Source organism: Peribacillus frigoritolerans, assembly GCF_001636405.1.
In the GTDB taxonomy this organism is placed as follows: Bacteria; Bacillota; Bacilli; order Bacillales; family DSM-1321; genus Peribacillus; species Peribacillus frigoritolerans.
In genome coordinates this window covers 1409650-1871022 of the sequence record NZ_KV440950.1, presented here as the reverse complement: position 1 = coordinate 1871022, position 461373 = coordinate 1409650, and the positions used below count along the sequence as shown (strand labels likewise).

The following is a 461373-nucleotide window of genomic DNA, read 5'->3' as shown; positions in this document are numbered from 1 at the left end:
TGTAAGTCGATTTTACCTACAGTTTTTTTAGCCTGTACAAATTGAACGTTGCCTCCAGGCACTCGCTTTCCGCGGGCGGTCCGCCCTCGGCGCACTTACGCCTGTGGGGTCTCCCTTGGACTCGCTATTCCCGCAGGAGTCTCGCACACCCTTAAAAATTCAGATAGAAATCTTTTTGCCTACAGTTTTTTATTTGAGAAAGTTGGAGTTGATTTCAGAAATCCGCTCCCTTTCCGCCGACTGTCTGCCAAATCGCATCAAAGCAAGCACTTTTGGTGTCTCGGCTGCCAGTTATTCGGCAGTAGCGCTGTACAAATTTCTTAAATCCAGCGAGGATTACAGTTAAGACCATAAAGACCTGAGCAGTTTATCGACCTAAACCACACAATATTCGACCGTTCATGAATTTTTTTAACCCTTTACCTCACTGTTCGGTCTCCGATTCCCATTTTGTAGCGAAGGATGTTTTATGAAATCCTTTATAAAAATCCTTCGCAGAGCTCATTAAGTATTAGCTAGGTACAAACTTAAGTATTCCTTCCAGATAAACACCTTTTTCTTTTCGTTTACATTCCCTCAACTTGATTCTTCCTTCTTTTTCTAACTCTTTGGCTAATTGGACCACTTCTGTTCCATCTTCGGTTATTTCGACTGAGAAGAAATTGCCCCGAGTGGAAGTTTGAATGAACTTGAATAATCTATCTTTATTCATTTAAACATCTCCTTATTTATTACAAGTTCGACACAAATGGTCATCCACCTGCGATAAATATGAAATAAAAAATTTCATGGTTAAAAATGACCCTCGTTAGCTTAAACACCCAAAAAAAGTAAAAAAGCCAAAACCTTTAGAAGGTTTTGGCTTTTTAAGTTAGTGTCCCAGGAGAGATTCGAACTCCCGACCGACGCCTTAGAAGGGCGTTGCTCTATCCAGCTGAGCTACTGAGACGTTTATGATATAAGTTGCGGTAAAACTTATGTATTACCTTAACTGTTCCCTTAGGACACTTCTTATTATAGTAGGATATCAAAAGAAAGTCAACGGTTTTTCAAAAAAAGTTTTTTTCTTTTTTTAAGAACCAGGAAGCGGGGAAAAACGCTTCCTGTTCATTATACATGAAGTCATTCCATTTGATAAGCATTTCTTAGATCCTCAACGATTTTTCCTTCAAGGTCATAATAGATGATTTCAAGTTGGTCATTTCCAATCTCCAAAATGGCATAGGTTTTCTCTTTTCGTCCCCGCGGCTGCCGTATGCTTCCCGGGTTGATGAAGAGCTTGCCGTCAATCCACTCTGAACCTGGAGCATGGGAGTGACCAAAGCAAATAATATCCGCCCCTGTCTCCTCACTTTTATAAGATAGGTTCATCAAGGTCATATTTATATTATAGAGGTGTCCATGCGTAACGAAGAAACGCTTGCCTGAGATATTCTCCACAATATCATCCGGATATGCCGAATCATAGTCGCAATTCCCGCCAACGGCCAAAAACTCCGCCATGTGAGGGTCATTTCTTTCCAACTCTGAATCACCGCAATGGATCATGGCGGCGACCTCTTGTTTATGACGTTCGGCAATCATGCTGATTTCATGAGTTAAGCCATGACTGTCACTCATTATTAGCACTTTCATCGTCACATTCCTTCTTCCCTTTTTAGAAATGGATCAAGTTTTTCATCTAGAGCCCTCAACGCGTTGGCACGGTGGCTGATTTGATTTTTTTCCTCTTTTGTCAATTCAGCGTTTGTTTTGCCCTGTTCCTCTACAAAAAAGATGGGATCATAACCAAATCCATTCGTTCCTGAAGGCTGTTCCGTGATCAAGCCTTCCATCGTTCCCGATACCGTAATCGTTTCCTGGTTGGGTGACGCTAGTGCCAAGGCGCAATAAAATCTCGCCGTCCTAGCCTCTTTTGGCACGCCTTCCAGTTCGCGGAGGACTTTTTCCGTGTTTGCTTCATCACTTTTGGCCTCTCCAGCATAACGGGCAGAATAAACGCCTGGACGGCCCTCCAATGCATCTACAATCAATCCGGAGTCATCAGCAATGACAAAGTGGCCTAGCTGATGGGCAATGGCCTCTGCCTTCAGGATCGCATTTTCTTCAAAGGTCGTGCCTGTTTCCTCCACATCCGGGGCATCCGGTACATCGAGAAGTGTTTTGACTTCATAACCTTTAGCAGAAAATAAGCTTTCGAACTCCTTGGCTTTCCCTTTATTTTTCGTTGCAATGATTACTGTCTTCATTTTTCATTTCACCCTTTTTCATTTTATCGGCACGGGAGCTCTTTTGGGCTGAGAAAGAATTTGCTGTCATTCGTCATATGTAAAAGCCGCTTCTTCTCCAGTGCCAACGGACGGATTCAACTCTGCCTATCATGATCAACAACAGCCGCTGAATTTTCCAGATAAGTTAAGTCTAACACAACTCCCTCACCTGCAATAACCTGAAACTTATAAACTAACGTTTGTAATTTTCACTATGTTCAATATGGATATTAACTTTTATATCATTTATTGAAGTCTTATCGAAGGAATTAATAATTTTATTATCCCACTTATTGACATGGTATCTGTATGCCTTTTCACTTATGTTAAAAAGGTCTGTGTTGATTTTTTCCCCCGTCTCCAATGTCTTCAAAATATCTTCCTTAATTTTTATTTCTACCTTTTTTTCGATTTTTCCCATATCCAGGTTGTCTAAATTTTGTTTCAATATCCCATTTGCTTTAACTTCTAAATCATATAAGGGTTTCTTTTGTTGCTCCAATACTTTGATGTTTGTTTTGGGGTCCATGATTTCAACACTTACCTTTTGTTTATTCAGGGAAAAAAACATGACTGTCGCCTTATTTTCAACCCATTTCATACCAGTCAAATCTTGTTTACTTACGAACCCTTTATACTGTTGTTTTGATAAAACATAGCCGCCATTCAACGTTGGTATCTTTTTTTCTTTCCCCCTGTCTGTGTAATGATGCTCATTTATTACCATAGAGGGAATTAAAATGGAACCAACCGGTTGATAAAATTTCGAAACCAGTTCACTGAATTTTAACGGGGAAATGAAATAGTTTTCATGAATAACGGTCTCTGGCCTTTGAATGATCGTGAATAAGTTAGGAAGATTAAAGAAACTATCACCGTTAAACACCTTTTTAATATCCTCGTTTGTAACAAACAGCCATGAATTGTATCGCAATAAGGGCTCTTTCCCTACATATTCAATGAAATCCTTCATTTTCTTATTGATTACATCCTCACTTAAAATGAAGGAGTTAACATGCCCTATATAAAGTGGCAATGCTGCATTTTGTTCCAATTCAGTAAATGCTTCTTCGATACTTTCCCCTTTACCTTTCCCAATGACAACACCAGTTTTTTCTTGTAATGCTGTGGCTCCCTCTTGTTTTGCTATATCCGCAAAATTCAATGCTTGAAAGTATAAGATGAATTCACCCTCTTTATAATCGATCCCTAGAGCGGATCCATATGTTTGAGCTTGAATTTCCTTCATTCCCCAGCAGCCTGTCGTCAATAAAAGTTGACAGCCAATTACCATGACTGCAATTAGCTTTCTCATTTGTCCGACTCCTTTTGCGATTCATTATCACTGGATTGTAGAGCTTGATTCCGCTGCCTTAACATCCCATACGGAAGCTTGAATAAGACTTTTAACATGTCCGATTTATTTGGTTTGGAAAATGGATTCACAAAAGGCTGTCCGAAACTTTCCAAGGACACCACAACAATCAAGATAAGAAATACTCCCATGAAGAATCCGAACAAGCCTAGAAATGCTGAACATGCAAATATGAATAACCTTATAAGAACGATATTCCCAGCGATATTCTGATTGATTAGGGTATAGCTTGAGAGAACTGTAACAGCTATTACTACGAGCATGGAGGGTGAAGTCAGCCCTGCCCGAATCGCTGCATCACCTATAATCAATCCACCCAATACAGAAACCGTCGGACCAACTGCTTTTGGCAGGCGAAGACCGGCTTCCTTAAATAGTTCAAACAATATGATCATTACGAATGCCTCCAAAGAAGCAGGTATGGGTAATCCCTGTCTCGTGATTGAAATCGTCGCAAGAAGCGAAAAGGGAATTTGATCGAATTGATAGGTAACCAAAGCTATAAAAAATCCCGGTAACGTAACCGTTACAAATAATGAGACTACACGAATGATGCGCATAAAACTAATGTAAAAAAAGCTTGCATGTGCGTCATCGGCAGCATAAAGTAACTGATTAATGCTCGTTGGTCCGATCAAGCTTGTGGGATTCCCGTCTACCAGGATGGCAAAGCGCCCTTGATTCAAGGATTCAACAACATAGTCCGGTCGACCGATATACTCCATTAAGGGGAAAATGGAAAGTTGAGTATCATATAAGAGTTCTTCAACTTGGTAACTGCTGACTATGATATCAGCCTTTAATGAATCCAATCGTTTTTTAACATCCAAAAGAATCGAGGGATTGATAATGTCATCAATATATAGCAGCAATATTTTAGTTTTACTTCTTTTCCCGATTGTATATTCTATACATTTAAGTGATGCCGTTTTTAACCTTTGGCGAATTAAAGACATGTTATCCGCTATATTCTCAACGAATCCATCCCTAGGTCCCCGAATGGAAGATTCTATATTGGATTCTTCCGGACTGCGCTTAGGGGAATTGGCTAATGGGGTATGGTAAATTTCGTTGGAAGATTCATTAATAATGATCAGGTCTCCTGAAAAAAGAATGCTTTCTACTCCGTCTTTTAAATCGGAGCCCTTTTTAAGCGTACTGATCTCCATGATATTGCTTAATTGATCAATTGTTAATTCGCCATTTTCTTGAACCGCTTTAGATATTGTAGGCAGAATCACTTCATTGATGAATGGCATATCCACTAAGTTTGGCGCATATAAAAATCCCAACAAATAACGACCTTCATTATCAAAAGTTTTTGTTCTTAAAACAACATCGGAAGAATGTTCGAACCATTTTCGGATTTGGTCAATGTAAGAAGGAGTATCATTCAAATTTCCCTTCTTCATAATGTTTCACCTTTTCCTTTTCCCTTTTTAAAAATAATAAATAACAGTATAATTGCAGCACTAAAAAGAAACAGACTGCTTATCGGAAAGAAATATTTGTATAAAAGATTAAAAAATGAAGTAGCATCCCAATGGATTAGCGTTCCAATAACAATTAACAAATATAGTGTAAGCAGTATCCACTTCTGATGTTTTGAATTCGAGATTAACTTATAGCCTATAAATAAACTTAAACTTATTCGGATCATGGCACCTGAAAGCCATTGGAAAATGGAAAGGAAATCGAGTCGAGTAATATAATAGCCAAATCTTAGCAACTTCCACTGTTCGTAAGCCGGATTCCTCATTTTCACCGCTTCCACAGAACCAAATTCCGCCATCGCTCCCATGAGGGGGCCTAACGTCAGCATGATGAGGATAATACCAACCAGTAAAAGCCACTTGGCTTTTATCTTGTTTTTCAAGTAAGGAGTTAAAAATAAAAAAACGATGATTTCTAAATATCCTGCACTCGTATACAGCATTCCATTTAGTGTATGGCGATACCCGCTTTCAAATATCGGGAACAATAATTCGTAATTCTTATTACTCGTGTTCCCCAGCCCCACAAATATCCCCAAAATAGTGACGACCGGTAGAAATAGGAGAGCCAAAGTACTTATGGTGCGTATTCCTTTATAGCTTGCAAAAATACAAATAAAAGTGAATAGGCTGACGACTACGATGTTTGGTATGTCATGAGTATAATTAGCTTTTGCCCAAATCAATGTAAATTTGACGGTAATGAAGGCGTTAATTATAAAGTACAAGCCAAATGCTATCGTGAAAATATATGTAACAAAAGGTGTAGACCATTTTTTTAGAAAAGAGATTATATCTTCTTTATCTAGTTTTTTATAAATATAAAAAATAAATAGTGTCCAAACGATACATGGAACAACACTTATTATGACACTTATCCATCCGTCGCGTTGAGATGCGGATAAGATATTGGGAAGGAGCAGGACATGTACCATGAACCCTGTATTCATGATGATTAAAACATAGATGTGTAAAGCCTGAATGACCTTTTGATCCATAATACCCCCCCATTAATTACATGTTTAAAAGTAATTTCCCCTTTTAAAAATTTATTTATGTAAAAACTTTTTCGGGGCGGTAAGCTTTCAACTCTCTAACAGCGTGGTCATTCAAAGCCGGAGGCAAAAAAAATAAGAGGCAGCTGCAAGCTGCCTCATTGTTTTATTTCTACATATATTTAAAAACTGCCTGTGTTGACTTTCTCTGGACGGACGACTGGTTCGGATAATTTCTTACCTTCTTCATTAAGAACATCTGCGCTGCCCTGCACTTGCACTTCAACGCTTTCAATTCCTTTCTGTTCCGTCAAGGAAAGGACCAAGGCATCAAGGACCTCTTGTGATACCTTTTTCTCTTTAAAGCTTCCAAGGATATTTTCGTTAAAATTCAGGCTGACCTTACCTTCTGCCACTTTTGGCTCGTCAAGTAAAGCTACATCACTCATGAACCCTGTTTGCAGGCTAGAACCCGAAGGACTCTTCGTTAATTCCTGAATGACTGCTGTTACATTATCAGTCACCGTTTCGCTGATCCTGCGCGTCACGGGAACATAATAAGTGTACTCCTCATCACCGCCTACATAATAAACGGTCAGTGCTTTGGTATTGGAAATGTCGACTACATCACTCGTATCGATATTGATTCCTGAAGACCTTGAGATATTTTCATCTATCGGTGTGCCATTGACCGGCATTTCGGAAATATCTTCCCCATTGATTCTCATTTGGATTTTATCGACCGAGTCGAATTGCGTCAGGGTCCATGTGATGGCTTGAAGGATTTTAAGTTCATCCTCTTTCTGATAGTTTTTGAATTCCGGCGAAAAGTCCGCCACAGCCACCCCGTCTTTAATGTTCACGCTTATTTGGGTATCGGCAGGAATGACGGCCCTGAACCCATTTGGAAGTTTATCCGTGACTGGTCCGTTATTGACAAGGTAATCAAGGGCTTGTTTAGCGACAGCTTCCGATTTAGGAAGTTCCAATGTCTGTGGAACCACATACCCGCTTTTATCAATTAAATATAACTCCGTCTTCACCGTTTTCGATTCTACAGCGCCTTCTTCTCCCTCAGTCGCTGGCTTTTCCTCACCATTCGTTTCTGTTTCTTTTAATGAAGATTCATCCTCGACTAATGAAACATCCTTCGGGGGATCAATTTCCTTTTTCTCTTCACCGCCAAATAATCCGCAGCCTGAAAGCCAAAAAGAAGATGCCAGAATGGTCACAGCCATTGTTACTTTTGATTTATTGGACATAAAATCACTCCTAGGACAGTTTGTACTCCTATTTATACGAGCCCTAGGGGAAAATAGACCAATTATTTTTCCCTACGATAATGGAGCTGGGCAAGTTGCCCGTACTGATGCATCTTTTTCAGCTTCATTAGGATTTGGGAGACTTCCTGAATGGAACAATCGACTCCCATCCCCAAGTATAATCTGAATGCTGGATAGGATCCTTTCATCCACCTGCAGGGAAAGCGAGTCCCTCACGTTCCAATCAACAGGCAAATGTACAAACCATAAAAAAACTGCAGACAAACTCCATTTTCATTAAGTTTGTCTGCAGTCTGAAACTTCCAAATGGAAGTCTTATAAGTGATCGATTTTAATTGTTTCGATGGTATTGGCATGAATACCGAGCCAGCTCGACGCGATGGAACCAAACATATCTCTTGAACCGGTTGTATAAAAGCGATGAACTGGACGGAGCTTGCTTTTATTGATTAATTTATAGTAATCCAAAATGACACTTGCCTCCCGGGCCGTCTCTTCTCCAGAGGAAATGACTTGTACTTCATCCCCCATATAGGAAGAGATTACAGGCCCCAGCAGTGGATAATGGGTACAGCCAAGGATCAGTGTATCGATTTTCGTTTTCTTCAACGGGTTCAAGGTTTGTGCCACGACCCGATTGACGATCCCCCCTTGAAACTCCCCGCTTTCTACGATTGGGACAAATTTCGGGCATGCTAAACTATCTACTTTCACATCGGAATTGATGGAAGCAAGTGCATCGTCATAAGCTTTGCTTTTTACCGTGCCTTCCGTACCGATAACTCCGATATGCAAGGAATCAGAAACTTTCAATGCCGCCCTTGCCCCTGGGTGTATGACACCCAACACAGGAATCGGAAGTATAGCCCTGATTTCATCCAATACAGCTGCAGTTGCTGTATTGCAAGCGATGATCAGCATTTTTATATCCTTCTTCATCAAAAATCTCGTCATTTGCCATGTGAAGGTTTGGACATCTTTTTTTGTCCTCGGCCCATATGGGCATCTTGCTGTATCACCTAAGTAAATTATATTTTCATTTGGAAGCTGACGCATGACTTCTTTAGCTACTGTCAAGCCGCCTACTCCTGAATCAATGATGCCTATCGGTTGTTTCAAAAAACTCGCCTCATTTTTCTTTCATTTCTTGATGTAGTTTTACTAGAATCCCTTTGAGGGACATGATGTCAGATTCGTTAAAATTGACTAACACGCCACTCAAGTACTGCCTCCGTTTATTAATCACTTCTTCGATTATCCGTTCGCCTTCTTCAAGAAGGTGAATTCGAACCACACGCCGATCCTTTTCATCCCTGACACGCTGGACAAGCTGATGTTTCTCCATGCGGTCAATCAGGTCCGTCGTTGTACTGAAAGCGAGAAACATCTTCGTGGACAATTCGCCAATCGTCATGTCCCCTGATTCAAAAAGCCATTGCAAAGCCACAAATTGAGGAATGGTTATTTTATAATCATGGAGAATTTCTCTTCCCCTTTGCTTAAGCCATGACGATACATAGCGCAATTCCTTCTCGATATCGGCTACATATGCCGCCTGCTTCTCTTCATCCATAAACACAGCTCCCCACTTCATGAAACTTATCATACTACCATTTTGGATGAAAGTGAAATGATTTTCAAGATTGATTGACTGGAATCATAATGAAACCCCACCATAAAAATAAGCAGCATCCAAAGAAGTCAAAACAACCAAATTGTTTTGCCCTTCCTCATATGCTGCCAATGAACGGGAGAGAAATTATTTATAAGGCTTACGTATTAAGAGTTAACACATTAAAGCTTAAGTTCTCCCATACGAAGGAGTTCTATGACTGCCTGCGAACGTCCTTTAACTCCAAGCTTCTGCATCGCATTCGAAATATGGTTTCGAACTGTTTTTTCGCTAATAAACAATTCACCTGCGATTTCTTTTGTTGTTTTGTCTTGTACTAGTAACTCAAATACTTCTTTTTCTCTTTTGGTGAGTAATGGCTTATGAGTGAATTCGTTCTCCTTCAAGTAATGTTACCCTCCTTGCCTTCACCAGCATAAAACCCGGAGTGGGTGTCTATTTAGTCAAGATATAGTATGTCGGCTGGGGCAATGGAGTGACTCTTTTACTTGTCTAAATGGAAATATTTTCAGGAATGTTCCAGCACAGTATACAACATCGAACGCTTCATGTCTTCCGTCCATGGTACCGGCTTCCCGGTGGCCTTGGACACTTGCACAATCGTCCCCCTGCCCGTTAAACAAATTGAACCATCTTGTTTAGTCCCCATATAGTGTAGCTCCACTGAAGAATTTCCGATATGGTCAGCTTTCACATGGATTGTCAATTGATCATTGAAAAACATCTGCTTAAGGTAATCACACTGTAAATTGGCAACAACCGGCATCTCACCGCATTCAGCCGAGGTCCAATCCTTCATGAACCCCATACTGTTGAAATACTCAATCCGAGCTTCCTCAAAATAAGTAAAAGGAATCGTGTTATTCAAGTGCCCAAACATATCAGTTTCCGAAAAGCGGATCTTAATCTCATGTTTAAAAGAAAAATCATTGATCCACTCCGTTATATTATCGATATATGATATTTTGCCCAACTTGTGCACACCCTTTCTGAATTGAATGACTATTCACTCATTTTATAAGAAAACAACGATAATGAAAAGGATTTTCTATTGAAAGCAGGGTAAATTATCAAGCTCACTTCACAAATCCTTCACAGTTGGCCTGGTGCCAGATTTACACTACAACCCCAGTTATCAATCGTTTATGATTCTCTCGATTCCCAACCAAGTCTGTGTATGTAAAACAATGAAAAAAAGAACCCATATCATAAGATACAGGTTCTTTCATGTTCATGATTAAACTTCATCACTGCCGAAGAAGTTACGGAATTGTTGGATCGTAGTATCACGGTTCAACGCAGCAATCGAAGTCGTTAATGGAATGCCTTTAGGGCAAGACTGCACGCAGTTTTGTGAGTTACCGCAGTTTGCAAGTCCTCCATCACCCATGATCGTATTTAAACGTTCAGCTTTGTTCATTGCACCCGTTGGATGTGCATTGAATAAACGAACTTGCGATAATGGTTGTGGCCCAATGAAGTCTGAATTGCTGTTTACGTTCGGACAAGCTTCCAAACATACACCGCAAGTCATACATTTAGATAACTCGTAAGCCCATTGACGTTTCTTTTCTGGCATACGCGGTCCTGGTCCAAGGTTGTACGTTCCATCGATTGGAATCCATGCTTTTACCTTTTTCAATGAGTCGAACATACGGCTGCGATCGACTTGCAGGTCACGAACAACAGGGAATGTACGCATTGGTGCTAGACGAACCGGCTGCTCCAATTGATCGATAAGAGCTGTACATGATTGTCTTGGTTTACCATTGATAACCATTGAACAAGCACCACATACCTCTTCAAGACAGTTCATGTCCCATGCGATTGCTGTAGTGTGCTTACCTTGTACCGTTACTGGATTACGACGAATTTCCATTAGGGCGGAAATTACGTTCATATTCGGACGGTACGCTAATTCGAATTCCTCATCATAAGGAGCTGAATCCGGTGTATCTTGACGAGTGATTATAAAACGGACTGTTTTAGTCTCAGATTTAGTTTCAACCATTTTTTTGCTCCCCCTCTTTAGTGTTTCGTAGTGTAGTCACGTTTACGCGGTGCGATCAGTGATACATCAATATCTTCATAATGGAATTCAGGTGCTTGATCCAAGCCTTTGAATGTTGCCATAGTAGTTTTCATGAATTCCTCATCATTACGTTCTGGGAAATCAGGTTTGTAATGCGCTCCGCGGCTTTCATCACGGTTTAACGCACCAATTGTGATTACACGGGCCAATTGCATCATGTTTTGCAGCTGTCTAGTGAATGCAGCTCCTTGGTTACTCCATTTTGCCGTGTCATTGATGTTAATTTTCTTGTAACGTTCCATCAGCTCAAGGATCTTGTTATCCGTTTCTTTAAGCTTGTCATTGTAACGAACTACAGTAACATGCTGAGTCATCCACTCACCAAGTTCTTTGTGAAGGATGTACGCATTTTCGTTACCATCAAGAGACATGACTTCATTCCATTTCTCTTGTTCTTGTTTTTCGTACCCTTCATACAATGAAGAAGGAATGGATTCTGAAGTTTTAGCAAGGCCTTCAATATATTTAACGGCATTCGGTCCAGCGACTGAACCACCATAGATTGCAGAAAGAAGTGAGTTGGCACCAAGACGGTTACCGCCATGTTGTGAATAATCGCACTCACCTGCAGCGAATAAACCTTTGATGTTAGTCATTTGGTCATAATCCACCCAAAGTCCGCCCATAGAATAGTGAACGGCAGGGAAAATTTTCATTGGAACTTTACGAGGATCTTCACCCATGAATTTCTCGTAGATTTCAATGATTCCGCCAAGTTTAATATCAAGTAATTTAGGATCTTTATGTGATAGATCCAGGTAAACCATGTTTTCACCATTAATGCCAAGCTTCATGTTCATACATACGTCGAAGATTTCACGAGTCGCGATATCACGAGGTACTAGATTACCATAAGCAGGGTATTTTTCTTCAAGGAAATACCAAGGTTTCCCGTCTTTATATGTCCAGATACGTCCACCTTCACCACGAGCGGATTCACTCATTAGACGAAGTTTGTCATCGCCAGGGATTGCTGTCGGGTGAATTTGAATGAACTCACCATTAGCATAATTAACACCTTGCTGATAAACGATTGAAGCTGCTGAACCTGTATTGATCATTGAGTTCGTTGATTTACCGAAAATGATTCCAGGGCCGCCGCTCGCCATGATGACTGCGTCTCCAGGGAATGATTTGATTTCCATTGAAGTCAGGTTTTGTGCTACGATACCGCGTGCTGTTTGCTCATCATCTATAACAGCTCCAAGGAATTCCCAGCCTTCATATTTCGTTACAAGGCCTTCAACTTCATAACGGCGAACCTGCTCGTCCAATGCGTAAAGTAATTGCTGACCAGTTGTTGCACCAGCGAATGCTGTACGGCTATGTTGAGTACCACCGAAACGACGGAAATCAAGAAGACCTTCCGGAGTACGGTTGAACATAACACCCATACGGTCAAACATATGAATGATTGATGGTGCTGCTTCGCACATCGCTTTAACCGGCGGTTGGTTAGCCAAGAAATCCCCGCCATAAACTGTATCGTCGAAGTGGATATATGGAGAATCCCCTTCACCTTTTGTATTTACTGCCCCGTTGATTCCGCCTTGGGCACAAACTGAGTGAGAGCGTTTAACAGGCACTAAAGAAAATAAATCAACCTGTTGTCCCAGCTCTGCTGCTTTGATCGTAGCCATTAATCCAGCTAGACCTCCACCAACGATAACTATTTTACCTTTACCCAATTCTGTCACTCCCTTATTTCCATTAGCCAAGCTATGTTTTTCCTAATTCTTATAAATGAACTCTATCTTCTTATACGAATGCGAAAATTGCGCTGATTCCGATATAAGAAAGAAGAACGAAAACGATCAATGTAAAGTAAGTCATGATTCTTTGCGATCTTGGTGAAACTGTAAGACCCCAGCTCACAGCAAATGACCATAATCCATTAGCAAAGTGGAAGATTGCCGAGATAATACCAACAATATAGAACACAATCATGAATGGACTAGAGAAAATCTCTGCCATCATGTCAAAGTTAACTTCAGCACCCATAGCTGCTTGGATTCTAGTTGCCCATATATGCCAAACAAGGAAAATCAACGTTATGATTCCAGTTAGGCGTTGTAGCATGAACATCCAGTTACGGAAGAAACTAAATCTGCCTAAATTGTTTTTTGCTGTAAAGGCAATATAGATTCCGTACACAGCATGGAAAATGAGCGGTAGATAGATGACGACCCATTCTACCAAAATCTTCACGGGCGTATACTCAATTAAATGAACTGCCCCATTAAAAGTTTCTTCTCCTTTTGTTGCCATAAAGTTTACAGATAAATGAAAAATTAGGAATAGACCAATTGGAATTACTCCTAGAAGTGAATGAAGCCTGCGATTCCCAAACTCACGATTTTTTGCCACTAAGTGCCCCCCCTTAATTTGTGAAAAATCATGCAAAGATAAACTGGTGGCTACCTTTTATCTCCGCGTGAAAATACAGTATAGAGTCAAAAAACTCCTCTATACTTCCTTTACAATTATGTGACATGTCCATTTTACTCCTGACTTCTATGTGCGTCAAGAAAACGGATACAAGAAATCTCTTTTTCAGAATAGATTTTATTGGATTATATTGGGTATTTTTTGTTTGTCAAGATAATATTTTGAATAAATTTCTAATTTAACTATTAATATCTCGGTATAATTTCTCATTTTTTTCCAAATGTGATTTAAATAAATAAAAAACAGTATAATTTGCAAAAGAAATACGTTTATAATAGATTTACAGAAAGAGGCGATAAATTATGAAAAAAAATATTGCTGCTGCGATAGAAGAAGAGATTCAAACTGAAGAAATTCAAACTGAGGAATTCCTAGTTCCAGCTTTCGGATACGAATTAATCAGAGAAGTTCTATTGAACGATATTCTTGGAAAAGACTCTAATCAAATCCTCTATTGGGCAGGTAAACAATTAGCAAGAAAATTCCCATTGAATGGCGATCAGGAAGTGATTGAATTTTTCCAAAGCGCTGGATGGGGCAATCTGGAAATCTTGAAGTATACGAAACACCAGATGGAATTATCCCTGACAGGTAAAATAATCAGCCGCCGCTTGGATTTACACCCTGATTGTCACTTCCAGCTTGAAGCCGGTTTCCTTGCCGAGCAGTTTACACTGCAAAAAAAATTCCTCAGCGAATCAACGGAAGAAATCAAACGCCGCGCAAAAAAAGTGATATTCACCATCCAATGGGATCCCAGAGATCCAATCTAATGAGCCCTGAAAACAGACTTACCCTTTTTACCGGAAGTCTGTTTTTTATTGGACTCCTGACACTTAAGCTAGCACATTTGCATGCTGACCAAGTTTAAATGCTTCATGAAGGGATTCAACCGCCTTCACCATTTCCTTTTCATTGACGACGGTCGAAACTTTAATTTCCGATGTGCTTACCATTTTCACCTGGATGCCTGTATTGGCCATCACTTCAAACATTTCGGCAGCCACTCCCGGATTGGATACCATACCAGAACCGACGATGGACACTTTGGCCAATCCGCTCTCCGTTTCGACCCGGTCGAATCCCAATTGATCTTTATTATTTTCCAGCACGATCAAGGCCGCTTCCGTATCTTCACTTTTTGTGGAAAAAGATAGATTCGTCGTATCCTCGGCAGTCATGCTTTGAATGATGATGTCCACATTGATCCGGTTTTTCGCAAGCGTCGTGAAGATCGTGGATAATGCACCAAGTGATTGGGGCAAACCATATATTGTGACCCTCGTAATACTGTCTTCAAAAGCAATGCCGCGTACAATTAAGTTTTCTTCCATAGTTGCTTCCTCCTCTATGATCGTACCTGATTCTCTCTCCATGCTTGAACGGACTTCAAGCGGAATTTGATAATTTTTTGCATATTCGACAGCCCTTGGGTGAAGGACGCCCGCCCCCAGGTTGGCAAGTTCCAGCATTTCATCGTAAGAAATGGATTGGAGTTTTCGCGCGCCTTTTATGTAGCGTGGGTCCGTTGTGAATACACCCGTTACATCTGTATAAATATCGCATCTATCCGCATTAAGCGCTGCTGCGATGGCAACTGCCGTCGTATCGGAACCGCCTCGCCCTAAGGTAGTGATTTCCCCATTTGCATCGTTACCCTGGAAACCGGCTACGACCACTATTTTCTTCTCCTCAAGCTGGGCTTGGATCCTCGTGGCATCGATGTTTAAAATCCGGGCATTCCCATGAACGGATTCCGTTTGCATGCCAGCCTGCCAGCCGGTATACGAAATGGCTTCATGTCCTTCTTCAATCAATGCCATCGTTAACAGGGAAATCGTTACCTGTTCCCCAGTCGTCAATAGCATATCCATTTCCCTCTTGCTCGGGGATCCGGAAATATCACGCGCCATGGAAACCAATTGGTCCGTTGTTTTCCCCATAGCTGAAACAACGACGACAACCTCATTTCCTTTCTCCGCTTCCTCGATTACCCGATTGGCAACATTTTTGATTTTTTCTACGCTACCGACGGATGTTCCGCCGAATTTTTGAACGATTAATGCCATCCTCATGCACCCTCTCTACTTTTTAGGCAATAAAAAAAGCAATGAGAAATATCTCATTGCTGTGGTCACATATCTTAATACTGTAATCACAGTGAGATAGCTCTCCAGGGTATAAACCCTGACAATCCGCCATTTCTTAAATGTCGGACCAGGAGGACAAGGTATGAGTCTTGACTTCCTTCGGCGGCGTCCCCTTTCAAAACCTTTCATGGAAGCTCATACTTCTCCAGGTTTTTACTCTTGAATTCCGCACCTCTATCAGCACTTTTAAGTTGTCTAGTTAAAAATTCCTTTTAATCATAGCATAGAGATTTATCGGTAGCAAGATTATTCTTGTAATTTTCTAACGATTCCCTCGGCTACCCCTTTTGGCATGCCAGCTTCCATGATTTCCTCGGCCGTCGCCTCTTTGATTTTCTTCAATGATCCAAAATGCCTTAATAATTGCTTCCTTCGCTTTTCCCCGACTCCTGGAATATCATCAAGCTGGGAGTGAACCGCATTTTTCCCGCGTAGCTGGCGATGAAACGTAATCGCGAACCGATGCACTTCATCCTGAATTCTTTGCAATAGGTAAAATTCCTGGCTCCTTGAATCAAGAGGTACAAGTTCAAGCGGATTTCCGATCATCAATTGCGAGGTCCTATGCTTTTCATCCTTAATGAGGCCTGAAAGTGGAATATCCAAGCCTAATTCATTTTCCAGAATATCCCGCACCGCTTCGACATGTCCCTTTCCGCCATCAATGATGATCAAGTCCGGAAGCGGCAGCCCTTCTTTCAATACTCGTGAATACCTTCTTCTGACCACTTCACGCATCGATTCATAATCATCAGGTCCCTGGACCGTCTTGATCTTATATTTTCGGTACTCTCTTTTTTCCGGCTTCCCATCAATGAACACGACTAAAGCGGAAACGGGGTCACTTCCCTGAATATTGGAGTTATCGAAAGCTTCAATTCGATGCGGGGTGTAAATACCCAATTGTTTCCCAAGGTTTTCCACCGCATTGATCGTTCTTTCTTCATCCCTCTCAATCAAAGAGAATTTTTCCTGAAGGGCGATGGAGGCATTTTTATTCGCCAATTTAAGCATGTCTTTTTTCGCTCCCCGTTTCGGGTGAATCGTTTTGACACCAAGCAGCCCTTCCGCCATTTCGGCATCCACAGATTCAGGCAGCAAGATTTCCTTTGGTTTAAAGTGGTTCGTAATCTCGTAAAACTGACCGAGGAATGTAAGAAGTTCCTGTTCGGGTTCATCGTAGACCGGAAAAAGCGAAACATCCCTTTCTATCAATTTACCCTGCCGGACAAAAAATACCTGAACGCACATCCAGCCTTTATCATAGGCAAAGCCAAATACATCCCTGTCGATGAAATCGGTCGTCATCATTTTCTGCTTCTCCATCGTAATATCGATATGGGCAATCTTGTCACGAAACTCCTTGGCCCTCTCGAAATCGAGTTCTTCCGATGCCTCCAGCATTTTTTCAGTCAGTTCTTTTTTTATTTCAGTATGCCCGCCGTTCAAGAACCGGTTGATATCATCGACCATTTTTTTATATTCCTGTTCCTCTACATCATATACACATGGGGCCAGGCACTGACCAAGGTGATAGTAGAGACAAACGCGATCCGGTAACGTATTGCATTTTCTTAGGGGATAGATGCGGTCGAGCAATTTTTTCGTTTCGTTAGCTGCAAATGCATTCGGATAAGGACCGAAATATTTCCCTTTGTCTTTTTTGACTTTTCGCGTAATGATTAGACGCGGGTGGCGTTCCGCAGTCAGCTTGATGAAAGGATACGTCTTATCATCCTTTAGCATGACATTATATTTTGGGTCATGTTTTTTGATTAAGTTCAACTCTAAAATAAGAGCCTCGATATTGGAAGAGGTGACAATGTATTCGAAATCCTCAATCTCGTTCACGAGTCGAAATGTTTTACCATCGTGAGATCCCGTAAAATAAGAACGGACACGATTTTTCAACACCTTCGCTTTGCCTACATATATGATCGTTCCCTGACGATCTTTCATTAAATAACAACCAGGTTGATCGGGAAGAAGGGCAAGTTTATTCTTTATTTGTTGATTCATGCATTCAGCCTCCTGTTCTCCCTTTTTTACAATCATTATATATCAAGATAGCTAAAAAAGCTTCAAGTCCGCAGACTTGAAGCTTTTTTTAGCTATCTTACTATTACGCGTGTTTTGCAATAAGTTCAGCAAGTGCTTCTTTAGGTTGGAAACCAACAACCTTATCGACCACTTCACCGTCTTTAAGGACGATTAATGTCGGGATGCTCATCACACCGAATTTTCCAGCTGTTTCTTGGTTTTCATCTACATCCACTTTTACGATTTTTGCTGTATCGCCAATTTCAGTATCAAGCTCTTGAAGAACAGGAGCGATCATTTTACAAGGTCCACACCATGGAGCCCAAAAGTCTACAAGAACGACACCTTCGCTAGTATCTGTTGTGAAAGTTTGGTCAGTTGCATTTACAATAGCCATATATATTTCCTCCTCAAATTTACTCAAATAACTAAAAACAGTATACCACTGTTGCTCAAAACGATGCTAATATTTTGCTTCAGTGGTAGGATGTCCAAAAAAAAAGTAACTATGCAGGCAAAAAAACCTCCCCATTAGCGCAAACAAAGGGACAAGACATGTATCGGCTTATGCCGAATGTCTTGCCCCTCATCTGTATTATTTCTATTACGCGTTAACTTTAAGTTTTTTGAATTCTTCCGTAAGTAATGGAACGACTTCGAAAAGATCTCCGACAATTCCATAATCAGCTACATTGAATATGTTAGCTTCCGGGTCTTTATTGATGGCAACGATAACCTTGGAGTTGGACATTCCCGCTAAATGCTGGATCGCACCGGAAATTCCGCAGGCGATATAAAGGTCAGGTGTTACGACTTTACCCGTTTGCCCGATTTGTAATGAGTAATCGCAATAGTCTGCATCACATGCTCCCCGGGAAGCTCCTACCGCTCCTCCAAGAACCTGTGCCAGTTCCTTTAATGGTTCAAAACCATCTTCACTTTTCACGCCACGGCCGCCCGCGATGATTACTTTCGCTTCTGAAAGGTCGACCCCTTCACTGGCTTTTCTAACAACATCCTTAATGATTGTCCGTAAGTCCTTAATATCCACACTTAATGTAGAAACATCACCGGAGCGGGACTCATCTTTCGCTAATGGTTCGATATTGTTCGGACGGATTGTCGCGAAAATCACGCCAGCTGTAACAATTTTCTTTTCAAATGCTTTACCAGAATATATCGGGCGGGTGAAAACGATATTTCCGCCTTCTTCTTCAATGGATGTAACGTCGGAAATCAATCCTGATTCAAGTTTTCCAGCCAATTTAGGTGCAAGGTCTTTTCCTAAGGCTGTATGTCCAAAGAAAATTCCTTCCGGCTTTTCCTGCTCGATGACGGCAAGCAAGCTTTGCGCATATCCATCTGAAGTATATTGTTTCAATTGATCATTTTCGACTGCAATAACCCGGTCTGCACCATACTGGATCAATTCATCACCGAAATTCTGAACACTGTCACCAACTAAAACACCAACGATTTCCCCGCCATCCGCTGCAAGCTTAGCCGCACCGATAGCTTCAAATGATACATTTCTTAGTGAACCATCACGAACTTCGCCCAATACAAGAAACTTTCTAGCCATTTATAAAAACCTCCTGTGCTCTATTTTTCTTTTTGTCGTGTGTTGTTGTTTTGAGATGTACCGTTTCGATTAAATCACTTTTGCTTCACTGCGTAATAACTGAACAAGCTCGGTAACTTGAGCACTGATTTCCCCGTCCAAAACTTTTCCAGCTTCTTTTTTAGCAGGAAGGTAAATTTCAATCGTTTTTGTTTTGGCCTCAACATCGTCCTCTTCCAAATCCAGGTCATCCAATTCCAATTCTTCAAGCGGTTTTTTCTTTGCCTTCATGATTCCTGGCAATGAAGGATAACGTGGCTCATTTAGCCCTTGTTGCGCTGTCACCAATAATGGAAGAGAGGCTTCGATCGTTTCAGAGTCCCCTTCGACATCACGGATAACGCTTACATTTCCATTTTCTATGTCCAATTTAGTAATGGTTGTAATATAAGGAATTCCCAAAATTTCGGCAACGCGTGGTCCCACTTGACCAGAGCCGCCATCGATTGCAACGTTCCCTGCAATGATTAGATCCGCATTTTTATCTTTTAAGTATTCGCCAATAATTTTGGCAGTCGTGAATTGGTCGCCATTTTCTATGTCGTCTTCTATATTTATCAATACAGCTTTGTCAGCACCCATTGCCAGCGCTGTGCGTAATTGCTTTTCTGCCTCTTCTGTTCCGACAGAAATAACCGTTACTTCGCCGCCTTGTGCATCACGCACCTGGATTGCTTCTTCAACTGCATACTCATCGTATGGATTAATGATGAATTCTGCCCCATCCTCATTGATTTTCCCGTTGGATAGTGTAATTTTTTCTTCTGTATCAAATGTTCTTTTCAGCAGTACATAAATGTTCACGATAATACCTCCCGAATAATTTGAGTTTTGAAGATTATGAATTTTATTGATATATAGTAATGTTCTACAGATTTCACCAAAATCCTGCATGATATATAAAAATAGTTATTTAAACCGAAACATCATTTCCCTTTGAATACAGCTTCCCTTTTTTCAATGAAAGCGGCGATTCCTTCTTGTGCATCGGCAGTATCGAAAGCCTGGCCAAAGAGGGCAGCTTCCCTTTCCACACCTTTATGGTAGGAATCATGCTTGGAATAATTTAATAACTCAATGGCCGACTTTAATGCCAGTGGGCTCTTCTTGGCAATTTTATTGGCTAGATCCTTAGCTTTTGGAATCAGTTCTTCATCCGTGAAGGCATGATTCGCCAATCCGCATTGCACAGCTTCTGTGCCTGAAATCGGTTCACTTGTAAACAGCATTTCAGCTGCCTTTGCCATGCCTACGTAACGAGGAAGACGTTGGGTCCCAGCAAATCCGGGGATTAAGCCCAACTGCAGCTCAGGCAAACCAAGTTTAGCCCTTTCGGTGACTAAGCGGATGTGGCAGGCCATAGCCAGCTCCAATCCTCCGCCAAGCGCCGCTCCATGGATGGCTGCAATGACCGGTTTTGGAAAAGATTCGATTTTCTCAAATACAGATTGACCATTCTTGGTCAGCTTCTCGAAAGCTTTCCCGTTTTTCACTTCCGTAAACTCTTTAATGTCCGCTCCTGCAGAGAAGAATCTTCCTTCACCATGAAGTAGGACAACCCGTACGGCTTCGTCTTTCCCAATTTGATCGAATGCCTGTGAAAGCTCTCCGATGATAGCCGAAGAAAGTGCATTTGCTGGTGCATGATCAATCGTTATAAAAGCCACATGATTTTCGACAGAAAGCTTAAGATATTCCATATCAATCCCTCCAGGCATGATAGTCAAACTTTTTTGATAATTCTCTATGTATCACTTCCAGTTAAAGCTGGAAGTTGAATTAACCGATTCTTTCGAGGATGGCTAGCCACCCTCTATTTAAATCGTTAACTTTTCAGGCCACAGCCGCCAATCAGCAGGCGGTGAACGTCTGGTGCAAGGTCAGGAAGCGAATACTTTTGCTCATTCATGACCCAAGTCGTCACAGTTTCATCAATCGTTCCAAAAATCATCTGCCTGGCAAGTAAATTATTTAAATCAGGCAGGAATTCGCCGTTCTCTTTTCCTTCTATAATGATCTGATCGATTAAATTTAAATACCCTCTTAACACATCATTGATCCTAAGGCGCAATTCTTTATTCGACTGTCTTAATTCCAACTGAGTGACAATTGCTAAATTCACGTCTTCTGAAAGGTTTTGAAAATGTTTTTGGATGAGCACATGCAGTTTTTCCGAAGCAGTGGTCTTTCCTTTTATCTCTTCTTCGATCTGTTCCACAAAATAGCCCATCTTTTCATGGAATAATGATATTAAGATATCTTCTTTATTTTTAAAATAAAGATAAATGGTGCCATCCGCTACGCCTGCCTGTTTGGCGATTTTGGATACTTGGGCTTGATAGTAACCGTTTTGGGCAATGACAATAACGGCCGCATCAATAATTTGATTATACTTTGGTCTGTTGCTTTTCACTGGATGTCCCCTTTCAGAAAAATGAATGAACCATCATTCATATTTCTATCATAAAATGACGACCCTTTACTGTCAAGCAAAACCTTATATAAGGCTCCTGACATTTCACTTCTGTTCATTGTACAGCCACCATCCATAGCTTGTCCAGCTGTTCTGCAAAACGGAGCCCTCTTCCGCTGCTCCGTTTAAAGGGGGTGCTTGTTTAAGCTTCTTTTCTTTCCTCGGATAATTTTTTCTTTTCTTCCTCGATAAGGACTCTTCTCAGGATCTTCCCTATCGTCGTTTTAGGAAGTTCATCCCTGAATTCATAGCTTCGCGGCACCTTATACGAAGCCAGGTTCTTTCTGGCAAATTCATTCAATTCCTCTTCAGTGACCCTGGCATTTTTTTTCAGGACGACATAGGCCTTGACGGTCTCTCCTCGATAAGGGTCAGGGATGCCTGCCACAACTACTTCCTGTATGGCCTCATGCTCGTATAGCACCTCTTCCACCTCACGTGGATATATATTGAAACCGCCTGCAATGATTGTATCCTTTTTCCTCTCGACGACATAAAAGAACCCCTGCTCATCCATATAACCCAGATCGCCAGTAAGCAGCCAGCCATTTTTAAAGGTTTTTTCCGTTTCATCCGGACGGTTCCAATAACCTTTCATTACCTGTGGTCCTTTTATGGCAATCTCGCCTATTTCATTCGGAGGAAGCTCTTCATTGGATTCCAGGGACAGAATCGCCGAGTCAGTGTCCGGCCACGGCAGTCCAACGCTTCCTTTTACACGCGGCTGATCCCAAATGAAGTTAGCATGTGTCACAGGTGAGGTTTCTGAAAGTCCATAGCCTTCAACAAGCTTCCCGCCGGTAATTTTCTCAAACTGCTCTTGAACCTCTAAGGGCAATGATGCAGAACCGCTAATACAGGCATTGATGGAAGAAAGATCATATTTAGCGATATCCGGATGGTTCAAGAGGCCGATATACATCGTTGGCGCTCCTGGAAACATGGTCGGTTTCTGTTTTTGGATGGTTTTAAGCGTCGCTTCGACATCAAACTTCGGCATGATGATCATGGTGTTCCCTTCCATGACGGAAAGAACCAAGACCGTAGTCATACCGTACACATGGAAGAAAGGCAGAATCGCAAGGATCCTTTCCTCACCGCGCTTATTTTTATAAAGCCATGCATTGCACATTTTCGTATTTGCCAGCAAGTTCTTATGAGTAAGCATGACCCCTTTGGGAAAGCCAGTTGTCCCACCTGTATATTGCAAAAGGGCAAGGTCATTATTGACATCGATCGGCACAGTGTCGACTTCTTCAGTGATCTTTCGTTTCATGATTTCGGAAAATAAATGATGATTCCCTTCATGCTCCACATTGATGACAATGCCGTATTGCTTTTTTTGAATAAAAGGATAGATAAGATTTTTCGGGAAAGGTAAATATTCCTTGATAGCGGTTACAATTATATGTTCTATATCCGTTCTTGATGCCACTGCAGAAACACGGGGAAATAAAATATCCATCACTAAAATCATTTTCGCTCCGGAATCTTTCATTTGATATTCTAATTCACGTTCAGTATAGGTTGGGTTCGTTTGAACCACGACTCCTCCGGCCATCAATATCCCAAAAAAGCTTATGACACCCTGAGGGCAGTTAGGAAGCATGACGGCAACGCGTTCGCCTTTTTGAAGTCCGATACTTTTTAAATAGGCTGCAAACTTTAAAGCAGATTCATGTACTTCCCGGAAAGTTAATTCTTTTCCCTGGAAATGAATCGATACTTTATCAGGGAATTCTTCGGCTGATTCCTTCAAAAAAGAATAAAGAGGTTTATCTTCGTACGACAAAACAGCGGGTATCTGTTCCGGATAAATAGCTTGCCATGGCTTATTGCTCATTTGCCCCCTCCTTCTGAATATTCTCAATACTCTTAATCATTATAATACAATCGGGATTTTCTTACAATTGCCGAATTTCAGAGTATAAAGGCCTTACGATGAAAAGCTGGATAGTATATATGTCCCATTCCAACTACAGGGAATGTCGGAATGGGACATATATAAAGGGAAACAAAAAAAGGAGTTGGCTATACTCCTTTCAGAATATAGACAACCCTTTTACCCTCATTTTTTTCTTTTAAAAAAGTTCCAGCTGATTTCAGAAATCCGCTCCCTTTTGCCGACTGCTTGCCGAGCCTCCTCGGCACAAGTGCCTGTTGGGCCCTCGGCTAGCCAGTTATTCGGCAGGAGTGTCGCAAATCTCTTCCATCCTTTAAGGAATACTGTAAAAACTATGAAGAATAATCTAGTTTACTTTTAAAATTTTGGTTCAGGGCGAGAGCAATTCGGAAATCCTTTTGCCGGAAAATTGATCGAACCGCCAGACTATTGGAAGAAGAGTCAGTTGCCCTACAATATTTCTTTAAAAAAAGTTCCAGTTGATTTCAGAAATCCGCTCCCTTTCCGCCGACAGTCTGCCAAGCCTCCTCGACGCAAGCGTCTGCGGTGTCTCGTCTAGCCAGTTTTTCGGCAGGAGTGTCGCACATTTCTTCAATCGATTGAGGATTATAGTTAAAAAAACATGAAGGATAAACTAGTCTTAAACATGGTTTAGATGAGCCTGGCCTGCAGTTTTTTCTTTTAAAACACAAAGTTGATTGGAACGGAAGATACGAGACTCCTGCAGAAAAGCGTGGCATGGGAGACCCCGCAGGCGTGCCGAGGAGGCTCCCGACCGCCCGCGGAAAGCGAGTGCCTGGAGTGGAAATCAACGTTCCCATTTCACAAACGCAATTTGTAGACAAAAGGGGTCTATCTAAATAAAAACTAAGTTGATTGGAACGGAAGGCATGAGACTCCTGCGGGAAAAGCGTGTCTAGGGGAGACCCCGCAGGCACAAGCCGAGGGCCGACCGCCCGCGGAAAGCGAGTGCCTGGAGTGGAAATCAACGTTCCCATTTTACAAACCCAGAAAAAAACTGTCGGCAAACAATTATTATCTAGTTTTGAACAAAAGGGTTCTATCTAAATAAAACAAAGTTGATTGGAACGGAAGGTACGAGACTCCTGCGGGAAAAGCGTGGCCAAGGGAGACCCTGCAGGCGCAAGCCGAGGGCCGACCGCCCGCGGAAAGCGAGTGCCTGGAGTGGAAATCAACGCTCAAATTTTACAACCCCTCAAGAAAAAAACATAAAGGATATGCAAATTTCCTTTATGATCACAGATCGGGGAGAGCATTCCGATCCCTTTTGTCGTCCACTGAAAAGAGGCGTTCTACTTCTTGGTTTTAATTCTATACCAATACTTATACTTTTCTTCAAACCCTAATTTTCCGTATAAGCTTAAAGCAGGTGCGTTCGTTTCTATCACCTGAAGATAAGCATTTTTTGCTCCATTTTCTTTACCCCAATTCAATAGATTACGAACGAGAATTGCACCATTGCCTTGGTTTCGAAAGTTTTCATGGGTAATGATATTGTACAGGCCTATGTATCCGTCTTCCAAAACACCCAGTCCACTTGCTGTAACGGTTCCACCTTCATCAGTCAACAGCATAAAGCATGTTTTTGGAATGATATTCCCTAACATCTTTTTCAGGATGGTTTGATCATGATCATCAATATTACTTAGCAGGCAGAAATCGTGAAACCATTCATCATGTAAATGATCATACTTTATGACATTGGTTTCATTCGGTGACTCTGTATCTGCCAAATTCAATACCTGGACACTTGTTGTTCCTTCAAGGGCATACCCAGACTCTTCCAGCACACGATCCAAGTTGATAGGGTTTGCCTGTGGAGTCACTTTGTACACGGCCTTATCATTCCTTGCAAAATATAATTGTTCACAATTCGAAATTTTCTTTTTCACATTTTCATTCGATGGATAGATGGGGGTGATGGAATTCGCCCTTTTCGTATATCCATCCGCAAATCGGATAACCCATCCATCATAGATTTGCGTTTGCATGGCGGGTAAAGCATTCAGCGATAATTCTTCAATCTTCTGTATCCATTTGGACTGATCCATATTCCACCTTCTCTTCAAAAGTCTATTTGACCATTATTATTATACATGGCCCCCCATTTTTTTTAATAGAACCAAATAAAAGAAGCGGCACACTGGCCGCTTCAGTTGAACAATGTCATATAAATGATTCCAAACAGAAAAAAGATTCCGCAACAAACAATTAAGACTTTTGCAAGTTTCTCCACAGCTTACTCCCTCTCATGAAGGGCATTAAGAAATTCCGGCGCCGATGACAAAAGATAATGCGATTGATATGATCATCGATAGGAATCCAACTGCCCGATTATCTTTTTGTATTTCTTCATCTATTTTAAATCCAGGAGTCATAAATTCAAAAATGAAATAACCGATCAACAGCAGGACAAAACCGTAGACGCCCCAGCCAATCATGGTAAGAAGCGAATTCTGATGGAGAATGGACTGTTGGAATACATAGGCGATCCCAAAAATTTTACCACCTGTTGCCAACGCGACAGAAAGGTTTCCCTGTTTGATCTCCTCCCAGTTCTTGTACTTTGTGACAAGTTCAAAAATGGCTAAAAAAACAATCATGCACAGAATAACGACACTGTAACGAGCAGCTATATATACATATTCATTTTCCCACATATTCTCCATGGTCCAACTCCCGAATGGTAACTAGCCACCCGGCTTGGCTGAATTGCCGGAATGACCGCTTTCCTTTATTTAAATTCCACCACCGTAACACCTGTTCCGCCTTCACCGGCTTCGCCGAAGCGAATCCTTTTGACAGAGCGGTGATTTTTCAGGTATTCCTGGACCCCGGACCGAAGAGCACCCGTCCCTTTACCATGAATGATGGAGACACTCGAATAACCGGCCAAAAGAGCATCATCAACGTATTTTTCCACTCTTGATATGGCATTTTCAAAGCGTTCTCCACGAAGGTCAAGTTCGACGCTAACGTGATAATCGCGGCCTTTGATCGTGGTAAGCGGCTTTGTTTCTTTTACTTTTGTGCTCTTGATGAATTCCAGGTCAGACTCCTTCACTTTCATTTTCATGATGCCGATCTGAACCTGCCATTCATTATTTGAGACCTTCTCAATCAAGTGACCTTTTTGACCAAAGCTTACGACCTTTACTTCATCTCCAGGTTTTAAGCTTTTATCCAGCGGCCTCGCAGCTTTATTTGTTGTTTTTTTCACTTTAGGCGCTGCTTCTTCAAGCCGTTTTTTTGCATCGATCAGTTCATGCTCTTTAACATCGGCATGCTTTTCAAGTCTCAGTTTACGTAAGTCGGCAATGATCGCTTCCGCTTCCCTTTGTGCATTTTCAACGATTGCCGCTGCCTCTTTTGCTGCCTTTTCAACCATCGCATCCCGTTCTTGATGGTACTCATCAATTTGCTTTTGAAGGTCTTTATGAAGAATTTCCGCCTGTTTCAGGTGATTCTTGGCTTCCAATTCCTCTTCTTCAGCCTTCTTGCGGCTGTCTTCAAGGGACGCTATCATATTTTCAACTTTATTCGTATCCTCACCGATATGGCCGCGGGCGTTGCTGATCACGTTTTCTTCCAAACCAAGGCGCTTGGAAATTTCAAACGCATTACTCCGCCCTGGTACACCAATTAAAAGTTTATAGGTGGGACTCAAGGTTTCCACATTAAATTCGACGCTTGCATTTATGACGCCTTCCCGATCATATCCATACGCTTTTAATTCCGGATAATGTGTCGTTGCAATCACACGTGCTCCGCGCTTATACACTTCATCCAAAATGGAAATGGCCAAAGCTGCACCTTCCTGTGGGTCAGTTCCCGCTCCAAGCTCATCGAATAAAACAAGACTGTCATAATCGACATGCTTAAGGATATCGACAATATTGACCATATGCGAAGAAAATGTACTTAAGCTTTGTTCAATTGACTGTTCATCGCCTATATCGGCATAAACAGAGGAAAACACAGCCGTTTCGGAACCATCCAGCGCAGGGATCTGCAGACCGGACTGGGCCATTAACGTACAGAGGCCAATCGTTTTCAGGGTAACCGTCTTACCACCTGTATTCGGACCGGTGATGACGATTGTCGTAAATTCATCACCAAGAAAAATATCATTGGCCACGACGACATCATTCGGAATGAGCGGGTGTTTCGCTTTAAATAATTTCACGCGCCCCTCATTATTCAGAATCGGTTTGGATCCTTTTATCGCTTTTGCATATTTTGCCTTGGCGACAAGGAAATCGATTTGTGCCAGCACTTTGACATTATGAAGCAATTCAGGGGTGAACGCACCGACTTTTTCCGATAGTTCAACCAATATCCGTTCTATTTCCTGCGTTTCCTTCACTCGGGTTTCCTGCAGGACATTATTCAGCTGAACGATTGCTTGCGGTTCAATGAACAACGTCTGCCCTGATGATGATTGATCATGAATGATCCCGCCATACACACTGCGGTATTCCTGTTTTACCGGGATGACGAATCGATCATTCCGGATGGTGATGATGGCATCGGATAACATGGTTGATGCATTGGAAGAACGGATCATACTTTCCAGTTTTTCCCTTACGCGACTTTCGTTCGTCCGAATTTGGTTTCTTAGGGTACGAAGCTTGTCGCTGGCAGAATCCATCACTTCGCCATGTTCGCTTACTGCATACGTAATTTCCTGCTGCAAATCAATCAATGGATGAAGGGAATCGATATATTCGGCTAAAAGCGGAACATCAATCTCCTGCTCTGCCAGTTCTTCGAAGAAGCGGCTTAAGATCCTGCCGGCACGAATCGTACTCGCAAGTTCCATCAATTCCATCGGTGAGAGCATACCGCCAATCTGTGCCCTTTTTGCATGCGGACGGATATCGAAAATTCCGCCCAATGGCAAGTTACCTTTCAACCTTACGATTTTGGCAGCCTCATCTGTTTCTTCCTGCCATCTCGACACTTCTTCAAAATCCGTGGAAGGCATCAATTGCTCCGCCTTTTCTTTTCCTATGGATGAGGATGCGTGTGAGATCAATTGTTCTTTTATTTTATGAAATTCCAATGTCTTTAAAGCTTTATTATGCATGGAGTTAAAGCTCCTCCTTATTTATGGGCAAATAGTTAATCATTTCTCTTTAAAAACGCCAATAAGCCATCCGTATCCCTCGCATTAAGAACCGTGGATTCTTTTATCCAGCCCTTTTTGGCTGACGAGACCCCCACAGGCATATGTTCAAGCATGTCGATGCTGTGGGCATCCGTATTGATCACGATTGGAACGCCTGCTTCCTGAGCCTTGCGCAGATGCGGAGGTGCCAAATCCAATCGGTTCGGATTCGCATTCAATTCCAAGGCCGTATTCGTTTCACGGGCCAGTTCGATCAGCATTTCTATATCCACATCATATCCGGTGCGCCTGCCGATGATCCTTCCCGTTGGATGGGCGATGATATCTACATGCGGATTATTCAGAGCCGTTTTTAAGCGCTCCATGATCGTTTCCCGAGGCTGTGAAAAACTTGAGTGAATCGATGCAATGACCAAATCCATCTCTGCAAGCAACTCATCGTCATAATCAAGTGTCCCATCAGGAAGTATATCCATCTCTATCCCGGAAAGAACGGTAAAGTCAGTGTATTTTTCATTAAGTTCATGGATGATCCGTTTTTGTTCACGTAAACGTTCAGCGGTCAAGCCGTTCGCCACTTTCAGATATTGCGAATGATCGGTGATGGCCATATATCGATACCCTTTTGCACGGCATGCTTCAATCATTTCTTCAATCGTATGAGCACCATCACTCCATGTGGTATGCATATGCAGATCACCTTTAATGGCCTCTAAAGATATGAGAGGTTCATTAGCATCATAATGCTCCACTTCCGTTCCGTCTTCACGTATTTCTGGGGGAATGAAAGGAAGGCCAAAATGATTATAAAATTGTTCTTCCGTTTCAAACGTCAATACATCACCGGTTTCAGTCACTTCCACCCCATATTCGCTGATTTTCTCTCCGCGATCTTTAGCAAGCTGGCGCATCCGCACATTGTGATCCTTCGAACCTGTAAAATGATGAAGTGTCGTGATGAATTCCTTATCCTTAACGATTCGGAAATCGACAGAAATGTCATATTCATAATCAAGCACGACCGATACTTTTGTATCACCGGCCGCAATCACCTGTTTTATCCCTTTTATTGCAAGCAGTTGATTCTTAACCTCTTCGGGATGATCTGTCGAAATGATGAAATCGAGGTCCTTGATTGTTTCCCTCATACGCCGGATGCTGCCCGCCCTGGAAGAACGGATGATGTAATCCATGTTAGCAAGGGCCGTTTCAATATCAGCAGCTATCGGCCTCATGAAGGCTAGGGGCAGCCGATCGGGCCTTGAACCCGCCTCGGCAATTGCAGACAGGATCTTCTCTTCCGTTTTTTTGCCGAAACCGGCAAGCGCCGCGACCCTGCCTTCCTCACAGGCGATTTTAAGATCATTCACATCTTTGACATGCAGCTCTTTATGAAGCTTGGCAATTTTCTTACCGCCCAAACCTTGAAGCTGCAGAAGCGGAATCAATCCTTTTGGCACCTGCTCCTGAAGCTCTTCAAGTACAGTCGATTTCCCTTCATTTATATACTCTTCGATGACGGATGCCGTTCCTTTCCCGATTCCATTCAAAGCGGTAAAATCTTCGATCTCCGTCAGGCTCCGGTCATCCGTTTCCAAGGCGCCCGCTGCCTTTCGGAAAGCTGAAACCTTAAACGGGTTCTCTCCTTTTAGTTCCATATATATTGCAATTTTTTCTAATAGTTTAATGATATCTTTTTTATTAATTGTCATTTAATTCACCGCCGAAAAAATTAGTAGGGTGCCCCATGTTCACTTTCTTAAAGATACCTTTCTTGGAGGTAAAGTACAAGCAGTCAGGTTCTTAACCCTCGAATCAAATAGAAAGAAGCTACATGCCTCTACATAAAAAGGGGCCTCCCCCGTGTTCAAAGTATAGGAATCCAGGACTTTGAACACGGGAGGCAGGCCCTCTTATACTGACATTAAGATTGTTTTACATCATGAAACCAAAGTTCCTTCACTTGCTCGGAAAGGAACGGCGTATGTTTCACGATCGATTCTGCCAGAAATGAGCCAGTTAATGGTTTCTGGATGGAATCCATTGGCAGCATGGCAGCTATATATAATATAATAAACATGATAAGATAGACTTCGAGAAAACCCAATATCCCTCCGCCCCAGCGATTCAGCTGCTTTAATATCGGTAGATGGGTAATGAAATTGAGCATGGATCCTATCATTTGCCAAAGAATCTTGGCAGCAAAGAAAATGATTGCAAAGGCAATTGCATTGTAATACGCCGTATCAAGCCCGACTGTATTGAAAAACATATTAAGGGTCGAGGAATCACCCATCGTTGGGAACGGAATCCATAATTTTAAATTGGGAGCAAGATCTCCGTAAAATACATAGGCGACGATGAAGGCTACAATGAACCCAGTCATATGAACCGTTTGTAAAATGAAGCCACGCTTTAAACCGATTAATAAACCGATTAAAAGAATGGCCAGAATTGCTAAATCAAGCATGTACTCAGTCCTTCTCTCTCTTTAATTCCAGTTGAAGCTGGTCTAGTTCATCTTTTAATTTAATATATTCATGGATGGTATTCACGGCCGTTAGCACCGCTAGCTTGCTTGTATCCAAGTGTGGATTTTTCATCCTGATCTCTCTCATTTTTTCGTCAACCATCGAAGCGACCAGGCGCATATGACTTGCGCTTTCTGTGCCGACGATTGTATATGGCTGTCCGTATATATCAACTGTTGTTTTATTTCGTTTATCGTCTGACAAAATGATGCCCCCAATCTAAACAATCCTAATTCTATCATATCATGAAGTTTTTCGTCATGAAAGAGAGTACATCGTCATTTCTTGCATTAAAATTTCAATAATTTGTCAAACGATATCGAATTTAGGAAGAAGATTACCTATTAAACAAAATGAAGTTAGGAGCTAACCCATTATGTCCCATGTTGTTTTACTTATCAGTCCTGAACAAATAAAGGCGATGAAGTCCCATTATTCTTCATCCTTGGCCGCCAAGCAGCCGCCGGGGAGCATCTTTTCCGCCAAACCGCCGCTATGCACGGTGACGGCATATAAATCCGGGAAGGTCCTTTTTCAAGGTAAGAATGCCGAAATAGAAGCGGTAAAATGGCAAAAAGGTACCACTGCTGCGGCTCCAAAGAAAAAAACGGCATCCTCTGCATCGGTCAACGTCCATCGATATTCGCCGCCTGCAAATATCGGAACCATGTCAGTGATTGGTTCAGACGAGGTCGGAACAGGAGACTATTTCGGCCCGATGACCGTCGTAGCCGTATATGCCAAGAAGGAGCAACTCGCTCTATTAAAGGAGCTTGGTGTCCAGGATTCCAAAAACCTGAAAGACCCACAGATCATCGACATTGCCAAACAGATTAAGGATGTAGTGCCCTTCAGCCTGCTCACATGCGACAACCCGAAATATAATGTGCTTCAGGCAAAGGGAATGTCACAAGGAAAAATGAAGGCACTCCTCCATAACCAAGCAATCAAGAACCTCATGCAAAAAATCCAGCCAGAACAAGCGGAAGCCGTCCTTATTGATCAATTTGCTCAACCAGAGGTATTTTTCAATTACCTAAAAGGTCAAGAACTATTCCAAGCTAATGCCACCTATCTATGCACAAAAGCGGAAGGCATTCACCTTGGAGTGGCAGCCGCATCCATCCTGGCCCGATATGCATTCGTCAAACGCTTTGACTTGCTGAGTGAAAAAGCCGGATTCAAAATCCCTAAAGGTGCCGGATTTGCAGTAGATGAAGCGGCCGCAAGATTGATTCACGAAAAGGGAATCGATTCATTACACGAATTCACGAAAACCCATTTTGCCAACACAGAAAAAGCGAAGCGACTCTATCAACAGAAATATCATAAATAGAAGAAAGCGGCTGATCTTCCTGAACAGCCGCCTTTTACTCGTGAATTTGCGCGGTTTACTCGTGAGTTTGCTTCATTTACTCGTGAGTTTGCTCCATTTACTCGTGAGTTTACGCCATTTACTCGTGAGTTTGCACCTTTTACTCGTAAAATGAAAAAAGACAGCTCCCCATGATTCAGGGAGCTGTCTTTTTGGTTTTATCCTCTTAGCTCTGCGCCCGCTTTTTCTTTAACGGCTTCAAGCACTTTATCATGTGCCTTTGTAATGTCCTCGTCCGTCAGTGTACGTTCCGGGTCGTAGTATTTCAGTGAGTAGGCAATGGATTTCTTGCCTTCCTCCATTCTTTCACCTTCGTATAAGTCGAAGATGCTTACTTCTTTCAGCAGTTTGCCGCCGGCTTCTTCAATAATATCCTGAATGTCCCCGGCTTTCGTGGCTTGTTCCACAACGAGCGCGATATCGCGTGTGGTTGATGGATAGCGCGGAATCGTTTGGTACGCTATCGGCGCGACTTCTGCTTCGGCCAATGCTTTTAAGGAAAGTTCGAAAATGTATGTTTCTTTAATATCCAAGTCTTTTTGGACAGTTGGGTGCACTTGACCGATAAAGCCAATTACTTCACCATTCAATAGGACTTCGGCTGTCCGTCCTGGATGCATGTCGTTGATTTCCGCTTGGCGGTAACTGATTTGATCAGCTAATCCAAGTGTGTCGAATAATGCTTCGATCACGCCTTTGGCTACAAAGAAATCCACTGGTTTCTTTTCACCCTGCCATAGATGTGACTCCCATAGGCCGGTGATTGCTCCAGCAACATGTTCTTTTTCTTCAGGCAGTTCTTGTTCGTCACGCTTAAAGAATACCGAACCGATTTCATACAGTGCCAGTGAATCAATTTGACGGGCATTGTTATATTTCACGACCTCCAGCAATTGAGGCACGATGCTTAAACGTAGCTGGCTTCTTTCTTCACTTATTGGCATTGCCAATCGAATGGATTCTCTTGCTTCCAATGCGAATTGGGACGCTTTTTCCTGGCTTGTCAGTGAATAGGTCACTGCTTGATAAAGGCCTGCGCCTTCAAGTGTACGGCGTGCCTTCCGCCGTTTAATTTGATAGTCTGTCAATTGTCCTGGGTTAGCAGAACCGATCGGCAGTGTAACGGGTATGTTATCATATCCATATAAACGTGCAGCCTCTTCGACTAAATCGGCTTCAATCGTAATATCACCACGGCGCGTCGGGACAGTGATCGTGAATGTTTCATTGTCAAGTTCCACGCCGAATTGCAGACGTTTGAAGATTGACTCCACAACTGATACGGTCATGCTCGTTCCAAGGAGTGTGTTGATTTTTTCAAGCGTGATGCTAATGACCGCAGGTTCCATTGACAATTCGTCAACTTCTGCTGCTCCTTGTAAGACTGTTCCCCCTGCATATTGTGCAATCAATTGTGCAGCACGTTCCCCTGCTTCACGAACACGTGCCGGGTCGACGCCTTTTTCAAAGCGGGCACTGGCTTCACTGCGTAATCCATGGTCCTTTGAAGCTTTGCGAACTACTGTACCTGCAAAATATGCACTTTCAATAATGATGTTCGTCGTATCATTTTTGACTTCGGAATCCGCTCCGCCCATCACACCAGCAATCGCAACTGGCTCACTGCCATTCGTGATCACTAAATGGTCAGGTGTCAAAGTGCGTTCCGCTTCATCCAATGTTACGATTTTTTCAGCATCCTTCGCTCTGCGGATGACGATTTCCTTTGAACCAAAGCGGTCATAATCAAAGGCATGGAGCGGTTGGCCGTATTCAAGTAAAATGTAGTTCGTGATATCCACCACATTATTATGAGGTCGGATACCTGCAGACATCAACCTAGTCTGCATCCAAAGCGGTGAGGGTCCGATCTTAACATCCTTGATGATTTTAGCCATGTATATCGGGTTATCTTCTTTCGCTTCCACTTTGACACTGATATAATCAGTTGCTTTTTCAGCTGCCTCTTCTTTCTCGACTACCGGCCATTTCACTTCCCGGCCTAGAATGGCTCCCACTTCGTATGCAACACCAAGCATGCTTAGCGCGTCGGAGCGGTTTGGAGTCAGCCCAAGTTCCAGCACTTCATCACTTAAACCAAGTTCCTCTAATGCATCTTTCCCTACTTCCACATCATTAGGGAAGACGAAGATTCCTGTAGCATAATCCTTGGAAACAAGCTTGGATTCGAAGCCCAATTCTTGAAGCGAGCAAATCATTCCGTGCGATTCTTCTCCGCGAAGTTTCGCTTTCTTGATTTTGAAATTACCTGGAAGGACTGCGCCAACAGTAGCGACTGCGACTTTTTGGCCTTTATCGACATTCGGTGCTCCACAGATGATCTGAACGGGATTTTCGGCCCCGATATCAACTTGGCATTTATTCAATTTATCCGCATTTGGATGTTGTTCACGTTCTAAGACATGCCCGATGACGACCCCTTTTAGCCCTTCACTTTTCTTTTCCACCCCTTCAACCTCAATGCCGCTTTTCGTGATTTTGTCAGCAAGCTCCGTCGCATTGATGCCTGAAAGGTCAACATAATCTTGTAACCATTTATATGACACAAACATGGTAGGTCCTCCTTTTTAAAATAAAAATTTATGCTTCGTGATGGTTGAATTGTTTTAAGAATCGAACATCATTCGTATAGAAATGACGGATATCGTCCACACCGTACTTCAACATGGCAATCCGTTCCACGCCCATTCCAAATGCGAATCCAGAGTATTTCTTGGAATCGAAGCCAGCCATCTCAAGGACGTTCGGATGAACGATCCCAGCGCCAAGCACTTCGATCCAGCCTGTTTTTTTACATACGCTGCAGCCTTTACCGCTGCAGATTTTACAAGAAATATCCACTTCGACGGAAGGCTCAGTAAATGGGAAGAAACTTGGACGAAGACGGATTTCACGGTCTTGCCCGAATACTTTTTTCGCAAATACGTCTAGCGTTCCTTTCAGGTCGCTCATGCTGATGTTCTCATCGATGACCAAGCCTTCAATTTGCTGGAATTGATGGGAGTGTGTCGCATCATCGTTATCCCGGCGATATACTTTTCCTGGGCAAATGATTTTAACAGGGCCTTGACCTTTATGTTTTTCCATCGTTCTGGCTTGAACCGGTGAAGTGTGCGTCCGCATCAGGATTTCATCCGTGATGTAGAAGGAGTCCTGCATATCACGTGCCGGATGGCTTTTTGGCAAGTTAAGTGCCTCGAAGTTGTAGTAGTCGCTCTCGACTTCAGGACCTTCCGCAACCGTATAACCCATCCCGATGAATAAGTCTTCGATTTCTTCCACGATTCGTGTTAATGGGTGAAGATTCCCCTTGTTTACCGGACGTCCTGGAAGAGTGACGTCAATCGTTTCAGTTGCTAGCTTTGCATTGACTGCCGCGGTTTCAAGCGCTTTTTGTTTCTCCTCGATCTTTGTTGCGATCGCTTCGCGTACTTCATTGGCTAGTGCCCCGATTTTCGGGCGCTCTTCGGCAGATAATTTACCCATGCCGCGCAATACCTCAGTGATTGGCCCTTTTTTCCCTAAATAAGCAACACGGACTTCATTCAGTTCTTTTAATTCGGAAGCGGCGGCAACTTTTTGCAACGCTTCTTCCTGCAGTTCTAGTAAACGTTCCTGCATCATGTCTTCCTCCTTTATTTTCCTTTTGTAAAAATGAACACAAAAAAACCCCGATCCCTAAAGGGACGAGGTTTATGTATCGCGGTACCACCCTTATTAGTGCATAAACAAAAAAACTTCTGCACTCACTTCATTAAAAATAACGGCTCTTCACCGGAACATTTTTCGGACATCCTGTCTTCCCAATGCCAACTCGAAAGGTGAATTCACTTAAGCAGTGCCATAAAAATGCTTTCAGTCAAGGCATTTTCTCCCTGGATATGGTTAACTTTAAGCTACTACTCTTTGTCATCGTTGTTTTCATTATAAAATTCTGTTTTATTATATTATAATTCTTCGGCCGTTTCAAATCGATTTTCGTAAATGGTACATTAAAATCCCGGCAGCGATCCCCACATTCAAAGATTCACTTTTTCCGTAGATGGGAATATAGAGGTTTTTAGTCGTTTTCTCCAGTAATTCCTTCGATACCCCTTGGCCTTCATTACCGACCAGCAGGGCAAATCGGGAAGACTTTTCGACTTCTTCAAATGGCGATGCCCCTTCTAATGCCGTACCATAAACCGGTGTGCCACTTTGCTTAAGCTCATCGATGATTTCGGATAGGTTCCCTTTAATGACAGGCATATGGAAGAGGCTCCCTTGCGTCGAACGGACCACTTTGGGATTATACAAGTCAGCACACCCTTCCCCAAGGATGACCGCATCGATTCCCGCTGCATCCGCTGTCCTGATCATCGTTCCAATATTCCCAGGATCTTGGACGGCATCGATCAACAATAATTTCTCCGGATTGATGGACGCCATGCTCGTTGATTTCTGTTCACAAACCGCAGCAATTCCCTGCGGTGCTTCGGTATCGCAAATCGCCTTCATAATATCATTTTTCACATAAATGAGTTCTGTGCCTTCCACCTTAAAATGGGCAGGCATTTCAGTTTCTTCATTGATGATCACTTCCAAGACGATTTCCTCTTTTAAGGCTTCTTCAACTAGGTGAAAACCCTCGACTAAATATTTACCTGTTTTATCTCGTTCTTTTTTCGTCAAAAGTTTTTTCCATTGCTTAACTTGCGGGTTTTTTACGGATTCGATATATTTCAAGGGTAAACGCTCCTTTAACTTCACACTGATTTTCCTAATTATAACGCAATTCACATACATATTGCATGCGAGTTTGTGAAATGCTATTAATGTCAGTCATTATGTGTTAGAGGAGGAATAATTATGAATTTAAACTTACGTAATGCGATCATCCAAAATGTATCTGGAAATACGCAAGAGCAGCTGGAAGACACGATTGTCGATGCCATACAAAATGGCGAGGAAAAAATGCTTCCTGGATTGGGAGTATTATTCGAGGTCATCTGGCAAAATTCATCCGAGCAGGAAAAACAGGAAATGATCACTGCCCTCGAAGCAGGATTAAAAAAATAACAGCCTTCAAAGGCTGTTATTTTTTTAATCTCGCCTCGCCAGCCTTCAAAGGCTGTTATTTTTTTAATCTCGCCTCGCCTCGCCAGCCTTCAGTTCTTCGATGGAGACTTCTTCATCAAGCAGCAAGATGAATTTCTTTGCTTTCACTTCTTCAAGCATCGCTTTTGTCTCAGCAAAAGAGTAGCCGTATTTCGTGAAAAAGCTGCGTAAATCTCCAGATCCTTCATCTGTGAAGTAATGGAAGATTTTCAAAAAAAGAGTGTCCTCCTTATCCTGATTGGCGATGATCAGTATATCCGTATGTTCATTTCCAAGCTGCACATAATTTTTTATATCAGCTGCCACTGTCATTTGGGTGCCAGTTACGCCTTTTGCTTTTAAGTCTGAAATTGCAGCAAGTAGTTCCGGATTAGAGTCAAAAACACCATATACGTTTTTTTCCATGTTTCTCCCCCTCCTTGTTACTCTACTTAAAATAAAATTCCTTTGTCATTATACCTTGCAGCTTTATCAATAAACAAGCAAATAGTCTATGGAGACGAACAAGGGAACCCTCTGCCTAAAGGTTTTTTTAAAATAACAGCCTATAGCAAACTCTAAGAAAATCGAGGTTGCTTGCGGTCCTATTAAAAAGGCTGTTTTCACATACTTTTTGCTATTTACCAGGTAGTGAGTTGTGGTTGATTTCCCCTCCAGATGCTCGCTTTCCGCGGGGCGGGCGGTGAGCCTCCTCGGCGTAAACGCCTGTGGGGTCTCACCTGTCCCGCTGCTTCCGCAGGAGTCTCGCACTTCCGCTCCAATCAACCTTAAATAGTTTCGTTTTAAAAACAACAATCTTTACGAAAAGAGCCATTAAAAACGTTCCACACCCATTCCATCGACTGTCTTACAAGCCAAAGCAAACGGCTGCGTGTCTCAGCTAGTGATTTCGGCAGGAGTGTCGCAAATTTCTTCAATCTAAGTAAACAAACAAAAACAGCCTTATGCAGGCTGCTCTTGTTGCGGTATTACAAATTGTCGGTATTGATTCGATTTTTGATGTATTCATCTTGTAAGCCTTCCTCTTGCTGTCCGCTCGCTGTCGGTCCCGCGGTCCGATCCAGTGATCCTTGAGCGTCCAGGTTTTTGTCAGCATCGTCTGCAAACGGGTCGCTTGCCAGTGTTCCTTCATGAATCCCTGGTTTTTGCTTCTTGAATTTTTCTGTGGAATTCCCCCAGATTTCCCTTTCTTGAGCTCGCTTCATATCCAGCTCTTCATTTTCATAGATATTGGCGGAATTTCCGTGAAGCTCTTCGCTTCTTCCTGGCTGTGCTTCCATTTCCCTTGTTTGATAGGCATTCGCGGTTGTTTCCGGAAAAAGGTTCGGGTCCGGATTGTTCACCACCCCTGTTTTAAGCGGATTCTCTGCAGGTGCGTCCGTATCCTCGATGCGATTGGAAGTCATGTTCTCACGTGCTGTTACGGTTTCCGATTCATCTAAAAGAATGAGGAATTTTCCGGCCTCCACTTCATTTATATAAGCGGTTGCTTCACTATCGGCAAGCCCTAGCTCACCTAGGCGGTTCCTTATATCTTCGGAACCCTCGTTCAGGAAGAAGTGTTTCATTTTATCAATGAAGGATTCCTCGTTAGAGTTAGTAACGACTTCGACATCCGGATCATGCTTTTCATTAACGAAATCCAAATCTTCTTTCTTATCAGCCATTACCGTTATTTCCCCTTCATGAACCCCCTTTTCCTTGAGGGATTGTATAGCCTGGATCATTTCTCTTTCCGTATTAAAAACACCATATAACGTTTTTCCCATGCATATTCCTCCTCCTTTTTCCGATATTTCTTCTTATGTGTATTTATACCCTGATGGGTGCCAATTAAACAAAAAGGTTTGCCTTCCCTAAGCTCGGACCTTTAATCAGTCTAAAAAACAAAAGGAAACCTGCAGTTTTAAAACTGCAGGCCATTTCCTTCACTCTTAGAAGCGGTCGGTTCTACGTTCAGTTGCCTTTTTCTCATTCACGATCGATTCATCTGTACTATCAAGCTGGATATCTTCCTTTTTAAGAGTATCCTGAACTTGCTCCGTTTCTTGTACAGCATGTTTCTTGATGACAATTTCATCGGTGACAACCGGTTTTTTCGAAACTTCCAGTTTTTCTTCAACAACCGGGATTCGTAATGTTTCCCCATCTTCAATGGTTCCGGTTTCCTGATTCGCTTCACGTCCTGAAACCGATCTATGCTCAACTGTCACTTCTTCGTGTTCAACAGGGACATTGATCGTTTTATGCTGTTCATTTACTTCTTTATTAATGACGACTTCTCCTGTCTGAACTCTTTCTTTGTCAATGTTCAGCTGTTCTTCCCGAAGTCTAAGCGTCCTTTCATCTTCTGGCAATTCACGGCCTTGTCCGTTGACTCCATAAACATCTTCTTTATTTAATGCATCGTTTTTTTCCGTACCATTATATAGTGGGTTGGTGGAGTTAGTATCAAGCCTTGTACCGGCAGTGTCCATTGTTCCGGTCGTGAATTTATCTCTTGCCGTTCCAAGATGGCCTTCACCTTCTTCAACCAGAACCAGGACTTTTCCATTTTCTACATCAAAGACATGTTCAGCCGCATCACTATTCGAAAGGCCCGCATTCGCCAATCTTGTTGAAAGGTCTGCCGTGTCTTCCGGCATGAAGAAACGTGCCACCTTGTCCATAAACGATTCGTCGTTAGGAACATTCGTCATTGTGTGAACATCCGTTTCACGTTGATGGTTCGTGAAATCCAGTGTTTCTTCCTTATCTGCGACGACCGTAATATCGTCCCCTTCAAAACCCTTTGCCTTAAGTGCATTAATTGCTTGGATCACTTCTGCATTTGATTCATATACTCCATATACTGTTTTATTCATTTTACATTCCTCCTTAGGTTTTGTTGTTTCTGTTAGTGGATGCTATATATAAACAATACCCGACATGTTCCTAAGTAAACGAGGAATCCATATTTCATTTTTGTTATATCATTTACAATTTGTTCTCAGCACAGAACGCATTTTTAATTGAGATCCAGCCTTTACAAGGGTTTCCCCCTTTATAAAAATGTAATGTTTAACCAAATCCTGCTATTTCGTTTTTTCAAATAATGCTTGTGTTCTTTTTTTCTTCTATCATAAAGCCACAGCCTTTATTAGCAGGTCCGCAATATGCACCGCTTTTGTGCATTCCCCCAAGTTTTCCCGCTCGATCCCCAATTGCATTTGCAACAGGCAGCCAGGGTTTGCCGTGACAACAATATCGGCCTGTGTCGATTTCGTGTGCTCCATTTTAGAGTCAAGAATGTTCATGGACATCTCTGATTCAACAATATTATATATCCCAGCTGAGCCGCAGCAGCGATCGGCATCCTTCATTTCCCTGAAATCGATTCCTTCTATTGATTGAAGGAGAATTCGCGGAGCCGAGGAGGTATTCATCACATTCCGTAAGTGACAGGAATCCTGGAAAGTTACGGTTTGAGCTGGCAGTTTCAGGCGAACTTTTTCCTGAAAACGCAAATCAACAAGGATCTGGCTGATATCTTTCAACTTATTTTTAAATGAGATTGCACGGTCGTGCCATTCCGGTTCATCTTGGAGCAGATGATCATAATCTATGAGAAAAGCGCCGCAGCCACCGGCATTCGTAATGATATAATCAACTTCCTCCGTTTCAAAGGCTTCAATATTACGCTTGGCCAGTTGCTTTGCACCTGCTTTTTCACCACTGTGACCATGCAGCGCACCGCAACAGGCCTGGGATTTCGGTATCAAGATTTCACATCCGGCCAGCTGAAGAAGCTTTAGTGTGGCCTTGTTCGTTTCCAAAAACATCGTATCCATCAAGCAGCCGGAAAAGAAAGCCACCTTTTTGAGCGGCGTTCCGATTGCAGGCAGCTCGGTTGGCCTATTTTTCATTTCTGCTTTTTTCGGGACTTTCGGCAGCACTTTTTCCATGGCTGCCAAATTATCCGGAAGCATGTTGAGGACTCCCGTTTTACGGGCCATGTATTGCAGGCCTGATTTCTGATAGAAGCCAAGCAAACTTGTCATGGTCTGCATTCGCTCCTGGTGCGGGAATAGTCCACTAAAAACCGCCTTGCGGATCGTTTTTACAGGGAAGCTGTGTTTTTTATTCTGATGGATGATATCCCTTGCTTCTTCAAGAAGGTGTCCGTATTTCACACCTGAAGGGCACACAGGTTCACAAGCCCTGCAGCCGAGGCAAAGACTCAAAGAACGTTCTACATCCCTATCTGGCTCAATCACGCCATCCGCCACCGCTTTCATAAGCGCAATCCGGCCCCTTGGTGAGTGGGATTCCTTCAGCCCCGATTCTATGTATGTCGGGCAATGGGGTAAGCAAAAACCGCAGCGCATACAATTCAACAATTCATCTTCATTCATTTTTTCCGCGAATTGAATGGCAATGGTTTCCCTTTCCTGAACTGTCGTCATGAAGAAACCACCACCCTTTTCCTGGTTTCCTTGGCAAATACTTTGCCGGGATTCATGATGTTATTGGGATCGAAAGCCTGTTTAATCGCCCTCATGGCATCAATCCCTTCTTTCTTCAGCTTCCATTCAAGATACGGGGCCTTCATCGCTCCTACACCATGTTCACCGGTAATCGTCCCGCCAAGGTCGATAGCCGCGGCAAAAATGTCGGCAAAAGCGAGCTCCACCCTCTCCATTTCCTCATGATCACGAGCGTCGGTAATGCATGTCGGATGCAGGTTCCCGTCCCCAGCATGACCGAACGTGCAAATGTCCACGTTATGCTTGTCAGCGATCTCATTAATCGCTCTAACCATTTTGGCAATTTCCGAGCGAGGAACGGTGGCATCTTCCAAAATGGTCGTCGGCTTGAGGCGTGCCAATGCGGAAAGTGCTGTCCGTCTTGCCGTTTTCAAGGCGACAGCGTCAGATTCCGTTTCGGCAATTTCCACGGAAACCGCCTTTTCCTCTAGACAGATATCGGCCATCCTTTTCATATCACGTTCCACCACTTCAGGCGGACCATCCTGTTCAATCAGCAGGACGGCTTCCACATTGGTAGGCAAACCGATTTTCGCAAAGTCTTCAACAACGATCAAAGTCGGCCGATCCAGAAATTCCAATGTCACAGGAATGATCTTATTTGAAATGATCTTGGCCACTGACTGGGCTGCAGCATCCAAATCTTGATATAAGGCAAGCATCGTCTTAGTCGTTTCCGGCATTGGAATCAGCTTTAAGGTCGCTTCCGTAACGATGCCCAAGGTCCCTTCCGATCCGACAAAAAGTTTCGTTAAATCATATCCGGCTACATCTTTGGCAAGCTTGCCCCCTGTTCGAATGATGTCCCCATTCGGAAGGACGACTTCAAGCCCGATGACATAATCACGGGTGACTCCATACTTTAAACCTCGCAGTCCACCAGAATTCTCATTAATGTTGCCGCCAATCGTGGAGATTTTCATCGAACTTGGATCCGGCGGATAAAACAATCCCTTCTCTTCAACTGCTGAAATCAAGTCCAAAGTGATGAGCCCAGGCTGTACGGTCGTTGTTAAGTTCTCCTCATCTATTTCAAGTAATGAATTCATTCGATTGAATAAAAGGACAATCCCCCCCTCTGTCGGGCATGTGCCTCCGCTTAAATTCGTCCCAGAACCACGCGGAACGATCGGAACATTGTATTCGTTGCAAACTTTGACGATGGCTGCGACTTCAGCTGTGCTGCCCGGTTTGATGACAGCATCCGGCAACGCTTGAAACCCAGGCGTTGCATCATATGAATGGACTAGACATTCCACTTTCGAGTCATCGTAATTCTCCTGACCGACAATGGCAAGAAGTAGCTGCTTAACCTGCTTTGTTAACATGTACATCCTCCTCATATAAACATAGGAAATTCTAGATTTTTTATATGATGTAAGTATAAGAAAAAAAACACTCGGCCTTCTATGTATGAACATATAAAGTTTTGAGCTTTACATAGAATTAATTTGTATGTTTATCCAATACACTTAATGCTAGATACATCGTGACTAAATCGGCTGGCTTCCTAGGATTCAGCCGGGTCAAATCCTCTATGCGCTTGAGCCTGTAATGGAGGGTATTGATATGGATATGGAGGGCTCTAGCGGTCTCTTTTAAAGATAGATCACATGCAAAATACATGGAAAGGGTTTTAAGCAGTTCCTCATTAGGAAGCAACTCCTGAATCGTCCGGGATAAATATTCCTGTCTAGTTTCAGCGGTAACTTCATCAAGCAGGACCTCAAGTTTCAAGTCCTCGTCAAATATGATACCTGATGAAGAAGAAGCGATTTTCAAGGAACGTTCCGCTTTAAAAAACGCTGGCCTGAAAGCGGATCCTGATGCACGCGAACTAACTCCTGCATACACTTTATAGCCCGAACTCTCTTCCAGCTTTTTTTGCAGTTTACTTAGTTTCATATATTGCTGGTCTTTTGAACCGATGAAATCGGCCATTGAAAGAAGGACGAATTGGTTCCTCCCCCAACGTACTGCGATGTCATTGGGATGCTGCTGTCTTATGAATATCTGAAGCGTTCTCCATACATGAGGTTCAATGATTTCCTCAGTCTTGAATTCACCAAGGGTGATGATCCGGTCCGCATGAACATCGACCCCAAGCAACTTGGCCTTCTGAAGGAAGTGCTCATTGAACGTCTGCAGCTGATGCCATTCAAATACAAAGAATTCCATCAGGCGTGATTGGGATTCTGCTTGTTCAATATGATAGCTTTCCTGAATGAACATCTCCGTCATCTTTTTTAATAGTTCCGCATAAGGGGAAACATGTTTGGGGTCACCTGTAATTCCAATGACACAAACGGCTTCCTGATTAAAGAAAATAGGCAGGTTTATCCCTGCCTTCACTCCTTTCCAACTTCGTTCATCCTGTTTATTGATGATCAATTTCTCACGATTGTTGAAAGCGTGGATGGCTCCTTCATGAAAAGATCCAATGCGGCTGCCATCGGTGCTGGCGATAATCATGCCGGCATGATCAATAATGATGATCTCTTCATCAATCAGTTTTCGAACCTCATGCACCAATTTTCCTGCAACAGCTGCCAATTGCATGATATGTCCTCCTTTTTTTGAATGGACTTGAAAATATTTCGAGGCTCCCCGATGAAAAGGGAGCCTCATTTTACTTATGGAATCATCCAGGAAAGGACGCCATTTTGCAAGAAGGTAATCACACAAACAAGCAGCAATAAAAATAAGCTATGTTTAAGCGTGAATCTCAATAATTCCGATTCCCTGCCCGCCAATCCTACGGCAGCACAAGCTATCGCTATCGATTGGGGGGAAATCATCTTTCCGGTGACCCCTCCAGAAGAGTTCGCCGCCAGTGCCAGGACCGGTTCCATTCCCACTTTAAGCGCAGTCACTTTCTGCAGACTGCCAAATAAGAGGTTGGCTGATGTATCCGATCCGGTAATGAACACACCCAGCCAGCCGAGAACAGGTGCGAAGAACGGAAATAAATCACCCGATTTTGCCAGGGTCATCCCTAGTGTTGTCGACATGCCTGAAGCATTCGTCACATAAGCAAAAGCGACCACGGTAGAAATCATCAAGATTGGTTTGGCCAACTCTTTCATCGCTTCAACAAAGGTGCCATAAAAGTCTTTTGCAGACATGTGTGCAATGAACTTCGTTACGATGGCAGCCAGTAAAATGGCCGTCCCGGCTGCTCCGAGCAGTTCTATTTTATAGAAAGCCGCAATCGGCAATCCATTACTTCCGATTATCTCATTATGCAGACCTGGCACTTCGATTTGGAAGGTTAATAGTTTCCCGATTTCATTGATTCCGCCAAGCAGCACATTGTTGCCTTCATAATGTCCGGATAGTGCCGGCTTTATTGGGTTCATCCCCCATATTGTGATGAAAAGCGTCAACAGGAGGAATGGTGACCAAGCATGGAATATCTGCCATTTCGTGTATTTTGTTTCCGCTTCGGCTGTATATAATGGTTCGACAGCAGCTGCCGTTTCCTCTGATGCAAAGCGAAAGATCGTCTTAGGTTTCCAGAATTTAAGGAAAATCGCCAAAGCAAACAGTGACACTAACGCGGAAAGGATGTCCGGTAATTCGGGCCCAAGAAAATTCGAACTTAAGTATTGTGTGATGGCAAAGGAAATTCCGGAAACCAAAATTGCCGGCAAGACCTCAAGCGACCTTTTCCACCCGGTCATTATTAAAATGAGATAAAGCGGAATGAAAGCCGAAAGGAATGGCAATTGGCGGCCGACCATTTTGGAAATCTCCATGGCGGCTATGCCAGTAGGGCCTTCCATGGCGATGATCGGTATTCCAACCGCCCCGAACGCTACCGGAGCGGTATTCGCGATCAAACAAATCCCTGCTGCATATAGCGGGTTAAAGCCGAGACCGACTAAAAGCGCAGCTGAAATGGCGACCGGTGCTCCAAATCCCGCAGCACCTTCTAAAAAGGCCCCGAAAGAAAATGCCACCAATAATGCCTGGAGCCGCCGATCTTCCGTAAGCGAAAGCACAGAAGAACGAATGATATTGAATTGTCCGCTTTTAACAGTCATCTTGTACAAAAATACGGAAGTGATGATTATCCATCCGATTGGGAGCAGCCCATATACGCCTCCTTGTGAAGCGGACATCACTGCTTTTCCTGCAGGCATCCCATATATCAATACAGCCACTGCAAGAGCTACAAGCAACGTGGTTATACCTGCCATGTAACCTTTCATGCGTTTGATGGTAAGCGCCCAGAAAAAGTAAAGAATTGGAATGAGTGCGGCAAGAGATGATAAAACTAAATTATCGGTGATCGGCGTAAAGTTTTGTGTCCATGTCATTCATTTCGACTCCTTTTACTATTGATTTTTTAAAAATTCAGAAATCAAACGCTAATTGAAACCCCTTACATATTCAAATATTCAAAGTCATCAGATGACTTGATGAGTACTCATTTAAATTAAATGATTGAAAATATAAAAGCAAGATTTTTTTTATTTTTTGTTGATTTTTTAACTCTTCTGGAAGTGTCAAAGATCATTTGTGTTATATAATATTAACTAGAGAAACTCATAGAAAATAGAGGTGCTACACTTGGTATATAAAAAAATAAAGCCGAAAAAAATTTATGAAGAAGTCAGCGATGAACTTTATGAAATGATTCGGTCAGGCAGCCTGAAACCAGGTGAACAATTGGATTCCATTCAGCAGCTTGCGGAAAATTTCCAAGTCGGGCGCCCGGCCATCCGCGAAGCATTAAGTGCATTGAGTTCAATGGGTCTTATTGAAATAAAACAAGGTGAAGGAACATTCGTCAAAACCTTCGACCCCGCCATCATGAACCACCCCTTGTCTGCCGCCCTTTTGATGGATCAAGACAATATCAAGCATTTACTGGAAGTCCGGAAAATCCTTGAGTCCGGTACGGCGGAAGTGGCAGCGAAGAAGAGAACGGAAGAAAACCTTATCGAACTTAAGGACATGCTTTTTAATATGGAAAAGGTCTCGGATGATGAAGAACTTAGTGATAAAGCGGATATCTCCTTCCATGTTGCCGTGGCAAATGCATCACAAAATGAGCTGCTGATTACATTGATGAATCATGTTTCAGAATTAATGACGGAAAAGATGCGTGATATCCGTCGGGCTGCGCTTTATTCCGAAGAGATGACACTCAAGCAGCTTTACCAGCAGCATGTCAGGATATATGATGCAATCGTGGCACAGGATGAAGACGGAGCCCGCAGTGCCATGCTGTTTCATCTTCAAAGCGTCGAGGAATCGCTGGACCGGGTCATCCAAAAAAATCAGCAAAAGAGTCATTGATATTCCTTTAAATTTCAAAAATACCCTATACAAAAAAGGATTAAATTGATATATTATTTTGAAAACGATTACTTCATTTAAAAAATCTTGGAAATTGGTATCTTCTCTTAGCCATTTCCTTTTTCCACTTTCTAGTCATCAGATGACCTGTTAACCTATTTTGAAAAAGGAGGAATTCAGATTGAAAGTTACTCTCTTTGCAACATGTTTAGTGGATTTGTTTCAATCCAATGTCGGCAAAGCGACAGTGGAGCTACTCGAGAGATTAGGCTGTGAGATCGATTTCCCGGTGTCCCAGATATGCTGCGGACAGCCGGCATATAATAGCGGGTATACGAAGGAATCGAAGGAAGCCATGAAAAAGATGATTAAAACGTTCGCGGATGCTGAATACGTCGTAACCCCTTCCGGTTCCTGTGCAGCGATGTTCAAGGAATATCCGGTACTTTTCAAAGGTGATGCCGTATGGGAAAAGAAAGCGGCATCATTAGCGGCTAAAACATATGAATTGTCCCAATTCATCGTGGATGTTTTAAAAGTGACCGACGTCGGGGCTACCCTCAAGGGAAAGGCCACATATCATACTTCATGCCATATGACACGGCTGCTTAAAGTGAAGGAAGCACCTGCCATTTTATTAAGCCATGTCAGGGGGCTGGAAGTGACACCACTTCCGGATGCCCAAAACTGCTGCGGGTTCGGGGGGACCTTTTCGGTTAAGATGGGTGACATTTCCGGGCAAATGGTCGAGGAGAAGGTATGCAATATTGAAGCTACCGGTGCCGACTTTTTAATCGGCGGGGATGCAGGATGTTTGATGAATATCGGCGGACGGATCCAAAGGAAGGGGCAACCGGTGAAAGTCCTTCACATTGCGGAAGTCCTGAATAGCATTTAAAGAAAGCGAGGAGGGAAAAACTTATGGCTATGAAAACCAGCTCTGCCAAATTTAAAGACCGGGTGGATGAAGGAATACATAATGACTTTATGCGATTGGCCGTATCCAGTGCCCAAGAACGATTACACGGACGGCGGCTGACTGCCGTTGATGAATTGGGAAGCTGGGAGGATTGGCGTTCCCTTGGGGAAGAAATTCGGCAGCATGTGCTCAGTAACCTTGATTTCTATTTGCACCAGCTTGCCCTAAACGTTTCGAAAAGGGGCGGTCATGTCTTCTTCGCTGAAACCGCTGAACAAGCAAGCGGCTACATTAAGGATGTCATTGTAAAAAAGAATGCCAAAAAGGTCGTTAAATCCAAATCGATGGTCACGGAAGAGATCAATTTGAATGCAACTCTTGAGGCAGTTGGCCTCGATGTCGTTGAAACGGACCTTGGAGAATACATTTTACAAGTGGATGATCATGATCCCCCTTCCCATATCGTCGCACCTGCGCTCCATAAAAATAAAGAACAGATCAGGGATGTTTTTAAAGAAAAGCTTGCCTATACGCAAACCGAAAAACCGGAAGAGCTTACCGCCCATGTGCGGGGCATTTTGCGGAAAGATTTCTTAAGCGCCGATGTGGGCATTACCGGCTGTAATTTTGCGATTGCGGAAACAGGCTCGATCGGATTGGTGACGAATGAAGGAAATGCCGATTTGGTCACTGCCCTCCCAAAAACGCAAATCACCGTGATGGGAATGGAACGGCTTGTACCTACATTCGATGAATTCGAAGTCCTTGTCAGCTTATTGACAAGAAGCGCTGTCGGTCAAAGATTGACCAGTTACATCACCGCACTTACCGGTCCGCGTGATGAAGGTGATGTAGACGGACCCGAGGAGTTTCACCTAGTGATCGTGGATAATGGACGCTCCTCCATCTTAGGAACTGAGTTTCAATCCGTTCTTCAATGCATTCGCTGTGCTGCCTGTATAAATGTCTGCCCGGTCTATCGCCAGGTTGGCGGTCATTCATATGGTTCAATTTACCCCGGACCAATCGGCGCTGTGCTTTCACCCTTACTCGGGGGATATGATGATTTCAAGGAACTGCCGTATGCCTCCACTCTTTGTGCAGCCTGTACAGATGCCTGTCCGGTAAAGATTCCTCTCCATGATTTACTGAGGAAGCATCGTGAAGTCATCGTTGAAAAGGAAAAAATGGCGCCGTTTTCAGAAAAGATGGCCATGAAGGCCTTTGGGATTGGTGCGGCATCGCCTATGCTTTATAAATTCGGCTCCAAAATGGCCCCATCAGCGATGTCACCTTTTAAAACGGGGGATATCATCTCGAAAGGCCCGGGACCGCTCAAAACTTGGACAGAAAGCCGCGAGTTCCCTGCTCCAGGGAAAGAGAGCTTTCGGGACTGGTTCAAAAATCGGGAAAAAGGAGGGAAATCATCATGAATGGAACCATCCATAATGAAGGGGCATTTTTAAACAATATAGCCAAAAACCTGGGAAGGGCTCCTATTACGGAAGGCATCTCCGTTCCGGAATGGAAGCACGCCCCCCAAAAAGAAGTTTTGAAACATGCGACACAAAATGATCTTGTCGCGGAATTGAAGGAGCAATGTAAACGGGTGCATACTCAATTTCACGTTACCGACTCCAAGCAAGTGGTGCATTGCTTAACAAAGGTGATCGAGGAACTTGGAAACGGACCCGTGATCATCCCTAAGGACGGTCGATTTACCGAGTATGGGTTAGAGGGCATCTTAAAGGAAAATGATGTCCATATATGGGATCACCAAGCCGGGAATGAAAATATCGAAAAAGCAGAAAGTGCTAACATCGGAATCACATTCAGTGAGATGACACTAGCAGAATCAGCGACCGTCGTCTTGTTCAGCGACAAGGACCACGGCCGTTCCATCAGCTTCCTTCCTTCCTGCCATGTTTCCATCATTCCAAAAAGCACCATCGTTCCGCGAATGACCCAGGCTGCTGCGGCCATCCGTTCAAAGGTTACCCGGGGCGAAGTCGTTCCTTCCTGCATCAATTTCATAACAGGGCCGAGCAATTCGGCTGATATCGAAATGGACCTAGTCGTCGGCGTCCATGGACCGATCAAAGCCGTCTATATAATCGTCGAAGACAAGTAGAAAAAAGAAAATGGAGAGGACCTATATTAGGCCTCTCCATTTTTAACTTACTATATTACTCGTAAATGATCCGATCAACCGCTTCGCGATCGAGTCGTTTAATCACTTCGACAATGAGCTTAACTGCATTTTCATAATCATCCCTGTGAAGCATTGCTGCGTGTGAATGAATGTAGCGTGTGGCAATCGTGATTGCCAGGGCGGGAACACCATTTGCCGTTAAATGGATGGAGCCGGCATCCGTCCCGCCGCCCGGTATCGATTCGTATTGATAAGGAATATTCATTTCATCAGCCGTGTCGGTGACGAAATCGCGTAATCCCTTATGTGCCACCATCGATGAATCATAGATGACGATTTGCGGGCCTTCCCCCATCTTGCTCATCGCTTCTTTTTCGGAAACCCCCGGTGTATCACCAGCAATGCCGACATCGACGGCAAAACCGATATCCGGCTGAATTTTGAATGTGGATGTTTTGGAGCCACGCAGGCCGACCTCTTCTTGCACTGCGCCAATTCCATAAACTATGTTAGGATGGTCGCTGTCTTTCAGCTGTTTAAGCACATCAATGGCGATTGCACAGCCGATTCGATTGTCCCAGGCTTTGGCGAGCAGCATCTTTTCATTATTCATAACCGTGAATTCAAAATATGGCACAACCATATCCCCCGGCTTGACGCCCCATTCCTTAACCTCTTCTTTGCTGGATGCACCAATATCAATGAACATATCCTTAATATCAATCGCCTTCTTCCGCGCTTCCGCTGACAGGATATGTGGCGGCTTGGAACCGATAATGCCCGTTATATCACCTTTACCCGTAACGATCGTCACGCGCTGGGCCAGCATTACCTGGGACCACCAGCCCCCTACCGGCTGAAAACGCAAAAATCCCTTATCATCAATTTGGGTGATCATGAAACCGACTTCGTCCATATGCCCGGTAACGACGATTTTCGGTCCGTTTTCATCTCCCGTTTTCTTGGCGATCAAACTTCCCAGGCCATCTGTCGATATTTCATCCGCAAATGGTGTTATGTATTCGGTCATCACTTTTCTTACTTCACTTTCATTTCCTGCAATGCCTTTAGCATCCGTTAAGTCAGCAAGCATCTTTAAGGTTTCATCCAATTGAGCCATTCTCTTACCTCCTTATAACTTACATTACAAGAATAATTATACAGACAATCGATTTCATAAACAATCAGTAGCCTTGCTTTTGCCTTTCGTAATTGACTTCATTTTTGCTTACATATGCTTTTTCCACATCCGCTGCCGAAAATCCGAGCAACTCCCCTAAATGTAAATACGCAGTAAAAACCTTTTGATAAGATGACTTTGTCAGCTGTGTGCGAAATTCACTGATGTAACCGTAAATGGAAGTAAATTGAACCGTCAAATCCTCCTGATGGAACTTTAGGGCAGATGGAACTTCCGGTACAAAACCCCGTTCGATCCCGAGTGACAAAATGAAATGAATGCCATCCACATATTCAGCCAAAATCGTTTCTTTATCAGAGGGTCCTTTAAGACTCCAGAATTTAAAACATCTTGTTTCATTGGCAAGCTCTCCAAGCTCCACTAAAAGAGCAAGTATCTTTCGTTCCACCAAGTCTTCCGCACCCAAATCATGCTTGGACTGTATATGCTCATCCAAAGCCGCCTGCATTTCCATTAATTTACTTATGTTCATTTTCATCACTTCTTTCCTTCGTCTTCCCCTAAATTATATCAAATAAATGAAACTTATTAAAAACCCATACGTAAATGAAAGGGAATCACTCTGTTTAAGGAGGTATCTCCATGGTATTGATCATGCGGTTCATTCTTTTGGCTCTCATCATTTTCTTAATCTATACAGTCATTAAATACCTATTTAATCCGAAAAGAAAATTAGAGCTGGCACATGAACAGAAAAAATTCTTTCTGCTCGACGATACAGCCAATATACGAAAGAATTTTTTATTGACGTACAACGGGGTGATGTTTGAAGGGGAAAAGTATTTAGGGACGACGGAACGCTCCTTCGAGGTCATCTCCATCTTCATTTGGCCTAAAAAAGTGGCAGGCCTGAAAGGCTTGAAGCGAAATGATTTCTTGAAAATCGAGGCAGCCTTAAAAAAACAATACCCGGATGCCGTTATTGATTGGAAGAGCCCGGTCAAGGAGTTCTTACAAAATTGAAAAAATCACGCATAATGAAGAGCCTTGAGGAAAATGGACTCAAGGCTCTATATTAATCATCTGAACGAAAAAATTCCTTCCAGGGGACGACCGTCTGCTTCTCTCTCAATAAATAGATCAATAAGGTTAAAGATAATAAAATGATGACGATCAGCGTGGGACTGAAATCTGCAATATAGTGGCCAAAAACCGTGTATACGAATGCTACAGGAAGATTGGTCATAAAGGATAGGTAAAAATAATTTTTCAGCCCTTTATTGGATTCCAATAAACAAAGCGACAGTAAATAAAAGTGTATGAATGGTATTAGCCTGAGTACTGCAATTTGCCGGCTGTTCAGCTTTCGGTTACCAAACAGCTTATTCTTAAGCCCCAGCAGCCTATCCTTTGTTTTCGGAAATTTGCCTATCACGAAATAAAAGGCCATGCTGGACAGCGTCAAACCGATTACCGAATAGATGGTTCCAAAAGCTGCCCCGAATAATACTCCTCCAGACATGCAAACCACAATGACGGGAATGAATAAAAATTGCCTTAATAAATGAAAAGTGATAAAAATCAACGGTGCAAACACGCTTCCAGATTGAACGTAGCTCATCACAAGTGTCAATTTATCATTCATGCTCTCCCTCCAGCTACTCTTTGCTGCTTCTACAAGCATATACACTATACGTGCTACTTATTACAATTGAATGAATACCTTAATCAATAAGCCTATCTGAAGAATCATCAATATAGGCAGACCCCACTTAAAAGCGGCATGCTTCGTCTTATGGCGGAATTGCTTCATCCCCAAAAAGGACCCAGTCCCTCCTCCTATGACTGCCCAAAACCAAAGTGTCTTTTCGCTGATCCGGTACTCCCCATTACGCGCTTTCCTTTTGTCGATTCCCATTAAGGCAAAGCCGATGATGTTCGTGATGATCATATAAGCAGCAATGAACCATACTCCTTGCATTCCCATTCCCTCCTTTAAATATGTAAAAAGCCACCCTCTTGAAAAGAGAGTGGCTGTATCAGTCAGACTTATTTGTCTAATTGTTGTTTAGCAGCAGTTGCTAATTGAGCAAAAGCTTGTTCGTCAGCAACAGCAAGATCAGCAAGCATTTTGCGGTTCACTTCGATACCAGCAAGCTTTAGGCCATGCATTAAACGGCTGTAAGAAAGACCGTTGATGCGTGCTGCAGCGTTGATACGAGTGATCCAAAGTTTGCGGAAATCACGTTTCTTTTGACGACGGTCACGGAAAGCATAGTTTCCTGACTTCATTACTTGTTGGTTAGCTACTTTGAAAAGAATATGTTTCGCGCCATAGTAACCTTTAGCTAATTTTATTACCTTTTTACGACGTTTGCGAGTAACAGTACCGCCTTTTACACGTGGCATGTTATTTCCCTCCTATTTAACTCGATAAATCGAACTTATTTAATGTTGTCTAGCATATGACGAATACGTTTGAAGTCACCTTTGCTTACAAGGCTAGCTTTGCGAAGCTTACGCTTTTGCTTAGTAGATTTGTTAGCAAATAAATGGCTTGTGTAAGCGTTAGAACGCTTAAGTTTGCCGGATCCAGTCTTTTTGAAACGTTTAGCAGATCCGCGGTGAGTTTTCATTTTAGGCATAAGGTATTCCTCCTCATTACAAATTACTTTACAATTACTTTTCGTTTTTCGGTGCTAAGATAATGAACATGCTGCGCCCGTCCATTTTTGGGTGTTGCTCGATTGTAGCCACTTCTTTACATGCTTCAGAAAAACGAACGAGTACACGTTGACCAATTTCCTTATGCGTAATGGCACGTCCTTTGAATCGGATAGAAGCTTTTACTTTATCGCCTTTTTCAAGGAATTTAATACCGTTGCGAAGCTTCGTATTGAAATCATGTTCTTCAATCGTCGGGCTCAAACGAACCTCTTTCAGACTGATGACTTTTTGATTTTTACGTGCTTCCTTGTCTTTCTTTTGCTGCTCGAAGCGGTGTTTTCCGTAGTCCATGATCCGGGCTACCGGAGGCTTTGCATTTGCAGCAACTAAAACTAGATCAAGATTTACACGAGCGGCAATTTCCAATGCTTCGAATTTCGTTTTAATTCCAAGTTGTTCTCCGTTTTGGTCAATAAGACGAACTTCACGGGCTCGGATGCCCTCGTTTACCATCGCGTCTTTACTAATAGTTAGCCACCTCCAAAGATATTGGCGAATACGAATATTTGAATAAATTCGGTCACGCTCACAACTCGCTTACAGGATATAATCATAATAAAAAAGTGTGGATGCATGTTGCACCCACACTGATAGACTCATTCAGAAAGATCCAAATAATCAAATCATGACCTGTTAACTGCATTGTTTGCGTCAACCAGGTGAGAAGCGGGTGCTTCTTCTTTTCCTCAAACACGTATTCAATTCACTTTAGAAATATATCATAAACACTGATGACTTGTCAAATGCTAATTTATTCGTTTTTTACAACAAAATTAATATTATCAGACATTCAGTTATTTGACAATACGTTTTTTAAAGTAATTTGGACAAAAAATATTCATCATGATACTTTCCATCAAAAAACAGTGATTCCCGCTTTATTCCTTCCTTTTCGAACCCCATCTTTCGATATAAGGAAAGCGCAGGGGCGTTATTTGCAATCACGGACAATTCCAGGCGCCGTATTTCGTTAGTCCGTGCATGCTCCTCCATTTTCTGAAATAGCTTCGTACCGATGCCTTTTCCTCTACCCTTTTCATGGATGCCGATGACGATTTTGGCGGAATGCCTCGTTCGGCCCATTTGATTGCCCAATAAGATTAGGTAACCATTCAACTCATTGCCGCTAGCGGAAACGAGAACAATGGAAGGGGGATTTTTTTCGATTTGCTCCAATTGCTTTTCCATTTGTTTCGCCGTAGCTTTTCTTTCCCCAGGATTAAACAGCATATACCCGGAATCTTCTACATTATTGAACAGAGCAGCCAAGTTACCCGCGTCTTTCCTTGAAGCCTTTCTAATCTCCATTTATCCCCATTCCCCCTTTAGTTGCAGTCCATACTGGCCGAAGCCATCACATGTTAAGAGTCTTCTTTCGCCTTTTTCTTTTTCTCAATGGCGTCCCAAGAAAATAGCGCTATCCAAAAAAACAGGACCGGGACGATGGCATATTGTCGATAATCATCCAATAACAAAAAGATGATGATGACAAGGAATGTCGGTCCGAATAGATAAGTAAATTTCTTTTTCATGCTGCCCCTCCTTTTCATTGCTGTACATATTTTCACATGATGGTTTCATTTTATCATGCCATGATTAAAAAGAGGGACACAACTATATGTGCCCCTCTTTTTGCTATTAACGGATCACTTCCGCCTTAATCGCTGAAACGAAATCTTCAAATGCGATCGTTTCGGATTTTTGTTCACCGTATTTACGTACATTCACGCTGCCTTCTTTGGCTTCATTGTCTCCAACAACCAGCATATACGGGATTTTTTGCATTTGCGCTTCACGGATTTTGTAACCGATTTTCTCGTCACGTGTATCCAGGTCGACACGAATGCCTTGCGCTTTAAGCTTTTCCTGTACTTCTTTCGCATAATCCAAGTGCACTTCAGGTGAGACCGGGATCACTTGTGCTTGGATAGGTGCAAGCCAAGTCGGGAATGCCCCCTTGTATTCTTCAATCAAGTAAGCGACAAAACGTTCCATTGTGGAAACGACACCGCGGTGGATAACAACCGGACGGTGCTGCTTGCCGTCCTCACCGACATAATTAAGGTCAAAACGTTCAGGAAGCAAGAAATCAAGCTGAACAGTGGAAAGCGTTTCATCCTTCCCTAAGGCAGTGCGCACCTGAACATCAAGCTTAGGACCGTAGAATGCCGCTTCACCTTCCGCTTCAAAGTAATCAAGACCAAGCTCATCCATGGCGCCTTTTAACATGCTTTGCGCTTTTTCCCACATGTCATCATCATCGAAGTATTTTTCTGTATCCTGAGGATCGCGATAAGACAGACGGAATGAATAATCCTTGATATCGAAATCTTTATATACTTCCAGAACTAGGTTCACAACACGCTTGAACTCTTCTTTGATTTGGTCGGGGCGAACGAAAATGTGTGCATCATTCAATGTCATCCCACGTACACGCTGAAGGCCTGAAAGGGCACCTGACATTTCATAGCGATGCATCAAGCCTAGCTCGGCAATCCGGATTGGCAGTTCGCGGTAGCTGTGGATGCTGTTTTTATAGACCATCATGTGATGCGGACAGTTCATCGGACGCAGGACAAGCTGTTCGTTTTCCATCTCCATGACCGGGAACATGCCGTCCTGGTAATGATCCCAGTGTCCGGATGTTTTATAAAGGTCCACGCTTCCCATTACAGGTGTGTAGACATGGTCATAACCTAAACGTTCTTCCTTGTCCACGATATATCTTTCGATTGTACGGCGAATTGTCGCGCCTTTTGGCAACCACATCGGCAGCCCTTGCCCCACTTTTTGTGAGCTCATGAACAAGTTCAATTCTTTGCCGATTTTACGATGGTCACGTTCCTTGGCTTCTTCGAGGAAACGCAGGTGTTCGGCTAAATCTTCTTTTTTATAGAAAGCCGTACCGTAAATGCGTTGAAGCATTTTGTTTTTGCTATCGCCTCTCCAGTATGCTCCAGCGATGCTCAATAGCTTGAATTCTTTGATTTTCCCAGTTGATGGAACATGAATTCCACGACATAGGTCAAAGAATTCCCCTTGCTCATAAAGTGTTACCTGCTGATCGGCAGGAATCGCATCGATCAACTCCAATTTATACTCGTCGCCGATTTCTTTAAAACGGGAAATCGCTTCATCACGACTCACTTCGATGCGGGAGATTGCCAAGTTTTCGTTGACGATTTTCTTCATTTCTTTTTCAATCAATGGAAGGTCTTCAGGAGTCAATGATTCCTCCAGATCCATATCATAGTAAAAGCCGCCCTCAATGACTGGCCCTACTCCGAATTTAGCATTTTTGTACAAACGTTTGATCGCTTGTGCCATCAAGTGCGCTGTACTGTGACGCAATACTTCAAGAGCATCCGTTGCGTCCTGTGTGACGATTTCGATTGTACCATCTTGTTCAATCGGACGTTTTAAATCATATAATTCACCATTGAATTTTCCGGCAATGGATTTTTTCCTTAAACCAGGACTGATGGATGCAGCGATGTCTTCAGTTGTTGTGCCTTTAGCAAACTCCTTGACCGCTCCGTCAGGAAAAGATATTTTCAGTAGTTCTGCCATTCAGTTTCACTCCTTCTTATTTGTTCGAACAAATTACAGGTTTTTGATTCCATTACAACACAAAAAAGCCCGCCCCTGTATAAAACAGGGACGAGCTTAGTAATAAATATCATTAACCCGCGGTTCCACCCTCGTTCCAGCTTGCTTTTCACGGCAAAATGGCACTTGTAACTTGGTAACGGCAGCTTCCCGTCAGCTCATATTCGCAGTATGACTGCTTTCCGAGCCGAAGTTTAAAGGTGGTAAGTGTTCCATGCGAATAGGAAGCTTACAGCCTGTTGGCTTCCCTCTCTGATAATCGGCGACTAGAATACCCTTGTCCTCATCATAACTTTTAGTTTTTTAATAGTATGTAGGAAATTATAATTTGTTATACGGTGAAAATCAAGGTTAATTTTCTTTTTTCCACGAAAGTTCATTCAACTGCATAGAAAATGACGAAAGTGGCAAGATAGTCGCCCGTTCTTCGAAAATCCTTGAAATGGTCTGGATGAGCCCCTCTTCCTTGTCATCGGTATATATGCACAAGTTTTCAGGAGCAATCGATAAAAGCGGGGCAAGTATCACCGTATCGAGAAAAAGTGAGCTTTTGGCAAGAAGCCTCCTGTCGATCATACTATTGATTTTTGGACGGTCGAGTTTGCTGAATTTCTGATCATAGAAGTGAAAACCGTCCCGGTTGACCAGGTGAAGCTTTCTTAATTTCGACTCCTGCCCTTGAAGGCAGTCACGGAGCGTAGCAATGAAATTTTGATAGTCCTGTTCCAGCTTATATTCATCAATCGCCTTGACGACATACTTTTCCAAAGTATGCTGAAACGATTTTAAACGGAAGGTCGTAAAAGAATCGAATGAAAAAGATACCTTTCCAGCCAAGATGCTTTGAAGTCCTTCCTCAATCAATCGTTTCTCCGTACTGAATGCTTCATCTTGATTCCTGGCTCTTTCCGCCTCGATGATGGATGATGCAATTTCAATGATGGCTTCAATTTCTTCCCGTTCCCTATAAAAAAATTTACCGACTATAATTTGCTCCAGAACAGGAAGCGTCTTTTCTTCCAATAAAAAAGAATGGAATGCATCACGAAGCAGAATTAGCCATTCATCACCTGAAGATTCCGTCATATCCACATGCATGCCTTGTTGCGGAATAAATCGAATATATGCTTGAAATTCTGCCCCCAGTGGATGGACAGAAACGAAATTCAGTAATTTCAATGCCTCTGAATCGTTTTGAAACAAAATTTGCACTACGACATCCCCCCTTCCCCCTTGCTTCTTTTTTCATGTATATGGGGATGGGGACGTGTTTAGAAGTAGGATGGGCCTTGTAAGAAGAAAAAAGTGACCTCCATTAAGAGACCACTTTTCTTCATCTTCTCCGATTCACGCCATCAAGCTTGACCGGCTCAGCTAAATATTGAATTCTTTCCAGTACCCGGGCCGCCTTCACTTCTTCTTTCTCACCGCGCTGTGAAAAGGTCAGGTGGTTCTCCAGGCCATTCAAGTCAAAATTCGAAGTGAAAAACGTCGGCAGGTTTTCCAGCATCCTAAATTGCAAAATCGGACCAAAAACCTCATCGCGTCCCCAGCTCGTCATGGATTCCGCTCCAATATCATCAAGCATGAGGATAGGTGCCGTTTTCACCATTTCAATTTTTTCATTGACTGTATTATCACCTATCGATCCCTTAAGTTCCCTCAAATAGTCAGGTACATAGACTATAAGGGAGGAAATTTGCCTTTTTGCAAGTTCATTGGCGATCGCACCTAATAAGTACGTTTTCCCAACACCGAATTTCCCATATATATACAAGCCTTTTTGCCTTTTACCCGGCTCATATTCCATAATGAACGACATCGCTTTACTTAGGACAGACAAGCGTTTGTTTTCATTATCCGTTTGGGTAAAGTCTTCAATGCTGGCCTTTAAAATATCCTTCGGTACATACAGGCTGCGGATCAGCTTTTCCCGTTTCCGCTTTTCATCCTCTGCCAATTTCCTCGGGCAGACTTCATAATGCAGGTTCAGGGCTTTTCCTTGCACCACCAATTTAGGATAATACCCTTGCATCATATTGATGCAACCATCCAAGCTCGGACATTTATCACACTTATTGCTCTGTGAAGTGAACTCATAAAGCTTCCCCAAGTTTTTATCAATCATTTCCTTCGTGACCGCCGAGCTGTTGGCATTCATGAATAACCGCACTTGTTCGTTTTCAAAAATCTCCTGTTTCAGCTTTTCATAACGCTGTTGAAATTGATTTGTATTGGCCAATTTATTAAGGGACCTATTAATCTTTTCCATCGTTCATTTCACCTCCCGCTTTCCACAGCTTCCATTTCTCCAGAAGTTCGCGTTTTTGGGCATCCAATTCAGGCTGATCCGCATTCTGCTCCTGCTGTGCTTCTTCTTTTTTCTCAAGCCACTCCGGAACCACTTCTTCCCGTATCGCCTTTTTCCGGCTGCCCTTCGCAGCATTCCTGCTTCCTTGAGCCCAGTCCTGATATTTCCTATGTTCATTTTTGGCCAGTTCCATCGCCTCGACGACTGTTGAGACCTTCAGCCGTGCCCAATGGCCTGCCAGCTTTTCCACATAACCCTTCGTGAACTTCATATCCGTTTTGAGCATGACATATTCAATCAAGACATTGACGACACCCGGATTCAGCTTTTGATTGATCATCACGCCCTCAACCACTTTCAAATCACCGCTTGACGGCTCTGCACCGCCAGACAATTGCATCAGCCGCTCCCTCGGGGAAATCGTCTCCAAATGACGGATTAACTCTTGTTCCTTTGTTTTCGGTTCTTCTTTTTGTGTCCGTTCACGAATTGGCTGCACCCGATTGACAAGGGAAGGCATATCGGCCTGCCGTTCGATCTGGTACCAGTCCCTTGCCGCCTTTCTAAGCAATTCCTCGTCAATCTCATCATCCAATGACACGGCATCCATTACTAGTTTTTGCATTTCCAGCGGATCAATGCCATATAAAAAAGCGAGTTTGGCAATCGTACTTTTTATTTTAGGAGTAAAAGCCTTTTTCGGCACGATCGAGGATTTCATCCCGGCAAATAAAAGGTCAAAATCGAATAAGTCATCAAACCCCGATGGCTCAACGCCTTCCGCACGATCGATGTATTGCTGTTCAGGCACCGGTTTCCATTCGTTTTTCGCTTCATCCGTTACATATAAAGAGTCCAAATGATCTGATGAGAATACTTCCGCAAAAGATTTAGTCACACCTTCATATTGATCGGTTAAGATATGGTCATCACAAAAGAACCTCTTTAACCGGTTGAATTGAGCTTTACCGATTTTTTTGTATAAGTAAATATTCAGCATTCCATCCGTGAAAAACTGCTGGGGTGAAAGCGGCGGGTTTAACTCATAAATGAATTCCTTCGTTTCATTTTTCGATTTCTTATATACATTCAACAGGCCGATTCCTTCAAGTAAAAGGCGCGCTTCGTAAATATCACCCAACTTAAGGCCGATGGTATTCATTAATTGATAATGCGAGGAGGTTTCCGACCATAGCCTGTTTTCCTCCAACTCACTCCATAACGTCATATATAGGCTAATGCAGATAGGTCCAATAAGAGGTTGATATAGTCGGGTAAGTATTTTCCGATCATAATCATGAAGCAGCCCCGCAGATGAGACCAAATATGAATCAGCTGGGAGCAATTCTTGCCAATGCATTGACATCTCCATTCAAACCTTTCAAAAGATGTAGTGAAAAAAGAGCCAAAGTGAATCTTCAGCTCTACTTTCTTTCTTTATTTATTAAATCTTTCAGTTCATCAATAAAGACATTGATATCTTTAAATTGTCGATAGACGGATGCGAACCTTACATAGGCAACCTCATCGACTTCTGCCAGCTTGTCCATTACCATTTCGCCGACACTGTCGCTTTTCACTTCCGATATGCCCTGGTTGCGTAGTTCTTTTTCTACATAACTGGTAATTTGCTCTAGTTCTTTCAAGGGAACCGGACGTTTTTCGCAAGCCCTGATTAAGCCACGCAGGATTTTATCACGACTGAACTCTTCACGTGTCCCGCCCTTTTTCACTACAATAAGCGGTGTTTCCTCCACCTTTTCAAATGTCGTGAATCGAAAACCACATGCCTCACATTCACGGCGTCGTCGAATCGATTTACTTTCATCGACTGGCCTGGAATCGAGCACTCTTGTTCCGTTATATTGACATGATGGGCATTTCATCATTATCAGCTCCGTATTTTATGTAGGACTCCCCTATCTAAATGTTCCCCAAGGAATTACTTCTCTTTCTTAATCTTATATTAAAAGGAACGGACAGTACAAGTAAAAAGTGTAACTTCCGGCAGCAGGCACTTTTTGTTCTGCCGTTGAAGCACCGTTGCCAAGGGCATTGTGCTACAAGGCAATCCTCTCCAATAAAGTGAATCAGACTGCCGATTCATTGCATTAAAAAAGAGATGCACCCATGGCATCTCTGTGTATACATTTTTTTATAGGGCACTTATATTGGCTTTTTTCATTTGTACAGGACCTAATCCACGTGGTAATTCTATGTTTTCACGTGTTTGCGCATTCAAAGCTTCTGCAATATAATCTGCCGCAATATTCGGATCCAAGTTACCGCATGTATAGACATCAATGCTCGCATAGCCGTGTTCTGGAAAACTGTGAATCGTTAAGTGTGATTCAGAAATGATGACAACCCCGCTGACTCCTTGTGGAGCAAATTTGTGAAAGGCAACTTCTCGTACCTCTGCACCTGATTTCAAAGCAGCGTCAACAAAAATCTTTTCAATTAAATCGATATTGTTCAGTTTTTCAAAGTCACAACCCCAAAGTTCAGAAATGACATGTCTACCCATTGTTTCCATAGTGTAAGCTGTTTCCATATTAAGCTTCCCCCTTACCATGATTTAAAAATAAGTTCTGATAACTACCACGGGGGAAAGTTAGTCCAAAGAGGTCCTAACCCTTTAAGTAGCCATCATGCAAACCGTTTTGAAGAAGTTCACGATTCATAGTATATATGGTTTGAATTTTTTTTGCAACTCCAAATTTAATTTTTGGAAAGATAAACTTTATATGTAATGGGGATATAGCGAAGGTTCCAATGTGGACCAAATTCCGTCTTCGGTTTATTCAGCGCCATAAAGCAGCCGGGAATTCATGGATCACTGCATGAAAAATAGCCCGCTAAAAATTTTAGCAGGCTCGGGTTTTTCATTTTATTTTACTGATAATTCGACTTCGGACATTTTTTTCAACTCGGAGCCAACCAATTTTACAAGGTCCACTACACGGTTGGAGTAACCCCACTCATTATCATACCAAGCAAGGACCTTCACTTTCCTGTCCCCGATCATCATCGTTGTCAATCCATCGATGATTGCAGAGTGTGGATTCGTTTTGAAATCACTGGAAACTAAAGGTTCCATCGTGAATTCCATGATTCCTTTGAGTTCATTTTCTGAAGCATCGATGAAGGCTTGGTTCACTTCTTCAATCGTGACATCACGGTTCAAATCCACAACAAGATCGACTAAAGATACGTTTGGTGTCGGTACGCGTATCGCCATTCCATGAAGTTTGCCTTTTAATTGCGGCAACACTAGTGAGATGGCTTTTGCAGCTCCTGTAGTCGTAGGGATCATGCTTTCCGCAGCGGCACGGGCACGTCTCAAGTCTTTGTGCGGGTTATCGATATTATTTTGATCATTTGTATAAGAATGTATCGTTGTCATTAAACCGTTGTTTATGCCGAATTTTTCATCAAGCACTTTTGCAACAGGTCCAAGGCAGTTCGTTGTACAAGATGCATTGGATATGACGAAATGCTTGTCAATTTCCAGCACCTCCTGATTCACTCCCATTACAATGGTAACGTCTTCATTTTTACCTGGGGCTGATAATATTACTCTTTTTGCTCCTGCGTCTAAATGAAGAGCCGCTTTAGAACGATCATTGAATTTGCCAGTGGCTTCAATTACAATATCTATGTTCATCTCTTTCCAAGGCAATAGCTTTGGATCGCGGTTATTTATTAGTTTTACTCGGCGGCCATTCACTACTAGTGAATCATCTTCAGCTATAATGATACCGTCGAATTTACCATGTATCGTATCATATTTTAGTAAGTGTGCTAAAGTTTCAGCTGGATAGCTTGCATTTATGGCAACAATGTCCAAACTCTCGTCTAATATGGCTTTTCGGAAAACCATTCTTCCAATTCTCCCAAATCCGTTAATCGCTATTCTTGAATTCATTGTTCGGACCCTCCAGAAATATTAGTGTTATACTTATTACCTTTCACATGTAATTAGTATAACATAATTCAGAGGAATTGTGCTAATAAAAATGCGGATTGTTCTTATTTTTTCAACATAAAAAGAAGAAACCGGGCGGTTTCTTCTTTTTATCATGATTATATGACATACCATTCGCTAAGTATGGCCTTCACTTGCCGCTTCGTTTCATTAATGTCACCATTATTATCGATGACGGCATCCGCTAAGGCCTTTTTATCGGCCAAGGGCATTTGCGAATTGATCCTGGCAAGTGCCTCCGTCTCCGAAAGACCATTCCTATTCATTAATCGCTTCAATTGTACTTGCTCATCCACATAGATCAAAAGGGTCTTATCCACCATGAATGTCAGCTTGCTTTCGAATAGGAGCGGAATATCCATGAACACCGTTTCTTCTCCTGATGATAGTGCCGCTTCCGTTTTCACCCGCATCCAATTCCTGACGGCAGGATGCACGATGCCATTCAACAGCAATCTCTTTTCTTGATCATTAAATATGATCGACCCAAGCTTTACGCGATCTATATTCCCATCCGTCAATAAGATTTCTTCTCCAAATGCCTCCACAACTTGGTGATAGGCTTCTTCACCTGGCTCAACGACAGCACGGGAAGCCAGATCTGCATCGACAATCGTGAATCCGAGTTCCTGTAAATAGAGGCTGACGGTGCTTTTCCCACTGGCAATGCCTCCGGTGATTCCGATGATTTGTCCCATAAGCTCCCCCCTTTTAACCTTATCATAACTTGAATAAACCGATTATGATCAATAATACACCTGGGAGAAAGGTCAAATGCTGGACAACTTTATTATTTGAAAGCAATTTTCCGCTTTGAATTCCGCTCCAAATGAAAATCGAACTCATAACAGCGATGCACCCCGCGAGGATGATCGGTGAAATCCCGATCATAGCCGCTCCAACTCCGGCCCCGAACGCATCCAGCGAAAGTGCAAACCCCAGAACAAGCGCTTCAACACCTGTTATCGTACCTGATTTATCAAAATCGGCATTCAATGGTTTTTGTAAAATATTAATGACTACCCCAAGTGATTTAATTTCAAAATTAAAGATGATCTTTTCATGATATCTATCATCTTTCAAATCCTTTTCAGGCTTAAAATACTGGTATACCATCCAGGCACCAAGAAAAATGAGGATGATGCCGCCTGTTTTTTCAGCAGCCCCGATAGATATGAGCTGACTGATGAATTGTCCGATGACCATCGCTATACCTAAACTCAATGCAGAACAAAATGAGATGACCGCTATTGACCTTAAGGGGATTTTCATCTTCCGCATACCGAATGTCAAACCGACGCCAAATCCGTCAATACTAACTGCAAAAGCGAGAAAAATAATTTGTAGCCACATCGGAATATTACTCCTTCCCTACTCGTTGCTACCCTAGTATATGGAAGGAGCCCATCCGATGTGTTTGAAAAAACATGACCTATTTTAGCGGCTGGCATGACGGGCAAATATGTGTGCCGCGTCCTGCAACAACCAGTTTTTCAAGTGGTGTGCCGCATGTTTTGCAGTTCTCGCCTTTTCGTCCATAAACATTCAGTTCCAACTGAAACATGCCGATTTGCCCTTGGGAATTAATGTATGAACGAATCGTGCTTCCGCCTTTTTCCACAGCTTCACCTAACGTCGCAATGATTTCAGCATGCAACGTTTCGATTTCCTGCAACGAGAGTGAAGATGCCATTCTCTCCGGATGGATACCGGAACGGAATAACGACTCGTCCACATATATATTCCCAATCCCGACGACAACGGTTTGGTCAAGGAGAACGGGCTTGATTTTCCTGTTGGTTCTTGCCAACTTCGCACGAAGCCCCTCGACAGTAAAATCTTCGGATAACGGTTCAGGCCCTAAGTGCAACAGGGGCAACTGTTCAAATTCTTCCCCTTTGGCAAATAGATGCATCGTTCCGAATTTCCGGACATCCCTGTACCGAAGTTCACTGCCATCCGTGAAAGTGAAGATCACATGGGTATGCTTATCATACGGCTCTTCTTTTGGATGAACGCCGTATTTCCCTTCCATTCTTAAATGCGAAACCATCGAATAATCATCCAAGGTGAAAATGAGGAACTTGCCCCGACGGCCTATTGCAGAAATCGTCTGCCCCCTTAAGGCATCCTGAAACTGTTCGACAGGCTCAGGCGCTTTAATGATCTTTGGCCAGAAAACGGACACTTCCTTGATCTCTTTTCCGAGTACGAGCTGCTCTAACGTTCTTCTGACTGTTTCCACTTCTGGAAGTTCTGGCATTGCAATCACCTATCTTTTATTATTTGGCATCAAACCATGTTGGCCCGAAAGCATAATCCACTTTAAGGGGCACGTTCAATTCAATGGCATTTTCCATTTCCTCCGGAACGATCACTTTAAGGATTTCGAGTTCCTCAGGAGGGGTTTCAAAAATCAATTCATCATGAACCTGTAGAAGCATTCTCGTTTTGAGCCCTTCCCTTTTCAGGCGTTTATTCATGTTGATCATGGCAAGCTTGATGATATCAGCGGCACTGCCTTGAATCGGCGTGTTCATCGCTGTCCGTTCGGCAAAACTCCTGATGTTGAAATTCCTGCTTGTTATCTCAGGTATATATCGCCTTCTTTGCATCAGAGTCGTGCTATATCCTTTTTGACGGGCCTCATGTATGCTTTCTTCCATATATTCCTGAACACCTGGAAAGCTTCGTAAATACTTCTCGATGAACTCTCCAGCTTCTTTTCTCGTGATTCCAAGACTTTGCGATAGTCCGTAATCACTTATACCATAAACGATTCCGAAGTTGACCGCTTTTGCATGGCGCCTCATGTTCGAGGTGACTTGATCTGCCGATACATGGAATACGTCCATGGCTGTCCTTGTATGGATGTCCATCCCGGCCTGGAATGCTTCCACCAATCCGCTGTCATTGGCGATATGCGCCAGGACACGTAATTCGATTTGGGAGTAGTCGGCAGCAAAAATGATCCAATCCTTTTCGGAAGGAATGAAGGCCTGCCTGATTTTCCTTCCTTCTTCCAGTCTGATCGGGATATTCTGGAGATTGGGATCTGTAGAGCTCAACCGGCCGGTCTGGGTCAATGCTTGGTTGAACCGGGTGTGCACCTTGTCCGTTTTGCCATTGACCACTTTAAGCAATCCTTCAATGTAAGTGGATTGCAGCTTACCAAGCTGGCGATACAGCAGTATTTCCTTAACGATATCATGCTTGCTCTCCAGTTTTTCCAATACATCGGCTGAAGTCGAATAACCTGTTTTGGTTTTCTTCATGACCGGAAGCTCCAACTTTTCAAACAGGATGGCCCCAAGCTGTTTAGGTGAATTGATATTGAACGCCTCTCCAGCCAATTCGAAAATTCGCGCTTCGATATTTCTTAAGCGAATGGCTAATTCCTGTCCCATGTTTTTCAGTCGGCCTATGTCCACCTTGATTCCCTGCCATTCCATATTTGCCAGGATGATCGACAATGGCAGCTCCAGTTCCGTAAATAGGTGATACTGCTCGAACTCTTGCAGCTTATCTATCATCGGTTCTTTCAGAGAAAAGATCGCCTTCGATTTTCTGGCGATATGCTCCCTCAATTCCGCTTCCTCAGGTATTTTGCGTTTTGCACCTTTTCCATAAAAAACATCATCTGTTTCAAGCCGGATAGTACCTTGGGTTTTAGTGATTTCTGCGACTTCGTCCACTGACTCTGCCGGATCAAGGATATAGGATGCCAAAAACACATCAAAATCGATGCCTTTTATTTCGACTCCCCGATGACGCAGTGCCACGACCGTACGCTTCGCATCGAAAACCGTTTTCTTTTTTGTTTCATCCTCCGCCCAGGATTTAAATGCATCGGAACTCAGAGCATCCTCTCCATGGAAGTAAAAATGACCTTGTTCATTACTGATGGCGATCCCTATTATGTCGGATCGATGATAATTATCTTCTAAAATTTCAACATACAAGGCACTTTCATCTGCAAACATTCCTTCTGTCATTTCAGCAGTGTGCACCTCTATCTTCTCCTGTTCAAGCGGTGCGCTTTCCGTTACATCCAATTTATCGAGTAAAGTCGAAAAACCAAGCTCCTTATAGAATGAGATGACTCGATCCTGATCCATGCCAGTGTACTCGGTCTCGTTAACGGAAACTTCAAGCGGCGCTTCCCTCGTTATCGTAGCCAGCTCTTTGCTTAATAAGGCCAGGTCTTTATGTTCTTCAATTTTCTCTTTCAATTTTTGTCCGCTTACCTCATCAATCGACTGCAGAAGGTTTTCAACCGTTTCAAATTGATGCAATAATTTAAGTGCAGTCTTTTCACCAACACCCGGAATACCGGGGATATTGTCGGAAGCATCTCCCATCAGCCCTTTTAAATCAATGATTTGCAAAGGGGATAGACCGTATTTTTCATGTATATGCTTTGGAGTGTATTCCTCAATTTCAGTAATCCCCTTTTTCGTGATGGACACTGTCGTACTAGGGGAGGATAATTGCGTTAAATCCTTATCACCGGAAATGACCTTCACTTCAAAACCATCTTTTTCCGCTTGTAAAGACAGCGTACCGATAATATCATCGGCTTCGTAGTTCTCCAGTTCATACCTTTTTATTTGAAAACAATCAAGCAGCTCCCGAATGAAAGGGAATTGCTCGGATAATTCGGGCGGCGTTTTTTGGCGCCCCCCCTTATATTCTTTAAATGATGCATGCCTGAATGTCGTTTTACCCGCATCGAATGCCACAAGTATGTGCGTTGGCTTTTCTTCTTCAAGAATGCGGTTGAGCATCATGGTGAATCCGTACACGGAATTCGTATGGACCCCCTTATCATTATTCAAGAGTGGAAGCGCAAAAAACGCACGGTATGCAATGCTGTTTCCATCTATGAGCACTAGCTTTTTATCCAAATCCGTCTTCCTCCAGTCATACAGGTTTATGTAGTTATAGCTTCTATATAAAAACGCAAAAAGCCGTTCATTTTCCTTCTCTATTCTACCATGAGTAGAAGCGGAAAGAAAAATGACGGCATCAAGGTTATTTAGTATTTCCCATTAACAAGCTGGCATAAGGGGAATCAGAAGGCAGAACGATGACCGTTTGATCTCCAATCGTTTTCTTGTAGGATTCAAGAGTCCGGTATAGTTTATAGAATTCGGGGTCTTTGGAAAACGATTTATTATAGATTTTCGCTGCTTCCCCTTCCCCTTCTGCCCTGATCACTTCTGCATCAGCCTCCGCAGTAGAAAGCAGTTCCTTCACTTTCCGATCGGTATCCGCAATGATACGGTTTTTCTTCGCATCACCTTTGGACAGGTATTCTTGCGCTTTCGATTCCCGCTCGGAAATCATCCTCTTGAAGACGGATGCTTCGTTTTCGGAAGGCAGGTCAGTCCGCTTGATCCGGACATCCGTCAAGCTGATTCCATAACTGTCCTTTTGCAGCAAATCGTTGACTTTTTCGGTTATGCGGTCGTTTAAACTTCCCCTGGATGACTTCTCATCATTGATGATCTCATCATAATTCAGCTGGCCCAGCTCTGAACGAACTGCCGAATAGATGAACTCTTCCATTTTCGTTTCGGCATTCTCAAGTGTCCTTGCATTTGTAATCAATTTCTTCGGATCTTCTATTCTCCAAACTGCATAGTTATCGATCAGCATCCGCTTTTTATCTTTCGTATTGATTTCCGCTTCGGAAACATCGGAAGTCATCTGATACTTCGGTAAGGTCATGATACTCTGAATGAATGGCACCTTCGCCTTCAATCCCGGAGTCTTATCGATCCTTACCACCTCACCGAATTGGCGGACGACCTTGTATTCGCCCTCTTTGACGATATAGACATTGGTGAAGATGATTAGCAGCAGCGCGATGAAAATAATCAGGAAAATGCCGATTCTCACATAGCCCCTCCAATGAAAATCCCCTTTTTTCAACTCAGAGAAATCTATTATTTTTCCACTCATTGTTTAGTGCCCCCTTCCCCTGTCGCTTTTTCTTCCGATGCATTCCCTTTTTTCGTTTCTTCTTCAGGTATGGCGGCTTCATCAGAGGCAGGAGTTTTTTTCGTTTCCTCCTTTTCAAGCGAGCGAAGCGGCAAGTACTTCATTGTGTTTCCATCATCATTCATAATATAAATCTCAGCATTCGGCAATACTTCCTCAAGGGTCTCAATAATTAGACGGTCCTTCGTAATCCCCTTATTGCCTTTATACTCACTGAGTAATTTTTCAAAGACCGCTACATCCCCGCGGGCAGCTTCCGTACGCGCAGCTTTATCCCCATTGGCCTGTGAAATGATGGCATCTTTTTCCCCTTCCGCTTCATTCATACGCTTATTTTCATATTTATCCGCTTCGTTGATTTTCGTATTTGCCGTTTCACGGGCATCCGTTACATTGGTAAATGCTTTCCGCACTTCTTCATTCGGTAACTCCACGTCCTGGAGTTTAACCGCAGATATGGAAATCCCGACATCATACTTCTCCATTAGCTGTGACAATAAATCGCGTACATCCGCTTCGATTTGCGCTTTACCAGATGTAAGGGCATCATCGATTTTCGTGCTGCCGATTATGCTCCGTAATGCAGCTGAAGTCGTATCGTATAATATTTTTTCTGGATCTTCTGCATTGTATAGATATTTTGGAGGGTCGGTGATTTTCCACTGAACGACTAGGTCGGCCAGCACAATATTTTCATCACCCGTAATCATTTTGGTCTCACTCGGGTAATCCGTCACCTCTCCATCCTCTTCCTTATATCCAAATTTAAGACTGAATGTTTCTTTGGATAATTTCTCGACCGATTGAACTGGCCAAGGCAGTTTAAAGTGAAGTCCTGGTTCCGTTATCGTCTCCTCCACTTTACCAAACGTCATTATGACAGCTTGATCGGATTCATCAACCGTGTACCAGGTCGATATCGCAACTACACCCAAAATTAAAATAAGAAAGACAAGTCCTGTAATTGTATATATCCTTTTTAAGCTAACGATATGTATCACCCCTTCTTTGCAGTTATATCTTATTTACGCAAGAAAGGGCCTAAAGTTTCATAAAAATCAAATATTTTCCCAGAAAAATAGGATAGATGAATGGTATACGGGGAATATAGCCAAAATTAAAAGACAGAGACCATGTCTCTGCCTAAGGTTTAAGGTTTGTACGATTTGAATGTTGTTGCAACTTAGACGCAATTCCTACAGGAGTTTTGTCTGCCTGTTCCAATCATCTTTGCTTTAAAATTTTGGTTGAACTTCTAAATAATCAAACAGAGACTATGTCTCTGTCAATGTTTAACTCCTTGGATGAGGGGTTGTACAACCATTGTACCCCTGCATTATGAAGTCCGTTTTAAGGAATTGTAAAGTACATGTAAATAAAATGCCCGCTACATTTTCCCTTTTAAGCTTTTATTTAAAGTGACTGTAAAAGTCGTCCCGGTTCCAGGTGTGCTTTCCACGTTGATTTTACCTTTATGGACTTCTATTATATGCTTGACGATTGCCAGTCCAATGCCCGTTCCTCCTGAATCGCGGCTCCTCGCCTTATCGATCCGGTAGAACCGTTCAAAGATCCTTGGCAGTTCTTTTTCTTCGATGCCGATCCCGTTGTCTTGAACTGTAATATCGACGGTCTGTTCATTTTCAATGATGTCAACGGTGACCCTGCCGCCATTTGGTGTATAGGTCAATGCGTTCGTAATCAAATTGATGAAAACCTGTTTGATCCTGTCAGATTCCCCTTCAATGAAAACTGGTTCCGGTGATGTTTTAATTTCAAGGGATACTTCTTTTTCTTTCAGCTTGCCTATAAGCATCTCTTGTATTTCGCCAAGCACTTTCGTAATATCCACGACCCCTGCGTTTAAAACGAATTCCTGTTGCTCCATTTTGGATAAATTCAGCAGCTCCTGAATGAGTTCTTGCAGCCGGTCACTTTCTTTCAAGATAATCGATAAAAAGTGCTTTAAGGTCTTTTCGTCTTTTAAGGCGCCATCTAACAATGTTTCAGAGAAGCCTTTTATGGAAGTGATCGGAGTTCTCAATTCATGGGACACATTGGCCACGAAATCCTTCCGCATCTGCTCGAGCCTTTTCAATTCGGTGATATCATGGAAAATGAGGAGGATCCCCTTCCATTCGTCGTGATTCCCGATTATTGGAGCGCCGTAAATCTCAAAATGCTTTCGTTCTATGGCAAGCGGTATCTTCACCTGCCGTTTTATCGTTTTTTCCGTTCGAAAGATCTCTTCGATGATGGCTATCACTTCCTGGTCTTTAATGACCGAATAATATTCCTGAAACAAAAATGTAGCGGCGTTCACACGGAAGCTTTTCTTGAATTCCCGGTTGATCAAGGTCGTATACCCTTTACTGTCTATCAGCAAGACCCCGCTACCGATATTCTCAACAAGAGTTTCCAAACGATCCTGATTCATTTCCCTCGCTATCTCTGTTTCCTGAAGATTCCTCGCCAATATGTTCAAGGAAGTTGTCAGCATTCCCGTTTCATCGGAATGCCTCCCGAATGTCCGGGTTCCGTAATTCCCTTTTGCCAGTTCAATGGCTGCCATCGTCGCCTCTTCGATCGGACGGGTATAATATGAAGTGATTTTACTCGCAAGCATCAGGATGATGATCAAGGCAACCCCTAAACAAATGATCAATATTTGCCACATTTGTTTATTCACTTGATGGATGGCCTCTATTTCATTGCTATGGACGACAAAGCCTTCGATCTCGCCGTCCTTTTCAACCGTCTTCCAATAATAATGGAGGTCCGATTCGCCTTCGACCACTTCATACCCTTCCCCATTCTTAAGCCCTTTTTCCAAAGTTATTTTGCGAAGGACATTGGCATGGCTTTTAAGTATTTCATTGGATGATGTCGAATCGTATAATATTTCCCCACTCGTGGAAAGAATGGTTAAATTAGAATCTAAAAGGGGTGTCAGTTTTGCCGTCTTCCCTTTTTCCAAAAAGGACTCAATCCCGCCATGCTCCTTAATATATGTAGAAATGAAAAATGTTTCGTTCTGTATACGCTCATTGAACGTTTTAATATAATAACTTTTGAACAAGTGCCCTAATAAAAAGCCCACGGCCATCAGGACGACCATCACCAATGTGATGAGGGTATATAAGAGCTTTTTACGATAGGTCGTCATTCCTTTTTAGGCTCCTCAAGCTTATACCCCAAGCCCCTTATCGTTTTAATATAGAGTGGTTTTTTTGTATCTTTCTCTATTTTTTCACGAAGATGGCTAATATGGACATCGACGATCCGTGAGTCTCCCGCGAAATCATAATTCCATACCGCACTGAGAAGTTGATCCCTGGTCAGCACTCTTCCTTTATTCTTCGCCAAATATAAAAGTAATTCAAATTCCTTTGGAGTCAATTCTAATTGCTGTTCATCAAAGAATGCTTCGTATCGTTCCGGGAACACTTTCAATTCCCCTAATTTCAGGAGACCCTCTTCCTGATCCTGATTTGACTCACTTCCGTTCGATTGCAACTGGGATCTTCTTAAAATGGCTTTAATCCGGGCCACTACCTCCCTCGGACTAAATGGCTTGGTCAAGTAATCATCCGCCCCCAGTTCCAGTCCCAGCACCTTGTCAAATTCATCGTCCTTAGCTGTCAGCATCAAGATCGGTATATTGATTTTTTGCTGGCGAAGCTGCTTACATACTTCAAGCCCGTCCATTTTAGGCAGCATCAAATCCAATACCACTAAATCGGGTCGTATATCCACGGCAGCCTCCAGCCCTTGTTCTCCATCCAAAGCTGTGATCACCGTATAGCCTGATTGTTCTAAATTGTACTGAAGTAAGGTAACTATTGATTGCTCATCATCCACTACGAGAATTTTCTTTGACATTAGATCCTCCTGAATTATGTATTACCCAAAAGACCAATTTCTTGGTCTACTCATCCAATTCCATTATAAAGAATATTATATGAAATTTACACATAAAAAAAACGGAAATAAAGTTATTCCTATCTTCAGCAGGTAGATTATACGCTCCAGGGTTCTTTTGAACGGATTAAAAAACTGCCCGGAGTCGGAATAAGGCGCCTTGGCCTTTTCTTCCAATATCCGGGCAGTCCGATTATGATCTTTTATTGAAGGACTTGCATGACTGCTTTAACCGATTCAACAGATTTTGAAAGTGCCGTTTTTTCTCCTTCAGTCAAATCAAGTTCGATGATTTGTTCAATGCCTTTTGCACCAAGTACAGTCGGCACTCCAAGGTAAATGCCTTCAAATCCGTATTCACCTTCGAGATAAGCGATTGACGGAAGAACGCGACGTTGATCTTTAAGGATCGCTTCAGCCATTTCCACCAGGGATGCAGCCGGTGCATAATAGGCGCTTCCGTTTCCTAGAAGGTTTACGATTTCCCCGCCGCCAGTGCGGGTACGAGCCACTATTGCTTCTAAACGATCTTGAGGGATCAATTTTTCCAAAGGAATTCCGCCTGCATAAGAGTAACGCACTAGAGGAACCATATCGTCTCCGTGTCCGCCAAGTACGAATCCAGTTACATCTTTAACCGATAAGTTTAATTCTTGAGCCACGAACGTGCGGAAACGAGCTGTATCAAGTACACCTGATTGTCCGATAACGCGTTCTTTAGGGAAACCGGATTCTTTGTATACAGTATAAGTCATTGCATCTACAGGGTTTGTCAAAACGATGATTGTTGTATTAGGGGAATATTTAACGACTTCTTTAGTTACTGATTTCATAACTTTTTGGTTAGTTTGAACTAAGTCGTCACGGCTCATGCCGGGCTTACGGGCAATTCCGGCAGTGATGATCACCACGTCGGAATCAGCTGTTTCTGCATAGTCGGATGTACCGATGATGTTAGCATCGAAACCTAGAACAGGTCCTGCTTCCGCCATATCAAGGGCTTTACCTTTTGTAGGGTTTTCAGCTTGCGGAATATCAACTAAAACGATATCACCAAGCTCTTTTTGAGCTGCCAGGAATGCTGCTGTAGCACCAGTGAATCCAGCACCTACAACTGTGATTTTTTTACGTTTAGACATGTTATTTCCTCCTTAAAATATATAAATACTTTTGGAATACTTTTAACATCCTCTGAAAATATATATAAGCCTCCTGGAAAAGCAGCCCGTTCAGGCACTTTTCCAGAAAGCATATAATGAATTATTTAAGGTTTTTGATAAGCTCGTCAGCGAACTCAGAACATTTAACTTCCGTTGCACCATCCATTAGGCGGGCAAAGTCGTATGTAACAACTTTAGAAGCGATTGTTTGTTCCACTGATTTAGTGATGCTGTTTGCAGCTTCGTTCCAACCAAGGTGCTCAAGTAAAAGAACGCCTGAAAGAAGAACTGAAGATGGGTTAACTTTATCAAGACCAGCATATTTAGGAGCCGTTCCGTGAGTTGCTTCGAAGATGGCATGTCCAGTTTCGTAGTTGATGTTTGCTCCTGGAGCAATACCGATTCCACCAACTTGTGCAGCTAATGCATCAGAAATGTAATCTCCGTTCAAGTTCATTGTTGCAACAACATCAAACTCTTTAGGACGAGTCAGGATTTGTTGTAAGAAGATATCGGCAATGGAATCTTTAACGATGATTTTGCCTTCAGCTTCAGCAGCAGATTGTGCTTTGTTAGCAGCTTCAGTGCCTTCAGCATCTTTAATTTTGTCATATTGGTTCCATGTGAACACTTTATCGGCGAATTCTTGTTCTGCAACTTCATAACCCCAAGTTTTGAATGCACCTTCAGTGAATTTCATGATGTTACCTTTATGAACAAGCGTTAATGATTTACGGCCTTCTTTGATTGCATAGTTAAGTGCAGCGCGAACAAGACGTTTTGTTCCTTCTTCGGAAATCGGTTTAATTCCGATACCTGAAGTTTCAGGGAAACGAATTTTTTGAACACCGAATTCATTTTGAAGGAATTCGATTAATTTCTTAGCTTCGTCAGAACCTTTTGCATATTCGATACCAGCATAGATGTCTTCAGTGTTTTCACGGAAGATGACCATGTCAGTGTCTTCTGGACGTTTAACTGGTGAAGGTACACCATCAAAGTAACGTACTGGACGAAGACATACGAATAAGTCCAATACTTGACGCAATGCAACGTTCAATGAGCGGATACCGCCACCGATTGGAGTTGTAAGAGGTCCTTTAATAGCGATTAGATATTCGTTAATGACATCAAGAGTTTCTTGTGGAAGCCATTCGCCCGTTTGGTCAAATGCTTTTTGTCCAGCTAAAACTTCTTTCCATTCGATTTTCTTTTCGCCATTGTAAGCTTTTTCAACTGCTGCGTCTAAAACGCGGGATGCTGCAGCCCAGATATCAGGACCGATTCCGTCTCCCTCAATATAAGGAACGATTGGGTTGTTTGGTACGTTAAGAACACCGTTAGTAACTGTGATTTTTTGGCTTTGTGTCATGTTTCTTACCTCCGATTCAAATTCAAAGGTTAGATGGCCTGCTTAATAAATAAGGCAGAACCACTAACCTTTTTTACTCACATCTATTAATTTACTACAAATTCGATGAAATAAAAAATGATTTTCGAAAAAACTTTTAATTAGCGGTTTTCAATCGGTACATATTTTTGCATACCTGGTCCAACATACTCTGCACGCGGACGGATAAGGCGGTTGTTTGAATATTGCTCAAGGATATGAGCGATCCAGCCTGAAGCACGGCTTACAGCAAAGATTGGTGTAAATAGGTCATGCTCGATGCCTAAACTGTGGTATACGGAAGCAGAATAGAAATCCACATTCGGCGGAAGATTCTTTTGACCGGTTACGATTTCATGAATTTTGATGGACATATCATAATATTGAGGTTGCCCAGTAAGTTCAGTCAGTTTTTGTGACATTTCTTTAAGGTGTTTAGCACGAGGATCACCTTTACGGTATACACGGTGGCCAAAGCCCATGATTTTTTCTTTATTGGCTAATTTTTCGTTGATATATGGCTCAACGTTATCAACTGAACCAATTTCTGTAAGCATTTTCATGACTTGTTCGTTAGCTCCGCCGTGAAGTGGGCCTTTTAAAGCGCCGATGGCAGCAGTTACACCAGAATAGATATCAGCTAATGTAGCCACACAAACGCGTGCAGTGAATGTAGAAGCGTTTAATTCATGGTCAGCATGAAGAACCAATGCCTTGTTGAATGCTTCTTCTTCGATTGCCGTTGGTTCATTACCGCTTAACATATATAAGAAGTTAGCAGCAAAGCTTAAATCTGTACGTGGAGCAACAGCTTCTTTCCCTTGACGGACGCGAGCGAAAGTTGTTACCAATGTAGGGATTTTTGCTTGGATGCGGATTGCTTTACGATAGTTAGCTTCTTCATTCATTACATCTGCTTCTTCATCATAAAGACCAAGAAGAGATACTGCGGTGCGAAGAGCTCCCATTGGATGTACTTTATCAATTGGGTATGTTTTGAAGTGATTAACCACTTCAGCTGGAATTTCAGCATTTTCAGCAAGTTGTTTAGTTAATTCTTCTAGTTGGCTTTTGTTCGGAAGAGCTCCGTGCCATAAAAGATAGATTACTTCCTCGAATGTTGCGTTCGAAGCCAAATCATCGATGTCATAACCTACATACGTTAATGTGTCATCGATAATGGAGCTTACTGATGAAGTTGTTGCTACCACACCTTCAAGACCTTTTGTTGCTGTCATACTAAATCTCTCCTTTTCCTAGATATTCCCCTATGCCCTTGCTATTAGCGTATAAATGTAGCGCTTCCAAGAAATTAGCTATTGTAAACAACCATCTATTTTTTAGCAGAAGACATACATCTTGTATTGGAAGCGTTCACAGAATATGACCCCAACAATAGTAAAATGTACGATAATCTTTAATTAAGAAATTCTAAAAATAATGCTTGTAGCTATTCCTAGTGAGCGCTTGCTCAATAACTACATCTTTTTTTAAGATTCCTCAAAAATATCAATGATATTCTGAATCCCAATTTTAATAAATCAGAGCAGTTACATGATTATTATAAACAATAAACACTTTTTTGGGAATGAAAAGCACTTAAAATGTGAAAAAATTATTATTTTATTAGAAAAATTAGCTACATATTCTCTTGCTTTATTCATGCGTTTAAAATCGTTTTTTCAAAAAAAATGTCTCAAAGCAGAATAAACGAAACATTAAATAGAAAATTTACATTTCCAGTACTGACGGGGTTTTCTCCCTTTAGCCTCTCACTTCATTTAAAAAAATTAAAGATCTGCATGCATAAATAAGCAATTCCTGCCCCGATTAACGGGCCGACAGCCACACCTTTGAATAAGGCAACCGCAAGAATCGTCCCAAATACAAGAGCGGTGGTAATGTGCGGATCATGCGACAGCAGTGTAATCCCATTTTTTGCTATGAGTGCAACGGCTATTCCGGATGCAAGTGCAATCCAGGCATAAGGGGATTTTATCGCGTCTCCTAGTTCCTTGAAACCAATCGCTCCGTTTGCTATGGGAATGAGTACGGAGATCGTGATGATCGTGACACCCAGGTTGATTCCTTTCGCTTCAAGGTATGGAAACACTTTAGCGTCAAGGCCAATCAGTTTCATGCTTAAAAGAAAACCCGCAGCCATGATCAGTGAGGTATTTTTCCCAAACCAACCGATTGCAGCAAGCAGAATTAAAAATACGACAGGACCGTTGATCATTATCCCTTCACCTTCTTCCTTCTTTTTTTTGTTATTTTAACATAACAAACTCCCTTGTTCTTGGGAGAAAAATGATTTAAGGAACGATGCATCTGCAGAAAAAATTCAAAACGAAAGACGAAAGAATCTTTCCTTTCTTTTCCATCATCGTTACAATTATAATACAAACTTAATGGTTGAAGGAGGATATGACTTGAATCCGGTATATATGTATCGTTTCATTCGTTCTTTACTGGTCGTCGGAGGGATAATATTAGGTGGAATTGCCTTGTTTTATTTATCTAAATATACATATCCATTCATCATTGCCATGATCATCGCTTTCTTGATGAATCCCCTGGTCATCTTTTTCGAAAGGAAAGGGCGGCTGCCACGGGGGTTAGCTGTATTCGTTTCCCTTTTACTCATTTTCCTTTTATTTGCGGGTCTTATCACCTTACTGGTCACCGAGATCATTTCAGGGACCAATTACCTTGCCGGAGTCATCCCGAAACACATTGAAACCATCGTGGATTATATAGAAACATACATCGCTACCACCGTCATCCCTTTATATAATCAAATAGCTGCCATGTTCAATAATTTGGATACCGAACAGCAAGACACAATCCTCAAGAATATCCAAAATATCGGTGAATCCATCACGACGGGAGTAAGCGGCTTCATTCAAGCCTTCTTGAAGAACATCCCCACAATCATCGGATGGTTTCCAACTACAGCAACGGCACTCCTTTTTACTTTGCTTGGCACATTCTTCATCAGCAAAGATTGGGATACCTTCGGCCGCATGACCGGAAAAGTGTTGCCTGATAAGATTTTTGCGGGTGCAAAGCGTTTATTCAGGGATTTAAAACGGGCTTTATTCGGATTCATCCGGGCACAATTCACTCTTGTTTCATTGACGACTGTCACGATTTTAATCGGATTTCTCATTTTAGGGGTGAATTATTCAATTACCATTGCCCTGATATGCGGACTGGTCGATATCATTCCCTATTTAGGGACAGGTACGATTTTCATTCCTTGGATCATCTTTGAATTCATTGCCGGGAATACAAGTCTCGCAATCGGTTTGTCCGTCCTTTACATAATCGTCGTTGTCCAGCGTCAGCTAATAGAGCCAAAAGTTCTTTCATCCAGTATTGGTTTGGATCCGCTTGCCACTCTCATCGCCTTGTTCATCGGATTCAAGTTGATCGGTTTCCTAGGTTTGATTGCCGGACCTGTCGTACTTGTCATATTCAATACACTTCAGCGTGCCCATGTCTTCAAGGCCATATGGACTTTCATCATCGGGGATACAAAGAAAACCACTTAAGGTCCTGACTTCCATTAGCATTCACTTTTTCCACTTAAAAATCCGCCTCGGGTACAAGGCGGATTTTTGGTTTTAAACTAGAATTATTTTGACGTCTCGAATTGTTCTGTTTCAGTGGAACCTGCAAGTGCTGTTGTGGATGATGTTCCACCAGAAACGACTTGTGCCACTTCATCAAAGTAACCCGTTCCCACTTCACGCTGATGACGTGTTGCTGTATAGCCATCCGGCTCACTAGCGAATTCCGCTTGTTGAAGTTCAGAGTATGCAGCCATGCCGCGTTCTTTATAACCAAGAGCAAGGTTGAACATGCTATGATTCAATGAATGGAAGCCTGCAAGTGTAACGAATTGGAATTTATAACCCAATTTACCCAATTCCACTTGATAATTGGCAATCTCTTCATCACTTAATTTCGCTTTCCAGTTAAATGATGGGGAACAATTGTAAGCAAGCAATTTTCCCGGGAACTCTGCATGGATGGCCTCGGCAAAGCGGCGAGCATCCGCTAGATTAGGTTCAGAAGTCTCACACCAGATAAGGTCGGCATATGGCGCATAAGCAAGGCCTCTTGCAATGGCTTGGTCAAGACCTGCATTCGTGCGGTAGAATCCTTCTGGAGTCCTTTCACCAGTGATGAATGGTGCATCGACCGGATCAATATCATCCGTGATCAAATCTGCAGCATCAGCATCCGTACGGGCAATCAAAATGGTCGGTGTACCCATTACATCTGCTGCCAATCGGGCGGAAACTAAATTACGCACTGCCGTTTGGGTAGGAAGAAGGACTTTACCGCCTAGGTGACCGCATTTTTTCTCGGAAGAAAGCTGGTCTTCGAAGTGAACGCCAGCCGCTCCAGCTTCGATCATGCCTTTCATTAATTCAAAGACGTTAAGGGAACCGCCAAAACCTGCTTCAGCATCCGCCACGATTGGAGCGAACCAATCGATATCATTCTTCCCTTCAGCAAAGCTGATTTGGTCTGCACGCTGAAGTGTCTGATTAATGCGTTTAACGACTTGCGGCACGGAGTTGGCTGGATATAAACTTTGGTCAGGGTACATTTGCCCTGCGATGTTAGCATCTGCCGCCACTTGCCAGCCGCTTAAGTAGATTGCTTTTAAACCAGCTTTCACCTGCTGCATGGCTTGGTTACCGGTCAATGCTCCTAATGCATTGATGAAATCCTCTGTTTTTAATAGATTCCATAGTTTTTCGGAACCGCGGCGTGCCAATGTTTGTTCAATATCGATGGAACCTCTCAGTTTAATGACTTCCTCGGCCGTATAAGGACGTTTAATACCAGTCCACCGTGAGTCATTTTCCCAGCTTTGTTGTAATTTTTGCGCTCTCTCATTCATCATCATTATTTCCTCCTAATTCATATCATATATTTTGAATATTAAGATAATTTTTCATATGCCGCGTTAGTTAAGAAATCTGCAAAGTCATCCGCTTCAATCAATTGTTCAAATAGTTTAGTAGACTCTTCAAACTTTCCTGATTTGAAAGTTTGTTCCCCTACTTCCGATTTAATGACCGCCAATTCTTCTTCTTTGATTTGATGGAATAATTCCTCGGTTATTTTCCTGCCATCTTCGAGAATGCCTTTTGGATGACGGATCCATTGCCAGACTTGAGCCCTTGAAATTTCAGCGGTTGCAGCATCTTCCATTAAGTTATTGATAGGTGCCGCACCTCTGCCGCATAACCATGAGGCGATATATTGGATGCCTACATTAATATTCGTCCTTAAGCCTGCCTCTGTGATCGTTCCTTCCGGTACAGCCAGCAACTCTTGTGCTGTTACATGGACATCTTCCCGTTTCCGGAAAATTTGATTCGGTTTTGGAACGAGCAGGTCAAAAACCTCTTTTGCCGTGCTTACCATACCTGGGTGGGCAACCCATGTTCCATCATGACCGTCTCTTGCTTCGCGTTCTTTATCTGCCTTAACTTTCGCAAAAGCCTCATCGTTCTTAACCGGGTCATTTTTAACGGGAATTTGTGCGGCCATCCCGCCAATTGCAGGAGCATTACGGCTGTGGCATGTTTTGATCGCCAGTAAGGAATACGCCCTCATGTTCGGGACGGTCATCGTGACCTGCTGCCGATCTGGGAAAATGACATCATCCGAGTTACGGAATTTTTTCAGGAAACTAAAGATATAATCCCAGCGGCCACAGTTCAGGCCTGCCGAATGTTCTTTCAGCTCGTACAGAATTTCGTCCATTTCGAATGCAGCAAGAATTGTTTCTATCAAGACCGTTGCCTTGATGGTTCCTTGCGGGATTCTCAAATCGTTCTGTGCATATACGAAAATTTCATTCCATAATCTTGCTTCGAGATGGCTTTCCATTTTCGGTAAGTAAAAGTATGGACCGCTTTGTTTTTCAACCAATGCTTTTGCGTTGTGGTAAAAGTACAGTCCAAAGTCAAAAATGCTGGCTGATATAGGCTGTCCATCCAAAAGGACATGTTTTTCCTCCAAATGCCAGCCGCGTGGCCTTACCTTTAGCACAGCTGTTCTTTCATTTAATTCATACACTTTGCCATTTGGATTTTTAAATGAAATGGTTCCGCGGATTGCATCGCGCAGATTCAATTGGCCATCGATGCAATTCTCCCAAGTGGGTGAATTGGCATCTTCAAAGTCAGCCATGAATACATTGGCACCTGAGTTCATGGCATTTATGATCATTTTACGATCAACAGGTCCAGTGATTTCAACCCTGCGATCCTGCAAATCATTCGGGAGGGGCGCAATCGTCCAATCACTTGCACGAATATGCTTCGTTTCTTCAAGGAAATCAGGAAGCATGCCTTGATTCAGTTCTTCCTGAACGCTTTTCCGCCGTTCTAGAAGTTCTGCCCTTCTTCCACCGAAATGCCGTTCCATTCTTTCGATGAATTGAAGAGCTTCCGCTGTAAGTATTTGTTCATATCCTGGCTTAATATTGCCTGTAATCTGTAAGCCTTTTGCTTCCGTAATCATATTGCCTCTCCACACCCTTTCCAACTCTTTTATGTTATAATACAGATGTTTTATTTCCTGTTTGTATTATATAACACGTTGTATAAATTTGTCACCAGTTTTTTCTAAAAAATCTAAAAAAAGATTTTTTAGCTTGGAAAAGCCTTATTTACCAATGTTTCCAAGTGATAATCATTTAAAAGTCCTGTTATTATACACATTTCATTCTCGTGGAAATCATCATTCAATGGTGAAACAGGAGCCATTTGTAAAGCAAAAAAGCACCCCATAAAAAACCGGGATGCTTTTGCGGACCTTTTTAAAAAGACCAAAAAGGCTGCCTAAAAGCTTACGCCTATAGACAGCCTTATATTATTTATGCCGAATGATGGTAACTTTCCCTTTATTCATCCTGTTCATGATAAACCGGATAACAATCGGTTTGAGGAGATTCCGGGTTGGCGGAAACACAAGGATCAATCCCATGATATCCGAGATGAGCCCAGGGGAAAGCAACAGTGCAGCTCCGATAAAGATACAGATTCCATCAATGATTTCATTTCCTGGCATCATTCCGTAACGAATCTGTTCCTGTGCCTTTTTCCACGTCTCCATCCCTTGCCGTTTAGCCAAATAAGCTCCAATCAAACCTGTGGCTACAATCAGGAACAGCGTTGGCCAAAAGCCAATCAGATTGCCTGACAGCAAAAGGACAATAATTTCAACGACCGGCATCGCAATGATAAACATTAAAAAATATTTCATCTTCATTCCTCCTGCACAGCCCATTTCTGGTGCGGTACATCCATCTTACCTCATTGGCAAGGAATCAGCCAAAATTTCGTTTTACAGAACGTTTGCATGTCCATCATAAATGACTCCACGACCTGCATCGACCGTTATTCTTTGACCATCCGTGAAAACCTTGGTCGCGTCCTCCGCCCCAACGATGACCGGTATGCCCAATGTGACTCCCACAACAGCTGCATGGCTTGTCAAACCGCCTTCTTCCGTAATCAAAGCCGCACACTTTTCAATTGCCGGCATCATTTCGCGGTCAGAACCGATCGTAACCAATACAGAGCCTTCCTTCACTTTTTCCAAGGCTTCCTTAGCATTCTTAGCGATAACCACTTCACCTTTCGCTGATTTCCTGCCGATTCCTTGAGCCTTCAAAAGAACCTCTCCTAACACATGAATTTTCATCAAGTTAGTCGTACCCGTTTCACCTACAGGCACACCGGCTGTAATGACGACTAAATCCCCATGGGAAACTAAGCCAGAATGAAGGCTTTCATCTATTGCTGTTTGAAGCATTTCATCGGTAGTCGTCGCTTTTGGACCAATCTGCGGATAGACTCCCCAAACCAATGCAAGCCCTCTTGTAACATGATCATTGGATGTAACCGCAATGATCGGTGCTTTAGGGCGGTATTTGGAAATCATCCTTGCCGTATGACCGCTTTCTGTAGGGGTGATGATTGCCCCTGCATTAAGATTAAGCGCAGTGTGGGCAACGGATTGACCAATGGCATCCGTGACATTATGACGGTTCACTTTGCTTCTGACTGATAATATATCCCGATAATCAAGGGCAGTTTCAGCACGTGAAGCAATGTTATGCATCGTTTGCACCGCTTCGACAGGATAGGTTCCAGCAGCTGTTTCGCCAGAAAGCATGATGGCATCCGTTCCATCAAATATGGCATTGGCCACGTCACTTGCTTCTGCACGGGTCGGCCTTGGATTACGCTGCATCGAATCGAGCATTTGTGTAGCCGTTATGACTGGTTTCCCGGCATTATTACATTTTTTGATCATTTGTTTTTGGACTAATGGCACTTCTTCTGCAGGAATTTCCACTCCCAAGTCTCCACGTGCCACCATCAAGCCATCTGAAACTTCCAAGATCTCATCAAGACGGTCCACGCCCTCTTGATTTTCGATTTTAGGGATGATTTGAATATGTTCCGCACCATTTTGCTGCAATAATTCACTTACTTCAAGCACATCGGAAGCCCTGCGTACAAATGAGGCAGCAATGAAATCGATACCCTGTTCGATCCCAAAAAGGATATCCTGTTCGTCTTTCTCCGTTATGCCCGGCAGATTAACCGAAACTCCTGGAACATTGACGCCTTTTTTGTTCTTAAGTGTGCCGCTATTCAAGATTTTCGTATGGATTTCTTTTCTGACCTCATCAATCTTCAACACTTCAAGCCCGATCAATCCATCATCCAAAAGGATTTTAGATCCTGGGTGAACATCATGCAGAAGCCCTTCATAGGTAATGGAGAATTTTTCAGGTGTTCCCAGGACTTCATTCATGGAAATAATGACTTCGTTGCCGGCTACAAGCTCCATGGAATCATTTTCCATATTATTTGTCCGTATTTCAGGTCCTTTTGTGTCCAACAGGATGGCAACCTGTTTACCTGTTTTTTCGCTCGCTTCTCTGATATTGCGGATTCTAGCTGCGTGTTCTTCATGGTTTCCATGAGAAAAGTTAAGCCGTGCCACATTCATTCCCGCCTCTATTAATTGAACCAGCTTTTCTATACTTTCACTTGCGGGGCCAATCGTACAAACAATCTTGGTTTTACGCATAGTGTCATCCTCCTTTAAGGAAAACTCGCCTCCTGTCCACTTCTTGAAGACAGGGGGCGCAGTGTTTTATGTCTTCTTTTAAATACCCATTACTAAAAGGCGATTCCTATCGGTCAATAAAAATGATTAAATGGATAGCTCAGCGGATAATTCATACATTTTCTTGTCAATTGTATGCGGTTTTGCAAGAGCTTCGATGATATCATAATCAACAAGTTGATTTTGTTCGATCCCGACTGCCCTGCCCCCTTTTCCTTCTAGAAGCAATTCAACGGCTCTTGCCCCAAGACGGCTTGCCAATACCCGGTCATTTGCAGAGGGAGATCCTCCGCGCTGAACATGGCCCAGGACCGTTACACGGGTTTCAATTCCTGCTTTCGCCTCAATACTCCTGGAGATATCAACGGCACTTCCCACACCTTCGGCTACAATGATGATACTGTGCTTTTTCCCACGGTCATGACCGCGGTTCAGCTTCCCAATCAGGTCTTCTATATCATATTCATATTCAGGACAAAGAATCGTTTCAGCTCCGCCAGCCAATCCAGCCCAAAGTGCAATATCGCCGGCATCTCTTCCCATCACTTCAACCACATAAGTCCTCTCATGAGAAGTGGCCGTATCCCGAATTTTATCGATAGCATCGATGACTGTATTCAGGGCAGTATCGAAACCAATAGTAAAGTCCGTACCCGGAATGTCATTATCAATCGTTCCAGGAACCCCGATACAAGGGAAACCCCTTTCCGTTAAAGCTCTCGCCCCGCGGTAAGAACCATCGCCACCAATTATGACAATGCCCTCGATACCATGTTTATTCAATTGTTCAATTGCTTTCAGCTGGCCTTCCTCCGTCTTAAATTCCGGACAGCGAGCCGTATGTAACATCGTGCCGCCTCTATGAATGATATCCCCGACCGACCCAAGTTCAAGCTTTTTTATATTGCCATTTATCAGACCCTGATAGCCATGATAAATACCGAAGACCTCCATTTCATGAAAAATTGCTTTCCGGACAACTGCTCGGACTGCCGCATTCATTCCTGGAGAATCTCCTCCACTTGTCAATACACCTATTCTTTTCATAAATGTCACCTCTCTACAGCACTAATCAATTTTAAGCTTCGCTATATCATTGTACCCTTTTTCAAGCTTCAATAAGCAGTAACTGTTTCACTTATGCATACTTGATGTTATAAGCCTAACCGATTCTCTTCAGAAATTGAAGTAAAATGGTGTGAAACTTTACATTCTACACACAAACCATATTCTTTACTCGTTTCGGTAATGAATTCATATACACGAATGAAAGGATGAAAAAACGTGTTGCCCCAGGCAGCACGTTTTTCCTTTTCCAAAATGTGTTTATGAATGCTGTTCCACTTCCTTAGGTTCGCCCTCAGGTTGTTGTTTTGCAAATTCATATTCACCGATTTTCTTGAATTTCATATAACGCTGGTTGATAAGATCATCACTATTCAATGGCAATAGTTCATTGAATGAACGTTTCAGGATTTCCTTGATGGCTTCTGCCTGTAAATTCGAATCCCGATGGGCGCCGCCCCTCACTTCAGGAATGATTTCATCGATGACTCCTAGGCGGTTTAAGTCGGGAGCCGTGATTTTCATCGTTTCCGCAGCCCTCTTAGCCTGAGAAGCATCCTTCCACAGCAAGGCTGCAGCCCCTTCAGGGGAAATCACGGAATATGTTGAGTTCTCAAGCATGAAAATTCGGTCTCCGACGCCAAGCGCCAATGCACCGCCGCTTCCGCCTTCACCAATGACAATACTGATGACCGGCACCTTCAGCCCTGCCATTTCGAAAAGGTTTTTCGCAATGGCTTCACTTTGCCCGCGCTCTTCAGCAGCTTTACCAGGGAAAGCTCCCTTCGTATCAATGAAACAAATAATCGGCCTGTTGAATTTTTCAGCCTGTTTCATCAAACGCAAAGCTTTTCGATAGCCTTCAGGATGGGGCATGCCGAAGTTACGACGGATGTTTTCCTTCGTATCCTTCCCGCGTTGATGACCGATGACAGTCACGGCAAGTCCATTGAATTCTGCGATTCCAGAAACAATCGCTTCATCATCCCCATAATAACGATCTCCATGAAACTCGATGAAGTCATTGAATAACAGCGGAATGTAATCAAGCGTCGTCGGACGGGCTGGATGCCGGGCAATCTGAACACGATCCCACGGTTTAAGATGGTTGTAGATATCCACTTCCAGCTTCTCTAAACGCTTTTCCAATGTTTCGATTTCTGCTGTAAGGTCTACATCAGCATCCTTCGAGATTGCCTTTAGCTCTTTAATTTTATTTCTCAGGTCCGTAATGGGACGCTCGAACTCTAATTCGTAAATCATAACCACTCACCGCCCGGGGCATGGATTTTAAGGATCGTCGTCAAGGTTTCCTTCATTTCCGTACGTTTGACGACCGCATCCAATTGACCGTGCTTCAACAAGAATTCAGCCGTTTGGAAATCTTCAGGAAGCTCTTCACGAATCGTCTGCTCAATTATTCTTCGTCCCGCAAAACCAATAAGTGCTCCAGGTTCGGCTAGATTAATATCGCCAAGTGACGCGAAACTTGCCGAAACCCCGCCTGTGGTAGGATGGGTCATCATTGATATGATCAGTCCGCCTTCATTGCTGAATATCTTGAGTGCTGCACTTGTCTTTGCCATCTGCATCAAGCTCAAAACACCCTCCTGCATCCGGGCCCCGCCTGATGCCGTAAATATGATGAACGGAATCTTCAATTCACCAGCACGTTCAATGGCACGGGTAATTTTTTCGCCAACAACGGATCCCATGCTTCCCATCCGGAAATTCGAATCCATGATGGCAGTTGAAACTTGGTAGCCATTTATGCTTCCGACTCCTGTGACAACCGCCTCATTAATCTTGGCTTTCTTTCTATCTTTTTCCAGTTTTTCTAAGTAATCCGGAAAATCAAGCGGGTTAACGGATATCATTTCTTTATCAAATTCATTAAAAGTGCCTGCGTCGAATAAAAATTCGATGCGCTCATGGGAAGACATCGGATGATGGTACCCGCAATGCAGACAGACTTTCTTGTTTTTCACCAATTCTTTTGTATACATGATTTTTTTACAGCCGGTGCACTTTGTCATGATTCCTTCTGGTACATCTTGTTTCTCCCGATCTAAAGGAACCGTTGCATATTTCTTCTTAGACTTCGCAAATAGCTCTTTAAGCAAGCTTAATCCTCCCTTTACCACCAATTATCTATTTTATGATACTTGGTACAAACTATATCAGAAATAAAATTAGTATCGTGTAAAAAGGTGTCATTCGCCCTTCGACATATTTCTAATTCTAATAAGATACGTTTCGATGGCTTTTTCTTCATCACGTTCGAGCAAATATGTAAGAAGTGCCAGATAGTCTTCTTTTTTCACATTACCCTGTACCATCTCTGATGTTCTAGCATAGCTGTTGACAATGCGCCAAATTCTTTCCAGCAATCGATTGCGATTCAAAATGGCAATTCTTAAAAAGAAATCATCATCATGAAACATATCCGCTTTGACCCAGGCCATTAATCTTTTGATGTCCTCAGCCGTAGCGAAAAAGGCGACGATCCGCAAACAGTCAATTTCAATCAGCCTTTTCGTCTCAGCCAAATCTTCTTGTACTTTTTTATCTTGCAAAAAAAAGGTTCCCAGAAGCTCGACTAGCTTATGCTCCTGGAAATCCCTGATAAACGTCCCTTCACCACGCCTTGTTTCTATTAAACCTAATAGCTCTAAGGCACGCAATGCTTCACGGACAGAGGAACGCCCAACATTAAAACGATCCGATAACTCCCGTTCTGATGGGATTTTATCTCCCGGCAGGAGGCTGTCCGCTTCAATCATGCTACGTAGGCTCTCAACGACATCGAGATAAATTTTGGATGAAGAAGTACGACCTGCCAAATTAATTATTCCTCACTTTTTCCAATGATCGCTAATTTCTTTGTTTTTTCTTTAATTTCCTCTGGATCTACATTGATTCTAGCTACTCCGGTTTCCATCGCTGCCTTGGCAACAGCAGCCGCAACGGCAGGTGCCACCCTCTCATCAAATGGAGCAGGGATCACGTAGTCTTCGTTCAACTCATGCTCCTGTATTAATCCAGCAATGGCTTTTACTGCAGCAACCTTCATTTTTTCATTGATATGAGTCGCACGTACATCCAAAGCCCCACGGAAAATCCCTGGGAAAGCAAGGACGTTATTGACCTGATTCGGGAAATCCGAACGGCCAGTTCCAACAACCTTGGCACCTGCTGCTTTTGCATCTTCCGGCATGATTTCCGGATCTGGATTAGCCATAGCGAAAATGATCGCATCCCGATTCATCGAAGAAACCATTTCTTTTGTCAATGCACCTGCGGCAGACACTCCTATAAATACATCAGCGTTTTCAATGACAGACTCCAAAGGCCCTGAAACCTTATTTCGATTGGTCACTTTCGCCACTTGTTCTTTTGTATCATTCATACCTGTCGAACGGCCCTCATAAATGGCACCCTTCGTATCACACATGATGATGTCGCGAACTCCATAGCTATAAAGCAATTTAATGATGGCAATGCCCGCAGCGCCTGCGCCATTCGCTACCACTTTAATTTCTGACATTGATTTATTCACCAGTCGTAACGCGTTCACAAGACCGGCAACAGTAACAATGGCTGTACCGTGCTGATCATCATGGAAAACAGGAATATTCATTTCTTTTTTGAGTCGTTCTTCAATTTCAAAACAATTTGGTGCGGCTATGTCTTCTAAGTTCACTCCACCGAAAGTCGGTTCGAGTAATTTAACGGTCTCTACAATTTTGTCCACATCCGTCGTTTTTAAACAAATCGGGAAAGCGTCCACTCCCGCGAAACTTTTAAATAAAACGGCTTTTCCTTCCATGACCGGCATAGCAGCTTCCGGACCGATGTTTCCAAGTCCCAAAACAGCCGTTCCATCAGAAATGACGGCAACCGTATTCCCCTTCATTGTATAGTCATAAACGGTTTCCGGCTTATCGTAAATATCTTTACACGGTTCTGCGACACCAGGAGAATAAGCCAGGCTTAAATCTACTGCGTTCCTAACCGGCACTTTCGAAACTGTTTCTAATTTTCCTTGATTCAAGCGGTGCATATGTAATGCTTCTTCTCTTAATGTCATAGTTTCACTCCTAAAACAAATTGGGTAACCCATTATCTTATATGCTGAAATTATGCTGAAATCTAGTGGTCAGACCACAGCGGCCTGTTTTCAATATAACATAACTATTAAAGTTGTAAAACAGTTATTCTTTCTTGTAAACCACATTCCCTTTTCCCACCAAGTCAAATAATGCCTGCATCAGTCTATCTGTAGGATTGACCCAATCCCAATAAGATAGCTGTACATAGCGGTTTTCCCTCTCGTAAAAAAGCATGACCTTGGTTTCACCGCTATGCTGCATTAAAATTTTTTTTATTTTTTGCAGTGTATCCTTCGTTTGCTTGCCAGCCTCAATTTTCAGGAATATCGTTCCGTTTTTTTCCTCTTTCATCTGCTTCACTTTTTCAAGCGGGTATACATTCCGGATCAGCAGCTGTGTTTTTCCATCCCGCTCTTCCAATGTCCCTTGCAGCATAACGAGTTGTCCATGATTCAAGTCGGCAGAGTGGTTTTTATAAACATTTGGAAAAACGACCGCTTCAATATCCCCCTCTTCATCACTGACGCTCAAGAAAGCCATCACATCGCCCTTTTTTGTCCTTATGGTTTTAACCGACGTAATGTAAGCGCCAAGTAAGACTTTCGATTCCTTTTTATTAATAGCTTCATCTATAGTCAAACAGCCGAAGTGCTGAAAAAGTTCTCTGTAGCTTGTCACAGGATGATTCGATAGATAAAGCCCCAATGCGCTTTTTTCCAACGAGAGTTTGTCCTCGATTGGGATAGGATCGACCCGGTGGTATTTCGGTTTGAGTGAAAACTCGCCATCCGAAAACATATCGAATAGGTCATCATCCGGATTAACCAATTCCGTATGATTGATCGCTACGTCCAGGCTCGCCAACAATGTTGCCCGGTCTTCACCGAATTCATCAAATGCACCTGAATGGACAAGCGCCTCCAACACTTTTCTATTTACGATTTTCCCCGAAACGCGCAAACAGAAATCGAATAAATCAGCGAACTTCTTCTGACGCCTTGCAGCGAAGATATCTTTTAGGACCGTCCCGCCTATCCCTTTTATGGCTCCAAGGCTATAACGGATCCCTTCCTTTTCCGGTAAAAACGGGTAACCGCTCCGGTTAATCGAGGGAGGCAGAACCGCTATCCCTTTCTTTTTTGCTTCTCGGATATATTGCGAAATCTTTTCATCATTCCCGACAACCGATGTCAAAAGTGCTGCCATGAAATATTCCGGATGGTGGGTTTTCAAGTAACCCAGCTGATAAGCGATGAAGCTATACGCCACCGCATGACTTCGGTTGAATCCATAGTTAGCGAAGCGGACAATCAAGGAATAAATCTCATCTGCCGTTTTTTCGGAGTATCCTTGTTTCAATGCGCCGCTCACGAAATGCTGCCGCTCTTGATCCAGAACATCCTTCTTCTTCTTCGAAACGGCACGTCGGAGCAGGTCAGCCTCCCCTAATGAAAACCCGGCTAGGCGGGAGGCGATTTGCATGATTTGTTCTTGATAAACGATGACCCCATATGTAGGCTCGAGGATATCCTTCAAATCCTCGTGAAGGTAATCAATCGAAGCAAGTCCATGTTTCCGCTCGATGAACAGCGGTATATTTTCCATCGGACCTGGACGATATAGGGCATTGACCGCAACGATATCCTCGAATCGGTTCGGTTTCAGCTTGATCAAAACCTTACGGATGCCATCCGATTCAAATTGGAACACCCCGGTTGTTTCGCCTCTGCCTAAAGTGGCCAGCGTCTCGGGATCATCCATCGGAATAAGGGACAAGTCGAGCTTTTTCCCCGTTCCTTTTTTAATGTTATTTAAAATATTATCGATGAGCGTTAAATTGCGGAGTCCAAGAAAATCCATTTTAAGAAGTCCCAGTTCTTCGAGAAGGTCCATTGGATATTGAGTCAGGTGGATGCCGTCATGCCCTCCCTGAATCGGGATATGCCCGGTCAGTGCCTGGTCACTGATGACGACGCCGGCGGCATGTGTCGAAGCATGGCGAGGCAGCCCTTCAAGCAATAACGCGGTTTGAAATAGTTTTTGATTCAGGTCACTCTCATTAACGAATTCCCTAAGCCTTTTCGATTCCTTGAAAGCCTCGGGAAGCGTGATGCCCAGACGGCCTGGAATCATTTTCGATACCGCTTCCTGTTCCTTTGAATTCAGGCCGAAAACACGTCCTGTGTCCCTTAACGCAGCCTTGGCAGCCAATGTTCCGAATGTAATGATCTGTGCTACATGAAGTTCCCCGTACTTCTTCGCGACATAGGCAATCACTTCTTCACGGCGGTTATCCGGAAAGTCAATGTCGATATCCGGCATCGAGACACGTTCCGGATTCAGGAAACGCTCGAACAGCAAGGAATGTTCGATTGGATCGACATCCGTGATCGACAGCACATAAGCGACCATCGACCCTGCGGCCGACCCCCTTCCTGGACCAGTCAGGATTTGATGGTCCTTAGCGAATTTCATGAAGTCCCAAACGATTAAAAAGTAATCGCTGAATTTCATCTTGGTGATGATATCCAATTCATATCGCAGGCGCTCTTCATATTGAATGGATGGCTCCGGCACTCTTTTCTTCAGCCCTTGGAAGCAGATGGCTTCGAGCATTTCCTCGGCTGTGGCTCCATCCTCAGTAGGGTACTTAGGCAGAAGTGAACGATGAAATGGAATGTCCAGATTGCATTGCGCGGCAATATGCAGGGTATTTTCGAGTGCATCCGGTCTGTCATGGAATAGTTCTGCCATCTGAGACCGGCTTTTCAAATAAAATTGATCGGATTCAAGAACCGTATGCGTCTCATCCGCCAGCTTGTCGCCATTTCCGATTGCCAATAAGACTTCATGAGCGAGTGCATCGCTTTCGTTCAAATAATAAACTGGATTCGTCGCGACAATCTTTATCTCTAAATCTCTCGCCAACTGACTTATGGCTTCGTTACCTTTTTCCTCATCCGCAATCGACAGTCTCTGTATGGATACATAAAAGTTATCCTGACCAAAAATTTGCAGAAATCGCCCTGCTGCCTGTTTGGCTTCTTCAGGGTTTTCTTCTCTCAATAGCGTTTCTATTTGCCCCTCTGCACCTGGTGTGATTGCAATCAAGCCCCCGGAATAGGCTTTAAGCCAATTCATTGGAATGCCTGACGGGGATTTCGTTTTTATGGCACTGCTTATTTTAAGCAGGTTTTGATATCCTTGCAGATTCTTTGCCAATAAAAGAAGTCCATGTGGCGATTCCCGTTCATCAAGGACATCCGCAAGTATGCCGATGATCGGCTTTATGCCCTGCTTCTTGCATTCTTTATAAAAATAGACCGAACCGTACATAACATTTCGATCGGTTAAGGCAAGACTTGTACAGCCATCCGCTTTCGCTTTGGCCACAAGTTCAGTGATCTTCACCGTACTTGTCAGCAGGCTGTATCCGCTCTGAATATGGAGATGAGTATACACGTTTTTTTCTCCCACCTTTGTAAGGCATGTTTCTTTTCATTATAGTGTTTATTTCAAAAAAAGAAAATATGTTCTCATTACCAATGCAATTTAACCTCCTGATTTCCCGCGACTATCATAATACCTCTGAACATCCCATATAAATGAAATAGAAGAATATCAAGCAAAAAAGGATGATGATATATGAATGAAGCCTTTGTTCCAGCCTTCCTCAACAGCTTTTTCATATCGCTTGGCGTATTGCTTGGCGGCTCGATAATCGGGGGCCTCGCCGCGTTTTTTACTGGACAAGCCCCGATGACGACTGTATTCCGGCTGTCGGACAGCCTTCGTATTTGGGCGATTGTCGCTGCGATCGGGGGAACTTTTGATATGGTCTATAATTTCGAACGCGGTATTTTCCACGGGGAAACGAAGGATATAGTCAAGCAGGTCCTTTTGATACTATCTGCACTTGGAGGGGCACAGACAGGAGCACTGATCATCAACTGGTTCACGCAGGAGCATATTTCACCATGAGGATTCCTCCCTATCACCGGACTCCCACCTGGCAGCGGTTTTTTGCCGGGGCCGCACTTGGCGGATTGATCAGCTGGGTGATTTTCTTTTATATGCATGGCGTCCAGCAAGAGAAGCAGATCCGGACCCTTCACGAACAAAGAGAAGAAATCAAGGATTTAAACGGGAAAATCGCAATTTGGGAGCAGGATTATAAAAAATTGAACGAGAAAAACGAGGAAATCCTGACGATTCAGGAAGTGGAAGTAACGATCACGAATGAAAAATACAGTCTGGATCAGTTGAGTATTGCAGAAGCGGAGGATGTGATTGAGGACGACCTATCCTCTCTTCTCGCCAAAGATGTCGCCAGTGTCTATGACGGTAAGGTGCTGTTGAAAAAATCGATTGAAAATAAGATCATGACCATCAATAAAAAGCGCTATCGACTTGAAGTCGTTGAAATCATGTTTTATACGAAAATGAATATAGAAATCAAACTAAAAAGGACTACTTCTTAAGGATGGGTGAATATCCACCGAATTTAAAAGACCAAATCATTTTTGATTTGGTCTTTAAGTTTTATCATTCCGCTTTATTCAACTCTTCCATGTCGGCAAGGATATTATCCACTTCATCCCAAGAATAGATCGAAGCCCCTGCTGCAAACGGGTGGCCTCCGCCGTTATATTTACGGGCAATCGTATTGATGACCGGTCCTTTAGAACGGAAACGAACCCTGATTTCTTGATCCTCTTCAATGAAAAAGACCCATGACTTAACATTTTTAATCGAACCTAGCGAGGAAACGAGCTGCGATGCCTCAGATGTGGAAGCATTGAATTTTTCAAGTATATCTTTCGTGATGATCATTTTCCCCGTTCCATATGGAAGGATTTCAAAATGCTGCAGCACATATCCATTCAACCGGACTATGCTTTCTTCGACGTCATACATCTCCTGATATAACTGCGGGCGGGAGAACGAATAGTGAATCAATTCACTGGCATAGGCAAATGTCTTTTCAGTCGTGCTTTGGAATAGGAAACGACCTGTATCGCCAACAATGCCTGCATATAGAAGGCGTGCCGCTTCATCACTCATCTTCAAGCCTTGCTCTTTACCGAACTGGTAAAACTCGTAAATCATTTCACTTGTGGAACTTGCCGATGTGTCGACCCAACGCATATCCCCATATGGATCTTCATTAGGATGATGATCGATCTTAATCAGTTTATCCCCCGTAGTGTAACGTGCATCACAAATCCGGTCCGTATTTGCGGTATCACAAACGATGACCAAGGCACCTTGATATGTTTCATCCGAAATCACATCGAGCCTCCTTAAATAATTCAATGACGGTTCTTCTTTCCCGACCGTATAAATTCGCTTTTCGGGGAAAGATGCTTTCAGGATTTCCGCCAATCCCCCCTGTGAACCATAAGCGTCCGGATCTGGACGGACATGACGATGGAGAATGATAGTATCATAACGCTTTATATCTGCTAATATTTCAGCTTTCATATTGATCTCCCCTTAACATATGTATTATCGAGCCTTATAAAGATGATATATTTCATTTAATCAAAAAATTGCGGAAATAGGAAGACTCATCTTGTTTACTGTGGCATTCTCTTTCATTTCCCGCTACAATAAAAAGGTACATATGTTAAATTGGGGGAATTTCAAACGATGCCTATTCTTGTCACCTTGATCGTTCTTTCACTAGGGGTCTATCTGTTTTATAAAATCAAATCGGTCCGAACCAGAATGCCGATGGAGAAAAAGTGGATTTCAGGGAAGTCTTCCATTGCCCTCGGTGCGTTTGTCGCACTATTCGGAATCAATCAGCTTTTTCTATTCCACACGACTATCACTTATATCATTGCCGCCGTTTTCATCTTCGTTGGCTTATTCAGTATTTGGGGAGGCTATAAAATGTATAAATTTTATTTGCCGCATGCAATCGAAGAAGCTGCAAATCAAAAAGGATAATCGAATTTCGATTATCCTTTTTATTTTTCATGATCGGTCCAGCAATTGACAAGTCAACATCGCCTTGCCGACAAGTTTGCCTTGGTTAAACACCTCGACATCGACTTTTCCGAATTTACGTCCTACATCAAGGACACGGGGATGGATTTCAAGCGTACTGTCGATCTGGACTGGCTTGATGAAGTAGATCGTCATGTTTTCCACGACCAAGTCACCGCGCTTATAGCTTCTAAGTGCTCGATTTGCCGAGTCGGTGACCAATGTCGTGAACACACCGCTTGAAATGGTACCAAGGTAATTGGTCATCTGCGGGGTGACGCCATAGTTATACACTTCCTCGCCCTTGCCGCGATTCGAAGTCATCACAAGCTGGCTGGTGATCGTATCGTCGATCGTTTCGCCGACCTGAGGCTGCCTTTGACTCATTTGCAATGCCTTCAGCACATCCTGCCTGCTCACGATACCCTTTAGGATATGACTGTCATTCACGACCGGGATTAACTCGATCCCTTCCCAAACCATCATATGTGCAGAAGATGCCACACTCATTTTATCGCCTACGGTCATCGGGTTTTTCGTCATCACCTTATCGATGAGCGTCATCTCTTCCTGTCCGATGATATCTTTTGATGTGACCATTCCTTGAACCTTCATATTGTCATCGACAACAGGGAAACGGCTATGCCCCGATTCCTGATTCAGTTCATGCCAGGTCTGAACCCGGTCACCCACTGTCAAAAAGGTCGTTTCCTGTACGGGTGTCAAAATATCCTCCACCAGCAAGATTTCCTTTTTGATCAATTGGTCATAAATCGCCCGATTGATCATCGTTGCGACGGTAAACGTATCGTAACTCGTTGAGATGACAGGCATCTCCAATTCATCGGCTAACCTTTTAACGGGCTCTTCAGTATCGAATCCCCCAGTGATCAGCACCGCTGCACCCGCTTTTAACGCGTGCTCATGGGCCTGTGTACGGTTCCCGACGATCAGCAGGTTTCCTGCCCCCGTATATCTCATCATGGCATCCAGCTTCATCGCCCCGATGACGAATTTATTTAATGTCTTATGAAGTCCCGTTTTCCCTCCAAGAACTTGTCCGTCAACAATATTGACTACCTCTGCAAAAGTGAGCTTTTCAATATTCTCTTTTTTCTTTTTCTCAATGCGGATCGTGCCTACCCGCTCAATCGAGCTCACGTAGCCCTGGTTCTCCGCCTCTTTAATTGCCCGGTATGCCGTACCTTCACTAACATTCAATGCTTTCGCTATTTGACGGACGGAAATCTTTTCGCCGACAGGGAGCCCATCGATATGTTTCAATATTTGTTCATGCTTTGTAGCCAAGCGCTTCACCCTTTTCACGGTATTCCTATTCTCCATTATAAGGTCAAAGAGCCTAGTTTATCAAACAACTACTAGTATTGGCGCAACCTTTTGTATTCCGGCTGTCGTTTTACCTTTTGTTTCTTAGGAGAATATAGTATGCCCGTCAAGTTTCCAGCTACCGCCAACAATGCAAACAACAGCCAGGATCCAGCAAACAGACCCTCCAGACCGCCACTTTCCAACGACAAGCGCGGCACGGCATAATACAGCATCACACCGCATAAAAGCAAACATAGTAATAACCTCTGTTTCATCCAATCCCCCCTTTTTTTTCATCTATTCATTTTATGCCTGTGAAAGGAAAAAAGACTTGGCTGCTGAGCGAGAGTTTACTTTCAGATAGATTCACTTTGAATGGATTCTTTTTTTCATAAAAGAGGGGTTCATTTACTCGATATACATAAGGAGGGATTAGTTTTGTTAAACATATCCATTCAATAATAGTTGCTTTGAGCGACCTAACTATAGATGGATGTTCCGAAGCTGGTACTAAAGCGGCAGTCAATGGAGAGGAAAATGATTCTAAACAGACAGATAATAAAGAAGTGTCAGAAATAAAAATGAAGTTTAGAAAAGAAACTCACTGTACGAGGTAGTTTGCAAGGAAAACAGGAAGCAGTAGTATTGGTAAATCACCAATCATCACTTGGTCCACAGCGGTGCAGACAAACGCACCAACAACCATGACTTTCCCATGCATTAGATTTTGGAAACTGGACGCCATCTCGATTGAGATGTACGGAAGTGTATATGTAAAATAATGAATTTGACTTATTTTCCTAAAGTTCTCCTTTTCTAATAAAAAACAAAAAGTCTTTAGTAAAGGCGGATATAAATTGTTAAGTCTTAATCGAGAAAGAAACAGTCAACTTACAAACCTTCCAAAACTGAGGGCAATTGGGTTTCTCTCTTAGATTTAATGCAGAGTTGATTGGAGCGGGTGTGCGAGACTCCTGCGGGAATGCGAGTCCAAGGGAGACCCCGCAGGAGTCTCCCGGACCGCCCGCGGAAAGCGAGTGCCTGCAATGGAAAGAAACGGTCAAATTTTACAACCCTAAAAAAACTGTCGACACACTCCATTATCATCGAGCTTATCTATAGTCTGACGGAAGCCCCTGCAGGCTCCCGCTCCTTTTAAAAGTCTATTTCATCCCCGGCTTCCATGATCAGTCCATTTTCCTCTTCAAGCAGGTCGAGGAATTTTTCAGGATCCTGTTTGATGACAGGGAAAGTATTGTAATGAATCGGCACGACTTGTTTGGCTTGAAGGAATTTCGCTGCAAGTGCTGCATCTTCCGGGCCCATGGTGTAATTGTCGCCGATAGGCAAGAATGCCAAGTCAATCGGATGTCGTTCCCCGATCAGTTTCATATCGGAAAATACCGCTGTATCCCCTGCATGATAGATCGTTTTCCCTTCTATCGTAAGCAATATTCCAGCAGGCATTCCTAAATAAATGATTTGCCCCTCTCCATTATTGAATCCCGTTCCATGGAAAGCTGGCGTCAGTTTCACTTTTCCAAAGTCGAACTCGAAAGCTCCGCCGATGCTCATCCCGTGGGTCCTGACCCCTTGATCACCCAGGTAATCGGCAATCTCTGCAATGCCGATGACAAGCGCATCATGCCTTTTGGCCAATTCAACCGTATCACCGACGTGGTCATTATGGCCATGTGTTAAGATGATCACATCCGGTTTCACATCTTCCACCTTCAAATCGGTCAATTCGTTTCCAGTAATGAATGGATCGATTAAAATTGTTTTACCATTCGTTTCGACTTTTACAACTGCATGTCCATGAAAAGATACTTTCATTTTTGATGCTCCCTTCCCATACCAACAATTTTTTTATGTAGCTTTCTTAGGCCTTTCCCATTTACTATACTTTTAAATATTGCTAAGGTAATTATATCTTATTAATGGAGGTACCGTCATGAATGAACGTTTGAAAGAACTACAAACTTGGCTACAGGCGAATGAGGCTGAAGCCGCTTTACTTACATCTACAGAGAGCATCTTCTATTTGAGCGGGTTTTTTAGTGATCCTCATGAAAGACTGCTGGCACTTGCCATTTTTGCAAATGCCGAACCTTTCCTTGTCTGCCCGCAGATGGAAGTTCCGGATGCTAAACAAGCTGGATGGGATGGAGATATCATCGGTTACACCGACATTGAAAACCCTTGGGAAAAAGTTGAGCAGGCAGTCAAGGATCGCGGTTTAACCATTCATACAATGGCCATTGAAAAAGAGCATATGAATGTGGAGCGTTATGAAAAGGTCCAACAACACTTCGGAGCACCGAAGCTTGTTTCCGCAGAAGAAAAACTTCAAAAGATGCGAATGATCAAATCGGAAGATGAAATGGTCAAAATCCGTGAAGCATGCCGCCTTGCCGACTTTGCGATAGAAGTGGGTGTCAGCGAAATTCACGAAGGTAAAACGGAAATGGAAATCCTTGCAGCGGTTGAATACGAATTGAAAAAGGCCGGAGTGAGCCAAATGTCTTTCTCCACCATGGTCCTGACTGGTAAAAATGGCGCTTCCCCGCATGGCACACCTGGGAATACGAAAGTTCAGCGCGGCGACCTTGTCCTCTTTGACCTTGGCGTCGTTCATGAAGGGTACTGCTCTGACATTACTAGAACGGTTGCTTACGGAGATATCAATGATAAACAGGCAGAAATATATGAAACTGTACGTAGAGCACAAGAAGCTGCCGTTGCAGCCAGTAAACCTGGTGTATCCTGTTCCGAGATAGACTTGACGGCCAGAAACATCATCAGGGATAAAGGATACGGTGAATTCTTCCCGCACAGGCTCGGCCACGGACTTGGGATCAGTGTCCATGAGTATCCATCCTTGACTGAAACGAATTCACTCGAACTTCAATCCGGAATGGTTTATACCATCGAACCTGGCATATATGTTCCAAATGTTGCAGGTGTCAGGATTGAAGATGATCTATTGATCACCGATGCCGGCTGTGAGGTTTTGACCAAATTCCCGAAGAGCCTGCAAATCATAAAGTGATAATGCATGAACCATTTAATATAACGAAATCCGAATACCCCCGCCTTTCATTTAAGACGGGGGTATTTATCCAACATATCAACTAATCGGTCCGCAGTTCATACTTCATTGCTTTATCACTGCCGTCAAACCAAATGACCAGCCATTCACTATCTATTCTTATTATTCCCCTCTCGGCACCGAGATAATAAACAACATTATCTTCCTCTTTAAAATATTCCGTTTCTGTTGGAGACCCTAAAAGGGTGAACACTTCATCTTTTGTCATGCCTATCAATTCATGTTCATTGATTAAGTCATCTACCAGGTAGACTCTTCCTTCAACATCATTTAACCATCTTTCAGTGGTGAACCTTGATTCAGAATCATTTACCCCTAACATAACCACACAAAGAACCAGAAGGGCAAAGCCAAGGCTTGATATGACTATAAATCTAATTTTGATTTTCCTTTTATTATGCTTATTGGTATATTTCCATGAAATCCTTTGAAAAAATAGTAATAGTATAAATGGAAGCAGCAGTGCTGATATACTCATTAAACTGATCGTAGCATGTACAAAATTGATGTAAGAAATAAAAATGAAATAGATCAAAGCATACAAAAGCACGTATAAATATAATGCATAGTTTACTATTTTTGAAACACTCAAAGAAAAAAACTCCCCTCTCACATTAGCGGTTACCATAAATAAACAAATAAGGTAAAAAGAATAGATATTCGTCATGCAATGATTCATCACATCATAATAAGGTTGGAATCATATAATTTCCAGATTATTGGCATAAACATTCGCTAATTTGTTACAATTGAAATCAGACCCATAAGGTAAATCATTGTATAATAGGAATGAAATAGAAGGAGGAGATTCACTTGAATAGTATAGATTATAAAAATATTCTTGTAGCAGTGGACGGCTCGGAAGAAGCAGAGTGGGCCTTAAAAAAGGCCATCTACTTAGCAAAACTCAGTGACGCTACCCTTGTGCTCACACACATCGTGGATACAAGGAATTTCCCTACTGTCGAAGCTTATGATATGACTATCCGTGATCACTCTGAAACCTTTGCCAATGAGCTATTGGACAAGTATAAAACGGAAGCCATTGCCTCCGGGATTACAAAGGTCCAAACAGAAGTTGCCTATGGTTCTCCTAAAGTTCAAATTCCAAGGGATTTAGCGAAAAAGCATTCGATCGATTTAATTGTCTGCGGTGCAACAGGCCTTAATGCAGTCGAACGTTTCCTTATCGGCAGCGTGTCGGAAGGCATCGTTCGCCATTCAAACTGTGATGTAATGGTCGTACGTACGAATCAATAAGAGAAAATGATAAAAAGCTCGTTCGCCAAATTGGTGAACGAGCTTTTTCCTGTTATTCACTTACCAGTTTTTCCGCTTTTTCAATCGCCAGCAGGACTTGGGCAAAACCTGTACCGCCCGCACTGTTACGGCGTTTAACTGCCTCATAAGGATTTAATGCATCATAAATATCCTGATCAAACAACTCGGAAGCTTCCTGGAATTGTTCAATGCTCAGGTCGACTAAATAGCAGCCATTTTGGACACAGAACAATACAAGCTTCCCGACCACTTCGTGCGCCTCACGGAAAGGCATTCCCTTTGAAGCCAGGTAATCAGCTAATTCCGTCGCATTCGAGAAGTCATTTTTTGTTGCTTTTTCCATTACGTCCGTTTTCACTTTCATCGTTGAAATCATGCCGGCAAATATTTTAAGTGAACCAACAATGGTCTTAACCGTATCAAAAACGCCTTCTTTATCTTCTTGCATATCTTTGTTATAAGCAAGCGGCAGTCCTTTCAAAACAGTCAATAACCCCGTTAGGTTCCCATAAACCCGTCCTGTTTTACCACGGATCAATTCCGCCATATCAGGGTTTTTCTTTTGCGGCATGATGCTGCTTCCAGTGGAAAACGCATCATCCAATTCAATGAATTGGAATTCCTGGCTTGACCAGAGAATGATTTCTTCGCTGAAACGGGATAAATGCATCATCATTGTCGCGCTGTTGCTCATGAATTCAATGGCAAAATCACGATCACTTACCGCATCAAGGCTGTTTTCGTAAATTCCCTCAAACCCCAATAGCTCCGCACTGAGGGCACGGTCAATCGGGAAAGTCGTCCCAGCTAATGCCCCAGCACCCAATGGAGAAATGTTGATTCTTTTGAAACTCTCGGTGAAGCGCTGCTTGTCACGCTCAAGCATCCAAAAATAAGCCATTAAATGGTGGGCAAACGAAATGGGCTGTGCACGCTGCAAATGTGTATAACCTGGAATTAGTGTTTCCACATTTTTCTTGGATTGTCCCAAAATCGCTATTTGCAAATCATTGATGAGTTCCAGAATCACTTTCGTTTGGTTCCGCATATACAGATGAAGGTCGGTTGCAACTTGGTCATTACGGCTTCTTCCTGTATGAAGCTTTCCGCCAACTGGACCGATTTCGCTTATTAGCATACTTTCCAGGTTGAGGTGGATATCTTCCATCTCAACCTTAAAAGTCAATTCACCCTTCTCAGCTTTTTCCTGTAAACTATTCAGACCCGCAATGATCTGATCCGCATCTTCTTCAGGTAAAATGCTGCATTGCTTTAACATGGTTACATGAGCTAAACTGCCTTGAATATCTTCAAGGACAAGTTCCTGGTCAAAGGAAATGGAAGCTCCGAACTCATCTACCCATTCTTCGGCAGATTTCGTAAATCTTCCTCCCCAAAGCTTGCTGCTCACACTGTCACCTTCTTGCTATTGACCATGCTGTTCACTTTCGTTGGAAGTCCCCATAGCTTAATGAATCCAACTGCTGCATCATGATCGAATTCGTCCGCTTTTGTATAGGTAGCCAATTTTTCGTCATATAGGGAGTACTCGGATTTTCTTCCTTCAACAATCGCATGACCTTTGAATAGTTTCACACGTACCGTACCCGTTACATTCACTTGTGTTTCTTTCAGGAATGCAGCCAAAGCTTTTTGAAGCGGAGAGAACCAAAGTCCCTCATAAATCAATTCAGTCATTTTCTTCTCGATCACCGGTTTGAAGTGAGCCAATTCTTTAACAAGCGTGATATCTTCAAGTTCTTTGTGTGCAGCTATCAATGTCATCGCACCAGGAGCTTCATAGACTTCACGTGATTTGATCCCTACTAATCTATTTTCAACGTGATCGATACGTCCAACTCCGTGTTTGCCGGCAATTTGATTCAACTCGACGATCAGGTCAGCCAATTTATAGTTTTTATCATTCAATGTAACCGGCACACCTTGTTCAAAACCAATTTCAATGATATCTGCAGTATCTGGCGTACATTCAAGGCTTGTAGTCAAATCATAGGCCTCTTCCGGCGGAGCTGCCCAAGGATCTTCCAGGATTCCGCATTCGTTACTTCTTCCCCAAAGGTTTTGGTCAATCGAGAACGGGCTCGCCATACCAATCGGAACGGGAATGCCATTTTTCGCTGCATATTCAATCTCCTCTTCACGAGACCATTTCCAGTCACGAACAGGTGCAAGAACTTGCAAATTAGGGTTCAATGCGGAGATTGATACTTCGAAACGCACTTGGTCATTTCCTTTTCCCGTACAACCGTGCGCAACGGCAACCGCGTTTTCCGCTTCAGCCACTTCCACTAATTTCTTCGCGATCAGCGGACGTGATAAAGCTGATACCAATGGATATTTCCCTTCATACAAAGTATGTGCCTGAAGAGCCGTCAATGCGAATTCATCAGCGAATTCGTCCTTCGCATCAATGACATAGGAACTTACCGCACCAACAGTGATCGCTTTTTCCTTAATGAAATCCAAATCTTTTCCTTCTCCGACATCCAAGCAGCATGCCACAACTTCGTACCCTTGATCTTGTAACCATTTAATTGCAACGGAAGTATCCAAACCTCCGGAATATGCTAAAACAACTTTTTGATTTTCCATTTCCATCGTCCTTTCGTGTGAATAAAAATTCATCGTTTGTTATTTTTATTCATTCTATGATTAGTACTTTATCATCTTTATTAATGAAATACAAGGGGTATTTTAAAGATTTCGCTAAATAATCCCCTATTATTTTCAGGGAATTTACACATTGGATGCTTCCGCGAGAATATAGTAAACTAGGAGTATGATAAATCGAAAAGCGGAGGGCATATGAGAGAACTATTTATCTATGATGAAAGGCTCGGCATCTCCATTCCTGATTTGAATTTGGAGTGGGATGAATATACAAAAGGCGAGCAGCAGCAAATACTCGTACATTGGGAGAATATCAGGGGAAGCATCCCGGACCGCATCAAGGAACTGGAATCCACGATCAACCGAAAGCAGTTTCAGCTCTCCGATGAGAGTAATTTCGCCAAATCATGCCAGCTCAATTCCGAAATTGCGGAACTTGCTTCCATCATCAATGATTTATGGCTTTGGTATCGTGCCAATCAAGCCGTGACGGAAAAGATGCATAATTAAGGCCTATTCCATGCAAAAAAAGCCACAGTTTAAAACTGTGGCTTTTTTTGCATCCCTCTTATAAATCCTTGCGAAGTTCACCGACGACATGTCCCAATTCCGGAAGTATCAATTTATTCATTGCAAGCCGAACCGCACCTGATGAACCCGGGGTGGAAAAAACCGCTTTGTTGTTCACGACTCCGGCAATAGCCCTGGATAGAATGGCAGCCGCCCCGATATCCTCTTGATAGCTGAGCATACGGAAAACCTCGCCAAAACCGGGTATTTCCTTAGTCATCAATTCTTTGACCGCCTCGATCGTTACATCCCTTTTGGCGATGCCAGTGCCCCCATTTGTTAATATGACATCAACCATGCCGCTTTGACTGCCAGAAGTGACCGCATCCTGAATCGCCTTCCGCTCATCCTTAACGATTACATATTCCGTCACTTCATGACCACTCGATTTCAATAATTCCTTCATCAGTGCCCCGCTTTTATCCGTTTCTTCATCGCGCGTATCGCTGACGGTTATCACCATGCAGCGAACTGCCTCCGTGACGGCTTTTTTATGATTCTTTACACTCATTCTCCATCAGCCTTCTTTTCCAGTAAATAACGATATTGATAGAACTTCTGGGCAAATTCACTGACATTCCGGGTCATTTGATAATTGGATCCAGCCCCGATGGCCATGCTGATGAACGGTATGCCCCGAACCAGTTTTTTGCGGAAAACAGCAATGGATAATGCTTTCAACAGCTGCTTGAGCGGCTGTTCCATCCAGGTAGGGTTTGTCAATTCTTCGATTCCTAAATAAAAATAGTCATCTTCTGCTGTCTGTACCTCACGGATCAATTCTTCCCAGGCTATTCCTTGGAGCCTCTTTGGCATCGCTCCTGCATTGAATACCTTAAGGGCCAGCATCATTTCAAACGGTGTATTCACCTCAACACCATAAGACATCGCAATCAGCTGTACGATCCTGACATTGATGACGGTCATGGCCGGAATATCGCTCCCCAGCAAAAGCAGGCCTCCTGATCCGCTCATCCCGCCTTGTGCAAAAGAATATAAGCGATGCTTAGCGATATGCTGATTGGCTATGTAATTCACCTGATCGATCGATAAGTGATTCAAATCACTCAACGTTTCGATTTCTTCATTAAACACGCGCGCAGATGCTAAAATCCGCTCTCTTGCATCTATTTGAACTTGTGAGCTCTGAACCATGGCATGCAAATGAAAAAGCCAAGTATCAAGCTTTTCAAAAAACTGTTGTTGGACGTTTTCCGGTAGCATGGCAAACCCCTGCTCCAACCATTTATCATACAATGCAGCAAGATCCGTTGGCTCATATTGATAGAGTTTTTCCTGCCATTCACTAATTTCATTCCAAACTTTCATTTCCCGGTTCGTGAATTCCATGCATCAAGCCTCCTATGTACAGAATTGGTGGATTCTCCCTTAAGTATACCATAGAAGGGAGCATTTCTGAGAATGGATGATGGCGATCCGGCGTTCAAGGATATGGATTGCCAATACATAATATCAACGAGAAGTCGAAGTCCGCTGATGAAAATTGATAGACTTCATTCACTGGAAAGACCCCCTTACCAAAGAGATAAGGAGATCATTATAAAAAACAGGAAGTCATGCTTTCCAGGTTTCTTTCAAAGCTATTTTCACGGTATCCCTGACAATCATGATTTCTTCATTGGTTGGGATGACCATGACTTTGACAGGGGAATAAGGTGTATTGATGAACGCTTCCTTGCCCTTGGTATGATTGAGATCCTTATCCCAATATACCCCCATGAATTCAAGTCCCTCCAAGATACGCCCTCTAATTGTTTGACTGTTTTCACCGATGCCCGCTGTAAAAATGATGCCGTCCACACCTCCCATTTTAGCTGAATAGGAGCCAATGTACTTGTGAATCCGATCTGCAAATACTTTAAGTGCGAGTTCAGCCCGCTCATTTCCTTTATCCGCTTCAACTTGAATATCGCGCAGGTCGCTGGAAAATCCGGAAAGGGCTAGCATTCCGCTTTTCTTATTCAGGATATCCAACACTTCATCTGCCGTTTTTCCCGTCTTCTCCATGATATAAGGAATCAGTGCAGGGTCGATGTTCCCTGACCGCGTTCCCATGGTAACACCGGCCAAGGGAGTAAACCCCATTGATGTATCAATCGATTTGCCTCCCTTTATGGCCGTAATGCTTGCACCATTCCCTAAATGGCAGGATATCAATCGAAGCTGTTCAATTGGGCGGCCAATCATTTCGGCAGCACGCTGCGATACATATTTATGTGAAGTACCATGAAACCCATACTTCCTAATTCCGTACTTTTCATAATATTCAAGAGGTAAGCTGTACAAATAGGAACCTGCTGCCATCGTTTGATGGAAGGCGGTATCGAATACCGCAACCGCTGGCACATCATCAAGTATTCGCCTGAAGGCTCGGATCCCGGTGATATTGGCAGGATTATGAAGGGGCGCCAACTCGGAAAGCTTTTCGATTTCCTCTATTACATCCTCCGTGATCAAGACCGAGTCACTGAATACCTCGCCGCCATGCACCACCCGATGCCCTACGCCATCTATCTCTTCAAAGGAGTCAATGATTCGATGGTCAATGAGCTTTTTCAATAAAAGCCCTACAGCCACTTCATGATTGGGTATATCCACCGTTTCAGAAACCTTTTCGCCTTCGACGCTTAAAGTGAATGCGGAATTTTTCAAGCCGATTCTTTCTACAAGACCTTTTGTAATTACTTTTTCACTAGGCATCTCAAAAAGCTGAAACTTCAATGAAGAGCTGCCCGCATTAATAGCCATGACTTTTGACATCGATCCTGCTCCTTTACTCTAAGTTAGTTCTTCCATATTCATCTCAATGAAACGTGCTGTGTATAGTACAATCTTATCATGGCATGCGATTACAACCAAATAATAATGAAAAATTGCCAATCATCACTTTTCCAAAAAAAATGAAAGCCAATGCCTGCGGCATCAGCTTTCATTGATTATTTTTCCTCTTTAAACCAATCATCCATCTGTTGCATGACAGACCTTGTCGCTTCGAAATCCGACAACTTCGGAAGTTGTACAAGCAATGCCTTCTTCGGAGCTTCGATACCCTCTTTTTTCTTTTGAAGGATCAGGATGCTTTTGGCAGCCGATTCATTCTTGAACATGGAAAGCGGCAGTTGCACCATCCCTTGGATATGTGTATGCTTCTTCAGGAAATCATTGAGTTTCGGAGCTTCCTCCGAGACGAACAGGTTATTCGGGACAATGAAGAATAGGTGTCCGCCATCCTTCGCGTGTTTAACACCTTGTTCAATAAACAAATGATGTGCATACGAATGCCCCTTGTCGGCCTTCAATTCATATTCAGCTGCACGCACATCATTCGGGTAATAACCAATCGGCAAATCACTGACCACAACATCTGAAGGATCGATGAAAAGTGGCTCCAAGCTGTCCTGATTGAAAAATTCCAGCGGATGTTCTTGCAGGTTGGCACCGGCATAAGCAAGCCTGATCAAGGTTTCATCAATCTCGACACCATATGAAGCGATGTTTTTATCAGTAAGTTGATTCATGATCGCAAATAGTAAGTTCCCCGTCCCAATGGCTGGATCGAGCATGACTATCTCTTTTTGGTCCTTGGTGAATTTACCGACTAAATAACTGACGAACATGCCGACTGCATCAGGAGTCATATGATGATTCGGCTGAACGCTCTGCTGCATGCCTTTTAAAATGGCAAGCTGATACGCTTTACGGATTGCTTCCTTCTCATATTTCTCTGGTGAAAAATCTGCATAATGCTTCGCTAACCTTTTCTTCGATACTTCACTGATTTCATCCTGCAGGACTTTCCCTTGGAAGAAATTCTCGCCCGTTTCGCCCAAGGCGTCCAGATACGTACATGATAGTTCACTTTGCAATATTTGAGCTGTTTCATCAAATTCATAAAATAATTGTTCAACTGGGGTAGACTTCACTTATTAATTCCTCCTGTTTGCTTCTGTCCCTATTTTAAAGGTAAGAAGAAAGAGATACAAGCCGTACGTCCTGCTCATCATTCTTCGATTATTTAACGTACCGTTTTCCGTTTGATAAGAAACTCTCGCGCCCACTCCCATTTCAAAATTTTAACCATTGGGACGTTGATTTCCACTTCAGGCACTCGCTTTCCGCGGGCGGTCGGGAAGCCTCCTCGGCTTACGCCTGCGGGGTCTCCCCTAGACACGCTTTTCCCGCAGGAGGCTCGTACCTTACGTTCCAATCAACGTTGTTTTTTGAAATTTAGATAGAAACCCTTTTGTCTAAGAAAGTGGCTAGGCCCGGCCACACCCCGATCCATGTATTATTCTTGGGGGAGTTGATTTCCGCTTCAGGCACTCGCTTTCCGCGGACGGCCTGCCCTCGGCTTGCGCCTGCGGGGTCTCCCCTGGACACGCTTTTCCCAGCAGGAGTCTCGTACCTTACGTTCCAATCAACTTTGTTTTTTGAAATTTAGATAGAAAACCTTTTGTCTAAAACGGGTTGTTTTGTTGCCCTGCATTTTTTTATTACTTGGATAGGCTCAATGAAGGCCCAAACAGAATACGATGCATGAGGTGGTGATCATATATGGATAATCAATATCAAAACTATCATGGGCAGGTTAATCCGATAAATCAGCAACATGATATTCAGTCAGCAGATGAATTTAACAGGCAACAGCAGGGGTTTCAACAAGGTTTTCGTCAAGGATTTCGTCAAGGGTATCGACAAGGATATCGAGAAGGATTTCGAGCAGGGCAACAAGCGGGGTTTTTCCCAGGACCAAGACAAGTGCCATCGTGGCCTAATGAAATTGACATAAGAGTTGGAACACCTAATGGTCAGGAATGGTCTGGCAAGGTTGTTTTACCACAAAATGGTCCGACTTTCGAGCCTTAACTGAATCCAGATATAATAAATGATACCCTTCAATTGAAATGAAATGTATCGATCGACAACTTTCCAATGAACATTAAATCCTAAAAAGGACCTGTCCACTTCAACGTCATGTGTTTACCAACAAGAAAATCAACATTTAAACAAAAAACCGGGCATATTGCGCCCGGTTTCTTAAATTCGCATCTTATTTTGCCGCTTTCGCCGCTTCGATTGCACCTTCGTAATTTGGATGGTTGGTACCTTCACTCACATATTCCACATATGTGATTTCATCAGAGCTGTTCACAACGAATACAGAGCGAGCCAATAGACGAAGTTCTTGCATGACGACACCATATGCTTCACCGAATGAAAGGTCACGGTGATCGGAAAGAACTTGAACATTGTCCAAGCCGCTGGCAGCACACCAGCGTTTTTGCGCGAAAGGAAGGTCGTTACTGATCGTCAGTACTTTCACATTATCCAATTTTGCCGCTTCTTCATTGAATTTACGTGTCTGTGCATCACATACGCCTGTATCCACGGATGGAACAACGCTGATAATGCGGACAGAACCTTTGGAGTCGCTTAAAGTAACCGGTGATAAGTCATTAGCCAATACTGTAAAATCAGGTGCTTTGTCCCCAACTTTTAGTTCTTGTCCCACTAAAGTGATCGGGTTGTTTTTAAATGTAACTGAAGCCATTAATAATTCCTCCCTTTTCTGCTATATGTACAAGCATAATAATATTTGTTTTGCCGGAATTTTGCAATTAATTGAATCAGGAAATGTGAATGGTGCTTGTACAAGTTCTGCATCCGAGCTTTTTTTGTGTAGTGGAAGAATGCAGCAAAAAGAAAAACTCGGCGGATGCCGAGTCGCAATTAGAAGTCTATATCCTGTTTAGGTTCTTGGTACCTGTTTCCAGATGGTTGACTGCTGCCTTGGTATTGATTATTTCCTTGGTTTTGATTATTGCCTTGCTTTTGATTATTGTCTTTCTTGGATAGCATGGACTGAATCTTATCGACGACTTGAGGAGCTAAATCCATCATTTTTTCTAGAAGGTGCGTCCCTTCATCGAGATGAATCATTTTCACTCCATGGGAACCGACAATCAAAAATGCAATTGGCGTTATGGAGACTCCACCGCCGCTACCGCCGCCAAAAGGCTGCTTGGAACCGCCTTGCTGTCCTTGATGGTTTCCATCCATCACAAATTCGCTGCCACCGGCTGCAAAACCAAACCCCACTTTGGATACAGTTAAAATGACACTTCCATCCGGTGTTTCTACCGGATCCCCAATGATCGTGTTCACATCGACCATTTCTTTAAGATTTTCCATCGCTTCTTTCATTAAACCTTGAATCGGATGATCTGACATTTAAATTCCCTCCACTCTAGAACGATTGTTTATTGGAATCACCTGATAGCTTCGCTAATTTCCTCGACTTGAAATGCGGCTTTCCGCCTTTCCAATAACGAAGCAGTTTTATTCCAGTCACCATAGCCTGCCCGATTCTGAATTGTAATATGCAGGAAATCGACGTGTTTGCCTGCCATCTCTGAAAGTCGGGTGAAATGGAATAGGAGGGCATGATCCGAAAGTTGAAATAGGTTGTCAGCAAACCGATGATTGAACCTTTAAGTGCCCAGCATGCACCAGTTAAAACACCGGTGTGTGCAGCGTTTTTAGTACCGACCTCACTATGCCAGGTGAATTTTTTGACTTGGACTTTCCCAGCGAATTGACGGACGATCTTATGGAATCCGATTATATGCTGAAGCATTTCCAGTATGTCTGCGAATCCGTCACGCAAATCTTCGGCCGTGATTTTTTTCTTTTCTTCCTTATTTATTTTTCCGTTCATTTCTTGCTCTTCCTTTACTGCTACGGTTACCAAGTCATCTTCCAATTTCATGACCGGAACCTTGAATGTATAGTGAAAAAGCCCGTACCAAGCTGATAATTTAATATGTATTAAGTCATTCGTCTGGACACGTTTGTAGTCGATGGACAGTTTTACTTTAGTGAAAACAACAATAAGCAGCACCAAAATGAGGATACCTATAATCAACAAAAGCCACTTCATGCACCCACACCCCTTCAGCCTATCATTATCGGCATATGCAAAAAAAATAAACCTGCAAAAGCGAAATTCACGCTCTTACAGATTTATGAATGGAAAAAATCATCTTCTGATCAACACAACGCCCGTGTCTGCAAAGACATCATGCAAAGCCTGTTTCTTCGGTAATAGGCCTGCCAAGAGATAGCCAATCCAGGTTACTTTTGAAATATAGCGGCCAATCAGCTCCCTGAACAATATCGTACCCCATGAAATGGTTTTTTTCCCTTCCTTCAAGGCAACGACTTTCAGTCCAAAAATCATCTTTCCTAGGGTTTGATTCCAGAATTTGGTCATCAAAACAAAGTATAGGAAGAATACGACCCCCGTTAAGAAGCCCTCTGCGGAGAACCAAAGGTCATCTGTCCCTTCATAAAATTTAAAGATGGGATGAATCAAAATCCGGTTCAAGCTTCCAATAACCAATAGATCCGCTAAATAGGCCCAAAACCTCATCCAAAAACCAGCAAAATGCACTTTCTTGACTTCGTCATCATCCACGACCTTTTTGGCTGGTGTAAATTCCTGCTGAACGGGAACCTCTTGATCTGCCATTAGATTGGATGAAGCGATTTGTTCATTGTTTTCATTTCGTTCCGTCATCCTTCAGCCCCCCTATTCCGCATACAAATACATTAAGCGTGGAGAATTTGAAGAGGAAAGGATTTTTGTCAAGACTGCCGTTTCCACATCATTTCCCAACATTTTTTGCGCACCCATACTGAATAATGAACCGAAACCTGCTTCATCTGTATAACGGATAACTTGAGCATCCTTTTTACCGATATCCGTTTTCATAGCGGCAATTACATCATCCAAATGGCCGAAATCATCGATAAGATGGTTTTCTTTAGCCTGGCGTCCATCATAAATGCGTCCATCGGCAATTTCCCTTACTTCCTTCTCAGTCATACCGCGGCCGTCTGCAATGATTTTCACAAATTGATCATAAGAATTATCGATCATGTCTTGGAGTATTTCACGTTCTTCACCAGTCATTTCCCGGGTTGGACTCATAATATCTTTGTGTGGTCCGCTTTTAATGGTTTGGAACTCAACACCATACTTCTTGGCCAATTTCTCGTAATTATAACCCTGCATGATGACTCCAAGTGAACCGGTCATCGTTTCTGGGCTGGCATAAATCTTATCGGCTGGTGCAGAAATATAATATCCGCCTGAAGCAGCCATAGACCCCATTGATACATAAACAGGTTTTTTCACTTTCTTGATATCAAGGATCTTTTCATGAATCTCTGCACTTTCGACGACACCGCCGCCTGGAGAATTCACCCGAAGGATGATTCCTTTGATATCATCATTTTCCTCTGCCATCTTCAGCTTATCCATGAAGGCACGGTGATTATATGTTGTTGAACTAAGTAATGAGGCTTCCCCTGTATCTTGAATCGTGCCCTCTACATCAAATACGGCAATAACATTAGAGTAATCCTCGCCTTCTATGACTTCCTCGTAAAATGCACTTTCGGAAGCAAATAATTCATCAATGATATTTTCCGTATCCGCTGTAAATAGAGTAGTGGCCGCCCCTACAGCAATAGAAACAAAAAATAAAACGGCTGCGATTCCAAGTGCAGCCCAACGCTTTCCATTCATCTGTTTTCCCCCTTAAATATATGTATCCTTCTTACCATACGAACTAATAACAAAAATGTTTCATTCCATGATAAACTAAGACATATAAAATTGTAGCAAAGAATCCTCAAATTGGAAATGAATTGGTCCACTTTGCACAAATTGCATTTATCGTCACCAGGATATAGAAAGCCCTTTCATTACCATACATACTAGGGGGGAACATGATGAACAATCGAAGGAATATTTATTTTTTCCATGCACCGAATGCAGAGATGCTCAGCAAGGTTGAATACTTATCAGACTTGGCGAAGCAACATTCGTATGAAGTCATCCAGGATTTCACAAAAGCGAACATCATCGTAAGCATCGGTGATGACGGCACATTCCTGCAGGCAGCCCGTAAAACCGGGTTCAGGGATGACTGTTTATATGCGGGCATTTCCACGACAGGTAACTTGAATATGTATTGCGATTTCCACTTGGAAGACAGTGATAAAATGATTGATGCCATGACAAGGGAGCAAATCGAGGTGCGCAAATATCCAACCATCTCTATCCAATTGGACGATCAGCCCTCCTTCTATGCCCTTAATGAACTCAGTATCCGCTCTTCGATCACCAAAACGTTCATCATGGATATTTTCATTGATCAACTCCATTTTGAAACTTTTCGCGGGGACGGGATCATCATTGCGACTCCGACCGGAAGCACCGCCTATAATAAATCGGTCAATGGGGCCGTTGTCGATCCCCTTCTCCCTTGCTTCCAAGTGAGCGAGCTTGCTTCCGTCAATAATAATACCTATCGGACCCTAGGCTCCTCATTCATCTTAAGCGGTGCTAAGACGTTGACCGTCCACCTTGAACAAAACGGACCAAGCTATCCGATCGTCGGAATGGACAATGAAGCGTTAAGCATCAATCATGTCGAAAAGGTAAAGGTCCGGTTAAGCGGTAAGGTCATCAAGACCGTTAAGCTAAAAGACAATTCCTTTTGGGAAAAGGTTAAAAGGACCTTTCTTTAAACGAAAGGCTGTTTTCACATAATTTGTTGCTATTTACCAGGTAGTGAGTTGTGGTTGATTTCCACTCCAGATGCTCGCTTTCCGCGGGGCGGGCGGTGAGCCTCCTCGGCGTAAACGCCTGTGGGGTCTCACCTCTCCCGCTGCTCCCGCAGGAGTCTCGCACTTCCGCTCCAATCAACCTTAAATAGTTTCGTTTTAAAAACAACAATCTTTACGAAAAGAGCCAAACGAAAAAAGGTACCGGATATGATAACCGGTACCTTTATATATGATAAAAATCTTTCGTATTTTGATAAAGGGCTTCATAGACATCCTCAATCGGCAATCCTTTAATCGAAGCAATTTGACGCACACTTTCATGCATCATGCCGGGATGGGTCCATTCCCCATTGAAAACCCCTTCAAACGGCCATGGTCCATCCGTTTCTATCATCATCAGCTTAAGTGGATAGGCCGAAACTAATTCCTGTATTTCCCTCTCATAACATACATCAGGTGTAATCGAAATGCGGTAGCCCTTTTTGGCCATTCTTTCAACTATCCGGATATCGCCTTTAAACCAATGAAAGTGTGCCCTTGTGATTTGATGCTTGTCCAAAAGGTCGCAAACGATAGGTGCATCGTCATGGACGGCATGAAGGATAACCGGCTTTTCAATCTCTTTAGCTAAGGCCAGGAACCTCTCCAGTATCACTATATATGCTGAGTTATCAATATTGGGGTTTTCCTGCCTTAAGTAATAGGGCAGCCCAACCTCGCCTATGGCAACCATATCGTGACGATGTTCCCGCATCCAACTCAATAATTCATTCACTTCTTCATTACTCGGGAGGGGCTGCTCTGGATGAAAACCAAAGGCAGGCTTAATTCGTGAATCTTTAAGTGAAAGTTGATAATTGTTAATCGAAGAAGCCAAATTCATGGAAACAGTCAGCAAGGATTCCAACTGAACCTTTTCCATGTCTTTCAGGATCTGCTTCCGCTTATCAATATCATACTTATCCAAATGGATATGGCTGTCGATGATTCTCAAATGGTATCGCCTCCTTACTTAAGTAGTGAAAGTTGGCTTGAGTGCTGCATATAATTCTCTCTTCAAATGAATAAATTCATCACTAAGAAGCTGTTCTTCTCTTCTTGGCCTTGAAAATGGAACTTTCACTTCTTTGATGACAGCAGCCGGTTTTGCTGATAACACATAAATTCTATCTGATAGGAAAACCGCTTCATCTATGCTGTGAGTGACAAAAAGCACCGACCTCCGATTTTCTTCCCAAACCGACAACAGCCATTGTTGCATTTGCAATCTTGTCAGTTCATCCAGGGCAGAAAAGGGTTCGTCCAGGCACATCAAGTCCTGTGGACTTAAGATACTCCGAATGAATGCGGCCCTTTGCTTCATGCCTCCAGATAATTCATGCGGATATGCTTTATCGTATTCTTCTAAACCAGCTTTCATCAAAAGGTTATTTGCCTTTTCTTTATCTCTGGTCCCAGCAAGTTCACTTCCAAGCAAAACATTTTCCAATACCGTTCTCCAAGGTAAAAGGGAAGGCTGCTGAGGCATATAGCTGATATGTCCCTTTAATCCATTTATCTTTTTACCATCCAATGAAATGATGCCATGATCAGGCTTCAAAATCCCGCCGATCAAGTGGAACAATGTACTTTTACCGCTTCCCGATGGCCCAAGGATCGTAACAAATTCCCCATCATTCACATGGAAATTCATATTCTCCAATATATTCTCCTTACCATCGAAAGAATAGGAGACGTCTTTAATTTCCAGCGTCATCCTTTTCGCCCTCCTTTCTCTTCCAAGAAACCAAGTATTTCTCCAGGAAAGTGATGATTCCAAAAAAGATCAGGCTCATTCCCATAATGATGAAAATGGCTACAAACACCCGATCTGTCCTGAACGCTGAAGAAGCGAGAGTCATATAAACACCAATCCCCGATTTTGCCCCAAGCCATTCCGAAATAACCGCACCCATTACACTATAGGTAGCCGAAATTTTCAGGCCGGAGAAAATGAACGGGATCGAGTGAGGAAGTTCCAGCTTCCAAAATAACTGGTTTTTCCCCGCTCCCATCATCTTGAAATAATGCTTAAGCTCGTATGGTGTCTGGCGAAAACCGTCCAATGATGCGACCGCAACCGGAAAAAAACATACAAGTGAAATCACGATTAACTTAGGCAGCATGCCAAAGCCAAACCAGATCACCAAAAGCGGCGCCAAAACAATGATAGGTATATTTTGTGATAGTATGAGCAGAGGATAAACCGCTTCCTTCACACCTGGAAATAGGTGTAGGATGGCCGCTATCAATAAGCCGATGCAGCTTCCAATAAAAAATCCCGACAACGCAAGCTCGGTTGTGGATATAAGGTGTCCGTAAAGATTGCGGGACGACTCAATTCCTTCAATGAAAATGGCCGATGGAGCGGGAAGCAGCCATTCTTCAACTTTCAATAAGACTGTCACTGACTCCCATACTATCAGCAACAATAATAAAAGAAAGAAGGGAGCCCCCTTCTTCCAAATTCCCCTTCCGATCATGCCCGATATTTCTCCGTTAACGTATCCATCGTAATCCCGCTTGGCTGATATAATATTTTCACTTGGGAAATGACATTCGGCGATCCTATTTCAATCATTCTTACATTCATTTTTTCTATCACGGCAAAAAGCTCGGAAAGCTCCCCCTCCATTGTCGTTTCAAGCGGGTGAACCTCATACTTGACACCTGATTCTTCAATGATCTTGATCGCTTCATCGACCATAGGGATGACATTTTCCCCTTTAGGAATAATTTGTATACTTATTAATGAATTGGCCATTGTATTTCCTCCTATTTTGGTAAAAATTCATTGGTAAATGCCTTTTCAGGATCGAAATCACCTTCAAGAAGCTTATTTTCAGTCATCCACTCACTGTAATTCTTCCAAATTTCAAGCTTTTGTTCACCCCATCGCGGAGCATCATCCTGATACTTGGCTGCAAGCCACTCCTGGCTTTTCTTCACTAGTTCTGGATCAAGATCCGGTGCAGACTCAATTAACATATCTGCTGCATCATCAGGATTCTTAATCGCAAACTGGTACCCTTTCGAAGCTGCATGAACGAATGCTTTAACAGTCTCGGGATCTTCTTTTATCATCTTTTCATTTGTAGTCAAAACAGGCGTATAGTAATCAAGCTTATCAGAGTATTCGGTTAAGTACACCATATTAAGCTTTTCATTTCGCAACTCAGCCTCAATGCCTGTCCAACCATAATAAATCCAGGCAAAATCTATATCCCTTTTAACCGAAGTGAAAAAATCCATGTCTCCTGTATTGACTATGTCCACTTCATTTACATCCGCATTTTCCTTTTTCATGAGTGAATCAATAATGGCCTTTTCAACCGGAGATCCCCAGCCACCATACGTTTTCCCTTCAAAATCCTTGGGAGTCGTAATGTCCTTAGCCTCAGGGGAAGCGAATCCCGAAGTATTATGCTGGATGACGGCAGCTACCGAAACAATCGGCACACCCTGTACGCGGGCCTGCGTTATCCCCTCTTGATAGCTCACGCCAAATTCAGATTTCCCTGAAGCGACAAGCTTATCAGCTCCAGCTTCACCTGGCATGATAATTTCCACATCAAGACCTTGTTCTTTAAAATAACCTTTTTCCTTGGCTACATACAATCCTGTATGGTTTGTATTCGGTGTCCAATCGAGCACGACCGATACCTTCTTTAATTCTTCATTTTTAGATACTTCTTCTTTTTCATTAGTTCCGCCTGCTCCGCATCCAGCTAAAAGGAAGAACGAAGCTAACAGTGGTAAGAATTTATTCAAGTCATTATCCTCCTACACATCTTATAAGATTCATATGCCGGAAACATGATAGGGCTCCAGGGCTATTCAAATACTGGATAAAAAAGCAAAAAACGCCCGAAGATGAATTCGGACGTTAACATACAAAACAGAAAATCAGTCATAATATGTTCCCTCCGCTGGCATCACCCAGATCAGGTTCAAAGAGTCAGCATCTAATGGATGCAATCTCAGCCAGCAGTACTGGCCCCCCTACATTTCTCGCACATATGAACTTTTCTCTCTCATTATATCAATTCATAGGGAAAAAGGAATACTAATTTGCTTCTTCTCTCTAATTGGAAAGGTATTCCTGGCACTTCAGGATATCTTGCAAAACATCCTTTGGAACGAAAATCATTGAAAGTATAATGATTCCGTCTCTTTCCATTCCGCTCATTCTTGGCTGCAACGGTGGCGGACACGTTCCAAATAGTCATTTCTTTGCAACCATTCATATAATGAGCATTACGTGTAGACATTTTTGTTTACTGGCTTTATTAAACCCTTAATTTCATAAGCAAAAGGTGGATATGTCATGATAAAGATTAATCACAAATGGTTAGATGTCAGTCAAATCCAACCAGGTACAGCCTCTGCCAAATCGCTTGAAACTCTTCAATGCTTGGCGGAAGATTCTAATGTTTTTGAATACCGGAACTTTGGGGATTTTAATTTCGAGATACAGCTGAGGAACCGAGTCATAGAGGCAGCTATTGCGTTGGATAAAAGCGGTCCGGAATTTTCCACACTTGAGGAGTCTCAATCCAATCAACGTTATTGGCACCTTTCAAAGGATGGCACCTTTACCCTTCAGCCAGGGATTCTCCCTCATGCTGCGCTCGTTGACATTTTCATGAATGGAGGGCTTTATGCCTTCGAATGCGGGACAGCAATAGTCGTTACTTTTTTAAAGGCGATTTTGGATTTAATCGGACCCAGGAATTTCGACTATCTTTTTTCAGACCTATTTTTATATGACTGGCGCCCTCCAAGGAATATGGCTCTCATCGTTCACCAGGGAAGAGATTATTCACCAGGTGATTGCGTTTACTTCAAAAACCCTGATCACGACTTGGCAACCCCTGAATGGCAAGGTGAAAATGCCATATTATTAGGGAGAAACCTCTTTTATGGCCACGGGATCGGGATTACCACTGCACAGGGAATCATCGATGAATTAAATAGCAATAGAAAGCCATTCGCCACCATATCAGCATTCCTGACAACGCATATCATTTTCCTGGATAGTTCCTTCTATAGACAATTCCAACTAAATAACCCCCGTGCCATGCCCGATAACTGTCCTGCCAGCCTTTCCAATTGTATTGTTTCTGAAATAGGTTCGAAGATATACCTTTCATGACCCTGGCATTTCGCCTATGCCATAAATCCGTTTTATTGAATATCGATATAAAAAATGCTTGGGCAGAATCTCCCCAAGCATTTTTTTCTTTTCACGCACCAATATTCCCTTTGCCTTTGAACCTGCGGGCACTTGCCTGCCCCCATTTCGTTATGGATAGTGTATAAACAGCCAAAGCTGACCATATGAACAAAAAGGCTAAAAGATGTGCTTTGGTGAAACTTTCATGATAGACGAATACCCCGATCAATAAAGATAAGGTCGGAGCGATATACTGAAAAATGCCAAGCATCGATAACGGGATCTTCTCGGCCCCTTTTGCAAAATATAAAAGAGGTAATGCCGTGGCAATCCCGCCGCCCACCAACAGCAAGCTTGTGCTCCCGTCTGTAAAGAATTGCATTTCCGACCTGTTTATCAAGTAAATCAGGTAACCTAAGGCCAGAGGCGTTACCATCATCGTTTCGAGCGTCAGCCCGATTGCCGATTCGGCCTTGATCATTTTTTTTGCCAGACCGTATAATCCAAAGGTCATGGCCAAAACAAGAGAGATCCACGGGATCGTGCCGAAATGAATGCCAAGGATCAAGACTCCGATTCCTGCAAGCAGGAATGAAATGATTTGGGCCCCGCTCAATTTTTCTTTTAAGACTATCACTCCCAATAGTACACTGACGAGCGGATTGATATAATATCCAAGGCTCGTGTCGAGGATCCGTCCTGAGTTAACGGCCCATATGAACACTCCCCAATTAGCTGTAACAAGCAGGGACGCCGTTAGCAATGCCATAAAGAGTTTCGGATTTCCCAGTATGTTTTTGACATAATCAAGAAACGCCTGCCATTTTTTCATGAACATCAATAAAACCAGCATGAACACGAAAGACCATAATACCCTCTGAGCTAAAATCTCCATTGCACCGACTCCCTGAAGGAACTTCCAGTAAATCGGCACAACTCCCCACATCATGTAAGAAAGGGCTGCATAAATCGCCCCTTCTTTTTGTTGATCCACTTTCATAACAAGCCTTCTTTCCATTTACATTCCCTTATCTAATTCCATCTAACAATTTTGTATTTCCGTTTCTTTTTTTGCAACTGTTAATTTTTATCATACATGATTTTGTCATCGATGACCGTCATGACCGCCTCAGCTTTCAGGAGATCATCCGGTGCAACAGCAAAGACATCCAGATTAAACACGGTAAAATCGGCATCGTACCCTTTATTGATCACACCGCGGCGTTTTTCCTGGCCGATTGCTGCAGCACTCCCTTTGGTATACAATGCGAAAGCCTCGAAAACGGAAAGCCTTTCAGACAAACCATATACGGTACGGTCCTCACTGTTGATTTTCATCCTTGTGACAGCGGCATGAATGCCCAAAATCGGATTTAATGGTTCAATGGGTGCATCCGACCCTCCAGCACAAAGGATGCCCAAGTTCAAATAGGTTCTCCAGGCATAGGAGGATTCCAATAGATCGGCTGGCACCTTTTCTTCCACCCACGGAAAATCTGACGGAACGAACCCCGGTTGAATATCAAAGATTACCGGCAGCTTTGCCGCCCGCTCCAAAAGCTCCGGCCGTACAATCTGCGCATGGATGAGCCGGTCCCTCTGTCCCTTTTTCGGGGGGAGGGCTTCAATTGCATTCAATACGTATTCAAAAGCGAGATCGCCAATCGCATGGACAGCAATCGGCATTCCGGCAGCCCTTGCCTTCTTCCCCCATTCCTGAAGCTCGTTTTCAGTGAATATCGCGACTCCATTCGTATTCTTTTGATCTACATAAGGTTCGCTCAACAGGGCTGTGCGTCCGCCTAGGGAGCCGTCAGTAAAGATTTTCATGCTGTCGAATTTGATATATCGCGTACCTTTCTGATAGCCGCCGCCTGCTGCCAGCATTTCTTCCAACGCTTCGTGATGGACGAGCAAGTTGGCGCGAAAGGCCATTTCCCGGCCCTCGATTACCGATTTAAACGCCTGATATGTCGGCATGAAGCCATTGTAGTAATGGAGGTCCTCGGTATGACCGCCAGTCAAACCTAGCTTATATGCATCTTCTATGGCCTCTGTGAGCGCGTTTTCGATATACTCTTGATCAATGCCGGGAAGGCTGTCTAAAATAAGGTTCTGCGCCTGGCTTTCTTTAAATAATCCATTTAAACGTCCGTCAGGATAACGGCAGATCACCCCGCCTGAAGGTTCTTTTATATCTTCTTTAATATCCGCTTCCAAAAGGGCCCGGGAATTGACCACCAAGGCATGACGGCAGACCCTTTTCAATACGATGGGATGATCTGCCGATATCGCGTCAAGCTCATCCCGTAATATCAATTCAGGTCTCGGCCATTCATTTTCATTCCACCCTTCGGCAACGATCCACTTTCCGGCCGGGGTCTTTAAGCACTTTTCCTTCAAGGATTTCATGATCGACTCCCTGCTATCCATCAAAGAGAGGTCTAGACGAAGCAGTCTTTCACCATGTCCGACCAAATGAAGGTGACTATCCACTAATCCCGGCAGCATCGTTTGTCCTTTTAAGTCGATTTCCCTGGAAATATTGCCGGCATATTCATTTTTCAAATGGTCCGGGCTGCCGGTATCAACAATTACCCCCTTATCAGTGAATACTGCCTCCACTTGATCATTTTCTTTAATCATCGTATAAATCGACCCATTGAACCATAACGTTCCCATTCCGGCTTTACACTCCTTATTAAATGATTGTTACTGTGCAGATATGCAGTAAGTGTACCATCTCATAACACGAATTCCCATATTTATGCTTTTACCCAAGTCCCTGTCAATAAAAAACGCCAGCCTTGAAGGCTGACGTTCATGCATTTCAATCAATTGTTAAGGAGTGCTTCTTCCCTTTTCCGTAAATCCACCCGTTTGATTTTACCAGATGTCGTTTTGGGCAGCTCTTCTAAAAATTCGATTTTCCTTGGATATTTATATGGAGCAGTCAATTCTTTCACGTGCGATTGAAGCGTCTTGATCAAGTCCTGGCTGTTCGGATCGATATCATCCATCAAGACGACATACGCCTTGACCACATTTCCCCTTATTTCATCAGGACTTGCTATAACGGCACACTCTTTAACATATGGATGCTTAACGAGTGCATCTTCCACTTCAAACGGTCCGATCGTATATCCCGAACTGATGATGATATCATCAGAACGACCCTCAAACCAGAAATAACCATCCTCATCCTTTTTCGCTTGATCGCCGGTGATATAATAGTCCCCGCGGAATTGCTGCGATGTCCGCTCGGGATCTTTAAAATATTCTTTAAAGAGAGCAGGTGTATCGACATGTACGGCAATATCCCCCACTACGCCAGGCGAACAAGGTTTACCGGAGTCATCGATGATTTCCACATGGTTGCCCGGAGTCGGTTTGCCCATGGAGCCCAATTTAATTTCCATGCCTTTCGTTACACCAACCAACAAGGTATTTTCGGTCTGTCCATACCCATCACGCACTTCAATCTGGAAATGGTTCTTAAAGACCTCGAACACTTTTTGATTTAAAGGCTCTCCCGCCGATACAGCACTGTGAAGATGGGATAAATCATAATCATCAAGGTTATCCACCTTTGCAATCAATCGATATTCGGTGGGCGTGCAGCATAATGCATTCACTTTGTAGTCCTGTAGCAGCTGAAGATATTTTTTCGCCTCGAACTTTCCATGATAGGCAAGGCCTGTCGCTCCTGTTCCCAGAACCGCCAGGAAAGGACTCCAGATCCACTTTTGCCACCCTGGGCCTGCCGTTGCCCAAACGACATCCGTTTCGCTGATCCCGAGCCAGTTTGCAGCGGACGTTTTCAAATGGGCATAAGCCCATCCATGTGTATGGACGACCCCTTTTGGATTTCCTGTCGTTCCGGAAGTATACGATAAGAATGCCATATCCTCACTCTTCGTGTCAGCGATGGTCAGCTGATCGGATTCCTCATCGGCGAGCTCATTCAAATCCAGCCAATTTTCGATTCGTTTTCCGATTGAAAACTTCAGGAGGCTTTCCGCTCCTTCTATTTCATTCAATTCGTCAGTATATTCATGATAACTGATGATTCCTTTGACATCACCATGGTTGACTCGGTACTGCAAGTCCTTCGCACGAAGCATTTCAGAACAAGGGATGACAATCATGCCAATTTTCAATGCTGCTAAATACACTTGATAAGCTTCCACCAAACGGGGGATTATGATGAGGACCGTATCACCTTTACCCAGTCCTTTTTTCTTGAAGGCATTTCCAATTTTATTTGCACTTTTTAATAAATTCTCATATGTAAGTTGTTTTTTATCTCCGGTTTCGTTCTCCCAAAGTACGGCAACTTTACCTGGATCTTTTGCATAACGTTCCATTTCACTCACTAAGTTGTAATGTTCCGGAGCCAATAAGTCTTCACGCTTCATATTCTTCCCCTCCAATTATGAACTCTTAGTACCTACTCATTATACAAGATACTTCTCTAAAATTTCTATTTATTTTTACAAATTAAAAAAGAGAGCGGGTGTAGGAATCCGCTCCCTTATAGCCTGTAGACAATTCCTAAAGTGAGTTTGCCTTCAGTTTTTCTTTTTAAAAATTCCGCTGATTTTCGAAACCCGTTCCCTCTCCGCCGACTGTCTGCCAAGCCTCATCAAAGCATGCGCCTGTGGGGTCTCGGCTACCCAGTTATTCGGCAGGTGTGTCGCACTTTTTTTCAACCCTTTAAGGATTACTGAAAAAAACTTAAAGGATTAACTAGTCTAAACATAGCTGAGACTAGCCTACGGTTTTTTCAAGAAAACATTCCAGTTGATTTCAGAGATCCGCTCCCTTTCCGCCGACTGTCTGCCAAGCCTCCTCGGCGCAAGCGCCTGTGGGGTCTTGGCTAGCCAGTTATTCGGCAGGAGTGTCGCACATCTCTTCCATCCTTTAAGGATTACAGAAAAAAACTTAAAGGATTAAATAGTCTTAAACATAATTCGGGATGAGACTAGCCTGCAGTTTTATTTGAGAAACCCGTTCCCTTTCCACTGACTGTCTGCCAAGCTCATCAAAGCAGCACCTGTGGGGTCCTGGCGTAACCAGTTATTTGGCAGAAGTGTCGCACATCTCTTCAACCCTTTAAGGAATACTGATAAAAACTATGAAGAGTAATCTAGTTTACCTTTAAAATTTTGGTTCGGGGCGAGAGCAATTCGGAACTCCTTTTGCCGGAAAATTGATGGAACCGCCAGACTGTAGACGAATTGGAGAAGAAGAGGCAGTTTCCATACAATGTTTCTTAAAAAAGAAGTTCCAGTTGATTGGAACGTAAGGTACGAGACTCCTGCGGGAAAAGCGTGGCCAAGGGAGACCCCGCAGGCGAGCGCCGAGGAGGCTCACGGACCGCCCGCGGAAAGCGAGTGCCTGGAGTGGAAATCATTACACATACCCACTTTCAGAAACCCGTTCCCTTTCCACTGACTGTCTGCCAAGCTCATCAAAGCAGCGCCTGCGGGGTCTTGGCTAACCAGTTATTCGTCAGGAGTGTCGCACTTTTCTTCAATCCTTTAAGGACTGAAGGATAATCTAGTTTACTTTTAAAATTTTGGTTCGAGGCGAGAGCAATTCGGAAATCCTTTTGCCGGAAAATTGATGGAACCGCCAGACTGTAGACGAATTGGAGAAAAAGAGGCAGTTTCCCTACAATGTTTCTTAAGGCTCTTTTCGTAAAGATTGTTGTTTTTAAAACGAGTCTATTTAAGGTTGATTGGAGCGGAAGTGCGAGACTCCTGCGGGAGCAGCGGGACAGGTGAGACCCCACAGGCGTTTACGCCGAGGAGGCTCACCGCCCGCCCAGCGGAAAGCGAGCATCTGGAGTGGAAATCAACCACAACTCACTACCTGGTAAATAGCAACAAAGTATGTGAAAACAGCCTTTCTTAAAAAAGAAGTTCCAGTTGATTGGAACGTAAGGTACGAGACTCCTGCGGGAAAAGCGTGGCCAAGGGCGGACCGCCCGCGGAAAGCGAGTGCCTGGAGTGGAAGTCATTACACATACTCCCTTTCGGTGGGGTCTCGGCAAGCAGGAATGTTGCACTTTTCTTCATTCCAATAATGTTTCATATTATATAAGACAGTAAAAAATTATGTAGTAAAGCTAAGAGTTTATTAAATCGGCGTCCACGAATTAATTCCGCAAACGTAAAGAGAGCGGGTATTAAAACCCGCTCTCTGTAGCCATATTTATGAAATTATCTGTTGAAACCTCCGCCTAATTGTTGTTCAGCCATTTGAACAAGGCGTTTTGTGATTTCTCCACCAACTGAACCGTTAGCGCGAGATGTTGTGTCGGCACCAAGTTGCACGCCGAATTCTGTAGCGATTTCATATTTCATTTGTTGTAGAGCTTGTTCAACTCCAGGTACCAATAATTCGTTTGAGCTGTTGTTGTTTGCCATGTGTTTTTCACCTCCTTGTGATTATAGAGTGTGTTAAAACACATGGCTTCATTCGCACATTTTTATTGGTAATTAAAGGATTCTAGAATAAGTCTTCCATCGCTTCTTCCTTATCGAAAGTCTGACCCGGTTTAACCGTTAATATTTCTGTTTCGGAGACCGCTTTTTCAATCAAGGATTCAAAGTCGACGAAGCTTTCATAGTAATTGACTTTTTCACGTTTCGGTTTCGTTTTTGGGCTTGCCGGCGTAAAGACCGTACAGCAATCCTCGTACGGCAGATTGGATATTTCAAAAGTATCGAGTTCTCTTGCTATTTTGATGATTTCTGTCTTATCCATGGTAATCAGCGGACGCAGGATCGGTGTATTCGTCACCTCATTGATGGCAAACATGCTGCTCATCGTCTGGCTTGCAACCTGCCCAAGGCTTTCACCGGTGATCAGTGCCATGGCTTCTTCCTTTTCACGGATGCGATCGGCGACCCGCATCATTAAACGACGGGTTGTAGTCATTGAGTAGTTTTCCGGGATTTGTTTTTGAATCAATAATTGGATTTCCGTAAATGGAACGATATGCACTTTCATGCTTCCATTTATTTCTGCCAGCTTGCCTGCCAAATCAATGACCTTTTGACGTGAACGCTCGCTTGTGAACGGCGGGCTGTAAAAATGGATCGCCTCCACGTCCAAACCCCGTTTCATCGAAAGGAATCCTGCAACAGGGCTATCAATCCCGCCTGAAAGCATCAGCATCGCCTTCCCGCTTGAACCGAATGGAAGACCGCCTGCACCCTGGATGATTTCACCTGTCAAATACACGGCTTCGCGTCTCACTTCCACTAGCAGGTTCAAATCTGGGTTCTTTACATCCACTTTTAAATCTTCTGTATTTCGGAGCAAATGCCCCCCGATTGCCCTGTTAATTTCATCGGTATTATATGGAAAATCCTTATCGGCGCGTTTTGTCGTGATTTTGAACGTGTTTACCTCTTCAAGGGTATGATTAAGGTAATACAATGCGGCCGTTTTCATCACTTCCAGATCACGCTCTATTTTTATTGCAGGGCTTAATGACTGTATTCCAAAAATGCCTTTCAATCGGTCAATGACCGGCACATGGTCAGCACCGTTCAGGAGAACGTACATCCGCTCCCGGTTGGCTGTCAGCACTACGCCTTCTATATCTTTTAAACTCCAGCGGATATGTGCCTTCATTTTGTCTACAAAGCCTTTACGGTTTCTTTTTTTAGTGGAGATTTCTCCATAACGGATAATTATATGATCAAATTTCATTTAGCAACCCTCATTATTTTTTCTAAATTAGCGACTATTTTCTGTATCGCCGCCAGAACTTGCTTTGCTTCTTCCATTTCATTGCCATAGGTAGTGCTGATACGGATGACGCTTTCGGAACGAGCTGAATGACGGAACATCGCGTCCACCGTTTTGCTTATCGTCCTTTTTTTCGAAGAACAGGCACTAGTCGTCGAAACATATATTCCTTCCGATTCCAGTGCATGCAGCAATACCTCGGATTTAAGGCCCGGAACGGAAAAATTCACAATATGAGGTGCACCCTCTTCGGGACTGTTAACCAACACCCCGTCCATTTCCTTCAAACCTTTATATAAATAAGTTTTGATTTGCTGAAGCTTATCATGATACAGCAATTGATTGTTCATACTAATACGCAAAGCCTTCGAAAGGGCGACGATTCCCGCAACATTTTCGGTGCCGCTCCTGATTTTCGTTTCCTGATTGCCACCATGGAAAAGCGGATCGACCCGAACGCCTTCACGAACATACAGGATGCCCGTCCCTTTCAAACCGTGAACCTTGTGGCCGGAAATTGTACATAAATCCACATTGGCTTCACGCAATGATAAGGAAACCTTGCCTGTTCCCTGTACATTATCGACATGAAAGAGCACGTTTGGGTATTGTTTTAACAATTTGCCCACTTCAACAATCGGCTGTATCGAGCCAACTTCATTATTAACATGCATGACGGAAACCAAAATGGTATCTTCCCTCAATGCATCCTTAAGATCGGTTACATCAATTTGTCCAAATTCGTTAACGGGAAGATATGTGATCTCATATCCCATTCTCGTCAATGATTGGCATGCGTCTTCTACAGAAGGATGTTCAATCGCTGTCGTGATTATGTGTTTGCCGCGATTTCCCTGAGCGTGGGCTGCCCCTTTAATGGCAAGATTATTTCCTTCCGTTCCGCCGGAAGTGAAATATATTTCCGAACTCTTCACCTTTAATAAATCAGCAATCTGCTTTCTGGCAGCGGAAAGCAGTTTTTCGGATTGAACCCCAAGTCCATGAAGCGAAGAGGGGTTCCCGAAATAGTCCGAAGTAACCTTCATGAATGATTCGATTACTTCGGGATATGGTTTTGTTGTTGCACTATTGTCAAAATAAATCATGGGTTCACCTTCCATGTTTTTATATCTATGATGGTCACTCTTCTAAATATAAGTTTCAATGTTGCTGTTGCAACTTCTAATATTAACATAATTGAATTTGAAAGAGAATGTAAAACACCGATCCAAGAATGATAGGATACCTGCTTCTTTTTATTCCCGAGAATGATTTAACTTCCCACCTAATCTAGAAAAAGAAAAAAACCCGCAATGGCGGGTTTTCAGGAAAGGACTTCTTCTATGTTGGCACCGATTTTTCGTAAACTGCCTGGGTCGACCTTTTCTATGGCAGTGGCTGCCGTTTCCAATGCGGCTTGATATTCATAGCTTCGGAATTTCGCTTCGGCTTCCCTTAGGCTCTCGGCTACCATATCGTGGCTGCTTCGATAACGATTTCCGAATTGGATCACCTTTTCGGCCAAATACATATGCTCGATCAATTCTTGGGCTTTTTCGTGGACCTTATCAACCTGTTGAACCGCTTTTTCCAAATAAATATAAACAGCGGCCATCTCAAGCGGCTTTTCTTCAAGTTTACCCTGAACGTCATCCATGCTTTCTTTGGCATCCTGAAGCACCACTTTATACTCTTCTGGAAGACCTGGAATATTGCTTTTTGAAATTAAACGTCCAGTATCGACCATTTTGCGCTTCAATTCTGCCAGTGAATCCCTGGCATCCATTTCATCTTTTCGTAAAGCCTGTAATTTAACGGTAAAGTCTTTCTGATTTTCCTGTAATTCCTTCAACTGTACTGCAAGCCCCTGCATCTCTTCGCTGATAAGCGAGCTTGCCATCACATTATCCTCCATTTTCAAGACGAGCAATTGATGGCGTTTTGAAATCTGGGCAATCTGCTTTTCCATTTTCCGTTGGGCATCGAGCTCATTTTCCGTCAGATGATACGTGTGTTGAACATGTATGGTTTCAACTTTAAGTTTATCGTTTTCATATTCTAGGTCACTAATGGTTTTCCTGAGAATTTCATCATTTTTCAAGATATACTGTTTTGAAAGTACTTCTTTTTCCAAAAGGTCATAAAGAACCTCGATGCTTTCGCGCATTTCTTTAATTCCTTTTTCCACTGCTTCCGTTTCGGCATTTTCCAATTGTGTTTTATATAGATCCAGTTCTTCCTCAAGCCGTGATATCTCCTGCTCGAATTGGATATGGCTCAACAGGTACCCCTGTCCTGACATCTCCTCATAACCATCCTTCAATTCATTAAGCTGGGAATGCAGCTCGGATTGGCTATCAACCAATAATTTTGGGAGCATTTCCATTTTAACTGACAGAACCGCCAATTTGTCCTTAATGGTGAGAACAAGCTCCCTCGCATTCAAATAATTGCCGTTCACGGTCTCTTCTTCATATTTCTGAAGGATCTGCAACACTTCATCCAAGGAGCTTTCCAGCTTATCAGCCGCTTTCCCATAATTATGCCTGTGTGCAAGCAGGGATTTCTTCAATTGACGGTAGGATTCTTTGATATCCTCGATTTCCAATCGATTCTTTTCCTCACTGCCTACGAGTTCATTCAGTTCGTATAGGATCTTTTTGATCATTTCCTCTATTTCATTCAGCTTGACTGTAATTTTGCGCTGTATCTCTTTTGATCGGCTGAAACGGTATTTATCGACGGATTCCTCGGCATCGAATAAAAGCTCTTCGACTTCAGGCATATGATCCGTAATGATGGCGTCCCATTCAATGCGCCAGTTTTCGAACATTTCCTCTGTTTCACCTGTCATGTTCAATTGTTTGACTTTAGAAAGCTCTTCCAGCACGGGGCGGTGCATGATGCTTATTTTCCAGGATTCCAGTCGATCGATTTCTTTAAAATATCTCTTTTTGAAAAAATAACCCCAAATGATGAAAATCAAAATTAATACAATTACCCCAATTATGTAATCCATGGTAAGCCCCCTGTTCTAATCCTTACAGTCTTGCTATTTATATATGAATTGTAAAAATGTTAAATTTAATGCTTTTATGATACCATGTTAGCAATAATTTTTGACGAGAAAAATGATTTTTTTGTAGAAAATTGCTACAAATACCTGTTTTTTGGGAGGGAAGGACCATGAAAGCTGACGGTCATGTGCACACTCCGTTTTGCCCTCACGGCTCTACGGATAAATTCGATGAATATATTACGCGGGGAATCGAGCTAGGATTAAAGGAAATCACATTTACGGAACATGCTCCATTGCCACGAAATTTTCAAGATCCTACGCCTGAAAAAGACAGCGGGATGGACGCTGCCCTGCTCCTCGATTACTTTCAAGAGCTCCGCGTACTGAAAGAACGCCATAAAGACAAAATCCTGATCAAAACAGGTCTGGAGGTTGACTTTATAGAGGGGTATGAAAAAGAAACAAAAGAATTCCTCGACGAAATCGGAGAATCCCTTGATGATAGTATACTTTCCGTTCACTTCATCAAGCATCAAAACAGCTGGCATTGCATCGATTTCAGCGAAAATGGGTTTGCTGAGATTGCCAATGAACTAGGTTCAGTGGAATCGGTTTATGCCAAATATTACGATACACTGGAAAAATCAATAGAAACTGATTTAGGCATTTATAAACCAAAACGGATCGGGCACATTACGCTTGTCCATAAATTCCAGCATCGATATCCGCCGGCATCAAGTTTTGACGAGCGGGTTTACAAGGTTCTCGAAATGATCAAGGATCAAAGGTATGAACTGGATTATAATGGAGCTGGGCTTGTAAAGCCGCTATGCGGTGAACCCTACCCTCCTGAACGATTTGCAAAGCGTGCTTTAGAACTCGGCATTCCGCTCATTTATGGTTCCGATGCCCATCAGGCTAAAGATTTGGGTCAGGGCCATCAGGCACTGATTGCAGGGTATAATGGGTAACTCATGTTTACACCTCAGCCCCGGCCGGCTAACAGCGGCTGCAGGTCTTCGGCAATGAATAGGGTATCTTGCAGAAAACGCCCGACTTCATTGGCATAAATATTCGTGTAATACGCTTCCTGCGGGAATACATGAAGCACATCCATCGCATAATGGGTATGCAGGACAGGGGCCGTCAATAATCCCTTCAACTGCAGCATATACATGGGAACGGAGACCTGCTGGAAACTCCTGCTCTTGATTCCTTGTTCCAATATATATTGAAAATAAGACTTTTCCTTTGTAAAATAAGTCGAATGAATTTCACGGTTTAAATTGGAATCGAGTGAAGATTCCCCATAAATGAACCTTGCAGCAAGGAAGTTTTCCCTCTGGAAAGCGAGGATATCCTTTACAAGGTTCATCAAGCAATGCTGCGGGCCTTTAAGTTCAAGCAGCGTCATGTTCGTCTCAAGGACCAGGATATATTCTTCTAAATAGGAAGTGAAACAGAATTCCAGCAACCCCTGCTTATTCTTGAAATAGTAGGCAATATTGGCAGCGTTCACTTTCGCTTTATTCGCAATATCCCGTATGGATGTAGCATGATAGCCTTTTAAATGAAATAAATGCAATGCAGCATCCACAATGGCTTGTTTCGTTGGCGTCTGGCGATTCATTCAGGCAATCCCTCGCTTTCTTTGAGACAAGTCTTATGGACTACTTCTTCACGAAAGAGCCTGAATCCTTTAGTAAGTTCTCGACAATTTCCCAACAATGGAGCATCATGATTAGAAAGTGCTGTAAAAATATGAGGAAGACAGGTGAACGCTTTTGTTTAATGTCGAAATGTATCAAGGAAAAAAAGAAAAAAACTATGAACTGGTCCAAAAACAACTACTTGCCTTAATCGAAGATGAAACGAACAGGATAGCCAATTTAAGCAATGCGGCAGCTTTACTTAATCAGTTTCTCGATGAGATTAACTGGGTTGGCTTTTATTTATATGAAGAAGACCAATTAATACTGGGACCCTTCCAGGGGCTTCCGGCCTGTGTCCGCATTCCAATGGGCAAGGGCGTATGCGGGACTTCAGCGGCAACTGAAAAAACCCTGCGCATTGAGGATGTCCACCAATTCCCTGGACATATCGCCTGCGATGCGGCATCAAGATCTGAAATTGTCATCCCGCTCATGAAGGATGGCAAATTGCTTGGTGTCCTCGATATCGACAGCCCGATAACGGACCGTTTTGACGAAATGGATCAGCAAGGACTGGAGAAGTTCGCTGAAATCCTTTCCAATCATCTATAAAAGTTAAAGGGAGCGGCAACCCATGCCTGCTCCCTTTTTCATTTCAGTACCCAGGTACAAACCCTTTCCCTCACCGGCCCTTTTGACATTTCACTTTTAAATGATGCAAAGGAAACCCGTGGCAAGGGTCCCAAGTAATCCCGGAAACCATCCATAATTGTTGTATTCATTATCTCATGATAAAATTGTATTTTTCCTGCCGCCATTCTCTATTCTATAATTATCACAACTGTCCTTGACTCATTGAGCAGAATATTATACAATACTCTTTGTGTAAAATATTGCAGCCTATGTGATAGCCTTTATGTTCTCATTTTGTTCCTCAATCCAGAGGTGTATCTCGTAACCCTCTGCTGCTAGGGCGAAGGTACATGAAAACAAAATGGTCATGATCGTACATTCACACGGTTTTTATTTTACCAAAATAAAAACATTTAAAGGAGGAGTCATCCTATGGCTCGTTATACTGGCCCAAGCTGGAAACTATCCCGTCGTTTAGGAATTTCCCTAACAGGTACTGGTAAAGAATTAGAAAAACGCCCTTATGCTCCAGGACAACATGGTCCTAACCAACGTAGAAAAATTTCTGAATACGGAATGCAACTACAAGAGAAACAAAAACTTCGTCACATGTACGGAATCACTGAGCGTCAATTCCGCACAATGTTCGACCGCGCTGGCAAACTTAAAGGTGTACATGGTGAAAACTTCATGATTCTTCTTGAATCACGTCTTGACAACCTAGTTTACCGTCTTGGTTTAGCTCGTACACGTCGTCAAGCACGTCAACTTGTTAACCACGGTCACATCACTGTAGACGGAAGCCGCGTAGACATTCCATCTTACAAAGTGTCTCTTGGACAAACAATCTCAGTTCGTGAAAAATCACGCAACTTCTCAATCATCAAAGAATCAGTTGAAGCAACTAACTTCGTTCCTGATTTCCTTACTTTCGATGCTGAGAAATTAGAAGGTACTTTCACTCGTTTACCAGAACGTTCTGAATTGCCTGCTGAAATTAACGAAGCTCTTATCGTTGAGTTCTACTCTCGTTAATAAAAACGCTTTGTTAACAGCAATTAGGAAAACCCTAAAAACATTGATACATCAGTGTTTCTAGGGTTTTTTCTTTTTCTCCTGATTTTTAGAATGGTGTATGATAACCTGTTTAATTAGGGAGGTTTAGAAAACTCCAATAAAAAATAGGTTGTGGACTGTTGCTTATTTTTACGTTCTCTTGAAATAGGAGGACGTTTTTAATATCAGAGAAGAATACTTTATAAAGTAGTATAATAAGTAAAAATATAGCGAAAGCCAAGTCACCACCACATTACTTAAATTATAAATGTAGGAGAAATACAGTAACGAAATAGGCTAAGACAATTATTGTAAATAATATATTCATTTAAAATAGATACTGTATTTGATTTCTTATTTATATTTAACTTTTATATAGGGAGCACCAACACCGCATGCAGTATTTGAATAATACGTATTTATAACCTTTCCAGTCGGGCTTTTTACTATGTGTTTAAATCTCTTGAAAGTAATGTCTGACCAAACACCTAATCTACTGTATTTTTTTGAATTAGCTGGGATTGTTGTAGAAACTGAGGTATTATGAGCTACGCTAACACCCACATTAAATCCATCATAACTATAAGAACCAGAAATAGTATATGATTTCCCACGAGAAATAGTATAACTGCTAGCTTTAGCCCAAGCGTTTGTAAGAGGGTGATAGTTTACCCATTTTTCTTTTGCTGTATTAGTAGTAATGGTTGTTGTTGTAGTTTTATTACACGTTGCGCATATAGGAACAATTTTTATAATTTGGCTATCTAAATAAGCATTATAGTCTTCTACTGTATCAAAAAATACTAAGGTTCCATTGTCTTTTGTTAAACTGTAAGGAGCATCAACTGTTAATTCCACATTAGCTCCTTCAATTTCTACAATGGAATCGTCTCCCCCTTCTGCTGAGACCCTTGATAAATTCAGAGATCCTATTAATAGAATAAACAGGCTGAAAAGACTAAGAAGCTGAATGTAAAACTTTTGGTTATTAATTCTCATTTTTTACCCCTCATATTTTTCTGAATTTTCTGATAATTACAGTATACACTTTTTAGTATATAATACAAATTAACTAAAGAGAGGTGATATTATGAAATTAATAGCCGGAACTATAGCGTTATCTGTTTCTTTTATCCTATTTATTTATTTGTATGGCTTAAAAGTAGATCACTCTATTAAATACAACGGAAGCTTTTATACGTTTCCAGCAATACTATTATTGATAGCCATGTTTTGTTTTGTATCAATTATGAGGAAAAACAACAAAGACTAAACATAATAAAATGTTGATTAGCTAAAAAATCCTGACTCAAGTTCGAGTAGACGTGATGGAGATTCCAGAAAATCATGATAATCCGATAGAGCATACCATTCAAAGAAAGTAATAATTACCTCCTTCTTATCTGCAGAAATCTCTTGCCTATTGGAGCTTAGACAAAGCTGTTTCGGTACCTTTTCAAAGATAGCATCAAGTTCCAGGGTCAAACCCTTCCATGTAAGATTGGCTTTTGCACCCTTTTAAATGTGACTACTGCAGATTTAGACTTAGGTTTCCATTCTCCTCCCCCAATTAAAATCATGGCTTATCCTCCCGACGGTTGTGGGTAAAGCGACTCTAGGGGGTGCAGTGCCCACGTTCCAATCAACGTTTTTTAAAAAAAAATTATTGCAGAACAAAGCCCGGCTGGGATTCAGCCGGGCTTTGGACAATCATTTCACTAATGTGTATTTCTTCTTGCCGCGACGAACGAGGATGAACTCCCCTTCAATCTTGGCAGCTTCCGTCACTACATATTGCAGATCGGTCACTTTCTCCCCATTTATGGAGATTGCCCCGTTCTGAATATCTTCACGGGCTTGACGCTTTGATGGCGAAATTTTCGCTTCAACGATTAAATCGACCAAACCGATATCTTCCTTGCTTTCACGTTCGAAGCTAGGGACATCTTTAAAGCCCAATTTGATTTCCGCTGCACTTAAATTCTTCACCTCACCGCTGAATAGGGCGGCAGAGATTTTGATCGCTTGGTCAAGAGCTTCCTGACCATGAATCAAACGGGTCATTTCTTCCCCTAAAGCTTTTTGCGCTTTACGCAAATGCGGTTCGTTTTGTACGGATTGCTCTAACTCTTCAATCACCTCACGAGATAGGAATGTGAAGAATTTAAGGTATTTCACGACATCTGCATCTGCTGTATTGATCCAGAATTGGTAAAATTCATAAGGAGTCGTTTTTTCCGGATCAAGCCATATCGCTCCGCCTTCCGTTTTACCGAATTTCGTTCCATCCGCTTTCGTTACGAGCGGGATCGTCATACCGAATGCTTTGGCATTCTCATCATTGGATTTCCTGATCATTTCAAGGCCGGTCGTAATGTTGCCCCATTGATCACTGCCGCCTATTTGCAATTTACAGTCGTAATTGCTGTATAAATGTCCGAAATCAATTCCTTGTAAAATCGTGTACGCAAATTCAGTGAAGGAAATTCCTGTATCCAAGCGGGAAGCAACCGTATCTTTTGCCAGCATGTAGTTAATGCCGATGTATTTCCCGTAATCACGCAGGAACGTAACCATATCGATTTTGCCTATCCAGTCATAGTTATTGACCATGACCGCACCATTTTCACCGTCGAATTCAAAGATGTGGGATAGCTGCCCTTTTATGCAGTCTGCATTATAAAGGACTTTTTCCAGCGTTTGCAGCTGACGTTCCTCTTTTTTACCGCTAGGATCACCGATGAGTCCTGTCGCACCGCCTACCAGCACAAGGGGACGATGACCGTGCTGCTGGAAACGGCGCAATGTCAAGAATGGCAATAGATGACCGATGTGCATGCTATCCGCAGTTGGATCGACACCACAGTATAAAGAAATTTTCTCTTTTTCCAAAAGGTTCTTAAAACCTTCTTCATCCGTTTGTTGATAAATAATTCCTCTCCACTCGAGGTCTTTAAGCAATTCCATTAAATATTCCTCCTCCATCTTAGAAAAAACCCGCAAAAAGCACATAAAAACGCCCCTTCATAAATATGAAGGGACGAATGAATTCGCGGTACCACCCAACTTGAGGACATAATACGCCCTCCGCTCAAGACGAATAACGGTCGTCAGCCGTTTCCTGCTACTAATCATTTCACAGCAAATGCTCCAGGAAGTAATTCATCATACCATTTGTACCGATTTCCACTAACCACCGGCTCTCTGAAACAGGGATAGTCTGACTACTGGGTCCTATCATCGCGATCATTTAATCATTTTATTGTTGTTAATAAACTTTTATCATACATAAGAATCCTTGTCAACATCACCCTACAGATTATAGAAAAATAAGAAAGATGCCCTTTCCCCTACCGGTTGTATGCTATAATATATGTGATTTCAGGGGGTATGATACGATGAATAATAATCAAAAAGATAGATTTCAAACAGTCTGGAAGCAGCTGACCCGTTTTTTCCAAAGTGAAAAAACACATAAGAACGCGCGGGTTACATACCAAGTCATTTGGAATTTAACACTGATCCTCATTATTGTCGGGATCCTAGGATTCTCATTCGCCGGCGGCGTAGGAGCCGGCTATTTCGCTGCCCTCGTCAATGATGAGCCAGTACGCTCAAAAGAAGATTTGAAAAAAGACATTTACAATTATGAAGAGACCTCTGAAGTATACTTTGCAGATGAAGTATACTTGGGCAAGCTTAAGAGTGACCTTGAGCGTGAGGAAGTGTCCATCGATAAAGTTTCCAAGCATCTTAAAAATGCAGTCATCGCTACAGAAGATGAGTATTTTTATGAACATGACGGGGTTGTTCCGAAAGCCATCCTGCGTGCGATTTACCAGGAATTTTCGAATGCAGCCGTCCAATCGGGAGGAAGTACATTAACACAGCAGCTCATTAAAAACCAGGTCCTGACCAACGAAGTATCATTTGAACGGAAAGCCAAAGAAATTCTTCTTGCGCTCCGGGTCGAAAAGTTCTTTGAAAAAGAAGAGATTTTGGAAACGTACTTAAACGTCTCCACTTTGGGACGAAACTCTTCAGGCCGGAACATCGCCGGGGTCGAGTCCGCCGCTGAAGGTATTTTTGGCGTGGAGGCCAAAGATCTGACACTGCCCCAATCAGCCTTTATCGCTGGATTGCCGCAAAGCCCTTTCGGATATACACCATATACCCAAAAAGGAAAACTGAAGGAAAATCAAAAGCCCGGCATCAACCGGATGAAAACCGTTTTAAAGCGGATGTATAGTAACGGGTACATAACAAAAGAAGAATATGCTAAAGCAAACGCATACGACATTACTAAAGACTTTATCGGTAAAACGGAGATGCCATCCGAGAAATATCCATGGCTCATCGATGAAATCGAAAAACGCTCCATCGAAATACTCTCTGTCAGTCTGGCAAAAGAAGATGGATATGAAGAGAAAGATTTAAAGAATGCTGATTTAAAAGCTCAATATCTAGCACTTGCCGACCGTAAGCTGCGGCAAAATGGCTATAAGGTATATACGACCGTCAACAAAAAGATTTATGACAAGATGCAGGAAGTAACGAAAAACTATCCGAATTACGGATACGATAAAGCAGGTGAGCCCGTTGAAGCCGGGGCCATCCTTATCGAGAATAAAACAGGGAAAATCATCAGTTTCGTAGGCGGCCGTGATTTTAAGCGGAAACAGTACAACCACGCCACCGCATCATTGCGCTCGAACGGATCAACGATGAAGCCGCTGGTGATATATGGTCCAGGCATCGAGCTGGGCAAGATCTCGCCTGGCAGCGTATCGGCCAACGTGCCGATCTCCATTCCAACAGGCGGCAAACCGTGGAGTCCAGGAAACTATGGCGGCGGCAGCTATACGGGAGTATCGACTGCCCGCGAGGCCCTGAAGAATTCCTATAACATCCCGGCAGCGCTCTTTTACAAGAAAATCATCAACCTGAGCCCCGCTTCGTATTTGGAAAAAATGGGCTTCTCCACCGTGACGAAAGGGGATTACTCCAATCTTGCCGTGTCATTGGGTGCGATGGAAAAAGGTGTAACCGTTGAAGAAAACGTCAATGCATATGGCACTTTTGCCAATTCAGGAGAATTCATCGATGCTTATATGATCGATAAAATCGTTTCGAAAGATGGCAAAGTCATCTATCAGCATAAAGTGAAACCAGTGGATGTTTTCTCTCCGCAAGCCGCTTACCTGACGCTCGATATGATGCGTGATGTCGTAAACAGCGGGACGGCGGCCTCGGTCAGGAACCGCCTTGCTTTCTCAAGCGATTGGGCAGGTAAAACCGGTACTTCACAAAACTATTGGGATGCCTGGTTTGTAGCCATGTCCCGAATGTATCGTTCGGGACATGGCTCGGTTATGACAAGCCTAAATCCTTGCAAGGGACTTATAATGGTCTTGAATATAATAAACGTAATATGTATTATTGGGCAGATCTGATCAATGCAGCATATAAAGTCGACCCTAAACTCATCGACCCCGATAAGCGATTCGAAATGCCTGGCGGAATTGTCAGCCGTTCCTTCTGTGGCGTTTCAGGACTACTGCCTTCAAGCTCATGCCAAAAGGCCGGGCTTGTCAAATCGGATTTATTCATCGCCAAGTATGCTCCATCCAGGGCGGATGATAGTTTCATAGATGGACAATATGTATCAGTGGGCAGCAAACGCTACGCAGCCCTTCCGCAAACACCTGGCGAATTCAAAAGCGGTGGGTTCATGTTGAATCCAGATTCCTTTGCAGATATCGGATTGAGATATGTCATTGACCCGGGATCCGTGATTCCCGGAGCCGAAAAATCAGGAAATGTCGTCGGGGCGACAGCGAAATTGAATGATAATGGCAAAGCACCAGATCCCCTATCCATAACGATCAGCAACGATAAGATTACATGGGGCTTGCATCATGAAGGAGATGTCGTCGGTTATCGTGTCTATAAAGACGGCAAAAAAGTGTCGAGCATCAATGCTGGGGAGAATCTTGTTTACAAAGTCGGATCTGGCGGATCTTATTACGTAACGGCCGTCGACATTGTCGGTAAAGAATCAGCCCCTTCCCAACATGTTGAAAGCGGCGCTAAAAAGACAAGTTCCAAAGAAGATTCCACGAAAAATAAAGATGATCGCGGAAAAGATAAAATAGTTAACGAAGTTAAAAAAACAGACTCAAAAGAAGAGAACGCTCCAGACAAAAATACAGATAAACAACCGGAAAAAGATATACAACAAGAAAAAGAAACGGAAACGGATAAAGAAAAAGATCCAGTTCAAGACAAAGATCAAAACAAAGAGAATACAGATAAAGAAATTCAAGGGAACGACAAAGATCAAGGCACAGTCAATGATCAAGAGCAAGAAACGGATAAAGCGGAAGAAGGGGAAGAATGACACTCTTGAACTAAAACAGGCTGTCGGGTAACCCCCGACAGCCTGTTTCCTTATAATCTCCCAAAAAGGCATCCATGTGACAATGGATGCCTTTTTCATTTTCAATAATCAGTATGACTCAGTTTCTCAATCCTCCATCGATGATAAATCACCGGTTGGCAAATCAAGTTCCCAAGCTTTCAAGACACGGCGCATGATTTTACCGCTTCTTGTTTTAGGAAGTTTATCCCTGAATTCAATTTCACGAGGTGCTGCATGTGCTGCTAGACCATGCTTCACAAATGTACGAATATCCTCAATCAACTCATCGTTCGCATCGTATCCGTCCCGAAGGGCGATAAACGCTTTGATAATCTCCCCCCGAACCGGATCCGGCTTACCGATGACCCCCGCTTCAGCTACAGCTGGATGCTCGACCAACTTGCTTTCCACTTCGAAAGGTCCGACCCTCTCCCCTGCAGTCATGATGACATCATCGACACGGCCTTGGAACCAGAAATAACCATCTTCATCCATGTATGCGGAATCCCCCGAAACATACCAATCGCCTGGCATAAAGTAAGATTCATATTTCGCTTCATTCTTCCAGACGGCCTTCATCATCGAAGGCCAGCCTTTCTTGATGGCAAGGTTCCCCATTCTATGCGGCGGAAGCTCGTTGCCTTGATCATCCACTATTGCCGCTTTCACGCCAGGAATCGGTTTACCCATCGAACCCGGTTTGATTTCCAGGCAAGGATAATTGCAGATGACCTGAGCCCCGGTCTCCGTCATCCACCATGTATCATGGATCCGGTGATTGAATACCTTCATTCCCCAGCGCACCACTTCCGGGTTCAACGGTTCACCGACACTTAAAATATGGCGGAGAGTGCTTAAATCGAACCGCTTAACGATCTCGTCACCCGCGCCCATCAGCATCCTGAAGGCAGTCGGTGCACTATACCATACCGTGACACCAAAGTCCTCCAAGGTCTTGTACCAGGATTCAGGCTTGAAACGCCCGCCTACAATGACATTCGAGGTCCCTGTCAGCCAAGGTCCAAAAATCCCGTAAGACGTCCCTGTCACCCAACCAGGATCCGCTGTGCACCAATACACATCCTCATCCTGTAAATCAAGGACCCATCTTGCCGTTTGATAATGCTGGATCATCGCATTATGAACATGAAGCACCCCTTTTGGTTTTCCTGTGGAACCGGAGGTATAGTGAAGAATCAGACCGTCATTCCGATCGACCCATTCAATGTCGAATTTTTTGTCGGCTTCTTTTAATTTCTTATTGAAGTGATGGTACTTTCCTTCTTCTTTTATATTTTCCCCCACCAGGAAAATATGCTTTAAATGGGGTAATTCATCCACTGGAACGCGCGGCAAAAGTTCAGGTGTCGTCACAATCACACTTGCCTCACTATCTTCAAGACGATCCCTTATGGCGCCTTCCATGAAGGCTTCGAACAACGGCCCTACGACCGCTCCCGTTTTAATCGCACCCAACAATGCAAAATACAGCTCCGGGGAGCGAGGCATGAAAATGAAAACACGATCACCTTTTTCCACATTGGCAATGTTCTTGAATACATTGGCCGCTTGGTTCGTATAATCTTTCATTTCCTTGAATGTATACTTTTCATTTCTTTTATCGTCTTTGTAATAAAGGGCCACTTTATTCTTTTTGTATGTTTCGACATGGCGGTCAATGGCTTCATACGCAAGATTCACTTTACCGGTTTCAGACCAGGAGAATTCCTTTTCCGTCTCAGACCAGTCAAACTTATTGTATTTTTCATCATAATTCTTTAAATTAAAATTACCTTCCACTACTGGTAACGCTTTCACATTCATACGACAAACTCCCCCTTCATTCGGCTCTATATTTTTATTATAGTATAAGAATCGAATTATCTCAATTTTTAAAATATTGGGCACTTCCATATTAGGGAAATCCCTTCTTGGTGAAGGTTGAAAGTTACTGGTATATGGTCATGGTCAAGGTGCATCCATATGGTAGCCGGGAAAGAAGGAGCACTGTAACAAAAGCGCCTTGAACTTTCTGAATTATGCCCCTTGTTTTCATGTATAATTTATGTAAGCTTTCCATTCGGTTTAAAAGCGATGCTTCGGAATGCGAGAGTGTAAGATTACTATATAACAAGGGTGGTGAAAGAATGGAATATAGTAAGACCTTTTACACTAAGGAACTGCAGACATTAAGCGGAACGCTCATCATCGAGGGACCGTTAAGCGGAGAAAAAATGTCCGCTTATGAGTTTCATGAAGACTTGGTCGCCTTTCGCCCCCCTGCTTTGCAGCATAAAGCGTTAATAGAGATAGCAGACTTGCCTGAAGGCAGGATCTTCATCGCCCGTGAAAATGAAACAATCGTGGGGTATGTAACTTACTTATATCCCGATCCCTTGGAGCGCTGGTCGGAAATCAAGATGGAGGACCTGATTGAGCTTGGTGCAATCGAGGTCATCCCTAAATACCGGGGTGCCTCGGTCGGGAAGAACCTGATCCGCCTTTCAATGGAAGACGATTCGGTTGAAGACTTCATCATCATCACCACTGAATACTATTGGCATTGGGATTTGAAAGGGACAGGGCTGAATATTTGGGACTATCGCAAGGTCATGGAAAAAATGATGAGTGCGGGTGGCTTGGTCTACTTTGCAACAGATGATCCTGAAATCAGTTCCCACCCGGCCAACTGCCTGATGGCCCGAATTGGCAAAAGAGTCCCGCCGGAATCCATCCAGAAGTTCGACCAATTGCGTTTTATGAATCGGTTTATGTATTAAAGAGGAGAGGAAGAGGAGGAAGGAAAATGATTGTTGAAACAATAATGAATGAGGATGTCATCACCCTCACTCCAACGGATACCATCCATAGCGCTGTCTTGATCATTAGGGAGAAACGAATTCGCCATATACCCATTGTCGATGAAAGCTTTCAACTTGTGGGATTAGTCAGCGACCGTGATATTCGGGATGCTGCCCCTTCTATTTTCCGTACCGAAGAATACAAAAATGATTTACAAAAACCATTATCAAGCATCATGAAAACGGAAATAATCACGGGGCACCCGCTTGATTTCGTGGAAGAAATCGGGGCTGTTTTTTGTGATAACAATATCAGCTGCCTTCCAATCGTAAAGGGCAGGAAGTTAGTGGGCATCATAACCGGTTCTGATTTACTTCATTCATATGTTGAGTTGACAGGAGTCAATCAGCCCGGTTCCCAAATCGAAATCAGAATCCCGGATAAGGCAGGTTCCCTTCATGATATTGCCCATATTTTCAAAAGGCGCAATACGAATATCCTGAGCACCCTTGTTTATCCTGAAAAAAATGGAACCGATTATAAAATTCTTGTAATTCGTGTACAGACGATGAATCCATTTATGGTGGTGGAGGATTTGAAGAAAGAAGGCTATACCGTTTTATGGCCTAGTCTACCGGGGATTTCACATGAATGATACATCCCTTTTCGTCTATTCGGATGAACTCCTTACCTACAAATTCAACGATGATCATCCATTCAATCAAAAACGGCTTAAACTCACGCTTGATTTATTAAAAAAACACCATGCCATCAATGATGATCAAATTATCAAGCCAAGAATGGCTACCGATGCAGAATTGGAACTGATCCATGATCACCATTATGTAAACGCTGTCAGATTAGCGGGCCAGGGAAAGCTCCCCCCTGAAAAGGCAGTAAATTATGGACTGGGAACAGAGGATACCCCTATCTTCCCCAATATGCACGAAGCAAGCGCCTTGCTTGTAGGCGGTACCTTGACGGCTGTGGATGCCGTCATGACCGGTCAGTCCCTGCACGCACTTAATCTTGGCGGTGGCCTGCATCACGGTTTCCGCGGGAAAGCTTCGGGCTTTTGCATTTACAATGATAGTTCGGTCGCGATTAAATACCTGCAAAAGAAATATGGGGCGCGTGTCTTGTATGTCGATACCGATGCACATCATGGTGATGGAGTCCAATGGTCATTTTATGATGATCCCGATGTATGCACCTTATCCATTCATGAAACGGGGCGCTACTTATTTCCCGGCACCGGCACGATTAACGAGCGAGGCCAGGGTAAAGGCTACGGCTATTCATTCAACATCCCGGTCGATGCGTTCACAGAAGATGAATCCTGGCTCGAATGCTATAGGGCTTCCTTTAAAGAGGTCATTGAATACTTCAAACCGGATGTCATATTAACGCAAAACGGAGCCGATTCCCATTATTACGATCCGCTCACCCATTTATCTGCGACCATGAAGATTTTTAGGGAAATACCAAAGTTGGCCCATGAAATGGCCCATAAGTATTGCGAAGGACGGTGGATTGCAGTAGGCGGCGGCGGATATGATATATGGCGCGTCGTCCCGAGGGCTTGGGCGAGGGTCTGGCTTGAAATGACGGATAATGATATTTCAGGTCCCCTATCAAAGGAATGGCTCGATAGCTGGCAGCCTGAGTCCCCTGTTCCCCTACCGGCTGAATGGGATGACATGGAAGATATATACGAACCCATTCCGAGAAAGCCTGAAATTACCGAGAAGAATGCCCTGACGCTTGAAAAGGTCCTTTATCCCATCAGGTCTTCCAAGCAAACATCGAAAAGCAATGAACAAAGTTAACCAAAAGATCGTTGAAAAACGATCTTTTTTTGTTCGGTCAAACATTTGGGAAACAAAAAGAGAGTGCCATCGGGACACTCTCCAAACCAGTTATTTCGTTGATTGACGGTTTTCAATCCGATGCGGCAGGATCACCTTTTCAAGACCTTCCTCCACTTGTTCTTTATTCATCAACTTTGTAAGAAGCCTCATCGCAACCGCACCAATATCATATAAAGGTTGAACGATCGTCGTGATTTGCGGACGCACCATCAATGTCAATCTCGTATTATCGAAGCTGATCACTTCAAAGTCTTCCGGTACATTATACCCTTTGTCCTGTGCGGCATGGACAATACCAAGCGCCATTTCATCAGCACCGGCGATGAAAGCCGTCGGCCTGTCTTCAACTTCCAGGTACTTTTCAAAAGATTCAATTCCTGAATCATATGTATAATCACCTTCAACAATATACCTTTCATCAAATGAAAGACCAGCTTCTTTCAATCCTCGTTTATATCCAGTCAGTTTCATTTCATTAATCAGCGCGGAAGGGTTTCCGCTTACAAAAGCGATATGCTTGTGGCCTTTATTAGCAAAGAAGGTCACTGCGTCAAATGCCGCCGCCTCATAATCAATATTAACAGATGGAACTTGCCCGCTTTCATCTACCGAACCTGCCAGAACGATCGGAACCGGTGAATTCGTAAACTCTTTGACATGCTCATCAGAAATGTTGCCGCCCATGAATACGATGCCATCCACTTGTTTTCCAAGCATCGTATTCAGCAAATGGAATTCCTTATCTATATTCTCGTCAGAACTGCTTAGAATGATATTGTATTTATACATGGTGGCTATATCTTCTATGCCCCGTGCCAATTCGGCAAAAAAGATGCTCGAGATATCCGGGATGATGACCCCGACAGTAGTCGTTTTCTTCGAGGCAAGTCCCCTTGCCACTGCATTCGGTCGGTACCCTAACTTTTCAATCACATCGGAAACTTTCTTCCTTGTTGCAGGCTTTACATTTGGATTCCCGTTAACTACGCGGGAAACGGTGGCCATGGAAACATTCGCCTCACGTGCCACATCATAAATGGTTATATTATTCATTCATCCATTCCTCCATTTCTTTCATTTTCCCCATAAAAGACCCGAATTATTTCGGAAAAAAATCTTTTATGCGTTTTTCTCTATAAGGAAGATTATTTTAGGAACGATCTGCCTAACAAAAAACAGTCCTACTCTCTTCTCAGTCAAATATTCAATACCCTATTCAAGTATAAAATTCACATAGATATCACTTTATGTATGACTCAATCTTCCGAACAGTTCTCATTCTTGTTATTTATCATACGATAGTCGAATCTTTCCTGCAATCCAATAGTGCTTATTTCGAAGGTTTTTCTGTAAAAACTAGTATTTTACCATTAAAAAAAGCCCTTGCCAAGTTGGTAAGGGCCGTAAATAGATCAATTCAAGACATTCTTAGCTTAAACAGTTACCCAGTTCAAACGTTTAATTTCATCGTAGAATTCATCAAATTGTTTGAAGTCCATTTGCTGTGCAGAATCCGATAGAGCAACGGAAGGATCCGGATGCACTTCAGCCATAACACCGTCAGCACCGATTGCAAGAGCCGCTTTAGCCGTAGGAAGCAATAGATCGCGACGTCCAGTTGAATGCGTTACATCAACCATGACCGGTAAATGTGTTTCTTGTTTTAAGATCGGTACAGCAGAGATATCAAGTGTATTTCTTGTTGCTTTTTCGTAAGTGCGGATACCGCGTTCACAAAGGATGATGTTGCCATTGCCCTGCGACATGATGTATTCAGCTGCATGAATGAACTCTTCAATCGTTGCAGCCAGTCCGCGTTTTAACAGAACTGGTTTATTTACTGCACCTGCCGCTTTTAGCAAGTCGAAGTTCTGCATGTTCCGCGCCCCGATTTGGATGACATCGATATGATCGATTGCCGCTTCAATATCATTGGCACTCACGATTTCACTGATGACAGCCAAGCCGTATTCATCAGCAACGCGTTTAAGTATTTGTAAACCTTCCAAACCAAGCCCTTGGAAGTCATATGGAGATGTACGTGGCTTAAAGGCACCGCCGCGCATCAATTTCAAACCTTTAGCTTTAATGACTTCCGCCACCGCAGCTGTCTGTTCATAAGATTCAACGGCACATGGTCCGAAAACGAAGCTAGGGATCCCGTTACCTACCAATTCACCCTTGATGTCGATGATCGTGTCTTCAGCTTTTTGTTTTCTTGATACAAGAAGCGTCTTCTTCTGATCATCCTTTTGCAGCTCCAAGCCCAATTTAAAGATTTCTTTGAAAATATGTTTAATCGAACCAAGATCAAGCGGTCCTTGATTATTGGCTTCGATAAGATCCAGCATTGTTCTTTCACGGACCGGATCGTAACGGTTTACACCTTGTTTTTCTTTAACGCGACCAATTTCCTGTACAAGTTCAGCACGTTGATTAATAAGATGTAATAACTGAAGGTTCACATCATCCAGTTGATTACGAAGTCCATCAAGCTCTTTGTTGCTCATTACAAATCCATCCCTTCGTTTTTTAAAATAGAAATCGGTTCAGCGGATTCAAACTAAAAAAATCCCATCCGGATCCTCGAACATCCACCCCGATTGTTTTATCAATGAAAAATTTAGAATATTTCATGTATGATTAAATCAATTATAAATGAAGTGTCCATAAATGTCACTATATTTTTCTTTAATAATTAAACGCTTTTAAGCATTAAAGTTATAAATGCATAAAACTAGGTTCGGCTCATGCCAGAAAAACGATTACACAGAATATTGAAACAGATCCGTTGTAGGAATTATATTGGAAATAGAACAGGAAAGCTATCATTTAATTGATCATTTTTCACAAGAGCATAGAAAAGTTTAAATCTTCTGCCACTTTTCCGAAGCTGAGAAATGTTTAAAGAGTCTTTACGGAAGGGCCTCTCTAGAAAAGGTTTCCCCAGGATAAACATCCTTAGGCCCGCCAATCAATGGAATAATAAAAGGCCGGACCCCTTACCAAAGGGATCCGGCCTTCACATTCATTCTGTAATGGCCTTGCTCAATGAATCATATGTAATCCGCCAATGAGATTCATTCCACACAGGCTTTCCACCTTTAAAAAGGATGGCCTGAGGTGATTGATGTTTGACCTCAAAGGTTTCTGCCACATAATTGGATAGTGGACGAGCTTCCTGGACGGCCAAATAGGCCGTTTTTAGTTGTTCGTTCCCTAAGGTGTACCTCTCATATTGTTCAAATGCTTCAGCACTTACAGGGCATGTTACGCTATGCTTGAAAAGCAGGAATGTATCCTCTTTTAGAAGCTCATTGAATTGTTCTTCTGTTTCGATTTTGCTCATGACCATATAGCAGTCTCCTTTCCTTGTCATATAAATTTTACCATCAAAAAGGCGATGAAGCCATCGAAGCACTTCACCGCCTTATTCTTCGTCCCTTAATGCCTCTTCATTCCCATTAAAGGAATCCAGGGAGTTTAATTCTTTAGTTTACTCTCCGTTTCATCAAATGCCTTTTTCGCTTCATCAAGTTTTAATTTTGCCGCATTCTTGTTTCCGCTTGTAGGATCTGCAGGATTATTTTCCGAATCATTGCTGTTAGCAAAGTTCGTTTCGACGGATACGATAGGTGCATCGGTAGTTCCGGTTACATCAATATCCTTATTGCTTGAATTGGTTGTATCATCAGCAGCGTCGCCGTTTTCTTTTCCTGTTTTCAGGCTCTTCACTTTGTTGACGATATTCGAAGATTTATTGGAAACGATTTCCGTGACGGAGTTTGTTTTTTCTTTTGCAGTATCAGCAAGGACTGTACCTTTTTCCATCGCCGTTTGTCTTAATCTTTCTGTTTTCTCGGAAATGTTTCTAGCTTGTTCATTGAAGTCATTCCTTAATTCCTTGCCTGTTTTCGGAGCCATGAACAAAGCTGTAGCCGCTCCGATCATCCCGCCGATCAAGGCGCCAATCATAAAGTCCTTAGAATTGATCGAGTCGCGTTCGTCCTCATATGATTTCTGATAGTCCTTTGTCGGAAATTCTTTTTGAGTCATAATACATTCCCCTTTCAATTTTCAGTTCATTTTTATTTAACTAGATTTTATGATCTAGAACGTAAAAACCTTTTTTTAGGTAAGTTATCTGTTTCCAGCGCTTCCCTTTCTAACTCTGCCCTTTCAGTCGGGGTCGGGGCTGCCTGTTTGCTTCTGGACTTCCATTTGTCCCTGATCTCCATGGCTACATTACTCCATTGTACAATTTGTGAGATTCTTTCTTGATTATTATCAATCTCAGCCTGCACTTTATGGGAAACCTTTTGGATGGAAGAATTAAAGCTGGAGATGGATGTACCTACATCCTTCACCGCATCCACCACCGTGTTCAGGTTTTCTGACTTTTGCTGCAAATCTTCAGCCAACGTATTCGTTTTATGTAATAACTGAGTAGTTTCGAGCGTTATGCCCTGCATTTGGCTCTCTAGTCCTGTCAGCGTCCGGGCCACACTGTCCAGGGTAGTTTGAAGTGATGTCAGTACCTTCGTTAGAAAAATAACGAGTACCAAAAAAGCTATCGCTGCAACAGCAGCACTTACGTATAAAATAATCTCCATTGGAACACCTCCGAAAAAAATCGACTTATTTAATAGCTGTTAGATATTAATTACCCCTTCCCTATTATTATAAACGTATTTATTTTTTCAATATACCCTATCAAACCCTAATCTGGAAATATTGTTGTCTGAATCCAGTTCCTCCGTGAAATTCATGGGTGACACTTATGGCAGGAAATCGGGTATGATAGAAAAGATAAGTCGAATTTAAACAATGGAGGTATTTTTTATGAAAGATCCCAGAATTGGTACATTGGCCAAAAACTTAATCAATTATTCCGTGAAGCTTCAAAAAGGTGAAAAAATCTTGATCGAAAACTTTGGATTGCAGCGTGAACTTGTTAACGCACTTGTGAATGAAGCCTATGCAGCAGGTGGTTACCCATTCGTCCTGTTAAAGGATCACCAAGTGGATCGGGCCTTGCTGATGGGTGCTAAAGAAGAACAGTACAAGATGATGGGTGAGTTTGAAGCAAACGTAATGAAACATATGGATGCTTATATCGGGCTTCGTGCCGGGGATAATATCAATGAACAATCCGATGTCCCTTCAGAGAAGATGGCGATTCATGGACAGACAGTCGGTAAAGTACATAGAAATATCCGCGTGCCAAAAACAAAATGGGTCGTACTTCGCTACCCGACAAATTCCATGGCCCAATTAGCCAAAATGAGCACAGAAGCATTCGAAGACTTTTATTTCGAAGTCTGCAACCTCGACTATGGCAAAATGAGTGCAGCAATGGACAACCTTGTTGAATTGATGGATAAAACGGATAAGGTCCGCTTAACTGGGCCCGGTACGGATCTAACCTTCTCCATCAAAGACATTAAAGCCATCAAATGTGCGGGTGAGCTGAACATTCCTGACGGTGAAGTATATACGGCTCCAGTTAAAGATTCCATCAATGGAGTGATTTCGTATAATACTCCTTCCCCATATCAGGGTTTTACTTTTGAAAACGTGAAGTTGACATTCAAGGATGGAAAAATCGTTGAAGCGGTCGCGAATGATACGGAACGCATCAACAAAATTTTTGATACTGATGAAGGCGCACGATATGTCGGTGAATTTGCAATTGGTGTAAATCCTTATATTCTACACCCGATGCAAGATATCCTCTTTGATGAAAAAATTGATGGAAGTTTTCATTTCACTCCAGGACAATGCTATGATGATGCCTTTAACGGAAACCATTCAGACATTCACTGGGACCTGGTCAATATCCAGCGGCCTGAATATGGCGGCGGGGAAATCCATTTTGATGACGTCTTGATACGTAAGGACGGACGCTTCGTTTTACCTGAATTGGAAAATTTAAATCCGGAAAATTTAAAATAACCCAATAAAAAAACGACCGATCCGCTACAACGGATGGTCGTTTTTTTTATTTTACCTGCAGTGAATGCTCATAGGCTGCTTGGAATTTTTGAATGTCCCCCGCACCCATAAATAACACGACACTGTTATCATGGTTTTGCAATATAGATGTTGTGTTCTCCGTAATCAGTTCGGCACCTGGAATCTTATCTTGAAGGTCTTCAATCGATAACTTTCCTTGATGTTCACGAGCAGATCCAAAAATTTCACATAAGTATACTTTGTCGGCCAAATTCAAGCTGTCGGCGAATTCATCCAGGAATGCCTGCGTTCTCGAGAAAGTATGCGGCTGGAATACAGCAACAACTTCACGCTCTGGATATTTCTGACGAGCCGAGTCAACAGTTGCAGAGATCTCGGTCGGATGGTGTGCATAATCATCAATGATGATCTGACTTCCGATTTCCTTTTCGGAGAACCGGCGTTTAACTCCGCCAAAAGTCCGCAATTGGGCTTTCACAGCTTCCGTATCCAAGTTTTCATATTTACAAAGTGCAATGACACCAAGTGCATTCAACACATTATGCTTTCCAAAAGTAGGAATAGTGAATGTATCATAGTAATTGTTCCTTACATGCACATCAAAAGTCGTGCCATCCGGAGTGACGGAAACATTTTTCGCTTGAAAATCATTTCCTTCTGCAAATCCGTAAAAAATAACCGGTACTTTCGCCTGAATATGTGGTAAATGCTCATCATCCCCGCACGCAATGATGCCTTTGTTGACTTGAAGGGCCATCGTTTGGAAAGCCTCGAACACGTCTTCGACATTAGCGTAATAATCAGGATGATCAAAATCGATATTCGTCATGATTGCATAATCCGGATAATAGGAAAGGAAATGACGGCGATATTCACATGCTTCGAAAACGAAGTAATCAGAATTCACGATTCCTTTACCCGTTCCATCCCCAATCAAGAAGGATGTCGGTTTAGCGCCCCCCATTACATGGGCAAGTAAGCCGGTCGTCGATGTTTTACCATGCGCTCCCGTAACCGCCACGCTGATGAAGTTTTTCATGAAATCACCTAGGAAACGGTGATAACGGATAATCGGCAAATCAAGTTCTTTTGCCTTCAAGATTTCCGGATGACTATCCGGAAACGCATTTCCTGCAATGATGGTCATTCCAGGTTGAATATTTTCCTCGTTGAAAGGAAGGATTTTAATCCCGGCTTTTTCTAATGCCAATTGTGTAAAAAATTCTTTTTCGTAATCGGAACCCTGCACTTCAATATTCATATCATGCAGTATTTGTGCAAGAGCACTCATACCCGACCCTTTAATTCCCACAAAATGGTAAGCAGTCATAAAGCGAACCTCCACCAATCGTCTACCTGTATGACAGTATATGACGTCATCTTTTATTTGTTTTTCCATTACGAGACTTGTTAGTAACGCAATTTCTTCATAGGTTTTCGAACTTTTATTTTCAATCATTCATCAACAAAAAACTATTATATCACTTTTTTATTCATTCATCCATGTCAGGCAGATGCCAATTTATCAAATCATTGGCTTTTCCCTCAATTAAGGTGATAAAAAAGGGTTTTCACCCTTTCACATTATATACAATTTCCTTTTATTAGGTTCTCTTAATTAACATGTAAAAATTCCAGCTCTTCTTGCGTAATCAATACATCCCTGGGCCTTGAGCCCCTGGATTCGGAAACGACCCCCTGTTGCTCCATCATTTCTATTAGACGCGATGCACGGTTATATCCGACACGGAAACGCCGTTGGACGCTCGACGCGGATGCGGCCTGCTGGCTCACGACAAATTCACATGCCTCGAAAAACAGTTCATCCGCTTCTTCCGTGACCTGGGCCCTGTTCAGCAAGTCTTCCTGTTCAAACAGGTATTTCGGCTGTTGCTCCCGTTTAACATGGTTGACCACTTGATCGATTTCTTCATCACTCACGAAAGTCCCTTGCAGGCGCACCGTTTTTGAAGAGCCGTTTTCAGCGAATAACATATCTCCTCTTCCCAAAAGTTTTTCTGCACCGCCGCTATCGATGATTGTACGGGAGTCCACTTGAGAAGAAACCGAAAAAGCGATCCTTGTCGGGATATTTGCCTTGATCAATCCAGTTATGACATCGACTGAAGGTCTTTGAGTGGCTACAATCAAATGGATGCCGCAGGCACGGGCCTTTTGAGCAATCCGGCAAATCGCTTCCTCTACATCAGCCGGGGACATCATCATTAGATCTGCAAGCTCATCGATGATCACCAGGATATAAGGCAGCTTGCTTGAATATTGACCGGCTTTTTCCGCTTGTTCATTAAAGCGGGTGATATCACGTACACCGGCATGTACAAACAATTCATAACGCCGTTCCATCTCCTCTACAGCCCATTTTAACGCAGCCGTAGCGGCTTTTACATCGGTTATGACTGGACTGACCAAATGCGGGATCCGGTTATATGGGGCTAGCTCGACCATTTTCGGATCGATCAACAGTAATTTCAGCTCCTGCGGCGTCGCTTTATACAGCAAGCTGACCAGCATGGTGTTGATACAGACACTTTTCCCCGACCCCGTTTGCCCGGCTATCAAACCATGCGGCATCTTTCTCAAATCCGTGATGATCGGCTGACCGGATATATCGAGGCCTAAAGCCACGGCAAGCGGTGATTCATGCTCTTGAAACTCAGTACTTTCCAAAACCTCACGCAAAAATACCGGTTTGCTTTTCCTGTTCGGAATCTCGATGCCGATTGTATGTTTACCCGGAATGGGCGCTTCCATCCTCATATCCTGGGCAGCAAGGCTTAATTTGATGTCATCCATCAGGTTCGTCACTTTATTAACCTTCACTCCCGGCTCCGGATGCACCTCGAAACGAGTGACTGCCGGTCCTTGGGTGACATTGACGACCTTTGCACGGACATTGAAATTTTTCAATGTCTGATCAAGTAATACAGTCTGTTCCCCGAGCCACTCATCATCATGCACAGCATAAGTGGGAGGTGTCAGCAATTCGATATTCGGAAACACATAGTATGGATTATCATCCGCTTCCACGGAACCAAAAACTTCAAGGGCATTGCCCTGGCCACTTTCCGCTGTTTCTGTTAATACCGCTTCTTGATACCCATCTCCAGAAATGGGGGATTCCTGTTCTAGAAGCGGCTTAGGGTCGGAACCAATAACGGATTCACCTGCATTTTCAGGCCCGCCGGCGGTTTTGGTGTCCAAAAAGGCAGATGTAATGTCCCGAGTCTCCTCTTTCGGCATAACTCTGCCTTCCTCCGGTTTCCGTTCGGGAATAGCGGATGGTTCCGCTTGTCCTGCCTCCGTTTGGGCAGCATCATCCATTGCTCGTTTATCAGGTGAAACTACTGCCCTTTCCGGATTAAGGCTTTTTTTTTCCGGCATCATTTTATTCATGAAGCCATTTTTTTCCCGATCTTGCTTAAGCATCATCACATTAAATGGAATATGTTTTTTCGGACTTTTAGGCTGCACTTCAGGTATTGCCTCAGATGAGTCACTTTCAGGCATTGTCTCTTGACTAACGAATGGTTGATTTGATTGTACAGCAGCCTCCGCATGAACCGATATCGCTTCAGGCCGTGTGTCGTCCGCCTGTTCCATGATGGATACGGCGACTTCGCGTCCAAAATCGACTTGGTCCTGTTCAATAGCCTCTTTTTCTACCTCAGGCTCAATTATGTTAGGCTCGCTTACCGTTTCTTCTGGCAATGACTCAATGGAATTTCTACGAAAGAAAGCGGGTATCTCCGTATCTTCCCTTTTTTTTTCCGCTTGTTCCGGTATAAGAATGGCGGGTTTTGCCGTCATTTCCTCATGTGACGCATCTTTTGAGATTTCAGGGATCGATACCGGAATCTCGATAGCGGGTTCTTCTTTTTTAAAGATGGGCATTTTGCTTTCCAATTCATATTCGACAATTTCTTCAGAAGGGACTATTTTTTTTTCCGGACGACGGAACCCGTAAATCGGTGATGGGATTTCCGTTGGGCGGAATGGAGTATTTGACGGGACTATTTTTGAATTTTCCTCCCGGTCAAGGCTTCTCCGTTTTGGTTCAGGATCCCTTACAGGCCTTCTCGTTGTTTCTTTAGTCACATTCTTCCCCTGTTTGGGTTCGTTGTCTTCCCTATTTCTTTCCCTAGGTTTTCTTTTATTCTGCTCCCGGTCTGGAATGAGCGGAAACTTGAACTGGCCTTTTGGATATTGAAACAGGATTTTCGTATCCGGGTCTGGCGTCTGGGACATTTTTTCCACTTTTTGATTGTAAACCTTTATTTCTTCTTTCTTTGACTTCGTAAGCTTCGAAAAATCCATTTTCCTCAATGTCTCTTCATCAAGCGGTTCATCTATAATAATCTCTTCGATTTCAATAATTTCCTCTGCTTGGAACCATTTTTTCATCTTATTTAGCCATTTCAAAACTATCACTCTTTCTACATCTGTAGTTATGTAACTAATTCTACCAGTTATTTTAAAAATATCGAGAAAATTTAAGCTAAATTGGGATTAGTATCTACTTTTTTATCACATTCTTGCTACCTTAACGTATTTCGCAGAACTCCTACCCTATTAAACCCCTTCTGCAATGGGTTTAAACCTATCATCACGAAATAACATTAGCCCCTAGTCTACTATTTAAATAAAACACAGCTGTTAAATCGCGTTTACAAAGAGATTAAGTTTTTTATGCTGACTTGAAAACAGACTGGCCAATTCATTGCATCATCCTTCATGAAACCTCCGGCAGAATCCTATTGCCTGTCGCAACCCATAAAACACCGTTCGTTAATACCGAACGGTGTTTTGTGGGTTTCTCCGTTTTTTTTGCAAACGAAGACCAAAGGACTAGTTCCATTCATAAAAACGGCAAACAACCTGCGCCACTGATTTGGAAGCGATCAAAAGGGCATCTTCATCAATGTCGAATTTAGGATGGTGATTGAAATATGCCTTCTCCACCCCTTTCGGTTTACAGCCAATGTAAAAGAAGCAGCCTGGTATCTTTTCTGCATAATACGAAAAATCTTCTGAACCTGATAAAACCGGAAATTCGACTACCTTCTTAATCTCTTTGTCATTCATGCTTTCCAGGCTATTTTTCACGAATTCAGTCAGTTCAGGGTCATTATATAGTGGAGGATAATCGGGCACATATGTAAGTTCGCACTGAACATCGAATGTTTTATCCATATTTTCAAAATATTACAATTATATTATCACCGATTAAAAAATAAATATCAACTACAAGAGAGTTATAAACTCTATCAAACTTTAAAAGGACCGCTGCCAGATGCTGGCACGGTCCTTTTGTGATTCCCTATATTATTGTTCACGCTTTTTGTTTTTACCCATAATGAAGATGGGCTCCAACTCATTTTCTTCGTAAAGGAATGATAGAGCCGTAATCGGAACATGACCGCTGGCAAAGAAGCTCATCGCCATTTGCGCCAGAATATCATAGCCCGTATCATTCTTCACATCGGCAATGATGATGACATCCTGATGGGGAATGGCCACAGCCATGGTTCCCTCGACCTTGTCCTTCATCTCCCGAAGCCATGATTCATTCAGGATCCTGCTGGCATCATATCCATCATTCGTGTTCAAAAAATAAAATGCATTACCTGCAACGATATCCGACTTCATTTCAGTGGAGAGCGAACGGGCATTAAAAAGGGCAATTTCACGGATCCTGTCACCCTGCCAGTTTTCCCGTTGAATCATCTTTTCATCTATAAGACGGTAGGTTTTACCTAAATCAAGGGCATAAAAAATCCGGGTTTCAGCTGTATGCTCATCGAATAAAAACGGATTTCCGTCTTCCGATTCCATTGGAAAGGAGGTCGAGCGGATGACTGGGAAAATGAATTTCTCCTTGCCTTCCATGCTGTGTTCTCCCCCCATCACATTCAGGGCCTCTTCCACGTAATAAATAATTTCATCGATGGCCTTTTCCCGTACGTTTTCATAGTTAGCAAGTACAGGAGGCAACTCGATGGTGATCCCTTTCCCGGTCTTCACATTTTCCACCCGTAACGTATCTTGCTTGCTATCGAATTTGAATGTCCGACTCTCATCTTTTAAACGTTCCTTCAAAATATTTTTCAGCTTAGTGCTGTCCATTTTCATGACTGACCCTCCTCTTCATTGAAAAATCCCCAGCGAGAAGGGGATTATGATTATAGTGATTGAATGAATTCCTCAATTTGTTCTTGCGTTTTGCGATCCTTGCTCACGAATCTGCCTAGCTCTTTACCATTATCATAGGCGATGAAACTTGGTATACCGAATACATCATTAGCCGCACACACATCGATGAATTCATCACGGTCCACATAAATGAATGTAAAATCAGGAAATTTCGTTTCTATCTCCGGCATTATCGGTTCGATTACACGGCAATCTCCACACCATGTAGCGGAAAAAAGAAAGATATGTTTGCCTTCATTTTTCAATGCATCATATTGCTCGACGGTTTGTAACTTTTCCATTTGAATATTCCTCCTGCTCTAAATGACACCTTAATTTTTTATAATCCCATCATACCAGACTCTCCCCGAATCAACCATTAATACGGATCGGTTGAAAGGCAGGGTTCAGCTTATCTCTGGGGCACGGATGAAACGATTTCCATCATTTGTTTTGCATCGGTTTTTAATTGGTCTTTATCCGTTTCCGTTGTCAGTTTCACCCCGCCGATCCCCACTGCAAGCTCATACTTTTCTTTCGGTATTTCTTTAATTGAAATAAAGCCGAATTTATCATCAGTTTGAAAAGAATGCAGCACTTCAAATTGATCCTCTTGTTCCTTAATCGCCAAATATAACACGGAACTGTCTTCTTTTTCATTTGGATTGACAAATAATATATAAATCTGATCACCTTTTTGTAAAATCAAGTTATTATCATGTTCTTCCACTACTTTAAAATCCTTGGGCAGATGGACCTGAATTAGCCCTGCCTCTTGATTGGGCTGTTTTTCATCGTCACGAAAAGCCACTTCAGCAGCCTTCATTGCCTTTTCGGTTTGTCTCTCGATCCCTGAGCAGCCTACGATCAAACTGCTTATCAACAGGATAACAAGGAAATTCTTATTCGATAAAGCCATCGTCATTCCTCCAGCCGTCTCTTTTACTATCTTATGGATAATATTATCCTTATTTATGGAATTCATCCATTTTCTAAAAAACATGGTACAATGAAAGCAATTTTAATATCGAGGAGGAAAACAATGAAGTTAACCGTTTATCTTGCTGGGGAAATCCATTCAAATTGGAGAAGTGAGTTGAGAGATAAGGCCGCTGCTCTGAAGCTTCCATTAGAATTCCTCGGCCCGATGGAAAATCATGAACGCTCCGATAATATCGGTGAAGATGTCCTCGGGGAACAGCCGAATCCTATCCTGAAGGATGCAGCCGCTTCCCAAATCAATAATATACGGACAGGTCTTTTGATGAAAAAAGCCGATCTTGTCGTCGCTCTGTTTGGCGAGAAATATAAGCAGTGGAATACTGCCATGGACGCAAGCACCGCCATTGCCCTGGGAAAACCGCTTATTTTGATTCGCCCGGAAACCCATCACCATGCCTTAAAGGAATTATCGGAAAAGGCGAGTGTCACGGTCGAATCCGTGAACCAAGCCATGAAGGTGCTTTCCTATATTTTTGAAGACGGGCTGTAAATCTCCCTGCCCTTAACCATGAAGGGCTGATCATTTCATATTTACAAATAAAAAAGCTTGCAGGGGCAAATTAGATGCCTAACCCCTGCAAGCGAATAACGAATGATTTTGATGGTTGAATATTATCCCTTTTTAATCGGAATCCAAATTTCGGAGTAATAGTCAGGATTTGAAGCATCCGCATTGTCGTATACTTCCAATTCAGGAGTTCCGGCATGTTCATGACCGCTCGTAGGGAACCATTCGGAAAAAATCCGCTTCCAAGCTTGTTGCATGCTATCAGGCATAGGTCCGTGAACTTCAAATACAACCCACTTGGAAGCCGGTATCGTAAGGGTCGAAAACTCTTCAGGCACTTTCCCGGCATACTCTGCACCTATCCAATAATCCATCGTTTCACTTTTTCCCACATTACGCTTATCGACACATACACCAAGCAAGCCATTTATTTGGCCATTGTTCAACTTCGCTAACCTATCTCCTGTTCCATTCGAATTGACTTTCTCCCACAACTTTGGAATCCCAATCAAATTCTCTTCATTAACCAAGGAAAACTCTTGCTTGATTCCAATCAATTGAAAGGAATCCCTTTCAAGGATATTGTATTTCACCGGTTTTGCCCCTTTCAGAATGACCTGTATCATCAGGCGTTCATAGAATTTCAGCTTTCCCATATACTTTCGCGCTTCGCTTGGAGATACCCCATGCTGCCTTCGAAAAGCTTTTGAGAATGCCTCGGGGGTGTCATAGCCGTACTTGTAGGCTAAATCAATGACCTTGCCATTTGTGGATGATATCTCCTGGGCAGCTAAAGTCAGTCTTCGACGCCGGATATATTCACCAATGGATATATCCGTTAAAATGGTGAAGGTCCGTTGAAAATGAAAAGCCGAGGCATTCGCCTGCCTGGAAATGCTCTCGATCGTAAGGTCCTCCAATAAGTGCTCCTCGATATAGTCGATGGCCTTTTGGATTGATTCAACCCACCCCATATCCGCTCACCCCTTGTCACTATAGTAGCAAGACCGCTCAATAAAACCCTGTCTTATTCTGCTCAGTTTTGGCAGTGTTCGTTTCCATTCGAAGACGCCTTTCCATGACAGTGATTCATAAATCGTGCTTTCTCATTTTCAGTTTATATTCGTGTTGACCGGCTAGCATCCTCATGATGTGAAGGAACATATCGCCCCTCGTGATTCGCTCATTTGTAAATACGCCGATCGCCCCTTCCTTTTTGCTAATATTCTCTTGCTTTGTGAAGGCGTCCATCACCGGGCCCAACTCTTCACCGTCCAGCACCTTCCCGGCAACGATTCCCGGAACCGGGATTCTCGCTCCGGCAGCTACAAAAACCTCACCGTCCCTCGTGGCCATTGCACCCCAATTACACAGAAACAGGGCTTGTCCCATTTTCACGACACCGCCTTCAAGTCCGATACCCATATCGGCATCACTGTGTATCAAGCAATTCCGGGCACGTGTCATGGCCCCCTCCATCGTTTCCTCGTCTGAAAAAGGCTGTTCCGGGACCCCGCTCTCCACTTGAAGCGAAATGATTTCAGCATCTTCATATACACCAAGCACGGCACTTACTTTCGCCGGATTCTTACTGCCTACTGCTATTTTCAATATAATTACCTTCCTTCTATGTAAAAAAAGCTGATGGAAAAGGATTCATGACAGCATCCCTTTCCATTCCAGCTTCTTCCATCAACCGTTTTTTATCAAGGTCTCGAATGTCGTTTTATCACAGGAACGAACCAATTTCCCAATCAGTTCACGGGCAGCGGCATAATCATCAATATGAATCATGGATGCATGTGTATGAATATAGCGGGAACAAATGCCGATCACCCCGCTTGGAATGCCTTCGTTTGCAATATGGACTTGCCCTGCATCCGTGCCGCCCTGGGAAACGAAATATTGATACGGAATCTCATTCGACTCGGCCGTATCAAGGATGAATTCCCTCATGCCGCGATGCGTAACCATCGAACGATCAAAAATGCGGAGCAGTGCCCCTTTTCCCAACTGGCCAAATTCATTTTTACTGCCGGACATATCGTTCGCCGGACTTGCATCCAAAGCAAAGAAAAGATCCGGTTTGATCATATGAGCTGCAGTTTGCGCACCTCGTAATCCCACTTCCTCCTGGACGGTTGCCCCGGAATATAAGACATTCGGCAGCGTTTCACCTTTTAAATCTTTTAACAATTCAATCGCAAGTCCGCAGCCATAACGATTATCCCACGCTTTTGCTAGGATTTTCTTCTCATTGGCCATTGGCGTGAATGGACAAATCGGGACAATCTGCTGACCGGGCTTAATACCGATTCTCTTCACATCTTCCTTATCATCCGCCCCAATATCAATCAGCATATTTTTGATATCCATTGGTTTTGAGCGTTGCGACTCATCAAGCAAATGGGGCGGAATCGAACCGATGACACCAATGACCGGACCGTTATCGGTTATGATCTCGACTCTTTGGGCCAAAAGCACTTGGCTCCACCAGCCTCCTAGGGTCTGAAAGCGAATCATTCCATTTTCTGTTACGGATGTGACCATGAATCCCACTTCATCCATGTGCCCGGCAACCAGGACGGTCGGCCCATCCTCATTGCCTCTTTTTACGCCAAATATTCCGCCGAGGCGATCTTGGACGATTTCGTCCGAATACTTTTGCAACTCACTCTTCATGAAACTCCGAACTGCATGTTCATTTCCCGAGGCTCCCGGTAATTCCGTCAATGTTTTAAAAAGCTCCAAAGTCTCATGATTCATTTTTCTACCCCTAACTATGTATTGTTTCTTTCTATTTTACAAAACTTAGCATCATGTTACACTAGAAAGTTCTAATTTATCAGTTTATGGGTAAAATTTCAAATTATTAGTCAAATAAAGCGTTCTTCTGTATACTAGAAGAAGTGATTTTATAAAATGCAATGGAGGAGAAATCAATGAATTGGAAAACGTTTTTACTAGGTACTGCAGCCGGGTTTGCTGCTGGCTATGCAGCAAAACAATTATTGGATCAATCAAGTAAACCTTCTCCCGATAAAGTCTTGGCCCAAGTGAAGGAAACAGTCAAAAAGGACGGAAATATATATGGCTCATGGATCTTGATGAAGCCGGAGAACTATACAAAAAACGATTTGGACTATGAAGTGTACAAAGGCGGGATCACCAGAAATACAGAAGGTAAACGCGAGCAATTCGAATTTGTTGCAGATGCTTCGACAGGAACGATATTGGAGCTTAATGCTCAAAATGATTGAAACAAAAAAGGAGGGCCGTCAGATGACGTCCTCCTTTTGCTTTCCTTTTAACGCTTCCGTTTCAATTCGGCTAGTATCTCCTTACCCGTTGCATCCCATTTGATGGCACAGTATTGGGCATCATGGTAAAAGCTATACCAGGACCCATTTTCCAGTCCGGATTTCATCCACTTTTCCTTCGCCTCGATGGAAGTCATGGGATAATCATCATAAGCGAGGACCCAGAGGACATTCGCATGCGCGTGCGTCGGCATGATATCTGCCATGTGGATCAATCTATCCCCGCCATCTTCTATGATGATGATCGCATGTCCATCACTATGCCCCCCGGTATGGATCATTTTAATGCCGGCCGTAATTTCCCGTTCCCCTTCAAAAGGACGTACAAGAGAAGCGACAGCCTCCCAGTTTTCTGCCCAATATGTACTTTTTGAACGAATATTCGGGTTTTTCATTTCCGCCCATTCCGTTTTGGTCGTTATGATTTCTGCACGCTCGAAAACAGGCACCCAAGTTTCACCTTCACGTTTCGTCAACCCGCAGGCATGATCGAAATGTAGATGGGTCATTAAAATGTAATCGATATCATTTGGCTTAATCCCAAGTCTGCCAAGATCTTCGACAAGATTGGATTCCTCCGTCACCCCAAAATTCCGTTTCTGCTTGTCATTCATCTTTCCATTGCCAATACCGGAATCTATAAGCATATTCAATCCATTAGCCTGGACCAAAATCGGATCCGTACGTAACTCGATTTGGTTATTTTCGTTAACGGGATACTTCTTGGACCAAAGCGGTTTCGGTACAACACCGAACATCGCACCGCCATCCAAGTGTGTCACACCGCCATTCAACCATGTTAATTTTATTTCCCCTATTTGCATCGTTTCCATTTTACCCCTCCTCTGCCTTTAGTTTAACACCCGCTTCCATATATTGAAATCGATAATAATCAAGGCATCCCCGTGAATCATAAACAAAAAAAAAACCAGATGCTATGCACCTGGTTTCTGATCGTTGTTTATTGGAACATTGCTTCCAATCGGTATATCCGATTGCCTTTACTCGAGAACTTTTCTTCATATTCAGTCATGATGTTGCCTTCAAAACTGCTGTTATGCAAATCAAGGCTTACAAACTTCAAGAGCATGCCGTATTCTGAAATACTTTTCAAGGAAGATTCGAATAACCCTTGATTATCCGTCTTGAAGTGAATCTCGCCTTTGTCTGGCAGGATGCCTTCATATACTTCGAGGAAGGTCTTATATGTTAATCGGCGTTTTGCATGACGTGATTTCGGCCATGGATCAGAGAAATTCAAGTAGACGCGATCCACGTCACCTTTTGCAAAATAGTCCCCTAAGTTCGCTGCGTCAACATTCAACAGCTTTAAATTTGGAACATCCGCTTCAATCAGCAAGTCCAATGCAGCGACAATGACGCTTCCATATACTTCAATTCCAATGAAATTCACATCGGGATGGGCCTTTGCCATTTCTGTGATGAAACGGCCTTTTCCCGTACCCACTTCAATATATAACGGATTATCGTTTCCGAAAACTTCATGCCATTTACCTTTATGGCTCACTGGCTGCTGAATTACATATTGTGGAAAATCATTCAAACGGTCTTCAGCCCAAGGTTTATTTCTTAAACGCATGATGACACCCCTATTTATAATATAATCGTTCAAACCATAACACGAGTGTATGGATTCCTGCAAGTTGATTTTTTCAGGAAACCCCCACTGGTCAAATAAAAAAACTGCCGGCCATCCAGGCGACAGTCACTGTAGTTTTCATGTATAAAACTTTCAGCAAAACACACCATAAATAAGTGAAGGGCAGGCGGGCACCACCTGGGAATCCCTTGAATCCATGTTTAAGAAAGGAGAGGCATTATATGCCGCTTTCCCATGAACACCAAATTTCACTATTGAAAGATATATTGACCAACCATCAAACAGACTGCTGCGGATCCGTTTCTGAATGTGAACAGGTTGAAAGGCTCGTCAAATCCTTAATGATCAATATGGAAATTGACAGCAATGTGAAAACGATACTGACGGAGATTTACGAATACAGTCAGACGGGCATCGGTACCGCCGATTTAGATGCACATATTTCAACCCACCAGAACGACCTGTCCCAGTGGGTGGATGATATAGATCAATTCTGATCAGCTGACCATCAATAAAGCTTCCAGTTTTTGCAGTAATTCATTTCTTTCCTCGTACCGCTTCCTGCGATGATGCCATTGGATGGAAAGCACAAGTTGTGAAACCGTGTGCCATTTCATCCTCATCTCCAGGCCTGCGTCAAGCTTCTTGCCGTAACGGGCAAGCCATTGATTCCATTCTTCCCTCGGGACATATGAATAAAGGAGTATGCCGAGGTCAATGGCCGGATCGCCAATGACCGCTCCGTCCCAATCAATCAGGAACAATCCGTCCGTTTCTGTCATGAGCCAATTATTGTGGTTCACATCACAATGACAGACGACTTTTTCGTCGCATTCAATCAACAGGAGATTGTTCTGTAAAAAATGGATGGCCTGTTTGATAATCGGAATGTCCGTAACATCCGAAGATAACCCGGTTTCTATGTCCGTAAGTATACTTTCAGGTCGTAAAGGGGATTTCCCAAGCCTTTTGAGCATGCTTAACAAAGGATCGGATTGATGAATTTTTTGAAGCAGCTTTGCGACTCTTATATTGTTCATTTCCTGCTGAGATAGCTCCCTGCCTTCCATCCAATGCTGGGCCGTAATTACATCCCCATTTTCCAGGCGTTTTGTCCACATTAACTTTGGAACAATGCCCTCAGCTGAAAGAACAGCTAAAAATGGCGATGAATTTCGTTTAAGGAAGAGCTTCTGCCCCTCTTTCTCGGCAATAAAGGCTTCTCCCGTAGCTCCTCCAGCAGGGGATATATCCCACTCCTGACCTAATAAATGTTCCAACTGGTTCACCTTCGATTTCCTCGCTTAATCATACAAATGTGGGTACGTTCACCTAGTGTATGTATTACCACTACTTTGAGTCCATGTTTTATAAAAAATCCGCCTGCTGGCGAAGCTGCATATATACTTGCATCGGGATGATACCCGCAATTAAAAACATCCTCATTTTAGAGAAATAAAAAAATAGCTATTGAGCAATTAAACAATAGCCATAAATTAAATTTTAGTTGAAAAACGGTTTCTTCGTCAAGTACTATAAAACGATTATACGCATAAAACAAAAACAAATAAATCATTTCATATTTTTGTATCGGTTATCAGCCTGTAACATGACGCGCAATTTCTCTTTCAGAACCACTGCAGCTACTTCGTTCCTACCAACAATTTCCCCATCAGACTGGATTTTCACTGCCCCTTCATTCTTCATTTTTATCTTTTTACCGGAAAAAGAATCAACATTTTTAATGTTCAGGTGACCGCCCCATAAAACGGTGATGAAGACGGTCAATAATTTCAACAAAGGAATATCATGGACCGCAATCACGTTCAACCTGCCATCATCCAGCTTCGACATCGGTGAAATTTTCATCCCACCGCCAAAATAGGACTGGTTCGCAATAACGATGAACCAAACCTTTTTCAAAAAATGCCGGTCACCATCAATGATCAATTCCATGCAGCCGGGCTTGTAAGTCACTATCTTTTTTATAAAAATGAACAGATAAATTAATTTACCCGCTCTGATAAAATTAAACCATTTTTTCAGAGGGGAACGGTCCGCTTCATCGGAAATTTCAGCATCAATGCCCATTCCCAGGCAGTTCACGAAATACCCCATCTGACCATTCGTCTCGAACTGTCCGATATCAATGGCACTAAAGGCATTATCCTGAAATAAAGAAAGTGCTTCTTCCACACTCTCGGTTTTTTGAGTGCCCCTTACATAATCATTGCCGGATCCAGCCGCAAGGGAGCCGATGATAGCGTGTGGGAAACCAATGTCGCCATTTATCATTTCATTGATCCTGCCATCTCCCCCGACAGCGATCATCCGGGTATCCTGCTTCGTCCCTGATAGGATCTCCTTCGTCAATCTTAGCGCATGCCCTTTTTCCCGTGTAAAAAACACCTCATGGGGAACAGCTTTTGATTGCAGTATTTTCTCGGCTTTTTTCCAAACCTTCAAACTCTCTCCATTTCCTGCCATTGGATTGACAATGAAATACACCGTTTCTTTAAGGTGCGGCATGCTGATTTCCATCCGTTTGGTTATACTCCGCTTCCCATTCAGGTCGCAGCCTGGATATAGTTTGGCAATATTCAAGCAAAGCCTGTGCCCCTTTTAACTGCTGTGCCTTGAGCGGAGACGATATGGCCCGCATCCTTTCGAACCATTCCGGGAAGGTCCGTTTATCCAATATCGTAATATCATAAGGGGCTTCGGGATAATCGACATATCCATTCCGGGATAAAATCACCTTTTTAATCGGCATGTTCACTCTATATAGCTCAAATAACTGGGAAACGATGTTCGTCATCCGATTTGCACCAAGCAAAGGATTGAGCACCTTTTTATCAGGATGCTTATGATGCCTGCGGACCCAGAATCGTTCACTTGACCCGATGAAAGCAGCGTCCTCTTCCGCTTCCAGAAACGTGATGCACCAAGCATCAACAGGGGTCAATAAAATGACTTCGACCTCAACAGGCGCATTTTTCAAAAGAAAGATAGGTTTGTATAATACGAGAAACGTATCCGGAAAACGCTGCAGAAAAAAGCGGAGCCTCTCATCCAAAAAGAATGATTGGTCCACAAATGACTTTTCACGAAGCGTCGAACTCCCCCATTTCATTTGAAAACGAAGCAATTGATTTAAAAAATTTTGCTTTAATTCATCGAGACTGGCCGGCCTGAACGGAAATCTTAATGAAAAAACATTAGGATCTTCAATCAGGTTCGGCATCGGCAGTTCTTCCTCCCCTGACTCCTGTTTACCTGGCCGAAGGAATATGCCTTTCACCTTTTTAAACAGGCGCTTCGAATCTTCCTGAGGAGGATCAAATTTGACCTGTGTTTCACTTTCAGTATGTTCACTATACAACCGATCTAGCTCGCCCGCATTATAAGCAGCCTCCAATTTATCCCATTGCTGTTTTTTCAACCGCGCAAATTGTGTAGGATAACGATAAATATCCTGCTCATACCGGGAAATATAATCTTGCATCTTATGAGCTGTGCCATGCGACCACCACCCATCTTTCTATTTTTGGAGGTTTATCGTGAAAATCTTCTCGTATGAAGGGGAAGCTCCAAGATGTGTTTGATATAACGCAACCTGGTCTGCTTCAAAATGCTTATCCTGCACATTCGCCATCTGGCGAACGCCCTCCAGCGAAAAGGGATTATCCCCCTCGAATTTTCTTGCCAGTGTAATATGAGGCTTAAACGGCTTTTTATCAAGTTCAAAACCCGCTTCGATACAGGAATTATAGACTTTCCTTTGAATGGCAAAAAGCCTTTCTTGCTGCTTGACGCCTGCCCATAGAATCCTTGGACTATCACTCTTGCCGAAACCGCCGATATCGCCCAGTTCCAAGCCGAATGAGGCCTCATTGGCAAGCTCGCTTCCCACACGCCCCAAAGCATCTTCTTTCAATGTATCGGGAGCATTGCCCAAAAATGCCATCGTAATATGATAATCGGCTGGATGCAGCCATTTCTTAAATGGAAAGTCTGGCTTTAGTTGTTCCGTAACAGCATTTAAATAGGCCTTAATATCATCAGGCAATACTAAAGCAAAGAAAAAATGAGTATTCATGTTCATTTCCATTCCTTCCTGTTTTCCCTTTAATTTTACCATAACTCCCATTGCCTATACCTTTTCCTGGGCTTCCTAATAAATACTCCCTCCACAGGAATATCCCTAATCTACCATCCTATGATCAAAGCCCCTGACGGATCATACGCAGGTCCGGAATGTATTTTTCAGGCTGGGTAGATTAACGAAAAAAACAGCAAAAAAGGACCAAAAATCGGTCCTAAATACTGGAGCAAAAGGAGTACTATCCAAAGTTGATTGGAGCGGGTGTTCGAGACTCCTGCGGGGAAAGCGCGTCCAAGGGAGACCCCGCAGGTGCATAGGCACCGAGGAGACTCCCGGACCGCCCGCGGAAAGCGAGTGCCTGGAGGGGAAATCATCGGTCAAATTTTAAAAACCTGACTCAATTATTATCGAGTTTCAATCTAAAGGACCAACAATCGGTCCTCCCCTGCCATTCCCATGTTAGCTGAACATTGTTTCGTAAAGCAGGAACAAGTTCAGCCCAATGATAAGTACAGCTATAAGCCAAGCGGCGACCGAGGTGATTTTATGGTTGACCAGGCTGCCCATGATTTTTTTATTGCTTGTAAACATGATCAATGGCACTAAGGCAAACGCGATGCCAAACGAGAGGACAACTTGGCTCATCACAAGCGCTTTGGATGGATTCACTCCCCATAATATTATGAGCAGGGGCGGGAAGGTAGTAATGACCCTTCTTAAATAAATCGGAATATGTCTTTTAATGAATCCTTGCATGACAACATCACCTGTCATTACACCAACGGATGAGCTCGATAAACCGGCAAATAATAATCCTATTCCGAAGAACATCGCGACTGATGGTCCAAGCATGGCCCCGAATTGTTGATAGGCAACATCCAAATCCTCCACCAGTGCTCCATTCTTATGAAATAGGGCAGCTGAAACTATGACCATGGCGGCATTGATTGCACCTGCAATCAACATGGCGATGACAATGTCAATTAGTTCAAAACGATAAATCCTTTTTCTTTCCAAATCGTTCACTCCGACTATCCTTCTTTGAGTCAAAGAGGAATGAAGGTATATCGCATGTGGCATAACGGTGGCTCCAAGCATACCGGCCGATAGTAAAATGCTGTCCACTCCCTCGAATTTTGGAGTGAAGAGTCCTAAAACAACGGCTGAAGTGTCAGGTTTTGCATAAAAAACTTGAGCGCCAAAAGCGATCACAACGACAAATATCATGACCGTGATCAAAGCTTCGAATGTTCGGTAACCCCTGCGCTGGATTTCCAGAATGGCAAAGGAACCAATCGCTGCTATGATTGCCGATGTGATCAACGGTAAGTCAAATAGTAAATAAATCCCTAGTGCGGCTCCTATGAATTCAGCTAGGTCGGTTGCCATTATAACGGCTTCAGCCTGAATCCATAATAAGAAAGATGTTTTTTTCGAAAATTTTTCCCTGCATAGCTCCGGAAGGTTCTTTCCAGTGGCTATCCCCAATTTAGCTGATAGTGATTGGATTAGCACAGCCATTAAATTGGAAGCGAAGATAACCCATAATAACGTATAGCCATATTTAGATCCGGCTGTAATATTGGTCGCATAATTCCCTGGATCAATATAGGCAACAGCTGCTATGAATGCAGGCCCCAGATAGGGAAGCAGTTTTTTTATTCCTCTCGAAGAAGATTGATGCAACACGTCGGACATATCTATTTCTACTCCTTTTACACGCAACTCAAATTGTTGCAATAGGTAAACTTTTTAGGTTATTAGCAAGTATATTCCTGGTTCTTGAAAATGTCAAAAAGGGAGGATTGCCTATCGATGTAATTAACGTGATCGGGGATTCGGGGAAGGCCATCTCGCTTCCGGCTAATCAGATAAAAAAACCCCCTTGCCATTAGTGGCAAAGGGGCATTCCTCTATTTAATGGAACCGCATTGCTTCTCGATTTCCTCGGAAAACAGTTTCTGCAGTCTTTGAGTTACCGGACCGGGTTCCCCGGCTGCAATCGATTGGCCATCGATATTTATAATTGGTGTCACTTCGACGCTAGTGCTTGTATAAAGAACTTCATCGGCTGCCATCATGTCCACGACCGTAAAGGCTTCTTCGACATAGGGAATCCCATGATCAGCGCAAAGCTTCAGCATCACCTGACGGGTAATTCCATTCAGGATCAAGTTTGTGGCCGGATGCGTTTTAAGTTGACCATCCACCACGATTGAGACATTTGACGAACTTCCCTCCGTCACCGTACCATCACGATGCTGGATCGCTTCATCACAGCCGGCTTCCACCGCTTGCTGTTTAGCCATTATATTTCCCAGTAGATTTAAACTCTTGATATTACAGCGCAGCCAGCGTATATCTTCGGTGGTAACAGCATTGACCCCTGGCTTCATTTTGCCTGTATAAGGCATTTCTTTTGTATAGGCGACAAAGACCGGTTCCACCTCTGCAGTTGGAAAAGAGTGTGTACGCGCAGATACTCCTCTTGTCAGCTGCATATAGACGATACCGTCCTTCAGTTGATTTTCAGCGATCAGCTCTTTCATGCGGGTTTTGATTTCCGCTATGGTAAAGGGAACTTTCATCTGAATCAACTTCGCACTGTCCATCAGCCGGTTCAGATGCATATCCTCCGTAAATAATTCGCCATTATAAACCCGAATGACTTCATAGACGCCATCACCGAATTGATATCCCCGGTCTTCAATATCTACCTTTACTTCGGACCTGCTTTTAAGGTCGCCGTTAAAAATGATTTTTCCCATGTCTTTCTCCCTCTTTGCCTCTTATTTAGCCAATTCATGAATGGCACGTGCATAAATGGACGTAGCCTTAAGCATATCCTCAATATCAATATATTCATCTTTCTGATGCGCAATATCTTCGCTGCCTGGGAAAAGCGGGCCAAATGCAACGCCTTCTTTCAATGAACGGGCATATGTGCCGCCGCCAATCGAAAGAAGCTCGGCTTTATCACCTGTCTCCGCTTCATACACTTCCTGCAACGTCTTGATCAAGAAGCTTTCACTGTCCACATAATGGGGAGTTGAATGCGAATTGGTCTTCACTTTCAAATTATATGCCGCAAGCCTTTCTTCCAGCGCCGCCTTTTGCTGTTCCCACTCAAACGTGACCGGATAACGCATGCTGAAACCGATTGAGCTGTCGCCTTGTTTAGAATAATTGAAAACGCCGGCATTTATCGTCAATTCTCCTGTTTGCTCATCCGAATACGCCACACCTAAATTATTTCCGCGGGAATCTTCGAACAAACGGTCCTTGATGAAAGTGAAGTAGGCTTTCGCATGCGGATCAAGAGTGAGATCAGCTAAAAATACGGCTAAATGCAGACCTGCATTCCTTCCGTTGTTCGGTTCCATCGCGTGTGCCGAGATACCATTCATTTCAAGCAGCACTTGATTTTTTTGCGGAACGGCTTGCCCCTCCAATGAGTACTTTTGCAAATAATCCTGATAGTTTGCCGCCACTTCAGCAGTGTTGTCCGCTTCCACAACAGCCGTCGCAAAATCCGGTACCATATTCGTCCTTCGACCTGAAGAAAACTCGATGACATTCACGTCTGAGTTCGTGCCATTTCCTGCATCGGCAGGATGGATAACCGAGAAATCCCAGATTCCTTTTTCCGCACTGATGATCGGGAAGTCAGCATCTGGTGCGAAGCCGATCGAAGGCATTTCCTCCACTTCAAAGTACCGGTCAACGCAGCGCCAGTTCGATTCTTCATCGGTTCCAATGATCATCCTCACACGTTTGTTCAAAGGTTCTCCTAGCTCCCGGACCAGCTTCATCGCATGATAGGCAGCCATCGTTGGCCCTTTATCATCGATTGCCCCGCGGGCGTATATGCGGCCATTGCGGATTTCAGCGCCAAACGGATCCGAACTCCAGCCATCTCCCTCAGGTACCACGTCGACATGGCATAAAATCCCGATTAACTCCTCGCCTTCCCCCATTTCGATATGACCAGCGACATTATCGACATTTTTCACAGTAAAACCGTCTTTTTCGCCTAATTGAAGCATGAAATCAAGCGCTTCCTTCACCCCTTTACCGAGTGGGGCCTCCTCTGTCGGATGTTCTTCATCAAGTACACTTTTTATTTTCAATAAGTTTTGTGTGTCCAGCAATAAGTCCATTTTCCGTTTTTCAACTTCTTCTCGCCAATTCAATTCACTCAAAATATGACAACTCCTCTTTTATATATATTTTTCATTTTATCACTTTTACTACCACATTCGCCAAGCCTTGCTACCTATTCTTCGTATTCCCGCATTATTGCTAACATCAAACTACCGATAAATTTCCTTACAAAAATAAAAAAACACCCTCTTTTATTAAAAAGAGGATGATTTCATTAGACTATCGTCATTCATTAACTCTGTTACTTTTCTGTTCAATCTTGGGATATATAATGCTAAAAACAAAGAACGTCCTAAACTGAAAGCCAGGAATGCAAGCCATAAACCATGATTGCCATGATTGCTGACTGCTGCGAACTGGACTATTAAAAAAGCCATCAGTGCCAGAAGCATCGAGTTCCTTACGGGAACGGCTTCAGTCGCACCGGTAAACACTCCATAAAAAATGAGTCCGATAAAGGCACTGAATGGGAATAGGACTATCCAAAGTCCATATTCATGGGCCAATTCGATGACGCCGGGAATATCCGTGAATAAGAGAATGACCTCATCGCTGAAAAGATAGTAAGATGCGGCAAGTATGAACGCGGCATACAAGCCCCACCGCGCCGATAGTGAGAGTGTTTTTTTATAAAGGTTTATATCTCTCGAACCAATCGCCTTCCCGACCAGGAGACTGGACGCGTTCGCGAAGCCATCAAAGCAATAGGCCATCAGGTAATGGATTTGAATGAGTACGGCATTGGCCGCCAGGGTCTCTGTCCCGAAAGTCGCTCCCTTGGCCGTAAAAAGATTGAAAACCGTGATCAGGCAAATGGTCCTGATGAATAAATCCCTGTTGACCACCATCATTTTTTTCAGGGAAGCCCGATCGAACCCCTCCCGGAATGAAAAAGAATCGGGTACGTTAACCGCTTTCCTGATGACCCACAAGCCCAGTAAAAAAGCGGAAATCTCTGATATCAGTGTAGCGGCAGCAACCCCTGATACAGACCATGAAAAACCATTAACGAAAACGAGGCATAAGATTATATTCATCACGTTCATGAAAACTTGAATGAACAAGGACGTTTTTATCCTCGATTTCCCCATTAACCAGCCTAAGATGACATAATTCAATAGAGCAAAAGGTGCGCCCCATATCCTGATGCCGAAATAATCTGCGGCAAAGGCGGAAACGTCCGATTCCGGACCGATTGCGCCTAACGATACATTCAAAATGGGCTTTTGGATCACGATAAAAAGCAGACCGATGATCGCTGCAATGAAAAAAGGCCGAATCAAGGCCATCAGGGTTTGCTTTTCATCCCTTGCCCCTTCCGCTTGTGCAGCGAAGGCAGATGTACTGACCCGAAGAAAACCAAAAAGCCAATACATCGTATTGAAAATTATCGTTCCGACAGCCACCCCGCCAATATAAGCGGGATCACTCAACTTTCCAACCACAGCCGTATCGACCGCACCGAGCAAGGGCGTACTCATCGTCGAAATCGTAAGCGGGATGGCCAAGGAAAGATATACTCTGTTATTCATAAAATGTGACCTCCTATGTACATAAAAGTTCTGAACAGTTAGAATTGGAATATCGTTATAAAATTTTGTATTCAAAGTACAAAAAGATTGCAGTATTTAATTTTAATCACTAGAATTGTACATATGGTGCTCCCCAACATGCAAGAGATGCCTCTACAAGATTACTTGTGGAACGTTTCAAATAGAACGGGTAAAAGCCATTTTAAATCTGGATCATTTACGTATCAAATTTTGAAGATTGAAAGATTGATATCGCTTTCAACCCGCAGGGGTTATGGGAAGTACATTTTTATCCAGCAAGAAAAAGGCATTTCGCAAGACGGAAAATAAAATGCTTGACGGATTCTTGAATGAGTTATAGTATTGCTCGTTGATAATATACCTTTTGAACTATGCTTGAATATATATTCATTGTTATAACAACTAATCAGGAGTGATCATGATGGGAAGATTGACTGATAAAGTAGCCATTATCACTGGCGGAGCATCTGGTATGGGCAGGGAAATGGTAGACCTATTCACAAAAGAAGGAGCACAAGTCATTGCTGCCGATATCAATGAAAAAGCTGTAGCTGCCGTGAATGAACTTGATAACGTCCATGGTACTGTACTTGATGTATCTTCAGACGAAAGTTGGAAAAGGTGACGGATGAAGTTATCGCTAAATTTGGCCAAATCGACATTTTGGTAAACAATGCCGGTATCTCAACGGAAAAAGGCATTAACGATACGACATTGGCCGATTGGCAGCTAATGTTAGGCATCAATGGATTTGGACCATTCCTTGGAATGAAACACGTGGTTCCTCACATGGCTAAAGAAGGTAAAGGCGCAGTTGTAAACATTTCTTCCTTTACAGCTCAAATCGGAATGGGCTTAAACTCTTATTCAGCTTCAAAAGGTGCCGTACGTGCCATTTCCAAGGCTGCCGCAACGCAATATGGCCGCATGGGCGTCCGTGTCAATGCCGTATTCCCTGGTACCATCGAAACACCGATGACTCAAAAATTAGAAGAATCAAAAGAGTTAGTGAACCAAATGATCAAGGCCACTCCATTACAACGTTTGGGTCAGCCGGCGGATATTGCAAATGCCGTGCTTTATCTAGCATCCGATGAAGCTTCATACGTAACTGGTTCCGAGCTTGTCATCGACGGCGGATACTCCGCTCAATAATTAAAGCAGAAATGGAAAATCCCGTTTCTAAAACTCAGAAACGGGATTTTCTGATTCAATAAAGAAATTTTTGTAAGTTGTAATGAGTTAAGTTAACACACCGATGAAATAGCCAAAAGTCGTAAATACCAAACACCAGCTGAATGCCCCTGCTCCTGCAAAGATAAAATACTTTCGTTTCCCCATTCCATTCATACCGGAAATGTAACTGGCGAAGTGACGGACTCCTGGAATGAAATAGGCGATGATAATCGTCCATGGACCGTATTTATTGAACCATTTCTCCAATTTTTCCAACCTCGCGGGGGTCATTTTGATCCACTTGCCATGCTTCCTCAAAAAAGGCTTCCCCACCTTTTTCCCGATGAAATAACTGACAAGCATCCCGGATATCGAGCCAAGGAAACTGACAAGGAATGCCCCCTGGACATTCAAAACGGAAATGGATGACAAATAGCCGACAAAAGTCATCATGAACTCATCAGGTACCGGCAAGCCAATAATCCCAATCGCCAACAATCCATATATCGCAAAATAACCATAGTTTGATATTAAATCTTTTACTATATCCATCTAAAGTACTCCATCTCAGCACCCTTTATTAAAGTAATCCATTTTCTTATGCGGGCCTGGGTAACGTGATTACTTCTTTTTAATAGGATAACCTAATTTAACCCAAATGAGTTGATTTTCACAAAAAAAATAGAAAAAAAGAAGAATGGACACGTTTTTTGTTGAAATACCTGTATGGCAGTTTCCTCATTAAGGATGAAAATCGGCAACAATAAAAGCGGACTCGATACCTGAGTCCGCTTCTTCTTATTTCACAATCTTTATTTCATTGATCGGCCAATACACTAGATTTGCCTTGCCCACGATTTCTTCGTCGGAAATCGTGCCAATTTCACGGCTATCCAAACTGTTTTGGCGATTGTCCCCCATAAGGAACAACTGGCCTTCCGGCACTGTCATGCTGCCTGTAATATCTTCGAGCTTGAAGGATTCAGTCAGCGGCACTCCTGATGCCATCTGATTCTTATATTTGTCCAAGTATGGTTCTTCATAAACTTTCCCATTAATATAAAGCGTATCGTCTTTATATTCAATATGGTCACCTGGCAGACCGATAACCCTTTTTATATAATCTTTATCTACCGTTGCATGAAATACGACAATATCAAACCGGTCTATATTATCGATATTCGTTCCAAACTTGGTAAGAACAATTCTTTCGTGGTCTTGCAGAGTCGGCATCATTGACTCACCATCCACGACAATCGGTGCAAAAATATACGTTCGAATTAAAAAAGCTAGAATGACTGCAATCAATATCGCTTTTATCCATGAAAAAACTTCTTTTCTTTTTTCCAATCGAAGTCCCTCTCTCTGTTTTTTATTCATGCCATTATAACATAATCCTTTCATGATCACGTCATACAAATACCCACATTTTACACATTATCATTTACTTCCATTTTTCATACTGGATTTCCATGCTTTCCAACTCTATTTCCCTGCGCTGCATTTTGGTTGGACAAATCGCATTATATGTACGGACTTTCTCACTTTATTTCACCCATTCGTTTCATTAATTCAGATTCAGTTCCATTCATTTTTTTCAATCGAACCAATTCGGCTAGCTCTTCGCGAATTTCTTTTTGCCATTTTATCCACAGCGGAAGGAAGCCGGCATCCTTGGCTTTCGTCAAGAAGTTGTCGTATATATTTCCCGAAAGCGCCGACTCCGGAAGCGGTTTACCAAAGCCAGGATTATTCTTCAGCCCGCCTTCTCTTTCATATTCCTTGAAAATCTGATCCATCCAGTTCACATGTCCGTGTTCTTTGCCCATAAACAATCCCCCTTCAGACCACTTGCGATTACATGTTTTTACAATTATAACATTTTTATCAATACCGACTCCACCCTTGGGGGACACTTTCTACTATTATATATGCCTATCTTTCAGCCAAACAAATTCAGGCATCAAAAAAGGATTCCCCTATTCAGGGAATCCTTGTTGGCCTTCTATTTAACGGTGATTTCCCTTTTTACTTCCGCCTTGTTCTTCGATTTATCCGTAACTGTGTAAGTCAATGTATAGGTGCCTTTTTTCTTCGTATTCACAGTCCCTGTTATTTTGATCTTACTTGTTAAGCTTCCATCAAGATTATCTTTTGCGGATACACCTGATTTAGGATTGAATGTCGAGTTATAGGCAATGGTTTTGCTCTTGGCACCGGAAATGACCGGCTTTGTGCTGTCTACCGTGATCTTTCTTGTGACTGTTGCAGTATTTTTCGATGAATCAGTGATTGTATACTTTAATGTATACGTACCTTTTTTCTTTGTATTCACCGTACCTGTCACCTTTATTTTACTTGTCATGTTGCCATCCAGGTTATCTTTCGCTGATACGCCCGATTTAGGGCTGAATGTCGAATAATAGCCAACGGTTTTACTATTGGCTCCCGAGATGACTGGCTTGGTGCCATCTATCGTGATCTTTCTTGTGACTGTCGCCGCATTTTTCGATGAATCTGTGACCGCATACTTTAATGTATAGGTCCCCTTTTTCTTCGTATTGACTGTACCCGTCACTTTGATTTTACTAGTCAAATTTCCATCGGCATTATCCTTCGCACTCACGTTTGTTTTTGGATTGAATGAAGAATTAAGTTTGATGGTTTTGTTCCCGGCACCTGAAATCACAGGCTTGACTTGATCATAAACGGTTATTTTCCTTGTGACCTTGGAAACATTCCCAGCTTTGTCAGCTACCGTATAAGTCAAATTATAGGTGCCCACTTTCTTGGTATCGACCTTACCTTCAACTCGGATGACATTCGTTAAGTCACCATCTTTATCATCCTTCGCCTTTACGCCGGTTTTAGGATTGAAAGTTGAGTTGAATGGAATTGATTTACCGGCAGTCCCTGAAATCACAGGCTTATTCGTATCCTTGACAATCGGTGGCCGATTGGAGATGTAAGCTGATGAAACATACCCCTTAATACTCTTGTCTGCCGTTTGTACGGGGTAAAAGACAAATTTATTTCCCTTAGACTCGTGATAGTCAAAATCCCCTGTAATGATCAAGCTTTTATTTGGCGGAACAGTTACTGCACCTTCCGTAGTGGTTATATCTTTCCTGATATTCGCGCTCGATGTCGTCACCACTTTGTCTCCTGCCCTGAACCAATAAACAGAGTCATGCGTTTGATCTGTCAGGGTGTATTCAAGATTTTTAAAGACGATATTTTCCGTGCTGTTCCGATCATATTGAAAGTCAGAAGTTTTGAATGGATATTTTGCCAGTTTCGTATCATTCAAATAACTTTGGTTTTCTATCTCAGCAAAAACTTCCTCTTGGTACGCATTCACATTTATTTTCCCGTTTTCCTGGTAAAGAGGACTGTTCACCGGTTTTGTCCCATTGTAAGCCATGACAGGGAAATACCAATTTTCGATGCCCCTGCGCCCTGCACCTTTGATCTTGGGTAAATCCCTTCTTGAATACATGCCACTCAGGACCTCGACGCCTGCCCCGATATTGTAGACTATATCATTTTCCAGCTTTTTCTGGTCATACCCACTTTTATTGGTAAGCTGCATTAGACCGATGCCGCCATCGTCGGATATAATCGGTTTACCATCCTCATTAAATTGCCTCCAATCCCCGTTTTCCTGCGTAGCCACCGCTTTTACCACTTCAGGGGGGATTTCAGCCTCTATTGCCGCATTCGTCAGTAAGCAATTGATCTGCTTATGTGAAGGATTTTCATTGGGTTGAACCTCACCGAATGATGAACACGCATTGGTTATTCCAGACTCCGCAAAAGCCTGTCCATTGAACAAACCGAGTGTTAAACAGGTCAAAGCCCCAATCTTCATTAAAGGTATCTTCATCGATCGAACTCCAGTCTATTTATATTTAAATCTATAATAATAGTAACATGATAGACTGGTGATTTCAGGTATAATAGGGTATTTCCTCCTCAAATATCCTTGCAGCATAAAAGGAGCTTACCCGCATTATCGGGAAAGCTCCTTTGTTTTCAAATCTCAAAACTATGTATGATGCCGGATCATTCGATCACTTCCACCGTTTCTCTCGGCTTCCTTACAAGGCACATGATACCCGGTATGATGAAGAAGATAAGCGGCCAAACATGAAAAATCGTCAGAATGCCCGTAATGATCAATAAGATTCCGGCTCCCTTCGCCTTGCCGCCCTTTAATAGAAAGATAGCGATCAAACCGCCTGCCAAGGCAATGAACAGAGATATGATCCCAGCCCATAATAAGCCCATGAAAAATTTGACTGACATATCTATCTCAGATGAGGAAAACTCCTGAGAATCTGTCATTAATGAGTTGTCCACCATTTCTTTCAAATCGATACTGTTGAGATAGACGGCCGATATGATCGTCACGATTAAAAAAATCGCAGCGATACTCACGCCTATGATACTTAATGCGTATTCCCATGTCCGTTTCATTTACTTCGCCTCCCTGGAAAAGTCACGTATATATAATACCCAATCTGTGAAGGAATAAAAGACTTTTATTCCTTACTCCTCAAAATTGAGTGTAAATTTGGTGAATTCGTCCAAATCCTTTAACTCCCCCTGCCTTGCCTTCATTCATCCTTCTTTTTCAATCGTTCATGTAATTCATCTCTTTATTATCCAGGTTATTCATTTTTGTCATATGCTTTATAAAGAAACGGACCGCCTTCACAACCATAACGAATAACAGAACAAGTAGGGCAAGGTAGAATAATTGCCATAAAATATCGCCAATATTAAACATGAAGTCACCTTCTGTCCTTGAATGAATTCCGGCCAATAAAAGCAGTAAGTGAGGGCTTTTCGTACTCCGTGATGTCCCGTAATTAAATGATAACACGATTGGCCCTAACACTGAACGCCCACAATATTAATAGAGGGTGAATAACGAAGCCCCCCAAAGGAAATAGACTCTGTTTTTATCAGAGCCTAAAAAACATTCCTATTCACGATCAAATCCACCAATTGTTCGGCAGACGGTTCTTTCGGCATCATATCAGATGTAAATCCATAGTCTTGAAGTCTATTGCCGGTACTTTCCCCGATCACCCCGATGGAGGCTTGTTTTAGCAGCGCTTCAACATCCACGTTTGCCTTGTTCCCATATTGCATCAGCATATCGACTGAATGCCGGTTTGAAAATAGTACCGTTCCTACAGGTTTCCCATCAAGCATTCTCGGAAAGATTTCAAGGAATCTTTCATCGACAAATTTAGCGATTGATTGAATATAGTCTCCGTCCCCATGTGCCGGATCTCTAAGATCCCTGTTTCGATCTCCAACAACTAACAGTGTTCCGGCTTCCGGCATCCCGGATTTGAGCTCGGCCGTCAGACCCCGTTGCTGCAAAGCCTTTTTCGATTTCCTTGATAACACATATAGTTTAGAAGAAATCCGGCGGAAATCAATAGCTTGTTCAGTGAGTGAATCCAAGAATCCATGGACACTTTCAGGCGAAGTGAAGAGAATTCGATCATATGAAAGAAAAGCGAGCAGCTGACTTTCTTCTATTTTCACTTTTTCCGCATTCCATTTAGGAAACTCGATGACTTCCCCGCCAAGTTCATACAGGGCTTCCGCCAAGGGACTCTTTGCCGTCCCCGTCCGGGCCACTAAAAACCGTTGTCCATAAAGCGGCTTCCTTTCGAACCATTGCAGTTTTCCCCTTAATGAAATGATATCCCCGACCAAGGTGATTGCAGGATTGCCAAGCGACCTTCCACGTACCCGTTCGACGATATCATCCAAGGTCCCCTCGACACTTTCCTGTCTTCCATAAGTGCCCCATTGAATGACGAGTGCCGGTGTATTCCCCGGCTTTCCATGATTTATCAAATTTTTGCGGATAGACGGAAGGTTGGCCACACCCATATAAAAGGCAACCGTATCTATACTCACAAGCCCATTCCAATCTATATCCTTCTTCGTTTGGTCATGGCCCGTCACCATCGCAAAGGAACGTCCGTAATCCCGATGTGTGACGGGAACTCCTGCGTACATGGATGCAGCAATGCTGGACGTAACCCCCGGAATGACTTCGAATGGGATTCCCTCATCTTTCAACGATTCCGCTTCCTCCCCGACTCTTCCAAAAACGGCAGGATCACCGCCTTTCAAACGGACGACCCGATGCCCTTCCAGTGCTTTGGAAACAAGCAGCTCATTGATTTCCCCTTGGCTGATGCCAGTAGCATAAGGTGTCTTGCCACAATATATCAATTCACAATCGAAGGCGGCAGCCTCCAACAGCTTGGGATTCAGCAATCTATCATATAAAATGACATCCGCTTTTTCAATCTCTTTTTGGCCTTTTACGGTAATCAGGCCTTCATCACCCGGACCTGCACCAACAAAATAAACCTTGCCCTTGGTCATGCCGCACTCACCCCTATCTGCTTGCCATTCCCTGATAATATTTCACCAGCTCCACCATTGCACTGCCCATCCGTTGGTCTTCAGGATATATGACCCGCTCAATCCCTTCATCGATAACCACCTGCGCCGTTACCTTTCCGACCGCAAGAGCAATTACATCTGTTGCAAACAGGCCGACTATCTTATCCTCCACGCCTTGTTCACGGACAAATCTCATTAAATTTCGCGGCTGGGGTGCACTCGTGAACACAACCGAATCGATTTTGCCTTCAAGGATTTCTTGGATCAGCTGCTGCATCGTTTCTTTTTCAGGCGCTATATGTTCATATGGCAGGATTTCTTTATGTTCCACTTTTTGTTCATCCAGCCAATTCATCAAAAGAGGCGCCGGATCGCCGTGAAGCTGCAAAGCGACCTTTACACCTCCAGGCAGATGGCCTTCCAGATTGCGAACAAGCCCTGCCGTACTGCCATCATCATCACGGATTAATGGCTGCAGGCCAAGCTTTTTCAGCATATTAACCGTTTTATAGCCCCTAGCTGCAATTTTCATAGACTGCAAAGCCTCTATGAAACGCTCTCCCGCTTCCATCTTCACTGCCGTTTTATATAATAATTCCGTCCCCACTCCCGTCGTGAGAATGATCCAATCGAACTCCCCTGCCATCAACCGGGTGACATCCTCTTCCAAATGGGAATCATCAAGGAAAACCGTCCCCTGTGCCGGGCGAACAAGCGGGACTCCCCCAAGATTTTGAACGATTTTACTAAGTTCTTCCGTCTTCCGCGCCCCCAATAAAGCAACGGTCCTGCCATTAAGCTTACTCATCCATGCCCCTCCTATATGTACATTCAATTAAATCCATCTCACCCATTATACAAATTTTCAGTCTATGAAACTATAAAAAACGGATTCCATATCAAAAACAACGCTTTTTCTTTCCTTCATCTTATATAAATTCAGTGGAAAGATGGTTTACTGCATTTTGCTTTTCATAAGTCCCGCCCTCATGAGTTTGGAACAAATACTCGTGAGTTTTGGGCTTTTACTCGTGAGTTTCCAAAAAAGCAAAACATGGCCTGCTTCAAATTCCTCATGCTATCTTTTCTAGCCAAAAATAAAGCTGCCACATCAGGACAGCGATTTTCACGATTTAACTTTTTGTTAATTCTTATTTATCGCCCTTTGGGCAATATGCTCCTGTTCTTTTTTTACAAAAACATCATATTGAGTGGTTTCATGGCGATTCTGAAAGTTTTCAGTGCCTAAATTCATAGGCGTTTTCGTTTTGAAGGGTATCCCTTCCCTTTCCAATTTCGCAACCGCCTTATAATAATTTTCATTCCCGAATGCTGTATAAATACATGTCCAATATTTATAGGAATTCAGTTTGGCAATTACTATACACGCAATCACGAGGACTAGTATTCCAATCATTATATACATCATTTAACTTCCTTTCATTTCAGACATTTTTTTGGAAAATCTATCCTGTACAATATATTCTTTGCCATACATGACATTTCCTTTTCAAGTAAAAAAAGGAGACCCCGGCTTCGGGTCTCCTTCTTCGTATCTTCTTTATTTTTCCGTCACGTTACAAGAACCGTCCGTACAAGCGTCGCCTGTTGCTGGATCATTCACGATCGTAAGCGGATTTTCCTCAGCCCATACTTTTTTTAGCGTATCGAGGAATGCTTCCGTTGGCTGGGCGCCGGAGATTCCATATTTGCGATTAATGACGAAGAATGGGACGCCTGTTATGCCAAGCAGGCTTCCTTCTTGCTCATTTCCCCTAACCTCTGCCGTGAATGCCGTTCCTTCCAGCATGGACTCCGTCTCGGACTTTTCAAGGCCAACCTCTTCAGCCAAACTTGCCAATGTAGCGTGATCGCCAATATGTTTGCCTTCCGTAAAGTAAGCTTTAAATAATCGTTCATTCATTTCTTTCTCTTTACCTTTTGATTCAGCAAAGTGCATCAAGCGGTGGGCATCGAACGAATTCGTTAAGACCACTTTGTCCAAGTGATAATCGAGTCCCAATTCTTTAGCCTGTTGAGTCAGGTTTTGGCTGTTCGCTTCCACCTGCGCTTGAGACATGCCGTATTTCTTAGCCAGCATTTCATTTTGAGTCATATTGATATCCCGCTCAGCCTCTGGGTTCAACTCAAAACTGCGAAATGAGACCTCTACCTGATCTTTATTTTCAAACTGCTTTAACGCCTCTTCGAACCGACGCTTACCTATATAACAAAACGGACATTGATAATCCGACCAAATTTCCACCTTCATGTAAATACCTCCTCATTTTAAATGCAATCGCATTAAGCACATTATATAATTCTGGGTATCCTCTTGCAAGGATATTAGCCCAGACACTCATTTTCAAAATTGGTGAAGTCGACTTTTTTCATGAATTCTTCCAATGTATAGCCCTTTAGCAGGCGCAATGTTTCCTTTTCGGCTTCGTTCATGATTTCCTCCAAAGCCGTATCCAGCTGCTTCCCGACTTCACCGCATTCGCTCGTTTCCATACAAACAAGACATTCCGGCCGTACCGCTTGATACACATCCGCCAAAGTAAGCTGAGAGGCAGGCACCTTCAGACTATAACCGCCTTCCCTTCCTTCCTTTGTTTCGACGATCCCCTCAGCTGCAAGCTGTGCCATCACCCTTCTTAAAAAAGTGGCGTGTGACTTCACCTTTAAGGCGATTGCCGAACTTGTCAGGAGCTTTTCGCTTTGTGCGAGCCAAACCAAAGAGTGAATGGCAATGGCAAAGCGCGGCGGACCAATTTGATTGTTTCGATTACTTGAAGACAAGATTATCCCCCCTTACACTCTTATCCATGGTAAGGCCATTATACTATGTTACGTGCTCCCGAACAAATGGCGCCATTTCTCGATTTTCCGCCCGCAGCGCACGATTTTACGTCCGTTTCCGGGTTCGGCAAAATAATATACCCTTTCGGCACCAAAACCCGGCAAAACATCCTTTTGCCGGGTTTTTCAATACTACTGAATGATTTGTACATTTTCATATAAATAAGCTTCTTCCGGTGCCTTTATTTTCTTCGATTCTTTTAAATCGATCACCGGTACGGGTTCCCCTTTATAGCTTCCTTTTTTTAGTGTCCCTGTAATCGTATACCAATCATTCGTCTTCATTCCTTCCACGTTCCCGTTGACCATATAACCGTATAACGTCGCATCGACCACACAGCAGGACATGGAGAGGCGGGAGATGGCCATTTGTTTTTTCGTGAATGTATCCTCACGGTATATGAACCCCGAAATCTCTATCTCCTTCCCCTCGATCGTATCGAGGTTGTTCAGTAAATCATCCAGCACTTCAAAATAATTATCATCGGTTACGGAGATTCTCTCCCCATTCGCATGTTTCCCAGAATCATATGAACTTACCATCTGTGCCTGCTGCTTTGCCATCCCCCTTTTCGCCAGCACTTCCCCGCTTAAAGTAAAATCGGTCAGGATGAAGCCCAGAAGAATCGGAAGGAAGAACAAACCATATTTCAGGACCGAGGACTCCCCATTCGATCCGCAATCACAATATTGTTCACCCTGTTTTTGTTTTTTCATTCGGAGAAGGCTGATCACTAAAAAAGCAAAAAGTGCCGCCAATGCATATGGAACCATTTTGGGTGCGATCAATTTCGTTAAATATCCTGAAACATACAATTTAAAGATCATGAGGCCCAATCCCAGCAGCAGCAATCCTTCAAGTCTTTGGATAAAAAAACGTTTCATCAGAAGCCCCCCTTACTGATCAATCCGCCTGCAATCAGGCAGAGGCTGAAGACGACTGCAAAAATTAGCAGGACATACGTGACGACGAAGCTCCGTTTAAAACAGGACATCATGATCAAAACATTTTTCAGATCCAGCATGGGACCAAATACAAGGAAACCCAGTATGGAGCCTGGCAGAAAACTATGGGAAAAGGAGGCCGCTACGAATGCATCAGCTGATGAGCAGAGTGAAAGCACAAACGCAATTCCCATCATCAACGCCGTGCCTTTTATTGGCGCCTGACCAATATCCGCCATTACGGACCGATCCATGAACACCTGAAATACACTGGCAAACAAGGCCCCGATGATAAAGTATCTGCCGACCATAAAAAACTCCTGCGAAGTATGATCAATGAAGCTTGTCCATTTACTGGACTGAATATCATGTTCATGCCCTTGTACCAGTTCCACCTTGTCCTCTTTCACCACATCTTTAGTGCTGAATATATGAATGAATAAACCTGCGATTATGGCCGTCAGGACACAAAGGATGATTCTTCCATATAGAATGGACGGATTATTTTGGAACGCATAATAAGTTGAGCCGAACACGATAACATTCAATATTGGAGCTGTTACGAGCAGGACCACACCTGCATGGACCGGGACACCCTTTTGAATCAATCTCCGAACGACCGGGATGATTGCACATTCGCAAACCGGAATGATCAGCGCCGCCGCAACCGCGGCAAAAATGGCCGTCAGGGGTCTTTTGGGTATCATCCGCTGAATGATTTCTTCACTGATGAACAACTGGATGAATGATGAAGCAATGGCCCCCAGGAACAGGAAAGGAATCGATTCTAAAAACAATCCCAAAAACACGACGAACACAGAGTGAAGCATCGGGTAGTCCGAGAAATCAATCGCTTTGGGAATGAACACATCGCCTAGAAAAAAGAATGCCAGCAGCAAAAACAGCAGAATCAATAACAGCAAATTTCCCGTGTAGCGTTTCAAAAGCATATTTAACCACCTCGCAAATCATAATTATTACGATTTAAGTTTGGATTCGGTCTAGTATATGCTTTTGATAGGGTGAACAGAACAGAAAAAAAAGAGAATGGAAGACATTCCCCACTCTCATTTATTCCTTCGATATAGATCCCTGCTCTTGTAACCTTCTCCTATAATCGTTTTCATTTCCTGGCGTCGTTTCACTTGTGTCGCCTCTTGTTTTGCACTATACACGTAACGGGCCCAATCCTTGCGATACCCTGGAGTAAGTGATTGATAGAACGCAAGCAAATCAGGGGAATCCTGCAAATCGTTCTCAATTTCAGAAATCATGCCGATATAATCATCTACTGATTGGCTTGCTTTGGTAGATGGACGGTTTCTATTTTTCGAATCTACTTTCAGTCCGACTACCGTAAAGACATCATCCAACCCAACCATACGCGCAAACTTCAGGTCACTCGAGCCGACATACCCTTCTTCATCCGCACCAAGGCCCTGCATCAGATCATCACGATGAATATATGTAGCATATTCTTTATTCCCCTTCTTGGGGTACGCCAAAAAAATATAGCCGTTTTTACTTAAATGATTTTTATCGATCACCTTATCCACGATTCTCTTTAAAGAATCCATATCCAATACAAAGGCAAATATAAGATCATAGGCACTTTCATTAAGCTTTGTATCGTAATCCGGCAGCTCTGCTAAATAATCCGCCCCGTCTGGCTGATTCAAGACTGCCACCCGTTCATATTTATGTAAATTCAGTTTTTCAACTATTGTTTTAGCCATTCCATTCACCATCCAATCCTGGTTGATTTTTTCTACGTTCAGTTTATAAGCTTCCCATTGCGTTAATAACTTTTCCCTAAATAGTATAAAAAGTCAAAATTCGATGTGGAAACCTTCCGTATCTTTTCATATAAACATTTCTAGGAAAATATTAACTGTGCTATAATTCAGATATAATAATTTCCAATGTCCAGCTACTATAGATTCTTTTCCCTTTGAATGCCAGCTTCATTTTGCAGTTCATTAGCGGATGCCCTAGGCGCAACATTCTAAGTAGGCATAAACTCAACTTTTTTGCATAGGCATGATAGGGTATCAAAGCTCCAGAAAAAATGTAGTCCCTGGGAATACAGACCTGACTCCAGATTTGCATTTCTTCCCAAAATTATGAATACCAGTGAACATGTCTTTTCGTTGTACTATAAGAGATATCTTTTAACACTCTTCATTAAATAGAAACCATGTTTCAAAACATAGTGTCGCACTCCTTCAATCATCATGAATCCACTTTAAATCAGGTGTTTTTTCCGTAGTTTTTATGCATTCTTTATGCAATCAGATATCCCTTTTTTTCCTATTTCAAAAAATTCAGTGATGCTTTCATATGTGGGTGTCACAAAAGGGGAGTTCTCATGAATTATATCGAGTATGATTTGCTATTTGAATCAAGAAAACAGTTAATTGAGGAAATTACGGAGTTGGATGAAAAAACGCTCCACCATAAGCCTGTGCCTGAAGTATGGAACATCGCCCAAATTTGCCATCATTTATATCTTACGGAACAGGTTTTTACAGAAGTTATAGCAAATGGCATTCGGGAAAGGGATTTTAATAATATCATTCAAAAAAACATATACTTCGTTACTGATAGAACAAGGAAATTCTCATCCCCTGAGGCCATTTCACCCTCTTCAGCCCCATTTCAATTATCGAGCCTCATGGATTTGCTGGCAGAATCAAGGGATCGATTATTACAGGTTCTTTATGATATGGATTCAGATATCCTGTTAAATAGAAAGAAAGCCAAACATCCCCTGTTCGGGGACCTCTCATTGGATCAATGGATTGAGTTATTATCCTTACATGAACAAAGGCATATCAAACAGATTCAAGAAATAAAGACCGCCCTTATATAAGCCTTTCATGACAAATTAGATAATAAGCCGGAGACTTTTCAAACAAAACAAAGAGACCACGTCATTTTGTGGTCTTTTTTCATGCATGCTATGAAACGATCGTGACTGTCAGGGGCTGTACCAAGATGATAGATTGGCAGAGCCCATATTTCCCTAGCCAGCACTATTCAAATTTCGTGCTTTACTCGTGAATTCGGAGCATTTACTCGTGAGTTCCGTACCTTTACTCGTGAATTCGGGGCATTTACTCGTGAGTTTCGTACTTTTACTCGTGAATTCAGAGCATTTACTAGTGAATTCGATCGATATCTGGAATGGAAGTTTTTATATAACATATGTGAAACAATCGCTCCGATAGATTATGACCGTGTGCTCAAGGACTTGATTACTCCACTTATCCCGGCATAATGATTCCACTTGCAAAAGTGGAATCAAACTTGAACACTGCAAAATATCCCGTTCGAAAAGAGTGGGAAAAATCACATTCAGCTTGCTCGTGCTGGATCCGAACTCTACAAAGCCGCGCTGCCGATAATATTGAAACATGGAGGTCATATCCGGACCGTCCTTTTCTATTTCAGGAAAAGTTGATTTTGTTACAAAAGATGTATGAAGAGCAATCGGGAAATCGTCCATTAACCTAAGCCTGCCAATTTTAAAGACCTTATCATCCGCCAACAAAAATCCCCCTTTACATATAATTTCCTTGTTATTGTCAGTGTAATGAGAAAATATGAAGCTATCATGATTTTCTTGTAAAAAAAAAGTCCTGGTCAATTACCAGAACGAAAGGAAGCACTTATTTTATCGATCTTTTTCCATACAAGACCCTGTATGTTCAGTCTTTCAAATTCCCAATCCAGCATGTAAGCATGCCTCTTTCACAGCAAATTCCTGGTTTCATAGATCGATATTTTTCAATACCACATCATTAATGGCCATGCTTTTTTTCCTTAATTTCAAAGCATTCACACATTCCGTTCCAGGGCTCATACTGCCAAGCCGAATCGGCTTTTCCCCATAATCCCCATGAAAATCGGAACCTCCTGTTTTAATGAGATTATATTGATCTGCATATGAAATCGCTCTTTCCTCATCTGCATGACCATGATGCGGGTGAAGAACTTCAATCCCTTCAAGCCCTGCTTTTACAAGATCAGGGATAATTTCGAAACTCCCGTATTGTCCAGGGTGAGCAAGGACAGGGACGCCTCCGGCAGCACGAATCGCCTTCACAGCCAGTATGGCATCCACATACTCCATAGGAATAAAGGCAATGCCCGGCTCTTCCCCATTTTGGCCGCGGCTGAAGATTTTCCTATACAAATCTCCATAGATAGAATCCGTATACCCCGATTCCCGAAGCGCCAGCATAATATGCTGTTTATAAACACCGGTTCCTCCCCTGAATTTAGATACCTGATCCCAAGTTATTCGATATCCTGCATGAATCAGCCGTTCCACCATTTTTTCAGAAGCTGCATTCCTCTTTTCAATCAGTGGATTACATAAATCCTCAAGGGCCTTATGACCAGGCTCGACAAAATAGCCCAAAATATGTACACGCCTTCCTCTTGCAAAGTCATAACCGGAAACTTCGATACCAGGGATGATTTCAATACCTATTTCCTTACCCCGTTCCACCATCTCTTGCAATCTCATTGTTGTATCGTGATTCGTAATCGCTAAATGGCCAATGCTCTCCCTTTTTGCAACCTCCAATAATTCTTCAAAAGAACTGGAACCATCTGAAATGTTCGTATGACAATGTAATTCAACCTTCATGCCAATCCCCCCATTCTTATTCGTTTCCCATTTTCATTTTAACTTAGTGCCATGTCGGTCAACGTTAAGATGATGTAAAAAAACGTAAAGGTGTAAAAGTCGTCCTGATTGGTGAAAATACTTAAGTATTTTAAGCTGCATACAAAAAAATCCAGTTTGTTTCAGAAACCCGCTCCCTTTCCGCCGACTGGCTGCCAAGCGTCTGTGGGGTCTCGGCTAACCAGTTATTCGGCAGGAGTGTCGCAAATTTCTTCCATCCATTAAGGAGTACAGGGAAAAACATGAAAGATAAACTAGTCTTAAATAGGGTTCGGAGTAAGACGAGCCAGCATTTTTTTAAGTTGATTGGAAAGGAAGGTACGAGAATCCTGCGGGAAAAGCGTGGCAGGGGAGACCCCGCAGGCGTGCCGAGGAGGCTCCCGCCCGCCCGCGGAAAGCGAGTGCCTGGAGTGGAAATCAACGTTCCCATTTTACAAACGTAATTTGTTGACAAAAGGGTTCTATCTAAATAAAAACAAAGTTGATTGGAAAGGAAGGTACGAGAATCCTGCGGGAAAAACGTTTCCAGGGGAGACCCCGCAGGCGTGCCGAGGAGGCTCCCGCCCGCCCGCGGAAAGCGAGTGCCTGGAGTGGAAATCAACGTTCCATATTACAAACCACAAAAAAGCTGTCGGCAAACAATTATTAGCTAGTTTGTAGACAAAGAAGACCTATCTTTTTACACAAAGTTGATTGGAAAGGAAGGTACGAGAATCCTGCGGGAAAAACGTTTCCAGGGGAGACCCCGCAGGCGCGCCGAGGAGGCTCCCGCCCGCCCGAGTGCCTGGAGTGGAAATCATTTTCATTGTCTATTTCGCTTCCTATCCCGTTACGGATTTCCCATTAAGTTGAAATAAAATCAGAACAAAACCAATAAAATTTTTGACTTACTGTCAAAAATGATGTACATTACCTAATGGGCGAACAATTTTTATTAAAAAAGACAAAAATATTCGTATATAGAGGTGCATAACATGGAAAACGTGTTTGATTATGAAGATATTCAATTAATTCCTGCAAAATGTGTAGTAAATAGCCGTTCTGAGTGTGATACATCCGTTACTTTAGGTAAACATACATTCAAGTTACCTGTAGTACCTGCCAATATGCAAACGATCATTGATGAAAAGATTGCCATTTACTTGGCTGAAAACGGTTACTTTTATGTAATGCATCGTTTTGAGCCAGAAAAACGACTGACTTTCATTAAAGACATGCATTCAAGAGAATTGATCGCTTCCATCAGTGTCGGCGTTAAAGAAGAAGAATACGGATTCATCGAACAATTATCGAATGACAACATTGTGCCTGAATACATTACGATAGATATTGCGCACGGACATTCCAATGCCGTGATAAAAATGATACAGCATATTAAAAAACATTTACCTGAAAGTTTTGTCATTGCAGGAAATGTAGGAACTCCTGAAGCGGTACGTGAATTGGAACATGCCGGTGCGGATGCTACAAAGGTGGGCATTGGGCCAGGGAAAGTATGCATCACTAAAATCAAGACTGGATTTGGAACGGGCGGCTGGCAATTGGCTGCACTTCGCTGGTGTGCAAAAGCGGCAAGCAAGCCAATCATCGCTGACGGCGGCATTCGCACGAACGGTGATATTGCCAAATCAGTTAGATTTGGAGCTTCAATGGTCATGATCGGTTCACTATTTGCCGGACATGAAGAATCTCCAGGTCAAACGATCGAGAAAGATGGAAAGGCCTTTAAAGAATACTTTGGTTCAGCTTCTGAATTCCAAAAAGGTGAAAAGAAAAACGTTGAAGGCAAAAAGATGTTTGTCGAGCACAAAGGATCTTTGGAAGATACGTTGAAGGAAATGGAACAAGATCTTCAGTCATCCATTTCATATGCAGGCGGTACCAAGTTGGAAGCCATCCGGAATGTGGATTATGTGGTCGTTAAGAATTCAATCTTTAACGGTGACAAAGTTTATTAAGAAGTAATCTAAAAAAACGGCCTAATCAATGGATTAGGCCGTTTTTTAATTACACCTTTTTAACAAATTGGGATTTTAATTTCATTGCACCAAAACCATCTATCTTACAATCAATATCATGATCTCCATCAACTAGACGGATGCTTTTGACTTTAGTGCCCATTTTTAAGACGGATGAGCTCCCTTTCACTTTAAGGTCCTTGATTACCGTAACGGTATCACCATCGTTCAAGGCATTTCCATTAGCATCTTTGGTAACCTTCTTTTGATCACCATTTTCCGTTTCCGCTTCCACCGTCCATTCATGAGCGCATTCCGGGCAAACTAAAAGACTGCCGTCTTCGTATGTATATTCTGAATCACATGCAGGGCAATTAGGAAAATCAGTCATAAATTCACTTCCTCCATTCATTATGCCAATTTTAATATAATAATGGTTTACACACAACCAGTAGTTTATTACCTCCCTTGCCCCTCCCTTCCTCTAGAACCTATAAAGGTTTTACTATATACTTTTAAGAAAAAGCTGGAAAGTGCGGTGAACCCATTGTTTAAACTATTATTGATAGAAGATGATACGACGTTATTCAATGAAATTAAAGATAGATTGGCGCAATGGTCTTATGATATTTACGGAATCGGCGATTTTAGTAAAGTGGTTCAGGAATTCACGGACATAAAACCTGATTTGGTCATCATTGATATACAGTTGCCGAAGTTTGACGGATTTCATTGGTGCAGAATGATCCGGGCCCATTCCAATGTTCCCATCATCTTTTTATCATCACGTGATCATCCTACGGACATGGTGATGTCCATGCAGCTTGGAGCTGATGATTTTATCCAGAAGCCTTTTCATTTCGATGTACTCATCGCGAAGATACAGGCCACCCTTCGCCGTGTCTATAATTACAATACGGAAAAGATCGAGTTGAAAACGTGGTGCGGCGCCACCGTGGATTACGAGAAGAACACGGTTTCGGCCGAGACGGGCACAATCGAATTGACGAAAAATGAAATTTTCATCTTGAAAAAGCTCATTGAACAGAAAAACAAGATCGTAAGCCGCGAAGAATTGATCAACAGCTTATGGGATGACAAACGTTTCATAAGCGATAACACCCTTACAGTGAATGTGAACCGTTTACGAAAGAGGTTGGATGAACTGGGTCTAGGGCATTTTATCGAAACAAAGGTCGGACAGGGCTATATCGCCGTGGAAGTGGCAAATGCATGATCGGAAAATATCTCGTGGAAAGGTTCAGCTGGATCACATTCTACATACTTCTTCATCTATTCATTATCTTTGTCGCCTATCTTGATTCGGCCATTCCGTTAAGGCCCATACTGTATATTGTTTTTTTATCATTGCTCATGTTCAGTATGTTTTTGATTTTCCGCTATAAAAAGGAAACCTACTTTTATAAAAGTTTAGAAGCACGGGAAGACAACCTGGATATAACGAATATAGCCGAACCAGAGAGCCCTTTCGAAAAAATCATAGAAAACTGCATCATTAACCAAACCGAATTATTGAAGCGATCCGCAGCAACCGGTCAAATGACTTTAGAGCAGGAGAAGGATGAATTATTATCTTGGATTCATGAAGTGAAGACACCATTGACGGCGATGCATTTAATGATTGACCGCTTGGATGATGAATTGCTGAAATCACACTTGACTTATGAGTGGCTGCGCATTCATCTTCTTCTTGATCAGCAGCTCCATCAAAGGCGCATGCCTTTCATCGAAAATGATTTGTATATAGAGAAAACCGATTTGGAAACAATAATCTTTGATGAGATTAAAACGCTGCGGTCATGGTGCATTCAAAAAGGAATCGGCTTCGACATCCAATTGGATGTAACCGAAGTGCTTAGTGATGCCAAGTGGCTGGCCTTCATCATGAGGCAGCTCTTGACCAACTCCATTAAATACAGTGAAAACTCAGATATCATAATATATAGCCATGAGCGAGCCGGACAAACGGTTCTGGAAGTGCAGGATTCCGGACGGGGCATTGACCCAAAGGATTTATCCCGCATATTTGATAAAGGATTTACATCCACGACAAATCATCGTGACAGTGCGGCAACCGGCATGGGTCTATATTTAACCAAGAATGCGGCCGAGCCCTTATTCATCTCCATTGATGTGAAATCAGAGCTTGGAACCGGGACGACCGTTGCCTTGACCTTCCCAAAAAGAAATGATTTCGTGAATATCACAAGCATGTGACAAAAGTGTCACATGCTTTTATTCTTTGTTCGTCCAAACGAAGGAAAAGAAATACATGGCCTTTTATAATGAGGATATAGAAAAAAAGGAGTGTATCCAAATGAATATATTAGAAGCGAAGAAAATCCATAAAAGCTATGGTAATAAATTCAATAAACAAGAAGTATTAAAGGGTCTTGATATAAGCATACAAGAAGGTGAATTCGTAAGTATCATGGGTGCTTCCGGTTCAGGAAAAACGACTTTGCTGAATGTCCTTTCCTCGATCGATAAAATCAGCAACGGCACCATTACGATCGATGGTAAAGAGATTTCGGGGATGAAAGAAAAGAATTTGGCCGAATTCCGTAAGAACCACTTGGGCTTCATCTTCCAGGAATATAACCTATTGGACACATTGACTGTCAAAGAAAATATCCTTTTGCCCTTATCCATTACAAAAACGCCCAATAGTGAAGCGGCACAAAAGTTTGATAGCGTGGCGAAGGAATTGGGCATATATGAAGTGAAGGATAAATACCCAAATGAAATTTCCGGTGGTCAAAAACAGCGTACGTCTGCAGCGCGGGCTTTCATCCATGATCCAAGCATCATTTTTGCGGATGAACCGACTGGGGCGCTTGACTCCAAATCAGCTTCCGATTTACTGAACAAACTGAGCGAAATGAATAAAAAGCACAAAGCGACCATCATCATGGTAACCCATGATCCCGTGGCCGCCAGTTATTGCAGCCGAGTCATTTTCATTAAAGATGGACAAATCTATACCCAATTGAATAAAGGTGAAGAATCAAGACAAACCTTCTTCAAGGACATCATGAAAACACAAGGTGTATTGGGAGGGGTTCAAAATGAGCATTAATCAACTCATCTTGCGAAATCTGAAGAAGAATCTGAAGAACTATTATCTGTATGTGTTTGCCCTGATCTTCAGCGCTTCCCTGTACTTTGCCTTTGTCACCTTGCAATATGACCCAGCGCTGGATAAAGCGGAGGGTACGGTGAAAGGTGCCGCCTCCATCAAGGCTGCATCAATCCTGCTTGTTGCGATTGTTTCCATATTCCTTTTATATGCCAATAGCATTTTCATTAAAAGACGCAGTAAAGAAATTGGCTTATTCCAATTGATAGGCATGACGAAGAACAGGATATTCCGGATCCTGAGTGTGGAAAACCTGATCCTGTATTTCTGTTCCGTATTCCTGGGAATCTTTGTAGGGTTTGCCGCTTCAAAATTGATCATCATGATCCTATTTAAAATAATGGGTGTCCAGGCAATCGCGACTCTTACATTTTCTTTTCAGCCGCTAGTGCAAACCTTGCTCGTTTTTAGCGCCATCTATCTTTTAATCATGTTGATGAATTATGCCTTCATTAAAAGGCAAACCATTCTATCATTATTTAGAGTGACTTCCATGACGGAAGGAAAAGTGAAAAAGGTTTCGATGTTCGAAATGATCATCGGGATATTCGGGATCGCCCTGATCATTGCTGGTTATGTCATTTCATCCAAATTATTCGATGGAGCTTTTACAGAGATGACCGAGCTTTTCATGGCCATGATCGTCATTCTGGCAACCGTCATCATCGGTACCTACCTATTCTATAAAGGATCCGTAAGCTTCATCTTTAATATCATCCGTAAAAAGAAAAATGGCTATTTGAACATCAATGAAGTATTATCCCTTTCATCCATCATGTTCCGGATGAAATCGAATGCGATATTATTGACGATCATCACGACCGTTTCCGCTTTGGCAATCGGTTTATTATCATTAAGCTATATCTCCTACTACTCAGCGGAGAAAATGGCACAAAGCAGTATCCCAACCGATTTTTCGATGACGGATAAGGGTGATGCAGATGCATTCAAAGAAGCATTATCAGACAGTAAAATTGATTATGACGTAAAGGTGATTGACGTCATTCAAGTGGATGTCAATGTAAAGGAAATAATGGAAACGAGCCTCGAAGGAGTGAACTTCGATTCGGATATCATGACAGTTCCCGTCATCAGTGATGAATCCGTTAAAGGAATCAACCTTGCTGAAGATGAGACCCTTTTCAGCGGATACAGTAGTATGATGGAGAAGGTCATATCCTTGAAGGATTCCGGAAAGATTGAACTGAAGGGCAAAAATGAAGTGATTCGGCAAACATATCTGGGTTTGAATGATGATACCTTCCTGTCCTATTACTTTACGAGTGGCGGATTGCCCGTTGCCATTGTAGACCAAACGATATTCGACCGTTTGAAAAAAGATGTCGACCCGAAAATCCAAAAAGTATCATCCGTTAATATCGGCATTGATGTGAAGGATGAAGCTGAACTTGAAAAAGCGAATGATCTATTCAGTAAAATGAATTTTAAAGAAGAACATGTGAATGATTCCCAATTAGAAAATTTCACCAACCAGAAGAAGAATATGGGTCTTATGATGTTCATCGTCGGCTTCTTGGGATTAACCTTCCTCATCACATCCGGCTGCATCCTTTATTTCAAGCAAATGGATGAAAGTGAAGGTGAAAAATCCAATTACACGATTTTAAGAAAACTAGGATTCACGCGTGGTGACTTACTAAGAGGAATCCAAGCAAAACAAGTTTTCAATTTCGGCATTCCTTTAGTCGTCGGGCTGCTTCACAGTTATTTCGCAGTCCAGTCCGGATGGTTCTTTTTCGGGACCGAAGTTTGGGCACCGATGATCATCGTCATGGCATTATACACGGCATTGTATTCGATCTTCGGAATCCTATCCGTATTTCATTACAAGAAGGTCATTAAAGAATCACTATAATTTCGAAGATACTAAAAGCTCCAGGGCCAATGGGACCCTGGAGCTTTTAAACTGTAGAAAAATCCGGAGAAAAGTCAGTTCGCCTAAAATTTTTCTAAAAAAACATTCCAGTTGATTGGAATGGGTGTTCGAGACTCCTGCGGGAAAAGCGTGTCCAAGGGAGACCCCGCTGATAAGCGAGTGCCTGGAGCGGAAATCAACGATCAGATTATACAAACCCTCAATGAAGTTCCAGCTGCTTTCAGAAATCCGCTCCCTTTAAAGTACCCCAGCCGGTTTCATCATTTCCTTGATCAATTCCCTGTTGCGCTTTTTAAAGATTTCATTATGGGAAGAAACCATCCCCACTCCGTGAGCGTCAGGCTGGATATATTGCTTTGCCTTGTTTACGGCATTTGCAGCATCTTGAAAAGTGCCTGCTATCAGGTTCAATTTACCCTCATGCTTAAGGATATCACCGGCTGCGTATATTCCATCCATCGAGGATTCACTTGCAGGAGTACCTTTAATATAATAATTGTCGGCAATGGCAATGTCCACTTTACTATTTTGAAGCAGTGATGTATCACGCTCATAACCATGATTGATGATGACTTCATCGATCGGTAAGTAAGATACCTCTCCCGTTGCGTGATTCGTCAGTTCAACATGTTCAATTGATTCATGATCGTCGCAGGCGATCAATTTTGTAATCGTCGTATTCAAGAAACAAACAGCAGAGCTTTCCATCAATTGCCTTGCTTGTGATTCATGTCCTGCTAAACTATCTTTCCTGTATGTCAGGTACACCTTTTTGGCGATGGGCTCTAATTCATTTGCCCAGTCTATAGCAGAATTCCCGCCGCCTGAAATGATCACCGTCTTATCCTTGAAACGATTGAAAGACTTGACAGTATAGTTTAAATTAGAGACTTCAAACCTTTCTGCCCCGTCTATTTCCAACTTTTGCGGATTCAGGATTCCGCCGCCAACCGCGACAATGACCGTCTTGGAAAAGTGCACTTGACCTGAAGCCGTATGTAAAACGAAGATGCCTTCTTCATTACGTGTGATTGATTCCACTTTCTCATTCAAGACGACTGTTGGGTTGAATGTTAAACCTTGCTCCACTAGCTGCTCAATTAATTTTTCCCCAGTAGTCGGTGTCAGCCCTCCAACATCCCAAATCATCTTCTCTGGATAGACATGAATTTTCCCGCCCAGCCGTGGCTGGTATTCAATCAGTTTAACTTTCATTTCTCTAAGTCCGCTATAAAAAGTGGAGTAAAGGCCTGCTGGCCCTCCCCCAATAACCGTTACATCAAATAAATCCTGCTGTTCCATCTACGTCCACTCCCCGGTAACCAAGTGTGATTGATTATCATTCTCATTTAATCGTACACTCTTTTCTCACTTTTTACAATAAGCAGTCGAGTTAAATTTCAAAAAAACCGATCCATTCTGCACGTATGTATGAAATTGAAAAAAAGTGCAGCCATCCTTCATCCCTACTCAAGGATGAAAGATGCTGCACTTTCTTTGTGAAGAATGTTAGTTTGAACGAGGTCTTTTCCCGTCCGATATAAGAAGATTGATATGATCTATGAGTTCAGGTAGTTCCTCCATCGTTTTGATGGTGAAGTCTGCCCCGTTTTTCAAAAAGATATCTGCCGTTTTAGAGATGAGATCTTGTTTATCTCTTTCTGGCAAACTTGTATACTCATCCAAACTCAATCCCATCTCAGAGCTTCCGACAATGACTCCGACCGTCCATACCCCAGCATTCACTCCCTCTTGCATATCGGAAGTGGTATCGCCTACCTTCACCACCTTCCATGATGCCGCTAATTTCAATTTTTCCATATTCCGATAGATCATGTAAGGATATGGCCTTCCGATCGAATGGGTTGCATCCGGGGTTACATGGAAATCGGGCCCATACCCTTTTTTCAAAGCATTTGCTGTGACGACCTCCATCATTGTATCCGTATAGCCCGTTGTCGACCCAATCTTCAGGCCGCGATTCCTTAATGCTTCCACCGTCTCGGTAACCCCTGGAATGGGGTCAGTATAATCCGCCAATGACATCATCAACGCCGGTTCGAATTCAGCATATAGTTTTTCAACGTCATCCTCATTGAATGGCCTTCCGTATTGTTCCTCCCATAACGAAGATATCCTTGGCATGGTCAGCATCGCACGAATATGGTCGATTTTCAGCATGCCCATCGGAGCTCTGGCTTCCTCCATCGTCACGTCCAGTCCAGCATTCTTAAAAATATCCACAAAAACATTCACTGGTGCAAAACATCCAAAATCCACGGCTGTTCCAGCCCAATCCAAAATGATTCCTTCTACCTTATTCATACTGTCACCACTTTCATATATTTTTCTACGATCCTGCCTAGTTCCGCGATATCTTCTTCATGGATTTCGCCAATATTGCCGATCCGGAATGTATCTATGTCAGTCAGCTTTCCGGGGTAAATTACATAGCCCCTCTCCTTGATGAAATTGTAGAAGTCCCCAAAATCAAAGGTTTCAGTTGGAAAATGGAAAGTTGTAATGATAGGTGATTGTTTATCAGGTGAGATGTATGCATGGATGCCCAATTTCCCCATCAGCTCCCTCAGCCTATCATTATTATTTTTATAACGGGTGAATCTGGCTGGGATGCCGCCTTCTTCCGTTAATTCTTCCAGCGCTTTAGCAAACGCGGCCACTACATGTGTTGGAGATGTGAAACGCCATTTCCCATCCTTGTCCATCTCTTTCCATTGGTCATATAAATCCAGGGACAAACTGCGGGCATTGCCTTCACAAGCCAACAATTTCTCAAGCTTTGCAATGACGAAACCAAAACCAGGGATTCCTTGAATGCATTTATTCGCACTGCTGATCAAATAATCAATTCCGAGTTCAGGCACATTCATCTCCACTCCGCCAAAGCTGCTCATCGCATCAATGATCAAGGATTTCCCTTGTTCGTTTGATATCTTCGAAACCATCTCTATCGGATTTAAAATCCCCGTCGTCGTTTCACAATGAACCATCGCTATATGTGTGATGTCACGATCAGCCAGTAAAATGTTCCGGATTTCAGCTTCCTTTGGATATTCATTGTACTCAACGCCATATTCAACATGATTCAGACCGATGCACTCCGCCATTTTCACAATCCGTTTTCCATATGCGCCATTCGTAATGATCAGCACTTTATCGGATTTTGAAAGTGCAGTCGTCAGCACAGATTCTACAACAAACGAGCCGCTTCCCTGCATAAGTACAGCCGTATATTCTCCGTTTGCAGCACATGCCAATTCAAGAAGCTGGGTTCTGATTTTTTGTGTGATTTCTTTATAATCATTTTCCCACGTGCAGCGGTCAACAAGCATTTTCTGTTTCACCGTCCTTGTAGTGGTCAGCGGTCCAGGCGTCAATAGTTTATAGGTATTCATTTTCCTTCACTCCTCACTGTATTCATCATTGTGCTGATTTAAAGAATTCTTGATGCTGTTTCAATAATTCGACCGTTAGGGGCTGCTTATATTTCTTAGGGTGGGCCGGTTTGTTCTTTTCCGTTACCTTTTCACCTTCATAAAGTGCGACCGGGTAATGTTTCAACAGTGCTTCTCTAGCATCTTTACTGATCGTTTCTGCCATTTTCATCGCTAAACTTGTTTTAGCTTCATTATCTTTATTCACGACAGCAACGGATTCCGTGTAAGAGAAATTCCCCTCAGCCGGATCGACGAATTTGATCGGTAAACCCGACTCTTTAGCCATCACGGCTTGATAGCGTAAACCAAAACCGGCAGCCACTTCCCCTGCTTGAACTTTATTGATTGGACCTGAACCTGAGCTCTCAAGATGCGGACCGCTATTTACCATTAAGTCATGGAGAACCTTTTTGCCCTCTGCGTCACCGTATTGACTGATTATTGCTTGAACTAACAGCCACCCTGTTGAAGAGTCCAGGATATTAGGAATTGAAACGAGCCCTTTATATTCCGGCTTTGTTAAATCCTTAATCGAGGTAGGCATCGGCAGGCCTTTTTGTTTAAGCACTTCCGTATTCACAAAAATGGAACCGGTATTGGCCAAAATCGGTGTATAATAGGCTGGTTTTTTTTCCAATGCTTTTGTACTGAATGACAGGTCCTTGAACATGGAGTGCTGTTCCTGTGCGCTTTCAATGAAATAGGAACTCATCGTCACGACATCAGCCTCGATTTCATCTCCTTCTGCGAGCAGTTTCCCTCCTAATTCAGATGAGCCTAATGATTGAAGGACATATTTTCCTTCGTATCCGGCATCTTTCAGCGAAGTCTCCATTGCGGCAGTTGCTTCTTCATCGCCATTCGTATAAATGACCACCTTTTCCTCATCCGCTTTGCCGCTGTTACGGCCCACCAATACAAATACCAAACTTAGAGCAACTAAAGAAAGTAAGGCTATCTTGATCGTTTTAGACATAATATCCCCCTCATTAATGTTTGAATTGTCTTTTTTGATAATGATCACAAAGCAGCTTCACGACTAGATTTGTAAAAAAGATAAGTAGAGACAGGATGAATATTTCATTGAATTTGGCAAAATGCTGAAGCTCTTTAATTTTACTGGCCACTAATGTGGTTTGGGCCGTGACCAAAAAGATGATTCCGCTGATCGTCACCATACTATTGATGAAATAGTAGCTGAACATCTCGATTACCGTAGATGCCGAGTTAGGCAGGATGACACGATAGATTGTCCTGATCCAGCTATCCCCCAATAAATTCCCGGTGGTTTCCCAACCAGGGTTCATTTTAGATAAAGAGTTCTTCGCCATTAAATAGGGGGTCGTAAAGAAGTGGACCATGTTACATAGAATGATGATGGCAAAGGTCCCCTTCCAGCTGCTTCCGTTGAACAGCAGCAAATACGATAAGCCCAACACCATTCCCGGTACTGTATTCGTCAGCATCGAAATGACATCCATTGATGATTTCCCTTTAAGGGGCGTCCTGACATTCAAGACCGCCGAGCTAAAGGCGATGAACGTTCCCAGTACGGCCGTCATCAAGGCAACGAATAAGGAGTTTTTATAGACTGCCGTTAAATCGCTCGATTGGAATGTGTCGATAAAATGCTTTAAGGTGAATGTGAGATCGTAAGGGAAACTAGTTAAAAATGGTGCAATGAACATGACTGCAAATACAGAAAACATTCCTATTAAGACCAGCAGCGAAATACCGCCAAAACAGATATCCCTCCCTTTGTGCTGCGTCAATTCAATATCGCTGAACTTGTCATAATGAAAATTGAGTTTTTCCAGATAGTTTAATAGGAAAACACTGAACACTACCGGAATGAGCATGAGAATGGCAATCACAGCGCCATTATTGAAATCAGGGATGGAACCCAGCATGACTTGATACAGTTGCGTCGCAACGACGGTGTAGGTCCCGCCGACCGAAGCCGGTATCCCAAAGTCGGTGAAGCTCAAGATGAAGGAAAGTACAAAAGCTCCACCTAAAGTTCCTGACAATGGCCGTATGATCGTATTCAAGAAACTTCTTATCGTTCCGTCACCCATTAATTTTGAGACGATGATGAACTTTTTATCCATGTACTTGAAGGAATTATTAATGAGAAGAAAAGCTGATGGCAATGTATAGATTACATAACCTATCAATAATCCATTAAATCCATATATATCGAAGAGATTCCTTCCAAAAATCTTCGTTATGATTCCTTGATTGCCGAAAGAGTAGATGATCGCAAACCCAAATGTGATTGTCGGAAGCAGCATCGGAATAAGGATCCCGGTTTTAATTACACTTTTTAATGGACTATATAATCGGGTGCAATGGATGGAATAGGCCAGGAAAAAGGCTAAAACGGTCGTAATGACGGCTGTGAGCCCCGAGATTTTCACGCTGTTTCCAAATGACTTCATCAGCTCTGCATTTGAAAGGACCGTTAGATAATTCGAGAGATTGATTCCATCTGCCGTTTCAAAAGAACGGACGAACAACATGCCAAGCGGCAAGAAAAGAAAAGCGGCAAATAGCAGTAAGATAGGTATATAAATGACTCTCATTGCCGGTTTTACATCAGGCATACTTTTCACCGAATAAGTTATAAATATTTTCTCTCTTGATCTCCAGCTGTTTAAGAATGAATTCCTTAACAAAATCATTGGCTGGCTGATTGATGATTTCTTGCGGCGATCCAAATTGAGAAATATTCCCTTGATTAATGATCAAAATCTTATCCGACATCGTCAAAGCCTCTTCCGGGTCATGAGTCACTATGATGGTCGTCAGCTTAAATTCGCGGGCAATGGATTTGATGCGTTCCTTTATCGATTCCTTGATCACACCATCCAAAGCACTCAGCGGCTCATCAAGTAATAGGATTTTCGGTTTCATTACAAGAGTCCTTGCGATCGAAACCCTTTGTTTCTGACCCCCTGACAGTTCGCTGATCCTTTTTTTCAAATGCGGTGTTAATTCCAGGAAATTGATGTATTCCTGAAGCTCTTCCTTGGAAACGGATCCCTTCCTGTTCCTCAATCCATAAACGATATTTTCATAGGCATTCAAATGCGGGAAAAGAGCGTAATCCTGGAAAACGATATTAAATCCCCGGTCTTTCATGGGCACGTTACTCAAATCGGTATCATTGAAAATGATTTTTCCATGATTGATACCCGTCAAGCCCAAAATTATATGTAATAAAGTAGTTTTGCCGCTTCCACTTGGTCCTAATAGTGAAACGATCTCCCCCGTTTTAATTTCAAGATTTATATGATCCAAAACTGATTTTCCATCGAATTGCTTGCTAATATTTTGTAGTTTTAGCAAACCGTTCACCTCCTTTAATACACCCTTAGTATAAAAGCCCTTTGTAAACCGAAGTTGGGATTTTTGTAAATACTCTGTAAATATTGAACACCTTTTTACTAAATTGATACTAACTTTTGACCAACTAATGATATTTTTATCAGCTATATGTTGAATATGTTCGCAGTAAACAGTACACTTAAACTGAATATCAGGAAGATAGATATGAAGAATAGGCGGGTGTAACTTATGCTTCCTCTTGAAAGGCAAAAGAAGATCATCGAGTTATTAACGATTAGAAAAGTGATGAAGATTGCCGAACTTACTGAAGAAATGCAAGTTTCCATCGAAACCATAAGAAGGGATATAAACCTTCTTACAAGGCAAGGAAAAATTGAAAAGATCTATGGCGGCGTTAAGCTGGTTCAATCGAAGTTTGGAGAATCGACGATAGATGAACGGATGTTCAGTCAATTAGAAGAAAAAGAATCCATCGCCCAAAAATGCAGTGAGTATATCGACGATGGGGATTGCATTTATATCGATAGTGGTTCGACAACCTATCAAATCGCTAAATATATAAAACAGAAAAAGAAACTGACCGTAATAACCAGTTCGATCCCTGTTGTAAATGAGCTCATTCATAGCGATATCGAGATATTGATCATAGGCGGGAAAGTCAGGAGAAATGAACAATCCATCGTTGCATTTGACTACTTATTCAACTTCAGTGAATTGAATATTTCAAAAGCATTCATTTGTGCGAGCGGCATAACCGTTGAAAAAGGGATATCCGACTATAATTTAGAAGAAGCGAACACACGAAAAAAAATCATTGATTTATCCCAAGAAGTCTATATTGCCGCTGACAGCTCCAAGTTCGGGAAAGATGTGACCATCGGGATATCGTCACTGGATAAAATCGATTACATCATTACTGACGATCATCTGCCTAAAGATTTCATCTCTTCGTTTAAAGAGACCGGCACACATTTGATTCTTTCTTAAAAGCAAGAAAAAAACGGGAACTATACAGTAGTATAGTTCCCGTTTTTTTGTTCAAGTTGCAGCTGATTTCAGAAATCCGCTCCCTTTCCGCCGACTGTCTGCCAAGCCTCCTCGTCGCAAGCGTCTGTGGGGTCTCGGCTAGCCAGTTTTTCGGCAGGAGTGTCGCAAATTTCTTCAATCCAGAGAGTTTTCATCCTATAAAACAGTAAAAATACGTGAAAGATAACCAAGTTTCGTTTGAAAAATGTGGAAAAAAATCCTCACTAAAATCATGAGATGGATCGGGATGAGACCATTCCTAAATAAAAAACTGTGTCCTCCATCAATGGAGAGTGGCCCGGGCGATTACCATAAAGTTGAGCCTAGTACCTCAATTAAAATTCCTTTCATGCTGAAGGAGCCATTCCTTTCTCCACAAGCCACCCGCATAACCAGTTAATTTCCCATTTGAACCTATTATTCGATGACAAGGAATCACGATGCTTAACTTATTTCTGCCGTTAGCGCTCCCTACTGCCCTAATGGCTTTTTCATTACCGATTGAAACGGCGATGTCTTTATAGGAACCCGTGTTAGCGTACAGGATTCCCGTTAATGCGTTCCAAACGTTTTTTTGGAAGTTGGTCCCTTCAAGTGTATAAGGAAATGTAAATTCCCTGCGTTCACCTTTGAAATACTCATCAAGCTGACTAAAGCACTCCGCCAAAACCTGAGGCGTGTGCTCTTGCATAATATTTATCTTTATATCCCTTTCAGCGAACATTATGGAACTGATGGCATCATTCGTTCCTGATATCTCGATAACTCCAATCGGTGATTCATAATCTAGTTTATATAATTCACTCATATAAGGACCTCCATTTCTGTATATGTGGCTTACACTCGATTCTTAAGATTCATGTTGCGATATTCACTTGGAGTACAATTTTTCAAACGGCGAAATACTTTATAAAAGTTTGAAGGGCTTTGGAAACCGACTTCAAGGCAAATCTCAAGATTCGTTCGACTTGTGCTTGTTAGAAGGTATGAAGCTTTATCCACTCTGATTTTTTCCAAATAGGAACGGGGAGTTTCTAATGTTTCCTTTTTGAATAGCCGCTCCAGATAATAGGAACTTACACCGACATGATTGGCAATATCCTTTAATTCCACTTTTTGATTATACTGATTGACCAAGAAAGCGATGATATCTCTTACAAGTCCAATCTTCGGGGAATCATCAACTTCCGGTTGGCATCTTTTGCAAGCACGGAAACCGGCCTTTTCGACTTCATCGATGTCATGATAGAATTTCACATTTATTTTTTTCGGCTTCCTTGACCTGCATGAAGGGCGGCAGTATATTTTAGTTGTCTTTACTGCGGTAAAGAATAATCCGTCATATTTAGAGTCGCAAGCAATGATTTTCTCCCACATTTCTTCAAAAGAAAGATTTATAGCAACAGCCATTATACTCCGCATCCTTTCAGGTTTTACTTCCCATATAAATGTGAGGTGTCACTTAGATCTACTATTCGTGCTGTATCTCGTTCTAACAATTCAATGGCTTTATCGAACAGGGCATTCCCGAAACTGAGGCGTTTTACGCCTAATTCTTCAAGCTCCTTACCATTCGTCAATCCAGGCAAAGATAATACATTAAGGGGAGCACCTATATTCAAAGTGATTTCTTTTATTTCATCATGGTTCGTTAATCCAGGGATGAATATTCCGCTGGCACCACTTTCCACATACGCCTTTGCCCGCTCTGCCGTTTCCGGGAAAGGATTTTCTTTTTGAAAATAAGTATCTGTTCTGGCATTGATGTAAAAACCTTCATACCCATTATAATCCAACGCTTCCCTTATTTTTAATAGCAGGCTGCAGTGTTGATATATATCTCTAAGACCTTTTTGTTTTTTTAGTGAATCCTCAATATTGATCCCGGCTACACCGGCGTCTGCCGTCCTTAACACATTATCGACAATCTTGTCTGCGGTTTCACCATAGCCTGCTTCAATGTCCGCGGTGACGGGAATTTTCACATTATCCGCAATTAGTTTAATGATACCTAAATGTCTTTCAAAATCAATCAATTCGCCATCAGAATACCCCAGGGAGTTGGCAATTCCCCAGCTTGTCGTTCCAATCGCCTTGAATCCTGATTTCTCGAGAATCAAGGCCGATAATAGATCCCAGACATTCCCCAATATCAACAGGTCCTTCGAAAAGTGTAATTCATTGAATTCCTTAATATTAGTCATTATAGATGCTCCTAAAATTCATTTGTCCCTATTCTAACAATCACCCCAGCTCCAAATCGTCCTCATTCTTGCTCTTATGGTCCATTTCAAATAATGATTGTCCTGGATTCCCGTGACAAATAAAAAAAATGCCCTTTCATTCCGGGCATTTTCATGATCCAATTGATTAATTTACGAAAAGATATAACTTCCTATGATATTCCTCAAATGCCTGCTGGTCCTTTTCCGTGTAGTCCATCCACTTCACTTTCTTGCATCTTTCCTCTAATCTCTCATTCAGTTCATCTTCTATTTCATTCATGAAACGGATGATTTCCCCATAGGGCATATTGAAATGACGGGCTGCAAGCCTGGGCGGGGAATGCTTTACCAGCAATCTCATGAATTGATCGACCGTGTCCGCCTTCGATGCAAGATAATCTTCTTCGTTCACGATGAATTCATACACTTGTTTTTTGACGCCAGAAAGTCTGGTTACTTCGTCGCGCAATAAAAACTCCATTAATCTATCGTTCATATGGCTCTACCTCGAATTGGTTTATATTTAAATCCTCTTGGATATGTATGAAAAGTCTATACTGCCCGATACCTCATTATGACATCGTAACGGCAAGCCATCAAGCAATTCCTCCACCAACACATAAAGCGTAATAATTACGATTTAAGGGCCGTTTTAAGTAAAATAACATGCATATACTTTAAAAGTCAACGTTTGTATCGTGTGCATAGTAAGCATTCTTTATTGGCAAAATATGAGCATGAACAAATGGAACAACTCTTTATTAATTTTGTATAGGCAATGAGAATAATTTTGTTAAAATTTGATATAATAAATGTAATATTTAGTCAATTAGTATCTTTTCCTAGAATTTGCTTTTGCAAAGGGGTAGAATGAAGCTAATGACATCTTATTTTTTCTAATGTTTCCGAGGAGTTATAGGGTGGGTATAGCAAGTACATAGTGACAGCTGGAATGCTGTCCGACATATCGGTTGTTTTCATTTGTTCAAAATAACAATGAAAAGAATAAGGAGTGATTTTTTGAAACCTTCAACAAATCGCATGTTAACCCGTATTAAATCCGTTTATATGTTCATTAGCAATAACGGTACGGTTTCTACTCAAGAGCTTGTAGAAGAATTTGGCATCACTCCTCGAACTGTGCAGCGCGATTTAAATGTCTTAGCATACAATGACCTTGTTCAAAGCCCAAGCCGAGGCCTTTGGACGACAACAAGTAAAAAGGTGAAGATGTCATCGTAAAAAGAACGACCACCCGAACAAGATCGATATGTAAAATACTTTGAGGCGGACAATATTATCCGCCTCATTTTTTGTGTCCAGCTATCATTCAGCCGGTTGGCCCGCCTTTAACTGTTCAAGCTCCTCCGCCGTCAACTCACGGTATTCACCAAGCTCGAGTTCCTCATCAAGCTGTAAACTCCCCATGGAAAGACGCTTTAGGTAGACGACACGTTTGCCAACGGCCTCAAACATCCGCTTCACCTGATGGAACTTCCCTTCCATGATCGTTAGCTCGATATCCGATGTCAGGCCTGATTTTAAAATGTTCAATTCTCCTGGTTTTGTTTCGTATCCATCATCCAAGGTCACTCCGTTGCGGAATGCCTCGATATCCCGTTCCGTTACTTCGCCATCAATGACCGCAAAATATGTTTTAGGGACATGTTTCTTTGGGGAAAGCAGTTGGTGGGCAAGCTTTCCGTCATTCGTGATCAGCAATAAACCTTCTGTGTCCTTATCAAGACGGCCTACAGGAAATGGCTCGAATACCGAATCTTCCGGCTCCAAGATGTCGATGACCGTTTCTTGGTAGTTATCTTCCGTTGCCGACAATACGCCCGGCGGTTTATTCATCATTAAATAAATGAATTCCCTGTATTCAACCCGTTCACCATGAACCGTCACGTTTTCCGTATCAGGGTCCACTTGTTCCTTCGGATCCTTAATCAGCCTTTCATTAACCTTGACGGCGCCGGATTTCAGGAGCTTTTTCACTTCTTTCCTGCTGCCATAACCAATATTGGATAAAATCTTATCTATTCTCATCGTTTCCTCCTAAAGCCTTTTTCAGTAAAAAGCCTTGCCCACTTTAATGACAGGCAAGGCCAATATATTTTAATCGGGGATTCACCATTCAATACCCTTTTTTTTACACATCAAACTTCCAGCTTACAATCCTAATTTAGCTTTTAACCGATCGATCCGGGCACCGAACAAACGATGGGCAAGTTTGCTTTTCAAGGAAAGAGCCGCATAAATGAGCGCTCCAAAAATTGCACAAACGGCCACGATCAAAATCGCCTGGAAGCGCCCTTCCGATGTAAGCCATAGCGATAGTAAACTGTTCATGCCCCAGGCAGCCAGTCCCATTATTATTGAAAAAACTGTGATTAAAACAGATCTCCTGATGGTAAGGCTGTAACGATATCCAGTAAAGTAAGTAATGACATACAAATTCAGCAGCACGGCAGCCAAGTAGCCGAATGCCGTAGCGTAAACGGATCCTTCCGTTTCAAACAACTTGATCAATGGGATATTCAAGCTCAATTTGATTAAAAAGCCCACAAGCAGGCTGAGCACTGTATATTTTTGCTGATTGATCCCTTGTAATACAGCTGCCGAAACGGAGAAAAGTGCAAACAAGATGGAAACGGGCGCATATGCCTTCAGGACACTGATTCCAAGTGGATCATGGCTGTAAAAGGCACTATAGATTGGATCGGCCAGCACAGACATGCCAACGACTGCTGGAATCGTAATGAACAACAAAATTTGAAAGGCTTGGTTCAGCTGGCGGTTGAACTCATTTGAATCCTCGCTTACATATGCCTTCGTCACCGAAGGAAGAAGCGCCATCGAAAACCCGGTTGCAAGCGTCATCGGAATCAAGACAAGCTTCTGGGCATACACATTCAACACCCCTAGTGCATCCTCAGCAACATGCTGCAGCCCGATCGACGACATCGCCTTATTGAAAGACAATAAGTCAGCCAACTGAAACATTGGCATCGCGATTCCGACGAATATGAAAGGAATCGACGAAAGGAATATTTCTTTATAAATCTCCTTCAGGGAAATTTCCATCGTTCCCCTGTCTTTCTTCATCAAGCTGTCCAAATATGGTTTTTGTTTTTTCCAATACCAAAATAACACCACTAAACCGCCGACAGCCCCGACCGTCGCCGCGAAGGTAGCTATTTGGATGGCTCTCACTAACTCTCCGTCAAGGACATTCAAAACAACATACACACCGGCCAGAAGGAACACGATGCGGACAATTTGTTCGACAACCTGGGAAATGGCCGTTGGTTCCATCGCTTCATGCCCTTGAAAGAAGCCGCGGATGATGCTCATGAACGGTACAAAAATCAAGGCGAAACTGACTGCCCTAATGATCTCCGTGACATCCGCGGCATCTTCCGGCTTGACCCCAAAGACTCCAGTAAACAGCGGGGCCATCGTATAGAGAATCAAAAAAGCGAGAAAACCGGTGATTACCATTAATTTCAGGCTCGATTTAAATAACTTCTCACCGACTGCGTATTCCTCGAGCGCATTATACTTCGAGATGAATTTAGATACTGCAAGCGGCATGCCTGCCGTTGCAAAGCTAATGAAAATGGTATATGGAACGTACCCATATTGATAGAGGGTAGCCCCTTTATTCCCAACCATATGTTCAAATGGGATGACATAAAATAAACCCAGAATCTTGGAAATGATCGCTCCCAGCGTTAATATAAAAGCCCCTTTTAAAAACTTAGATGACATCTAATCCCTTCCTGCCTCTGTCAGTTACGTTTCACACGCTCTTTATCTTATCATATTAAAGTATTTTTTCTATAGAAAACTACATTCAAGTTTATCGTTTTCGAAGATAATACACAAACAAATAATTCCTTTTTTTCTACATTCGCAATCTGACGGGCTCTTGCTATATAATGAAGGGACTGAAAATGATAAAGTGGTGATCAATTTGAAATATGATGTAGTGGTAATTGGCGGCGGTCCTTCCGGATTGATGGCAGCAATAGCAGCCGGGGAAAAAGGTGCCCATGTATTGTTAGTGGATAAAGGCGAGAAGCTTGGAAGGAAACTTGCAATCTCGGGCGGCGGACGCTGCAACGTGACGAACAGGCTCTCAATCGATGAAATCATTCAGCATATCCCTGGAAACGGGCGATTTCTATACAGTGCTTTCTCAGAGTTCAATAATGAGGACATTATTCAATTCTTTGAAAAATTGGGCGTCGCTCTAAAAGAAGAGGACCATGGCCGGATGTTTCCTGTCAATGATAAAGCGCAAAGCGTCGTGGATGCCCTTCTGACGCGCCTGTCGAATTTAAAAGTAACGATCTACAAGAACTCTCCAGTTGCGGAAGTTCTCTATGAACATGGAAAAACCAGCGGTGTCCGGTTAAAAGATGGCCAGACCATTGACACGGATGCAGTCGTGATTGCAGTCGGCGGGAAATCAGTTCCCCACACCGGTTCAACCGGAGACGGCTACGCATGGGCTAAAAAGGCAGGGCATACGATTACCGAATTGTTCCCGACTGAAGTTCCCGTACTTAGCCATGAAACATTCATTAAAGATCGAACACTTCAAGGGCTCGCACTTCGCGATGTTTCATTGAGTGTCCTTAACCCAAAGGGCAAGGCCCTGATCACACATAAAATGGATATGCTCTTCACCCATTTTGGCGTCTCCGGTCCAGCTGTTCTAAGATGCAGCCAATTCGTCGTGAAAGCGATGAAGAAATGGAACCTGTCCGAAGTGACCATGAAACTCGATGCCCTGCCGGACCGAAACAAGGAAGAGGTTTTTCAAGACATCATGAAGGAAATAAAAGCCGAACCGAAAAAAGCCATTAAAAACACCTTAAAAGGTTTAGTTCCTGAACGATACCTTCACTTCCTGCTTGAGCGAAGCGGCATCGACCTTCAAGAGCAAGGGGCGACGATATCAAATGAAAAAATCCGCCGCTTTGCAGAATTATGCAAGGACTTCCAATTCGGGGTGCACGGCACCCAGCCGCTAGAAAAAGCCTTCGTAACGGGCGGCGGCGTATCCGTCAAAGAAATACATCCAAAAGAAATGGCATCCAAACTAATGGACGGACTGTATTTCTGCGGTGAAATTCTGGATATACACGGATACACAGGCGGTTACAATATCACATCGGCATTAGTAACCGGCAGGCTCGCCGGCATGAATGCTGCCATGTCTGCCCGTTCATAATCCGTAAAAGAGGCTGATCCGCTTGGATCAGCCTCTTTTACTGCGATTTCGCAAGCCTATACATCGTGTACGTTAGGCTTTGATTCTGGTGTAGGTGCTCTTGTTTTGGACTTCACTGTACTTTTTCGACCAAACCCGCACCCGCCACTACTAGTCGGGCTATACGTTTAAAATATTTCTGGATGATATCGATATGCTTCGAGGTCAATGGTATTCCGTCCCGTGAACGTGATGCCTTCACTCTCGAGCATCGCCTTCTGGTGTTCTGCAGCGCCCTCCGCTTTTATGCCGATTTCACCTTTGGCATTGATCACCCGGTGCCATGGAAGGTCATGTTTTTTACTGCTAGAATGAAGGATCCTTACGACCTGCCTTGCACCGCGCGGACTTCCGGCGAGCTGTCCTATTTGACCATATGTCATCACTTTACCGGAGGGGATTCGTTGTATGATATGAATGACCCGTTCAGTAAAACTTTCCAAATACCTCGCCCCTTTATTCTATCCGTTTGCTAAAATCGTGATTTTTTCATCGGTAATCAGGATTCCATGATGTTTGATCAAGTTTGTTTTAAGCTCGGCAGGCACTCTGCAGTCATCGTATGCACATACAGAAATCAATCCTCTTTCCTTGATCAATTTGTCGATCCCTTTTTCATATTCGCCTATCGCAAAGCTGACTTGATCGTCATGGCCCCATTCAACATGGCCCCAAGTCCGGACGTGCTGATTGCGTTTAGTGTATGCATCGATATTTTCCAAGAAATAATCAACCATCGTCGAAGGATGGAAATCTCCATGAAAACAATAAAAATCAAAATTATTCATAAGATGCACTTGCTCCAATTGCTCCTCATTTAAATGAAGCTGCAATTTCTTGTACACGAAAGGAAAGATGCGGTCGTTTTCGACGACCAGGATATGGTCTCCCTGTTGAACACCGGTAATGATGAAAGTTGCCTCATTTTCAATGTATGACTCCAATTCATTAAAACAGTATAAAATATGGCCACCATCCGACTGCTGTATATTTTCTATTAATTGTTTCATTTTATTGTCCAAAATGAATCTCTCCTTTAATACACCAGTCCGTACTATGTATTATGTATAACTTTACCCATTATCTCCGTGTTTGTAAAATTCATAGAAGAATATAATCAGTTTTTCCTAATGACATGTTAAGATCTGGAATTTAGTTAAGTCGAATTATGGCTGCCTTCAGTCCACTCTTAAAAAGACCCAGGCAGCCCAATCCGGCAGACTCCGCACTTCATGCATTTTCCCTTCACTCTTAAATCACGGGATAGTACGGCACATAGCGCGGGTTATAATAATATGGCGGTCTTGGTCCAATAAGCGGCAATTCAAAGGTATTTGGGTTGGAGTCATATAACAACTCCACCTTTTCATCCGATTGTTCGACCAATAACCACTTCACTTCTTCGCTATAATAATATGGCATATAGAGGCCTCCAAAAACTTTTTTCTACCCTTCAGCATATTCGAGCCGCACGGCAACGAGCCCGTCCCGATATATGTTCTTCATGCACGGCATATGCCTGATCATCATAAAGTAATCCGACTAAATTCTTTATTAGGAGGACCCCTCATGGCAGAAGATAATAAAAAGAAATCATCCGGTAAAAGCTATCCCATGCATCCGAATTATGGGAAGATCACCCGTTATCAAGACGTACCCCTCACGGTTCCGGAGCAACGCCAATTTCGCCAACCCGGTGTAGAAAAATTAATGGTGCCCAGGCCCATCATCGAAAATCCCAATTATAGGGGCTGCGGGAAATTAACAGGTAAAGTCGCATTGATAACTGGCGGAGACAGTGGGATTGGCGCTGCGGCTGCCATCGCTTTTGCTAAAGAAGGGGCAGATGTTTCCATCGCTTATTTGGATGAACATGACGATGCCAATCGGACTAAAACGAGAATTGAAGAGCTTGGGCAACGTTGCTTACTGCTGCCAGGGGACTTAAGGGATAAGCAGCAATGCATCGATATCGTGGAAGACACCATCGAAACATTTGGAAAGCTCGATATACTTTGTAACCATGTGGGCATTCAATTTCAGCAATTAAGCTTGCTTGATATTACGGATGAGCAATTCGATGATACCTTTAAAGTGAATATCTATTCCCACTTCTACACGACGCGTGCTGCCCTTCCCCATTTAAAAGCTGGGTCCTCCATCATTAATACATCTTCTGTCGTGACGTTCAATGGGAATAAGCAATTAATAGATTATACGGCGACTAAAGGGGCCAACATTGGTTTTACCCGTGCCTTGGCAAACAGTCTTGTCGATCAAGGCATCCGGGTGAACGCCATTGCGCCCGGAAGGTTTTGGACCCCCCTCATCCCGGCAAGTTTCTCGGCAGACGAAGTGACACAGGTCGATAATCCGATGGAGCGTCAAGGCCAGCCATTTGAACTTGCTCCCACCTTTGTCTATCTCGCCTCTGATGATTCCCGTTTTGTGACAGGACAAACACTTCATGTCAATGGCGGGGAAGCGACATCGTCCTAATTTCCACAACGAACATGCTCCCTTCCAGGAAGTCAAAACGGAAAAAAGACTACCTTTGATTGCCCGTCAGCAAGCAATAGGTAGTCCATTATTGATTATAGGGCCAGCCGGCCTTTATTTTTTTTTATAGATGATCATCGCACTGAAACAGTAGATCTGTTCCTCTTCCTCTTCACCTGTAGTGGCGACATTGTATTTGATATCGACGATTTGATTATCACGAATGTCTTCCAGGAAAAAGTTCATTTCATCCTCTAGATCCTTTTCATGCTCATAATCAAATAATTTCACTTGTATCATCGGCTCTCCCCGCCCTTTTACTATAATGATAGTTATTGTGCAGGATGCCCTTTTCACTTGATTTTTATACTTGATTTGTTTGAAAAGCGGATAATATTTTAACCACTTCATCCCCGACTTCCTCTGTAGAAGCTGCCCCGCCCATATCAGGAGTCAGCACCTTTTTATCGACCAGAGCCTGTTCAATCACGTCCAACACTTTCGCACCCCAAACCTCATGTCCAAAGAAATCGAGAATCTGACTGGCGGACCAAATGGCCGCAAGTGGATTGGCGATGCCTTGATGTGCTATATCCGGGGCTGAACCATGAATCGGTTCGAACATCGAAGGATAAATCTGTTCCGGGTTTAAATTGGCACCGGCCGCCAGTCCCATCCCGCCTGCAATGGCAGCACCTAAATCCGTTATGATGTCACCGAACAAATTGGAGGTGACAACGATTTGAAACCGTTCGGGCTGTTTGACAAAATACATGCTTGCCGCATCGACCAGATAGGAATTCGTTTCCACTTCCGGATACTCCTGTCCAATTTCTTCAAAAACCTGATCCCAAAAAACCATTGAATAATTCAATGCGTTCGCCTTGCTTATGCTCGTTAGCGTCCTTCCCGTCTTGCGCGCCAGTTCATAAGCATAACGGATGATCCTCTCGGTTCCCTTTCGTGAAAAGACCCCCGTCTGCAGGACGACTTCTTCCGGCTTGCCTTTAAAAAGCCAATCACCTGCACCGGAATATTCCCCTTCACTGTTTTCACGAATGACAACCATATCGATTTGGTCACGAGTCACGTCTTTTAATGGACAGGGTGCACCTTGAAGCAATTTAACGGGTCGAATATTCACATATTGGTCAAATCCCTTTCTGATCTTCAGCAGAAGTTCACGTAAGGAAATATGGTCCGGGACACCAGGATAACCGACAGCCCCCAGATACACGGCGTCAAACTTCATCAGTTGTTCCAATCCATCGTCGGGCAGCATTTTGCCGTGCTCAAGGTAATATTCACATCCCCATGGAAAATAGGTGAATTGGAAAGAAAAATCACCGGCAATGGCCGCCACTTCTTTAAGGACCTTTACACCCTCATTAATCACCTCAGGGCCAATTCCATCACCCGCAATGACCGCAATTTTATGAACATTCATTTTTCAATCCTCCTTTTTCTGTATCTTCTGACTTTGGCACCCTAATTTTAACATATAACGTTTGCATCCCCGTAAGTGAGGTTCATATAGAAAAAAGAGTCCTTTCATGATGAAAGGACTCTTTTTTTCACGCCTTCAAATATGCACGTCTTTCCGCATATTTACGGTATTGTGAACAAACCATGATCTTTTTTCTTTCTTCATTCAAATAAGCCGTCACATTCTTGGATTACGCTTACAAAAGTAACAGGTCTTTTTGAAGAACTTCACTTAACGATGACTTCGCCGTCCCATTCAAGCATTCCGCCAACCATGTTTGCCACTTTATATCCTTGTTCCTGAAGATAATGGCATACATTTTCACTGCGGCGTCCTGAACGGCAGATAAAGATATATTCTTTTTCTTTATCAAAATAGTCAAGGTTCGCCGGGATATCATTCATGCGAATATGTTTCGCGCCTTCGATCATTCCCTCTTGCACTTCTTCGTCTTCACGAACATCGACAAGTTCCATCGCTTCTCCTGCCTCAAGCTTAGCTTCCACTTCTTCCGTTGTAATGATTTTGATTTCTTCCATAATTAGCACCTCGAATTATCGTTTGATTTATCTTTTTCATTATAGCAAAATTTCCAGTCAAACATCACGTAATGGATTCGCGAATGCAAATCCCCTCATGCACTGAATGAAAAAACGCCGGCGAATATAATATTCGCCGGCGTTTTAAAAATCGGTATCAATGCTTGAATCCCAGTTGATATTGTTTAGGGATCTCCGTTTTTATATTCAAAGCTTTGGATGCTTCAAGTGCCCAATAAGGGTTTCGCAGCATTCCTCTGCCGACAGCGACCAAATCCGCTTCTTCATTGCCAATGATTGAATTTGCAAGAATCGGATCATCTAATCTACCTACAGCAATCACCGGAATATCCAAAGCTTTTTTGATTTCCCTGGCCAACGGAGTTTGATAGCTGGCATGGGTACCAGGTCTTCCGCCTGCTCCAATCGGGCCTTCTCCTCCAGAGCTTACATGGAACATATCGACGCCTGCTTCTTTAAAGACTTGTGAAAATGCAATGCTTTCTTCAATACCATATCCGCCTTCAACGTATTCTTTTGCAGAAATGCGCATGATTAAAGGCATGTCGGCAGGCATTTCGCTTTTCACTGCTTTAATGACTTCCACTCCGAATTTAGTCAGGTCTCTTCCATATTCGTCATCACGTTTATTCGTAAGCGGTGATGTGAATTGGTGGATTAAATACCCGTGTGCACCATGTAATTCGATTACGTCAAATCCTGCTTGAACTGCCCTTCTGGCCGATGCCCGGAATTTATCGACCATTTCCTTCACTTCTTCCGTTTCTAAAGCTCTTGGGGTTTTGTACGTTTCATCAAACGCAATGGCTGAGGGTGCCACCGGCGGTTCCGCATCCTCCGCTTTACGGCCTGCATGGGCAATTTGTATCCCGATTTTTGCACCGTATTGATGAACTTCCTTAACGATGTTGGAGAAAGCACCAATTTGATCGTCGGACCATAATCCAAGATCGCGATTCGAAATGCGCCCATCAGGCTCCACATCGGTCATTTCCACTATTATTAACCCCGTGCCTCCAACTGCCCTGCTTACATAATGTTGCTGGTGCCAGTTCGTTGGTATACCATCTTCGGCTTCGACGGAGTATTGGCACATCGGCGGCATGACGATCCTATTTTTAAGTTCAAGTTCTTTTATGCGATAAGGTGAAAATAAATCATTCATCATTCTTCATCTCCTTTTTATATAATGCATGCACATGCATTTATATCATCCCAGTAATACTGTGTCAACTAATCGGATTCCCGAAGCTTTCAGTGTAAATTCCGTGCGAAATCCATAAAAAAAGAGAAAGACGGATATCCCGTCCCCTGACTGTGGACAAACTGGAATAAATTAAGATTGCCTACATTTTTATAAAGGGAGTGTAATATGAATGTTGATTTTCACTCCAGACACTCGCTTTCCGCGGGCGGTCCGGGAGCCTCCTCGGCGCAAGCGCCTGCGGGGTCTCCCTTTGACTCGCTTTTCCCGCAGGAGTCTCGCATCTTACATTCCAATCAACTTTGTGTTAAAAGATAGGTCCTTTTTAGTCTATATACTCAGAAGGATATCCCGTCCCTCTCCTTCCTATAATTAAAAGTCGAAATTATCAGGATCTGGCCCAACACGGTGATTCTGATTCAATCCATCAATTTGGTTCATTTCCTTTTCAGTCAATTCGAAATCGAATACAGTTGAGTTTTCGACAATACGATGTTCTTTAGTTGATTTCGGAATCGTTACAATCCCATTTTGTAAATCCCAGCGTAAAATGACTTGTGCAACAGATTTGCCATGCTTGGTTGCAATAGCTTGTAAAACTTCATTATCAAGAAGTTCACCTTGCATCAAAGGAGACCATGCTTCAAGTTGTATTCCTTGTTCCTTACAGAATGCCTGAACTTCTTTTTGAGTTAAACGCGGATGGCATTCCACTTGATTGACCATCGGCTTCACTTCTGCATCTTCCATTAAATCTTTTAGGTGGTGAATCTGGAAATTGCTCACACCGATCGCTTTCACTTTTCCTTCTTTATATAGAGTTTCCAACGCTCTCCAAGCTTCTTTATATTTTCCTTCCACTGGCCAATGGATAAGATATAAATCCAGGTACTCCAAGCCAAGTTTCTGTAAGCTTTTTTCGTAAGCTGCAATTGTCGATTCATAGCCTAAATCGGCATTCCAGACTTTTGATGTTACGAATAAGTCTTCCCTTGAGATTCCAGCTTCTTTTAAGCCCTCACGAATCCCTTGTCCGACCCCTTCTTCATTTTCATAAATGGCAGCCGTATCGATGCTGCGATAACCATGTTTAATGGCCACTTTAACTGCATTTACCAGCTCCGGTCCTTCTTCCACCTTAAATACGCCCAATCCGAACCAAGGCATTTTGACGCCGTTATGCAATGTAGTTGTATCTTGTAAGTTTTTCACCATAATACTCTACCTCCAAATGATTGTTTTTATAGATTGTAATGCGCTATTAGTATCAGTATCATTACATCCCTTCAGGGAACCTTCCATCATTCACTGAAGGGATGCAATGATACTTTTCATTGATACCCTATACGCATAGTATAATTTTTCTAAGATGCATCACTTTTTTAACCCTATGCTATTTTGTCCGTTCCCTTGGTACGGTCTTTACTTTCCAGGGCCCGGCTCCATCCTGTTAAAATCACTGCTGCAAACACCATGACTCCACCTATCCACGCTGTATGGATCAATCCAATCGAATCCGTTATCACCCCTCCTAAGTAGGCACCAATGGCGATACCCGCATTGAAGGCGGCAATATTGATGGCTGACGCCACGTCCACTGCACTCGGCACGAAACGCTCCGCTAACATGACGACATACACTTGAAGCCCCGGAACATTCATGAATGCAAACAATCCCATTAAAATGATCGTAATTAAACCAGCTACCTTGAACGGTGCCGTGAAAGTCAATACCACAAGTACAATGGCCTGAATAAGAAACATATAGAATAGGGCATTAATAGGATTGCGATTGGCGAATTTCCCGCCAAGGGTATTTCCTATCGCTATGGCTACTCCATATATTAACAAAATCAAGGCCACGGTTCCTTCTTTAAACCCTGTCACTTCCTGAAGTAATGGCGACAGGTACGTGAAGACAACGAATGTACCGCCATACCCTAACGCTGTAATGATGAATACTAGCAGCAAACGCCCATTCGTCACCAATTTGATTTGGTCACGGAAAGTGGTCCGTGCCGCTTTTCTTAAATCTGATGGGACTAGGATGCCGTTTCCGATGAAAGCGATCAAGCCGATTGCCACAATGATGATGAAAGCGAATCTCCAGCCGAATTGCTGACCGATGAATGTTCCAAAAGGAACTCCGGTCACCGTTGCCACCGTCAGACCTGTAAACATGATGGCGATGGCACTCGCCCTGCGGTTTTCAGGGACCAAATCAGCGGCAATCGTAGCGCCGATTGACATGAAGATACCATGTGCAAGCGCTGAAATGACACGTGCGATCAATAATACACCGACCGTGGTCGCAGAAGCCGCTAATGCATTTCCGATAATGAACACGACCATTATCCAAAGCAATAAAGTCTTTCGCGACATATTCGATGTCAGTGATGTCAGGATAGGTGCCCCGAACATGACCCCCAAAGCGTATAAGGACACTGTCAGTCCCGCCGTCGTCACTGTAATGTGTAAATCCTTAGAAATGAGTGGTAATAATCCCACGCTGATGAACTCAGTTGTTCCAATCGCAAAGGCACTGATCGCTAAAGCCAGCAATGCCCATGTACTTCTATTTTTATTTGAAATCATATCCTCTTCTCCTTCTTGTCATTTTGTACTATCATTGAAATTGCCTGAGCAACTTTTTTTATAATTGGTACAGTGGAATTCGGTGTGCAAATGTTATTATGAGATATAATGCAAATAAAAAACAGTACGTACTTTAAAGTGATATAGGCACCTTTTAGTACCTATAAAATAAGGAGAGTATGCAAATCATGCAAAAAAAGAAATACAATATATCCGTAGAAGCGACACTTGAAGTAATGGGCGGAAAATGGAAATGCGTGATCCTCTGCCATCTGACCCACGGGAAAAAGCGGACTAGTGAATTGAAGCGCCTTATGCCTAACATCACTCAAAAAATGTTGACCCAACAGTTGAGGGAGTTGGAAAAGGACGAAGTCATCAACCGGATCGTTTACAACCAAGTCCCTCCAAAAGTGGAATATGAATTAAGTGAGTATGGACAAAGCCTGGAAAGTATCCTATCCGCACTATGTACATGGGGGGAAAACCACATAACAAGGGTGTATGGTGATAAGTTTTCCGTTCTCGAGGAAAGTGTCTTGAATGATCAATTAAAGTAATCCCAAATGAAAGAGATTAGCGCAATGGCTAATCTTTTTTTGTTTATAAAGACTTAACTAATGGCTCTTTTCGTAAAGATTGTTGTTTTTAAAACGAAACTATTTAAGGTTGATTGGAGCGGAAGTGCGAGACTCCTGCGGGAGCAGCGGGACAGGTGAGACCCCACAGGCGTTTACGCCGAGGAGGCTCACCACCCGCCCCGCGGAAAGCGAGCATCTGGAGGGGAAATCAACCACAATTCACTACCTGGTAAATAGCAACAAAGTATGTGAAAACAGCCTAACTAATAACGAAAACTTCACCTTCGAAAGAGCTACCTGTTTTATTCCCACCTTTATTTTTGGTATAATATGTAAAACCAAACATTTAAATTTTTTATTTTGTAATCGACGAAGTATAATGGGGAAACCAAGGAGTGACATATGAAAGTCTTATTAGAATTGTTACGCATCATATTAATATTCGGGATAGCCGGAACAATCATTTCGGCCATTGTAAACGGCATATATATAAACATGGGAGTGACTCAGTATGGCTGGCTAGGCTCGATTGCGATACTGCTTTTATTATTCGTCTGGTATAGAAATAAACTTCAGTTCAGTGGCTGGTATTCGGGAAAAGGGAAGGAAAAGCTTCCAAAAATGGTCTCGCAAATACTCATTTTGTGTTCACTATTTTTGTTAGGTGCCCCACCTGTTTTAAGTATGCTGCAGATGGTCTTTCATTAATCGGGATTCTATATCCTGGATAGAGCAGGAGTGAACGATTTGCGTAAATTGTTTAATATTGTGGTCCTCATACTCCTACTCTCTGGATTATGGTATGGATATGGTAAAGATATTCAGGAATCTGGATTCAAAGCGGGGGTTAGTGCCTTTGCATCAGATGTTCGTTCATTTATAAACGGGCCCGAGGTTACGACAGCCTTGGAAAAACTGAGTACTGGAGTCAGCAGCCTGATTGGCTCGCTGACGGAAACATTGGATACCGCTTCTGAAAAAGAATCTCAGGAAACGGAAAAAGTGAAAAAACCGGCACTGGAAGCACCTGCTGATGCATCCTTTTCAGTCCGTAATATCGAAATTGGCGACACGAAGGATGATGTAGAAAAAATGGCTGGTAAAGCTAAGCGGAATACGCGGAATGAATATGGCGTGGACTGGTTTGCCTATCACGAAAATTATCAAAACTTCTTCATGGTTGCCTACGATAACAACAATAAAGTTGTTGGTTTATATACGAACCAAGATTTGATTTCCTCAAAGGAAGGCATTAAACGCGGTACACCCAAAAAAACCGTGACGGGAAAAATGGCGGAGCCAGTAACAAAACTGCTTAAAGGAAACGTCTATTACCAGATTCGAAGTGACGGCGGCGAATACGATATGTTCGAAATGGATAATAGCTATGTGACCATTTTTTATGACAAACATGAGAAAAATACAGTCACGGCAATCCAAATCATCGACGCAAAACTCGAAAAGCAAAAGAGCGGCTATTTTGCAGAAGCCGGCCCCGGATTAAAGAAGGGCTTTGAATATCAATTATTCGATTTGACCAATGCATCACGGGTCAATCATGATCTCTCCGTGCTAACATGGGATAAACGAGTGAAGGTCACTGCCCAGGATCATAGTGCAGATATGGCCGTGAATCAATACTTCAACCATACAAACCTTGAAGGGGAATCCCCTTTTGACCGGATGGAAGATGACAAAATCAAGTTCCGAATGGCGGGGGAAAACCTGGCTGCCGGTCAGAATAGCAGTATCTTTGCCCATGAAGGCCTAATGAATTCCATTGGACACAGGGAAAACAAATTACAGAAAGATTTTGAATCCCTTGGTGTCGGAGTCGCCTTCGATAAGGAAAATAAACCATATTATACAGAGAACTATTTGACGAAATAAGAAAAAGCTGTGCACGGAAAATCCTGCACAGCTTTTTTCAGATGCCCATTTTAAATCACCAAACGAATAATCCAACGACCATGGCACTTAACAGGGAAACAGCCATCCCGCTAACCAACAGCTTCCAAACATTCCTTCCGATAATGTTAGATTTCTCATCATTGAGGATGGAATTGAATGTTCCGTAGATCATGCCCACTGTACTGAAGTTGGCAAATGACGTCAAATAAGTGACAGCCACGGCTACTGTATGCGGAGGCAGTGTACTGACTTTATCCTTTAAATCGAGCAAGGCAACGAACTCATTCGTGGCAAGCTTGATTCCCATCAATTGAGCGACATACATGGCATCATGTCCAGTTAATCCTAGCAGGAATGCAAATGGACTAAAAATGACAGAGAAAATCTTTTGAATGGTCAATCCATCCACGAAGAAGCCGAAAATGCCGTTTACGCTAGCCGTCAACGCCACATAGCCGATAACCATTGCCATGATGACGAAGACCATTTTGGCCCCAACCAACATACTGTTGGAAATGGTGGAAAAGAAATCTTTACGTTCTTCTTTAGAAGGTACATAAACGACGTCTTCTTCTTTACTGACATCGACGGGATTCAGCATATTAGCTATCAGCAAGGCATTTAAGCAGTTCAAAGGTATCGCTACAAAAACATAGGTTGCCGGTACCATGGACAGGTAGGCTCCAATGATTGAACCACTGATGCTGCTCATGCTCATTATTCCAAATGTCAAAAGACGCTGATCCTTAATCGCACTAAGTTGAAGGCGGAGTACGGCAAGTGCCTCGGTATTTCCGAGGAACATCATTTGAATCGAAAAGAAACTCTCAAGTTTCGGCAAACCGGATACTTTTGAAATGAGCCATCCCACTTTATCAATGATCCACGTAAGTATACCGAAATACGATAAAACATCAAAAAACGTGATAATGAAGATAATCGGCATCAATGCGCTGAAAAAGAAGTCCACTTGTTCATTTGCCATAAGCGAAGGAAAGACAAAAGAAATCCCTTCATTCGCACATTCAATCAACCAGGTGAAGAATGAAGCGATCAGATTGATGACCCACGCCCCTATTTTTGTCGATAACATGAACCAAGTGATAAGCAATTCAAGAACCAGCAAGGTAAGAATGGCTTTCCACTTAACGTTCTTTTTATTAGGTGAACAAAGGTAAACGATGCCCATTACCACTAAAACACCTAGTATATTCAATAAGAAATACATGCTTTCATCCCCTTTAGCTATATCATTTCCCATTCGTTTTTTTTATATAAAAAGCCCTTACCTTTTTTACACCTTCAGCCGCAGCAAGAAAGTGTGAAAAAGTAAGAGCTTTCATCGAAGCATGTTTTTTAGGATCAAGCTTTTTTCAAGCGAACCAACATTAACCTGTTCATCTCTTCTATTTTCATACTTCCTTGTAGTCCGGCATTACGGCTGCCAGGTAGAAACTATCAGACCATTGTCACTGATATTATACAAGGATATTTTTTAAATAAATTTCTCAGGAAAGATATCATTTTAAATCAGTTTATTTTTAATTACAATACGTTTTAAAGTTGTTATATTAATATAAATTTTTCGAAAACAGTCTATAAAGTCTCCGAAGGGCCAATGTGGGTAATACTTATGAAGGAGCCGGCTAAAACTATACACGGCCCCCTCTAAAGAGGCCCATTACTTCTCCTTTATTGGAAATTAGGACGTGAATTTTTGTGGATTTTTTTAATAGCCAGGAAACTCTTACTGCAATCCAGTGGATCTTAAGAGCCATTATTTCCTTCTTCTTCTTGCTTCTATCGGTTAAATTGATGGGGCAACGGTCCATTTCGCAATTAAGATTACTTGATTTCATAATGGCTTTAATTATTGGAAACATTCTTGCCCACCCTTTATCTGATGAACGGTTAGGTTTGAAGGGCTCCATGATAACAACCAGTGTATTGGTCATTTTATATATAATTAGTGTGTTTGCAAGCCTTAAGTGGGGGAAACTCCGAAGGTTTTTTGACTCAGATCCCTTTCCGCTTATCGAAAATGGACAAATCATTTACAAAAGCTTAGCAAGGGCCAGAATCTCCATCGATGTTTTATTATCGGAATTAAGAAAGGAAAAAGTCGAAGATATTCAAAAAGTATCCCTCGCGCTATGGGAACCGGGCGGTACCATTTCATTGTTTTTAGATCCCCAATATGAAGCAGTAACCCCAGCAGATATGCACCTGGCAACAAATGCCTTCACTTTTCCTAAAACGATTATTAAAGAGGGAAAGATTGATTCTAAAGAATTGAACCGGGGCGGTAAAGACGAAGCATGGCTGAAAAACAGAATCAAATTAACATATAATGCCGACGTGAATGATATCTTATTGGCAACTCTTGATAATAACGATACCTTAAAGGTCTTTTTCTACAAATAGATTTGCAGCCAAAATAAAATCCCCTTTAAGTTACGTGTAAAGCCTACTTACGACTGTAGGCTTTACACGTTCAACTTAAAGGGGATCAAATATATCCTTATTACTCCGACCAATTCAGTGTATTCAAGAACTTATACACATCTTCATACACCTGTTCACGTTCCTTGCCCAATGTGATAATATGGCCAGACTTTTCATACCAAATCAAGTGTTTATGCTGTGTATCGACTTCATTGAAAATCGCTGTAGCACTCTCCGTATAGTCTGGATCATCCAAACGCCCTTGCAGAACAAGAGTTGGAGATGTGATTAAATCTAAATTTTCACCTGTCTCATTTATAATGTTCAACACATCTTTTAGTTGAGGCATTGGCTCTTCTTCAAGCAACTTCACTTCTGCAGCAATTTGGTCTGCATCTTTGCCCTCAAACTTTTTATACGCCTGTGCATAATTGAGCAAGCGGTTCTTTTGTCGATCGATACTTTTTCCTTGCGTCGGAGCGCACATTGAAACTACCCCTTTTACAGGCAATTCAATTCCCACTTTTAATGAGAACACTCCCCCTAAAGAAATTCCTACAACTGCAATTTCCTCATAGCCTTCTTCTTTTAGGAAATTATAGCCATTGACTACATCTCCCCACCATTCCTTTGGACCAGTTTTAGCAAGTTCCTCGGCTGATACTCCGTGCCCACTATAAAGAGGTCCGTGGCAAGTATAGTCGAGATCATTTAAGTACTTCCCTAATTTCTTCATATCTCCTGTACTTCCGGTAAACCCGTGAAGCAGAAGAACTGCTCTCTTTCCACCTATATATGTGAATGACTCAGGTGCTTTCACTTTCATCTATCTAGGACCTTCTTTCTTTGCTCTTGTTGATAAATAGAATCTAAATGATTTTCGAAAAAAAATCAATTAATACCCCTTGAGTAGTGATTCTTCTATCCTATTCCGTATTTTCATTAAAACAATTAAATCATATATATAGTATCCTTACCACACTCTTCACAACTCATCCGTTCCGAAGCACATTTTACTATGATTAAATTTATTTAGCAATCGTCATTTAACCATTTTTTTTAAGAAAAGTAAAATGCACCTTGTGATACGATGTACAACGTATTACACTTTAAAAATGAAAAGGAGGAGATTTTATATGGATAAAGAATTAATGAAGGGAAGCATTGACCTCCTTTTGCTTTCACTTCTTTCGCAAAAAAAGCTTTACGGCTATGAAATAACGAAAATCCTGAAGCAAATGAGCAAGGGCAACTATGAAATAAGTGAAGGCACCCTCTACCCTGCCCTTAAACGATTAGAAAAAAAAGAATTCATAAAAGGACATTGGAAAGAGTCCGAATCAGGCCGCAGGAAATATTATCATGTCACCGAAAATGGACAAACCGAACTTGAGCGGAAACGCGAATGCTTTTTCTTCCTGGAAAAATTAGTTCGAAAAAGTTCAGAGCAATTCTAAACCAAATAAAAAGCTTTCTGTACTTAATGAAACGGCCCAGAAGCTTTTTTTGCTGTTTTACTCGCTAATTCATGCAGCACTCGTGATTTCGCACTGTTTACTAGTGAATTCGCACTGTACACTTAGTTCGCACTATTTAATCGTGAGTTTCGCACTGTTTACTCGTGAGTTTTGCTATTTTACTCGTGAATTCGCACTGTACACTTAGTTTGCACTATTTAATCGTGAGTTTGGACTGTTTACTCGTGAATTTTGTACTTTTACTCGTGATTTCGCACTGTTTACTCGTGAGTTTTGCTGTTTTACTCGTGAATTCGCACTGTACACTTAGTTCGCACTATTTACTCGTGAGTTTCGCACGTTTACTCGTGAGTTTTGCACTTTTACTCGTGAATTCGCACTGTTTACTCGTGAGTCACTTCAATCACGCAAAAAAAGGACCAAATCAGGTCCTTTTTTTGTCAATTCCTTTATGCTTGCGATAATTGGCGCAGGAGAGCTTCATGCATTCCCCTTGTACATGCGGGCCATATTTTTCACGAAAGGCTTCGAGGCAATAGCATTTTTCTTCTTCTTTTTTGGTTCCATCCATCGAGTGCATCCCTCCTAGCATTTAACTGGAGACTACACGTTTCTCCAGTTCTACGTTGATTCGTCCCAACAATACGGCACCAATGGACTGAATGATCGTTTTAACGATGATTTGCCCGATGACCGCAGCGGGTACCGCTTCCCATGGCAATATATCGGCACCCAGAGGACTTAGGCCAATCACGACAAATATCACCGAATCGAAAAATCCTCCAACGATCCCGCTGTAAAACACCCTCCAACTCATCGGGAGCTTTAAACGGGTATAAATTTCCGTATCCGCTGTTTCTGCGACCACGAAGGATAATGCGGAAGCAAACACAATCAGTAACGTATCTCCTAATAAAAATGATACACATGCAGATAAAATAAGTGCAGTGACGATGCATATATAGGTCTTCGTGCGGCCGAATTTATTCTGGACCAGATCTCGGAAGATGAAGGTTCCCCCGATGAGCAATGTCCCCATCGGGATGATGAACATGCCAAAATGTAATGGCGCAAAAGCTGCTGTAACCACATTCGCCGTGATGATGGATACTAAATACAATAAAATTCTTAACATTTCTTAATTCTCCTTATACAGAAAAAACAGCACCCTAAGAAAGAGCCCTGTTCTCCTTAGTTTTTTTGAGAGGGTAGCTAGAACCTCTTCCGCCCGGGCGGATTATCATTTTCCTTATTCATCGTAGCTTGAAAGCGGTTGGAAATCAAGAAGTTTCCATACCGTCGATTTTAGTATGTATTCGCTGAAACCGATTGATTTGGCCATTTATTTCAATGGCCCTGTTTCCCCCTTTTGCCGATTTCTGTCGCATAAAACTGCTTGACCGGCTGTATACAAAAGCTGAAAATCAAAGATAGAGTCATGTACTTTATTTGGCGAGGAGAAAAAGAATGATGAAAAAAACTACGTTTGTCTATCCTATTTATATCGCAACTACACCAGAGAAGCTTTGGGAAGCCTTGACGAGTGGTGAAGTCACGAAGAAATACCACTTCGGATTACAAGTAAAGTCTGACTGGCAAGAAGGGTCAGCCGTTAAATATTTGCTGGATGATGGGCGGATTACCGATCATGGGCATGTACTTAAATGCGAGCCGTTGCACCTGCTTTCGTTTACATGGATCATGGCAGGAGACCAAACACCCCGCGAGCAGCCTACACGGGTCACTTTTGAATTACTGAAAATGGATGATTCGACTGTGAAGTTAACTCTTAGGCATGAGGAGCTATTGGAGACAGATTTCGTCTATGATGACAATACCTTTGAAGGCTTGAATAATGGATGGCCAGCCCTTTTAAGTAACCTGAAGAGCTTGCTTGAAACTGGACGGACCCTGCCGCTCATATCAGTAGACTGGGATAATTAAACGGAAAACAATAAAAACAAATCGAAAGAGAGTTGAGTTAGTTATGGATACTCAAATAATCACGAAATTCAAGATCGTCAAGCCAACGAATGAAGTGTTTGAAGCCATAGTGAATCCTGAAAAAATCGGGAATTTCTGGTTCTCATCGAGTTCGGAAAGATGGGAAAAAGGCCGGACGCCTACATTGAGATACAATGAATACGATGCAGAAGTGGTCATTCATGTATTGGAAGTAGAGGAAGATAGGAAAATCGTGTTTGCATGGGGCGGAAATGATCAAGAAACGATTGTTGCCATTACACTAAAAGAGTTGGATAAAACGAGTACGATCATTGAAGTGAACGAATCAGGATTGAGTGAAGACGACCCTGAAATAATAAACAAAATGATCGGACAAAAAGAAGGTTGGGTATATACATTAACCTGTTTAAAGGGTTATTTAGAAAATGGCGTTACTACTTTGAGAGCATCATTAGTTTTTTAATAAATTGCATAAACCCTCAATAAACTGGGGGTTTATCCTTTGCAACACTGGTGAAACAAATGGCATAATCCCACTTAAAAACAGTACTTTATAGTTCGACCTAATAATTGACATTTGAAAATCTGTGAGCTATCATCCTAATTAACCAGTGGTCAATTAATAAGGAGGTGACAAGATGTCGCCAAGGAAATCGGCAGGTCAAGAATTATCCAGGGACATGGTGTTGAATGAAGCTAGAAACCTTTTTGCAGCGTTAGGGTATTCGAATGTCTCGATGAGGCAATTGGCTAAATCATTGGATTGCAGCCATGGAGCCATTTATTATCATTTTAAAAACAAGGCGGAAATATTTTATAGTTTGGTGAAAACGGATTTTTCCGTTTTGAATTCTTCAATCGATGATATCATCCTGTCGGAAAATGACCCTTCCGTAAAAATGGAAAAGATTTTATTGTGCTTCTTGGAGTTCGGTTTAACCCAACAGAATCATTATTCCATCATGTTTTTATCGAAGGAAAAAGAAATTCAGCAGTTACTCCAATTCGATTCTAATAAAACATACGAAAAACTAATCCAGTCCTTGACGGATCTAACGGACAACAAACTGAATCCTGCATCCATTTGGTCGATTTTTCTTTCTCTTCACGGATTCATAACTTTTTACATTAATTCTGAACTATCTTATCAAGATGTAAAAGGTTTAGCCTATTTTCATGTAAAAAATATCACCAAGAACATCATATAATTTTTTCGGAAATTATTGACCAATGGTCAATAAAACTTTGGAGGTTATGAAATGGTGAAGAAATTCCTTCATATTGAAGGACTTATGGTCCTTATAGCGGTTATTTACATCTATTCGTTATATGAATTCAGCTGGTGGATTTTCCTTTTGTTGATTTTGTCCCCTGATGTTTCCATGCTGGCCTATCTGATCAATGACCGGATTGGAGCAAAGGTTTATAACGCATTCCATACTTATATCGTGTCCATCCTCATGATTTTGTTAGCCATATTCCTAAAGTCGGATGCATGGGTGATGATTGGTTTAATTTGGACCGCACATATTGGAATGGATCGCTTATTTGGATATGGCCTTAAATACACATCATCCTTCAAAGCTACACACATGCAAAGGTTGTAATAAGCTTAAAAGGCAGTGTGATTAAACATCACACTGCCTTTACTTTACACGCCCCGCTTGTTACCCCATATATAGGTATGCAGCTGTGGCAGGACTTTCACATCATTCAATTCATCATCTGCTATCACTTTATCAATTAACTCTTCGTACTTCTTCAATAGGCCGCTGATCAATTGACGATCATCCGCCGTCCTGCTGTCGTCATTGCCGACCTGCAGATAAAAGGGAATATCCGGGTAACGCCCATGTACATGTTTGGCATATTGATAATCTTCCTCGTTAAAGACGACGATCTTCAATGAAACATGGTTTTCTGGATTTCGATTGGCAAGATTCGAGATGATTTGGTCAAGCACGGTAAAGTCCGTGTTCATTCCAGAGCTCGGCGGCTTAGGTGAGATAGTCAGTTCATCAATATCGAGAAACCAATCCTGCCATCGGCTCCCTTGTGTTTCGACCCCTATTTTCATTTTATTTTCATGTAAGACCGCTATCAAGCCGTTTAGGTTTTTCAACAGAGCCGGGTTTCCCCCTGATATCGTGACGAAGGAAAAACCGGAACCCCCAATTCGCTTCAGCTCATCCCATATTTCATCGGCAGTCATCTGAACGGTATCTTCCTTACCTGTGCCATCCCAAGTAAAAGCGGAATCACACCAGGAACATGAATAATCGCAGCCGGCCGTCCGAACGAACATGGTTTTTTGACCAATGACCATTCCCTCTCCTTGGATGGTCGGCCCGAAGATTTCCATTACCGGGAGTTTACTCACTTTCCATCCACTCCCGTCTGGCTTCGGCATAGCTTGTCGGCGTTTCGTACAGTCGAACAAATTCGACTCTAGCACCCTCATATTCTTTTAATGAAAGGGCTTCGGCCATTTTTTCATAAATCCAGACAACCATATTTTCAGCTGTTGTATTCATGAGCGGCAGGGTTTCATTCAAATAACGATGATCCAGGTGGATTTCGATGTCATTTTTCCATATATCCTTGATGTCACCAAAATCTATCATCAACCCGCGTGAATCCGTATACCCGCTCAATCCGAAAATGACTTTATACGTGTGGCCATGAAGGTTCTTGCATTTCCCTTCATAGTCATGCAGATGGTGCGCCGCGTCAAAGGTGAATTCCTTACTTACGAGAACCCTCTTGTTTGTATACTTCAATTGGCTGCGCTGAATATCTTCATCTATTTTTTGGAGTTTATCCACTATCTTAAAACCGTACATCATGAAAGCACCTTCCGTCTGCTTACATAGTCATCCAGCCCTTTTTTCCGCAGATTACATGCCGGACAATCTCCACAGCCATCGGAGATGATTCCGTTATAGCAAGTCAGGGTCTTTTCGCGGACAAAGTCGAACGCGCCAAGCTGGTCAGCAAGCTCCCATGTTTCCTCTTTATTAAGCCACATTAGCGGCGTATCAATCACGAATGACTGGTCCATCGATAAGTTCAAGGTCACATTCAAAGATTTAATGAATACATCGCGGCAGTCAGGATATCCGCTGAAATCCGTTTCACAGACTCCTGTGACAATATGTTTAGCGCCAATCTGACTCGCCAGCACTCCGGCAAACGAAAGGAACAGCAAATTCCTCCCTGGCACGAACGTCGACGGCAGCTCCCCTTCTTCTCCGTCCGCCACTGCAATATCACTTCTCGTCAATGCATTCGGGGCCAGTTGGTTCAGCAGCGACATGTCAAGGATATGGTGGTTCACTCCCAATTCCTTGGCAATGTTTTGAGCGCATTCGATTTCCAAGCTATGCCGCTGATTATAATCGAACGTCACCGCTTCCACTTCCTCAAATCTCTCCAATGCCCAAAACAGGCACGTCGTACTGTCCTGTCCTCCGCTAAACACAACCACTGCCTTTTCTTTCTTCTTCATTTCTATAAAACTCCTTTTTACGGAAAAAAACAGCACCCTAAGAATAGAGCACTGTTTCTCCTTAGTTTTTTTGAGAGGGTAGCTAGAACCTCTTCCGCCTTAACGCGGAATATTATATTTTTCCAAGTCAATAGTAACTTGAAAATGATAAGAAATCAAGATGTTTATATAAAGTGAACATTAGACCTGATGGCAAATTTGGTTAACTTTTCATTACTTAAAAATTACATTAAAAATCCGATAAAAAAAAGTGAATAAAATATCGATAAGGGGTCCAATAATTTGAAAAAAAAGCGTTAAATCCCGTATGCGGGAAATTGCTTTTTTCCCTCCCACATAAGGGAAGTTTCATTTTCATAAATTCGGGGAATATATAACTATACACAATAATGAACCATTAAAAAAGCAAATCTATCAAAAGCGGCTGGAAGTGAATATTTTCCTTTGTTTTCAGAATATTTAGTGTATAATGAATATAAGGAATATTTCAACTCAAATAATCATTGCTTCCAATACCCGCTTTCTGCACATCCCGACATTCCCTTTCAATACCATGCACGGTCACTTACTCAGCAAGTATTTATTACATGCTTTTTCTCGAATCAAACCATTCACAACTTTATTCACACAAAAACATAATTTCCACTCCAAAATTGCAAAAAAAGGTTAAACTTCACCAACGATATGTTACTATTAAACTAAGACCTTTTAACCCCATAAGGAGGAATTCATATGAAACGTTTTTTCAAATTCATCGCAGATTTTAACGAAAGAAAAGCATTGCAACGGGAAACCAAAGAATTCTTTCGCAAAGAATACGAAAATTATATGAAGATGAATCCTGACAATCAACGTAAAAAAAGGAGATTAGCTCCTAGATTTTATGTGATTGATGGCGGTAAAAAGGACTCCACCCTTGAGATTTCTGAGAGAAAGAAATCAAGTTAACCTGATTCCTTCATAATTCAGCTACCCATGCTGTAACTCAAGACCCACAAAAGGTAAATCTATCCATGATTAACGGAGATTCGTGACCATTCCATTCATTTACAATATAAAAGCCGAAAGCCCAGATATGCTTCTGGGCTTTTTTTATTTTTCATTCTTATATAAAAACACTATATCTATAGAAGAAACTAGGTATTTTTTAAAAGAAATGGGTTAACTTTAGTTCATTTCATTTTTTAGGTAAAAGGTCAATTATAGACCCATGGGTATTACCAAGGAAAAACCGGAAAAGATCACAAAAAAGAGATGTGTTCTTTTACTCATCTTTATCCATATTCAAAAGAGTTCAACTAATTGAGTCGTAAGATGCAATATTTCACATTGAATGACAAATCCATAAAAATTGTAACGTTTATGTCAAACAATGGGTATAAACAATTAATAAATTGTAATAAACCTCGCTTTTTTAAAAAATTATTATTCAAACATGAACATTATGAATCAGGTTCAAATGCTCATAAAACCATTTTGATTCTGACTGAAATGGGGCTTTATTAAACTTTCCATAATTTAGTGTAAATGAAACCTCGATTCCCTCGATTACCAGCCATATCTTTGTACTCACAAAATAATTCATCCCATTAGATACTATTACACCCTAATATACATATATTTGAAAAAGCTGATGATAACTATATTACGATAGAATAATTGGCTCTTGCCTATTAAGTTTAAAATCATGTAGTGTGTATTCAGTAATTCAAATATTTGAAAAAAAGAGAGGTTAAAAAAAAATGGCACCAATATTTATTTGTGCGATCTTTTTGCTTGGCTATGGCATTTTTGAACAAAAACGCCATCAGAAGCGTCTCGACTCCATCCCGGTACGTGTGAATGTGAATGGGATTCGAGGGAAATCGACTGTAACGCGTCTAATTACAGGTGTGATCCAGGAAGCAAAATACAAAACAGTAGGTAAAACAACCGGAACATCAGCAAGAATGATCTATTGGTTTACCGACAAGGAAAAACCGATTGTACGCCGCCCTGAAGGACCCAACATAGGAGAACAACGGCGTGTAGTTAAAGAAGTTGCCGACTTAGGCACGGAAGCACTGGTTTGTGAGTGCATGGCCGTACAGCCTGACTATCAACTAATCTTCCAAAACAAAATGATCCAGGCAAACATCGGGGTCATCGTGAATGTATTGGAAGACCATATGGATGTCATGGGACCGACTATGGATGAGGTTGCTGAAGCCTTCACTGCTACCATTCCCCATAATGGTCACTTAATAACCATTGAAAGTGAATATTTGGACTTTTTCAAACAAATCGCCAAAGAACGGAACACAAAAGTGATTGTTGCAGATAATTCAAGAATTTCCGAGGATTTCTTACGCGAATTCGACTATATGGTATTTCCGGATAACGCATCACTGGCCTTGGCCGTTGCGGAAGCTTTGGGAATTGATGAAAAAACGGCTTTCCGCGGCATGCTGAATGCACATCCAGATCCAGGGGCCATGCGGATCACCAAATTCGGAGATCGCATCCAGCCAACTTTCTTTGTCAATGGCTTTGCTGCAAACGACGCGGCATCGACGCTGAACATATGGGAACGTGTCAATACGTTCGGATACAGCACAGAACCTCCTATCGTCATCATGAACTGCCGTGCAGACCGTGTGGACCGTACCGAGCAGTTTGCTAGAGATGTATTGCCGTACATAAAATCCGAAATCGTCATTGCCATTGGTGAAACTACATCACCAATCACGAAGGTATTCGAGCAAGGTAAATTGGATACTAAAGAATATTGGGATTTAGAAAACTGGTCAACTGAAGAAATCGTGGCCCGTCTGCGCCCATTGATGAAAAATCGCATCGTCTACGGTGTCGGGAATATTCACGGTGCAGCGGAACCATTAATTGAAGCATTCATGAAATCTAAAACAAAGCAAAAAGCAAGTTAAGTAGGAGGAACCTTAATGTTTGGATCGGATTTATATGTAGCCCTAGTACTGGGAGTAACGCTTAGCCTTATATTTTCAGAAAAGACGGGTGTCGTACCCGCAGGACTTATCGTGCCAGGTTATTTGGCATTAGTATTTGATCAATGGGAAATCATGCTGACCATTTTGATCATTAGTGTCGTAACTTATTTAATCGTCACCCACGGCCTTTCAAGATGGGTGATTTTATATGGAAGAAGAAAATTCGCCGCCATGATGGTGACCGGGATTTGCTTGAAACTCCTATTGGACTTAGTCTACCCCGTCATGCCCTTTGAAATATTCGAGTTTCGGGGAATCGGTATAATCGTACCTGGATTGATAGCGAATACCATACAAAGACAAGGAATGCCATTGACACTTGGCAGCACGCTTTTATTATCCGGCATAACATTCGGTTTAATGAACGTGTACTACCTATTCTGAGGTGCAAAAAATGAAACGGACTTTAAATGCAAAAGAAAAAACACTTATCTTTATTAAACGCACGAAGAAAAAGAATCTTAAATACACTGGAATCATACTACCTATATTACTAATCGCTTTAGTCATTACCACTTGGATGGGACGGGCTGAGGAAGTGAAAACAGTCGCAACAAAATCCGATCAACCATTGACGATGACAATGGTCGGTGATGTGATGATGGGACGTTATGTTGAAGAAGTGACGGAAAAGCACGGGTATGAATACCTCTTCCGGTATATGAAACCCTATTTTGCCAATTCGGATTATGTCAGTGGGAATTATGAACATACCGCTTTAAAAGAAGAAGTATCTAACTACAAGGGAGCCGATACGCCCATCCGGTTAAACTCCAATACTAGCGGTGTGGAAGCCGTTAAAGATGCTGGCTTCTCTGTGGTGTCATTGGCAAATAACCATATGATGGACTATGAAGAACAAGGACTCCTTGACACGATTGATGAATTCAAAAGTGCGGATATGCACTATGTCGGTGTTGGATCTAACACCGCGGAAGCAAAAAACAGCATCGACTATGCGGATGTTAATGGCGTTCGTGTCGCAACACTTGGCTTCACAGATGTTTACGGTAAGGATGCCGTATCAAAAAGTGATAAAGCCGGACTATTGAACTCCAACCCTGATTTATTATTTGAAATGATCGGCAAAGCAAGTGATGCCAAGCAAGGCAACGCAGACTTGGTTGTGGTGAATATGCACTGGGGACAAGAGTATTCAACATCAACAACCGATCGACAAAAAGACTTGGCTAAAGCTATCATCGATGCGGGCGCTGACATCATCATCGGTCATCACCCCCACGTGCTACAATCGTTCGATGTTTATAAAGATGGAATCATTTTCTATAGCCTAGGAAATTTCATATTCGATCAAGGCTGGACACGCACAAAGGATTCAGCCATGGTTCAATACCATTTAGCGAATGACGGAAAAGCTACAATCGATGTCGTACCGTTGCAAATTGAAGAAGCAACACCAAGGCCAGCTACCTCTTCCATTGACAAATCACGTGTTTACCGACAGTTGACGAAGGAAACGAGTGAAAAAGTCCAATGGTCTAAAAAAGAGGATCGCATCGAGATTTCCTTGGATCACAAGAAGGTAATCGATCATAAGGCACAGCGTGAACAAGAGGAAAAGGCAGCAATGGAAAAGAAAGCTGCACTGGAGAAAAAAGCAGCACAAGAGAAAAAGGCCGTACAAGCTAAACAACCTGGAATACAACCCATTCAGTAAGGAACGCTTTATCACTACTATTTGAAGAATGAAGACACACAACTTAGAATCTCAACGAAAAGGGGGAACAACCGATGATTAACCGTATGACGGGAAAAGTGCTCATATCCCTAAGCTTGCTCATATATATTGCTGGATGTTCGAAGACACCCCCTATTTCTGACACGAATGATCCGATAAAGAGTAAAACGGAACAATCATATGGGGTCAGTTCTTCAAATCCAATCGCAATAGATGTCGGGATGGATATATTGGAAAACGGCGGAACGGCGGCTGATGCCGCCATTGCGGTATCGTATGTATTAGGTGTAGTCGAACCTTATGGATCTGGCGTGGGCGGCGGCGGCGGTATGCTGATTGCCCCGGAATCCGGCGAACCCGAATTTATCGATTATCGTGAATCCTCTCCAGAAGACCCAAGTTCAAGACACGATACAGGGATTCCTGGCTTAGTGGCCGGCATGCAGGTCATCAGTGATAAGTATGGGAGCGTACCAATGGCAGACCTTCTTCAGCCGGCTATAGATTTGGCTGAAGAAGGATTTGAAGTCAACGAATCGTTATCATCACGCTTAGAAGCGGCTCAGCCAAGGATATCTTCCGATGCGACTTCACTTTTTTATCCTGATGGTGATGCCATTGAACCAGGCAAAACCCTCGTCCAAGAAAGACTTGCTGAAACACTGAAGGAGATCCAGCATGAAGGTCCTGATGGTTTTTATAAAGGCGAAATTGCGCGGGATATTAAAAGGGAATCAGATATCGACTTGATGGATTTAAAGCGCTATGAGGTGAAAGAACGGAAACCGGTCCAAGGAACATTTGCCGGTTATGATGTTTTTACCGCACCTCCGCCCTTTTCAGGAATTACCGTTCTTGAAATGTTAAAGCTAGCCGAGGAAATGAACCTAGGTGATTCTTCAAGCAAATCAGCTTATATGAAAGTCTTGGCGGGCATTACGGATACTGCTTATCAAGATCGGACCGTCAATGTTGGAGATGGAATAAGTCACTCCAAGGCGGAAAAATTGCTCTCCCCCATTCACTTGGATAGTCTTAAAAATAAGATCAAAAGTGAAAAATGGGAAGATAAAGAATCGAATGGTTCCGAAGAACATGAAAGTACGACACACTTTGTGGTAATGGACAAAAACGGCACTGTCGTTTCCGCAACGAATACGCTCAGTAACTTTTTCGGATCTGGGGATTATACAAATGGATTTTTCCTTAACGATCAACTGAAAAATTTCAGGTCCGGCTTGAACTCACAAAAGGCATATAAACGGTCAAGAACTTTCACCGCTCCGACCATTCTCAAGAAACCTGGGCGGGAATCGATCGGGATCGGCTCACCAGGCGGTGATAGGATTCCGCAAGTATTGATGCAGGTTCTTTATTCTTATACAGAAAATGAAGGCTCGTTGCAGGATATCGTCGATCGTAATCGGTTCGTCTTTGATGGAAAGAAGATTTATACAGAATCCAGGCTTTCGGATGAAACTGTATCCGACTTGGAAGATTCCGGATACGAAGTCATTCAGAAGATTTCGCCCATGTATTATGGCGGGGTTCAAGGACTCGTTAAAAACGAGAAAAATGGACAAATATCCGGAGCTGGAGATAAAAGAAGAAACGGAAGCTGGAAAGCTCAGCAATAAACAAGCAATCCAGCCCCTCCTTTTCTAAATATCATATAAATTTTAGCGTTGTATAAGGGGATTTTGAATATGAATATCGTAAAAAAAATAACAAGCTGGGTAATACCTGTCCTTCTTGTAGCAGCCCTGCTTGTGACAATGAATACGTTTAAACGGACAGAAACGTTAACACCCGACGAGCAAAAGAAAATAGAACTATATACGACAGTCGAAAAATGAAAAAGCTGGGGCATCCCCGCTTTTTTTATTTTTGCAGTCAATGGGTATGGAAGATTAGATACACTACAGATACGGAGGATTACCATGATTGAAAATAGCTATACCGATTTTTTTGAACTGCAGGAAAATGAACAAGAATACCTTGATTACCGCATCATCCTTCATCACAGGAATCCTGATATTGCAGTTCTAGCCATCCATGGCGGGAATATCGAACCAGGTACGAGTGAAATTGCAGCCGCACTTGGAGAGAGACTTTGTGCAAGCACCTACCTATTCGAAGGCCTAAAGCCAAGGGGCAACCAGGTCCTCCATATACCATCCCGCTTATTCAATGAACCGAGCGGCGTTTCAATGGCAGCGAACGCTCAGACCACCCTTTCGATCCATGGCCACTACGACGTACATAATGGGCTGGTTTACATTGGCGGAAGGAACGAACCATATAAGAACCTTATTCAGCAATGCCTCAACGAAGCTGGATTTCAAACTGATCATGCACCGCAGCACCTTTCAGGCATGAATGGAAACAACATCACCAACACATCCAAAACTGGCGCAGGCGTACAATTGGAACTTTCCACAAAGCTCAGAAAAAGCTTTTTCAAAGGTGATGACTTTACCAGTAAGAACAGGGTCAATCACTGTAATCTTCTTAAACGGTTCGTTACTGCCATTGAAAAAGCCACTCTTGAATATAAACAGGTTGAATGACCTTCTTAGTCGATGAGGCTTTCGGCTTGACCGAAGCTTTCGAATTTCTCGGCAAAATAACCTGACGAAAGGTTGGAGATATGAACGCCGGTGTTTTCCGTTGAATTGAGAAAACGGCCATCACCAAGATAAATTCCTACATGGGTCACACCCACCCTTGTTCCCGTGTCCCTAAAAAATACTAAATCCCCGGCCTTCGGATTATCGATTTTGGGCACCAATGAGAAGTAATCCTCTGCGGAATCTCGTTTTACAGAAAGGCCCTGCTCCTTCATGACCCAATAAATGAAGCCGCTGCAATCCATTCCGGTCATTGGATCTTCTCCCCCGAAAACATAGGTGAATCCGCGTAAAGTGTATGCATACTTGATGACATCATATGCTTTATCATATGCAGCCTCCTGGTTTACATAAAACGGAAATAGCGGGTTGCTGTATAGTTGAAGGTACTGCCCCTGCATCAACTCATCGGTATTTAAAGCGTTGCGGCTTTTGATCGCACTCATGGAAATGCTGTAATGCTCCGATATACTATTAAGCGTTTCTCCCATTTGGACGATATGCTCTCCTTTAGGAGTATATGTTTTGTACGCCACTTGGTATTTTGCAAAGTAATCTTCTGTGGCGGATCTAACCTGAACCGTTTCTGCACCATATCCAGAATTGACAAATTGGTTTTCGCCGATATAAATACCCGCAGTCACGACTTTTAAGCTGTCTTTTTCCAGAAAGAATATTATATCCCCAGTTTTCGGAGTGGCTGTATCCATCCCTTGCTTATAGAAACCATCTACTGTCAAACGGTCGACCGGCACATTTTGCCGGGAAAGCACCCAATGGATCAATCCGCTTGAATCGAACCCCTTTTCAGGCGTCTCCTCTCCAGCTGTCTTTTTAAACCCTATGAAAGATCTCGCATATTTCGCAATTTTTTTTCCTCTCTCCGACCATTGATAGATGGAAGGGGTATACGCCGTTTGAATGATCGTCAACTTTTGGCCCGCAAATAACTTATCATCCGGTAAACCATTCGTCTTCATCAATTGCTCAGCCGATATATCATATGTCTTGGCAATCGATTCCACCGTTTCGCCAGAGATTACAGTATGCACAGGATCTGCAGCCTCGGCCTTTAAACCAGGTAAGAAAGTGAAACTAACCATGAATACCAATGTCAGTATCATACAGCTTATTTTTCCATTAAACATTTTAACCTTCCTTTATACGCTGAAATATTTTTATATTTATGATGTTCAAGTAAATCCCACCATATGAACCTTCTATCCTATCACCCACCCAATCAGATGAGTCTTAATGTCTACAGTAATTATATTATCGGTAAAATAAACGAAACTTTCAGCCTGCTTTTCCTAAAAACAAACAGTCGGATTCAATTAAACACCATAAAAGCAAACCTTTATTCCTATACCTCATCGATAAAAGTTGGAAATCGAAGAATTCCTAGAGGATTTTGTTTATCTTGGCAGTATGGGTAAGGGTAGATTAGAGAAATCCCGGTCATGATAAAGTCGTTTATATACGGCTTGCCCTATTTATGATGAGGATGACGATATAGGAGTGAACACTTTGATAAAAATGGAAGATATAGTTTTGGAGGGGAAATGTATTTGAGGTTTTGCATGATAACAAACGGAAATTGATAACGAAGGCGATGGGTTTTTGATCAGGAACCCAAATCCATTGGTATCACCCATCATCTAGCAGAAGTAACGAGAGGGAAAGCTAAATGACTTTTCCCTCTCGTTACTATGAATCTATAGCATATAAATTTGTGCAAGCTTTTAATATCCGTGCCGACTTGTCCGATTCCTATATATTATTCCCCTTTGTAAAAAAAGCATGGATACTTGACCCGATCCTCTAAATTGTACTTTTATACTTCCAATGATTATGTCCACCATAAAGAGATGTCCCAGCGATTCACCTTTTTAGAATGATGTAATGGCAATCTAACAAAAAAGGAAACCACTGTAATGGCCTCCCTTTTTGCAACATTTGTTATTCCCTACTTCTCTATCTGGAATTCCCCTAGCGTCTGCTCCAAATCATTTATTAACTGTGTAAGCTGCTGTGTATATTGAGCAAGTTCATTGGAAGAAGCAGCTTGTTCCTCCATCGATGATGCAATTTCTTCTGATGAAGCTGTCGTTTGCTGTAATACGGCGGTGATTTCTTCTATCACTTTAATAACCGTTCCTTTTTGTTGAGCTCATGCCGGTGACTGCAGAAAACGCCACTTCTAATTTATGGCTAGACGAGACACCGCAGACGCTTGCGTCATGGAGGCTTGGCAGACTGTCGGCGGAAAGGGAGCGGATTTCTGAAATCAACTGAAACATTTTTTAATAAAACTCTAGGCTAGTCTCATCCCGAATATTCTTAAGACTAGTTTATTCTTCATGTTTCTTTACTATAATCCTTAATGATTGAAGAAATTTGCGACACTCCTGCCGAATAACTGGCTAGACGAGACACCGCAGACGCTTGCGTCGAGGAGGCTTGGCAGACTGTCGGCGGAAAGGGAGCGGATTTCTGAAATCAACTGAAACATTTTTTAATAAAACTCTAGGCTAGTCTCATCCCGAATATTCTTAAGACTAGTTTATTCTTCATGTTTCTTTACTATAATCCTTAATGATTGAAGAAATTTGCGACACTCCTGCCGAATAACTGGCTAGACGAGACACCGCAGACGCTTGCGTCGAGGAGGCTTGGCAGGCAGTCGGCGGAAAGGGAGCGGATTTCTGAAATCAACTGAAACATTTTTTAAATAAAAAACTAGACCGACATTAGAATATCTCGGTCTAGTGAATTCGAAGCTGATTCTTTTCATGAAGGAAAGGTGATAACTCATTTTACTTTTTACCCGCCTTGGTGAATTGCTGACCAATTGCACCTATTATTAAAATGATGATCGAAATGAGACTGTAGTCCTTAAAAAAGGTCGTAAATGGAATTTCCAGAAATAAGAACGCCATCGTAATCAATCGTCCTATAAGCAGAATTATTCCGATAACTATCATCCAATTAAATAATTTTCCTAAAAAACCCATCTTTTCCTCCTTTATGACTTTCATGCATCATCTTTCTACAAGAATAAATATCCGGATTCGGAAAAACCCTTCAGCCTGACATGTCGTTCCTTGCCCCATTACTCGGGGGCATCTTTGGAGATAGGTTTACCGGCTTCGATCAACACTTTGCTGCCCAGTAGGAAAAAACCTTGAATGAACAGCAATATACCCGTTCCTATAAGGAGCCATTCTATTTTAATGATGTCGGATATCGGTCCGAATACAAGCATTCCCAGGGGCATCATGGAAGTCGAGATCATACCTAAAACACCAAATACCCTCCCAAGAAGATCACCCTCGATCTTCTCCTGTAACAAGACCATGGACGGCGTATTAAAAATGGGCATCGCCAATCCCACTACCCCCATGATGATCAAGTAAATCCAAAAAACGGGGATGATTCCAAGAGCGAAAGTACAGGCACCAATTATAAGGCTTGCAAGAGTCATCGTATGAATCTTGTTTTTAAAGCCTCCCCAGGAAGCCATGAAAATACCGCCTAGCATCATACCGATGGCAAAGGTGATTTCTATCGCAGTCAACCGCCATACATCATTCCCGAAAGAGCGTGTGACCTGAAGCGGTGTTAGGAATGCAACTGGTGCGGCAAGCACGAAGAAAAATGCGAAAAACATAAAGAACTTCTTAAGAAAGTCGTGATTCCTGATATAACTGAAGCCTTCTTGCAAATCGGTGAAATAGCTGGTTGTTTGCTTTTGTAATGCCTTCGCATGTGCTGGAATTTTCAAAAAGGCCAGCAATGTGAAGATGGCAATTGCAGCTGTAATCACATCAATGAAGAAAATGGTTTCGATTGAAGCCATCGTAAGCAGCGCGCCGCTTACCATGGGGGAAACGAGCATCACTAGCGCTTGAATGCTTCCATTTGTCCCGTTCACCTTCGTAAGCTTATCCTCTGGAACAAGTTGCGGGAGAATGGCCCCTACTGCCGGAGTCTGGATCCCAGTTCCGATCGCGCGGACAGCGGACATGACGAAAAGCAGCCAAAGCTCATCGTAGCCGATTAAAAACAAGATGGCCAATACGAGCGTCGAAATGGCAATCAAAGAATCCGAAAGAATGATCAGTATCTTCCGATTATAGCGGTCTGCCCATACCCCCGCGATCGGGGAGAGTATGAAGGTGGGCACGAAACCACAAACGATGGATATCGTCATCATGACACCCGACTGTGTATTCAACGTGATATACCACATGATGGCATACTGGACCAAGGACGAACCAAAGAGGGATATCGTCTGACTGCTTAGAAAAAGAGTGATATTCTTTTTCCAATTGTCCTTTTCTTGATCATTTAATGATTTCATCTCTTAAACACCTCATTCTATTTTCAATATTTTTTCTTGATGCCCTAAAAAAAACACAGGCTATTTGCCTGTGTTTAGAGTAAATGGATCAGAACCTATCTAAAGAAACCTGAGAGGATGAGTATTTTAACGATAAAAAATCAATCTCCCACTGGCCTTCGGTTTGGTCAATACAATGGAGAATCTTACACTTATCCAAAATGACGCTTGGATAGGTAAAGTAATTCTCCCCATATAATTCTTCCATTTTAAAGTCAACTGAAATCGTGAAAAACCTTTGATCACAAAGGTTGCCCCGGCTTCAGCTGGACACAAAAAAAAGAGTTGAAATCGTCTCTTTTTTCTTAAATGCGTAAAATGAAGGTTTCCTTAAAAATAGACAGACCATTCCCATTTACCCTGCGGACGGCAGAGCTCTTGAACGTATTCAATTAACGGTTCAAAGATTGGAAACGCAGTCTGATAAATGTCACAAGGAAAACCTCCATTTCTCAAAAGTTAAAGTCATCTTAACATGGAGCCAACTGGAATATCAATAAAAAACTTCCTTCTGGCACAAGCATCACCTCCGCTTTGGCCGAAATTCACCGTTCGTTTCCTTATGTACCCTGCTGCATGTCACACATCCATTATCCATCCATTCGTTTGACGGCGGCCGTATATTCCTTATGCCATTTTTCCCATTCATCCATTGGGAAGTCCTGATGGTGTCCATCAAGTAAATCACTAAACATATCAAGGCAAATATGCCAGCCTGCCAGATCTTTTGATGTATGATCATTAACTGGCGTGATGGATTCTTTCAATACCAATGAGCATCCATCCTTTTCAGGGGATACCTCGAAACGAACCCAGCCGTCCCCCCATTCAAAATCTAAAACGGCAGATTCCCGGAAGTCCCTGATCTTCATATCAAAAGATTTCCCTGACCCATCATTGAAATTGAATTTTATCGTCCCATCTTTTCGGAGGTCCTTCATTTCCAGGTTGGACATCCACTTTTCCACCTTATCATTCTCCGTTAAAGCACCCCATACCTTTTCAACCGGATGATTGAGCAGGCGATCGAATCTTGCGATAATCCCATTACCTTCTTTTTCGATTACAGCTTGCACTTGGATTCCCCCCACTCAATTCGTTACCCGAGATTATTTTTATAATAAAAAATGGTCGGTTGGAATTCACCATTTGCAGATTTCGCATAATCAGGAATCCTGCCTGCCTGAATATATCCCAATGAGGTATACAGGAGATTTGAAGGATCTCCTTCCCTCGTATCAAGGACCAATAATGTCCGCCCTTCCTGCTTGGCCTTCTGCTCAGCCTCTAGCATGAGTGAACGTCCTATGCCATTTCTTCTATAACCAGTATGTGTCATTAATTTTGCGATTTCCGCTCGATGGCCGCCATTTTGCTTTGAACATAAATGTAACTGTACACTCCCGACAATCTTACCCTGTAACTTAGCGACCAACAGAATCACATCACGATTCATGGCACTGCCCCAGTAATCAACGGCCTCAGACTGTTTCATGGGTGGTAAAAAACCGATGGACGCACCATCATCCACCACCTGCACCAAAAGGTCGGAAAGTTCATTAAGATGGTATCCAATTGATGTTAATTGTTCGATTTTCACATCGGCATTCAAAGTAATCACAACCTTTTAGAAGATATAATATATTCACCATCCCTGGCGCTTTGATAAAGAAGTAATATGAGCCAGGTGATGTCGTCCGTGCCAAGCATAAATGCCTATATTTTCACCGACAGTCACCTTTCCTGAATCAGGATGGATGAATGTCCGGCTCAGGTCATCAGCATGAAGGTCCGATAAAAGTTTACACATTCGGATATGTATACTTTCGAGCAGTGATAGAGAAACTTCAATCGGCAAATCATAATCAGGCAGCTCAGCCCATTGCCCCTCCTCGTACGGTTTAATGACAGGACTTTCTTCCGTAAGGGCCAATTTGAAGCGAATATACGCATTCATATGACTATCAGCAACATGATGCACCACCTGGCGGACCGTCCATCCTCCAGGCCGATAAGCCGTATCAAGCTGTTTATCATCCATGTTACCTACCGCTTCACGCAGCATCCGAGGCAAAGCTTCAATCTCGTTGAGCCACCCCCCGGCTATACCACAAGTAATTTCCCCATCAAACTGAAACTTCCCGACCGGGTATCTTAAATCCATCTTCATTCCCCCTTGATGTTCAATAAAAATAGCATCTATATATATTCTTTATCGATTAAGACAAATCCTTTTTCCGGTATACTTTGCTCTGCTCTACTACTCATCACTAAATATCAGGAAATTTATTCCACAACATTAGCACGAATACTATTTCCACATTTAGCAATCATAAACAAATGAATGGCATGTGCATCAATCCATCTTTAAACAATGGAAATGGGGATAGGATCATCTTGAAGAAAATCAGTTCGATACAAACCCTGAGCATTTTCTTTTTATCAATCGGTCTTCTTAATCACGTTATCTTGATCCCCTTCCTCCTATCCACTGGCGGAAGGGATGCTTGGTTTTTTTCTATCCTAACTATTGGGTTGATCCCGATTTGGGTCTATATATTATCGAGAATAATCAAGAATATGGATAATCAATCCTTGACGGATTGGCTTGAAAATAGATTTGGAAAACACATTAAAAATATCGCTTTATTCTTTATCGTGATTTATCTGATCAGTCTTGTTTTGGCCACTACAAAGGAAACGATTGATTGGATCACGACAAGCTTTCTTTTTGAAACCCCAAGTTTAGCGATTATCATTCCGTTTACGCTGCTATGCATTTTTCTTGCCCATTCTGGTATGCGCTCCATCGCCATTTGCTCTTCTGTATTATTGCCAATAGTCGTCATTCTTGGCATTTTCGTTGCGACCGGAAATATACCGACAAAAGACTATAGCCACCTCCTTCCCCTTTTCGAGAATGGCTATTTTCATGGCATAAAAACCCTTCAATATTCTGGTTATGGCCTTACCGAACTGATTTTAATCGCTTTTTTTCAAGAGAAACTTTCGGATAAGCTCAAGATAAAGGTATTAGTATTCTTATGCCTTGGACTAGTGTTTTTACTTCTTGGCCCATTAACAGCAGCACTCGCTGAATTCGGGCCGAGCTTAGCCGAAGTCATGAGGTACCCCGCTTATGAACAATGGCGTTTGCTGACAATTGGTAAATATATTGAACATACAGACTTCTTTTCCATTTACCAATGGCTTGCTGGTGCCTATATCCGTGTTTCAATGGCGTTATTCTTAATAATGGAAGTCTTTAAAGGAAAAACTAATAATGTGAAGCTTGGAATTCTTTTCGCTGTAGGTTTTCTGATGGTCGTCATCTCCATCGTACCATTCAGTAATTTCAAGTTCTTGCATATAAGCCAGAAATTCTACTATCCTGGCGCTTTTTATTTCCTGTTACTGTTGTCCGCCTTTTTGTTTATCGGCACTTTCATCAGATCTAAGGAGGGGAAACGACATGCGAATGAAACGATCCAAAAATGAGCCACCCCTCTTAGAATTAAGGGAGGAGACATTTCGGGAGTTATTCAGTTCAAGCTCAGATATCAAGTTTGAAATGATTTATATCGGAGAAACCGAAAGACCCATTCCTGTCCTTATTTTTTACTGCTCGGGTATGGCCGACATCAGTTTACTGAACGAAGGAATTTTGGAAAAGTTAAACAAAATGATGGAATTGGATGAGAGCATCGATGCCGAAGAATCAATCAACAAGCTAAAACCCTTGATAGACCTCAGGAAAGTAACCATCGACAGTGAATTCAATAACGTCCAGCAGCTGATTTTCTCCGGGCATGCCTTATTATTCATACCCTCAGTCCAAGAGTTATTTTCAATCGAATTGTCCAACGTGCCGAACCGGCAGCCCGAGGAGTCTTCCTTCGAGGTCTCGGTAAGAGGTCCAAGAGATGGGTTTGTCGAGGACATTTCCATCAATACGGCTTTAATCAGAAAGCGGCTAAAAACAAAATCGCTCGCCTATGAAGAGTTTATCGTTGGCAGGCGCAGTCAAACGAAAGTCGGACTGATGTACATGGATGACATCATCAATAAAGAACTCATTAAAAATGTAAGAACGGAAATTAACTCCCTTGATTTAGATATTTTGGTGAGCAGCCAACAATTGGAGGAATTGATCACTAACAGTAAATATAGTATATTCCCACTCACCCATTATACGAGTCGCCCTGATTTTGTAGTCGAAGCACTCAATCAAGGAAGATTCATTCTAATCGTGGACGGCATGCCAACGGTAATCGTGGCCCCTTCTACCTTACTATTGCAAATAAAAACCGCAGAAGATTCGAATCTTCCTTATCTATTTGTAAGCCTTGAGCGACTTCTTCGCTTTATGGGGCTTGGCATTACCGTTTTATTGCCGGGGTTTTGGATCTCCATTTCCGCTTTCAATATTGAACAGGTGCCGTTCCCGTTACTAGCCACCATAACCCTTTCAAGGCTGGGGCTTCCCTTATCTGCCACGATGGAATTCATTCTCATGCTCATTTTATTTGAATTATTCCGTGAATCCGGGGTCAGGTTACCTAAAGCGGTTGGGCAGACAGTTGCGGTTGTAGGAGGCCTAATTGTCGGTGATGCGGCGATAAGGGCAGGACTGACTTCACAAACCATGCTTGTCGTCACTGCCGTAACCTCTGTTGCATCTTATACACTTGTAAACCAGTCTTTAACAGGTGCCGTTACCGTTCTGCGAATGTTTGTTCTGTTACTAAGCTGCATTTATGGAATCTACGGCTTGATAATCGGTTTCCTTTCCATTGTCACTTTACTATCCAGGCTTGATTCATTCGGGGTTTCATATATTGGCGGAATGAACCCGCCAAGAATCAAAAAAATCCTGGATTCATTCCTGAAGTCGCCATGGAATTCCATGAGTAAACGATCCTTGGCCGCTAATGATAAAACCAGAAAGGGGCAGTAAGGCAATGTTCCGCATCTGTAAAATTTGGTTGACCCTGCATTTACTGCTATTTCTTTCAGGCTGTTGGGATGAAAAAACGATCCAGGACTTTCATTATATAACGGCCATCGGGATAGATTTCAAAGATGGGGAATACATAGTCTATACGCAACTTGTAGACTTCGCTGCGGTAGCTAAAACGGAGGCAAAGCCGACGCAAGCTCCTCCCGTATATGTAGGGAAACAAAAAGGACGGTCGATTTCGATCGCCATTAATAAACTAATGCGCAATACTCAACAGTCTCTCTATTTAGGGCATGTATCCACATTTGTAATCAGTGAAAATGTTTTGAACCGGCAAAGCACAGAAATAGTGGATTATATATACAGAAACCAATTACTCAGGTACTCATCCAATATCTTTGCCACAAAAAATTCCATGGATGAGCTTTTCTCCATTAACGGCTTTTTTAATTTGTCACCTTTATACACGACATTATATTTTCCGGATGATGTATACCGGATTATATCATTCATCCAACCCATTACAGTCCAAAGGTATTACTCTGACCAGCGCGAAAAAGCATCTACCACCATATTACCCTCCATTTCCTGGAACGATAAAGTTTGGAAGGAAAAAGATAAAAAGCGAAAAAGCCTCTATATGGATGGTGCATTTATCATTTACTATAAAGTGTCCCAGCCCTGGTTCTCTGAAAAAGAACTGAGCGGTTTACGCTGGCTCACTAAAAGGACCAACAAAACTCCAGTGAACATCACAATGAATAAGCAAGACATCTATGCCTCTTTTTCCCATCCGGCTCATAAAGTGAAACCTGTTCTCAAGGATGGCAAGTACAAATTCGATATTGAAATTGACGTTTCCGGCAAAATACTGGGGCTTGATACCCAAATCGATATCGACAAAATAAAACGGAAATTCGAAAGCCAAATAAAAAAGGAAATCCTATCAACGTTTAAAACAGGGCTCCAAAAGAACGCGGACCCTTTAAACCTAGGCAAAACCCTTTATATCAAAGAGTTAAAATACTGGCAAAAGAATCATTTAAAAGAGCCTAAGGATTATTTAGATAAGGATTCAATTCATGATATAAACGTAAAGGTACATATCCTTAACACAGGTGGCTTAGAAGCTAAACCACTGGAGTAATGAAGATTTGAGGATTCGGTTTGGAATTTATAATACCCAATATTATTGGATAATGTTGAATTCACGAGTAAATCGGCTTAATTCACGAGTATTTGTTCCAATTTCACGAGTATTTGCTCCAAACTCACGAGTAAACGCTGATATCTCATGAGATTACTGCTGTATTCTATGGATAATGCTCCTTTCACGAGTAAATCACCCAATTTCACGAGTATTTGCTCCAAACTCACGAGTAAATCAACTAAACTCACGAGTAAACGCTGATATCCCATAAGTTTGCTGCTCACCTTGGGTTTATAGCCGAAAAAATCAGGATGGTGCCTTTTTGAGCTCCATCCTGATTTAGGGGTTTGGAAAATGCGGTCCGGAATTTGGCGGATAGCATGGTTAAATGGTAAATTTAGAGTATTCTAACATTTTAGGAGGCCATTTATGAGCATACAGAAGGCAACATTACATGAGCTGGAATCACTGACGGAACTTTTTGATTTATACAGGGTGTTTTATGAGCAAACCTCTGATCCTGGTCGTGCAAGGGAGTTTTTAAGGGAAAGGCTGACAAAAGGGGAGTCTGTGATTTTTATGGCGTTTGATGAAGGAAGTCCAATTGGTTTTGTACAATTGTATCCTTCTTTTTCGTCTGTGAGTATGATGCGGTCATGGATATTGAATGATTTATTCGTGAAGGAGTCCGCCCGTAAAAAGGGATTTGGCGAGGAGTTATTGAACGCGGCCATCGGTTTTGCACGTGAAACAGGTGCTAAAGGGGTTTCACTGGAGACTGGCCAGGATAATGTGAAAGCACAGAGACTTTATGAAAAGATTGGTTTCGCCCGTGAATCGAACCATTTTTATTATTTCAGCATTTAATTAAAAAAAGTGTAGGGAAACCTTCCCTACACTTGGATGCTATTTATCTAGTATATTAATTATCTAGCAGTTTCCATGCTGGCTTGAATTTCTTTAATTAGAAGTTCGGCACCTTCTGGGCTAAGTATTAATTTACCGTCAGCAAGTTTCATATTGTCATCGGAAACTTCACCTGTTACCTGACAAGTCATGTTTGGTTTATATTTTTGAAGGATGATGCGCTCTTGTTCTACATAAATCTCCAGAGCGTCTTTCTCATTAATTCCTAAAGTTCGGCGCAGTTCAATTGGAATGACTACCCGCCCTAATTCGTCAACTTTACGTACAATACCTGTAGATTTCATTTAATTTACCCCACTAACTTTCTTGCGAATGTTGCATTTATATATTTCGTCACCATTCGACATTATTTGCACTTCTATTAAGATACCACTACCTACCATATTCGTCAATTCTCGTATCTTCATATACTATCTGCCTCTATATGATTTTTATATAAAATATTAGCAATTCCTTCATAACACGCGTCACGACAACGTTTACCGCTTCTTCCTTTGGTATATATTTCTAATTTAAATTCACAAATGGAAACGCCTTCATTTAATTCCAAAAAGCTTTCTTTTCATTTCATGTCGAATCACGAAGAATGAATTTCAATAGCTTAAAAGAATCCTGTTGATTTTCTTTTGCTTTTGAAGGAAAATTTAAATTGATCGCTTATAATATTCCGAAAATTCATTCCGCTTTTGAAACAGTGGATATATCTGAATTTTTTTCAGAAAGCCGAAACGATTGCCATCCTTCCAGAGTCTTACTGACTCATAAAACAGATTGAGGTGAGTCAATTGCGTCCGATTATATTAGGTATTTGTTCTGCTTTCTTTTTTGCATTTACGTTTGTTTTGAATCAGGCCATGGAGCTGTCTGGCGGAAGTTGGATTTGGAGTGCTTCGCTGCGTTATTTCTTTATGGTGCCCTTTCTGTTGTGTATCGTATGGAGCAGAAAAAACCTGCGTCCCCTTTTACAAGTGATGAGAGAAAAGCCAGGTCCTTGGCTGCTTTGGAGTTTTGTCGGATTTGGGTTATTTTATGCTCCTTTATGCTTTGCGTCCGCCTACTCACCTGGCTGGCTGATCGCCGGAACTTGGCAAATCACGATCATTTCGGGTGCGCTGCTTGCGCCGCTGTTTTTTGAAAATGTCCAAACGAAAGATGGGATCGAAAGGCAAAGAGGAAAGGTTTCTGTGAAAGGCCTCCTCATGTCCATGATCATTCTGCTTGGGATCATCCTGATGCAGCTGGAACATACCAAACACATTTCAATGGCCGATCTTTGGCTGGGAGTGATTCCAATCGTCATCGCTTCGTTTGCATACCCTTTGGGAAATCGCAAAATGATGGAAGTATCCGAAGGGCGTCTGGATGCTTATCAGCGGGTTTTGGGAATGACTTTGGCGAGTCTTCCATTCTGGTTTTTGCTTTCCTTGTACGGTTTCTTTACAGTAGGTGCGCCGACGAAGATGCAGAGTTTCCAATCCCTTTTGGTGGCACTATTTTCTGGAGTCATCGCCACGGTCCTTTTTTTCATGGCGACCGATTTTGTACGCGGAAATATGCAGAAATTAGCTTCAGTTGAAGCAACACAATCGATGGAGGTCCTTTTTGCCCTGGCTGGCGAATTACTATTCCTATCTTTACCGATTCCTTCTCCGTTATCGTGGTTCGGCATCTTTATCGTCATCATGGGAATGATCCTGCATAGCTATGTATCACATAAAAAAGAAGGTCCATCCCCGAAACGGACAGTGAATGCCTAAATAGCAAGCCAAAAAAGCACCGGATAATTTTCGGGGCTTTTTTGTGCGAAAACAGAAGCGGACTATGTTCTTTTTTTCCATTGACAGGTCATGATGAATTGATGATTTTTCAGAGTGGCAAAAAGCTCACCATTCATTTTTTTCATTAAACTTTGCGCAATGGATAACCCTAGTCCCGTTCCTTTTTTATTTCTTGCAGTATCACCTGTATAAAACCTATCAAAGATATGAGCATCTATTCTTGCCATTACTTCTTCAATATCAAATGGCTTCGTAATGAAATCATCTGCCCCAGCGCGCAATCCATTTATTTTCGTTTGCTGTTCTCCTTTTGCAGATATAATCAAAATAGGGAAATGATGATGCTCCCTAATTTTACGAAGAACTTCCTCCCCGTCCATTCCTGGCAGCATTAAATCCAACAACACCATATCCCATTTCTTTTTCTCCACGTACAATATTGCTTCCGTTCCTGAAAATGCCGGCTAAGGGACATATCCACTTTTTTTCATCATATTGCAAAGCAATCCGCTAATGCTCGCCCCCAGGTGTCTCGTACCTTATGTTGCGTTATTTAAATAAAAGGCTGTTTTCACATACTTTGTTGCTATCTTTTCGTAAAGATTGTTGTTTTTAAAATGAAACTATTTATGGTTGATTGGAGCGGAAGTGCGAGACTCCTGCGGGAGCAGCGGGACAGGTGAGACCCCACAGGCGTTTACGCCGAGGAGGCTCACCGCCCGCCCCGCGGAAAGCGAGCATCTGGAGGGGAAATCAACCACAACTCACCCAAATAAAAAAAACTATAGGCAAACTGGCTTTTTTCAAATTTGAATATAGTCCGGAAAGTTCGAAATGGCCTCGCTGTATTCAGATGAAAGCTGCAAACGTTACGGGACATATGCGGATATTAGGGGAAAATCGGCATGACATTTGACAAAACTTTTACCTTGAGTAAGTTCAAAAAGTATGTATAATGAAAGGTAATTGTATATGTCAAAGGTTTTCTAGGGTTCCGCAGTGCGTCTCATTGCTGGTCTGGTCCGAGAGAAAACTCACAGCATGCTGTGTCACGGAAGGATAAAAGCCTGGGAGAAACTGTTTTAACAGTTATCTCTTGGGCTTTTTTTGTTTTTTTGGTAAAGAATAAAATCGGAGGTGCGTTATTGCATGAGCACAAACTGGATTAAAGTATTCATTGCAGCTTTTTTTGAAGTATTTTGGGTGATTGGCTTAAAACATGCCGATGACTTTTGGACTTGGACTGGAACGGTCATTTCGATCACCATCAGTTTTTACTTGATGATAATGGCTGGCAGGAAGCTTCCTGTCGGAACGGTATATGCCGTTTTTGTCGGTATGGGGACTGCCGGGACCGTTTTTTCCGAAATCCTTTTCTTTGGAGAATCCTTCAAGCTGAGCAAAACACTATTGATCCTCCTCTTATTATCAGGGGTGATCGGCTTGAAGCTAGTGACGGATGATAAGGCAGAGAAAGGGGATGAATCATAATGGCTTGGGTCTCTTTAATCTTAGCGGGGCTTTTTGAGATGTTTGGAGTTGCGATGATCAATAAATTGCACAAAGACAGAAATTGGCAATCCTTGCTGCTGTTATTCATCGGATTTGGAGCAAGCTTCCTATTTCTTGCTTATGCCATGAAAACCTTGCCGATGGGAACGGCTTACGCTATCTGGACAGGAATCGGCGCATCAGGCGGAGCGATAATCGGGATGCTCTTATACGGGGAATCCAAAGATTGGCGCAGGGTCGTTTTTATAGCCATGGTCCTTGGCGCAGCAGTGGGATTAAAACTTGTTTCATAGGAATGACATAAAAGCATAGAAAAATCAAAGACGACACAATGTGTCGTCTATACTTATTTTTATCTAACTTGAATAATTCACCTTATAAAAATTGACCCTCATCCATCACAGCTGAATCTTTCCCCTTAACCTGTTTTAGCGTCGCTACTATAAGAAAGCTGACAATCACCAGTAAGAGCCATGAGCTTACCTTTCCTAGATGTACGAGACTCCATGCATCGGTTTGGTTAGGATATTCCCAAGCTCCAAAGAACGTTGCGATATTTTCGGCTATCCATATGAAAAATCCGATGAGCACAAAAGAAAATGCGATTGGCATACGATAACGGGTTCCACCAACTTCGTATGTGACCCATGCTCGCCAAAAGACGATGATGACAAGTCCAGATAGCCACCAACGAACATCCATCCAATAATGGTGGGTGAAAAAATTCAAATAAATCGCAAGCGCAAGGGATACAACGACAAAAAACGGCGGCCACTTGATCAGTTCAACCTTTAACCTCCTCCACGCCTGGCAAAGATAACTCGCTACACTAGCGTACATGAATCCGCTATACAGAGGCACTCCAAAAATCTTGAAATATCCTTCCTCTGGATAATTCCAGGAGCCCATATGCACCTTGAAAAGTTCAAGGGCAAGACCAATAAGGTGGAATAAGGTGATGACCTTTAGTTCATCCCGTGTTTCAAGCCCGGAACGCAGCATCCACCACTGCATCAGAAGGCAGATGATGAGCAGCCAGTCATACCGCGGCAGAAAGGGAAGCGGGATGAATTTTGTCATAGCCAAAGAGGCAAAAATAACGGCAGGAAACAAGCATGATAGGGCCTGCTCCCAACCAAAACGAACGAGTTGTTTTAGTGCCCTCATGATTGGTGCCTCCATTTTTTATCTTCATTCATGAGTAACTCCCCTTTATAAATCTTAATCTTGAGTGCCTTCATCATTTCGGTATTCTAAAATATCCCCGGGTTGACATTCTAAAGCCTTACAAATCGCATCTAAGGTTGTTAATCGAATCGCTTTTGCCTTGCCATTTTTCAATATGGAAAGATTAGCCATCGTTATTCCAACCCTCTCGGAAAGTTCTGTAACACTCATTTTCCTTTTAGCCAACATCACATCAATATTGATTATAATTGCCAAGTTATTCACCTCAGACTATTAAGTCATTTTCTGATTTTATATCGATGGCTTCTTGTAAAAGCCTTTGAAGAACAGCAGCAAAGACTGCAATCACCATTGAAGCAAAAATAACGACCATTCCGATTAATATGATACCTGGAGCGTCGTCCTTTTCCGCGATGAGATAAAAGAGCGGCATGCCTGCCACATACAAGCAACTTATTGTGATTGCACAATTTTTTATAGTCTTTAAAGCTCTTACAGATAATTCCGAGAAAGCTTTGTTCTTGTCAATATAGCTTAAAAGTTTAAAGGCTTGGTATAGGGCAAAGTAAAAAGGTATCGCCGATGCATACAAATCGATTAAAACGAGATATTTCAAATAAGCCATATCCGGATATAATTCTGCTGCAAAATTCGCTATCCCAGGCACCAAGAAGATGCACAAAGCAAGAACCGGAATTCCAATAAGAATGACAGCCATCTTTAAAAAGAGTGTTGTTCCTAGTTTCATAAAAAGCACCTCACTTATTTATTGTCCATTTAATTTAACATACGTTTTATCGTTTTACAATAAAACATTGTTGTTTTTTATTATATTATTATTGTTAATGAAATATCCTATTCTTTTTAAAAATGGCTGTTTCCACATACTTTATTGCTATTTACCAGGTAGTGAGTTGTGGTTGATTTCCACTCCAGATGCTCGCTTTCCGCGGGGCGGGCGGTGAGCCTCCTCGGCGTAAACGCCTGTGGGGTCTCACCTGTCCTGCTGCTCCCGCAGGAGTCTCGCACTTCCGCTCCAATCAACCTTAAATAGTTTTGTTTAAAAAACAACAATCTTTACGAAAAGAGTCTTAAAAATAAAAAAGCATTCCTCTTTACAAAGGAATGCTCCATAACTGAACTTTTCATTTATTACCTTCGGCTAAACCCTTATATCATCAGGATTTCCCTGATATCCTCTTCTGTAAGTGCAGATGACGACTTGTCTCCAGGGTCGATGATTTCTTCGATAAGATGTCTCTTTTTCTCTTGGAGTTCATTCATTTTTTCTTCGATTGTCCCACGGGCAATAAGCTTGATGACTTGAACCTCTTTTTTCTGCCCCATTCGATGGGCACGGTCCGCGGCTTGTTCCTCAACTGCCGGATTCCACCAAAGGTCATATAGTATGACTGTATCGGCACCCGTCAGATTGAGACCCGTACCGCCAGCTTTCAACGAAATGAGGAATATATCCCGTTCTCCTGCATTAAACCGATTGCAGATTTCCACACGTTCCTTTGATGGGGTTTGTCCATCCAGGTAGAAAAAGGGTTGTCCTTTCATGGCCAAATCCCTGCCGATGATCGTAAGCATTTTTGTAAATTGCGAGAAAATCAGCACCCGTCTTCCAGAATGCTTCGAATCTTCGACAATTTGCATCAGCTGCTCATATTTTGCTGAACTGCCTGTATATCCGTCCACAAACAAGGCAGGGTGACAGCATATTTGCCGAAGCCGGGTCAAGCCAGCAAGGATCCTGATCCGATTTTTGCGGAGGGTATCCTTGTCCAGGTGTTTCAGCGTATCATGCCGCAGCTTGGCCAGATAAGCGCCGTACAGTTTCTTCTGATCGGGAAGCAGTTCCATCGATTCCAGCGACTCGATTTTTTCCGGTAATTCCCCTAGTACGTCCTCTTTCATTCTCCGCAGCAAAAATGGACGGATCCTGCGGGAAATCTGCTTCCTTGAGAGGTTGCTATACTCCTTTAACCCCATGAATAGTTCAGGGAATACGACGTGGAAAAGGGACCAGAGCTCTTCTAGTGAATTCTCGATGGGCGTACCAGTCAACGCGAAGCGATGGGCCGCTTTTATCTTCTTGGCCGCTCGTGCCGTTTGTGTCACCGGGTTCTTAAAGGCCTGTGCCTCATCGAAAAACACCGTATGGAAGTCCTCTTTTTCATACGACTTGATGTCTTTCCGAAGCAATGGATAAGAAGTGATCACTACATCCACGTCCTTCATTTCTTTAAGCAGCCTCGTCCTTTCCGTCTTGTCTCCATCCACGACGACGGCTTGTATATCAGGAGCGAATTTAGTGAATTCATTCAGCCAATTGTAGGTCAATGATGATGGGCAGACAATAAGCACCGGAACCCTTTTCTTACGGATGTCAGGTAGCTCGGATAAAATGAACGTGATGCTTTGCAGTGTTTTTCCCAGACCCATATCATCAGCAAGAATCCCGCCAAAACCGTATTGTGCAAGGATTTTCATCCATTTGTAGCCGTTTTTTTGATACTCGCGCAAAATCGGGTCCAGACTATTTGGCACCGTGAACTCCAAGGCGCCCGGATTCCTGATGTTATCCAAAAACTGCCGGAATGATTCTTCCATCGTGAATGTCTGGCTGTCATTAACGGAGTCAAGGAGCTGGAGCCCTTTTATGAGGGGCATGTTCAGTGTGCTTTCCAGGTCTTCATCCTGTACGGGCAGTGCATTCAGAAAACGATTGATTTCCTCGTATTCCCTTGTTTCAAGGGAAAGCAGCGATCCATTCCTTAAACGATAGTATTTCCTTTTTTCTTCAAGCGCGGCTAAGACCTCACGTATTTGTTTATCTGGAATATCATCCATTTCAAATTTGAATTCGAGCCAATTAGTACGCTCTTTTTTAATTTTCACCCTAATGCGCGGTGCAGCATTTCCACGGGAAATTCGGTTCCTTACAGCGGTCGTGGCATAGATTTGCACCAGCTTCTGGAGTTTAGGAACGATATGGTACAAGAACTCATACTCCAACTCTTCGTTATGCAAGAAATAGCCGCCGTCCGTCTTGGCAAACTGGCTATCCTCCATCAGCTTTATTATCTCCGCCTCTTTCTCAACATCCCTCATAACCTTGGTTTCCTGTTTTTCCAAAGGGTTGATCACGATATTTTCATAATGGAATTCCAGCCCGGCAAGCAGCCTGTTTTTCACTCGGTCCAAGTATAGCTTTGCAACCAGCGGTGTCTTCAAAAACAATTCGGTGATGGATCTCGCTATATGGACTTCACCGAGTCTTTTCAAGCCTGGTACCACCTTGTCCAGGAATAATTCCAGCTGGTCATGATGGATTGGAATTTGATTCATCCCCGAATCCTCCATCATTTGCTTTAACTCTGAAAGGCGTTTGAAATCCTCATTTTCGAGCTGAACCAATTTCCCCTCAAATAGGACCAATGTGTATGCATTCATGACGATCATCTCGTGCAGCCTTTCAATATTCAGCTGATAACCTTTGTCCTCGCTTTCAGTAAAGTCAAACTGTAAAGGAAGCGGTCCGTTTGTTACACGAAAGCCATTGAATGTAAGGCCGCCATAGGCAAGCTTCACCATTGGCGCCGCTTCAAGGATGGGGACAAGCCTTCGAAAAGAAGATGGAGGCAGAAGTAATAAGTGATGGTCCAATGTATATTCGGATTTATCCGTCAGGGCGTCCACATAGACTTTTTCATCCGATATCACTGTAATGAGCTCCTGAAGCACTAAATCATTTTCATTCTGAAAACAATGCAGCACCGGGTCATATATAAATGAAGGGGACACTTGGGCAGGCTTTCCCGCTTTAACTCGCTTCAGGAAATCCCGGACATTCGACACATTGAGAGAACCGATTTTCATTTCCAGTCCTAACATATATTGTTCCATTCCCATCCATACTGGTTTACACGTAAACTCCGCTTCAAGCATCGTTCTATTTTCAAAATGGCGCTGATGACCGCTTTTCCGAACAGACTGATTATTGAAAAGGGTCAGCAAGCCCTCTGACAACTTCTCTTGGGCTGTAGCATCAGAACCGGCTGCATGCACGCCTTCAGGAACCGTTCCATCTCGCTTATGATCGTAAACCGACAACAGGACGGCTGCAATATGCTGGCAATCCCTATGGAAGGAAGCTAGCGCAGGACAGCTGCATTTCGTCTGAAATCCGCCGACTGCATCCACTTCAATCGTGACATGGAAGTCTTCCTTGCCTCTAACCGATGCTTCACAACCATCATGACGATAGCTTTCAAATGTCACTTTATTGGCACGATGAAAAGCTTCCCCTCTTTTGAAGGAGACGGCCCCGCACATGTCCTTTATGATTTTTCGATTCAATTTGATATCCAAATTGCCGTCCTCCTCCCGGGGTTTTTGTTGAATGGTTTTACATTCCGCTGTTAAATAAGCTCATTTTATCATCATACTATGAAATCGGTTTACAGGGTTGTAAAAAAGCAAAAAGACAAACTCCACATTCGGAGTTCATCTCTATTTCAGCAACGGGAATTGCAGCATCATTGTTGTCCTTTGCCCTTGTTCTTTTTCTTTTTTTTTCGATAAAAGAAGCTGAATACAAGGAATGAAAGAAGAATGAAAAAAAGGATAAATTCAGCGGGGTCCTTCACCAAAAAAGGGTTAAAGACATGTTTGATCGAATTATCCAGATCGAATCCCAATAGAATATCCATACCTAATGATAGGACCACTAAAGGGATCAAAAGCAAAAGCGTAATACCGAAGAATTTCATTTTTGATCAACTCCGCCTTGGAACTTATTTTGGTGCTGGCCTTTCTTTTTTTTTCGATTCTTAAAAAAGGCAATGATCAAGAGAAGCAACGGAATGATCACCTGAAATGGGAGGTGGAAGTATATCGGTACGGCTCCTAGCCCTTCATGCATATGTTCCGTAAAGTTGCTTGCTATTATGATGGAACTCAGTAATATGACAAAGCCAACAGGGTAAGCAAGTCTGGAGGGCTGTTTAACATTGAAAACATTCGCCGTACCCGTTACCGCCACATAAGTAAATACACTTATCTTGATGAACCCGCCAATCATCAATAAAAACAAGAAGTACACATCGAGACGTTCGAGAAAGCCAGCGACCTCTATGGACTGAATAAGGGAAAGAAGAGGGTATTGCGAACGTGTCGTCAGGTCCACCCCAAGTACAGCAATATTCATAGCCATTATTATCGCGAGAAAAATGCCAGCTGCCGCAATGCTGCTTATCCCAATTTTTTTCAATCGCTTAGGTTCGTTCAAATAAGGAAAAATCATTAAAAAGGAAATGATTTCGCCAAATGGAAAGAATATCGTTTTAGTGAAAGCCATTTTCACCATCTCCGTCCCGCTCATTTCAATAACCGGCTTTAAGTTGTTTAAATGGATCATGCCTGAAGCCACTATCAGAAGAAAGAAGGTCATTAAAAGTAAATTCTCCAAGACAAAGAATAGTTCCCCGGTCCTCGTCAATACTTCTACCCCTTTTCGGACCGTGTACACCACGACTAAAATGAATGCAGCGTTCGCGACAAATAACGGAATATGAGGATAGGCAAAAGTAAGCAGCGTATCTCCGAAGTCCCTCAGCACCCTTGCAGCAAGGTAGATGAAATAAAGGATGTATAGAAAAGCTACGATCCTGCCTAGAAAATTCCCCAATATACTCCGGACAAATTCCGTTAACAGCTGATCAGGGTAATATTGAAAAAGGCCATAATAAATGAAAAATAATAAAAATCCGCCTACCATCGCAATAAGGATGACCAGCCAGGCAGCCTGCTTGGCTTCACCTGCAAGCGGAACCAAAAGTGCACTGCCCATTTCAAACAGGAAAATAAGGACGAACAACTGGTACCCGCTGATATTTGCCTTTTCCATGAGGATGCCACTTCCTTTCCTTTATTGTTCATCCTTTTTTAAATTCGATAGATACGGCTTATTACGTAATCCGGTACGGCGAATGAAAGTTTCTACCTGCACATCAACTTCCAGTTTAGGAAAAGTATCGTCGTCCCAGTTTTTCTCTAGTTTCTTCCATTCTCTCGGATGGGATTCATGCATGAGCTCCCCAAAGCCAAAAATATCGGATTTATTTTTTTGTGCCCGAACGATTGCGTCTTCCATCTCCTTCTTCAAGTCTTTCGCTAACTTCCTTTCAATATCTATCAGAACATGCATATCGGTTAGATTCAAAGGAACATTCGCTTCCCGGATATCTCCCTCTGCACGGACCTTTATCGATATTTTCGGTTTGCCGTTTACCATTTTTGCCCCGATATTGGTTTTTTGGCGAATGACTGAATAGGTGACTGCGTTTTTTTCACCCTCCCAATCAAGGTATAAATGGACATTTTCGATTCTATCCAATACCCACATTGATCCTATTGCCTTATCACCATCCAGCCAGTCAATCAATTTGCCATCTTTAAAAACACCTATCCCTGCTGCATTAGGGTTTGCCTCAATATCCGAGGACATGGTATTCTCCATTTTATCTTCCTTCCCCTTGTTTCCTCTCACGGTAAAACCGCTTATTATCGGTTCTTTTCCGGTACTAAGCAGATTCTTGATCACCTCTTGGAGATTGATGCTAATACTTTTCCCCTGGGTTTTTTCAGTGGTTTCAATCGTCCTAATGACTTTCTCGGCTGATACCTTATCGATTGCAGTTAACGTTTCGACAATATCCTTGGCTTTCACACCCCGGGCAATCACGACCCTCGTAGTTGCCCTGAATTCCGGTGAGCGCTCAAATGCATCGAAAATATTGGTGAGACCCTCTTCTTTTGCTAGTTCCTCACCTATGACAACCAGGTTGGCATGGGCAAAATACATATCTCGGGAGATTTTAGTTGAAGCGATGCTATCCAATTCAAGCACATTATCTCCCGTGGCCCTATAAATGGATATCGGTGGATTCGATCCGCCGCCGCCCTGAAGAGCTCCGGCAACATTGCCTGGATTAATGATCTGGAAAGTTCCCACTAACCTCCCTTCTTTATTTCTATCGAGTCCGACCGCCGAAACGATGGCCATTTCATTTAACTCTGTTTTATCCCAACAGCCTGTGGTGAATGTGGCGGCGATCAACATCATCAAGAGCAGAACTAATCTTTTACGATTCATTGCCTTCACCTTTTTTCCCGTCAGAAGTTTTCATTCCACGCGATTCAGGAGGCAGCGGTCTTTGGTTATCGCCTTCCCTGATCAGATTATTTTCATTGGTCAAAAATTGTGGCCTTTCCTTGAATGCCCATATAGGTCTTCTGAAGAATGTGTCGCCAAGCCCTTTCGGATTCAGAGGGGCGAGCGGTGTCATATAAGGAACTCCAAGTGAACGCAGGCTGCATAAATGGACAATAAGGATGATAAAGGCTAAAATCATCCCATAAAAACCTAACATGCCGGCACAAATGATGAATCCGAACCGCACAATGCGGGCAGAAATCGCTATGGCATAAGAAGGGGTTGCAAAACTGGCAATCGCCGTGATCGAGACGATGATGACCATTGCCGGCGATACGATACCAGCCTGGACGGCCGCCTGCCCGATGACCAATGCCCCGACAATGGACATCGTCGAACCAACGGCCTTTGGCATCCGAAGACTTGCTTCCCGTAATATTTCAAAGGTCATTTCCATAAGAAGCGCTTCAACGACGGCAGGCAAAGGAACCGTTTCCCTTTGGGCCGCTACAATGACCAGCAGCTTCGTTGGGATCATTTCCTGATGAAAAGTCGTGGCTGCAACATAGACAGCCGGCCCGACTATCGAGATGACGAAAACGATGATCCGTAAAAAACGTGTCGCTGAAGCAATGTCGAAGCGATTATAGTAGTCTTCGACAGATTGGAAAAATTGTACGAACAATGCCGGGGCGATCAAGACAAAAGGCGTTCCATTTACGAATATCGCCACTCTTCCTTCCAGCAGGTTTCCTGCGACCATATCCGGTCTTTCTGTATGGTTAAGGGTTGGGAATGGGGTCATGACCTGGTCTTCTATCAATTGTTCAATATATCCTGATTCAAGAATGCTATCGATGTTAATTCGATTTAAGCGCTTCTTGACCTCCTCGACAATTCCTTCCTTGACAATTCCATTAATATACATGATGGAAACGTCCGTTTTTGTCACCGTGCCTATTTTCATCGACTCTATCCATAAATCCGGGGTATTGATGATGCGGCGTAACATGGCGATGTTCGTTCCATTCGATTCCGTAAACCCTTCCCTAGATCCCCGGACAGTCAAATGCGTGCTTGGCTCCTGAATCGAGCGCTTCTCTCCTCCTCTTGTACTGGCAACCAGGGCGACGTTCACTCCATCAATAAAAATGATGGTGTCCCCTGATAATAATGTCAAAAATAGCTTTTCCCAGTCCGTGACCCTTTCTACGCCACCGAGGGAAACCACGTCCTCAGAGATAATTTCCATTGCTTCCAGTGGAAGTATGTTTTTTGACAGGTGGGGATTTTTCATGATTGATTCAATTATAAAGTCCGTAACGCTAGGATTATCAATCAGACCCTGCACATACAAAATAGTTGTTTTTATCTCCGGGTTTATTCCGATTTTCAACGTTCGGATAATGATGTCGGGACTTTTCCCCGTCTTTTTCTTCACGATTTCCAGATTGGCAGAAAGGGAACTTTCAATATAATCAGGCGTTTTGCTTTGGGATTGACTTTCATCTTCCTTTTTCTTTTCACGTTGCTTCACTTGTCTCTTTTGTTTGAAAAAAGAAGCCATAGCACCGAACCTCATTCCTTTTTCGTTTCACTCATTTTGTCCAAAGCACTCCCCCTTTATTCTAGGCTCATCCATCTTCCTCCAATAAGAAAAAGGCTGTCGCAATGACAGCCTTTAATGGTCATATTCGGTTAGGGAATGAATGCCGATGATAACGGCCCAATCAACTAAACTGAGATTATACTTTGCCTTTATTCCTTCTAAAAATCAAAACAACGAAAGCGATCAATAGCAAGGCCAGTATCGCATATACGATGTTTGAATAAATGTCCATGTACCCTACAATATCTTCCCACGAAGAGCCAACAGCTGCCCCGATATTCACCAAGATGATGTTCCAAATTAATGTTCCGGATGTTGTGTAAATAAGGAAGAGCCAAAAGCTCATATGGGACATCCCTGCTGGAATCGAGATCAAACTTCTGATCAGCGGAACCAGCCTGCAGAAAAACACGGTCCATGACCCGTATTTGTCAAACCATGAATTCGCCTTATGGACGTCCGATACCGTTAACCGAAGAATATGGCCCCATCTTTCCACGAACCTTTCAATGACCTTCACATCAAGAAGTAAACCAATTCCATAAAGGACGACTGCCCCTGCCACAGACCCTAGAGTCGAAGCGATCACGACACCGATAATCGTCATATCCGCTTTTGTCGTCATGTAACCGCCAAAAGTAAGAATGACCTCAGACGGGATCGGCGGGAAAATATTCTCCAATGCTATTAATAGAAAGATTCCCATATACCCAAAATCATTCATGAATTCCGTAATCCAGTTTTCCATTTAATACGCTCCTAACTTTCTTGAATCAACAGCTGGCTTGTTACCTGCCGGCTGCTTATCTTGCAATAACCTTGCTCCCTTTATTAACGATCTTTGTTCTTCCGCCGGTCTTGGTACCTTTGGAAAAACCAGATGGAAATCGCAATCCAACAACCGCCCGCCAAATACCCGGCAATGATATCACTAGGATAATGGACCCCCAAGTATATGCGGCTAATACCTATCGAGAGGATCATCATCATGCTGAAAAGAATCAAGAGAATCCTTGCCCACCTAGCCGTAATGTGACGCCATAGCAGAAATGTAAGAATACCGTATAAAGAAAATGCATTCATGGCATGTCCACTAGGGAAACTGTATCCCCCTATATCGATGAGTCGATGTAAATCGGGTCGGGCGCGTTGAAAGAATAGCTTAACCATCAAATTGAGAAGAGGTGAACCCACGATGACTGCAGTGAATAAGACTAGTTCCAAACGATGCTTCAAAACCCTATATAAGAAAAACAAAATGACCAAGGAAAGGATGATCAGTGAAGCGGTTGAACCTATGTAAGTAAAGAACTTCATGATGTCCGTCAGCAGAGGGGACTCAATTCCCTGCACCAAGGAAATCACATCTTCATCAAATTTCAGGTATTCATTTGCACTTATTGTAAATGCCATGAAACTGAACCCGATTAAAGAAAGTACACTTATTATAAAGGCAATGGTTAATTGCTGCTTTAATTTCATAATAACATCCTTTCACTTATTAAAACTGTTTCATCTGGAAATTTCTATTTTATCATATCTTCTTCATTGCATGGTGGGTGTAATTGCTTCATCGCCCGCCTACGTAATTCGGGGAACATGCCTGGGCACAAAATTTTCTACTTTATCATACTACTCTATTCGTCATTGTCACCTCAACTTCAGGTTACTATAAGATTTCCTGCCGAACGTTTCAGGAGTGGCAGGAACATATTTAACGCATCCATTCAACATGCAAAAAGAAAAAAAACCTTATGCAGGTTAGGGCACAAGGTTTTTCGTTTTTTACATGCGGCTTGCCTTAAGCGGTAGTGATGTCAATGTTTGCCCTGTCGCTGAATCGGTAAGATTCTCTTCTAACTGGAACGATGGCACCGCTTCAATATGCTTGAATTTCTTCAGGAATGCAGTAAGCGCAATCTTCGCTTCCAGCCTGGCAAGCGGCGCTCCAAGGCAGAAATGAGGGCCATTACCGAATGTGAGATGTTTCTTATTATTAGGGCGGTGGATATTAAGTGTGAAGGGGTCTTCAAACATTTCTTCGTCCATATTAGCTGCACTCATCCAAACAACCACGTTATCCCCTTCTTTCAATTCCACTCCCAATAGATCGTTATCTTCCTTTACAGTCCGATCCAATTTAATAAGATTGAATCGGAAACGGAGCATTTCTTCGACCGCCTGCGGAACTAAATCCAGGTGTTCATGTAACTCTTGATAAACTTCTTTGTCATCATATAGTAGGGAATAAAAGCTATTGGCCAATAAATGACTGGTTGTCTCGACTCCTGCACCTAAAATCAGCATGGTCGTCCGGACGACCTCATCATCCGTAAACATTTCCCCATCCACTTCTGACTTCAATAGATCTGAGATGATATCATCCGCCGGGTTCAATCGTTTTTGCACAACAATCGGATACAAATACTGATAGTATTCTTTTGCTGCCACTTGCTTCAATTTATCTACTTCTTCTTGTTTTTCTCTATCAAAAGGAAGAAATAAGGTATCCACCCATTTCTTAAACAATAAACGATCTTTCGAGGGAACGCCCATCAAATCGGCCATGACAATGATCGGAAGCGGACTTGCCAATGATGCCACAATATCGATTTCCGTTCCCTCATCCATTTGTCCAATCAATTCATCTGCAATTTCCTGAATGCGAGGTTCCCAGTTTTGAAGACTTCTAGGTGTGAATGCTGCTGCCAGCAGTGAACGGCGTTTTCTATGATCAGGTGGATCCGATTCAGTGATTTGGATTTTTTCAGGCACAGAACCTTCCTCACTATCCGTTCCAACCGATATGGTGGTCCGTTTCCGTACACTTGAAAAATGTTTATAATCACTGAGAACCCGCTTCACATCTTCATATTTAAAGACATTCCACGTATCCGTTCCTTCGTGATAACTCACAGGGTCATTTTCTAACATCCTTTTACACCAAGCGTACGGGCTAAATTCCTCCGTCCTTGTTTTAAACCTAGTAATTTCTTTTACTGCAATAACTTCTTTCATGATACCGACTCCTCCCACTTCTCAAAAGTTACCTAACAAAAGGACCGAATGTGAAGCATTCTCCAACTCCGCCGATTTGTTATAGGGTCGAGCATTCCTGATAGATTTTTTCACCAAATCCTTAAATACACATCTATTCCATTATAGGGTAAAAGACCGCAACAAACCATGCATCTTCCATACCAGCGGCCTTACGTGAAATTTGCCCCACAACCCCGACGCCCCTATGTAAAACTGCTTATTTTTGACAATTCCCTTTCTTTTTCTATTTTTTTATGTCTCTCAATTGATGCTGAAATCCAATCCTCTTTTTCCAAATTTGGAGACAGTGCTTTCCACTAAGTTATTTCAGTATAGATTATTTTATAATTGCTTGAGTTTGTGGATCACGTTTCTTGGAACGTTTTTCAATTAATAAAAACTACAGGCAACATAGGATTCGGAATGGTCTCCTGGCGAATGCCCATCTAGCTATCACAAGGTGATAACCATGATTTACAATAAGGCTAGACTTTTTCACACTTTTATATAGGATTAAATATTATTTCTGAAATCAAGCTGTTTAAATAAAAAAACTGCAGGCATACTCGCTTTTCTTCGAGTTTGCCTGCAGCTTGAACGCCTGCACGATGCCGCCGTCAATTTTTTCCCCTTTTAATCAGTTCATGCAAATCATCCATTTTCTTTTCCATGATATCCAGTCTGGTTTTACGGTGCTTGATGGAACGGAAAAGGGATACGGTCCCAACGATGATCAGGATTAGAAATAAAAGGCAAAACAATTGGTATACCAGATCCGCAATATTATACCCACTCACTATGTAATCCCCCTAAATGGCATTCTCAATATTCTATTATACACCAGGCAAAATGAACAATTTAACCTTTTTAAGGAGAATCGGGAATAAAAAACCGATAGCCTTTTACTACCGATTGCTGTTTGTAGACAAATTGATCAAATGATGTTCCCAAATCAACACCTTCAACTCATCAGGTATGGTTTCTAACTAATTTTTATAACAAAGCTGATTGGAGAAGAAATCAACGCCATAAAAAGACTGTAGACAAACTCGATTAAAATCGAAATCGAGTTTGTCTACAGTCTGAACGATAGCCATATGCTATCGGTTAGTCTTTTATCCCTCTATTTGTTGATCATCGTCAGTATCCTCTTGAGGCACAATCAATTCTTCATAGAATGCAGCCGTTGTTGTTCCTGCATAAGGAATCAACCATAGTAAACCAATTCCCAGTGTGAACATGCAAAGGATGCCCCACCCGATGAAGCTTAGGTGCATAAGGAAATACTTCCATTTCAAGCCCTTCATTCTTTTTTTGCTCTCTGTAATGGCTTCAAGCACCGTGTATTCAGGATGATCCTTCAATAAGAAAAACTGCTGCGAATAAGCGATGGCCTTGATGATACCCGGGATGATTAATAATAATGACCATAAAAAAATGAAAATTGCTTGTAAGATGGATGCCCCAATAAGCTTGAAAGAGGTTTTTCCATCTTTATAGATAGCGAACACTTCTGGAATGCCAGGATTCCCTTCCCTAACTAAATTCAGGTAGAACCAAGTGGTTGAAATGGTAAGCGGGATTAAGGCAATGGAAAAGACCATGCTGAAGATATCGGACCATAACGGTGTATCTTCCTGCATGAGCCATTCTGAAAACCCACCGCTTCCGATCACTTCGACAATTAAAGGAAAAATGAGGTTGATCAAGAACAACAGCAACATAAGCGAAACAGTTACTCCCCATTTACCTCCCAACGACTGAAGGGCTTTCCTCTTTAATTCTGAGATTCTCATACTCTGATTTAACTCCCCTCTTTAAACGGCGGAATTCTGAATGTAAATATGGTTAGATTCAGAAAAACCACTATTTATTTGATGTATAAATCTCAATTTACATTTTAGCATACTAGCTTCTGGTCGTGGGCTTAAATTCCTAGAAAGCGCACACGGATAGAGTCAACTGGTTTCGAGCAACCATGATCCACTCCTTTCTTGCCTTGGTACTGGCTTGTAAAAGTTTATGAAAGGGAATAAGACAATATGCCCTTCCAAATCAAAAATACCTTCGCGGAACCATACCCTGTTATGACGTATGGCCAGCGAAGGAGCATGTATTTATCTTGGTTAAAAGTCCTTATGTTAATCTAGTTCTTTTTTCCTTTTCCCAGGTAGACCGGGCCACTCATTTAATCTATTCCAAAATCTTTCGAACAGCATGGTTGAACTACCCACCACTTATCGACCTTACGATCTGATTGAAGTGTGGGATGAATCTTCGTAAGTGGGATTGTCCTTCATGTTCTTCTCACCACGATCGAGCCCTCATCGTGTTTTCTTTTCAAACTTTTTCCTGGCTTTGTCACTGCCTTATAAATGATCACAACAAAAAAAAGAGCATCCCAAAGCAGAAATCGCTTCCGCCTTTGGAACACCCTTTTTCCTATAATCAATCAGAGCCAGTTATAACAAAATCGTCTTGGAGCAAAGCTAAAGGAAGCTTTCTATTAATAGGATCCCCTGCCGAAACATTAATTTCAGTAATGTGACCACTGGCACCTATTGAAACATCAATCAATTTCCCATCTTCCGTCTTCACTAAAAAGAGCCTTTCCCATTCATAAACATAGGAATCCTTTTGAACGTAAACTTGTTCGACGGTCCCATCTTGAGCACACTCGATGGTATGAATCGGTTTTAACACGGAATCACTCCTCCACTCCCCATTATTAGGCTATAGCTTATACCCAGCCGCGGAATATCGAGGCTTCTGCCATTTTTCTGACACCCACCATATACGCTGCCAGCCTCATATCCACTTTTCTCGTCTCGGACATTTCATATATTTGATTAAATGAGTTGACCAATAACGCTTTTAATTTGGTTTGGACCTCTTCATCTTCCCAATAATAACCTTGATTATTTTGAACCCATTCGAAGTAAGAAACTGTCACACCGCCTGAACTTGCCAATACATCAGGTACTAGAAGCACATTGCGTTCCGTCAAGATCTTGGTTGCCTCCAATGTGGTAGGTCCATTCGCGGCCTCGACGACAATTTGGGCTTTGATAAGATGTGCATTTTCTTTGGTGATTTGATTGGAAATGGCAGCAGGCACTAAAATATCACAATCTTGTTCAAGAAGCTCCTGGTTGGTGATTGTATGATCGAATAGTGTCGTTACCGTTCCAAAGCTATCCCTTTTATCAAGTAAGTAATCGATATCCAGACCCTCAGGTTTATAGATGGCACCATATGCGTCCGATATGCCAATCACTTTCGCACCTGCATCATGCATGAATTTGGCCAAAAAGCTTCCTGCATTCCCAAACCCTTGGACGATGATGCGTGCACCTTTCAATTCTATGCCCTTACGCTTTGCCGCTTCCTCGATACAGATGGTGACACCTTGTGCAGTCGCCTTTTCCCTGCCGTGTGAACCGCCCAGTACCAGTGGCTTACCTGTAATGAAACCAGGAGAATCGTGTTCTCTTATTCTACTGTACTCGTCCATCATCCATGCCATGATTTGTGAATTCGTATAAACATCCGGGGCCGGGATATCTTTAGTCGGCCCCACTATTTGGCTGATTGCCCGAACGTATCCACGGCTAAGCCTTTCCAATTCACCGATTGACATTTGGCGCGGATCACAGATGATGCCGCCTTTTCCTCCGCCATATGGCAGATTCACGATTCCGCATTTCAAACTCATCCACATTGAAAGTGCCTTGACTTCTTCCTCATCGACTTCAGGATGAAAACGGATTCCGCCTTTCGTCGGACCGACAGCATCGTTGTGCTGGGCACGGTATCCAGTGAAAATCTTCGTCGAATTGTCATCCATCTTAATTGGAATCCGGACGGTAAGCATCCGTAGAGGTTCCTTCAAAAGCTCGAACACTTCTTCAGAATAGCCAAGCTTATCCAGCGCCTCCTTGATTACGACCTGTGTTGAATCAAGCAAGCTGGCAGTTTCTTTTTCTTCTTTGATTGTTGTACTCAATGGAATTCACCTCATAGGTATATTAGGATAAAACTTTTTTAATGCGTTCGATTGCCCAATCCAAGTCTTCTTTAGTAATCACTAATGGCGGAGCAAAACGGATAACTGTATCATGTGTTTCTTTACATAGCAGTTTTTCTTCTTTAAGCTGCTCACAATATGGTCTTGCTGCTTCTGTTAGTTCGACTCCGATGAATAAGCCTCGGCCGCGGATGTCTTTAATCATTGGATTCTTGATTTCTTTTAAACTATCCATAAAGTATTGTCCAAGCTCCAATGAACGTTCCGCAAGCTTCTCTTCTTCAAGGACTTCCAATGAAGCGATAGAAACCGCACATGCCAATGGATTGCCGCCGAATGTAGAACCATGGGAACCAGGATTGAATACGCCAAGGATTTCACGGTTCGCAGCTACGCAAGAGATTGGGAAAACCCCGCCGCCCAGCGCTTTACCTAAAATGTACATATCGGGAACTACTCCATCCCAGTCAGAGGCGAACATTTTTCCTGAACGTCCAAGTCCTGACTGAATTTCATCAGAAACGAATAGGACATTATTTTCTTTACATAAGTCGTAAGCTTCTTTTAAGAATCCTTGTGGCGGAATGATGATTCCCGCTTCACCTTGAATCGGTTCGATTAAAAATCCAGCCGTTTGCGGTGTAATCGCTTCTTTCAATGCATCAAGATCGCCGTAAGGGATAAGCTTGATCCCTGGCAGCATCGGTCCAAAGCCCCTTCTGTATTCATCATCGGATGACAAGGACACGGCTGCCATCGTACGGCCATGGAAGTTCCCGATACAAGCAATGATTTCAGCTTGGTTTTCTGCAATTCCCTTAACATCATAACCCCAGCGTCTAACAGCTTTGATGGCTGTTTCAACGGCTTCAGCACCTGTATTCATAGGCAGTGCCATGTCTTTTTGCGTAATGCGTGAAACCATTTCATACCATGGTCCCAATTTATCACTATGGAATGCACGGGATGTCAATGTTACGCGATCGGCTTGTTTTTTTAATTCGTCGATGATTTTCGGATGCCTGTGGCCTTGGTTCACTGCTGAATAGGCACTAAGCATATCCATATATTTGTTGCCTTCAGGATCTTCCACCCAAACTCCTTCTGCCTTCGAAATGACGATTGGAAGTGGATTATAATTGTTTGCACCATATTGTTCTGTTTGCTCGATTAATTTTTCCGTTAAAGTTGTCATGTTGATTCCCCCTAAAATTTATAGCGTTTCAGATGTTGTTTTACCTTGAAGATGAAGAACTAAATAATCAGGACCGCCCGCTTTTGAATCTGTACCTGACATATTGAATCCGCCAAATGGCTGGTATCCTACAATGGCACCAGTACAGCCGCGATTGAAGTACAAGTTACCTACGTGGAAATCCTCACGCGCTTGTTCGATATGTTCAATGTTGTTAGAGATGACTGCACCCGTTAATCCATAATCCGTGTTATTGGCAATCTCGATTGCATGATTGAAATCTTTTGCCTTACAGAATGCAACAACCGGTCCGAAGATCTCTTCTTTCATGACACGTGCGTTCTCATCCACATCGGCAATGATGGTTGGCTGGATGAAGAAACCTTTTGAATTGTCTCCTTCTCCCCCTGTAACGATTTTCCCTTCTTCTTTACCGATTTCAACGTAGCTCATGACTTTATCGAAAGCTGCTTGATCGATGACCGGACCCATGAAGTTGTTTAAATCTGTTGGTTCCCCGATCGTTTTTTCTTTCGTTAATTCAATGGCACGATTCAAGACTTGGTCATATACATCTTCCACTATGACAGCACGTGAACAAGCAGAACATTTTTGACCGGAGAATCCGAATGCAGAAGCTACGATTGATTGTGCCGCCAATTCCAGATCAGCCTCTTTATCAACAACGATTGTATCTTTACCGCCCATTTCAGCGATGACACGTTTTAACCAGATTTGGCCTTCATGTACTTTTGCCGCACGTTCATAAATACGGATACCGACATCACGAGATCCGGTAAAGCTGATGAAACGTGTACGAGGATGATCTACTAAATAATCGCCTACTTCGGCACCGCTTCCTGGAATGAAGTTCACAACTCCTGCAGGCATGCCCGCTTCTTCCAGCACTTCGATGAATTTAGCTGCAATGACCGGTGTTGTACTGGCCGGTTTCAATAAGACCGTATTACCTGAAACAAGAGCAGCCGTCGTCATGCCTGCCATGATCGCAAACGGGAAGTTCCAAGGTGAGATGATGACACCCACACCAAGCGGAATATAATTGAAAGCATTGTGTTCAATCGGACGGCTTTCCACTGGCATGCCGTCTTTAAGCTTCAGCATTTGACGTGCATAGTATTCCATGAAGTCGATCGCTTCCGCTGTATCTGCATCCGCCTCATTCCAAGGCTTCCCTGCTTCTTTAACCAATAGAGCCGAGAAATAGTGTTTTCTTCTGCGAACGATCGCTGCAGCCCTGAATAAAATGTTTGCACGCACTTCCGCTTTCGTTTTTCTCCAAGTTTGGAATGTCTTATCTGCCGCTTGCATCGCTTGCTCTGCAAGATCTTTATTCGCTTTGGATACGGTTCCGATAACTTCTTCTTTATTTGCTGGGTTTACAGAGGTAATGACTTCATCAGTAAACACTTTTTCACCATTAATGATCAGTGGATATTTCTTCCCTAGATCTTTAGCTACATCATTCAATGCCGCTTGAAAAGCTTTATTGTTTTCTTCGATTTTAAAATTAGTAAATGGTTCGTGTTTATATGTTTGGACCATTATGTCTCATCTCCCTAAGTTTATGTTTTTACTTCTCCCTTATTAAACAAGCAAGTTCCGTGCCAACTTTTCATTTTTTCGAAAAAATAATGTTTTTTCTTGAAAAATGCAATGAAATTCAGCACTTTAAGGGCAAAATTGACATAGTATGCCATTTTTTTTTGCTCTAATCCCTATTTTTGTCGCTTAAACCTTACACTTTTTATTAATGCAAATTTCATGCCAACTAGAAAAACCATAAAAAACAGCATTTTCGCACTTTTTCCGCAAAATATTTTTGCACTTCAATGCAAAATAATCTTGCTGTGCAAATTTTATTTGCGCCTTTGCTTCAATTCCTCTACAATAGCTCTAAGAAAAGAAGAAAAACGGGAGGCATTCATGAATTTAGATCAAATCATTAAAATAGATGGTTTCCAATCCATCCTCTATTCGCTTGTGGATGTAATCGATACAGGGATACATATAATCGATATAAAGGGGCGGACGATTGTATATAACAAGAAAATGGCAGAAATCGAAGGAATGGATTCAGAAGAAGTGTTAGGGAAGAAGATTCACGAAATCTTTAAATTCAAGGAAGAAACGGAGAGTACATTAATAAGGGCACTTCATTCGGGGAAGACAACCGAGAACTCGAAGCAGACTTACTTCAATAATCTTGGTCAGGAAATTACAACAATCAATAATACGTTTCCGATTTTAGATCAAAAGCAAAATATCATCGGGGCCATTGAAGTGGCAAAGGATATAACGAATCTGGAAAGAATCATTAAAGATAATATATTGAATAAGGGCGATACCAAATACACCTTTGACAGCATCATCGGAACGAGTGAAAATTTCCTGGAAGTCATAGAAAAGTGCAAGCGCTCGACCAGGACGGCATCCTCCATCCTCATCGTTGGGGAAACGGGCACCGGAAAAGAGCTCTTCGCCCAAAGCATCCATAATGGCAGCAGCCGTTCGACACAACCTTTCATCAGCCAAAACTGTGCTGCCCTGCCAGACAGTCTAATTGAAGGAATACTCTTCGGCACAAAGAAAGGCGCCTTCACCGGATCGATCGAACGGCCTGGATTATTCGAACAGGCACAGGGCGGTACCATCCTGCTAGATGAAATCAACTCATTAAATCCGAACATGCAAGCGAAATTATTACGGGCCCTTCAAGAAAGGACGATTCGCCGTGTTGGGGATACTAAGGATAAACAAATTGACGTTAGGGTCATTGCAACGATAAATGAAGATCCGATAGATGCCATTTCAAATGACCATTTACGAAAGGACTTATACTACCGTTTAAGTGTCGTTTCGTTATTCATTCCGCCTCTTCGTGAACGGAAAGAGGATATTCCTTTGCTGGCGCAATCCTTCATTGAGAAATTCAATGCGCTGTTCGAATTGAATATTGAAGGGATCAGCGAAGAAGTCTACTCGCTTTTTTATGATTACGACTGGCCCGGGAACGTAAGGGAACTTGAACATATCATTGAGGGGGCCATGAATTTAATGGAACCTGGCGATACAAAGATTGCCATCACCCACCTTCCGGCCCTATTTAGGAAGAAAGCCCATTTGGAAGACATTCATCCCGGAAGAAAAGAGACTCATGCAAATGGAGATTTACAGGAGTCGACCTTATCTCTTGATGATTATATCGCCAATACTGAAAAGCAATACTTGGAGAAGATATTGAAGGAACATGGCATGAATATCTCCCAAGCAGCCAAGGCCCTGAATATTAGCCGCCAAAGCCTTCAATACCGTTTGAAAAAGTATCAGGTCAAATAAAAATCATCCCTGCACAAAGAAGGCCCCCATTTATATGGAGGGCCTTTTGTTTACCGGCGGAAAGGGAACGGGTTCAGGAAGTTGATTTCCACTCCAGGCACTCGCTTTCCGCGGGCGGTCCGGGAGCCTCCTCGGCGCTCCTTGCGCCTGTGGGGTCTCCCTTGGACTCGCTTTTCCCGCAGGAGTCTCGAACACCCGCTCCAATCAAATGGAATGTTTTTTATAAAAACTGTAGGTTGGTCACATTCCGAATCCCTAACAAGAATTTACCGAGGAAATGATTACAATGAATTAAAAACAAGAGTTGGTATTACTCCATGATTTTGTATTCATTTATATGGGATTAACCCTCATTGAAGAAATATGCGACACTCCTGCCGAATAACTGGCTAGCCGAGACCCCGGAGACGCTTGCTTTGATGCGGCTTGGCAGACAGTCGGCGGAAAGGGAGCGGATTTCTGAAATCAGCTGAATTGTTTTCTAGAAAAAACTGAAGGCTGGTCTCATCCCAACTTATATTTAAGACTAGTTTATCTTTTAAGTTTTTCACCTGTAATCCTCATTGGATGGAAGAAAATTGCGACACTCCTGCCGAAAAACTGGCTAGCCGAGACCCCACAGCCGCTTGCGGTGAGGAGGCTTGGCAGACAGTCGGCGGAAAGGGAGCGGATTTCTGAAATCAGCTGAATTGTTTTTCAAATAAAAAACTGCAGGCAAAGAAAGGCCCCCATTGATATGGAGGCCTTTCTTTGCCTGCTATTCTTTTCGCTTTGCAATCAGAATGCTTCAGCCGCTTTTGCAACGTTTTCCAAACCATCCGCGATGATTTTTTGTGACCGATCCGGATACTGATTATGGCCTTCAATGACCACGGTCTCCGGAATGTTGATACCCCATAGGCTAATGATATTTTTCACTAAACTCACGGCCATTTCAGCGGATGCCATTCCTTCTAATGCATAATCAGAACCGCGGGCATTCAATAGCATGACTTTTTTATCTCCAGCATACCCGACAGGACCTTCCGCCGTATAATTGAACATTTTACCGGCTTGTGCCAAATAAGAAAGATAGGTGATTAACGGTGCAGGAACCGTTGAGTTCCATAGAGGGAAAGCGAATACCACTTTATCCATGGCCATGAATTGATTTAAATATTGGTCAACCAGTTTTGCGGCATTTTCCTCTTCAGCTGTCAGTTCAAGACCTTGGTTGCGTTTATATAGTCCGGTAATCGCCGTATTTCCATAGTAAGGAAGGTCTTCTTTAAATAAATCCAGCTCGGTCACTTCATCCGCACGGTGTGTCTCTTTATATGTTTGTATGAATGTGTCATACATTTTCGAGCTGATTGCCTGATCAGCTGGACGATCGTTCACTTTCACGAATAATACTTTTGTCATTTTCCCGTTCTCTTCTGCCGCGGCTTCTTTATTTCCAAATAATCTGCTTAAGAATCCCATTATCCTCTCACCATTGCTTTCTATATTATTCTTATCGTTTAGACGACTAAATGAATCTCATTGCCTGATGGATCTGTTACAGTGAAAAACCCTTCTTTTTCCGTGACGACAGCCCCGATTCCTTCCAGTTGCTCTGTTACTTTGTTTCTCGCTTCTTCATCTGCATAAACGAGTGTATACCAGTTTAGCCCCACACTATTTTCCTTCGGGGCAGGGGCACCAACGCCATTCCATGTGTTCAATCCGATGTGATGATGATATCCGCCGGTTGAAGTAAAGAGCGCTCCTCCATATCGATTCACGACGGTAAACCCAAGACCTTGCATGTAAAACTCCTCCGTTTTACGTAAATCCGCTACATGCAGATGTATATGCCCCATCAAGGTACCTGCAGGCAGTTTGCTCCACTCACCATCGCTTTCTTTCAGCAGGTCATTCCCATCCAACGGATCCGTGCCCATTTCGACCTCCCCGCCTGCCCATCTCCAATCAGCTGATGGCCGGTCAGAGTATACTTCGATGCCATTTCCATCCGGATCGGTAATGTACAGCGCTTCACTCACTTCATGATCCGCCGCTCCAAATGGATATTTCGTTTGAAGTAAATGGCGTAAAAAAATCGATAAGTCGGCACGGCTCGGCAGCAACAGGGCAAAGTGATATAAGCCCGTCGTCCGCCCTTCTTTCGGAATCACATCCGCAGGCTGCTCAAGTGTCAGCAACGGGGTTTTTCCGTCTGTCGTCAAAACAGCTTTCCGGACGGTTTTCTGCAATACTTGAAGACCGATGATTTCTTGATAAAACAGAATGGCCTTATTCAAATCCAAAACATTTATACTCACTTCGCCAACAAATGTAATTGGTTTTTGATGAAATTTTTCCATATTGTCACTTCCCTTTTTTATTGAAAATCACGTTATCCATAGAAAGAACCGTGCGGTTGGCACACGCTAGATAGACAGACATCGCAAGCAGTGCCAAGTCCAATTCGTAACCCGCCGCTTGCCCGTTTCCTAGAAAACCGGCAGGTAATTTAGCCGTGAAAATCGCCCCCGCCATAATGACCGCAAGTAGGACGGAAACGATTCGTGTTCCCAAACCCAGTATAACCGCAAGTCCTCCGATCAATTCGATTCCTGCAACGATGTAAGCCATGAAGCCAGGAATGCCAAGGCTATCAAAAAATCCCGCCGTATTCCCTATGCCCCCTTGGAACTTTGAAACGCCGTGAATGAAAAAAGTAAGACCTAATATCACCCTTAAAAAAACTTGGGCTGCATCATTTTTATTCATGTATGAATTCTCCTTTTTGTTGGTTACTTTATGTAAGTAATTATATTTTCATAAGCTTATAATGTCAAGTAAGTTTATTGGAATTTCTTTTTTCCCCTAAATAAAAACGAATTGCCGAAGCAACTCGTTCCATGGTGCCACTATTTAAATGTGTAATAAATGGTTGAATTGATGATTAAGGAATCCGCAATGGTTCTCCCGACTTCCTCACATGCCACCTTACTGAATTTTGTTGCATCAACGGGCTCATATAATAATTGATGAATGCCGTCCACCGACCGTATTGCGACGGTTGCATCAGGGTTTGTCTGATATATCCGTTCCATTATTTCTTCTTTATTAGGAACCAGGCTGGCAATCCATACAAGATCGAACCCCGTGTAGTCATGAAGGGCGCCATCATTCAAGATATAGTCTGAATCCCCTTCTTTATCCAGTTCTTGGACGATGCGCCGGCCAAGTGAATGGGCTTGTTCATCTATATCGAGACATGTCATTTTCGCACCCAACTCCCGTTGAAGCAGCAAAGGACTTAAAGGCAGAGGCCCCGTCCCTACAAATGCAAATGATCGAATATCATTTTTCACCTTATTCAATTCATTGATTTCCGTTTGAATCAGTTCTTTGTAGTTATCCCAATAAATGAAAGAACGGAAGTCATCCAGGGAGTTCACACTGCCAACAAATAATTTGGCATAATGATCCTCCATCAATGTTTCAGCAATCGTCAGCTTTTCAAGCATGGTATCCCGAATCGATCGGATTTCATCATGGTTAAGAATTTCTTCTGCCACATGCTGGTCCAAAGGTTTCGATATCATAGAAACCAGTTCGGTTAAAACGCGATTGATGATTTCGTTATTTGGTGATAAATCATCTTCTTCTAGTAAAATTTTATAAGTATCCATATATGTATGAATGATTTTTTCCTGGTATCTAGACCATTTGATCGTTTTCAAGGCGCACACTCCTATTTGAAAATATTTTTTCGCTTAACCGTGGTATATACAATGCCAAAAATACCGAACGTCCTAGGCTGAATACAGTAAAGGCCAGCCATAATGCATGATTTTGATAGGCCGGGACAAAAATATAAAGTGTTATCACAAAGGCAATCAAGGAATAAATCATCGAGTTACGAATCGGGGCAGCTTCTGTTGCCCCAGTAAAAACACCGTAGAAAACGATGCCTACGCTGGCCGTTAAAGGAAACAAAATAAGCCAGATTCCATAAATCTTTGCCAGCTCAATGACACTTGGTATCCTTGTGAAAAGCGCTAGGATGGCATCAGCGCATAAATAGTAACTGATAGCGAGCACCAGGGAGGACAGAACACCCCATTGCAACGACAGGATCAGGGTCTTCTTATATAAGTGCTTATCTCTCGCACCAATCGCTTTCCCAACAAGGATGCTTGAAGCATTTGCGAGACCGTCAAAGAAGTAAGCCATCATATAGTGAATTTGGATGAGTACGGCATTCGCCGCCAATATCTCCGTCCCATATGAGGCCCCCTTTGCCGTGAAGATATTAAAAACTGCCAACAGGCAAAGCGTCCTGATGAATAAATCCCGATTCACCGACATCATTTTCTTAATGGATGAAGGATCGAACATCTCTTTCAACGGGGGCATTTCCATTCGATGCGGCGAAGCTTTCACAATAATGATCAGTCCAATGAAAAAGGCCGTCACTTCCGAAATGAGGGTCGCTATCGCTACCCCTGGCACACCCCACTGGAATCCATGAACAAATAGGAAATCCAAGGCAATGTTCATCAGGTTCATGAACACCTGTAAAACTAGCGAAACCTTGATCTTGGACATCCCCATCAGCCATCCCAATATGACGTAATTCATTAAGGTGAATGGGATTCCCCATATTCGAATGCTGAAGTATTCAGCCGCATATCTTCGAACATCAGCATCGGGATTCATCAGTGTTAAGGAAACCTGTTCAATTGGCCCCTGAAGCAGGATGAAACCTATCCCTGCAACAATCGCCAGTATAAACGGCCTTAAAAAGGCTAAAAAGACTTGCTTTCCGTCGTTTGCCCCAAGTGCTTGTGCAGCAAATCCCGAAGTGCTCACACGTAAAAAACCAAACAGCCAATGTAAGGTATTGAAAATAACCGTACCTATAGCTACGCCGCCTAAATAAGCTGGGTTTGGCAACTGACCCACAACAGCGGTGTCCACCGCGCCTATCAATGGCGTCGTTATCGTCGATATGGTCAGAGGAATGGCCAAGGCCAAATATGATCGATGGTTCACCTTACTTCCTCCTTAAGTATCAAACTGCAACTTAATCGAAATCATTACGATTTAAAACCCGAACTTCATTATTCAAACATCGAAATCAGTTCTTTTGTGTATGAATGGCGATCGCTGCAAAAAAGCTGTTCTTTTTCGAATGAATCCACAATAACACCCCCTTTCATCACCATGATCCGTTGGCTCATCTCCTGTACAGCCGATAGATCATGAGAAATAAAAAGGTAGGAGGTGTCCAAAGTCTCCCGCAGCCCGCCTAACAATTTCAGCACCGCCGCTTGGGACAGCACGTCCAGGCTTGAAGCCGGTTCATCCAATATAATGAGGGCCGGTTCGATGCTGATTGCACGTGCAATGGTCACCCGCTGCTTTTGTCCGCCGCTTAGCTCATGCGGGTAACGTTCCGCAAAACTCCTTGGAAGCTCCACCGTTTCCAGGAGCTGTCCGATAAAGTTCGCTTCACTTGTATACGTAAAATATTTCAAATTGACCAGGCTGCCAAATTGAAGATATGGATCCATTAGTGAATCCTTTATCCTTAGTTTTGGATTCAAAGCCGATGCAGGATTTTGCAAAACGGCCTGGATGTTCTTCCGATACGGTTTCAAACTGCGTTCACTTTTGTTTTGCAGCTCGGTCCCTTCAAATAGGATGCTGCCCTTGTCAAAAGATTCAATCTGAAGGATGAGTCTTGCCAGTGTGCTTTTTCCGCAGCCGCTCTCCCCCACTAACCCGAGGCATTCCTTCCTTTCCATGCTAAAATTCACGTTCCTTAGTATTTCCACTCCGTTATCATAGCTTTTATGGACATTTCGCACGTCTAATAAACTCATCCTGACACTCCTTCAAGCTTAAATGGAATTCTCCTCAATGATGGCGATGATTGAATCAGTTCATTCGTATAAGCATGCTGTGGATGATTCAATACCTGATTTTTATCACCGGTCTCTATGATGGCCCCGTCTTTCATGACCGCAATGCGGTCCGCATACTTCCTGACATGACGTAAATCATGGGTAATGAACAAGATTGCACATCCGGTTTCTTTTTGGAGCTTTGATAATAGCTGTAAAACCTTAAAGGAAGATACACTGTCCAAGGCTGTGGTCGGTTCATCCGCTATCAAGATATCAGGTTCAAGCAGCAGGGCCATTGAAATCGATACGCGTTGAAGCTGCCCGCCGCTTAATTGAAAAGGGTATCTGCCGTAGATATCTTCATTCAGGCCCACCGATATGAGCGCATTGACCGCTTGCTGCCTCCTTGCCTTTTTGGAAAGGTTCAAATGTGTTCGCTGATATTCGTCGAAATGCTGACCGATGGTAAGGAACGGTGTGAATGAACCCTGGTAATCTTGAAAAATATAGGCCAGGCGCTTTCCGCGAACCTTCCTGATTTCTGAGGAAGATAGGGTTAATAAATTCTTTTCCCCGTACCATATTTCCCCCTTCGCTTGAAGATTGGGTGCAAGCAGCTGACATATTGCCATGGCCGTCATGCTTTTGCCGCTCCCGCTTTGTCCGACAAGTGCGAACCACTCACCCTCCTGCACATCTAATGAAAGATCCTTGACGATATGATTTTGCTTTCCCATGATATGCAGCTGCCTCACGGATAAAATGCTCATGATCCCACCTCCTTTTTCACATCGAATGCATCACGCAAATAATCACCGAGCACGTTGGTTAGAAGGACGACAAATACGATGGCGAGCCCTGGGTAAATCATCAGCAACATATTGGATTGAAAGTATGGACGGGCATCATTCAGCATGGCTCCCCACTCCGGTGCCGGCGGCTGCGCACCGAGCCCGATATATGATAAGGAAGATATGAGCAAAATGATTTTTCCTAAATCGAGGCTAGAAAGGACAAGCACATTCCCGATAAGGTGCGGAAATAGATGCTTCCGCATGATCCCAAATGAACTTAATCCATTGATTTTAGCAACTGTGACATATTCCTTCTGACGTTCGGTGATCACCGTACTTCGCACAAGCCGGGCATAATTCACCCATTTCACCAGAACGATCGCCAACAGAAGATTTTCGATTCCCGGTCCTAATAAACCGCTAAGAACAATGGCAACGATCGTATCTGGGAAGGCGAGAAACGCGTCGGCAATGCGCATGAAGATCCGATCGATCAGACCTCCTTTAAAACCGGCAATCATCCCGAACGGGACGCCGATGATAACTGCGGCAAACAAAGATAAGAGGCCGTAGCCAACCGTCAGCTGTGCACCAAGCAGAAGGCGCGTCAATACATCACGCCCTAGATGATCCGTCCCTAACGGATGTTCCATGCTCGCCGGCCATAGCCTTTCTTCCAGATTGACCAGTGCCGGATCATGTTTCAGAATAAGAAAGGTGTAAGCCAAAACGGCAAGGACTGTCGCCATCACCGTAAATAGGACGGTCATTCTCCCGAGCCTTTTGGATTTTTCTTTGATAACTAATTCCATTTTCCATGCTTCCTTTCCTTCAGTCTTAGCTCCGGATTTAAATAGCGATAAGATAAATCCACGGCACTATTAACCATGAATACAATGATGGCCATCACCAGCAGGTAACCTTGGATGACTGGATAATCCCGCGACCGAATCGAGTCCACTACCATCTTACCTATGCCCGGATAGGCAAAAATAACTTCGATCACGACTACACCGCCGATCAGGCTGCCAAGGCTGACCCCGAAAACGGTAATGACCGGGGGCAAGCTATAACGAAATGCATGGGCAAAGAATATCCGCATCTCTGAAATCCCCCTAGATCGGGCAGCCCTGATGAAATCATGACTGAGGGAATCTATCAAACTCGAACGCAGCAAACGGACGTACACACTTGTGATGGCCAGCCCCAGCGTGACCGACGGCAGAATCAAAGAATGAAACCCGTCCCTGCCCATCGTTGGAAGGGCTCCCCATCGTACCGCAAATAAATCTATCAAAAGCAGCCCCAGCCAAAAGCTGGGAATGGCTGCCCCCAATAAAGAAACGGCCCGGCTGAATTGATCGATCCAGCTCCCCCTGTACAAGGCAGCAAGCGAACCTAACGGAATGGCTATACCAAGCATGACAAGCAATGCACCAACCGCCAGCTCAAGTGTTGCAGGCAGCCCGCTCATGATCATTTCCATCACAGGCTGATTCGTCAGGTAGGAATGCCCGAAATCCAATCGGATAAAGTCCGCAAACCAATTGCCATACTGCACGAACAGCGGATCATTGAACCCTAATTCTTCACGAAGCTCATTGACTTGCTCGTTTGTGACCGATACATCATCCACTTGAAGTATCGAGAGAACCGGGTCGCCAGGAGCAAGCCTAACAAAAAGGAAAGAAATGAATGTAATCACAAGAACAAAAATCGCGACCTCAATGAATCGGCGGACTAAGATGCGAAACATTCACTTCACATCCAATTCATTCGTCAGCATGTAGTATTCGCTTCTCGAAGTGATCCAGTTTTTAACTTTATCGGCGTCATAAGCAACAAGTGTATTCGGATGTAAAATGAATGAATTATACACCTGTTCATCCACATACATCGCAATCTCCTCAGCTAAATCCGAGCGCTCCTCCTGCCCGACCGTCACGTTCAGCTCATCAATCAGGGACGTCAGGCGATCATCATCAGCCCCACTGAAGTTCAAGGCACCCTTTGGATGATAAGTAGCATTTAAATAATAACCGGCATCCCCTCTCGGAGCCGTTAAATTGCTGTAGGTCGTTAAATCCCAATCGCGATTGGAAGCCATATACTCTTCAGGGATTTCTATTTGCTTGATATTCACATCAATCCCCAACTGACCGGCATCCGATTGAAAAACTTGGGCAATTAACGGCAAGTCGGCACGTGAACTGTATGTAAGCAGTGTAAACGTTAACGGTTTACCGTCTTTTTGCATGACACCATCCACTTTCTTATATCCCGCCTGATCAAGAAACGCCTTAGCGGCTTCCATTCCATTCGCTTTTTTCGGATAATCCGGGGCAAAAGAGAAAGTGGATGGGAATGGCCCCGTCGCCACTTCTGCATGACCATGTAAAATCGTTTCCGCAATGGATGGACGATCGATCAAGGCATCAACCGCCTTCCGGACGTGTATGTCCTGCAATGCTTTACGTTCCAAATTCATCGTCATTTGATGTACGCGGAAAGTCGATGTCGATTCAACCTTCACACCATCTTTCGCCTCTAAATTTTCCAGGCTTTCCACTTCCGGACGGAAAACAATATCAGCGTCTCCCGATTCAAGGGCAAGAGACCGTGCATTGGCATCTTCATTAAACGAAAACCTGGCTCTCTCAAGCTTTGCGGCTCCATCCCAGTAAGACTCATATCGGATTAAATCAACAGCCGTACCTGGTATGAATTTCGAAACGGCAAATGGCCCGGTTCCTATCGGCTTGTTTATATAGTCACTTTCCTTCACATCAATAATAGATGTATTTGGATGAACCAATTCAGAAGGAAACTCCGGAAAAGGAACCTCCGTCTTAATGGTCAGCGCATTCCCGTCCGCTTCAATCGACTCAATGCGCAAAGCATTCTTGATCGCCGGACTATCTTTCATCGCCCTCTCCAAGGAAGCCTTCACCGCTTTGCCATCCATCGGTTTTCCATTCTGAAACGTCACACCCTTCCTTAATTCAAAATTCCATAATTGACCATCCTCGCTATCCCAGCTCTTCGCCAGCCAAGGTTCGATGGTCAAATCCTTATCATTGAGATGCACCAATGTCTCCGTGATGCCAGCCCTAAGCGACACATAACTAGTATCAACATTCGGATCAAGCGAGCTAGTCGCAAAATTAAAAAGCAAGTTCACTTCCTTCTTCTCTCCCGCTTGATCCTTCGCAGACTCGGTGGAACAAGCAGCCAAAAGAAAGACTGATAAACATACAATAAAACTCAATTTACATTTTCTGAACACGATATATTTCCTCCATTACCTCAACTATTTTTATTAACTGCTTTAAAATCGTATTGATTACGATTTATATTGCAGCTTTACCATCATGACAAACGACATAACACATCTCCGATTGCTTATCCTAAATCAAACTATGTAATCCTCCTCGAGAGTAAACATCCATTCACGAGTAAATGTGCTAAACTCACGAGTATTTGCTCCAATCTCACGAGTAAATCCTCCAAATTCACGAGTATTTGCTCCAATCTCACGAGTATTTGCTCCAAATTCACGAGTTTGCTCTAAATTCGTGAATAACAGCTCTAAATCTCTTGAAATAGGACTAAATTATAAAAAAAATGCACCAAATTCTCTATTTATTGCACGAACCCTCCTTTTTCAATCCATTCTTTCAGTGCTTTTCACCTAATAAATCAAAATGATTACGATTTATACTTTAAAACACTCTCTCTTGTCTTGACTGTCTTCCATTATAAAACGTAATGATTACTGTTTACAAGGTTTTTTTGAGTTTTATTATCGGATGCCTGTTCCTTCGATGATTGGCTTTTTGATTAAGTAAAAAACTCCTGAAAAAGGATTTCAGGAGTTCTTCGGCTTTTATTTCAAGTTGTTGTAGTGATTGATGACTTCTTCGGTGATTTCGCTATTTTCGTCCAATCTGCTAACTTCCTTAAGTGCTGAAGCTACACCGTGTTCTTTGATCATCGTTTGCAGTTTAAGGGCTTCTTCATCTTCGTTAAAATCAAAGAGTAAAGCGGCCGCTATCGCTTTCGCCAGATTAGTATAGGAAAGCCCGGCTTTCTTTGCTTCTACGGCAGGGCGCACGAGACGGTCGTTTGGCCCGAGTTTACGCAGCGGTGAACGTCCGACTCTATTCACCGAGTCATTCAGGTAGGAGTTTTTAAAACGATTAATGATTTTTTCGATATACTGCTGATGCTCACCTGCATCCAAGCCGTATTGCTTTATTAAATAGGCACCCGTTTCCCCTAGGGTTTTCTTAACTTGCTCCACAATGCCTGCGTCTTCCAATGACTGGTCAATCGTTGATTTTTTATTTTTAAGATAACCGAGGTAAGCAATGACGGCATGTCCTGTATTAACGGTAAACAGTTTTCTCTCAATGAATGGGGCGAGTTCTTTTACAATGGTCATCCCTTCAACGGCAGGTATGCTTTCCTTCGTTTCAACGACCCATTCATAATAAGGTTCCACCAAAACATCGAGTGATCCTTCGTTATTTTGGATAGGAACGATGCGATCGACTGCTGAGTTAAAGAAGTAGACTTTATCGGCTAGTTTTTCCTTTGTGGCTTGATCCAGGTTTTCCAGAATGTAGCCTTCTAATAGGTCTGTTGCCGATATTTGGTTTTCGCAAGCGATCACATATAGTTTTTCATCGGTTTCCTTCACTCTTGATGCCAATCCTTTTGCAATTAAAGGAGCGATATGAGGCAAAATATTGGGACCGATAGCAGTGGTGAGGTAGGTTGCTTCGGAAATTGCTTTAATGACTTCCTCTTCCTGCTTTAAACTGTTTAAACCCGAAACATTTTTCACAGTGACTGATTCTTGTTGATCAGTGGCCAGTTTGACTTGATATTGCTTTTTATCATTTAACTGATCGATGATTTGATCAGCTATATCTACAAATGTCACATGATATCCAGATTGTGAAAAAAGTGCTCCGATAAATCCTCTTCCAATGTTTCCTGCACCGAAATGTACTGCTTGTTTCATTACAATCATCCCTTTATCAAGTTAGTATATAAATAATCCAAAAATATGGCTTCCAGCCTTCTTCTAATCATTTCTTCGTCCGAAGATGAAAAAATCATGATGGATTCATTGCTTTCAATTAAGCTTGAACTTATTAAGCTGACGATTTCCTGCTGCTTCACACTCAATTCTTCAGGTGCCAGCATCAGCAGTAAATTTTTCATATGGACGTCATTGCCGTCCATACCTTTGACCAGACGATATTCCTCCAGGTGAGCCACCTGGAATATCAGTTCTTTTACATTCTTTTGTCTCGTATGGAAAAGGCCCATCCCCGTGCCCGGAATGCCTAAACCGCCCTTTTTTTCCCGTTCCTTCAAGGATCTGACCACATCATCCGCACCCTTCAGCAGTTCTTCCGTTTCAGCCATCCTCACCATTTCTTCGATGATTTCTGGATGTCCTTTCCGATTAGGCAGCCGATAAAACCGGAAATTATCCATGATCGACTCGATGCTCTGCTGGGCATCTTTCAATTCCTGCAGCACTTCTTTCAGTTCGCCATCCTCTTTTTTTGTCACGGTATCCTTATCGGCTGACTTAATGCCATAACGCTTATTCTTCGTGAAGTTTTCGATATTCTTCCTTAAATAATTCCTGATGTTCAAAATATTATCTTCACTCAAAAGAGGGGATACAAGGATATAATCACTATCGATATACGGAAGCCGGACGGTAGAAATGATCACATCATAGTTTTTCAGACTGCCCTGCTGCTGGATGTCTTTGATCGTCTTGATTTCTACCGTCTCGATTTCGATGATTTCCTTTTTGATCCGGCTTGCAAGCATCTTCGACGTACCGATACCTGTCGGGCAGACGATGAGTGCCCTAATTGATATTTCTTCCTCCCGCAGCACTAATGCAGATCCGAAATGAAGGACGATGAAGGCAATTTCATCTTCAGGAAATTCTTTTATTTCTTTGAATCCCTTTTCCAGACTGGTCTTCACTGCCAAAAAGAGAACCGGATACTTTCGCTTAATATCTTCGGTTAAGGGGTTGTACAATCCCATTTCCTGTTTGATCCGGAAAAGTGATGGTTCCATATGGGCAAGAAGCCCCTGATACAATGGGAAATCCTTGGTCAAATCGATTTGCAGTTGTGCTGAAACATCTTTTATCAGGTTTCTTATCAGCTGTCCAAGCAGCACACTATCATAGGGAACGGCATCCGCCGCATGAAGCTTGGAGCCTTTTAGGACTGCTGCAAGGTAGCTTATATCATCGATGGTAAAAGAAACTTCCAGCATGGCGCTGAGTTCCTTGCCTATTTTATTCATGAGATTATTCTCATCGGAAAGTTCGTTTATTTTATTGAAGTCCTTCTCCAAAAAATATTGGCTTTCATTCCTTTGCAGGGTTACATAAATATGTACAATTAACCCTATATACCCGCTATCCGCCAATCGGGAATGGGCACTGTTAAAAGTTGAGTTCAGCACCCCGTCGATAGCCAGAAGATATTCGGGATCAAAATAGTCGAGGATTTTCGCTTCTGGAAATTTCCCTTCTTGCAGCAAAAATAAACTTTCAATCAGCTCTTCATTAAAGAAGTGCAAGAAATAGGCTGCCTGGGCTTTCCGTTTATTTTCTTCGGTGCCGGCAAGCTCTATTCCGACTCCCCTTTTTCTGGTAATCACGATATTAAAATTCCTTAACCATTCAGTCAGTTCGTCCAAATAGGTTGTAAGAGTCGTAATGCTTATACCGAGATCCCCCGCAAGAACTTGAGTTTTATAGGATTCTTCCTGCAGTAAAGCTAAAAGAAGATGCAGCTTTCTTTCTTGTGGCGTTTGATCGATCGGATGGTTGCCCATCAGGTGCTGTACAAGCCGAAAGACTTGTTCATTCTTCCCGTCGATGGACAGTCCCTCATGTGTATTGCGTGTTAAATGCAACTCGAATGATTGCAGGATTTTTTCTATGGACTTCAGATCGCGTTGAACCGTCCGGACACTAACATTCAATTGTGTCGCAATGGATAAGGCTGTATGTTTCCCTGAAGTTTTTATGATCAATTCTATGATTGATTTTTCCCTTGAAGTAATATACATGCTACCAACTCATTTCAGGTGGAGTAACACGAGAAAATACTGAATAGAAAAGCGTATAACGCTTTTCTATTCTTGGTTAAGAGTATTTAATTATTTTCTACACTTATAATATCCATCAATTCCCTGGCTGATGTGGCTTTAACCATCTTTTCAATATTCTCCATGTCAGAGCATGTAACTGCAATGCCCGATAGAATTTCAAGATGTGTCCCGTCCTTGCCGGCAATGCCGAATATCAATCGTGCCTTTTGGCCGTCAAAGTCGACACCATCAGGAATTTGTAAAACGGTAAATCCGGATTTAAGGACATCTTTCTTAGCTTCCTCGGTTCCGTGTGGAATGGCTACATCATTCCCCATATAGGTTGAAGTCAATTCATCACGGGCAATCATCGCTTCAATATAGCTTTCCTTAACGTAACCTGCATTGACCAAAGCTCTTCCCGCAAAGCGGATCGCTTCTTCCTTATTGGCGAATTGTTGATTAAGGAAGACATTTTCTTCACGAAGCAATTCATTATCTTCCTGCTCATTGCCGTCGATGCCAGGCTCGATTGAATGTTCACGAACACCGGGAACCTTCTCTTCAGCATCTTCGACGATTTCATGCAGCTCATCGGTACCGTCATCCTGAAGCCGTGCAAGCAATGAATCGTATTCAGGGCTCGATAGGAAATTATCGACGGATACATGATAAGCATTCGGCACTTTATTCTGTGCCCTTGGAGTTAACTCTTCCTGTGTAATGACGATTTGTGCATCAGCAGGAATGTTTGAGATTGCCGTATTTGTAACAGCGATATTCAATCCGGCTTCCTTCACCTTCTTGCGAAGCAGCGATGCCCCCATCGCACTTGATCCCATGCCGGCATCGCAGGCAAATATTATTTTGCTGACGTTTGTTGGCATCGTTCCCGAATCTGAAGCGAATACATCGGCAACAGAGCTTTTCTTGCCCTTCATTTCTTGCATTTTTTTCGCGGCATCTTCAATATTCTCTTCAGATTGCTTTCCTGTTTTCAGGATGAATGCACCGACGATGAATGAAACAAGGGCGGCTACGATGACGCCTGCAAAGTTAGCAATATATGCACCTGCATTATGCGGAGTTACCGCTGTAATGGCAAGTATGCTGCCTGGAGAAGCTGGAGCGAACAATCCTCCGCCTAGTAGGACCAAAGTGAAAACTCCACTCATTCCTCCAAGAATGACGGCTAAGAATAACATCGGCTTCATTAGGATATAAGGGAAATAAATTTCATGGATCCCGCCGAAGAAATGAATGATGGCAGCTCCTGGCGCGGATTTCTTCGCCGTTCCCTTTCCAAAAAAGCAATAAGCAAGGAGTACGCCGATACCTGGTCCTGGATTCGATTCCAGAAGGAACAGGATGGAAGCCCCTGTTTGTTTGACTTGCTCTACACCAATTGGTGATAGTACACCATGATTGATGGCATTGTTCAAGAACAAGACCTTGGCAGGCTCGATCAGGATACTTGTCAACGGCAGTAAACCTGTACCGACAAGCCAATCGACTCCTGCTACAAGCCAGCCTGTAAATACGTCAACAGCAGGCCCGATGGCCAAGAAGGATAGGATGGACAATAGGCCCCCAATAATCCCCGCCGAGAAATTATTAACAAGCATTTCAAAACCGGCTTTTATTTTCCCTTCAATCAATTGATCGAATTTCTTGATGACATAACCGCCGAACGGTCCCATTATCATGGCTCCAAGGAACATCGGGATGTCAGATCCGACGATGACGCCCATTGTCGCAATGGCACCGACTACCCCGCCGCGGTGGTCATGGATTAGCTTACCGCCCGTATACCCAATTAAAAGCGGCAATAAAAACGTAACCATCGGTGTAACCATTTTGGCAAGGCTTTCATTTGGCAGGAAACCAGATGGGATGAATAGGGCAGTGATTAGCCCCCATGCTATGAAAGCTGATATATTCGGCATGACCATTGAACTTAGAAAGTTACCGAACTTTTGAACTGCAACTTTTATATTAAAGTGAGCCATTTTTGCTCTCTTCCCTTCTTATTAATATAGTTTCCTTTAATCTTAAGGTACGTACATCCCTCATTCAATAAAAGAAAAAGCTAACTTTGTCGCGAAAGAGAAGACAAACATAATGTATCTCACTTTTCCAGATTTATTCAGCGCTTGATGCAGACAGAAAAAAGTCCCATTCGCATCGTGACGAACGGGACTCTTTAAAGCATTATAGCGGGATGATTCCCAATAAGACACAAACCACTATCATGACAAGCGTCGATCCGCATGCCCATTTCAGGAAAGTGCGCTGCAAGGCACCGAAATCTTCCCCTACCATTCCAACCAATAGATAGGTAGATGGAACAAGCGGGCTTAATAGATGGACCGGAAGCCCCAATAGTGAAGCTCTGCCGATCAGGGCAGGGTCAATTCCATAAGCAGCTCCCGCTTTAGCAAGTAATGGGAGCACACCATAATAAAATGCGTCATTAGACATGAAGAACGTAAAAGGTGCTGAGATGATGGCTGTGATGACAGCAAAATGTGCGCCCATTTGATCTGGAATATGCTGAATCAAAGAGTTTGCCATGGCATCAACCATCTCCGTGCCGGCAAGGATCCCAGTGAAAACACCTGCCGCAAAAATCATCGAAATAACAGATAAAGCATTGTCCGCATAGTTTGCTACACGTTCTTTCTGATCACTGAGTTTCGGATAGTTAACCGTAATGGCAATCGCGAAACCTACCATGAACAGAACCGCTGAAGGCATAAGTTCCATGATCAGCGCAACCAGCAGTGTAAGAGTCAATGCGTAATTGAATATGATCAATTTTGGACGTTTAATATAAGCATCTTCCGTTGCAGCCGCGTGCTGTGCCACTGCATGATAATCGACTTCAATGATCCCGATTCTCTTTCTTTCTTTTTTACCCAGGCAATATGCCATGAAAAGGACGAATAGGACTCCGCCAATCATCGCAGGAATGACAGGCGTGAAAACATCGGACATTTCAAGTTTTAAAGCGGTCATCACCCGTGCTGTAGGGCCTCCCCAAGGAAGAAGGTTCATGACTCCAGATGACGAAACGGCAATACCGGCCAAGACAAGCGGTCTCATTCCAATCCGTTTATATAACGGAAGCATGGCTGAAATCGTTATCATATATGTAGTCGTACCATCTCCATCCAAGGAAATCAGTAAAGCCAGGACTGCCGTGCCGATGGCAATTTTCACCGGATCTCCTTTTACAACCTTAAGGATCGTATTGATGATCGGATCAAAAACCCCAGCATCAATCAAAATGCCAAAGAAAAGGATCGCAAATAAAATCATGATTCCCGTTGGCGCAACGTCTTTGATACCTTCCAGCGCCATCTCACCCATTTTACCGCCAAACCCGCCAATAAGTGCAAAGGCACTTGGTACTGCAATCAAAGCTATCATGGCTGAAAGTCGCCCTGTCATAATTAAAATCATAAACACTAATATCATCAAGTATCCTAATAAAGCGAGCATATCTATCACTCCTATCTTCTAATAAGATAAAGTGTATATGAAACCGCTTCATTTGTAAGCGTTCTCAATTTATTGTTTTTTAAAACTATTTTGTTAATTGTGTTCATTGTGTTCACGGAAGCGTTTTTTCGAGGATGAACCGAACGCCACTCCCCGGGTTGAATGGCGTGTTCTTTTAGGAATTCAGCGATTATTTAGGCGCATTCATTCTTCAAATGATAAATTTGCCGGTCCGTCCAATAGGTCACAGCCGTAGTCTATATTGGTCGTTGGTGTATCGCTACTGACTTCCTCGAATTCCAGTTCATCGATCCATACTTGGCCGCGCCCTGAAAGAAGGACCCCGAATGAAATGATGGCACTGTTTTCGGATACATCCAGGATAATATAATAATGGTTCCATTCCGTATCGTTGACGATGGGCCGATCCCCCATATTGTCGAATTGCAAAACATCCTGAAGCGCATTATCCACCCTCATCCATAAACCACAAAATCCATCAACACCTTTTGATTTTAAAAAACCCGACAGTTTCATTCTTTTACCAAGGTAATTTTCCGCCTTGAATTGCTGCATCATCGTTGCAAATTCTTCCTTGGAATCGGCAGTGACTGATTTCAGGAATCCTGATGCCTGGCCTTTATGGAATGTCTCCCGGTCAATTCCCATTTGATAATTGAATGGATGACTCCCGCTTAAATTCCAGCCTTTTAATAATTGTTCGTTTTTCATCGTCATTTCCTCCCTTTGCAAGGTTAGTTTACTTACGAGTTTCCGATATTGCCCTGGAGGCAGGTCATAATATTTCTTGAATGAACGAGTAAAGGATTCCTGTGTTTCAAAGCGGTAATATAAAGCAATATCGATTATTTTTTCATCGGTATAAAGCAGCATATTAGCTGCATTGGCGATCCTTCGATATCGAATATATTCCGATACAGTCACGCCAACCTCCTTGTGAAAAATACGATGATAATGAAACTTCGAAAAACCTGCGAACCGTGCGATGTTCTCCAAGGATAATTCGTCTTGTAAGCTATTCTCTATATATTCAATCGTTTTTTGAATGATGGGACTATATCTCATTTCCGAACCTCCTTAAGAAAAGGATAACAGATTAACATATCGTTTTTTTGACATATATTGCTTTTTTCATAATCTTTCAAACCATGCATCATAAAAAAGACACCTTCAATCTTGAAGGTGTCTCTCACTTAATTCTATTGAATTTTATAATATCTTCGCTCAGGTCTCCCCACTACCCCATATACGACTTCCGCTTTACATTTCTTAACGGAAATCAAGTATTCCAGATAGCGTCTCGCAGTTGTCCTGGAAGCACCGATCTGTCCGCTAACTTGCTCAGCCGACAAACCGATATCGCTTGCTTCGAGTACCTCGAACACCTTTGTCAAAGTGATTTCGTCGACCCCTTTCGGCAGGGCCTGCCCATCGTTCGATTCCAAAACGGAAGAACCCTTTTTCAAAATGAGATCCACAAAATCCTGATCTATCTCTTGTTTGGATTTCATCAGATGGACTTTCTTCAGATACTCTTCGATGACTTGGTTGAAGCGCTTCATTTCCACTGGTTTAATTAAATAATTCTCTACACCATAGTGAAGCGCCTTTTCAAGTTGTTCTTTATCCGTTGCCGCGGTAATCATGATGATATCCACATTCGGGAACTTTTTCCGTATGTCCGGAAGGAGGTCTGTACCAAGCTGATCCGGCATATATACATCAAGCAAAAGCAGATCCGGGCTTTTTTGTTCCAAGATCCGAAGCGTTTTTTTGGCATTGACAGCTTTTCCGACCACTTCTATTTCATCAAAGTTTTTCAAGAATTTTTCATGGATATCCGCTACACGAAAATCATCCTCTGCGATGACTGCTCTTATCTTCTGCATTCTTTCCCTCCTTACTGTTCTTTAGGAAGATAAACGGTGAATATGGTGTTTCCACCCTCGCTTTGAACTTCGATGATGCCGCCCAGCTCTTTGACGACATGATCTGCATTCGAAAGTCCATAACCACTCGGACTTCCGCTGTTTTTCGAAGTGAAACCCCGATCGAAAATATGGGCGATGGCATCCTCAGGTATTCCTTTTCCGTTATCACTCACTTCAAATACCATATCATTTCCGATATCTGTGGCGAAAAATTTCACGAGCGGCTCCTCCATGCTTGAAACCGCTTCAAGTGCATTATCGATAATGTTGCCTAGAATCAATGTTAGTTGTGACAATTTTATATGATCCGGCAGTTTCTCCAGGTAGCTTTGTGCGTCTATTTCAAAGATGATCTTCTTCTCAGATGCTTTCCCGATCTTGCCAAGTAACAGGGCTTGTACCTTTGTATCCTTTATCTGTTCGAACACGACACGGTTCAATGAATGCAACTCTGAAGTTTCGCTTTGAATCATATCGATAGCTTCATCGTATTCCCCTAATTGTATCAAACCTGAAAGGACGTATAGTTTATTGGTGAATTCATGGGTTTGTGCCCTTAAATCCTCTGAATGCATCTTCACTTCCGATAATGTGTTGACCATTTCCTCAATTTCCGTTCGATCACGGAACGAAGCAACAACACCGCTTACCCCTTCACTATCGAAAATTGGCGTACAATTGACGATAACGGATTTGTCTTCCCATGAAATCTCCTTATCCACTTGCGGTTCACCGGACTTCAGCACCTCGAATAAATATTTCGAAGGAAAAAGGCCATCGACGTTCAAATGGCGAACGGACTCTTTAATATCCAGCAATTTTTTTGCCGGCTGATTCATCGAGGTAATCAGCCCATTTTGGTCAATGGCCAGAATCCCTTCTTTCACCGATTGAAGCACTGCATTTTTTTCTTTATATAAATTGGCGATTTCAAATGGTTCCAGCCCCAGTGTATCTTTACGTATGCTCCTTGCCAGCATATAACTGCCAATGATCGAGATCATGATGGCCACTAAAGATACAATCATCTCCTTGGACAAATCCTTGAAAATTTGGGCGCGGACATCGTCCACCAAAAAACCGACGGAGACGATTCCAATTATTTTTCCATCCTCATTGAATACCGGTGACTTTCCCCGAATGGAAAGGCCGAGTGATCCTGCCGCTTCGGAGACATAATATTCGCCTTCCCGAATGGCCCTGCTATTATCCCCGCCTTCCATCCGCTTCCCAATTTCGGAAGCCAGCGGATGGGAATAGCGAATTCCCTCTGCATTCCCCACAACGATGAACTCAGCACCTGTTTCCCTGCGGATCTTTTCGGCAATCGGCTGGATGATGCCAGCGGGATCATCCGTCTTAAAGGCCTCTGTAACGGTAGGCATGAAGCTAATCGTCTTTGAAAGCTCCAACGCCAATTGACCTTTATCCTTCGCTATTTGCCTTCCTTCCATATAGGAAAAAGTAGTCGTCAATAACAGGATCAAAAACAGGCTCAACGATAGGACTAACCCGAGAATCTTGGTTTCCAGCGATACTTTCCTCATATTCAACAGCATCCTCTATTTTCATTTTCGTTCACTAATTTTTATAGGAGCATAATGATTTTACCATTTCTATTAAATATTGAACATTGTTGACCGACTATTTCTCAGTGTCCTATTTAAGAAAAATGGACACGCCGATGATGGTGCGAAGTTCAAGGAGCAGTTGTTTTCCACCTTGTAATCTTAATGATGTTATCTTTGGACAATGCTGGTTCTGTCTTGAAAGCAAAACAATCTGAAACATAAAATGCTCAAAGGAAACATTTCCTTTGAGCATTTTTTCAAAAACAGGTAAATGAATTGATTTGTCTTGTATCGATGCCAAAAATCGTCCAGAACCTGCCATTCCACCTGAAGCCCGCAACAGAACGCGGACCGACGAAGATTGGGTAATACCAGAAACGCGCACCATTGTTTAGCCATATAAAAGTATTCCTGAACAGACAAAAGGAAATCGCACCTGGATCTATCGCAAATGCTGAAGCCGATTGCTGTTGGGGAATAAACGCTGGCGGAGGAGCTGTAGGTGCTTGCGAACCCGGCGGTGGTCCTGGCTGACCCGGAAATTGAGGCACACCGGGAAAACCGGGTTGGCCTGGAAAGCCCGGTGATCCTGGTATGCCCGGAAAGCCAGATAGACCGGGAAACTGCCGTTCAAGATAAGCTTGATCTTCATACTGATACGTTGGGTACATATACATGATCATTCACTTCTATAAGATTGAATGTAATAAGTTATGAAATATGGGCCCAACGTGTCTGGGCTGGAAAGGCATTTATAAAAGAAAATAGATATATCTCCGGATATGGGGATATATCGACGTAATTTACAGGTTTATCTCCGAATATAGAGATATATCGACGAAATCTATTGTTTTAGCTCCGAATATAGAGATATATCAACGAAATTTATTGTTTTATCTCCGAATATGGAGTTTTATCGACGTTACTTGCAGTTTTCTATCCGGGATTCAATATAGCAATCTCCATAAATAGAAGGTTGCATAGGATTCCCAATCGGCCCACGCTTCCGATAGTTTCCGGATTTCCGCTTTCGTTGGTTTTGCTTCTGTTTGCATGAGCAGTTTCATGGAATTATGCAGCCCGACGTCATCGATGGGAAAGGCTGCTGGAAAACGCAAACAGCGCATCAAGACATAGTTCGCTGTCCACGGACCGATTCCCCGTATGTTGGTCAGCATTTTTTCAGCCTCTTTTACATCCTTTGCATTCAACAACTTTTCTTTAGTTAGTTCCCCTTCTGCAATCAGTTGAGCAACACCTATTAAATATTCACACTTCTTTACCGTCATCCTCAAATCGGCAAAATCTTCGACGGTCAATTTCGCGATTGCATCAGGTGTCGGAAACAGCCAATATTGCTTTCCTTCGAATTCAACATATTCACCAAATCCCTCCACAAGCCTCCGTTTCAAGGTATAGGCATAAGTCAAGTTAATCTGCTGACCAAGTATTCCCCAGGCAATCGCTTCAAATAAATCAGGGATGCCCATATTTCTCAAGCCGAAGAATTGGCTTACCGGCTTTTGCAATAAAGGGTCCTTTTGGGCCAGCTCATAAAAAGGAAGCAGATTTGTCTCAAGATCGAACCAGTGACGAACGTATTGGGAAACAGCATTCTTTACCTGATTATCCACCGGTGCAGTTCGTCCTGGGAAACGAACGTTCAGCTCCGTTTCATTCAAAGCACTGATTTCTACTAAAAGTGTCTCGTTTTCGACAACAAGTGCTCGATAAATTTTTTGATCAACAATATCGAACAGACATTCATTGGAGGATCTTGATAAATATTTAAGATTTTCCGAAAAACTAAACTCTTTTGGTGCACGAATACTCAATTCATTTATGCCTTCATCATTTGATAATGTCTCTTTCATCCTGCTCCCTCCTTTAGCTTTATTCTAATGACAAACCGATACGTTATCTTGCTCTTTCATTCAACTCCCTAATTTTAACAAAATTTATTGAACAATTACGTTATCTTGCTTTTATATTATCAAAATGTTTGTATATCAACCCTTTCTTGTATACTAAATGGAGAGGTGAATGGAGTGAATCCGAAAAAAGCAGATTTCCCGAATGAGTATTGGAAAGCTATTATAGATTGTGATGCAGCATATGATGATCATTTTTTATACGGGGTAATTACGACAGGCATCTTTTGCAGGCCCTCCTGTAAATCAAGGGTACCTAAAAAGGAAAACGTGAAGATCTTCAAAAATGCCATGATGGCTTTGGAAGAGGAGTTCCGGCCTTGTAAACGATGTAAACCGGAAGGACTGAATGTGCCGACAGAAGAATGGGTTGAACAAATAGCCGAATGGATCGACACCCATTACAGCGAACCCCTCACTTTGAACAAATTGGCGGATATTTCCCACGGCAGCCCGTATCATTTACAACGATCATTCAAGCGAGTGAAGGGAATATCGCCCACTGAATACATTCAGCGGCTTCGCCTTGAAAAAGCGGTGAGGCTGCTGGAAACTTCCGAACTGCCGATAACTGAAATAGGCTTCGCTGCCGGGTTCTCCAGTACACCCTATTTCATGACGTTATTCAAAAGGAAAATGGGGAATACCCCTTCAGGATATAGGAATGCTTATCTCAAAACTCAAGCTTTGGAGCGTGAAGCAAATGAAGAACGATAAAAAACAAACCATTGACTGGGCCATATTGCATTATGATAAGTGGCAATTATATGTGGCCAGGACGGAAAAAGGGCTTTGCTATGTAGGCTCTCCCGGTCAAACGTATGAAGAACTGAAGTCCATGATGCAAAAACGCTTTCCAAATGCGAACCTTGTTGAAAATGAAAAAGCATTAAATCCCTATCTAAAAGAACTACAAGAATATTTCGAAGGAACCAGGCAGACTTTCTCTCTTCCCGCAGATGTAAAAGGCACCCCCTTTCAACAAGAAATTTGGGCAGCGCTGAATGAAATACCCTATGGACAAACCTGTTCCTATTCCGATATTGCCCAAATCATCCAAAGACCTGCAGCTGTTCGGGCGGTTGGTACGGCCATTGGCGCCAATCCAATTCTGATCACGGTGCCCTGTCACCGGGTTATCGGAAAAAACGGGGCCATTACCGGCTACCGTGGAGGTACGGAGATGAAACGATATCTACTTCAATTGGAAGCACAATCTGACCGCAAAAAAAGCATCCGGCTATAAGGATGCTTTTTTGCGTTTTTGTTTTTTAGTACCAAATAGTCACCGCTTTATTATAGGCATCACTATTTGGAATCGCATGGATCCCTTGGGCCTGTGCTTTGCGCGGGTCATAATCATATACCATTGGTGTATAGCATGAGGTCTGCCCGATATTCACGACACCATTGCCCCCGGAACTTGAGCATGTATAGGCCTTACCATCAGTACTTCGGACGATTCTCGCATCCGCTTCATGATTGTATACGGCGGGGCGTGTTACGGTCACTTTTGCCCAGGCGGTTTTACACACAGTGCTGTATTTCAATTCTACGTACGAATTGGAATCGATCCATTTTTTATCCTTCGTTACCGCCGAATTTGCACAACTATTATAGTATGGACTTTTTCCATCATAGGTGTGTGTTTCGGCCAGTGCTTGATTTTTTCCAAATCCAAAGTCGACAATAAACATCGACAGTGTCATCACCATGGATAAACCTATCATTTTAAGCTTTTTATTCAATTCATTCATCCTTTCTTTGCAAAAATATAGATGAAGGTTTTTCTTTTTTCATTAATACCAGTCGGTTTCACCTGCTGTATATGGCCAAAAGGCTACCGCTTTTGCTTTTCGCGGATCTAAATCATATACCATCGGTGTATAGCATGACGTTTGACCTTTATTTATTTCACCATTTCCTCCAGGAGATGCACAGCTGAATTGTTTATTATCAGTATTGCGGACAACCAATGCCGTTGCCTCACCATCTGCTTTAGCCGGTCTGCTTAGGGTGATCTTCGCCCAGGCGGTTTTACAGACAGTGCTGAATTTCAATTCCAAATTGGCAGAACCGCCATTGGCATAAATTTTCACCGACTTCTTCGTGACAGCGCTATTCGCACAACTATTATAGTAAGGACTTTTTCCATCATAGGTGTGTGTTTCGGCTGAAGCTTTGTTCGCAAAAGAATCAAGGGAGCCAAAAAGGACTAAAGAAGCTACAAAAAATGAAATGCATAAAACCATTTTTTTCATTATTTCACTCATCCCCTTAACAAAATTTATACACTGTTCATCTTACAATTTTGTAATATTCTTACAAGTGATAAATTCCCTAGTTCTGAAAAACTACATCCCCGCCCTTACGTTGCAGCCTGGCATCATCATTACAGTCTGGTGTGTCTCGCTTTATCAGCTGAATCATCACAGAGACAAAGTCATTATCCCTATGAGCCATTCAGGACAAATAAGGTAACAACTAAGAACTTATGCGTATCAAGCTGGAACAAAACGAGCCAATAGGCTGCCGTTGATCGGGAAAGATACAGGTCGATATACTTAATGTTTTTTTCAAGAAAAAAGAAAAGCCCCGACAAAACTCGAATCGTTTTGCCAGGGCTTTATTTTCATTTAGCGAGGTTTTCTCTGATCAATCTAATGATGCTGTCATAATAGGAACGATCATGCGGAACGAACTCATTCCGTCCTACAAATCGATCGATCATCATCCTGCGGCCTTCGTGATTCATTTCAAATCCCTTAATATTCACTTTGTCCTTCGCTTCGGTCCAAAGCTCTTCGAAGTCAGTCAGCACAACCTTCACCATCCCGGAAACCTCTTCTGGCTGCAGGGTGAAATCACCGAAGCCATGTGCACGTTCATATAGAAAGACGTTTGCCAGTTCTTTGTCGATGAAACCTTCTTTCGTTTGATGGTATTCAATAATCCCTAATGGAACCAACTCGTCAAAGGAAACGTCAATGCCCAGCTCTTCTTTAATCTCCCTTACTCCGTCGTATACCGTCTCATGAGCCAGTAAATGGCCGGCAGCCGTAATATCCCATAGATTCGGATAATCTTTTTTCATCGCACAACGATGCTGAAGATATAGGTAATCCACGCCCGCTTCCGAACTTGCGAACCAGCAATGGAAAACCTCATGCCAATGTCCCAATCTATGTACTTCCTCTCGCGAAGCCACGCCGGTTTGAATGCGATTGGAATCGAAAACTTTCAACAACTCAGTTCCCATTGGAGCTTCACTCCCAGCCCTTTTTTATAAAAAACAGCTTCAGCCTTTTTCTTTTCTCCAATTTTTCGGGTTTAAATAGCCTTTATATTTAGCGGCCACTTCTTTCCCGACCAAAAGCGCGCCTGCCCAAAACATCACTTCCGCAAAGACAATCGCACCTGTTATGACCCCAGCCTTAACCGCTGTCGAAAATGGCGTAAAAGGAGCTGCGACAGGAATGATCCAAGTGAGAAGGGAAATGATAAGGAACCCCATCCCTACTTTGTAAAACCTTGATTTCTTTATTTCCTTACTTTCTTTATCCAATTAAATAACCTCCGTCATGATATTTTCATTTAATTACCCCGCCGAATAAATATACCATTGAATATATTCTGTTTTTATACGTTTGAATGTTCATTTCGTTTCATAAATTTGAGAAATAAAGATATTCCATTTGTGGAAAACTATTAATGAATTGACTTTACGATTTTTAATGGATTTAATATTCATATAACACTTGCATGCAGGAAAGGAAAATCCAATGTACATTGAATTCATTGCCACAACGATAGAAGATGCCCTAATGATCGAAGAATCGGGCGCAGACCGAATCGAGCTTGTCAGTTCTTTAGCCGAGGGTGGATTAACTCCAAGCCACGCCCTGATAGAAGCTGTCGTCAATTCAGTGAAGATACCAGTCAACGTGATGGTAAGGCCTCACAGCCAGTCGTTTTGCTATACGCAAAAGGATTTGGAAATCATGAAAAAAGATATCCAAATCATTCGATCACTGGGAGCGAACGGGGTCGTATTAGGTGCATTAAATGAAAAAAACGAAATCAATCGACCATACCTCGAAGAACTATTGACCGTATGTGAAGGTTTGGAAATTACATTCCACCGAGCCATCGATGATACGCACGACCCTGTCATTTCAGCTGAAATGCTAGCAAAATATCCAGAAATCACTACGATATTGACCTCAGGCGGGCATGGGGATTTCCCTAGCAGCATGAAAACGATTCAACAAATGAAAAGAGTCTGCGGCGACATAGCCATACTGGTTGGAAGCGGATTGAATAAGGATAATATCCTTTCTATCCATTCCGAACTGCATACCGGTCACTATCATTTCGGTACGGCTGTTCGAAAAAACAACAGTATCATTGAAGGAGTTACATTAGAAAAAGCTAAAGAAATCGTAAACTTGCTAAAGAAATAATGTTGGAAGGGACCATTTAACCGGTCCCTTTTGTTTGTCTGAAGGTCCCTTTTTATGATACAGAGCTTTTTTTTTGTAAAAAGACCGAATCCCAAAACCAAAAAAACAGTGCCGCTAAAAGGCTGATTACATAGTAATTCTTTGTAGTCAAAATATCCATGCTGAAGTCAAAATTAAGCACCGAACTATAAATGAATACGGCCGGCAAAGAGAAAAAAATATAAAGGCAAAAATAGATTACACTGAATTTTTTAGGATGTTTATTGAAAAGGACCTGTACCGGAACAGCAAATAATGAATAAGGGATAACGACATAAAAAGAAATCACGATAATGCCAATCACCCCCCAGGTATCCAGGCTGAATACAACCAACACCGTGGAAAGCGACAGACAGGAAGAAACTAGACTAAAAAAATAATAAGGAATCAAATCGCTTAGCTCCGAAACCTTTTGACTGACTTTCCAAAGTTCCATTTTAACCAGTACCTCGCAGTCTACCATAATATAATGGGAATTTTTACATAATCATTATACTATATAAAATGGAGGTGTTTTTATTTTGGAGCTATATTTCGAATTATTCGTGTTTCTGGCCATCATCTTTATAATCGTCCTTTCCAATAGATTCATACCCTGGTTGGTAAAAGCTGCCATTGTCGTTTATTACTCTGTCATTTCCTATATCTTCATTACCACAAAAAATAAAATGGATGAACGGTATGAAAATATCACTCCTGTGCCTGACGCCTACTGGGATAAAAATTCAGCCTGGGTTGACACGATGACTGGTTATTATTTATGGTCCTTTTTAATCATTCTCCTGTACATTTATTTTAAATGGTTCACAAGTGTGAAAAGTAAGGAAGCGAAGGGATGGGTGCTAATTAGTTTCATTCCAGCATTGGCCGTTTTTTTACTTTTCATATTCATATTCAGTTTTTCTTACGGGTATAGACCATAGGGGTTGGCTATTGCCTGATATCCAGCTCCCAAAAAAGAAGGTTGCCGGAGCAGCCTTCCTTCATGAATTCCTCAATCTCGAGATTTAATTTTTGTTAGCATCCGCAAAATGCCCCATCGCATCACACATGAATTTTGCCAGCCCTTCACCGTATTGATCGATATTTTTGGTGAAGCGTTGATCGTCCACGTACATTTGACCCAACCCTTTGAAAGCATCCAGCGAGTATGTGCCGAAGTTATTGTTCAAACAATCATACCATTCTTTAATGGCCTCTTGTGCCTCCTCCGACTTAGGCGAAGCGTCTCGGATTGCCGCAAGTTTTAAATAGATCTCCGATACAACTTTCTGTGCATCTTTGGACATGCCCGCCACTTTAGCCTTCGACTCATCGACAGCTTTATCCCCCCAAAGCTTGCGAGCTTCATCTTCATATGGATTCTGACTGAAGTCAAATCCTTCAAATTTCTCTTTATTCGTCATCTGAATTTCCCCTTTCATATGCTTGATCGATTTTTCGACCGTCTTAATTAATTTATCGAGCTGACTGCGTTTCTCCAGTAACATTTTTTGATGTTGCTTTAACGCATCTTGTTTATCAAACGAAGAGCTGTTTACCATTTGTTTTATTTCCTTTAATGGCATGCCAAGTTCCCTGAAAAACAGGATTTGCTGCAACATCTCAAGATTATCATTCGAATAAAGGCGATAACCTGCATCGGTTATTTCCTCCGGCGATAATAACCCGATTTCATCATAATAATGCAGTGTCCGCACACTAATGCCAACCAAATCGGCTAGCTCCTTCACTTTCATTGCCACTGCTTCTTACCTCCTTTCGATAACATTTACATTAAGGTATCACGCAACGTCAGAGTCAAAGGAAAAATGAACATTTCCTGCCCAAATGTAAAAGACGATCCTTCCTAATGAAGAATCGCTGTTAGTAGAGTTCACTCTTTGTAAAACGGATTAAAGCCAAATCTAATTTACTTGTCCGCTATTGATGTTTATGCACTATGTAGTAAATTTCCCATTACTCGTGAGTTTTACGCATTTACTTGCGAGTTTCGCACTTTTACTCGTGAGTTTCGCACTTTTACTAGTGAATTTGGCACTTTTACTCGTGAGTTTGGGCTTTACTTATGAATGAAACATCCTTCTACCTCCAATGATCGGGAATGCTTAATGAGTGCGGTAATTTTGTCTTCGTGTCGCCTTTAGCCGAGTTAATCTGTGCTTGTGTGATGAAGAAACTACCCGTGAGATCGGCACCGCTTAAATCGGCGTCCCTAAAGTCTGCACCGATCAGGTCCGTCACTCTCATGTCGGCTTCCCTGAGGTCGGATGCAATAAGCAAAGCCCCCCTTAAGTTCGCTCCCCTAAGGTCTGCACCTCTCAATTTTGCACCGATCAGGTCACTTCCCCTACCTATTTTGTTCGGTTTTTTCTTATTTTTCTTAAATGGAACCTTTGCACGTACCATTTCACTTGTGCGCAGGAGTAAATCGTTAACGATCGTTCTATGAGCTGGTACATTCAGGTCCATGATAGACTTTGGACTTTGTTTAGTGAGATATTCCGTGTCTTCAAAAGCGCCATGCAATTCTCGGTGAAGAGGTTGGGCATCTTCTAAATTAAGTGCTTCATTTAAGTAGCAAAGCATTTCATGGAGTTGTTGCATAATTGGAAAAACTTCGAACATTCCCTTTGCTGATGCGGGGTTATCCCTCCAATCGTTTCCATCATAGGTAAGCTGGGATACCTTTTGACCGGCACCGAAGCATTCATATACCGTGCAGCCTTTATACCCTTTTGCTCGGAGATTTTCATGGATGCCGCAACGATAATCGGATTGAAGGTTTGAACATGGTGTACCTCCATCTTTATCAAATGCAAAATCAGCAGACTTTGCATAAGGCAAGGCTACACAGCACAAACCAAAACAATTCTCACAGTCTGCACGTAATTGATTATGGATACTATCATTATTCCTTACTTGCATTCTTACACTTCCTTCTATAAAACACTGGCTCTGCCTTTTTTAAAATCAAAAGTTTCATACAGTATATTTTTTTGTTTTCATTTTATCAAAAAAACCAATTAATCTATATATTGACAAAATACAAATAAACAAGAAATCTGAAATTAATCATTAGAGGGAAGCAAGTGATTTCCATAATCATGTTATACTTTATTCAAGATCACGGTACTCTAGGGGTGTAGGCATGTATCCTTTTGGTGGCAGGAAAAATGGGGAGACAAAAAAAGAAATGCAGGATTGCAACTATACGTTGGATACAGAGGGAGAAATGGACGAAATGTCTTTTCGAATCGCAGGAGTTCTTCGGTCAACGTCCAAAGAGATCATCTTTTTATGTATTGGCTCAGATCGATCCACAGGAGATTCATTCGGGCCTTTAGTAGGGACGATGCTAAGAGAAAACCAAGTCCCTCATCATGTCTTCGGAACACTCGCAGAACCTGTACACGCCCTTAATTTGAAAAGTGTTTTGAAAGAAATAAAAAAGCAATTTAAAAATCCCTTTATTTTTGGTATCGATGCTTGTTTAGGCGGCTATCATCAAATCGGTTCTATCATTCTGACAAAAGGTCCTTTTAGCCCTGGTGAAGCGATGAATAAATCCTTACCTGAATTGGGTGATTATCACCTAAAAGCCGTCGTAAATTATTTAGACCCCCTTTTGCCCAAACAGTCTCTAAATGAAACAAGACTGGATACTGTCATGAATCTGGCGAAGATTACCACAAGAATCATTGTTAAAAGTTTAAAATAATGGGAAAACCCCAATAAAGCCTAAGCTTTTCGGGGTAAACAATGTAAGCATAGTCTTGAAGGACATTGCTATCATCATGCTAAACCTGGGTCATTAAAGTAAATAACTTCTGAAAGTATCTTATTGCCCTGAATATTACAGAAAACGTCCCTTGCTGCTTGTTCTGTTTCAAATTCATACATTACAATATCCCTGCTTTTATAGAGTGTGATGATCCACATTGAAAATCCTCCATTATAAAATATCGATTTGCCCATCTGCACGATAGAGTAACCATCCCTTTTACTAAATGACTCCCAAGATTATCGCCGCTATTGTCATGACCGTGACAGTCCCTAATGCCCATTTCACGGCAAACCGCTGTAAATCACCAAAGTCAGTGCCAACTAAACCTATTAGCAAATGTGCTGCAGCTACCAAAGGACTCAATACGTGTATTGGCTGCCCTATTAATGAGGCGCGCCCTATTTCTGCCGCGCTAATTCCATATGCATCAGCTGCCTGTGCGATAATGGGAAGTACGCCAAAATAGAATGCATTATTTGACATAAAGAAAGTAAAAGGGGCACTGGCAAACGCAACAATAACCGGTAAAAATGGTCCGAAAGATTCCGGGATTAATGAGACCAACGTAAGGGCCATTGCATCAATCATTTTCGTTCCAGACATGATGCCGGTAAAAATCCCGGCTGCAATGACAATTGAAACGACGGCCAATGCATTTTTCGAATGAACGGCGATTCTATCCTGCTGATCTTTCAAATCAGGATAATTGACCAATAACGCGATGGCGAAAGCAATCATGAATAAAATGGTCAAAGACATAAAATCAATGATTAATGATGCCATCAGCACAATCGTTAAAATGAAGTTGAACCAGACCAATTTCGGCCTGCGATAATCACGGGAAACCGTTGTTGCCGCTAACTCGGAATTGGCCGCCGAGTTCCTTTCATTTCTGTGATCATGCTGGATCTCCACTACGCCCAATCTCTTTCGTTCCCCTTTTCCCAATATAAAAGCCACGACAAGAACCCAAATTAGGCCAAATCCCATGACAGGAATCATAGGCAAGAACAATTCCGATGCGTCAAGGTTCAACGATGCCATCGCCATGGCGGAAGCTCCCCCCCACGGTGTCATATTCATTACACCCATGGATAGCATCGCAACAGTGGCTAATATGATTTTGTTCATGCCCAGACGCTTATAAAGGGGTAAAAGCGCTGAGACAGTAATGATGTAAGTAGTTGTCCCGTCCCCATCCAATGCGACGGTCATTGAGAGAATAGCGGTTCCTACAACTATTTTTAAGGGATCTCCTTTTACTATTTTCAATATTTTAGAAATAAGCGGATCAAATAAACCGGAATCTATCATTATTCCAAAATATAAAATCGCAAACAAAATCATTATGGCAGTAGAAGCTATCCCTTCAACACCTTCCTGCATCATGGGTCCCAGCTCTGTAAAAAATCCTCCAATCACTCCAAATATGATGGGAACGAGCATAATGGCCACTAGTGCCGATAGTCGCTTCGACATAATTAAATACATGAATACTGCAATCATCGAAAATCCTAAAATGGATAACATCTTCAAGCCCCCTTCTGTTTATCACCATCTTGTTTTGATAGCGCTTTCTTTAGAGACTATCATCCATTAAGCCTTATTCACATATAAAGAAAGTAATAAGAGTTTTTTTCATTTTTTTCACGCCTAAAAAAGAAAGGCTGTTTTCGCATACTTTGTTGCTATTTACGAAGTAGTGCAGTGTGGTTGATTTCCCCTCCAGGTGCTCGCTTTCCGCGGGGCGGGCGGTGAGCCTCCTCGGCGTAAACGCCTGTGGGGTCTCACCTGTCCCGCAGCTCCCGCAGGAGTCTCGCACTTCCGCTCCAATCAACCAAAATAGTTTCGTTTTAAAAACAACAATCTTTACGAAAAGAGCCAAAAGAAAAAACCCCATTGATGAAAACGAATTTCATCAACTGGGATTTACATGTGTTTTATTTTATATTTTCTTTCAGGCCTTCCAACACTTCCATACAAAACCTCAACTTCCATTTCATTGCAGGAAACTAAATACTCCAGGTATCTGCGCATGGTTGAATAACTAATTCCAACAAGTTGACCTAGTTCATCCGCGTTTAAACTGCCATTGACGTTTTGAATCTTGCTTCTGACCATTTTCAGGGTATGTTTGTCAATTCCTTTGGGAAGAGAATTTATTTGGACATCATTTGCTGTATTTGAATTACTTATGGTCCGAAAAAGAGTATCCACTTTATCTTGATTTACTAAATTGCTATTATGCAGCTGCCGTCTCGTCATGTCGTATTGGTTGAGCGTCGCAAGAAGCTTATCGATAATGATCGGTTTTATAAGGTAACCAAAAGCCCCTCCCCTAATCGCTTCACTGACTGTTTCGGTATCATTCGCGGCGGTGATCAGAATTACATCAATCCCCCGGTATTCCCTCCTAATTTCCCGAAGAAGGTCAATTCCATTCATATCAGGTAAAAAGATATCCAATAAAATTAAGTCAGGTTGTGCGGCATGCAGTATATTCAGCGCTTGCTTGCCTGTGCTAGCTGTAGCAATGACAGTAAATTGTTCTAGTTGATTCGTAAATTGTTTATATATATTCACTGCATTCTCGTCATCTTCAACAATGACAACTGTAATCGGTCCTTTGGACATTCTCACGCCTCCTTTTCTCCTTTTATATCCTTCGGGAAGACGAGTGTAAATCTTGCTCCCCCCAAATAACTGCGATCAATATAAATCTCACCGCTTAAAAGACCAATGGAGTTTTTCACAATGGCCAAACCGATCCCATGATTTTCCCCATTTTTAGTCGTATAACCATCTGTAAAAATAATATCCTCCATTGCATGAGGGATACCAGGACCGTTATCCTCGATATCAAATATGATTTCGTTTCCTAAATCCGTAAACGAAACTTTGACCTTTCCCTTATTTTTGTTCTTTTGCCTTGCTGCCTCCATCGCATTATCGATGATATTACCAATAACGGATACCAAGTGATGGGAATCCTCAGGTTTTAATAAACTGTTTAAATTGCTTTCCTGCTCGATTTCTAGGATAACCTGCAATTCTTTTGAACGGTTTATCTTTCCAAGTAAACAGGCAGCGATTAAAGGATCTTTTACCGATGACATAAGAAACGAAATGATATCTTGCCTCTCTCTCACTTCAGAAGAGATGATGTTCATTGCCCTATCATACTGTTTTAAACTAAGTAATCCATAAATGGTATTTAATTTATTTAAAAACTCATGATTTTGTGCCCGCATATTTTCTGAAAAGGCCTTGATTTCTGAAAATTCATCTGTTAATTGTTCAATTTCGGATACTGTCCTTATTGTTAAAACGATGCCCCTGACGTCCTTCTGATTTAAGATAGGGGATAAATCCAAAATGTATAGCTGTTGGCCTAAGAGTAACTTGCGATTGAACTGTCCCTCTTTTGTGCTGATTACGATTTTGATGAGTTTTTCTAAATGTCCATTTACAATCCGCTTTCCCACCATAAGCTGATGATCATGAAACAATTCACGTGCTCTTTTATTCATGGAAGTAACCTGTTTTTCAATATTAATCGTAATGGTAGCATATCGGATGGCATCAAGTGTCGCTTCCCTTTCTTGAAAAAGAAAGGAAATTTCCTCAGGCTCCAGACCCAAAATGAGCTTTTTTAAGCGTCGCGCTATAAATATTGCCCACACGTTACCTACACTGATTGGGATAAGTGACAAATGAATAATCTTCATTTTATAATTGGATAGCTGATCTTGCACATTCTCTACCAAAAACCCTACAGATGAAACACCGATAACTTCCCCTTTATCATTCCAGATAGGCGCCTTAGCTTTAATCGCTGGTCCCGATATCCCATTTCCTTGATAAATAATTGCTTTGTGTTCATTGAGTACTGCATCATTACTAGTAGCCGTTGGCTTTCCGATATATTCTGGATTGGGATGAGAGTATCGCAGTCCTTTATGATTCGCAATGGTTACATAATCGGCCCCTGTTGTTTGACGAATCAGTTCTGATGCGGGTTGAATCACCTTTGAGGGCTGTTCATCGTTAAATCCCTGGATGATCGTTGGATTTTGAGCCGCTAATTTGGCAACCGTCATTGCTTGCTTACCCATATGGTTTTCGACGATGTCTTCCAGCAGTGTAGAGAATAGAATGCTCACAAGTAAGGTACTGATGAAAACAACGAATATGATAAGCAATGTCATTTGAGTTAATAAGTTCACTCTAATTTTAAACATCTACATTTATACCCTAAGCCTTTCCATATTGATTGCTCATACTTCTATTAAAAATTGTTGATTGAGACTGGGCGGGGAAATTTCCCTTTACAAAGTTCACCTGGTTAATAGTTCTTCCCATTCTTCAAGCGAAAGTTTTTCGGTCATATGCTTATATGCATCAGGGACTTTTATCGAACACATCAGTTCGAGACTATTGCCATCGGGATCATTGAAATAGACGGAAGCGTTTCCTTGGTTCGGACGAACAAATGGTTCAATCGTTGTCCTTTTTCCAAAAGGGACGACTTCAATATGCAAGGATTTGAGCCAAGTTAATGCATTTTTCATATTATCATAAGTTACCCGAAAGGCGATATGCCTTAGTGAAGGGTGGTATGGAGTTTGATATTCCTTCCCTTCCCATAAGCCGACCCAGCTTTTGTTTTCCTCGATCCAAAAGAAGGCAGTATCTTCATCCCTCCAAGCTAGCTTCAAGCCTATTTTCTTATAAAAATCGATAGAGATGTCCAGGTTCTTGACTGGTAAATGGGCTTCATATAAACCTTCTATCATATTAGATTCTCCTTTCTTCCTTTTAAGTAAACGAACTCTTTTGCCGGGAAAATATCTCGCAATTATTTACTCTTAAGTCCTTTGCGACCATCAAGCGGTCTATCCTCGGTTAGTTTACAGGGAAGGTCCTTTCTGTGACATCCGCTTCCTCCCCCTCTTTTCACAATTAAAAAATGGAATGCGTTCTATTATATAGAAGGAAATGGATTTAAAGGTTGCTACTATAATGGAAGAATGTTAGCTTTTGACCCGAATCCGCACTAATTTCCTCATTAATCGAAATCCGTTCAAAACCGTTTTTCAACAAAACCTTTTGGGAGGCGATATTGTCACTTGTCGTTTTGGCCTTTATTTGAGTCACTTTCAAATCCGGCGCCAGCTTCATCAAAAGCTTTAAAGCTTCATTCGCAATCCCTTTTTGCGTAAACGCTTCACCGATTCTATAACCGACATGAGCCGTACCCTTGATGGGGTCGATATCCACAAGATTAATCCTGCCGACGATTCTGCCTGAACCATCCTTAATCAAATAAAAAGAGGAGATGGCCTCTTCTTGTTCTTTTAATAATTCCTTATGCCTGATTCCAAACGTTCCAAAGCTATAATAATCATCACCCCGTCCTGGGACCGTTTGTTCGAAAAACCTTCTATTATTGCATTCAAATGCAAATAACGCCTGTGCATCCCGTTCATTAAGCCTGTCAATGTATATATCCATCATTCTTTCACCCTTTCAAAAAAACGCTAAGCATATATCATTCAAGAAAACAAAGGGCTTATCCTTCCTGATAATAATATAGATGAAGATTTTTACCCTAGCTTGACCCAGCATCCCTTTATAGTTCCCTCAAATCCAGTTCCTGAATAAAGATAAATACATGAATTACTTGAAAAGTCAAAAATAAATTATTTTCTTCTGGTAAAAAATCAGCGGATGATGTATCATAGGCTTCAGATATTTATTATTCTCATTTGGTTAATCGGAATTAGGAGGAATATATATGATTGGTTATGTGTTTTTAAATCTTGCCATAATGCTCGTTCTTTTAGGCGTTTTATTTTACATGAATAAGAAGCATATTTCCTTTACAAAAAGGGTCTTTACTGGACTTGGTTTAGGAATTGTATTCGGACTTCTTTTGCAGTATTTCTATGAACCTCAGTCAGAGGCGATCGTTAAATCGGTCGATTGGTTTAACATTGTAGGTTCCGGCTATGTCAAGTTCCTGCAAATGATCGTCATGCCGCTTGTCTTCATTTCAATCTTATCCGCATTCACAAGATTGAAACTGACTAGCAATATTGGAAAGATCAGTGTCCTGATCATCGGAATCCTGCTTGGAACGACTGCGATTGCAGCAGCTGTCGGGATCACATCGGCAACTGTTTTCAATTTGGAAGCCGTACAAATTGAGCAAGGGGAAGCGGAGTTAAGCCGCGGGGATCAAATATCGGAAACATACGGTACGATTCAGGATAAAACGATGCCGCAGCAAATTCTTGAATTGATTCCGTCCAATCCGTTCCTTGATTTAACGGGTGCACGTCCGACATCAACCATTTCCGTTGTAATTTTTGCTGCATTTCTTGGGATTGCCTATTTAGGAGTCAAAAGGAAACAGCCTGAACATGCTGAATTTTTTGCTAAAATAGTAGATACATTGCACAGCATCATCATGCGCGTAGTAACATTGATCCTGCGTTTAACACCTTACGGGATCTTGGCGATCATGACGAAGACGGTAGCTACGAGTGATTTGGATGCCATCCTGAAATTAGGGAAATTCGTAGGTGCCTCATATGTGGCCCTGATTGTCATGTTCCTTATCCATTTGCTATTGCTGATGCTTGCAGGATTGAATCCAATCGTATATTTGAGAAAAGCTTTCCCAGTATTATCGTTTGCCTTCACTTCAAGAACAAGTGCTGGTGCTCTGCCATTGAACATCCAAACACAGAAACAACTAGGGGTGTCCGAAGGTATTGCCAACTTTGCCGGATCCTTCGGCTTGTCGATCGGTCAAAACGGCTGTGCCGGAATCTATCCGGCCATGTTAGCGGTCATGATCGCTCCAACGGTTGGGATCAACCCGCTAGATCCTTCCTTTATCGCCATGTTGATTGCCATCGTGGCCATTAGTTCTTTCGGGGTTGCAGGTGTAGGCGGAGGAGCAACATTCGCTGCCATCCTTGTATTATCTGCAATGAACCTGCCAATCGCCTTGGCCGGCCTGTTGATTTCCGTCGAGCCATTGATCGATATGGGCAGAACGGCCGTGAATGTCAGCGGAAGCATGACTTCCGGTATTCTGACTAGTAAAATAACGGGCGACCTGGATAAAGAACAGTTCAGCGAAGAAACATCTTTGAAAATTGAAGCTGAAATGTAAAAGAAAAAAGCATCGGACTTCCTGTCATGGGAGGTTCGATGCTTTTTTATAGGCTGTACATTCAATTCAACCAAAATTCTTGGTGCAAAAATTAGGGATTGATGCTTGAAACCCAGTTAAGATAAAATTCATTCTAAATAAGTACATGCCAAATATTTTCTTGTTTCTTATATCTTCCCTTTATTTCTCCAACACCATCAATGGTTAGCGAATCATTGGTTTCAAATGGTTCATTCTCTATTATCAGATGTAATTTATTTATATTTTGAATTCCATGATCAACATGGGCAATAACCGGTTGTTGAATAAGAAAATCTTCATTGTTCATTCTTACTTTTATAAAGCTCTTATGTAAAAGTCTATCTTCTAATGGAATGATATTCATCGGGTCATAGGATTCAGCAGTTATTTTCCCTTCTATATATATATGAATTCCTGCTTGTTTATTAAACTCTTCAAATGCTTTCATTCTCTTTTCCATAGCAAAATTAATGACTTCCTCTGTTTCAGGACTTATTTTCACATCAGCCATTGAATGCTCCATATAGTCACCGGACTGCTGTTTTAATAGGTCATATAATGTATCTTCTCTATCAAAAAAACTTTCCATCCACCCTGGTGAAAGCTCATCCAGTAACAAACACATAAATAAACCGGAACTATAACAACTTCTTCTAATACGAGAAGTAGATTCATATTTGTTTGTTAGTTGTTGTGCATACTTTTTTAATACTGAATCGTAATCAAGCGGGCTTTTTTCCGAGTAAGCCTTCAATTCGACATACCACGCAGGTCCCTCGATGGTTTCAATCAAATTTTCATATGTTAGGCACTCTTCAATCTTGACTGCTCTTTTTTCCCTTAATGCAATGAAAGCATTAAGGTATTGTTTCTTCTTTATTAAATTATTTTCCAACATTGCACAATAAAGATTTGTACGTTCCTGATTTCTTAATTCCACATTTTCTTTTGACAGCGGATATGTGATTCCCATTATTTCATCGGGAAACCGTTTTTCATCCTTTATATATTGATAGCCGTGAAACAATTCATGAACCGCTATTGAAAACAATTCTTCATATTCCTTATAGTGATCCATATTAACAATTGCAGTGGGATATTCTTCATACATAATGATTGTGTCAGCAGCAAACTCGGTATCCCACTTTAAAATATGATATGTACATGGTGGATTGTTACTGAATTTAGGATGATTAAATAGATAAACATTACTCTTGTCATATATGGCATAGGCAACAAGTTCAAAACCCGGCCAATAATTTTCCAACTTTGCTTTAACCAAGTCTTCAGCCATTCGATCAAGATGATAAGGCATTCTTTTCCTCCCTCCACTGTTTCCATTCGATTAAAAACATAATACCATATATAATTTACATAAATACCCAATCATTCAATAAAAAAAAGCCGCTGTAACATATCAACTCATGGGAGCGAATATTCTTACAGTGGCTTTTTCCTGTGGTCACTTTTTAATTTGCCTCGCTGCGTAATGATTGGCCTGAAAACCAGGTAGCGCATGGAAGGTATACTGGACGGCTGCATATACACCGCATGCAAGGAGGATTCCTGCGAGTACGTCCAATACAGCATGCTGTTTCGTAAATAGCGTGGAGAGGATGATCAGTGTTCCGAATGCAGTGACACTGGCATACTCCCATTTGTGCTCTTCTTTCCGCTTATGGGCGACGATCATCATGATGAATGTGGTCAGTACATGAATACTGGGAAGGCAGTTGACAGGTTGATCATGACTATAGATGAGCCGCATTAACTGGGCAAAGATATCGTTGCCCACGACTTCTGGACGCGGAACTGTCGTTTGCCAAAGGCAATATACAAGAAAACAGAGAAGTTTCCCCGATATCAAACTGCCTAATCCGACGAAATAGTGCTTTCGGTCAACAAAGCAATAGTAAATCAGCAATCCATAAATATACGGATACCAAAGTAAATAAGGAACGGCAAATTCTTTAATAAAGGGAATCTCCCCATCTATTATAGTCGTAACATCGACAGCATGACCTGAAGATTGATTGATGATTGAATAGATGGAACTAGTAATCATCAAAAGTAATAAATAATATAACGGGTGAAAGGATAGTATGGAATTGTTTTTCATAGCTCGCTCCGGCTTTCAATATATTAGTTTTTTTCCAAAGATTATTATACTACATTTTTCACTGGATTCACTCTTTTATCGCTAAAGTTAATGAATCTCATGAACTAGTAAAATGGATATCTCTTACTTTTAATCCGACTAAAATACATAACGAAAGCCATGGCATATACCACGGCTTGATATGAAACTTATATGCGGGAAGGCAAAAGTGATCACTCCGCCATCTCTAGATTTTGTTATGGCGTTTTTTCCATACATACGTTAAGGAAATGAAGATGTAGATGCAAAGAGTAATGATCGTAACGACTATGGATGTCGTGAAAATGATTCCGATCAGGATCGTTATTAAAGCGATGATCGCAGCCCAAGTCGTATACGGGAACCATTTTACCCTATAGGCACTTGTTTTTCCGGACTGTTGTTTACGTGATTTCAAATGGGCGAAAGCAATGATCAACCAGATGAATAATACGGTATATCCAAGCGAACCCATTAGGAAATCGAAGGTCTTGCTTCCAGCAAATAAGGAAATCAATACACCGCCATATAAAGCGGAAGTACACATTAAGATTGCGGGAACAGGTACTTTCTTCTTGGATAAACGGGAAAAGATTATCGGAACGCGACCATCCACGGCTTGTGTATACAGAACGCGGGATGAACCATACAACCCGGAGTTCATCGATGATATGATCGCTAATAGAACGACGGCATTCATGATATGGTCGGCACCTGGAATCCCGATCATTTGAAAGACCATTACAAATGGACTTTCCTTCACCCCGTTTACTTCGTTCCAAGGAATTAAGCTAACGATGATGAAAAAAGGAATGATATAGAAAGAAATGATCCTGACCAATGTACTGCGAACGGCCTTTGGAACCACTTTTTCAGGATTTTTCGTTTCAGCTAATGTGACCCCGATGATTTCCGTACCGCCATATGAATAGATTACCACCAGCATCGCCGTAATCAAACCTGTAGATCCATTCGGAAAGAAACCGCCATGTTCGGTCAAGTTAGAAAAACCGACCGCGGTATGATCACCAAAAGTAACGAGCAGCAACAATAATCCAGCCATGATGAACACAATGATGACCGTAATCTTAATTAAAGCAAGCCAGTACTCCGTTTCAGCAAAAACCTTCACCGACAGCAAGTTAACCGCAGTAACCAAAACCGAAACAGCTAATGCCAATATCCAGATTGGATATCCGGGCAGCCAATATTGAAGGAAAATCGCCGCAACCACTGATTCGGCCGCTATATTCAACACCCACATTTTCCAATAAATCCAATCCAGGAAATAGGCAGGATACTTTCCTAAGATCGATTGGACCAAATCCCTGAATGTTCGTGCACCGCTATTGCGGACCGCCATTTCAGCTAAACCTTGCATGATGAATAATAGGATGATGCCTCCTATCAAGTACGCAATGATTACGGAAGGGCCTGCCATATCAATGGCTGAACTGCTTCCTTTAAATAAACCTGCCCCGATGGCACCGCCTAATGCCATCATCGTAATATGCCTTGAAGTCATTGTCCTCTGTAAATTCCGTTTGTCCGTTTCCATATCCTTACCTCCCAAAAATCAAAAAAAGCATATCGTCTCTTCCTTCATAATCAAATGAAGAAAGAGACGATATGCCTTAAGCTTACCGCGGTACCACTCTTATTGGCTCTTTAAAGAACCCTGCTTTAAAAACCTGGTAACGAAGGTCAATCGTTAAAACAAAAGAATGGAATCATTCCTATCTTTCGCTTTACCACTCCCAGGCAAGTTCAAAGTATCATTGGACTGCGTTGCACCAACCCGCAGCTCTCTTCACCGAATAATGAGCTTTTACTACTCCTGTTCATTGCGTTTGAAAAATTATATCTGAATATTTTTAATAATATCCCATACTATACGGACTCAAGGTAAATTTGTCAATAACTTTCTTAGGATAATATTTTCAAAGAAATAAATGAGGGGAAATCGTGAAAGCCCTTGATCCAATTATTAGGATACTGGCGGACAAATAATATACAAATTCAATCGCACTTAAGGAACATCCTGCGGCTGCAGAATCATGTGTTAGATAGTCTTAAAAGATGAAAATGAAGAAACCCATGATGGTTGAAGCATATTTGCAAGGTTTCCTAAAGACAAAGAGTGCCCTTTATGGATACCCTCAATTTACCAGTAGTTTCGTAAACTCAACAAATGTTCTTATGACTTATTTAGCAGGTTCTATATAGAAATAAATCCCACTTTTCTTGTCTATTGCAGGGCTTACTTCACTAGTTTGTGTTTTAACGATAGGACTTTGATCTTCACTTAATCCAGTGTAAATTGTAAAATCCTTTCCTGATTGTGTTGTTGTTCCCCAACTGATCTGGGAGGAATACTTTTTGACTTTATCGTTTTTAACAAGAACATCTTGATCAGGGTCATACCAAGCAAACTTTCCTTCTTGCTCACTTATGCTTGATACCCCTACTCCCAAGCCTTCTTCAAATTGTTTCTTATAAATAACAAATGTTTCCCCGTTTTCACTAACTTCTCCAATGATATCTTCTTTTTTCATCTTTTCTTCTTTAATGCCATGATTAATCGTTTCTTCTTTGGTTTTATACCATTTCAATTCACTGGTTCCATTATCGGCTATTGCAGAACACCCTGTAAGTGCAATCATGGCTATTGCAAAAGGTAGCACTACTTTCACTTTAAAAATCCCCCTTTTAAGAAAAGATGCAATACTTAAATCATACATTCGACGCGAATAAAAATAGAAAAAATCCTGTCCCTATCCATCATCAATAATTCCTACTGGTCACCTAATCAAATCAATATATTCATAAAAGCCTAGACTCTCCTAAATGTTTAAAACACCATCCCTAACCATGATGCAGCCACCATCAGAACCCCAACCGCAATCACTATAACCGGTCCTACAACAATTAACCCAAATAGCATTGAGCCTACTGCGTCCAGGAAGATTCGAAATGGTCCTGCTTTTTCCTTTTTATTCTGTTGCTGCGTTAATAAGTCTTCAAGATGACCGACTTTTTGCTTCAATTGCTGCAACTCTTGTATCACTTTTGTGTCCTGGTCCATGAATTACCACCCTCTTCAATTAACAATAAGTGTTAATTCTATCATTTACATCCATTTTTTAAAAGTGAGATTTACCCTCGAAACCAAATCTATTTTAAAACTATTTTTTCAAATTCTGTCATCAATGATACAATAACATGGTCTGAAATCAATCCACTCTATAGAACACGTGAGGTATCATATTTTTTATGAAAGCAATACGATTATTAAAGAGTTTTAACTTTTTATATTTTGGACTGCTTGCCATTTTCATTCCGTTTCTCCCAGTCTATCTGGCTGATCAAGGTTTGCGTCCAGCCCAAATCGGATTCATCATCGGTACAGGAGGTTTTGTCACCCTCATTACCCAGCCTTTATGGGGAATGATCAGCGACAAAACAAGGACTATACGAAAAGTCCTGCTGTTACTCATCTTTTTCTCGAGCGTAATCGGTTATTTCCTCTATGATTCAAGCAGTTATCTTCAGCTCATCCTGTTTGCCATGCTGCTATATTTCTTTTTGATGCCGATCGATCCCCTGACGGAAAGCCTCAATTTTACGATGGCAGAGAAATCCGGGATCAGCTACGGCTCCATCCGGACATATGGTGCATTGGGTTATGCGGTCATATCGCTGATCACCGGCTATGTTATGTCATATTTCGGAGCTAACAGTCTTGCATTCCTTTTTGCAGGCATAGGTTTGATCAGCTTCATCGTCAGCTGGATGATGCCTGATGCTCCCGTTTCAGGGAAACCTGTCACCTTAAGCAGCCTTAAGCATTTTTTCAGCAATAAAGAGACGCTTCTCTTTCTGTTATTGGTCTTTATCTGTGCTGTTCCAGCAAGGATGAACGATACCTTCCTTGGAGTATATATCCGGGAACTTGGAGGAAGTGCCAAGCTTGTAGGCTTGACCTGGTTCTTGGCGGCGGGAAGTGAAATCGTTGTATTCGCCCTAAGCTTTTGGTGGCTGCGCAAAGGTAAGGAAATCATCATCATTTCGTTTGCAGCAGCATTTTTCTTTATCCGTTATTTCGTCTCTGCGTGGATTACCGATCCACAGCTATTAGCTTATTTGCAAATCATGCAGCTATTGACTTTCCCGATTTTCTACTCGGCGGCCATCCAATATCTATACCGGATTGTTCCAGTGGAATGGCGTGCCACAGGCCAGACCGTACTGGCGCTGCTATTCTTCGGGGTTTCGGGAATCATTGCATCTTATATAGGCGGAGCCATATATGGAGCATATGGCGGGAAGACCCTTTACTTGTTCATTTCCTTCATCTCCTTTATAGGAATGGTATTCGCTTTGGTTCTTTATCGGATATACGGAACGAGGCTCGATACCGCAGAGGAAGCTGTATAATCTAAAAAAACGGTATAAAAAAGAGCATGTTTTGAATAAAACATGCTCTTTTTACATCCGTTAGCGAAATAAAGGGGCAACCGTCAACATTAACACAGAGGAGCAAAGCAGTATAGTAGTTGTCCTGTTTGAAAGTTTTACTTGTTTGCCATTTTTATAGAAACCTGAAAATTGAAGCCGGTTTTTATAGAGTACATAAAGTAATGGAAAAATTGCCATACCAACGATCCATCCGCCCGTGGTATTCTCTACGGTTATTCCAAAAATCGCATAGATTGAATGAATGACGAGCCCCATAATCATTCCAATAACGAAAATAATGGTGATTATACGAAATAATTCCCAAATCACTCTTAACACCATTTCACCTGCTTTTTTCCTGTAATCCGTAAAAAAGGCTGCAATCAGCAACCTTGAATGAACTTTACAGGATTATTTCCCTAAATATAACAAACTTTCCTCTATTGGTAAATAGACGCTCTTTACTCTTCTTCTTGAACGAGCGAATGCTTAAATGCGTAAATCACTGCTTGCGTGCGGTCCTGCACGGCAAGCTTGCTTAATATATTGCTGACATGCACTTTGGCGGTTTTCAGGGCTATGTATAGTTCATCGGCAATTTCCTGATTCGTTTTCCCTTGTGTCATCAGCAGTAAAATTTCCATTTCACGGTTTGTCAATTGATCATGAAGCTGGGTGATTTTTGGGCGACGCAGCTTTTCCATCATTTTTCCCGTCACTTCAGGTTCAAGTACGCTTTGACCCTGGAAAGTGGAACGGACGGCTCTCGCAATCTCGCTGGCCTTTGATGTTTTCAGCATATAGCTCGTCGCTCCGGCTTCCAATGCCGGGTACACTTTTTCATCATCCAGGAAGCTTGTCACAATGATGATTTTCGCTTCTGGCCATTTTTCAATAATTCGTTTCGTCGCTTCTATGCCGTCCATTTCCGGCATCACCAAATCCATCAAAATGACATCCGGACGCAATTCCATTGCCAGTTCTACAGCTTTCAAACCATTGTCCGCTTCCCCGATCACTTCGATATCCGACTGTGCGGATAAATAAGCCGATACCCCTATCCTTACCATTTCATGGTCATCGACAAATAATACTTTAATCATCATGATCACCTCCAGCATTTAATAATGGGATTTTCACTTCAAGTTTCGTTCCTTTATTCGGAACACTTACAATTTGCATCGTCCCGCCTAATTCAACAGCCCGTTCATGCATGTTTTGCAGACCATATGATCCCGTTTTCGATTCCTCGACGTTAAAACCTATGCCGTCATCCGTTATTCGTAAAATGATCATTCCATCACGGACGATCAATAGCACTTCAAGCGAATTCGCTTTTGCATGTCTCAGGGTATTGGAAATCGATTCTTGTAAAATCCGAAACAGATGGTCCTCAATCCCCTTATCCAGAGTGACAGGCTCCATCTTCCAATTTATATCCATCGTCACTTTTTGGGCCAATTCCAAAAGAAGCTCCTTCATTCCTTCATGTAGAGATTTTCCCTTTAATGCAACAGGCCTCAAGTGAAGCAATAGCGCCCTCATCTCAAGCTGGGATTGATGAATCATTTCTTCCACTACCTTGAATTGTTTCATTTCCGTTTTTTCCATATCGGATTGTGATTCGGTGATGGCCGACATGAACATCGAAGCGGCAAACAATTGCTGGCTCACCGAATCATGCAGCTCCCTCGCTAAACGGTTTCGTTCCTGGGAAACGATTTCCTGGATCTGTTTCTCCTGATCAATGGCCTTTTCATTCGCCATTTTTTGCGATAATTTAGTCTGCTCATTGATTTGCTTATAGATCAGTTGCATCCGTTCCTCCATTTTAGCCATCTCTTGAATTGGATACGTTTCCTGTTGCGAGGGTAAGCGGCCCTGTTCAAGGAAATGCAGACCTTCATCCACCCTTTCAAGCTGTCTCTTCCAAAACATCCCCGAAACGACTCCATAAATCAGCCCTATCGTCATGACCAGGCTTGGCAAAAATATGACGAAGGGTAATCCCATGACCACTTTCTCCCACAATACACTCCAATCGGATAAAGGAAAGATGAAGAAAACCATAGCCGGCAAAGCAAGGGAAAGAACGAAAGCAACACCAAGGGCAGTCAATATCTGCCGTGTCATTATGCTCATATCCGCTTCACCTCTAAATCGCCAACTAAGATTGAAGTGAAGATATGAACCTTGTGATCCGTTTCATTGAACCCTTCCGTTTGGTAGGAATAAATTTGATTAAAGACCCTGGATTCAGGTTTATTTTCAAAGATCCGCGCTCTGCCCGCAATGACAGAATGATGGACCCTGATTTCGATGCCATACGGTACAAGGACTGTGATATTGCCAATGATATTCCTGATGGAAATGACAGCATCGCCTTTCGGTAAAATCGTTTTGCTTAAATCGATAACCGTATCACCGACCCCGCCCTGAACATTCACGGAATTCCATTCATATACATGTTCGGTCGTTTGTTGATGACCAAACAACTTATTTTTAAATAGATAATCGGTTTTCAGCAGTCGTTCCTTATTGATCTTTTCTTCGTCCGAATCATCATTTGTTAAAATGGGACTGACCCAATCAGGATTCTTTTTGGACTGATAATATAAAAGCAAAAGATAAATGAGGATCGCCATTAGGAAAAATCTAAAGACGAACATATTCAAGACTGTGATGATAAGGGAAATCAGCCCTATAAAAAATAGGATTTTCCCGATTGTCCGTTTTGTGAATTTCCTGCCTAAATAGATACAGCCTATTGAAAAAGCGATGGAAAAAAGGAGACCCCCACCCGTAAATGAAATCTCTAAAAAAAGCAGGACGACTCCGATGAGAAGTATCCATCCCATATAGTCCGTCTTCATCTTGTTCAACATCGGTTCGCCTCCCCTGTATATGATCATGGTATTCTTAAAAGGCACAGAAACCCGTGCCTTTTAAGAATACCATGAAATTGTCACGTTCTGACAGCCTGTTTTCCCCCGCCCTCCATTCCAAAAGGCCAGGGGATGACAGCGATGCCTAAAAAACTTTACGCTTCTTTCTGTTCCAATTCTTTTTCAAGCTGAACAATCCTAGCATCGATCGTATGCCGATTATAATCTGTATGGACCTGGTGCTCGATGCGATCGATATAATGCTCCATTTCCTCAAACATCGCTACCGGTTTGGCTTCGGAACTGCCTCCGTCCAAAACCCGATTGATCCGGTTGTTTGCCCGGGCAATATTTTCCCTTCCCATCAGTTCCAACCGCTTTAGATGCATATCCTTCAGCTTATGTTTCATTTCTTCATATTTCCGCTCCAGCTCAGCCAACTGAACCTCTGCACTTTTATGCGCCTCTTTCAAACTTTGCGCCCGCTCTTCATAGTGCAGGCTTTCCTTTACAGCAAATTCCATCAAATCGGTCTCTCCCGACTGCTTGGCAATCTCAGCCTGATGCTTACGTTTTTCAGCTAGATTTTGCGCTTGATTATATTCACGCGTAAACTCTTCTTTCAGAAGATATTGACGTTCAAGCAACTTACCGACCTTTTCCGTCTCCTGCTCACATTGACGCAAATATTGATTTAACATCCCAATTGGATTTTTTTGCTCCTTTTTATCCAACAGATCGTGAAAATCAGCCGAAATCGTTTGTTTCATTCTTGAAAATAAATTACCCATTCCAATTACATCCCTTCTATTAGTTCTTATTCAACTCTTTCCACTCTCTTTCAAAATTTGAGAATGGGTCACTTTCTTTCGATGAAGCACTTTCATCATTTTCATTCCATTTTTTATAAACCAGGTAAAGAACATAAGCTGCCACCAGTCCCAATATTGCCGGGATATGGGAAATAGAAACGATCAGCACGATAATGGAGACTGATCCCCACGCAATCTTCGCCCCTGTCGATTCGGACTTCATGAACTGCTTGAACCCAAAGTATAGGATCGCCAAGCAAATCGCCAGGCTGATTAGTGGACCAACGTTCGCCAACAACAGGAAAAGTGCGATCAGTCCTACAATAAATAAACCAAATTTCTTCATTGTTTTCGTCCTCCTTTCTATGTTTATATCTTATCTACTTTTACAAGTTCGTATAATGAGCCTTAGCTATATTTTCTAGTAAGACTTAAGGCGTAGCCCCTGTAAGTCCGATGCTAATGAGGAGGGTATTTTACTCGGGAATTTGCACCTTACTTGTAAGTTTGAGCGATATATTCGTGGGTTTGAGTGATATACGCAGAGTTTGAGCGATTTACTCGTGAGTTTCCGCTATTTACTCGTGAGTTTGAGCAGTTTACTCGTAAATTTGCGCGATTTACTCGTGAATTTGCACTATTTACTCGTGAGTTTGCGCTATCTACTCGTGAGTTTGAACAGTTTACTCGTGAATTTTGCTGTTTACTCGTGAATTTCCGCTATTTACTCGTGGGTTTGAACAGTTTACTCGTGAGTTTGGGCACTTTACTCGTGAGTTTGAGCAGTTTACTCGTAAATTTGTGCTATTTACTCGTGAGTTTGAACAGTTTACTCGTGAATTTGCGCTATTTACTCGTGAGTTTGGGCAGTTTATTCGTGAATTTTGCTGTTTTACTCGTAAATTTGCATTTACTCCTGAGTTTGGGCACTTTACTCGTGAGTTTGAACAGTTTACTCGTGAATTTGCGCTATTTACTCGTGAGTTTGAGCGATTTATTCGTGAATTTTGCTGTTTTACTCGTAAATTTGCATTTACTCCTGAGTTTGGGCACTTTACTCGTGAGTTTGAGCAATTTACTCGTGAATTTTGTGGCTTTACTCGTGAGTTTGAGCAGTTTACTCGTGAATTTCCGCTATTTACTCATAAATTTGCATTTACTCCTGAGTTTGGGCACTTTACTCGTGAGTTTGAACAGTTTACTCGTGAGTTTGGGCTATTTACTCGTGAGTTCCGCTATTTACTCGTGAATTTTGTGGCTTTACTCGTGAGTTTGAGCGATATACTCGTGAATTTGCGCTATTTACTCGTGAGTTTGAACAGTTTACTCGTGAGTTTGGGCAGTTTACTCGGAAGTTTGCTGATTACTCGCGAATTCTGCGGCTTTACTCGTGAGTTTTGATAATAAAAAAATCTTCCGATTGTATATAATCGGAAGATTGGTTAGCTGCCACCATCATTACACATATAAGCCTTCAACGTAGACTGAGGTGATGGTTTGAGATATTTCTTCTACTGAACTTTGATGTTCGTTTCGCACGATTTCCCATAGATACATTTCGTTTGTGAAAAACCATCCTCTTGCGACAAGCTCATGGTTTAGTTCAGTTCTTGCCAGTCCATTTTGCTGTGCATAGGCGACGTCCTGCGAGATTCGCTGAATGAACTTCATGCGGATCGCTTTCCATTTATCTGAAATAATGGTTGATATCCCAATGGCCTGTTCGAAGACCTGCATCATGTTGCGTTCAGCTTCTGCCATTTTCAAAAATGCATTAGCTTGTCTGTTGATGATATGTTTTGCTTCGTCTTTTGATTTTGGAAAGAAAAAGGTCTCGGCAATTTCATAGAATTGCTCCATTACATTTTCCATTAATACAATTAACAGATCCTCTTTCCCTTTAAAATGAACATAGGCCGTCCCGTATCCGATGTTTGCTCTTTTGATCATTTGGGAAATAAGCGCAGCTTGATAACCTTCTTCAAGAAATATTTCCTTTGCAGCTTCCAATAGCTTTTGTCGTGTCATGATCGAGCGTAAATGCCGTTTATCCCCTGTTTTGCCATTCTCCATGCTTATTCCTCCCTTTATCTTCTAGCATAAAGGATTTCCATAAAATAAAAAACATTTGTTGGAATGACAGCTTGAGTGTTTATAATTTTCTGAATTAACTTATTGACACTGTGTCATATTCTTTGGTACGATTCTCCTAGAATTTAAAAAAACTAAAATAGGAGGATGATTATGGTTTCTGAATATACATTGGATCATGCTAAACAAATGGATGAGAATGATACGCTTAAAGGTTTTCGAGAAGAGTTTTATTTAAAGCCGGATTCCATCTATATGGATGGAAACTCATTGGGGCTTCTTTCGAAAAGGGCTGAACGCACTCTTCTGGAGTCTTTGGAAGATTGGAAAGAGCATGGGATTGATGGATGGACGCAAGGGAATCACCCATGGTTTTTCATGGCTGAGAAATTGGGCGCGAAGATGTCCCAATTGGTCGGAGCTTCTCCCGAGGAAGTTATTGTAACCGGCTCCACAACTGTAAATCTGCATCAGCTTGTAGCTACTTTTTATAAGCCTCAAGGAATGCGCAGAAAGATTTTGGCTGATGAATTAACCTTCCCGACTGATATTTATGCTCTTCAAAGTCAGCTGCGTACACATGGATACGATCCGGAAACCGATCTCATCCGCGTGAAAAGCCGTGATGGCCGATTTCTTGAAGAAGATGACATCATCGAAGCAATGACCGATGACATCGCTTTGATCATCTTGCCGACGGTCCTGTATCGCAGCGGTCAAATACTGGATATGAAACGATTGACTGATGAAGCTCATAAAAGAGGCATTGTAATCGGATTTGACGGATGTCATTCCATCGGTGCCATCCCGCATTCATTCAGCGAATGGGATGTGGATTTTGCGTATTGGTGCAATTATAAACATTTAAATGGCGGCCCTGGCGGTGTTGGCGGTTTATATGTAAATCGAAAACATTTTGGGACGATGCCTGGATTGGCTGGATGGTTCGGCTCCAAAAAAGATAAACAATTCGATATGGAACATACCTTAACACCAGCTGAATCAGCAGGAGCGTATCAAATTGGCACGCCGCATGTGTTAAGTTGTGCACCTTTGATTGGGTCTTTGGACATTTTTATAGAAGCTGGAATTGAAAATATTCGTGAAAAATCCCTGAAAATCAATCAATATTTAATGGATTTAGTCGAATTCGAATTGGAAGACATGGGATTTTTCATTGGAACCCCCAGAGAAGACATCCGCCGCGGAGGTCATGTAAGCCTCGAGCATAAAGAAGCTGCACGGATATGCAAGGCATTGAAAGAGAACGGTGTCATTCCCGATTTCCGTGCACCTAACATCATTCGCCTCGCCCCGGTTGCACTCTATACTTCTTATGCGGAAGTTTGGGAAGTTGTACAAATACTCAAGAAAATCATGTCAGAAAAACAATATGAAAAATACAAGAATGAGCGTGAAGTGGTCGCATAACCCGGAGTTCCTCCAGATGGGGCTCATCCCTCAAATGGTTAATTAATTAGGCAGGATAAAATCTTTTTGATAAAAAGGAGATGAACTATGGAGAAAAACAATACTCAATTGAACTTTAAAGATGAGCCAGAAAAAGGATTAAAGCGAGAGCTGAAAACAAGTCAGCTTTCCATGATCGCGATGGGCTGTGCCATCGGGACGGGGCTATTTCTTGGCAGCGGACTTGCGATTCAAGCGGCAGGGCCAAGTGTATTGCTCAGCTATGCTCTTGGGGCGTTCATTGTCTTACTATTGATGGGCTGTTTAGCTGAAATGACGGTTGCCCACCCTACTTCCGGATCTTTTGGGGCCATTGCGGAAAAGTACATGAGTCCAATGGCAGGCTATCTTGTCCGCTATTCCTATTGGATTGGCAATGTTTTGGCTGTTGGGGTTGAAGTAAGTGCAGTCAGCGTATATATGAATTATTGGTTTCCGAACGTGCCGGGAATCGTATGGATATTGTTCTTTGCAGGTGTCTTGATTTATGTAAATGCTACCAGCGTGAATACATTCGCGACATTTGAGTATTGGTTCTCCTTTATTAAAATAAGTGCCATTGTTGGTTTTATCCTACTTGGAGCCTATGTACTGTTCGGTTCATCCGAACAGCCGCATATAGGACCGGAAAACTTCGTGAATGACGGCGGTTTTTTCCCATTTGGTTTGAAGGGGATGTGGATAGCCGTATTTATTTCTTTATTCAGCTTTCTTGGAACTGAATTGATAGCGGTTACATCAGGGGAGGCAAAAGATCCGGATGCCGCCGTCCCAAAAGCATTAAAAGCGACTGTGTTCCGTTTATCCACTTTCTATGTGCTGACAATCGGCATCATGCTGATGATCGTTCCTTGGAAAACGGCCGGGATCGAGGTAAGCCCATTCGTAAAAGTGATGGAAATCCTGAACATTCCAGGTGCATCCGGGATCATGAACTTTATTATTCTAACGGCTGCCATATCTGCCATGAACGCTCAGCTCTATGCTTCAACACGGATGATGTTTTCATTGGCACGCGGAAAACATGCACCTACTTTTTTAGGAAAGTTAAACAAAAGCGGTGTTCCTACGAAAGCCCTTGCTGTCTCTTCAACGGGGATATTCATCGCTGCAGGCGTTCATGCGTTACTTCCTGGTTCATCCTATGCTTTCATGATGGGGATTTCCATGTTCGGTGCCATGTTCACATGGCTCATGATCTTCATTTCCCATTTGTTTTTCAGGGTGAAATGGGAGAAAACCGGCGGACGCAAATTACCTGTTAGGATGATCGGTTTCCCCTATTTAACGATACTAGGAGCCGTTCTTCTATTCAGTTTGATGATTACATCATGGTTTACGGATTTCAAAATCATGCTTCAATTCGGGATTCCTTGGTTACTTTTTTTAGCTGTTGCTTATTTTATTTCAAAAGGAAGAAATATTAACCATAATGTAATGGAAGAATCTCTGGAAAAGAAGATAGAATAGAATGGCGGAATAAATAGTTTTTTGCGAAAAGTGAGGAGATTGCGGAATGAAAAATGTGGAAAACAATGAACAAACAATAACGGGTCTAGAGAAAGAAATTCAAACCGACTTTCAAAAATCGATGTCTTACGGAGATTACCTCCACCTTGATAAAATTTTAACCAGTCAGCATAGATGCTCCGATCATCATGATGAAATGCTTTTTATCATTATCCATCAAGCGAGTGAGCTATGGATGAAGCTCATTTTACATGAGTTGACAGCAGCAACAGAGTCCATCCGCCAAAACAAGTTGGAACCTTCGTTTAAAATGCTGTCGCGGGTTTCGAGGATTCAGCAGCAATTGATCCAGTCATGGAATGTCCTTTCAACTTTAACACCGGCTGAATACATGGAGTTCAGGGATAAACTGGGACAATCTTCCGGATTTCAATCTTACCAGAATCGTTTGATTGAATTTGCATTAGGAAACAAGAATGTCCATACGCTATCCGTCTATCAGCACCAAACGGATTTATACGAGCAAATGCAGCAGGCCCTTCATGAGCCAAGTATATATGACGCGGCGATCAATGCTCTTGTGGCACGCGGATTACCTATTGATCAAGAAGCCCTCAGCAGGGATTGGTCCCAAAGATATGAACCAAATGCCAGTGTAGAAGAGGCATGGCTGACAGTTTACCGCGATGTTGAGCAATATTGGGACTTATATGAGCTGGGGGAAAAGTTAGTGGACATCGGCCACCAACAGCAATTATGGCGCTTTAATCATATGACCACAGTGGAAAGGATTATTGGTAATAAACAAGGAACGGGCGGATCATCAGGTGTAACGTATTTAAAGAGAGCATTGGATCAACACTTTTTCCCAGAGCTATGGAGTCTAAGAACGAAGCTATAAGATATTCAAGAAACAGCCAGTAGGGACGGAGGTAAATGCATGGGGACATGGATTGATATTTCACAACGTCTGGATGATAACGTTGCAGTCTGGCCTGGAGATACACCTTTCTCTTATAAAGTCAATTGGAGTAAAGAACAGAGCGGATCTGTCAATGTAGGTCAAATCAATATGAGTATCCATACCGGTACCCATATTGATGCACCTTTTCATTTTGATGATGATGGAAAAAGAGTGATTGATTTGGATCTCGACTTATATATGGGAAATGCCCGAGTTATCCATTTACCAAACAAGACAAGCATCGGAGTCGATGAATTATCCCATATAGATCTACAAGCCGTTACCCGTCTGTTAATTCGCACGGATGCATGGAAGGATCGAAGTGTGTTTCCACAAACCATTCCACATATCCAGCCAGAATTAGCGGCATATCTTTCAGAACACGGCGTCCGTCTAATTGGACTTGATTTACCATCAGTAGATCCACTGGATAGTAAAGAGCTGTCTGCCCACCATGAACTTGCCGATCATGGCATTCACATTTTGGAAGGACTTGTATTAGACGGTATCGAACCGGGTAATTATGAGTTGGCAGCCCTCCCTCTTCCTTTGGTCGAAGCCGATGGAAGTCCGGTACGTGCTGTGTTGAAAAAGTCACCCTGACAATATGTTTTCAAAAAACGAGCCAGATCAAAAACTGATTTGGCTTGTTTTTTTTGTAATCATTTACTATCAAATTTATCTCCCTAAACCACGTGCATCTATGTTATAATTTTCAGAATTCATCACTAAGAGTGGAGGTCCGAATATGGAAAACTTTTATTTATTCATCATCATGTGCATCCTTCTCATCATCTTACCTGGTCCAGATACAGCAATAGCCACAAGGAACACCGTTACCGTGGGGACTTCGGGAGGTTTTAAAACGATATTCGGCACATGCTGTGCCCTGCTCATTCATACATCTGCTGCCGTTTTCGGACTTTCAGCAATCATTGTGAAATCCGCTTTATTATTTTCCATCTTCAAATATGCCGGTGCCGTTTACTTAGTATATCTAGGCTTCAAGACACTATGGGGATTAAGGAATAAGCAAGTGGCCGCAGCGGCGGAAACGACGGTCAAAAGTAAGTACGAAAACCAGTCATGCTTTAAGCAAGGATTCCTTACCAATCTGCTGAACCCTAAAGTGGCCGTCTTCTTTTTAACGTTTCTGCCTCAGTTCGTGAATCCGGGGAATGATACGTTTTTACCATTCCTTATCATGGGCATGACGTATACCGTTTTAACTGCGTTGTGGTTTGTATTTTATATCTATCTGTTGAACCAAATCAGTGCTTTTATGAAAAAGCCTAGAACCCAAACGATATTCGAGGGGATAACCGGGACGGTCTTGATTGGTTTCGGGATAAAGCTTGCTCTAGAAAAAGCTCATAATTAATTTGAACTGCACCCTAATTGTTAGACATTGGAGGTGCAGTTTTAATATATCGGGGTTCTGGTATAGGTGTAGGGATTTAAGTACTTGCTGATTTACGTTACAAAAAACCATAATTTGGTTTTTAATGCAAGGAGGAAAAAGAACATGACAACCATTGAAGTTAAGAAAACAAAAGATATCGGATTAGGTTCACTTTCTTTCGTGCTATGTTTATTGGGAATATTGTTTACGTTTGAATTTGGCGATAAATCTTGCATGGGAGATCATATTTTACATACTATCGGACTTAGCTCCTGGTCAAATGGAGATTCAGGTATTCATTATACTGTGTTCTATTCGGCTATATTTTTCATCCCCTCCTTCATAATTGGTCATATATATCCTGATAATAGAGGAGCAAAAGCAGGGAAAATCATATCAGGCATCCTATCGGTTCTCACCCTTTCAGCACTAATAACGTTTATTATCTCTTTTTTATCGGCCTGGGTATGAGCCCAATAATGCCGAGCTCATACCCCACTTAGAGTTCAGTCACTCAACATACCCATTCACGAAAAATCCAATCGTTTCGAGCTCGTCCACAGTTAAATCCCGCTTTAATTCTTTAGCCAATTCCTGCTCCATTAAAGCCCGGTTTCCCCGATGTTCGACCACCGCTCTGGCACATTCTTTCATTAGCTTAAGCTCCGCCTCCATCTCCAGTTTCGTACGAGGCTGATCATGATGGGAAAGTATATAGGTTTCGGCATCATAGGCTTCTATTTTCTTAAGAAGCAGCAAAGCCTGTTCAGCCGTATAATTCCATTTTTCCGCATAAAGATTGGCATACAGGCAATCTCCCAGAAATAAGGTCTTTTCCTCCTGTATATAAATGATGCAGGAATCATTGGCATGGTCGCCGCCGACATGTTCGATGACACAGGTTATCTCGCCAAGATCGATCGTCATCGTTTTTTCAAAGATGATATCGGGCAGGGGAAGGGAAATCTCTCTATTCGTCCCATGTTCCAATTTGATTGCATCGGCACAAAAGGCAATCTCCGTTCCTTCTTCGACACGTTGGTCAAGGGCCTGATCTTCCCATGAAAGCTGCTGCATATCTTTAATGTTCGTGTATGTTTTTTCCTGACAAATCACCGGAATCCCGATATTCTCTAGTCCGAATACATGGTCCCAATGTGAATGGGTAAGCACGAGGAAATTCCCGCTTATATCATTCCGAAGCAATTCGTCCTCAAAGAGCTGCGCATGCCTGACAGAGTTACCGGCATCGATGATGAGCGTTTTCTTGTTTCCCGTAACGGCGGCAAGGACCGGGCGATCCGTTTCCTGAACTGGAGGCAGGTAGGCAATATGTTTCGATAGGTGCTGTAATGTTTGCATGTTTCTGTTCTCCTTACGATTGTTGTGATTAGCTTGCTCAAGTATAGCAAATTACATATGTATTCATAAGATAATCTCCGCAAAAGGCTAAAAAGACAACAATCACTAAGATTGCTGTCTTTTTAGTCATGTTTCAAATGAACCTATTGAAATATACCGTAATTTTCGAGAGGGCATTTAAAAAGGTGGCCTTAAAAAAGGACTCTTCCCTTTTCCGATCCTCTGGCAATTGTCTATATTTTTTATTGTCAGCAATGAGTGTACTATTTTTGATTTTTGAATCCATCGCTCCTATCAACTGCGCTGCAAATCTTTCACTATCGATGACCACCATCGATTCTGTATTTAAAAAGGCAGATCGAGAATCCAAATTGTAGGAACCCACTGCACTTAATCGTTGATCATAGACAACCGATTTACCATGCAAAGAATAAGGCTTTGAATATTCATATACCCTTGCCCCCGTCTCAACGACGCTATCCCTAAAAGCCAAGTAACCGGAAAAAGCGATCATGTTCGGGGTTGATGCAGCCGAGTTGGTAAGTATGGTCCAATCAGCCTTTGAATCCAATTGCTTCGGTACATATTCCTTCAAGGCATCCGCAGGGACAATATAGGGACTTTGGATGTATACCGATTGATTGGCGTTTGCAGCAATATCCAGTAAAGATCTCCACACAATGGGGTATTTGTTGAACCGTTCGATCGGATTATGAATGAAGGACACTTTTTTAGTAGGTGTAGTAGCCTTGCCCCAATCGACGACTGGGTTCACGAAATCGGTTTCAGTGCGCAAAGCTTTGCTGTATTTTTTCGCTAATGCATCTCTTTCGCGTTTTCCTTTTTCCGTTTGCCTTTTCGACAGGTCCGAAAAAATATCGCTCGTATACGGATGGGTCCATAATTCATCCAAATAGCCCTTCATTTCAACGATTACACTATCTTTCTCCTCTTTAGCATTGAAAATGAGTACATCCCTGTCATAGACAAAATTCCTCGGCGGTTTGCTTGCTAAGTACTTATCGGCAATATTCCTCCCTCCGATGATGCCTAACTTTCCATCTACCGTGATGATCTTGTCATGAAGGCGATTATGCCAGGTCCACGGCTTAAATGGCTTAAAGGTTTCGTAATATCTTAATTCAATGTTTTCATGTGAAGCCAATGCATAACGGGCACTGCTTAATTGGCCTCTGAGTCCATGAGCTATTCCATCCAGAAGGATTCGGACTTTGACACCACGGTCAGCCGCATCGATCAAGGCTCCAAGAAAAAGCTCGGTTGATTCGCCTTTTCCGAAAGCATAGTAGGCGATATCGATTGAATGCTGGGCCTCCTGGATCATTCGCATTCTGGCGAGTCCCGACTCATAACCGTCTTCGAAAAGCAGGACACGATCCAAGGTGGCTTCCTTCTCTCCCATATATTCACTTACCTGTTTAATCGGCCTGTCTTCTTCTTTTTCTGCTTTGGGGAAAAGAACAACAGCCGTCACAACTACATAAAGGAAATATAATAGAAGAACAAGTAAAAATCCTTTGATTGCCGTTTTTACAGTCATTGAGCACTCCCCTCTTAAGCGATATTTATTACTATTCGTAATATGCAAAGACTCTATTCAACATCTGCAGGCTTGATACATTTGACGGGGCAGCGAGCGGTGCTGAGTGGAACCGGGAGGATTTTTTTTCTTTTAAATGTGACAAAGTGGTGAACATGAAAGCAGTTGCATAATATGATATAGAAGGAGGGATTTCATGCTTAAACAACCTGATAGAATAAGTATCTTCAATTATTGTTTTGCATTAGGGGTATCAGAGGTTTTCTTTTTATCCAGCTTTTATCTTTCCATTCTGGACGTTTCATTATTTGCGATCGCTTTGCCATTTTCCGCTTTATTTCTAATGTTCTCCTTGTACCTATTCCTTCGAACGCACAAAGCAGTTAAGACCTTACCCAACCAGGATGAACGAAGAAGGGAAATACATGCATTCTATCATCAATCTTTCGGGATTTTCACGATCATTTTTTTCACTTTACTTTTTGTTGCATTAGCCTTCATTCCCTTGCTCGATAACGGAGGGCATCTCTATCTTCTTTATTGTTTACCGATGGCCTTGCTTTGTATGATTCCTGCGATTGTTTCTTATAAAGGGATGAAATTATTCAAACAGGAAAACGGCAGGAATTTAACGAAAATCTAATTGATTTTACTTATATTCAAGATTACATCCAGGTTTTTTAGTTGAATGTATAGGGAAAATGAGGATATAATAATAAATATAAAAAAAGACACTGGTTAAACCAGCGTCTCAATGAACAGCAAACTGCATAAAGAGCAGCGGCTTTCTGTGGTAAGTCAGTTGCTACTCGATCATGAAAGTAACCTTTTCCTACATACATCTGGCCGGATGGTATGGAGGGGGTTACTTTTTTAATGTAACCGCGATTACTGCGACGATTAAAGAGGCAAATGAAATCATTAGCATCAGTCCGTCCATAATAGAAATCACCAGCGACACCCCCTTTCTGAAAAGGAGTGACCGCTGCCCACTATACCAAATTGCTGTCCATTTACTATTATATCTGTATTTACTTGTTATTTATAGCCAAAAATAGATGTATTTAGTCTTCTTGATGCTTTACATAAAAAAAATCCCACTTAAAGTGAGAACCATTTTTGCATGTAGCATGTATATCCTTTATTGTTCCACTACACGGCCATCTTTATAAATGTGGAACCACCCAATCGTTCCTGTGCCGCCTTGATCGATCCAATCTTTATTAGCTGCTTTAAAGTTGTAATATGATTTTCCGTTGCCATCTTTCAGCAATCTGCCATCACCGCTGAATACGATGTTGCTGCCAAGCTTCTTCTTCCCTAACGCGATCGCGTCTTTCTCCGTGAACTGTCTTCTTTCCACCTTATTTTCATCTAAAGCAGCCCATGTCTTCGGTCCGACGATACCATCTGAAGCTAAGTTATGATCCACTTGAAACTCCCTTACCACATTTTGTGTTTGGGTACCGAAAATCCCATCAACACCTACATGATATTTAACATCTTTAAGGCTTTGCTGTAAGTCTCTTACATAACTTGAACGTGAGCCTTTCTTGAGGGTCGGGCGTGTTTCCGCCTTCGTTTCGATTTTCTGGATTTGACTTCCCTTTGATGCCGCTTCGGTATTTGAAGTCCCCGTTCCTAAAGGAGCCAACATCAAAGCAACTGTTGGAATCATGACCAATAATTTTTTCTTCAACACATATAACCTCCATTCAAATGATCACTCCTGCAGGTTTCTGACACTTCCCTTGGAGCCCATTCATTATAACGCAAGGAGTTATTTTATTGGTGTTTTATTACTTTAATTATAAAAAATGGTAAATATGATTCATCGTGTCATTTCCAAAAGCCAGCATATGATGGAAGTCCCGTTTCATGAATAAAAACAAGAGGGGGTTTACCTAGGTGTGCGAGACTCCTGCGGGAAAAGCGCGTGCCTGGAGCGGAAATCACGTTCATATTTTACACTCCCTCAAAAAAACTAGGCAATCTTAATTAATATCGAGTTTGTCTACAGTCTGAAGAATATCACCCCATTCAGTTTGTATACACAAAAGGGGTTCGGAAAACATATCTTTCAACACATGATGATGTTCCCAAACCAACACCTTCAACTCCTCAGGTATAGTTTCTAACTAAACGTTATAACATAGTTGATTGGAGAGGAAGGTGCGAGACTCCTGCGGGCGCAAGCCGAGGAGGCTCCCTGACCGCCCGCGGAAAGCGAGCGCCTGGATCGGAAATCAACGTGCAAATTGTACAAACCGCAAAAAAACTGTAGACATACTCGATTTTCATCGAGTTTTGTCTACAGTCTAAAATCATCCCCTATAGGAGGTGATTTTGTTTTTATTGATTTTCTGGCTGTTGTTGATTCTGCCCTGGCATCCCAGTCCCCATTCCCATCAAGTTGGTGGCAAGCGGCACCATATTTTTCATTTTCCCGCCTTTGCCGCTCAACATTTGATATGTGGCAATACCTATTCCAACCGAAGCGACAACTGGTAAAATTTTATCCATGTTTGCTCTCATTTACATCACCTTATTTTTTATATTTTTGTTCATTGCCTGAACTCTTATATCTTGTTCAAAAGAACCCTAAAAATTCAATTAGTTCGTTACCAAAACAATTAGTAATAAAAACATGTTAAATAGGGAAAATTCTTTCAGGAGGGATATTATGCAAGTACTCTTCGAATGGGGTGAATATTCATGCCAATGTTAGATGCGGACGGCATCAGCTTGCATTATTCTGTTAGGGGTAAAGGGGTTCCTATTGTTTTTATCCATCCTCCTGTACTGACCAGTGTGAATTTCGAATACCAATTGGAGAAATTATCCGAAGAATTCAAAATCATCACTTTTGATATTAGGGGTCATGGAAGAAGTCAGTATTCAAGACAGCCAGTAACTTATCCCCTGATTATAGAAGATATCAAACATCTGTTGGATCATTTGAAAATTAAAAAAGCATTCATATGCGGATACTCGACAGGCGGCTCCATCGTATTGGAATTCTTGCTGAGTTGTGCCGACAGGGCTCTAGGTGGAATTGTAATAGGCGGAATGTCCGAGGTGAAGGATACATCTTTAAAGCAAAAGATTTCTTTAGGCATATCACTTGCCCAGAAAAACGCAGTTCCCATTCTTGCGCTTTCCATCTCATGGAGCAATTCGAATACCATTAAGCTGTTCAACAAAATGTTTAATGAAGCCCTAAAAGGAGATGCCCGTAATATCGAGCAGTATTACCATTATAGTTTGCATTATACCTGTACCCATCAGCTTGGGAAAATCAATCTTCCAACTTTACTGATCTATGGCAAACAAGATAAACCAATGTATCGCTATGCACATTTATTGCATGAAAAATTGCCCTATCCGGAATTAAGATTCATTGATCATGTAAAGCATCAAATCCCTACAAAAGCGGCCAATGAATTAAATGAAAGTATTAAGCATTTTATCCATTCACAATCCGATTGATTTTTCCGATTGCAATTCAATCTTTTGCGATCTACATATCATAAATTTATGGAGTGAAAAAATTGGGAAGAGATAAAGGTAGACTGATTCATTTATTATTTCTATTGCTAGTCACTGCAGTTTTTATTTGGTCAGTGATTAAGCCTGAAGGATACTTGATATGGACAATGGAAGTCCTTCCTGCCGTAGTGTTTCTGATTTATGTCATGGCCACATATAATAAATTCCGCCTCACTACATTATCCTATTTCGTCATTGCCGTTCTTTCAATTACCATGTTCATCGGTGCCCATTATACGTACACAAAAGTTCCTCTATTTAATTGGATAAAAGATCATTACGATCTACCCCGGAACCACTATGATCGGTTTGGTCATTTCCTAAAAGGTTTACTTGCGATTGTGATTAGGGAAATAGTAATCCGTAAAACTCCCCTAACAAAAGGACCGTGGTTATTTGCTGTCACAGTAAGTTTTGCGCTTGCCATTGGAGCACTCTATGAAATCATCGAATGGATAGCTGCCATCATTTCAAAAGGCAGAAAAGCTTCAAAGGACTTTTTAGGAACACAAGGTGATATTTGGGACGCACAATGGGATATGGCATTAACCTTGATCGGCTCTATCATCGTATTGTTCACCTTGTCCAAACTTCATGACAAGCTGTTGCGAAAAGTGAAAAATTGAATTAAAAAAGAGTGACCTATATAGGTCACTCTTTTTTAATTAGGATTTGATTGTTAATATGATGTTCCATATGTTCGAGATAGTCTTTTATTAGCCACTCCAATGATTTTAGTTGATTATTTCCTATATCACAAAGATTAGATAATCTATCATTTGGTGTATTCGTTATTATATGAATGATTTGCTTATTTAAAGCACAAAAAAGGTTAACGATCTCATCCAATGGTCGCTCTTGGTAATTCTGGACTAATACCCATTGGTCTTGATTATATGATTGTATAACATATGGGTGTTCTTCGTACTGCATCTTGATGAACCTATTCATATTGTTCAATGCAGAATCGCATAGATGTCCTAAAATCTCTTTTTTGGACCATTTGTGTGGCATTGGCCGATGATTTAATTCTTTTTCTGTCATCCGGTTGAACTCTTCAGGTATGAAGCCTATCCAATGATTGATTCCATCTATTACATTTTTCAATTTGCACTCCCCCTAAGTTTTACCTAAAGGATTTTTATTCGGCAACCAACCGGAAAATACCTCCTTCTTTTGTTGAATATAATCAACATCGTTCAATAACAGAACCAAAAGAAAAAACCGAAATCTACAAAAGGATTTCGGTTCAGACTATAGAGTTTTACATGCAGTTTTTTTCTAACAGACATGCCAGTTGATTTCAGAAATCCGCTCCCTTTCGACTGCCTGCCAAGCCTCCCAGACGCAAGCGTTTCCGGGGTCTCGACTAGCCAGTTTTTCGGCAGGAGTGTCGCATATTTCTTCCATCCATTAAGGATGACAGGAAAAAAATATGAAGGATAAACTAGTCTTAAATAGGGTTTGGAATAAGACGAGCCAGCAGTTTTTTCTTTTAAAACTCAAAGTTGACTGGAGCGGGTGTTCGAGACTCCTGCGGGAAAAGCGTGGCAAGGGAGACCCCGCAGGCGCGCCGAGGAGGCTCCCTGACCGCCCGCGGAAAGCGAGTGCCTGAAGTGGAAATCTAAATTTTACACCGCCAAAAAAAAAACTGTGGACAAATTGATTTCTATCTTTTTAAACAAAGTTAATTGTAAAGGGTGTTCGAGATTTCAGCGGGGAAAGCGTATCCAAGCTTTGACCCCATAGGCGCAAGCTAGTGACTGGAGGCAACGTTCAAATTTTTTGACCAATCATGATTGTACTTGCTTACTGCCCTTTTTTTCATTGATGGCTTTCTGATCGATTTTTGTATAGATGCGTTCCACTTCGATTTTGTCATGCAACAGAAGCTCGCGGTTTTCTTTTAGCAGTTGAGTATAAGATTTCCTTCTTCTAGACATTTTTTAATTCACCTCTCAATTGATTGAATTCCTTCTGTAAAACTACGATCGGAAGCTCGTATAGTTGTTTATTATATTTTTTAAAAATCCCGAATTTCAGAAGTTCTTGTATAAGTTCTTCTTTTTTTGCTTCTCCCTTTGCACTTGATTGGGTAATCATCAAGGACCCTCCTTAACAAAAATACAGACTTTTGGTATTTGGGGCTGCCTAGCATCCGATCCCACATGGAGAATCTCCACTTTTTCCTATTGCTTCCCCATATAAGGGCATGCTCTGCAAAGTCTTCGCATTTCCTCCATTGTTCGTATGTACTGCTTTCTTGGTGTAGTTTCAATACTCGATCATATACATCAAATCCAAATCGCTTCATTTTATCCGAAAGGATATCTATCGCGGCGCAGGGCTTCGAATGAGTCAGGTCGCCGGCACCAAAGAGCGCAACTTTCACTCCAGCAAAGTCCACTTGGTCAATTTCTTCATAAAACTCGTTTGCTTCATACGGTACATCTTCAAGATTCCATGTATATAAACCAATAAAGGCCAAATCAAAGTCCTTTAAAGCATCAACTTCAACAGTATCCAATCTTTCCATATATACTTCACAGCCGACAGCCTTCATTCTATTCTTTATGTTTATAGCCATTTTCTCGGTATTACCGGATAAACTGACATAACCAATGAATACCTTCATCTATATCACCTTCCTAATTGAGAATTAATTTCATTACACACTTCACTATAAATGAAAATGATTCTCATTGTCAATTATTTACCTCCGTTATTATATGCTGATGAATATTAGGAACGTATATTTCAGCTTCATTTTCCTTGTTTGTAATGCTGCTGGGACGTTCAAACTCATTCCTCGAAAAAAAGAGCCCTTTTTACTCATAGAGTAAACGGGCTTTCGATTAATCTAATAATCTATTATCCTAAATCTTTAATCTTATAATTAATAAAATTTTACAATTTCTTCGAAAGGTAAGAACGTTTTTTCTCCTGGTTGTTCATTCGGCTCACCAAATGGCATTTGAGCTATCAACGACCATTTGCCTGGAAGATCCCAAGTTTTCATCACTTCTTCATCAATGATCGGATTATAATGCTGTAAAGATGCCCCTATGCCTTCCGCTGTTAAAGTCATCCATATTGCATACTGCAGCATAGCACTTCCTTGATGGGACCAATATGGAAACTGTTCTATATAGGAGGGGGCTTTTTCTTGCATTTGTTCTATCGTTTCTTGATTTTCAAAGAATAGAATGGTTCCCACTCCATCACGAAATCCTTGCAGTCGTTCCACAGTAGCCGCAAAGCTCTCTTCCGGGACACGGGAACGAAGTGTTTCTTTTACAATATCCCAGAACCTTTCATGCTGGTCATCCATCACCACCACCACTCGTCCGCTTTGCATATTAAATGAAGTTGGTGCATGTAAAGCGATTTTTAACAATTCATTGATTCTTTCCTTCGAAATATCATCGTTCTTTTTCACCTTACGGATGGAACGGCGATTGATGATTGCTTCTTTTACATTAGTTGTAGTTGCTGACATTTTGAGTCCTCCAATTTTATGTTTCATTTCATTTTATTTAATAAAAGGCTTTTAGCAGTTCACCTTGCCATCACATTGCAAGCCATCAAATTCATCCCGTTTATTTTTTGCTTCTTCCTTCTCAATGACTTGCGCTAGCCTTTCTTTGCTGGCTAGTCCTTGAATGACTTCATCACCAATAATGAACGTCGGGACAGCCCTGATATCTGCTTCTTCATAAGCATGTTTGAGTGCTTGCTGGTGCACTTCCCGATACTTTCGGGACACTAACGCTTCTCTAAAGGCATCTATAGGAAGCTCAACTTCACCCGCTAATTTTGTCAATACTTCAATATCTTCAATATTTTGTTCCTCTTGAAAAAACGCGGTAAATACTCTGTTGTGGAATTCGTTCCCTTTTCCGTGCTCCTTTGCAAAATGGCAGCCTTCGAATGCCAGATGTGTATATGGATGCGGGGAGACACGGGGTAAACGCATATCAACCCCTAGCTTTTTCGCAACAGGAAGAATGTAAGAATCCCATGAATTCAACTTATCGGGTTCCTTCCATGGATCAATTTTCGTATATGGACTCGGACGCAATTCAAATGGCATCCATTCCACTTCTACATCCTTTTCCTTCACGATTTCGTCCAAAGGCCCTTTACCTAAAAAACAAAATGGACAAATAAAATCAGAATATGCTTTAATTTTCACTGTCATCATATATTCCCTCACTTTTCAATATCAGTTAAACTTGTAACCAAAATAGTTACAATACAGAGCAAAAAAAATCAATATAATTACATGGCATTCAGTAACTGTACAGTCGATTGCTTCCTGCGATTGTTCACTACCTGCTGTAATCATTTTAGTTACAGGTTAGAGGAAAGTCAACCATTATTTTAAATAAAAAAAGTTTGTAAAGAAAAATTTGCTTTTCTCTACAAACTTTTTTATTAACACTTCCTTACATCTCGATTTGTTCGTTAACGGGTTCTCTCTTTTTCCTTCTCTGTTTTTTCGATTTTTTATAGTACAGCAATTCGTATATACATGGAATGACGATCAGTGTGAGCAGTGTGGAAACAGCTAGCCCGCCAATGACAACGATCGCCAAGCTTTGTGAAACCAAGCTTCCTGTTTCCGCCTTTTTATATAAAAGCGGCAGCATGGCACAAATCGTTGCTACAGCCGTCATTATGATTGGACGGAATCTTGTGGCTGTCGCTTCGACGATCGCATCACGGATGATCATTTTTTCTTCGTTTTGTTTGACTCGATCCAAAAGCACAATCGCGTTTGTCACAACAATTCCTATTAACATGAGAGCACCTAGCAGTGCTGTAATATCAACTGGAATTCGGCTGATAACCAATCCTAATACTGCTCCAATGGCAGCGAATGGCAAGGAAAATAGAATGGCAATCGGTGCTCTGATCGATTTAAAGGTTATAACCATGATTAAAAAGACAATGCCGATCGATATTAACATCGTAAGGAATAAATCGGAAAAATCATCTGTCTGCTGAGCACTGGCTCCGCCGACTAAAATCTCTACATCATCCGGAATACTAAGGCCTTTATTCTCTTTATCTCCAAATATCTCAAGATTTATTTTGCTTGCAATATCGGACAGCTTAGTTGGATCGACCGTTGCCGTTAATTGGAGATATGTTTCTCCATCTTTATGGAACTGCGTTGTTGCGCTCTCTTCGCTCTTTAAAGAAGCAACTTTTGACACTGGGGCTAGACCCCCGTCGGTCATGATCGGAATGCTTTTTAAATCCTCTGGTTTTTTAGGATCCAAGATTGGTTCAAGGACGACAGGAGTTTGCTTATCCTGTAAAATTATATGGCCGATAGGCGTTTTATTAAGCATGATACCCAATTGTTGGCCGATTTGTTCTGTATTGCCTTTAGCCGGATCTACCGTGAATGAATAAATGGTTTTCTTTTCATCCTGGTTCGTTGTAACCTCTTCGATTCCTTTAATATCCTGAATTCTTTCTTTGACATTATTGGCCGTACGTTCCAAATCTTCTGCATTACTGCCGATCACATCTATCGTAATGTTCGTCTTTGATGCTCCCATCATAAAGGAAGAGGCTTGGGCCGTAAGCTTCGCATCAGGATAGTTTTCTTGTTCCTTTTCCATTTTTTTCAGGATTGCATCTACATTTGCTTTATCCTTTACCAGGATGCCGAAAATCGCTTCTGTAGGTGATGCGACTTCTCCATATTGTGCTGTCTCGGGCGAGTTTCCTAATTGCATGAAAATATTATCCACTTCACTCATACCCTGCATCGTTTCTTCGAGTTCAATCGCTTTTTCCTTTACTTTCTCATAGGGCTGATCATTTGGATAAGTTAATGTCACGGAGACATAGTCTGCTGAAGAATTATCAATCGCCCCTTTTGGCATGGCAAAATATGTACCAATGGAACCGACAAACAACAGCATCGCAACAATCAGGACAACCCATTTATGGTTTAGTGACCAAGTAACCAGCTTCGTAAAACGCTTGGCCGGTCGATGTTTTGGCAGCTCCGTCCTTTTCAGCAATCCTGCGCTCATTAACGGAACAACCGTCAATGCCACAATTAATGAAGCCAGCAAAGAATAAGTGACAGTCAAAGCAAAAGGAAGAAGAAACTCCTGAAGCCCTCCATTCAATAAAGCAACCGGCAAGAAAACGGCAACAGTCGTAAGGGTTGAAGCTGTGATTGCCACTCCCACCTCTTTCGTTGCATCCATCACCAATTCGACTGAAATCTTCTCCTGCTGCATTTTCCGGAAAATGTTTTCAATAACGACAATACTATCGTCCACCAAGCGCCCGATCGCTACAGCTACACCGCCCAGCGTCAAAATATTCAGCGTCACTCCCGACAATGACAGCAAAAATAACGTAAAGCCAAGAGATAGCGGTATGGATACGATTGTAATGAATGTAGATCGTACATTCCGTAAAAAGACCATGATTACAATCGTAGCGAATAGCGCACCCAACAGAACTTCTTTTATCATCGTCTGAACGGACGTCTCCACCATATCAGCTGTAGATAAATAAATGGTCGATTTCTGGTCACTATACTTTTCATTAATTTCTTTCGCTACTTTTTCAACCTCTTTACTGATTGTGACAGCATTTGATTGACTGTCCTTGATAATGCTTAAATCAATGCTTTCCTTTCCATTAAAACGACTGATGAGGTTGCCATCATTCGCTTCTTCAACATTTGCTATCTCTCCAAGTGCGACATTCGGAGTCACCTTCAGCGCTTCTAATTTTTCAATACTTGTTAAATCACCGATAACCTTGATGTTACTTGCCTTCCCATCAATCACTTTTTCGCCTACGGCCAGAGCTGCATTCTGACCGTTAAGGACGCTCATGACATCTTGAATGGAGACTTTCTTTTTAGCCAATTCTTCATTATCCACTTTGACTGAAAGAATGGATTGCGAAACCCCGAATGTCTGGACATCCGAAACCCCTTTAATATCTTTATACAAAGGCTCCAATTCTTTCTTGGCAAAGTCTATATTTTCAGCTGTTAACCCATCCTTAAAAGTAACTGATACAAATGAAATGGGAATCATTGACGTATTTAACTGTGTAACAGTAGGCTTTGCCATGCTCTGCGGCAATGCTACACTGCCTAATGCTTCCTGAACATCAAGTTTCGCTTGTTTCATATCCGATCCGGCTTCAAAGAATAGATCTACTTTAGAAAAACCATCTCCAGTGGTGGAGTATATGGAACTCTTTCCTTTAACGCCCGTAACTGCCCTTTCAATCGGATCTGTAACTTGTGCTTCCATCGTTTTCGAATCGGTGCCCTGCCCCATTGTGATAATCGTAACTTGTGGATTATCGGCAGATGGTAAAAATTCCATCGGCAGTTTAAAATAACTGACAACTCCTATCATCAAAATAAATATGGTTACCAATGAAACGGCAGCCTTGTTCTTAAACGACCACTTAGTAAAAAACTCCACGCACTAATCACCCCTGAATAAAATTTATAAGAAAATAATTCCATTTCAAATCTTACCATATATTACTAATGTTGGAGTGTTAATTTTTTATTGATTTTTATATTTTTTTATGTCTATCGATGCGGAGAACTTTTTCCATATAAAAAAAGGCTGCACAGCAGCCTCCAGTTTTTAGACAAAAGGGGTTTCTAAATTTCAAAACAAAGTTGATTGGAACGTAAGGTACGAGACTCCTGCGGGAAAAACGTGTCCAGGGGAGACCCCGCAGGCGCAAAGGCGCCGAGGGCGGAACGCCCGCGGAAAGCGAGTACCTTGAGTGGAAATCAACGTTCAAAATGCACAAACCTAAAAAATGAAGAAACGCGATTATTTATACCCTCTGATAAAAAGCATAACGATAGCCAAAACCATTATCCCGATAAGTAATAACGGGCCGATGCCCGAGCTATACACGAAGTATACCGTGATGTGGCGAAAAATGAGCACCACAAGAAATAGGAATAACAGGAAACACAAAATCATGATCAGAGCGGTGTTTTTATTCCGATACAAGTAACCAGCCCCATTTTAATAGCTTTATTTCCACTAAGGAAAAATTCATGCGAATCCAAGCCCTAACAACAACCTTCCGTTAAGAAACAATATGCAGCCCATGTTTTGTACTATTCTTTATATCAAATAAAAAAAGGCTGCCGCAGCAACCCGATTCTTCGAAAATCCTCTGGACCAAAAACTACATTTCCTGAAGTTCATTGACCGTCACAAACGTATACCCTTCGTTCGTTAACTCTCGTAAGATCCCTTCAATCGCTTGAAGCTCTTTACCCGTATCATCATACATCGGATGCATCAGGATGATCGAACCTGGTTTTATATTTTCCTTCACATACTTCACTTTGTCAGAAGCGGTAGTGTAATAGCTATCTGGTTCCAGATCCCAGGTAATGGTCTCTCTATCATTTTTATTTAAATAATAAGGCAAACCTATGATTTTTTTCCCGTTTGGAGGCCGGACATCAATTTCACCCTCATATCCGGCGTTCTGAATCAATTTATCCGTTTTCTCGATTTCCTCCTTGATATAAGAAGGCGATTTGAACACCATCCGCCTGTGCGAATACGTATGATTCCCAATCTGATGTCCCGCTTCCGCTATTTTCCCAGCTTCCTCCGGGTACTTTTCGATTTCGTTACCGATCAGGAAGAATGTAGCTTTCACATCGTATTTAGCCAACAACGGCAGAATCTCATTTACATTCTTCGATGGGCCATCATCAAAAGTCAAAGCGACCACTTTTTCATTCGTCTCGACATTATCCGTTAATCCACCGAACACCTGATAGGTTCTCGAATTCATTAATTTATACGTACCAAGCAACAGCAGGAAAACAACCAGGATTCCCAAGCCAATGAATATCAGTTTCTTTTTCATGCAAATACCTATCTTTCTATAAGTTTTTTAATTCAATGACCTATTATAGCAAATCATTGAACAAAAACACTTATTGCTCTCTCCGACCGAGCCGTCCACACTCACTTTACATGTATCAACTCAAAACGCTCACACACCAGCAGCATATCCTCTTTAAAGGTGTGCCCGATTTTGTCCAGTTCTTCTTTAAAAAATTTCTCATGGGCATCCCACCAGTAAGTATAGGTACGATCTCCTTCCCCTTCTGCAATCGCAAACTCTTCACTCACTTCATTCATGGGCAATACTTCGACTTTCACTGTTTGTATGATGGCTAAGGGCAAATCCTCACTGCTTAAGATAATGCTGTAATCACCCACGGATGGTAATGGTTCATTTTCCTCTCCGTAAAAAACATGCCCAGAGCATGTAGCCGTTTTTATCCCATCCATCACTAACTGAGCCAAATGATCGGGATCTGCCCCGAATTGCCATGCACTGACTGACTGGGGTTTTTCATCTTTCCCTTGCCAATATTCATTCCAATATAATTCCGCTTTGACATTCACTCTATGATTCTCCATTCTGTTCTGACATAAAGCATATTTGAATGATTATTATTCTTAAAATTTTCGTTCATCTGTCATTTACTATTTTCACTTCTGCATTCATTTAGCTGTTCCCATTCACTTAAATACATACGATTCTTGATTTTTTTTGGATTCACTAGTTTACTAATCAAACTCCAAACTGTTTCCGTCAGGATCATTAAAGTGAATTTTAGCGTGGGCATATTCCCCGTGAGGCATCACGAAAGGTTCAACTGGTAAAAATCCAAAAGCCTCTCTTGGCGCATAGCCTCTATCTTCAAGCCATGCGACTGAGCTCTTTAGATCTGCCAATGATACTTGAAAAGCGATATGCCGTAGGGAGGGATGATACTCAACCTCTACTTTTTCCGTTTCCCAAAGCCCCAGCCAACTTTTATCCTTATCAATCCATAGAAAAGCCAGGTTGTCTTCAACCTTATGATCCAACTGCAAACCAAGCCCTTCATAGAATTCAATGGAACGATTCAAATTACTAACCGGTAAATGTGCTTCATATAAACCTCTTATCATTGAATAATCCCCTTTTAATCAGAACTATATCCACCATCCTGATTCAATCCCTTTATCTTATTATTCTGCGTGGCCATTCCATTTCACCCGTTAACAACAAAGTGATGATGATTACCCAAAATATAAAGAATGATGAGGAGAAAACCAATGAGATGATGGAAATCATGTTTTTCTCCGATTTCTTCAAAATTCCCATGACAGAGAGGACGATGCCGGAAACCGTAAGGAAAAATGTGATATAACCACCAGTCAAGTTTCCGATATTCCCTATTCTGATAGGTGTAATAAAAACAGTAAAAAAGCAAATGATTCCAATGATGAATGAAGTAAAACTAATTACACCGTACCTCTTCTGAATACAAGCTTCGTTTTCCATCGAGCTCACCCCTTTCATCAGTTTTTAAAGCCTATATACATCTATTAATATCTCACGCATAATTTTAACATATAATGCCAGACGAATTGTTGTGCACAAAAAATCGGGACAAAAGACCGTGAATTAAAGCTTCATTTTCATGCCTTCATGAGTGGCTTTGAATCCTAACCGTTCATAAAACCGCAGCGCTTCTTCCCGCTTTTTATCAGTCGTCAGCTGAATGAGATGGCAGCCCCGCTTCTTTGCACGGTCAATCGCATATTGAATTAACTTGCTTCCAATCCCTTTCCCCCGTTCTGTGGATGCCATCCGAACTCCTTCGATCGTAGCTCTCCAGCCGCCTTGATGGGTAATATAAGGTATGAACGTGATTTGCTGCACCCCAATGATTTCCTCACCAAGGCATGCAACGATCAATTCATTATTCTCATCTGCATCAATGGATTCAAATGCTTTTAGATAGCTTTCAGGAAGCGGATTTTCATATCGCTCCCTCTCCCTCCCCAATGCATCATCCGCAAGCATCCGTACGATTTCACTTAAGTCTTTTGCCGTCGCATTCCTGAATGTGACCATGGTATCCCTCCTCATAATGTACTTCCGTATCACCCTGATGTAAATCATTCCTTCATTAATAACTTCTGCCAATAGTCCGGCGGTCCTCTTTTCTGGAGGAAAAATAATGCAACTGTAAAATTTGGACCAACAAGAAAAGGACCCCCTCTAAAAGGAAGTCCTTCAATTCATTCATTATTAGGTAATTGGCGCAGGATTGAACAGTGCCAAATCATTATGCAGGCCCCAATGCTCTGCCCAGGTTTTCTTTTTACCGCTGGCCACTTCCAGAATAAGGTGAAATATTTCCCACCCGACTTCCTCTATGGTTGCTTCACCAGTAGCGATCGTTCCAGCATTTATATCGATCAGATCTTTCCATTGCTCGGTCAATGTATTTCGTGTAGATACTTTGATGACGGAAGCCATTGCGAGATTATAAGGTGTGCCTCTTCCAGTTGAAAAAACTTGAAGGTGCATGCCTGAAGCAAGCTGCAGTGTTCCGCAAACAAAGTCACTAGCTGGTGTAGCTGCAAAAATCAGCCCTTTTTCCGTTGCTTTTTCACCTGGAGCCAAAACGCCTGAAATGGGGCTGCTTCCGGATTTGGCAATGGAGCCTAATGATTTTTCAACTACATTGGCCAACCCGCCCTTTTTGTTTCCAGGCGACGGATTGGCACTTCGGTCGGCATCACCCAATGCAAGATAGTTATCATACCAATCCATTTCCTTTATTAAAGCTCTCCCCACTTCTTCATTCACTGCACGAGGCGTTAATAGATGAATCGCATCCCGTACTTCTGTGACTTCAGAAAATAGAACGGTTGCCCCTGCCCTGACTAACAGATCTGTGGCATATCCTACGGCAGGGTTAGCTGTGACACCAGAGAATGCATCACTTCCACCGCACTGGGTGCCGATGACTAATTCGGAAACCGGAAATGTCTCCCGCTGCCGGCGGTTCAACTTGATTAAACGTTCCTCGGCCATTTCCATAATGGATTGGACCATCCCCGCAAATCCCTGCTGATCCTGAAGTGAAATGATATCTGAATCGTCCCCGCTTGGATTTATTCTCATTGGAGACAGTTTTTCACACCCCAATCCAACTACCAAGGCTTCCCCGCCGAAATTCGGGTGTTTCGCAAGGTTCTGTATCGTGCGAATGGGAATGACCGCTTCCGGTGCATTGATAGCGACTCCGCATCCATAGTTGTGATTTATGGCGAAAACATCATCAACATTGGGATACTTCGGGAGTAGCTCTTTTTTTATCCGGTTCACGACGAAATCCAGCACGCCCACTACACATTGGACGCTTGTTGTAATGCCCAATATGTTCTTGGTTCCAACACTGCCATCTTCATTGCGGAACCCTTGGAATGTATACCCTTCAAGCGGGGGTAAAGTTTTCGGAATATCATTTGCTACCGGCAATTCCTTTAAATCCGGAGAAGACGGAAGTATCACCAGTGATTCGTCAATCCAACATCCCTTACTGATTGATTTAGCCGCATAACCGATAACTTCCCCATAGCGTATGATGGCTTCATTTTCGACTATGTCCATTAAAGCCACCTTGTGGCCTTGTGGCACTCTTTCTTTCAATTCAAGCCCACAAGGGAATACGGTTCCTTGATCCAAGCCCCCCGTATTAACAACGATGGCGACATTGTCGGTCCCATTCACCTTAATATAAAGCGGTACCTCCGTCAGTTGCGTTTTCGTATCCACTTCACCACTCCTTCATTCTAAAAAAGCAAACAGACATCACTAAACATACACGTGCCGGTAATTTTCAAAAATACTGTTTTTTTCCCTTATTTGACAAACACGGTTTTAATGGAAGTAAAAAACTCTTTTGCTGCTTCTCCTTGTTCCCTGGAGTGGGAGCTGGAGTTTTTCATGCCACCAAATGGCGCCTGTAATTCAACGCCTGCGCTCTCGGCGTTGACCCTGATCAATCCCGCTTCCATATCATTAACAAATGAAAGCAGATGTTTGATATTGGCTGTGAAAATCGAAGCACTAAGGCCATATTCCACGCTGTTCGCAAGTTGCAGGGCTTCTTCAACTGAATCAGCTTTCAATAAGGCAATCACCGGACCAAAAATTTCTTCCTGTACAATTGTCATATCTGACGTGCAATTATCAAAAATCGTAGGTTCTACATAAAAGCCATTTGCCTGAGGGCCTTCTTCAGCACGCTTCCCGCCAATTAGAAGTGCAGCACCTTCTTCCACTCCTTTTTCGATATAGGAAAGAACCGTATTCAATTGACTTTCGCTGGCACATGGTCCCATCCATGTCCCGCTGTCCAATCCATCCCCGATGGAAATGCCTTTCGTTTCTTTCACCAGCAGCTGCTTGAACTCTTCATATACTTCAGCTGCAACGATGACACGGCTTGTCGCGGTACATTTTTGCCCCGTTGAACGGAACGCACCTGTAATGACTGCTTCTACAGCCAGGTTAAGATCCGCATCCGCTGCAACGATCACCGGGTTTTTCCCGCCCATTTCAAGCTGGTATTTCGCTCCGCGTGCTAACGCCGCTTGTCCGATCCTTTTTCCAACGCCGTTTGAGCCGGTAAAGGTAATCCCGTTTACATCTTCGTGATCGGCGATGCCCTGCCCGATGACACTGCCCGGACCTGTAACCATATTGACAACACCCGCCGGGAAACCGGCTTCTTCAAAACACTCCATGATTTTCGCACAGGTGATGGCCGTCTCGGTGGCTGGCTTCACCACAATCGTATTCCCATATACGAGGGCAGGAGCCATCTTCCAGATTGGGATGGCGATCGGGAAATTCCAAGGTGTAATGACGCCGACTACACCAAGCGGAACGCGTGTCGTGAACATAAGTGCTGAACTGTCGGTGGATGGAATGACATCCCCCACCTTACGCATTCCTTCTCCTGCATAGTATTTCAGGATCGCAATACCGCGTGCCGTTTCCCCTTTTGTTTCAGCAAATGTCTTTCCCATTTCCCGTGTTGCACATTCTGCGATTTCATCAATTCGCTTTTCAAGAATCTGCGCTGCTTTATATAGATACTCCCCGCGCTCTGAACCAGCTAGTTTGCGCCATTTATCTTTCGCCTTTTTCGCTGCTTCCACTGCCAGGTCCAGGTCTTGCTTGGTGGATTTTTGTACATAACCGACAATTGCCTGTTTATCTGCCGGGTTTAAACTTTTTTCAACTTCATTCGAAATGGAAGCAACCCATTCACCATTAATATAGTTAAGATACGTTTTTGTTTGAACTGTAGTTATCATATATAATCCCCACCCTTATTAGATTGATTGAATTGGTGTTTCTTTTGGAAAACGATCTAAAGCATTCTCTAATATCGTTTGCATTTCTGCATAATGTTCTTTTTCCACCGGAAGAATCGGTAATCTGACTGTTTGCCCAACCGGCATTCCCATAATCTCCATACCTGCTTTAATGAGAGAAACGGCATACCCTTTTCGCTGACGGCGAATGTTGTTGATCGGCATGATGACCTGCTGGTAAATTTCATTGACCGTTTCTTGATCTCCGCTCAGGATGCCATTATAGAACTTTCGTGAGATATGCGGGATGTAATTGGATATCGCCGATGAATAGGAATCAAAGCCAAGTGGAACGTAGGCCGACATGGTAACTTCCGCAAGCGGCATTCCGTTCAGCCAGCCGAAACGTTTTCCGAAGGTTTGTGTAAGGAGTCCATTCAACTCCATATTGCCCAGACCATCTTTGACGCCGACTACCTGCGGGACCTCAGCAAGCGCTTCCAAAGTTGAAAGTGAAAATGCCACATTATCACGCTGATATACGATGGAATTCAAGTCTGTACTCTCTGCGATGGCTTTGAAATAAGCCGACAGACCTGCCTGTTCTCCAGTAACGAGATATGGAGGTAATATTAAATAACCATCTGCCCCTTTATCCGCAGATATTCTGGCAAGTTCGAGGGAAGTTTGAATATTCCCGCCTACCCCTGTGTATACAGGTACTTTTCCAGCGGTGACGGATACGGCTACCTCAACCATCGCTTCATATTCCTCTTTACTTAATGATGGGTATTCCGCTGCTGCACATGCCACGAAAATAGCTTCTAGTCCCTCATCTAATAAAAATTGGATATTTTGGGCGAGTGCTTGTTCATCAAGCTTATTACTCGTTGTGAATGGTGCCACGGGAAATCCGAGAATTCCTTTAGGTGCCTTGCGGATCTTATTCATTTTTTATTCCCCCTTGTGTATTATTGTTTTATTGTAAGACAAATACACCATCTGGTCAATCGTATTTTTTTTATTTTCTGAAAAATGAAGCACTGCTTTATCCCTCGATAATTCCGCTTCTACTATATACAAAAAAACACGATAATGAAGGAGCTAAAATGAAAAAACTTTTAAGAAAAAAAGCCATTGACAAACAATTTTATTTGTCTTACCATTGGACAAAACTAAATATTAAGAATTTTCACGAAGGAGGAAACAGTTAACATTGTAAGCGGTATCAATTAGAAAATATAATTAAATACGATTAAGGAAGTGAGTATATGAACGCTGAAGAAAAAGTTTTTCAACCATCTCCTAAACTGCCAAGTGCCCAGAAAAAAACACGCACACGATGGTTCATTGTCTTTATGCTCTTTTTGGTTACAGCCCTGAATTATGCGGATCGTGCGACGCTATCCATTGCGGGTACGGACATGTCTGGTCAGCTTGGTCTCGATTCAGTCATGATGGGCTATGTTTTCTCCGCTTTCGCTTGGTCTTATGTAGCTGGACAAATTCCAGGCGGATGGCTTTTAGACCGTTTTGGCTCGAAAAAAGTTTATTTTTGGAGTATCACGTTATGGTCCACCTTTACGCTTTTACAAGGGTTTCTCGGTTTTTTCGGTTCTGCGGGAACGGCTGTCATGGTATTGTTCGGACTGCGCTTCTTAGTTGGATTGGCGGAAGCCCCTTCCTTTCCGGCCAACAGCCGCATCGTTGCCACCTGGTTCCCAAGCCATGAACGCGGAACCGCGGCTGCCACTTTCAATTCGGCACAGTATTTTGCAACCGTTCTCTTTGCACCGATCATGGGTTACATTACGTATAAATTCGGTTGGGAATACGTCTTCTTCTTTATGGGTGCTTTAGGAATCATCGTTGCTTTCATCTGGCTGAAAACGATTTATGGCCCAAAGGAACATCCTCGCATCAACCAAGCTGAGCTTGAATATATCGAAGCGGGCGGCGCCTTGATCAATATGGATCAAACCAATACAAATAAGGAGGAAAAGAAAGGCGTCAACTGGAATCATATTAAGCAGCTATTATCAAATCGCATGCTGTTAGGTGTTTATCTCGGACAATATTGCATTACGACGTTAACGTACTTTTTCCTGACATGGTTTCCTGTGTACCTAGTACAAGAAAGGGGCATGACCATTCTTGAAGTTGGATTCGTCGCTTCCCTACCGGCCATTTGTGGATTTTTTGGCGGCATTCTCGGAGGGACATTCTCGGATTTCTTGTTACGGAAGGGATTCTCATTGACTGTCGCCCGAAAAGTGCCAATTGTTGTTGGGATGATTCTATCGATGAGCTTGGTTGCAGCAAACTATGTAGATACGGAATGGGTTGTCATTTTCGTTATGGCCCTTGCGTTTTTCGGTAAAGGATTCGGGGCACTCGGCTGGGCGGTAGTGGCCGATACCTCACCAAAGGAAATGTCAGGTGTCAGCGGCGGGCTTTTCAACACATTCGGAAACATTGCCGGCATTACAACACCGATTATCATCGGATATATCATTGCCACGACAGGGTCGTTTAATGGTGCGCTAGTCTTCGTATGTGCCAATGCTCTTGTCGCGATTTTAAGTTATTTATTCCTAGTTGGTGAAATTAAACGTGTTAAGTTAAAATCATAATCAACTAAATATTCTGATATATGGGGGAAAAATCATGAACAATCAATTGCTAAAGGATAATGTAAAAATCGGCACACCGGTAATTTCAGAAATGAGCGTCATTCCAGTTGCGGGCCATGACGGCATGCTTTTGAACTTGAGTGGTGCCCATGCTCCTTATTTCACCCGGAACATCGTCATTCTAAAAGACAATGCGGGTAATACGGGTGTAGGTGAAGTTCCTGGAGGCGAAAAAATCCGCCAGACACTCGAAGATGCTAAAGAACTGGTTGTCGGCCAGTCCATCGGGACATACAACAACATTCTAAATGCCATCCGCAAGCAGTTTGCGGATCGGGATGCTGGTGGGCGCGGTCTTCAGACGTTCGATCTTCGTATTGCCATTCATGCCGTAACAGCATTGGAAGCGGCACTTCTTGATTTAGTTGGCCAACATTTAGGTGTTCCAGTCGCAGCCCTTCTCGGCGAAGGAAAGCAGCGTGATAAAGTGGAAATGCTGGGCTACTTATTTTATGTAGGTGACCGCAATAAAACAGATCTTGGTTATTTAAGTGAACCGGAAGCGGAAGATGACTGGCTTCGACTCCGTCATGAGGAAGCGCTGACACCCGAATCGATTGTCCGCTTGGCAGAAGCCGCCCACTCTCGCTATGGATTCAATGATTTTAAATTGAAAGGCGGGGTTTTGCGCGGGGAAGAAGAAATCGAAGCGGTGACGGCACTTGCGGAACGCTTCCCTGAAGCCAGGATCACCCTTGACCCAAATGGCGGCTGGCTGCTTGAGGATGCGATTAAACTTTGCCGCGATCAACATCATGTTTTGGCTTATGCGGAAGATCCATGCGGAGCGGAAAATGGTTTTTCCGCCCGGGAAATCATGACGGAATTCAGGCGCGCAACGGGCCTTCCAACCGCTACGAATATGATTGCAACGGACTGGAGGCAAATGGGGCACTCCATTCAACTTCAATCCGTGGACATTCCTCTTGCCGATCCGCATTTTTGGACGATGCAAGGCTCTGTCCGTGTCGCTCAAATGTGTAACGACTGGGGCCTGACTTGGGGATCACACTCGAATAATCATTTTGACATTTCACTTGCCATGTTTACACACGTTGCTGCAGCCGCACCTGGAAAAATCACTGCGATCGATACCCACTGGATTTGGCAGGATGGGCAGCGTTTGACGAAAGAACCTTTTAAAATTGTCGGCGGAATGGTCGATGTCCCTTCCAAACCCGGACTTGGAATTGAAGTGGATATGGAACAAATCGAGAAGGCACATCAGCTTTATAAACAAAAAGGACTTGGTGCCCGTGATGATTCGACGGCTATGCAATACTTGGTTTCCGGATGGAAGTTCAATCCAAAATCACCTTGCCTTGTCAGATGATTTTTTTCCAACAATGCGTGCGTCTCTCTCTTTAGAGCGGCGCATTTTACTTTTTTTGGACATAGGTCTACATGCAAATAAGTGTATTATATTATATAATTAGTCTTACAGTAGGAATACATATAGGATTTAACAGAAAAGGGGTTACACAATGGAAGAATCGTCAAAGAAATTAGGCGTACAATCGGTACATCGCAACACTCTTTCACAACAAGTCGTGGATCAAATTGTGCATCTGCTCGTCACTGGACAAATGAAAGCGGGCGACAAACTGCCTCCTGAAATGGAACTTATGAAAGAACTTGAAGTAAGCCGGCCTGTTTTACGTGAGGCGCTCAGTGCCCTTGATACACTAGGGGTCATTACACGGAAAACGCGTGAAGGTACCTTTTTTAACGATAAAATCGGTACACATCCATTCTCTGTGATGCTTGCGCTGGCTACGGATAATTTACCTGCGATCATCGAAGCGAGAATGGCATTGGAGTTGGGATTAGTAACAATGGCTGCCGAGAAGATCACAGACGAGCAACTGGAGAAACTGCAGGTTACGATTGACACGATTGCCAATAGTGAAGACAACGATTATGGAGAGGCCGATAAAGAATTCCATAAGATCATCGCTTTAAGTGCGAACAATCCCATCATTGAAGGCATGATCGATCCCTTATTGATCACTCATAATAAAATAAATAGCTTGATTCAATTCAGGGAACGGGAACTGACTGTGAAGTATCATAAAGCCATCTATGCTGCACTTGCAGCACATGATCCACATGAAGCATTCAGCCAAATGTACAAGCACCTTGATTACGTCCGTCAGAAAGTCCTTCAATATTCTCACGAACATTAATATATTGTTTGCGAGGTACCGCAGCAAACTAATGAATCACTCAATGTTTCTATTTCATAAGGAAAGTGGATTTTTTCAGGGAACCTATTTTGCATCCGAGATTTCAGAGTTCAACTTATCTTTTAAATCCATTGATAGCATAATTTTTTTTTGAGAAAAACTGGATAGTAGCGGAACTATCCAGCCCCCACTAATCCACTTTCGATTGAAATCACCCGATGAAGTCAAAACCTTCCTCATGGAAATTACTGGATAACCAAAATCCCCCTCCAAATACCCTGCCAAGGCTCCACTCAAAAAAACATGCATCCCTGCTTACTGGCAGGAATGCATGGATTCTTTTTAATTCATGGCTTAATATGCACTCCAACCGGCATCTGCCGTAATGACAGTACCATTAACAAAACTGGAATCGTCTGAAGCAAGGAATAATGCCACTTTAGCGATTTCCTCAGGTTTGCCGTTTCGTGGATTGATCGCCATACCCAGTTGTTGGCGAGAGAAGCCAAACTCATTGATATTCGTCATGCTGGAACCAATATTGGTTTCTACTCCGCCTGGTGCTATAGCATTGCAGCGAATCCCTTTATTGGCATACATGTAGCCCGTGTTTTTCGTGAAACCAACGACTGCATGTTTAGAGGCAGTGTAAGCAGCACCAGCCCGGGCACCGTACAAACCGCCAGCAGAAGCAATATTGATGATGACCCCTTTTTGTTTTTCTAAAAAGATCGGCATCACCTTTCTAGTCGAACGCATGACGCTTGTCGTGTTAATGGCAAAAATCCGATCCCATTTAGAATCTTCAATGTCCCCAGCAGGTTCCATGCCATCCATGATACCGGCGTTATTCACCAAAATATCCACCGTTCCATACGTACTGACCGTGGTATCGATTAAATGTTGAATATCTTCCTCCACCGCTACATTCGTTTTAATGGCAAAGGCCACTCCGCCATTCGCTTTTATTTCTTCCACCGTATCGTTCGCACCATCAAGATTTAAATCCGATACGACGACTTTAGCTCCTTCTCGAGCATAATCTATGGCAATTTGTTTCCCCATGCCTGATGCTGCTCCTGTCACAACGGCAACTTTGTCTTGTAATTTCATTTGAACTCCCCCATTCATTCTAGTGAAGCGTTACTTATTGTACAGATGTTCATTATCTATCTTCCTTTATAGTATAATTAGTTTCAGTAGGCTTATACAATCAGCAAATGCTGTCCTCAATGTTGAATAATGAACAGAAAGTAGTAACTATGTTTATTAAAAGTACAATAACGAACAAAGGATGAAGAAAATGACTGATAATAATACTGGGATTGATAGAAGGATCAGGAAATCCAAAATGGCTTTGAAAGAATCCCTCATTTCTTTAATGCAAAGTAAGGATTTCAGGGAGATATCGATTACTGATATTGTAGAACTCGCCGACCTTAATCGGGGTACATTTTATAAACACTATCAGTACAAAGAGGAACTGCTTGAAGAGGTCATGGAGGAGGTGATTGCCGATTTGATCATATCTTACCGGGAACCTTATAAGAACGCCGAAACTTTCACCATCAATGAACTAACGGCTTCGGTCATCAAAATATTTGAACATGTTGCCAACCATGCAAACATTTATACCCTCATTCTAAAGTCGAATGCATGGCCTACATTACTGGAACGGATTTGTAATGAGTTGAAGAAACTTCCAGTGGAGGACCTGGAAGATTACCGGCCGAATCCTAAGATCAATAAAGAACTTGCCTCCAGTTACCAAGCATATGCGATATTGGGCATGATCATCGAATGGGTCAACACTGGCTTTAAATATAGCGCTGACTATATGGCTGAACAGCTGCTGGAGATCCTTAATAATAAATCGGTGAATGCCGTCTTTAAAATAAACCCTTTAAAGCAGAAATAAGAGGGCTGCGCAGGCAACCCTCTTATCGTATTAAAGCGCCTGCCCTTTGGAAAGAAACCTTTTTACGACAGACAAGAAAGCTGGTAAATCATCTTCATGGACAAAGTGTCCGGCAGCCTCTATCGTCACCAATTCGCAATTCGGGATAAGCTCGGAAACCTCCTGCAATTTGTTTTGGGGAATATGGCTGGCCCCGCCCCCTATAACAAGCGTCGGCATCATAATATCGGTGAGGCGTGCCCACCATTCTGGATCGGGTTCATTAAGCTGCTGCAGAATCGAAGGCACTACCCGCCAATCAAACGGCAGTGGGATAGAAGGCCTGGAAGGAACCTCCATTGGTTTATCCGAGAAAGGAGGCGGCGTATCTTCGACAATCAACCTTTCTATCCTCGAAGGAAAAGTTTGCGAGAAAAGATAGGAAACCGTCCCCCCCATGGAATGCCCCATTAGCGAAAACCTTCCCAAATCAAGCGCATCTGCAAAAAGAAGCAAATCATCACGCATCGATTCAAAAGTATATGTATTCGTTCTCGCACTCCCACCGTGGCCCCGTTGATCTAAAGCTAAAACACGATAACTTTCTCCTAATGCGGCAGCCGCTTCATCCCATGATTCCGAACTTTTTCCCAGTGCATGAAGAACAACAAGCGGTGGTGCAGAAACATCCCCGCACTCCCGATATTGAAACGTGAGTCCATTCAACTCAATTTGATTAACCCTAATTTCCATCTCCGTTCACTCCCATGATCGGATTCGTCATTTTGAACCCCGATCTATTTTAAAAAAACCTCTAAAATACTATGTTGACTATAAGTAAATTATACGTTTTATGCCTTCACCCATTTTTTCATCCTGCATCTGTTCATTTCTGCCTTCACACCTCTTATTCCTGCCTTCATCCATTTATTCATCCTTTGGCTTCATTCCGCAGCAGCCTGAATTACATTCCGTTAGGCCTTAACTTGAAAGGCAGAATAGAAAAAGCCCTATGCTGCCTGAACGATTCAGGTGGCATAGGGCCTTTTATTGTTTCATTTAAGCGGTTTGATCTTTTTTCACAGCTGGTTTTTCTTCAGCCGGCCAAGCACGCTTAATGAATAATGCCAGAATCAGCGCCACACCAGCAATGAAGGTAGATACAAAGAAGGAGAAGTTAATTCCATCCAGCATTGCCTGCATCCCGATTTGGGCTTTCATTTGGCCCATCATCTCAGCGGTGGGCTGGCTCGTTAATTTGCTCATCGCTTTCGTCATTAAATCTTCGGCAGTAGAAGCTGCACGGTTAGACATGACCGTAACGAGCAATGCCGTACCGATCGCACCGGAAATTTGGTTCAGTGTGTTATTCATGGCTGTACCGTGCGGGTTCATGCGGGCTGGCAGCGAGTTCAAACCATTTGTCATGATCGGCATCATGGACATTGACATCCCGAAGGAACGAACGGAAAACAGGATTACAATTTCTGTATACGTGGTTTCCATTGATAATTTACTTAGCAGATACGTGGTTACCACGGTGATAAGCAAACCGATTGAAGCAAGGATGCGGGCACCGAACTTATCGAAAAGCTTACCGGTGACCGGTGACATGAGGGCCATTAATAACGCACCTGGAAGCATCAATAATCCAGAATCGAATGGTGAAATGCCACGTACTGTTTGTGTGTACATCGGAATTAAGATCATCCCCGAGAACATCGCCATGTTCAGTACGATTGAGATCGTTGCGGATAAAGCGAACATCGGGTGCTTGAAGATATTGAACTCAAGCATTGGTGTTTCCATTTTAAGCTGGCGTGTTATGAAAAGAATCAGGGAGATGGCACCGACAATCAGTGTTCCGTATACCTCAAGGCTATCCCACCCCTTGCTGCCTGCCGAACTGAATCCGTAAAGCAAACCGCCGAAGCCTAAGCTTGAAAGGATGACCGATATTTTATCAATTGAGATATCGACTTTTTCCTTGTGGTCTTTAAGTTTGAAGAAGCCGAAAATAAGCACTAGTAAAGCTAGCGGAGTAATGAAATGGAATAGCATTCTCCAATCATAATGTTCGATGATCCAGCCTGAAAGCGTCGGCCCGATTGCAGGGGCAAACATCATGACCAAACCGAATAGTCCCATTGCCGAGCCCCGTTTTTCAACAGGGAAAGAAGTTAAAAGTACGTTCATTAATAATGGCATCATGATTGCCGAACCTGCAGCCTGAACCATACGTGCACTCAATAATAGCGGGAATACATGCGCGACACCTGCCACGATCGTCCCGATTGAGAATAGGAGCATGGCTGTCAGGAACAGATTACGCACCGAATATTTTTTTATTAAGAAGGCAGTTGTCGGAATCATGATTCCGTTCACGAGCATGTAGCCCGTTGTCAGCCATTGGACTGTGGAAGTCTCGATTCCCAAGTCTATTTGGATTGATGGCAGTGCAATATTTAAAAGGGTTGAATTCAGTATCGCTATGAACGCACCGACCATCAGTATGGCCAAAATGCCATACGAACCTTTTTTCTCATTTATTTGTGCAGTACTCACTTTTTATCTATTCCTCCATTCAAACTATTGGTTCATTTAATTAGACGAGCGGTATATTAAAAACTCACAAAATCAATAATATACCCCTAGTTCATTTTTTGCAATAAAAATTTACTGGTTTAAATAAGGGTTTGTGCTGTGATGAAAAATAGAGTACGATTAATTTTATACAAGCAGTATAATGAAAATCAGGTGATATAATGAACAATCGAAGACAGAATGTCATCGATACGGCTCATAAGCTGTTTATTGACAAAGGCTACCAAGCGACGTCCATTCAGGACATTTTAGACGGCAGCGGTATATCAAAAGGTACATTTTATAATTATTTCCCTTCGAAGGGTGAATTATTTATAGCTATTTTCCGCTCCTTTTATACAAAGATTCGCCATGAACGGGAAAAACTGTTGATTGGTCAAGATTCCGCCGATATTGAAATTTTCATCCGGCAGCTCGAACTGCAATTGATGGTGAATAAGCAAAGCAAATTGCTTATCCTGATCGAAGAAGTCCGTGTTTCCAATGATGAAGAATTAAAGCAATTCATCAATAAGACGCTATTGTTGAGCTTACGCTGGATGTATAACCGTTTTATCGATATCTTCGGTGAGAGTAAAAAACCCTATCTTTTAGATAGCGTCATTATCTTTCATTCGATGATGACCCACATGAATCATTTTAGTTACCGTGCTAATCCCGCCGGTACACCGGACATACAAATTATCCGCTATTGCATGAATCGCATTGTCCACTTAGTCAATGAAGTGGCTGAAAGCGGGGAACAGATCATTGACCCGGAATTAATGGATACGTGGTTTCCAAAATTCACAAACCAGCTTGATGCTTGCCATAATGATTTGCTTCATTCCACCACGGAATTGAAAAAAGCGATAAACAAGGCTATTCCTTGCGATGAAGATCGAAGAAGAGCCATTGAATTGGTCGACTTCATCCAAGATGAGCTGATGCAGTCAGACAAACCGCGAGAATTTCTGATAGAAAGTCTGCTGGCCACTCTGAAAACTGGATATGCTTCACAGATCCAAGCATTGGAGACTTTTGAAGAAAGCATCCATTCTTGCTTGAGCCGATGAAGATTGAAGATATGCACCTACCGTAAGCGGCAGGTGTTTTTTTTATGGCTTCTTGAATTAGCCTGATTTAAAAAAGAGTTGGTTTTATAAAAGCGACCTAAGGAAACACTATCCTTATCATAATAAAGGAGGTCTATCTACTTGAGTGTGAAAGAGAATGCTTTGTCCATATTGGCTCTGGGCGGAGTGAATGAAATCGGTAAAAACATGTATGTGATTCAATATTCTAACGATATCGTCATTATTGATTGTGGTGCAAAGTTTCCTGATGAAAGTTTATTAGGAGTCGATTTGATCATTCCTGATATTTCCTTTCTTCAGGAGAATAAGGAGAAGATCCGCGCTTTGATTGTGACTCATGGGCATGAAGATCATATCGGCGGTATCCCTTATTTCTTGAAAAAATTGAATGTGCCCATTTATGCCACACGTTTAACACTTGGTTTGATTGAATTGAAGTTAAAAGAACATAACCTTTTGGGTGATACGGAATTAATCCAGATCGATTCGGATTCAAAGCTGGAATTCGGGGAAATGGTTCTGGACTTTTTCAAAACGAATCATAGTATTCCCGATTGCCTCGGAGTCACCATGCATACGCCGGAAGGCACGGTCGTTCATACAGGGGACTTCAAGTTTGACTTGACTCCGATGAATGATCAGTATCCCGATATTCATAAAATGGCCAAAATCGGGAGTGAAGGTGTCCTCGTTCTACTATCGGAAAGCACGAACGCAGAGCGTCCCGGCTCCAGTCCCTCGGAGCATCTGGTTGGCAGCCATATTGAAGAGGCCTTCATGCAGGCAAAACAGAAAGTCATCCTTTCGACATTCGCTTCAAATGTCAATCGTGTTCAACAAGTTGTGAACGCTGCACAGAAGACAAACCGGAAACTGGCCCTGATTGGACGAAGCATGGTGAACGTCGTAACCGTTGCCATTGAACGCGGCTATCTCGAGGTTCCTGATGGGATGCTTATCCAACCACAAGAAGTCGATAGTTATGCTCCGGAAAGGGTCGCGGTTTTATGTACAGGAAGTCAAGGAGAGCCGTTTGCCGCCCTTTCCCGCCTTTCCAGCTCGAATTATCGGGATATGAGCATTTTGCCTGATGACACAGTGATTCTTGCCTCCACACCAATACCCGGAAATGAACGGGATGTTTCACGCATCATCGACAACCTGTTTCAACTGGGCGCCAAAGTCATTTACGGTTCCGGGACTGTAACGGGCATGCATGTATCCGGACATGCATATCAGGAAGAGTTAAAGCTCATGCTTACCCTGATGAAACCTAAGTATTTCATCCCGATTCACGGTGAGTATCGGATGCTGCACCAGCATCGATTGTTAGCTGAGTCTGTCGGGGTGGAGAAGGACCACACTTTCATCATCAATAATGGTGATGTAGTGGATATTGAAAACTCCGTTGCCCGTCAAACAAGAAAGGTGGCTGCCGGCAATACCTTTGTCGACGGTGTTGGCGTCGGGGATGTTGGAGAAATCGTTCTGCGGGACCGTAAGCAGCTTTCCGAAGATGGAATGCTCGTCATCGTCATAACACTAAGCAAGACGGAAAGAAAAATAGTATCAGGACCCGATACCATTTCCCGTGGATTTGTATATGTCCAAAATTCCGAGGACCTCCTTAAAAATGTAAATCGTCTTGTCACGAAAACGGTCAACGACTTACAAAGTGAAAAGATATACCGGTGGAACATCATTAAACAAACCATTAAGAAGGAACTGGGGCAATATCTCTTTAATCAAACTAAGAAAAAACCAATGATCCTTCCAATAATCATTGAAATTTAGCGCCAAATCGAAAGGAACTCGACTTTGAATAGTCGAGTTCCTTTTTTAATCAAGTCCTGATTTACTCGCTTTTGCGGCCATTGCCTTGTTCTTATTCCATACCTTGAACTTCATGAAAACGGCTGCAAGACCGATGATCACCATGAATAAAAGGCTGATGAAAAACCCTGGACGTATCTCTTTTTCAAGCAGTGTTCCACTTACGGCCGCTAAAATTAAAAGCAGTCCGAAAACCGCCGTAATCTTACTCCACATCTTATTTTCCAAGATTTTGAATGAAGAAAGAATGATGAATGCCCAATTATACAAAAGCAATATACCAGCTGATGTTGTAATGTATTCATAAATCTTTCCTGGCAGGAGCAAGGCAGTGATGATTGATCCTAAAAGACCTAAGGCTCCAAGCCCCAGTGACGGCAGCGGAAGATCTTTGAATTTCTTGATCTTTTGCATGAATAATGCGGGTGCATTCCCATCATTGGATAGCGTTACCAATAAATTGGTTACACCGAATAGTGAAGCGGTCATCGTCGAGAAACCGGCAATGATGATCGCACCATTAAAAACGTGCGGGAAAAATGTCAGGTGATAACTGTCCAATGCCGAAACGAATGGGCTTTCTTTTTCACTGAATGCCCCTAACGAAATCATGGTTACGGCTAATCCCAATGAAACCACATATATAATGGTAAGGACCAAGAGCATGATCGTCCCTGCCTTTGGTGCATCTTCTTTCTTTTTAAGCTGCATCGCCATCAATCCAATGACCTCAATGCCGCCAAACGCATAAAAGGCATAGATAAGGGATGTCCAAAACCCCTTTAACCCTTTTGGGAATAATTCATTGAACGTATTCGGAAATGATGGCGGTTTTGCTCCAGCAAGACCGAACCAGCCGCAAACGGCACATATTGCAATGATGATAAACATTACGATTGCTGCTGTCTTAATAACAGCAAGGATGTTTTCCACCCTGTCGAACCCTTTTGTTCCCAGCAATACCACCACAATTGAAACAATGGCAAAACCGGATGCAAATAGCCAAAGCGGCACTTTCGGGAACCAAAATTGAGATAATAGCGAAAGTGCAGTAAGCTGGCTTCCCATGATCAATATATTGGAGGACCAATAATTCCAGCCACAGCTAAAGCCCGCCCATCGTCCAAATGCTTTATTGGCATAATAACAAAAAGAACCTTCTTGAGGATCGGCAGCCGTCATCTTGGCAAGCAGATTATAAACGATATAGGTACCCAGTGCAGCCAATACAAATGAAAATACAATGGATGGCCCAGTCGTTTTAATCCCTATGGTCGATCCGAGGAAATACCCTGTCCCGATCGTACAGCCTACGCCGACCAATGATAGCTGCCACCATTTCATGTCGCCCTGTTGTTCACCCGAAGCATTGGAATCTTGGATAGCCTTTCCTTTCGCTGAACTGCAATTGGCTTTTGTTGTCATAACATTACCCCCTTCCATCATTCATAGTGTTGATAATGCCACAATGAATTATGCAAGGAAGAAGTTTTCAAATACCCTATGTAATAACCTGAAGCATTCTCCTTTAAGATAGGATGGCAGAAATGCCTTGATAAGCAAAATAAACCCCAAAGCCGACCAATGATAAACCAGAGATGATCGAAATGGCCATTAAGCTTTTTTCATTTAAAAACCTGCGAAATCCATTCGTTAATGCCGCAACAAAAAAGTCCCAGCAAGTAAGACCAAGAAAGATCATCCCGCTATAAATGAAAAGTTGGGATGTCCCATAACTTGAAGCCGTTTTAGCTAAAACAGATCCATATATCCCCAACCAAAATAAAATGGACAATGGACTGGTCACGGACATGATGAACCCAGTCAAAAAACAGGAAATTAAAGAATCTCTATTCCTGTATTCATTTAATAATATCGTATTGACCCGTAATATACTTTCGATCCCGGAATAGATAAGCACAAATCCGCCAAAAAGCCAAAGAAATATCTGGACGATCGGGATTTCTAAAAACCGCACCATTCCTACATATACTAAAATCATGAACAAGGCATCTGCGATCATCGACCCTGCCCCAACGATCCAGGCGTGCCAAAACCCGTTCTTGATTCCTTTATCGATACGAGCGGAGTTCACCGGGCCGATCGGTGCTGCAAGGGTAAGTCCTAAGAAAAAGTAACTTAGCAGTAAATGTACACTCAAAAAGCATCACTCCTTCGAGCTAGTTCATGACTTGTACATTTTATGTGACAACCCTCTGCCTATAACCACATGCCAAAAAAATTTCCCGATTCACAAAAAAAGCCGTGGGAAAGCCCGGCTTTTTGGAGATGTATTGAAGCCGATTAGGCAGCAGCTTCTTTTTTGTCTGAACTGATGAATTTCATAACGATCAATACGATGCCTATACCGATGATCCCAGAAATGATATAGGTCAAATTGATATGATTTTTCATGACAAGGGACATGACCGGAGGGCCTGCCGCAACGCCGATGAACCTTGATGACATGTAGAAGGAGGTTATCGTCCCCCGCTGTTCCTTTTCTATATTTTGAGTGATGATTGCGTCGAGTGTCGGCAATAAAGCACCAATTGCTATGCCCACCAAGCTTGTTATTATCAATAAAAGGACGACCCTGTTTTTAGTAAAACCGACAAATACAAGGCTGATTGAAAGGACAGCTAAACTGATCATGATGATCTTTTTCATGATTGGTAATTCCCCCTTGATTTTTTTCCCTGCAACATAAGAAGATACGCAAAGAAAAAATAGCGGGATCGCTATCACTAAACCTTTTTTGATACCATGCAAATCATGGATTTTTTCCAAATTATCAGACAAAAAGAAAAGAACACCGAACAAAACCAACATGACAAAGACACCAATGAGGAAAACCGTGTATAACCATTTTCCTTCCTTCTTGAATATTTTTTTCGTATCATGCCAGAAATCCTTGAATTTCTTCGGCTCATCCTTCTCCTTTGGTACCTTTATAAAGAAAAAGACCAAAACAATAGATATTAAACTGAAGAATGAAATCGAGAAGAATGGTAAAAACCAGATAAATGCTGCAAACAGTGAACCCAATATTGGACTAAGCACTTTCCCAAACGTATTCGAGGTTTCTATGATTCCCAAACAAGAACTTGTTTTTTCATCATCATCTTTGTATAAATCCCCCACTAAAGGCAAAATGATGGGTGAGGCACCAGACGCCCCAATCCCTTGCAATACCCTCCCAATGATGATCCATGTATAGGGATTGTCTATTTTCCATGACGCATAACCAGCGATCAAACCACCGATAAGGGCTAGGATCAAGCTTGGCAGAATGACCATTTTCCGTCCGAATCGATCTGATAAATAGCCTGCAATGGGAATTAAAAAGATGGATGCAACGGAATAGCTTGTTATCACCATACTTGATTGAAATGAAGATATCCCCACCTTTTCCTCGAAAATGGGCAAAACCGGGATAAGCATTGAATTTCCAAGTGTCATAACCAATGGAATCGATGCCATACTGATCAGGCACCACACGCTTACATCTTTATTTTGCTTCTCATGACCTTCCATACTTACACTCCTCATCCATTATAAAAGCAACTTATTGCATAAAAGGTGACCATTTGTGAAACCAATTTGTTTTGCATCATATATTAGATGTCTTAAATTATTATGTTATAGTGCAGAAAGATTTATTCAGTTGCGCTTCTCCCAAAATTACCCCTATTCCCTTTAAAACAAAAAACCATTCTGTTTAAGAATGGTCTATCTTTTTGCTTGTACAAATTTGCACGTTGATTGGAACGTAGGGCACTCGCTCCAATCAACTATGTTAATAAATTTGGATAGAACTCCATTTACAGTCTAACCATTCTGTTTAAAAATGGGTTTCCCGCCTCGTCTTTATAAAAGAATAATATTCCTTTTTTCACATTCCTCTATTATTTGGTCATTCCATACCGAAACCTGAACCTCGCCAATATGTGCTTTCTTCAACAAAAACATGCATAATCTGGATTGACCTATTCCCCCGCCTATTGAATACGGAAGCTTTCCTTCCAATACGGCCTTATGATAATCGAGTGCCTTACGATTTTCATTTTTGGATAATCTTAATTGTTTTAACAATGACTTTTCATCTACTCGAATGCCCATTGAAGAAACCTCAAAAGCACATTCCAAAAGTGGGTTCCATAAAACGATATCTCCATTTAGATCCCAATCATCATAATCCGGTGAACGTCCATCATGCTTTTCCCCCGATTGTAAAGCTCCGCCAATTTTCATAATGAAAATTGCACCATATTTCTTCGCTGCCACGTTCTCTCTTTCCTTCGGAGTAAGATCCGGGTATAAATCCTCCAACTCCTGGGTCGTAATGAAGTGAATGTCCTCTGGTAACACAGGCTTAAGCAGATGATGGAATTCAAACATATAACGTTCGGTCGATTTAATGGCACTATATATTTTTTTCACTTCGGATATTAATGTATCCACGTTACGTTGTTCTTTCGTTATGACTTTCTCCCAGTCCCATTGATCCACAAATAACGAGTGTAAATGATCCAGTTTTTCATCACGTCTTATTGCATTCATATTAGTGTAAATGCCTTCATCACAAGCCAAACCATACCTAGAAAGAGTGATTCTTTTCCACTTTGCCAAAGATTGAACCACTTCTATTTGTTTATCTTTAATATCCAGAGCATCAAAGGTAAGAATCCGCTCCACACCATTTAAATTGTCATTGATACCATTACCTTCATGTAAAACGAAAGGGGCTGATACTTTAATAAGGTTTAACGCATTTGAAAGTCCTTCTTCAAAATGATCCTTCATTTCATTTATTGCAATATCAGTATGCATGATATCAAGAATTGTTTTGTATTTATTCGGCATTGATAATTCAGGCATAATTCTCCTCCAATTCCGCTTTGAATAGCGCATGCACTAAAATAGGCGTCTTTCCATTTGACTAAATTACATTATGAAGGAGTTTTCTGTGTTGTTACAAAAATACCAGGTCAGACAAGGCGGACTAAACTCAAAAAATAGGACTAAAAAGGTGGTACAAGTTCAAATGTTTGAATACATTCAAATAAGCGAAGATGTATAAACGATGAGGTGATGAATTGGGTGTTTTTTTCAGCTTTGTATTATTAGGTTTATCACTGGCGGCTCCTATCGGTCCCATAAACGCTGCTCAATTGGACAAAGGAATCAAGAAGGGTTTTTGGCATGCCTGGGTATTTGGCTGGGGTGCCATTTTAGCGGATTTTGTTTTTATAGCCCTCGTCTTTTTCGGTGTAGTCCACTTTTTGGACAACTCCTTCATGAAGACATTTTTATGGCTTTTTGGATTTTTCGTCCTGACCTATACCGGAATCGAAAGTCTGCTAAGTGCAGGCAAGATTGAAGTGAATGCACGAAAAGCGAAAGATTCCCTTTTTTCTTCATTCCTGACAGGATTCATCATGTCCCTTTCGAATCCCTTATCCATATTGTTTTGGCTGGGGATTTACGGATCCATTCTCGCAAACTCCGCTTCCAAATATGATATGGATGATTTACTTTTGTACAGCTCAGGAATCCTTATCGGCCTCTTAACCTGGGATTTCATAATGGCCATCATCGCCAGCACCTTCAGACGCTTTTTATCCAAACCCATTCTAATGGGCATCTCGATCATTTCGGGGATATCCCTTATAGGGATCGGCCTATACTTTGCCATCCAGGCAGCCAAGGTTTTATTTACATAAGAAGTCGAGCATTTACTCGTGAATTCGAATAAATTTTTATATAAAATAAGCCGCCTATTTTATTATCCTTCTTTGTCCATGTCGGACACTTATCCCTCATTGTTCATAGCCTGAAAGGGTAAACACAAAGGGAGGATTTCTTGAATATATAATCACGGCTACTACTCTTATAATGTTCCATATTATACCGCTCCATATTATTACGATGATTCTTATGCTAATTTGCCTTATTATGATGACAGACTGCCAGTACAAACACTGGTTCCAGTAGCCACTATTCAGAGCCATTTAAACGCAGGCCGGCAAGGTCATTGCTTCAGAGGATTTTGGGGTAACACCCAGCACACCTTTATTTTAATGGGGATAAATAATACTACTGGAATGGTACAGATACTCGAAGGCGGCATACCAAATGAGATACATCATACAGATATAGTTGGATTACAATACCTAGACTTAACCTGCCCTGTCGGTGGCGGCGGACAAGGTGGCGGTCATGGCGGCGGTCATGGTGGCCCGGGGGGGAACTGTTTTCAGCAGTTCATTCCTGGTGTTGGCTGGGTATGGATTTGCAGATAAAAAGAAACAGCCGATTTATTCGGCTGTCTTTTTTATTCCAATTACTCGTGAGTTTCGGACTTTTACTCGTGAATTGCGCTTTACTCGTGAGTTCCTCGCTTTTACTCGTGAATTCCTCGCTTTTACTCATGAGTTCCTCGCTTTTACTCGTGAATTGCACTTTACTCGTGAGTTTCGCAACTTTTACTCGTGAATTCTAGCCTTTTACTCGTGAGTTTCTCGCTTTACTCGTGAATTCTAGCCTTTTACTCGTGAGTTTCGCACTTTTACTCGTGAGTTCCGGCCTTTTACTCGTGAGTTCCAATTTAAGCTGCTTTCTTGTTAGATGCTGCGTTCTTTTATTTGCTGGACCATTTTCTTGATGAACGTTTCTATTGTGACATTTTCAACTTCTTGTTCCCCATATTTCCGGACATTTACTTCATTTTCTTTCTCTTCTTTATCTCCAATGACCAGCATATATGGGATTTTCCCCATCTGCGCTTCCCTGACTTTATACCCCAGCTTTTCATTCCGATCATCGATTTTCACTCTTATGCCTTGATTCTTCAGTGCATTTTGAACCTGTAAACAATAATCCAGATGAACTTGTGAGACTGGGATGATCTGTACTTGCACCGGGGCGAGCCATACCGGAAAAGCACCGGCAAAATGTTCTATGAGGATTCCAAAAAATCGATCGATCGATCCAAAGATGGCACGATGAATGACAACCGGACGGACTTTTTCATTATTTTCATCGATGTAAGTCAGATCAAATTTGTCGGGCATTTGAAAATCAAGTTGGATTGTTGCACATTGGTGGCTTCGTTTTAATGCATCTTTAATATGAAAATCAATTTTCGGTCCATAAAATGCCCCGTCTCCTTCATTTACTTGATATTGTATCCCGATGCTTTCCAGAACATTTTCCAATGCTATTTCAGAAGCTTCCCAAAGGGAATCATCGCCCATTGAATCCTCAGGACGAGTCGAGAGCTCCACGGAATACTCGAATCCGAAAGTGCGATACACCTTATCGATCAGATGAAACACTTGTTTAATTTCACTTTCGATTTGATCCTGCCGTACATAGATGTGGGCATCATCCTGACAAAATGTACGGACACGCAGCATCCCGTTCAATGCACCGCTATATTCATGACGGTGGACTTGACCAAATTCGGCCATCCGGATGGGTAAATCCCTGTAAGAATAAAGACTGTTTTTGAAAATAAGCATATGACCCGGACAGTTCATTGGCTTCATCGCGAATTTTGTTTGATCCACCTCAGTGAAGTACATATTCTCGTGATAATGATCCCAGTGGCCCGATTGTTCCCATAACCGCTGGTTCATCATGAAGGGAGTTCGAACTTCGTCATAATCAGCTTCAGTCTGAAGCTCCCGCGAGAACTTCTCCAATTCATTTCTAACGATTTGTCCTTTCGGTAAATAAAATGGCATTCCAGGGGCTTCCTCTGAAAACATGAATAATTCCAACTGCTTCCCTAATTTACGGTGGTTGCGTTTGGCCGCTTCTTCCAGGAATTTAAAATGATCCTGTAAATCCTTGTTCTTTCGAAAAGCCACGCCATACACCCTTTGGAGAACTTCATTTTGATTGTCTCCCCTCCAATAGGCACCAGATACACGAGTCAATTTGAATGATTTTACAAATGATGTGGATGGAAGGTGCGGCCCTCTGCAAAGATCAATGAATTCCCCCTGTTGATAGAGCGTTAATTTTTCACCATTGGGGATGTTCTTTGCTATATCCAACTTGAATGACTCCCCTCTGCCCTCGAATAACTTCACAGCTTCTTCATAAGTCACTTCGATCCTTTTAATTTCCAGATTTTCAGTTATGATTTGTTCCATCTCTTTTTCAATGGCTTGCAGATCTTCTGAGCTCAAAGAGTGGTCTAACTTAAAATCATAGTAAAAACCGTCTTCCACGACTGGTCCCATCCCTAATTCCACATTTTCGTAAATTCTTTTCACAGCCTGTGCCAAAACATGCGCCGATGTATGTCGTAATACTTGTAATCCTTCAACCGAATCGAGAGTCAAGATCGACAGTTCCCCATCCTTATTAAGCTTATGACTTAGATCAACCAACTGCTTATCCAGTTTTCCAGCTACTGCCTTTTTCCTTAAACTTGGGCTGATTGAGCCTGCCACACTTTCCACTGTTATCCCTTGCGGATACTCCTTTTGCTGCCCATCCGGGAATTGAACTTTAATCATTTTTTCACCCATCACATAAACACTCCTTTTTAATAATAAAAAAAACGCACCCATCCCTATGTAAGGGACGAGTGCGTTTACCCGTGATTCCACCCAATTTCCCATAAGCAAAATACACTCATGGCTCTGGAGCTTGTAACGCAGCTTAGACGATATCAGTTACTTTTGTTCACCGATATAGCTCAAAGGCGGTAAATCAGTTTCCTAAGCCAGGAAGTTCGCAGCTGCCCTTCCCTCTCTGCAGGCCGTAAAAATGATTCATGTCCTTATCATCGCCGGATTTTCATATAGAAAAAAACGCACACATCCCTATGCAAGGGACGAGTGCGTTTACCCGTGGTTCCACCCAATTTCCCATAAGCAAAAAATACTCATGGCTCTGGAGCTTGTAACGCAGCTTAGACGATATCAGTTACTTTTGTTCACCGATATAGCTCAAAGGCGGTAAATCAGTTTCCTAAGCCAGGAAGTTCGCAGCTGCCCTTCCCTCTCTGCAGACCGTAAAAATGATTCATGTCCTTATCATGGCAATAATTATAATAATAAAAAACGCACCCATCCCTATGTAAGGGACGAGTGCGTTTACCCGTGATTCCACCCAATTTCCCATAAGCAAAAAATACTCATGGCTCTGGAGCTGTAACGCAGCTTAGACGATATCAGTTACTCTTGTTCACCGATATAGCTCAAAGGCGGTAAATCAGTTTCCTAAGCCAGGAAGTTCGCAGCTGTCCTTCCCTCTCTGCAGACCGTAAAAATGATTCATGTCCTTATCAATGCTTCTAAAATTTTATATTGTTATATATATTACAATATATTCCCATAAGTGACAACCTCAATTTTTTTCATTTCATTACCAACACCAAATTGGTATAATTAGTAAAAAAGGAGTTTCTATGAAACGTTTAAGCCATTGGTCAATCGTATTTGCAGTGATTGGTATCCTATCATTTTGCTGTTCCCTTGCTTTTTCAAAAGCGTCCGATCTGCTAATGATTTCAGGATTCGGTGCGTTGCTAATTGGTTTGTTATGCAGCTTAGGGGCCATGTATAAAAATGAAAGAGGAATGTCGAAATTTTTGGCTGTGGCTGCATTCTTTCTTTTAAGTTTCATTCTCGTTTGGAATGAACCATTTCAAATTGTCAGGCTCTTGACCTGGATGAAAAATTAAATGAAAAAAACCCGTTCACCATGACGGGTTTTTTCATTGATTCATTCTTCATCGGTTCTTCGGCTTGAATTCTTTATTCCAAGCCATAGCGTAAGTCCAGTGGTCCAGAGTATTAGCGCGCATCCAAAGCCGAGCAATGATAACGGTGCAAGGATTTGATGCTTCCCAACCATGACGATGTCTGGCACAATCAGCCATGTAATAAGCGCCAATAAACAGAGAAGCACACCTGTTGCATAATAAACCTTGATTTGGAAAAGTGACGCCAATGGTAAAAAATGAATCCCTACAATAATGGCGATGACTCCCGGTATAAGATCGGTCTGATTGATCAAGTTACAGATGGCAATGGCAATCCCAATCAGCAAACCCTCGGCAATGAAGACCATATTAAACAAAAATCCGATACGCTTAAGACGTCTTGCCCCATCATCTGAAACTTGATTGGACATTTTTTGTGATGCATGTATTAATGAAATGCCAACGATAACCATGATGATTCCCACGAATATGGCTGCGAGTTCCACATAGGGAAACCCCCACCCCTGCAATCCCATTACACCGGTGCCCGCCCACAGTGTTCCGAAGACCGCCATGAAAATGACTCCAATTCCAGTACCGCGAAACGCCTCTTTCATCATCAGTTTCCTTTCATCCACAGTATAATCGTACATAGAATAATACTGCACCACTTACCCAATTATTCAGCTTTAAAAAAATGATTTAAATACCTTATTGCAAAAATTACCATGTTGCGATATTATGTTATTAATTAGTGATTGATTAATCACTAATTAATTAAAATATGGAGGATACCGATGGCCAGACCCAAAAAAGAGAATCGAAAAGATGACATTCTGGAAGCTGGTTTGGAGGTTTTTGCAGATAAAGGCTATTACAATACAACGACTGCCTTAATTGCAGAAAAAGCCGGCATCTCCCAGCCTTATGTGTTTAAATTCTTTAAAACTAAAGAGGAGTTATTCGTTGCGGCTCTGGACCGGGCATACGAAAGGATCCTTCAAGCTTTTGAAATTGAAGCAGGGCCCGAAGACCTTGTTAACCATATGATCAAGGTATATGAAGAATTGACTGAGTCCAATCCCAATGAAATTGCGCTGCAGGTCATAGGACTTTCAGTGACGGAAGACGCAATAAGAAGTTCCACCCAGAAAGGGTTAGCAAGCATTAGACATCACACACTTGAAAAATTTCAATCTGCCGGAATTCCGAATGCCGAGGACCAAGTGATCACCTTCCTGGCGAGGGGGATACTCTGCAATATTTCCCACTTCATCAATATGCCCGAGCTTATGGATGGCGGGGGCAGGTAAGAACCGATTTTCATCGGTTCCTTATTTTGAATGTTTATTTAGTGATTGATCAATAAATTAAAAGGGGATGTAATCTATGAAGAAAGCTATTGTGTTAGGAGCAACCGGCGGATCAGGTCAAGTCATTGTGTCAGAATTATTATCAAGGGGCACAGAAGTCATCGCTTTCGGGCGTTCAAGAAGTAAGCTAGAGCATTTAATGAAAGAGCATGATCATTCGCAACACTTATCATACAGAATCGGTGACATCTTTGATTACCAAACAATTGTAGAGGCTGCAGAGGATGCGGAAGTCATTTTCCAATGTGCCAACGTTCCCTATCAAGAGATGGCATCAAAACTCCTTTCACTTGGGGAAAGTGTCATGAAGACAGCCGATATTTTAGGTAAGAAGATTGTCATTGTGGATGGGATATATATCTATGGACACCAAGTTGCGAAAGGAGATGAAAACCATCCAAAACAGCCGCATACAAAAAAAGGGCAAATCAGGTTTGAATTCGAGAAGCTCATATTCAGCCAAAAATGGAAAAATGCCAAAGCATTGATTGTCAGGCTGCCTGATTATTATGGCGCTACCTCACAGAACTCCTACCTTCAGCCAACCTTGAATGGCCTTGCTGCAAATAAAACGACCGTCTTTATCGGGGATTTAATAACACCAAGAGAATATGTCTACTTACCGGATGCCGCAAAAATGATTGTGGAAATAGCAGAAAAAGACGAATCCTATGGTGAAAATTGAAACATCCCTGGACCTGGTCTGATTTCCGGAAACGAAATCATCCAAATTGCCCGTCAGGTAACGGGACAGAAAAAGATGGTCCTTCCCCTTACCAAAAACATCATTAAGATACTGGGTTTGTTCAACCCTTTCATGAAAGAAGTAGTGGAAATCATGTATATAACGAAAGAGGGATTCATCCTGGATGGAGAAAAATATGAAAAACGCATCGGCCCCATCCCTAAAACTCCATACAAAGAAGGAATGGAAGAAACAATGCGAACTTTAATGAGATAATTGTCTCTTTCGGAGATATAACTGGATTTTCGCAGATATATTCCGTTTTTCTGAGATATAATTCGATTTTCGCAGATATATTCCGTTTTTCTGAGATATAATTCGATTTTCGCAGATATATTCCGTTTTTCGCAGATATTTCGATTTTCGCAGATATATTCCGTTTTTCGCTGATATATTCCTATTTTCGCTGATATATTCCTATTTTCGCAGATATATTTCGATTTTCGCAGATATAATTGGATTTCGATGCAAATCTTCATAAGAAAACCTGAGTCCCAAAGGGGAGCTCAGGTTTTTTCCATTGGTATCAAGCCACATCTGATTTATCGAATTGACAATCTTTTAATGCTATTAATTTGGTCTTGTGATAAATCTTGTATCCTAGCCAGACTGCCAGGAATATCGGTAATCCGATATAGGAGACGGCGACGCCATACCAGTCGATGCTGCCGCTTAGGAATGCTCCATAGTTCTGTCCTGCTATGACGAGTATGCACAGGGTGAATGAAAGAATCGGACCGAATGGAAACCATTTTGCTTTATATTTCAGTTCGTTTAGGTCACCACCCTGTGCAACATAGGCTCGTCTAAAGCGATAATGGCTTATGGCGATTCCAATCCAGGCGATGAAGCCAGTCAGCCCGGATGCATTCAATAACCATGTAAATACATGGTCCCCGAAAATGGAGGTCAAGAAGGCGAATCCCCCAATTATGGATGTCATGATCAAAGCATTCATCGGGATTCCCCTGCGGTTGACTTTAGCCAGGAATTTGGGAGCTTGTTTATCTTTTGCCATCGACCATAACATCCGCGTTGATGCATATAGCCCCGAGTTCCCTGCGGATAGTAAGGAGGTTAACACGACCGCATTCATGACGGATGCCGCGAATGCCAGTCCTGCCCGTTCAAAGACAAGCGTGAAAGGGCTTACAGAAATGTTTTCGACATCTCCGTTCAACAAACTTGGACTTGTATAAGGTATTAAGAGGCCGAGTATCAGGATGGCCCCGATGTAAAATAAGAGGATGCGCCAAAATACTTGGCGGATTGCGTTCGGAACATTTTTTTCGGGTTCTTCACTTTCCCCGGCAGCAATACCAACAAGTTCAGTTCCTTGAAAAGAAAATCCCGCGATTAGAAAGATTGAGATGATCGATAAAAATCCTCCCTTGAATGGTGCCTCATCCATGGTGAAGTTTTCAAATCCGATCACCTTTCCGCCAAAAATCCCCAATATGGTCAATAAACCAATAATGATGAAGCAAATGATGGCAATGACTTTTATTAGTGCAAACCAATATTCAGATTCACCATAGCTTTTAATGGATAGGGCATTGAGGGTGAAGACGATCCCAAGAAATAAGGCACTCCATATCAGGCTGGGTACATCAGGGAGCCAGAATTTCATGATGATGGCTGCTGCAGCTATTTCCACGGCAAGCGTGACTGCCCAGTTAAACCAATAATTCCAGCCAAGTGCAAAGCCGAATGCGGGATCAACAAAGCGTGTGGCATAGGTGGAAAAGGATCCCGACACGGGCATATATGTCGCCATTTCCCCTAAGCTCGTCATCAGGAAATAAACCATGATCCCAATGCAGGCATAGGCAGCGAGGGCACCGCCGGGCCCTGCGCTCTGGATGGTTGCCCCGCTCGCCAGGAATAATCCGGTTCCTATTGAACCGCCAATGGCAATCATGGTCATATGTCTTGCTTTCAGTTGCCTTTTAACTGTCGGTTCTTGATTATGAATGGGATTCCTTTTAACTGTCGGTTCTTCATTATCAATGAGATTCATGTCCATAAGGTTCCTACCTCATTTTCTTTTAAAGTTAAAAGTTCAAGAATAAAAGAGTTTTTTAACAACCGCTTTGTGAAAGACTTAATCGTTCGCTTCACTTGCTGGGATGCCATCCAGTTCAATTGCCATTTCCTGGTATAGTTTCCCTCTTCCCGGATTGGGTGACCCCATCCTGCTCAGTCTCCATTCCACACCATTGAATTAGAGTGAGCGCAATGATTTCGGCTGTGGAGAACACGTTGTCGAGCAGGATGTATTCATTTGGATAGTGGGCAACCTCGGTTACTCCTGGTCCGAAAACGATTGCTGGCGTTTCACCGACATGTGTCAGCAATCCCCCGTCCGTTCCCCAAGGGGAGGCTTCAATGACCGGGTCCTGTCCGGCAACCTGCCGATATTGATGGACAAGTGCATTCATCAGTTCATGCTCTACATCAATTGACCCTGGAACCCAGCGTGCCCCGAACCATTCCAATACGGGCGGGTTTTCCTTGAACCATTGGTCCGCTTCCCCGAGCTGCAATAACCAGGCCGCCATTTCGTCTTTCGCCTGCTCCATCGTTTCCTCCGGCGCAACACCCATCCTTCCTTCGACTTTCACAAGGTCGGGAACGGATGACGGCCAATTACCGCCTTCAATGACACCTAGATTGATTGGAATCGGAATGGGCGTGTTCTGATAAAGCGGATCACTGATACGTGCATTTCGCTTTTCTTCCAATGCACGAATATGATTGATGACGGTCATGCTTTTGTCAATCGCACTAACGCCTTCATACCTTGTTCCGCCATGGGCCGACCGGCCTTTAACATGGATTCGGAACCACATCGAACCCTGCTGTTTCGGGAAGATCCTCATATTCGTCGGTTCAGGGATCAGGGCGGCATCGGCTTTATATCCTCTCAGGACAGCCGCTAATGTTCCGGCACCGCCGCTTTCTTCTTCAATCACACTTTGAAAAATGACATCTCCTTTTAATTGGATGCCATTTTCCTTCAAAGCCTGCATCGCCAGGATCAGCGAAACATTTCCACCCTTCATATCGGTTACGCCGCGTCCAAACATCCTTCCATTCTTAATCGCTCCGCTATATGGGTCGTCGTCCCACTGATCTCGGTCTCCGTCCGGAACCACATCGATGTGTCCGTTCAAAATGATGGAACGTCCGCCTCCAGTCCCTTTCATGATACCCACCACATTGGGGCTGTTGGAAAATTCACTGCGCGGTGAATAGAAATAAGAATGCTTTTTCAGCTCGCTGCCGTCTGGTTCCCAACTATCGATCTGCAAACCCATTTCCTTCAGCTTTTGGGCGACGATGGCCTGTGCCCCCGCTTCATTTCCTTGTGTACTCGGGGCTTGTACCATTTTTTGCAATAGATTCGTTCCTTCTTCCCGATGATCCTTGATCCATTGGTTTATCCGTTTTTGTATATCCGGCACGTTTATCCTCCTTAATTACACATATTCTCATAGATTACTGAAAGTCCCATTCCGCCTGCCATACACAACGTTACCATTCCGTACTTAACTTGTGAACGCAACATTTCATGCATCAGTGTGACTGTCAATTTTGCACCTGTTGCTCCTACAGGGTGACCAAGTGCAATTGCCCCCCCATTGACATTGACAATATCCGGATTCAAATCTAACTCCTTGATCACTGCAAGTGCTTGGGCAGCAAAGGCTTCATTAAGTTCAATCAGTCCGATATCCCCTAAAGATAGACCTGCTTTTTCCAATGCCTTTCGAGTAGCGGGTACTGGTCCAATCCCCATAACTCCAGGTTCAACTCCTGCACTGGCAAAAGCCTTTATTTTCAGGAGCGGTTTTAATCCCTTTTCTTCTGCTTGCTGCTTGGACATTAAAAGTACAGCTGCAGCCCCATCATTCATAGGGCAGGCATTTCCTGCCGTAATGGTTCCTTCATTTTTGAATACTGCCTGAAGATTGGCTAGTTGATCCAGATGAATGTCCTCGCGTACCCCTTCGTCATGGTTGAAGATTTGAAGTCCTTTTCGATCCTTGATTTTAAGCGAAATAATTTCTCTATTAAAGCGACCCTCTTCTATAGCTTTCCAAGCCTTCTTGTGGCTTTGATAAGCAAATTGATCCTGTTCTTCACGACGGATACCATATTTTTCAGCCAAGCGCTCGGCAGTGATTCCCATATGATCATTTTCCAAGGAACATATTAATCCATCTGCCAGCAGAGCATCCTCCATCGTTACGTTTCCAAATTTACCGCCCCATCTATTTTTCACGATATAAGGCACATTGCTCATGCTCTCCACTCCGCCGGCAATAATGACGTCTTCTTGACCAGCAGCGATAGTTAAAGCGGCGTTGGTAATGGCCTTTAAACCTGATCCACATGCTTTGATTACAACGTGTCCTGGGACACTGTGTGGGAAACATGCCAGCTGCGACGAAATTCGTGCCGAGTTAAGTCCGCCTCCGTGGACATAGCCGTGTCCGAAAATCACTTCATTGACTTTTTCTTTACCCAAACCGGAATTCTCCATTAAACCTTCCAATACTTGACGGCCCAATTCGGTAGCTTTAACATTCCTGAGTGATTTTCCAAAGGATCCAACTGCAGTTCGCGCCCCTGCAACGATGACAACCTCATTCAAGCTTTTTTCCTCCTCTTACCTATTCAATGGTGTTGACGACAGCATGGATTTTCAATGTCGCCTCTGTATTCCTTATCACATCATCCACGGTATATGGCGCCATGACTTCCTTAAGCACCAATCCCTCTTCTGTTACTTCCATGACAGCCATATCCGTAATGATTAAATCCACACTCTTTCTTGCCGTCAATGGAAGCGTACATGTCTTCAAGATCTTAGATTCACCCTGCTTATTCACGTGATTCATCAGGACGATCACCTTTTTGGCTTTCTGGGCAAGCTCCATTGCCCCGCCCATACCCGGCACCCGCTTTCCTGGGACGATCCAATTCGCCAAATCCCCTTTTTCACTGACTTCCAGGGCCCCAAGGATGGTGATGTCGATGTATCCTTTCCTGATCATTCCAAATGCCGTTGCACTGTCAAAGTAAGAAGCTCCCAATACAGTGGTGATCGGGAAACCTCCCGCATTACAGAGGGCAGGATCTTCTTTTCCGGGATCAGGACTTGGACCCGTACCGAGAACTCCATTTTCCGCATGGAACAGCACATGGATATTTTGAGGAATATGTTCTGCCACCAAGGTAGGGATGCCGATGCCTAAATTGACGATCAATCCGTCATGGATTTCCTTGGCGGCGCGTTTCGCGATGCGATTTCGTACATCTACTGCCATGCCCATTTCCAATTCACCCCTTTTGTCGGAATCACCATATCTACATAAATGCCTGGTGTGGCAATACATTCCGGATCCAATTCGCCTGCAGGAACGATTTCCTCCACTTCCGCAATCGTGAAGGCCCCTGCCATCGCTACCAGCGGATTGAAATTACATGCTGTCTTGTCGTACACTAAATTCCCAAGTGAATCGGCCTTTTTGGCATGGACGATGCTGACCTCAGCCGTCAAAGCGGTTTCCACCAAATATTCTTTTCCTTCTATTACAATCTTGTCCTTGCCTTCTTCGGCTATCGTACCAATCCCGACATCGACAAAAATCCCGCCTAAGCCTACACCGCCGGCACGAATCCGTTCGGATAATGTACCCTGCGGTGAAAATTCGACTTGCAGCTTTCCTTCAGTCATGAGCTTGCCGGCATTAGGATTGGATCCGATATGCGAGGCGATCACTTTTTTTGCCCTTTCAGCGGTCACAAGCCGGCCAATGCCGATATCAGGGAATCCAGTATCATTGCCAATCAAGGTCAATTCCTTAACGCCCTTGTCAAGGATACCCTGTACAAGCGTCGGAGGAGTCCCGACTCCGCCAAATCCGCCATACATGAGTGTGCATCCATCGGAAATATGCTCCAGCGCTTCTTCCATGGTCACAATTTTGTTTTTCTTCGTAATGACCTGCTTCATACCGTTCCTCCTAAATAGCCTGCATGTCTTCAATTAAACCTTCCGCGTGCAATTCTTGCTGCAACTCATCGAGGGAAGCTTCCAGTATCTTGACTAGGCGATCGATTTCTTCATTCGTAATGATTAATGGCGGAGATAAAATAACCGCATCGCCAGCGATTCCTTCAATCGCACCTGCAGCAGGATAGATTAACAACCCCTTCGCAAAAGCCTTATTGACAAGCCTTGTAGTCAGGCCGATTTGCAAGTCGAATGGAGTTTTTGAAATCCGATCGGAGACAAACTCAAGCCCAAGGAGCAGCCCTTTCCCTCTTACATCACCAATGATGTCGAATTTCTCAGCCAAGCCTTGCAGCTTCTTAAACAGATATTGACCTTTCTTTTCCGCTGCCTGAACCAGGTCATTTCCCTCAATGTAGGAAAGCACTTCCAATGAAACGGCAGCAGATAGAGGGTTTGCACTATATGTGTGTCCAGCCATGATTGATTTCGATCCTTTTAAAATGGGCTCCATGACACGGTCAGTAACCATTGTGGCTGCCATTGGAGTATAGCCTGCGCTCATTCCTTTACCCAATGCGATGATATCCGGAGTGACTCCCCAGTGTTCCATCGCGAACATTTTTCCTGTCCGTCCGATTCCCGTCATTACCTCATCGGCAATAAAAAGAATGTCATAGTTTTCGCAGATTTCCTTAATCCTTTGATAGTAGCCATCTGGCGGTGTTACAGCACCAGCGGATGCTCCGATTATGGGTTCTGCGATGAAGGCGGCGATATTCTCGGATCCGACCCTTTGAATGGCTGTCTCCAGTTCATTTGCACACTGAAGCTTGCATCCGGAAGTTTCATTATTATAAGGACAGCGATAACAGTATGGAGCCGAAATGCTAGGGAAATCCTCCAATAGCGGCACAAAACGCTTTCTTCTTGGTACATGGCCGGACATCGATAAAGCGCCCATCGTGATCCCGTGATAACTCGTCCACCTGGAGACGATGCGGTTTTTTCGCTCAAACCCTTTTTCTTGCCAATGTTGAATCGCGATCTTCATCGCCGTTTCGGTCGCTTCCGATCCACTATTCACGAAAAATGACCAATTCAAATCCCCTGGAGCCAACTCACTTAGCTTTTTGGCCAATGCCTCTGCGGCTTCACTCGTAAAATGAGACCTATATGCAAAAGAAACTTTGCGGGCCTGCTCCGTCATTGCCTCGACAACATCCAATACGCCATGGCCAATACTTGCTGTGACCGCTCCTGATGATCCATCTATATACTGATTTCCATCTATATCATAAAGATAAATTCCATTCCCATGAGAGATAGTGGGATAGTCATGATCTAAAGTAGGCTTAATCAAATAATTGCGTGTCATGTCATCTCTCCTTTTAACGTTCGTACCCATTATCTATTAATCTATTACGTTCTTATTAGACTGAAAGGCTCATCCTGAATCAGGATGGATTCTGTAGGGCAGCCTTCCATAGCATCTTGCATGTCATCATGCAAGGTTTCAGGAACCTCGGCAATCCCTTGATTATCGTCCAAGATGACGAAAGCGATCCCTTGATCGTCATAGTCATAAATCTCAGGACCTGTTGAACCGCATGCCCCGCACGCAATACAGGTTTCTTTATCAACCCATGTGTATTTAGCCATAAAAACAATCCTCCTACTTGAGGGATAAATCTTTACCCCAAATATTCATGTCCTCATACTTATCCCAAATATTGCAATTCTTCGTTAATCTTCCGCCATATTCATATCCCAGCTGATGAAAGACGGCGTTCATGCCCATTGACAATGAACGCGCTAATGAATAAGAGCAATAAATGTTTTTCCTGAACAATTCTTGTTCCAAGGCGGAGATGAGCACCTTCATGAAACCATGCTTCCGATGCTGAGGAATTGTTGCACAGTCCGTTAATTCAGCATTGTGATACATCTCATTCACTTCCGCGGATGCAGCACTTACGATGGTTCCTTCATATTCGATAACACTAAAGATCGTACCTTCCTCCATCACTTTCTTGATATATCGCTCATCATTCATCGGTGTAGGATAGGTTTCAAAGATGGCACCATATAAATTCGCCAGCTCTTTTGCATCTTCAACCGTAGCAGACCGGAGGATATAATCCTTAGGTATTTGCTGAGATTCAATCAGTCTAGGAATCTGACTGACATCTTGGATGACTCTATCTTCCTTGACCCAAAAGTCGCTTGTTCGCCTTTCATCCGTTAAATAGAAGGCCATGCAATAGGCATCATTCCCTTTGAAATACTTGCTCAATATTCCTTCCAGCATGAATCCCTGACTCAATGCAGCGGATAAATCTTCATTCCTGGCTTTAAGTATCACTTTAGTAAAGCCCTGCTCCTTTGCGATGGCAAGGGCCCGATCGATCGCTTTGTTGATATTTCCCCGATAATCATCCATGCGTAAGCGCTGATTGGCATGATCATGATAGATTTCCATCGTATAACAATCCCCGGTCTCCATTTGGGTGAAAAAAGGCAGCTTTTGAACAGGCATTATGTACCCCCCTTATTTAAAGAATTCGGGAGAAGAGATGCATATCATCCGCTTCTCCCGGCATTCTATTTCCAATTGAATAATCTTTTGACAGGTGCCTGAAGAAGCTGTTCATACGTAAACTCATCAGGATATTCACTCACATCATATATGGATAAGGCTTCATCCACTTTTTGATTCATTGAATCAGACACATAGATTCCGCATTCAGGACAGTTTATGGCCGGAACTTGAAGGACTTTTATTGAGCGTTTCCCGTCAGGCATGATCCAGTAACAATCCTTCTTTTCACTTTCTTCTACGTTTGGGGTATTGCACCATAAGCAGTCCATCTTCATTCCTCCTTGCCATCAGATTTCACCGAGCCGCTAGCGGCCAACTTTTTTTCTTGGGCCAACCTTAATTTTTCCTTCATTTCATCCCGTTTATCACGGCGATCCTTCAAGGAAGCATGTTCATCAGTGCTTTCATACGCTTTTCTCTTGTCAAGACGACGAAGGCCCTCTGGCACCAAGTTGAATTTCTCATCCGTCATAAGCGCGGAAATCCCCACGGCTTCTTTCCTATCCGCAGTACCATACACTTCATCAAAGTAAGCATCCGCACTGCCGGCAACATAGTTCTTCGGCTCCGGATAGCTAGTGATTACTCCTTCAAAGTTCCGTAAAACGACTTTATCCGGACTTTGCGAAAGAAGGTAATTCGGGGTCAAGGCAATCTTTCCGCCGCCGCCAGGAGCATCCACCACAAAGGTTGGCACTGCATATCCTGATGTATGCCCGCGCAGCGCTTCAATGATTTCCAGACCTTTTGAAACCGGCGCCCGGAAATGGCCAATCCCTTCAGATAGATCACATTGATAAATGTAATAAGGTCTTACCCTTGCTTTAACACAGTCATGCATAAGCTTTTTCATGATATGGACACTATCGTTGATACCAGCGAGGATGACTGCCTGATTACCAAGCGGCACCCCTGCCATCGAGAGCATATCACATGCTTTTTTCGCTTCATCCGTCAGTTCAAGTGAATGATTGAAATGCGTATTCAACCAAACCGGATGGTATTTTTTCAGAATATTACATAAATTCTCTGTAATCCTCTGCGGGAAAACGACCGGTGCACGTGTGCCGATCCGGATGATTTCCACATGCGGGATGGCGCGCAGGTTACTCAATACGTATTCAAGGATCTTATCATTGATCAACAGGCCGTCACCGCCGGAGATCAGGACGTCCCTCACTTCCGGAGTGTTCCGGATATATTCAATCGCCCCGTCAAGCTGTTTCTTGGGAACACCCATGCCAACCTGACCTGAAAAACGGCGTCGTGTACAATATCTGCAGTACATGGAGCATTGGTTCGTTACAAGGAATAGAACGCGATCCGGATAACGATGCGTCAATCCTGGAACAGGGGAATCCTCATCCTCATGCAGCGGATCCTCCAAATCATATCTAGTCTTGTTCATTTCTGCCGAAAGCGGTACAGATTGTAATCGAATCGGACAGCGAGGGTCATCGGGATTCATCAAAGAAGCATAATAAGGCGTAATGTTCAACGGAATCGTTTGAGTCGATATCCGGACTCCTTCCTCTTCTTCCGGTGTCAGGTTGACGACCTTTTTCAGATCATCCAGTGATTTAATCGTATTGGTCAATTGCCAGATCCAATCATTCCACTGCTCTTCCGTTACATCCTTCCACAATTCGATATCATTATAATGCCTGCGTCCACCTAGGTATTCTTTATGTTTTACATCCATTCCCATCAAATTCATTAATAATGCCCCCTTTATTATAAGAACTTATCTATATACTCTCGCAAGAATGATGCCAACATTGATAACAAGGAAATCATAAGCAAATGGGGGTAAAACGAGCTTAAAATCGCAAGATATTTTTCATTATGCATAATTTTTTGCAGCCAGATTCTTTGCGCCAAGCAATAAAAAAGAAGGCTCTCTTTACACAAGAGCCCTCCAGTTTGTAGACAAAAGGAGTTCTATCCAAATTTTTAAACATAGTTGATTGGAGCGGGTGTACAGGAATCCTGCGGGAATATCGAGTCCAAGGGAGAGCCCAGCCGGGGGCGGACCGCCCGCGGAAAGCGAGTGCCCCACGTTTCAATCAACGCCCAAATTTGTACAAGCAAAAAAATGTAGACAAATTCGATTTTCATCGAGCTTGTCTACATTCTGAAGGTCTCTTTACATTACATCATGATCAAGAAAGTGACAGCGTTTCCAAAAAACTGAATTCACTTGGTTTCCTTCGACCCTGCCGTATACACTTTTTCAATGCCGTACTTGTTTAACTTATATTGCAGTCCCTGCCTTTTAATATTGAGGGCTTCTGCCGTTTTGCTGATATTCCCGTTATATTTCTCGAACATATTGATGATCATTTCCCTTTCCATTTCTTCAAGAACGACAGGTAAATCAATCCTGCTTTTCAATGGGGAAGGCTGGCTCTGCGCATTTGCTGCAGCATAATTTCCTGACGGGAAAAGATAAGCAGGAAGATGATGTTCATCAATCATATCTTCCCCAGCGTCCATGACGTTAAAGGTTAACTCGATGGCATGCCCCAATTCACGAATGTTCCCGGGCCATGGATATTGAAGAAGCCGCTGCATCGCCTTTTGACTGATCCCGCGCACTTCCGTAAAAAATGATTTGTTGAATTTTTGAATGAAGTGATTGACGATTTCCGGAATATCCGTTTTACGCTCGGAAAGAGAAGGCATCTGGATCGTTACGACATTGAGGCGAAAAAACAAATCCGAACGAATGATTCCCCGCTCCAACGCCTCTTCCGGAGAAATGTTCATCGCAGCAATGATCTTCACATTAATCTTTTGCTCTTTCGAACCTCCAACACGGCGCACTTCACCTTCCTGAAGCACCCGCAGCAATTTTGCCTGCAGACCGAGGTCGAGGCTATTCAGCTCATCAAGGAAAAGAGTACCGCCATTTGCCTGCTCAAAAATGCCCATGCGATCCATCGCTCCGGTAAAAGCCCCTTTCGTCGTGCCGAACAGCAGCCCCTCCATCAATTCCTTTGGAACGGCCGCACAGTTTTGCGCGATGAAAGGCTGATTTCGCTGAGCACTTACATTATGTATACTTTGCGCGACCAGTTCCTTCCCTGTCCCTGTTGGTCCATAAATCATGACTGGGGAATGTGTACGGGCCGCTTTTTTCGCCAAGGAAATCGCTTGCTTAAAAGCAGGACTATTGCCGATCAAATCACTAAAATGATAGGTCGCCGTCCCTTCAGAAAACTTATTTTTCCTATGCGTCTCGGCCAGCTGGGAACGCAAATCGACAATTTGGTCATACATATTCATGACCTTCGTAATATCCTTTGCGATTTCCACTGCCCCAATAATTTCACCATCCTCATACAAAGGATACGTACTATTGATCGAGGTTATTTTTTTCTCCTTTAAATTGACATATGTTTGAATGGACTCAATCGTTTCATTGCCTTTTTCCAAGGCCACATGCAGCGTACTGGATTCATCTGTCAATGAAGGATAAAGCTGAAAAATATTCTCCCCCAGCACCTGCTCCCGATCCAGCCCGTCGATATGCGCCATCATTTCATTGTAAAAGACCGTATCCCCATCTTTATTCACAATATGGACACCCACATTGATCACATTCAATATCCATTCAAATTGAGTGGAAAACTGATTTACTGAAGATTTCATTTCTTCATCTCCGTTCTCTGCCATTTGATAGAATCACCTGTAAATTATAGCATTTAATGGGAAACATTCATCTCTTTATTCTTATTTAAATCAAAATTCAGCACAAAGGCAATAGAATAATAAGGTCAAATAAAGGAATCTCGCATTAAGCCAAGAAAATTATAAGAGAAAATATAAAATTTAGGGGTGAGTCGGATTTCGGAAACTAGATTGGAAATTAAACCGTGGGAAGATAATGACCTTCAATTACTATTTCAACTAAATGCCCCAGAAATGATGGAACATCTTGGCGGACCAGAAAGTAATGAACAAATCCTGAAGCGTCATCAGCGGTATCTACAGATTGGTGATAAGGGATGCATGTTTAGCATCACCCCGTTTCCAGAGGCAAAGGCAGCCGGTTCCGTTGGCTACTGGCAAAAAGTGTGGAACGATGAATTTGTGTACGAAATCGGTTGGAGCGTCCTCCCTCCCTTTCAAGGAAAAGGAATCGCATCTCATGCCGTGAAGGCACTGATGGAGAAAATCAAAGCCGAACGAAATTACAAATACATTCACGCATTCCCTTCGATCACTAATCCTGCATCTAACGCAATTTGCCGCAAGCTCGGCTTCAATCTCATCTCCGAATGTGAATTCGAATACCCGCCAGGGAGCTTTATGAAATGCAATGATTGGTGTCTGGAACTTGAATGAATACTTTAATGTATAGCGGATTTGTGTATAGGAAGGATCATACCGTGGTAAGTCGAATTATGTTGAGTTTAGGTGAATTATTTCCCGGGAAAGTCGAATTATTCTGGGGGTTGGTCAGATTATTCCCGGGGTAGGACGAATTATTCCCTCCCTTAGAATTTCTTGAGTATTTGTCTGAAAGGATAATGAACTGAATAAGAAGCCTTTATATCTTTATGAAGGTCAGGTTGATTCTCTGATTTTAAGTTCCGTAGGCAATTTAATAATGTCGCGCTTTAATTTCAAATCTTCATTTAAATATTTTATCAATTCTATTACAGTGCGTTGTCCCAGTTCCATAATCGGTATATCGATTGTGGTTATGGTGGGGGTTGTGACTTGGCAAATAGATTGATTATCATAACCAACTATGGCTAGGCATTCCGGTATTTTGTAGCCCAACGCAGTTGCCTTTTTAATAATTCCTGCTGCTACCTGGTCATTTCCAGTAAATAAGGCAGTAGGTTTTTCTTTTAATTTTACTATTTCATCACAAATACGGAATCCATCTTCAATACTAAATCCATGTCCAAATATCCAATCGTCATTATGCAGTAAATTATTATCCGCTAACGCTTTTATAAATCCTTCTTTTCTTTGACCCTGAGCCTGACTATAAGAAGTATCGTAACAAAAACCTATTTTCCTATGGCCTTTTTCTATTAAATGATTAACCGCTTTGTAAGTCGCTTCGAATTCGTCATATCCAATAATCGGTATAGAAGCGGAATGATGGTATTCATTACACAGTAAAATCGGGCCGTATTTCAAATAAGGCTTGATTGCATTCCATTCATTTTCTAATGCTCCTAAAATAACCCCATCTACTTCTCTATTCTTTAATTTCCCCATAACATCCAATTCATTTTTCGCATCATAAAAGGTTTGAAAAATGAGAACTTTATAATCATTTTCCAAGGCTGCTAGAGATACTCCTTTAACCAATTGGGCAAAGAATGGATGATCGAAACTTGGGACTGATATTGCAATGGTTTGGGTTTTATTTGTCCTAAAATTCCGGGCTAGTGAACTTGGTGCATAATCAAGCTCTTCCATGACCTTTAAGATTTGTTCCCTCTTTTCTTTCGAGACATATGGATGATTATTTAAGACTCTGGATACCGTTGTTTTAGAGACATTACATATCTTGGCTATCTCGCTAATTCTCGTCATTTAATCCCATCCTTGCAATATGTGGTTGACATGTTATCGATTTCAGAAGTTATGATTAAACCGTTCCTAATATATTAACAAAATTTATCTGAGTTGTATTTTTAAAAAGTTATATTTTTAGCGAATGGAGGGATTGTTATGTTTTTGAATAAAAAGGGCGGTTTTCAGTTATTGCTAAATGTCGAGAACCCAAAATACATTGTATTCTGTGATTTCGATGAGACCTATTATCCTCATTCCATGAGTTACGAGAGACAGGAAGATGTATATGAACTTGAAAATTACTTAGAAGCAAAAAGCATGGATGGAGAACTTGTCTTTGGCTGGGTCACTGGGAGTAGTATCGAATCAATATTACATAAAATGGAACAAGGTGGATTCAGGTTTTTCCCGCATTTTATTGCCAGTGACTTAGGAACCGAAATCACCTATTTCTCGGAGAATAACTTTTTGGAAAGTGATCCAGATTGGCATTCGCAGATTAATATCGAAGAATTTAATAAGGGGAAAGTCGATGAAATTTATAATGTTCTACTTAACGGCAATATACCATTGATTCCTCAGACTCAAATGGGAAGTTCACGTTATAAAAGAAATTATTATTATCAAATACAACAGGAATCCGTCGACAAGAAGAATTTAGCTACCATCCAGAGGGTGGCCAAAGAGTATGGGATAGGGGTAAATATCAATCGTTGCAATCCCCTTGCCGGCGATCCTGAAGATAGTTATGATATAGACTTCATTCCATTAGGCACTGGAAAAAATGAGATTGTCCGTTTTATGCTAGACAAATTCGGGCTGAGTCGGGAGCATGCCTTCGCTTTCGGCGATAGCGGCAATGATCTGCTCATGTTAAAAAGTGTTAAACATGGTTACCTTGTTGGGAATGCAACTCAAGAAGCAAAGGAAGCTCATACTAAAATAGCGACAGGTACGTACTCCAAAGGAATATTAAGAACTTTGCAATCCATCATTACTATTTAAGTGGAAATATAAGTAATGAGGAAAAGGTAGTTGATTGATGCGCTCTTGCACAGCTTTACTTTCTGCTAACGGCATGGATTTTCCATCAAGCAAACAATTCATTCCATGTTACTTTGCCTGCAAGCTTATCAGCGGAAATCTTGCTTGCTTTCTGGTATTTGTATAATGCCGCCTCGGTATTTTCCCCGAATATTGCATCAAGGGGACCGGGGTTAAACCCTTCCATATATAACGCTGCTTGCAGGATCCATGTGATATTGCAGCTAGCTCCTTTTTTAATTGTGACGGTAGCATTCTTCGTTTTCGGCCCCCATTTTCCATCGACAACAAGCTTTTTATTGAATTGCTTATTCAATTCCGTTTGTAAACCTATTATAAGGGCCGATCGGGTTTTGGGACCATAAACGCCATCTACGGCAATAGACGTTTTATATCGGCCATTTATCGTTTTTTGTATGGAAATTATATGCCCATCTCCTTTGCTGGTCTTTGGAGAAGTAATATGAGGTTTTTTTCCTGCTTGTAACTGTGTATGAGATAACCCGCCCGTCATCTCCAAATGAGGATAATCCTTGAATGAAGTCCAATCCCCTCCCCAGATAAATCCTAATTCTTTACCTATGGCAGCCACACGCTGCCATTTTGAGTTCACTGTCCATATCGCTTTCTTGCCATCATCACTCACAATGAAGAAATCAATAGCAAGTCCATAATTATGATAGGATTGGCCTGGCTTAGCGTTCGTCACAATCGGTTTAGCTAGATTGCTATAGTTTTTTCCTTTGTAGCTGTAAACTCGTCCTTGACCAAAAAGGTTGGCTTGTTCTTCCAAAGAGCGGTAACCTGCACTTATCTGTACAGTGATTCCTTCATTATAAGCACGTTCCACCATTTCCAAGGCTGATGCCTTCACAACAGGATTCATCCCTTTGCCCATCTTTTTCACTGATCGCTCCAATAATGTCCGTAATGCTACTTTCACTATCATCCCTCCTTTTAAGTTCCCATCAAAGTTTATATAAGCCTTTTTAACGGAAAAGTAGCAGAGTTGGTAAAGTTTGTTCTCATTTAATAGGAAATAGAAGTGATATGTTATTTATCCGCTCTTTTTCCGCCGACTGCCTGCCAAGCCTCCTCGACGGTAAACGGCTGCGGGGCCTCGGCTAACCAGTTTTTCGGCAGAAAAATTAACCATAAAAAACAAAAACACCCTGTAAATGTTAGTTTGGTGTCTAACATTTACGGGGCAGTTCAGAGTTGCCTACAGTTTTTTCTTAATAAACGTTACAGCTGATTTCAGAAATCCGCTCCCTTTCCGCCGACTGTCTGACAAGCCTCCTCGACGCCAGCGTCTCCGGGGTCTCTGCTAGGCAGTTACTCGGCAGGAGCGTCGCATATTTCTTCCAGCCATTAAGGGTTACTGTAAAAAACCTCAAGGATCACCTCGTCTTAAACATGGTTCAGGTGTGTACAGCCTACTGATTTTCTTTAATCTCATTTCAGTCGATTTCAGAAAGCCGCTCCCTTTCCGCCGACTGTCTGACAAGCCTCCTCGACGCCAGCGTCTCCGGGGTCTCTGCTAGGCAGTTACTCGGCAGGAGCGTCGCATATTTCTTCCATCCATTAAGGGTTACTGTAAAAAACCTCAAGGATCACCTCGTCTTAAACTTGGTTCAGGTGTGTACAGCCTACTGTTTTTCTTTAATCTCATTTCAGTCGATTTCAGAAATCCGCTCCCTTTCCGCCGACTGTCTGCCAAGCCTCCTCGACGCAAGCGTCTCCGGGGTCTCGGCTAGCCAGTTACTCGGCAGGAGTGTCGCATATTTCTTCCATCCTTTAAGGGTTACAGTATAAAAACATGAAGAATAATCTAGTCTTCAACATGTTTCAAGATGAGCCGACTTTGTTTTTTTCTAGAGGCTGTTTTCGTAAATTGTTGTTTTGAATAGCAAGAACATTCGTTCCTCAATGGTATATATTAGAATTTAAGGAAGTGTTTTGTTTGAGACCTAATCTATCAAAAGATATTAGCATTGAAAGTTTCAAAGATTTCTATTGGTTGAAAGAGGAACTGCAAACGTTTTGCAGGGAAAACTGGATAAGTTCTACTGGTTAAAAAATGATAGAAATTTCCGATAGGATTGAAACATTTCTTCGGACAGGAGAGATAAAAAATCCTATTAGAAAAACAAAAATCAATAGGACGGTTGAACTTCAAGTACATTTAAGCCTTGATACAGTCATTAGGGCAAACCATCGTTGTAGTCAAGATGTGAGAGCCTTTTTCAAGACTGCTATCCCTAAATTTCATTTTTTAACATATCTTCAAAACTACTTTAAAAGTAACGCAGGGAAAACGTATCGTAATGTTGTAGATGCTTAGTATGAGGAAGAAGAACGAAAAAAGACCCCACATTCAAGAAAAAGATTGCACCTCAATTTAACTACAATCAATTCACTAGTGACTTCTTTGCTGATCCTAAAAATCAAGGTAAAAGCCGTGCAGAAGCAATTGAAGCCTGAAATAAGTTGAAGAAACTTCCTGGAAGCAACAAATATGAACCTAATAATGAAATATAAGTTTATAAACAAGTAAAAAATATGAAAGATAAAAAATCAAGTTTACTTTTTAAAATCTTGGTTCGGGGTGAGCAATCCGATACTCCTTTTACCGAAAAATTGATGGAACCGCCAGACTGTAGACGAATGGAGAGAAGTGCCAGTTTTCCTACAATATTTCCTAAAAAAGAAGTCCAGTTGATTGGAACGGAAGGTACGAGACTCCTGCGGGAAAGCGTGGCCAAGGGAGACCCCACAGGCGCGAAGCGTCGAGGGCGGACCGCCCGCGGAAAGCGAGTGCCTGGAGTGGAAATCCTTACACATCCCCTCCTTCAGAAATCCGCTCCCTTTCCGCCGGCTGCCTGCCAAGTATTGATAACTGAGGGGAAAAGGCCTGTCGTTCCTTCATTAATAGAAATGGAATTTCCCCCAAAAAATTAGACGGCTTCCGTTCGCCCGTTTGCGAATGAAAGCCGTCTAATCATGTATTATTTTATTAATCTCTCAACCTTACGCTTTGATTTCAATAGAGGGGCTTATTGTAAAGTCAGCCTCTGTTTTACTTTTCACTTCATCAAGTGTTACGCCATTTTGCAATTCAATCAATTCCATGCCAGCGTCTGTAAATTGAAAAACGGCCAGTTCGGTAATCAGGCAATGGACAACTTTTTCTCCCGTCAATGGCAATGTACAGCTTTTTTTCACTTTGGATTCCCCGTGCTTGTTCACATGGTCCATGATGACGACAATTCGTTTTGCGCCTTGGACGAGGTCCATCGCTCCTCCCATCCCTTTTACCATCTTCCCTGGAATCATCCAGTTTGCCAAGTCCCCATTCTCGGAAACTTCCATCCCGCCTAAAATGGCTAGATCGATGTGGCCGCCGCGAATCATTGCGAATGATTCAGCGCTATCAAAAAATGATGCTCCCGCTTTTGCCGTTACCGTTTCCTTTCCTGCATTGATCAAATCCGGATCAACTTCATCCTTTTGGGGATAAGGCCCGATTCCGAGTAAGCCATTTTCCGATTGAAGCATGACATTAAAGTCATTTGGAATCATGTTGGCAATCAAGGTCGGCATTCCAATCCCTAAATTCACACACATCCCATCTTTGATTTCTTTAACGGCCCGTTCTAAAATTAGTTGTCTAGTCATTCGATACTCCTCCTTTTTATGCGTTAGCAGTTGTAAGTCTTTCAATTCGTTTTTCATAGTCATTTCCTACAAGCACCTTTTGTACATAAACCCCTGAAGTATGAATTTCATCTGGATCGAGCTCCCCTGTGCCCACAAGCTCCTCCACTTCGACAAGCGTGACTTTCCCTGCGGTGGCAACGACAGGGTTAAAATTCCTTGCCGTTTTCCGATATACAAGATTACCGAAATGATCTGCTTTCCAAGCTTTTACAAAGGCAAAATCTCCTACTATTCCTTTTTCCATAATGTATGTGCGGCCATCAAACTCTTTATGTTCTTTACCTTTTGCGACTTCCGTCCCTACTCCTGTAGCTGTATAAAAGGCAGGAATTCCCGCTCCGCCCGCTCTTAAACGCTCGGCCAGCGTTCCTTGGGGAACTAGTTCGACCTCCAGCTCGCCACTTAAAAATTGCTGTTCAAATAATTTATTTTCCCCAACATAAGAAGCGATCATTTTTTTGATTTGTTTATTTTCAAGCAATAGACCCAGACCCCAGTCATCGACACCGCAATTGTTGCTGACAATCGTCAAATCCTTTACACCTTTGTTACGCAAAGCAATGATTAGTTTCTCTGGTATTCCGCTTAATCCGAACCCGCCTACGATAATGGTCGCTCCATCCTCGATTTGTTGAATAGCGCTATCAAAAGATGTTAATAATTTACTCATTTTCCATCATCTCCATTCTTAATACTATTCTATTAAATAAACAGTGATGTTGCAAAAGCTATGATGAACACGGTCACTGTTTTCAAAATCGTAATCGCAAAAATATCCTTGTAAGATTGACGATGTGTCAGTCCAGTAATGGCAAGCAAGGTAATGACGGCACCATTATGCGGCAGCGTATCCATTCCGCCAGATGCCATGGATGCTATTCGATGAAGCATTTCCGGGGTGATTCCGACACTTTGGGCCACCTGCAAATAGTGACTTCCCATCACTTCTAGCGCAATCGAAAGTCCACCTGATGCGGATCCGGTAATCCCTGCCAGCACATTGACGGCAATAGCTTCGGATACGAGCGGATTACCGCTTGCATTGAACACCCAGTTTTGAATGACCGAGAATCCAGGAAGTGTTTTCACCACATTCCCAAAACCAACTTCAGATGCAGGATTGAATATGGCAAGCAATGATCCCATTGCCGCAGCTGTTAATCCACTAGCCAATTTGACCTTGATGCGTCCAACATTCAGAAGCATCGCTGCAATGATGCCGATTGCCAAGGCAACAATCAAAGACCAGGATGAAGTGACTGTGCTTACATCGGCAATGTTGAAAGTTTCCTTCAACATCGAAGCATCATACCAGTGCTTAACCGAAATGGCACTGCGGCTGAAAGCAAAATTAAACGCTACGACAAGGATGAGCGGTACGATGGACAGCCAAAAGTTAGGCAGGTTTTGCTGTTCTGCACTTTCTGGCTCATTTATATGTCCTTCCCCGTAGCCTTCACCATTTGCCACCGCTTGTTTACGGCGACGCTCTAACCAGATCATTCCTCCAGTGAATACCATGATCGCGCCAATAATCCCCATGATTGGAGCTGCATACGCATCTGTTCCGAAATAATTCGTTGGAATGATATTTTGAATCTGAGGTGTTCCAGGAAGGGCATCCATCGTATATGTGAAGGCGCCCAATGCTATCGTTCCCGGCAATAGTCTTTTTGGAATGTCTGCTTCTTTAAAAATTGCCGCTGCAAATGGATAAACGGCGAATGCCACTACAAACAATGAAACCCCGCCGTATGTCAGCGCCGAGCACGCCAGCACTACAGCAAGAATAGCCTGCTTCGAGCCTAGTGATTTTACGATGGTCTTGGCAATGGATGCAGCTGCACCGCTCATCTCCATGACCTTTCCAAATACGGCCCCTAATAAAAATATCGGGAAAAACGCTTTTATATAGTTAGCCGCAAACGTCATATATGTCTCTGTATAACTTGGCAGCAAATGTCCGCCGGATAAAATGACCGCCAATAAAGTAACAATCGGCGCTATGATAATGACCGGATAGCCCCGGTAGGCTAAAAAGATTAAAAGTCCCAGCGCCACCACAATGGCTAAAATTTGAATCACCAATTCAATTCCCCCTTTTCTCCCTTGCCCCAAATAATTCGGAAGCCGTTAAATAGAACTAGTAATCTCCTAAATTCCATATTTTTAATTTTTCCGCTTTTACCATTCAAGCCTGCCTTCCCCAAGTCAAGCTGAATGATTCCCCTAAATATTGAGAACGCTTTCAATAATCCCTTTTCATTTTACGTGGAAACACAATATAAAATGACAGATGGGCCATTCACTAAAGTAATTATGCAATTATTGTGCCAACTTAAACACAAGGAAAAATCTCATCTTTTAAAGCTTTTTCAAACAATTCCTTCCCTAAAATCACTTAAAACTGTAAAGGTTTCAGTACACACAAAGATAAACTCCAAAAAAGTGTAAGACTTTTCTTACAACTTTTAAATTCCCTTTCGTTTTATGTACGGATTTCCTAACACACGCAAATATTTGCTAGTAAAAGCTTGGGGAGGGGACTTCAGGCATACGCTTACATTCGGCGGAAAGGGAGCGGACTTCTGAAAGCATCTTGCACGTTTTAAAAATAAAAAAACTGCAGGCAAACTCGATTTATTTCGAATTTGCCTGCAGTCTGAACCCTTTGGCAAAAGGGGCCTTTCTTCAATCATAAACCATATTTATTCATTTTTTCATACAGTGTTGTTCGGCTCACTCCGAGTCTCTTTGCCGTTTCTGATTTATTGCCTGAAGTCATTTCCAAACAGGAAACGATCGCCGCCCGTTCGGTTTCATCCATTACTTCAGCCAAGGTGCGGATCGAGACGGCTTCTTTATGACCCGTTATTTCTTTAGGGAGATGCTTGGAACATATCATTTCCCCTTCTTCAACTATATTCATTGCGCGTTCAATGATATTCTCCAACTCACGAATATTCCCCGGCCATTTATAAAGACGAAGCAGGCGCAATGCTTGATCGCTCATCCCTTTTACGCGTTTCTTCATGAGATTCTGGTACTTTTCAACAAGATGATTTACCAGTATTTCAATGTCCTCCGGTCGCTCCCTTAAGGAAGGGACATGGATTTGCAGGACCTTCAATCGGTAATACATATCAAGCCGGAACTCCCCTTTCAAGACCATTTCCTCCAGATTACGGTTCGTTGCAGCGATTACCCGTACATCAATCGGAATACTTCCCGTCGAACCGACCCTCTCAATCTCTTTCTCTTGTAAAACACGGAGCAGCTTCACCTGCATATGCAGTGGCAGCTCACCGATTTCATCCAGAAAAATCGTACCGCCTTCAGCTGCTTCGAACTTACCCGCTTTTCCGCCTTTTTTTGCACCAGTGAAGGATCCCTCTTCATAGCCAAATAGCTCTGACTCCAGCAGTTCCGCCGGGATGGCGGCACAGTTCACTTTGACAAACACACCCATGGCCCGTCTGCTGTCATTATGAATGGAATGGGCAAACAGCTCCTTACCTGTTCCGCTTTCACCCAAAATCAATACATTAGAGTCGCTTTTAGCGGCAATTTCGGCCTGACCTTTCACTTCCATGAAAGCGGGGCTTCTTCCCATCAAATGATCAAACGTATATGAGGCCTTATTTCTCTCGCGAAAATCGCCTTTGTACTTTTTCAGCTCTACTTCAAGTGAATTTATCCGCTTGGAAAGAGCGGTGAATTGCCCGACATTCTTAAAAAGAATCTTCCCGACCGCCCCTATTAACTTGCCTTGTTTCCTTATCGGGGAACGGGTCGCAATTATATAATTATCCTTAATTTTTTGTAATTCAGCGACCTCTTGCTTGCCAGTTTTGGCGACCACATGCATACGGGTGTTTTCAATGACCTCCGTTACATGTTTCCCTATGGAGCTTTCCTGATCGACCCCAAGAAAATCCGCATAAGCATGGCTCAGCATTTGGACATACCCTTCCGTATCGACCATCACCAAGCCGTCATAGGCAAACTCGATAATATCCTTAAACAGAATTTCTTCATGATTATCGATATTAAGAAAATCGCTTTTATTATTTGTAAATAACAGGAGGTAATTCTGATACTCCTCATCCCCCATTTGAATGATGGCTTTTCTGACAATCCCATTATTCTCATTCAAACGGATCGGAGTATTTACAGCTGGTACAAGGTTTTTTTCTAAAATCAAATGTATTTGCCGATCAAATTGATTCTCGGCAAAAGCCTCGGATAATACGCGATTGCATAGAACGATTTCTTTTTCGTTTTTCGTTACCAAAACACCAAAAGGCAATTCTTCCAATATCGCTTTCACTAATTCCAATTGAATAGTTTCATTATCGCTGGCCATTCCTCTTCTCCTTAACCCGTCTGAAGTTTCCTCCATTATATCATAGGAAAATGAGGCCAAGTCATTACCGTTCCACAATCAGCGCAGTTCCCTGTCCGCCGCCGATACATAAGGTGGTAAGGCCGGTTTTTGCATCCCGGCGCTTCATTTCATACAATAAAGTCACTAAGATGCGGGCACCGGAAGCGCCTACCGGATGACCCAGGGCAATCGCCCCGCCATTCACATTCACTTTCTCCGGCTTCAGCTCAAGGTCCTTAAGCACGGCGAGTGACTGTGCCGCAAAGGCTTCATTCACTTCCATCAATTCAATATCATCTATTGTCAATCCCGCTTTTGCCAAAGCTTTCCTTGTCGCAGGAACTGGACCATATCCCATGATTTTCGGATCAAGCGCGGCGTTTGCATATGATTTGATTGTCGCTAATGCTTCCAGTCCCAGCTCGTCCGCTTTTTCTTTAGACATCAGGATTAACATCGCACCCCCATCATTGATTCCGGAGGCATTACCTGCCGTAACCGTTCCATTTTCCTTAAATGCAGGACGCAGCTTCGTTAGCTGGTCTATCGTCAGCCCATGACGCGGATGTTCATCTTGTTCCACCAAGATCATCTTTCCTCTGCGTTTATATTCAACAGGTGCGATTTCCTCTGCAAATCGTCCTTCAAGCTGCGCCTTTTCAGCCTTCATTTGGCTTTCTAATGCAAATTCATCCTGCTTTTCACGGCTGATCCCCCACTGCTCGGCGATATTCTCCGCAGTCACGCCCATATGATATTGATTAAAAACATCCGTTAAGGCGTCATAAGTCATTGAATCGACCGCTTCGGCATTGCCCATTTTCTGTCCAAAACGATAATTTGGAAGTAAATACGGAGCATTGCTCATGCTTTCAATCCCCCCGGCAAGAATCACATCCGCATCACCAAGGGAAATGAATTGCGCTCCCATTATGACCGTACGGAGGCCAGATCCGCAAAGTTTATTAATGGCCATGGCCGGCGTTGTTTCCGGAATCCCTGCATGAATCGCAACCTGACGTGCCACATTTTGCCCTAATCCAGCAGATAGAATATTCCCAACCAATACCTCATCGATCATGTCAGCCGAAATATTTGCCCGCTTAATCGCTTCCTTAGCTGCCACAACTCCCAAGTCAACCGCCGAAACATTGGCAAGACTGCCTCCAAACGCACCAACCGGTGTTCTTGCTGCCCCTACAATCACCACTTCTCTCATAATACTTCCTCCTTCTCCATTTTCAATTTTCCCAGTTTAATAAAATTACGGTCCCTCTCATTGATTTTTTGAGAAACGGTACATTCTTCATACGTAAAAATGCCTTCTCCCGACTTCGTCCCAAGCTTTCCCTCAGCCACCAAATCACGAATCAAATCAGGCGCTTCCTTACTCTGGTCCAATACCGGTGAAACATTATCGAAAACACGCTGCCATGTATCAAGTCCGCCAAAATCGGCAATCTCAATCGGCCCGGTAAATGCCCAGCGAAAACCTGGTCCAGCCGTTATCGCCGTATCGATATCCCCGGCATCGGCAATGCCCTCTTTTAATAGATAAAAGGCTTCACGCATCAAGGCAGTCTGGAGACGATTGGCAATGAACCCTGCTATTTCTTTTTTCAAGAGAATCGGAGACTTGCCGATTTTACGCATTAAATCCATGGTTGTCTTGACGATTTCCGGCTTCGTTTCGTCATGCTGAACAATTTCAACCAATGGAACCAAATGGCCAGGATTAAAGAAATGTGTGATGACCATTCGCTCCGCAAACGAGGCCTTCTCCATCAATTGGGAAATCGGAAAGGTGGATGTATTTGAAGCAACAATTGCATCCGGTTTGATTATTTCCTCCAATTGCTGATATAGATTTAATTTCAGCTCGATGACTTCCGGAATTGCCTCAATGATAAAATCAGCATCCCTTACTGCCCCTTCCAAGTCCACGCTGTATGTAATATTCGCTAAAGCACCTTGCTTTTCCCGATCAGTCAATGCCCCTTCTTCCATGAGCAGTGATAGATTCTCAGAAATTCGATTTTGGGCAAGGTTTAACAGCTCTTCCTTTATATCGTTAATGGTGACGAAATACCCGCTAACTGCAAAAGACTGAGCAATCCCACTACCCATTACACCTGAACCGATAATGGCTATTTTTTTAATCATCCAGCTTCCCCTTTCCGTTTCAATTACCTTTATTTACTCACCTTTTTATATATGCAATATCCATGCCAACGATAAGGGGAAATAAAATTCTTTTTTTATCTTGAAAATCATGATAGACTCTACTCATTAACCTAAACCATATTTTTATAACCTTCCCTTTATATATTTACTCTACGGAATACTTCCCTGTTCACGACATAAAATGACAGACTTGGACCATTACATTTTTTATTGGAGGAATGTAATATGGTTAAAGATAAAGTGGCGATAATTACCGGATCTGCTAGAGGAATCGGCTTTGAGATCGGAAAGATATTTGCTGAAAATGGAGCAAAGGTCATTTTGTCCGACCTTGATCAAAACACAGTTGAAAAAGCTGCTCTGGACCTAAGGAACAACGGCTTGGAGGTTATCGGCTTAAAAGCTGACGTAACAAGTGAAGAGGATATTATCCAACTAATCAAACAAGCTAAAGACAAATATGGACGAATCGATATTTTCATCAATAACGCCGGCCTTCAGCACGTTGCACCAATTGAAGAGTTTCCAACTGAAAAATTCGAACTGATGATCAAAATCATGCTGACCGCGCCATTCATTTCAATTAAGAACGTTTTGCCAATCATGAAAGAACAAGGCTTCGGCAGAATCATCAACATCTCTTCCATTAACGGCCTGATTGGATTCGCCAACAAAGCCGCATACAATAGTGCCAAACACGGTGTAATCGGCTTGACGAAAGTCGCTGCCCTGGAAAGCGCCTCTTTTGGCATAACCGTCAATGCCCTTTGCCCAGGATACGTAGACACGCCTCTCGTCCGCGGTCAATTGGAGGACCTGGCAAAAACAAGACAGGTACCGTTAGAAAGCGTTTTGGAAGAGGTCATCTATCCACTTGTCCCACAAAACCGCTTACTCGATGTAAGTGAAATTGCCGACTACGCCATTTTCCTTGCAAGCGACAAAGCTCGGGGCATCACAGGCCAGGCAGTCGTATTAGATGGCGGATATACCGCTCAATAAAATGCATGTTAAAAACCCCGAATAAATGGCACCAAAAAGTGCTATGTATTCGGGGTTTTCTGTATGGATATGTGGGAAAATTTGGTGACGAAAAGATATCCCCCATGTTAAAGTAATATAGGGATACCTCCTATTTTACCACTATTAAAAGGAGGCCGCGTCATGATTATTAAGTGGGTTAGACTGCGATAATGAAAAGCGCAGGCCAATCATCATGCTCCGGAAAGTATATATTGATCTGCGCCATCGTAACGGCTATTGGATAATATTTAATACGGAGGTAAAAAACATGAGTCAACAGATACTGAAAATTAATAAAGTCGATATATGTACTGAAAGTTTTGGAAACCCTAAGGACCCTGCCGTGCTTTTGATCATGGGAGCGATGTCTTCATTAGATTGGTGGGATGATGATTTCTGTCTCCGCCTTGCCGATTCGGGGAGATTTGTGATTCGCTACGACCATCGGGATCTGGGACGGTCTACCGTTTATGAACCCGGTACCTCCAACTATACAATAACGGATTTGGCTGACGATGCCGCGGGTGTCCTGGACGCCTATTCCATAGAGCGTGCTTCTATCGTTGGGATGTCCCTAGGCGGTATGATCGGCCAGATTCTTGCCTTAAGATATCCGGAACGCGTAAATACGCTTACGCTAATTGCATCAAGCGTGTTCGGGACTGTGATGGAAAAACTGCCTCCAATGGACCAGAGCATATTGGATCATCATGCAAAAAGCGCTTCCATTGATTGGTCAAATCGGGAGACGGTCATCGCTTATCTTGCGGATGGATGGAAAACATTAGCCGGTTCCAAACCCTATGAACAGGAAAGAATGCATAAACTGGCAAAAAGAGAAGCAGACCGTGCCAAGCAGCTACCGAGCAGATTCAATCATGCCATGCTTGCTGGAGGAGATGAATATTTCGATCGAATGGGTGAGATTTCCGTACCGGTCCTCATCATCCACGGCACAGAAGATCCAGCCTTGCCATACGAGCACGGACTTGCTCTTGCGAAAGCCATCCCTCAAGCTGAATTAGTGACTCTTGATGGATCAGGGCATGAAATTCACAGTGAAGACTGGGATAATATTATCGGTTCAGTCATAAAGCTTACTTCACGATAATTAAAATAAGTTTGCATAAAGGAAGCCGACCAATAAAGGTCGGCTTTTCTTTATACATTTGTTAGCAGAAACCGCCATATCCTTGAACGGGATAACAGCAATCGTTACCTCTATCTCCGCCGAAACAAGCAGCTCCAACGATGATTAAGAGGATAAACAATACGACTATAAAAGCGAAACCGCCACCAAATCCACCAACATCGTTACCGCAACCGCAATTTGAATCATGACCGCAATTTGACAATAGAAACATCTCCTTATTTGTTTTAGGAGGAAAAAATTAAATGGGTTAATTCAACTTATGTTCTAAATAGGATAATGACACAAAAATCACCAGAAACTTTTTTCAACCACGCGCACTACCTAAAATCAACAGTTTATCAGCGCCTATTTTTACCGTTTGAAGATTTCATACAGCTCCGCCTGACACCTTATTTACTCATTGAAATTAATGATTGTTTGCGACATCCAATTCCCACTAATTCAAGCTTATTGTAGAATGAAGGTAAAAAGGTCCGAGGTATTTATGATAAAAGGAAATTCTTATATTCTTGTTTTTTCCATGGCTGTTCTGTTGACAATCATACTTGTTTCAACTACTCCAATAATAATTAAAACGTTACTCGCTTTTATAACGATTGCGTTCGCATTTCCTGTCATTAGGAAGCTTCTGTTTAAAGAAAAATTCAGAAAAATTAAAGTGGCCTTCTACTCATCAGTGACCTTTACAATTGGTTTATTTCTAGTCTCGTTTTTTGAAGAACCATCCTTTAAATGGGATGGAGATTTCCTGATCATTATGGTTGTGCTTTTTTATAGTTTGCTTGGAAATTTCTTTTATGGTTTACCGGTTTCACTAATTGCTGAATTCATCTCAATGAAGTTTTCCAATTTACGTTTCTGGTTATCTGGATTCATACATATTGGTTTCGGATTGGCTACATACTTTATTGACCCGGGAGGTTTCTTTATCTCTGCGGTTATATGCTCCATAATCTTTTTTGCACTAGATGAAATCACTAAGTTTTATTCGACTTCTTATTGACCTGAACAGGGAACAAAAAAATGAAAAGGATAAAAAGAAATTAATCTCTTTTATCCTTTTCAAGCAGCTCAATTATTCTATCAAGTTTTTGTTCTATGTTATTGGGTTTGTTTGACCTTGCAAGAAGAGAACGAACAAAAAAGTAAACCGCAAAGATCATACCAAGCAACAAAATAAACATAATAAGTTGATATACTAAATCACCTATATTGATACCCAAAGAACCCCACTCCTTTCCTTTTTCGGATTAACTATCCCTTATATCTACTGTCCAGGACATAGAGTCGACAAAAACTATTATTATAGTTTTTTAGATATCACTTTTATTTCTTTATATATTTGTATAAGTACTATTAGGATATGTATAGGGATACCGACTGCAAGTCCCACCAATGGCGAATAAGGCCCAGCGAAGGTAAAGAGCGATACAAGAGTAATAGTTATATATATTGATATAATTAACGCCGTCATAAATATTTCTCCTTTTTTGGATAATTATAGAACACATGCACAGTCCGAAAATACCTCGGCTGTCTTGCTTCCCTGGCACTTTAGTCTTCAAGAGAAATAACAATCTAAAAAAGTATACCTTCTATAAATCTTATTGATTAAAAACGAATCTTCGCTCAGAGGCCTTAAAAAGAGCCTAGGACTTCTTTGTTCACTTTTTGTAAAATCGAGCAAAGAAGTCCTTTTTGGGTTTATCTGTATTTTCGTGGCACCGCTTTTCATTTTTTAGCTTTTTGCTTCCCTTTATATTCATCCATTTCTTTACCCGCGTTCCATACTTCCTCTAATGCAAAATGATAAGTGTAAGCCCTATAAATATTTACGACTTGTCCGCAAATATAAGCAACCTGTCCAAGCAATTACCTTATTTTATTAATACTATATTTTGTAACTACAACGAAAATGCTTTTGGCAGTGCTTTAGTACGGTTCGATACTACACTCCATTTCATTTTCGAAAATAAAAATAGTTACAAGAAAGGATTGAGATTTTATGGGTAATTTTAGTAAAAAAAATACAATGCAAAGCAACTGGGGTTCTGCATGTTCCGACAGCGACTGGGGTTTTGGGAGTGATTCAAGATTCGGTGATGATTCAAGATTTGATCGTCATTCAAAATTTAAAAAACCATGTAAGGTTTGTAAGTCTCACGACGATTCTGTTTGCGATTGCAATTTTAAAGCTCCGGCTCGCCAACTCGCTGCACCATTAAACAGCGACTGTGTCCTAGTCAATTCAGTTGTAGGCTCAAAAGCGGTACAAAAGGTTGCAGAAGCAACACTTCCTTTTACCGCGTTTGCTCCTGCTATACCAGCTGGATCCACTATTGGTCCAGTATCTGTTGTACCGAATCTAGCTGGTATTACCCGTAACACGACAATCATTAGGGACAAAGTCGTTAACATCGGACTTATTCCTGTAGTTATTACGGTAACATTTACGCCACCAGGATCAACAACTCCTGCAACAGCCACACTTACAACGAATTTACCATTCCAGGAGCATACAGATTTTCCAGGCGCCTGCCCTGAGGATACAGTAATAGAACCCGCATTAGTAGTAGAAGGGATCTTTGCTCAACCAGGCGTCCCAGTCATCGGCACTACGGGCCTTGTTTCTACCAATGCTATTTTAGTCAAGATTGTACTACGCACTACAATTACAGTTATTCGACCAGTTATTGTTGATAAACACGGTGGTATTTGCGACGTAAATGAACGTCGTTGTGAAACTACAACTACTCCAACAACTAATACTCTTGCTGCTCCGTAAATGACGGTGTTGAACAGTTTTTAATCTTGACTAGCAAAGCCCTCTCTAAATAGAGAAGGCTTTGCCTTTATTAATATTTTAAAAGATAGAAAGGAGTGACATTTCCATGTCTTATTACGAGGATTGTTGTAAGCAGAAACACTACGATAATGAACATCACAATCATTGTTGGAAGCAGGAGAAATGCTGCGATCATGAACATCACGATCATTATTGGAAGCAGGAAAAATGCTGCGATAATGAACATCACGATCATTGTTGGAAGCAGGAAAAATGCTACGATAATGAGCATCACGATCATTGTTGGAAGCAGGAAAAATGCTGCGATAATGAACATCACGATTACTGTAAGAAGAAAAAACGCTGTGATGATGAGCATCACGATTGCTGTAAGAAGAAAAAACGCTGCGATGATGAGCATTGCGATTGTAAGAAGAAAAAACGCTGCGATGATGAGCATTGCGATCGTAAGAAGAAAAAAAGCTGTGATGCTGATCATCATGATTGTTGTAAGAAGAAAAACCGCGGCGATGATGAGCATTGCGATTATAAGTAGAAAAAACGCTGCGATAATGAGCATTATGATTGTAAGAAGAAAAAACGCTGCGATAATGAGCATTACGATCATTGTTGTAAGCAGAATAAATGCCATGTTGACTTTGGGTGTCATATGTCATGGGATTGGTAGTTTGTTAAATGAAAAGTACTTTGATACCTTAATTATCAAAGTGCTTTTTTTTGTTCCCAAAAGATGAGTCATGTCAACCTCACATGTTTTGAGTACTCATCCTGTTGCCCTTTATCACATTTCCGAAACAAATACATCCCCATCGTCAGTCTCATTTTGCGCCACCTTGGAAAATATGATTTATGATTCGCTTGCTGCTTCAACCATCCTGCCCGTTCATCTTCAAGAGAATCAACTATATCCTTTATAAGATTTATTTTTGAAAAAAAGTAATAATTTTACACACTAACTCTGGAACATTTGTTCTGTTTGTGTTATTCTTATAAAAACAAAAGAAAAGATCTAATCGCAGCAAACGATTTGATCCGTAATTATAATTAACGGTCGGTTGTATCCGCGGGCCTAACACGGTTGTACCGCTGAGCCGAGCCATTCGCTAATCTTTAGGGTGCCGGTTATAAAGACAGCTCCGAACTTCAGCTAAGCACCCATTAGTTCTATAAAGCATTTATAACACTTGTCCATCTTCATCATCTGGGAATCATTTCATTATTCATCAACTCCTTCATTCTTAATCAGTGAATTAGTTCCTCCTGGTACTAGGGGAAAATAAAAAGGCTGCCGCAGCAACCCATGATAGCAGAGTATAGTCTTAAACAAGGTTATTACCTATTCTCGGCAATCTTTTTCAGTGCCTTTGCACGAGAAACGATAAATGCTCTCATATACTTCTCTAAAAACAACTTATCAGCTAATACTCCAATTGGACCGAACGGTGACTTATATTGAAATGTATCCATCATTATAGTTCCGCCTGGTTCTTCTTTAAACTGATGTGTGTGTACGAAGGAATGGAAGGCACCCTTCACCATAATATCTACAAACTTATTTGGTTTTTCCATTAGTATCACTTTGGCTTTCAGCCTTTGTTTAATACCAAAGTGAATGGCTTCCCAAGTAACAGCATCTCCCTCCTCTAATAGCCCTTCTGTCACACCATCAACAGCCATTTCCTTAGTGTTAGCTGTCGTTTTGGTATGGATATCCACACTTCTCGCTAGGTCAAAACATAATTCAACTGGGGCTTTAATAAATTGTTGATACTCAATAACAGGCATTTTCCAATCTCCTTATATTAGCACTTTCTATCCACCATTATAGCTCGTTAAAGCAAATTATACCTAGCTCTTATTCCCTTATCCTTCCCTGTTTGCTCCATAAGAAAAAGCTGCCATAAGACAGCTCTTCCGATAAATTCTTCGCCTGGTAAACTTACTTTTTCATAACGGGGATCCATATTTCACTTCTAAATGTTGGTGAGGTTATGTCTTTATTTTCGTTCCAAAGGATTTCCGGCCCTTCTCTTTGTTCATAGTTTGAGGATGGAAACCATTCTGAATAAATGCGTCCCCAAACATTTTGCAGTGTTTCAGGAAAGGGGCCGACTGCTTCGAATACCGCCCATGTAGACGCATCGACATTCAGCTGGGTTAAGTTATCTGGACATTCCCTCGTTGTAGCTGCGCCGATATAATGATCAAGCTCCCCTTTTTCCTCCAACCGGCCTTCGGAAAAGTTCGCGGATGCACTAAGCAGCCCTAATGGCTCGACATTCGATAGATTTTTAAGTTCATTTATCGTTTTCTCGTCTAAACTTTTCCACATAGATGCAATCTCTGGATTGACCCCGTTAAAAATGATTGGAACCCTTTTTTTAATTCCAATTATGTGAAATGCCGCTTTTTCTTCAATTCGATAGTTCATTTCACTGCCTCCTTTAATGGATAATTGGAAGGACATCGGTGGATAGGCTTTAAGTGAATGGCCATTACTTCTCGCTTCTGATGGCGTGATACCATGCAAATGCTGAAACGCCCTTGCAAACGAGTCTGGTGAACTGTACCCGTACTTTATCGCAATATCAATGACCTTTATGTTGCTACTCTTAAGCTCAAACGCTGCAAGTGTAAGTCGTCTTCGGCGGATATACTCGGATAGTGAAATACCGGCAAGGAAGGAAAACATCCTTTTAAAATGATATTCCGAGCAATAAGCGAGCCTTGCAACTTCTTTAAAGTCAATTTCGTTCGTAAGATTTTCTTCAATGAATTTAATGGCACCATTCATATTTTTGAGCGAATCCATTCAATGACCTCCCTTATATCAACAGAATAGCAGGAGTTGAAATGAAACATCCGACATTCTGTGCACGATTATGCAGGGTCTAATCCCTTTGTGTTAAAAGTACTTATTGTTGAAATGGGGTTTTACCGACTTTTTGCATAAATAGCTCTGGTTTATCAATCTGTTTAAAACCAAATTTTTCATATAATGAATGTGCATCATTCGTTGCTAACATGAACCTGCGAACCTTTTTTAGTTCGGAATGATCGGTGATAACGTCCATTAACCATTTTGATAATCCTAATTTACGATAGTCAGGTAATATAAACACATCGCAAAGATACGCATGGGTTGCTAAATCGGTTATTACCCTTGCAAACCCAACTTGAACACAACCTTCATTTCCTATTTCACCCTTATAAACCCCAAAACATAAGGTCGTATTTTCAATTGACTTTATTACTGTTTCCTTAGTTATTCCCTTTGACCAGTAAGCTTCATGATTCAAAAATTCATGTATTACATCAACATCTAAATACTTTTTATTAGTGGAAATCGAAAATCCTTCACTATTCATTTTACATCCCCCCATACTTTCTTAATTTTCTGTAATTATATCAACTGATTTTATCTTGAACTATCCTGCGTTATCGAAATATTTAAAAACTGCCATACAAATAACTCAGCCACCAGTTCGTTAAGTAAGGGATTTTTGGAAGAATTAATTTCAACTAGTATATCTAAGTAAATCGGAACAAATATTAAACATGTTGCAAATTCAAAGGAGGTGGCTAAAATGAACGCACAACGAGCAGAAGAAATTGCTTCTTCACCAAATATGGTTACTGTAACCTATAATGAGGAAAGTATCTACATTGAGCACGTGGATGAACAAAATGGAACAGCTACAATCCATCCCCTTGATGATCCAAATAAAAAACAAAGTGTTTCTGTAACCAGCCTGCAAGAACAGTAATTTCCTCGATTCATTAATAAACCTCCACTTCCGGGTGGTGGTTTATTGTTCGATTAAGTGCAAGCGTCACCTCATGTATAACATCTATCCATCCAGAAACATAACAAAAAAAGCCAACATCAATTGTTGACTTGAATTCCGCAACCTGCACTTTCAAAAACGAATTTTGATGGGCTAAGTAAATTTTTAATAGGATTACTTATATATTTCATTTTCTATTATAATCACTTTTTCCCCATTCGCTGCTTTTCCTATTTGTTTCGTGTTTTCAACCAAGCGAAAAATATTATCACAGCATTGTTTGGTGCCTATAATTAATAATGGCACACCTATGAAATCGATTTTTAATGCTCTTGATAAATATCCCCCTATAGACATGGCAATAGGGACAGTTGGGGATGTATTGGAGAATACTATTTTTTCGTTAAAGTGAAATTTCTCCTCCAGTAGTAAAGTCAATTCTTTTAATGCCGGAACAACGAGTTTCTCTCTTTTATGTCCCATTGTATAAACGGAATTGCCATCTTCATCGATCCCGCGAAAAATCAGCTTTCCAAATTCCTTTTTCGTTAATTTATTAAAATATTTCACATTTAATATTTCTTCAGAAGTTAGTTTTCTTTCCGATTGAGGTAGTTGTTTTAAATGATAGGCGGCAGCCAAAGACGTGGTATGTGTACCCCCATAATCATTATAGATATATATCATGAAATCATCCCTAATAGTTTTTTTAATACTATTATGGTCATATACTCCATTTCCAATTCAGGTACCTTTGTGCTGTCCGATTAGTATATTCCTGTTCTCGGATCATCAATAAAAATAAAAGAGTGCACCTATCATTCATGGATGATAAGGGCACACTTTTATTTTTTATAAACTGGGGTATGTATAGGAACAAGTTTTAAAAGCCTCCCAACCCTAGAGATGGGACAGAAAATTTTATTAGCTTATCATTGATTGTTTCTTGTTTAATTGGGGCAGGCAATACTGTGTTCCTAACATCAGCGACCGTTTTAAGGTCAAAGGAGTCGATTGCTTCCCCTTCTTGGTTCATGATTGAAAGCATTCCATCATTACTCGTTTTTAGACTGGGTTGATCACTGATTAAATGAGTATAGTATATGTCTTCGTTCAGCGTGTAGGAATTAGAGTAATCCGCTGAATAAAGTTTGCTTTTTTTATCAATTTTTCCTGATTTAAAGTTTTCAAAGCCATAGTTGAATAAAAGCTTGGTATCAGAGTAGGCAACTTTGTCTGAAGGAGCTTTTAGAGTGACAGCAATCAATTCCTGTTCTCCTCTAGTGGCAGTAGAAATCAGGGTGTAGCCGGATTGACTTACGAAACCGGTTTTCCCGCCGGTTATTCCCTTATAGGGGAGTTCGCCTTTTAACATTTTATGATGGGTAATCAGAGTTGTGTCCCATGTTTCCACTTCCCATGGTAACTCCTTCTTCCCAAAATACTCACGGAATGTTTCATTTTTCATTGCATATTGGGTAATTTTCGCAAGGTCACTGGCCGTAGTTACATGGTCTTTGTCAAACAATCCATGGGGGTTCGTAAAATGAGTATCGGTAACGTTTACTTCGTTTCTTAAAAACTCATTCAAATCTTCCATGAACAATTTTTCACTGCCAGACATATGCTCGGCAATTGCGATGGCTGCATCATTTCCGGAGTTGATTAGCATGCCTGCAATTAATTCGGAAAGCTCTATTTCCTCCCCATGTTCAATAAATACCGAAGACCCGTCTGCCTTCGCCGCTTTTTTGCTAACAGTCACCAGTTCGTTCTTATCCCCGTGTTCTATAGCATATATCGCCGTTGCAACTTTCGTTAGACTGGCTGGATACATACGTTTATCCATGTTTTTTCCGTATAATACTTTTCCACTTTTCGCGTCAATAATGATCCCGGCTTCACTATTGAGAGGTAAGTCAGATTCTGCACTTACCTTCGTAGAGGCGAAAGGGATTAAAGCCAAAATGAAGATGATGAAAAACTTTTTCATATGCCGCTCCTTTGATGATAGTTAAATCTTATATAGTCATAATAAAATAAATTTGGACGTTTAGAGTTGATTTATTGAAAGTGAAATACAAAAGTAATTACCCCTTAATAATTTTGGAAACATTTCGGGTAATCGCCTTCATTTTCTTTCCTGGAATAACTTTAAAAGGGTTGTAACCCTTTTAGTGGAGCCTCCATTTAACCCTCATTAAATGAAATTTTTTGTAGATCACTAAATATCTGGAAATTTCTTTTCATGAAAAAACCCTTCAAACGGAAGGGCTCTGGCTGTAGAGAAACTCTAAGAAAAGCGAGTTTGACTGCAGTTTTTTCTTTTAAAAATTCCAGTTGATTTCAGAAATCCGCTCCCTTTCCGCCGACTGTCTGCCAAGCCCCCTCGACGCAAGCGTCTGTGGGGGCTCGGCTAGCCAGTTAATCGGCAGGAGTGTCGCATATTTCTTCCATCCATTAAGGATTTCAGTAAAAAAATATGAAGGATAACTTTGTCTTAAACATGGTTTGGAATGTGTCCAGCCTACAGTTTCTTCTTAACAAACGTTCCAGTTGATTTCAGAAATCCGCTCCCTTTCCGCCGACTGCCTGCCAAGCCTCCTCGACGCAAGCGTCTCCGGGGTCTCGGCTAGCCAGTTTTTCGGCAGGAGTGTCGCATATTTCTTCCATCCATTAAGGATTACAGGAAAAAAACATGAAGGATAACCTTGTCTTAAATAGGGTTTGGAATAAGACCAGCCAGCAGTTTTTTCTTTTAAAACACAAAGTTGATTGGAGCGGGTGTTCGAGACTCCTGCAGGAAAAGCGTGGCAAGGGAGACCCCGCAGGCGCGCCGAGGAGGCTCCCTGACCGCCCGCGGAAAGCGAGTACCCTACGTTCCAATCGACGTTCCAGGTTTAATAAACCCTTATAAAAACTGAAGACAAAAGGGGCTTATCTAAATTTCAACACAAAGTCTATTGGAACGAAAGGTGCGAGACTCCTGCGGGAAAAGCGCGTCGAGGGGAGACCCCACAGGCGCAAAAGCGACGAGGAGGCTCCCCGACCGCCCGCGGAAAGCGAGTACCTGAAGTGGAAATGGACGTTCCATGTTTTATGAACCCTTATAAAAACTGAAGACAAAAAGGGGCTTATCTAAATTTCAAAACAGAGTTGATTGGAACGGAAGGTGCGAGACTCCTGCGGGAAAAGCGCGTCGAGGGGAGACCCCACAGGCGCAAAGCGACGAGGAGGCTCCCCGACCGCCCGCGGAAAGCGAGTACCCTACGTTCCAATCGACGTTCCAGGTTTAATAAACCTAAATGAAAATTGAGCAAACTTGTTTTCATCGAGTTTGTCTACAGTGTTAAAATTCTGTTATGTTTTCATTTTCATTCCTATTAACGCACATTCCACTTTTACTATCGGTTTTCTTGATAATATAAATATTATGGTTACAGGTATGACTAATAAAACATAGTATTGGCCACTTTCTTTGATCCAATCATAAATAAATGAGTTGTAAACATATTCCAGGAAAAACATATGAAAAAGATAAATACCTAATGTAATGGATCCTATTTCAGTAAAAAACGTTTGTTTTTTAGGAACTATACATAAAAAACAGTAAGTTGCTGCTCCCATAATTAAATAAACGAGTAACTTATATATAAAACCGAGGGCAATGGAGCCTTCCATTAATTCCTGATAACCTAAGCGGCCATAAAACCATTCCCTCCAACTCATTTCCCCATAGAAATAAATACCGGTGAAGATCAACCCTAGTACAGCCCAGCCGATCAGGGCATTACTTTTCTTTTTAACCCATTCAAAATGATTTTTTTCTAAAAAATGACCAATTAAAAAGAAAGGAAAGAAAAAGAAGGTCCTCGACAAACTTAACCATTCATTCACTTCACCAAAGTAACCGATTATTAGAGAGACAATGATTGAAAGGACGATCCCATATTTCCTGGAGGAAAATATAAACAGTAATATATTCCAGCAGAATAAGCTTATTAAGAACCATAAAGCCCATCTTGGAGTCAATATTGTGAAGTCTATTGGTTCATCAAATACCTTCCGATAATAGAAGGTATATATCACCTGGAATATTACATAGGGAATTAATATTTTCTTAATGAGCCCCCAGAGGTCCTTTTTACTTTTTATCTTTCTGGAAAAATAACCGGATACTAAAATAAAAGCTGGCATATGGAATGAAAAGATGAACAGATAAATAGTTAAAATCCATTGGTTTTCTTCCACCATTCTAGCTAATGTGTGCCCCAAAACAACTAGTACGATTAAGACAGCTTTCGCATTGTCAAAATACGGATCACGTTTCATGAAATCTTCCCCCCTATAAAGAAACTGGCAGTTATATTTTCTAATCCTCATTTATGGTTTGAATGAAAAAGCCGGCGTTCCTCTACTATAGGATTGCCGGCTTGGAACTTCATTGGAGTATCTACCATATCACAGCTTGTTTACAGTTTAGTTAATGGAAAATAACAGTTTGATAACAGTCAAAAAACTGCCTATATCATGGGTCCACCCGCTTATTGGCTTACGTACTCCTTAGTGACCTGACGGAACGACAATCCCTTCATCATCAAAACTCCAGGCAGTTCCAGACGTTTTCGCCTTTTCAAAACGGGTAGTGTATTATATAAGCATGAGTTTGATAACGTCTCTCTATAGGAGGAATGTTCATGAATCCGGTCATTTTGTTTGATGGTGAATGCAACTTTTGCGATTCGAGTGTCCAGTTCATTATCAAGCGGGATCCGCAGGGGCTTTTTCATTACGCTTCGCTTCAAAGTGAGGCAGGACAAGAGTTGCTGAAGAAGTATGATGTTCCTGCAGATATAGATAGCATGGTGCTGATCGAAAAGGATAAAGCCTACTATAAATCGTCTGCAGCCTTAAGGATTTGCCGCCGCTTACAAGGGGCATGGAAATTGCTTTATGGTTTCAGCATCGTCCCAAGCTTCATCCGGAACTTCGTTTATGATTTCATTGCCAGGAACCGTTATAAATGGTTCGGAAAGAAAGAAGAAAGCTGTATGCTGCCGTCGCCAAGTGTTCGAAAGCGGTTTTTATAAGAAAATGTAGTGGTTGGATTGCCATTGACCTCAAAAAAAAGGACGATAAGCGCTCTTGGCTTTTCGTCTTTTCATTGTGTGAATGTGGAGTATCTCCATAAATGATTGGCCGTAGGGTGCGCCATCATTTCGAGCCCTTTGTTTTCCGCAAGGTGCAGCGCTTCCCAGTTTTGGTCGTCTGCCTCCTTTAGGTAGACTTCGTGATGCGGGGCCTGATCATGATAGCCGGCGATATTGATTTCACCATTTCGGTAAAAGGTCCCGATCACTTTATAATCCACGGCAGGTGAAATGATGATCGGATTGCCTACAGAGTGTGTCAGCTGGATTGTCGTTTTCTCATGATTGGATAATACGCGCTTCACTATAACACCTTCATCCGAGGCCACTCCCTCCTCAAGGAAATCCCCATCATGGTTGTAAGCCTCACTTTTCCCGACCGCTTTGGAAAATTCAATCTCGGCTTCCCTTTCCTTTTCGTGAATGAACACATCGACCCTGGTCCGGAAACGTGATGATTCAGGATCAAACCCGCGGTTGTCTCCTTTAAAATAGGGAACCTTTGAGGCCAGATTGGGGTTTTTCAGCCACTCTTCAGGTAAAAAAGTGGAATAGCGCAGCTGCCAATTTCTTTTCCTTTTACCATCCACTTCGTTTTCAACTGACTGCAAAAGCTGTTTTACAGGTCCTATTTTTTTAGTATTCGTTATTTCCTCGATCGCCGCCTTTGCTTGGGATGAACCTTTTTTTACGGCTCCGACAATACTCGCTACAAGGGATTTCACGGCAAAGGACTCCTGCTCCGAGCGCGGAAGGGGCCGCTTCGCTTTAATGGTATATGTGTATTCCTGATCTTCACTAATACTCCGATCGTTGAAGGAACATCCGCTCACTTTCCCAATATCCACGCCGTTTCGATAAATCGTATATTCTTTTATTCCCTTGATGGGCTCCCATTCCAGGCTGGCTTGGCCTTTTGCGACAATTGTCGTGAATACCAAATCCAAAAGGATATTATCCTCTTTTTTATTTTCGGTGGTCGTTGATGTCTGTATTTTCATCCTGTTCACTGCCTGTTCTTTTTCATTCAAGCTATCTATCGTGTACGTATAGATGGTTCCTGGAGTAAGGTCCCGATCTGCCATCTTCGGCTCCGAACCGCTGTAAATCAGCTCTCGCCCCCTGAATACCCGATAGTAACCACCTTCATCAGGCCAAATAAGCTTGATGGAATCCTTTTTCCGTTCAATTTTGCACATCAATGAAGCCGTTTTGAATACCGCTTGATGCTTCCTCCTCTTGTTGGAAACCAGATAAGCAATTCCCCCAAGACCAAGAGCAAGCAATGAATGCCGTGCAGTGAATGTAACTCCGCCTACTTTTAAACGGGGAAATGAATAATGGGCAATCAACTTCTTCATCACCTCTTCTTTTCTAGGTGTTATTCTTTACCCACTTTAATCCCTGAGCACACTTTGCGATGTGCTGTGCTGGCATAAAAAAACCGAGGGAATGTTTTCTCCCTCGGTCATTTATAAGTTTCACTGGATTAAATTTTAACGGCGGCTTTTTTCCCCGCCTTTGCGTCCTGCTTCTTCACGGCTCATTTTTCCATCATCGGAATCATCACGTTGATTGCCCCGTGCTTCTCCGCCTTTTTCGCCGATTTCCTGATAGAATTCCTTGCCATGACTTTCGGAAGTGGCTTCTCCGCCTTTTTTACCAATCTCTTGATAGAATTCCTTATCATGATTTTCGGAAGTGGCTTCTCCGCCTTTTTGGCCAATTTCTTGATAGAATTCCTTATCATGATTTTCGGAGGTTGCTTCTCCGCCTTTTTGGCCAATCTCTTGATAAAATTCCTTATCATGATTTTCGGAAGTGGCTTCTCCGCCTTTTTGGCCAATCTCTTGATAGAATTCCTTATCATGATTTTCGGAAGTGGCTTCTCCGCCTTTTTGGCCAATCTCTTGATAAAATTCCTTATCATGATTTTTGGACGTGGCTTCTCCGCCTTTTTGGCCAATCTCTTGATAGAATTCCTTATCATGATTTTCGGAAGTGGCTTCTCCGCCTTTTTGGCCAATCTCTTGATAGAATTCCTTATCATGATTTTTCGCTGTTGTTTCTCCACCTTTACGTCCTGCTTCTTCACGACTCATTTTCTCATTGTTGTTAGCCATTAAAAATTCCTCCTTATTATTTGGATTTTCCATGTACTAGCTACATATGTCATGTACCCGCTTGAACAGCCATAAAACTAGATTCAGCTATAAACTTTAGATCGTTTTTTTAGCGGCGGCTTTTTTTCCCGCCATTAAGTCTTGCTTTTTCCTGCTCATTTTTCAATCATCGGAATCACGTTGATCGGCTCTAGCCTCTCCGCCTTTTTTGCCGATTTCCTGATAGAATTCCTTATCATGATTTTCGGAAGTGGCCTCTCCGCCTTTTTGACCAATCTCTTGGAAAAATTCCTTATCATGATTTTTTGCTGTAGCTTCCCCGCCTTTGCGGCCAGCTTCTTCCCTGCTCATTTTTTCATTGTTGTTAGCCATTAAAACTCCTCCTTATTATTTGGATTTTTGATGAACTAGCTACAGTTTTATGTATACCCGATAGTTTTGATATAAAACTAGAATCTATTAAAACTTTTCCATTTTAAAAGGAAAAGCCCCATGGATGCTATCACCCACGAGGCTCCCCGCTTATCCTTAACCTGACTTCGGAATCCCTTCTCGCAGGCGTTCTGGCAGCTCCACAAGGGTTTCATTCAAAGTATCCAATTTCGTTTCAATCCTATGAAGCAAATAAAGGGTAACAATGATCGGGAACCCAATATCACTGACAAACGGCAGGATTTGATCCACTTTTTCCACCTCTCTTCCAGGTTGACCAACAAGACCCGTTCTTAGATGAGTTCCACTTCCTCGACATTCCGCTCGACAAGGCGTGCCGCTTTCAAATCGACGAAATCCCCTGAAGATGTAACGAACACGTTCCCCTCAATGATTTTTTCCATTGCCAGTTTAATCGTATTCACTTCGACCGGCTCCTTCGGATTATCAACGGAAATCGTCGCTGACTTGCCTTCCTCCGTAACGAAAATCAATTCCAGTACTTTAGCCATTTCCAATCACCTCCCCCGCTTCCGGCATCTTTCCAAATACCGTTTAGCCAATCAATGAATACATATCGACCCTGGTCACTTCACCCATTGGATAATTCTGCACACTTGTGATTGCAACAGCCGTCGAAAACAATTGATCCGCCGTCGCCTCGACCTTGATGTTCGAAAAGGTCCTCCGCTTGAAAACGAGAGCCCCTTTTTCATTTAACCCTGTCTCAAAATCGATCCGCAACGTACTTGAAACTGGAATCTGCTTTGCCATGCCACTCACCCCCTTTCACACTCTATATAAACTTTTACAGGATGAAAGTAGCATGATCTTGAAATTTTGCAGGGAAACGCAAAAAAGGCTCCCCATCATTTGGGCAGCACTAAAATCAGGAAATCCTTTTAATTATCTACTGGCATCATCCATTGTCTTCTTCTCTCACTAATAAATCCTTCTCAATCATGAGCGGTTTTTCTACAAAATTAATTCTTCTCATTATTTGTTGTATGACTCTCGGAAAGAAGTAAGCTCCAAAGAAAGCACAAGTAAAAGCCTGTGACCAAGTTTTTAACCATGCAGATAAGAATAGATGATCATACCCCCTATTTATTGAGACTAATATGAATGAAATAAAAAAGGACATACAAAAAGCCATTAAACATGCATAAATGATATTTCTGTATTTAACGTTAATCTTCATTACTTTTCTGCTTCAACTCCATGAATTAATTTTAGATTCCAACTATATTTTATTTCTTCCATTTACATTAGTAAAACCAATTTTTATAATAGTTCTATTAGAATTACTAATGCAAAGGGGTCAGTTCGGTTGAATTCGTATTATGCTTTTATCAAAACCATAGAAACAGGCAGTTTTACAAAAGCGGCTGAAGAACTTGGCTATACGCAGTCCGCCATTAGCCAGATGGTCCATTCATTAGAGGAAGAGCTTTCCACCACTCTTATCTTACGTTCTCGAAAGGGTATTACACTGACACCAGATGGCGAGGAATTTTTTCCATATATCAGGAAGATTTATCATTCACATAGGGAACTGACTGAAAAGCATAAAGAGATGGAGGGACTGCAAAGCGGCCTTATTCGTATTGGCACCTTTTCCAGTGTTACATGTCATTGGATACCAGGATTGATCAAGGATTTTAAGGAACTTTATCCAACTGTACATTTCGAATTACATCAAGGAAATTATATGGAAATCTCAAACTGGATTAAAGAAGGCAGCGTAGACTTTGGCTTTGTGAATTCAAATGTTTCGGATTTAACTACGATTCCCTTGCAAAAAGATGAAATGGTGGCTGTGATGCCAGTTGATCATCCTTTAACATCATCCACAGAAGTCTCCTTGGAGGAATTGCTAAAAGATCCTTATATTCTGTTGGATGAGGGAGTGATACATGAACCATTAATGATTTTTAAACAGTACGATTTTGAACCTGATACACAATACCGGGTATATGACCCTTATGCGATTATGTCCATGATTGAACAAGGGCTTGGCATTTCGATTTTACCGAAACTGCTCTTACATAAATGTCCCTATAATATTGTAACGAAAAGCATCTCTCCTTCTATTATCCGAACCATTACTTTGGCGTATAAGGATAAAAGGGTATTGCCAATAGCCAGCAGGTATTTTATTGACTTTATCATTGAAAGGTATAGGGAAATCTAACGTTTTTGCTTTTATCTTATTTTCCCTTTACATTCATTTTTTATTACGGACATTCCTGATGCGTAGTTAAATTGCAGTTGCCTTTAAATGGCATGTCATGTTCGGCTTTTCTGGGAAATAATAATCTCGAAAGGAAGTGGATGTTGATGTCATTAGAATGGTTTGACAGAGTAAGCGGGGAATTGCAGGATCATCTTAAATCAATTTGTGAGAAATACGATCGCAATGGCAGTATGATCGTGGAGCGCGGGTCTAAGCATCCACGCATCGAGTTTTATACAGAGCTGGAAGACGATGAGCGGGATTATTTTTCCTCGCTGTTTTTTGATCCGTATAATGAAGAATTTTATATGGAATCGTTCGATCCGGATTTAGGGCAGATCAGCAAGGTCATCCTTTCGGATATTGAAGATATCATCGATGCTGTCCATGAGAGCTTCCATAACTATTTGGAAGAAGATGATGAGGATGATGATTACGATTATGCATATGAAATGGATATGGATGATGATAATGATGATTTGTATGATCCTGACGGCGAAAATTCCGATATATACGAAATCGATGTAGATTGGGAAACGCCTGAAGTGACTGCCTATATCCAGGATAATGAAGTGGAGGTCACCTATCAATTCGGTATCGTTCAGGAGACGGGTGATGGTGTGCTGAAACGGATCAATCGGATTCGGACAGCGGATGATGACCTGATAAAGGATGAAACGAATTTCATTTTCAGCAAGGAAGAAGCAAGCACGATCATCGCCATGATTGCCAGTCATATGGATTCACTTAGTGAAATGGAATAAAACCAACAAAACCTTGTCCATGATCATCATGGACAAGGTTTCATCATATAATGATCAGTTCATATACCTCTGATAATTGCGTGACCCGTTCCGAATCACTCGCTTCCTTTGCATGCTTGATTTCCTGAGGAAGAATATGGTTAAGGAGACTGGCCTCTTTACCGGATAGCTTATTGACGAGTTCTTCTTCAGAATGAAAGTGTCCGCTTTTGATTTTATCATATATTTCCTGCGCCTCAGGATATTGGTCCGTATAGTTAGACAATATCTCACGTAAGTAACCAATCGTACGATCCATCAAACCATCCCTCTCGAATGTTAGATTTTTGCTTACATGCTATACCTTCCCCCATTTTTTAATGATAAATTCCTGAAAAAAAGATATCAAAGTCAATGATCAGTCTTCCTCCCAAAACAAATCATCCAATGTACGGGATAATGCTTTACAAATTCCGACACATAAACTTAATGAGGGATTATACTTTCCGGATTCAATCAATCCTATCGTTTGCCTGGATACGCCGACAATCTTGGCCAGTTCTTCTTGTGACAAGTCCTTTTCTACTCTCGCAAGCTTCAGTTTTATATTTTTCAAGGGATAGCACCTACTATTTCTTATTATCTTATCTTAGCTATTTTTCATTCCGATTTTCTTCGCCAGCAAGTATATACCGCCAAAAAACAGAAGTAAAATCGGCAAATAGATCATGACGGATACAAACGATACCAATACAAAATACCATACACCCTGGGAACTGCCATCGGCATAGGATACAGCACTATTCACGCCCATGAATATAGCGATGATAAGTGCTAAAGCAACCGTCCCAAGAACCGTCTTCTTGCTCATCGGTGTTTTGCTGTTGCGGTCATGCATCTCCACCTCATCCCAGAATACACCTAAGAAAATCGAACGAGCTAAGTAATACAGCCCCCCTCCAACAAGGATCGCGAATTCCAGATATAACTCCCCGCTGCCTGCACCATATTTATATAGTTTGAAAAGTGCACTCGCCAGGCAAATGACCAAGATGACATAATACATTTCTTTATAAATTCTATTTCTTACATTCTCAATCCGCTCATCCGTAATCTTTTTCGTTCGTTTAAATAGATTCATCTTTAATCGACCTCCATTTAATTCCATCGCTTACCCTTATTATATGATTCATTTTACTTTTTGCAACATATATATTACATTTTATAAATTATAAATTGCAATATGTATAAAAAAAGGTACCCACACATCAAGTATGGATACCTATTTATGGCTTTACTCGTAAGTTTTGGGGATTTACTCGTGAGTTTTTGGGTTTTACTCGTGAATTTCAACGTTTTACTCGTGAATTCATCATTTTACAAGTATATATCATCATGCTTAACAATTACTCTTCATTAAGATAATAGCAAAGTTGGACAACGCCAGAGGAAAAGCTTTTTGTATTAACCAGTGTTAGGTTCAATCTCTCCTTTATGTCAATAAACAAAGGTTTTCCTTCCCCTAAAATAACAGGGTGAACAGATAACCTGAATTCATCAACCAGCCCCAATCTTATAAAAGATGTAATAAGACTTGACCCTCCATAAAGCCAGATGTCTTTACCAGGCGTATTCTTTATTTTATTTACTTCTTCAACAATATCTTCATTTATGATCGTTACGTTATTATCAGTGCTTTTTTTCGTTTTAGAAAACATGAATTTTTGTTTGCCATGAACGATATTCCACATTTCTTTTTCAGTATCGGATACCTCATTTTCTGGCGTATATTGCCCCCATAAATCATAGCTTTTCCTTCCATAAAAAATAGCATCAATTTGATTCAAGAAATCAATGAACCCCATTTCAGGGTCCATAATGCACCAGTCGATTTCTCCTTTCGGCCCTTCAATGAATCCATCTAATGTAACTGCTAAATCTAAAATAATTCTTCTTGGTCTTTCATTAATGGTCATTCTTTAATCTCCTTTTGCCGTTTATCAGCAAAGCCAAAGGTTTCGCGGCTTTATCCGAATGAACGTACTCTTATTACCTCAGGGAATCCCCATGAATAATCACTGCTTTTCAACATTTCATCAGAAGTTACTTCAGTTACGTTAGTTTTATCTTACAGCTTCCATCATAGTATTAAAAGATTGTATCAAAAACTAAGGAGACTTGCGATGAAAGCAATGGTATGCACGAAATACGGTTCACCCGATGTACTGGAACTCAAAGAGGTAGTAAAGCCAACCCCAAAGGACAACGAAATACTGGTAAAGGTTCACGCGGCAACAGTGGCTTCTGGGGACGTAAGAGTCCGGAGTTTCAATAGCCCTTTCTTATTATGGCTGCCGATGCGAATGTTCCTGGGCCTTAGAAAACCGCGAAAACCGATACTCGGAGTGGAGTTGTCCGGGGAGATAGAAGGCACGGGGAGGAATGTGACAAAATTCAAAAAAGGCGACCAGATTTTTGCCATGACTGGAATGAATTTCGGGGCCCATGCCGAATACACATGCTTACCTGAAGACGGCCCAATTGCAATGAAGCCTGCAAATATGAACTATGAAGAAGCTGCCGCCGTTTCTTTTGGTGGAACGACAGCTCTGCATTTTTTCAGAAAAGCCAATATCCAGGCCGGACAAAAAGTCCTCATCTATGGCGCATCCGGTTCGGTGGGCACTTCCGCGGTACAGCTGGCCAAATACTTTGGAACAGAAGTTACCGGAGTATGCAGTGCCGCTAATTTTGAATTGGTGAAATCATTGGGAGCCGATAAAGTAATTGATTATACGGAAGAGGATTTTTCGGAAAGACAAGAGCGATATGATATCATCTTTGATGCAGTCGGGAAAAGTTCGAAAGCCACATGCAAAAAAGCACTGACCCTGAACGGGCGTTACGTGTCCGTAGAAGGACAGGGAATAGCAAAGGAACGTACGGAAGATTTACTATTTCTCAAAGAGCTAATCGAAACTGGAGAATTAAAATCGGTCATTGATAAACGCTACCCGCTGGAACAGATTCCCGAAGCTCATAAATACGTAGAGCTAGGACATAAAAAGGGAAATGTCGTGATAACTTTGGTTGATCATGATCGACCCTGACAAAACCCATAGTCTTTGTATAAATAAAGCGTTCAGTTGAATTCAGAAATCCGTCCCTTTCCGCCGACTGTCTGCCAAGCCTCCTCGACGCAAGCGTCTGTGGGGTCTCGGCCCGCCAGTTATTCGGCAGGAGTGTCGCAAATTTCTTCATTCCAATAAGGATTACTGAAAAAAACTTAAAGGATAAACTAGTCTAAACATAATTGAGACTAGCCTACAGTTTTTTCAAGAAAACATTACAGTTGATTTCAGAGATCCGCTCCCTTTCCGCCGACTGTCTGCCAAGCCTCCTCGGCTCATGCGCCTGTGGGGTCTTGGCTAGCCAGTTATTCGGCAGGAGTGTCGCAAATCTCTTCCATCCTTTAAGGGATTACAGAAAAAAACATGAAGGATAAACTAGTCTTAAAATAGGGTTCGGAATCAGACGAGCCAGCAGTTTTTTCTTTTAAAACACAAAGTTAATTGGAACGGAAGGTACGAGACTCCTGCTTAGAAAAGCGCGTCTAGGGGAGACCCCGCAGGCGCAAGCCGAGGAGGCTCCACGACCGCCCGCGGAAAGCGATTTCCTTACGTTCCAATCAACGTTTTAACGGACCACTCCTCCTAAATCACGAACATTAAATAACACTTTTGATTTATCGTTCACCTTTTTGATTGATTATCTTTCATTTGTTTGTTATATTAGCAAAGTAATAATCGTACATATCATTACTCGTATATGCTCGGAAATATGGTCTGAGCGTTTCTACCTGGTTCCCAGTGAAAGAACTAGACTACGAGTTAAAGTATTCGGCCGCCCGCTTTTTGAGCAGCTAATGATTTAGCAATCGCTTCATTTTTGCTTGATTATCTATACTTTGACTATCGTAGGTCTAGAAGGCAGCATTCATTCGCCGTTCTGGACCTTTTTCTTTGACCACAACTGCGAGTGTTTCAAACAATTGGATAATTTTTTTTTAAGGAGAGAAAAAACATGTTAAAAAAGTACACTCTATTAGGAATCATTACTTTACTTTTCGTGTCGGTGATTGCAGCTTGCAGTTCCACTTCCAAAAATGAAACGGTCGAAAAAAAGGCTCAAAGGCCGATCATGATTCAAGGTCCAATGCCAATCGAAGCTGAAAATTTCGCTAAAAGGCTAGAAAATGTTAAAGAAGAAAAATCAGGGGATTTTGTATTTTACATTGGAACTTTAGACAATTATCCTGTAATCGTGGCAAAAACAGGTAAAGGGATGGAAAATACGGCTGCCGCTACAGCATTGGCCATTGAAAGATATAACCCTATTGCCATCATCAATCAAGGGACATCAGGCGGACATGATCCAAGCTTAAACGTTTTTGATATTGTTTTAGGAGAGAGAACGGTAAACCTAGGTTCATTAAAAACGGCCGATAAAGCTGAAAACGAAGGAATTGATCCAACTATTTGGAAACCAATGGACCTAATGGCTTCTGAAGGAAGTGCAGGAGAAGATCCTAATGCTGAAAAACCACGCTTCTACGAAGGAGATAAGGATTTACTCGCAGCTGCTCATGCAGTTAAAGATACTTACACAAAAGGTAAGGTTGTCGATGGTACTATCGGTTCTGCAGATGTTTGGAATAATGAAGTGGATCGGATTAAATGGTTCCATACGAAATATGGTACATCTGTTGAAGAAATGGAAGGAGCTTCGGCAGCACAAATCGCCAAAGCTTACGATGTGCCCTTCTTAGGTATACGAGTGCTATCCAATAATAAAGTGAATGGCGGTAAATATAACCCTAATACAGCAGCAGCCAATCAAGAATATGTGTATGAAGTGGTCAAAAAGTATATCTCTTCGATGCCAAGCAAATAAGATCGGGCTCGGAGCATATAAAATTAGAATCTTTTTTGGTCAACTATCCCTATAATGAAAAAAAAGAAGAGCACATAATATGTGCTCTTCTTTTTTTCGCGGGTGCCCTAATTAGCTGACTATTGATTCTTCCTCTTTGCAAAAGGTTAAGCTGAGGCTATTCAACGTGTAAAGTCTAGCGGTGAAAATGAATAAATCGCTGTAGTTATTTTCAACGTACTCTTCAATGATTGCCATCCCTTTTCTGAATCTATCAACTAATAAGTGCGTATAGTTTTCATCCCAGGTAAACCGGTTGATCCGTTTAAGTTCATCGGCCAATACTTGAAACTTAAACTCCTCAACAAGAAGCTTCAATTGATACAATTTATCTTTATTTAAACAAAAGCAATTGTTTTCATTTTCATGATTTTCCCTGACGAATGTAATGAAACCCTTTAAATTATCAGCTAACATATTCGCTATTTGCATCTCGAAGTTCATTTCCAACAGCTCCTCAATGTCTAAAATCTATATGAAGAGTGTATGATTTGAAATGATATTTTAACACCAACAATTCTTTTTCGAGATAGATTCCTTGTACATTTCCTTCTATGATAGAATTCACAAAAAAAATTGCCCCCCTTCCCTCCAAGGGGACAATCTTACATCGAATCCAGAACTAAAGAGATAAGCAAGCCCGCAGCGGTGAATATGCCCGTGATCGGCCCTCCGTCTTCAAATGCTTCAGGCATCATCGTTGAGGCGATCATAGCGATGATTCCCCCTCCCGCAAAGGCTGCCATCGCTGCCAGGACATAGTCCGGGGCATGATCTAGGAATAGATAGCCCGACATCGAGGAAAGTGCCGAAATTATCAGGACGGAAAGCCACAGCAGCATGATTTTCTTCTTGGAGTAATTACTTTTGAGCAGACCTGTTGTACTTGAGAGCCCCTCCGGAATATTACTGATGAAGATGGCAATGACCAATAGCCAGCTTACCGAGCCGCCGCTTATTAAGCTTGCGCCAATCATGATCGACTCCGGTATGGCATCCATCACCGTCCCGATGAAAATGGCTAGGCCCGCTTCCTTCGAAGAGCTATTATTGGACCGTTTCCTTTTATCCGCACCTTTTTTGGAAATAAGAAAATCCAAGGCAGTAAACACGGCGGCCCCTGCTATGAATCCGATCCCCGTCGCCCAAATCCCTCCATCACTCACCGAATCAGCTAGCAGCTCATATGCCGCGGCACCAATCAATACACCCGTACCAAAGGCCATAATATAGCTAATGATGTTTTTCTTGATCGGAATGAGGATGGCGGCAAGTGCGCCAAGCAGGACGGCAGAACCCGATACCCCTCCCCAAAAGACCGCATTCCACATAGAATTCCCCCATTTCCTTTTTATAGGATAGTGTACCCGGGTTGATGTTGGGGTAAACAAGGGACGCTTTTTGCTATTCCAGCAAAAAAAAGCAGGTATATTCGCTGCCTAGTTTTTGGGTATAGAATAGTAGAGTACTTGTGAGTATCCCGCCCTTCGCTGCCTTATATGACTGATATTTGCGGTTTTCCTTCTTCTCTTTCACTAACCTTTTCGATTTTATCGACAAACATTTGAAAAACCTTTCTCTTTTCTTCCAGCTCTTTTATCGACTCTTTCAATTCGTTCAATTTTTGTTCAAAAGGTTTATGATAGAGCTCGCGGATGTTTCGAATAATTTCATCATTTATAGTGGATTGTACAACTTGTTTGGTAATATTGAATTTATAGGAATAAACCTGAAGGTCACGCTTAACTTCTTCATACTCTTTTTCTATTCCATTTAACACATCACTGATTTCTTCATTCCATTCGATTAAAGCCTTTTTCACATGTTCCTCCACCCTTATTCCCCCTCTTTAACTAACAAAAAATCTTCTCCATAAAAACTTATTTTATCAAAAGTTCATTTCGGTTTCTTTTCGGCTTGGTTACTTAACATATTAGTTTCATTAAAAACAGATAACAGCGAGTTACGAAACACTTTTAAAAATTCACATAGAATGTAACGTGACCACTATAACCTATGGAGGTGTTCAGACTGATTCATACAGTTAAACCAGGTGAAACACTGACACAGATATCCAGGGACTACCGGAAACCGCTATCGGCAATCATCGCTGCTAACCCGACAATAAATCCAAACGTCATTTATCCTGGTCAACCCATTATGATCCCTGGTTTTCCTCCTGCTGATACCATTCCATTTCAGATCGATGTGTCCGTTAACAACCGTAAGCTAAGACTGCTAAAAAATGGAGTATTGCAGAAACAATATCCAATCGCCGTTGGAAGAATGCTGTTCGGTACACCGGTAGGAAAATTCATCATCATTAATAAAGCCCCCAACCCCGGAGGCCCATTCGGTACAATGTGGATGAGTCTATCCAAGGAGCACTACGGCATTCATGGAACGAACGATCCCAGCTCAATTGGTAAAGCCGTCTCAAAAGGCTGTATTCGCATGCATAATCGGGACGTGGAGGAATTATCAAGGATTGTTCCAATCGGAACATTGGTTACGATCCATCCTTAATGTGTTTATTTACTCTTATATAAATAAGCCGACGGAATTGTTCCATCGGCTTATTTTGCCATAATTTTAAAATCACACTTGAACCAATTTTTTCGCCTGTATTTTATACTGAATATCGGCAACCTGCTTTATGAACGCTGAATCATGGGATACAAATATGATCGTGCCTTTATATCCAGCCATGAATCGTTCCAATGCTTCAATGGCAGTGATATCCAGAAAATTAGTCGGTTCATCCAATAGCAGAATGTTGTATTCCCCTAGAAACAACTGACAAAGCTGGAGGCGAATCGCTTCTCCGCCACTTAAGGACTGAACGCTTTTCAGTATATCCGTCCCGGTAAACTGCATCGAATGCAGGACACTTCTTAAAAATCCTTCATCATATTCCGAGCGATTCCCCAGGAATTGCAGAACCGTTTCATCTTTTGCAAATCTATAGCTCATTTGACGGAAGTAACCCATTTTCGCTTTTGGAGAAACCGTTAAACCGGCACCATTATTCGCAATATGGTGCAGCAAAGTACTTTTACCGCTGCCGTTGCTGCCTGTGATGGCTATTTTTTTACCGAGCGGCAGCTGGAAACTCACCTCATCCAATAATACGTTCTCCTCCACTTGAAGAGTCAGTCGGTCCGCCATTATCGGGAACTTATTATGCAATTCCAATTGCTTTGACTGGCGAAATACGATTTGCCTTTCCTCTTGTACTGCTTCCACTTCCTGAAGTTTTTCCACTCGATGCTCAATTGCCTTCGCTGCACGTTGTGCGGCTTTTTGGCTTGTGCCTTTCGATTTCGTCATAAACGTTTTATTCGGTTTTGCATTCGCCTCTTTTTTTGACAACCTTCCAGCTTGAGCGATTTTTTCAGCCTTTTTCATTTTTTCCTGCGCCGCTTTTTCAAGTCGGCTCTTTTCTTTAATGAATTGTTCATGAGCCTGCGTCTGTTGTTCACGTTTTAACTGCTTCTGTGCCATGTACTCGCTGTAATTCCCTGAATATACATATACCTCGCCTTCATGCACTTCCCAGATCGTTGTCACGAGTTCATCCAGTACAGCCCTGTCATGACTAATCAAGACAAGCGCACCATAGTAATAACGTAACTCATCAAGTAAAAACGAAATGCCGCCTTGATCCAAGTGGGTTGTCGGCTCATCGATAAGCAACGCTTCATTATAGTGGGTAAACAATTGGGCAAGCTTCAGCCTCGTTTGCTCACCGCCGCTAAGCGACGCAGAATTTCGCGGAACTGCCAATTTTCCCAGTAACGCTGGATCAGCTTCTGCAACAACAGGCGCTTCAACTTGCTCAAAATAGCCACGATCAACGTAACCCTTCACTTTTCCGCTTGTCGGTTGAATTTCTCCAGCAAGTAACTTCAATAACGTACTTTTCCCTGTACCATTTTTCCCGACGATGCCGACGCGGTCAAATTGATGCACAGCTAATCGTTCAATCTTCAAAATCTCTTTATCTAAATAAGTCACTTCGACATTTTCTAATTCAAAACATATTTGTTCCATATTCGCTACCTCCGAAATTTGTGATTTCGTATCGATAGCTTGGATCGATACGAGCTTCTATTTCAAGCCCGCATCAAAAGAATAATAGAAATTGCAATGTATACTCCCCCTATTTCATGGTCACCGCTGAATGAGCATCTAATCGATATGAGCTCAACTCCCAAACTCGCATCAAAAGAAAAGTAACTCCATCAAGTTAAATCCCTCCAAAACAAAAAAGTACACAGAAGGGCTCTGTGTACGGAAAAAATTGGCATAGATATCCGGCAGAACGACAAAACTCCTACAACATATCCATCCTATACACACAGCAAATAACCCCTTATAAAAAGTGGTTTTTTCCATAATATGTGTGTATATCAGTATAGTTGTAAAAATGCCACATTTATCGCTCCTTTCAAATCTTGCCCCTATTCTAACCAGGATATTTCCATCAGTCAATGATTTTTTGTTTTATAGATGATTAATAACTCTGGAGGTTTTTTATCAGAGGTTGGTAGGCACTTATCATGAAGATAATGGGGACTGAAAAGGACAGCCTGACGTCGGCTGTTCTTTCTTGTTTTAATTTCAAAGCTCCTCTCCCTAAAAAGTAATTATCTTACATTTAAGTTTTGCATGATATTATTAATAATTAAGTAGGCAAGAGCAATGAAAAGATAACATCTAAGGAGTGAAAAACGTGAAAAAGAAAATCATCATGTGGGTTACTGGTGTTCTAGTAGTCATCATTCTTCTTGGGTTAGCAGGCATGACATTCTATAAATACGCTCCAAATGAAGGAAAAACAACTACTGAAACCATTGAATGATTTTACTTTTGATTTCTGTTTCAATAAAGCATGTTCCACATCGAAATGATATACATCATGAATTGCCATTAAACTATGGCGGAACAAATTCAATGTCTAATTTATTTCCATTGCCAAGATGACTCCATCAACAAATAGAAACTATGGCGGGCTTCATATTAACAAATAATGGAGGGGATTAGTGAATTGAGTCATTTCGTGCATAACACCCTATCTGGACTTAAAAAATTGTTGAATATCAACAATCGAATGAAGACAATATCACACGAAGGTGAAGTTGGTAACGTTTCTTGTTCTTTTAATGCTCCAATACAAACAACTGAAATTGAAATGTTTGAAAGGGAAAATAACATTAAGCTTCCTGAAGACTATAAGGCCTTCTTAACACTTCATAATGGGGCAAGAATATATGAATTGATCGCAGAAGACGATATTAACATAGGTGGCGGCCTTCATTTATTTAGTTTAGATGAAGTAAAGGAAGCTCAAGAACTTGAGTTAATGGAGGGATTTGGGATTCCGATTGGGCATTTATTGGGTGATTGTTATCTCATATTAGATACAGAAAAACTAAAGGTTGGGGATCCAAATTACCTTAATATTTTGGAGTTTACAGAACTTGCATCTCCAAATCTTAATTTCGAAATTTTCTTAGACCGTTATATTATTTCACAAGGCGTAGTGTTTTGGGACTGGCCCATTTACACTGCTGAAAACTACTATAAGACCAGGTAAATAAATAATAAGGAGCGATTGCTAATTAACTGCAGTCGCTCTTTTTAATATTATTTCGACTCGAATTCAAGTATCACTGTTTGTTTATGTTCAGTTTTGTTTGTTTCGTAGATAAAAGAGTCTGCGGGATCTTTTAGTTCAGATTCTTCTTTAGATGTCTTTCCTTTAGATGCCTTTACATTCGATTGAGAAGAACAACCAATTACCATTAAGCCAGCAAGTAAAATTAAAATGAAAGCATATATTCTAATCATGTATGCAGCTCCTTATTTGTTTACTCAAAGTATAACATGGAAATATATTACTTTTTTGTCTCGTTTGATAAAAAGGAGATAAATATTGAAATCCACTCTTTCAACACAATATTAATTTAGTTGAAAGACTGACATAAACAAATCATTTGGTTTTTACTCATGAGGCGAATGAAAATAGTCATAGTGATAGTTTCAGAAAAAAATGACAGGGGATTCCCCCTGCCATCTCAATCAATTCATATTGATCGGCCAATAATAAAACACCAGTGTAACCATGATGATCATGACGCCGCTTATCATTAAATAAGCTGGGTATCTGCGGGTGATGTTCATTTCTTTCTGCTCGTCTATTTCAATCGGGGTTTGAAGGATATTTGCATGAAATTCCCTTTCTTCGATGGTGATCGTTCCATACTTGGAGCCAATGATAAGTGCGCCTATGCTTAGGATTAAACCAATGATGACAGGATTGAGGTAAACGGGAAGGCTGATACCAAACATGCCGAGACTTTCTCCGAGTATCACACCAAAAAAGCCGAATACGATGCTCCAAAATGCGCCTTCTTTCGTTACCTTCTTTGAGAATACGCTTGATATGGCAATCGGTCCCCATGATGCCGCAAATAGTGTAGCCGCAAAGTAGCCGATCCACATGACGGCAGGCGGCTGGAACAAGCCAATCAATAGAATGATCAAGCTGATCACGACCATGGATATGCGGCTGGCGCGTAATAGATGATGATCTGTGTATTCCTTTTTCCGTGATTGTTCCATGATATCCCGTGTAATGCTGCTTCCTATAATCTGAAGGAAACTCGAACAGGATGATAAGGCCGCAGCCATGATGCCGCTGACGATGATGACTCCAAGCCATGTCGGGACAATATTCATCGCTGCCCAAATGAATACCTTTTCCGTCGGGGCGATATCCGCTTTAATGGTGGTGATTGTCGATATGCTGATATGAAGGAACAAATAGACGGTCAAAATGGATATCGTTGCCCAAACGCCGGCCCGGATGGCTACATGTTCATTTCTGGCCATTAAATATCGGCTGCTTTGCCATGGACTCACGGCGATGACAATGCCCCAGACCAAGCCCATGATGACGGCCCAGGCCAATGCTTCCCAAGGAGTGCCCATCGTTGCGGCAGGTCCGGTAATGCCATGCCAGCTTAATAAATCAGGCCGTTCAGCCAGGTTTGCCGCTTTCGTAACGGCATCAGGAAATCCGCCTGCGGATTTGATGATATAAGGAAAACTAAGATACGTTGCGATCGAGAATAAAAAGAACATTATCGTATCATTGACCATGACGCCCTTCGCTCCTGAGAGAATGGTGAAGGATGAATACACGACCCACATGATCACCAGGGCCATTGGATAGGAAACCCCGGAAACCTCGGCCAATAACACGGCTGCCCCTTGAGTAACGGCAACCAAGTATGCTGCGATTCCGAGAATCGTCGTGATCGCAGCCGCCAGCCTTACCTTCTTGGAATGAAAGCGGTTACCAAAAAATTCAGGAACGGTCAATGATTTGCTTCTTCTTAAATACCTGCCAAACAGGAACACTCCGAATATATAGCCGCTTGCATTAAAAATCACGAGGATAAGCAGCAGGATCGGATACCCTTCATAGGAAAATCCCGCTTCCCCCATGAAGGATACCGTACTTAGGAAAGAGGCAACTAGCGTACCCGTTATCATCAATGTGTTTCCGCTTCGTCCAGAAACATAGTACTCCTCTGAGCTTTTCACTTTCCTGAATAAAAAGATGCCAATCGAGACGTAAACACAAAAGGAAATAATGATACCAAGGAGAAAGGCCACTTACATCCCCACCTTTTCAATCGGATCTTTTGCTTTTATTTCTTCTTGGTTTCTTTTCATTCTTACTAGGAAAACCTTCGTGATCCACCCCATGACAATTAAGGAACCCCCATAGCTTAAAGAGAAAATCAGCTCACCCATTTCTTGCCCCCCTTATCAAAATAGAAATAATCAATCATTAAATATGCAATATCCATACCAAGTTTTTGAATATTCAGATTTCAAAAAGGTTAATTTATTATTAATCGTCCTGATAGCTAAATTGGTATTTGCCCAGTTTGCGCATGATCGTCGTTTGGCTGACCTCCAGGGCCTTGGCCATTTTTCTGGTTGATTTATAGGTGGAAAGGGCCTGTGACAATAATTGCTTTTCCGTTTCCTCTAACGCTTTTTTCAAGGGAATGATTCCTGTTAAATTGACCAGTGCCGTATCTTTGTAGGTTAAATCGGAAGGCAAATCCTCTATCGTTACGATAGGTTTCCTGGCCGTCACGACGATTTGTTCGATTACATTTTCCAACTCCCGAACATTGCCCGGGTAATCCTGCAGCTGCAGAATTAACTTGGAATGATCATCAACCGTGATGGATTGACCGTATTTTTCATTGAACTTCTTCAGAAAATAATCGGTTAATAATAAGATATCTTCCTTCCGCTCACGCAGCTGCGGTATTTCCATTGGAACGACATGCAGCCGATAATATAGATCTTCGCGGAACTGATTATTCTTGATCATTTGCTTCAAGTCTTTATTCGTGGCGGAGATGATGCGAATATTCACCTTTTTCTCCTTCGTTCCTCCCACCTTCATGAATGTTCGATCCTGTACCAAATGCAGGATTTTCACTTGAATGTCGAGCGGCATTTCCCCGATTTCATCAAGAAACAACGTGCCTCCATCAGCACTCTCAACCAGCCCCTTTTTCCCGTGCTTATTAGCTCCCGTAAATGCACCGCTTTCGTAGCCAAACAGCTCGGACTCAATTAAAGCCGATGGAATCGCGCCGCAATTCACTTGAATGAAATTCTTATCCTTTCTGCTGCTGAGATCGTGAATGACCCTTGCTAAAACCCCTTTTCCGACTCCTGTTTCTCCATGGATGAAGATCGAGGAATCCATCGGGGCGACTTTTTCAGCTAATTCCAAAACCTTTATCATCTTATCCGAATTTGTAATGAAGTTATTGAATGAAACGGTTCTCGAATTTTCATGCTGGGCCCGCTGGTTCCTAAGGTTCACTCTATTCAATTGATTCTTCATCTCAACCAATTCCGTGATATCCCTGGAATTCGAAACGATTCTATATAAGTTCCCCTCCTCATCAAAAATCGGCTTCGCTGTGCTGAATACCGTCAATCCATGCGGATAGGTTTGCTCCGCCGAATGGATCGCTTTCGTTTTCATCGTTTTTAATGTAACCGAATTGACGATCAATCCCTTTTCAACCAACTCATTTATGTTCTTATTAATAAAGGCCTCCGGCGGCAGCCCTGTAAGCTTCTTGCACGCTTCACTCACGAATAGCGTGTCCCCGTTCGCATCCGTCACGAAAATTTCATCATAGCTGGAATGCAGGATTTGCGTGAGCTCCTTTACCTTCTTTCTTGTCACTTCCAGCTCTTTCTTTAGTGATTCATTTAGACTGATTAAGCTATTCATCTTCTTTTTAAGCTGCATTTCCCTGACTTCAGAGATCGGATAGCAGCTATATTGGTTATCGCCATGTTGAATCACAAAATCATAGGTGCTCAAATCCTCTTCACTTAGCTTATCTAAATCATCCACGACGACAAACGATGTATTAAGATAAGCCGTGATTTCCTGATTTTGACCATCGCTATCCAATCTCTTCAAAAAGAAACCTTCATCCAATATGCCGAGGATTTCCAAGTGATTTTTCATGACAATAAATGGTGAGGAATTAATTTTCAATAATGCTTTTACATCCAAAATAGAAATATCGGAAAATACAATTAGTGATTCCTTTTTTACTTCCATCACATCACCCCATATTTTGATTTCGAACCGATTTTGTTACACTTTTTTATACGAAAAGAAATAAGTATCATTTTCATAAGCGACGAAGGTCTCTATATCAACCAATCTAATGCCGAACCTTTTATGAATCACCTCTTTCCAAAAAAGGTTCACTTATCTATCTATAAAATACTATATTCATGAGCCATACCCTCTTTATCCAAGTAAAAAAACGAATATGAAACCACATTCCCCTGGAACGGCATGGTTATTGCATATTGAACCTGTATAGGGATAGGTAGGGGGCGAATGGCTGCCCTCTATACTCTCATTCTATCATTCTATCTAACATTAGGGAGTGGTCATGGATATGGCTCAATTCAAGAATCTGTTTACCCAATTAACGATCGGTTCTACTGAATTAAAAAACCGGATCTTAAGTACAGCACATCAAACAAATCATGTTACGGACGGAATCCCCACTTCGGATATGGTGGCCTATCATGAAGCCCGTGCTAAAGGGGGCGTCGGATTGATCATCCTTGAAGCGGCATCCGTCCATCCATCCGGCATGCTTACATCCAAAACGATCGCAGGCTATGACCAAAGAATCGTCGATGCCTACAAAGAGCTTTCCGAAACGCTCAATAAATATGGAACGAAGGTTTTCTCGCAGCTATTCCATGGCGGAAGGGAAGTCGTATCGAGCGACTATCGAAATGCGGCATGGGCGCCTTCAGCCGTTCCTAGCCTGCGCTTTGGCGTGATGCCAAAACCAATGAGTTTGGAGGATATTGAAGGAGTGATTGAAGGGTTCGCCCATTCAGCACAGCTGGCAAAGGAAGGCGGACTTGATGGAGTGGAAATTTGCTGTTCACACGGATATCTTCCTGCCCAGTTTTGGTCACAGCATACAAATAAACGCACCGATCACTATGGCGGGTCGTTTGAAAATCGGATGCGATTCATCGTGGAAATCTTGGAGAAAGTATGGGACAGAGTCGGGGAAGACTTTACCGTCGGCATTCGCATGAGTTCAGATGAACTGACGATGGACGGGACAACGATGAAGGATTCCGTGCAAATCGTTGAATATCTCGCTGAGAAAGTCCGTTTGGATTTCATCAATGTCACTGCCGGAGATTCAAGTACCTTCGAGGGATCAACCCATATCGTGCCGCCATCACCGATAAAGCACGCATACCTTTCACCACATGGATTCAAAATCAGGATGGCAGGAGCCGTACCAGTATTTGTCGGGAATAGAATCGTCGACCCCGTTGAAGCGGAGCAGATCGTATCCACCGGAAAAGCCGATGTCGTCGGAATGACCAGGGCCTTAATCGTCGACCCAGACATGCCCAACAAAGCAAAAGATGGCGACCTGCAGGCAATCGATGCATGCATCGGCTGTTTACAAGCCTGTATCGGTCACTATCATAAAGGACTGCCGATTGGCTGTGTCCAAAACCCGACAACAGGTAAAGAAGCATGGATCTTACCAGAATTAAAGAAAACGAGAAACAAACAAAATGTCCTCGTCATCGGCGCAGGACCCGGCGGATTACAGGCAGCCATAACCGCAGATTCACTAGGTCATTCCGTTACACTGATCGATCAAAGCAAATCAATCGGCGGCCTGCTTCAAACCATGCGCAAAGCACCGATGCGACATGAACTCGCAGAATCGATGCTCGATAACTACTCCAGGAAACTAATGAGAAGCAATATAAATGTACAATTAGGCAAAACGGCAACCGCCCAAGAAATAACCGAATCAAAACCTGACGCCATCATCTGTGCAACAGGATCAAGGCCCTATACACCAGCCATCGAAGGAATTGATGACCCACGGATCATCATGAGTGATGACCTCTTCAGCTCAACCAAAAAAGTGGGGGAAAACGTACTCGTATTTGACTTTGGCGGTGACTGGCCCGGCATGGAAGCAGCCATCTACCTGGCCGAAAAAGACCACCAAGTCACACTCATATCATCAAGACTGCACATCGGTGAAACCGTCCACCAATATCTCAGGAACGAATACCTAAAAAAACTATACAACCTAAACGTCACACTCCTACCCCATTACGACATCGGGGCAATCAAAGAAAATCACGTCATCATCCGGAACCTATTCACCCAACAAAAACAAGAACTAACAAACTGGGACTCCATCGTCCTCTCCCTTGGCCGCATACCCAACACAGAACTATTCGAAGAAATGAAAGGCCATGCTCCCATCGTGAAACAAATAGGAGATTGCCTGGGACCGCGGACGATTGAGGAAGCTACGCATGAGGGGATGATGAGTGTGATGAGTTTATAGGGGAAAGAGACATTCCCAAAGGAATGTCTCTTTTTTGTTCTTTTCAAGCACCCCTGAAAAAATGGGACTACTTATTTTGAAGAGTCGACCTGAACCAAGTACCGTTCAATCGATCTTAAAAGATAATTCCAGCACCACCTGTCGCAATACATGTTAGTTCAACTTTTAATGTATAGTCATCTTTACTGAATACATGTACATATCGATTCCATGTGACTGTTCCGATATCATTTATGGTATGAAATACAATGACGGGATAGCCTTCCCTACTGTAATAAAAATGAGGTTCTATTATATCAGGCTCTTTCTCAATCATTTCCCATTCATCATTAACGTTATAATCATATGATTCATCTCCTGATTCCTCTTGCACTGGCAAGATAACATCTCTTCCCCAAGATGTCCCATGCCAATTAGCTCCAAATTCATGTAATTCATGATATACTATTGCCGCCTGTAAATAAGATAAAGGTGTTTTATCTCCTTCAATGACTTGCATAAAATCTGACAATGCATGAGCTGGTTTTGGAGCAGATAAGAAACCATCTAATTGCTTACAATCTTCTACATCCTGTAACTCCTTTTTTTCAGGAATTGCCCATACGATTCCATTACCATTACCGCCACCATCACTAAATTGATACGCCCTTAGTTTATAGCCACTTTGGATGCTTAGGTGAGAGAATCCCTTTACAATGGATTCAGGATTTGCAGGTGTTCTATACCATCCATGGTCGTCATCGTCATATTTTTCAACTTGTTTCATTTCTACGATCAAATTAGGTTTTGTTGCATAGCTTGGAAAACGTTGAATACAAAACTGCTGCTTATATATATTAATCAGCTCTTGAGCCATCATTGGTCTGTGTGATGAAATGAGTGGGCATGGGTGATAATATTCATTCTTTTTTTCATGTTTTTTTCCGAAAGAAGGAACATTTGTTTCTTTTATTAATTTAAGCCATTTCTCCTTAATTAATTGAAAGTTCTTCCACTTCTTTTCTTGTTTAACCCCCCATCCAAGAAGAATCCAAGGGTGCAATTTAAATTCGTTTATATTAACTAGCGGTTTTGTAATATCATATTCACCAGAATGGACAAGATTTTCAAAATGATCTATCGCATCTTCTGACTTAGTATTTTGAAGATTGAAAATATTATAGATATGTAATCGACCTGAAATAGGCTTATTTTTACCGTAAATTCCTTCGATAACAGAGACTAACTGTTTCATGGTAGGATCTTCTGCCTTAATCCAACCACTGGCAGACCCCACTGCATTAAGTAACTGAGTTAATTCTTTATCTAGTGTAGCTGATCCTGGATTTTGTAAAAGACATGCTCCAATAGATTCCTCCGAATCTCCCCACTGAATGAAAGTTGATGTTCGATAAATATTTTCTCCCCTTTTAACAAATGATCCAAAAGCCTTTGGCTCCATCATGCTTAGTCTCCTTTTTTACGATCGTAAATTATATGCTAAATCGATGTAAGGTTTAATTTGATCAAAATTATCTACCCATTCTAATCTTATATAAGCTTCATGAGGATACTTTTCAATCTCATAGTCTGGTCTATGAAAGTTCCTACTCAGCATTTTATCTATCTCTTCTTGAATACTAAGACCTAATCTCTCCTCTTTCTTGCCGAAATGAAGAATAAAATGTCTTTGCCTTTGGATAGATAAAGTAGCAAATTTGGGCTTACTTACTCTTTTATATCCTATCCCATCTTTCGTTCCTGCATCTTGTATATCTGGGTATCCTGATTCATTCCAAATATAGTCATGAATTTTTCTTGCTAACTTTTGAGCCTTAACCTTTTCAAACTGAAGAAAGAAATATTCATTTGTCTTAGTTCCACCTATACAATTAATAACACAGAATTCTTCAAACTGTTCCAATAAGAAGCATGTTAATACATCATTTGATTTTTTAAAAAATTGATATTGTTCCTGTAAAAAGTTCCTGATATCACTCCAGGTCAAAATAATATTTTTTTCAACCTTTTGATTTATAGCAAATCTTTTTTTATGACCTTCTAGCTGGTTAATTTCTAAGTAAGAATTTAATCCTATCTTCGTTTCTATTAAAATAGAAACATTATCTGATAAAATTGCTCCATCGGGAGTATAATATTTCTTCATTTGTAAGTTATTTATCATGTTTTTAGTTTCTGCAATTCCTATTACAACAGCTTGTGGAGTTTTGCGATGAAGCTCATTAGAGACTTGATACATGTACTCAAAAGTATCATTTTCATTTCCGTTTAACCCTAACCATTTTGTCAGTTTCATGGTAAGAGTTGGTGAAGAATTTTGTAAAATATTAACAAATGCCTTCGTGGTATTATTTTCGATTTGTAAATGTTTAGTTTCTTCGGCGCCTTTTATCGATGGTCCACGATAATAATGAAAAATATTTTTATAAATAGACATTCTTATCACCTTAAAACTTTGAGATTTGAATTCGATTTTGAATGTTCAAAAACGGTCACACTATTTAAAGCTGCTTTTTAATATTTAGCTTTTATATAATCAAAGAAATTCAAGTGTACATTTGCAATATTTCTACTAATCATTTTAAGCTCTTCAACCTCTAACGTAATATATGAATTGTCTTTATCACTTAACGTAATTGATGAAATAATATTTTCTTCACCTGAAAACTCCACCCTTCCATGAGAAATTGCATTTCTTAGTTTCCTTAAGTAGTCAACATATGGTACATTGAGAATATTTTTATATATTGTTGTTTCAATTTTAATTACTCCTTTACCAGCTTCTATAGTAGATAAAACATCTTGTACTCTAATTCCATTATATTTATCCATTAAAAATTTAGAGAATGTTGAATTATTTCTTTTCGAGTATTCATTAGGTAAGGTGATTAATCCTATGCATAAATTTATTAATAATGTTACTTCATATTTCTCTATCCCAGTTCCTAATTCATCCAATATAGATAATGTTCTATCAGTAAACTCTCGTTCAAAATCGGAAATATAAACCCCCAATACTATCCCCTCCTATATATTTTGTATTTTTGAACAAATCCCATTTTCCCATTTAAAATTAGTTAATTCAAACTCGCAATCTCTAATATGAGCCTGAGTTTTTTGTAATCTTCCGGTAGTTTCGTTTATGACATGTCCATACACCCCTTCTCCTCGAGATGCTATTTTAGTAACATAAAATAACCTTCCAACTATTCCGGCGCCATGATCATTTGCAGGCCTTTTCTTACACCTTCTAACATTAATTACAACAGAACCAACGACTGTTGATGACTTGATATTACATTCTGTACACATGTAATTCCTCCTATTTACATCCACCATTTACCAACTTAATTATATCAGATTTTTTCTATATTTCTTGATATAATCCAACCTTATAATGAACTCCTCAATAACAAAAGATTGCCTCTTACCCTTTTAAAGAGAGCAATCTCATTACTTGCTACTAATCGATTTAAACCAAACCCAAAGATATAAGAAAGCCTGCTGACCTGAATGTACCGTTAATTGGCCCTCCTTGGCATCATCGATGAAAATGACGGCAAGAGCACCTATAAGACGGCAGGACCCGAAACCTTCCCCAAAAGACTGCATTCCAATGTTTGTTTCCCTGATTCCTTTTTTATGGGGTAGTACATGGGGTAATGTTGGGAAACAGAGGATTATACATGATTAGAAATAGAAAAAACCACCATACAAAGGTATAGTGGTTCACAGCAAACCAAGAACTTCTCTAAATACTTTAGACGGTTGATGTAATAATAAATCTGTACCTAATATTCGTTCCTGACTATCATTCCTGATGAATAAGGTTTGTTTCTCTTTATCTAAATAGATTTCAATTCCTTTAAAAGAAAAGGTCACTACTCCTAAGGCTTCGTCCAAAACCTTGTTATCCAGGTTAATCTCTATCTGATCAGAAATCCTTCTCAGCATCCTCCAAAGAGTGGTTTCCTGTTTGTTTTTCATGTACAGCTCAGGCAGTTCTTTCGCCTCGTATAGTAAAGAAAGAGTTGTCATCATATACGTTGCTATGCCATATTTAACAGGACGGATAACCTGCTTTGTATTCTTCCAAACCTCCACAAAGAAACGGACAGAATCTTCTTCAGTAGCAATTCGCTTGATTTCTCCATACTCTCTAACACCGTTCTCCCCAAGCCCTGAGGTCATATAAAGTGCGACATATTTTGCTTCTTGCCAGCCCTTTTTCAGGCTATTAACAGGGATCTGATAGTAGCCCTGCTGAATAAAGTCTCGATAAATTGCTTCGTTCGAAACCGTTCCGACAAGTACTTTTTCTTCTAATGTTGATTTCCATTCCTCTTTCGTTCCCCTAGGTAATATCCCTTCACGCTGTATTTCCTCAGGACTTTTTTCAATGAGGCACTCTAGGAATCGCTCGACCATATAGGTAGCGTTTGGCAAAAACGGCAAACCGCCAATATTAACTTGATCTATACTTTTATAAAAATGATGGTCTTCATAACTTTGCTCATCTGACCAAGGAAATAACACATATGCTCCAAAGGCAGTCCGCTCATATGGACCATTACTCATGGTAACGAGTGAATCCCTATAGCGGTGCATCGTATTAATATCGTCTTCCACTGGTCCCGGCGTTTTATAACGGGATTGATAATGGCTTTCAGGTTGTGCATAATCAATTCGGTATTTGGCATCAAATACATAATTATAGCGGTGATTCTTGCCTTTTTTCTCAATCGTCAACATCGAGTCAGGCTTTTGCGGAATGGTCGGTAAATCTTTTTCATATTTTTGATAGATTAGTTCAATCTTTTCATTAGTTACTGGGTGCTCAAAGACTCGTTTAGCAGTTCGGTTCGCCTCTAAATTTACAAACAGCCCATCTCGGTTTACACTGACAATATCCTGACTCAACAGGGTATACTTACTGTTCAAAATTTGTCCTAGCTTTAAAAAAGTCCAGTATTCATATAAAGTAGCGACATCCTTAACAGACATTTGATATAGCTTTCCTTGCAGCATAAGGCCTTTTGAGACAGTTAAATAAATTTGAAAGGCATCACGATAACCCGGTGCCATTTGCAGGACCAAACTCATTACCGATCGATCAAGTCTGCCAATCGAGCGCCAAAAGACATTGTTCTTCCTTGACTCAAGCTGCTGTTTCATTTGAGTCAGCCGTAACAGCAGTTCCGCATCAGGTTCTTCCTTCCAACGCTTATTCTTATTCATTAAAGCGCCCAACAAATCATCAAACTTATGAATCAGCCTGTCCATCATCCATTTCACATAACGATTTTCCATCGTATCGTAACGCAGTTCTTTTTTAGGCTTAACCCCTTCACGCGGCATCATCGTTTTCCCATGGATTCTAATTCCATTCTCCACTTCCATAAAAGACTGACTCCGTTTTTGCAAATACTTCTGTGTATAAGAATCAGTCTTGCTGAGCTGATCCCCGCGCGCTTTTACATATGATGTTTCTAATATATGATGTGGCTGCCTCTCGATTCGATTTACAGCCTGAATAAACTGCTTAAAATGCTTCGTCATCAAACGATAGAATTCAGCCCTGCTTGGCTTGCCTTCAAGCTTGATGTTTGCCCCTAAATACGTTTTCCGGATAAAGTGAAAAGCCAAGTTGTAAATCTCATCATTCACTTCCTCAAGCAGCTGTCGATAATCTTTTTGATAATCCAATTTAACTGGAAAGATTTCAAGCGTTACTTCCACTAACGTTTGTACACCTGAACGAACTTCAAAAGTGGTATATCCTACCTCATTTTGAAATTGGAGATTCCCTGTTAATAGCGACATACCACTCAATTCCATGCGAGATATTGCTTGGCGTAATAAAGGATGTTCATGGTAAAAGTCCAGTTCTTGATTTTGTTTTGAAATGATAAGCACTTGATATGTCCCATTTTCAAAGAAAATTGGCCGCACCTGCTGAGAATCAGTTAACTTTCCTGTTTCGATATCATAGACTTCAACACTTTGAACGTCTTCTCCTGAAACAGAAAATTGCATGATATCATGATAATCCATCTTTCGATACTGCTTTAACCCCTCGTACCGGTAATGATACGGCTTTCCCTTAATCACCAATGAAAATGCCTCTGCCTCTATTTTGACCAAGTCGACATCATCAGGAGATCCAGAAGGATGTGAAGCCATCATCTCGTAACCTCCTAAGCATCTCTACTACTTTAGCGGTACTTTTTGGATATCTCGCTGTACGTATACTGATTTCATTACTTTCCTCATCATCGATATATTCTTTTGTAGTAAACAAACGATATAAACCCTCTAATAGCCTTTCTACCCGGGTATCACTGCCTGAAATACGCGGCAGGATCTTTTGTAAAATACAATGATCAAATGCAATCTCAAAACTCATCAATTCACTGTCTTCGTTATAAGCAAGATAAAAACATATCTCATCCCGAACCCGATAACCGATATGGGCATTGGTTAGCTGCAAGGATTTATTGATATCTTCCAATTCAGCGGTAACCTTTTTAACAAGCTTTTGATTCCCCAAATAAAGATCCTTCAAGTGCAAATATTTGGACCTGAACATATGATCCTGAACCAATTTTGGTTCCACTTCCACCTGCTCTTCCAGAAATACAAGATTCGATAATTCCACCCGGTTGAACTCTATCGTATTAGCCCGGTCGAGCACCTTTTTACTAAAAGGATGTGTCGTTTCATCCATATTGACCGTCCCAATAACATAAAGGTTCACAGGCAGCCTAATATCCCGCTTAGACATTTCCGCAGAAAGAAGGGCAGACGTAACCATCTTCCCATTCTCCCACTTACGGCTCTCCATCACGCTCAACACATCGCTAAAATAATGCTCCACCCGTGCTAGATTCATTTCATCGAGTAACACAAAATAGGGATCATCCGGATTCTGTTCCGCTTTTTCAATCACAGTCGTAAATGGACCTGGCTTAAAATCCCCCTTAATATCCACATACCCTAGCAAATCCGAACCATCATTCCAATCCGGACGAATCGGAATCAACGTGAACTGCCCATTCTCCTCAGTAGCCCCCACACTCTCCGCAAACCACTGAACAATCTTCGTCTTCCCTGTACCAGAAATACCGGAAAGGATAACAAACGGCTTTGTTTTCAGAGAAAGGAACAAATTGGTGACTTCTTCTTTGGTGTAGAAAAAACCTTTGGCTGTAATGTAAGAATGGATGTGGGTGATTAGTTCTTTGTTACTCGCTAACCATTTTTCTTTTTCATATGTAATTTCATTACCCGGCTTCGAATTATATGAAGTTTCAATTATAGGATTACTTTTAAATGCAATATAGTCTTCATAATAACCAACCATCATTTTAAGATCTTGAACAAGCTCCGTTTCCGAAGGTAGGTCATCTAGGTTATATTCAATATAAGCAGCGGTCGACTCTGCATATTGTTTTGCTTTATTGCTATCTCCAATAAACATGTTATCATCTTTTTTCACTGAAGAATCCATTGTGATATGACCACGAATGTCCTTTTTGATTCTCAACATATCTTCTTTAGACGTTTCCGTAACGCCTTGACTAAAAGACAAATAAAGTCGCTTCATATCTTCACTAAAAAGGTAAACTAAGTAATACCCTCTTTGTGTAGAGTTCGTTACCTCATTATTTAAAATAGAAATCCACGGAACTGTTGCCCAATTCCCTTTACCAGCAGAAGCTGCTACAGAATAGTTTTTATCATCAAGAAATGATAGCTTACTCATCTCCTTCGGTACATCGTGCCTTACAAAGCTAGCAAAAGCATTTCCACCAAAACCCTCACTTTTTGCTGTTATATATTCACTAGATATTTTCAGAAAATACTCTCGTAATTTACTGTCCACTTTTTGCAACTCCTTAATAGGTATCCAATTTTGATCGACTAATTGAAGATTTTCAAGCCATGATAGTAGGTTATTTGTTCTTTTCTCGGCAACAGATTCAAGCATTAAGTTATCACCTTTAGAATTCCGAACTATTAACATACCTATCTCAATAAGAGCTGTTCTTTTTTCAACTTTAGAAAACCTTTTCATAATACTTAAGCACTCTAATGCAACTTGAAAATAATCTTGCATCAATACCAATTTTTTAAGGTATTGTTTTTTATTCTTACTAGTTAAGTACTCACTCATATGAGTTTGACTTATTTTATTTTTCTCGTTTATCAAACCTATTAATCTTAAGTCTTGGCGACAGCGAGACTTAAGATGATATATATTTCCGCTTATTTGTTCACTTAATGTAGACGGGTCATATTTGCCGTTATACACCTCATCAAGGAAAATCTCAAAGTTTTCATAATTATCGGCAGGTAACTGGTCTGTTTTAAATTCTCGTAGTTTTATAGCTGGCTCCTCAGCTAAATGGATTACTTCAACAAAGGGAAGCTTAGATATGAGAGCCATATTTAATATAGAAAAATCTTTGGTCAAAACAAAGTCCGAAGGTGAAGCAGTTCTTACTGAAACAAACTCATACCAAGCTTTTAATATAGTATTGAGAGGGATTTGTTGATCCCGCTCTTTCCCTCCATTGATTGAAATATCTACTACATTTTGATTGATGCCTTTTATGTAGATAATATTTGAACTTAATGTATGTACTTGTTTTAAATCTTTTATTATTTCTATTAATATCTTCTCAATAACCATAATTTTATCCCTCACAAGTCTCTATCACTCTGATTTTGATCTCGTATATATAGTACGATATCTATTTTATAAGAATTATTTTTCAATCTGAATAAAGCAAATTAAAACTGATGAATCAAAACATAATTCTAAGAGAATACTTCTTGAATTATTTATACAAATATTAATTATTTAAATTATTTTGGGTTAAGATTCATTTTATATAACACCTATTATTTAAACAAAGACATAAATCTGATTTGTGAATTGGGTTTAATGATTTCAAATCGACAAAGTAATCAGTTTTATACGGATCATAAAAAATGGGGCTATATTCAGATGTTAAATTACACTCTTCATCAGAATAAGTTCCAATTACATAAGCATGAACCCTTTTTTGAAGAGTGTTTCTAACTCTTTCTTGTCCCTTTTTGTATACTTTAAAATCAACGTCATGTAGGATAAATCCATCTCCATGAGCTATGACTATTCTGGTCTTTAAATCTTGAATAGAGAAGGTTCCTTTGTGTAAATTCCGGTATACTCTTATTTTTTGTCCTATTTCTAGAACATGGCCATTCTTGACATATAACATAATAACACCCTTGCAGGTAGATTTTATAAACTGGTTATACATTATTTATTCCCATTATATGTATGACTTATTCAAATGGTGTGTATACAATAAAAAACCATGATTTACCCAATCATGGCTTTTTACTTTAATATCGTTTACAACAATGCCTTAACTGTTATGAGAAAGAACAAACACATGGAACGGTTTCATCCTTAGTTTTCAAGAATTTCTCTATACCTTCTCTATCCATTTGCTCTCTATATTCCCTTAATGTAAAGGGTCCTCCATCTTTTTTCAATATAGATACATTCTTTTCAAAGTTCTTACGAAAGTTTTCTTCCATCTCTTCTTGTAAAGCATATCTATCCGGCCAAATTTTGTATAATTGTGCGTAATGTTGATAGCCGCCCCTTACACAGCGGCCCCCACAATTTGCATGTGAAAAGCCCATTTCATACATTCTTGGTAATTTTATTCGCCATTCTCCTTCAATTATACCTTTAGCATCAATATCCTCTCTAAAGGTTTCAATCATAGGAAACCTAGTTTCAATAGGTTCTAGAGGTCGGTGGCTATAAAATTCCTTTAAATTATCAGCTCGATGAGACTCATGTGGACCAATTCCAAAGTAGAGGATTGGTTCTAAGTTATGTTGATCTCTAAGCTCTTCTAAGAAAACAATAGTTTGATAGACTTTTAGCTCTTCTGAACATTTCGCCAACCTTGAATTCCCCAAAAATCGATAGTCATAAAAAACCTCTTCTGGAGTTCTACCATCTATTCGTTCAGTAATTTCAAGTCCAATATAGTCAGAAACCTCATCCATAAATCTATAATTATCGTCATCTTCCCACAATGTATTAGTAAAAAAAAGTATACAATTTTCTTTCCCATGCGCTTGTACCATTTGATAAGCAACATATGCGCTTGCAGCGCCCCCACTAAACATAGCTACATGTACTGGTTTTCTATCCAACACAAGTCACCTTCTCTATTCTACAAATTGATCAAACAAACTATAAACAAGATACTCTACTTCTTCTTTTGGTACATTACGCCCTGCATTACGAATCATCCGCTCAACATTTTTATATATTGTTTCAGACTTTGTTGATAAACTTACTTTATTAAGAGTCTTTACTATTCCATTATATTGAATCTCAATTTGATTTCCAGTATTTAGATTGTGAATTGATGTGTCCTGGAAATCTGATTTGATTTGTCTAAGAAACATTTCTGTAGTGATATCAGACCAATTAGATAGTTCAATACCTAAGTAAGAGTAGGCAAACTCTTCAATCCAATTCTCTAATTGATCTAAATTAATTATACTTTTTACAAATTTATTTTTCTTCTTTACTTCTCCATTATTGTCCTGTGCCCATGATTGTAGCTGATCAAATGAGACTACATCTACTATTTTAAAAACTTCATCACATAGCACTTTCTTAAATTCAATATACGCCACTTCTATTTCTGTCTTTTCCATTGAAAGTACGCCAATATTATTATTATATCTCTCATATAACTTCCTAAAAGTTTCTTGAGGATTTATCTCGCTTTTTCTAATAATTTCTTTTAACCACAATATATTCTCATTAAGCTTCGATGTAGTTTGAGTATATCTTGGTAGACTTCTAAGCCAAGAAAGCATTGCGTTATTCAAACGAATAAATTTAGGCTTGTTCTTTATTAAATCATTCTCATAATGACTAAAGATATTTTCTAATGATAAGAAGAACTCGTCGTATTGCTGATCAAATTTATAATAAACATACTCATATTCATTAGCTTCCTCGAACATTTTATATAAAATCTCACTTGTAATCCCAGCTATATACATATCATTTCTATAGAACATCATCTGATCCCATCTATCTCTTAATAAAGAAACCACAAATAAAGGAATTAAAGGGGCCCTAATCCCAAATGGTTCTCTTTGTAGGATTGCTGAAAGGTCGCTCAGACTACCATTTACATTGCTCTCTAAGTAATGTACTAATTTTTCTCTTAACTCTCTTATTTCAATTGAACTTATATTATCTAGATCTCTTATATCAAATTTGTTGTTCTTAAATACTGTGGCATAGATTAAATAATCAGGCCCTTGTCCTTCTATAGAAAGATCAGTTTCACTATAATTATTGATAACTTTATCCAGAACGGTATAGCCTGCTTTACGCTGCATATTATTTATTTTTCTTCTATTAAACGAATCATTTCTAACTTCTGGAGTTAGTCTATAATTTTTGAACATAATATTACTTAAAAGTTGCTCTAAAGCAATTTCACTATGAAGAGCAATCTCGTCGTTCTTATAAAGCCATAAACAATCAGAACTATAGCTCGTATATTTATCAATAAAATCTCTGATTGAAAACTCTAGATCCTCTTTCCTTAATATCAATTCTTCCTTTAAAAATTTATCCTCTTTTAACAATTCAATATCATTCAGTAAGTCATTAATGACCACAAGTTCCGTAACTTGTTCATCTATTGGTGAAAAAGAATATTTAGAAATACAGTAAATAAAATATTCTTCACTAGAATTTTTTAATTTTTCTTTGACATATTCCAGATCACTTAACGATTCGAGTATGATATAAAAAACTACCGCGTCTGATTTCTTGGATTCCTTATATTTTTCTCTCCAACCTTCACCCTGTAAAATTTCTGAACTGAATAGAAACTCTATTTCAGCATACCGAGTCATACTTTTCTCATCATTATAATCATTGGATAAGAAGAATCGTTTTGTTAACAAGTTTTTTAAAATTGTTTCTCTTAAATTTCTATTAAGTTTAATAAAAGGCCGTCTTTCTTTTATAATTTCTTCAATAAAGAATGAACTACCCTCCATTAATTCCCAATACCCCATTACTCTATTGAATCTAATCGTTTTTATTGATGATAACTTTGTAAGAACATTGGTTAATTCATTTCTTGTTTTGTTCAAGGCAAACTGTAAAAAGTCTGTTGTCAGCTTAAATTTTGATTGTAAACCTGCCATTTCCCATAGCGTAATGAATTTTACAACATCCAAATTATTCTTATCCTCTAGTAATAAGGGGGCTTTATGAATAATGCTTTTGTATATCTTCATTGCTTCAAAACCATCATTACCGGTATCCACTTCATGTAAGGAAGGGAAAAAGTAATTAAATAAATGGGATGGAAGATAGTATCCATCATTTTTATCGAGATGATTAGTTAGACCACCAGTTTCACTACTTTCTAGAAATGTGAATAACGTTCTTTCATTTTGACCAAAAAAACTAGATAAGTATGGTAATAAGTATAGGGTCACTGGATGCAAAGGATACGTTCCTTCTATAATGATCTTTTCAACTTCTTGTTGATTCAATTCTGGGAATAAAGGATATTTTCTTAGTTGATCAATTAAATCCGGTATGTTTTCATTTTTAACTAACCTGTTACTGTTTATATTGTTAAGATAGCTATCTACAATCCGTATGAAAGTGAAGCGATCACTTTCTACATAGTAGGTTCTAAATCGCTTTTCAATTCTTTGAAATTCATTCTTAAATTCTTCATTTAACAAGCCTAAATATTGAGCTAAATTACGATGTGTAATTAATAGCAAATGCAAATTATCCGCTGTATTATTGGTTAACTCCGCTAGATCTTGTAAATCCTGCATGGTTTCATGAACAAGATGAGGTTCGATCGTTTGGAGCATCCTGCCAAACTCATCATATGCAATAAATAACCCAATATTTTTTTTCTTTAATTCATGTAGAACAAACTTAATTTGATCAATAAAAGATTCCTTATAGTCCACAACAAACTCAGAACCAGAAGTTAATGAAGGAAATATATCTATAAACCAATCAATTTCTTCTTTCTCTTGGTTTAATACTTCTAATCTCCATGTATCTATATCTTTTCCTTTTTCTTTCAGGATTTTCTTAAATGCCCTATAGGTTGTTGGAAACTGCTGTGACCATAAATCAACAGTTTGAATAATTTTCCCATTTTGCCCTGGAAGAGTAATATTAATCTTATTTTCATTAATAGTTCTAATGATTGAATTTAGAACAGACTGTCTAAATCTTCCTTCATTCCCGTTCAGTGCGACCGTTAAGTACGTTGTTTCTATATTATTAACCTCAAATAATTCATCAAAAATATCATCATGTACCTTGTTGAATTTCTTTGATAAAGCATTGAAAGTTCTTTTTTCGACTTTCTTTGAAACTAGCCCAGCCACAATGGTAGCAATTAGTGATTTACCTGTGCCATAAGGACCAATAATAATATGTGATCTAATTTCTTTACCAGTAAATCCTCCTAAGAGACCTAATAAAGATTCTGCGTGAGATGGTGTAGGTAGATACCGATTTATAAATTCCTTTTTACCTAAGTCGAATTTTATATTAACGCTTGTTTTAAATGGAGCCTCTTTAACTATCATTTAATTACTTCCACCTTTCGGCTATACTCATCTTGTAAAAAGTTCTGTGGAGTAATATTTGGGATTCTAATTAAATCTAAATTGTTTGTTCGAATATAACTTACCGGATATTTTGGATGTAATGTTAATTGATTCAGGGCATTCACAATTGAACTTCTGCTAATATTGAAAGTTTTACCCCATAAGCCAATAGAATGAACTAAATCATCTACACTGACTGTATCAACATCATTTTGAAAACAGTAATCCAATAAGACATACATTAAAGCGGTTAGACCAATATGATTATAGTTAGATGCCTTTTTGTAAATAACTCCTTTTATCTCGTCCACTAAACCTAGTTTATGCAAGGGGCTTTGAATGACTTCTTCAGGGTCGTTCACATTTTGTCCTGCCGTATATAGTTTGACTAGACAATCAATATCACGCTTCAACGATTTATCTGAAACTGCTTTTTTCTCTGTATCCTTAACCCATTTTATAAGTTCATTTAGAAGGCTATCCTTAGTTGAAACTGTTTCTTTATATACATTGAAATACCAATACCATGTAGAAGATGGCTCAATATCCTTAACCAATTGATAGTGTAAAATAGACGCTGTTTCCGGAAATTTTATAAATTTATCGTATTTAAAAACTAAATCGCCAAGTTCAGTGATTCGATGTATTTTCTTTCTTTCAGTATTATATACCTCTGAAACTACACCTGTAGCAACAACCCAATAACGAAGGGATTGAACCATATTTTTACCAAGTCCAATTTTTTCAAAAGCATCTTTATCATAGAAGAATCTTTCATCGGTAGCCAAATGCTTAATACCTTTATTTAACCATCTATCTCTTAAATAAAAGCTTTGATGTTGCCCATATGCCATATCACATCTAACGCCTTTCTGATTTTCACTGGAGACCCTTTTCCAGTGATTGATTTGTTGAAAAGAAGACATCTAGAATCAAATCTAGATGTTCTTCAAGTTTATTCTTTTGAAAAGTAATTTAATAACGCTCTTCTTACTTTAGTCGTTAAGAAAGGGCTCTTTCCTCTTAAAACAGTACCACTAACCCTAGCAAGAAAATCTCCTTTTCCTGCCAATTTTTCTGCTCCTACTTCATCAAGAATAATACTAGAAGCATTAGCATCGGCAGCTTTTAATGCAAGTCTACCCACTAAATTATTTCTAATATTAGTATTAATGATGTCTGCTTTAGGGGTTTGTGTACAAATAATTAAATGTATTCCCGCTGCTCGCCCTTTTTGACTTAGAAGTTGAATAGCTATTTCAACTTCCTTCTTGGTTTCTGAATCTCTAGTCATAAAATCTGCAAACTCATCAAAAACTAAAACAATTCTTGGTAATTTCGGAGTACTACCTTCAGTGTATTCCTCTAGGTATTCTTCTAGATTTGTAACCTGCTTTTCAGCAAGGATAGTATACCTATTTTCCATCTCAGCTACTAATTCATTTAATTTCCCTACTGCCCCATCAATTTCTGTAATAACATCAATAGTATGTTGTTTATTTTCATAAATCATAAATTCTACTTTCTTAGGATCAATAAATAAAAATTCTACACGTTCATTAGAATAAAGACACATCATTCCTAGAATAATAGAGTTTAAAGTCACACTTTTACCACTTCCGGTTGTCCCGCCGGTAAGTAAATGTGGAGACATAGAGCTCGAGAAATCCATATAAATAACATTATTTAAAGGATCCAATCCAAGTGGTGCAATTAAGTTTGTACCAGAAATTTCATTTTGCAGTTGTTCGCGTACGATCTCCATAAACTTTTCAAAATAAACTGTTTCTGGATCATCTCTAATGACATCAATATTAATTCCGTTTTTATCTATAAAAATATGTGGTTCCATACTAAGTCCTAACCAAATTTGAATGTCTTCGGAACGATTAGATATTTTTTTAAAAGAACCGGAAGGAAGCTCTAGGTTCAATCTTATAACTCCAGAACCAATGATAGATTTTTTAACATTGATGTGAATTCCCTCTTGATTCAACTTTAACTTTAATTTTTTTATATAAGAATTTTTTAATTCTTCGTTATCTTCCTTAGTATCTTCATATGTAAAAGATACGCCCTCTAAAGCAGCTTGTTCAGGATAAAAGGATGGAGAAATCACTTTAGGTATTATATTTATAGGTTCTTTGTCAGGTTCTTCATTTGGTTCTTTGGCTAGTTCTTTGTCAGGCTCTTTATCTGGTTCTTTATCTAGCTTATTGACTTCCCCGAAATTTTCATCTTCAGCTGGTACTTCGTGTTCTTTTGAAACAATATCACCAGACTCTTCATCATTAATTAGTTCCGTAGAGATATCAAGAAGATAACCTTCATCCAACTCTTCATATTCAGGGGTGACTTCTTCAGTTGTTTGTAATTGTTTAAGAATGTAAGATCTTGTAAAGATAAAGTTGTCAGTCTGAGAATCAATTTTCTCTAAATAAATACCTTCATCAACACTTTGAAAATTCGATTCAGTTAAATTTGATGTATAGCAATAAACATCAGCACTTCCACTCATCGTTACGGTTATATTCGAAATATTTATATGTTGTAATTTTTTTAACAAGTAAATATGATCTGGTTTATATGAACTTTTTTCGATAAAGTACTGTACTAATTCTCTCCGCCAAAATTCTGTATCAAGTTTAGGGTAAGTAAAATCAAATAACTTTTCGTATAGGCTCAAACCACTTTTAATTTGTTTAAGTGCATCATATCTTTCTTTTTCAAAGATAGTATGGCTTACAAATTTCAATTCAACTAATTCAAAATGAATATTTAATTTACCTTCTTCTTCATTTATAGTAGTTAAAACCAAATCTGGTCTTCTCTTATTATTTGCAAACCATGGAAGATCGTCACATGAAGACCAAACTGATAAAGTTTTGGATTCACTATTACCTCTTTTTTTAGTAGTTAAATAAGTCGCTAACATTTCATGTGCATATTTTCCTTTTCCAATAACCTTTAGTACTAATGCTCCAGAAATATCTTTCACTTTATTAACTGCTGCTATCACTTCTTCTCTACTTACGTTTTCATTCTTTAAGATGGATACAAGCTTTCTATGCAAACGATCATAATAAGCATAGTCACTTGTTTCTTCACTTATTTTCCTTATATATTTCGAGGACGATACAATTAACTTAAAGTTACTATTCGTACCAGTCTTGGGTTTATATTGTATGATGTTTGCCTGAGAAGAAGTTTTTATTAATAACGTTTTATCTAAATACCTATCGAGAATTACAACCCAATTGAACCTTTCATGCATAAAATCAATCAATGCATTATTACCAACATTAGATATAGAAATCGTATTTTTGAGAACATTTATGTTATTTCTTTCAGGCATTTGATTTGTATCTATGATGAATTGGAGTTGATAAAAGGACTGTAACGCAACAGGCAAATATTCGCTTACAAAACTTATTCGTTTTACAGCTTCATCATCGTTTAAAGGTTCTTTATATAAAGTTTCAAACCAAGATGAACTTGTCGAAGGTGTAAATCTTTCGAAATTATTTTGAATTTGATTTGCCTGTGAAAAGTAATCAGCCAATACAACTATATCCGCGTCTTCCATTCGGTTATTAACACTTTCTTTAATAGACGAAATATTTTTTCCGGATATAACATTTAGCTCAAGTTTAGGAAACTTAGATCCCAACTGTGGCTTTATATACTCTTCTTTTTGTTCAATCCATTTATTTAATTTCCCATGAATTTTGGCAGCATGTTCACTATGAACTGTTAATCTAAGCTTATTCACCTTTGTCTTTTTAAATATTTCATCTATGCATTTTGTGACAATGTCAGCACTTTGACAATATAGCAGCAGGACATCGAGTCCATCTTTTGAGTATGGATATACTTCTAAATAATTTTTAATCGTTTTCCCTAATTCTTCTGATAGCTCATTGACTAAAGTATCGGTTGATTGATGAGGCTTATTACTAAGGGTAAATAAACCTTCACCTAATCGTTCTTCCTGTTCAATTAGGAAAACCCTATCGCTATTAGTGGAGAAATACCTAGGTGCTAAATTACTTGTCTTTTCGTAAATAAAACCTAAGTATTCATCCAATTTTTCTACTTGTAGAGTGTTAGATGTAGCAGCAGTAATCCAAGATTCAATTTGATTACTTAATTCTTCATATCTTTTAATTATAGATATTAATCGAATTGGGTTAAAAATTGTCAATACTCTGCTATTAGGTATTGAACTTTCACCTTTATTTGTTTCAAATGTGTCAATGGCCCCGATAATATTTACATACTGGTATATATGCTTTGCTACTTGAGAAGACTCATATACATTTTCTAATAAATTTGTAACCTCAGCCTCTAAACTATTCACGTTTAATACACTTATTCCATCATCTACAGCAATTGTTAATAATTCACTATAGTTTATTAGGAAATTCGAAAATTTATGAAAGTGATCTTCCATTTGTTGTTGATTTCCTGCTAAATAGTATTTTACCTTTTCATCTACATAATTTTGGACATCAATTATTTCTATTTCATTTTCCGCATAATTTTGTAAGTATGGTATAGATTTTTTCGATACCTGATTATACAGGCTGTAAATATCCAGACGATGAAGCCCTTTTATTTTAAATTTTTTGTTTTCAATAACATTATCTTCAATATGAAAACTTAAATTGTATGATACATCTAATTCTTTACTTGAGTCATCATATTTATCTAATAATGACGCAATATCAAAATCCAGCCGTGGTATTAATTTATTGATATTATTCAAATATAATCTCTGTATGGATAGTATATTTCCTGGAAGCTTTGAGTTTATAGAAAGTCTAAAATATAATTTATCAATATTTTCTCTTTCAGAATGATCTTCTAGAAATAAGAATATTTCTCTCATTAATCCATAGAAAAGATCCTCATATTCTGAAGGGTTTCTTAATTTTTCTACAATTCTAGTTAATTTTTTCACCAAACCTGGTTTGACATTTAGAATATCTTCACAATCGTCAATGAAATTTTGTATGGCTTCTGGATCATTTCCATCTAGTACGTCATTATATCCGTTTTCGAAATCCTCCTCTTCTCTATCATCTTGAAATGTATAAGTTTGTTTAATATCAATAAGCTGTTCATTAATATTCTTTACTACTTTAAAACTAAATACTTTTTCTACCAAACTAAATTCATTAAACAAAAAGGTATTATCATTATTGTTAAGAAAATCTAATGCTTCTTTTGTAAACTGTTCGGAAGTCGTACTGTCCCAAATATCCTCTGCCCAATCAGCTCTCTCCTCTTCTTCTAAAAAAGAATAGAGTTTGTTTTGCAACTGTTCAGTATCTAAATTTCTATTCCCCGCCTGTAAATTGGCCAACTCATAATTTTTCTTTAACTTACCCTTATCACTTAGTGATAATTTTGTATCTTTAAATAGATTTAAAGAAGGTAAGTTTTTTTGAATTTTATCAATTACTGAGGGAGATTCATCATTAATTAACTGAACTAGAAATTGCAACACACTTCTAAGTTGCGGTTCAGAAACCTCCCTAAATAAGCTTATAAAGTCATTTAGAATTTCTATTTCATCTGCTGCTAAAATTCCATTTTCAGAAAAGAGATTAAAAAGAGAATCTAGTCCTTGCTTCGATAATAAATAGGATTCATCAATAGTAAAGATATTCTCTAAGCTTTGTGATTCTGGTGTTATTTCATTTATAACTAGTATAAGTGCTTGATTAGCTCGTGTATTATTCCTTAGCCAAGTACTTGTCTCTGCCCCAAAGAAAGAAAATTCTTCAAAACTATTAATTGGAGTGATAGTACGAATAATAGGATCATATGATTGCTGTAAAATGTTCTTACTTTTCCTAAATTCATTTAATAAACTTATGATATTTTCTTGATTAAGACCGGTGATTTTTAAAAACAATTTTTCTGTGTGGTTTCGTTTTTCAGCTTTAAAATGGTCGCTTAGTAATTTATTTATCCATAATCCTATTAAATTGTTTTCATTCATACACAACTACTCCTTCTACTACATCATATGGATTCCTAATCATTGCAGTAGCATCGGAATATTCTATAAGTAAACCGTTTTTCTTTAGTTTACTTCTTAAGGCCAACACATTTTTATTGTAGTAACTTATATTTAACTTTGACGATTCATAAAGCCCACTTTGCTTGGCTTGAATATCTCCGATTACGAAACCATACTCTTGATATATAGCTTCTAAAAATCCGCTGAATTCCATTGTTTCTCCTGGCTTCACATTTGCAAATACTAACGATTGTATAAAATTATCAGTCATTGTATACCGATAATTGGTACCTGCTTTATAGTTTCCTAGACCCCCATCTCTACAAAGAGTTCTTACAATAGCTGTCTGTTGTCTCTTCAATTGATCTGATACAACTTCTCTAACTGTTTTTAGTAACTTTGTAGTGACGTCTTGATAGTTTTTACAAGAAAGCAATGATTTTATAACGGGTTGTTTTCTAGATTGCAGCTTGGAAAGACCTTGAAGTTCTAAAAAAGTGTTTGGATTATCTTTCCACATTAATAACTGATTATTTACTGCTTCTGCTGTTCCGATATTGTTCATAAACTCATCAACGAAATATTCTTCTAACTTATCTTTTATAAGTAACTCATTACGCTTAAAAGAATTCGCTGAATGTTTGAGAATTTGACTATTTTGTCCATCTAAACAATCGAAAAAGTACAATGTATCATATGCTTCATATGGCTTAGACCGTTCATACATATATCTAGTAAGTTGGAAACTAACTAAACTTGTTAATAATTTAAACATTTCATATACATCGATGTTTAAGGATAATAATTGATCAAGTTCTAGAGCGAATTTATCAAATAACGAATGCTCAATAATTGGTAAAAATGGATATTCATTATTTTCTTTTTGTTGGGTAAATTTCTTTAAAGGATATAAATCCTTTTCATTTTTTTCATCCCCTAAAGCATTTGAAATAGTATCTACAATTCTCTCAAGAGATACATTTTTTGTTAAAAGTGCACTTAATTTATCTTCTATACTGAGTTTTAACTTAGGGTCCTTTTGGGTTCCATACGAAATCATTAAGTAATATAACTCTCCGCCTCTTGCAAAAAAGTTACGTTCGTAGGAAATACTCTCTCCATTTTTGCGAAGTTCAAAGAATAATAGGCTTTCATGAAGTGGATATAAGGTTCTTGCATACCAGGAACGATCAGCTTCTTTTCCTTTACCATCCACTAATGGGACTTCTAAATTCCTAAAAAACTCTCGAATTACTTCTACCCTTTCGGTCCCTTCACCACTAGTATCATATAATCCATAAAGGGAATTCTTTGACTCCTCATCTAATTTAGCAGTATCTCTTTTACTGCCTTCCTTAACTCCTTCAAATATAAATTTTCTGAGATTGGTCGATTTTTTCCTGAAATACATATCCGCATTTAATTGATATTTTGTTCCGTAAATTACATTAAAAAATTCTAATACATATTCAGGTCCCCGTTGTCCATCCTTAAATCTGTGCCCCCAAATTTTAGCGGATAGCTG

The 461373-nt window shown here is 41.8% G+C and carries 442 protein-coding genes, 1 tRNA gene, 9 pseudogenes, 7 riboswitches and 7 other annotated features (1 of these 466 only partly in view); of the genes and pseudogenes, 114 read left to right on the top strand and 338 right to left on the bottom strand.

From position 1 onward, the window contains the following. Positions 1 to 511: 511 nt before the first annotated feature. The 15 genes from A6755_RS09170 to A6755_RS09100 form a co-directional block, all read right to left on the bottom strand. A complete protein-coding gene (locus A6755_RS09170; RefSeq protein ID WP_034308956.1) occupies positions 512 to 712 on the bottom strand; it encodes a hypothetical protein in 201 nt (66 codons plus the stop codon). Between the two features lie 163 nt (positions 713 to 875). After that, a tRNA-Arg gene (locus A6755_RS09165) sits at positions 876 to 949 on the bottom strand. A gap of 173 nt (positions 950 to 1122) precedes the next feature. Beyond that, complete coding sequence (locus tag A6755_RS09160; protein WP_057276662.1) at positions 1123 to 1635, bottom strand: metallophosphoesterase; 513 nt, start codon at positions 1633 to 1635, stop codon at positions 1123 to 1125. 2 nt (positions 1636 to 1637) lie between these two features. Next, positions 1638 to 2249, bottom strand: coding sequence for an XTP/dITP diphosphatase (locus A6755_RS09155; RefSeq protein WP_034308967.1), 612 nt, complete (start codon positions 2247 to 2249; stop codon positions 1638 to 1640). Positions 2250 to 2463: 214 nt separating this feature from the next. Beyond that, the gene (locus A6755_RS09150; RefSeq protein WP_063590485.1) at positions 2464 to 3585 is read right to left on the bottom strand and encodes a Ger(x)C family spore germination protein; all 1122 of its coding nucleotides are present in this window, start codon (positions 3583 to 3585) and stop codon (positions 2464 to 2466) included. After that, the gene (locus A6755_RS09145) at positions 3582 to 5057 is read right to left on the bottom strand and encodes a spore germination protein (protein ID WP_063590484.1); all 1476 of its coding nucleotides are present in this window, start codon (positions 5055 to 5057) and stop codon (positions 3582 to 3584) included. The genes A6755_RS09150 and A6755_RS09145 overlap by 4 nt, the downstream gene beginning before the upstream one ends. Next, positions 5054 to 6136 (bottom strand): GerAB/ArcD/ProY family transporter, encoded by a 1083-nt coding sequence (locus A6755_RS09140; protein WP_063590483.1) that lies wholly within the window; start codon positions 6134 to 6136, stop codon positions 5054 to 5056. Before A6755_RS09140 ends, A6755_RS09145 begins: the two co-directional genes overlap by 4 nt. A gap of 179 nt (positions 6137 to 6315) precedes the next feature. Beyond that, the gene (locus tag A6755_RS09135) at positions 6316 to 7395 is read right to left on the bottom strand and encodes a GerMN domain-containing protein (protein ID WP_034308974.1); all 1080 of its coding nucleotides are present in this window, start codon (positions 7393 to 7395) and stop codon (positions 6316 to 6318) included. A 336-nt stretch (positions 7396 to 7731) separates the two neighbouring features. Next, complete coding sequence (racE, locus tag A6755_RS09130) at positions 7732 to 8535, bottom strand: glutamate racemase (RefSeq protein WP_048689031.1); 804 nt, start codon at positions 8533 to 8535, stop codon at positions 7732 to 7734. A 10-nt stretch (positions 8536 to 8545) separates the two neighbouring features. Then, positions 8546 to 8989, bottom strand: a complete 444-nt coding sequence (locus tag A6755_RS09125; protein WP_034308979.1) for a MarR family winged helix-turn-helix transcriptional regulator — start codon at positions 8987 to 8989, stop codon at positions 8546 to 8548. Positions 8990 to 9210: 221 nt separating this feature from the next. Next, entirely contained in the window at positions 9211 to 9435 is a 225-nt protein-coding gene (locus A6755_RS09120) for a helix-turn-helix domain-containing protein (RefSeq protein WP_028392149.1), read from the bottom strand. Between the two features lie 122 nt (positions 9436 to 9557). Next, complete coding sequence (locus A6755_RS09115) at positions 9558 to 10022, bottom strand: acyl-CoA thioesterase (protein WP_063590482.1); 465 nt, start codon at positions 10020 to 10022, stop codon at positions 9558 to 9560. Between the two features lie 264 nt (positions 10023 to 10286). Further along, on the bottom strand, positions 10287 to 11060 hold the full coding sequence (sdhB, locus tag A6755_RS09110) for a succinate dehydrogenase iron-sulfur subunit (RefSeq protein ID WP_034308984.1): 774 nt from the start codon (positions 11058 to 11060) through the stop codon (positions 10287 to 10289). A gap of 17 nt (positions 11061 to 11077) precedes the next feature. Next, positions 11078 to 12829 (bottom strand): succinate dehydrogenase flavoprotein subunit, encoded by a 1752-nt coding sequence (gene sdhA / locus A6755_RS09105; RefSeq protein ID WP_034311432.1) that lies wholly within the window; start codon positions 12827 to 12829, stop codon positions 11078 to 11080. 70 nt (positions 12830 to 12899) lie between these two features. Beyond that, positions 12900 to 13508, bottom strand: coding sequence for a succinate dehydrogenase cytochrome b558 subunit (locus A6755_RS09100; protein ID WP_034308986.1), 609 nt, complete (start codon positions 13506 to 13508; stop codon positions 12900 to 12902). Positions 13509 to 13891: 383 nt separating this feature from the next. On the opposite strand from A6755_RS09100, the gene A6755_RS09095 reads away from it, so the two are divergent. Next, on the top strand, positions 13892 to 14362 hold the full coding sequence (locus A6755_RS09095; RefSeq protein WP_052137307.1) for a YslB family protein: 471 nt from the start codon (positions 13892 to 13894) through the stop codon (positions 14360 to 14362). 63 nt (positions 14363 to 14425) lie between these two features. Here the strand turns inward: A6755_RS09095 and A6755_RS09090 are convergent, their stop codons facing one another. The 14 genes from A6755_RS09090 to zapA all read right to left on the bottom strand — a co-directional run bounded on the left by A6755_RS09090 (position 14426) and on the right by zapA (position 31663). Continuing rightward, positions 14426 to 15658, bottom strand: coding sequence for an aspartate kinase (locus A6755_RS09090; RefSeq protein ID WP_063590481.1), 1233 nt, complete (start codon positions 15656 to 15658; stop codon positions 14426 to 14428). 89 nt (positions 15659 to 15747) lie between these two features. Next, positions 15748 to 15924, bottom strand: a riboswitch (Lysine riboswitch). 61 nt (positions 15925 to 15985) lie between these two features. Beyond that, positions 15986 to 17758 (bottom strand): excinuclease ABC subunit UvrC, encoded by a 1773-nt coding sequence (gene uvrC / locus A6755_RS09085; protein ID WP_053535876.1) that lies wholly within the window; start codon positions 17756 to 17758, stop codon positions 15986 to 15988. 103 nt (positions 17759 to 17861) lie between these two features. Beyond that, positions 17862 to 18182, bottom strand: coding sequence for a thioredoxin (gene trxA, locus A6755_RS09080; RefSeq protein WP_328113193.1), 321 nt, complete (start codon positions 18180 to 18182; stop codon positions 17862 to 17864). 201 nt (positions 18183 to 18383) lie between these two features. Next, positions 18384 to 19361, bottom strand: coding sequence for an electron transfer flavoprotein subunit alpha/FixB family protein (locus tag A6755_RS09075; RefSeq protein WP_034308997.1), 978 nt, complete (start codon positions 19359 to 19361; stop codon positions 18384 to 18386). 69 nt (positions 19362 to 19430) lie between these two features. After that, on the bottom strand, positions 19431 to 20204 hold the full coding sequence (locus A6755_RS09070) for an electron transfer flavoprotein subunit beta/FixA family protein (RefSeq protein ID WP_057276670.1): 774 nt from the start codon (positions 20202 to 20204) through the stop codon (positions 19431 to 19433). A 122-nt stretch (positions 20205 to 20326) separates the two neighbouring features. Further along, positions 20327 to 21100 (bottom strand): enoyl-CoA hydratase, encoded by a 774-nt coding sequence (locus A6755_RS09065; protein WP_034309002.1) that lies wholly within the window; start codon positions 21098 to 21100, stop codon positions 20327 to 20329. 125 nt (positions 21101 to 21225) lie between these two features. Next, on the bottom strand, positions 21226 to 21813 hold the full coding sequence (fadR, locus tag A6755_RS09060) for a fatty acid metabolism transcriptional regulator FadR (protein WP_053535880.1): 588 nt from the start codon (positions 21811 to 21813) through the stop codon (positions 21226 to 21228). 202 nt (positions 21814 to 22015) lie between these two features. Further along, complete coding sequence (locus A6755_RS09055; protein WP_063590480.1) at positions 22016 to 23716, bottom strand: long-chain-fatty-acid--CoA ligase; 1701 nt, start codon at positions 23714 to 23716, stop codon at positions 22016 to 22018. Between the two features lie 1373 nt (positions 23717 to 25089). Continuing rightward, entirely contained in the window at positions 25090 to 25848 is a 759-nt protein-coding gene (locus tag A6755_RS09050; RefSeq protein ID WP_063590479.1) for a GNAT family N-acetyltransferase, read from the bottom strand. Positions 25849 to 26058: 210 nt separating this feature from the next. Next, on the bottom strand, positions 26059 to 26466 hold the full coding sequence (locus A6755_RS09045) for a DUF350 domain-containing protein (protein ID WP_034309012.1): 408 nt from the start codon (positions 26464 to 26466) through the stop codon (positions 26059 to 26061). A gap of 65 nt (positions 26467 to 26531) precedes the next feature. Then, positions 26532 to 28886, bottom strand: coding sequence for an endonuclease MutS2 (locus A6755_RS09040; protein WP_063575529.1), 2355 nt, complete (start codon positions 28884 to 28886; stop codon positions 26532 to 26534). A gap of 35 nt (positions 28887 to 28921) precedes the next feature. Then, entirely contained in the window at positions 28922 to 30640 is a 1719-nt protein-coding gene (gene polX / locus A6755_RS09035) for a DNA polymerase/3'-5' exonuclease PolX (protein ID WP_063590478.1), read from the bottom strand. A 212-nt stretch (positions 30641 to 30852) separates the two neighbouring features. Next, on the bottom strand, positions 30853 to 31398 hold the full coding sequence (locus tag A6755_RS09030; RefSeq protein WP_034309018.1) for a CvpA family protein: 546 nt from the start codon (positions 31396 to 31398) through the stop codon (positions 30853 to 30855). 4 nt (positions 31399 to 31402) lie between these two features. After that, entirely contained in the window at positions 31403 to 31663 is a 261-nt protein-coding gene (gene zapA, locus A6755_RS09025) for a cell division protein ZapA (RefSeq protein WP_034309021.1), read from the bottom strand. Positions 31664 to 31835: 172 nt separating this feature from the next. On the opposite strand from zapA, the gene rnhC reads away from it, so the two are divergent. Further along, complete coding sequence (rnhC, locus tag A6755_RS09020; protein ID WP_063590477.1) at positions 31836 to 32795, top strand: ribonuclease HIII; 960 nt, start codon at positions 31836 to 31838, stop codon at positions 32793 to 32795. Between the two features lie 197 nt (positions 32796 to 32992). Here the strand turns inward: rnhC and pheT are convergent, their stop codons facing one another. From pheT to A6755_RS09005, 3 genes are all read right to left on the bottom strand, one after another. Next, complete coding sequence (pheT, locus tag A6755_RS09015) at positions 32993 to 35407, bottom strand: phenylalanine--tRNA ligase subunit beta (protein WP_063590476.1); 2415 nt, start codon at positions 35405 to 35407, stop codon at positions 32993 to 32995. A gap of 28 nt (positions 35408 to 35435) precedes the next feature. Further along, the gene (gene pheS, locus A6755_RS09010; RefSeq protein ID WP_053535889.1) at positions 35436 to 36476 is read right to left on the bottom strand and encodes a phenylalanine--tRNA ligase subunit alpha; all 1041 of its coding nucleotides are present in this window, start codon (positions 36474 to 36476) and stop codon (positions 35436 to 35438) included. 58 nt (positions 36477 to 36534) lie between these two features. Further along, positions 36535 to 36777, bottom strand: a binding site (T-box leader). A 44-nt stretch (positions 36778 to 36821) separates the two neighbouring features. After that, a complete protein-coding gene (locus tag A6755_RS09005) occupies positions 36822 to 37580 on the bottom strand; it encodes a TrmH family RNA methyltransferase (RefSeq protein WP_034309029.1) in 759 nt (252 codons plus the stop codon). A gap of 123 nt (positions 37581 to 37703) precedes the next feature. On the opposite strand from A6755_RS09005, the gene sspI reads away from it, so the two are divergent. Beyond that, entirely contained in the window at positions 37704 to 37913 is a 210-nt protein-coding gene (gene sspI, locus A6755_RS09000) for a small acid-soluble spore protein SspI (RefSeq protein ID WP_034309032.1), read from the top strand. Positions 37914 to 37976: 63 nt separating this feature from the next. Here sspI and A6755_RS08995 read toward each other — a convergent pair whose 3' ends face one another. The 7 genes from A6755_RS08995 to A6755_RS08965 all read right to left on the bottom strand — a co-directional run bounded on the left by A6755_RS08995 (position 37977) and on the right by A6755_RS08965 (position 46800). Further along, complete coding sequence (locus A6755_RS08995) at positions 37977 to 38357, bottom strand: general stress protein (RefSeq protein ID WP_063590475.1); 381 nt, start codon at positions 38355 to 38357, stop codon at positions 37977 to 37979. A 563-nt stretch (positions 38358 to 38920) separates the two neighbouring features. Next, positions 38921 to 39721: a YflT domain-containing protein gene (locus A6755_RS08990; RefSeq protein WP_063590474.1), complete on the bottom strand. Its 801-nt coding sequence runs from the start codon at positions 39719 to 39721 to the stop codon at positions 38921 to 38923. Positions 39722 to 39886: 165 nt separating this feature from the next. Next, positions 39887 to 40816: a YsnF/AvaK domain-containing protein gene (locus A6755_RS08985; RefSeq protein ID WP_063590473.1), complete on the bottom strand. Its 930-nt coding sequence runs from the start codon at positions 40814 to 40816 to the stop codon at positions 39887 to 39889. Between the two features lie 255 nt (positions 40817 to 41071). Continuing rightward, positions 41072 to 42397, bottom strand: a complete 1326-nt coding sequence (locus A6755_RS08980) for a (Fe-S)-binding protein (RefSeq protein ID WP_063590472.1) — start codon at positions 42395 to 42397, stop codon at positions 41072 to 41074. After that, complete coding sequence (gene glcD, locus A6755_RS08975; RefSeq protein ID WP_063590471.1) at positions 42394 to 43806, bottom strand: glycolate oxidase subunit GlcD; 1413 nt, start codon at positions 43804 to 43806, stop codon at positions 42394 to 42396. Before glcD ends, A6755_RS08980 begins: the two co-directional genes overlap by 4 nt. 118 nt (positions 43807 to 43924) lie before the next feature. Then, the gene (locus A6755_RS08970) at positions 43925 to 45037 is read right to left on the bottom strand and encodes a PucR family transcriptional regulator (RefSeq protein ID WP_063590470.1); all 1113 of its coding nucleotides are present in this window, start codon (positions 45035 to 45037) and stop codon (positions 43925 to 43927) included. A 74-nt stretch (positions 45038 to 45111) separates the two neighbouring features. After that, positions 45112 to 46800 (bottom strand): L-lactate permease, encoded by a 1689-nt coding sequence (locus A6755_RS08965; RefSeq protein WP_034309047.1) that lies wholly within the window; start codon positions 46798 to 46800, stop codon positions 45112 to 45114. 253 nt (positions 46801 to 47053) lie between these two features. Between A6755_RS08965 and A6755_RS08960 the strand changes: the two genes are divergently transcribed. The 4 genes from A6755_RS08960 (at position 47054) to A6755_RS08945 (ending at position 50835) form a co-directional block, all read left to right on the top strand. After that, positions 47054 to 47785 carry a FadR/GntR family transcriptional regulator gene (locus A6755_RS08960; protein ID WP_063590469.1) on the top strand — a complete coding sequence of 244 codons (732 nt, stop codon included), beginning with the start codon at positions 47054 to 47056 and terminating at the stop codon, positions 47783 to 47785. Between the two features lie 181 nt (positions 47786 to 47966). Then, positions 47967 to 48683, top strand: a complete 717-nt coding sequence (locus tag A6755_RS08955) for a (Fe-S)-binding protein (RefSeq protein ID WP_063590468.1) — start codon at positions 47967 to 47969, stop codon at positions 48681 to 48683. 23 nt (positions 48684 to 48706) lie between these two features. Continuing rightward, complete coding sequence (locus A6755_RS08950) at positions 48707 to 50137, top strand: LutB/LldF family L-lactate oxidation iron-sulfur protein (protein ID WP_063590467.1); 1431 nt, start codon at positions 48707 to 48709, stop codon at positions 50135 to 50137. Beyond that, a complete protein-coding gene (locus tag A6755_RS08945; protein ID WP_217349299.1) occupies positions 50131 to 50835 on the top strand; it encodes a LutC/YkgG family protein in 705 nt (234 codons plus the stop codon). Before A6755_RS08950 ends, A6755_RS08945 begins: the two co-directional genes overlap by 7 nt. A 55-nt stretch (positions 50836 to 50890) precedes the next feature. Here A6755_RS08945 and A6755_RS08940 read toward each other — a convergent pair whose 3' ends face one another. Further along, positions 50891 to 51976: a M42 family metallopeptidase gene (locus A6755_RS08940; protein WP_063590466.1), complete on the bottom strand. Its 1086-nt coding sequence runs from the start codon at positions 51974 to 51976 to the stop codon at positions 50891 to 50893. 64 nt (positions 51977 to 52040) lie between these two features. Continuing rightward, on the bottom strand, positions 52041 to 52529 hold the full coding sequence (locus tag A6755_RS08935; protein WP_063592499.1) for a dUTP diphosphatase: 489 nt from the start codon (positions 52527 to 52529) through the stop codon (positions 52041 to 52043). Between the two features lie 110 nt (positions 52530 to 52639). On the opposite strand from A6755_RS08935, the gene A6755_RS08930 reads away from it, so the two are divergent. Further along, positions 52640 to 53020 (top strand): hypothetical protein, encoded by a 381-nt coding sequence (locus tag A6755_RS08930; RefSeq protein ID WP_034309060.1) that lies wholly within the window; start codon positions 52640 to 52642, stop codon positions 53018 to 53020. A 52-nt stretch (positions 53021 to 53072) separates the two neighbouring features. Here A6755_RS08930 and A6755_RS08925 read toward each other — a convergent pair whose 3' ends face one another. The 26 genes and pseudogenes from A6755_RS08925 to A6755_RS08805 all read right to left on the bottom strand — a co-directional run bounded on the left by A6755_RS08925 (position 53073) and on the right by A6755_RS08805 (position 79348). Beyond that, positions 53073 to 53642, bottom strand: a complete 570-nt coding sequence (locus A6755_RS08925; RefSeq protein ID WP_063590465.1) for a TVP38/TMEM64 family protein — start codon at positions 53640 to 53642, stop codon at positions 53073 to 53075. Between the two features lie 60 nt (positions 53643 to 53702). Further along, entirely contained in the window at positions 53703 to 53978 is a 276-nt protein-coding gene (locus A6755_RS08920) for a DUF1294 domain-containing protein (RefSeq protein ID WP_057276692.1), read from the bottom strand. 68 nt (positions 53979 to 54046) lie between these two features. Then, positions 54047 to 54406, bottom strand: coding sequence for a 50S ribosomal protein L20 (gene rplT, locus A6755_RS08915; protein WP_034309067.1), 360 nt, complete (start codon positions 54404 to 54406; stop codon positions 54047 to 54049). Between the two features lie 35 nt (positions 54407 to 54441). Next, positions 54442 to 54642, bottom strand: coding sequence for a 50S ribosomal protein L35 (rpmI, locus tag A6755_RS08910; protein WP_034309070.1), 201 nt, complete (start codon positions 54640 to 54642; stop codon positions 54442 to 54444). Positions 54643 to 54676: 34 nt separating this feature from the next. After that, entirely contained in the window at positions 54677 to 55177 is a 501-nt protein-coding gene (gene infC / locus A6755_RS08905) for a translation initiation factor IF-3 (protein ID WP_034309072.1), read from the bottom strand. Positions 55178 to 55275: 98 nt separating this feature from the next. Then, positions 55276 to 55412 (bottom strand) — a sequence feature (ribosomal protein L20 leader region). A 125-nt stretch (positions 55413 to 55537) separates the two neighbouring features. Continuing rightward, positions 55538 to 56032 carry a GNAT family N-acetyltransferase gene (locus A6755_RS08900; RefSeq protein WP_063590464.1) on the bottom strand — a complete coding sequence of 165 codons (495 nt, stop codon included), beginning with the start codon at positions 56030 to 56032 and terminating at the stop codon, positions 55538 to 55540. A 53-nt stretch (positions 56033 to 56085) separates the two neighbouring features. Further along, a complete protein-coding gene (locus A6755_RS27005; protein ID WP_161784856.1) occupies positions 56086 to 56256 on the bottom strand; it encodes a hypothetical protein in 171 nt (56 codons plus the stop codon). A 106-nt stretch (positions 56257 to 56362) separates the two neighbouring features. Then, the gene (thrS, locus tag A6755_RS08895; protein WP_063590463.1) at positions 56363 to 58294 is read right to left on the bottom strand and encodes a threonine--tRNA ligase; all 1932 of its coding nucleotides are present in this window, start codon (positions 58292 to 58294) and stop codon (positions 56363 to 56365) included. Between the two features lie 390 nt (positions 58295 to 58684). After that, entirely contained in the window at positions 58685 to 59545 is an 861-nt protein-coding gene (gene ytxC, locus A6755_RS08890; RefSeq protein WP_054400048.1) for a sporulation protein YtxC, read from the bottom strand. A 121-nt stretch (positions 59546 to 59666) separates the two neighbouring features. Continuing rightward, positions 59667 to 60605, bottom strand: a complete 939-nt coding sequence (dnaI, locus tag A6755_RS08885; RefSeq protein ID WP_063590462.1) for a primosomal protein DnaI — start codon at positions 60603 to 60605, stop codon at positions 59667 to 59669. Continuing rightward, a complete protein-coding gene (locus A6755_RS08880; RefSeq protein WP_309138933.1) occupies positions 60592 to 62004 on the bottom strand; it encodes a replication initiation and membrane attachment family protein in 1413 nt (470 codons plus the stop codon). Before A6755_RS08880 ends, dnaI begins: the two co-directional genes overlap by 14 nt. A 64-nt stretch (positions 62005 to 62068) precedes the next feature. Further along, positions 62069 to 62530 carry a transcriptional regulator NrdR gene (nrdR, locus tag A6755_RS08875; protein ID WP_034309080.1) on the bottom strand — a complete coding sequence of 154 codons (462 nt, stop codon included), beginning with the start codon at positions 62528 to 62530 and terminating at the stop codon, positions 62069 to 62071. A gap of 269 nt (positions 62531 to 62799) precedes the next feature. After that, positions 62800 to 63180, bottom strand: coding sequence for an adenosylmethionine decarboxylase (gene speD, locus A6755_RS08870; RefSeq protein ID WP_034311443.1), 381 nt, complete (start codon positions 63178 to 63180; stop codon positions 62800 to 62802). 354 nt (positions 63181 to 63534) lie between these two features. Next, positions 63535 to 64572: a glyceraldehyde-3-phosphate dehydrogenase gene (locus A6755_RS08865; RefSeq protein WP_034309085.1), complete on the bottom strand. Its 1038-nt coding sequence runs from the start codon at positions 64570 to 64572 to the stop codon at positions 63535 to 63537. Positions 64573 to 64730: 158 nt separating this feature from the next. After that, positions 64731 to 65330, bottom strand: coding sequence for a dephospho-CoA kinase (gene coaE / locus A6755_RS08860; RefSeq protein WP_063590461.1), 600 nt, complete (start codon positions 65328 to 65330; stop codon positions 64731 to 64733). 22 nt (positions 65331 to 65352) lie between these two features. Then, entirely contained in the window at positions 65353 to 65985 is a 633-nt protein-coding gene (gene ytaF / locus A6755_RS08855) for a sporulation membrane protein YtaF (RefSeq protein ID WP_034309090.1), read from the bottom strand. A gap of 79 nt (positions 65986 to 66064) precedes the next feature. Further along, the gene (gene mutM, locus A6755_RS08850; RefSeq protein ID WP_034309092.1) at positions 66065 to 66895 is read right to left on the bottom strand and encodes a DNA-formamidopyrimidine glycosylase; all 831 of its coding nucleotides are present in this window, start codon (positions 66893 to 66895) and stop codon (positions 66065 to 66067) included. Between the two features lie 19 nt (positions 66896 to 66914). Next, entirely contained in the window at positions 66915 to 69539 is a 2625-nt protein-coding gene (gene polA, locus A6755_RS08845; protein ID WP_063590460.1) for a DNA polymerase I, read from the bottom strand. Positions 69540 to 69666: 127 nt separating this feature from the next. Then, a complete protein-coding gene (gene hflC, locus A6755_RS08840) occupies positions 69667 to 70599 on the bottom strand; it encodes a protease modulator HflC (RefSeq protein ID WP_034309097.1) in 933 nt (310 codons plus the stop codon). Next, a complete protein-coding gene (hflK, locus tag A6755_RS08835; RefSeq protein ID WP_084738178.1) occupies positions 70596 to 71630 on the bottom strand; it encodes an FtsH protease activity modulator HflK in 1035 nt (344 codons plus the stop codon). The genes hflC and hflK overlap by 4 nt, the downstream gene beginning before the upstream one ends. Positions 71631 to 72025: 395 nt before the next feature. Next, complete coding sequence (gene pnpS, locus A6755_RS08830) at positions 72026 to 73804, bottom strand: two-component system histidine kinase PnpS (RefSeq protein ID WP_063590459.1); 1779 nt, start codon at positions 73802 to 73804, stop codon at positions 72026 to 72028. Next, the gene (locus A6755_RS08825; protein ID WP_034309100.1) at positions 73801 to 74520 is read right to left on the bottom strand and encodes a response regulator transcription factor; all 720 of its coding nucleotides are present in this window, start codon (positions 74518 to 74520) and stop codon (positions 73801 to 73803) included. The genes pnpS and A6755_RS08825 overlap by 4 nt, the downstream gene beginning before the upstream one ends. A 242-nt stretch (positions 74521 to 74762) precedes the next feature. Further along, positions 74763 to 75698: a malate dehydrogenase gene (gene mdh / locus A6755_RS08820; protein ID WP_063590458.1), complete on the bottom strand. Its 936-nt coding sequence runs from the start codon at positions 75696 to 75698 to the stop codon at positions 74763 to 74765. A gap of 121 nt (positions 75699 to 75819) precedes the next feature. Beyond that, positions 75820 to 77094, bottom strand: a pseudogene (gene icd, locus A6755_RS08815) (NADP-dependent isocitrate dehydrogenase); the annotation flags it as partial. A 137-nt stretch (positions 77095 to 77231) separates the two neighbouring features. Continuing rightward, positions 77232 to 78347 (bottom strand): citrate synthase, encoded by a 1116-nt coding sequence (gene citZ / locus A6755_RS08810; RefSeq protein WP_034309109.1) that lies wholly within the window; start codon positions 78345 to 78347, stop codon positions 77232 to 77234. A 539-nt stretch (positions 78348 to 78886) separates the two neighbouring features. Continuing rightward, on the bottom strand, positions 78887 to 79348 hold the full coding sequence (locus A6755_RS08805) for a DUF441 domain-containing protein (RefSeq protein WP_034309113.1): 462 nt from the start codon (positions 79346 to 79348) through the stop codon (positions 78887 to 78889). 193 nt (positions 79349 to 79541) lie between these two features. On the opposite strand from A6755_RS08805, the gene ytvI reads away from it, so the two are divergent. Next, the gene (gene ytvI / locus A6755_RS08800) at positions 79542 to 80666 is read left to right on the top strand and encodes a sporulation integral membrane protein YtvI (RefSeq protein WP_063575499.1); all 1125 of its coding nucleotides are present in this window, start codon (positions 79542 to 79544) and stop codon (positions 80664 to 80666) included. 83 nt (positions 80667 to 80749) lie between these two features. Here ytvI and aceA read toward each other — a convergent pair whose 3' ends face one another. The 10 genes from aceA to dnaE all read right to left on the bottom strand — a co-directional run bounded on the left by aceA (position 80750) and on the right by dnaE (position 94928). Continuing rightward, on the bottom strand, positions 80750 to 82033 hold the full coding sequence (aceA, locus tag A6755_RS08795) for an isocitrate lyase (RefSeq protein ID WP_034309118.1): 1284 nt from the start codon (positions 82031 to 82033) through the stop codon (positions 80750 to 80752). Positions 82034 to 82071: 38 nt separating this feature from the next. Then, positions 82072 to 83664, bottom strand: coding sequence for a malate synthase A (gene aceB / locus A6755_RS08790; RefSeq protein ID WP_063590457.1), 1593 nt, complete (start codon positions 83662 to 83664; stop codon positions 82072 to 82074). 351 nt (positions 83665 to 84015) lie between these two features. Next, the gene (locus A6755_RS08785) at positions 84016 to 84408 is read right to left on the bottom strand and encodes an FxsA family protein (protein ID WP_034309123.1); all 393 of its coding nucleotides are present in this window, start codon (positions 84406 to 84408) and stop codon (positions 84016 to 84018) included. Between the two features lie 81 nt (positions 84409 to 84489). Beyond that, complete coding sequence (pyk, locus tag A6755_RS08780) at positions 84490 to 86250, bottom strand: pyruvate kinase (RefSeq protein ID WP_063590456.1); 1761 nt, start codon at positions 86248 to 86250, stop codon at positions 84490 to 84492. A gap of 126 nt (positions 86251 to 86376) precedes the next feature. Next, entirely contained in the window at positions 86377 to 87336 is a 960-nt protein-coding gene (gene pfkA / locus A6755_RS08775; RefSeq protein ID WP_034309127.1) for a 6-phosphofructokinase, read from the bottom strand. A 279-nt stretch (positions 87337 to 87615) separates the two neighbouring features. Next, complete coding sequence (gene accA, locus A6755_RS08770; RefSeq protein ID WP_034309128.1) at positions 87616 to 88617, bottom strand: acetyl-CoA carboxylase carboxyl transferase subunit alpha; 1002 nt, start codon at positions 88615 to 88617, stop codon at positions 87616 to 87618. After that, positions 88614 to 89477, bottom strand: coding sequence for an acetyl-CoA carboxylase, carboxyltransferase subunit beta (gene accD, locus A6755_RS08765; RefSeq protein WP_034309130.1), 864 nt, complete (start codon positions 89475 to 89477; stop codon positions 88614 to 88616). Before accD ends, accA begins: the two co-directional genes overlap by 4 nt. Positions 89478 to 89567: 90 nt before the next feature. Then, on the bottom strand, positions 89568 to 90197 hold the full coding sequence (locus tag A6755_RS08760) for a FadR/GntR family transcriptional regulator (protein ID WP_096337904.1): 630 nt from the start codon (positions 90195 to 90197) through the stop codon (positions 89568 to 89570). Positions 90198 to 90202: 5 nt separating this feature from the next. Next, entirely contained in the window at positions 90203 to 91444 is a 1242-nt protein-coding gene (ystJ, locus tag A6755_RS08755) for an NADP-dependent malic enzyme (RefSeq protein ID WP_034309132.1), read from the bottom strand. Positions 91445 to 91568: 124 nt separating this feature from the next. Next, entirely contained in the window at positions 91569 to 94928 is a 3360-nt protein-coding gene (dnaE, locus tag A6755_RS08750) for a DNA polymerase III subunit alpha (RefSeq protein WP_063590455.1), read from the bottom strand. Positions 94929 to 95111: 183 nt separating this feature from the next. On the opposite strand from dnaE, the gene ytrH reads away from it, so the two are divergent. Both ytrH and ytrI read left to right on the top strand, forming a co-directional pair. Then, positions 95112 to 95447 carry a sporulation membrane protein YtrH gene (gene ytrH, locus A6755_RS08745; RefSeq protein WP_034309135.1) on the top strand — a complete coding sequence of 112 codons (336 nt, stop codon included), beginning with the start codon at positions 95112 to 95114 and terminating at the stop codon, positions 95445 to 95447. Then, on the top strand, positions 95444 to 95947 hold the full coding sequence (ytrI, locus tag A6755_RS08740; RefSeq protein WP_034309138.1) for a sporulation membrane protein YtrI: 504 nt from the start codon (positions 95444 to 95446) through the stop codon (positions 95945 to 95947). Before ytrH ends, ytrI begins: the two co-directional genes overlap by 4 nt. Positions 95948 to 96011: 64 nt before the next feature. Here ytrI and A6755_RS08735 read toward each other — a convergent pair whose 3' ends face one another. Further along, on the bottom strand, positions 96012 to 96950 hold the full coding sequence (locus A6755_RS08735; protein ID WP_034309141.1) for a DHH family phosphoesterase: 939 nt from the start codon (positions 96948 to 96950) through the stop codon (positions 96012 to 96014). 168 nt (positions 96951 to 97118) lie between these two features. Here A6755_RS08735 and A6755_RS08730 point away from each other — a divergent pair, with 168 nt between their 5' ends. Then, entirely contained in the window at positions 97119 to 97421 is a 303-nt protein-coding gene (locus A6755_RS08730; RefSeq protein ID WP_034309143.1) for a YtpI family protein, read from the top strand. 27 nt (positions 97422 to 97448) lie between these two features. Here the strand turns inward: A6755_RS08730 and A6755_RS08725 are convergent, their stop codons facing one another. From A6755_RS08725 to A6755_RS08715, 3 genes are all read right to left on the bottom strand, one after another. Then, entirely contained in the window at positions 97449 to 98768 is a 1320-nt protein-coding gene (locus A6755_RS08725; protein ID WP_034311452.1) for a DRTGG domain-containing protein, read from the bottom strand. Between the two features lie 71 nt (positions 98769 to 98839). Then, entirely contained in the window at positions 98840 to 99064 is a 225-nt protein-coding gene (locus A6755_RS08720) for a hypothetical protein (RefSeq protein WP_034309145.1), read from the bottom strand. Between the two features lie 880 nt (positions 99065 to 99944). Further along, positions 99945 to 100625, bottom strand: a complete 681-nt coding sequence (locus tag A6755_RS08715) for a metal-dependent hydrolase (RefSeq protein WP_048681095.1) — start codon at positions 100623 to 100625, stop codon at positions 99945 to 99947. Between the two features lie 118 nt (positions 100626 to 100743). Between A6755_RS08715 and A6755_RS08710 the strand changes: the two genes are divergently transcribed. Continuing rightward, positions 100744 to 101841: a M24 family metallopeptidase gene (locus tag A6755_RS08710; protein WP_063590454.1), complete on the top strand. Its 1098-nt coding sequence runs from the start codon at positions 100744 to 100746 to the stop codon at positions 101839 to 101841. Between the two features lie 82 nt (positions 101842 to 101923). On the opposite strand, the gene A6755_RS08705 is transcribed toward A6755_RS08710, so the two are convergent. Further along, positions 101924 to 102493 (bottom strand): outer membrane protein assembly factor BamE, encoded by a 570-nt coding sequence (locus tag A6755_RS08705; RefSeq protein WP_084737558.1) that lies wholly within the window; start codon positions 102491 to 102493, stop codon positions 101924 to 101926. A gap of 230 nt (positions 102494 to 102723) precedes the next feature. On the opposite strand from A6755_RS08705, the gene A6755_RS08700 reads away from it, so the two are divergent. Next, positions 102724 to 103161, top strand: a complete 438-nt coding sequence (locus tag A6755_RS08700; protein WP_034311454.1) for a universal stress protein — start codon at positions 102724 to 102726, stop codon at positions 103159 to 103161. 52 nt (positions 103162 to 103213) lie between these two features. Here A6755_RS08700 and argH read toward each other — a convergent pair whose 3' ends face one another. After that, positions 103214 to 104593 (bottom strand): argininosuccinate lyase, encoded by a 1380-nt coding sequence (gene argH, locus A6755_RS08695; protein WP_063590453.1) that lies wholly within the window; start codon positions 104591 to 104593, stop codon positions 103214 to 103216. Then, a complete protein-coding gene (locus A6755_RS08690; RefSeq protein ID WP_034309158.1) occupies positions 104590 to 105795 on the bottom strand; it encodes an argininosuccinate synthase in 1206 nt (401 codons plus the stop codon). The genes argH and A6755_RS08690 overlap by 4 nt, the downstream gene beginning before the upstream one ends. A gap of 213 nt (positions 105796 to 106008) precedes the next feature. On the opposite strand from A6755_RS08690, the gene A6755_RS08685 reads away from it, so the two are divergent. Further along, positions 106009 to 106323, top strand: a complete 315-nt coding sequence (locus A6755_RS08685) for a hypothetical protein (RefSeq protein WP_063590452.1) — start codon at positions 106009 to 106011, stop codon at positions 106321 to 106323. A gap of 58 nt (positions 106324 to 106381) precedes the next feature. Here A6755_RS08685 and A6755_RS08680 read toward each other — a convergent pair whose 3' ends face one another. From A6755_RS08680 to A6755_RS08665, 4 genes are all read right to left on the bottom strand, one after another. Next, positions 106382 to 106894, bottom strand: coding sequence for a MogA/MoaB family molybdenum cofactor biosynthesis protein (locus A6755_RS08680; protein WP_063590451.1), 513 nt, complete (start codon positions 106892 to 106894; stop codon positions 106382 to 106384). Then, positions 106891 to 107733 (bottom strand): EcsC family protein, encoded by an 843-nt coding sequence (locus A6755_RS08675; RefSeq protein WP_063590450.1) that lies wholly within the window; start codon positions 107731 to 107733, stop codon positions 106891 to 106893. The genes A6755_RS08680 and A6755_RS08675 overlap by 4 nt, the downstream gene beginning before the upstream one ends. Positions 107734 to 107958: 225 nt before the next feature. Further along, positions 107959 to 109164 carry an acetate kinase gene (locus A6755_RS08670; protein WP_054400035.1) on the bottom strand — a complete coding sequence of 402 codons (1206 nt, stop codon included), beginning with the start codon at positions 109162 to 109164 and terminating at the stop codon, positions 107959 to 107961. Between the two features lie 176 nt (positions 109165 to 109340). Next, positions 109341 to 110327: a class I SAM-dependent methyltransferase gene (locus A6755_RS08665; RefSeq protein ID WP_034309170.1), complete on the bottom strand. Its 987-nt coding sequence runs from the start codon at positions 110325 to 110327 to the stop codon at positions 109341 to 109343. A 631-nt stretch (positions 110328 to 110958) separates the two neighbouring features. Here A6755_RS08665 and A6755_RS08660 point away from each other — a divergent pair. Continuing rightward, positions 110959 to 111270: a hypothetical protein gene (locus A6755_RS08660; protein WP_063590449.1), complete on the top strand. Its 312-nt coding sequence runs from the start codon at positions 110959 to 110961 to the stop codon at positions 111268 to 111270. Positions 111271 to 111454: 184 nt separating this feature from the next. Here A6755_RS08660 and tpx read toward each other — a convergent pair whose 3' ends face one another. From tpx to sppA, 5 genes are all read right to left on the bottom strand, one after another. After that, positions 111455 to 111955, bottom strand: a complete 501-nt coding sequence (gene tpx, locus A6755_RS08655) for a thiol peroxidase (RefSeq protein WP_034309176.1) — start codon at positions 111953 to 111955, stop codon at positions 111455 to 111457. Positions 111956 to 112134: 179 nt separating this feature from the next. Continuing rightward, entirely contained in the window at positions 112135 to 112635 is a 501-nt protein-coding gene (gene ytfJ / locus A6755_RS08650; protein ID WP_034309178.1) for a GerW family sporulation protein, read from the bottom strand. A gap of 16 nt (positions 112636 to 112651) precedes the next feature. After that, positions 112652 to 113344, bottom strand: a complete 693-nt coding sequence (locus tag A6755_RS08645; protein WP_063590448.1) for a DUF2953 domain-containing protein — start codon at positions 113342 to 113344, stop codon at positions 112652 to 112654. Between the two features lie 99 nt (positions 113345 to 113443). After that, complete coding sequence (locus A6755_RS08640) at positions 113444 to 113983, bottom strand: RDD family protein (protein ID WP_241634855.1); 540 nt, start codon at positions 113981 to 113983, stop codon at positions 113444 to 113446. Positions 113984 to 113995: 12 nt separating this feature from the next. Continuing rightward, complete coding sequence (sppA, locus tag A6755_RS08635; RefSeq protein WP_034309182.1) at positions 113996 to 114997, bottom strand: signal peptide peptidase SppA; 1002 nt, start codon at positions 114995 to 114997, stop codon at positions 113996 to 113998. Between the two features lie 206 nt (positions 114998 to 115203). On the opposite strand from sppA, the gene A6755_RS08630 reads away from it, so the two are divergent. Continuing rightward, positions 115204 to 116004, top strand: coding sequence for an NAD kinase (locus A6755_RS08630; protein ID WP_063590447.1), 801 nt, complete (start codon positions 115204 to 115206; stop codon positions 116002 to 116004). 262 nt (positions 116005 to 116266) lie between these two features. Here the strand turns inward: A6755_RS08630 and A6755_RS08625 are convergent, their stop codons facing one another. Genes A6755_RS08625 through A6755_RS08605 form a run of 5 tightly spaced genes read right to left on the bottom strand, consistent with a single transcriptional unit; the run spans position 116267 to position 119853 of the window. Beyond that, positions 116267 to 117037 (bottom strand): TatD family hydrolase, encoded by a 771-nt coding sequence (locus A6755_RS08625; protein WP_063590446.1) that lies wholly within the window; start codon positions 117035 to 117037, stop codon positions 116267 to 116269. 18 nt (positions 117038 to 117055) lie between these two features. After that, positions 117056 to 117799: an ABC transporter ATP-binding protein gene (locus A6755_RS08620; RefSeq protein WP_063590445.1), complete on the bottom strand. Its 744-nt coding sequence runs from the start codon at positions 117797 to 117799 to the stop codon at positions 117056 to 117058. After that, positions 117783 to 118565, bottom strand: a complete 783-nt coding sequence (locus tag A6755_RS08615; RefSeq protein ID WP_063590444.1) for an ABC transporter permease — start codon at positions 118563 to 118565, stop codon at positions 117783 to 117785. Before A6755_RS08615 ends, A6755_RS08620 begins: the two co-directional genes overlap by 17 nt. Further along, entirely contained in the window at positions 118562 to 118846 is a 285-nt protein-coding gene (locus A6755_RS08610; RefSeq protein ID WP_034309193.1) for a thiamine-binding protein, read from the bottom strand. The genes A6755_RS08615 and A6755_RS08610 overlap by 4 nt, the downstream gene beginning before the upstream one ends. An 11-nt stretch (positions 118847 to 118857) precedes the next feature. Continuing rightward, positions 118858 to 119853 (bottom strand): ABC transporter substrate-binding protein, encoded by a 996-nt coding sequence (locus tag A6755_RS08605; RefSeq protein WP_063590443.1) that lies wholly within the window; start codon positions 119851 to 119853, stop codon positions 118858 to 118860. Between the two features lie 133 nt (positions 119854 to 119986). Further along, positions 119987 to 120096, bottom strand: a riboswitch (TPP riboswitch). 313 nt (positions 120097 to 120409) lie between these two features. Between A6755_RS08605 and A6755_RS08600 the strand changes: the two genes are divergently transcribed. After that, positions 120410 to 121237 carry a protein-glutamine gamma-glutamyltransferase gene (locus A6755_RS08600; protein WP_244889653.1) on the top strand — a complete coding sequence of 276 codons (828 nt, stop codon included), beginning with the start codon at positions 120410 to 120412 and terminating at the stop codon, positions 121235 to 121237. Positions 121238 to 121328: 91 nt separating this feature from the next. On the opposite strand, the gene rarD is transcribed toward A6755_RS08600, so the two are convergent. The 3 genes from rarD to mbcS form a co-directional block, all read right to left on the bottom strand. Then, positions 121329 to 122258, bottom strand: coding sequence for an EamA family transporter RarD (gene rarD / locus A6755_RS08595; protein WP_063592494.1), 930 nt, complete (start codon positions 122256 to 122258; stop codon positions 121329 to 121331). Between the two features lie 80 nt (positions 122259 to 122338). Continuing rightward, entirely contained in the window at positions 122339 to 123940 is a 1602-nt protein-coding gene (locus A6755_RS08590) for an amidohydrolase (protein ID WP_063590442.1), read from the bottom strand. A 152-nt stretch (positions 123941 to 124092) separates the two neighbouring features. Beyond that, positions 124093 to 125676: an acyl-CoA synthetase MbcS gene (mbcS, locus tag A6755_RS08585; RefSeq protein ID WP_054400025.1), complete on the bottom strand. Its 1584-nt coding sequence runs from the start codon at positions 125674 to 125676 to the stop codon at positions 124093 to 124095. Positions 125677 to 126555: 879 nt separating this feature from the next. On the opposite strand from mbcS, the gene A6755_RS26600 reads away from it, so the two are divergent. Continuing rightward, entirely contained in the window at positions 126556 to 126819 is a 264-nt protein-coding gene (locus A6755_RS26600) for a hypothetical protein (RefSeq protein ID WP_134402109.1), read from the top strand. 666 nt (positions 126820 to 127485) lie between these two features. Here A6755_RS26600 and A6755_RS08575 read toward each other — a convergent pair. The 4 genes from A6755_RS08575 to ezrA form a co-directional block, all read right to left on the bottom strand. Continuing rightward, the gene (locus A6755_RS08575; RefSeq protein ID WP_034309203.1) at positions 127486 to 127692 is read right to left on the bottom strand and encodes an alpha/beta-type small acid-soluble spore protein; all 207 of its coding nucleotides are present in this window, start codon (positions 127690 to 127692) and stop codon (positions 127486 to 127488) included. 82 nt (positions 127693 to 127774) lie between these two features. After that, positions 127775 to 128986: a tRNA uracil 4-sulfurtransferase ThiI gene (gene thiI, locus A6755_RS08570; protein ID WP_034309205.1), complete on the bottom strand. Its 1212-nt coding sequence runs from the start codon at positions 128984 to 128986 to the stop codon at positions 127775 to 127777. Beyond that, on the bottom strand, positions 128983 to 130131 hold the full coding sequence (locus A6755_RS08565) for a cysteine desulfurase family protein (protein ID WP_063590440.1): 1149 nt from the start codon (positions 130129 to 130131) through the stop codon (positions 128983 to 128985). Before A6755_RS08565 ends, thiI begins: the two co-directional genes overlap by 4 nt. 218 nt (positions 130132 to 130349) lie before the next feature. Continuing rightward, entirely contained in the window at positions 130350 to 132044 is a 1695-nt protein-coding gene (gene ezrA / locus A6755_RS08560) for a septation ring formation regulator EzrA (protein WP_063590439.1), read from the bottom strand. Positions 132045 to 132211: 167 nt separating this feature from the next. On the opposite strand from ezrA, the gene hisJ reads away from it, so the two are divergent. Then, positions 132212 to 133015: a histidinol-phosphatase HisJ gene (hisJ, locus tag A6755_RS08555; protein ID WP_063590438.1), complete on the top strand. Its 804-nt coding sequence runs from the start codon at positions 132212 to 132214 to the stop codon at positions 133013 to 133015. 14 nt (positions 133016 to 133029) lie between these two features. Here the strand turns inward: hisJ and refZ are convergent, their stop codons facing one another. Then, positions 133030 to 133674, bottom strand: coding sequence for a forespore capture DNA-binding protein RefZ (refZ, locus tag A6755_RS08550; RefSeq protein ID WP_034309217.1), 645 nt, complete (start codon positions 133672 to 133674; stop codon positions 133030 to 133032). Between the two features lie 154 nt (positions 133675 to 133828). Here refZ and A6755_RS08545 point away from each other — a divergent pair, with 154 nt between their 5' ends. Further along, a complete protein-coding gene (locus tag A6755_RS08545) occupies positions 133829 to 134308 on the top strand; it encodes a GAF domain-containing protein (protein ID WP_034309218.1) in 480 nt (159 codons plus the stop codon). Between the two features lie 453 nt (positions 134309 to 134761). Then, on the top strand, positions 134762 to 135364 hold the full coding sequence (rpsD, locus tag A6755_RS08540; RefSeq protein ID WP_034309220.1) for a 30S ribosomal protein S4: 603 nt from the start codon (positions 134762 to 134764) through the stop codon (positions 135362 to 135364). 375 nt (positions 135365 to 135739) lie between these two features. Here rpsD and A6755_RS08535 read toward each other — a convergent pair whose 3' ends face one another. Together A6755_RS08535 and tyrS are read right to left on the bottom strand one after the other, a co-directional pair. Further along, a complete protein-coding gene (locus A6755_RS08535) occupies positions 135740 to 136384 on the bottom strand; it encodes a hypothetical protein (protein ID WP_063590437.1) in 645 nt (214 codons plus the stop codon). 711 nt (positions 136385 to 137095) lie between these two features. After that, positions 137096 to 138352: a tyrosine--tRNA ligase gene (tyrS, locus tag A6755_RS08525; RefSeq protein ID WP_034309231.1), complete on the bottom strand. Its 1257-nt coding sequence runs from the start codon at positions 138350 to 138352 to the stop codon at positions 137096 to 137098. A gap of 66 nt (positions 138353 to 138418) precedes the next feature. Next, positions 138419 to 138635, bottom strand: a binding site (T-box leader). A gap of 148 nt (positions 138636 to 138783) precedes the next feature. Here tyrS and A6755_RS08520 point away from each other — a divergent pair. Then, positions 138784 to 140838 carry a transglycosylase domain-containing protein gene (locus tag A6755_RS08520; protein ID WP_063590435.1) on the top strand — a complete coding sequence of 685 codons (2055 nt, stop codon included), beginning with the start codon at positions 138784 to 138786 and terminating at the stop codon, positions 140836 to 140838. Next, positions 140817 to 141785: a hypothetical protein gene (locus tag A6755_RS28100; protein ID WP_063590434.1), complete on the top strand. Its 969-nt coding sequence runs from the start codon at positions 140817 to 140819 to the stop codon at positions 141783 to 141785. Before A6755_RS08520 ends, A6755_RS28100 begins: the two co-directional genes overlap by 22 nt. 126 nt (positions 141786 to 141911) lie before the next feature. Here the strand turns inward: A6755_RS28100 and acsA are convergent, their stop codons facing one another. Then, entirely contained in the window at positions 141912 to 143630 is a 1719-nt protein-coding gene (acsA, locus tag A6755_RS08510; RefSeq protein ID WP_063590433.1) for an acetate--CoA ligase, read from the bottom strand. A gap of 323 nt (positions 143631 to 143953) precedes the next feature. Between acsA and A6755_RS08505 the strand changes: the two genes are divergently transcribed. From A6755_RS08505 to A6755_RS08495, 3 genes are read left to right on the top strand one after another with little or no spacing between them, the layout of a single operon-like run. Then, complete coding sequence (locus tag A6755_RS08505; RefSeq protein ID WP_034309235.1) at positions 143954 to 144586, top strand: GNAT family N-acetyltransferase; 633 nt, start codon at positions 143954 to 143956, stop codon at positions 144584 to 144586. 26 nt (positions 144587 to 144612) lie between these two features. Further along, positions 144613 to 145263, top strand: a complete 651-nt coding sequence (locus tag A6755_RS08500; protein ID WP_063590432.1) for an acetoin utilization AcuB family protein — start codon at positions 144613 to 144615, stop codon at positions 145261 to 145263. Further along, positions 145256 to 146437 carry an acetoin utilization protein AcuC gene (locus A6755_RS08495; protein ID WP_034309239.1) on the top strand — a complete coding sequence of 394 codons (1182 nt, stop codon included), beginning with the start codon at positions 145256 to 145258 and terminating at the stop codon, positions 146435 to 146437. Before A6755_RS08500 ends, A6755_RS08495 begins: the two co-directional genes overlap by 8 nt. Before the next feature lie 90 nt (positions 146438 to 146527). Here A6755_RS08495 and ccpA read toward each other — a convergent pair whose 3' ends face one another. The 5 genes from ccpA to A6755_RS08470 all read right to left on the bottom strand — a co-directional run bounded on the left by ccpA (position 146528) and on the right by A6755_RS08470 (position 151092). Beyond that, entirely contained in the window at positions 146528 to 147532 is a 1005-nt protein-coding gene (gene ccpA / locus A6755_RS08490) for a catabolite control protein A (protein ID WP_048682265.1), read from the bottom strand. A gap of 380 nt (positions 147533 to 147912) precedes the next feature. Beyond that, positions 147913 to 148989, bottom strand: coding sequence for a bifunctional 3-deoxy-7-phosphoheptulonate synthase/chorismate mutase (locus tag A6755_RS08485; RefSeq protein WP_034309244.1), 1077 nt, complete (start codon positions 148987 to 148989; stop codon positions 147913 to 147915). A gap of 518 nt (positions 148990 to 149507) precedes the next feature. Beyond that, the gene (ytxJ, locus tag A6755_RS08480; protein WP_034309246.1) at positions 149508 to 149834 is read right to left on the bottom strand and encodes a bacillithiol system redox-active protein YtxJ; all 327 of its coding nucleotides are present in this window, start codon (positions 149832 to 149834) and stop codon (positions 149508 to 149510) included. Between the two features lie 128 nt (positions 149835 to 149962). Beyond that, the gene (locus A6755_RS08475) at positions 149963 to 150535 is read right to left on the bottom strand and encodes a YtxH domain-containing protein (RefSeq protein WP_034309249.1); all 573 of its coding nucleotides are present in this window, start codon (positions 150533 to 150535) and stop codon (positions 149963 to 149965) included. 47 nt (positions 150536 to 150582) lie between these two features. Further along, positions 150583 to 151092: a DUF948 domain-containing protein gene (locus tag A6755_RS08470; protein WP_034309251.1), complete on the bottom strand. Its 510-nt coding sequence runs from the start codon at positions 151090 to 151092 to the stop codon at positions 150583 to 150585. Positions 151093 to 151321: 229 nt separating this feature from the next. Here A6755_RS08470 and A6755_RS08465 point away from each other — a divergent pair, with 229 nt between their 5' ends. Then, positions 151322 to 152434: an aminopeptidase gene (locus A6755_RS08465; protein WP_063590431.1), complete on the top strand. Its 1113-nt coding sequence runs from the start codon at positions 151322 to 151324 to the stop codon at positions 152432 to 152434. 46 nt (positions 152435 to 152480) lie between these two features. Here the strand turns inward: A6755_RS08465 and murC are convergent, their stop codons facing one another. The 6 genes from murC to A6755_RS08435 form a co-directional block, all read right to left on the bottom strand. Further along, positions 152481 to 153785 (bottom strand): UDP-N-acetylmuramate--L-alanine ligase, encoded by a 1305-nt coding sequence (murC, locus tag A6755_RS08460; protein WP_034309255.1) that lies wholly within the window; start codon positions 153783 to 153785, stop codon positions 152481 to 152483. 284 nt (positions 153786 to 154069) lie between these two features. Further along, on the bottom strand, positions 154070 to 156895 hold the full coding sequence (locus tag A6755_RS08455) for a DNA translocase FtsK (RefSeq protein WP_343929241.1): 2826 nt from the start codon (positions 156893 to 156895) through the stop codon (positions 154070 to 154072). Positions 156896 to 157321: 426 nt separating this feature from the next. Beyond that, the gene (locus tag A6755_RS08450) at positions 157322 to 157666 is read right to left on the bottom strand and encodes a M20/M25/M40 family metallo-hydrolase (protein ID WP_063590430.1); all 345 of its coding nucleotides are present in this window, start codon (positions 157664 to 157666) and stop codon (positions 157322 to 157324) included. Between the two features lie 132 nt (positions 157667 to 157798). Then, complete coding sequence (locus A6755_RS08445) at positions 157799 to 158605, bottom strand: DUF1444 domain-containing protein (protein WP_063590429.1); 807 nt, start codon at positions 158603 to 158605, stop codon at positions 157799 to 157801. 50 nt (positions 158606 to 158655) lie between these two features. Beyond that, positions 158656 to 158967, bottom strand: coding sequence for a thioredoxin family protein (locus tag A6755_RS08440; protein WP_034309264.1), 312 nt, complete (start codon positions 158965 to 158967; stop codon positions 158656 to 158658). 110 nt (positions 158968 to 159077) lie between these two features. Next, a complete protein-coding gene (locus tag A6755_RS08435) occupies positions 159078 to 159584 on the bottom strand; it encodes a hypothetical protein (RefSeq protein WP_057276738.1) in 507 nt (168 codons plus the stop codon). Positions 159585 to 159707: 123 nt separating this feature from the next. On the opposite strand from A6755_RS08435, the gene A6755_RS08430 reads away from it, so the two are divergent. Further along, positions 159708 to 160157 carry a YtoQ family protein gene (locus tag A6755_RS08430; protein ID WP_063590428.1) on the top strand — a complete coding sequence of 150 codons (450 nt, stop codon included), beginning with the start codon at positions 159708 to 159710 and terminating at the stop codon, positions 160155 to 160157. Positions 160158 to 160279: 122 nt separating this feature from the next. Here the strand turns inward: A6755_RS08430 and A6755_RS08425 are convergent, their stop codons facing one another. The 3 genes from A6755_RS08425 to A6755_RS08415 all read right to left on the bottom strand — a co-directional run bounded on the left by A6755_RS08425 (position 160280) and on the right by A6755_RS08415 (position 162941). Next, the gene (locus A6755_RS08425) at positions 160280 to 161149 is read right to left on the bottom strand and encodes an AraC family transcriptional regulator (protein WP_063590427.1); all 870 of its coding nucleotides are present in this window, start codon (positions 161147 to 161149) and stop codon (positions 160280 to 160282) included. Between the two features lie 115 nt (positions 161150 to 161264). Further along, positions 161265 to 161786 carry a DUF84 family protein gene (locus tag A6755_RS08420; protein ID WP_063590426.1) on the bottom strand — a complete coding sequence of 174 codons (522 nt, stop codon included), beginning with the start codon at positions 161784 to 161786 and terminating at the stop codon, positions 161265 to 161267. Between the two features lie 81 nt (positions 161787 to 161867). Then, on the bottom strand, positions 161868 to 162941 hold the full coding sequence (locus A6755_RS08415) for a M42 family metallopeptidase (RefSeq protein WP_063590425.1): 1074 nt from the start codon (positions 162939 to 162941) through the stop codon (positions 161868 to 161870). 176 nt (positions 162942 to 163117) lie between these two features. Between A6755_RS08415 and A6755_RS08410 the strand changes: the two genes are divergently transcribed. Continuing rightward, entirely contained in the window at positions 163118 to 163435 is a 318-nt protein-coding gene (locus A6755_RS08410) for a PepSY domain-containing protein (protein WP_034309283.1), read from the top strand. A 47-nt stretch (positions 163436 to 163482) separates the two neighbouring features. Here the strand turns inward: A6755_RS08410 and A6755_RS08405 are convergent, their stop codons facing one another. Together A6755_RS08405 and trmB are read right to left on the bottom strand one after the other, a co-directional pair. Next, entirely contained in the window at positions 163483 to 164328 is an 846-nt protein-coding gene (locus tag A6755_RS08405) for a YtnP family quorum-quenching lactonase (protein WP_063590424.1), read from the bottom strand. 128 nt (positions 164329 to 164456) lie between these two features. Then, on the bottom strand, positions 164457 to 165095 hold the full coding sequence (gene trmB / locus A6755_RS08400) for a tRNA (guanosine(46)-N7)-methyltransferase TrmB (RefSeq protein WP_034309290.1): 639 nt from the start codon (positions 165093 to 165095) through the stop codon (positions 164457 to 164459). Positions 165096 to 165337: 242 nt separating this feature from the next. Between trmB and A6755_RS08395 the strand changes: the two genes are divergently transcribed. After that, positions 165338 to 165613: a YtzH-like family protein gene (locus tag A6755_RS08395; RefSeq protein WP_063590423.1), complete on the top strand. Its 276-nt coding sequence runs from the start codon at positions 165338 to 165340 to the stop codon at positions 165611 to 165613. On the opposite strand, the gene A6755_RS08390 is transcribed toward A6755_RS08395, so the two are convergent. The 8 genes from A6755_RS08390 to A6755_RS08355 all read right to left on the bottom strand — a co-directional run bounded on the left by A6755_RS08390 (position 165614) and on the right by A6755_RS08355 (position 174917). After that, on the bottom strand, positions 165614 to 166396 hold the full coding sequence (locus A6755_RS08390; RefSeq protein ID WP_034311469.1) for a phosphotransferase family protein: 783 nt from the start codon (positions 166394 to 166396) through the stop codon (positions 165614 to 165616). It lies immediately after the preceding gene. Between the two features lie 292 nt (positions 166397 to 166688). Beyond that, positions 166689 to 167720, bottom strand: coding sequence for a diacylglycerol/lipid kinase family protein (locus A6755_RS08385; RefSeq protein ID WP_134402108.1), 1032 nt, complete (start codon positions 167718 to 167720; stop codon positions 166689 to 166691). Then, the gene (locus A6755_RS08380; RefSeq protein WP_063590421.1) at positions 167632 to 168621 is read right to left on the bottom strand and encodes a hypothetical protein; all 990 of its coding nucleotides are present in this window, start codon (positions 168619 to 168621) and stop codon (positions 167632 to 167634) included. The genes A6755_RS08385 and A6755_RS08380 overlap by 89 nt, the downstream gene beginning before the upstream one ends. 36 nt (positions 168622 to 168657) lie before the next feature. Further along, the gene (gene thpR / locus A6755_RS08375) at positions 168658 to 169221 is read right to left on the bottom strand and encodes an RNA 2',3'-cyclic phosphodiesterase (RefSeq protein ID WP_095679590.1); all 564 of its coding nucleotides are present in this window, start codon (positions 169219 to 169221) and stop codon (positions 168658 to 168660) included. A gap of 459 nt (positions 169222 to 169680) precedes the next feature. Beyond that, complete coding sequence (locus tag A6755_RS08370; protein WP_063590420.1) at positions 169681 to 170919, bottom strand: Nramp family divalent metal transporter; 1239 nt, start codon at positions 170917 to 170919, stop codon at positions 169681 to 169683. Between the two features lie 215 nt (positions 170920 to 171134). Continuing rightward, complete coding sequence (gene dat, locus A6755_RS08365) at positions 171135 to 171989, bottom strand: D-amino-acid transaminase (protein WP_063590419.1); 855 nt, start codon at positions 171987 to 171989, stop codon at positions 171135 to 171137. Positions 171990 to 172010: 21 nt separating this feature from the next. Next, positions 172011 to 173423: a dipeptidase PepV gene (gene pepV / locus A6755_RS08360; RefSeq protein WP_063590418.1), complete on the bottom strand. Its 1413-nt coding sequence runs from the start codon at positions 173421 to 173423 to the stop codon at positions 172011 to 172013. Positions 173424 to 173579: 156 nt separating this feature from the next. Continuing rightward, positions 173580 to 174917 carry an MATE family efflux transporter gene (locus A6755_RS08355; protein WP_034309304.1) on the bottom strand — a complete coding sequence of 446 codons (1338 nt, stop codon included), beginning with the start codon at positions 174915 to 174917 and terminating at the stop codon, positions 173580 to 173582. A 442-nt stretch (positions 174918 to 175359) separates the two neighbouring features. Here A6755_RS08355 and A6755_RS08345 point away from each other — a divergent pair. Then, a pseudogene (locus tag A6755_RS08345) lies at positions 175360 to 176093 on the top strand (SDR family NAD(P)-dependent oxidoreductase). Positions 176094 to 176180: 87 nt separating this feature from the next. Here A6755_RS08345 and A6755_RS08340 read toward each other — a convergent pair. The 14 genes from A6755_RS08340 to A6755_RS08280 form a co-directional block, all read right to left on the bottom strand. After that, positions 176181 to 176666 carry a DedA family protein gene (locus tag A6755_RS08340; RefSeq protein ID WP_034309313.1) on the bottom strand — a complete coding sequence of 162 codons (486 nt, stop codon included), beginning with the start codon at positions 176664 to 176666 and terminating at the stop codon, positions 176181 to 176183. A gap of 246 nt (positions 176667 to 176912) precedes the next feature. Beyond that, on the bottom strand, positions 176913 to 177494 hold the full coding sequence (gene lepB, locus A6755_RS08335) for a signal peptidase I (protein WP_063592491.1): 582 nt from the start codon (positions 177492 to 177494) through the stop codon (positions 176913 to 176915). Positions 177495 to 177655: 161 nt separating this feature from the next. Continuing rightward, positions 177656 to 177943 carry a DnaJ family domain-containing protein gene (locus tag A6755_RS08330; protein WP_063590416.1) on the bottom strand — a complete coding sequence of 96 codons (288 nt, stop codon included), beginning with the start codon at positions 177941 to 177943 and terminating at the stop codon, positions 177656 to 177658. Between the two features lie 176 nt (positions 177944 to 178119). Next, positions 178120 to 180000, bottom strand: a complete 1881-nt coding sequence (locus tag A6755_RS08325) for an immunoglobulin-like domain-containing protein (protein ID WP_063590415.1) — start codon at positions 179998 to 180000, stop codon at positions 178120 to 178122. A 179-nt stretch (positions 180001 to 180179) separates the two neighbouring features. Further along, complete coding sequence (locus A6755_RS08320; RefSeq protein WP_052137318.1) at positions 180180 to 180593, bottom strand: DUF4064 domain-containing protein; 414 nt, start codon at positions 180591 to 180593, stop codon at positions 180180 to 180182. 157 nt (positions 180594 to 180750) lie between these two features. Beyond that, complete coding sequence (locus A6755_RS27000; RefSeq protein ID WP_174878704.1) at positions 180751 to 180906, bottom strand: hypothetical protein; 156 nt, start codon at positions 180904 to 180906, stop codon at positions 180751 to 180753. A gap of 185 nt (positions 180907 to 181091) precedes the next feature. Continuing rightward, positions 181092 to 182537 carry a uroporphyrinogen-III C-methyltransferase gene (cobA, locus tag A6755_RS08315; RefSeq protein ID WP_063590414.1) on the bottom strand — a complete coding sequence of 482 codons (1446 nt, stop codon included), beginning with the start codon at positions 182535 to 182537 and terminating at the stop codon, positions 181092 to 181094. A gap of 13 nt (positions 182538 to 182550) precedes the next feature. Then, positions 182551 to 183366, bottom strand: coding sequence for a uroporphyrinogen-III synthase (locus A6755_RS08310; RefSeq protein WP_057276753.1), 816 nt, complete (start codon positions 183364 to 183366; stop codon positions 182551 to 182553). Between the two features lie 336 nt (positions 183367 to 183702). Then, a complete protein-coding gene (locus A6755_RS08305) occupies positions 183703 to 183984 on the bottom strand; it encodes a hypothetical protein (RefSeq protein ID WP_063590413.1) in 282 nt (93 codons plus the stop codon). Between the two features lie 135 nt (positions 183985 to 184119). Next, positions 184120 to 184830: a DsbA family oxidoreductase gene (locus A6755_RS08300; protein ID WP_063590412.1), complete on the bottom strand. Its 711-nt coding sequence runs from the start codon at positions 184828 to 184830 to the stop codon at positions 184120 to 184122. Between the two features lie 74 nt (positions 184831 to 184904). Then, positions 184905 to 185360: an RrF2 family transcriptional regulator gene (locus A6755_RS08295; protein ID WP_052137319.1), complete on the bottom strand. Its 456-nt coding sequence runs from the start codon at positions 185358 to 185360 to the stop codon at positions 184905 to 184907. Positions 185361 to 185552: 192 nt separating this feature from the next. Further along, positions 185553 to 186305: a TIGR03943 family putative permease subunit gene (locus tag A6755_RS08290; protein ID WP_063590411.1), complete on the bottom strand. Its 753-nt coding sequence runs from the start codon at positions 186303 to 186305 to the stop codon at positions 185553 to 185555. Beyond that, the gene (locus A6755_RS08285) at positions 186305 to 187315 is read right to left on the bottom strand and encodes a permease (protein WP_063590410.1); all 1011 of its coding nucleotides are present in this window, start codon (positions 187313 to 187315) and stop codon (positions 186305 to 186307) included. Before A6755_RS08285 ends, A6755_RS08290 begins: the two co-directional genes overlap by 1 nt. A gap of 117 nt (positions 187316 to 187432) precedes the next feature. Continuing rightward, complete coding sequence (locus tag A6755_RS08280; RefSeq protein WP_063590409.1) at positions 187433 to 188101, bottom strand: YdeI/OmpD-associated family protein; 669 nt, start codon at positions 188099 to 188101, stop codon at positions 187433 to 187435. A gap of 632 nt (positions 188102 to 188733) precedes the next feature. Between A6755_RS08280 and A6755_RS08275 the strand changes: the two genes are divergently transcribed. Next, positions 188734 to 189237: a DinB family protein gene (locus A6755_RS08275; RefSeq protein WP_057276759.1), complete on the top strand. Its 504-nt coding sequence runs from the start codon at positions 188734 to 188736 to the stop codon at positions 189235 to 189237. Between the two features lie 324 nt (positions 189238 to 189561). Here A6755_RS08275 and A6755_RS08270 read toward each other — a convergent pair whose 3' ends face one another. Both A6755_RS08270 and A6755_RS08265 read right to left on the bottom strand, forming a co-directional pair. Then, positions 189562 to 189915 (bottom strand): UTRA domain-containing protein, encoded by a 354-nt coding sequence (locus tag A6755_RS08270; RefSeq protein ID WP_063590408.1) that lies wholly within the window; start codon positions 189913 to 189915, stop codon positions 189562 to 189564. A gap of 222 nt (positions 189916 to 190137) precedes the next feature. After that, a complete protein-coding gene (locus A6755_RS08265; RefSeq protein ID WP_063590407.1) occupies positions 190138 to 191022 on the bottom strand; it encodes a PHP domain-containing protein in 885 nt (294 codons plus the stop codon). A 281-nt stretch (positions 191023 to 191303) separates the two neighbouring features. On the opposite strand from A6755_RS08265, the gene A6755_RS26995 reads away from it, so the two are divergent. Next, on the top strand, positions 191304 to 191504 hold the full coding sequence (locus tag A6755_RS26995; protein WP_063590406.1) for a hypothetical protein: 201 nt from the start codon (positions 191304 to 191306) through the stop codon (positions 191502 to 191504). Positions 191505 to 192035: 531 nt separating this feature from the next. Continuing rightward, on the top strand, positions 192036 to 193019 hold the full coding sequence (guaC, locus tag A6755_RS08250) for a GMP reductase (RefSeq protein ID WP_034309334.1): 984 nt from the start codon (positions 192036 to 192038) through the stop codon (positions 193017 to 193019). A 49-nt stretch (positions 193020 to 193068) separates the two neighbouring features. On the opposite strand, the gene A6755_RS08245 is transcribed toward guaC, so the two are convergent. Continuing rightward, positions 193069 to 193410 (bottom strand): zinc ribbon domain-containing protein YjdM, encoded by a 342-nt coding sequence (locus A6755_RS08245; RefSeq protein ID WP_063590404.1) that lies wholly within the window; start codon positions 193408 to 193410, stop codon positions 193069 to 193071. A 156-nt stretch (positions 193411 to 193566) separates the two neighbouring features. On the opposite strand from A6755_RS08245, the gene A6755_RS08240 reads away from it, so the two are divergent. The 4 genes from A6755_RS08240 to A6755_RS08225 all read left to right on the top strand — a co-directional run bounded on the left by A6755_RS08240 (position 193567) and on the right by A6755_RS08225 (position 198055). Further along, positions 193567 to 194256 (top strand): response regulator transcription factor, encoded by a 690-nt coding sequence (locus A6755_RS08240; protein WP_057276763.1) that lies wholly within the window; start codon positions 193567 to 193569, stop codon positions 194254 to 194256. Continuing rightward, positions 194253 to 195257, top strand: a complete 1005-nt coding sequence (locus A6755_RS08235; protein WP_063590403.1) for a sensor histidine kinase — start codon at positions 194253 to 194255, stop codon at positions 195255 to 195257. The genes A6755_RS08240 and A6755_RS08235 overlap by 4 nt, the downstream gene beginning before the upstream one ends. A 100-nt stretch (positions 195258 to 195357) precedes the next feature. Next, positions 195358 to 196119, top strand: coding sequence for an ABC transporter ATP-binding protein (locus A6755_RS08230; RefSeq protein ID WP_063592490.1), 762 nt, complete (start codon positions 195358 to 195360; stop codon positions 196117 to 196119). Continuing rightward, positions 196109 to 198055 (top strand): FtsX-like permease family protein, encoded by a 1947-nt coding sequence (locus A6755_RS08225; RefSeq protein ID WP_063590402.1) that lies wholly within the window; start codon positions 196109 to 196111, stop codon positions 198053 to 198055. Before A6755_RS08230 ends, A6755_RS08225 begins: the two co-directional genes overlap by 11 nt. A gap of 258 nt (positions 198056 to 198313) precedes the next feature. Here A6755_RS08225 and A6755_RS08220 read toward each other — a convergent pair whose 3' ends face one another. The 6 genes from A6755_RS08220 to A6755_RS08195 all read right to left on the bottom strand — a co-directional run bounded on the left by A6755_RS08220 (position 198314) and on the right by A6755_RS08195 (position 204885). Further along, positions 198314 to 199378, bottom strand: a complete 1065-nt coding sequence (locus A6755_RS08220; RefSeq protein WP_063590401.1) for an NAD(P)/FAD-dependent oxidoreductase — start codon at positions 199376 to 199378, stop codon at positions 198314 to 198316. Positions 199379 to 199585: 207 nt separating this feature from the next. Next, positions 199586 to 200401 carry a phosphonoacetaldehyde hydrolase gene (gene phnX / locus A6755_RS08215; protein ID WP_063590400.1) on the bottom strand — a complete coding sequence of 272 codons (816 nt, stop codon included), beginning with the start codon at positions 200399 to 200401 and terminating at the stop codon, positions 199586 to 199588. Further along, positions 200398 to 201492, bottom strand: coding sequence for a 2-aminoethylphosphonate--pyruvate transaminase (phnW, locus tag A6755_RS08210; protein ID WP_063590399.1), 1095 nt, complete (start codon positions 201490 to 201492; stop codon positions 200398 to 200400). Before phnW ends, phnX begins: the two co-directional genes overlap by 4 nt. A 25-nt stretch (positions 201493 to 201517) precedes the next feature. Then, complete coding sequence (locus A6755_RS08205) at positions 201518 to 202510, bottom strand: extracellular solute-binding protein (RefSeq protein WP_063590398.1); 993 nt, start codon at positions 202508 to 202510, stop codon at positions 201518 to 201520. Between the two features lie 13 nt (positions 202511 to 202523). Next, entirely contained in the window at positions 202524 to 204140 is a 1617-nt protein-coding gene (locus tag A6755_RS08200) for an ABC transporter permease subunit (RefSeq protein ID WP_063590397.1), read from the bottom strand. Continuing rightward, a complete protein-coding gene (locus A6755_RS08195) occupies positions 204133 to 204885 on the bottom strand; it encodes an ABC transporter ATP-binding protein (protein WP_063590396.1) in 753 nt (250 codons plus the stop codon). Before A6755_RS08195 ends, A6755_RS08200 begins: the two co-directional genes overlap by 8 nt. 228 nt (positions 204886 to 205113) lie before the next feature. Between A6755_RS08195 and A6755_RS08190 the strand changes: the two genes are divergently transcribed. Further along, positions 205114 to 205872, top strand: a complete 759-nt coding sequence (locus A6755_RS08190) for a DeoR/GlpR family DNA-binding transcription regulator (RefSeq protein ID WP_063590395.1) — start codon at positions 205114 to 205116, stop codon at positions 205870 to 205872. A gap of 370 nt (positions 205873 to 206242) precedes the next feature. Here A6755_RS08190 and A6755_RS08185 read toward each other — a convergent pair whose 3' ends face one another. The 4 genes from A6755_RS08185 to A6755_RS08170 all read right to left on the bottom strand — a co-directional run bounded on the left by A6755_RS08185 (position 206243) and on the right by A6755_RS08170 (position 208632). Next, positions 206243 to 206719: a methylated-DNA--[protein]-cysteine S-methyltransferase gene (locus tag A6755_RS08185; RefSeq protein WP_063590394.1), complete on the bottom strand. Its 477-nt coding sequence runs from the start codon at positions 206717 to 206719 to the stop codon at positions 206243 to 206245. A gap of 29 nt (positions 206720 to 206748) precedes the next feature. Next, the gene (locus tag A6755_RS08180) at positions 206749 to 207321 is read right to left on the bottom strand and encodes a bifunctional transcriptional activator/DNA repair enzyme AdaA (RefSeq protein ID WP_063590393.1); all 573 of its coding nucleotides are present in this window, start codon (positions 207319 to 207321) and stop codon (positions 206749 to 206751) included. A gap of 23 nt (positions 207322 to 207344) precedes the next feature. Then, a complete protein-coding gene (locus A6755_RS08175) occupies positions 207345 to 208115 on the bottom strand; it encodes an isocitrate lyase/PEP mutase family protein (protein ID WP_063590392.1) in 771 nt (256 codons plus the stop codon). Positions 208116 to 208281: 166 nt separating this feature from the next. After that, complete coding sequence (locus tag A6755_RS08170; protein ID WP_034309343.1) at positions 208282 to 208632, bottom strand: hypothetical protein; 351 nt, start codon at positions 208630 to 208632, stop codon at positions 208282 to 208284. Positions 208633 to 209156: 524 nt separating this feature from the next. On the opposite strand from A6755_RS08170, the gene A6755_RS08165 reads away from it, so the two are divergent. Continuing rightward, positions 209157 to 209378: a DeoR family transcriptional regulator gene (locus A6755_RS08165; protein WP_034309346.1), complete on the top strand. Its 222-nt coding sequence runs from the start codon at positions 209157 to 209159 to the stop codon at positions 209376 to 209378. Between the two features lie 84 nt (positions 209379 to 209462). Here the strand turns inward: A6755_RS08165 and A6755_RS08160 are convergent, their stop codons facing one another. Both A6755_RS08160 and A6755_RS08155 read right to left on the bottom strand, forming a co-directional pair. After that, positions 209463 to 210185, bottom strand: coding sequence for a pseudouridine synthase (locus A6755_RS08160; protein ID WP_034309348.1), 723 nt, complete (start codon positions 210183 to 210185; stop codon positions 209463 to 209465). 123 nt (positions 210186 to 210308) lie between these two features. After that, the gene (locus A6755_RS08155) at positions 210309 to 211910 is read right to left on the bottom strand and encodes a putative polysaccharide biosynthesis protein (RefSeq protein ID WP_063590391.1); all 1602 of its coding nucleotides are present in this window, start codon (positions 211908 to 211910) and stop codon (positions 210309 to 210311) included. Between the two features lie 205 nt (positions 211911 to 212115). On the opposite strand from A6755_RS08155, the gene A6755_RS08150 reads away from it, so the two are divergent. Continuing rightward, on the top strand, positions 212116 to 213381 hold the full coding sequence (locus A6755_RS08150) for a BaiN/RdsA family NAD(P)/FAD-dependent oxidoreductase (RefSeq protein ID WP_063590390.1): 1266 nt from the start codon (positions 212116 to 212118) through the stop codon (positions 213379 to 213381). A 167-nt stretch (positions 213382 to 213548) separates the two neighbouring features. Here A6755_RS08150 and A6755_RS08145 read toward each other — a convergent pair whose 3' ends face one another. The 3 genes from A6755_RS08145 to A6755_RS26990 form a co-directional block, all read right to left on the bottom strand. Next, on the bottom strand, positions 213549 to 213803 hold the full coding sequence (locus tag A6755_RS08145) for an MGMT family protein (RefSeq protein WP_053537337.1): 255 nt from the start codon (positions 213801 to 213803) through the stop codon (positions 213549 to 213551). A gap of 78 nt (positions 213804 to 213881) precedes the next feature. Continuing rightward, entirely contained in the window at positions 213882 to 214442 is a 561-nt protein-coding gene (locus A6755_RS08140) for an MEDS domain-containing protein (RefSeq protein WP_084737549.1), read from the bottom strand. A gap of 229 nt (positions 214443 to 214671) precedes the next feature. Beyond that, a complete protein-coding gene (locus A6755_RS26990) occupies positions 214672 to 214842 on the bottom strand; it encodes a hypothetical protein (protein WP_164855101.1) in 171 nt (56 codons plus the stop codon). A gap of 147 nt (positions 214843 to 214989) precedes the next feature. Here A6755_RS26990 and A6755_RS08135 point away from each other — a divergent pair, with 147 nt between their 5' ends. Further along, positions 214990 to 215919: an SDR family oxidoreductase gene (locus A6755_RS08135; protein ID WP_063590389.1), complete on the top strand. Its 930-nt coding sequence runs from the start codon at positions 214990 to 214992 to the stop codon at positions 215917 to 215919. 114 nt (positions 215920 to 216033) lie between these two features. Here A6755_RS08135 and A6755_RS08130 read toward each other — a convergent pair whose 3' ends face one another. The 6 genes from A6755_RS08130 to A6755_RS08105 all read right to left on the bottom strand — a co-directional run bounded on the left by A6755_RS08130 (position 216034) and on the right by A6755_RS08105 (position 221763). Continuing rightward, positions 216034 to 216219: a sporulation protein Cse60 gene (locus tag A6755_RS08130; RefSeq protein WP_048682016.1), complete on the bottom strand. Its 186-nt coding sequence runs from the start codon at positions 216217 to 216219 to the stop codon at positions 216034 to 216036. A 64-nt stretch (positions 216220 to 216283) separates the two neighbouring features. Continuing rightward, complete coding sequence (locus A6755_RS08125; RefSeq protein ID WP_063590388.1) at positions 216284 to 217366, bottom strand: tartrate dehydrogenase; 1083 nt, start codon at positions 217364 to 217366, stop codon at positions 216284 to 216286. 266 nt (positions 217367 to 217632) lie between these two features. After that, positions 217633 to 217944: a rhodanese-like domain-containing protein gene (locus A6755_RS08120; protein WP_034309364.1), complete on the bottom strand. Its 312-nt coding sequence runs from the start codon at positions 217942 to 217944 to the stop codon at positions 217633 to 217635. A gap of 157 nt (positions 217945 to 218101) precedes the next feature. Continuing rightward, on the bottom strand, positions 218102 to 219130 hold the full coding sequence (locus A6755_RS08115; RefSeq protein ID WP_063592488.1) for an NADH:flavin oxidoreductase/NADH oxidase: 1029 nt from the start codon (positions 219128 to 219130) through the stop codon (positions 218102 to 218104). Between the two features lie 411 nt (positions 219131 to 219541). Then, positions 219542 to 220384: an aldo/keto reductase gene (locus A6755_RS08110; protein WP_063590387.1), complete on the bottom strand. Its 843-nt coding sequence runs from the start codon at positions 220382 to 220384 to the stop codon at positions 219542 to 219544. Positions 220385 to 220557: 173 nt separating this feature from the next. Next, the gene (locus A6755_RS08105; RefSeq protein WP_034309369.1) at positions 220558 to 221763 is read right to left on the bottom strand and encodes an MFS transporter; all 1206 of its coding nucleotides are present in this window, start codon (positions 221761 to 221763) and stop codon (positions 220558 to 220560) included. Positions 221764 to 221951: 188 nt separating this feature from the next. Here A6755_RS08105 and A6755_RS08100 point away from each other — a divergent pair, with 188 nt between their 5' ends. From A6755_RS08100 to A6755_RS08090, 3 genes are all read left to right on the top strand, one after another. After that, positions 221952 to 222323 carry a winged helix-turn-helix transcriptional regulator gene (locus A6755_RS08100; RefSeq protein ID WP_034309370.1) on the top strand — a complete coding sequence of 124 codons (372 nt, stop codon included), beginning with the start codon at positions 221952 to 221954 and terminating at the stop codon, positions 222321 to 222323. Positions 222324 to 222746: 423 nt separating this feature from the next. Beyond that, positions 222747 to 223052 carry a hypothetical protein gene (locus tag A6755_RS08095; protein ID WP_063590386.1) on the top strand — a complete coding sequence of 102 codons (306 nt, stop codon included), beginning with the start codon at positions 222747 to 222749 and terminating at the stop codon, positions 223050 to 223052. Positions 223053 to 223091: 39 nt separating this feature from the next. Beyond that, entirely contained in the window at positions 223092 to 224234 is a 1143-nt protein-coding gene (locus tag A6755_RS08090) for a CAP domain-containing protein (RefSeq protein ID WP_063590385.1), read from the top strand. A gap of 55 nt (positions 224235 to 224289) precedes the next feature. On the opposite strand, the gene A6755_RS08085 is transcribed toward A6755_RS08090, so the two are convergent. Then, positions 224290 to 225483 (bottom strand): nucleoside transporter C-terminal domain-containing protein, encoded by a 1194-nt coding sequence (locus tag A6755_RS08085; protein WP_063590384.1) that lies wholly within the window; start codon positions 225481 to 225483, stop codon positions 224290 to 224292. 177 nt (positions 225484 to 225660) lie between these two features. Next, a riboswitch (purine riboswitch) is annotated at positions 225661 to 225761 on the bottom strand. A 213-nt stretch (positions 225762 to 225974) separates the two neighbouring features. Here A6755_RS08085 and A6755_RS08080 point away from each other — a divergent pair. Next, a complete protein-coding gene (locus tag A6755_RS08080) occupies positions 225975 to 226679 on the top strand; it encodes a DUF421 domain-containing protein (protein ID WP_063590383.1) in 705 nt (234 codons plus the stop codon). Between the two features lie 100 nt (positions 226680 to 226779). Here A6755_RS08080 and A6755_RS08075 read toward each other — a convergent pair whose 3' ends face one another. Next, entirely contained in the window at positions 226780 to 227526 is a 747-nt protein-coding gene (locus tag A6755_RS08075; RefSeq protein WP_034309382.1) for an alpha/beta hydrolase, read from the bottom strand. 310 nt (positions 227527 to 227836) lie between these two features. Between A6755_RS08075 and A6755_RS08070 the strand changes: the two genes are divergently transcribed. Further along, the gene (locus A6755_RS08070) at positions 227837 to 228157 is read left to right on the top strand and encodes a PadR family transcriptional regulator (RefSeq protein WP_034309385.1); all 321 of its coding nucleotides are present in this window, start codon (positions 227837 to 227839) and stop codon (positions 228155 to 228157) included. A gap of 445 nt (positions 228158 to 228602) precedes the next feature. On the opposite strand, the gene A6755_RS26985 is transcribed toward A6755_RS08070, so the two are convergent. Continuing rightward, on the bottom strand, positions 228603 to 228749 hold the full coding sequence (locus tag A6755_RS26985; RefSeq protein WP_153246159.1) for a hypothetical protein: 147 nt from the start codon (positions 228747 to 228749) through the stop codon (positions 228603 to 228605). Positions 228750 to 228770: 21 nt separating this feature from the next. Continuing rightward, entirely contained in the window at positions 228771 to 229313 is a 543-nt protein-coding gene (locus tag A6755_RS08065; protein WP_063590382.1) for a VUT family protein, read from the bottom strand. Positions 229314 to 229363: 50 nt separating this feature from the next. Then, positions 229364 to 229406, bottom strand: a riboswitch (PreQ1 riboswitch). A gap of 239 nt (positions 229407 to 229645) precedes the next feature. On the opposite strand from A6755_RS08065, the gene A6755_RS08060 reads away from it, so the two are divergent. The 4 genes from A6755_RS08060 to A6755_RS08045 all read left to right on the top strand — a co-directional run bounded on the left by A6755_RS08060 (position 229646) and on the right by A6755_RS08045 (position 231750). Next, a complete protein-coding gene (locus A6755_RS08060) occupies positions 229646 to 230122 on the top strand; it encodes an SRPBCC family protein (RefSeq protein WP_217349287.1) in 477 nt (158 codons plus the stop codon). 43 nt (positions 230123 to 230165) lie between these two features. Next, complete coding sequence (locus A6755_RS08055; RefSeq protein WP_063590381.1) at positions 230166 to 230606, top strand: SRPBCC family protein; 441 nt, start codon at positions 230166 to 230168, stop codon at positions 230604 to 230606. A gap of 175 nt (positions 230607 to 230781) precedes the next feature. Continuing rightward, on the top strand, positions 230782 to 231351 hold the full coding sequence (locus A6755_RS08050) for a TetR/AcrR family transcriptional regulator (RefSeq protein ID WP_034309392.1): 570 nt from the start codon (positions 230782 to 230784) through the stop codon (positions 231349 to 231351). Positions 231352 to 231402: 51 nt separating this feature from the next. Further along, positions 231403 to 231750 carry a DUF4260 domain-containing protein gene (locus tag A6755_RS08045; RefSeq protein ID WP_063590380.1) on the top strand — a complete coding sequence of 116 codons (348 nt, stop codon included), beginning with the start codon at positions 231403 to 231405 and terminating at the stop codon, positions 231748 to 231750. A 44-nt stretch (positions 231751 to 231794) separates the two neighbouring features. On the opposite strand, the gene queE is transcribed toward A6755_RS08045, so the two are convergent. Genes queE through queC form a run of 3 tightly spaced genes read right to left on the bottom strand, consistent with a single transcriptional unit; the run spans position 231795 to position 233651 of the window. Continuing rightward, on the bottom strand, positions 231795 to 232523 hold the full coding sequence (gene queE / locus A6755_RS08040; protein WP_063590379.1) for a 7-carboxy-7-deazaguanine synthase QueE: 729 nt from the start codon (positions 232521 to 232523) through the stop codon (positions 231795 to 231797). After that, positions 232516 to 232986 (bottom strand): 6-carboxytetrahydropterin synthase QueD, encoded by a 471-nt coding sequence (queD, locus tag A6755_RS08035; protein ID WP_063590378.1) that lies wholly within the window; start codon positions 232984 to 232986, stop codon positions 232516 to 232518. The genes queE and queD overlap by 8 nt, the downstream gene beginning before the upstream one ends. Further along, the gene (gene queC / locus A6755_RS08030) at positions 232986 to 233651 is read right to left on the bottom strand and encodes a 7-cyano-7-deazaguanine synthase QueC (protein ID WP_034309401.1); all 666 of its coding nucleotides are present in this window, start codon (positions 233649 to 233651) and stop codon (positions 232986 to 232988) included. The genes queD and queC overlap by 1 nt, the downstream gene beginning before the upstream one ends. 55 nt (positions 233652 to 233706) lie before the next feature. Beyond that, a riboswitch (PreQ1 riboswitch) is annotated at positions 233707 to 233749 on the bottom strand. Positions 233750 to 234383: 634 nt separating this feature from the next. Between queC and A6755_RS08025 the strand changes: the two genes are divergently transcribed. The 7 genes from A6755_RS08025 to A6755_RS07995 all read left to right on the top strand — a co-directional run bounded on the left by A6755_RS08025 (position 234384) and on the right by A6755_RS07995 (position 240925). Then, the gene (locus tag A6755_RS08025) at positions 234384 to 234599 is read left to right on the top strand and encodes a hypothetical protein (protein ID WP_053536010.1); all 216 of its coding nucleotides are present in this window, start codon (positions 234384 to 234386) and stop codon (positions 234597 to 234599) included. 794 nt (positions 234600 to 235393) lie between these two features. Next, positions 235394 to 236575 (top strand): poly-gamma-glutamate synthase PgsB, encoded by a 1182-nt coding sequence (gene pgsB, locus A6755_RS08015; RefSeq protein WP_034309408.1) that lies wholly within the window; start codon positions 235394 to 235396, stop codon positions 236573 to 236575. 15 nt (positions 236576 to 236590) lie between these two features. Next, positions 236591 to 237040, top strand: coding sequence for a poly-gamma-glutamate biosynthesis protein PgsC (gene pgsC, locus A6755_RS08010; protein ID WP_034309410.1), 450 nt, complete (start codon positions 236591 to 236593; stop codon positions 237038 to 237040). Between the two features lie 10 nt (positions 237041 to 237050). After that, positions 237051 to 238334, top strand: coding sequence for a CapA family protein (locus A6755_RS08005; RefSeq protein WP_052137322.1), 1284 nt, complete (start codon positions 237051 to 237053; stop codon positions 238332 to 238334). A 74-nt stretch (positions 238335 to 238408) separates the two neighbouring features. Continuing rightward, on the top strand, positions 238409 to 239992 hold the full coding sequence (locus A6755_RS08000; protein ID WP_063590376.1) for a gamma-glutamyltransferase family protein: 1584 nt from the start codon (positions 238409 to 238411) through the stop codon (positions 239990 to 239992). A 69-nt stretch (positions 239993 to 240061) separates the two neighbouring features. Next, the gene (locus A6755_RS26980; protein ID WP_156319646.1) at positions 240062 to 240211 is read left to right on the top strand and encodes a CapE family protein; all 150 of its coding nucleotides are present in this window, start codon (positions 240062 to 240064) and stop codon (positions 240209 to 240211) included. 84 nt (positions 240212 to 240295) lie between these two features. Next, positions 240296 to 240925, top strand: coding sequence for a poly-gamma-glutamate hydrolase family protein (locus tag A6755_RS07995; protein ID WP_063590375.1), 630 nt, complete (start codon positions 240296 to 240298; stop codon positions 240923 to 240925). 5 nt (positions 240926 to 240930) lie between these two features. On the opposite strand, the gene A6755_RS07990 is transcribed toward A6755_RS07995, so the two are convergent. The 7 genes from A6755_RS07990 to A6755_RS07965 form a co-directional block, all read right to left on the bottom strand. Continuing rightward, positions 240931 to 242133 (bottom strand): C40 family peptidase, encoded by a 1203-nt coding sequence (locus A6755_RS07990; protein WP_063590374.1) that lies wholly within the window; start codon positions 242131 to 242133, stop codon positions 240931 to 240933. An 818-nt stretch (positions 242134 to 242951) separates the two neighbouring features. Then, complete coding sequence (locus A6755_RS26975) at positions 242952 to 243128, bottom strand: hypothetical protein (protein ID WP_174878703.1); 177 nt, start codon at positions 243126 to 243128, stop codon at positions 242952 to 242954. 673 nt (positions 243129 to 243801) lie between these two features. Further along, complete coding sequence (locus A6755_RS07985; RefSeq protein WP_063590373.1) at positions 243802 to 243999, bottom strand: hypothetical protein; 198 nt, start codon at positions 243997 to 243999, stop codon at positions 243802 to 243804. Between the two features lie 98 nt (positions 244000 to 244097). After that, complete coding sequence (locus tag A6755_RS07980) at positions 244098 to 245348, bottom strand: MFS transporter (RefSeq protein WP_063590372.1); 1251 nt, start codon at positions 245346 to 245348, stop codon at positions 244098 to 244100. Positions 245349 to 245977: 629 nt separating this feature from the next. Beyond that, positions 245978 to 246463: an SRPBCC family protein gene (locus A6755_RS07975; protein WP_063590371.1), complete on the bottom strand. Its 486-nt coding sequence runs from the start codon at positions 246461 to 246463 to the stop codon at positions 245978 to 245980. A gap of 23 nt (positions 246464 to 246486) precedes the next feature. Beyond that, positions 246487 to 246999 carry a GNAT family N-acetyltransferase gene (locus tag A6755_RS07970; RefSeq protein ID WP_063590370.1) on the bottom strand — a complete coding sequence of 171 codons (513 nt, stop codon included), beginning with the start codon at positions 246997 to 246999 and terminating at the stop codon, positions 246487 to 246489. A gap of 33 nt (positions 247000 to 247032) precedes the next feature. Continuing rightward, positions 247033 to 247551, bottom strand: coding sequence for a YfiT family bacillithiol transferase (locus A6755_RS07965; RefSeq protein WP_084737545.1), 519 nt, complete (start codon positions 247549 to 247551; stop codon positions 247033 to 247035). Positions 247552 to 247784: 233 nt separating this feature from the next. Here A6755_RS07965 and A6755_RS07960 point away from each other — a divergent pair, with 233 nt between their 5' ends. Genes A6755_RS07960 through A6755_RS07950 form a run of 3 tightly spaced genes read left to right on the top strand, consistent with a single transcriptional unit; the run spans position 247785 to position 251494 of the window. Next, the gene (locus A6755_RS07960; RefSeq protein WP_063590368.1) at positions 247785 to 248885 is read left to right on the top strand and encodes an endospore germination permease; all 1101 of its coding nucleotides are present in this window, start codon (positions 247785 to 247787) and stop codon (positions 248883 to 248885) included. Then, positions 248860 to 250344: a spore germination protein gene (locus A6755_RS07955; RefSeq protein WP_063590367.1), complete on the top strand. Its 1485-nt coding sequence runs from the start codon at positions 248860 to 248862 to the stop codon at positions 250342 to 250344. The genes A6755_RS07960 and A6755_RS07955 overlap by 26 nt, the downstream gene beginning before the upstream one ends. Before the next feature lie 4 nt (positions 250345 to 250348). After that, on the top strand, positions 250349 to 251494 hold the full coding sequence (locus A6755_RS07950; protein ID WP_063590366.1) for a Ger(x)C family spore germination protein: 1146 nt from the start codon (positions 250349 to 250351) through the stop codon (positions 251492 to 251494). Between the two features lie 77 nt (positions 251495 to 251571). On the opposite strand, the gene A6755_RS07945 is transcribed toward A6755_RS07950, so the two are convergent. Next, a complete protein-coding gene (locus A6755_RS07945) occupies positions 251572 to 251766 on the bottom strand; it encodes a hypothetical protein (protein ID WP_063590365.1) in 195 nt (64 codons plus the stop codon). Between the two features lie 160 nt (positions 251767 to 251926). Between A6755_RS07945 and A6755_RS07940 the strand changes: the two genes are divergently transcribed. Next, on the top strand, positions 251927 to 252364 hold the full coding sequence (locus A6755_RS07940) for a GNAT family N-acetyltransferase (protein WP_063590364.1): 438 nt from the start codon (positions 251927 to 251929) through the stop codon (positions 252362 to 252364). A 59-nt stretch (positions 252365 to 252423) separates the two neighbouring features. On the opposite strand, the gene abrB is transcribed toward A6755_RS07940, so the two are convergent. After that, complete coding sequence (gene abrB / locus A6755_RS07935; protein ID WP_034309439.1) at positions 252424 to 252708, bottom strand: transition state genes transcriptional regulator AbrB; 285 nt, start codon at positions 252706 to 252708, stop codon at positions 252424 to 252426. 501 nt (positions 252709 to 253209) lie between these two features. On the opposite strand from abrB, the gene A6755_RS07930 reads away from it, so the two are divergent. Next, positions 253210 to 254181, top strand: coding sequence for a DMT family transporter (locus A6755_RS07930; RefSeq protein ID WP_063590363.1), 972 nt, complete (start codon positions 253210 to 253212; stop codon positions 254179 to 254181). Between the two features lie 62 nt (positions 254182 to 254243). On the opposite strand, the gene A6755_RS28095 is transcribed toward A6755_RS07930, so the two are convergent. Beyond that, positions 254244 to 254429: a sensor histidine kinase gene (locus A6755_RS28095; RefSeq protein WP_241635547.1), complete on the bottom strand. Its 186-nt coding sequence runs from the start codon at positions 254427 to 254429 to the stop codon at positions 254244 to 254246. Then, positions 254430 to 254645: pseudogene (locus A6755_RS28090) on the bottom strand (response regulator transcription factor); the annotation flags it as partial. Between the two features lie 532 nt (positions 254646 to 255177). Further along, a riboswitch (guanidine-I (ykkC/yxkD leader) is annotated at positions 255178 to 255278 on the top strand. A 73-nt stretch (positions 255279 to 255351) separates the two neighbouring features. Between A6755_RS28090 and A6755_RS07920 the strand changes: the two are divergent. Beyond that, entirely contained in the window at positions 255352 to 255693 is a 342-nt protein-coding gene (locus A6755_RS07920) for a DMT family transporter (RefSeq protein WP_063590362.1), read from the top strand. Beyond that, positions 255693 to 256007 (top strand): DMT family transporter, encoded by a 315-nt coding sequence (locus tag A6755_RS07915; protein ID WP_034309447.1) that lies wholly within the window; start codon positions 255693 to 255695, stop codon positions 256005 to 256007. Before A6755_RS07920 ends, A6755_RS07915 begins: the two co-directional genes overlap by 1 nt. An 82-nt stretch (positions 256008 to 256089) precedes the next feature. Here A6755_RS07915 and A6755_RS07910 read toward each other — a convergent pair whose 3' ends face one another. From A6755_RS07910 to pruA, 17 genes are all read right to left on the bottom strand, one after another. Then, positions 256090 to 256881 (bottom strand): DUF817 domain-containing protein, encoded by a 792-nt coding sequence (locus A6755_RS07910; protein WP_034311519.1) that lies wholly within the window; start codon positions 256879 to 256881, stop codon positions 256090 to 256092. 54 nt (positions 256882 to 256935) lie between these two features. Next, positions 256936 to 257157 carry a helix-turn-helix domain-containing protein gene (locus A6755_RS07905; RefSeq protein WP_034309451.1) on the bottom strand — a complete coding sequence of 74 codons (222 nt, stop codon included), beginning with the start codon at positions 257155 to 257157 and terminating at the stop codon, positions 256936 to 256938. A 10-nt stretch (positions 257158 to 257167) separates the two neighbouring features. Then, a complete protein-coding gene (locus A6755_RS07900) occupies positions 257168 to 257650 on the bottom strand; it encodes a DUF2975 domain-containing protein (RefSeq protein WP_063590361.1) in 483 nt (160 codons plus the stop codon). 422 nt (positions 257651 to 258072) lie between these two features. Continuing rightward, positions 258073 to 261282, bottom strand: coding sequence for a DEAD/DEAH box helicase (locus tag A6755_RS07895; protein WP_063590360.1), 3210 nt, complete (start codon positions 261280 to 261282; stop codon positions 258073 to 258075). 167 nt (positions 261283 to 261449) lie between these two features. Beyond that, on the bottom strand, positions 261450 to 261683 hold the full coding sequence (locus tag A6755_RS07890; RefSeq protein ID WP_063590359.1) for a YczF family membrane protein: 234 nt from the start codon (positions 261681 to 261683) through the stop codon (positions 261450 to 261452). Beyond that, complete coding sequence (locus A6755_RS07885; RefSeq protein ID WP_063590358.1) at positions 261680 to 262819, bottom strand: GerAB/ArcD/ProY family transporter; 1140 nt, start codon at positions 262817 to 262819, stop codon at positions 261680 to 261682. The genes A6755_RS07890 and A6755_RS07885 overlap by 4 nt, the downstream gene beginning before the upstream one ends. Positions 262820 to 262840: 21 nt before the next feature. Next, complete coding sequence (locus A6755_RS07880; RefSeq protein WP_063590357.1) at positions 262841 to 264067, bottom strand: Ger(x)C family spore germination protein; 1227 nt, start codon at positions 264065 to 264067, stop codon at positions 262841 to 262843. Beyond that, positions 264057 to 265694 carry a spore germination protein gene (locus A6755_RS07875; RefSeq protein WP_063590356.1) on the bottom strand — a complete coding sequence of 546 codons (1638 nt, stop codon included), beginning with the start codon at positions 265692 to 265694 and terminating at the stop codon, positions 264057 to 264059. Before A6755_RS07875 ends, A6755_RS07880 begins: the two co-directional genes overlap by 11 nt. Positions 265695 to 265872: 178 nt before the next feature. Beyond that, positions 265873 to 266484 (bottom strand): DedA family protein, encoded by a 612-nt coding sequence (locus tag A6755_RS07870; protein WP_063590355.1) that lies wholly within the window; start codon positions 266482 to 266484, stop codon positions 265873 to 265875. A gap of 83 nt (positions 266485 to 266567) precedes the next feature. After that, on the bottom strand, positions 266568 to 267218 hold the full coding sequence (locus tag A6755_RS07865) for a phosphatase PAP2 family protein (RefSeq protein ID WP_034309465.1): 651 nt from the start codon (positions 267216 to 267218) through the stop codon (positions 266568 to 266570). A 303-nt stretch (positions 267219 to 267521) separates the two neighbouring features. Continuing rightward, the gene (locus tag A6755_RS07860; RefSeq protein ID WP_034311525.1) at positions 267522 to 268757 is read right to left on the bottom strand and encodes a cytochrome P450; all 1236 of its coding nucleotides are present in this window, start codon (positions 268755 to 268757) and stop codon (positions 267522 to 267524) included. A 635-nt stretch (positions 268758 to 269392) separates the two neighbouring features. Then, positions 269393 to 269572 (bottom strand): hypothetical protein, encoded by a 180-nt coding sequence (locus A6755_RS07855; RefSeq protein ID WP_034309467.1) that lies wholly within the window; start codon positions 269570 to 269572, stop codon positions 269393 to 269395. Positions 269573 to 269890: 318 nt separating this feature from the next. Beyond that, entirely contained in the window at positions 269891 to 270571 is a 681-nt protein-coding gene (locus A6755_RS07850) for a DUF975 family protein (protein ID WP_063590354.1), read from the bottom strand. 652 nt (positions 270572 to 271223) lie between these two features. Beyond that, positions 271224 to 271478 (bottom strand): biotin/lipoyl attachment domain-containing protein, encoded by a 255-nt coding sequence (locus tag A6755_RS07845; protein ID WP_048686804.1) that lies wholly within the window; start codon positions 271476 to 271478, stop codon positions 271224 to 271226. 37 nt (positions 271479 to 271515) lie between these two features. Further along, positions 271516 to 272781 (bottom strand): Glu/Leu/Phe/Val family dehydrogenase, encoded by a 1266-nt coding sequence (locus A6755_RS07840; RefSeq protein WP_048686806.1) that lies wholly within the window; start codon positions 272779 to 272781, stop codon positions 271516 to 271518. 22 nt (positions 272782 to 272803) lie between these two features. Then, entirely contained in the window at positions 272804 to 273997 is a 1194-nt protein-coding gene (locus A6755_RS07835) for an ornithine--oxo-acid transaminase (protein ID WP_034309472.1), read from the bottom strand. 18 nt (positions 273998 to 274015) lie between these two features. Then, positions 274016 to 275563 carry an L-glutamate gamma-semialdehyde dehydrogenase gene (gene pruA, locus A6755_RS07830; protein WP_063590353.1) on the bottom strand — a complete coding sequence of 516 codons (1548 nt, stop codon included), beginning with the start codon at positions 275561 to 275563 and terminating at the stop codon, positions 274016 to 274018. A gap of 381 nt (positions 275564 to 275944) precedes the next feature. Here pruA and A6755_RS07825 point away from each other — a divergent pair, with 381 nt between their 5' ends. Next, the gene (locus tag A6755_RS07825) at positions 275945 to 277357 is read left to right on the top strand and encodes a sigma-54 interaction domain-containing protein (protein ID WP_063590352.1); all 1413 of its coding nucleotides are present in this window, start codon (positions 275945 to 275947) and stop codon (positions 277355 to 277357) included. A 777-nt stretch (positions 277358 to 278134) separates the two neighbouring features. On the opposite strand, the gene A6755_RS07820 is transcribed toward A6755_RS07825, so the two are convergent. The 19 genes from A6755_RS07820 to A6755_RS07730 all read right to left on the bottom strand — a co-directional run bounded on the left by A6755_RS07820 (position 278135) and on the right by A6755_RS07730 (position 300086). Beyond that, complete coding sequence (locus A6755_RS07820) at positions 278135 to 278821, bottom strand: FMN-dependent NADH-azoreductase (RefSeq protein ID WP_063590351.1); 687 nt, start codon at positions 278819 to 278821, stop codon at positions 278135 to 278137. A 38-nt stretch (positions 278822 to 278859) separates the two neighbouring features. Then, a complete protein-coding gene (locus A6755_RS07815; RefSeq protein ID WP_063590350.1) occupies positions 278860 to 279705 on the bottom strand; it encodes a VOC family protein in 846 nt (281 codons plus the stop codon). Positions 279706 to 279709: 4 nt separating this feature from the next. Beyond that, a complete protein-coding gene (locus A6755_RS07810; protein ID WP_063590349.1) occupies positions 279710 to 280114 on the bottom strand; it encodes a DoxX family protein in 405 nt (134 codons plus the stop codon). A 140-nt stretch (positions 280115 to 280254) separates the two neighbouring features. After that, the gene (locus tag A6755_RS07805; protein ID WP_244889651.1) at positions 280255 to 281073 is read right to left on the bottom strand and encodes a nicotianamine synthase family protein; all 819 of its coding nucleotides are present in this window, start codon (positions 281071 to 281073) and stop codon (positions 280255 to 280257) included. Then, complete coding sequence (locus A6755_RS07800; RefSeq protein WP_063590348.1) at positions 281051 to 282388, bottom strand: MATE family efflux transporter; 1338 nt, start codon at positions 282386 to 282388, stop codon at positions 281051 to 281053. Before A6755_RS07800 ends, A6755_RS07805 begins: the two co-directional genes overlap by 23 nt. Positions 282389 to 282456: 68 nt before the next feature. Continuing rightward, on the bottom strand, positions 282457 to 283221 hold the full coding sequence (locus A6755_RS07795) for an ABC transporter ATP-binding protein (RefSeq protein WP_063590347.1): 765 nt from the start codon (positions 283219 to 283221) through the stop codon (positions 282457 to 282459). Next, positions 283218 to 284015: an ABC transporter ATP-binding protein gene (locus A6755_RS07790; RefSeq protein WP_063590346.1), complete on the bottom strand. Its 798-nt coding sequence runs from the start codon at positions 284013 to 284015 to the stop codon at positions 283218 to 283220. Before A6755_RS07790 ends, A6755_RS07795 begins: the two co-directional genes overlap by 4 nt. Continuing rightward, positions 284012 to 284851, bottom strand: a complete 840-nt coding sequence (gene nikC / locus A6755_RS07785) for a nickel transporter permease (protein WP_063590345.1) — start codon at positions 284849 to 284851, stop codon at positions 284012 to 284014. Before nikC ends, A6755_RS07790 begins: the two co-directional genes overlap by 4 nt. Beyond that, positions 284842 to 285795, bottom strand: a complete 954-nt coding sequence (gene nikB, locus A6755_RS07780) for a nickel ABC transporter permease (protein ID WP_063590344.1) — start codon at positions 285793 to 285795, stop codon at positions 284842 to 284844. The genes nikC and nikB overlap by 10 nt, the downstream gene beginning before the upstream one ends. After that, positions 285796 to 287325, bottom strand: coding sequence for a nickel ABC transporter substrate-binding protein (gene nikA, locus A6755_RS07775; RefSeq protein ID WP_063590343.1), 1530 nt, complete (start codon positions 287323 to 287325; stop codon positions 285796 to 285798). It abuts the gene before it with no gap. A gap of 600 nt (positions 287326 to 287925) precedes the next feature. Beyond that, entirely contained in the window at positions 287926 to 289068 is a 1143-nt protein-coding gene (locus tag A6755_RS07770; RefSeq protein ID WP_063590342.1) for a mannitol-1-phosphate 5-dehydrogenase, read from the bottom strand. 5 nt (positions 289069 to 289073) lie between these two features. Beyond that, positions 289074 to 291164, bottom strand: a complete 2091-nt coding sequence (locus A6755_RS07765; protein ID WP_063590341.1) for a BglG family transcription antiterminator — start codon at positions 291162 to 291164, stop codon at positions 289074 to 289076. An 86-nt stretch (positions 291165 to 291250) separates the two neighbouring features. After that, positions 291251 to 293194 (bottom strand): PTS mannitol transporter subunit IICBA, encoded by a 1944-nt coding sequence (locus A6755_RS07760; RefSeq protein WP_063590340.1) that lies wholly within the window; start codon positions 293192 to 293194, stop codon positions 291251 to 291253. Positions 293195 to 293396: 202 nt separating this feature from the next. Next, positions 293397 to 294689: a CitMHS family transporter gene (locus tag A6755_RS07755; RefSeq protein ID WP_034309509.1), complete on the bottom strand. Its 1293-nt coding sequence runs from the start codon at positions 294687 to 294689 to the stop codon at positions 293397 to 293399. A 204-nt stretch (positions 294690 to 294893) separates the two neighbouring features. Continuing rightward, entirely contained in the window at positions 294894 to 295775 is an 882-nt protein-coding gene (locus A6755_RS07750) for a helix-turn-helix transcriptional regulator (protein ID WP_063590339.1), read from the bottom strand. A 134-nt stretch (positions 295776 to 295909) separates the two neighbouring features. Next, positions 295910 to 296599 (bottom strand): response regulator, encoded by a 690-nt coding sequence (locus A6755_RS07745; protein ID WP_063590338.1) that lies wholly within the window; start codon positions 296597 to 296599, stop codon positions 295910 to 295912. Positions 296600 to 296610: 11 nt separating this feature from the next. Then, complete coding sequence (locus tag A6755_RS07740; protein ID WP_034309519.1) at positions 296611 to 298188, bottom strand: ATP-binding protein; 1578 nt, start codon at positions 298186 to 298188, stop codon at positions 296611 to 296613. A gap of 281 nt (positions 298189 to 298469) precedes the next feature. Further along, the gene (locus A6755_RS25935) at positions 298470 to 298889 is read right to left on the bottom strand and encodes a transporter (RefSeq protein WP_084737534.1); all 420 of its coding nucleotides are present in this window, start codon (positions 298887 to 298889) and stop codon (positions 298470 to 298472) included. 270 nt (positions 298890 to 299159) lie between these two features. Beyond that, positions 299160 to 300086 carry a DNA-3-methyladenine glycosylase family protein gene (locus A6755_RS07730; RefSeq protein WP_063590336.1) on the bottom strand — a complete coding sequence of 309 codons (927 nt, stop codon included), beginning with the start codon at positions 300084 to 300086 and terminating at the stop codon, positions 299160 to 299162. Between the two features lie 174 nt (positions 300087 to 300260). On the opposite strand from A6755_RS07730, the gene A6755_RS07725 reads away from it, so the two are divergent. Beyond that, positions 300261 to 300860, top strand: coding sequence for a bifunctional transcriptional activator/DNA repair enzyme AdaA (locus A6755_RS07725; protein ID WP_063590335.1), 600 nt, complete (start codon positions 300261 to 300263; stop codon positions 300858 to 300860). Beyond that, complete coding sequence (locus tag A6755_RS07720) at positions 300847 to 301389, top strand: methylated-DNA--[protein]-cysteine S-methyltransferase (RefSeq protein ID WP_063590334.1); 543 nt, start codon at positions 300847 to 300849, stop codon at positions 301387 to 301389. The genes A6755_RS07725 and A6755_RS07720 overlap by 14 nt, the downstream gene beginning before the upstream one ends. A gap of 25 nt (positions 301390 to 301414) precedes the next feature. Here A6755_RS07720 and A6755_RS07715 read toward each other — a convergent pair whose 3' ends face one another. From A6755_RS07715 to A6755_RS07700, 4 genes are all read right to left on the bottom strand, one after another. Then, positions 301415 to 301858 (bottom strand): DUF2690 domain-containing protein, encoded by a 444-nt coding sequence (locus A6755_RS07715; RefSeq protein WP_170946930.1) that lies wholly within the window; start codon positions 301856 to 301858, stop codon positions 301415 to 301417. Between the two features lie 84 nt (positions 301859 to 301942). Continuing rightward, on the bottom strand, positions 301943 to 302404 hold the full coding sequence (locus A6755_RS07710; protein ID WP_052137328.1) for a DUF2690 domain-containing protein: 462 nt from the start codon (positions 302402 to 302404) through the stop codon (positions 301943 to 301945). A 371-nt stretch (positions 302405 to 302775) separates the two neighbouring features. Continuing rightward, positions 302776 to 303402, bottom strand: coding sequence for an NUDIX hydrolase (locus tag A6755_RS07705; RefSeq protein WP_063590333.1), 627 nt, complete (start codon positions 303400 to 303402; stop codon positions 302776 to 302778). A 39-nt stretch (positions 303403 to 303441) separates the two neighbouring features. Then, positions 303442 to 303708, bottom strand: a complete 267-nt coding sequence (locus A6755_RS07700; protein ID WP_034309540.1) for a transporter suffix domain-containing protein — start codon at positions 303706 to 303708, stop codon at positions 303442 to 303444. Positions 303709 to 303925: 217 nt separating this feature from the next. On the opposite strand from A6755_RS07700, the gene A6755_RS07695 reads away from it, so the two are divergent. After that, on the top strand, positions 303926 to 304606 hold the full coding sequence (locus A6755_RS07695; RefSeq protein WP_063590332.1) for a copper homeostasis protein CutC: 681 nt from the start codon (positions 303926 to 303928) through the stop codon (positions 304604 to 304606). Positions 304607 to 304658: 52 nt separating this feature from the next. Here A6755_RS07695 and A6755_RS07690 read toward each other — a convergent pair whose 3' ends face one another. Beyond that, positions 304659 to 305081 (bottom strand): UPF0715 family protein, encoded by a 423-nt coding sequence (locus tag A6755_RS07690; protein ID WP_063590331.1) that lies wholly within the window; start codon positions 305079 to 305081, stop codon positions 304659 to 304661. A gap of 85 nt (positions 305082 to 305166) precedes the next feature. Between A6755_RS07690 and A6755_RS07685 the strand changes: the two genes are divergently transcribed. After that, on the top strand, positions 305167 to 305568 hold the full coding sequence (locus tag A6755_RS07685; protein WP_063590330.1) for a hypothetical protein: 402 nt from the start codon (positions 305167 to 305169) through the stop codon (positions 305566 to 305568). Between the two features lie 84 nt (positions 305569 to 305652). Here A6755_RS07685 and A6755_RS07680 read toward each other — a convergent pair whose 3' ends face one another. Together A6755_RS07680 and A6755_RS07675 are read right to left on the bottom strand one after the other, a co-directional pair. Continuing rightward, complete coding sequence (locus tag A6755_RS07680) at positions 305653 to 306390, bottom strand: MerR family transcriptional regulator (protein WP_063590329.1); 738 nt, start codon at positions 306388 to 306390, stop codon at positions 305653 to 305655. A gap of 340 nt (positions 306391 to 306730) precedes the next feature. Continuing rightward, positions 306731 to 307573 (bottom strand): pentapeptide repeat-containing protein, encoded by an 843-nt coding sequence (locus A6755_RS07675; RefSeq protein ID WP_063590328.1) that lies wholly within the window; start codon positions 307571 to 307573, stop codon positions 306731 to 306733. Between the two features lie 223 nt (positions 307574 to 307796). On the opposite strand from A6755_RS07675, the gene yyaC reads away from it, so the two are divergent. Next, a complete protein-coding gene (yyaC, locus tag A6755_RS07670) occupies positions 307797 to 308366 on the top strand; it encodes a spore protease YyaC (protein WP_063590327.1) in 570 nt (189 codons plus the stop codon). Positions 308367 to 308440: 74 nt separating this feature from the next. Here yyaC and A6755_RS26970 read toward each other — a convergent pair whose 3' ends face one another. From A6755_RS26970 to A6755_RS07640, 7 genes are all read right to left on the bottom strand, one after another. Beyond that, positions 308441 to 308587, bottom strand: a complete 147-nt coding sequence (locus A6755_RS26970) for a hypothetical protein (RefSeq protein WP_170946924.1) — start codon at positions 308585 to 308587, stop codon at positions 308441 to 308443. Positions 308588 to 308651: 64 nt separating this feature from the next. Further along, positions 308652 to 309962, bottom strand: coding sequence for a CitMHS family transporter (locus A6755_RS07665; protein ID WP_063590326.1), 1311 nt, complete (start codon positions 309960 to 309962; stop codon positions 308652 to 308654). A 73-nt stretch (positions 309963 to 310035) separates the two neighbouring features. Further along, on the bottom strand, positions 310036 to 310317 hold the full coding sequence (locus tag A6755_RS07660; RefSeq protein WP_063590325.1) for a hypothetical protein: 282 nt from the start codon (positions 310315 to 310317) through the stop codon (positions 310036 to 310038). Positions 310318 to 310361: 44 nt separating this feature from the next. Then, positions 310362 to 311066: a response regulator gene (locus A6755_RS07655; RefSeq protein ID WP_063590324.1), complete on the bottom strand. Its 705-nt coding sequence runs from the start codon at positions 311064 to 311066 to the stop codon at positions 310362 to 310364. Positions 311067 to 311068: 2 nt separating this feature from the next. Next, positions 311069 to 312673: an ATP-binding protein gene (locus tag A6755_RS07650; RefSeq protein WP_063590323.1), complete on the bottom strand. Its 1605-nt coding sequence runs from the start codon at positions 312671 to 312673 to the stop codon at positions 311069 to 311071. 96 nt (positions 312674 to 312769) lie between these two features. Then, complete coding sequence (locus A6755_RS07645) at positions 312770 to 313228, bottom strand: VOC family protein (RefSeq protein ID WP_063590322.1); 459 nt, start codon at positions 313226 to 313228, stop codon at positions 312770 to 312772. Between the two features lie 208 nt (positions 313229 to 313436). Further along, on the bottom strand, positions 313437 to 313946 hold the full coding sequence (locus A6755_RS07640) for a GNAT family N-acetyltransferase (protein ID WP_063590321.1): 510 nt from the start codon (positions 313944 to 313946) through the stop codon (positions 313437 to 313439). A 283-nt stretch (positions 313947 to 314229) separates the two neighbouring features. On the opposite strand from A6755_RS07640, the gene A6755_RS07635 reads away from it, so the two are divergent. Next, positions 314230 to 315618 carry an L-cystine transporter gene (locus A6755_RS07635; protein ID WP_057276854.1) on the top strand — a complete coding sequence of 463 codons (1389 nt, stop codon included), beginning with the start codon at positions 314230 to 314232 and terminating at the stop codon, positions 315616 to 315618. A 133-nt stretch (positions 315619 to 315751) separates the two neighbouring features. Here A6755_RS07635 and A6755_RS07630 read toward each other — a convergent pair whose 3' ends face one another. From A6755_RS07630 to A6755_RS07610, 5 genes are all read right to left on the bottom strand, one after another. Further along, a complete protein-coding gene (locus A6755_RS07630) occupies positions 315752 to 316933 on the bottom strand; it encodes a hypothetical protein (protein ID WP_244889650.1) in 1182 nt (393 codons plus the stop codon). Between the two features lie 168 nt (positions 316934 to 317101). Continuing rightward, complete coding sequence (locus tag A6755_RS07625; RefSeq protein ID WP_052137329.1) at positions 317102 to 317758, bottom strand: phosphatase PAP2 family protein; 657 nt, start codon at positions 317756 to 317758, stop codon at positions 317102 to 317104. Between the two features lie 226 nt (positions 317759 to 317984). Continuing rightward, positions 317985 to 319334: an amino acid permease gene (locus tag A6755_RS07620; RefSeq protein ID WP_063590319.1), complete on the bottom strand. Its 1350-nt coding sequence runs from the start codon at positions 319332 to 319334 to the stop codon at positions 317985 to 317987. 59 nt (positions 319335 to 319393) lie between these two features. Continuing rightward, positions 319394 to 319630: a binding site (T-box leader), on the bottom strand. A gap of 350 nt (positions 319631 to 319980) precedes the next feature. Further along, positions 319981 to 320469, bottom strand: a complete 489-nt coding sequence (locus tag A6755_RS07615) for a hypothetical protein (RefSeq protein ID WP_063590318.1) — start codon at positions 320467 to 320469, stop codon at positions 319981 to 319983. 158 nt (positions 320470 to 320627) lie between these two features. After that, positions 320628 to 320861 (bottom strand): hypothetical protein, encoded by a 234-nt coding sequence (locus tag A6755_RS07610; RefSeq protein ID WP_063590317.1) that lies wholly within the window; start codon positions 320859 to 320861, stop codon positions 320628 to 320630. Positions 320862 to 321049: 188 nt separating this feature from the next. On the opposite strand from A6755_RS07610, the gene A6755_RS07605 reads away from it, so the two are divergent. Next, positions 321050 to 322213 (top strand): MFS transporter, encoded by a 1164-nt coding sequence (locus A6755_RS07605; protein ID WP_063590316.1) that lies wholly within the window; start codon positions 321050 to 321052, stop codon positions 322211 to 322213. A gap of 60 nt (positions 322214 to 322273) precedes the next feature. Here the strand turns inward: A6755_RS07605 and A6755_RS07600 are convergent, their stop codons facing one another. From A6755_RS07600 to A6755_RS07575, 6 genes are all read right to left on the bottom strand, one after another. Continuing rightward, complete coding sequence (locus A6755_RS07600) at positions 322274 to 322576, bottom strand: hypothetical protein (RefSeq protein ID WP_063592485.1); 303 nt, start codon at positions 322574 to 322576, stop codon at positions 322274 to 322276. A gap of 119 nt (positions 322577 to 322695) precedes the next feature. Beyond that, positions 322696 to 323337: a response regulator transcription factor gene (locus tag A6755_RS07595; RefSeq protein ID WP_034309572.1), complete on the bottom strand. Its 642-nt coding sequence runs from the start codon at positions 323335 to 323337 to the stop codon at positions 322696 to 322698. After that, positions 323330 to 324376 (bottom strand): sensor histidine kinase, encoded by a 1047-nt coding sequence (locus A6755_RS07590; protein WP_063590315.1) that lies wholly within the window; start codon positions 324374 to 324376, stop codon positions 323330 to 323332. The genes A6755_RS07595 and A6755_RS07590 overlap by 8 nt, the downstream gene beginning before the upstream one ends. Then, positions 324373 to 325119: a cell wall-active antibiotics response protein LiaF gene (gene liaF, locus A6755_RS07585; protein WP_063590314.1), complete on the bottom strand. Its 747-nt coding sequence runs from the start codon at positions 325117 to 325119 to the stop codon at positions 324373 to 324375. Before liaF ends, A6755_RS07590 begins: the two co-directional genes overlap by 4 nt. A gap of 155 nt (positions 325120 to 325274) precedes the next feature. Further along, positions 325275 to 325910 carry a PspA/IM30 family protein gene (locus A6755_RS07580; protein ID WP_034309579.1) on the bottom strand — a complete coding sequence of 212 codons (636 nt, stop codon included), beginning with the start codon at positions 325908 to 325910 and terminating at the stop codon, positions 325275 to 325277. Positions 325911 to 325929: 19 nt separating this feature from the next. Further along, the gene (locus tag A6755_RS07575) at positions 325930 to 326277 is read right to left on the bottom strand and encodes a lmo0954 family membrane protein (RefSeq protein WP_034309581.1); all 348 of its coding nucleotides are present in this window, start codon (positions 326275 to 326277) and stop codon (positions 325930 to 325932) included. 350 nt (positions 326278 to 326627) lie between these two features. Between A6755_RS07575 and A6755_RS07570 the strand changes: the two genes are divergently transcribed. Beyond that, on the top strand, positions 326628 to 327332 hold the full coding sequence (locus A6755_RS07570; protein ID WP_063590313.1) for a hypothetical protein: 705 nt from the start codon (positions 326628 to 326630) through the stop codon (positions 327330 to 327332). 57 nt (positions 327333 to 327389) lie between these two features. Here A6755_RS07570 and A6755_RS07565 read toward each other — a convergent pair whose 3' ends face one another. Continuing rightward, positions 327390 to 328004, bottom strand: coding sequence for a TetR/AcrR family transcriptional regulator (locus A6755_RS07565; RefSeq protein ID WP_063590312.1), 615 nt, complete (start codon positions 328002 to 328004; stop codon positions 327390 to 327392). A gap of 171 nt (positions 328005 to 328175) precedes the next feature. Here A6755_RS07565 and kynU point away from each other — a divergent pair, with 171 nt between their 5' ends. From kynU to A6755_RS07535, 6 genes are all read left to right on the top strand, one after another. Next, positions 328176 to 329453 (top strand): kynureninase, encoded by a 1278-nt coding sequence (gene kynU / locus A6755_RS07560; RefSeq protein WP_063590311.1) that lies wholly within the window; start codon positions 328176 to 328178, stop codon positions 329451 to 329453. Between the two features lie 87 nt (positions 329454 to 329540). After that, complete coding sequence (locus A6755_RS07555) at positions 329541 to 330962, top strand: amino acid permease (protein WP_063590310.1); 1422 nt, start codon at positions 329541 to 329543, stop codon at positions 330960 to 330962. 46 nt (positions 330963 to 331008) lie between these two features. Further along, positions 331009 to 331863, top strand: coding sequence for a tryptophan 2,3-dioxygenase (gene kynA / locus A6755_RS07550; protein ID WP_034309592.1), 855 nt, complete (start codon positions 331009 to 331011; stop codon positions 331861 to 331863). 39 nt (positions 331864 to 331902) lie between these two features. Next, positions 331903 to 332529 (top strand): arylformamidase, encoded by a 627-nt coding sequence (gene kynB / locus A6755_RS07545; protein WP_063590309.1) that lies wholly within the window; start codon positions 331903 to 331905, stop codon positions 332527 to 332529. Between the two features lie 145 nt (positions 332530 to 332674). After that, entirely contained in the window at positions 332675 to 333307 is a 633-nt protein-coding gene (locus A6755_RS07540) for a LysE family translocator (protein WP_063590308.1), read from the top strand. Between the two features lie 144 nt (positions 333308 to 333451). Further along, positions 333452 to 333799, top strand: coding sequence for a hypothetical protein (locus tag A6755_RS07535; RefSeq protein WP_063590307.1), 348 nt, complete (start codon positions 333452 to 333454; stop codon positions 333797 to 333799). Positions 333800 to 333838: 39 nt separating this feature from the next. Here the strand turns inward: A6755_RS07535 and A6755_RS07530 are convergent, their stop codons facing one another. Together A6755_RS07530 and A6755_RS07525 are read right to left on the bottom strand one after the other, a co-directional pair. Further along, positions 333839 to 334690, bottom strand: a complete 852-nt coding sequence (locus A6755_RS07530; RefSeq protein ID WP_063590306.1) for an MBL fold metallo-hydrolase — start codon at positions 334688 to 334690, stop codon at positions 333839 to 333841. 133 nt (positions 334691 to 334823) lie between these two features. Continuing rightward, the gene (locus A6755_RS07525) at positions 334824 to 336251 is read right to left on the bottom strand and encodes a phospholipase D-like domain-containing protein (protein ID WP_063590305.1); all 1428 of its coding nucleotides are present in this window, start codon (positions 336249 to 336251) and stop codon (positions 334824 to 334826) included. Positions 336252 to 336447: 196 nt separating this feature from the next. On the opposite strand from A6755_RS07525, the gene A6755_RS07520 reads away from it, so the two are divergent. After that, positions 336448 to 336894, top strand: coding sequence for a hypothetical protein (locus A6755_RS07520; protein ID WP_063590304.1), 447 nt, complete (start codon positions 336448 to 336450; stop codon positions 336892 to 336894). A 498-nt stretch (positions 336895 to 337392) separates the two neighbouring features. Here A6755_RS07520 and A6755_RS07515 read toward each other — a convergent pair whose 3' ends face one another. Continuing rightward, positions 337393 to 337953, bottom strand: coding sequence for a peptidoglycan-binding domain-containing protein (locus A6755_RS07515; protein ID WP_063590303.1), 561 nt, complete (start codon positions 337951 to 337953; stop codon positions 337393 to 337395). Between the two features lie 650 nt (positions 337954 to 338603). Next, on the bottom strand, positions 338604 to 338774 hold the full coding sequence (locus A6755_RS07510) for a hypothetical protein (protein ID WP_244889649.1): 171 nt from the start codon (positions 338772 to 338774) through the stop codon (positions 338604 to 338606). 192 nt (positions 338775 to 338966) lie between these two features. Between A6755_RS07510 and A6755_RS07505 the strand changes: the two genes are divergently transcribed. Continuing rightward, the gene (locus tag A6755_RS07505; RefSeq protein ID WP_063590301.1) at positions 338967 to 339740 is read left to right on the top strand and encodes an alpha/beta fold hydrolase; all 774 of its coding nucleotides are present in this window, start codon (positions 338967 to 338969) and stop codon (positions 339738 to 339740) included. Between the two features lie 53 nt (positions 339741 to 339793). Next, positions 339794 to 340426: a DUF2238 domain-containing protein gene (locus tag A6755_RS07500; protein ID WP_377307262.1), complete on the top strand. Its 633-nt coding sequence runs from the start codon at positions 339794 to 339796 to the stop codon at positions 340424 to 340426. A 25-nt stretch (positions 340427 to 340451) separates the two neighbouring features. Here the strand turns inward: A6755_RS07500 and A6755_RS07495 are convergent, their stop codons facing one another. The 15 genes and pseudogenes from A6755_RS07495 to kdgD form a co-directional block, all read right to left on the bottom strand. Then, the gene (locus A6755_RS07495; protein ID WP_063590299.1) at positions 340452 to 340907 is read right to left on the bottom strand and encodes a DinB family protein; all 456 of its coding nucleotides are present in this window, start codon (positions 340905 to 340907) and stop codon (positions 340452 to 340454) included. A 686-nt stretch (positions 340908 to 341593) separates the two neighbouring features. Then, the gene (locus A6755_RS26580) at positions 341594 to 341743 is read right to left on the bottom strand and encodes an FbpB family small basic protein (protein WP_095679135.1); all 150 of its coding nucleotides are present in this window, start codon (positions 341741 to 341743) and stop codon (positions 341594 to 341596) included. Continuing rightward, complete coding sequence (locus tag A6755_RS25930; RefSeq protein WP_084737527.1) at positions 341736 to 341903, bottom strand: Fur-regulated basic protein FbpA; 168 nt, start codon at positions 341901 to 341903, stop codon at positions 341736 to 341738. Before A6755_RS25930 ends, A6755_RS26580 begins: the two co-directional genes overlap by 8 nt. Then, on the bottom strand, positions 341824 to 342435 hold the full coding sequence (locus A6755_RS07485; protein ID WP_063590297.1) for a flavodoxin domain-containing protein: 612 nt from the start codon (positions 342433 to 342435) through the stop codon (positions 341824 to 341826). Before A6755_RS07485 ends, A6755_RS25930 begins: the two co-directional genes overlap by 80 nt. A gap of 261 nt (positions 342436 to 342696) precedes the next feature. Next, positions 342697 to 343299 carry a nitroreductase family protein gene (locus tag A6755_RS07480; protein WP_063590296.1) on the bottom strand — a complete coding sequence of 201 codons (603 nt, stop codon included), beginning with the start codon at positions 343297 to 343299 and terminating at the stop codon, positions 342697 to 342699. A gap of 51 nt (positions 343300 to 343350) precedes the next feature. Beyond that, the gene (locus A6755_RS07475) at positions 343351 to 344001 is read right to left on the bottom strand and encodes a DsbA family oxidoreductase (protein WP_063592484.1); all 651 of its coding nucleotides are present in this window, start codon (positions 343999 to 344001) and stop codon (positions 343351 to 343353) included. 247 nt (positions 344002 to 344248) lie between these two features. Beyond that, positions 344249 to 347284, bottom strand: coding sequence for an efflux RND transporter permease subunit (locus tag A6755_RS07470; RefSeq protein ID WP_063590295.1), 3036 nt, complete (start codon positions 347282 to 347284; stop codon positions 344249 to 344251). Between the two features lie 733 nt (positions 347285 to 348017). Further along, positions 348018 to 348716 (bottom strand): polysaccharide deacetylase family protein, encoded by a 699-nt coding sequence (locus tag A6755_RS07465; RefSeq protein WP_063590294.1) that lies wholly within the window; start codon positions 348714 to 348716, stop codon positions 348018 to 348020. A gap of 101 nt (positions 348717 to 348817) precedes the next feature. Continuing rightward, positions 348818 to 349264: an ASCH domain-containing protein gene (locus A6755_RS07460; RefSeq protein WP_244889648.1), complete on the bottom strand. Its 447-nt coding sequence runs from the start codon at positions 349262 to 349264 to the stop codon at positions 348818 to 348820. 74 nt (positions 349265 to 349338) lie between these two features. Beyond that, positions 349339 to 349816, bottom strand: a pseudogene (locus tag A6755_RS07455) (VOC family protein). Positions 349817 to 349868: 52 nt separating this feature from the next. Then, positions 349869 to 350192, bottom strand: coding sequence for a hypothetical protein (locus tag A6755_RS07450; RefSeq protein WP_063590292.1), 324 nt, complete (start codon positions 350190 to 350192; stop codon positions 349869 to 349871). Between the two features lie 123 nt (positions 350193 to 350315). After that, complete coding sequence (locus A6755_RS07445) at positions 350316 to 350768, bottom strand: GNAT family N-acetyltransferase (RefSeq protein ID WP_063590291.1); 453 nt, start codon at positions 350766 to 350768, stop codon at positions 350316 to 350318. A 177-nt stretch (positions 350769 to 350945) separates the two neighbouring features. After that, positions 350946 to 352481 carry a galactarate dehydratase gene (gene garD / locus A6755_RS07440; RefSeq protein WP_063590290.1) on the bottom strand — a complete coding sequence of 512 codons (1536 nt, stop codon included), beginning with the start codon at positions 352479 to 352481 and terminating at the stop codon, positions 350946 to 350948. 86 nt (positions 352482 to 352567) lie between these two features. After that, a complete protein-coding gene (gucD, locus tag A6755_RS07435; RefSeq protein WP_063590289.1) occupies positions 352568 to 354031 on the bottom strand; it encodes an alpha-ketoglutaric semialdehyde dehydrogenase GucD in 1464 nt (487 codons plus the stop codon). Between the two features lie 18 nt (positions 354032 to 354049). Beyond that, positions 354050 to 354982, bottom strand: a complete 933-nt coding sequence (gene kdgD, locus A6755_RS07430; protein ID WP_034309652.1) for a 5-dehydro-4-deoxyglucarate dehydratase — start codon at positions 354980 to 354982, stop codon at positions 354050 to 354052. A gap of 320 nt (positions 354983 to 355302) precedes the next feature. Here kdgD and A6755_RS07425 point away from each other — a divergent pair, with 320 nt between their 5' ends. From A6755_RS07425 to A6755_RS07415, 3 genes are all read left to right on the top strand, one after another. Then, on the top strand, positions 355303 to 356664 hold the full coding sequence (locus tag A6755_RS07425; RefSeq protein ID WP_052137332.1) for an MFS transporter: 1362 nt from the start codon (positions 355303 to 355305) through the stop codon (positions 356662 to 356664). Between the two features lie 34 nt (positions 356665 to 356698). After that, positions 356699 to 358057 carry a glucarate dehydratase gene (gudD, locus tag A6755_RS07420; protein WP_063590288.1) on the top strand — a complete coding sequence of 453 codons (1359 nt, stop codon included), beginning with the start codon at positions 356699 to 356701 and terminating at the stop codon, positions 358055 to 358057. 151 nt (positions 358058 to 358208) lie between these two features. Further along, the gene (locus A6755_RS07415) at positions 358209 to 358910 is read left to right on the top strand and encodes a FadR/GntR family transcriptional regulator (protein ID WP_063590287.1); all 702 of its coding nucleotides are present in this window, start codon (positions 358209 to 358211) and stop codon (positions 358908 to 358910) included. A 354-nt stretch (positions 358911 to 359264) separates the two neighbouring features. Here the strand turns inward: A6755_RS07415 and A6755_RS07405 are convergent, their stop codons facing one another. Next, a complete protein-coding gene (locus tag A6755_RS07405; protein WP_034309660.1) occupies positions 359265 to 360023 on the bottom strand; it encodes an SDR family oxidoreductase in 759 nt (252 codons plus the stop codon). 190 nt (positions 360024 to 360213) lie between these two features. On the opposite strand from A6755_RS07405, the gene A6755_RS07400 reads away from it, so the two are divergent. After that, the gene (locus A6755_RS07400; protein ID WP_034309663.1) at positions 360214 to 360828 is read left to right on the top strand and encodes a TetR/AcrR family transcriptional regulator; all 615 of its coding nucleotides are present in this window, start codon (positions 360214 to 360216) and stop codon (positions 360826 to 360828) included. Positions 360829 to 360858: 30 nt separating this feature from the next. On the opposite strand, the gene A6755_RS07395 is transcribed toward A6755_RS07400, so the two are convergent. Next, the gene (locus A6755_RS07395; protein ID WP_063590285.1) at positions 360859 to 361560 is read right to left on the bottom strand and encodes an alpha/beta fold hydrolase; all 702 of its coding nucleotides are present in this window, start codon (positions 361558 to 361560) and stop codon (positions 360859 to 360861) included. Between the two features lie 306 nt (positions 361561 to 361866). Then, positions 361867 to 363315, bottom strand: coding sequence for a DHA2 family efflux MFS transporter permease subunit (locus tag A6755_RS07390; RefSeq protein WP_063592483.1), 1449 nt, complete (start codon positions 363313 to 363315; stop codon positions 361867 to 361869). A gap of 257 nt (positions 363316 to 363572) precedes the next feature. Here A6755_RS07390 and A6755_RS07385 point away from each other — a divergent pair, with 257 nt between their 5' ends. Beyond that, the gene (locus A6755_RS07385; protein ID WP_063575332.1) at positions 363573 to 364466 is read left to right on the top strand and encodes a TetR/AcrR family transcriptional regulator; all 894 of its coding nucleotides are present in this window, start codon (positions 363573 to 363575) and stop codon (positions 364464 to 364466) included. Positions 364467 to 364607: 141 nt separating this feature from the next. After that, a complete protein-coding gene (locus A6755_RS07380) occupies positions 364608 to 366281 on the top strand; it encodes a ribonuclease J (protein ID WP_063590284.1) in 1674 nt (557 codons plus the stop codon). Positions 366282 to 366326: 45 nt separating this feature from the next. On the opposite strand, the gene A6755_RS07375 is transcribed toward A6755_RS07380, so the two are convergent. The 4 genes from A6755_RS07375 to asnA form a co-directional block, all read right to left on the bottom strand. Next, positions 366327 to 367745, bottom strand: a complete 1419-nt coding sequence (locus A6755_RS07375) for an amino acid permease (protein ID WP_063590283.1) — start codon at positions 367743 to 367745, stop codon at positions 366327 to 366329. 103 nt (positions 367746 to 367848) lie between these two features. Continuing rightward, complete coding sequence (locus A6755_RS07370) at positions 367849 to 368481, bottom strand: LysE family transporter (RefSeq protein ID WP_063590282.1); 633 nt, start codon at positions 368479 to 368481, stop codon at positions 367849 to 367851. Between the two features lie 143 nt (positions 368482 to 368624). Next, complete coding sequence (locus A6755_RS07365; protein WP_063590281.1) at positions 368625 to 369857, bottom strand: MFS transporter; 1233 nt, start codon at positions 369855 to 369857, stop codon at positions 368625 to 368627. Between the two features lie 333 nt (positions 369858 to 370190). Then, positions 370191 to 371186, bottom strand: a complete 996-nt coding sequence (gene asnA, locus A6755_RS07360; RefSeq protein WP_244889733.1) for an aspartate--ammonia ligase — start codon at positions 371184 to 371186, stop codon at positions 370191 to 370193. A gap of 233 nt (positions 371187 to 371419) precedes the next feature. Between asnA and A6755_RS07355 the strand changes: the two genes are divergently transcribed. Together A6755_RS07355 and A6755_RS07350 are read left to right on the top strand one after the other, a co-directional pair. Continuing rightward, positions 371420 to 372046, top strand: a complete 627-nt coding sequence (locus A6755_RS07355; RefSeq protein WP_048689402.1) for a LysE family transporter — start codon at positions 371420 to 371422, stop codon at positions 372044 to 372046. A gap of 496 nt (positions 372047 to 372542) precedes the next feature. After that, entirely contained in the window at positions 372543 to 372818 is a 276-nt protein-coding gene (locus A6755_RS07350; protein ID WP_063590279.1) for a hypothetical protein, read from the top strand. A gap of 128 nt (positions 372819 to 372946) precedes the next feature. On the opposite strand, the gene thrS (A6755_RS07345) is transcribed toward A6755_RS07350, so the two are convergent. Then, positions 372947 to 374854 (bottom strand): threonine--tRNA ligase, encoded by a 1908-nt coding sequence (thrS, locus tag A6755_RS07345; protein ID WP_377307349.1) that lies wholly within the window; start codon positions 374852 to 374854, stop codon positions 372947 to 372949. Positions 374855 to 374914: 60 nt separating this feature from the next. Next, positions 374915 to 375136: a binding site (T-box leader), on the bottom strand. Positions 375137 to 375167: 31 nt separating this feature from the next. Continuing rightward, positions 375168 to 375389, bottom strand: a binding site (T-box leader). A gap of 30 nt (positions 375390 to 375419) precedes the next feature. Continuing rightward, positions 375420 to 375640: a binding site (T-box leader), on the bottom strand. A 110-nt stretch (positions 375641 to 375750) separates the two neighbouring features. On the opposite strand from thrS (A6755_RS07345), the gene A6755_RS07340 reads away from it, so the two are divergent. Continuing rightward, a complete protein-coding gene (locus A6755_RS07340) occupies positions 375751 to 376026 on the top strand; it encodes a hypothetical protein (RefSeq protein WP_063590277.1) in 276 nt (91 codons plus the stop codon). A gap of 41 nt (positions 376027 to 376067) precedes the next feature. Here A6755_RS07340 and A6755_RS07335 read toward each other — a convergent pair whose 3' ends face one another. Then, a complete protein-coding gene (locus A6755_RS07335; RefSeq protein WP_244889647.1) occupies positions 376068 to 376700 on the bottom strand; it encodes a DUF7010 family protein in 633 nt (210 codons plus the stop codon). A 144-nt stretch (positions 376701 to 376844) separates the two neighbouring features. Between A6755_RS07335 and A6755_RS07330 the strand changes: the two genes are divergently transcribed. Continuing rightward, entirely contained in the window at positions 376845 to 377360 is a 516-nt protein-coding gene (locus A6755_RS07330) for a TetR/AcrR family transcriptional regulator (protein ID WP_063590276.1), read from the top strand. A 76-nt stretch (positions 377361 to 377436) separates the two neighbouring features. Further along, a pseudogene (locus tag A6755_RS07325) lies at positions 377437 to 378381 on the top strand (SDR family NAD(P)-dependent oxidoreductase). Between the two features lie 310 nt (positions 378382 to 378691). Here A6755_RS07325 and A6755_RS07320 read toward each other — a convergent pair. The 11 genes from A6755_RS07320 to A6755_RS07270 all read right to left on the bottom strand — a co-directional run bounded on the left by A6755_RS07320 (position 378692) and on the right by A6755_RS07270 (position 390470). Beyond that, positions 378692 to 380191 carry an amino acid permease gene (locus A6755_RS07320; protein ID WP_084737521.1) on the bottom strand — a complete coding sequence of 500 codons (1500 nt, stop codon included), beginning with the start codon at positions 380189 to 380191 and terminating at the stop codon, positions 378692 to 378694. Positions 380192 to 380306: 115 nt separating this feature from the next. Beyond that, positions 380307 to 381632, bottom strand: coding sequence for a peptidase (locus tag A6755_RS07315; RefSeq protein ID WP_063590275.1), 1326 nt, complete (start codon positions 381630 to 381632; stop codon positions 380307 to 380309). An 11-nt stretch (positions 381633 to 381643) separates the two neighbouring features. Continuing rightward, complete coding sequence (locus A6755_RS07310) at positions 381644 to 382825, bottom strand: thiolase family protein (protein ID WP_063590274.1); 1182 nt, start codon at positions 382823 to 382825, stop codon at positions 381644 to 381646. Between the two features lie 19 nt (positions 382826 to 382844). After that, positions 382845 to 383507 carry a 3-oxoacid CoA-transferase subunit B gene (locus tag A6755_RS07305; RefSeq protein ID WP_063590273.1) on the bottom strand — a complete coding sequence of 221 codons (663 nt, stop codon included), beginning with the start codon at positions 383505 to 383507 and terminating at the stop codon, positions 382845 to 382847. Then, on the bottom strand, positions 383492 to 384190 hold the full coding sequence (locus tag A6755_RS07300; RefSeq protein WP_063590272.1) for a CoA transferase subunit A: 699 nt from the start codon (positions 384188 to 384190) through the stop codon (positions 383492 to 383494). The genes A6755_RS07305 and A6755_RS07300 overlap by 16 nt, the downstream gene beginning before the upstream one ends. A gap of 10 nt (positions 384191 to 384200) precedes the next feature. After that, positions 384201 to 385568, bottom strand: coding sequence for an aspartate aminotransferase family protein (locus A6755_RS07295; RefSeq protein ID WP_063590271.1), 1368 nt, complete (start codon positions 385566 to 385568; stop codon positions 384201 to 384203). 44 nt (positions 385569 to 385612) lie between these two features. Next, the gene (locus A6755_RS07290; protein ID WP_063590270.1) at positions 385613 to 385852 is read right to left on the bottom strand and encodes a ferredoxin; all 240 of its coding nucleotides are present in this window, start codon (positions 385850 to 385852) and stop codon (positions 385613 to 385615) included. Between the two features lie 13 nt (positions 385853 to 385865). Next, the gene (gene ablB, locus A6755_RS07285; RefSeq protein WP_082201183.1) at positions 385866 to 386729 is read right to left on the bottom strand and encodes a putative beta-lysine N-acetyltransferase; all 864 of its coding nucleotides are present in this window, start codon (positions 386727 to 386729) and stop codon (positions 385866 to 385868) included. Positions 386730 to 386794: 65 nt separating this feature from the next. Beyond that, a complete protein-coding gene (locus A6755_RS07280; protein ID WP_034309704.1) occupies positions 386795 to 387061 on the bottom strand; it encodes a YokU family protein in 267 nt (88 codons plus the stop codon). A 2-nt stretch (positions 387062 to 387063) separates the two neighbouring features. After that, positions 387064 to 388494, bottom strand: coding sequence for a lysine 2,3-aminomutase (kamA, locus tag A6755_RS07275; protein ID WP_052137407.1), 1431 nt, complete (start codon positions 388492 to 388494; stop codon positions 387064 to 387066). Between the two features lie 494 nt (positions 388495 to 388988). After that, positions 388989 to 390470, bottom strand: coding sequence for a sigma-54 interaction domain-containing protein (locus A6755_RS07270; RefSeq protein ID WP_244889646.1), 1482 nt, complete (start codon positions 390468 to 390470; stop codon positions 388989 to 388991). A 186-nt stretch (positions 390471 to 390656) separates the two neighbouring features. On the opposite strand from A6755_RS07270, the gene A6755_RS07265 reads away from it, so the two are divergent. After that, entirely contained in the window at positions 390657 to 391142 is a 486-nt protein-coding gene (locus tag A6755_RS07265) for a GNAT family N-acetyltransferase (RefSeq protein WP_237752084.1), read from the top strand. 222 nt (positions 391143 to 391364) lie between these two features. On the opposite strand, the gene A6755_RS07260 is transcribed toward A6755_RS07265, so the two are convergent. After that, entirely contained in the window at positions 391365 to 392354 is a 990-nt protein-coding gene (locus A6755_RS07260) for a LacI family DNA-binding transcriptional regulator (RefSeq protein WP_063590269.1), read from the bottom strand. 138 nt (positions 392355 to 392492) lie between these two features. Between A6755_RS07260 and A6755_RS07255 the strand changes: the two genes are divergently transcribed. Further along, entirely contained in the window at positions 392493 to 393341 is an 849-nt protein-coding gene (locus A6755_RS07255) for an HAD-IIB family hydrolase (RefSeq protein WP_063590268.1), read from the top strand. 85 nt (positions 393342 to 393426) lie between these two features. Here A6755_RS07255 and A6755_RS07250 read toward each other — a convergent pair whose 3' ends face one another. Next, on the bottom strand, positions 393427 to 394329 hold the full coding sequence (locus tag A6755_RS07250; protein WP_084737518.1) for a M15 family metallopeptidase: 903 nt from the start codon (positions 394327 to 394329) through the stop codon (positions 393427 to 393429). A gap of 1014 nt (positions 394330 to 395343) precedes the next feature. On the opposite strand from A6755_RS07250, the pseudogene A6755_RS27535 reads away from it, so the two are divergent. Then, positions 395344 to 395864, top strand: a pseudogene (locus A6755_RS27535) (DUF6434 domain-containing protein). Positions 395865 to 395942: 78 nt separating this feature from the next. Beyond that, on the top strand, positions 395943 to 396341 hold the full coding sequence (locus A6755_RS07240) for a hypothetical protein (RefSeq protein ID WP_063590266.1): 399 nt from the start codon (positions 395943 to 395945) through the stop codon (positions 396339 to 396341). A 69-nt stretch (positions 396342 to 396410) separates the two neighbouring features. On the opposite strand, the gene A6755_RS07235 is transcribed toward A6755_RS07240, so the two are convergent. The 6 genes from A6755_RS07235 to A6755_RS07210 form a co-directional block, all read right to left on the bottom strand. After that, positions 396411 to 397058 carry a 3-oxoacid CoA-transferase subunit B gene (locus A6755_RS07235; RefSeq protein ID WP_057276918.1) on the bottom strand — a complete coding sequence of 216 codons (648 nt, stop codon included), beginning with the start codon at positions 397056 to 397058 and terminating at the stop codon, positions 396411 to 396413. Between the two features lie 16 nt (positions 397059 to 397074). After that, a complete protein-coding gene (locus A6755_RS07230) occupies positions 397075 to 397770 on the bottom strand; it encodes a CoA transferase subunit A (RefSeq protein ID WP_034309718.1) in 696 nt (231 codons plus the stop codon). Between the two features lie 32 nt (positions 397771 to 397802). Next, on the bottom strand, positions 397803 to 399188 hold the full coding sequence (locus A6755_RS07225) for a GntP family permease (RefSeq protein WP_063590265.1): 1386 nt from the start codon (positions 399186 to 399188) through the stop codon (positions 397803 to 397805). A 607-nt stretch (positions 399189 to 399795) separates the two neighbouring features. Beyond that, complete coding sequence (locus tag A6755_RS07220) at positions 399796 to 401466, bottom strand: sigma-54 interaction domain-containing protein (RefSeq protein WP_063590264.1); 1671 nt, start codon at positions 401464 to 401466, stop codon at positions 399796 to 399798. A 64-nt stretch (positions 401467 to 401530) separates the two neighbouring features. After that, the gene (locus A6755_RS07215) at positions 401531 to 402706 is read right to left on the bottom strand and encodes an acetyl-CoA C-acetyltransferase (RefSeq protein WP_063590263.1); all 1176 of its coding nucleotides are present in this window, start codon (positions 402704 to 402706) and stop codon (positions 401531 to 401533) included. After that, positions 402703 to 403650 carry a 3-hydroxyacyl-CoA dehydrogenase family protein gene (locus A6755_RS07210; protein ID WP_063590262.1) on the bottom strand — a complete coding sequence of 316 codons (948 nt, stop codon included), beginning with the start codon at positions 403648 to 403650 and terminating at the stop codon, positions 402703 to 402705. Before A6755_RS07210 ends, A6755_RS07215 begins: the two co-directional genes overlap by 4 nt. 246 nt (positions 403651 to 403896) lie before the next feature. On the opposite strand from A6755_RS07210, the gene A6755_RS07205 reads away from it, so the two are divergent. Together A6755_RS07205 and mleCBF are read left to right on the top strand one after the other, a co-directional pair. Next, positions 403897 to 404673 carry a 3-hydroxybutyrate dehydrogenase gene (locus A6755_RS07205; RefSeq protein ID WP_063590261.1) on the top strand — a complete coding sequence of 259 codons (777 nt, stop codon included), beginning with the start codon at positions 403897 to 403899 and terminating at the stop codon, positions 404671 to 404673. A gap of 289 nt (positions 404674 to 404962) precedes the next feature. Continuing rightward, a complete protein-coding gene (mleCBF, locus tag A6755_RS07200; protein ID WP_063590260.1) occupies positions 404963 to 405805 on the top strand; it encodes a CBF family alpha/beta fold macrolide esterase in 843 nt (280 codons plus the stop codon). A 61-nt stretch (positions 405806 to 405866) separates the two neighbouring features. Here the strand turns inward: mleCBF and A6755_RS25925 are convergent, their stop codons facing one another. Beyond that, positions 405867 to 406049 (bottom strand): YjcZ family sporulation protein, encoded by a 183-nt coding sequence (locus A6755_RS25925; protein WP_264639326.1) that lies wholly within the window; start codon positions 406047 to 406049, stop codon positions 405867 to 405869. 282 nt (positions 406050 to 406331) lie between these two features. Between A6755_RS25925 and A6755_RS07195 the strand changes: the two genes are divergently transcribed. After that, complete coding sequence (locus A6755_RS07195) at positions 406332 to 406850, top strand: hypothetical protein (protein WP_063590259.1); 519 nt, start codon at positions 406332 to 406334, stop codon at positions 406848 to 406850. Positions 406851 to 406890: 40 nt separating this feature from the next. On the opposite strand, the gene A6755_RS07190 is transcribed toward A6755_RS07195, so the two are convergent. Next, positions 406891 to 407070 (bottom strand): DUF4083 domain-containing protein, encoded by a 180-nt coding sequence (locus A6755_RS07190; RefSeq protein WP_063590258.1) that lies wholly within the window; start codon positions 407068 to 407070, stop codon positions 406891 to 406893. A 782-nt stretch (positions 407071 to 407852) separates the two neighbouring features. Between A6755_RS07190 and A6755_RS07185 the strand changes: the two genes are divergently transcribed. After that, the gene (locus A6755_RS07185) at positions 407853 to 408632 is read left to right on the top strand and encodes a hypothetical protein (RefSeq protein ID WP_063590257.1); all 780 of its coding nucleotides are present in this window, start codon (positions 407853 to 407855) and stop codon (positions 408630 to 408632) included. A 149-nt stretch (positions 408633 to 408781) separates the two neighbouring features. Then, entirely contained in the window at positions 408782 to 409387 is a 606-nt protein-coding gene (locus A6755_RS07180) for a hypothetical protein (RefSeq protein WP_134402101.1), read from the top strand. A 598-nt stretch (positions 409388 to 409985) separates the two neighbouring features. On the opposite strand, the gene A6755_RS07175 is transcribed toward A6755_RS07180, so the two are convergent. The 3 genes from A6755_RS07175 to A6755_RS07165 all read right to left on the bottom strand — a co-directional run bounded on the left by A6755_RS07175 (position 409986) and on the right by A6755_RS07165 (position 412021). Beyond that, positions 409986 to 410438 (bottom strand): SRPBCC family protein, encoded by a 453-nt coding sequence (locus A6755_RS07175; RefSeq protein WP_034309744.1) that lies wholly within the window; start codon positions 410436 to 410438, stop codon positions 409986 to 409988. Between the two features lie 154 nt (positions 410439 to 410592). Continuing rightward, complete coding sequence (locus tag A6755_RS07170; RefSeq protein ID WP_063590255.1) at positions 410593 to 411465, bottom strand: AraC family transcriptional regulator; 873 nt, start codon at positions 411463 to 411465, stop codon at positions 410593 to 410595. A gap of 103 nt (positions 411466 to 411568) precedes the next feature. Then, the gene (locus A6755_RS07165) at positions 411569 to 412021 is read right to left on the bottom strand and encodes a GNAT family N-acetyltransferase (protein ID WP_084737515.1); all 453 of its coding nucleotides are present in this window, start codon (positions 412019 to 412021) and stop codon (positions 411569 to 411571) included. 219 nt (positions 412022 to 412240) lie between these two features. Here A6755_RS07165 and A6755_RS07160 point away from each other — a divergent pair, with 219 nt between their 5' ends. Then, on the top strand, positions 412241 to 412420 hold the full coding sequence (locus A6755_RS07160; RefSeq protein WP_054399815.1) for a small acid-soluble spore protein H: 180 nt from the start codon (positions 412241 to 412243) through the stop codon (positions 412418 to 412420). A 195-nt stretch (positions 412421 to 412615) separates the two neighbouring features. On the opposite strand, the gene A6755_RS07155 is transcribed toward A6755_RS07160, so the two are convergent. The 3 genes from A6755_RS07155 to A6755_RS07145 form a co-directional block, all read right to left on the bottom strand. Then, a complete protein-coding gene (locus A6755_RS07155) occupies positions 412616 to 413128 on the bottom strand; it encodes a DUF3189 family protein (RefSeq protein WP_063590253.1) in 513 nt (170 codons plus the stop codon). Between the two features lie 196 nt (positions 413129 to 413324). Further along, the gene (locus A6755_RS07150; RefSeq protein WP_063590252.1) at positions 413325 to 414434 is read right to left on the bottom strand and encodes a D-alanyl-D-alanine carboxypeptidase family protein; all 1110 of its coding nucleotides are present in this window, start codon (positions 414432 to 414434) and stop codon (positions 413325 to 413327) included. 1367 nt (positions 414435 to 415801) lie between these two features. Next, entirely contained in the window at positions 415802 to 416773 is a 972-nt protein-coding gene (locus A6755_RS07145) for an acyltransferase family protein (RefSeq protein WP_063590251.1), read from the bottom strand. Between the two features lie 365 nt (positions 416774 to 417138). Here A6755_RS07145 and A6755_RS07140 point away from each other — a divergent pair, with 365 nt between their 5' ends. Beyond that, positions 417139 to 417531 (top strand): thiol-disulfide oxidoreductase DCC family protein, encoded by a 393-nt coding sequence (locus A6755_RS07140; RefSeq protein ID WP_063590250.1) that lies wholly within the window; start codon positions 417139 to 417141, stop codon positions 417529 to 417531. A gap of 71 nt (positions 417532 to 417602) precedes the next feature. Here A6755_RS07140 and A6755_RS07135 read toward each other — a convergent pair whose 3' ends face one another. The 8 genes and pseudogenes from A6755_RS07135 to A6755_RS07105 all read right to left on the bottom strand — a co-directional run bounded on the left by A6755_RS07135 (position 417603) and on the right by A6755_RS07105 (position 421347). Beyond that, positions 417603 to 418952 (bottom strand): DUF3238 domain-containing protein, encoded by a 1350-nt coding sequence (locus tag A6755_RS07135; RefSeq protein ID WP_084737512.1) that lies wholly within the window; start codon positions 418950 to 418952, stop codon positions 417603 to 417605. Positions 418953 to 419087: 135 nt separating this feature from the next. Continuing rightward, a pseudogene (locus A6755_RS27530) lies at positions 419088 to 419282 on the bottom strand (KGG domain-containing protein); the annotation flags it as partial. Between the two features lie 6 nt (positions 419283 to 419288). After that, positions 419289 to 419714 (bottom strand): annotated as a pseudogene (locus A6755_RS07130) (KGG domain-containing protein); the annotation flags it as partial. Between the two features lie 168 nt (positions 419715 to 419882). After that, positions 419883 to 420086: pseudogene (locus A6755_RS07125) on the bottom strand (KGG domain-containing protein); the annotation flags it as partial. 156 nt (positions 420087 to 420242) lie between these two features. Continuing rightward, positions 420243 to 420398, bottom strand: coding sequence for a YvrJ family protein (locus A6755_RS07120; protein WP_034309764.1), 156 nt, complete (start codon positions 420396 to 420398; stop codon positions 420243 to 420245). Positions 420399 to 420439: 41 nt separating this feature from the next. Further along, positions 420440 to 420658 carry a DUF2922 domain-containing protein gene (locus A6755_RS07115; protein ID WP_063590248.1) on the bottom strand — a complete coding sequence of 73 codons (219 nt, stop codon included), beginning with the start codon at positions 420656 to 420658 and terminating at the stop codon, positions 420440 to 420442. Between the two features lie 43 nt (positions 420659 to 420701). Beyond that, positions 420702 to 420920: a DUF1659 domain-containing protein gene (locus tag A6755_RS07110; RefSeq protein ID WP_053536156.1), complete on the bottom strand. Its 219-nt coding sequence runs from the start codon at positions 420918 to 420920 to the stop codon at positions 420702 to 420704. A gap of 145 nt (positions 420921 to 421065) precedes the next feature. Continuing rightward, on the bottom strand, positions 421066 to 421347 hold the full coding sequence (locus A6755_RS07105) for a DUF2798 domain-containing protein (protein WP_063590247.1): 282 nt from the start codon (positions 421345 to 421347) through the stop codon (positions 421066 to 421068). A 129-nt stretch (positions 421348 to 421476) separates the two neighbouring features. Between A6755_RS07105 and A6755_RS07100 the strand changes: the two genes are divergently transcribed. Together A6755_RS07100 and A6755_RS07095 are read left to right on the top strand one after the other, a co-directional pair. Next, entirely contained in the window at positions 421477 to 422340 is an 864-nt protein-coding gene (locus tag A6755_RS07100; protein ID WP_063590246.1) for a LysR family transcriptional regulator, read from the top strand. Positions 422341 to 422486: 146 nt separating this feature from the next. After that, positions 422487 to 423146, top strand: a complete 660-nt coding sequence (locus A6755_RS07095; RefSeq protein WP_063590245.1) for a hypothetical protein — start codon at positions 422487 to 422489, stop codon at positions 423144 to 423146. A gap of 43 nt (positions 423147 to 423189) precedes the next feature. Here the strand turns inward: A6755_RS07095 and A6755_RS07090 are convergent, their stop codons facing one another. From A6755_RS07090 to A6755_RS07075, 4 genes are all read right to left on the bottom strand, one after another. Then, positions 423190 to 423444 (bottom strand): sigma-G-dependent sporulation-specific acid-soluble spore protein CsgA, encoded by a 255-nt coding sequence (locus A6755_RS07090; protein WP_063590244.1) that lies wholly within the window; start codon positions 423442 to 423444, stop codon positions 423190 to 423192. 99 nt (positions 423445 to 423543) lie between these two features. Beyond that, positions 423544 to 423741: a helix-turn-helix transcriptional regulator gene (locus tag A6755_RS07085; RefSeq protein WP_034309784.1), complete on the bottom strand. Its 198-nt coding sequence runs from the start codon at positions 423739 to 423741 to the stop codon at positions 423544 to 423546. A gap of 33 nt (positions 423742 to 423774) precedes the next feature. Beyond that, positions 423775 to 424266 (bottom strand): DUF6773 family protein, encoded by a 492-nt coding sequence (locus A6755_RS07080; protein WP_063590243.1) that lies wholly within the window; start codon positions 424264 to 424266, stop codon positions 423775 to 423777. 265 nt (positions 424267 to 424531) lie between these two features. Beyond that, entirely contained in the window at positions 424532 to 425101 is a 570-nt protein-coding gene (locus A6755_RS07075) for a dihydrofolate reductase family protein (protein ID WP_063590242.1), read from the bottom strand. Positions 425102 to 425308: 207 nt separating this feature from the next. Between A6755_RS07075 and A6755_RS07070 the strand changes: the two genes are divergently transcribed. Further along, complete coding sequence (locus A6755_RS07070) at positions 425309 to 426235, top strand: NAD(P)-dependent alcohol dehydrogenase (protein WP_063590241.1); 927 nt, start codon at positions 425309 to 425311, stop codon at positions 426233 to 426235. A 692-nt stretch (positions 426236 to 426927) separates the two neighbouring features. After that, positions 426928 to 427031, top strand: a riboswitch (purine riboswitch). Between the two features lie 177 nt (positions 427032 to 427208). Continuing rightward, on the top strand, positions 427209 to 428078 hold the full coding sequence (locus A6755_RS07065) for a 5'-methylthioadenosine/S-adenosylhomocysteine nucleosidase (protein WP_063590240.1): 870 nt from the start codon (positions 427209 to 427211) through the stop codon (positions 428076 to 428078). A 111-nt stretch (positions 428079 to 428189) separates the two neighbouring features. Here A6755_RS07065 and A6755_RS07060 read toward each other — a convergent pair whose 3' ends face one another. The 3 genes from A6755_RS07060 to A6755_RS07050 all read right to left on the bottom strand — a co-directional run bounded on the left by A6755_RS07060 (position 428190) and on the right by A6755_RS07050 (position 429951). Further along, positions 428190 to 428561, bottom strand: coding sequence for a hypothetical protein (locus A6755_RS07060; RefSeq protein ID WP_034309797.1), 372 nt, complete (start codon positions 428559 to 428561; stop codon positions 428190 to 428192). Between the two features lie 161 nt (positions 428562 to 428722). After that, positions 428723 to 429448 carry a ZIP family metal transporter gene (locus tag A6755_RS07055; RefSeq protein ID WP_063590239.1) on the bottom strand — a complete coding sequence of 242 codons (726 nt, stop codon included), beginning with the start codon at positions 429446 to 429448 and terminating at the stop codon, positions 428723 to 428725. 164 nt (positions 429449 to 429612) lie between these two features. Next, positions 429613 to 429951, bottom strand: a complete 339-nt coding sequence (locus tag A6755_RS07050) for a hypothetical protein (RefSeq protein WP_034309801.1) — start codon at positions 429949 to 429951, stop codon at positions 429613 to 429615. Positions 429952 to 430148: 197 nt separating this feature from the next. Here A6755_RS07050 and A6755_RS07045 point away from each other — a divergent pair, with 197 nt between their 5' ends. Then, a complete protein-coding gene (locus A6755_RS07045; protein WP_063592478.1) occupies positions 430149 to 430643 on the top strand; it encodes a L,D-transpeptidase family protein in 495 nt (164 codons plus the stop codon). A gap of 72 nt (positions 430644 to 430715) precedes the next feature. Here A6755_RS07045 and A6755_RS07040 read toward each other — a convergent pair whose 3' ends face one another. Next, complete coding sequence (locus tag A6755_RS07040) at positions 430716 to 432170, bottom strand: Msr family ABC-F type ribosomal protection protein (protein WP_063590238.1); 1455 nt, start codon at positions 432168 to 432170, stop codon at positions 430716 to 430718. 682 nt (positions 432171 to 432852) lie between these two features. Here A6755_RS07040 and A6755_RS27900 point away from each other — a divergent pair. Then, the gene (locus A6755_RS27900) at positions 432853 to 432981 is read left to right on the top strand and encodes a hypothetical protein (RefSeq protein WP_284108473.1); all 129 of its coding nucleotides are present in this window, start codon (positions 432853 to 432855) and stop codon (positions 432979 to 432981) included. 186 nt (positions 432982 to 433167) lie between these two features. Then, complete coding sequence (locus A6755_RS07035) at positions 433168 to 433716, top strand: SMI1/KNR4 family protein (protein WP_063590237.1); 549 nt, start codon at positions 433168 to 433170, stop codon at positions 433714 to 433716. A 50-nt stretch (positions 433717 to 433766) separates the two neighbouring features. Here A6755_RS07035 and A6755_RS07030 read toward each other — a convergent pair whose 3' ends face one another. The 4 genes from A6755_RS07030 to A6755_RS07020 form a co-directional block, all read right to left on the bottom strand. Continuing rightward, positions 433767 to 433970 carry a hypothetical protein gene (locus tag A6755_RS07030; protein WP_063590236.1) on the bottom strand — a complete coding sequence of 68 codons (204 nt, stop codon included), beginning with the start codon at positions 433968 to 433970 and terminating at the stop codon, positions 433767 to 433769. Between the two features lie 231 nt (positions 433971 to 434201). Beyond that, the gene (locus tag A6755_RS07025; protein ID WP_063590235.1) at positions 434202 to 435803 is read right to left on the bottom strand and encodes a sodium:solute symporter family protein; all 1602 of its coding nucleotides are present in this window, start codon (positions 435801 to 435803) and stop codon (positions 434202 to 434204) included. After that, on the bottom strand, positions 435804 to 435944 hold the full coding sequence (locus tag A6755_RS26965) for a hypothetical protein (protein ID WP_153246165.1): 141 nt from the start codon (positions 435942 to 435944) through the stop codon (positions 435804 to 435806). Between the two features lie 100 nt (positions 435945 to 436044). Further along, positions 436045 to 437802 carry a sigma-54 interaction domain-containing protein gene (locus A6755_RS07020; protein ID WP_063590234.1) on the bottom strand — a complete coding sequence of 586 codons (1758 nt, stop codon included), beginning with the start codon at positions 437800 to 437802 and terminating at the stop codon, positions 436045 to 436047. A 349-nt stretch (positions 437803 to 438151) separates the two neighbouring features. Between A6755_RS07020 and A6755_RS07015 the strand changes: the two genes are divergently transcribed. Further along, positions 438152 to 440110 (top strand): oxidoreductase, encoded by a 1959-nt coding sequence (locus A6755_RS07015; RefSeq protein WP_063592477.1) that lies wholly within the window; start codon positions 438152 to 438154, stop codon positions 440108 to 440110. Between the two features lie 115 nt (positions 440111 to 440225). On the opposite strand, the gene A6755_RS26570 is transcribed toward A6755_RS07015, so the two are convergent. From A6755_RS26570 to A6755_RS06955, 12 genes are all read right to left on the bottom strand, one after another. Next, on the bottom strand, positions 440226 to 441554 hold the full coding sequence (locus A6755_RS26570; protein WP_134402100.1) for a hypothetical protein: 1329 nt from the start codon (positions 441552 to 441554) through the stop codon (positions 440226 to 440228). A gap of 15 nt (positions 441555 to 441569) precedes the next feature. Beyond that, entirely contained in the window at positions 441570 to 442547 is a 978-nt protein-coding gene (locus tag A6755_RS25915; protein WP_084737506.1) for a hypothetical protein, read from the bottom strand. A gap of 77 nt (positions 442548 to 442624) precedes the next feature. After that, positions 442625 to 443125 carry a HEPN family nuclease gene (locus tag A6755_RS07000; RefSeq protein ID WP_063590233.1) on the bottom strand — a complete coding sequence of 167 codons (501 nt, stop codon included), beginning with the start codon at positions 443123 to 443125 and terminating at the stop codon, positions 442625 to 442627. A gap of 12 nt (positions 443126 to 443137) precedes the next feature. Next, positions 443138 to 443422, bottom strand: coding sequence for a hypothetical protein (locus A6755_RS06995; protein WP_063590232.1), 285 nt, complete (start codon positions 443420 to 443422; stop codon positions 443138 to 443140). Positions 443423 to 443839: 417 nt separating this feature from the next. Next, on the bottom strand, positions 443840 to 446293 hold the full coding sequence (locus A6755_RS06990; protein WP_063592474.1) for a restriction endonuclease-like protein: 2454 nt from the start codon (positions 446291 to 446293) through the stop codon (positions 443840 to 443842). Next, positions 446265 to 448805: an MrcB family domain-containing protein gene (locus A6755_RS06985; protein ID WP_063590231.1), complete on the bottom strand. Its 2541-nt coding sequence runs from the start codon at positions 448803 to 448805 to the stop codon at positions 446265 to 446267. Before A6755_RS06985 ends, A6755_RS06990 begins: the two co-directional genes overlap by 29 nt. A 193-nt stretch (positions 448806 to 448998) precedes the next feature. Further along, positions 448999 to 449379 carry a hypothetical protein gene (locus A6755_RS06980; protein WP_134402099.1) on the bottom strand — a complete coding sequence of 127 codons (381 nt, stop codon included), beginning with the start codon at positions 449377 to 449379 and terminating at the stop codon, positions 448999 to 449001. A 157-nt stretch (positions 449380 to 449536) separates the two neighbouring features. Next, positions 449537 to 450340, bottom strand: coding sequence for a hypothetical protein (locus A6755_RS06975; RefSeq protein WP_063590229.1), 804 nt, complete (start codon positions 450338 to 450340; stop codon positions 449537 to 449539). A 12-nt stretch (positions 450341 to 450352) separates the two neighbouring features. Continuing rightward, positions 450353 to 453796: a hypothetical protein gene (locus A6755_RS06970; RefSeq protein WP_063590228.1), complete on the bottom strand. Its 3444-nt coding sequence runs from the start codon at positions 453794 to 453796 to the stop codon at positions 450353 to 450355. Then, positions 453793 to 454671: a DUF4007 family protein gene (locus A6755_RS06965; RefSeq protein WP_063590227.1), complete on the bottom strand. Its 879-nt coding sequence runs from the start codon at positions 454669 to 454671 to the stop codon at positions 453793 to 453795. Before A6755_RS06965 ends, A6755_RS06970 begins: the two co-directional genes overlap by 4 nt. 101 nt (positions 454672 to 454772) lie before the next feature. After that, the gene (locus A6755_RS06960) at positions 454773 to 459827 is read right to left on the bottom strand and encodes an FtsK/SpoIIIE domain-containing protein (protein ID WP_063590226.1); all 5055 of its coding nucleotides are present in this window, start codon (positions 459825 to 459827) and stop codon (positions 454773 to 454775) included. After that, positions 459820 to 461373 carry the 3' portion of a hypothetical protein gene (locus A6755_RS06955; protein ID WP_244889645.1) on the bottom strand. The gene runs 30 nt beyond the window's last position, so only the last 1554 of its 1584 coding nucleotides appear in the window; its start codon lies off the right edge, out of view — the gene reads right to left on this strand; its stop codon occupies positions 459820 to 459822. The genes A6755_RS06960 and A6755_RS06955 overlap by 8 nt, the downstream gene beginning before the upstream one ends.

Excerpts from the sequence above, each read along its gene's own strand:
- A6755_RS09170 (WP_034308956.1), bottom strand. The coding sequence starts at position 712 with ATGAATAAAGATAGATTATTCAAGTTCATTCAAACTTCCACTCGGGGC.
- A6755_RS09160 (WP_057276662.1), bottom strand. The coding sequence starts at position 1,635 with ATGAAAGTGCTAATAATGAGTGACAGTCATGGCTTAACTCATGAAATC.
- A6755_RS09155 (WP_034308967.1), bottom strand. The coding sequence starts at position 2,249 with ATGAAGACAGTAATCATTGCAACGAAAAATAAAGGGAAAGCCAAGGAG.
- A6755_RS09150 (WP_063590485.1), bottom strand. The coding sequence starts at position 3,585 with ATGAGAAAGCTAATTGCAGTCATGGTAATTGGCTGTCAACTTTTATTG.
- A6755_RS09145 (WP_063590484.1), bottom strand. The coding sequence starts at position 5,057 with ATGAAGAAGGGAAATTTGAATGATACTCCTTCTTACATTGACCAAATC.
- A6755_RS09140 (WP_063590483.1), bottom strand. The coding sequence starts at position 6,136 with ATGGATCAAAAGGTCATTCAGGCTTTACACATCTATGTTTTAATCATC.
- A6755_RS09135 (WP_034308974.1), bottom strand. The coding sequence starts at position 7,395 with ATGTCCAATAAATCAAAAGTAACAATGGCTGTGACCATTCTGGCATCT.
- A6755_RS09125 (WP_034308979.1), bottom strand. The coding sequence starts at position 8,989 with ATGGATGAAGAGAAGCAGGCGGCATATGTAGCCGATATCGAGAAGGAA.
- sdhB (WP_034308984.1), bottom strand. The coding sequence starts at position 11,060 with ATGGTTGAAACTAAATCTGAGACTAAAACAGTCCGTTTTATAATCACT.
- A6755_RS09095 (WP_052137307.1), top strand. The coding sequence starts at position 13,892 with ATGAAAAAAAATATTGCTGCTGCGATAGAAGAAGAGATTCAAACTGAA.
- A6755_RS09090 (WP_063590481.1), bottom strand. The coding sequence starts at position 15,658 with ATGGCATTAATCGTTCAAAAATTCGGCGGAACATCCGTCGGTAGCGTA.
- uvrC (WP_053535876.1), bottom strand. The coding sequence starts at position 17,758 with ATGAATCAACAAATAAAGAATAAACTTGCCCTTCTTCCCGATCAACCT.
- A6755_RS09075 (WP_034308997.1), bottom strand. The coding sequence starts at position 19,361 with ATGGCTAGAAAGTTTCTTGTATTGGGCGAAGTTCGTGATGGTTCACTA.
- A6755_RS09065 (WP_034309002.1), bottom strand. The coding sequence starts at position 21,100 with ATGGAATATCTTAAGCTTTCTGTCGAAAATCATGTGGCTTTTATAACG.
- A6755_RS09055 (WP_063590480.1), bottom strand. The coding sequence starts at position 23,716 with ATGAGCAATAAGCCATGGCAAGCTATTTATCCGGAACAGATACCCGCT.
- A6755_RS09050 (WP_063590479.1), bottom strand. The coding sequence starts at position 25,848 with ATGGATCAGTCCAAATGGATACAGAAGATTGAAGAATTATCGCTGAAT.
- A6755_RS09045 (WP_034309012.1), bottom strand. The coding sequence starts at position 26,466 with ATGGAGAATATGTGGGAAAATGAATATGTATATATAGCTGCTCGTTAC.
- A6755_RS09040 (WP_063575529.1), bottom strand. The coding sequence starts at position 28,886 with ATGCATAATAAAGCTTTAAAGACATTGGAATTTCATAAAATAAAAGAA.
- polX (WP_063590478.1), bottom strand. The coding sequence starts at position 30,640 with ATGACAATTAATAAAAAAGATATCATTAAACTATTAGAAAAAATTGCA.
- A6755_RS09030 (WP_034309018.1), bottom strand. The coding sequence starts at position 31,398 with ATGCTTGATTTAGCAATTCTGGCCATTCTTTTAATCGGTTTATTAATC.
- rnhC (WP_063590477.1), top strand. The coding sequence starts at position 31,836 with ATGTCCCATGTTGTTTTACTTATCAGTCCTGAACAAATAAAGGCGATG.
- pheT (WP_063590476.1), bottom strand. The coding sequence starts at position 35,407 with ATGTTTGTGTCATATAAATGGTTACAAGATTATGTTGACCTTTCAGGC.
- pheS (WP_053535889.1), bottom strand. The coding sequence starts at position 36,476 with ATGCAGGAACGTTTACTAGAACTGCAGGAAGAAGCGTTGCAAAAAGTT.
- sspI (WP_034309032.1), top strand. The coding sequence starts at position 37,704 with ATGAATTTAAACTTACGTAATGCGATCATCCAAAATGTATCTGGAAAT.
- A6755_RS08995 (WP_063590475.1), bottom strand. The coding sequence starts at position 38,357 with ATGGAAAAAAACGTATATGGTGTTTTTGACTCTAATCCGGAACTACTT.
- A6755_RS08990 (WP_063590474.1), bottom strand. The coding sequence starts at position 39,721 with ATGGGAAAAACGTTATATGGTGTTTTTAATACGGAAAGAGAAATGATC.
- A6755_RS08985 (WP_063590473.1), bottom strand. The coding sequence starts at position 40,816 with ATGAATAAAACAGTATATGGAGTATATGAATCAAATGCAGAAGTGATC.
- A6755_RS08980 (WP_063590472.1), bottom strand. The coding sequence starts at position 42,397 with ATGACGACAGTTCAGGAAAGGGAAACCATTGCCATTCAATTCGCGGAA.
- glcD (WP_063590471.1), bottom strand. The coding sequence starts at position 43,806 with ATGTTAACAAAGCAGGTTAAGCAGCTACTTCTTGCCATTGTCGGTCAG.
- A6755_RS08970 (WP_063590470.1), bottom strand. The coding sequence starts at position 45,037 with ATGCAATTGGCAGCTGTTGCAGGAAAATTGGTGCATGAGGTTCGAAAA.
- A6755_RS08965 (WP_034309047.1), bottom strand. The coding sequence starts at position 46,800 with ATGACATGGACACAAAACTTTACGCCGATCACCGATAATTTAGTTTTA.
- A6755_RS08950 (WP_063590467.1), top strand. The coding sequence starts at position 48,707 with ATGGCTATGAAAACCAGCTCTGCCAAATTTAAAGACCGGGTGGATGAA.
- A6755_RS08940 (WP_063590466.1), bottom strand. The coding sequence starts at position 51,976 with ATGGCTCAATTGGATGAAACCTTAAAGATGCTTGCTGACTTAACGGAT.
- A6755_RS08935 (WP_063592499.1), bottom strand. The coding sequence starts at position 52,529 with ATGAACATAAGTAAATTAATGGAAATGCAGGCGGCTTTGGATGAGCAT.
- A6755_RS08930 (WP_034309060.1), top strand. The coding sequence starts at position 52,640 with ATGGTATTGATCATGCGGTTCATTCTTTTGGCTCTCATCATTTTCTTA.
- A6755_RS08925 (WP_063590465.1), bottom strand. The coding sequence starts at position 53,642 with ATGAATGATAAATTGACACTTGTGATGAGCTACGTTCAATCTGGAAGC.
- A6755_RS08920 (WP_057276692.1), bottom strand. The coding sequence starts at position 53,978 with ATGCAAGGAGTATGGTTCATTGCTGCTTATATGATCATCACGAACATC.
- rplT (WP_034309067.1), bottom strand. The coding sequence starts at position 54,406 with ATGCCACGTGTAAAAGGCGGTACTGTTACTCGCAAACGTCGTAAAAAG.
- rpmI (WP_034309070.1), bottom strand. The coding sequence starts at position 54,642 with ATGCCTAAAATGAAAACTCACCGCGGATCTGCTAAACGTTTCAAAAAG.
- infC (WP_034309072.1), bottom strand. The coding sequence starts at position 55,177 with ATGGTAAACGAGGGCATCCGAGCCCGTGAAGTTCGTCTTATTGACCAA.
- A6755_RS08900 (WP_063590464.1), bottom strand. The coding sequence starts at position 56,032 with ATGGAGATTAGAAAGGCTTCAAGGAAAGACGCGGGTAACTTGGCTGCT.
- A6755_RS27005 (WP_161784856.1), bottom strand. The coding sequence starts at position 56,256 with ATGAAAAAGAAATTTACTTATCTATTCGGACCGACATTCCTTGTCATC.
- thrS (WP_063590463.1), bottom strand. The coding sequence starts at position 58,294 with ATGGCAGAACTACTGAAAATATCTTTTCCTGACGGAGCGGTCAAGGAG.
- dnaI (WP_063590462.1), bottom strand. The coding sequence starts at position 60,605 with ATGGAAAAGATTAATAGGTCCCTTAATAAATTGGCCAATACAAATCAA.
- A6755_RS08880 (WP_309138933.1), bottom strand. The coding sequence starts at position 62,004 with ATGCATTGGCAAGAATTGCTCCCAGCTGATTCATATTTGGTCTCATCT.
- nrdR (WP_034309080.1), bottom strand. The coding sequence starts at position 62,530 with ATGAAATGCCCATCATGTCAATATAACGGAACAAGAGTGCTCGATTCC.
- speD (WP_034311443.1), bottom strand. The coding sequence starts at position 63,180 with ATGGAAACAATGGGTAGACATGTCATTTCTGAACTTTGGGGTTGTGAC.
- A6755_RS08865 (WP_034309085.1), bottom strand. The coding sequence starts at position 64,572 with ATGAATTCAAGAATAGCGATTAACGGATTTGGGAGAATTGGAAGAATG.
- coaE (WP_063590461.1), bottom strand. The coding sequence starts at position 65,330 with ATGGGACAAATCATCGGAATCACCGGAGGCATTGCCAGTGGGAAAAGC.
- ytaF (WP_034309090.1), bottom strand. The coding sequence starts at position 65,985 with ATGTGGCTACAAATTATTTTTCTCGCTTTTGCAGTTAGTATTGACGGA.
- mutM (WP_034309092.1), bottom strand. The coding sequence starts at position 66,895 with ATGCCAGAACTTCCAGAAGTGGAAACAGTCAGAAGAACGTTAGAGCAG.
- hflC (WP_034309097.1), bottom strand. The coding sequence starts at position 70,599 with ATGAGTGGAAAAATAATAGATTTCTCTGAGTTGAAAAAAGGGGATTTT.
- pnpS (WP_063590459.1), bottom strand. The coding sequence starts at position 73,804 with ATGACGACCTATCGTAAAAAGCTCTTATATACCCTCATCACATTGGTG.
- A6755_RS08825 (WP_034309100.1), bottom strand. The coding sequence starts at position 74,520 with ATGTCAAAGAAAATTCTCGTAGTGGATGATGAGCAATCAATAGTTACC.
- mdh (WP_063590458.1), bottom strand. The coding sequence starts at position 75,698 with ATGTCTAAACGTAAAAAAATCACAGTTGTAGGTGCTGGATTCACTGGT.
- citZ (WP_034309109.1), bottom strand. The coding sequence starts at position 78,347 with ATGACAGCAACAAAAGGTCTTGAAGGTGTGGTAGCAACAACTTCATCA.
- A6755_RS08805 (WP_034309113.1), bottom strand. The coding sequence starts at position 79,348 with ATGATCAACGGTCCTGTCGTATTTTTAATTCTGCTTGCTGCAATCGGT.
- aceA (WP_034309118.1), bottom strand. The coding sequence starts at position 82,033 with ATGATGAATGAGAGAGCGCAAAAATTACAACAAAGCTGGGAAAATGAC.
- aceB (WP_063590457.1), bottom strand. The coding sequence starts at position 83,664 with ATGATTACGGAAGCAAAAGGCTTACAGATTACAGGCAATATTAAGCCA.
- A6755_RS08785 (WP_034309123.1), bottom strand. The coding sequence starts at position 84,408 with ATGAAATATTTTTTAATGTTTATCATTGCGATGCCGGTCGTTGAAATT.
- pyk (WP_063590456.1), bottom strand. The coding sequence starts at position 86,250 with ATGCGTAAAACCAAGATTGTTTGTACGATTGGCCCCGCAAGTGAAAGT.
- pfkA (WP_034309127.1), bottom strand. The coding sequence starts at position 87,336 with ATGAAAAGAATAGGTGTATTGACAAGTGGAGGAGATTCTCCAGGAATG.
- accA (WP_034309128.1), bottom strand. The coding sequence starts at position 88,617 with ATGATTTACGAATTAGAGTTCGAGCGTCCCATTACGGACCTGAGAAAT.
- ystJ (WP_034309132.1), bottom strand. The coding sequence starts at position 91,444 with ATGACATTAAGAGAAGAAGCATTACATATGCACCGCTTGAATCAAGGA.
- ytrH (WP_034309135.1), top strand. The coding sequence starts at position 95,112 with ATGAATGAAGCCTTTGTTCCAGCCTTCCTCAACAGCTTTTTCATATCG.
- ytrI (WP_034309138.1), top strand. The coding sequence starts at position 95,444 with ATGAGGATTCCTCCCTATCACCGGACTCCCACCTGGCAGCGGTTTTTT.
- A6755_RS08735 (WP_034309141.1), bottom strand. The coding sequence starts at position 96,950 with ATGAAAGCTGAAATATTAGCAGATATAAAGCGTTATGATACTATCATT.
- A6755_RS08730 (WP_034309143.1), top strand. The coding sequence starts at position 97,119 with ATGCCTATTCTTGTCACCTTGATCGTTCTTTCACTAGGGGTCTATCTG.
- A6755_RS08720 (WP_034309145.1), bottom strand. The coding sequence starts at position 99,064 with ATGAAACAGAGGTTATTACTATGTTTGCTTTTATGCGGTGTGATGCTG.
- A6755_RS08715 (WP_048681095.1), bottom strand. The coding sequence starts at position 100,625 with ATGAAAGTATCTTTTCATGGACATGCAGTTGTAAAAGTCGAAACGAAT.
- A6755_RS08710 (WP_063590454.1), top strand. The coding sequence starts at position 100,744 with ATGAATGAACGTTTGAAAGAACTACAAACTTGGCTACAGGCGAATGAG.
- A6755_RS08690 (WP_034309158.1), bottom strand. The coding sequence starts at position 105,795 with ATGGAAAATCAAAAAGTTGTTTTAGCATATTCCGGAGGTTTGGATACT.
- A6755_RS08685 (WP_063590452.1), top strand. The coding sequence starts at position 106,009 with ATGAGAGAACTATTTATCTATGATGAAAGGCTCGGCATCTCCATTCCT.
- A6755_RS08680 (WP_063590451.1), bottom strand. The coding sequence starts at position 106,894 with ATGAGTGTAAAGAATCATAAAAAAGCCGTCACGGAGGCAGTTCGCTGC.
- A6755_RS08675 (WP_063590450.1), bottom strand. The coding sequence starts at position 107,733 with ATGGAATTCACGAACCGGGAAATGAAAGTTTGGAATGAAATTAGTGAA.
- A6755_RS08670 (WP_054400035.1), bottom strand. The coding sequence starts at position 109,164 with ATGTCAAAAGTCATGGCTATTAATGCGGGCAGCTCTTCATTGAAGTTT.
- A6755_RS08660 (WP_063590449.1), top strand. The coding sequence starts at position 110,959 with ATGGATAATCAATATCAAAACTATCATGGGCAGGTTAATCCGATAAAT.
- tpx (WP_034309176.1), bottom strand. The coding sequence starts at position 111,955 with ATGGCTTCAGTTACATTTAAAAACAACCCGATCACTTTAGTGGGACAA.
- ytfJ (WP_034309178.1), bottom strand. The coding sequence starts at position 112,635 with ATGTCAGATCATCCGATTCAAGGTTTAATGAAAGAAGCGATGGAAAAT.
- A6755_RS08645 (WP_063590448.1), bottom strand. The coding sequence starts at position 113,344 with ATGAAGTGGCTTTTGTTGATTATAGGTATCCTCATTTTGGTGCTGCTT.
- A6755_RS08640 (WP_241634855.1), bottom strand. The coding sequence starts at position 113,983 with ATGACGGAACGAAATGAAAACAATGAACAAATCGCTTCATCCAATCTA.
- sppA (WP_034309182.1), bottom strand. The coding sequence starts at position 114,997 with ATGAATGGAAAGCGTTGGGCTGCACTTGGAATCGCAGCCGTTTTATTT.
- A6755_RS08630 (WP_063590447.1), top strand. The coding sequence starts at position 115,204 with ATGAACAATCGAAGGAATATTTATTTTTTCCATGCACCGAATGCAGAG.
- A6755_RS08620 (WP_063590445.1), bottom strand. The coding sequence starts at position 117,799 with ATGACGCTGGAAATTAAAGACGTCTCCTATTCTTTCGATGGTAAGGAG.
- A6755_RS08615 (WP_063590444.1), bottom strand. The coding sequence starts at position 118,565 with ATGATCGGAAGGGGAATTTGGAAGAAGGGGGCTCCCTTCTTTCTTTTA.
- A6755_RS08610 (WP_034309193.1), bottom strand. The coding sequence starts at position 118,846 with ATGGCCAATTCATTAATAAGTATACAAATTATTCCTAAAGGGGAAAAT.
- A6755_RS08600 (WP_244889653.1), top strand. The coding sequence starts at position 120,410 with ATGATAAAGATTAATCACAAATGGTTAGATGTCAGTCAAATCCAACCA.
- rarD (WP_063592494.1), bottom strand. The coding sequence starts at position 122,258 with ATGAAAGTGGATCAACAAAAAGAAGGGGCGATTTATGCAGCCCTTTCT.
- A6755_RS08590 (WP_063590442.1), bottom strand. The coding sequence starts at position 123,940 with ATGGGAACGTTATGGTTCAATGGGTCGATTTATACGATGATTAAAGAA.
- mbcS (WP_054400025.1), bottom strand. The coding sequence starts at position 125,676 with ATGAAGCGTGAAGACTTATTGGCTCCGGAACATTACAACTTAGTGAGT.
- A6755_RS08575 (WP_034309203.1), bottom strand. The coding sequence starts at position 127,692 with ATGGCAAACAACAACAGCTCAAACGAATTATTGGTACCTGGAGTTGAA.
- thiI (WP_034309205.1), bottom strand. The coding sequence starts at position 128,986 with ATGAAATTTGATCATATAATTATCCGTTATGGAGAAATCTCCACTAAA.
- A6755_RS08565 (WP_063590440.1), bottom strand. The coding sequence starts at position 130,131 with ATGATTTATTTTGACAATAGTGCAACAACAAAACCATATCCCGAAGTA.
- ezrA (WP_063590439.1), bottom strand. The coding sequence starts at position 132,044 with ATGGATTACATAATTGGGGTAATTGTATTAATTTTGATTTTCATCATT.
- hisJ (WP_063590438.1), top strand. The coding sequence starts at position 132,212 with ATGAAAGCTGACGGTCATGTGCACACTCCGTTTTGCCCTCACGGCTCT.
- refZ (WP_034309217.1), bottom strand. The coding sequence starts at position 133,674 with ATGAATCGCCAGACGCCAACGAAACAAGCCATTGTGGATGCTGCATTG.
- rpsD (WP_034309220.1), top strand. The coding sequence starts at position 134,762 with ATGGCTCGTTATACTGGCCCAAGCTGGAAACTATCCCGTCGTTTAGGA.
- A6755_RS08535 (WP_063590437.1), bottom strand. The coding sequence starts at position 136,384 with ATGAGAATTAATAACCAAAAGTTTTACATTCAGCTTCTTAGTCTTTTC.
- tyrS (WP_034309231.1), bottom strand. The coding sequence starts at position 138,352 with ATGGAATTGCTTAAAGACCTCGAGTGGAGAGGAATTATTTATCAACAA.
- A6755_RS08520 (WP_063590435.1), top strand. The coding sequence starts at position 138,784 with ATGAATAATAATCAAAAAGATAGATTTCAAACAGTCTGGAAGCAGCTG.
- A6755_RS28100 (WP_063590434.1), top strand. The coding sequence starts at position 140,817 with ATGTATTATTGGGCAGATCTGATCAATGCAGCATATAAAGTCGACCCT.
- acsA (WP_063590433.1), bottom strand. The coding sequence starts at position 143,630 with ATGAATGTGAAAGCGTTACCAGTAGTGGAAGGTAATTTTAATTTAAAG.
- A6755_RS08505 (WP_034309235.1), top strand. The coding sequence starts at position 143,954 with ATGGAATATAGTAAGACCTTTTACACTAAGGAACTGCAGACATTAAGC.
- A6755_RS08500 (WP_063590432.1), top strand. The coding sequence starts at position 144,613 with ATGATTGTTGAAACAATAATGAATGAGGATGTCATCACCCTCACTCCA.
- A6755_RS08495 (WP_034309239.1), top strand. The coding sequence starts at position 145,256 with ATGAATGATACATCCCTTTTCGTCTATTCGGATGAACTCCTTACCTAC.
- ccpA (WP_048682265.1), bottom strand. The coding sequence starts at position 147,532 with ATGAATAATATAACCATTTATGATGTGGCACGTGAGGCGAATGTTTCC.
- A6755_RS08485 (WP_034309244.1), bottom strand. The coding sequence starts at position 148,989 with ATGAGCAACAAAGAGCTTGATGGACTTCGTAATCAACTGGATGATGTG.
- ytxJ (WP_034309246.1), bottom strand. The coding sequence starts at position 149,834 with ATGGTCATGAGCAAAATCGAAACAGAAGAACAATTCAATGAGCTTCTA.
- A6755_RS08475 (WP_034309249.1), bottom strand. The coding sequence starts at position 150,535 with ATGACTCAAAAAGAATTTCCGACAAAGGACTATCAGAAATCATATGAG.
- A6755_RS08470 (WP_034309251.1), bottom strand. The coding sequence starts at position 151,092 with ATGGAGATTATTTTATACGTAAGTGCTGCTGTTGCAGCGATAGCTTTT.
- A6755_RS08465 (WP_063590431.1), top strand. The coding sequence starts at position 151,322 with ATGAAAGATCCCAGAATTGGTACATTGGCCAAAAACTTAATCAATTAT.
- murC (WP_034309255.1), bottom strand. The coding sequence starts at position 153,785 with ATGACTGCTTACCATTTTGTGGGAATTAAAGGGTCGGGTATGAGTGCT.
- A6755_RS08450 (WP_063590430.1), bottom strand. The coding sequence starts at position 157,666 with ATGGATAAAACATTCGATGTTCAGTGCGAACTTACATATGTGCCCGAT.
- A6755_RS08445 (WP_063590429.1), bottom strand. The coding sequence starts at position 158,605 with ATGAAAATGGACAGCACTAAGCTGAAAAATATTTTGAAGGAACGTTTA.
- A6755_RS08440 (WP_034309264.1), bottom strand. The coding sequence starts at position 158,967 with ATGGAAAAGTTACAAACCGTCGAGCAATATGATGCATTGAAAAATGAA.
- A6755_RS08435 (WP_057276738.1), bottom strand. The coding sequence starts at position 159,584 with ATGGCTTTATCGAATAAGAATTTCCTTGTTATCCTGTTGATAAGCAGT.
- A6755_RS08430 (WP_063590428.1), top strand. The coding sequence starts at position 159,708 with ATGAAGTTAACCGTTTATCTTGCTGGGGAAATCCATTCAAATTGGAGA.
- A6755_RS08425 (WP_063590427.1), bottom strand. The coding sequence starts at position 161,149 with ATGGGGTGGGTTGAATCAATCCAAAAGGCCATCGACTATATCGAGGAG.
- A6755_RS08415 (WP_063590425.1), bottom strand. The coding sequence starts at position 162,941 with ATGAATCATGAGACTTTGGAGCTTTTTAAAACATTGACGGAATTACCG.
- A6755_RS08410 (WP_034309283.1), top strand. The coding sequence starts at position 163,118 with ATGAATTGGAAAACGTTTTTACTAGGTACTGCAGCCGGGTTTGCTGCT.
- A6755_RS08405 (WP_063590424.1), bottom strand. The coding sequence starts at position 164,328 with ATGGAAACGATGCAAATAGGGGAAATAAAATTAACATGGTTGAATGGC.
- trmB (WP_034309290.1), bottom strand. The coding sequence starts at position 165,095 with ATGCGTTTAAGAAATAAACCTTGGGCTGAAGACCGTTTGAATGATTTT.
- A6755_RS08395 (WP_063590423.1), top strand. The coding sequence starts at position 165,338 with ATGCCGCTTTCCCATGAACACCAAATTTCACTATTGAAAGATATATTG.
- A6755_RS08380 (WP_063590421.1), bottom strand. The coding sequence starts at position 168,621 with ATGCAAGATTATATTTCCCGGTATGAGCAGGATATTTATCGTTATCCT.
- thpR (WP_095679590.1), bottom strand. The coding sequence starts at position 169,221 with ATGAACATGAATACTCATTTTTTCTTTGCTTTAGTATTGCCTGATGAT.
- A6755_RS08370 (WP_063590420.1), bottom strand. The coding sequence starts at position 170,919 with ATGTCCGACGTGTTGCATCAATCTTCTTCGAGAGGAATAAAAAAACTG.
- dat (WP_063590419.1), bottom strand. The coding sequence starts at position 171,989 with ATGGGAAAAATCATTTTTAACGGCGACCTTAAAAGCAGGTCCGAAGTA.
- A6755_RS08355 (WP_034309304.1), bottom strand. The coding sequence starts at position 174,917 with ATGAATAACAGAGTATATCTTTCCTTGGCCATCCCGCTTACGATTTCG.
- A6755_RS08340 (WP_034309313.1), bottom strand. The coding sequence starts at position 176,666 with ATGGATATAGTAAAAGATTTAATATCAAACTATGGTTATTTTGCGATA.
- lepB (WP_063592491.1), bottom strand. The coding sequence starts at position 177,494 with ATGAATAAAAAACAGAGAGAGGGACTTCGATTGGAAAAAAGAAAAGAA.
- A6755_RS08330 (WP_063590416.1), bottom strand. The coding sequence starts at position 177,943 with ATGGGCAAAGAACACGGACATGTGAACTGGATGGATCAGATTTTCAAG.
- A6755_RS08325 (WP_063590415.1), bottom strand. The coding sequence starts at position 180,000 with ATGAAGATACCTTTAATGAAGATTGGGGCTTTGACCTGTTTAACACTC.
- A6755_RS08320 (WP_052137318.1), bottom strand. The coding sequence starts at position 180,593 with ATGAAACGGACATGGGAATACGCATTAAGTATCATAGGCGTGAGTATC.
- A6755_RS27000 (WP_174878704.1), bottom strand. The coding sequence starts at position 180,906 with ATGTTTAATATTGGCGATATTTTATGGCAATTATTCTACCTTGCCCTA.
- cobA (WP_063590414.1), bottom strand. The coding sequence starts at position 182,537 with ATGACCAAGGGCAAGGTTTATTTTGTTGGTGCAGGTCCGGGTGATGAA.
- A6755_RS08310 (WP_057276753.1), bottom strand. The coding sequence starts at position 183,366 with ATGAGTAAGCTTAATGGCAGGACCGTTGCTTTATTGGGGGCGCGGAAG.
- A6755_RS08305 (WP_063590413.1), bottom strand. The coding sequence starts at position 183,984 with ATGTATATAATGATTGGAATACTAGTCCTCGTGATTGCGTGTATAGTA.
- A6755_RS08300 (WP_063590412.1), bottom strand. The coding sequence starts at position 184,830 with ATGAAGGTGGAAATTTGGTCGGATTATCAATGTCCGTTTTGTTATATA.
- A6755_RS08290 (WP_063590411.1), bottom strand. The coding sequence starts at position 186,305 with ATGAAACGTTTTTTTATCCAAAGACTTGAAGGATTGCTGCTGCTGGGA.
- A6755_RS08285 (WP_063590410.1), bottom strand. The coding sequence starts at position 187,315 with ATGCTTTTGAAACGCTACACGGGAAATTTGCTGTTATTGATTCTGCTG.
- A6755_RS08280 (WP_063590409.1), bottom strand. The coding sequence starts at position 188,101 with ATGGCTAAAACAATAGTTGAAAAACTGAATTTACATAAATATGAACGG.
- A6755_RS08275 (WP_057276759.1), top strand. The coding sequence starts at position 188,734 with ATGAATTATATCGAGTATGATTTGCTATTTGAATCAAGAAAACAGTTA.
- A6755_RS08265 (WP_063590407.1), bottom strand. The coding sequence starts at position 191,022 with ATGAAGGTTGAATTACATTGTCATACGAACATTTCAGATGGTTCCAGT.
- A6755_RS26995 (WP_063590406.1), top strand. The coding sequence starts at position 191,304 with ATGAAAGATAAACTAGTCTTAAATAGGGTTCGGAGTAAGACGAGCCAG.
- guaC (WP_034309334.1), top strand. The coding sequence starts at position 192,036 with ATGGAAAACGTGTTTGATTATGAAGATATTCAATTAATTCCTGCAAAA.
- A6755_RS08245 (WP_063590404.1), bottom strand. The coding sequence starts at position 193,410 with ATGACTGATTTTCCTAATTGCCCTGCATGTGATTCAGAATATACATAC.
- A6755_RS08235 (WP_063590403.1), top strand. The coding sequence starts at position 194,253 with ATGATCGGAAAATATCTCGTGGAAAGGTTCAGCTGGATCACATTCTAC.
- A6755_RS08230 (WP_063592490.1), top strand. The coding sequence starts at position 195,358 with ATGAATATATTAGAAGCGAAGAAAATCCATAAAAGCTATGGTAATAAA.
- A6755_RS08225 (WP_063590402.1), top strand. The coding sequence starts at position 196,109 with ATGAGCATTAATCAACTCATCTTGCGAAATCTGAAGAAGAATCTGAAG.
- A6755_RS08220 (WP_063590401.1), bottom strand. The coding sequence starts at position 199,378 with ATGGAACAGCAGGATTTATTTGATGTAACGGTTATTGGGGGAGGGCCA.
- phnX (WP_063590400.1), bottom strand. The coding sequence starts at position 200,401 with ATGAATAAGGTAGAAGGAATCATTTTGGATTGGGCTGGAACAGCCGTG.
- phnW (WP_063590399.1), bottom strand. The coding sequence starts at position 201,492 with ATGAATACCTATAAACTATTGACGCCTGGACCGCTGACCACTACAAGG.
- A6755_RS08205 (WP_063590398.1), bottom strand. The coding sequence starts at position 202,510 with ATGTCTAAAACGATCAAGATAGCCTTACTTTCTTTAGTTGCTCTAAGT.
- A6755_RS08200 (WP_063590397.1), bottom strand. The coding sequence starts at position 204,140 with ATGCCTGATGTAAAACCGGCAATGAGAGTCATTTATATACCTATCTTA.
- A6755_RS08190 (WP_063590395.1), top strand. The coding sequence starts at position 205,114 with ATGCTTCCTCTTGAAAGGCAAAAGAAGATCATCGAGTTATTAACGATT.
- A6755_RS08185 (WP_063590394.1), bottom strand. The coding sequence starts at position 206,719 with ATGAGTGAATTATATAAACTAGATTATGAATCACCGATTGGAGTTATC.
- A6755_RS08180 (WP_063590393.1), bottom strand. The coding sequence starts at position 207,321 with ATGGCTGTTGCTATAAATCTTTCTTTTGAAGAAATGTGGGAGAAAATC.
- A6755_RS08175 (WP_063590392.1), bottom strand. The coding sequence starts at position 208,115 with ATGACTAATATTAAGGAATTCAATGAATTACACTTTTCGAAGGACCTG.
- A6755_RS08170 (WP_034309343.1), bottom strand. The coding sequence starts at position 208,632 with ATGAACGATAGATTAATGGAGTTTTTATTGCGCGACGAAGTAACCAGA.
- A6755_RS08160 (WP_034309348.1), bottom strand. The coding sequence starts at position 210,185 with ATGAGAATAGATAAGATTTTATCCAATATTGGTTATGGCAGCAGGAAA.
- A6755_RS08155 (WP_063590391.1), bottom strand. The coding sequence starts at position 211,910 with ATGTCATCTAAGTTTTTAAAAGGGGCTTTTATATTAACGCTGGGAGCG.
- A6755_RS08145 (WP_053537337.1), bottom strand. The coding sequence starts at position 213,803 with ATGACATATGGTCAAATAGGACAGCTCGCCGGAAGTCCGCGCGGTGCA.
- A6755_RS26990 (WP_164855101.1), bottom strand. The coding sequence starts at position 214,842 with ATGCCATATTATTATAGCGAAGAAGTGAAGTGGTTATTGGTCGAACAA.
- A6755_RS08135 (WP_063590389.1), top strand. The coding sequence starts at position 214,990 with ATGGCAGAAGATAATAAAAAGAAATCATCCGGTAAAAGCTATCCCATG.
- A6755_RS08130 (WP_048682016.1), bottom strand. The coding sequence starts at position 216,219 with ATGATACAAGTGAAATTATTTGATTATGAGCATGAAAAGGATCTAGAG.
- A6755_RS08125 (WP_063590388.1), bottom strand. The coding sequence starts at position 217,366 with ATGAATGTTCATAAAATTGCGGTCATTGCGGGTGATGGAATTGGCCCT.
- A6755_RS08120 (WP_034309364.1), bottom strand. The coding sequence starts at position 217,944 with ATGGAAGAAATCAAAATCATTACAACGGAAGAAGTGGAAGCTAAGCTT.
- A6755_RS08115 (WP_063592488.1), bottom strand. The coding sequence starts at position 219,130 with ATGAATGATTTATTTTCACCTTATCGCATAAAAGAACTTGAACTTAAA.
- A6755_RS08110 (WP_063590387.1), bottom strand. The coding sequence starts at position 220,384 with ATGGTGAAAAACTTACAAGATACAACTACATTGCATAACGGCGTCAAA.
- A6755_RS08105 (WP_034309369.1), bottom strand. The coding sequence starts at position 221,763 with ATGATTTCAAATAAAAATAGAAGTACATGGGCATTGCTGGCTTTAGCG.
- A6755_RS08100 (WP_034309370.1), top strand. The coding sequence starts at position 221,952 with ATGCAAAAAAAGAAATACAATATATCCGTAGAAGCGACACTTGAAGTA.
- A6755_RS08095 (WP_063590386.1), top strand. The coding sequence starts at position 222,747 with ATGAAAGTCTTATTAGAATTGTTACGCATCATATTAATATTCGGGATA.
- A6755_RS08085 (WP_063590384.1), bottom strand. The coding sequence starts at position 225,483 with ATGTATTTCTTATTGAATATACTAGGTGTTTTAGTGGTAATGGGCATC.
- A6755_RS08075 (WP_034309382.1), bottom strand. The coding sequence starts at position 227,526 with ATGAAAGTGAAAGCACCTGAGTCATTCACATATATAGGTGGAAAGAGA.
- A6755_RS08070 (WP_034309385.1), top strand. The coding sequence starts at position 227,837 with ATGGATAAAGAATTAATGAAGGGAAGCATTGACCTCCTTTTGCTTTCA.
- A6755_RS26985 (WP_153246159.1), bottom strand. The coding sequence starts at position 228,749 with ATGGATGGAACCAAAAAAGAAGAAGAAAAATGCTATTGCCTCGAAGCC.
- A6755_RS08065 (WP_063590382.1), bottom strand. The coding sequence starts at position 229,313 with ATGTTAAGAATTTTATTGTATTTAGTATCCATCATCACGGCGAATGTG.
- A6755_RS08060 (WP_217349287.1), top strand. The coding sequence starts at position 229,646 with ATGATGAAAAAAACTACGTTTGTCTATCCTATTTATATCGCAACTACA.
- A6755_RS08055 (WP_063590381.1), top strand. The coding sequence starts at position 230,166 with ATGGATACTCAAATAATCACGAAATTCAAGATCGTCAAGCCAACGAAT.
- A6755_RS08050 (WP_034309392.1), top strand. The coding sequence starts at position 230,782 with ATGTCGCCAAGGAAATCGGCAGGTCAAGAATTATCCAGGGACATGGTG.
- A6755_RS08045 (WP_063590380.1), top strand. The coding sequence starts at position 231,403 with ATGGTGAAGAAATTCCTTCATATTGAAGGACTTATGGTCCTTATAGCG.
- queD (WP_063590378.1), bottom strand. The coding sequence starts at position 232,986 with ATGTACGGTTTTAAGATAGTGGATAAACTCCAAAAAATAGATGAAGAT.
- queC (WP_034309401.1), bottom strand. The coding sequence starts at position 233,651 with ATGAAGAAGAAAGAAAAGGCAGTGGTTGTGTTTAGCGGAGGACAGGAC.
- A6755_RS08025 (WP_053536010.1), top strand. The coding sequence starts at position 234,384 with ATGAAACGTTTTTTCAAATTCATCGCAGATTTTAACGAAAGAAAAGCA.
- pgsB (WP_034309408.1), top strand. The coding sequence starts at position 235,394 with ATGGCACCAATATTTATTTGTGCGATCTTTTTGCTTGGCTATGGCATT.
- pgsC (WP_034309410.1), top strand. The coding sequence starts at position 236,591 with ATGTTTGGATCGGATTTATATGTAGCCCTAGTACTGGGAGTAACGCTT.
- A6755_RS08005 (WP_052137322.1), top strand. The coding sequence starts at position 237,051 with ATGAAACGGACTTTAAATGCAAAAGAAAAAACACTTATCTTTATTAAA.
- A6755_RS08000 (WP_063590376.1), top strand. The coding sequence starts at position 238,409 with ATGATTAACCGTATGACGGGAAAAGTGCTCATATCCCTAAGCTTGCTC.
- A6755_RS26980 (WP_156319646.1), top strand. The coding sequence starts at position 240,062 with ATGAATATCGTAAAAAAAATAACAAGCTGGGTAATACCTGTCCTTCTT.
- A6755_RS07995 (WP_063590375.1), top strand. The coding sequence starts at position 240,296 with ATGATTGAAAATAGCTATACCGATTTTTTTGAACTGCAGGAAAATGAA.
- A6755_RS07990 (WP_063590374.1), bottom strand. The coding sequence starts at position 242,133 with ATGTTTAATGGAAAAATAAGCTGTATGATACTGACATTGGTATTCATG.
- A6755_RS07985 (WP_063590373.1), bottom strand. The coding sequence starts at position 243,999 with ATGGGTTTTTTAGGAAAATTATTTAATTGGATGATAGTTATCGGAATA.
- A6755_RS07980 (WP_063590372.1), bottom strand. The coding sequence starts at position 245,348 with ATGAAATCATTAAATGATCAAGAAAAGGACAATTGGAAAAAGAATATC.
- A6755_RS07965 (WP_084737545.1), bottom strand. The coding sequence starts at position 247,551 with ATGGATTTAAGATACCCGGTCGGGAAGTTTCAGTTTGATGGGGAAATT.
- A6755_RS07955 (WP_063590367.1), top strand. The coding sequence starts at position 248,860 with ATGCGAATGAAACGATCCAAAAATGAGCCACCCCTCTTAGAATTAAGG.
- A6755_RS07950 (WP_063590366.1), top strand. The coding sequence starts at position 250,349 with ATGTTCCGCATCTGTAAAATTTGGTTGACCCTGCATTTACTGCTATTT.
- A6755_RS07945 (WP_063590365.1), bottom strand. The coding sequence starts at position 251,766 with ATGGGATATCAGCGTTTACTCGTGAGTTTAGTTGATTTACTCGTGAGT.
- A6755_RS07940 (WP_063590364.1), top strand. The coding sequence starts at position 251,927 with ATGAGCATACAGAAGGCAACATTACATGAGCTGGAATCACTGACGGAA.
- abrB (WP_034309439.1), bottom strand. The coding sequence starts at position 252,708 with ATGAAATCTACAGGTATTGTACGTAAAGTTGACGAATTAGGGCGGGTA.
- A6755_RS28095 (WP_241635547.1), bottom strand. The coding sequence starts at position 254,429 with ATGGCAAGAATAGATGCTCATATCTTTGATAGGTTTTATACAGGTGAT.
- A6755_RS07920 (WP_063590362.1), top strand. The coding sequence starts at position 255,352 with ATGAGCACAAACTGGATTAAAGTATTCATTGCAGCTTTTTTTGAAGTA.
- A6755_RS07915 (WP_034309447.1), top strand. The coding sequence starts at position 255,693 with ATGGCTTGGGTCTCTTTAATCTTAGCGGGGCTTTTTGAGATGTTTGGA.
- A6755_RS07910 (WP_034311519.1), bottom strand. The coding sequence starts at position 256,881 with ATGAGGGCACTAAAACAACTCGTTCGTTTTGGTTGGGAGCAGGCCCTA.
- A6755_RS07900 (WP_063590361.1), bottom strand. The coding sequence starts at position 257,650 with ATGAAACTAGGAACAACACTCTTTTTAAAGATGGCTGTCATTCTTATT.
- A6755_RS07890 (WP_063590359.1), bottom strand. The coding sequence starts at position 261,683 with ATGAAATTCTTCGGTATTACGCTTTTGCTTTTGATCCCTTTAGTGGTC.
- A6755_RS07885 (WP_063590358.1), bottom strand. The coding sequence starts at position 262,819 with ATGGAAAAGGCAAATATCAGCGGGTACCAGTTGTTCGTCCTTATTTTC.
- A6755_RS07880 (WP_063590357.1), bottom strand. The coding sequence starts at position 264,067 with ATGAATCGTAAAAGATTAGTTCTGCTCTTGATGATGTTGATCGCCGCC.
- A6755_RS07875 (WP_063590356.1), bottom strand. The coding sequence starts at position 265,694 with ATGGCTTCTTTTTTCAAACAAAAGAGACAAGTGAAGCAACGTGAAAAG.
- A6755_RS07870 (WP_063590355.1), bottom strand. The coding sequence starts at position 266,484 with ATGGAAAACTGGATTACGGAATTCATGAATGATTTTGGGTATATGGGA.
- A6755_RS07865 (WP_034309465.1), bottom strand. The coding sequence starts at position 267,218 with ATGAAATTAAAGCAGCAATTAACCATTGCCTTTATAATAAGTGTACTT.
- A6755_RS07850 (WP_063590354.1), bottom strand. The coding sequence starts at position 270,571 with ATGAGAATCTCAGAATTAAAGAGGAAAGCCCTTCAGTCGTTGGGAGGT.
- A6755_RS07835 (WP_034309472.1), bottom strand. The coding sequence starts at position 273,997 with ATGACAACTTTAACGGAAAAATTAATCGAGCAAACAGAACAATATGGT.
- pruA (WP_063590353.1), bottom strand. The coding sequence starts at position 275,563 with ATGGTCCAAACATATAAACACGAACCATTTACTAATTTTAAAATCGAA.
- A6755_RS07825 (WP_063590352.1), top strand. The coding sequence starts at position 275,945 with ATGAATTTAGATCAAATCATTAAAATAGATGGTTTCCAATCCATCCTC.
- A6755_RS07820 (WP_063590351.1), bottom strand. The coding sequence starts at position 278,821 with ATGGGATTCTTAAGCAGATTATTTGGAAATAAAGAAGCCGCGGCAGAA.
- A6755_RS07815 (WP_063590350.1), bottom strand. The coding sequence starts at position 279,705 with ATGGAAAAATTTCATCAAAAACCAATTACATTTGTTGGCGAAGTGAGT.
- A6755_RS07810 (WP_063590349.1), bottom strand. The coding sequence starts at position 280,114 with ATGAATAAAAATGATGCAGCCCAAGTTTTTTTAAGGGTGATATTAGGT.
- A6755_RS07795 (WP_063590347.1), bottom strand. The coding sequence starts at position 283,221 with ATGAGTTTATTAGACGTGCGAAATGTCCATAAAAGCTATGATAACGGA.
- A6755_RS07790 (WP_063590346.1), bottom strand. The coding sequence starts at position 284,015 with ATGAGCATTTTATCCGTGAGGCAGCTGCATATCATGGGAAAGCAAAAT.
- nikC (WP_063590345.1), bottom strand. The coding sequence starts at position 284,851 with ATGGAATTAGTTATCAAAGAAAAATCCAAAAGGCTCGGGAGAATGACC.
- nikB (WP_063590344.1), bottom strand. The coding sequence starts at position 285,795 with ATGTTTCGCATCTTAGTCCGCCGATTCATTGAGGTCGCGATTTTTGTT.
- A6755_RS07770 (WP_063590342.1), bottom strand. The coding sequence starts at position 289,068 with ATGAAACAAGCAGTACATTTCGGTGCAGGAAACATTGGAAGAGGATTT.
- A6755_RS07765 (WP_063590341.1), bottom strand. The coding sequence starts at position 291,164 with ATGTATATTACTTCAAGGGAAAAATCAATCATAGAATTGATCATAAAA.
- A6755_RS07760 (WP_063590340.1), bottom strand. The coding sequence starts at position 293,194 with ATGGCTCACTTTAATATAAAAGTTGCAGTTCAAAAGTTCGGTAACTTT.
- A6755_RS07755 (WP_034309509.1), bottom strand. The coding sequence starts at position 294,689 with ATGCTCGCTTTATTAGGATACTTGATGATATTAGTGTTTATGATTTTA.
- A6755_RS07750 (WP_063590339.1), bottom strand. The coding sequence starts at position 295,775 with ATGAGATATAGTCCCATCATTCAAAAAACGATTGAATATATAGAGAAT.
- A6755_RS07745 (WP_063590338.1), bottom strand. The coding sequence starts at position 296,599 with ATGCAGAAGATAAGAGCAGTCATCGCAGAGGATGATTTTCGTGTAGCG.
- A6755_RS07740 (WP_034309519.1), bottom strand. The coding sequence starts at position 298,188 with ATGAGGAAAGTATCGCTGGAAACCAAGATTCTCGGGTTAGTCCTATCG.
- A6755_RS25935 (WP_084737534.1), bottom strand. The coding sequence starts at position 298,889 with ATGTATATGTACCCAACGTATCAGTATGAAGATCAAGCTTATCTTGAA.
- A6755_RS07730 (WP_063590336.1), bottom strand. The coding sequence starts at position 300,086 with ATGAAAGAGACATTATCAAATGATGAAGGCATAAATGAATTGAGTATT.
- A6755_RS07720 (WP_063590334.1), top strand. The coding sequence starts at position 300,847 with ATGAAGAACGATAAAAAACAAACCATTGACTGGGCCATATTGCATTAT.
- A6755_RS07715 (WP_170946930.1), bottom strand. The coding sequence starts at position 301,858 with ATGGTGATGACACTGTCGATGTTTATTGTCGACTTTGGATTTGGAAAA.
- A6755_RS07710 (WP_052137328.1), bottom strand. The coding sequence starts at position 302,404 with ATGAAAAAAATGGTTTTATGCATTTCATTTTTTGTAGCTTCTTTAGTC.
- A6755_RS07705 (WP_063590333.1), bottom strand. The coding sequence starts at position 303,402 with ATGGGAACTGAGTTGTTGAAAGTTTTCGATTCCAATCGCATTCAAACC.
- A6755_RS07695 (WP_063590332.1), top strand. The coding sequence starts at position 303,926 with ATGTACATTGAATTCATTGCCACAACGATAGAAGATGCCCTAATGATC.
- A6755_RS07690 (WP_063590331.1), bottom strand. The coding sequence starts at position 305,081 with ATGGAACTTTGGAAAGTCAGTCAAAAGGTTTCGGAGCTAAGCGATTTG.
- A6755_RS07675 (WP_063590328.1), bottom strand. The coding sequence starts at position 307,573 with ATGCAAGTAAGGAATAATGATAGTATCCATAATCAATTACGTGCAGAC.
- yyaC (WP_063590327.1), top strand. The coding sequence starts at position 307,797 with ATGTATCCTTTTGGTGGCAGGAAAAATGGGGAGACAAAAAAAGAAATG.
- A6755_RS26970 (WP_170946924.1), bottom strand. The coding sequence starts at position 308,587 with ATGTGGATCATCACACTCTATAAAAGCAGGGATATTGTAATGTATGAA.
- A6755_RS07665 (WP_063590326.1), bottom strand. The coding sequence starts at position 309,962 with ATGTTATCCATTTTAGGATTTTCGATGATTGCAGTATTCATGTATTTA.
- A6755_RS07655 (WP_063590324.1), bottom strand. The coding sequence starts at position 311,066 with ATGTCCAAAGGACCGATTACAGTTGTCATTGTTGAAGATGACGAGAAT.
- A6755_RS07650 (WP_063590323.1), bottom strand. The coding sequence starts at position 312,673 with ATGTTTAAAATTAGAGTGAACTTATTAACTCAAATGACATTGCTTATC.
- A6755_RS07645 (WP_063590322.1), bottom strand. The coding sequence starts at position 313,228 with ATGATAGAAGGTTTATATGAAGCCCATTTACCAGTCAAGAACCTGGAC.
- A6755_RS07640 (WP_063590321.1), bottom strand. The coding sequence starts at position 313,946 with ATGGATATATACATTGACAGGCTTAATGAACGGGATGCACAGGCGTTA.
- A6755_RS07635 (WP_057276854.1), top strand. The coding sequence starts at position 314,230 with ATGATTGGTTATGTGTTTTTAAATCTTGCCATAATGCTCGTTCTTTTA.
- A6755_RS07630 (WP_244889650.1), bottom strand. The coding sequence starts at position 316,933 with ATGGCTGAAGACTTGGTTAAAGCAAAGTTGGAAAATTATTGGCCGGGT.
- A6755_RS07625 (WP_052137329.1), bottom strand. The coding sequence starts at position 317,758 with ATGAAAAACAATTCCATACTATCCTTTCACCCGTTATATTATTTATTA.
- A6755_RS07620 (WP_063590319.1), bottom strand. The coding sequence starts at position 319,334 with ATGGAAACGGACAAACGGAATTTACAGAGGACAATGACTTCAAGGCAT.
- A6755_RS07610 (WP_063590317.1), bottom strand. The coding sequence starts at position 320,861 with ATGGACCAGGACACAAAAGTGATACAAGAGTTGCAGCAATTGAAGCAA.
- A6755_RS07605 (WP_063590316.1), top strand. The coding sequence starts at position 321,050 with ATGAAAGCAATACGATTATTAAAGAGTTTTAACTTTTTATATTTTGGA.
- A6755_RS07600 (WP_063592485.1), bottom strand. The coding sequence starts at position 322,576 with ATGGTGTTAAGAGTGATTTGGGAATTATTTCGTATAATCACCATTATT.
- A6755_RS07595 (WP_034309572.1), bottom strand. The coding sequence starts at position 323,337 with ATGATTAAAGTATTATTTGTCGATGACCATGAAATGGTAAGGATAGGG.
- A6755_RS07590 (WP_063590315.1), bottom strand. The coding sequence starts at position 324,376 with ATGAGCATAATGACACGGCAGATATTGACTGCCCTTGGTGTTGCTTTC.
- liaF (WP_063590314.1), bottom strand. The coding sequence starts at position 325,119 with ATGTTGAACAAGATGAAGACGGACTATATGGGATGGATACTTCTCATC.
- A6755_RS07580 (WP_034309579.1), bottom strand. The coding sequence starts at position 325,910 with ATGGGTAATTTATTTTCAAGAATGAAACAAACGATTTCGGCTGATTTT.
- A6755_RS07575 (WP_034309581.1), bottom strand. The coding sequence starts at position 326,277 with ATGAAGAAATTTGGTTTATTTATTGTAGGACTGATCGCACTTTTCCTG.
- A6755_RS07565 (WP_063590312.1), bottom strand. The coding sequence starts at position 328,004 with ATGGAGAATGGCAAAACAGGGGATAAACGGCATTTACGCTCGATCATG.
- kynU (WP_063590311.1), top strand. The coding sequence starts at position 328,176 with ATGGTTTCTGAATATACATTGGATCATGCTAAACAAATGGATGAGAAT.
- A6755_RS07555 (WP_063590310.1), top strand. The coding sequence starts at position 329,541 with ATGGAGAAAAACAATACTCAATTGAACTTTAAAGATGAGCCAGAAAAA.
- kynA (WP_034309592.1), top strand. The coding sequence starts at position 331,009 with ATGAAAAATGTGGAAAACAATGAACAAACAATAACGGGTCTAGAGAAA.
- kynB (WP_063590309.1), top strand. The coding sequence starts at position 331,903 with ATGGGGACATGGATTGATATTTCACAACGTCTGGATGATAACGTTGCA.
- A6755_RS07540 (WP_063590308.1), top strand. The coding sequence starts at position 332,675 with ATGGAAAACTTTTATTTATTCATCATCATGTGCATCCTTCTCATCATC.
- A6755_RS07535 (WP_063590307.1), top strand. The coding sequence starts at position 333,452 with ATGACAACCATTGAAGTTAAGAAAACAAAAGATATCGGATTAGGTTCA.
- A6755_RS07530 (WP_063590306.1), bottom strand. The coding sequence starts at position 334,690 with ATGCAAACATTACAGCACCTATCGAAACATATTGCCTACCTGCCTCCA.
- A6755_RS07525 (WP_063590305.1), bottom strand. The coding sequence starts at position 336,251 with ATGACTGTAAAAACGGCAATCAAAGGATTTTTACTTGTTCTTCTATTA.
- A6755_RS07520 (WP_063590304.1), top strand. The coding sequence starts at position 336,448 with ATGCTTAAACAACCTGATAGAATAAGTATCTTCAATTATTGTTTTGCA.
- A6755_RS07510 (WP_244889649.1), bottom strand. The coding sequence starts at position 338,774 with ATGGATAAAATTTTACCAGTTGTCGCTTCGGTTGGAATAGGTATTGCC.
- A6755_RS07505 (WP_063590301.1), top strand. The coding sequence starts at position 338,967 with ATGCCAATGTTAGATGCGGACGGCATCAGCTTGCATTATTCTGTTAGG.
- A6755_RS26580 (WP_095679135.1), bottom strand. The coding sequence starts at position 341,743 with ATGTCTAGAAGAAGGAAATCTTATACTCAACTGCTAAAAGAAAACCGC.
- A6755_RS25930 (WP_084737527.1), bottom strand. The coding sequence starts at position 341,903 with ATGATTACCCAATCAAGTGCAAAGGGAGAAGCAAAAAAAGAAGAACTT.
- A6755_RS07485 (WP_063590297.1), bottom strand. The coding sequence starts at position 342,435 with ATGAAGGTATTCATTGGTTATGTCAGTTTATCCGGTAATACCGAGAAA.
- A6755_RS07480 (WP_063590296.1), bottom strand. The coding sequence starts at position 343,299 with ATGTCAGCAACTACAACTAATGTAAAAGAAGCAATCATCAATCGCCGT.
- A6755_RS07475 (WP_063592484.1), bottom strand. The coding sequence starts at position 344,001 with ATGACAGTGAAAATTAAAGCATATTCTGATTTTATTTGTCCATTTTGT.
- A6755_RS07465 (WP_063590294.1), bottom strand. The coding sequence starts at position 348,716 with ATGAAAAAGAAACTGATATTCATTGGCTTGGGAATCCTGGTTGTTTTC.
- A6755_RS07450 (WP_063590292.1), bottom strand. The coding sequence starts at position 350,192 with ATGGAAAACGAAGCTTGTATTCAGAAGAGGTACGGTGTAATTAGTTTT.
- A6755_RS07445 (WP_063590291.1), bottom strand. The coding sequence starts at position 350,768 with ATGGTCACATTCAGGAATGCGACGGCAAAAGACTTAAGTGAAATCGTA.
- gucD (WP_063590289.1), bottom strand. The coding sequence starts at position 354,031 with ATGATAACTACAGTTCAAACAAAAACGTATCTTAACTATATTAATGGT.
- kdgD (WP_034309652.1), bottom strand. The coding sequence starts at position 354,982 with ATGAATAAGATCCGCAAGGCACCTAAAGGAATTCTCGGATTTCCCGTG.
- A6755_RS07425 (WP_052137332.1), top strand. The coding sequence starts at position 355,303 with ATGAACGCTGAAGAAAAAGTTTTTCAACCATCTCCTAAACTGCCAAGT.
- gudD (WP_063590288.1), top strand. The coding sequence starts at position 356,699 with ATGAACAATCAATTGCTAAAGGATAATGTAAAAATCGGCACACCGGTA.
- A6755_RS07415 (WP_063590287.1), top strand. The coding sequence starts at position 358,209 with ATGGAAGAATCGTCAAAGAAATTAGGCGTACAATCGGTACATCGCAAC.
- A6755_RS07405 (WP_034309660.1), bottom strand. The coding sequence starts at position 360,023 with ATGAAATTACAAGACAAAGTTGCCGTTGTGACAGGAGCAGCATCAGGC.
- A6755_RS07400 (WP_034309663.1), top strand. The coding sequence starts at position 360,214 with ATGACTGATAATAATACTGGGATTGATAGAAGGATCAGGAAATCCAAA.
- A6755_RS07395 (WP_063590285.1), bottom strand. The coding sequence starts at position 361,560 with ATGGAAATTAGGGTTAATCAAATTGAGTTGAATGGACTCACGTTTCAA.
- A6755_RS07390 (WP_063592483.1), bottom strand. The coding sequence starts at position 363,315 with ATGGTCGGTGCGTTCATAGCGATACTGAATTCAACCCTTTTAAATATT.
- A6755_RS07385 (WP_063575332.1), top strand. The coding sequence starts at position 363,573 with ATGAACAATCGAAGACAGAATGTCATCGATACGGCTCATAAGCTGTTT.
- A6755_RS07375 (WP_063590283.1), bottom strand. The coding sequence starts at position 367,745 with ATGACAACAAAAGCCAATTGCAGTTCAGCGAAAGGAAAGGCTATCCAA.
- A6755_RS07365 (WP_063590281.1), bottom strand. The coding sequence starts at position 369,857 with ATGGAAGGTCATGAGAAGCAAAATAAAGATGTAAGCGTGTGGTGCCTG.
- asnA (WP_244889733.1), bottom strand. The coding sequence starts at position 371,186 with ATGCCGAATAAATACAAAACAATTCTTGATATCATGCATACTGATATT.
- A6755_RS07350 (WP_063590279.1), top strand. The coding sequence starts at position 372,543 with ATGGCGGCGGTCATGGTGGCCCGGGGGGGAACTGTTTTCAGCAGTTCA.
- thrS (WP_377307349.1), bottom strand. The coding sequence starts at position 374,854 with ATGATTAAAGTTCAATTCCCGGATGGGCAGCAAAAGGAGTATCCGCAA.
- A6755_RS07340 (WP_063590277.1), top strand. The coding sequence starts at position 375,751 with ATGAAACGTTTAAGCCATTGGTCAATCGTATTTGCAGTGATTGGTATC.
- A6755_RS07335 (WP_244889647.1), bottom strand. The coding sequence starts at position 376,700 with ATGTACGATTATACTGTGGATGAAAGGAAACTGATGATGAAAGAGGCG.
- A6755_RS07330 (WP_063590276.1), top strand. The coding sequence starts at position 376,845 with ATGGCCAGACCCAAAAAAGAGAATCGAAAAGATGACATTCTGGAAGCT.
- A6755_RS07320 (WP_084737521.1), bottom strand. The coding sequence starts at position 380,191 with ATGGACATGAATCTCATTGATAATGAAGAACCGACAGTTAAAAGGAAT.
- A6755_RS07305 (WP_063590273.1), bottom strand. The coding sequence starts at position 383,507 with ATGGGCATGGCAGTAGATGTACGAAATCGCATCGCGAAACGCGCCGCC.
- A6755_RS07300 (WP_063590272.1), bottom strand. The coding sequence starts at position 384,190 with ATGAAGCAGGTCATTACGAAGAAAAACAAAATTGTGACCATGGAAGAA.
- A6755_RS07295 (WP_063590271.1), bottom strand. The coding sequence starts at position 385,568 with ATGACACGCAATTATTTGATTAAGCCTACTTTAGATCATGACTATCCC.
- A6755_RS07290 (WP_063590270.1), bottom strand. The coding sequence starts at position 385,852 with ATGGCTAAATACACATGGGTTGATAAAGAAACCTGTATTGCGTGCGGG.
- ablB (WP_082201183.1), bottom strand. The coding sequence starts at position 386,729 with ATGCCTGTTCAAAAGCTGCCTTTTTTCACCCAAATGGAGACCGGGGAT.
- A6755_RS07280 (WP_034309704.1), bottom strand. The coding sequence starts at position 387,061 with ATGGACTGCTTATGGTGCAATACCCCAAACGTAGAAGAAAGTGAAAAG.
- kamA (WP_052137407.1), bottom strand. The coding sequence starts at position 388,494 with ATGGATGTAAAACATAAAGAATACCTAGGTGGACGCAGGCATTATAAT.
- A6755_RS07270 (WP_244889646.1), bottom strand. The coding sequence starts at position 390,470 with ATGGCAGAGAACGGAGATGAAGAAATGAAATCTTCAGTAAATCAGTTT.
- A6755_RS07260 (WP_063590269.1), bottom strand. The coding sequence starts at position 392,354 with ATGACGAGAATTAGCGAGATAGCCAAGATATGTAATGTCTCTAAAACA.
- A6755_RS07255 (WP_063590268.1), top strand. The coding sequence starts at position 392,493 with ATGTTTTTGAATAAAAAGGGCGGTTTTCAGTTATTGCTAAATGTCGAG.
- A6755_RS07250 (WP_084737518.1), bottom strand. The coding sequence starts at position 394,329 with ATGATAGTGAAAGTAGCATTACGGACATTATTGGAGCGATCAGTGAAA.
- A6755_RS07240 (WP_063590266.1), top strand. The coding sequence starts at position 395,943 with ATGAAAGATAAAAAATCAAGTTTACTTTTTAAAATCTTGGTTCGGGGT.
- A6755_RS07235 (WP_057276918.1), bottom strand. The coding sequence starts at position 397,058 with ATGACTAGACAACTAATTTTAGAACGGGCCGTTAAAGAAATCAAAGAT.
- A6755_RS07230 (WP_034309718.1), bottom strand. The coding sequence starts at position 397,770 with ATGAGTAAATTATTAACATCTTTTGATAGCGCTATTCAACAAATCGAG.
- A6755_RS07220 (WP_063590264.1), bottom strand. The coding sequence starts at position 401,466 with ATGGCCAGCGATAATGAAACTATTCAATTGGAATTAGTGAAAGCGATA.
- A6755_RS07215 (WP_063590263.1), bottom strand. The coding sequence starts at position 402,706 with ATGAGAGAAGTGGTGATTGTAGGGGCAGCAAGAACACCGGTTGGTGCG.
- A6755_RS07210 (WP_063590262.1), bottom strand. The coding sequence starts at position 403,650 with ATGATTAAAAAAATAGCCATTATCGGTTCAGGTGTAATGGGTAGTGGG.
- A6755_RS07205 (WP_063590261.1), top strand. The coding sequence starts at position 403,897 with ATGGTTAAAGATAAAGTGGCGATAATTACCGGATCTGCTAGAGGAATC.
- mleCBF (WP_063590260.1), top strand. The coding sequence starts at position 404,963 with ATGAGTCAACAGATACTGAAAATTAATAAAGTCGATATATGTACTGAA.
- A6755_RS07195 (WP_063590259.1), top strand. The coding sequence starts at position 406,332 with ATGATAAAAGGAAATTCTTATATTCTTGTTTTTTCCATGGCTGTTCTG.
- A6755_RS07185 (WP_063590257.1), top strand. The coding sequence starts at position 407,853 with ATGGGTAATTTTAGTAAAAAAAATACAATGCAAAGCAACTGGGGTTCT.
- A6755_RS07180 (WP_134402101.1), top strand. The coding sequence starts at position 408,782 with ATGAACATCACAATCATTGTTGGAAGCAGGAGAAATGCTGCGATCATG.
- A6755_RS07175 (WP_034309744.1), bottom strand. The coding sequence starts at position 410,438 with ATGCCTGTTATTGAGTATCAACAATTTATTAAAGCCCCAGTTGAATTA.
- A6755_RS07170 (WP_063590255.1), bottom strand. The coding sequence starts at position 411,465 with ATGGATTCGCTCAAAAATATGAATGGTGCCATTAAATTCATTGAAGAA.
- A6755_RS07165 (WP_084737515.1), bottom strand. The coding sequence starts at position 412,021 with ATGAATAGTGAAGGATTTTCGATTTCCACTAATAAAAAGTATTTAGAT.
- A6755_RS07160 (WP_054399815.1), top strand. The coding sequence starts at position 412,241 with ATGAACGCACAACGAGCAGAAGAAATTGCTTCTTCACCAAATATGGTT.
- A6755_RS07155 (WP_063590253.1), bottom strand. The coding sequence starts at position 413,128 with ATGATATATATCTATAATGATTATGGGGGTACACATACCACGTCTTTG.
- A6755_RS07150 (WP_063590252.1), bottom strand. The coding sequence starts at position 414,434 with ATGAAAAAGTTTTTCATCATCTTCATTTTGGCTTTAATCCCTTTCGCC.
- A6755_RS07145 (WP_063590251.1), bottom strand. The coding sequence starts at position 416,773 with ATGAAACGTGATCCGTATTTTGACAATGCGAAAGCTGTCTTAATCGTA.
- A6755_RS07140 (WP_063590250.1), top strand. The coding sequence starts at position 417,139 with ATGAATCCGGTCATTTTGTTTGATGGTGAATGCAACTTTTGCGATTCG.
- A6755_RS07135 (WP_084737512.1), bottom strand. The coding sequence starts at position 418,952 with ATGAAGAAGTTGATTGCCCATTATTCATTTCCCCGTTTAAAAGTAGGC.
- A6755_RS07115 (WP_063590248.1), bottom strand. The coding sequence starts at position 420,658 with ATGGCTAAAGTACTGGAATTGATTTTCGTTACGGAGGAAGGCAAGTCA.
- A6755_RS07110 (WP_053536156.1), bottom strand. The coding sequence starts at position 420,920 with ATGGCAAAGCAGATTCCAGTTTCAAGTACGTTGCGGATCGATTTTGAG.
- A6755_RS07105 (WP_063590247.1), bottom strand. The coding sequence starts at position 421,347 with ATGAAGATTAACGTTAAATACAGAAATATCATTTATGCATGTTTAATG.
- A6755_RS07095 (WP_063590245.1), top strand. The coding sequence starts at position 422,487 with ATGTCATTAGAATGGTTTGACAGAGTAAGCGGGGAATTGCAGGATCAT.
- A6755_RS07090 (WP_063590244.1), bottom strand. The coding sequence starts at position 423,444 with ATGGATCGTACGATTGGTTACTTACGTGAGATATTGTCTAACTATACG.
- A6755_RS07080 (WP_063590243.1), bottom strand. The coding sequence starts at position 424,266 with ATGAATCTATTTAAACGAACGAAAAAGATTACGGATGAGCGGATTGAG.
- A6755_RS07075 (WP_063590242.1), bottom strand. The coding sequence starts at position 425,101 with ATGACCATTAATGAAAGACCAAGAAGAATTATTTTAGATTTAGCAGTT.
- A6755_RS07070 (WP_063590241.1), top strand. The coding sequence starts at position 425,309 with ATGAAAGCAATGGTATGCACGAAATACGGTTCACCCGATGTACTGGAA.
- A6755_RS07065 (WP_063590240.1), top strand. The coding sequence starts at position 427,209 with ATGTTAAAAAAGTACACTCTATTAGGAATCATTACTTTACTTTTCGTG.
- A6755_RS07060 (WP_034309797.1), bottom strand. The coding sequence starts at position 428,561 with ATGAACTTCGAGATGCAAATAGCGAATATGTTAGCTGATAATTTAAAG.
- A6755_RS07055 (WP_063590239.1), bottom strand. The coding sequence starts at position 429,448 with ATGTGGAATGCGGTCTTTTGGGGAGGGGTATCGGGTTCTGCCGTCCTG.
- A6755_RS07040 (WP_063590238.1), bottom strand. The coding sequence starts at position 432,170 with ATGGAACAAATATGTTTTGAATTAGAAAATGTCGAAGTGACTTATTTA.
- A6755_RS07030 (WP_063590236.1), bottom strand. The coding sequence starts at position 433,970 with ATGATTAGAATATATGCTTTCATTTTAATTTTACTTGCTGGCTTAATG.
- A6755_RS26965 (WP_153246165.1), bottom strand. The coding sequence starts at position 435,944 with ATGGGTGAGCTGATTTTCTCTTTAAGCTATGGGGGTTCCTTAATTGTC.
- A6755_RS07020 (WP_063590234.1), bottom strand. The coding sequence starts at position 437,802 with ATGGAAGTAAAAAAGGAATCACTAATTGTATTTTCCGATATTTCTATT.
- A6755_RS07015 (WP_063592477.1), top strand. The coding sequence starts at position 438,152 with ATGGCTCAATTCAAGAATCTGTTTACCCAATTAACGATCGGTTCTACT.
- A6755_RS26570 (WP_134402100.1), bottom strand. The coding sequence starts at position 441,554 with ATGATGGAGCCAAAGGCTTTTGGATCATTTGTTAAAAGGGGAGAAAAT.
- A6755_RS25915 (WP_084737506.1), bottom strand. The coding sequence starts at position 442,547 with ATGTCTATTTATAAAAATATTTTTCATTATTATCGTGGACCATCGATA.
- A6755_RS06995 (WP_063590232.1), bottom strand. The coding sequence starts at position 443,422 with ATGTGTACAGAATGTAATATCAAGTCATCAACAGTCGTTGGTTCTGTT.
- A6755_RS06990 (WP_063592474.1), bottom strand. The coding sequence starts at position 446,293 with ATGGCTTCACATCCTTCTGGATCTCCTGATGATGTCGACTTGGTCAAA.
- A6755_RS06985 (WP_063590231.1), bottom strand. The coding sequence starts at position 448,805 with ATGGTTATTGAGAAGATATTAATAGAAATAATAAAAGATTTAAAACAA.
- A6755_RS06980 (WP_134402099.1), bottom strand. The coding sequence starts at position 449,379 with ATGTTATATGTCAAGAATGGCCATGTTCTAGAAATAGGACAAAAAATA.
- A6755_RS06970 (WP_063590228.1), bottom strand. The coding sequence starts at position 453,796 with ATGATAGTTAAAGAGGCTCCATTTAAAACAAGCGTTAATATAAAATTC.
- A6755_RS06965 (WP_063590227.1), bottom strand. The coding sequence starts at position 454,671 with ATGGCATATGGGCAACATCAAAGCTTTTATTTAAGAGATAGATGGTTA.
- A6755_RS06960 (WP_063590226.1), bottom strand. The coding sequence starts at position 459,827 with ATGAATGAAAACAATTTAATAGGATTATGGATAAATAAATTACTAAGC.